Genomic DNA, 442136 nt, shown 5'->3' with positions numbered 1-442136 from the left:
GGGGCGGGCTGCTGCTCACCCTGCTGATGGCCACCTTTGCGATCCTGCTCTGTTTCCCCCTGGGGGTGCTGCTGGCCCTGGGGCGGCTCAGCACCTTGCCCCTACCGCGCTGGGGCTCGCTGCTCTACATCGAGTTCATCCGCGGCGCGCCCCTGATCACCCTGCTGTTTCTGGGCCAGAACATCCTCGGCTTCCTGCTGCCCGGCGGTCTGGCCCCGGATCGGGTCTGGCGGGCAGCCTGGGTGCTCACCTTCTTTGCGGCCGCCTATGTGGCCGAAGCGGTGCGCTCCGGCTTGGCCGCCGTACCGGCGGGCCAGCTGGAGGCGGCCCGCTCCCTGGGGCTGTCAATGCCGTTTGCCCTGATCCACGTGGTGCTGCCCCAGGCCATGAGGGTGGCCCTGCCCGCCACCGTGGGCCAGTTCATAACCCTGCTTCAGGACACCACCTTGCTCTCCCTGATCGGCCTGCTGGACTTGTTGGGTACCGCCCGTACGGTGATGGCCAATCCGGCCTTCCTGGGCCGCAATGCGGAGGTCTATCTCGTGCTGGCGGTGCTGTTCTGGTGCTGCTGCGCCGCCCTGGGCCTGGGCAGCCGGGCCCTTGAAACCCGTCTCAATCCAAACCTCGCCCCTTCCCGATGACCACCCCTGCAGCCGTGATGATCGAGGCCCGCCGGGTCGAGAAGTGGTATCCCAATGGCTTCCATGCCCTGCGGGGGGTGGACCTCACCGTGCACCAGGGCGAGGTGGTGGTGATCATGGGACCCTCGGGTTCAGGCAAGAGCACCTTCCTGCGCACTTTCAATGCCCTGGAGGATTTCCAGCAGGGCTCGATCGAGGTGGATGGCATCCCCCTCAGTGATGACCTGCGCCAAATCGACGCCGTGCGCCGCGAGGTGGGGATGGTGTTCCAGCAGTTCAACCTCTTCCCCCACCTCAGCGTGCTCGAAAACCTCACCCTGGCGCCGGTGCTGGTGCGCAAGCTTCCCAAGCAGGCGGTGCAGCGCCGCGCCCTCGAGCTGCTCGATCGGGTGGGCATCGCCGAGCAGGCCCACAAATATCCAGGCCAGCTCTCCGGCGGCCAGCAGCAGCGGGTGGCGATCGCCCGCTCGCTCTGCATGGAGCCGCGGGTCATGCTCTTCGATGAGCCCACCAGCGCCCTCGACCCCGAGATGGTGCAGGAGGTGCTGGAGGTGATGCAGGGCCTGGCCCAGGACGGCATGACCATGGTGGTGGTGACCCACGAGGTGCGCTTTGCCCGTCAGGTGGCCCACCGGGTGGTGCTGATGGATGGGGGGGTGGTGGTGGAGATCGCTCCGCCGGAGCAGTTTTTCAACAACCCCCAGCACGAGCGCAGCAAGCAGTTCCTCAGGCAGATCGGCTAGTTCCGCTCGAAGGTCAGACGGATCAGAGGCCGAACCAGCGGCAGATCAGCCAGGGCACCGTTACGGTCATGGCGATGGTGAGCGGGAAGCCGTAGCGGGCGATGTCGAGGAAGCGGTAGCGGCCCGGGCCGAACACCATCAAGTTGGTCTGGTAGCCAACCGGGCTCAGAAAGCTCTGGCTGGCGCCGAATAGCACGGCGTATATGAATGCCATGGGTGGCTGGTCAAGCCCCTGGGCCAGCTGACCGGCGATCGGAATCACCATGGCCACGGTGGCGGCGTTACTCATCACCTCGGTGAGCAGGGTGGTGAACAGGAACACCACCAGCAGCGCCGCATACACCGGCCAGTCGTGCAGCCCTGCCAGTAATCCCTGGGCCAGGGCGGCGGCCAGACCTGTTTTTTCGAGGGCCTCGCTGAAGCTCCCCAGGGAACCGAGCAACAGGATCACGTCGAGCCGGATGGCCCGCTGCAGGTCTCCGGGGCGCAGGCATCCTGTGGCGACCATCGCCACAGTGCCTAGCAACACCGCCGCCACCAGGGGAATGATCTCGAGGCTCGGCAGTAGGAGCACCAGTGCGGCGATCAACAGGGCAACCCACTTGCGGCTCACCGTGGGTAGATCCTTTTCCAGTTGCTCCAGCACCACCAGATCGTTGTTGGCCTGCAGGCCGCGGATGGCATCCTTCGGGCCCTGCAGCAGCAGCACATCCCCCTCGCGCAGCGCTGCCCGTCCCAGGCGCTCCCGCAGAACTGCGTTGCCGCGTCGCAGGGCCAGCACCGTGACGTTGTAGCGCTGGCGGAAGCGCAGATCCCGCAGGCAATCCCCGGCCAGGGTGGAGCCGGAGGGCAGCAGAACCTCCACCAGGCGTTGGTTGTTTTGCTGATCGGGAAGGATCTGCTCCTCCGGCATCGGAGCGAGAATCACGGTGTGTTCCTGCTGGAGGCGCAGCAGGTCTTCACGGCTGCAGCGCAGCAGCAGTCGATCTCCCAGCATCAGAGTGCGGTCAGCCAGGGGCGGCAGAAAGCGTTCGCTGGCACGATGCAGCTCCAGCACGTCGACATCGAAGCGCCGCTGGAGGCGGCTGCCATGCAACGACTGGCCGATCAGTTCAGAGCCCGCCGGAATCTTCACCTCGGTGAGATAGCCGCTGCTGGAGAGATCGGCGAGCAGATCGTCATCATTGCGGCCCCGATCCGGCAGGAAGCGATCAGCCAGCAGCACCATCACCAAGCTCCCCACCAGCCATACCCCTATTCCGATCGGGGTGAAGTCAAACAACCCGAAGGCGCCATAGCCCAGCTTGCTGCTCACCTCACTGGCCAGCAGGTTCACCGAACTACCCAGCAGGGTCATCGTGCCGCCCAGCACAGTGGCAAACGAGAGCGGCAGCAGCACCTTGGACGGAGAGACGCCGCGGCGCTGGCACCAGCCCTCCACCACCGGCAACAGGCTCGCCACGATCGGGGTATTGGGGACAAACGCCGACACTGGAGCGACCGCCGCCACCATCACCGCGATCATGCGCTTCGGGCTGCGCACCGCGTCGGAGCCGATCAGGGCGCGCAGACGATCCAGACCGCCGCTGCGAAATAGGCCGGCGGAGAGCGCAAAAAGGCCCATCAGGGTAATGAGGGCAGGGCTGCCGAAGCCCTCCACCGCCTCGCTGGGCTTGAGCACGCCGCCCACCATGAGCAGGGCTGCCGCCAGTAGTCCAGTGATCTCCGGAGCCAGCCAGCCGGTCACGAACAGCACGATTGACGCGGCTAGCACCAGCAGGGTTGTCAGGGCGCCGGGTTGGAGCAGGGCGGCAAGAAAGTCAGTCATTGAAAATCAGGCTGACCTCGAGGATATGCCTGTTAACCTATCGGGAATAGCGCCTGGCCTTGCTGGCATTCGGCCCCTGCTTGCGCGCTGACGCCCAGGGAGCTTTTCCTACGCTGGCTGGATCAACTTGTTGGGGTCCCCATGGCGCATCGGCATAATTTTTCTGGTTTGCAGCTGGCTGTTGGCTTGCCAGCAGGCCGCCGTCTCGCTTGATCTCCAGTCGATCGGCCAGATGGATGCCCTGCGCAAGGCCCTTGGCGTGGCACCTAATGTTGACCCAATTGCTACCTGCAAGGAGTTGGGGGTAGACATGTCCGCCCAACAGGAGTCATCCAAGCCTGGTGGGTTGGACACAAACTGAACCAAAGAGATGGGATGGGCTTGCATAGGTTGGGTCAGCGCATGGAAAAATTTATTTTGAGGTAGAAAAGATTCAGCGCCTATGTAACGGCTGGCCAGCAGCGATTTGTCCTCTATCAGTGTTTTGGCTCTTAGCCCATGGATACCTTATTACAGCAGATTCCTTCCCTGCTGCTTGCAGCGGTTGAAGCCAACCCGTGGATCGGTTATGGCGCCATCGCCCTCGTGATGCTGCTGGAAAACCTCGTGCCCCCGATTCCTTCAGAGGTGGTGATGCCTCTGGCCGGGTTCCTGATTCAGCAAGGCAAGCTCCAGCTCGTGCCAACGCTGTTGGCCGGTCTGATTGGCACCGTTTTGGGGGCCTGGTTCTGGTACGGGATCGGTCGGTTGATCAATGAGCAGCGTCTGGAGCACTGGCTCCAGCGCCATGGACGCTGGATGGGGCTTCGGCCTGAGGATCTGGCCCGCAGCCGCAGTTGGTTTAATCGCCATGGGGTAGCGGTGGTGTTCTGGGGCCGGATCATTCCGGGTGTACGCACGCTTGTCTCGCTGCCGGCTGGCATTGAGCTGATGCCCCAGCCACTGTTTCTGGCCTGGACAACCGCCGGCAGTTTGCTGTGGATCCTGCTGCTCACGCTGGCGGGCAAGGCATTGGGCAATGGATACGCCATGGTCGCGGCGCGGCTTCAGCCCTTCACGGAGTTGTTGATGCAATTGGCGGGGATTGGCTTGCTGGTAGGCCTTTGCTGGTTTGGCTTCCGGCACTGGAGCAGACACCATAGGTCCTGAGCCGAAAAATATGCTCAGGCCATGGTTTCTCGAATCTTCCGATTCGGCCCACTGATATTTGATCAGATAGCTGATCAGCTGCCGGGCAGGGCAGCCAGGGCCTCGCTGGCGCCCATCACCACCAGCAGTTCGCCCGCCTCGAGCACATGGGAGGCAGGGGGATTAACGGTGAGGTGGTTGTCGGGGCCGGCGGCCAGCACGCTGACGTTGTAGTTCTTGCGCAGGTTGATGTCGCGTAAGGATTGACCGATGAAGGCCGCCGGCACCCTGATCTCCTCAATACTGTTGCGGTCATCGAGCCTCAGCCGCTCCAGCAAATTGGGTCGCACAAGTTCCATCCCCAACCGCTGACCCTCCATCTTTGAGGGGAACACCACCCGATCGGCCCCCACTCGCTGCAGCATCTTCATGTGCAGATCACTGGTGGCGCGGGCAATCACCTGCTTGACCTGGGTCCCGGCGCCGTCCTTGACGATCAGGGTGGCCGTGACACTGACTTCGATCGGTTCGCTCATGGCCACCACCACGGTGTTCATGTCGAGCACGCCGGCGGCACGCAGGGCTTCCTCGTCTGTGCAGTCCACCACCCTGGCCTCAATGGCCGGGTGGATCTGGCGCAGTTCATCGATGGCCCGCTGGCTGGCATCGATGGCCAGCACCTCCGCCCCGGCCTTGGCCAGTTCGCTGCACACGGCCGAGCCAAAGCGCCCCACGCCGATCACTGCGAATCCGCCCCTAGATGCCTCTTCGGAGGTGTTCCACTGCCACCAACTGGTCATCGGATCACGCCTCAGATGTAGAGCTCTTCGCGGGGATAACCCACACGCGGTTGGGGCCGGCTGCCATAGATGGCTGAAAGCAGCAGCAGGATCCCCAGTCTGCCGACAAACATGCCCACCATCAGCACCAGCTGGCCCCAGCGGTTCAGCTGGGCTGTCACCCCCAGATCCAGGCCCACGGTGCCGAAGGCCGACATGCAAGTGAACAGCTTTTCCAGGAAGTTGAAGCTGGTGCGGGTCGGTTCTCCTGAGGTGGTCGGGCCCAGCCCCAGCAGCAGGGCCATCAGGATCACGAAGATCGCCGATGCCACGGTTACCCCCACGGCGCGCAGCACCACGGTGTCGGGAATCTGGCGCCGGTGGATCACCACTTTTTCCCTCCCCTGCAGGGTGGAGCGGGTGGCCCCCATCAGGGTGGCGAAGGTGGTGGTCTTGATGCCGCCGCCGGTGCCGCCCGGGCTGGCGCCGATAAACATCAGCACGATCAAGAGCAGCAGGCCGGCATCTGAGAAGGTTTGGATCGAAAGCGGCACGGTGTTGAAGCCGGCGGTGCGGGCCGTGATCGACTGGAACAGGGTCACCTGGATCGACTGCCACCACTGGAGTTTCTCCATCACCCCACCGGTGGCGAAGTGCTCGGTGAACAGCAGTCCAATGGCGCCGAAGCCGATCAGCAACACGGTGCTGCGCAGCACCAGCCGGGTGTGGAGGCTGAGCCTGCGCAGCTTCTGCAGCCGATTTCGGTTGCTCCACAGGTCGTTGATTACGCGCCAGCCAATCCCGCCCACCACGATCAGCGCGGCAATAACGCCGTTCACCACAGGATTGTCGCGGTAGCCCACCAGGTTGTCGCTCCAGAGGCCGAAGCCGGCGTTGTTGTAAGCGCTGATGCAGTGGAACAGGGCCGCCCAGAACCTTTGCAGAGGATTGCTGATGTCGGCGAAACCAAAGACATACAGCACCACCGTGCCGAGGCCCATCACACAAAAACCCGTAATCAGGATGCTGTTGAAGGTGGGGCCAATGCCGCCAACGCCGAATTCGTCCAGGGCGCGGCCCTTGTCCAGCCGGTGGCGCAGGCCCGAGTGGCCCTGCACGAAACCCTGCAAAAAGGTGGTGATCGCCATCAGCCCCAGGCCGCCCATGATGATCAGGGCGGCCAGGGTCACCTGGCCGAAGGCGGTGAGGTCGCGGCTCACGTCAATGATCGATAAGCCGGTCACCGTGATGGCGGAGGTTACGGTGAACAGGGCCTGCCACAGCCCCACGTCATCGCTGGAGCAGAGCGGGCTGGCCAGCACCACGGTGCCGATCACGATCACCAGGGCGCCGGTGACGACCGTGAACTGGGGCACGGTGAGTTGCTGCCGCCATCTCAGCAGGTTGTTCCAGGGGGAGAGGGCCGGCTGGGTGGGCGCGGGAGCACTCGGAATTGGAACCTTCTCTGGGATGTGCAGCCGCATGGAATTGGTTAGCCACGTTTAGCCTAATCACCCTGGAATCCAGGATTTTCTCTTGAGCCAGCCTTGAGCCAGCCGTTTGTTGAAGGCCTCCCCAACATGATTGGCGCCGTAGTGGAGGCCAATTCATGGCTGGGCGCTGGTGGTCAGGGGCGTGCAGCTGCGGCGCGGGAACCAGTGATGCCAGTTTCCTCCAGGGGGTTGGCCTCTGCCCTGCTGCTGGGCTTGCTGACGGCCCTGTTGGCATCGTGCGCCAAGGACAAGGCCAGCGACGCCGGTGCTGTTGTCAGTGCTCGCATGGCCCAGATCCGCTCCCGCGGCCGACTCATCTGCGGCATCAATGGCCAGCTGCCCGGCTTCAGTGCCCTGCAGGCCAATGGGGTCTACACCGGCCTCGATGTTGACATCTGCAAAGCCGTGGCGGCCTCCGTGCTGGGGGATGGGGCAAAACTGGAGTTGCGCCCGCTTAGTAGCAACGAGCGCTTTGCGGCCCTCGCCAGCGGCGAGGTGGATCTGTTGTCGCGCAACACCACCCTGGCGCTCACCCGGGACGCTCCCGGAGGTAACGCGCTCAGCTTTGCCCCGATCGTCTATTACGACGCCGGTGGGGTGATGGTTCCAGCCAGTGGAGGGGTGCGATCACTGCCAGATCTGGCGGGTCGGCCGATCTGCGTTGTGGGGGGATCCACCAACGAGTCGGTCATGAGCGACCGCATGCGGCAACTGGGGCTCGCCTTTCAACCGCTGCGCTTTCAGGATGCGGATCAAGCCTTCTACGCCTATCAGAGAGGCCGCTGCAGCGCGATTACGAGCGACCGAACTGGCCTGGCGGCCCGCCGCAGCCTGTTTGCCGATCCCAGGGCCCATGGGCTGCTGCCGGAGCTGCTGAGCAAGGAACCGTTGGCTCCTGTCACTGCCCAGGTTGACCCTGCCTGGAGTGACGCCGTGCGCTGGATTGTCTTTGCCCTGATTAGGGCCGAGGAGCTGGGTCTCAGCCAGGCCAATGTGGCCACTCTTATGCGGGAGGGCCGCTCCCGGCCGGGAGCGGCTGAGCTGCGCCGCCTGCTGGGTGTGGAGGGGGAACTGGGTCGCCAGCTGGGCCTGCCGGCCGATTTCGCCGCCCGGGCCGTGGCGGCCGTGGGCAATTACGGCGAACTGCTGGAGCGCAACGTGGGCCCCCGTTCAAGCCTGGGGCTTGAGCGGGGGCTGAATCGGCTCTCGGTTCAGGGGGGATTGGTCCAGTCGCCGCCCTTTCGCTGAGAGGTTGGTTCGTCAAGCCAAATCAGTTCTGATTAGGGCCTGCAGCTCAGGGGTTGGAGCTCAGGGGCCCAGCACCGCCTCCTGCAGCTCAACGTCTACCGCCAGGCCCGGATCCTCCGCATGGCTGGCCACCACCAGCCTGTGAACGCCAGCTTCGAGCACGAAGGCATCCCGCGCCGGATCGAAACAGGCAAGCTGGCGCATTGGAATGGCAAGTGTCAGCCGCCGCTGCCCTTGGGCAGGGAGTGTGAGTCGTCTAAAGGCTGCCAAGGTGCGCCGTGGCCGCTCCAGTAACTCACCCGGCGGCTCCAGATACACCTGCACCACTTCGGCTGCTTCCATCTGGCCGCTGTTGCCAACGCACAAGGTCAGCTCCACCGAGCCCTCTGCTGCCAGCGAGTCAGGCTTGATAGTGGCTGCGATCTCTGTCAGGTAGAAGCTGCTGTAGGAGAGCCCGAACCCGAACGGATAGGCCGCCGCCTCCCCTCCCTCTCCTAGGAGTTTGCGGAAAAACTGCCTGAAAGGCCGCGTTTTTCCCTCCAGAGAGCTGATTGTGCTCCGTTCGGGCTGAAATGATGCGTTTCAGCGGTTCAGAACGCCCGATTTCAGGCGTTTTGCCCCGTTGGGGCTTCCTGGAGGCCGCCTCATTGGCACACCTCTGGGCAACCACCTGTTCATGCCGCCGCCATCGCCGGTTTGAGCAGGTTGCCCAGCCGGATCAGGTTGTAGGCGATCACGTGCAGGCCAAACACCGCACTCACCTTGTCGGTGCCGCGCAGTTTGAATTGGCGCAGACCGCCCCACTGTTTGATCCAACCAAACACCTTCTCGATACCGCGGCGGGCATTGATCGACTTGGCGTAGCCCTCGTGGCGCGTGGTGCGGCCATCAATGGCGGAGCCACCAGAGCGGGCGGTGTTCTGAGCGACGTGCGGCGTCACGGCGATGCGACGCATCTCGGCGACAAAGCCCTTGGTGTCGTAGTTCTTGTCGGCACCGATGGTTTTTTGGTGGGCACCGGGGATGTCAGCCGCCATCGCTTTGGCGGCATCCCGCTCCCCGGTACCCACTGCTTGGGTAACGCGGCAATCGACGATCAGGGCATGGCGGTTGTCCATGAGCACGTGGCCCCGGTAGCTGGGTTGGGCCGGGTGGGAATTGGACTTGCGGGCCAGCAAGGCGTCTGGATCGACGCTGGAGCGGTGGGTCTTGTTGCTGAGCTTGATGCCGCGGAAGTCACCCTTGGCCCGCTTCTTACCGGGCTTTGGAGCGCCAAAGCCCTCGCCAGGGCCTGACGACGGTGGCGGTGGGTCCTGCTGACCATCGGTCCGCTCCAGTGAGGCATGGGACGCCCAGGCCTGCAGCAGGGTGCCATCCACTGAGAAGTGTTCGTCGCTGAGCAGCGGCTTGACTTCCGGGGCAGCCATCAGTTTCTCCAGGAAGCGGCCCATGACGTCGTCATTGAGCAGCCGTTCGCGGTTCTTGGTGAACGTGGTGGGGTGCCAGATCGGATCATCCGGGCTCAGCCCTACAAACCAGCGGTAGAGCAGGTTGTAGTGGAGCTGCTCCAGCAACAGCCGCTCGGAGCGGATCCCATAGAAAGCCTGCAGCAACGAGGCCAGCAGCAGCTGTTCTGGCGGCACCGAGGGCCGACCTTCTGCGGCGTAGAGCTCACAGAAGGTGGGATTGAGACGATCGGGCCTGATCGGCCAGTTTCCGAATACGCCGCAGCGGATGGCTGGCCGGGATCCGCTCCTCGATCGACACGTAGGAGAACAGGGAGCCGCTGCGCTCCCGGTGACCTCGCATCTGGACTGGGCAGCTGGTCCATTTTCGCGCAGGCGTGGTTTTTCAGCAAACTCCTAGAGTGCAGCGTTTCCCTGGCCTCCTACGTGCGCGGCGACAATTAGGTGGGCGCCCGCTTACGTAGTTGACACCGGGCACCGTGGGTAACACTCTCTAGGTACCCCAGCCCCATGGGCAACACCGGCTTGGTGCGCTAATGAGTATTGATCTGGAACTTCTCATCGACGCATAGCTCCATCGTCTTGGCGGGGCAGATTAAGAGAAGCCTAGGATGTCACGAACCTTCTCCACAAAGAACGAATCGGTTGAGAGCCCTGTAGCCGACAGGCATCCGTGAAGCGGTGGGATTTTTGCCTGTGAGGTTGCACCGAGAAGCTGCAGCCGGCTTGCAGTGGTCCGTGGATCTGGAGATTCCAGTCGTTGCAGCTAACGTCTTATCATCCCTCTTGGTGCTGCCATCGTCAGGCCTGGCCTGCAAGGCCCGGTTGATCACCTCGGCCACCTTGTGGACCTCGTCAGTGCGGGGCCGGCCTGGCCGGAGTTCATCGGACAGGCTATCCAGTCCCAGCTCTCGGATGCGCCACTTGCCGTCGGCTATTCCCGTTAGGGCCATGGGCTTGGCAATTGATGTACTGGTTTTGCCAGCACCGGAGGCCCGTAAGATCTGGGGATACGAAGGCTCAGTCGGGAAGCGAGCGTGAACCGGCGATTCCCTAACGATGCTGAACTTACGCATCACTGAGTAGCAGCTGCGGCATTTGGAGTTCGCTGTAAAACCCTCTGAGCGTACGATCGCCCGAAGCACAAGGACGAGACAAGAAATTCCAACCCCGCGAGGCTTACAGCCTGCACAAATATCAACAGAGTCGCGGGGAGCACATGATTTCACAATAGTTAGGGCTTGCTGAGGAACCAATATCCATTGCGCTGCAGTTGATTCCAGGGGTGGTCTCACGTTAAAATGAGCCAAATGTAGCCATTCCTGGCTTAGAATAATCTGCTGACACGCCAATGTACGTTTTTCAGCACGCAGGTCAGCTATCGATCGAGGAGTTTTACACGCCCTTCGGCGGCAAACTAGATCCTAATAATCGCTGGCTTCTGCTTCGTAACCTGATTCCATGGATGCCGCTGGAAAGCCAGTATGCACCCCAATTCAGTGCCAAGACAGAAGCACCGGCCAAGCCGTTTCAGATGGCGTTCGGTGCGCTGTACATCCAGCAACGCCTGGGAGTGACAGACCGCGAAACAGTTCAGCTGATCACGGAATCACCGTATCTACAATTTTTCATTGGCTTGAGTGCATACCAGGCAATGCCCCCGTTTGATCCATCGATGATGGTGCATTTTCGTAAGCGCATTGGCCCTGATCTGATCAAGATCTGCAATGACATGACCAAGGCCAATGGCATTGCGATGATTAAAGAGATGCTGGTTTCGGCGGAGGAGGATGATAGCGAACAAGAAGAGGAGCAACAGCTTGCTGCCATCGACGAAGCGCTAGGGGTGAAGCCTGCAACGTTGGATCCTGAAAGTAACTGGGGTACTCTGATTCTTGATGCAACCTGCGTGCCTGATGACATTCCCTACCCAGTAGATCTGAGGTTGCTCAACGAAGCGAGAGAGGCCACTGAGAAGATCATCGACGAACTGTTCAAGCAGTTGCAGGGAAAGATCAATCGTAAACCCCGCTGCAACCGGGATAAAGCTCGGAATCGGTTTCTGGCGATCATCAAGAAGAAAAAGCCCAAATGCGCCGAGATCCGTGAAGTCAAGCGCTTTCAGCTCAACGAGATCCGGAGAAACCTCAGAGCAATTGATCAGATGATCCATTGCGGTGCCATGCTTTTGGAGCTTGGAACCCAGCTCTACCGCAAGCTGCTGATCACCAGTGAACTGTACCGGCAGCAGCAGGAGATGTATGACGCTGATAGCCGGCGCATCGACGATCGGATTGTCAATTTGTCAAAACCACACGTGCGGCCGATCGTGAGGGGCAAGGCGGGAAGGCGAACAGAGTTCGGTGCGAAGATCTCAATATCAGATGATAATGGCTTTGTCGATGTGGATCGAATCAGCTGGGACAACTACAATGAAGCCAACGACCTGATCGCACGTACCAAGCAATACAAGGAAGAGCGAGGGTACTATCCAGCACGAATCTGTGCCGATTCAATCTATATGACATTAGGCAACAAGAAGTTCTGCGCAGAAAATAACATCAGACTCAGTGGCCGTCCACGCAAGAAGCAGGTAGAGGCCGAGGTGCAGACAGCAGAGCAACAAGAGCTTTTTAAATCAGACTTGAGAAAGCGTTCCGTGATCGAGGGAAGAATCGGAACGAGCAAACGGAAATATGGACTGGATCGGATCATGACCAAGCTGATTGAAACATCAAGAACGGTGATCACGATGGCGTTCTTTGTGATGAATGCCGAGAAGGTTCTCAGGCTACTGCGCCTCTTATTATCTATTCTTGTCTCTGTGTACATCCTGATGCTCTATTTGCTCGCCTCCTGGCGCCGTCCAGCGCTTCTGTGGGCTGCTTAGTCAGCTTCTAGGAGTAAAATTGAGGTCACCAGCGCTTGGCGCTGCAGGCTGAGTCGCGGCCCTTGGCGCGGACGAAAAACCCGCGAATGAAATTCAGCAAGCCCTAGTTAGTATTGTGCGGCTATGTCGGCAAACTCTTTAGACGTCAATGGATCACGGAGGGAACAAATACACTCCAGCTTCCAGCTGTTATCTCCGGAACGGTACTCTAGGATTACATCGCAATTACTCTCATTTTTTAGAAGTGCATTTTTAGTGGGTAGCTCCCCTCCTAGAAGAATACCGGTTTGGACATATCACCATGAATAAGGGAGAACTTTTTGGGACCAGACCGATTCGTAAACACTATCGCCAATCTTAAGAAAGCCACCAGGGCCCTTCTTCCCAATATCACCAATATGATAACAGAAAGCTTGGGCATTAAGATATCCCGTAAGATATTTATTATCCCAATCCTTTGAGATTACTTGCTCAAGTTCCGTTGGGCCTCCAAGGATTGTTTTGTGATGGCAAACCGTATGCTTTAATGTATTTGTCCGAAAAATTGAGGGCATTAAAGAAAAGCTCTCATGCATTACACCGCGTCCCACCCAGCCGACGTTTTCGTTGTCAATTCTTATTGCGTGCAGAACGCTTCCGTCGAGGGTTACCAAGTCGTCCCCAACAAGACAAAAAGGTTCGTAGACGATAGGGGCTCGGAGATAAAGCTGGTGCAGCCCAGGCGCCAAATGAAAAAGCGCGAGCGCAGGTGTTACAAAGTCATAAGGCAAGTAAAAGTAATGATCACCTTCAAGATAAAGACAATATTCAGTTTCTGCTCGAGCACATAGTGCATTAAAAACGTCGTGGAAACAAGTTCGATTAATTGAACTGCTATTGATGTATACTAGGCCTCTGTTGTCGCATACTTCTTTTATCTCGTCGCTATGCATTGGAGACCTGTCATCCATTACGTAGTGGATGATCTCACCTGGAAATTGTATGCATCTGTAAAACGATTCAATCGTGCTATTAAAATAATTCAGCCTTTCGGGAGCGTTGACGTAGACAGTAGTCAGAACTGTAATTGAAGACATGGCTTTCAGCTTGATAAACTAGAGCGGATGCAAGCGAGAGCCCATTTTAGCATGAATAAACTGCAAGTTACTGTTTTAGCAGCCATTAAATGCTGTATTGACAAAGTTCTAAATTGCAAGTTAGATAAACTGTTCTATTGAAGTATCCATTAAAGGTTGCCAGGTTGAAGGTGATTTTCATTGCATACCTTCTTTGACTTTACGCCATCTCGGGGACGGGAAGCTTGCGTTAACCGGTTCGGTGCTGGTATGGTAACAATGGCCTCATCGGAAGGCCTGCAAAGTATCTACATACGAATTGATCACCGAATATAGTATTCAAGGTCTCAAATTGTGCTAGGGAGACTCTGGAGAATCCAGGCCAGCTGCGCGAAAATCCCCATGTAATCGCAGTCGCGAACTGGGGTCATGGAAGGGCTGATTCAAAGTGTGTCACAAGCTCCCTGGCCGGGGCTGCGAGTATGGGTTGAGGTCGGCGGAATCGCGCCCTGCCCATACCCGAGACCGCTTTTCCCGCAACCGATCTCGACTTGATCAGCTACCTGAGGTCGAACCCCGATGCGCGGATGCGGCGCCGGGTTCGGTTACCAGCCTGGTATGTGCTGTTGGCCACGGTGCTGGGAATCCTGAGTGGCTGCCAGAGCTTGCGAGATCTGGAGCGATTCGCCATCCGCCACCACGCCGTGCTCACCAAGGCGCTGGGCCTGGAGCTGCGGCGGCCGTCATCGGATTATTCGTTCCGCTATTTCTTCCAGCAGGTGTATGTGTCAGCCCTATGCGCCGCGATCCGTGACTGGTCGATCGCCCAGATCCCTGGTGGTGCAGCGGATCTCGATCAGCTGGTGTTTGACGGCAAAACCTTGAGGGGATCGATCGAGCTCACGGCTGGCGGGGGCTCCGCATTCATTGCCCAGGTCACGCTGTATTTGGCCGCTCTGGGTGTGGCGATCAGCCAGGCCTGCTACGCCACCGGTGAAAACCACTAGCGTTTCGTGCTCCAGAAGCTGCTTGGTGAGCTGGATCTCGAGGGTGTGCTGATCCAGGCAGATGCGCTGCACACCCAGCGACCGTTTTCAACTCCTCCAGGAGCAGGGGGCCAACTTCCTTCTGACGGTGAAAGCCAATCAGAAAACACCGCATCGTCAGATCCGCAGGCAGTTTCAGGGAAAGCGTCAGATCCCTTTTGTGGCATCGGATCAGGAGATCAGCCATGGCCGCGACATTACCTGGACGCTGCGGGCAAAGTAGGCACCGCAGCACATCCGCGAGAGCTGGGTTGGCACCAGCTGGATTCTGGAGATGACCGCTACCGGCACCAGAGACGGGAAGCCGCTTCAGGCGCAGCACCTGTGTTTGTTCACCAGCCGCACCTGATCGGTGCGAAACCAACCCTGCGCACCACCCCAGAGGCTCTGCTTCAACTAGTGCGGGAACCGATGGAGCATTGAGTGCTGGCTCTGGATCCGTGACACCCAGTTCCACGAGGACGCCCACCGCTACCGCGGCAATGGCGCTGGTGCATTGGCCAGCCTGCGAACTGCACCACTCAACCTGCTATGATTAGAAGGTGGATGCAGGCGGTGATGCGCGTCATCACCGCGCTGCTGGCGATGACGATGCGTCAGCCAGGGCCCAAGACGTGTAGATACTTTGAGCCAGCCCTGGGGGTCATGGGCGGTAATCAGCTCGGTTTCGGTGATTACGAGTAGTCGACGGCCAAAAAACGCACCAAGCGGGAGCGCTTTCTCTCTGAGATGGGTGGGGCAACTCAGCGATTGAGTTGTTCTGTGTTAATCGAGGGAGGAGCTGGTGCGCTTCAGCTGATGTTTGCTGCCGGCTGGGCAGACGGATCAGCATCGGTGAGCTCCAGGGCCTCTTCTGGATCCGGGATCTTGGCCATGGTGGCTTCAGAGAAAAAGCGCCGGCGTTCCAGCTGCCATTCCTCCTGCTGCTCCAGCAGCTGGCTGCCCACCAACCGCACGATCGCAGCGTCGTTGGGGAAGATCCCGACCACGTTGGTGCGGCGCTTGATCTCCTTGTTGAGCCGCCAGCGGGTTGGTGCTCCAGATCTTGCGCCAGTGCTCCTGCGGGAAGTGCAGGAACGCCAGTACGTCGTCGCGGGCGGCGTCCATCACCGGGACAGCTTTCGGGAACTGCTTGCGCAGCATCTCGGTGACCCGCTGCCAGTGGGAGCGCACTTGCTCAGGTGCCTGGATGACGAATACTGCTTTCATGGCCGCTGCCACCATGTCCTGGCCCGCTTTGGGCACATGGCTGAGCAGGTTGCGCAGGAAGTGCACCCGGCACCTCTGCCAGCTACTGCCCTGGAACATCCGCCTGATCGCTGCCGTCAGGCCCAGGTGGGCGTCTGAGATCACCAGCCTGGTTCCAGTCAGGCCACGCTCCTTGATGCTGCCGAGGAACTGCCGCCAGAAGCCCTCGGCCTCACTGTCACCCACGGCGATCCCCAGCACCTCGCGGTAGCCGAGGTCATTGATGCCGATCGCTACCACCACGGCACGTGAAACCACCTGCATGTTCTGCCCCAGACGGCCGTGGAGGTAGGTGGCATCGAGGAAGACGTACGGGTAGCGGGCATGGTCCAACGGCCGTCCCAGAAAGGCTTTCACCTGCTCACCTGTGCCTTGGCAGATGCGGCTCACCTCCGATTTGGAGATGCCGCTGGCGCCGCCCAGGGCCTCCATCACCACGGCGTAGAGGGCCTTGTCGACCCGGCGGCGAGGCTCGAGCCAGTCGGGAAAGAAGCTGCCCTGCCTCAGTTTGGGGATGGCCAGGCTGATGTCGCCTACCTGGGTGGTGAGCAGCCGGTGGCGATAGCCGTTGCGGTGGGTAGACCGCTGATCATGACAGCGCTCATGGAGTTGAGCACCGGTAAGGGCCGAAACCTCGGCTTCCAGCAGATCCTGGAAGCCCCGGCGCACGATTTCAGGGATCAGGGCGCCAGCGGTGGTGCCCTCCATGAGCTGAGCCAGCTTGGAGGCGCCACTATGGGTAAGGGTCATGGTCTGTGTTCGGTTTGGTGGTAGTGCTCCAAACAGGGTCACAGACCGGCCCACCCATTGCCACAGCTGATGTCTGAGGGAGGCGAACCGTCAGCCCCGGCGTAGCCGGGGCTGACCCCCCTGAGTTACACCACTCCATGGGACGCTATTCCTAGAGTCCGCATGCAATTAATGTATCCCTAAGTTTCTCCGGACACACAACTGTATCTAGACGGTTCCCACTCGCCCATTGGGCGTTATCAGGCCAATCTTCTACCGGACCTTCTCCCAGGAGAAAAGAATAATTAAGCTTTGCGCCTGTTGCTGTAGCCCAGTAATAGGTTTCTGGATGCTGAGGGTTATAGATTTCAATTAATCTGGCTCCAGGCAGGCAAAATGATATGTTTGCTAAGTTTGCTCCATGCATGCCGCATACGACTTCTGCGTTCTCATAAAGCCTAACTCCATCGATAAAATTAAATTTTTCTGGAAATATTATTTCAAATCCGAATTCACTAAGAATCGGATATAATTGTGCTTCATTTACAATCCTTCTCCACTTTGCGTTAGCACGACTTGTGTAAATACGGCGACTTGGTTTGGATACTGGTTTTCCATAAGTTCTTCTCAAATAGTCAGATATCCATTCCGGAGGATTTCCCGCTTCGGGGACTGATGGCACTACCAAATGTGTTGACTGTAAATGCATATCTGGAAAGGTCTGTATAAGTTGATTTTCGTCACAGCCTACAGCTAACAGACTTTCAATTGCAAAGTTATTGCTAGTTGAATTTATGATAATTTTTTCAAAATCCCTTGGCTTCCAGCCAGCTTTACATGCAAGTTCGAGTCTAGGCAACATCTGATGGAGCCAGTGGCCATAATTTGATCCAGGTGCACCTGCTAAAACTAGAACGGGCCCTGCTATCTTTACCAGTCTTGGCAGTTTAGAAGCGAAGAAGATGTCATACATATAAGGTTTATAGGCCATAGATAGATCGCCTAGGATCGTATCATCACCTGTAATAACAAAGGGTTCTATTCCCACAACCCTCCCCTTAGGAATCTCGGCTACAAACTGCTTTTTTAATGTAATTTGATGTCTTTTTTCAAGATTCTTGGGCTTTTTTTGAGTAATGCATAGGGCTTTTGTTAATTTGTATGTAATTGACGGGAAAATTTCTAGATACTTGGCGTTAATATCGCTGCGATTGTTTGCAAGCCACTCATTAAAGGTTTCCGAGAAATGCCTAGGTGGACCAAATTTAAGCGACGATCCAGGGATTCTTGGAAATAATAAAAATGCAAATGGGCGAACACAAAAGCGTATAAGCCGCCTTAGAAGCAGACCTCTTTGTATTCTCATGCCAAGATGAGGATTTTAGACTATCAAGTCTGATTGAAATATATGATTGATAGTACTGTTAGGCAATCAATTGTCCTGTCAGTATTTTCAACACATATAATCATACCCCTACTCTCGGCCTAGGGCCAAGCTCAGGTAAATGAATTTGCGCAAGCTTGTCTGTTTCAACTGCGCAGCTGAGTTGGCGCCCTCACGCCTAATTACTATTGCGTAGCAACATTTTCTTTTCCATGAATCTTGCGTGGTGTATTCAATGTCGTCCTTGCCTATACAACATTCGTTGTTCGTACTTGAGCTTTCTAGAGGACAGACTTTAGGAGCTTTGCCAATCGGGTCGAAAAATGATGTGATCCATATTTTCCCTCTGCCATCTTTCTTGCCCTCCTTCCCATATCCTGTATCTCGCCTGGATGGTCCTGTACCCAGTTGAGGCATTGCACCCAGCCGTCAACATCCCCTGGTTCCAGCCAAAAGCCAATGCCTTCTGCTTCGATATCAATGTCAATGTGACGGTTGCGTGTCATCAGAACCGCCCTCCCTAGGCCAAGAACATCCATGAGACTCGTTAGCCCTGCGAGGTTGCGCTGGGCAAATAATGGAATTGCAATTGCCCCATGGTTTCGCATGTGCTGGCAAAGTTCTGGATACTTTAGCCAACCCCGATTCTCCCCAGGAACAGGCTGTTCGTTACGGGCCTCTATTATCTTGAGATTTGAGCTAGTATGGAAAATCGGATTATCAAGCTGGCCTTGCAGGCCAATCACCGTTCCATGGCAACGGGATTGGGCTATTGCTTTTGCAAAGGTCAAGAAATCACGGCCAGTGCGCCCTGTTGCGATTACACCAAAACCAGGCGGTTGCCAAGGCCCGTAGAATTCGAGATCAGTACCCCATTCCAATAGCGCTAACTTAGTATGATTGGCGCCTATTCCCCTCAAGTCTTTCGTAAGCGCCTTGCTTAGGCAAGGTAACTTGTCAGCTCCACGGATGAACAGGCTTCTCTGCCAGTTTCGCAGAAAATCAAGCTTTCCTTTGAGAAAGCTATGGTGCATTAATGTAACGATCGGTACTTTATATAGCCCCAAGGCGCGTAAATATTGAAGCAAATGGGTCTGGGAGCCGCATGGTGCATAAACTAAATCGGCTTGGGATGAAAGCTGCAGTGCCAGCATCTGCTGTTGCAGATCACCAAGCTCTAGTGGTATGCGGAATCTACCTAGCAGTGTTTGAAATTTTGACCATCTTCCGATGGCTGGATAGGGTAGGAAGATGGGCTCGAATCCGTATTCATGTATTCGGTTCACACCGAACAAGACTTGATCCGGGGTCTCCTTTAGATCGACCTCTTGAACAACCCTATCCATCGGGTAATTGTTTAGTATCAGGACGCGTATGTTGGTCATTTGCGGATACAGGGGCTGATTATTTTTACTGAAACGCATATGGCTCAGCTCTCATGTGTAGCTTATCTCTCTTGGTTAAACTATTTTGCCACGATAGTGATTTATCAAAGAAGGTAGCAGCAGCAGCACCGCCACCGCCAACAGATGGGCTCGAACTGCGGCCCCAACTGCCGCAAGAGTGAAGTGGTCTGCCAGTAGCTGCAACTCAACCCGCAGATCCAGCAGGGCCAAAAGGCCCAGCAACAAGGGCACCCCATACCAAAAGCCTCCGGGACGTTGATGCAAACCGAAGGATTTGGGCACTTGCTCAGCGACGGCTCAAAACCGGCAGGAGGGTAGGTGCTACAGCGATACTCGACCAGGCACCCACCATGATGCCAAAGCTGAGGGCTACTGAAAACCAGAAGAGGGTGCTACCCCCGAAGAAGATCAAAGCAAGCAGGGGCAGCAGGGTGGTAAGCGAGGTGTAGATCGATCGGGTCAGGGTGCTGATCACGGCCTCATCGGCCTGGTCTGCCAGGGGTAGATCCTTGAGCTGGGAGCGCTTTTCACGGATTCGATCAAAGATCACCACCGTGTCATTCACCGAGTAGCCAGCGATGGTGAGCAGGGCCACGGCGAAAAGGCTATTGACCTCAACCCCCGCCAGCAGACCCAGCCAGGCAAACAGACCGCAGGTTATAAGCACGTCATGGGCTAGGCACAGCAGAGCCAGCAGGGCGTAGATGCGGTCGTAGCGAAAGCTGATGTATAGGGAAATGCCCATAAAACTCACCAGCAGTGATATCAAACTCGCCCTCAGCAGCTGGGGGCCCAGGGAGGGGCCAATGGTGTCCACCGACAGTCCGCCTGGCACCGTGTCTCCTAGCTGGCGCTCCAGGTTGGTCAGCACAACCTGGGCCTGATCCGGGCTCAGGCTGGGTAGCCGCAGCACCACCGATCGGCCTCCATCGAGCAACTGCACCGCCCCTCCAGCTAGGGAAGGGGCCAGCTGGCCGGGCTCGGCTGGAAGTTTCAGGCTTGCCAAGGATCCCTCCAGGGCTGCCACGCTGAGGGCAGGGCAGCTGGATTCGCAACGGCGCTCAATCTGGATCTGGGTGCCGCCGGTGAAATCCAGGCCTGGCCGCAGCGGAGCGCCAATGCCGGGCCTGCTCCAGCTGATCGCCATGCCAAGCAGGCTGAGCAGCAGGGCCACTAGCGAAAGCAGCCAGAGCAGGCGACGCTGACGGTTGACGCGAAAAGCAAGCATCTCAGGCCACTCCCTCGGAACGCTGCGACAGGGGCAGAAAATAATCAATCCGGCGTAGGGCCGGATAGCTCAACACCACGCGCAACAGGGTGCGGGTGCAGGTGAGGGCGCTGAACAGGCTGAGCAGCACACCGATGCCCAGGGTCACCGCAAAACCCTTAACAAAACCGGTGCCTAGGGCAAATAGGGCCACACAGCTGATCAAGGTGGTTACCTGGCCATCAAGGATCGATGAAAAAGCCAGGGAGAAGCCCGTTTCGATCGAGCGGATCAGGGTGTTGCCGGAGCGCAGCTCCTCCTTGATCCGCTCAAATATCAGCACGTTGGCATCAACCGCCATACCAAGCGAGAGGATGAAGCCTGCTATTCCTGGCAGGGTTAGGGTCACCGGAATTAGGGCGTAGGCGGCCAGGTTGAACAGGCCGTAGAGGGAGAGGGCAAAGACGGCCACAACACCTGCCAGGCGATAGACAACCACCATGAAAACGGCCACCAGCAGCAGGCCGCTGAGGGCAGCCAGCAGGCTGGTGCGGATATTTTCAGCACCAAGGGAGGGCCCCACGGTGCGCACCTCGAGGATCTTCACCGGCAGGGGCAGGGAGCCTCCGCGCAGCTGAACCTCCAGATCGCGGGCCTCCTCAGCGCTGAAGTTGCCGGTGATGCTGGCCGAACCACCACTGATGCCAGCGGCTTTGAACTCGGGGCCCACGCTGGCCTCACTGATGGAGCGGCCATCCAGCACGATGCCCAGCAGCCGTCCGCTGCCGGCGATCGACTGGGTGAGCTGGGCAAAGCGGTCGCCCCCCTGCTTGTTGAAGCTGAGGGTTACCTCCCAGGAACTGCCGCTTTGCTGCTGCTGGCGACCGGCTGTGACCAGATCCTTGCCGGTGAGCTGGGCGGGCTCATAGAGGCTGATGATGTCGGTATTGATGCGGCTGAGGTCGGCCTCCAGCTGGTCGCGATCGGCCTGCTTGGCTTCTGCTGCAGGAGCTTTGAGGCTCGCCAGCAGGGCTGTTGCCTGGCGCTTGAGGCCCAGCAGTTCCTGCATGCGCTGCTCGGTGCCGGGCTTCTGGGCGCGGAACTCGAGCAGGGCGGTGCTGCCCAACACGGTGGCAGCCCGGGTTGGATCCTGCTCTCCGGGCAGCTGTAGCACCAGCTGGTTGTCGCCCACGGTCTGGAGGGTTGACTCGGCCACACCCAGACCATTGATGCGGCGATCGAGCACCTCCTTGACGGCATCAAGCTGCTCCTTCTGCACCACCTTGACACTGCCGGCTGGCAGCACCTGCAGGGTCAACTGGCTGCCACCGCGCAAGTCCAGGCCCAGGCGTTGGCCCAGGGGGGTCTCGGGCGTATTCCAGCTGAACAGCAGGGATCCAGCGGCAATCGTCAGCGCCAGGATCAGGGCAAACCACCCTTGTTGGCGGGCCATCTCAGAGCCGACCAGCGATCAGTTGCTGGGCAGCCTCAACAATCTGATGGGGCTGGATGATCGTGAGGTTTTCCAGGGTGCCGTTGTAGGGGGTGGGTATGTCCTGGGAGGACAAGCGGATCGGTCGGCCATCGAGATCATCGAAACATTGCTCGGTGATCAGGGCAAGCAGTTCGGCGCCGATGCCACCGGTTTTCATGCACTCCTCCACCACGATCACCCGGTGGGTCTTGCGGATAGAGCGAGAGATCGTCTCCATATCAAAGGGTTTAAGGCTGACCAGATCGATCAGCTCAACTGACACACCTTCCTGCTCCAGCTGCTTGACGGCCTTGAGACAGTGGTGGCGCATGCGGGAGTAGGTGAGAATCGTCAGATCGCTGCCCTGCTGAACAACTTCAGCCTGGTCAAGGGCACAGATATAGTCCCCTTCGGGAATGGTTTCAGAGAGGTTGTAAAGCAGAACGTGCTCAAAGAAGAGCACCGGGTTGTTATCGCGGATCGCCGCCTTCATCAGGCCCTTGGCATTGGTGGGGGTGCTAACTGCCACGATTTTGATGCCTGGCACCGCGTGGAAGTAGGCCTCGAGCCGCTGGCTGTGCTCAGCCCCAAGCTGGCGACCCACCCCGCCGGGGCCGCGCACCACGGTGGGAATGGTGAAGTTGCCGCCGCTGGTGTAGCGCAGCATGCCCATGTTGTTGGAGATCTGGTTGAAGGCCAGCAGCAGGAAACCCATATTCATTCCCTCCACAATCGGGCGCAGGCCCGTCATGGCGGCGCCCACGGCCATGCCGGCGAAGGAATTTTCGGCAATCGGCGTATCCAGCACCCGCAGTTCGCCGTACTTCTCGTAGAGGTCCTTGGTCACCTTGTAGGAGCCGCCGTACTGGCCGACGTCCTCACCCATCACGCAGACGTGGGGGTCGCGGGCCATCTCCTCGTCGATGGCTTCGCGGAGGGCATTGAACAGCAGGGTTTCTGCCACGGGGGGCCATGCGCCTTATGGCTGCCAACCTATCCCAGCCAGGAACGTCCAAAACTGAACTAACGCTCCAGTCGCTGGGGGCCAAGCAGCAGGGACGCCAGATCGCGCAGAAGGTTCCGCAGTCCCTCGCGGCGCCCCGACCCACGCACGCGTCTCGAAGTCAGGTGGGCGCCAAACAGGGCCTTGATGCGGGAGCCATAGGCGACAGCAGGGTCACTGACGTGGCCCCTCATCGTGAAAAACCGGGCCCGAGACTCAAAAAAGCCTGAGGCTCTGGCCAAACCGCTTGAGAAGGTGGCATCGCCATTATTTGCCAGCTCGCCCAGCGCCTGGGCGAGGGCTGACCATTTGGCTGCGTGACTCGTTAAAAATTGCAGGTGGGGTTGGACCTCTGGCCTGGTGAGGCCCGCAGATCTGGGCACCCCACAGGTGTTGCCAGAATGTTGCCTCCACAGCACAAGCGGAGCATCCAACACCTCGGTAGTACCTGCAACCGTACCTAGAAAATAGGTGAGGTCGTCATGGCCGCGCCCCACGAAGACACCTTCTGGCAGCAGGTCGAGAAAACGGCTAGCCAGTTCGACCAGGTGACGATGGGCCACGATCGAATGACCCGGAACAATGCATAGGGGATTCAGCTCCAGGGGGGCAAAGGTGCCCGGGCGCTGCAGGTAGGCCGGGAAAATTTCAGGATCCACCTCCTCTCCGCGCAGCAGGCTGCAGGTGTGGAGGACCAGATCCAGCTGACGGGGGGATCTGGCAAGTGCAGCCGCCACCCGCGCGAGCTTCTCAGGCACCCAGATGTCATCCTGGTCGCAGAAAGCGATATAGCAACCGCGGCAGGAGCGGGCCGCTGCGAGAAAGTTGCGGGTGTAGCCAAGACGCTCGGGGTTCACGGTGAAGTGAACTGGAAATGGCGCTGTGCGCGCAAATTCGGCCGCGATCGCCGCGGTGCCATCCGTGGATCGGTCATCGGCAATGACCAGTTCCAGTGGCAGTGCACTCTGGCGAGCCAGGGAGTCCAGTTGGGACTCCAGGTGACGCTCGCCGTTGAAACTGGCAAGGGCTACTGAAATGGCGCTGGGCTCGGGTTTCAGGTTTCTCAGCCGCCGGCGGCGAAGGTGGAAAGGAGGAGCACTGAAAGCAACATGCCGGGCAACAGCAGCGTTACCAGCAGGCCCAGATCGTGGGGGGTCATGGCGAGAGATTAGGGACTTTTCTCAACTTCGCCAGCGCTTGATGCCGATCCCGGCACCAGGCTGCGCAGGAAAACCAGGGCCAGGCCCAGGGCGATAAAGGCGAAGCTGAAGGTGGCCAGAAAGGACATGCCCACAATCAGGGTTTTGAGGGCAGTGGCGATGCTCTGGGCAATCGCCGAGCTGTAGCGGGGGGGGTGGAGGGCGTAGTAGCCCACCAGCCTCTGGCTGAGTCCCAGGGCCAGCCAGGCCAGCAACCCGGCGGTCAGCGAACCCGACAGGAAGCTCAGCGGCCCCTTGCGGGGTCGCTCGGCAGGGGGGGCGGCGCTGGGGGCAGGATCGATCACCGCTCCAGGCTGACACCCCGGCTGCTGAAGCTGCAGCACCAGGCCCTAAAACCGCCCTGCCCGAGTTCGTCAGCCAGGGCGGCATGGGCCGCCTGGGCCTGCTCCAGGCTGGGGAAGAGGGCAAACAGGCTGGGCCCCGAGCCGCTCATCGCCACGGCTAGAGGCTGTGCCTGGCGCAACAGGGCCAGGCCCTGGCGCACGCTCTCCACTTCGGCTTCGACCACTGCCTGCAGATCGTTGCGCAGGGGCGGCAATGGCGTGCCCTGAACCAGGCCCCGCAGGAGGGATTGGGACAGCGGCCCCTGGCGCAGGGCTTGGCGGCGCTGCTCAAATTCACCTTCGCTTTGGAGGTAAAAGTCGCCCCGCAGCGCCTGGCAGCGGCCATAGGCCCAGGGCGTGCTGACACTCACCTGGGGATGTTTGACCAGCAGCAGCGCCAGCTTCAGGGGGGCCTGGAGCTCCAGCGGCTCCAGCCGCTCGCCCCGGCCAAAACAGAACTGGGTGCCGCCATCGAGGCAGAACGGCATGTCCGAACCCAGCTCGGCCGCCATGGCTTGGAGGGCCTCTGCCCGAAAGCCCAGGCCCCAGAGGGCATTGAGACCCACCAGGGCGGCCGCCCCGTTGCTGGAGCCCCCTGCCAGGCCGGCGCCGATGGGGATGCGCTTCTCCAGCACCAGCTCCGCCCCCAGCTCCACCAGGCCCGAGCGGGCCCGCAGCAGCTCCGCCGCCTGCACGATCAGGTTGGTGCCATCGGTGGGCAGCTCTGGTTGGTCGCAGCGGAGGCTGATCTGGCCGTCGGCGCTGGGGCGCAACCAGAGGCGATCGGCCAGATCGATCGACTGCATGACCATTGCCAGCTCGTGGAAGCCGTCGGGCCGGAGGCCCAACACCTCCAGGTGCAGATTGATCTTGGCGGGCGCCCGCACACAGAGATCAGCCATGGGAATCGGCCTGGGCGGGCGCTTTGCACGCTTGATTCAAGCTGCCCGCCAGCACCACCCAGGCCCCCGGCGCGATCTCCTGGGGCCGCTGGAGCATGCCGATGCCCGCCGCGGCCGCCAGGGCAGCCAGCTGAGGTTCGGGCAGCAGGCCCGCCAGGGTGTTGCGCAGCATCTTGCGCCGGGCGCCAAAACAGCGCTTGAGCAGCATCTCCACCGTGCGGGCCACCCCTGACTCCAACTGCTGATCGGCCCCCAGGGGCTCGATCAGGATCACCTCGGAGTGCACCTTTGGTGGCGGCTGAAAACAGCGGGGGGGGTACGGCGCAGACCAGCTGGCAGCGGGCCATCAGTTGCATCCGCACGCTCAGGGCCGAATAGGCACTGGAGCCCGGCAGGCAGCGGATGCGCTCGCCCACCTCCCTTTGCACCAGCAACACCAGGCGCTCGTAGGGCCGGGCAACGGGACGGTCGAGCCGGCCCACCAGGCGCTCCAGCAGCGGCCCGGTGATGTTGTAGGGAATGTTGGCGACCACCTTGTTGGCCGCCGGCAGCTCCACGGCGAGCACATCACCCGATGTGAGGCTGAAACGGGGCTGGTCTGCAAAGCGCAGCTGCAGACCAGCCACCAGGTCGCGGTCGAGCTCCACCGCCAGCACCGCCGCCGCCGGGGAGGCCAGCAGCCGCTCGGTCAGGGATCCCCGGCCGGGCCCCACCTCCAGCACCCGATCGCCGCTGCCCAGCTCTGCCGCCGCCACGATGCGGCCTAGCACCCCCTGGTCAATCAACCAGTGCTGGCCGAAGCGCTTACGGACGCGATGGGCAGCAAAACTCATGGATCTGGCCGCTGTCTCTGGGCCCTGCAGTTCAGCATCCCAAGCGAAGCTCAAAGCATGCAACTGGGCTCGTGGGTGACCCTCCCATCAGTGATCGAGCCGCAGCCAACGCACTGGCCCCCTGGCCGGGGCCAGGGGCACCAGGGCGAAAACCAGCTCCACTGCGCTGGCGGCCCAGTCGGGATGGGCTGCCAGCCAGCAGGCCCAGGCCCGCTCCAGCCTCAGGCGCTTACCCCGATGCAGGGCCGCCACACCCCAGCCATCGGGTCCGCAGCGGCGGCGGCCCTTCACCTCCACCAGCAGCAGCCGGCCGGCCTTTTCCAGCACCAGATCCAGCTCGCCCCAGCGGCAGGTCCACTGGCGCGCCAGCAGGCGCCAGCCCCGCTGCTGCAGCAAGCGCAGAACCCGCTGCTCAGCCCAGTCCCCCTGGCGGCGCGCAGCGGTGCGGGGCATGGGCAGGCTCCGGGCGAATTGGTGTTGATGTCCTTCAGCTTTCCCACCGGGGCCTGGCGGCAACGGGGATGGGTCAGCCGATTGCAGCTAGAAAATCGGCAACGGTCTGAATCAAGATGCCGCTAGCTGATTAGCTAAACAGCTTCCTAACGGCTATCTACCGATCGAGCAGGAAATACACCTGGTGGTCAGTTGTCAGCCAGTCACTCGGCGAGGGCGGCAGCAGGGAGGTCTGTCCCGGAGCCCAGGAGTTGGAGGGTTTAAACTTACGTTTCACGCTTTCAAGTGTAGATCCAACTATTGTAGATTCAAAGCTGTGACGATGATCCGGGCGGAAATATGGGTGTCTTTGGAGGGGGGCTTGGCGATCTATATGCAACAGCCTCAAGGCGGCACTATTGTGTAAGGTGTACATGCGCTGGAGAATTGAAAACGGTTGCACTGTGAACACGGCACGATGCCCACTTCAATGGTTCGATAACTGCTAAACCATCGGGTACCTGTCGGCAATGTTTGTTCCTCAGGGTGCCGTGGCGATGACCAATCTGCGATGATTAGGTTTTAAATCGATCCGCTAGTGTGCCGTCCCGGAAATAACAGATAGAATTCGGAGTGTCACCCGAGGTGCCCCTTGGCGCTTGGACGTCCGATGCCTCCGCTGGTTCTCAGCGAAGAAGAGGTTCAGCATTTGCAGGCCCTTGCCCATTCCCGATCCCTGCCGCATTCGATCGTTCAACGCGCCCAGATCGTGCTGGCCTGCGGCGCCGGTGAAAGCAACACCGCTATCGCCAAGCGAATGGGCCTGACGGGGATGACCGTCGGCAAGTGGCGCAAGCGCTACCGGGATCTCGGTCTGGAAGGGCTGCACGACGAGCTCCGCCCCGGCCGGCCGCGCACCTACGAGGACGACAAGGTTGCCGAGGTTATCAACCGAGCCCTGCAGACCAAACCCGCCGATGGCAGCACCCAGTGGTCAGCGCGTTCTCTCGCAGCCGCTACAGGAATTTCAAAAACCACCGTTCACCGCTGGCTGCAAATCTTCTCGGTCCAGCCGCACCGGCAGAAATCTCACCGCTGCGCGGAAGCCTTCGGCTACTTGTGCCACGAGTCAAACGTTCACCATGAACACTGACGCAACTACACCAGGGATGGGAGTGTGGCCTCCCGGAGCCGGCCTGCAGGGGCAGGCTCCAAACCACCCCATGCTGCTGCGTTCAAAAGGCGCGGTGGGTGAGCGATGGGGAAAAGGCGGACGTGATCCGTCAGGTGAGTGATGGAAAGATGAGCGCAAGCGAATCGCCGCTGACGCAACCGCTGCGCGGAAGCCCAAGGGCTACGAAAAGGCTTTCAGTCGCTGTCAAAACGGGTGGAGGTAGCCGACACCCGGAACAGTGTGGACGTCACCTGCTTACGGTCCACATGGCAGCCGGTGTACCGCTTCGCGCAAGCCTTCGGCTACAGGCGACATGAGTCCATCACAGGCCTCGGTGTGGAACGTGGGAACCTGCCATGGGGTGTAAAGGGAAAGTCTCAAGTGGCCACAACCACGAGGGCGACTACCAAGACCCATGGCAGGGGCGGAGCAGCTCGTAGTAGTGATGAAGGGGCTGTAATGGCCCTGGAGCGAAGGGGCTGCGTCATTCGGTTCGAACACTCTCCACAACTGCCCCCGGCAGGAGGACGGAGGTGAGTTCGGACAAGTCGCTACCGATCACCAAAGCGATGGTCTGGAAGGCCTATCAGCTTGTGAAGCGGAACGGGAAGGCGGCTGGTGTGGATGGCCAGAGTCTCGATGACTTTGCCCAAGACCTGGAGAATAATCTCTATAAGCTCTGGAACCGGATGGCATCTGGGAGTTACTTCCCGCCAGCGGTTCGGCGTGTGGAGATTCCCAAGTCTGGAGGCGGTTCAAGGCCTCTGGGCATTCCCACGGTGGCTGATCGCGTTGCTCAGATGGTGGTCAAGCAGGTGCTGGAGCCCCAGTTGGAGCCGATCTTTGATCAGGACTCCTATGGCTACAGACCGGGAAAGTCGGCCCACCAGGCCGTGGAGAGCTGCCGTAAGCGCTGTTGGAAGTATGACTGGGTAGTGGATCTCGATATCAAGGGGTTTTTCGACTCGATCGATCATGACCTCCTGATGCGGGCCCTCCGGTTTCATACCTCCGAGCGCTGGGTGCTGCTGTATCTGCGGCGATGGTTGGAGGCACCGGTGGAATTGCCGGATGGGTCTCTCCAGGAACGGACCAGTGGCACGCCCCAGGGTGGTGTCATCAGTCCATTGCTTGCCAATCTGTATCTGCATTATGCGTTTGACTCCTGGATGCGTGGAGTTTTCCGCACATCCCGTTTGAGCGCTATGCAGACGATGTGATCTGCCACTGCCACAGCCTCTCCGAGTGCGAACGGCTCATGGCGGCCTTGCAGGAGCGATTCGCATCCTGCGGGCTCACGCTGCATCCGCAGAAGACCCAGGTGGTCTATTGCAAGGACAGCAGCCGTCGTGGTCAGTTTCCTCGGATTCAGTTCACGTTTCTGGGCTATTGCTTCCGGCCGCGTATGGCCAAGAACCGGCATGGGGAGATCTTTACGAGCTTCCTGCCGGCGGTGAGTCCGCAGGCGCTTAAGCGCATGCGGGACAGGATCCGGCAGATTGATCTGCGTCGACAGACCTATCTGCCGTTGGAGGAGCTTGCCAGACGACTGAATCCGATCCTGCGGGGCTGGATCCAGTACTACGGCAGGTTCTATCCAACGGAGCTGAGGGCCAAGTTGTTCAGCTACCTAAATCAGGAGCTGAGCGCCTGGCTGCGGCAGAAGCACCAACGACTGCGGCGTAAGCATCGCCGCAGCCGTGAGCTCCTGACGCGGATTGGCCAACAGCGCCCTGGCCTGTTTGCCCATTGGCACGGTGAGCGGGCAGTGGCTGGATGACAGGAGCCGTATGACGCGAGAGTGTCACGTACGGATCTGTGGGGGCCTCGGGGGGAAGTTCCCCGGGGCTACCCGGCGGTTCCCATGCCCGCGGTGAGGGGCGCTGGGATTCAGATGCAGACATCCTCGTGGTAGTGCCATTCCAGGGAAGGCATCTGGCTCAGATCCGCGCAATTCGAAAGTCTTGCCATGCGGGCTTCCCCCTCGACCTGCTGGTGCGGCGGCCCCATGAGATCGCCGAGCGCTACTTGGGCGGGGATCCGATCATCCGTGCAGCCCTCGATCACGGAACGGTTCTGCATGGCTGAAGCCTGGAGTGCAGTGCCTGAGTGGCTGTGATGTTATTTCTGCTGCATTCATCAGCCTGAGCTACCTATCAAACCGAGTTCACTGCAGCTCGTCGACATGGCCGAGGAGATTGAGTGGTTCCGGTCCCTGGCTGCCGCACAGAAGTAGCCGCTCCGATCTTCCTCAGGTTGGCTTCCAGCCGATCACCATGGATCGGCTAAGCGCTTGCAGGAATTGGTTGACTGCTTCTCTTTGGTGTTGTGTGTCCTTGCTGAGCGTCTATTGCCGGCCAGGATGAAGGCCTAACCCAGGGCTTCCGGAAACGCTTCTCCATCCCACCGCCCTGAGGAGGCAACAACGATCGCCGATCGGATCAACCAGAAGTGCCACCACGACTGGATTGACTGCGATGTGATCGGCATCGCCCTGCTGGGGGTCTTCAGAGCCGCTGGGCACTGCTACGCCTGGGGGCATTGAGACAGCAGGCGCAAGATGTCTACACTGAGCTGTACACACACCAGGGCTGGTCCCATGGATGTGCTGCCCAGCCGCGTGTTTATGAACGGCAACAGCCAGGCTGTGCGCATCCCCGCCGAGTTTCGCCTCAGCAGCGATCGGGTGCAGATCAGCCGCACCCCAGAAGGCGATCTGCTCATTCACCCCTGTCCAAGCCAGCGGGGCCAGGCCCTGCTGCAGGCCCTCAGCAGCTTCGATGCTGACTTTGTGGAGGCACTGGAGCAAGAGCAGCAAAACAAGCTGCCGGTGCAGGAACGGGAAGCCCTGTGATCTATCTGAGCAAGAACCGTCCGCCTCAGGTAGCCCAGCGCATCGATGCCCTCGGCGATGACGACTCCATTGCCATGTCGTTCATCACCTGGGCCGAGCTGCTGCGCGGCGCAGAGGGCAGCCAGCGGCGGGAGGCCACCCTGCAGCATCTCGAAGCCCTGAGCCGGCTGGCGCCGGTGCTCTATCCACAGGGACCGGGGATTTGCGAGCACTACGCCGTTCAGGCCACCGCACTGAAGCGCCGTGCCACACCGATCGACGCCAACGACCTCTGGATCGCTTGTCATGCTCTCGCCATCGGCGCCACTGTGGTGAGCCACAACGTCAGTGAGTTCAGCCGGGTGGAGGGGCTGCAGCTGGTGGACTGGGCCGTCTGAATCGACCTGAGGTCGGGGCTGCCCCGGCTTGACGGCGCAGTCGTTCGCCAGCTCCTGCGGGTGCTTAGGTCTCAAGCCCGGGCGCAGGTGCTCTGAGCATCAGCCCGGTCTGGTTTCTGCCTCTATTCACCTCCATGCCGCCAGCCGGCTCCACTTCTCCTCCAGCAGTGATGGGCTTCTCCCCAGATTGATGCCGGCGTGATCAGCTGGAATGGCAAGAATCCTGCGATTCCACCACCCGTAAAGCTGAACGATGGTGGCCCACTGATGAGTGACATCGTGATCGAGGATCGTTGTTAGAAACTGTGATCCTTTTTTGTGATACCTCTGCCCTGCTAAAGCTCTTCATCGACGAGCAGGGCAGCGAGAGCATGATCAAGGCAAGCTCTTCATCAGAAGGAATCGCGGTCTGCAGGATCACCTGGGCTGCGTCGATGGCTGCATTCGACCAGGCTCGATCCATGTTTGAGCAGGCTTGGCCTGGCTTTGCGATCGCGGATGTCACCCAGCCGCTGGTTGAAAAAGCTGGTGTATTTGCCGAGGCTTTTGGCCTTCGCGGCTACGACAGCGTTCAGCTGGCAGCTGCCCATCGGTTGCATGAGCATCTAGCCCTTCCGCTGACCTTTGCCTGTTTCGACCGACGCCTCAACCAGGCCGCCAAGCTGCTGCAGTTAGAGGTGCTTCCGTGACACAAGCAGCCACGATCACCAGTGAGATGGACCATCTCGATCAGCTCGGTGCCAAGGACTTTGATGCCTTCCTGGTCCGCAAATACCTGATGTCCACCTAGTGTTCAGTCCCGCAAATAACTGATAGAACATGAAGTGTCTCCCGGGGGGTCTTTCCATGGCCGTCGGCCGTCCGATGCCGCCGCTGGTCCTCACAGGGGACGAAGTTCAGCAGTTGCAGGCCCTTGCCCATTCCCGATCCCTGCCGCATTCGATCGTGCAGCGCGCCCAGATCGTGTTGGCCTGTGGCGCTGGTGAAACCAACACCGCTATCGCCAGACGGATGGGCCTGACCGGAATGACCGTTGGCAAATGGCGCAAGCGATATCGGGAGCTGGGCTTGGAAGGTCTGCACGACGAGCTCCGCCCCGGCCGGCCGCGCACCTACGAGGACGACAAGGTGGCCGAGGTGATCAACCGGGCCCTGCAGACCAAGCCCGCCGATGGCAGCACCCAGTGGTCAGCGCGTTCTCTGGCAGCCGCCACAGGAATTTCAAAAACCACCGTTCACCGCTGGCTGCAGACCTTCTCGGTCCAGCCGCATCGGCAGAAGCATTTCAAATTGCCGACCGATCCGTTCTTTGTTGAGAAGGTCCGCGACATCGTTGGCCTGTACCTGAATCCACCCGAGAACGCTGTCGTGCTCTGCGTTGATGAGAAGACGCAGATCCAGGCCCTAGACCGCACTCAGCCGCTGTTGCCCATGGGCCTGGGCTACGTGGAAGGTGTGACGCATGACTACATCCGCCACGGCACCACCACCCTGTTCGCCGCACTGGATGTGGCCACCGGTGCGGTAATCGCCGAATGCAAGCCCAGGCACCGGCACCAGGAGTTCCTCAGCTTCTTGCGAAGGATCGACAAGGAGGTGCCCAAGGAGCTCGATCTGCACCTGATCGTCGACAACTACTGCACTCACAAGCACACCAAAGTGAAGGCCTGGCTGGCGCAGCGGCCTCGTTTCCACGTCCACTACACCCCCACCTACGCCTCCTGGCTCAACCAGGTGGAGCGATGGTTTGGGATCATCACCCAGAAGGCGATTCGGCGCGGCAGCTTCTCGAGCGTCAAAGAGCTGATCAACAAGATCGAGCAGTTCGTGGCGGCCTACGACAAGACCAAGGTGCCGTTCAAGTGGACCGCCACCGCCGACTCAATCCTGGAGAAGCTCCAGCGACTTTGCTCGCAAATCTCCGGGACGGCACACTTGGTGGTGGGGTTCCCGTGATCAGGAAGGACGCGTCAGCTGTCTCTGGAAGCGGGCGATTTCCAGCTCCAGCACCCCCTCATTGATTGCCAGCGCATGGGCAATCGCCCGCAGTTGCAGGTCTTCCTCTGGCTCGATTTCGCCGTCGGCGCAGGCCACCCGGAAGGCGGATTCCAGGATCAGCTCGCGGCCGTTGTCATCGAGCAGGGGCAGCTCTTGGCGCAGCCGCTCCAGCAGGGCATCGAAGGGGGCTTCGGCTCCCAGGGCCTGGGTGGCTTCGGCCAGGGCCTGCAGTTCTTGGGGATCTGGCCGCTCGCCCATGATCTCGGCGTAGGCTTCGGCCATGCTGGCGATTTCCGGCGCCTCGATCTCGCCGTCGGCGAGGGTAATTGCCATCATGCAGTTGAGCATCAGATCGCGCACTTTGGTGGCGTAGCGGTCGCCATGGGATGCGGCCCAGCGCAGATCGGTGAGATCCCGCTGCTTGCGGTTGTGCTGGGAGGCGCGGGGGTCGCGCTTGCAGCCGCTGCGGCCGCCAGAGAGGCTGTCATAGATGTGGAACGTGAAGCGATCCACCAGCTGCTGGCAGAAGCTCACCCCGCGCACCGAGTTGCCGTAGGCATCGAGGCGCGGCGAGAAGGTGGCAAAACCCATCAGGTTGGGGACCACCACCATCACTGCACCTGCAACCCCCGATTTGGCCGGCAGGCCCACCTCCAGGGTGAAAGTGCCGGCATTGTCGTAGAGCCCCGAGGCCTGCATTACCGAAAGGGTTTTCTTGACCACATCTGTGCTGAGCACCTGCTGGCCGGTTATCGGGCAGACGCCGCCATTGGCCAGGGTGGCCGCCGCTATCGAGAGCATCGTGGCGTTCATCTCGATGCTGCAGCACGAGAGGTAAACGTCCATCATTTTGTGTAGATCAACGCCGCGGGGTAGGCCCCGGCCGCCCCGCAGCAGGTAGGCAATCGCAAAATTGTTGTCTGCGGTTTCCCGCTCCGAGAGCATCGTCTCTTCGCTGAAGCGCACTGGGGCGATCCCGCCGCTGAGATTTGCCCACAGATCCATGATCGTCTGGGTGATCTGCCGGGCGTCCAGCTCCGGGGTTCCCGAGGCCACCAGGCCCGCCATCATGATCGCGCCAGCATTCACGCAGGGGTTGAATGGCCGTTGATCGGGTAGCAGCTCTAGGGAGTTGAAGGGGCGGCCGGAGGGCTCCACCCCGACGAACTGGTTGATGAACTCCACGCCTTCCCTGGCGAGGCCAAAGGCATAGGTGAGCGGCTTTGAAACCGACTGAATAGAGTGGTAAACATCCACATCACCCAGGCCCATCCGCTGGCCATCGACACTGCAGATTGCCACCCCCCATTTCTCTGGATCGGCATCCCGGAGGATCGGGATGTAATCGGCATTGCTGCCGCTGCGGTCGGGGGCCACATGCTTAAACACCGTCTCAATGTCGGTGCAGAACTCCTGCCAGTCGGGGATCACGAGCTGGCGCTTAAAGGCGCGGCTCAGCATCAAAAGCTCTTCTCCCACCAGGGCTGCGAAACAATCGAAATCGATTGCTCTTTCTCCAAGCGCCTTCAGCTTGGCCATGGTGGAGGCCAGGCGAAAGTCGTCTAGGCAGATGCCGCTGCTTGCAATGCGAGCCTGAATGGCTTTGGCAGTGGTGGTGCCGTTGACTTCTACGAGGGCGAAAAGTTCTCGGAGGCGATCCATCAAGGGACTTGATTAATTCCAACCTTAAGCGCGTCAAATCGTATCAAGGCATACTAAACGTCGTCACCGCAGCCAGGGCTCGGCGCGCAGCACGGCCCCCAGGGGCAAGGGCCCATACAGGTGGGGGAAGGGCTCCCCGCTGCCGGCCTGCTCAAGACGCACCTCCAAACCGGCAGCCGCCAGGCGCTGGGGATCAATTGTCAGCAGCAGCACCTCCCCGGCGGGCAGGTCGCCATAAAAGAGGGCCGCGGTAGCCTCCACCTGGTGGGCGTTGCTCAGATGGATGAAGCCCACCACCTCCAGGGAGCGACCCCGGGTGGAGTGGCGATACATGCCATCGGCCCGGGCCGCCTGCCACTCCGGCCCCAGCGCCAGGTGATAGAGCCAGCCGGGAGAGCGCCAGGCAGCCCGTGCCGCCCAGGGCTCCTCGAGTGCAGCCGCCAGCTCTGGCCCGGCCACAAACCTACCCAGCCAGGCCTGGAGCGCCTCGATTTGGGGCTCTGCATCGAAGCCCGCCGGATCCACCAGGCGGAACTGGCGCACGAAGGGCAGCAGGGCCCAGTCGGCGAGCGACGGCCGAGGGCCCAGCAGCCAGCCCCCCAGCTCCAACCGTCGGCTCCAGCTGCGCAAGATGGTTAGGCCGGCCTGGCGATGGGCCCCAGCGGCCTCGCCCCGGTAGCGATCGGGGTATTTGAAGCGATCGAGGTGGTGCTTGAAGGGGCCGTCGTTTGCGGTGATCAGCGCCTCCATCGCCGCCACCTGGGCCGGCCCCCAGCCCCCCAGCCAGCCGTGGGGGGCGCTGCGCCCCAAAGCCCAGTGCATGATCCCCAGGCTCTCGTCGAGCACCCGCCCATCGGGCAGAACCAGCACCGGCACCGTGCCCTTGGCCGAGGCCTCCAGCAGCTCGGGGGGCTTGGCCTGCAGGTGCACCTCCCGCAGCTCCAGATTCACCCCCGGCCGCAAGCCAGCCGCCGCCAGCGCCAGTCGCGCCCGGATCGCGTAGGGGCAGCGCCGGAAGCTGTAGAGGATCGGCCGGAGGTCAGCCACTGGCCCGGGCATGCTCGATCTGGCGCTGGCGTTCGGCGAAGCGGGCCCGATCGGAATCGCTGAAACGCTCGAGGCAGTGGCGGCAGCTCACCCCGACGCGAAAGCTGGGTAGCTGGCGATCAGCCGGCGCCAGCGGCAGGCCGCAGGCGAAGCAAAGGCTGTGCTCCCCGGGCTCGAGCTGGTGGTTCACCGCCACCCGCTGGTCAAATACGAAACACTCACCCCACCAGCTGCTGCCCTGGGCCGGAACCTCCTCGAGATAGCGGAGGATGCCGCCCTCCAGGTGGTGCACCCCCTCGAAGCCCTGCTGCTGCAGATAGGCGGTGGCCTTCTCGCAGCGGATGCCCCCGGTGCAGAACATGGCAATTGCCTTGGGCTGGCGCTCGGCCACCAGCGGCCTGAGCTCCTGCTCCACCCACTGGGGAAACTCGCGAAAAGTTGCGGTGCCTGGATCAATCGCACCTTCAAAGCTGCCGATCGCCACCTCGTAGGCGTTGCGGGTATCAATCACCAGGGTGTCGGGGCGGGCGATCAGGGCATCCCACTGCCCAGGGGGCACGTGGGTGCCCACCTTCGAGGCCAGATAGGGACTCACCTGGGGCTCACCCATGGTCACGATCTCACGCTTGAGCCGCACTTTGAGCCGGTGGAAGGCCTTAATGCCGGAGCGGCTCAACTTGGCTTCCAACCGCTCCAGGCCTGCAACCTGCCGCAGCCGATCCAGCAGCACCTGCACGCCAGCATCTGCTCCGGCGATCGTGCCATTGACCCCCTCAGCCGCCAGCAGGATCGTGCCGCTTAGCCCCTGAGCTTCCGCCAGCTGCAGCAGTTCGCCCCGCAAGGCCGGCAGGTTTTCAAGCGCGGCGAAGCGATAGAAAGCCGCCACCAGCAGGCTCATCCCCCCACCCGCACCCCGGCGGCGGCCAGCAGTTGCCGGTCTGCCTCCACCGCCGGATTGGAGGTGGTCAGCAGGGTGTCGCCATAGAAGATCGAATCTGCCCCCGCCAGCAGGCAGAGGATCTGGGCCTCCCGACCCAGCTGTTCCCGGCCGGCGCTGAGCCGCACCCGGGCGGAGGGCATCAGGATCCGGGCCGTGGCCACCATCCGCACCAGCTCCAGGGGATCCACCGGCGGCAGCTCCTCCAGGGGGGTGCCCTCCACTGCTACGAGGGCATTGATCGGCACGCTCTCGGGATGGGGATCCAGGTTGGCCAGCACCTCGAGCAGGCCGGCCCGATCGGTCTGGGTTTCGCCCATGCCGATGATGCCTCCGCAGCAGATCGATATCCCAGCGGTTCGCACCCGCTGCAGCGTCTCAAGCCGCTCCTGGTAGGTGCGGGTGGTGATGATCCGCCCGTAGTGCTCGGGGCTGGTGTCGAGGTTATGGTTGTAGGCGCTAAGCCCTGCCTCCGCCAGTCGTGCCGCCTGGGAATCGCTGAGCATGCCGGCGGTGACGCAGGCTTCCAGGCCCAGCCCGCGCACGCCCCGCACCATCGCCAACATCGCCTCAAAGGGCGCCCCATCACGGATCTCGCGCCAGGCCCAGCCCATGCAGAAACGATCGGCCCCGGCCTGCTTGGCGGTGCGGGCCCGAGCCAGCACCGGCTCCACCTCCAGTTCCGGTCGGCCGCTCAGGTCGCTGCTGTTGTGCAGCGACTGGGGGCAATAGGCGCAGTCTTCTTCGCAGCCGCCTGTCTTGACGCTCAGCAGCGAGGCCAGCTGCACGTGGTAGCCGGGGTTGGCCTCCCGGTGCACCTGCTGGGCCTGCCAGAGCAGATCCACCAGGGGCAGCTCAAGCAGGGCCATGATTTCGGAACGGCACCAGTCGTGACGTGTGATCAAGGAAGGTTCAGCAGATTCAGCAGGGATCGACTCCGCCGAAGCGGCGCTGGCGGCCCTGGAAGTCGAGCAGGGCGCCCAGCAGGGCCGGCTCGTCGAAATCCGGCCAGAGCACATCGGTGATGTGGATTTCGGCGTAGGCCAGCTGCCAGAGCAGGAAGTTGCTGATGCGCAGCTCGCCGCTGGTGCGAATCAGCAGGTCGGGATCCCGTTCGCCGGCGGTATGGAGCTCAGCGGTGAAGGCCTGCTCGTCGATGGCGGCCGGATCGAGGTCGCCATCGGCGCAGCGCTGGGCCAGTCGTCTGGCAGCTCGTACCAACTCGGCCCTGCCGCCGTAATTGGTGCAGACGTTGAAGTGGATGCCGGAGTTGGCGGCGGTGCGCTCGGTGGCGTCGGCGATCAGGCGCTGCAAGCCCGGGGGTAGGGGCTCGAGATCGCCAAGAAAACGAATGCGCACCTGCTCCTGCTCCAGGGCGTGCAGCTCCCTGGCCAGGACCCGCTCAAACAGGGTCATCAGGAAGCTCACCTCCTCTCCCGGGCGGCTCCAGTTTTCGGTGGAGAAGGCGTAGGCGGTGAGGGCACCGATGCCCAGGTCGCTGCAGAGCCGCAGGGTGCGTTTAAGTGCCTCGACGCCCTCGCGGTGGCCCATCACCCTGGGCAGGTTGCGCTGCTTGGCCCAACGCCCGTTGCCGTCCATGATCACGGCCACGTGGCGCGGCAGCCTGGCCCCATCCAGGTCAGACAGCCCGGCCTGGGCGGCAGTCACAGTGTCGGTCGCCAAGGCGCGACTCATCCGCGGAATTCCGGCGTGTCCTTGGTCACGGTACGACCCGCAGGCAAGGCCAGGGCCTTGCTGAGCAGATCGTGGAGGCGACTGCTGGTGATTGGCCTCTCCAGCCGGCCCTGGCTCGCCAGGGAAAGGGTGCCCGTTTCCTCGGACACCACGATGGCCAGACACTGGTTAAAGCGCTCGGTAAGCCCCAGGGCCGCCAGGTGGCGAGTGCCGTAACGATTGATCCCCTGGCGTGAGAGGGGCAGGATCACTCCGGCGGCCACAATCCGGTTGGCCTTCACCAGCACGGCCCCATCGTGGAGCGGCGTGTCGGCGGCAAACAGGTTGAGCAGCAGGTCCACGGTCAACTTGGCATCGAGATCAATGCCGGGGTTGAGAAAATCCTCGGGCCGCAGATCACAGCCCAGGTCCACCACGATCAGGCCGCCGCGACGGGCCTGGGACAGGCGCCCTGCCGCCTCGCTGAGTATGGCCACCGAACCTGAGCCCAGCTGGTCGCTGCTGCGGTTGTCAAACAACACCCCGAGCCTGCCGGTGCCGAGCAGCTCCATCAAGCGCCGCAGCTCTCCCTGCCAGAGAATCGCCAGGGCAAGGCTGCAGGCCAGCACCAACGCCTCCACCAATTTACTGGTGAGGGGCAGATTGGCGTATCTCTGCACGACCCAGGCCAGGGCCACCAGCAGCAGATAGCCGCGCAGCAGCCAGAGGGTGCGGGCCTCGGTGATCCGGCCCAGCACCAGGACCCCCAGGCTGGTTGCAAACAGCAGATCCAGGGGCAGGCGCGGATCGATGAGGCGAAGCAACCCCCCAAGTTGCGGCCCGACCACAGCCCCTCCTGACAATCAGCTCAGCCTAGGTAGCGGAGTCGGGATGGCAGAACGTCGTAGCGCAGTAGGTCTTCCGGCTGCTCGCGACGCTGAACCAGTTCGGCAGATCCCTCCGCAACCAGCACGGTCGCCGGCCGGGGGATGCGGTTGTAGTTGGAGCCCATCGAGGCATTGTAGGCACCGGTGGCGAATACCACCAACACATCCCCAGCGGTGGCAGGGGGCAGGGCCAGGTCCTTGAGCAGCACGTCGCCGGATTCGCAGTGCTTGCCGGCCACGGTGACGGTTTCGTTGGGCTCGGCCATGGGGCGATCGGCCAACAGGGCTGTGTACTGAGACTGATAGGTGATCGGCCTGGGGTTGTCACTCATGCCGCCATCTACGGAGAGGTAGGTACGCAGGCCTGGGATGGGTTTGCGGCTGCCCACCTCGTAGAGGGTGACCCCCGCCGTTGCCACCAGGGAGCGGCCGGGTTCGCAGAGCAGCCGCGGCAGAACGAGCCCCCTCTCCCGGCAGGCCTCCACCACCGCTTCTGCCACCGTGCGCACCCAGGCATCGATTGAAGGGGGATCGTCGCTGGCCACGTAGCGGATCCCGAGGCCCCCGCCCACGTTGAGATCCTCCACGGGATGGCCGAGGGATCGGGCCAGGGCCAGGGCGTCGGCCAGCACCGCGGCCACATCGCGGTGGGGCTGCAGTTCGAAGATCTGGGAGCCGATGTGGGCGTGCAGCCCGGTGAGACGGGCCCAGGGGCAGGTCGTCAGATGCCGCATCACCGCCTCGAGCTGGTCGGGATCGAAGCCAAACTTGCTGTCGAGGTGTCCCGTGCGGATGTACTCATGGGTGTGACATTCGATGCCGGGCGTAAAGCGCAGCATCAGTCGCGCCGGCCCAGGGAAGTCCGGTGCCAGCTCAGCCAGCAGCTCCAGGTCCCGCCAGTTGTCCGCCACCACGGTGACCCCGTGGGCCACGGCCAGGGCCAGCTCCTCGCGACTCTTGTTGTTGCCGTGCAGCACGATCCGCTCGCCTGCCATGCCCCCCTGGAAAGCGGTCAGCAGTTCTCCAGCCGAGACCGCGTCGAGCCCCAATCCCTCGGCGGCCACCAGGGCCGTGATCGCCAGGGAGCTGTTGGCTTTGGAGGCGTACAGGGCCAGAGCTTCGCCCGGATAGTGCCTGGCCAGGGCTTCGCGATAGGCCCGGCAGGTGGCCCGCAGGGTGGTCTCGTCGAGCACGTAGAGGGGAGTGCCGTATCGGCGGGCCAGGTCGCTGAGGGTGCAGTTCCCCAGGCTCAGGCGCCCCTGCTCGTCCAGTCGGGTGCTCAGGGGGGTGAGGTTGCGGTTGGGGCTGGATAGGTCTTGGTCAACCTCAAACGGCAGCGGCTGCGCGAGGGGCTCACGGGAGGTCACCATGGCTGGGGCCGCGCGGGTCTAGGGAGCATGAATGTACGGAAGCCCCTGGCGCCGCTGCGCCAGTCCCTGCTGATACCCGACGATTGGCGCCCCTGTCTCGACCTCGACAGGGCCAGCCTGGGGGGGCTCTGGAGCGCCAGCCAATGGCAGATTGAGTTGGCCGATCAGGGCCGGCCGGGGGTGGGACTCTGGCGGGGGGAGCACCTTCTGGCCATGGCCTGCGGCTGGCTGGTGCTCGATGAACTGCACATCACCCTGGTGGCGGTTGCTCCGGAGCAGAGACGCCGGGGCCTGGGCGGCAGGGTGCTGGAGGCCCTGCTGGAGATCGCCCGGGCCAGCGGAGCTCTGCACGCAACCCTGGAAGTTGCCCCTGGCAACGGCGCCGCGGTGGCCCTCTATCGCCGTTGCGGCTTTCTGGATGCGGGGCTGCGTCGCGGTTACTACCGCAATGGGGACGATGCCCTGATCCAATGGCTTCGGCTAACGGCAAGCAAAGATGAAGAGCCAGGGTGTGGATAACCGGCTTTTCTTATTGCTGAAAACCGCTACATCAGAAGCTCAAGTTGTTTGCAAAAGCCCGCAGTCTGCCTGTAGCAGCAACGGATCTGGCTTTCAGCGAACCTAAACCACACCCCACCCGATAACCCTGGTAGCTTGGAACAACTTGTACCAGGCCCCGGCCCATGTTCGAGCGGTTTACCGAGAAAGCCATCAAGGTGATCATGCTGGCCCAGGAAGAGGCCCGCCGCCTTGGCCACAACTTTGTGGGCACTGAACAGATTCTGCTGGGTCTGATCGGCGAGGGTACCGGCGTGGCGGCCAAGGTGCTCAAGTCGATGGGCGTCAACCTCAAGGATGCCCGCGTTGAAGTTGAGAAGATCATCGGCCGGGGCTCCGGCTTCGTGGCCGTCGAGATTCCCTTCACCCCCCGGGCCAAGCGGGTGCTCGAGCTCTCCCTCGAGGAGGCCCGCCAGCTGGGCCACAATTACATCGGCACCGAGCACCTGCTGCTGGGTCTGATCCGAGAGGGCGAAGGGGTCGCTGCCCGGGTCCTCGAGAACCTCGGCGTCGACTTGGCCAAGGTGCGCACCCAGGTGATCCGTATGCTCGGCGAAACCGCTGAGGTGAGCGCAGGCGGCGGGGGCGGCAAGGGTTCCACCAAAACCCCCACCCTCGACGAATTCGGCACCAACCTCACCCAGCAGGCCGCCGACGGCAAGCTCGACCCAGTGGTGGGCCGCCAAAACGAAATTGAGCGGGTGATCCAGATCCTGGGTCGCCGCACCAAGAACAATCCCGTGCTGATTGGCGAGCCCGGCGTCGGCAAGACCGCCATCGCCGAGGGCCTGGCCCAGCGCATCAACTCCGGCGATGTCCCGGACATCCTCGAAGAGAAGCGCGTTCTCACCCTGGACATTGGACTCCTGGTGGCCGGCACCAAGTACCGCGGTGAATTCGAGGAGCGGCTCAAAAAAATCATGGAGGAGATCCGCAGCGCCGGCAACGTGATCCTGGTGATCGACGAGGTCCACACCCTGATCGGGGCGGGGGCCGCCGAGGGTGCCATCGATGCCGCCAACATCCTCAAACCAGCCTTGGCGCGAGGTGAGCTGCAGTGCATCGGCGCCACCACCTTGGATGAATACCGCAAACACATCGAGCGCGATGCCGCCCTGGAGCGCCGCTTCCAGCCGGTGATGGTGGGCGAACCCTCCGTCGATGAAACTATCGAAATTCTGCGCGGCCTTAAGGAGCGCTACGAGACCCATCACCGGCTCAAGATCGCCGATGAGGCCCTGATTGCTGCGGCCACCCTGGGGGATCGCTACATCTCCGACCGCTTCCTGCCGGATAAGGCGATTGACCTGGTCGACGAGGCCGGTAGCCGGGTGAGGTTGATGAATTCGAAGCTGCCCCCGGCCGCTAAGGAGGTGGATAAGCAGTTGCGCTCTGTCCAGAAGGACAAGGAAGATGCCGTGCGCGAGCAGGACTTCACCAAGGCCGGTGAACTGCGCGACAAGGAGGTGGAGCTGCGCGATCAGATCCGCTCGATCTTGCAGGCCCGCAAGGATGAAGAGCCAGCTGGCAGCAGCGAAGTTGTTGACGTCGCCCTGACCGATGCCCCCGTTGATCTCGTGCGCACGCCGATGGTCACCGAAGAGGACATCGCCCACATCGTGGCTTCCTGGACCGGCGTGCCGGTGCAGAAGCTCACTGAGAGCGAATCGGCCAAGTTGCTCAACATGGAGGACACCCTCCACCAGCGTCTGATCGGCCAGGACGAGGCGGTCAAGGCAGTCTCTCGGGCGATCCGCCGGGCCAGGGTCGGCCTTAAGAACCCCAACCGCCCCATCGCCAGTTTCATCTTCTCCGGTCCCACCGGCGTCGGTAAAACCGAGCTGACCAAATCCCTGGCGGCTTACTTCTTCGGCAGCGAGGACTCAATGATCCGCCTCGACATGTCCGAATTCATGGAGCGCCACACGGTCAGCAAGCTGATCGGCTCTCCTCCCGGATATGTGGGCTTCAATGAAGGTGGCCAGCTCACCGAAGCGGTGCGGCGTCGCCCCTACACCGTGGTGCTCTTCGATGAGATCGAGAAGGCCCATCCCGATGTGTTCAACCTGCTACTGCAGCTGCTCGAAGACGGTCGCCTGACCGATTCCAAGGGTCGCACGGTCGACTTCAAGAACACTCTGATCATCATGACCTCGAACATCGGTTCGAAGGTGATCGAAAAGGGCGGCGGTGGCCTTGGCTTTGAATTCGGCGGTGGGGATGCGGATGAAACCAACTACAACCGGATCCGCTCCCTTGTAAATGAGGAGCTCAAGCAGTATTTCCGCCCCGAATTCCTCAACCGTCTCGACGAGATCATCGTCTTCCGTCAACTCACCCGTGACGAGGTCAAGATCATCGCCGAGATCATGCTCAAGGAGGTCTTCGGTCGCATGTTGGAGAAAGGTATCGCCCTATCTGTCACCGAGGCCTTCAAGGAGCGCCTGGTGGAAGAGGGCTACAACCCCTCCTACGGGGCCCGCCCGCTGCGCCGCGCCGTGATGCGCCTGCTCGAAGACTCCCTGGCCGAGGAATTCCTCAGCGGCCGGATCGGCGATGGCGATTCAGCCCTGGTGGACGTCAACGACGACAAGCAGGTGGTGATTTGCAAGCAGACAGCCCTGTCGGCCGAGCTCGAGCTTGCTGGTGCTGGCGTCTGAAATTGATCGGGCCGGGATGATCAACCCCGTCAATCACCACTCGATTGCGCCGGCCCAGGTGCTGCGGGGCCCGGGAGCTTGGGACCAGGCGCAAGGGCCCATCGCTGCCCTGGCCCAGAGTCCCCTGCTGCTTGGCCGCAGTGCCGCCACCGCTGGTCTGCGCCAGAGCCGCAGGGCCGATCTGGAGGCCGCCGGTTTGGAAGTTTCCACAGCCGAGCTCCGCCACGACTGCTGCGAAGCCGACCTCACTCGCCTCGCCGCTGAACTGGAGCAACGCCGCTGTGATGCGGTGATCGCCATGGGCGGCGGCAAGGTGCTGGACGCCGGCAAACTGCTCGCCCACCGTCACGGCCTGAGCTGCATCACCGTGCCCACCAGTGCGGCCACCTGTGCCGGCTGGACGGCCCTGGCCAACGTCTACACCCCCGAGGGCGCCTTTCTGGGCGATGTCGCCCTGGCCCGCTGCCCCGACCTGCTGATCTTTGACCACAGCCTGGTGCGCCTGGCTCCACCCCGCACCTTGGCCAGCGGCATCGCCGACGCCATGGCCAAGTGGTACGAGGCCTCGGTGAGCAGCGGTTCCAGCGGCGATGGCCTGGTGCAGCAGACGGTGCAGATGGCCCGGGTGCTGCGCGATCAGCTGATGTTGGAAGCTGAAGCAGCCCTGCTCGATCCCCACGGTGCCGCCTGGGAGCGGGTGGTCGAGGCCTGTGGTTTGACTGCCGGGCTAATCGGTGGCATTGGTGGGGCCCGCTGCCGCACCGTGGCGGCCCATGCCGTGCACAACGGCCTCACCCAGCTTCCGGCAAGCCATGGCCATCTGCATGGCGAGAAGGTGGGTTTCGGGGTTCTGGTGCAACTGCGTCTCGAAGAGGTGCTGGGCGGAAACCAGCTCGCAGCCCAGGCCCGCCGCCAGCTGCTGCCCCTGTTCCGCCGGCTGGGGCTGCCCGTCAACCTGGAGCAGCTGGGCCTGGCGGGGGAGAGCCTGCAGGAGCTCGAGCAGGCCTGCGCTTTTGCCTGTCGCGCCGATTCCGACCTGCACCACCTGCCCTTTGCCGTGGGCCCCTCGGATCTGCTGGCCGCCCTGGTGAGCACCTGCAGCAGTGAGCGCCAGCCAGCTTGAACAGCCTGGCTGCCCCCGAGCAGGAGCTGGTGCGCGAAGCGGCGCGCAGCCTGCTCGATCCCCAGGGCCGGGCCCTGGCAGCCCAGGTGGAGTGGTGGCACCTGCCAGGCCTGGGCCCCAGCGATGGGGGCTCCTGGCCCGTGGCCGTGCTGGGCGAAGGGCCACCGGTGCTGTTGCTGCATGGCTTCGACAGTTCCTTTCTGGAATTCCGGCGGCTGGCCCCGCTGCTGGCTGCCAGCGGAGCCCAGCTGTTCATCCCCGACCTGTTTGGCTTCGGTTTCTGTCCCCGACCCGCCGCAGCTGACTACGGCCCCAGCGGGGTGCTGCGCCACCTGGAGTTACTGGTGCGGGCAATTGGCCAGCGCAACCCAGCTCCCTTGGGCCTGATCGGGGCATCCATGGGCGGTGCGGTGGCGGTGGAGCTGGCCCGGCGCCTGCCCCAGCAGGTGGAGCGGCTGCTGTTACTTGCGCCCGCCGGCCTCACGGGTCGGCCCATGCCGCTGCCGCCCTTGCTCGATGGTCTGGGGGTACGCTTTCTGGCCCTGCCCGGGGTGCGCCGGGGCCTTTGTCGCGCTGCCTTTGCCGACCCCGACAGCGCCGTGGGCCCGGCGGAATTGGAAATCGCCTCCCTGCACCTGCAGAGCCCCGGCTGGGCCGAGGCCCTGCGACGCTTCGCCCGCTCGGGCGGCTTTGCCGGCTGCGGAGCACCCCTGCCCCTGCAGCCGATCAGCGTGCTCTGGGGGGCGGACGATCGCATCCTGAGGCCACCGCTCAAACGGGCCGCCCTGGCCCTGTTAGGAGAGCGAGTGAGTGTGCTGGAGAACTGCGGCCACCTGCCCCACCTTGACCAAGCCGCCAGCGTGGTGACCAGCTGGCTAACCCCACCCCCCCGGCTATGAGCAGTCCAGGCGACACCCCCAATACCAATCCCTCCCGGCCGGTGATGCAGCTGCTGGCCAGGGGCTTGCAGCTTTGGGTTCGCCAGCAGTGTCAGTCGATAGACAGTCTCGAGATCCGCTTGGAGGGCTCGCCCCTGCAGCTGCTGCGGGGCCGGCTGGCTGGGGTGCGGCTGCTGGCCAGGCGTGTGGTGTATCAGCAATTCCACCTGGAGCTGGTGGAGTTGGCCAGTGGTCCGATTCAGGTGCATGTCGGCAACCTGCTCAGGGGCCAGCCCCTTCAGCTGGAGCAGGCTTTTCAGATCCAGGGCCAGGTGAGTTTCACCCCTGCTGGCCTGACCCGCTCCCTGGGCGACCCCCGCTGGCGCTCCCTGGCCGACAGCCTGGGCGAAACCCTGCTGGGAATCGTGCCCCTGGGGGGGGTGCGCATCCACCACGACAAGCTGGTGCTGACAGCCCTGGCCCAGGGCAGCCCCGATCCGATCGAACAGGAAACCACCGTTGCCTCCGTTGGCGGCAGTGTGGAGATTCGCTGTGTGGCGGGCAGCCCCAGCTACCTGCTGCCGATGGATCCCGGCATCACCATCGGCGCTGCCCGCCTGGAGGCGGGCATGCTGCAACTGCTGGGCGCGGCCCGGGTCAGCGCTTAGCGCTGCACCAGGGGCAGCACCAAGGTGACCAGGGAGTAGACCACCGCCGGCACGAACAGGTAGCTGTCGATCCGATCCAGGACGCCGCCGTGGCCGGGGATTGCATCGCCGGAGTCCTTCAGGCCCGCATCCCGTTTCATCATCGATTCGGTGAGGTCTCCCACCAGGGCGAAGAGGGCCACCACCGCTCCCAGCACCGCGCCGAGCAGCCAGCCCCAACTCCAGCCGATCCAGCTGCCGCCCAGGGCGCCGACCGCCATGGCGCAGCAAACCCCGCCCAGGGCCCCCTCGATGGTTTTGCCCGGTGATATGGGGGAGAGGGGACGGCGGCCCAGGCGGCGCCCGATCACGTAGGAGCCGATATCGGTGGCGACGATTAGGAAGCAGGCCAGCAGGGTGAGGGCCAGGCCGGTCCCCTCCAGCTCCCGCAGGCGGATCCAGTAGCTGGGCAGGAAGCCCAGGTAGAAGAGCCCGAAGATTGAGGCGGCGATGTCGGCGATTGTGCCGGTTACCGGCTGCAACAACAGCCAGCCGCAGATCACGGCGCCGGAGGCCGGCAGCACCGCCGCCGCCACATCGCCGGCAAACCAATCACCACCCAGCAGGGCGCTGCCGCTGGCCAGCTGGGTGGTGATCAGCAGCAGCTGTACGGCGACCAGGGTGGTTTTGATGGCCGGTCGGATTCCCTTGAACTGGGCCATCCGGAAGAACTCCAGCAGCCCCAGGTGCACGATCAGGCCCAGGGCCACCGTGAACCACCATCCCCCCAGCATCACCACCACGAAACCGAAGGCTCCGGCGGCCCAGCCGCTGAGCAGTCGGGGCAGGGAGGTGGCCGTGCGAGGAGTGGGAATCAAGCGGGATTCAGGAACGGCAATCAGCAGGGCGCGTCAGGGGATGGGCGCTCAGCTGCGATCAGAAAGAGGGGCTCTGCCGCAGCCAGCTTGGCCTGGCTGCCGCGCCGTTGCATGCGGTGCACGGTGGCCTGCACCACCTGCACGTCCGTAGCTGCCAGCTGGCTGAGGGTATCGGTGGCATCCACCAGACCCTCGAGGCTGGCGGTGCTGATCACCAGACGCCCCTTGGGAACCAGGGCCTTCCATACCGCCAGCAGTACCCCGCCGAGGGGGCGCCCCACCTCCAGCAGCACCCGGTCTGGGTGGGCCGGGAGCTGGGCCAGGTCGTCGGGGGCGGCACCGGCGTGGATGTGCAGGTTGGTGATCCCAAAGCGGCGCCGGTTCTGCTCCAGCAGCTCGATCGCTTCAGGGTCGCGCTCGAGGGTGTGCACTACTCCCTTGGGCATCAGGCGGGCAATCTCCAGGGCCAGGGCACCGGTGCCCCCGCCCACATCCCAAACCAGGGAGTCGGGCCGTGGGCGCAGATGGGCCAGCAGCATCACCCGCAGCTCCATCGGGGTGGGGCTGAAGCCGGGGGCGTCCACAAAGGAGCTATCCGGCAGGCCGGGAGTGACGAAATCCCACTGGTAGGAATCGGCAGGTGCACGCAGGTCCATCACCGGGCCCCTATGCGGCCACAACCTTCACCGTATCAGCGATCTGGCCGGGCCAAAGCAGGGCCTGCCGCTGGAGCCAGGCGGCGCGGGCGGGATCGATCCGCTCGCCCGGCACCAGCAGCGGAATGCCAGGGGGATAGGGGCAGAGGGGCTCGGCGGCGATGCGACCGACCGCCGCCGCCAGGGTCACGACCTCGCAGGAGGCTCGCCAGGCCAGGCCCAGCGGCAGCTCTGGCTCCCCAACCAGGGGTAGGGGCGGCGCGCTGAAGGGTGGCAGGGGATCGCCACCCAGGGCATGCCGCAGCCGCTCCAGCTGGCGGGGTAGGCGCCACACCAGCCCCGCTGGCGGCGCCAGCCCCAGGCAGAAGGTGAGCGCCCCCGGCTCGGGTAACTCGGCGATCACCTGCCTTTCCAGCAGCCAGGCATCGGCGGCGAGGCCGTTGATGCCCAGGGCCGCGGTGTTGAGCACCAGCCGCAGGGGATCGTCGTTGGCGACCAGGGTCAGCCCGGCCGCCCGGCAGTGGCGCTGCAGCCGCTCCCCCACCCGGCAGGCCTGCCGCCAGCGGCCAAGCCCCGCCGGGCTAGTGAGCTCGGTGAGGGCCGCCTCGGCGGAGGCCAGCAGTAGGGCGCTGGGGCTGGAGGTCTGCAGCCATAGCAGGGCCCTTGCCAGGGCCTGGCGGTCTACCCGCTGCCCCTGCAGCAACAGGGCCGCACTCTGGGCCAGACCGCCCGCGGCCTTCTGGCTGGAGAGCACCACCAGATCGGCCCCGGCAGAGAGGGCCTCAGCGCGGCCATGGGCCTGGTCAACCAGCACCGGTAGGCCGCGCTGCTGGGCCAGGGCCACCAGGGCGGGCAGATCGGCCCGCTGGCCCTGATAGCTGGGCGAAACCAGCACCAGGGCAGCCACCGGGCCAGCGACTGCGGCGGCGTCCAGCACCTGGGCCAGGTGGGTCGGGCTGGGGGGCAGCCAGAGGCCGGTTGCCGGATCGAAGGGCAGGTCGAATAGCAGGGGCCGCAGCTGACCCAGCACGCAGGCATGCAGCAGGGAGCGGTGCAGGTTGCGGGGCAGCAGCACCCGGCTGCCCGGGGGGGCCAGGGCCAGCAACCCAGCCTGCAGCAGGCCGGTGGCCCCATTGACCCCAAACCACACCCCATCGGCCCCGAGCTGGCGGGCGCAGCGCTGCTGGGCCGCGGCCACGGCGCCGCCATCCACCAGGGGACCGCCGAACTGGGGTAATTCCGGCTGGTCCCAGCTGCCTGGCCGCTGGCGCAGCAGGGCAGCCAGGGCCGGTGAGAGACCCCTGCCGCGGCCGTGGGCCGGTAGGTGCAGCGGCAGACCCATGGGTGGGCGGATCGCGTTTCTAGAGTCTGACGAGCGAACGGCTGCCGTGCCTGTGAAGAGCGCCGAATCCAGCCCTGAAACCAGCCCTAGGAAAGGCTCAGGAAAGAGCCCGGACCCTGCCTACGATCCGGCCAGGGACCTGCGCTGGTTGCTGCTGCGTCCCTGGCTGCTGGTGAGCCGGCTGCTTGTTGTGGCCTGGCAACTCTCCAGCCTGGGCCTGGTGCTGGTGGTGCAGGGCAACAGCAGGGATGCCGAGGTGCAGAAGCAGTTGGGTCGCAGGATTCTCCATACCCTCACTGCCCTGGGTCCCTGCTTCATCAAGGTGGGCCAGGCCCTCTCCACCCGGCCAGACCTGGTACGACGCGATTGGCTGGACCAGCTCACCCAGCTCCAGGACAACCTGCCCCCCTTCCCCCACGCCATTGCCCTGGCGACGATTGAGAGGGAGCTGGGGGCTCCGGCCGACCAATTGTTTGAGCAGTTTCCCGATTTCCCCGTGGCCGCCGCCAGCCTTGGCCAGGTATACAAGGCCCAGCTCAGCGATGGGCACTGGGTTGCGGTGAAGGTGCAGCGCCCCAACCTGCCCTTGATTCTGCGGCGGGATCTGGTGATCATCCGGCTGCTGGCGGTGCTGACGGCCCCGCTGCTGCCCCTAAACCTCGGTTTCGGACTCGGGGACATCATCGATGAATTCGGCTCCACCCTTTTTGAGGAGATCGACTACAGGCTTGAGGCCAACAACGCCGAAAGGTTCGCCGACCTCTTTGCCAACCAGAGCGAGGTGACCGTGCCCCGCGTTGAGCGGCTCCTCTCCTCAGAACATGTGCTCACCACCCAGTGGATTAACGGCACCAAGCTGCAGGAACGCCAGGCCCTTGAGGCCCGCAATCTCGACCCGGCGGCCCTGATCCGCACCGGCGTGATCGCCGGCCTGCAGCAACTGCTCGAATTTGGCTACTTCCATGCCGATCCCCACCCGGGCAACCTCTTTGCTCTGACGGGAAAAACCGGAGCCCTCGGCCATGTGGCCTACGTGGATTTCGGGATGATGGATTCGATCAGTGACAGCGACCGCCTCACCCTCACCAGTGCGGTGGTTCACCTGATCAACCGCGACTTCCGTGCCCTGGCCCACGATTTCATCTGCCTGGGTTTCCTCAATCCCAAGGCTGATCTGGAGCCGATCATCCCTGCCCTGGAGGATGTTCTGGGCGGGGCCCTCGGTGAAAATGTGGGCAGCTTCAATTTCAAGGCGATCACCGACCGCTTCTCGGAGCTGATGTACGACTACCCCTTCCGGGTGCCGGCCCGCTTCGCTTTGATCATCCGGGCCGTGGTGAGCCAGGAGGGCCTGGCCCTGCGCCTCGACCCGGGCTTCAAGATCATCAACGTGGCCTATCCCTATGTGGCCAGGCGGCTGCTGGCGGGCGACACCAGTGAGATGCGCGAGAAGCTGCTCGAAGTGCTGTTTGACCCCCAGGGGCGGCTGCGCATTGAACGGCTGGAAAACCTGCTGGCAGTGGTTGAGGCTGACCAGAGCGGCGGCACGGCCCTGCTGCCCGTGGCGGGAGCGGGCCTCAAGCTGCTGCTTGGGCAGGAGGGCAGCAGCCTGCGCCAACGGCTGCTGCTCACCCTGGTGCGCGATGATCGGCTCAATACCGAAGACCTGCGCAGCCTGCTGAGATTGCTGCAGCGCACCTTCGGTCCCCAGCGCCTGGCCCAACGACTGATCCAGCGACTGGTGGGTCGAGCCATCCAGCCGGCCAGCCCGATGGCGGCCTGAGCTGCTCAGGTTCCGGGCGGAATCGTGAACCAGGCCATGGCGATCGCCAGGCTGCTGAAGATCACCACCACTACGGGCCAGCTGTTATCGAGTTGCTCTAGCCGGTCCCTCACCAGTGCTTTCTTCTCGGGATCCTCCATCACCTCCATGTCGGCGTAGCGGCGGCCGATCCAGATCACCAGCACGAAGGCCACCAGGGTGACCACATAGGCCACTACATACACCTGGTCCAGGAAGGTGAGAAAGGGCAGAACGGGCAGATCACTGCGGTAGGTCTGCTGCAGGAACACCAGGGTGAGCAGCACGGTCACCGGAATGCTGGCGCGGGCATCTTGCTCATCGGGGCGCACCTTGAACACCAGCAGCACCATCGCCATCAGCACCACCAGCGGCAGCAGCAGGCGCCACACCGAGGCCCAGGCTGAGGTGCCGAAGGAGATCTCAAACAGCACCAGGCTGTAATCGCTTTCGCTGCCACCCTGGCCGAAATTGGTGGCGTACTGGTGACGGTATTCGGCGATTGACCAGCCCTGGTTGAGCCAGCCAAGGATGCGGGCGTTGAAGCCCATGCCGCTGTTGCGGATGTCGGGTTCGAGCCGAAACTGCTCGTAGCTGAGGCTGCCATCGAGATCATTCGCCTCAATCAGCAGCGGCAGGCTGACGCTCATGAAGGGGTAGTGGCGAAAGCTGGCCTGATCGAGCAGATAGCGGCCCCGATAGGTGAATAGTTGGTAGTAGCCCCCATCGTCTAGCCGTTCGTACCCATCTCCGACCGGATCGAGTTCCGGCGGGGCATCGGTGATCAGGGTGTTGAGCAGGGTGATGCGCTCGTCGATCGTGATGCCGGCCTCCTCGAGATAGGCCTGCAGGGCCCCATCCCAGACCATCCAGATGTAGCCGCTGGCGGCATAGCTCGGCACGCTCAGGTCGAGCTCGGAAGTGGTGTTGGCGTACACCCCGAGTTGGGCGTGCAAGGGCGCCGCCTCCAGCGCGTCCTGATCCACCCTGGCTTCGCCGGCATTGAGCAGCTCACCGCGCAGGGTGGTCCAGCCGCTGGGGGGCAGCTGGCGAGGGTCGATAGTTAGGGATCGCGCTGAGGTGGAAAGCCGCAGGGCATCACGGGTCTGCACCGGGGTGATGTCGATGCGGGTGATCGCCACAAAGGCCAGAATCACCGCCAGTAGAAGCGCCAGAGTGGCGAGCAGATTCCAGCGCCGCTGCTTCCGCACCGGTTTCAGGAGGCAGATGGCGTCGACCCTACGCGCAAGACGCAGACTTGCCCTGCTGCTGCTACCCCTGCTCGTACCCCTGCTGGTGCGCTCGGCCCCGGCAGCGCGAGTGCCTCCCAGTGGCCCCAGGGAGCTGGTGATCGGCCAGTCGGCCCCCTTCAGTGGCCCCTCTGCCCAGACGGCCAAGGATTACCAGCAAGGCCTGCTCGCCTGGTTTGCCGAGGTGAACCGGCGCGGCGGCATCCATGGCCGGCGGTTGCGCCTGGTGAGCCTGGATGACGGCTACGACCCCCAGCTCACCCTGGGCAATACGCGCCGGCTGGTTGAGCAGCAGCAGGCCATCGCCCTGATCGGCATTTTCGGCACGGCGAACTCCAAGGCGATCCTTCCCCTGGTGGAGAAGGTGGGGATTCCCTTTGTGGCTCCGCGAACCGGGGCGAGGGCCTTGCTGAAACCCTTTCGCCCCATGGTGTTCAACATGCGGGCCAGCTACCAGGCGGAGATCGATCAGGTGATCGACCACCTGGTGCGGGATGGCCGCCACCAGGTGGCGGTGGTGCATATCCAGGATGCCTATGGGGAAGATGGGCTGCGTTCCAGCCAGGCCGCCCTTGCGCGCCACAACCTGCGGCCCGTGGCCATTGCCGGCGTAAAGCGCAACTCCACTAACACCGCCGCCGCCGCCCGGCAGGTTGTCGCTGCCAATGCCAATGCCGTGCTGGTGATCGCCACCTTCACCAGCTCCGCCTCCCTGAGCCGCGACCTTTCCCGACTCGGCAGCAGGGCCCAGCTGATGAACCTCTCGCCGGTCGGCATCGAGGGTCTGCAGGATGCCCTCCCCGGTGGCCAGGCCAATGGCATCGGCATCTCCCAGGTGGTTCCCTTCCCCTGGAACCGGAGGGTGCCGGTGGTGGCCCAATACCAGCGGTTGATGCAGCGGCAGCAGAAGGAGGCCAGCTATGGCTACTCGAGCCTGGAGGGGTTCCTGGCGGCCCGCTGGCTCACCGCCGCCCTGGAGAAGGCGGGCCCCAACCCCAGCCGCGCAAGGGTGGCGGCGGCCTTCAGGAACCTTCCGAACCTCGACCTGGGCGGCTTCAGGCTGCGGCTCAAGCCTGGCGACAACCAGGCCAGCGATCTGGTGGAGCTCACCTTCCTGGGGTCCCAGCGCTGGGGACCCTGAGCGGGCAGCGCCGCTAGGGTCTCCCCAGCTGTTTTCCTGCCGCCGTGTTCGCTGCGTTGATGCCCGCGCCGATCAACCTCAGCGAGGCCGCCCTGGATCTGGCTCAGGGCGACTACGGCGACCTGGATGCGGCCGAATACCTGCTGGAATACGCCGTGGTGATGCAGCCCCCCTACCTAGTGGCAGGAGTGGGCTTGGCAATTGGTGTTCTCTGCGGCCTCACCTTCGCCAAATTGGTGGAAAACAAGCTTGAAGGCTGGAAACAGGATCGGCTGGCCCTGCTGCCCCTGGGCAGCTACGCCATCACCCTCCCCTACTTCGGGGTGGTAATTGGCATCACCCTGTTCATTGGTGGCAGCCTGCAGGTGTTCGGCTTCTCCGCCGGCGTGGCCTTGCTGGTGTCGTTTGTGCTCTCGATCGCTACCGCTGGAGCCCTTTGGGTGCAGCTGGAGCGGCTGATGGGCCAGGTGGAGGATGGCACCTTCAGTGCCGTGGACTTCGACAACTTCGACCAGTTTTTCTAAACTTCCTTTTGGCTGGGCTCGATGACCAAGGGTGACCCAATGGGCTCCCTGGAGCCCCAGCAAGCAGCCGGGGGGGGCAGCGGATCTGCAGCGCGATCGGCTCACCCGCGGTGGGGGCCGGCTGACGGTTATCACCGCCACCACGGGCGTTTGGATCGTGGATTTGTTGCTGGTGGGCCACCTCAAGAACCGAAAACTGATCAGCCCGGATCTGGATAATCTGGTGCACACAGTTGATTTAGCAGGCACAATTGCCTTCGTCGCCATTACCCTGGGGCTGGCGATCAGCCTGTTTCGCGGCCACAAGCGCGAATTGTTTCGCTGGGCCCTGGTTTACCTGCTGTTTTCCATGGTTCAGGTGATAACCAACGTGTTATCGATGGTGGCGAGTGCAGACCAACACCAGGGAGGTGGCCTGGGCGGGCTTTGGGATGTGGCGGCCGTGTATATGGAAAGTGTGCTGGTGTTTATGTTTGTGTATATCTTCCTCGATGTGAGCACCTCCGGCGGGGCCTTCGTTTGGCCGAGCCGGGAGGGGCAGGCTCCACCCGGCCTCACATCATCGATTACCTGTTTATCTCATTGAATGTCAACTCCACCTATGGCCCTACGTCCGAAGCTGTGATGTCACGGACGGCCAAGTTGGTGATGTCATTGCAGGTGTTGCTGGCAATTCTGATGCTCACCTTGCTGATCGCACGCTCCGTGAGCGCCACCAGTTGATCGGTTGATCGGTTAACCAGTTGACGGGCTACCCAGCTCAGGCGACTAGGTAGCTCTCCAGCATTGGTGAATTGGCGCGTACCCCATCAAGGGCCTTGCGCTCCAGATTGCGGGTTTTGTCGCGGCTCATGCCCAGCACCTTGGCGATCGTGCTCAGGCTCATCGGTTCGCTGTTGCCGCCCTCGGGATTGTCGGCGCAGGGGATGCCGTAGCGCATCTTCAGCACCCGGCCCTGCAGTTCCGGCAGCTGCTCCAGCAGGGCCCGCAGATCGCCCTTGAGGCACTCCCCATCCACCCGCTCCTCGGGCAGTTCGCCATCGCCCGCCAGCAGGTCGATCAGTTCGGTGTCATCGCCGTCGCCCACCTTGGTCTCCAGGCTCACTGGTTGGCGTGCCCGGCAGAGCAGGTCTTTGACCTCCTCCTCCGGCAGCTCCACCGCTTCGGCCAGCTCGGTCACCGTCGGGGTGCGACCCAGCAGCTGGCTCAGCTCCCGCTGGCCCTTCTTGAGCTTGTTGAGGGTTTCGGTGATGTGGATCGGCAGCCGGATCGTGCGGCTCTTCTCGGCAATTGCCCGGGTGATGCCCTGGCGAATCCACCAGTAGGCATAGGTTGAAAACTTGTAGCCCCGGGTGGGGTCGAACTTCTCGACGCCCCGCACCAGGCCGATCGTGCCCTCCTGGATCAGATCCAGCAGCTCCATGTTGCGGCGGGTGTACTTCTTGGCCACGCTCACCACCAACCGCAGGTTGGCCGCCACCATCCGCTCCTTGGCCCGGCGGCCCGCCTGCAGCCGCTTCTTGAGCAAGGGAGCACTCAGACCGGCGGCCTGGGCCAGCTCGGCCTGGCTGGGCTTGGCGCCAAGGCGGCTTTCCAGCTCCAGCTCCAGCTCCTCGAGGGCGACCAACTCCTGCACCTGACGGCCCAGGGTGATCTCCTGCTCGTGACTCAGCAGCGGCACCCGGCCAATGTCACGCAGGTAGCTGCGCACCAGATCGCCTTCTAATGCGGGCATGGCTTGATCAGGGTTGCGAAACTCTTTCGTTTCGCAACCCTACCATCCTTCGCTGGGAGCCAGCATGGGAGTAACGCATGGGTGAATTGGCCGCTGAACGGTTGCAGAAACTGATGGCCGCCGCCGGCCTCTGTTCGCGGCGCCAGGCCGAAACCCTGCTGCGCCAGGGTCTGGTCCAGGTCAATGGCGCCCTGGCCCAGCTCGGCGATCGGGCCGATCTCGCCTCCGACCGAATCAGCGTGCGGGGCCAGGCCCTGGCGGCCAGGCCGGAGCCCATGGTGCTACTGGTCAACAAGCCCGTTGGGGTGCTCTGCAGCTGCCGGGACCCAAGGGGCCGGCCCACGGTGTTGGAGCTGCTGCCAGCCGAGCTGCGCCAGGGCCGGGGGCTCCATCCCGTTGGTCGCCTCGATGCCGACAGCCGCGGCGCGCTGCTGCTCAGCAACCAGGGCGATTTGACCCTGCGCCTCAGCCATCCCCGCTACGGCCATCGCAAGACCTACCGGGTCTGGGTTGAGGGACGGCCGTCGGCCCAGGCCCTGGCGCGCTGGGCTGCCGGCGTCCCCCTGGACGGCCAGCCCAGCCAGCCCGTCGGGCTGCGTCTGATCCAGCAAACCAGCCAGCAAACCAGCCGGGCAACCGAGCTTGAACTGGTCATGGGGGAGGGGCGTAACCGCCAGATTCGTCGCACCGCAGCGCTTCTGGGCCATCCGGTGCTGGACCTGCAGCGCTGGGCGATCGGTTCCCTGCGGCTGGCTGACCTGCCGGAAGGTGGCTGGCGCCGCCTCGACCACAAGGAATTGCAGGCATTAAAATTGCTTTCCTGAACCTCCTCCCCTGACCCAACCTACCCAGTTGCCACCTACGCGCCTGCGGGGTCGCCTTGGCCGCTGGCTGGGGCGAAAATCCCGTTCCCAGCCAGCGGCTGCGCCCGAACCCGAGCTCGACCCCCTGCTGGCGGCCGGGCGTCAGCTGCGGCAGCGGCGGGAGGAGCGGGGTCTGAGCCTGCGGCAGCTGGCCCTCGATACCCGGGTCAGCGCGGCCGTGCTGGAGGCCCTGGAGCGGGGTTGGCCCGATCGCTTGCCGGAGGCCACCTACCTGCGCACGATGCTGCCGCTGATTGAACGGCACCTGGACCTGCCCCCCGGCTGCCTGGATCCCATGTTGGCCAGGGGCAACCAGCAGCAGGCCCGCCAGCAGCGGCAAGGGGATTCACTGCGCTTCACCCCAGGCTCCATAGATGTGTTCACCACCTGGCAGGGCACGGTTCTCTACGGGGTGCTCACCCTGGCCCTGGTCTACGGCTTGAATCTCCAGCAGCAGAAGATTGCGGCCCAGGGGTTGCTGGCCCTGCGACCCATCCCCCCCCTGCCGCCGCAGGAGCAGGTCAAAGCGCCCAGTCCTGAGCAGGCCCTGCTCAAACTCTATCCAGACCTGCGGCCCCTGGAGCTGGCGGCCCGGGGCCAGGCGGCCAGTCAGCTGCGGCGCTGGTAGCGCGCGGCCATCTCGCCGTAGCCCTGCAGCTTGCCCTCCAGGTCGGCGATCGGTTGCTCCAGCCGCCAGGTCCAGTTGCCCGAGCTGGTGCCGGGGGTGTTGAAGCGGGCCCGATCGTCCAGTTCCAGCAGATCCTGGAGCGGCACCACGGCCAGGTTGGCCGGGCTTGCCAGGGCCAACTCGAGCAGCTGCCAGGCCGGTGCCGTGATCGGCGCCCCCACCGCCTCGGCCAGCCTCTGGCGGGAGTCTCCATCGAGGCTCTGCCACCAGCCCACCGTGGTGGCGTTGTCGTGGGTGCCCGTGTACACAACCCAGTGGGGGCCGTGGATGTTGGCCGGCAGGTAGGGGTTGGTCGAATCCCCATTGAAGGCAAACTGGAGGATCTTCATGCCCGGCAGTCCGAAACCGTCGCGCAGGGCCTCCACCGCTGGGGTGATCACGCCGAGATCTTCGGCGATCAGGGGCAGGCGCATACCCTGGCGCAACCAGAGCAGGGTCAGCAGGGGCCAGCCAGGGAACCAGGCCCAATGGCCATGCTCGGCGGTGGTTGCATCGCCGGGCACACTCCAGAAGGCCTGCAGGGCGCGGAAGTGGTCTAGGCGCAACAGATCAAACAGCTCAAACTGACGCTGCAGCCTCGCCATCCACCAGCGGAAGCCGGTTAACAGGTGCAGGGGCCAGCGATAGACCGGCGTGCCCCAGAGCTGGCCCGTCGCTGAGAAGTAATCCGGTGGCACCCCACTCTGGGCCGTGAGACGTCCATCGCCCTGCAACGAAAACAGGGCCGGGTGGGCCCACACGTCGGCGCTGTCGTGGGCCACGTAGAAGGGCAGGTCACCCAGCACCTGCACACCAGAGCGCTCGGCCTGCTTGCGCAGCTGCAGCCACTGGCGCTGGAGCTGCCATTGGAGCAGTTCTTCCGCCAGGAGCCCGCTGGCCTGCTGCGCCGCGATCCGGCGCAGGGCCTGGCCCTGACGCTGGGCCAGGGGCTCGGGCCACAGCCACCAGGGCTGGCCCCCCTGGAGGCGCCGAATCACCATGAAAAGGGCGTGATCGGCCAACCAGCCCCGCTGGCGGCGGCGCCAGCGGGCGAAGGCTTGCTTTTGCTCGGTCGGCTGCGCCGGCCAGCGGCGGGCCAGGGCTTCCCCCATGGCCTGGCTGCGGGCCGGCATGGCGTCGAGATCCAGGCGGCCTGCCCCAGCGGCCGCCCCAGGCAGCATCTTCAGGTCGGCCCACTGCAAAAAGCCCTGCTGTACCAGTTGCTCACCGTCGAGCAGCCAGGGGTTGAGGGCCGAGCCACTGGGGGAGCTGTAGGGAGAGCCGGTGCCGTCGGTGGGGGCCAGGGGCAACAACTGCCAAACCCCGATGCCGTGGCGGCCGAGCAGGGCCAGCCAGTCCTGACAGGCCTGGCCGAAGCTGCCGCAGCCCCCGGGGCCCGGTAGGGCCGTGGGATGGAGCAGTACGCCGGCACGACGCAGGTCGGGGGCCTTCATGTTTTTGGCAGCCGGTAGCGGCTGATGATCTTCTGGGCAAAGGCCGGGATGTGGGCCTCCAGCTTTTCAGGGTGGTTGCGCCGCAACCAGAGGGCGTTGCGGGTGAAGTGGGAATCGATCGAGAAGCGGCCGTATTCCAGGCCCTTCGGTCCGAAGCGCTCCACCACAAGGCCGATCAGCTGGGCCAACCAGAGCGGCAGCTTCACGGCCTTGTCGTAGGCCTCGATGCCCTGCTGCACCGCCGCCTGGCGGTTGCCACTGCTGGTTACCGGAGCCACATCCAGCTCCGCCTCCACCAGATCCAGCAGTTGCTGGCCTTTGGGGTTGCGCACCGTGAGCCATTGGCGCCCCAAGGTCGCACCCATGTAGCCCACCACCAGGTCGGCGCCGGCGTTGGTGTAGTCGAAGCAGCTCAGGCAGCTGGGCGCGAAGACGTCCTTGAGCTTCGGGGTGTCGAGCCCGAAAAACGGCACGGTTTCCTCGCTGCCGTCGCTGTGGCGGAAGTGGATGCGGAAATCCTGCATGAACTCGTAGTGCACCACCGTCTGCGGTGAGCTCACCGTGCTCTCCAGGAAGGTCTGCAGCCCCTGGCGGGACACATTGTCAACGCAGGGTAGGCCCAGCACGTAGAGCTGCTCGAGCGGCAGGGTGGGCTGCACGGCCCGCAGGGCCTGGATCTGGCAGCCCACGCCGATGGCCAGGAGCCGGTGGATGCCGCTGCCGGGCAGCTGCTCGAGCACCTTCAAATTGGGGGAGAGGGTGGGCTTGTTCACCCGGGCGGCGAGCACCTCGGCCGGGGTGCGGGCCAGCTGGGGCACGGGGGTGAAGCGGTCGTCAGGGCTCTGGCCCACACACAACACCGCATCCACCAGGCCCGTTTCCAGGGCAAGCATGCCGATGCGACTGGCGATGCCCGTCCACTGGGCTCCCTCTATGGGCCGCTGCAGCCGAGCCGTGAGCATGCGCTGCTGCACGCCGAAATAGAGCTCGTCGTCGTTTTCCAGGTCGCGGCTGCGGCCGTGGGCTGCCGTTTCCATCGCCTCAAAGCGCTGGGTCAGAAAAGCGCAGCTCTGCTTTACGTAGGCCACCCAGCGGCTGTCGCAGAGGCCGCACTGGCTACACAGATCTTTGGCAGGATAGGTACTTCCCTTGGCCAGGGGCCTTGCCCGCTCATGGGGAGTACTGACAGCCATTACCGGACAGCCCTGGGGCATCAGCAGGGGCCCAACCTATCGGGTGTGGGCCGCAGGGGGGTGGGCCAAAGTGGGCGTCGCTCCGCCTGACCATGGCTCAGAGTTCAGACCAGCCGAAGCGCCGCCGGGGACCGGTGCTGCTGCGACTGGCCATGGCCGGTGCTGGCCTGGCTGTGGGGCTGGGCCTGTTTGCCTGGATCTGGCCCGAACCTGACCGCTCCAGCCAGCTGGTCCAGCAGCTCACCCCAGCCGACCTGGCCAAAGCCCCAAGCCGCAGTGTCACCGTGCTGGTGATCGGCCTGGATAGCGAACGCCCCGCCGATCCCCTCAACCGGGCGGCCCCGCCTGGCCCCGCCAATGCCGATGCCCTGCTGCTGCTGCGGATCAATCCCCAGGGGCCGCTGCAGGTGCTCACCCTGCCGGCAAATCTGTCGGTGCAGATCCCTGGCCAGAGCCGTCCCCAGGGCATTGGCAGCCTCTACCGACTGGGCGGTCCCGCCCTGATCGCCGACGCGGTGAGCAGCCTGGTGAGGCTGGAGCCAGGTGAGCCAGATCGCTATCTGGTGCTGGGTCGAGCCACCCTGCGCAGCCTGGTGGATGGCCTCGGCAGCATCGCCGCCAACCCCAGCCGCTCCCTTCGCTACAGCGACAAAAGCCAGGGCTTCACGATCGATCTGCAGGGTGGGCTGCAACGGCTGCGGGGTAGCCAGGTGGAGCAGCTGGTGCGCTATCGCGATCCCAGCCGCCCGGAGCAGAGCCGCCAGGAAAACCACCAGTTGGTGCTGCGCGCTCTGGTGCGGGAAATGGCCCTGCCCGAGCACCTGGGCCGGCTCACCAGCCTGAGCCAATTTCTGAGCAGGGAGGGCATGGCCACCAACCTCACCCAGGCGGAAACCCTGAGCCTGCTGGCTGCAGGTCTCAGCCGACCTGAAACAGTGCAATTCACAGCCGTGCCCCTTGCCCAGCCAGCACAGGCCCCGCCAGAAGCGGGTCCGCCAGCACCTGCCCGGCCAGGTGTGTCGCCCCTGCGGCAAATCGACCCCGGCGCGGCGGTGCCCCTCTGGCCAGCGGTGACCCCCACTCCCTAGACGCCTGGTGCCTCAGTCGGCTCCGATCTGGCGCCAACGCAGCTCCAGGGCCAGGGCCAGCCCCTCGGCCCCAGTGAGGTTCCCCAGCCAGGGCAGGCCATCCCCGCGGCGAGCGGGGGCTTCCCAGGGGCCATCGGCCTGCACCAACCCCAGTAGGGGCACCCGCCACTGGAGCAGTAGGGCCGTCATCGCCGCCGGCAGCCCACTGTTGAGCTGCTCCCCGGCCAGCAGCAGCAATGCCGGCTGGCGCCAGGCGCCGAGAGCCTCGGCCCAGTGGCCCGCTCCCCCCTCCAGGGGCAGGCCCGGATCGATCGGCAGTGGCACCAGGCCGGGGCCCCGGCCCGCCCGGCCCGCCAGGGCCGCCAGGGCCGCTTGGGGGCTTTCCGGCCGGAGGGGCTCCCACCAGGGCAGCCCGAGGGCCGCTGCCAGGGCCGGTGCGGCCCTGTGTTGCAGTGCCGTCACCGCCATCGCCGCGCCGCCAGCAACCACCACCAGGGGCTGGTCCAACCGAGGCAAGGAAAGCGTCATGGTTGTTTGCACTCAGTAGCCAGTCTCGCTTCTACGATCAGGTGCCAGCCGACGCTTGCGCGCTCGCCGTGACCAGTTTCCTGACCGCTGATCGCGTCGCTCCCCAAGGCAGCCCGATCGAGTCGACCCATGACACCCGGCGGCTGCGGCTGTTCAGTGGCAACTCCAACCAGGCCCTGGCCCGGGAAATCGCCGCCTACCTGGGGGTTCCCGACGGCCCCCGGGTGATCAAACGCTTCGCCGATGGCGAGTTCTACATCCAGATCCAGGAATCGATCCGCGGCTGCGACGTGTTTCTGATCCAGCCCACCTGCGCTCCGGTGAACGACCACCTGATCGAGCTATTGATCATGGTGGATGCCTGTAAACGGGCTTCGGCCCGCCAGGTCACGGCTGTGATCCCCTACTACGGCTACGCCCGCGCCGATCGCAAAACGGCCGGGCGAGAGTCGATCACCGCCAAGCTGGTGGCCAACCTTCTCGCCAAATCCGGCGTCGACCGGGTGCTGGCCATGGACCTGCACTCGGCCCAGATCCAGGGCTACTTCGACATCCCGTGCGACCACATCTACGGCTCGCCAGTGCTGGTGGATTACCTGCGCAGCAAAAATCTCGCCGACCTGGTGGTGGTGTCTCCGGATGTGGGCGGGGTGGCGCGGGCCCGGGCCTTCGCCAAGCAGATGAACGATGCCCCCCTGGCGATCATCGACAAGCGCCGCTCCGGCCACAACGTGGCCCAGAGCCTCACCGTGATCGGTGAGGTGGCCGGCAAGACGGCAATTCTGATCGACGACATGATCGACACCGGTGGCACAATCTGCGCCGGAGCCCGGCTGCTGCGCCAGCGCGGCGCCATCAGGGTGCTGGCCTGCGCCACCCATGCGGTGTTTTCGCCACCGGCCATCGAGCGGCTGTCCGAGCCTGGCCTGTTTGAGGAGGTGATCGTCACCAACAGCATTCCCCCCAGCGAAGACTGCAAATTTCCCCAGCTGCAGGTGCTCTCTGTGGCCAACATGCTGGGTGAGGCCATCTGGCGTATCCACGATGAGAGCTCGGTGAGTTCGATGTTCCGCTGAATTCGCCAGCGTAGAAACCCGTTGAAACCCGCCCCCCTGCGTCGCTTCGCCCGGCTGAAGGCCTTCCTGCCAGCCGCGGTGAGCCTGGTGCTCACCCTGCCCTGGGCCCTGGCCCCGCTACCTCTGCTGGCCCAGAGCCAGCCGGCCCCATCCCGCCGCATCGGCGTGTGGCTCACCAATAGCCCCAGCCCCCTCTACTACGACCCTGCCCGGATAGACCGGGCGGTGAGGGAGCTGGCCGATGCGGGCTTTAACACCCTCTACCCGAATGTGTGGAGCCGGGGAGCCACCTTCCACAGCTCCCGCCATGCGCCGATGGAGCCTGCCCTGGCCAAGGCCAACCCCAATCTCGATCCCATCTGCCGCTTCACCCAGGCCGCCCACCGGCGCGGGCTCCAGGTGATTCCCTGGTTTGAATATGGCCTGATGGAGCCGGCCGATGCCGCGGTGGTGGCCCAAAATCCCGATTGGGTGCTGCAACGCCGCGACGGCAGCAGCGAGATGGCGATGCACGGCAAGCCGATGGTGTGGCTTAACCCCGCCCACCCGGGGGTGCGGCAACGTTTTCTCGGCCTGATCGGCGAGATCGTGCAGCGTTGCAACGTTGACGGCATCCAACTCGACGACCATTTCGCCTGGCCGGTGGAGCTGGGCTATGACCCGTTCAGCCGTGCCCGCTACCTCGCCGAAACGGGCCTCGAACCGCCCGATGACCACACCGAACGGGCCTGGATGCGCTGGCGGCGCCAGCAGCTCACCGGACTGCTGCGGGAACTGCGCAGCCAGCTGAAGCGTTCGGGCACCTTGATCAGCCTCTCGCCCGGGCCCTTTCGCTTTGCCTACAACCACTGGCTGCAGGACTGGGAGCTCTGGGCCCTGGGGGAGCTGATCGACGACCTGGTGGTGCAGAACTACGCCTACTCGTTGATGGGGTTCGAGAAGGACCTCAACCAACCGGCCCTGGTGAAGGCGCGCAGCTGGGGCATGCCGGTGGAGATCGGCATCCTGGCGGGCTTCGGCGGCCGCACCTCGGCCATGGCCACCCTGGCCCAGAAAGCCCAGCTGGCCACCAGCCGCGGCCACGGGGTGATCTATTTCTACTGGGAGGGCTTGTGGGGCCTGCATGCCGGCGAGGAAGGGGGGGCCTACCGCCAGGCCGCCTTCCGCCAGCTGCACCAGAGCCTCAGCGGTCCGCTGCGGCCGCCACCACCTTTGCCACTGCCCCGGCGCTGAGGGCCTAACTCGCGCCCAGGCACTGGCCCACCACCTCAGCGGTGTTTGTTGAGAGCGATGCGGCAGCCAGCTGCTCGAGGGCCCCGCGCATGGCCGCGGCGCGGGCCGGGCCGTAGCTCTGCCAGCGGCTGAATATCTTGGCCAGGCGCGAGGCCGTGATCGGGTTGCGCTGGTCGAGCTCGGCGATGCGCTCCGCCATGAAGCTGTAACCCGAGCCATCGGCGGCGTGGAACACCGGCGCATTGGCGGCCAGGCCGCCCAGCACGGCCCGCACCGAATTGGGTGCGGCCGGATCGAAGCGGGGGTGCTCCAGCAGCCGTGCCACCCGCTCCAGACCATCGGCAAAGGGGGCTGAGGCCTCCAGGCCAAACCAGGCATCGAGGATCACGGGCCTGTGCTGCCAGCGCTGGTAGAAGGCATCCAGCGCCTGCTGGCGCTCGGGGATCGGCTGACATTGCAGGGCCCGCAGCCCGGCCCTGGCCAGGGTCATCGACGGGCCCCCCACCGCCGCCACTGCTGCTCGAGCAGCAGCACCACCACTCTCTCCCCCAGCCGCCACCAGCCAACTCCACACTGTGCCGGTGAGCAGGCGGTCGCCGTTGCCCTCGGGCCAGGCCAGGCCCCACTGGGGCATGCAGCGCTCCAGGGCCGCCGCCAGGGGCTCGGCCAGGGCAGTGCCAAATCGCCCCTGCAGCGCCAGCAGGGCGGCAAACAGGGCCGGCGGATCCGGTTCCTGGCCGGCTGCGCTGCAGGCAGCCTCCAGTTCGGCCATGCCGGGCAAGGCCAGCAGCACACTGCGGCTGGCTTCCGAGAGGGAAGGGTCGGCCAGGATCCGGCCGAAGGCGTCAATAAGTTCCTCCTCCAGCAGCCCATCACCCCCACCGCCGGCCCGGGCCAGTACCGCCTGGCGCAACAGCACCTGGCCCGCATCCCAGCGGGCGAAGGGGTCCCTGTCGGCGGCCAGCAGGTGCACCAGCTCGGCGGTGGGCCGGCCCATCTCCAGCAGCACCGGGGCGGAGAACTGGCGCAGCAGGGACAGGGCAGGCGGGTGGTGCTGGCGGGGCAAGCCCACCAGGCGCAGGCTCTGCTCGGCCTGGTCGATCACCAGCAGGCGGGTGCCCGCCCCTTTCGGCGTGGCGGCGGCCGGATCCCCCTCCAACTGCACCGCCAGGGGCTCCCCGGCCTGGTCCAGCAGGCCCAGGGCCAGGGGGATCACCAGGGGCTGCTTGTCGCTCTGGCCGGGGGTGGCTGGGGTGTGCTGTTGTACCAGTAGCTCCAGCACGCCGGTGTCGCCATCCCAGTGGCGCTGGATGTGCAGCCGGGGCGTGCCGGCCTGGTGATACCAGCGGCGGAACTGGGAAAAATCAAAGCGCGGGGCCAGCGGATCGGCAGCCCAACCCTGGGCTGCCCCATCTTCCATGGCCTGCACAAAGTCTTCGCAGGTGGCGGCCGTGCCGTCGTGGCGGCTTACATAGAGCGCCATCCCCCGCATGAAGGTCTCCTCCCCCAGCAGGGTGTGGAGCATGCGGATCAGCTCCGATCCCTTCTCGTAGATCGTAGTTGTGTAGAAGTTGTCGATCGCCTGGTAGGCATCGGGTTGCACCGGATGGGCGGTGGGGCCGGCATCCTCGCGGAACTGGGTGTTGCGTAGCAGGGCTACGTTTTCAATCCGATTGAGGGCGGCACCGTGCAGATCCTCCGTGAAGCACTGGTCCCGGAACACCGTTAACCCTTCCTTGAGCGACAGCTGGAACCAGTCGCGGCAGGTGATGCGGTTACCAGTCCAGTTGTGAAAATACTCGTGGCCGATCACACTTTCGATGCGCTCCAGCTCGCCATCGGTGGCGGTTTCCGCATCGGCTAGTACGAGCTTGGAGTTAAAAATATTGAGACTCTTGTTCTCCATTGCGCCCATGTTGAAATGGCGCACCGCCACGATGTTGAATTCATCGAGGTCGTATTCGAGGCCATAGCGCTGCCCATCCCAGGCCATGGCGCGCTTCAGGGAAGCCATGGCATGGGCGGTGTAGGGCCCATCGCCGGGCTCCACGTGAATGCGCAGGGCCACCGGGCGGCCACTGGCGGTGGTGAAGGTGTCGGTGACCTCTTCCAGCTGCCCGGCCACCAGGGCGAACAGATAGGAGGGCTTGGGGAAGGGGTCGTCCCAGCTGGCGAAATGGCGCGCCGCTCCGCTGACGGGATCGGCCGGCAGCTCGCCGGTTTCGACGCAGTTGCCATTGGAGAGCAGCACGGGGCAGCTGGCGCGATCGGCTTCGATCCGCACCCGGAAGCGGCTGAGCAGGTCGGGGCGATCAGGGTGGAAGGTGATGCGGCGGAATCCCTCCGCCTCGCACTGGGTGGTGAACAGCCCGCCACTGACGTAGAGGCCTTCGAGAGTGGTGTTGCTATGGGGGTGGAGGCGCACCCGGCTCTCCAGCAGGAAGGATCCGGTGGGGGGCTCGGCAATCAGCAGCTCGCCAGCCCCAAGCTGGTAGGCCCCTGGCTCCAGTTTGCGCCCGTCGATCGCCAGCTCCAGCAGCTCCAGATCCACACCCTGCAGCAGCAGCGGGCCGGGCTCGGCGGCCGGATTGGGCCGAAAGGCCAGTTGCGCCGCCACCTCGCTGTGGTCGGCGTGCAGTTGCACCACCAGATCGGTGCGCTCCAGCAGAAACGGCGCCGGACGGTAGTCGGCGAGGCGCACCAGGGGCATTCGGATTACTTGTTAGGGGTGGGTTTGGCCGTAGGCGCCGCAGTCGGTTTGGCCGCGGGGGGCTGTTTGAGGGCGTCCTGCACCTTCGCCATCACGTCGGCGGGCACCTCCTTGGGGCATATCTCGGCGGCTCCCAGCACTGCCGAGTTGATCGAGCCCTTGCGCAGGTCCTCCAGGCCCAGGGGCTTGGCCCCCACCTGGGCGATCACCCCTTCGTGCTGACCCAGGATCACCTGGGCGATGGTTTCACCGGCGATGCCCACCGCCCTGTCGAAGGGCACCCCCGCGCCGCGGGCGATGCACACGTTGACCGCGGCGATCCGGGTGTAGAGGTTCATCTCCGCCTCGGTGGCTGGGGCCGCCCAGGCCCCAGACGGGGCCAGCACCAGGGGGAGTACCAGCAGGGGCAGCGCCAGCAGGGCTTGGAGCTGCCATGGGTAGGGGCTTGACGGGGAGATGGGTGGCATCGTCAGGGCCGGAGTGGGGGGCGTCAGATGGGGCCATGCTGCTGCATCAGGGCTCAGCTCCAGGCGGCAGGGGAGGGCCGGCCGCCTCGACGCGCACCTCGTGGTGGAGCTCAGCCAGCTCGAGAACGCCCTCCTTCCAGGAGTAGATCGAGCGGGAGCGGTAGCGGTCCTGGCCCACCAGGCGGAAGTGCTCGAGGATGTCCCATCCGTCGTAGTGGGACTCAAACGTCAGCTCATGTTCATCCACCTGGCGAATCTGGCTCCTGTTGGCGGCGCCGCAAAAAAAACCGCGACTGCGTTGCAGTTGGTGCCCGCACAGGTAGGCGTCCATGGTGCCGCTGCGGGAATACTGGGGCTTCTTCTCGAAGAAGTCGAACTCCTGCTCTGGCCACCAGGTAAAGCGGTAAGCCGCATCGCCCTCCACGGGCTCCTGATAGGCCTCCACCCGCACCATCATGTCGACGCGCAGGGCCTCTTCATCGAGGAAGTAGTACACCCGGCGCGAGCGCCAGAGGCCCAGATTGCGGGCAAACCAGCGGCGCAGATTGCTGTCGAGCTGGATGCGGGGCCGAACTGGTGGGCTGGGAACTGGTGGGCTGCTCATGAAATCCCGGCCCTAGGGCTCACGGCATTGATTGTCTCAGTCATAGCGGGGATGGACCGGACTGGCCCCATCCCCATAGGGTGAGCAGCGTGACCCCAGACCAGCCCAGCACCGAACGGCCCGCGCCAGCGACGGAACGCCAGGCGCTGAAGTTGCTGTTGGTGGCCTCCAACCACCACCTGGCCAGCCCGGACCTGCGCAGCCTGCTGCAGTTTCTCAAGGGCGAGGAGTGTGGCTTCAAGGTGAGCCTGGAGGTGGCCGATCCGGCCCGCCAGCCCGAACTGCTCGAACTGCATCGGCTGGTGGCCACCCCCGCCCTGGTGAAGCTCGATCCGTTCCCCAAGCAGGTGTTGGCCGGCCATGGGATCACCCAGAAGCTGCGCAGCTGGCTGCCGCGCTGGCAGCAGATGGAGGTGGTCACCAGCCTGGGCATGAGCCTGCGGCCCGCCGAGATCGACGGCAGTCGCACCCGGCGGGAGCTACAGCTGGAAGACCAGGTGCTGGTGCTGCGACAGGAAAACGAAACCCTGATCGATCGGCTCGGGGTGCAGGAGCGGCTGCTGCGGATGGTGGCCCATGAGCTGCGCACCCCACTCACCGCCGCCAAGCTCGCCCTCCAGAGCCACACCCTCGGCCAGATCGACGAGCCCCGCTTCCGCGACGTGCTCACCCGCCGGCTCGACGACATCCAGGAGCTCTCCAAAGATCTGCTCGAGGTGGGCACCACCCGCTGGGAGGCCCTGTTCAACCCCCAGCGCCTGGCCCTGGGCGAGGTAGTGGCCGAGGCCATTTTGGAGCTGGAGAAATTGTGGATCGGCCGCGACCTGGAGCTGCTCACCGACATCCCTGCCGACCTACCGGATGTGTTTGCCGACCAACGCCGCATGCGCCAGGTGCTGCTCAACCTGTTGGAAAACGCCCTCAAATTCACTCCCGATCAGGGTCGGGTGCAGCTGGCCCTGCTGCACCGCACCGACCAGTGGGTGCAGGTGAGCATCTGCGACAGCGGTCCGGGCATTCCCAAGGGCGAGCAGGAGCGGATTTTCCTGGATCGGGTGCGTTTGCCCCAGACTTCCGGCACCACCTCCGGCTACGGCGTGGGCCTGTCGGTGTGCCGGCGCATTGCCGAGGTTCATGGCGGCCGGATCTGGGTGGCCTCCGAGCCCGGTGAAGGGGCCTGTTTCCATGTCACCGTTCCGGTCTGGAGCGGCCAGGGCCAGCCCGCCTTGACGAAGGGTCACCCTGACCCGTAGCTTCCAAACCAGCAGCGCTTCCGGGCGTTGTGGCCTGGCCCCCATCGTCTAGAGGCCTAGGACACCTCCCTTTCACGGAGGCGACAGGGGTTCGAATCCCCTTGGGGGTATTACTTTTTCTGGCAGCTTTCTGGCAGTCTTTTGGCTGTTCTGGCCAGGTCTGGCTCAGGCCTGGGCGGTGCGCCGTTCGGCTTCGCGCTGCACGCCGCGCAGGTTGTTGGCCAGGTCTTCGCGCAGTCGCTGTTCGATCAGGCCGATCGGCATGCCTGGCCGGCCCTGCACGGTGAGCTCATAGAGCAGCCGGGTGCTCTCCCCAGCCCGGCTGATCTGCCAACAGCCCTCGAAGCGGCGGAAATCGCCGCGGCACATACAGAAACTCAGCACGCCGGCCTCCCGGTCTTCAACCAGTTCCAGCTCCACCCTGGCGCTGAAGCGCAACCCGCAGAACTGCTGGGTTCCCACCTGCTCCAGGCCCACCACGTTGCCGCGACGCCAGAGCTGGCGGGAGGAGGCCAGGTTGGGGATGTATCGGTTGAGGTTGCCGTAATCGGTAAGTACCGACCAGAGGCATTGGGGATCGGGGCTCAGGCTCAGCTGCACCGCCAGCCGCCGGGCCCCCTGGGGGAGCCGCTCCATCTCCTGCTGAATCGTGTCGAGGCTGCAGAGCTGCTGGCTAGCTGGATCAGCCTGGCTCGCTAAATCGGGCCCATTCACTGCCCCTTGGGACAGAAAACCGGCGGCCGACGACGGTACAAGGATCTGCGCCAAGGAGGCACGGTCACAGTGTGCTGGCAAACCTAGCGGTGTTCGCCACAAAATCGCAGCGGATGGGTTCCCTATGATCAGGCCGCTTTTCAGCGGGAAGGGTCTGCATGAGAGTTTCCACAGGGCGCGCCACCCAGTCCGACAGCCGCATGTTCACCGTTGTGGTGGAGGCCTTCGGCGCGGGCAAGCAGCGCCAGGCCGAACGGCGCTTCACCGTGCCGCTCGCCCAGCTGCAAGGCCTGATGCAGACGATTGCCCGCCAGGGGGGGCGGATCAGTGCCGTGCTCAGCGGTGATGTCAGCCCCCCAGAGGCCTCCCCCCCAGCACCAGCTGCTCCCCCGACAACCCCTCCCACCAAACCTGCTGCCGTGTCCCACGCCGACGTTCCCGTAAACCTCTACAAGCCGAAGGCCCCCTTCCTCGGCACCGTCGTCGAGAACTACAGCTTGGTGGGCGAAGGTGCCATCGGCCGGGTCAACCACATCACCTTCGACCTCAAGGGCGGCGATCCCCAGCTCCACTACGTCGAAGGCCAGAGCATCGGCATCATTCCCGATGGCACCGACGCCAACGGCAAACCCAACAAGCTGCGCCTCTATTCGATCGCCAGCACCCGCCACGGCGACAACCTGGCCGGAGAAACCGTTTCCCTCTGCGTGCGCCAGCTGCAATACGAGAAGGACGGAGAAACCATCAACGGCGTCTGCTCCACCTTCCTTTGTGACATCGAACCCGGCGCCAAGGTGAAGATCACCGGCCCGGTGGGCAAGGAGATGCTCCTGCCCGAAGACGAGGAGGCCAACGTGATCATGCTGGCCACCGGCACGGGCATCGCGCCGATGCGCACCTACCTGCGCCGCATGTTCGAGCCGGCCGAGCGCGAGAAGAACGGCTGGACCTTCCGTGGCAAGGCCTGGCTGTTCATGGGCTCCCCCACCACTGCGAACCTGCTCTACGACGCCGACTTCGAGCACTACCAGGCCCAGTTCCCCGACAACTTCCGCTACACCAAGGCGATCAGCCGGGAGCAGCAGAACGCCAAGGGGGGCCGCATGTACATCCAGGACCGGGTCAGCGAGAACGCCGAAGAGATCTTCGCCTGGATCGAAAACCCCAAAACCCACGTCTACATGTGCGGGCTGCGGGGCATGGAGCCGGGTATCGACGAGGCCATGGGCGTGGCCGCGGCAGCCAAGGGCCTCGACTGGTCTGAGCTGCGGCCCCAGCTCAAAAAGGCCGATCGCTGGCACGTGGAAACCTACTGAGCCCAGGGCCGCTTTTTGGCCAATCCCACACAGAAACCATCACAAAGTGGGCCAAGCGTCGGGAGAGGGCCCTGGGCCGGTTAAACCATGGATACCGGAAAGGCATCCATGGGCGCTGTGCTCACCAATCCACTGCGGGTAGGTCTTCGCCAGGAGCGGGTCATTCCCCCCCAATGCCTGGTGATCTTCGGGGCCAGCGGTGACCTCACCCACCGCAAATTGATCCCGGCCCTGTTTGAGCTCTTCCGCCAGCGGCGCCTACCCAGTGAATTCGCCGTGCTGGGCTGCGCCCGCCGCCCCTGGAGCGACGAGGAGTTCCGCAGCCGCATGGCCGAGGCTCTGGCAAATGAGGTGGCCGAGCACCCGCTGGCCTGGGAGCAATTTGCGGCTGGGCTCTTCTACGAACCGGTCGACCTGCAGGATCCCCCCTCGGTGGTGCGACTGGGTGAACGCCTTGCCGTGATTGACCGGCAGCGGGCCACCCGCAACAACCGCACCTTCTACCTCTCGGTTTCACCCACCTTCTATGGCAGTGGCTGCCGGGCCCTGGCCGCCGCCGGCCTGCTGAGTGACCCGAGCCGCAGCCGGGTGGTGATCGAGAAACCCTTCGGCCGCGACTACGGCAGCGCCCAGGAGCTCAACCGGGTGGTTCTGGCCTGTGCCCAGGAAAACCAGATCTTCCGGATCGACCACTACCTGGGCAAGGAGACGGTCCAGAACATCCTCGTGCTGCGCTTCGCCAACACGATTTTCGAGCCGATCTGGAACCGCAACTACATCTCCAGTGTGCAGATCACCGCCGCCGAAACCGTGGGGGTTGAGGAACGGGCCGGCTACTACGAGAGCTCCGGGGCCCTGCGGGACATGATGCAGAACCACCTCACCCAGATGCTGGCCCTCACCACCATGGAGGCGCCGGGCCGCTTCGACCCCGAGTCGATGCGCAACGAGAAGGCCAAGGTGCTGCAGGCGGCCCGACTGGCCAATGAGGACGAACCCTGGAAGTGCTGCGTGCGGGGCCAGTACGGGCCGGGGGGCTCAAGCAGCCAGCCGATCACGGGCTATCGCCAGGAGCCCGGGGTGAACCCCGAGAGCACCACGGAGACCTACGTGGCGATGAAGCTCTTCATCAACAACTGGCGCTGGCAGGGGGTGCCCTTCTATCTGCGCACCGGCAAACGGCTGCCCAAGCGGCTTTCCGAAGTGGTGCTTACCTTCCGGGAGGCGCCGGTGCACCTGTTTGACGCGGCCGGTGGCGCCCCCACTCCCAACCAGCTGATCCTGCGCATCCAGCCCGATGAGGGGGCGGAATTCAAATTCGAGGTCAAGGCCCCTGGCTCGGGCATGCGCAGCCGGCCGGTGGACATGGCCTTCTCCTACGACGACAGCTTCGGCGAACCCAGCGACGAGGGCTATGTGCGCCTGCTGGCTGACGCCATGCTGGGTGACCCCACCCTCTACACCCGCAGTGATGAAGTAGAGGCCGCCTGGCGGCTCTACACCCCCCTGCTGGAGCTGATCGAAGACGCCCCCGCCCAGTTGCCGGTCTACCCCTACGAGGCCCGCACCTGGGGCCCCGGTGCCGCCGACAGCCTGATGGCCGAGGACGGCCTGATCTGGCGACGCCCCTGATTTTTCATCCCTGATCCGCCATGTCGACCCAGCTCACTCTCCAGGCCCCGCTCGTCCTACCCCCCGCCGAGGTGCCCGGCTACCTGGAGCGCCTCTGGAGTGAGGAGTTGGGCAGCTCCCACGGCGCCGCCACCTTCACCCTGGTGGTGTGGGAGGGCTCCTGGCTGGAGCAGCAACTGGTGCGCTGCGGCCGTCTGGATGGGCCGATCACCGGCCTGCTCAACGAGACGGTGCTGGAGGCTGCCCGGGCCGCCGCGATCAACTGCGGGCTCCCTTTGAGCACTGCGCCCATGGATCCCCAACTGGCCTGGGCGATCGGCAACCTGGGTGGTGATCATCACGCCGACGACCTGCGGGGCCAGTTTGTCGAGGGGGCGATCAGCGCCCACATGCCCCGGCGACTGATCACCCTGGCCCCCACCCTCGATGGCGCCAAACCCCTGGAAACCCTGGTGGCGGCCTACTGCCCCCTACCGGAGGAGGGGGCCGGCGGCGATGCCTGTGGCGATGTGGTGGTGCTGCGGGGCGGCACCGGTGCCCTGCGCGAGAACCTCGACCTGGTGCAACCCTTGATCAGTCCCGAGCTGCCCTGCTGGGTGTGGTGGAACAGCAGCCTCGATGAGGCGCCTGAGGTGATGGCGGCCCTGGCCAGCGGAAACCGCCGCCTGGTGGTGGATTCGTCACTAGGGGATCCGCGCCGCTGCCTCGACCTGCTGGTGGCCCGGGTTGGTGCGGGCCAGCCGATCAACGACCTCAACTGGATGCGGCTGCGCAGCTGGCGGGAATCCCTGGCCATGGTGTTCGACCCCCCTTCCCGGCGGGATGCTCTCAACCACGTGGTGCAGCTCGACCTGGACGTCGAGGGCGACAACCCGGTGAAGGGGTTGCTGCTGGCGGCCTGGCTGGCCGACCGCTTGGGCTGGCACCTGACCGCGACCTATGCCGTCGATGGCGATGGCTCCGGCCAGGGGATCGGCGCCGAATTTGAGCGCACCGACGGCCAGACCGTGCGCTTTCGTCAGATGCCCGTGCCGGTGGGGGTTCCCAAGACCCACCCGGGCGCCATGGTGGGCCTGCGCCTGATCTGCCAGAGCAGCCAGGGGTCGCCGCTGTGCGTGATTCTCTGTTCGGAATCGGGCGGCTGCATGCGGCTCGAATCGGGCGGTATGGCCAGCATGGAGCTGGCAGAGGAGGTGGTTCCCCTGCCCAATGAAAGTGAGGAGATGGAGATGGCCCGCCTGCTCTCCGGCGGCCACGATTCCACCAACCCCCTGCTGGCGGTAGCTGCCCCGATCGCCGCCAGACTTCTCCCCTGAGCTCGCGCTCTCCCCGCCCGCAATGGCCTGCCTGATCGCCGCGCCCAGCAGTGGCAGCGGCAAGACCTTGCTGTCGCTGTGCCTGGCAGCCTGGGCCCGGCGGCAGGGCCTCCAGCTGCAGCCCTTCAAGGTGGGGCCCGACTACCTCGACCCCCAGCTGCTCAGCCAGGTGAGCGGCCACACCTGCCGCAACCTCGATCCCCTGCTTTGCGGGCCGGAGTGGGTGGAGCGATGTTTCCACTGGCATGGCAGCCGGGCCGACCTGGCCCTGGTGGAGGGGGTGATGGGCCTGTTCGATGGCCGCGGCCCCAGCAGCGAGGGCAGCTCGGCGGCCGTGGCTGCCCAGTTGGGCCTGCCGGTGGTGCTGGTGGTGGAGGCCTCCCGCCAGGCGGGATCTGTGGCGGCCCTGGTGCGGGGCTTCCGCGACCACGGCCCGCCGCCGGTGCAGCTGGCCGGCGTGGTGATCAACCGGGTGGGCAGCGAACGCCACCACGCCCTGCTGGCCGAAGCCCTGGCGAGCATCGCCGTGCCGCTGCTGGGGGTGCTCCCCCACCACCCAAGCCTGGCGCTCCCTTCCCGCCACCTGGGGCTGCTGCCGCCCGGCGAGCTGCACGACCTTGAGCAGCGCCAGGAGCAGTGGAGCCAGCTGGCCGCCGAACATCTGGATCTGGAGCAGCTCGTGCCGCTGCTGGCCCCCCCGCCCGTCCAGGCCGGGGAGATCGATCCGATCCACTGGTGCCTGCGGGACCAGCAACCGCCCCTTGAAGCCAGCGGGGGCTCAGGGTCTTTGCCGGTGGCGATCGCCAGCGATGCGGCCTTCCACTTCCGCTACCCCGAAGCCGGCGAACTGCTGCAGGCCGTCGGCCTGGAGCCGCTGGCCTGGAGCCCCCTGGCCGACGAGCCCCTCCCCGCCGGCTGCCGGGCGGTCCTGCTGCCGGGGGGCTACCCGGAGCTCCATGCCACCCGGTTGGCGGCCAGTCGGCGCAGCCTGGCAGACCTGGCCCGTGCGGCGGCCGGGGGGGTGCCGCTGGTGGCTGAATGCGGCGGATTGTTATTGCTCGGTGAGCAGCTGGCCGATGGCGAGGGCCGGCTGCACCGGATGGCCGGCGTGTTGCCCTTCCAGGCGCGCAAGGGGGGGCTGAGCCTGGGCTATCGCCAGGCCACGGCAAGGGCGGCAGGGTTGCTGGTGCGGCCTGGGGAAACCTTCAGCGGCCATGAATTTCATCGCTGGCAGCTTGAATCTGTAGCCAGTGGCAACGGGCTGTGGCAGCTTGATGGCTGGGGGACCGCAACCCGGAGCGAAGGATGGACAGCGCCGAACGTGCACGCCAGCTGGCTGCATCTCCACTGGGCTGGATGCCCGGTGATTCCCTCACGGCTGGCAGCCGCAGCCGGGCGCGCCGTGCCGCTGCCGATGAGCGCCGTTTCATCCGCCCCCATGAGCCCAAGCCCCTGATCCAGCAGGAGCGCTGGCGGCTGATTGTGCGCGGCCAGGTGCAGGGGGTGGGCTACCGGGCTGCCTGCTCTGCCCGCTGCCAGGAACTAGGCCTCAGTGGCTGGGTGCGCAACCTGCCTGACGGCTCAGTGGAACTGGAGGCAGAGGGCGACCCCCAGGACCTCACCGAGCTGCGCATCTGGTGCGAAAAGGGCCCAGCGCAAGCGGTGGTCAACAGCGTGGCCAGCACCCAGGTGGCCGCCACCGGTGCCGACTGGTTTGAGGTGCGGACCTGAACCCCATGCTGGCTACACCGGCGCTGGAACTCTTGCTGCTGCGCCATGGGGCCACGGGATGGGCCCTGAACGGGCGCCACACCGGCCGCACCGACCTGCCCCTGCTGCCGGAGGGAGAGGCGGAAGCGCGGGCGCTCGCCCCGGTATTGGCGCGGCAGCCCTTTGCGGCCGTACTGGTGAGTCCGCTGCAGCGGGCCCGGCGCACCGCCGAGCTGGCGGGCCTGGGGGAAGGGGCTCGCCCCTGTCCAGACCTGCAGGAGTGGGATTACGGCCGCTACGAGGGCATCACCACCGCCGAGATCCGCCGCCAGGTGCCCCACTGGACTGTGTGGAGCCACGGCTGCCCAGGCGGTGAGGACAGCGCCCAGGTGGAGGAGCGCTGCCTGCGGGTGATCGCCCTGGCTGAATCCCTGGCGGGAGCTGGGGCGGTGGCTCTGGTGGCCCACGGCCACATCCTGCGCAGCCTGGCGGGCACCTGGCTGGGGTTGGGACCCGCCGGTGGCGCCCTGTTCAATCTGAATACGGCCACGCTCAGCGTGCTCGGCCATGAGCGCGAGCGGCGCACGCTGGTGCGCTGGAATGTGCCCGTCGCGCCTGCGGTGAAATGACTGATCTGGCCAGCCTGCTGGGGGAGCTCGCGGCCTTTGGTCTGGCGATCGGTTTCTCGCCGCTGCACATCGGCCTGCTGCTGTTGCTCCTGCTCGGCCCCAAGCCCCTGCAGCGGGGCGGCTGGTTTGTGGCCGCCTGGCTGGTGACGGCCGCCCTGGCGGTGGCCCTGCTGCTCACGGTGGGTCACGGCCTAGTGCTCAGCATGGAAAAGGGCACCAGCCACCGCACCGGCCTGGATTTGCTGGCCGCCGGCGCCCTGCTGGGGCTAGGGCTCAAGGAGCTGCTCAGCAAGGAGGAGGAGGGGGCCGGACCGCCGGGCTGGACCCGCCGGCTGGATCAGTTCAGCGCCATGCCTCTGCCCCTGCTGCTGGCCATCAGCGCCGCCCTCCAGGTGGCCAGCCCAGACGACCTGTTTCTGTTTGCCAAGGCGGCCACCAGCCTGCTGGCCGCCCGCCTGGGCCGGGGAACGGAAGTGCTGGCCACCGCTGTGTTCAGCCTGGTGAGCGCCAGCCTGCTGCTGACGCCCCTGCTGGCCCTGCTGTTGGTTGGCCCCGAGCGCATCCTGCCCCTGCTCGAGCGGGGCAAGCAGGGGCTGTTCGCCAAGGGCGACCTGTTGGTGGGCCTGGTGAGTGTGGCCCTGGCGCTCTACCTGGGCTGGCAGGGGATCGAGGGCCTGCAGCTGGCCTGAGCAATCAGCGATCTGCCCAATCAGCAATCTGCCCCCAACCAGTCGCGCCAGAGCTGCTGGTCGGCGCGGGAGCTGGGATCGGCGCCCGGTGCGCTGGCCTCAAGGGTGACCGCCTGGCTGGCCCGACTCACCGCCACATACACCAGCTGGCGGCGCAGCACCGGGTCGCTGGGCCAGAACACATCGTCGGCGACGAACACCTCGGCGAAGGTGCTGCCCTGGCTGCGGTGCACGGTCAGAACGGCGGCCGGACCGAGGGAGGCAAAGGCGTCGCGCACCAGGAAAAAACGGCGCCACAGGCTCCTACCTTCCTGCTTGCCGGCGTCCTTGGCCTGTTGGCGCAGGCGGGCCAACACAGCCTCAAGGGCGATCCGGGCCGCCGTGCCCAACGGCGGCAGCAGCCTCAGGCTCAGCTGGCTCTCGCCCGCTTCCACCCGGGCGGTGAGGGTGTCGATCACCGGCGCATCAGCCACGCCGAAGTCGGCCAGGTCGCAGCGCTCCGGGATGACATCGCGCACCACCAGCTCCCGGTTCGAGCCCAGCAGCATGTCGGGCTCCTCGGCGGCATCTTCTCCCTCCCGGCAGGCGGGGGCCATCACCGCCGTGCGGGTGATCAGCACCTCGCCGGGCAGCACCGGCAGCTGGTCGGCCATCTCGCCGTGCAGGGCGCGGCGGGCGATCGGCACCAGCTGCTCGAGGCAGCGGTTGGTGTAGCAGAGGATCCGCGCCAGGTCGGGGTTGTCGGTTTCGGCGCTGCGGCGCAAGGCGGCCTGGGCGGCTTCCAGCCAGGCGCCCCGCTCCAGCAGGGCCACCTGGCCGGTCTCGGTGCGGATCGGCGCCAGCGCCGCTGGCCTGTGGCAGGGCAGGTCCCCCTGGCGCAGCCCGGAGGCCAGGCGCAGCACCGGCCCCTGGTGGCGCACCACCTGTTGCAGTTCGGCCCGGCAGGCCCGGCCCAGGCTGAACACCGGACTCTCGGGCTCGCCCACCGGCGGCAGCTGGGCCGGATCGCCCACGAACACCAGCCGGGTGCGGAAGGGGTGGGCGCAGCGCAGGGCAATCTCCAGCAGGCTGCTGTCAACCATCGAGGCCTCATCCACCAGCACCAGGCCTAGGTGCTCGAGGGCCAGGGCGGTCTGCTCGGTTTCCTCGCAGCGCTCCTGGTCCCCCTGGCGGCGCAGCTTGAGGCGCAGCAGCCGGTGGATGGTGGAGGGATACCAGGTGGGGGAAAGGCCCGCCAGGGCCAGCTGGGAGCGCAGCACACCCACGGCCTTGTGGGTTGGGGCTACCACGGTCCAGCAGAGGCCGGTGGCCTCCACCTGGGCCAGAAACCGGGTGGATAGAAAAGTTTTGCCGGTGCCGGCATAGCCGCCCAGCACAAACGGCGCCCCATCCCCTGGCGCGGCGAGCCAGGCGGCGAAGGCGGTGGCGGCGGCCTGCTGGTCGGCGGTGAGGGTGGGGGCTTCAGCCAATCGGGGCGAGCCAGCCCAGGGCCTGGGCCAGGTGCAGGGGGGATCCCGCCAGCACCAGCCCGGGCAGGGCCACCAGGGGGCCGATCAGGGAGCCGATCAGCACCTCCAGTCGGGTGTGGCCGAGATTCTCCTTGAGGGGCTTCCCGTGCTGGCGGGGATTGGCACTATCTAGCTGGATTTCACCTCTCTGGATTTCACCCATTTCAACTTGACCCATTGCATTCACCCGGGCTGCGGTGAGGCCGGCGGCACGGCGCACGCCGGAGGCGTCATAGAGCACCACGAAACAGAGCACGGCCGCCAGGCCGAAGAGGGGCCCCCCAAAACCCTCCACCCAGCCCAGGGCTGCGGTGGTGCCGGTGAGCAGGGCCGAGTGACTTGAGGGCATGCCGCCGGTTTCCACCAGCACCCGCGGATTCCAGCGGCGATGCACCACCAGCTCGATCACCAGTTTGGAGAGCTGGGCCACCCCGCAAGAGGCCAGGCCCCACCACAGCACGCCGTTGTCAAATATGGCCAGCAGAGGCTCACTCATCGGTCGCGACTGGTGATGAAGTCGGCCAGGGCGAGTAGGGGCGCGGCCTTGAGCGCCTGCGGCTCCCCGGTGGCAAAGGGTGCCAGGGCCGCCTTGGCCTCGGCCACCAGGGCATCGGCCCGCTGGCGGGATTCCTCCAGGCCCAGCAGCTTGGGATAGGTGGTCTTGTCGGCGGTGAGGTCCTTGCCGGCGGTCTTGCCGAGCACCTCACTGCTAGCGGTGACATCGAGGATGTCGTCGATGATCTGGAAGGCCAGGCCAATGCCGCGGGCGTAGGTGCGGAGGGCCGCCAGCAGCGCCTCTGGGGCGCCGGCGATCAGGGCGCCGCTGAGCACGCAGGCCCGCAGCAGGGCGCCGGTTTTGTGCAGGTGGATGTATTCGAGGGTGGCGAGGTCAACGGATTTGCCCTCGCATTCCAGATCCACCACCTGTCCGCCCACCAGGCCGGGGGCACCGGAGGCCAGGGAGAGTTCGCCCACCACGGCAAGCAGCTGCTGGGGGGGCACGCCGGGGCTGCGCAGAGACACCATCTCGAAGGCGCGGGTGAGCAGGGCATCGCCGGCCAAGATCGCCTTGGCTTCGCCGTAAACCTTGTGGTTGGTGGGCCGGCCGCGGCGCAGGTCGTCGTTGTCCATGGCGGGAAGGTCGTCATGGATCAACGACATCGTGTGCACCATCTCCAGGGCCACCGCCGTCGGCATCGCCAGCTCGCTGTCGCCGCCGGCCAGCTCACAGGCAGCCAGGCAGAGGATCGGCCGCAGCCTCTTGCCGCCAGCCAGCAGTGAATAGCGCATCGCCTCCCGCAGGGTCTCGGGTCGCTCCGGCCCCAGGGAGGCAGCGAGCGCCCCTTCCACCCTCAGGCGGGCGGCCTCCAGGTAGGCGGCGAAATCAAACGTGGTTGTTACCGCCGCGGTCATGGGGGCTGGGCCTCTGGCCATTCCTGGCGGGGATTCTCTCAGGCGGGGTGGCAGAGGGTGCTCAAGAGCGCAGAACGTTGCGGCCGAGAGTTCTGGCTTCGCTGGGCACAGTGTCTTTGATTCTGTACAGCTGTACAAAATCAAAGACAGCAGCAGAACACCACCCCCTCGACCCTGACCTCCCCCCGGATCCTGACCAGCCCAGGGACCGTCCAATCTCTTTTAAGGCACCAGATCGCCCAGGCCGTGGTCCAGCCCGGCCCGGCGGCACCAGGCCACCACGGTGTTCACCAGCAGCATGGTGACGGTCATTGGGCCAACGCCGCCGGGCACGGGGCTGATGGCACTGGCGATCGGCTCCACCTCCTCAAAGCGCACATCGCCGCAGAGGCCGCTCTCGGTGCGGTGAATGCCCACATCCACCACCACCGCACCACGTTTGACGTGCTCGGCGCCGATCATGCGCGGTCGGCCGGCGGCCACCACCAGCACGTCGGCCTGGCGGGTGAGGGCGGCCAGATCGGCGGTGCGGGAATGGGCCACCGTGACGGTGGCGTCGGCGGCCTGCAGCATCAGCGCCATGGGCTGGCCCACCAGGATGCTGCGGCCCACCACCACGGCCCGTTGGCCGGCCAGCGCCACGCTGTGGCGGGCCAGCAGGGCCATCACCCCGGCGGGGGTGCAGCTGCGGGGCCCGGGTTCCCCCTTGAGCAGGTGGCCCAGGTTGAGGGTGTGGAGACCATCGGCATCCTTGGCCGGATCGATTGCCATCAGCAGGGGACCCTCCGCCAGCCCGGCCGGCAGGGGCAGCTGCAGCAGGATGCCATCACAGCAGGGATCGGCATTGAGGCGGCGCACGGCGGCGAGCACCTCCTCGGCGCCGGTGCCGGCGGCCAGATGGGCGCCGAGGCTGGTGATGCCGACCCTGGCGCAGGCCTTTTCCTTGTTGGCTACGTAGACGCCGCTGGCGGGGTCATCACCCACCCGTAAAACGGCCAGCCCGGGGGGGCGACCCAGCTGGGTGCCATGCATGGCAATCACCGCCTGCAGCCGGGCTTCGATTTCGCCGGCCAGGCGGCGGCCATCCAGAAGGGTGGCCATAGGAAAAAGAATTCAACCTGCTCCCCAGCTTGCAATCCCGGCTGCGAATGGGCCGGCTAGCGTCTGGGAATGGTGTTGAGGCGGCTGCGATCCCTCTGGCGTCAGCTGCTGCGACTGGAGCGCCCGCGCCAGTCGCCGGCAATCTGGCGCGCTCGAGACACGGTCTCGGTGCTTTTGGTGTGCGCCCTGGTGGCCCTGGTGGCGAGCTGGCCTTGGCTGGTGGAGCCCAGCCTGCGGCCCGGAATGGCGGCCCCGTTCACGCTGCGGGCCCCGCAGGCGGCCCGGGTGCTCGACAGTGATGCCCTGGACCAGCGCCGTCAGGCGCTGGTCCAGGGCATCACTGTCCAGGTGGTGGATGGGCAGACCAACCGACTGCTGAGCCAGAAGTTGGAGCAGGGTCTCAAGGCGGTGGAGCAGCAGGCCAACGCCGACCAACCACGCCTCGAACCGGTGCAGATCACCGCCCAGGAGCGCAGCTGGCTGAAGGGTCTGGGCAGCGCCGAGCTCACGGCCTGGGCCCGGGAGGTGCGCCAGGCCCAGTTGCGCATGCTCAGCCAGGGGCTGGCTCCCGGATTGGCTGAAGGGCACCTGCTGCAGGCCGCCAGCCTCCAACTGGAGTCGTTGGCGCCGATCCCGAGGGGGCTGGGCGCCAGGCTGCTGGCCGCTTCGCTGCAGGGCCACTCCAACCTGCGCAGTGACCAGGGCTTGAGCCAGCGGCGCATCGAGGCCCTGATCACCCAGCAGAGCATCCCCACGATCGTGGTGCAGCAAGGCGATCTGGTTACCCGCCAGGGGGAGCCCATCAGTCCCCAGGCTCTGGATGTGCTCGATTATTTCGGTCTGGTCAACCGACGGCCCCGCCCCCTGACCTGGCTGGGCCACTTCCTTGAGGCCCTGGCCGTGGCGGGGGTGATGGTGCTCGTGTTGCGGCGCTGGCGGGCCTGTCTGGAGCCACGGCAGGCCCTGCTGGCCCTGGGGGCCATGTTGGTGATGCAGGGCTTCACCCTCTGGTTGGGCCCCCTGGCCAGCCCCATGGTGCTGCTGGTGCCGCCGGTGTTGCTGCTGGCCCAGGGCCTGGGCACGGCCTGCGGCCTGGCCTGGCTGGCGGCGGCCAGCTTGCTATGGCCCCTACCCATCACGGGCCTGGTTGCCCTGCGGCTGCTGGTGGCCGTTGGCGTGGGCAGCGCAGCGGCGGTGACGGCCGGCCGGCAGCGCAACCGGGCCGAACTGCTGCAGCTGGCCGTGCTGCTGCCGGGGGCGGGCCTGGGAGTTCAGTATCTGCTGCTGCAGAGCCGCAGCCCGGCGGTGCAGGTAGACCTGCTCAGCGAGGCCCTGCTGCTGGGCGGGCTGTTGATGGCGGGACTGCTGCTGGCCCCACTGGTGGAGACCTTCTTCGGGCTTGTGACCCGGGCGCGGCTGATGGAGCTGGCCGACCTGCAGCGGCCGCTGCTGCGGCGGCTATCGGTTGAGGCGCCAGGCACCTTCGAACACACTCTGATGATCGCCGGCCTGGCTGAGGAGGGGGCTCGGGCGATCCAGGCCGATATCGACCTGGTGCGTACCGGGGCCCTTTATCACGACGTGGGCAAGCTGCATGGCCCCCAGTGGTTCATCGAAAACCAAGGGGAAGGCAGCAACCCCCACGACGCCCTTGATGACCCCGCCGCCAGCGCCCGAATCCTCCAGGCCCATGTGGATGAGGGGCTGAAGCTGGCCCGCCGCTATCGGCTGCCCCGGCCCCTCGCCGACTTTATCCCCGAGCACCAGGGCACTTTGAAGATGGGCTACTTCCTCCACCAGGCTCGCCAGAGGGATCCCAGTACCCCCGAACAGCGGTTTCGCTATCTGGGCCCCACGCCCCGCAGTCGGGAAACGGCAATCCTGATGCTGGCCGATGGCTGTGAAGCTGCCCTGCGCTCTCTGCCTCCTGGCACCAACGAAGCGGAGGCACGCCAGATGGTGCGTCGCATCGTGCAGGCGCGCCAGGCTGAAAACCAGCTGGTGCAGAGCGGGATCAGCCGGGCCGAACTAGAACTGCTGATCCGTGCCTTCGTGCGGGTGTGGAAGCGGATGCGCCACCGTCGCATCCCCTACCCGATCCCGGCCCGCAAGGCCTACAGCGCCTGATCCCGCCATGACCCTGCTCAGCTTCCGCGAGCTCCAGCGCCAGCTGAAGCCCGAATGGGGCCGCACCACCCAGGCCCAGGGGCCGGATGTGGATGTGCTGATGGTGCCGTCGCTGTCGATGGACCAGCGCCAGATCGACCTGGTGACTGGAGCCCACCACTACGAGGAGCGGCAGTTGTTCGCCCTGATGCGACTTCGGGATCCGGGGGTGCGCATGGTGTACACCACCAGCAAGCCCCTGGGGGAGCTGGTAGTGGATGCGGTGCTGGAGTTGCTGCCGGGCCTGCCCACCTCCCATGCGCGGCGGCGGCTGCACCTGCTCGATACCGACGATGCCTCCAGTCGGCCCCTCACCGCCAAGCTGCTGGAGCGGCCTGCCCTGCTGGCCCGCATAGCTGAGCTGCTGCGGCCAGGGCGCAGCTTCATCAACTGTTTTGTGGTGAGCGATCTGGAGCGGCAGTTGTCGGAGCGGCTGCAGGTGCCCCTGCTGGGCACCGACCCGGCCCTGGGCTACTGGGGCAGCAAGGCCGGCAGCCGGGAGCTGTTTGCCCGCTGCGGCGTACCCCATCCCCCCGGCTCGGCCCTCACCCACAACCTCGACGACCTGACGGAGGCCACCGCCGACCTCTGGGAGGCCCATCCCCAGCTGGGCAAGTGCGTCGTGAAGCTCAACGAAGGCTTCGGCGGCGAGGGCAACGCTTCCCTGGCCCTGGCCCCGCTCCAGCTGGCCGAGCTCGGTGCCGCCGGGCGGCGCCAGCGGCTGCGCCAGGCCCTTGAGCAGCTGCCGATGCCCTCCCCCAGCTGGCGTGAACAGCTGGGCCAGCAGGGGGCCCTGGTGGAAGCCTGGCTGGAGGGGGGCGAGGAGCTCAGCTCCCCCAGCGTGCAGGGCACGATTCATCCTGGCCACCCTGGCCATCCCGGCCTGGTGGAGATGCTCTCAAGCCATGAGCAGGTGCTCGGTGGCGCCAGTGGCCAGACCTACCAAGGCTGCACTTTCCCGGCGGCCGCTCCCTACCGGCAGGCCTTGATGCGCCACGGCCAGGCAGTGGGCGAGGCGCTGGCGGCGGAGGGGGCGCTGGAGCGCTACGCGGTGGATTTCATCGCCCGGCGCTTCGGCGACCGCTGGGACCTGCAGGCGATTGAGGTGAACCTGCGCCAGGGGGGCACCACCCACCCCTATCTCGCCCTCAGCGCGATCAGTGGCGGCAGCCTGGATCCGGCCAGCGGGCTCTACCACTCCCCCAGCGGCCAGCCATTGCATTACCGGGCCACCGATAACCTCACGGCTTCGGAGCTCCGCGGCCTGCTGCCGGTCGATCTGGTCGACATCGTCACCGAGGCTGGGTTGCACTTCGATCCAGCTAAGTTGCGCGGCAGCGTCTTTCACCTGCTGGGCTGTCTTTCCGAATACGGCAAGCTCGGCATGACCTGCATCGGCCGCAGTGCCGCAGAGGCTGCGGCGGTATACGCCGCCACCGAAGCCGAACTGCTTCGGGCCGCCCAGGTTCTCGGTAGGTAGGCTCCATCCATGGACCAGAGAGCTGGAACGGGCAAGTTACTGGCCCCCTTGCTGCCCCCCCTACTGGCACTTCTGCTGATCTCCTGCAATGGCGCCAAGCGGCAGCAGCAGCAGGCTGCTGAGCTCCGCCAAAGGCAACTAACTGCAATGTTGAGCCGCTGCCGCAGCCAGCAGGCGACTGTGCGGCAGCAGGTTGAGAACCTTGCCAGCACTAACGTCCGGCTCAGCCGGCTCAGCCTGCAGACCTACACCTCGCTGCCGCGGCCCCCGGCTCCGGATCCAGAGCTGCTGGCGCGCTTCACCCGGGAAGATCAGGAGCTGGAGCTGGAGCGCCATGGCCAGGCCCTGGAGCGCTGGCGCCAGGCGGATCGGGCTGGGAAACGCCGCTGGCAGGAGCAGCAGCAGGCCCGCCGGGGGGCGCTTATCGCCGGGCGAGAGCAGGCCCTAGCCGAGCTCAGCCGGCTGGGTGTGGCTCCCACCGCTGAGGCCCGCGCCGCCTGGAGCAGCTGTGACCAGGCCCAACTTGAGGCTCTGAAGTCGGCACAAGCCGGTTTGGTTTTGCAGCGGGGACGTTAAAGTCCCTGCAAGCGAATTAGCCCTTGGGATGGCCCAGAGCCAGGATGGCGACCCCAAGCCCCGTTCCCGCCGCCCCCAGCGGCGCCAACTCTTCTGCCCTGCCCATCCGGAGCAGCGAATTGAGGGCAACGGCAAGAAGTATTTCCTGCACCTGCTCAACGCTGAGCAGCTCCAGGCCCGGGGCATGCCCGATAAGAAGGCCCGGCTGGTAATCCAGGCATATCCGGTGCTGGTGCTGAGCAACGAGTGGCTCGAGGAGCTCTTCTGCCCGGCCTGCGGCACCAGCTGCTGGTGCCATGTCACCCGCCATGATCGGGTGGAGCACACGGTGCGCTGGGCGCCGCGGGACCTCTGGGAGCAGGTGGCCCATGTGGATCCGATCGTAGCCAACCCGTCGGTGAGCGAATACAGCCGCAGGGAGGCAAGCCGGCTTAACCAGAAGCGCAGGGACGGCAAGCGATTTTTTGATGCCGGCTAGGCCTAGTCCTAGGCCTAGAGGCGCACCAGCTGCTGCTGAAGTTGCTGGCGAAACAGGTCCACCGTGTTCTGCAGGCCCGTGGCCAGGGGAATGCGGGCCTGCCAGCCAAGGGCGCTGAGGCGACTGACATCCAGCTGCTTTTTCGGGGTGCCATCGCTCTGGCTGGAGTCCCAGACGATCTCGCCGCGGAAGCCGGTTGCCTCGGCCACCGCCTTGGCCAGCTGGCCGATCGAGAGATCCAGGCCGGTGCCCACATTGAGATAGGGGATTGCCTCGGGCCCAGGGCTCCAGTGCTCGAGGGCAAACAGGCAGGCTTCACCGAGGTCGTCCACATGCAGGAATTCCCGCAGCGGCGTGCCTGTGCCCCAGCAGCTCACCTGGGTGCCCAGTCCCTGCTCGGGGCGCTCGGAGGCTTCGTGGAAGCGGCGGATCAGTGCCGGCAGCACGTGACTGTTGGTGGGGTGGTAGTTGTCGCCCGGCCCATAGAGATTGGTGGGCATCAGGCTGATGGCGTCGAATCCGTATTGCCGGCGCAGCGCTTCGCACAACTTGAGGCCGGCGATCTTGGCGATCGCATACCACTCATTGGTGGGCTCGAGCGCCCCGGTGAGCAGGGCTTCCTCCCGAATCGGCTGCTCGGCAAATTTGGGGTAGATGCAGCTGCTGCCCAAAAACAGCAGTCGCCGCACGCCCGAGCGCCAAGCGCTCTCGATCACGTTGGTCTGGATCTTGAGGTTGTCCAGCAGGAAATCGGCCGGGTAGGTGGCGTTGGCGTGGATACCGCCCACCTTGGCGGCCGCCAGCACCACCACCGAGGGGTGCTCGGCGTCAAACCAGCTGGAAACGGCCGCCCCATCGAGCAGGTCGAGCTCGCTGCGGGGGGGGGTGAGGATCTGGCCATAGCCGGCGGCGCTGAGGGCCCGCACGATCGCCGAGCCCGCCATGCCCCGGCTGCCGGCCACGAAGATCCGATCCTGGGGCTGGATCAGGGGCGCATTGCCCATGGTGGGCCCGCTGCTCATGGCTGGATCGCTTCGCGGGCCTGCTCGATGGCCATGGGGTTGGTGGGCGGGTTTTCCATCGACCCCACCACCGCAAAGCCCTTGAGCCGCAGGATCGCTTCTTTTTTGGCCTCTTCCTTGTCGGCTGCAACCATTTCGGCCACCAGCTCCTCAAGGGTGGTGGTGGGAACCCAGCCCAACTTCTCGCGGGCCATGGTGGGATCCCCCAGCAGGGTTTCCACCTCAGCGGGGCGGAAGTAGCGGGGGTCGATGCGCACCACCACTTCGCTGCTGCCAGAGCGGCGGCCGATCTCATGGATACCCTCACCTTGCCATTCGATGCCCCCCCAGCCGAGCTGCTCGGCGGTGAGCTCGATGAAGCGGCGCACCGTTTCCTGCCGGCCGGTGGCGATCACGAAGTCTTGCGGGGGCCCTTCCTGCTGGAGCATGCGCCACTGCATCTCCACATAGTCGCGGGCGTGGCCCCAGTCCCGCAGGGAGTCGAGGTTGCCCATGTAAAGGCAATCGTCGAGCCCCGCATCAATGCGGGCCAGGCCGCGGGTGATCTTGCGGGTCACAAAAGTTTCACCCCGGCGCGGGGATTCGTGGTTGAAGAGGATGCCGTTGCAGGCATACATGCCGTAGGCCTCCCGGTAGTTGACGGTGATCCAGTAGCCGTAGAGCTTGGCCACGCCGTAGGGGGAACGGGGATAGAAGGGGGTAGTTTCTTTCTGGGGGATCTCCTGCACCAGGCCGTAGAGCTCGGAGGTGGAGGCCTGGTAGATGCGGGTTTTGGAGCTGAGGCCGAGGATCCTTACGGCCTCGAGGATGCGCAACGGGCCGAGGGCGTCGCAGTCTGCCGTGTATTCGGGGCTCTCGAAGGAAACGGCTACATGGCTCTGGGCGCCGAGGTTGTAGATCTCATCGGGCTGCACCTGCTGGATGATCCGGATCAGGTTGGAGCTGTCCGTGAGGTCGCCGTAGTGCAGTTGCAGCTTGGGGGCCTGGCCCTCGCTGCCGGTCTCGTGGGGATCCTGATAGAGGTGATCGATCCGCTGGGTGTTGAAGCTGCTGGCCCGGCGCTTGATGCCATGCACGCTGTAGCCCTTCTCCAGCAACAACTCGGCCAGGTAGGAGCCGTCCTGGCCGGCGACGCCGGTGATCAGGGCGGATTTGGAGGCGGAATTGCTTACGGTCATCTATGCGCCAGGATTTGGGGGCGTGCCCATGATGGCCGGGAATTATCTCTCAGGCAATCTTAGCTTTCAGGCTATTTTCAGTCCTGCCGGCGCGGTATGGCTGAGCTGGGTAAGCAGCATCAAATGGGCTGCCGTCGGGCCGGTGCCAGGGTGAACTTGGAGCATGTAGTCAAGGGCGTTCTGCCTGCTCAGACCATGCTCCCGCATCAGCCAGGCCAGGCAGACCAGGGGCGAGCGTTCGATCGCCGCCACACAGTGGACAAACACCGGCCCATGGCTGCGCAGCTCAGCCAAAGCCGCCAGGGCCTGCTCCAGTTGGCCAATGCTGAGGGCGGCCTGGCTGCGGTGGTCTGGCAGCACCAGGCGACGACAGTGGAAGCGCTCCTCTAGGTCGGGCGGAGCTGCTTTTTCCTCGGTGGAGCAGAGGCTGAGCACCGCCGTGATGCCCTCGGCTTCCAACCTGTTCAGATGCCTAGAGGCCACCGGCGCGGGGCCGAGGGCTAGGTCTTGAACCAGCACCCAACTGATTGGGAAGGCTGAGATGGTGATCATTTGGAAATGATAAAGCTTCCGATCACAGTTCAGCACATTGATCAGAGATGTCAATTGGTGAGCTGGGCAGCATTATTCGTAGTGCTACTGGGTGCTTCGTACTGGGGCTCTTAAATGTAAATAAATTTAGGGGGCACAGTGTTATCTCAGTACCCAGCTGTTTGAAAGCATGGATAGCTGTTAGCTGTGGAGGGTAAACCCTTTTTCAAGGGGATAATAGGGATGTTCTCCACGGTTGCTAATTGGTGCGAGAGCAAATCAGCGATTATTGACAACTTCTATGAAGCCCAGGATACCTAAAATAGGACTTAGAGGGGTGACGACCGCAGTTAGCGCGTCGCTGGTCACAGCAAGCCCGCTGCGATTCACCACTACGGTATCGCCATCGCGTAGGGGCGGATTCTTGCTGTTAGATGCACCCTGGCTCAGGTCGAGGGCAAATTTCTTACGGGTGGCCGTGCCGTTGCGGTTGATCCGCACTAATTCCACATCGCCCCGATTGGCCCGCCATGCGATTGGCCCGCCTGCCGCCAACACCGCCTGCACCAAGGGGGTGTTGGCCGGCACCTGAACGCGGCCGGCGCCTTTCACCTCGCCAACCACGTTCACTGTGATGTCTTGAGGAGCCAGGGTTGTGGAGGAGAGTTCGATCATTTCGGGCACGGGCTCGGTCGCCGCTTCGATCCGAATAGTGTCGCCATCAAATAGGAGGGGATTCTGCTGTTGGTCACCCTCGAGGATCAGGGCCAACAGATTGAGCCGGGTGCGCTTGTAAGCTCCTGCCTCCCCAGGCAGGCGCCGTTGCAACATTACGCTGCGCAGGTCGGCGTCGGACGTGATGCCGCCTGCCTTGGCGATGGCATCCACCAAGGTTGGCAGGCCCTCATTGCTAACGGCAACGTCCCCTCGAGATTCATTACTAGCTTGCGAAAGTGTGTAGAGGCCCGGATGGGATACCTGGCCCACCAGTGCCACGCGCAGTGGTCTGGGGGTGACCACCGAAAGCTGCAATTCTGGACGCAGTAACTGGCGTTTATAAAGGGTTTCCAGCCACTGGCTGGCCTGGGAAAGGGTCAGACCCGTAAGTCGCACGTTGCCGAGCAGGGGCAAACTGGCGGTGCCATCGCTGAGCAGGTTGAACGGCCCTGATAGTTCCGTTGCCGCCAAGAAGCGCAGCGAGAGGGAATCCCCCGGCCCTAGGATGTATGCATCTTCCTGATCGCCAGACAGCATCTGGGCTCGTACCCCTGCCAGAGGGGAGAGACTCAGCACAAGCGAAGCCGCTACGGCGAAGTGGCGGAGACGGCCTCGCTTCATCACTGGGCAAGTACAAGTCACGTAATTGTAGCGGGCGCGCAAGGGGCAATTTTTTTGAATTTCGCTATGGTTGTGGCAACTTAGGCGATGCGAGTCGCTTGACTAGGATGGCCCCGTTAAATTCCACCCCCCAAGTTGATAGGCTTTCCCCGAGCCCGGCCCAGCTAGCCAGGCTGCCAGTGAGTCAAGTCTCTGGCTCGGATGAAACCCCGACCGAATCGGAGGGATTAAATCTGGGTGAGCTCTGGCAAGCCGTGCGCCGCAGGCGACGTCTGGCCCTGTTGGTTGGGACGGTAGTGGCCGCCAGCGCCTTTGGCTCAACCCTCTGGGAGAGGACCTTCTCGCCCATCTACCAGGGTAGCTTTCAGTTGTTGATCAGTGACCCCATCAGCACTGGGGATGGTGCTGGCGCCGAAGGTGGCACGGTTGAAACTTTGGCTCGCAACCGCACCAGCATTGACTTCCCCTCCCTGGTGGAAACCCTGCGGAGCCCGATGGTTCTCGACCCCCTGCGCCGTCAGCTCGGGCCAGCCGGGGGGCTGCTCGGTGCAGCCCAGGTGAGCCAGGTAGCGGAAGGAGTCTTGTCAGTATCGCTCTCTGGCAGTAAGCCGAGCGAGATCCAAGCAGCCCTCGACAGCCTCAGCGCGGCCTATCTGAATTTCGCCATTGATCAGCGCCAGCGTCAGCTTAATGAGGGCCTCAAGTTCCTCGATGAGCAGGAACCAAAGCTCCAGTTCACCGTCAACCAGCTCCAGGGTCAACTGGCCGCCTTCCGGCGGCGCTACAACCTGCTCGACCCGGAGATCGAGGCCGGCGCACTTAAAACCGAATCATCTGGTTTTGACGGTGTGGAGCGGGAGCTGGATGCTGAACGCAGCCGCCTTGAGAAGTTGCGCCAAGGAGTGGTGGCGGGCACCCTCACCTCCTCCGGCTTCAGTACCGCTTCAGATTCAGGGGTCACCGTCACCCAGGCAAACGGCGACCTTCTGGCCCAGTTGCAGGGCGTCGAGGAGCAACTCAGCCTGGCCCGCTCCACCTATCGAAGCGATACGCCCCGCATGCAGAGCCTTACGGCCCTGCGCGCCCGCCTGGCAGGCCAGTTGCGCAGCAACCAGCTCGAAGCTATTGATACGGCCCTCAAGCTCAATGCCGCCCGGGCCAGCACCCTTGCAGGCCAACGCCGCCAGGTTGATCGCAGGTTCCTGAAGCAACCGGCCCTGATCAAGGATTACGAACAGATCCAGCAGCGGCTCACGGTTGCCCAGCAGAACCTTACCAACTTCCTCACCACCCGCTCCACCTTCCAGCTGGAGCGGGCCCAGAAGTCGGTGCCCTGGACTTTGCTCTCGCCGCCCGCTGTGGATGGCAATCCGGTTGCCCCCAAGTTGCGCCAAGGCCTAACGAAGGCTATATTATTCGGCTTAATTGCAGGGATGGGAGCGGCGATCCTGCGCGATCGCTTCGACCACGTCTTTCGCCGTTCTGGCGAGGTGCGTGATCAGCTCAAGTTGCCCCTGCTGGGCCATATTCCCCACCTGCCCTTCTTCCAAGGTGTGGCGGAGACTGGGCGCTTTCAGGTGGAAGAACTCGATAGGGATTCGGCGAGCCTTGGCTCGATGGCTGGCCCCTATCTGACCGGCTCAACTCCAGGAGCGCAGGTTTACCAGCGCTTCGCCTATAAGGAGGCCTTTCGAAACCTCTACACCTCCCTTCGCTTCCTCAGCACAGACCAAAAGCTACTCACTGTGGGTCTCACCAGTTCGACTCCTGGCGAAGGCAAGAGCCTGGTGAACGTATTGCTGGCTAAAACAGTCTCTGAAATGGGCCAACGGGTGCTGTTGATTGATGCCGATATGCGCAAGCCCCAAGTCCATCTCCGTCTTGGTCTCAACAATCTGCTGGGTCTCTCCAGTCTGCTGACTGAAGATGACCATTGGGGTAAGGCCTTGGTGCCTGTTCCGGGCTATGAAAACTGGTGGGTTATTCCTGCCGGTCGCCGACCGCCCGATCCCACCCGCCTGCTCAGCGCTGATCGCATGAAGGAACTAATTCGAGATATTAGCCAGTCGGGCCAATTTGATCTGATCCTGTTCGACACCCCCCCGGTCCTAGGCATGGCCGATACTGCCCTGCTGACCCAGCACCTCGACGGTCTGATCCTGCTGGTGTCCCTTGACGGGGTTGATCGGAACCTGCCTAAGGAGGCCCTCGCTAGGATCAGTGCAACGGGGGCGCCCTTGCTTGGACTAATAACTAATGCTATTAAAGAGGAGGAAACGTCTCCAAATGAAACCCTATATCAAAGATATGGCTATGCTGAAGCTGATGGAGAACCAGATCATGCCCAAATTCCGGCCTCTTCAGCTGGTTGGATGCCGTCCCAGCTCCTCACGCTGCGCAAGCGGGGCAAGGCTCTGCTGCACTGGATCGATGGCTAGTTCCCTGCCAGCCGCTTTGCTGCTGCTGTTAACCGGCGCCCACCCCGCCGCAGCCTTCACCTGGACCCTCGGCCCGCCGCCGCCCCTTCCCCCCCTGCCCAGGGCTGACCTGACCACCGCAAAGCCCCAGCCCCAGGCGCTCCCGGTCAAGGCCGCATACCCCGGCTGGGAAGTGGTTGCCCAGGCTCAGAAGCCCCGCTGGGAAATAGTTCCTGCCCCAGGTTCCACCCCTGCCGCCAGCATCACCCTGGCCTCGGCCAACCCTCGCTGGGAGCGGGTGCCTGCCCACGAGCGCATTCTCCACTCCCAGGTTCTGGCCATTGTTGCCACACCTGATCCGATGGAGCTAGTTCAGCTTGATCGGCCAGCCCTGCGTTGGGAATCGGTCCCTGCTCCCCAGCCCACCTATGCCGCCTACGGCTCGATCGAAAGTTCAGCCGTCCGGCCCGTGCTCGGCCGCCGGGTCTGGTTCCGCTTCTAAGGGTGCCTCTCCAGCAGCCTGATTAGCCTCAGCCGATTGTAGCGCTGTATCCAAATACAGGGCAGGTTGAAGCAGTAGGCAAACAGCAGGTTGAGCAGCACTTCCGCCGGCGCCAGCCAGCTGGATGTGACGATCCAGAAGGGCCAAAGCAGCAAGTGGACCAGTTCTGCCCTTCTGGTTTCCAGCACCAGCCGCTCGAGATCGGCACGATTGCGGCCCACCAAGGCCTCCTTGGCTACCCCTTTTGGTAAGGCATTACCTGCATCGGGGAGCCAGCCCTTCCAGCGACGAATTGCCAGGCGCCGCTCGAAGGCCTGGCGGCTTTCCCGCCAAGGTCGCCGCCAGATCCAGTGCCCCGCTGCTAGCCAGCTGGCTGGAATCCGGTTGGCCAGGGCTCCCACCAGCAGGCTCCAGCAGAGCCAGCCTAGGGCGCATTGCAGAACGGCCAGGGAAGCGCTGGCGCTCATGGCCGCAGCAGCTCCTCGGTGAGGGGCTTCAGGGCCCGCGCCGAGCGCAGCAGTTGGGGATGGGCCCACACCGGCAGCATCTGGCGTCTGCCGACCGGCAATACGGCCCGCCAGCCCGGCAGCACCGCCAGATCGATAGCTGAGTAAAAGCTGCAGCACTCGATCCCAGCCAGGTTGCTGAGGTTGCCGTTGAGCTGCTCCAGCAGTTGGCTGCCATACCTGAGATCGGCTATGCCAGCCAGCAGGCGAGCCGGCCAGGGGTGGGCGGTGAGGGTGCCCTGCTGGGGACTGCCCACGCTGGTCAGGCGGCGGGTGCGCCGGTGGCCCCCAAGCAGTTGCACCCAGGTGCGGGCGATCACCCCGCCGATCGAGAAGCCCAGCAGGTCTAGGGGCTGCTCGCACCCGAAGGCCGCCTCGATGTGGCTGCCCAGCAGTTCCGCCGCTTCCCGCACGGGGGTGAGCCCGAGCCGCAAGGGCAGATCTGGCAGCAGCAGGGGCTGGCGCCGGTTGGCCAGGGAACGTTTGAGGCCGTTAAACACCAGCGGGCTATCCAGCAGCCCATGCACAAGCACCAGGGGAGGGCTGGGCTGGCCGCCCGGGTCATCGAGATGTGAAGACCTGGTGCCGTTCTCGCCGCAATCAGCCATGGCTCCTAGGATTTTCTTAAGATTCAGTTTGCATGAGGTGTTGGTGCGGCTGTCCTCCCTGTTGGCTCTAGCAGCTCTGGTTGGCTTTGTGATCGTTGAGGTGGTGCTGCGCCCGGCCTGATCGGCAGCGACCAACACCACTGCAGCGGGTCAGGGCTCCTAGGGTCTAATACCTACCGGCCCCTTTCCGCCGGCTTCCATCTGTCCCCGGCAGCCCATGCTGAACACCCTTGCTTTTGTGCTCGCCGGGAGCCAGGAGCTGCCCGGGGAAGACGTGGATTGGCAGCAGTTGGTCGGTGCCCAGCAGAGGGGCCCGGGGCTGGGACGCTCGCTGCGGATCTTCCGCCTCCCGGATGGCTGGTCGGGCACCCTCGACCAACTTGTGGGCAGCAGCAGCGCCACCATCACCGGCGAAGACCCCCTACCCGACCCCTTGCCAGGTTCTCCCCCCCGCCGTGCACTGATTTGCGACGCCCTCGTTCCCCAATTGGAGGTGCCATCTCTGTGGATCGGCGTCTACGCCCTCAGCGGCCTGGCCTGGCCGGAGGGGGAGCGGCCGGCCGGCGGCCCGCCGCTGCAGCTGCAGGCGGTGCAGTTGGTGGATCGCTTCGCGCTGACGGAGGCGGAGAACGAAACCTGCTGGTTCTATCCCACCGACAACGGCTCCTATCTCTGCTGGGAAAACCAGCTCAGCCTCACCAAGTTGCCCGGCTGGCTCCCCGAGCAGGGGATCCATGGGACGCCGATCGCCTATGACCGGGGCGAGGTGCATGTGCTCTGGTCGCTGATGGCCGACGATGTCGCCCTCACCTGTGTGGGGCTCACCTACCAGCGGCGGCGAATCGAGTGGCCCCTGACCCGGTGCACTCCAGAACCCAGCGCCACCTGGACCTGGTTTGAGGTCGACACCATGGCCGACCCCAGTTATCGGGAACACGCCAAGATCAGCGTGTTCCCCCAGTGACGCTCCTGCAGTAACTCAGCGCACGAACAGCATCTCCTGGTAGGTGGGCAAGGGCCAGAGGTTGTCGTCCACCAGGGCCTCCAGGCCATCAACCACGCCCCGCAGTTCCGCCATCAAAGGCACCAGGGTGTCGGCGCTATAGCGCATATGGGCTTCGGTGCCATGGGGTGGATTCTCAATTGCACCCTGCAACTGGCCGCTGATGTCCATCAGGGACTGGCACAGTTCGGCAACCTGCTTGGAGCTTTCCGGGCATACCTGGATGCCGAGGGAGCTCTGCAGTTGCAGGGATTCGGCCAGTTCGCCCAGATAGCGGATTGCCGCCGGATACACCTGGGTGCGGGCGATCTGGACGGCCAGCTTGGCCTCCACATCGATCGCCAGGATGTACTGCTCGGCGTAGACCTCAAAACGGCTCTGCAGCTCGACGGCCGAGAGCACGCCCGTGCGCTCGAACAACTCGCGGATAGCCGGCCGCTCCAGCACCGGCAGGGCATCGGCGGTGGTGCGGAGGTTTTCCAGGCCCCGCTCCGCCACTGCCATGTGGTGCCATTCTTCCGAGTAGCCGTTGCCGCCGAACACCACCGCGCCGTGGTTGGTGATCGTGGTCTTGAGCACAGCCAGGGCCCCCTCCTCCAGGCCGAAACCGCTGGAGAGCTTGGTTTCCAGTTCGCCGGCAATCCAGTTGAGCGAGTCGGCCAGGATCGTGTTGAGTGTCACCAGCGGCCCCGCCACCGACTGGTTCGAGCCGACGGCGCGGAATTCGAAGCGGTTGCCGGTGAAGGCGAAGGGCGAGGTGCGGTTGCGATCGCCGGCGTCCTTGTCGAATTCCGGCAGGGTGTCCACGCCGAAGTTCATCACGCCGCCGATCGCAGAGCCGGAGAGCCGGCCCTCGCGGATCTGGTTGAACACATCTTCGAGCTGGCTGCCCAGATAAACCGAGATGATCGCCGGTGGCGCTTCGTTGGCGCCCAGGCGGTGGTCGTTGCTGGCGGTGGCGATCACTGCCCGCAGCAGAGGGCCATACAGGTGCACGCCCCGGATCACGGCTCCGCAGAAGAGCAGGAACTGGAGGTTTTCGTGGGGCGTCTTGCCCGGATCGAGCAGGTTCCCCTGGGTGGCGTTGCCGATCGACCAGTTGACGTGTTTGCCCGAGCCATTGATGCCGGCAAAGGGTTTCTCGTGCAGCAGGCAGGCCAGGCCATGCTTCTTGGCGGTGGCTCGCAGGATGGTCATCGTCAGCTGCTGGTGGTCTGTGGCCACGTTCGCGGCTTCGAAGAAGGGCGCGATCTCGAACTGGGAGGGTGCCACCTCGTTGTGGCGCGTCTTGGCCGGGATCCCAAGCTTGTACATCTGCCGCTCCACCTCCTGCATGAACACCTGCACCCGCTCCGGGATAGCACCGAAGTAGTGGTCGTCAAACTGCTGACCCTTGGCCGACGGCCGACCGAACAGGGTGCGGCCGGCTAGCAGCAGATCAGGCCGCAGGGGCACGTAGGCGCTGTCGATCAGGAAGTACTCCTGCTCAGCGCCGCAGCTGGAGTTGACCGGGGCGATGTTGGTTTCACCCAACAGGCTGAGCAGCTTGTGGGCCTGCTTGTTCACCGCGGCGATCGAGCGCAGCAGGGGCGTTTTCTTGTCGAGGGCTTCGCCGGTCCAGGACACAAACACCGTCGGGATGCAGAGGGTGAGGCCATTGGGTGTCTCCATCAGATAGGCCGGACTGGTGATGTCCCAGGCGGTGTAGCCGCGGGCCTCGAAGGTGGAGCGGATGCCGCCGTTCGGGAAGGAGGAGCCGTCTGGCTCGCCCTGCACCAGCACCTTGCCGGTGAATTCGGTGAAGGCCGTGCCGTCGCCCTGGGGGGAGATGAAGCCGTCGTGCTTCTCGGCGGTGGAGTTGGTGAGTGGGTAGAAGACGTGGGAGTAATAAAGGGCGCCGCGGGCGGTGGCCCATTCCTTCATCGCCTGGGCTACCACGTTGGCCACCGAAACGTCGAGCTTGCTGCCCTCCTTGATGGTGCGCTGCACCGACTTGAAAATCTCCTTCGGCAGCGCCGCCTTCATCTTGTCCAGCGTGAAGACGTCACTGGCCCACAGCTCATCGAGTGACTGGATCGGTGCGGTGGCAATGGGTTGGCGGCTGAGAATCTTCTCGATGGCATCGAGGCGGGGCTGGGAGGGCATGGGTTCGCCGGGGGACATCAATCAATACCTACCCAAAGCCTTCGAGCTGCCCTGAAATTGCCGCCGTTGTTACCACTCGAGCGATTCGACCTCAAAATTGTCTGGCTTTCCCCACAGCCTCCCTGCCAATTCCAGCTATTCCATTCAGAATTTCATTTTGGAAATGGTGCGGATGGCCTCTGCCGAAAGCAAGGCGCTGGTTGAATCGATGCAGCGTCATCTCTTTTTCAGTCAGGCCAAATCCGCCTCCTTGGCCACCCGCCACGACCACTACCGCTGCCTGGCCCTGGCGGTGCGCGACCGCCTGCTGCGCAACTGGGTGGATACGGCTGACACCTACACCCGCGAGCACGTGCGCACCGCCACCTACCTGTCGGCGGAATACCTGCTCGGCCCCCACCTCGAAAACAACCTGGTCAACCTGGGCCTGGTGGAGGCGGCCCGGCAGGCCTGCACCAGCTTGGGCCTGAACCTCCAGGAGCTGATCGCTGAGGAGCCCGAGCCCGGCCTGGGCAATGGGGGCCTCGGCCGGCTGGCCGCCTGCTTCCAGGAGTCGATGGCAACCCTGGAACTGCCGGCCATCGGTTACGGCATCCGCTACGAATTCGGCATCTTCCGCCAGCAGATCACACCCCATGGCCAGGTGGAGAGCACGGACCCCTGGCTGGCCCAGGGCAACCCCTGGGAGTTGATCCGGCCCGAGTGGAGCTACCCGGTGCAGATCGGTGAGCACACCGTGATCGGCGTGGCCTACGACACACCGATCCTTGGCTACGGCGTCAACACCGCCAACACCCTGCGGCTGTGGTCGGCGGTGGCACCGGAGGCCTTCGACTTCGCCTCCTTCAACGCAGGTGACTACACCAGGGCCGTGCTGCGCAAGATGCAGTCGGAAACCCTCTCCAAGGTGCTCTACCCCAACGACGAACTCGACCAGGGCAAGCGGCTGCGCCTCTCCCAGCAGATCTTCTTCGTCAGCTGCTCCCTCCAGGACATGTTCCGCATCCTGCGGGGCCAGGGCCTGGAAGTGACCGAATTCCACCACAAGTTTGCGGTGCAGCTCAATGACACCCATCCCGCCATCGCCGTCGCCGAGTTGATGCGGCTGCTGCTGGACGTCCACGGCGTCGACTGGGACACCGCCTGGTCGATCACCACCGCCAGCATCAGCTACACAAACCACACCCTGCTGCCCGAGGCCCTCGAAACCTGGGGGGTGGAGCTGTTCGAGCAGCTGCTGCCGCGCCAGCTGGAGATCATCTACGAGATCAACTCCCGCTTCCTGCGCATGGCTCGGATTCGCTACCCCGGAGATTTCCAAATTCTGCAGCGCATCTCCCTGATCGAAGAGGGCCCCCAACGGCGGGTGCGCATGGCCAACCTGGCAGTGGTTGGCAGCCACCACGTCAATGGCGTTGCCGAGTTGCACAGCACCCTGCTCAAGCAGCACCTGTTCGCCGACCTGGCTCGGATCTGGCCGGAGCGCTTTACCAATGTCACCAACGGCGTCACCCCCCGGCGCTGGCTGGCGGTGGCCAATCCTCCCCTGGCAACCCTGCTGGACGAGGTGATCGGGGAGCGCTGGCGCACCCATTTGGAGGAGTTGGAGGGGCTGGCGCCCTATGCCGATGACCCGGCCTTCCTCGAGCGCTGGCAGGCGGTGCGGGATCTCGGCAAGCAGCGCCTGGCCCAGTACATGCGCAAGGAGTTGGGGGTGCTGGTGGACCACAACTCCCTCTTCGATGTGCAGGTGAAGCGCATCCATGAATACAAGCGCCAGCACCTGGCGGCCCTGCAGATCGTCGAGCGCTACCTGCGCATCCGTGAGGGGGAGAACCTGCCGCCCCGCACCTTCGTGTTCGGCGGCAAGGCGGCGCCGGGCTACGCCATAGCCAAGCTGATCATCAGGCTGTTGGTGGGTATTGCCGATGTGGTGAACATGGATCCGGCCATGGATGGGCGCCTCAAGGTGGTGTTCCTGCCCAATTTCAGCGTCAGCCTGGGCCAGCTGGTGTATCCGGCGGTTGACCTCTCCGAGCAGATCTCCACCGCTGGCAAGGAGGCCTCCGGTACCGGCAATATGAAGATGGCGCTCAACGGGGCCGTGACGATCGGCACCCTCGATGGGGCCAACATCGAGATCCGCGATTGCGTTGGGGCGGAAAACTTCTTCCTCTTCGGCCACACCGCCGAGCAGATCGAGCAGCTGGGCCACAGCGGTTACCACCCCATGCCCTGGATCGAGCAGGATCCGGTTGTGCGGCAGGCCCTGGAGCTGATTGGCTCGGGCTATTTCAGTGAGGGCGATGGGGAGCTGTTTCACCCGCTGCTGGCCAGCCTCACCAGCCATGACCCCTTCCGGGTGATGGCCGATGTGGCCGATTACCGTCGCGCCCAAAATGAGGTGGATGGGGCCTGGATTAACCGCAGCCGCTGGGCCCGGATGTCCCTGCACAACACGATGAAGTGCGGCTTCTTCAGCAGCGACCGCTCGATTGCCGACTATGCCGAGCGGATCTGGAAGGTGGCGCCGGTGCGGGTGCAGGCCAGTGCCGATGCGCCGGTGCCCTAGCCGGCAGCCGCTGCCACCGGTTGGCTCTGAGGGGTCTCCTTGAGGGATGGGAAGTTGGCCCCCATCCAGGCAGAGAGGGCAGGGCCAACCTGGGCGCGAAAGGCGGCGGCCCCAGCCGCATCCAGCACCGGGTAGGAGCGGGCGCCCTCCGGGCGCAGGGGTTTCCAGTTGCTGCTCTCCTTTTGCTTGAGGGCCAGCAGCGGGGCGTCGAAGTCGAAGCTGAGCAGTCGGCCCTGACTGGCGATGGCCTCGATCCAGGCCTCCCGGGCGGCCAGCAGTCCCTTGGCCTTGAGGGTGTCCGGCAGGCCGAGCACCGGTTGGAGCTGCTCGAGGGCCGCCAGCTCCGCCTCCAGCAGGATCACCCAGGCGGCCTCTTCATCGGCTGCGAGCCCCACTTCGGCGGCGCTGGCGAGCATGGCATCGCGGTAGAAGCTGAGCCAGCGGTAATGGGACTTCTCCTTGATCGTCTTCTTCACGGAACCCTTGCCATGGGCGGCCCGTTTGGGCAGGGCGGCCTCGGCCCGGCGCAGCAACACCCGGTCCTCCGGCTCGAGGTTGATGGCCCCCCAGCGCTGGCGGTACTCCCAGAGCTCCTCGTACTGGCGCACCTCCTCGGCGGTCCAGCCCAGTTCGCGGAGTTCCTCACCCCTGCTTGCTTCGTCCTTCGCCACCAGCTCGCCTGTTGCACTGGCTCGCAGCGTAGAGGTCAGCGCACAACCAGCACCGGACAGGGGCTCTGGCTGAGCACCCGCTGGGTTTCGCTGCCCAGAAGCACCCCCTCCAGGCCGCGGCGCCCGTGGGAGGCCATCACGATCAGGTCGGCGCCAAGGCGCCCGGCGGCCTCCAGAATTGCGCCATGGGGCAGGGCATGCACCACCGTTTCGCGGCCCCAGGGCACGGCGGCGGCCTCCGCCATCGCGCCAGCTTCCGTCAGGATTTGCTCGGCCCGGGCTCGTGCCGCCTTCACCAGGGTGTCGACCGTGTGCGGATCCACCAGCTCGCCCACGCCCACCAGGGAGATCGGGAAGTTGGTCTGCACGTGAAACAGGGTGAGCCGCGCCCCGATCGCCCCGGCGAGCTCCACTGCTTGGGCTACGGCCTGGCTGGAGAGCTCCGAGCCATCTGTGGGCACCAGCAGGTGGTGAAAGGTCATCAGCTGCGCAGGGGATCGCTGATCACCAGCGTGGAGCACTAGAGCCGGCCCAGCAACCGACTCACCCGCGTGCTGGCGGTAATCGGCAGGTCGCCAAACAGGCCCCCCAGCAGCGGCAGGGCGAAGACTGTCAGCCGGTTATCGCTGAGCCAGCTTGAGATCACGCGGCTTCGGCTTCAGGCACTGCCCTTCCAGCCCGCCAGGTGGGAGGCAGCCTTGGATTTGGCCAGGGCCATGGCCCGCGGCAGGGCAGGCTCGAGCTGCTCGGAGCTGAAGGGGGGTAAGGGCCGGCTGCGCAGCCAGGCTCCCCAGCGAAATTCATGGAAGGGGATCAGCGGCGCTGGCTCGATCACCCCCTCTTTTTTCAGTTTCCACACCAGGCTTCGGTAGGGGTCGTCCTGGAGACCGGTCAGCTGGGCGGGCAGGGCTGAGGGCGACAGGGGCCCCAGGCCGCGGCCGTCGTAGAGATACAACCAGCCCCGTTCCTTCAGGATCTCCAGCACCTGCAGCGGGTCGTCGCTGTCGAGCTCGAGCACAACGTAGCCAAAGGCGGTGGCGCCAGGGGCGATTTCGATCAGGGCCCGCAGCCGGTGGTGGCGATCCACCATCCACATCTGGCCGGCCCGGTTGCGCACCAGGGGAACCGGCTTGCTGCCCAGGTAGGAGCGGCGTTCGCCGGCATCCTCTGCGCTGAAGTCCCGCAGCCGGCTGCGCACTTCGGCCAGCCCCACGCAGAGCTGGGTGGGACGGAGCTGGGCAATGGGAATTTCCAGCAGTTCGCTGGCCGGGCCCGGGGCAGGCAGCTCCTGGTAGGGGGGGAGGCGCAGGGCCATTGCGGCTTGGGCAGCCTGAAGACCCCCTATCCTGCCGGCTGACTTGCGGGAATAGGGTCGCAGCAAGTGTGATCTGCCATGGCTTCCCCCTCCGGTCTTGACCTCAGCCAAGGCCCCCACGGACCGATTGGGGTTCTGGTGTGCGGCCACGGCAGCCGCAACCGCCTGGCGGTGGCTGAATTCGCCCAGCTGGCCCGGGGCCTGCAGGCCCAATTGCCCGCGGTGCCGGTGGAATACGGCTACCTGGAATTCGCCCGGCCAATCTTGCGTGATGGCCTCGACGCCCTGCGGGCAAAGGGGGTGGGCCAGGTGCTGGCGGTGCCGGCCATGTTGTTTGCCGCCGGCCATGCCAAAAACGACATCCCCTCGGTGCTGAACACCTACGCAGCCGAAACTGGCCTGCGCATCGACTACGGCCGGGAGCTGGGCATCGACCTCAACATGATTCAGGCAGCCGGTGCCCGGATCCGCGAAGCCCTGGCCCAGGCCCCGACCGATGTGCCTCTGCACGAGACCCTGCTGGTGGTGGTGGGCCGGGGCTCCTCCGATCCGGATGCCAATTCCAATGTGTCCAAGGTGACCCGGATGCTCGTGGAGGGCTTTGGTTTCGGCTGGGGCGAAACCGTCTATTCCGGCGTCACCTTCCCTTTGGTGGAGCCCGGTTTGCGCCATGTGGTCAGGCTTGGCTACCGCCGTGTAATCGTCTTTCCCTACTTTCTGTTTTCAGGGGTGTTGGTCAGTCGGATCCGGCAGCACACCGAGCGGGTGGCGGCAGACCACCCGGAGGTGGAGTTCCTGCAGGCTTCCTACCTGGCTGACCACCCCCTGGTGCTGGGCACCTTCGTCGAGAGGGTTGCCGAGGTGGTGCGGGGTGACACCCAGATGAACTGCTCCCTGTGCAAGTACCGGGCCCAGGTGCTCGGCTTTGAAACGGAAGTGGGGGCTCCCCAGCACAGCCACCACCACCACGTTGAGGGCCTCACCGATGGCTGCGATCTCTGTGAGCGGGAGTGCACTGGCGCCTGCCAGCCCGATGGCGTTCCCCTGCCCGCAGCTGGCCATCACCACGAGCACAGCCATCACCACCAGAACAGCCATCACCACGCCCCCTATCCCCACGCAGACCACCCACTGGGTCCAGGCACCCTGCGCAAAGGCGGCGGGACTGGCGGGTGAGGGAATCGGGATCGATCAGGCCGTGCAAGCGTCTCGGCGCGGGACGAGTCTTGCCGGACCAGGGCGCATAAGCTCTGCTGACCAATGGCGGCTTTCCCCATTTCGCCCCCCTTTTCCCCAGTTTTGCTGGGGTTTTTCCACAAAAAAGCGCTCAAGGCTCCCCGTGGAGTCTTGCTGCTGGGGAAATCAGCCAAAGGTTCAGCTTGCCCTTGACAGCCCGGGGCCCCGCTACCCCACCCCACTCCTGCGGGCCGTCAGCTCCCGCAGGAGACCGTCAGCACAGGCGATCTCAATCCGGATTGGGATGGGTTTGGCGATGGCGGTGCGATTTGACCGACCCCCCTTCCCTGTGGCGTACTTAAGCCACCGCAGCGGGGCCCTCCCCAGCCGATGAGCACTGAACGCCTCCACCTTCAACGCTGCATGGAGAGCTGTATTGAGAGCTGCATGGAGCCCGGCATCGAGCAGGAGGCCGCCAGCGTCAGCTTGGAGGCGGAGGTGCCGGAGGTTTTGTTCGAGGGCATGAAGGAATTTCTGCTCCAGCATCCCCAGTGGGACCAATACCGGCTGATTTCTTCAGCCCTGGCCAGCTTTCTATTTCAGAACGGCTGCAGCGATCAAAACGTCGCCCAGCATTACCTAAACGGGTTTTCCCTCAACAGCTGAGCCCAAAGCCCCCAGCTGGGGAGCCAAAAAAAAAGGCAGAGGGGCCAACCTCCGCCTGATTCTCCCTTGCCCGACCCTGTTAAAGGTCGCCAAGTCATTGTGCGCAGCCCGGCCGGTATCGATTGTGGCGATTGACACAGGATTGCCGAGCGGCCTGGGCGCCCGGGCCCCTAACCCCCGTGGCGCAGCCGTTCTGCGGCCGCTTCACAGGCCCGCCAGGTGATCGCCATCTCCGTGAGTGTGGGGCTCTGCCAGCCGGCCCGCGGCCAGCAGGCTCCATCCACCACCAGCACGTTCGCCGCCCCCCAGCACTGGTTGAGCGAATTCACCACCCCCCCGTCGGCCGTGGCGGCCATGCGGGCCCCTCCCAGCTCATGGATGTAGTAGCCGGGGGGTGGGGCCCCCGGGCTAACCGCCAGGCTGGTGCGGAGCCAGGGCTCCAGCAGCGGCAGCACGAACAGCTCTTCGATCGCCCGGATCTGGCCGCCGGCGGCGGCCACAACGTCCTCCATGCGGCCGTGCATGTGGGCCAGCAGCCGCTGCTCGTTGGCGCCCCAGCGGCAGTTGATATGGACCGTGGGCAACCCCCAGGCATCGAGCTGGTTGGTGTTCAGGGTCACCTGGTTGGCCGGATCGGGCAGCACATCGCCGTGGCCGATCAGGAAGCCCACCGCCTCGCCGCGGCGCCGCTGCAGCAGCTTGGGCGGGTCGAAACGCTGCAGGGCGCACCAGAGGCCGTAGCCGCCCTGGAAGTCGCTCTGGCTGCCCGGCTCCAGGTTGACGGTGTTGGGAATGAAGCAGCTGCCGGCTCCTGAGAGCTCCACCTCTTCCTGCGGCGGGCCCACTCCGGCAATGGAGAAGAAGCGGCTGCTGGAGATGTGATCCATCAGGTGGCGCCCCAGGCTTGCCGATGGATCGACCAGCCCGCCGCTCTGGTGGGCCTCACTGGAGTGCAGCAGGATCCGTACGGTTTCGATCGTGGATGCACACAGCACCACCAGGGGGGCGCTGAGCCGCTCCTGGGCGCCCGTGGCTCCATTCACCAGCACCACCCCCTCGGCCCTGTCGCCTCGGATCAGCAGGTGGCTCACCACCGCGTTGCTGCGCACCTGGGTGCGGCCGGTGGCCAGGGCCCTGGCCAGGGTGCTTCCCTGGCTGGCGGAGCGGGGCCAGCCCGCCTGCCGATGCAGCCTGAAGCCGCGGGAGTGAATCAGGGGCAGCCCGAGCTCGGCTGCGATGCGGCTCTGCAGGTGCCGTTCGCCCGGGGTGAAGGGCAGGGGGGGCAGGAAGTGGCCATCGGGCAACTGGCTCAGCCCATCGCAGCCACCGTGCACCCCCAGTAGCTGCTCGAGCCGCCCGTAGTAGGGGGCCAGCTCCCTGCTGCCGATTGGCCAGCCTGGCCCCTGGCCAGTGCGGGCGTCGGCCTGGAATTCGTAGTCGGAGAGCCGCAGGGTGATGCCACCCCAGGTGAGACTTTTGCCGCCCACTTGCCGCCCTCGGGTCCACAGAAAGGGGGCATCAGCGGGGGTGGTGTAGGGGTTGCGCCGCTCATCGACGAACAGGTTTGGATTGTGTTTCCAATACCCCGGGTGGTGGCGTTGGAGCCGTTGCTTGCCGCTGGAGATATGGGCCAGGCGCCGGGCGCTATTGAGCGGCTCGCTGCCGAGGGCCTCGCGCCAGCCCAGCTCCGGCCCCGCCTCTAGCACCAGCACATTCAGGCCGGCTTCGGCCAGCACCATGGCCGCCACGCCGCCGGTGGCACCGGAGCCCACCACGATGGCGTCAGGTTGCAGCGCGGGGTCGGCCATGGCCTGGGGAGCGCAAGGGGAAGATCAAAGCGGCGCTAGGAGCCGGATAGGCGGCCGGGGCCCAGATAAAAGGAAACCCCGGCAGGGGGCTGCCGGGGTTTCGGGAAAGTGGTGGCGGGGGCGAGATTTGAACTCGCGACCTTCGGGTTATGAGCCCGACGAGCTACCAGACTGCTCTACCCCGCGTCGCCAATGAAACTGTATCAGTCGAAGCGCAGCTCGCCGATCACCTTCAGCCGCAAGTGGGGGGCTGGCTGGAGAAAACGGTTGCCTAGCTCCTCGAGGGTCATGGGGGTGAGCCAGTCGAGCTGCTCAAGCAGGTGTAGCGCCACCGCATGTTTGGCCCGGCTGGAGCCGTCTTCCACCTTGATGGCCACTCCCATGCCCGCGCCGACGCGGCTGAGGCACTGGATGCCCTCGGCGCCACCCTTGCTAATCACCTGGCCGTGGCCGCGGCGCATCAGTTCGGTGTCGAAGCGCCCCTCACCCGCCACCAGCTCGGGGTGGGCCAGCATGGCCCGGCTGAGGCGCTCCAGATCGGCCTGGCTGCCGGCGCCCAGGTGGGCGTAGAGCAGGGCCATCTGGGCGAGCTGCAGCTGCAGGGTGGGGGCCCCGCAGTCGTCGCGGGCGGTGAGCAGTTCGGCGGCGGGCAGGGCCAGCAGATCCCCTACCCGCTTCAGCACCTCCTGCTGCAGCGGGTGGGCGATCTGCAGGTAGCTCTCGCGGCTCCAGCCCAGCTGGCGGCAGGTGGCCAGGAAGGCGGCGTGCTTGCCGGAGCAGTTGTGCTCCAGGGGGCTGCTGCCGGCGGCAGGCACGGGGCACTGCAGTTGCTCGGCTTCGAGCTCGGCCCCCCAGAGCAACTTGAAGGCCTCGCGGGCGTGGATGGCCCTGCCGGCATGGCTGGCACAGGCGATCGCCAGGCCCCGCTCGCCGCAGTTGCAGTGGTCGGCTGCGCCACTGCTGACAAACACGCTGGCCTGGAACGGTTTGAGGGCTGAGCGCACAAAGCTCAGTTGCTGGGGATCGCCGGCTCGCATCAGCACCCGCCCCCGGCCATCACACACCACTGCGTGCACCCGATGCCGCGACTCCGGGATACCGTCGCGCAGCAGCCGCACTTCCAGCGGAGGAACACCTCCACGGGCAGAGCTAGCTCCGCGGGCAGGGCTATCTCCGCGGGCAGAGCCACCAAAACTGGAGGACAGGGTCACAGGTGCCCGGAAGCCGCTTTCAGAGAGCCTGACAGAGGCTCGCCCCGAGCAGGGCCAGGATCACCGCCAGCATCGCTGCCTGCTGCAGCCGTCTCAGCACCGGCTGTACCTGGTGCTGGGCGACCAGTAGGTCCTGTTGGCGCCAGGCCAGGGGCTTTTCCCACACCTGGCCGTCGTACCAGCCCGACTCCTCGTATTCCACCCGTTCGGAGAGCAGGCGCCGGTGCACATAGGTCCAACCGAGCCACTGGCGTACCAGCAGCAGGATTGGCAGAGCCACCGCCGCCACCAGGCCGGCCAGCACCAGCTGGGCCGGGTGATGGCGCATCACCCAGCTGCCACTGGCCACCAGCACGGTGAGGGGGGCCAGCAGCAGCCAGCTGGTGGCCAGGGGGCGGACCAGCTCGTTGAAGTTGTGGGCGGGCCAGACAAAGAACCACGACTCCAGCAGCTGCTCGTATTCCCGCAGGGGCCGTTGCTCAGGCGGCACCGGGCACTGCATGGGACTCAGGAAATCACAGCAGGTGTGGAGCTTACGAAGCGCACCTGTTGACCGTGGCCCCAGAAGGATTCCAGGTCGTAGTAGGTGCGTTCACTGGGGGTGAGCATGTGCACGATCAAATCGCCGTAATCGAGCAGCAGCCAGCGGCCCTCCTTCTGCCCCTCCCGGCGCAGGGGCAGCCTGCCAGTGGCCGCCTCGATCTGATCTTCCACCGAGCGGGCGATGGCGCGCACCTGCACGTCGGAAAGGCCACTGGCTATCACAAACCAGTCGGCCAAAGACGACACTTCATCCACCCGGATCAGGCGGATGTCTACCGCCTTGCGATCGTCGCAGGCCTCGGCGGCCAGCTGGGCCAGCTGCTCGCTGGTGAGCTCTTGTCTATTGGGAGCTTCAACCATAGACATTTTCACTGGTGACGGATTGGCGGGAACCATGTTGCTGGGCCATTTCGGCACGGGCCTTGCCGGCACTCTTGCGCAGGGCCTCGAGCCGGTCTTCATAGAAGGCCCGCTTCTTCTTCTTGCGGGTCTGCTCCACCAGCTCCTTGAGGGCGCCGCCTAGGCTCTTGTAGGCATTGGGCAGGGAGTAGCCAAAGCGGGTGGCCAGGTCGATCGCCCGCTCATCGGCGGAGACGGCGTCCTGCAGGCGCTTTTCAGAATTGTTCTTGAGATAGATGCGGTAGCCGGCGAAGCCGGAGAGGCCCATGGCCATCACCAGCAGCAGGCCGTCCTGCACCCACAACTCCCCAATGGCCCCACCCAGGCCGATGGCCAGGGCCGCCATCTCCCAGCCGTCGCGGGGCACGGCGTCGTTCTGGATGCGCCCCACCTCATGCCAGAAGAGCAGGTTGCGGTGGTCGAGCGCCAGGGCGTCCCACTTCTCCAGATCGATCTGGATCTCCACTTCGTCGCGGCCGATCTCTTCGATGGTGATCAGGGGCGGATCCACGGACGCCGCCGCTTCCACAAACACCCAGCTCTGCAATTCAGGGGGCAGCAGCCCTTTCAGCCGCTGGAGTTCGCTCATCGAAAATGGACCTTGTTAACGATCACGTTAACCATTCCAGGCCCCACTGGCAGCCCTGGCGGCCGGGTTGGGGCTGGAGGCGCCCAGGGGTGAGCGTGAGAGGCTGGGCCTGTTTGGCCAGACTCCCCCCCCATGCCCCGCCGCACGGACCTGCGTCGCATCCTGCTGCTGGGGTCGGGTCCGATCGTGATCGGCCAGGCCTGTGAATTCGACTATTCCGGCACCCAAGCCTGTAAAGCCCTGCGGGCCGAAGGTTTTGAGGTGGTGTTGGTGAACTCCAATCCCGCTTCGATCATGACCGATCCGGACATGGCCGATCGCACCTACATCGAGCCGCTCACCCCCGAGGTGGTGGCCCGGGTGATCGAGATCGAGCGCCCCGATGCCTTGCTGCCAACCATGGGCGGCCAGACCGCCCTCAACCTGGCAGTGACCCTGGCCGAGAACGGCACCCTGGCCAAATACGGGGTTGAGTTGATCGGCGCCAACCTGGCGGCGATCCAGAAGGCGGAAGATCGGTTGCTGTTCAAGCAGGCGATGGAGCGCATCGGCGTGGCGGTGTGCCCTTCCGGCATTGCCCACACCCCGGAGCAGGCCGAGCAGGTGGGCGCAGCCATCGGCAGTTATCCCCGTATCATTCGCCCCGCCTTCACCCTGGGCGGTAGCGGTGGCGGCATCGCCTACAACCCTGAGGAGTTTCGGACGATCTGCAAGAGCGGCCTGGAGGCCAGCCCCGTCACCCAGATCCTGATCGAGCAGTCGCTGCTGGGCTGGAAGGAATTTGAGCTGGAGGTGATGCGCGATAGCGCCGACAACGTGGTGATCGTCTGCAGCATCGAAAACCTCGATCCGATGGGGGTTCACACCGGCGACTCGATCACCGTGGCTCCAGCCCAGACCCTCACTGACCGGGAATACCAGCGCCTGCGGGACCAGTCGATCGCGATCATCCGCGAGATCGGCGTGGATACGGGCGGCAGCAATATCCAGTTCGCCATCAACCCCGCCAACGGCGATGTGGTGGTGATCGAAATGAATCCTCGGGTTTCGCGCAGCTCGGCGCTGGCCTCCAAGGCCACGGGTTTTCCGATCGCGAAGATCGCCGCCCGCCTGGCGGTGGGCTACACCCTCGACGAGATCGTCAATGACATCACCGGCGCCACGCCGGCCTGCTTCGAACCCACGATCGACTACGTGGTCACGAAGATTCCCCGTTTCGCCTTCGAGAAGTTTCGGGGCAGCACGCCGGTGCTCACCACCTCGATGAAGTCTGTGGGGGAGGCGATGGCCATTGGCCGCTGTTTTGAGGAGTCGTTCCAGAAGGCCCTGCGTTCCCTGGAAACGGGCCATGCCGGCTGGGGCTGCGACCGGCCCGCTGCCAGCTGGGAACCCCCGGCCCTGGCCCGGGCCCTGCGCACCCCCACCCCCGATCGGATCTTTGCCGTGCGCGAGGCGATGGTCGCCGGCCGCAGCGATGGGGAGATCCACCAGCTCAGTGCCATTGATCCCTGGTTCCTGGCCAAGCTGCGTCAAATTCTCGAGGCCGAACAGCGGCTGTTGCAGGGCCGCAGCCTCGCCGAGCTGGAGGCGCCGGCCCTGCTGGAGCTGAAGCAGCTGGGCTTCTCCGACCGCCAGCTGGCCTGGGCCACGGGCAGCGATGAGCTGGCTGTGCGGCGCCACCGCCAGGCCCTGGGCGTTAACGCTGTGTTCAAGACCGTCGACACCTGTGCGGCGGAGTTCGCCTCCAGCACCCCCTATCACTACTCCACCTATGAGCGCCCTCTGGAGCGCATCAACGCCGCTGGCGAGCTGGAGACCGTGGCCCCTGAAAATGAGGTCCAGCCGGAAACACGCCCCAAGGTGATGATCCTGGGCGGTGGCCCCAATCGCATCGGCCAGGGCATCGAATTCGACTACTGCTGCTGCCACGCCTCCTTCGCCCTGCAGGCCGAGGGCTTCGCCACGGTGATGGTGAACAGCAACCCGGAAACCGTTTCCACCGACTACGACAGCTCCGATCGCCTCTACTTCGAACCGCTCAGCCTCGAAGACGTGCTCAACGTGATCGAGGTGGAGAGGCCCGTGGGGGTGATCGTCCAGTTCGGCGGCCAGACCCCCCTCAAGCTGGCGATTCCGCTGCTGAACTGGCTGGCCTCCCCGGAGGGACTGGCCACGGGCAGCCGCATCTGGGGTACGTCGCCGCAATCGATCGATGCGGCCGAAGACCGGGAACAGTTCGAAGCGATCCTGCGGCGCCTGGAGATTCGCCAGCCCCGCAATGGCCTGGCCCGCAGTGAGGCCGAGGCCCGGGCCATCGCCGCGCGCGTGGGCTATCCAGTGGTGGTGCGCCCCAGCTATGTGCTGGGCGGCCGGGCCATGGAGGTGGTTTACGACGAGGCGGAGCTGAACCGCTACATGGTGGAGGCGGTCCAGGTGGAGCCAGCCCACCCGGTGTTGATCGACCAGTACTTGGAAAATGCCGTGGAGATCGATGTGGACGCCCTCTGCGATCGGGAGGGGGTAGTGGTGATCGGCGGTGTGATGGAGCACATCGAGCCGGCCGGGATCCACTCGGGCGACTCGGCCTGCTGGCTGCCGTCGGTGAGCCTCAGCGAGCCAGCCCTGGCCACGATTCGCGCCTGGAGCCGGGCCCTGGCCCTGTCTCTGGGGGTGCGCGGCCTGATCAACCTGCAGTTTGCCGTGCAGAGTGACCCCGAATTGGGCGAGCGGGTGTTCATCATTGAGGCCAACCCCCGCGCTTCCCGCACGGTGCCGTTTGTTGCCAAGGCAACCGGCGTGCCCCTGGCCAAGGTGGCAAGCCAGCTGATGGCGGGCCGCACCCTGGCGGAGCTGGGCCTCAGGGCCGAGCCCCGGCCGCCCTTGCAGACCGTCAAGGAGGCCGTGCTGCCGTTCAAGCGTTTTCCCGGTTCCGACACCCTCCTGGGGCCGGAGATGCGCAGCACCGGCGAGGTGATGGGTATCGCCACCAGTGCGGGCATGGCCTACGCCAAGGCCGAGCTGGCCGCCAATGAGGCCCTGCCCACCGGTGGCACCGCCTTCCTTTCAACCCATGACCGCGACAAGCCCGCTTTGCTGCCAGTGGCCGAGCGACTGGTGGAGCTGGGTTTTGCCCTGATCGCCACCGGCGGCACCGCCAGGTCGCTGCGGGCCGCAGGCCTGACGGTGGAATCGATTCTCAAGGTGCACGAAGGCCGCCCCAACATCGAAGACGCGATTCGCTCCGCCCGCATCCAGCTGATCATCAACACGCCGATTGGCCGCCAGGCCGCCTTTGACGACAAGTACCTGCGCCGCGCCGCCCTCGACTACTCCGTACCCACGGTCACGACTCTGGCCGGGGCCCGGGCGGCGGTGGAGGCGATCACCGCCCTGCAGCAGCAGACGATCGAGGTGAATGCCCTGCAGGACATCCATCCCCACCTGGCTCGTTAGGGTTGATAAATCCCTTCGACCATCCCCGTGACCGTCACCCCCGAGGCACCCCCTTCCCAGCACAGCGCCCCGATCGCCCCGGGCAGCGACTGCACGGCGGCCTTCCGGGCGGCCTACGAGAACCGCTACACCTGGGAGAGCGGTTTTGCTGGTTACGCCGGCCGCTGTAGCTGGCAGCAGGGCGAGCGGACCGTGACCGGCACTTTCCAGCTGGGCGCCGACCTCAAGGCCAGCCTGGAGGGCATCGACGACGCCGAGATCCATAAGGCCTTGGCCTCCCAGCTCTGGGAGGTGGCGATCCACCGGGTGCGCCGCAGCTTCGAGCAGACCCACGGCGCCAACAGCTTCAGCGCCGGCGACACCGATGCGGTGGGCACCGAGGTGATCGTGGGCGGCAAGGGCGAGGGCGACCGCTACCGCATCAAGGGCGACGTGGTGACGATGGTGCATCGCCATATCCACGGCACCGTGGTGACGATCTTCACCGAGAGCACCACCGACACCGGTAGCGGCTACCTGAGCCGCACCTACACCAGCCGCTACAGCGACCCAGCTACGGGTGAAGTCAAAGGGGGGATCAGCCGCTTCACCGACACCTTCGTGCCGCTCACCGAGACTGGCCCCTGGGTGTTGAGCGAGCGGGTGGTAGAGACCGAGGCCCACGGCGATACGCCGGCGGGCCGCCAGGTGTTTCGGTTCGAGGATCTGGTTCCCCTGGGCTAGGCCCGCGGGCGCTCGCCCGGCAAAATGCGTCGATGTTCTCCCTCTGGCTTGGTGCCGCTGACCAGGGCCTGGCCTACGCAGGCCTGGCCCTGGGTACCTATCTGACCCTGCGGGTCCTTAACTTTCCCGATCTCACCGTCGACGGCTCCTTCGCCCTCGGCGGCGGCACGGCGGCGGTTTTGATCAGCCAGGGCGCCCCGGTGCCGGTGGCCCTTGCCATGGCGATTCTGTTTGGCTGCCTGGCCGGTCTGGTGACCGGCCTGATCCACACCCGCCTTGGCGTGAACGACCTGTTCGCCGGCATCCTCACCACCACTGGCCTCTACTCGATCACCCTGCGGCTGATGGGGCGCTCCAACATCCCCCTGCCGGAGACCCCTGCCGGCATCCAAGCCCTGCCCGACCTGGGCCTAGGCCTAGATGGGCAGTGGGCCGTAGCCCTTGCTCTGACAATGCTGGGCCTGATCCTGCTGATCAGCCTGCTGCTGGCCACCGATTTCGGTCTGTCCCTGCGGGCCCTGGGCAACAACCCCACCATGGCCAGGGCCAACGGCATCAACCAGCGCCGCGGCCTCACGGTGGGGATTGCCGCCGCCAATGGCCTGGTGGCCCTGGCTGGCGCCCTGGTGGCCAACTACCAGGGTTTCGCCGATGTGACCATGGGCATCGGCTCGCTGATTCTGGGCCTGGGCATGGTGATCATCGGCGAATCGGTGTTGCGGCCCCGCTCGGTGACCCAGGCCCTGCTGGCGGTGGTGCTGGGGGCAATCCTGTTCCGCACCCTGATCGCCATCGCCCTGCAGCTGGGTCTCGAGCCGGTGGACCTCAAGCTGGCCACGGCCCTGCTGCTGCTGATCGCCCTGGCCCTTGGGCGGCTGAGCATCCCGGGGCTCTCCGACCAGGGGAGGCTGCAGGGATGAGCAGCGTCACCAAGGGCGCCAGCTCGAGTCTCACCGTTGCCAATCTCGGCTGGGGCCATCCCCTGCCCGGGGGGGTCTGGCGCCAGCTTTTCAGCGATTTTTCGCTCACCTGCCCGGCGGGTCAGTTTCTGGTGGTGATCGGCAGCAACGGCTCCGGCAAGAGCACCCTGCTCAACCTGGTGGCCGGCACCCTGGCCCTGGCTGATGGCCAGATCCACCTCGGCAATCGCCCCCTGCACAAGCTGCGCGACTACCAGCGGGCCCGCTGGATCGGCCGGGTGATGCAGAACCCGCTTGAGGGCACCTGCCCCGGTCTCACCGTGGCTGAGAACCTCCGCCTGGCTGAACGGCGCAGCAGGCCAGCCAGGCTTGCAGCAGGCTTTTTGCTTGGTGCCCTCGGTGGCGTCCATCCCAATGGCGGAGACCGCAGGCGCTACCGGCAGCTGCTGGCCGACTTAGGCCTGCCCCTGGCCGACCGCCTCGATGAGCCCGTGGGCCAGCTCTCCGGTGGCCAGCGCCAGACCCTCAGCCTGGTGATGGCCACCCTTAGTTCGCCGGACCTGCTGCTGCTCGATGAGCACACCGCCGCCCTCGATCCCCGGGCTGAGGCCACCGTGATGGCCCTCACCGAAAAGCTGATCCGCCGCTTCGGCACCACCGCCTTGATGGTGACCCACAGCCTCGACCAGGCCCTCGGCCACGGCGACCGGCTGGTGATGCTCCACGAGGGTCGCCTGATCGGGGACTGGAGCGCTGCGGAGCGTGAAGCTCTCGATCCGCCGGCATTGCGGGCGATGTACGGCACGGCCATAGTGGCGCCGCAGTCTTCCAGTGCCCCTGATGGGTCTCCAGCGTCGTGAATTTCTCAGCCTGGTAGGGGCAGGCGCTGTCAGTACGGTGGTGCTCTCGGCTTGCGGAAAACTTGGCGGCGACGCCAGGGTGAAGGGCCCCACCATCGGCATGCTGCAGATGCTGGATGCGCCGCCTCCGAACAACACCCGCAAGGGCTTTGAGGCGGCCCTGGCCGAGGCTGGCTACACCCCTGGTAAAACCGCCAACTTCATCCAGAAGGATGCGGCCGGTGAACTGCCCAACACCACCTTGGTGATGAAGCAGTTCGTGGGTGACAAGGTGGACATGATCCTGGCGGTGGGCACCCCGCCCCTGCAGGCCGCCATGAAGGTGGCTCCGGAAACCACGCCGGTGATCTTCTGCTACTGCTCCAATCCCTGGGGTGCCGGTGCCGGCACGCCACCCGGTGGCGTGGGTCAGCACAAGCCCAACGTGGTGGGCACCATTGGCACCAACCCGATGGGCAAGGAGCTCGACCTGGCCCGTCAGATCAATCCGGAGCTCAAGACCGTCGGGGTGATCTACAACCCCGGTGAGCCCAATTCCGAATACGAAGCCAAGGTGCTCAAGGAGGAGGCGGCCAAGCGCGATATCACCGTGGTGGGGCAATCGGTGGCCAACTCCGGCGAGGTGCTGCAGGCCGCCCAGGTGCTGGCTCAGAAGCAGGTGCAGGCCTTCGTGAAGATCGGCGATTACGCCACGATCCAGGGCTTTGGCTCGATCGCCAAGGTGGGCCTCGAGAAGAAGATCCCCGTGTATTCGGTGGATGCCGACGACATCAAGTTGCCCGGCTGCCTGGCCACGATCGGCTGGGCCTACTTCGATGACGGCTACGCGGCCGGCAAGTTGGCGGTGCGGGTGCTGAAGGGGGAATCCCCGGCCACCATGGCCTTTGAGCCCCTCACCAAAACCGAGCTGTTGGTCAACAAGGCCACGGCCCAGGCGATCGGTGTCACCCTGCCCGAGGCCCTGCTGAAGGAGGCGAAGGAGGTGGTGGGTTAGGTCTTGCGCTTGATAAGGCCTGGCCTGTTCAGGGCAGCGGGGTGATGGCCTGGAGCTTGTCGTTGAGCTGGCTGGCCATCGACTGGCGGCCCACGGCAAGCACCTTCAGGGTGTCCTCATGCATGCGCAGCTGGGCATCGGCCACCTGCATGCCCCGCACCAGCTCCTTGAGCTCATCGGGCAGGCTGTTGAGGTCGTAGCGCTTGCCCTCGAAGGTGAGCACTGGCGGCTGGCTGCCTGTGGTGTTGGGGCTGACGATGTCCACGGAAACGGAATTTGGTACCCCTCACGATAGGGGGGTGGGACCCGGCCGCTTGAAAAAAAACATCAGCAGCGGCCCCACTTGGGCTGCCTCCACCATCTCCCAGTTCTCCTTGCCGAGGGCATTGAGAAAGAACTGCAGCTGCTCGGCCGGGTGGCGAGGCTTGGTCGCAGCGGCGTCGTATTGCTGGGGGAATTCCCGCTGCAGAAATTCGGGGCTGAGCGCTCCCCCCAGCCGCTCGCTGTCTGTCTTGGGTGAGGGCGGCCCAGGCGGATTGCCGCTCTCCACATTGATGTGGATCACCCTGTACTCCCAGGTCATCAGGCTTGCAGGTGGATGAACTGGCGCTCGCAGAGGTCGCGGTAGCGGCCGCCGCTGGCCATCAGCTCATTGTGGCTGCCCTGCTCAACGATCCGCCCGCCATCGAGCACCAGGATCCGGTTGGCCCCCTGTACCGTCGCCAGCCGGTGGGCGATCACCAGCACGGTGCGGCCGGCCATGGCCTGCTCCAGGCCCCGCTGCACTGCCTCCTCGGCCTCCGCATCGAGGGCACTTGTGGCCTCATCGAGCAACAGCACCGCCGGGTTGCCGAGGACGGCGCGGGCGATGGCCAGCCTTTGCAGTTGGCCGCCGGAGAAATTGCTGCCCCGCTCCTCGATGCGGCTGGCGTAGCCCTGGGGCAGGGCTTCGATGAAGCTGGACGCATTGGCCAGCTGGGCGGCCTGGCGGATCGCCGCCTCCGTGGCGGGCCGGCCGAAGGCGATCGCCTCGGCCACCGTGCCCGAGAACACGCTGCTCTGCTGGGGTACAAGGGCCACAGCCCGGCGCAGCTCCCGGGCCCGCAGGTCGGCCAAGTTGTGGCCATCGAGCAGAACCCGGCCCGCCTGGGCGGTGTTGAAGCGCAACAGCAGCGAGAAGAGGGTGCTCTTGCCGGCGCCGGATGGCCCCACCAGGGCCACCACCTGGCCTGGTTCGACGCTCAGATTGAGGTTGTGGAGCACCGGTCGGGCGGCGTCATAGCCGAAGAGCACCTGCTCGAGCACCAAAGCGCCGTGCACCTTGCCCAGGGGCTGGGCTCCAGGACGGTCGGGGGCCTCCACCGGCTCGGCCTCAATTGCCCGCAACCGCTGCAGCGAGGCCTGGCCCTGCTGGAACTCGTTGAAGTTGGTGGTGAGGTGGGAGATCGGATCGATCAGCATCAGCAACGCCGCCACGTAGCTGCTGAAACCCTGGCTGTTGAGGCCGCCGGCCTGAATGCGGGCGGCGCCGATCAGCAGCACGGTGAGAATGCCGGCCGCTTCGAGGAAGCCCACCACCGGGTGCTGCAGGGCCAGCAGCTTGAGGGTGCGGTAGCGGGCCCGGCGGTGCAGGTCGATTTCGGTGTCGAACCGTTGCTGCAGCCAGGGTTCGGCCGCAAAGGCCCGCACCAAAGGCAGGCCGGTGATCGCCTCGCCCAGCAGGCCCGCCAACTCGCTCACCTGCTTCTGGCTGCGTTCTGCCGCCGCCATCACCCGGGCGCCGAAGCTGCTCACCAGCACCACAACCACCGGGGCGAGCAGCAGGGTGGCCAGGGCCAGGGGCGGATCGAGCCACACCATGTAGCCGAGCACCACCACCAGCTGCAGGGCGCTGGGGATGGTGTCCTGGATGGTTTTGTAGATCACCTCTCCCACCCGGTCCGCATCCTCGGTGAGCCGATAGGTGAGGTCGCCGGCCGAGAGTTTTTCCAGGGCGCCGAATTCGAGCCGTTGCAGCCGGGCAAACAGCCCCCGGCGCAGCTCCTGGCTCACCCGCAGGGCCGGGCCGGCCAACAGGGTGTCCTGGCCGAATTGGGCGGCCTTCTGCACCAGAAATAACCCCAGGGCCGCGGCGATGGTGCGCGCCACCAGCGGGAAGTTGCCGGCGCCGATGGCGGGGATCAGCTGGCCGGCCAGCCAGGCCAGCAGGGGCCAGCAGGCCACAAAGATGAGCATGCACAGTCCCCCGGCGGCGAGGCGCCGGGAGTGGGGCTTCAGCAGCGGCCAGAGCTTTCGAAACCCGGCCGTAGGCGGTGCAAGCATGGCTTCACGCTATTCCCCACTCTTGCAGCCCCTTTGCAGCCCCAGCTTTGAAACTCGACCAATTCCTCAAGTACCAGGGCCTGGTGGGTACTGGCGGGGAGGCCAAGCTGCGCATCCAGCGCGGTGATGTGCAGGTGAACGGCAGCATCGAAACCCGGCGGGGTCGCCAGCTGGCCCTGGGGGATGCGGTGACCATCAACGGCCGGGAGGTGCTGTTCATGGGAGAGCGGCCCGCGGACCATTAGGTTTTGCTGACAGTACGGAGCTGGCGCCGGTGCGTAAAGCTGTGATCGCGGGCAACTGGAAGATGCACATGACCTGCGCGGAGACGCGGGTGTTTGCAGCCGTTTTCAGGCCCCTAATCGCCGATTTGCCCAACGATCGGGAGGTGGTTATCGCGCCGCCCTTTACCTCCATCCCCACCCTCTGCCGCCACTTGGAGGGTGCTGGCGTGCAGATTGCCGGCCAGAACGTCCACTGGGAAGACCAGGGTGCCTACACCGGCATGATCTCGGCGCCGATGCTGCTGGAGCATGGCGTCAGTCACGCGATTGTGGGCCACAGCGAGCCCCGCAAGTACTACAGCGAGAGCGACGAGCAGATCAACCTGCGGGCCCGCAACGCCCAGCGCCATGGGTTGATCCCGATCCTCTGCGTGGGCGAGAGCCTGGATCAGCGGGAATCAAACGAAACAGAGCGGGTGATTCATCGCCAGATTGAGCAGGGCCTCGAGGAGGTGGATCCCGCCTCCCTGATCGTCGCCTACGAGCCGATTTGGGCGATCGGCACCGGTAAAACCTGCGCTGCCGAGGAGGCCAACCGCATCTGTGGGCTGATTCGCGGCTGGGTGGGCAATCCCGGCGTCACGGTGCAGTACGGAGGGTCGGTTAATCCAGCCACCATCGACGACCTGATGGCCCAGCCAGAGATCGACGGCGTGCTGGTGGGGGGGGCTGCGCTCGACCCGGTGAGCTTCGCCCGCATCGCCAACTACGGCCGCTGAAAGGCAGGGGTGATGGCTGATCCCCGAGCCCCGTGGGGCAACCGCACCGCCGTGATGGGGGTGCTGAACCTCACCCCCGATTCCTTCAGCGATGGCGGCCGCCTCACCAGCGTGGCCCAGGCCGTGGGCGCCGCTGGGCGGATGCTGGCCCAGGGGGCAGATCTGCTTGACCTTGGCGCCCAGAGCACCAGGCCTGGCGCTGAGGAGGTGGGGCCCAAGCGGGAGCTGGCGCGGCTGCTGCCGGCTCTTACGGCGATCCGTTCTGCCCATCCCGCGGTCCTGCTCTCGGTCGACACCTTCCATTCCGCCGTGGCCGAGGCGGCCCTGGCTGCCGGAGCCGACTGGATCAACGACGTCAGTGGCGGCCGCCGCGATCCGGCCATGCTGCCCTTGGCGGCGTCTGCCGGCTGCCCACTGGTGTTGATGCACAGCCGCGGCGATAGCCGCAGCATGAACTCCCTTGCCAGTTACGGCGATGTGGTGGCGGAGGTGCGGGCTGGCCTATTGGCCGCCACTGAAATGGCTCTGGCAGCGGGTGTGCGCCCGCTGCAGCTGATCTGGGATCCGGGGTTGGGCTTTGCCAAGGACACTGACCACAACCTGGATCTGCTCCGGGGCCTAAGCTCCGTGGCAGCTGAGGGTTTTCCCCTGCTGGTGGGGCCTTCTCGTAAGCGCTTTATCGGCGCGGTGTTGAGCGAGCCCAGGCCACGGGCGCGGCTATGGGGCACGGCGGCGGTGTGCAGCCAGGCGATTGCCCAGGGGGCCCGCATCCTGCGAGTGCACGACGTTGGGCCCATCGTGCAGGTTGCCCGCATGGCCGATGCGCTCAGGCCCCCTCAGCCCGGCGGGTAATCGATCTGGCCCTGTTCACTGACTTTGGCCAGCGAGAAGAAGCGGGCGGTGGAGGGGGGAGATCAAGCCGAGCTCAGCCAACCGATCGCCAGCCCCGCATGGCATGACGGCAGGGTGCTTTCTCGACACAAATGTGTTGCTTTATGCCCCTAAGCACCACGCCCGCTGAGGCACTCAAGCGCCAGCTCGCCCGCTATCTGCTCAACGAGGACGACTGGACAGTGTCTGTGCAAGTTTCTCAGGAGTTTGTTGTGCAGGTGAGGCGTGCCACCCGCTCAGACCGTCTCGACCTGGCCGCTGCCCAGCAATCCGGTTGCACCCTTGTGCTCTCCGAAGACATGAGCGATGGCGAAACCTATGGCACGGTCGCGGTGCGCAATCCGTTTGCTGTGATTTGTTCCTGATCGGGCGAGGTCTATCTCTCGGCTTTGGGTTCGACCAGAATGGCTCCATGACCAGCCTCGCCCTCGCTGACTGGACCACACCCCAGCCCTTTACCCTGCCCGATTTGGGGCCAGGGCTGGAGGATGGGCTTCAGCAGCGTTTGGAGGCAGCCTTGCAGCAGATTGCTGCCGATGCCACGGTTCAGGCCTTGGTGCTGTTTGGCTCCCGCGCCACGGGCACGGCCAGGCCCACGTCGGATGTGGATCTGCTCGTGGTGGAGCGTACTCCCCATCTTGAGGGTGAGGCCAAGGTGGCCAGCTGGTGGCGCCATTTTCGGCCTTTGCAGCATCTCCCTATCTCGGTTGATCTGGTGTTGAGTGGCTCGGCTGATGCCGCCCGCCTGGCCGGCTCCCGCTGGCACGTAATCAGCGAGGCTGCCCGCCATGGTGTGGTGCTGGTGGTGCAGCCATGACTCCTCAAGAGGACGCCCGGGTGCTGCTTGCCCTCGTGGATCGCCATCTGCAGGCCCTGAGGCTGAACCTGGATCCCGCCTATCCCGATGAGGAGTGGGGTTTCACCGCCCAGCAGAGCGTGGAGAAGTTGCTGAAGGCTCGCATAGTGCTCGACGATCAGCGCCCTCCCTTCACGCACATGCTCCAGGAGTTGGCCCTGTTGGCGGGATTGGAACTGGATCCCGCCCTGCTCAGCCTCCAGCCCTATGAGGTGGAAGCTCGTTATGAAGAGGGTCCGTTTCCACTCTGTGATGATCGCAGCCTCATCCTCGAGCAGATCATGTTTTTGCGGAGTGATGTGGTCAAAGAGGCGTGCGGCCCGCATCAGTCGTAAAACTCATCTCTATGCCATGTGCGGCAACCACCGCTTGCAGGCTGGTTGGCCAGTAGATTGAAGAAGGCGCGACGGGAAGCAGAGTGGGACGCGTTGGCGGTTTTAGCCGGCGCCAAGGTGGCAACAGGTCGGCCGTGAGATTCAATTGTGAAAACCCTTCCTTCTGCCACTTGCCGCAGCAGACTGGAGGCCGCCCATAACCCTCAAACGGCGGTAGTCGATTTAACTAATCTGGCGCTTATGCCTCCGTTACCCCCTCAATGCGGTCTTCGATCTCCTGGTAGATCTCCTGGAGTTGGGCGATGTTTTCGTCGCTGGTTTCCCAGTAGCCGCGGCCATTAACTTCCAGCAGGGTGCCCACGATGCGGCGGAAGCTGTGGGGATTGAGGTCCATCAGCCGCTTGCGCATCTCCGGGTCATTTATGAAGGTGTCATTGGCATCCTCATATACGAAATTGTCCACCGCGCCACTGGTTGCACTCCAACCCAGGGTGAAGTTGAGTCTTTTGGCCACCTCCCGCACGCCCTCATAGCCGCTTTTGAGCATGCCCTCATACCACTTGGGGTTGAGCAGCTTGGTGCGTGAATCGAGGCGGATAGTTTCGCTCAGGCTTCGCACCTGGGCGTTGGCTGTGGTGGTGTCGGCGATATAGCTGGCCGGGGCCTTGCCGTCGTCGCGCAGGCCCGCAATCAGCTTGGTGGGATCGGAATCGAAGTAGTGACTCACATCGGTGAGCGAGATTTCGGCGGAGTCCAGGTTTTGGAAGGTAACATCGGCCGTCTTCATGGCTGATTCAAACACTTCGCGGTTTTGATTCATCTCCCCCGGGTTGTCGGCATTGAAGGCAAAGGTTTTGCGGGAGAGATACATCTCCTGCAATTCATCCTCCTGTTCCCAGGTGCTGTTCTCCACCGCCAGGTTGACGTTGGAGCTGTAGCTGCCGCTGGCATTGGAGAAAACCCGTGTAGCCGCATCCCTCAGGGAAACGCCCTGGGCTGTCGCCTGCTCAAGGGCGTGGCGGCGCACGAAGTTCATATCCAGGGGCTCATCGGCCTCAGCTGCCATCTTCACGCCCTGGTCAATCAGGCCCATCTGGTTGATGAAGAGGTCGCGGAATACCCCACTGCAGTTCACCACCACATCGATGCGGGGCCTGCCCAGCTCCTCAAGGGTGATCAGCTCCAGCTTGTTTACCCGGCCTAGAGAGTCGGCCACGGGCCGCACGCCGATAAACCAGAGGATCTGGGCCAGAGATTCGCCGTAGGTCTTGATGTTGTCGGTGCCCCAGAGCACGCAGGCGATTGTTTCGGGCCAGGCCCCCTGTTCCGCCTTCTGGCGCTCGATCAGCCGATCCACCACCACCTTGGCGGCCGCAATCGCTGCTCTGGTGGGGATCGACTGGGGATCGAGGGCGTGGATGTTTTTGCCGCTGGGCAGCACGCCGGGGTTGCGGATCGGGTCACCACCGGGGCCAGGCAGCACGTATTCGCCATCTAGGGCCTTGAGCAGGCTCTCCATTTCCATGTCGGCGCAGATCTGCTCGAGGCAGAAGCGCAGGTAGCCAAACAATTTGTCGAGTTCGGCCTGATCCACCCCTGGGAAGCCAGCCGCGCGGCAGGAACTCAGCCAGGGGCTGGGCAGCTGGAAACCGAAGCGCTCCAGCAGGGCGAACAGCCAGGCGAAGTTCTGGCGCAGGGTTACCCGGCCATCGGCGCCGGTGACGGCCTTCACCATCGAAGCCACCGCCGCACGGCACACCTCGGTGATGACGCGGTTGAGCTCCACATCGGCGAGCACGCCGGCGTCATTGCCCTTGTAGATGTCGCCGATCGTGCGGCCCCGGCTCTCGGCCAGCAGGGCCGGCAGGGAACGCAGGCCGTCTTCGTCTCTCTCCAGGGCAGCGATGTTCACCAGGGTGGCGATCGCCTCCTCCGCGGTGGGGGGCTTGCCGATCGTGTGCAGGCCGCAGGGCAGCAGGCGGCTTTCGATCTCCATCAGCTGGCGGTACACCGCACCCACTACGGAATCCCTTGCGTCCAGGTTCAACTGGGCCGCATCCAGCTCGGGCAGGCTTACGTCTTTGTCGAGGTTGCACTGGCGCGCCGTTTCGACGATTGCGTTGACGATCTGCACACCGCGGGAACTTTCCCGCAGCTGCTGGTAGGACCCCACAAGTTCGCCCATCTCCTTGAGACCCCGATACAGGCCGGCGTTTTCTGCCGGTGGGGTGAGATAGCTGATCGTGGAGGCGTAGCCCCGCCGCTTGGCGATCGTCGCCTCGCTCGGGTTATTGGCCGCGTAGTAATAGAGGTTTGGCAGGGCACCGATCAGGGAATCGGGGTAGCAGGTTTCGCTCATGCCCATCTGCTTGCCGGGCATGAACTCCAGCGAGCCATGGGTGCCGAAGTGCAGCACCGCATCGGCCTGCCACACCTTCTCCAGATAGGTGTAGTAGGCGGCAAAACCGTGGTGGGGGCTGGCACTGCGGGAGTAGAGCAGCCGCATCGGGTCGCCCTCATAGCCAAAGGTGGGCTGCACGCCTACAAACACATTGCCGAAGTGGCGGCCGTAGATCAGCAGGTTGGTGCCGTCGGAATTGAGGTTGCCCGGGGGGTTGCCCCAGTTCTCCTCCAGCCGCTCGGAATAGGGGGTGAGCTGCTCGTATTCGGTCACGCTCATGCGGTGGGCGATCGAGAGCTCCGGGGCCCCTTGAAGCGCTTCTGGGTCGTTGATCACCGCCTCCATCAGGGCCTTGGCAGTGGGCGGCAGGTTCTGCACGTCGTAGCCCTTGAGCTTCATCTCCTCCAGCACCCGGTGGATCGAACCGAACACATCCAGGTAGGCGGCGGTGCCCACGTTGCCCTTGTCTGGCGGGAAGCTGAATACGGTGATGGCCAGCTTCTTTACGGCCCGGGGCTTTACCCGCAGCGAGGCCCAGCGGATCGAGCGTTCGGCGATGGCCTCCACCCGGTCTTGGAGGGTGTGGGCCTTGCCGGTGGCGTCGTCGCGGCCGCTGAGCACGATCGGCTCGATGGCGCCATCGAGCTCGGGGATGGCGATCTGCAGGGCCACCTGCACCGGATGCAGGCCCAGGTCGCTCTCCTCCCACTCCTGGGTGGTCTGGAACACCAGCGGCAGGGCCACCATGTAGGGGCGGTTGAGCTTCTGGAGCACCTCTATCGCCTTGGGGTGGTCCTGGCGGGCCGGGCCTCCCACCAGGGCAAAGCCGGTGAGCGACACCACCCCATCGACGAGGGGCACATCGGGGTTGAGCGGGTCGTAGAAGAAGGCATTCACCGGCTTGGTGAAATCGAGGCCGCCGCAGAACACCGGGATCACGCGGGCGCCGCGGTATTCCAGTTCCTGGATGATCGCCACGTAGTGGGCCTCATCGCCGGTAACGATGTGGCTGCGCTGCAGCACCAAGCCGATCAGCGGACCCTGGAGCGCCTTTTCGCTGAGATCGGTGCGACTGGAGGTCCAGTTGAGGTATTCCTTGAGGTCGGTGAACATCACCGGCGCCAGGGGGTGCCAGATGCCCAGGTCGGGGAACACCTCGGGCTCGGCCACCACCACGGCGGCCCGATCGCTGTCAGCCCGGGGGAAGACGTATTTGTCGGCCAGCATCAACAGGAAGTTGCGCAGGTTGTCTGGCGTGCCGCCCAGCCAATACTGGAAACTGAGCATGAAGGAGCGGGCGTCCTGGGCCTTCTCCACCGGCAGATATTTGAGAACGGTTGGCAGGGTATTGAGCAGCTTCAACATCGCGTCCTGGAAGCCGGCGCCACCGGCCTCCTTGCGCTTTTTCATGAAGCTGGCGATGGCGCTCTTGCTCTGGCCCAGCTGGGCCATCGAGAAGGTACCGAGCTTGTTGAGTCGCATCACCTCCGGCATGGAGGGGAACACCACGGCGGCCTTGAGCCGGTCGCGGTGGGGGGCAACGGCCTCGACCACTTTCTGGGCCAGGTCTTCGATGAAAATCAGCGAGGCGATGAACACGTCCGCTGCGGCCACATCGGCCTGGAAGTCGGCGTAGTTCTGGGGGTCGCGCAGTTCCTCGATCAGGTAACCGCTCAGCTCGATCGCCAGGGGACCGTTCTGGTCGTTGAGCGAGTTGGCCGCCTGGGTGAGGGCGTGCTGGTACTGGGGTTCGAGCACCACATACACGGCCTTCATCACGGCCCGGCCGTTCACCTCACCGGGGCTGATGCGGCGGTTGGTGGAGCGAACCTGCGTGAACATGGGCAACTGGACTGATCCCAGGGAATCTACGGAGCTCCCTGACCTGATGCGACCGCTGGCCAGGCCTGCGCGGCACACATAGGCTCGACCCCACTACCTGCGCTCGCCATGGCTCCTGCCCCTGCCCCCGCTGCCCCGATCCCCGTGGTGGTGGCCGGAGCCCTGGGCCGCATGGGCGCAGAGGTGATCAAGGCCCTCCATGCCGCGCCCGACTGCCAGCTCGTGGCAGCGATCGACACCACCTCCGGCAAGGAGGGCGCCGATGTGGGCCTGGAGCTCGGCCTGGGGGAGCTCCAGGTGGCGATTACCAGCGATTTTGAGGGGGCCCTCTGCCAGGCCAGCCAGGCCGCCCGCAGCGGCGGGGCTGCCGTGCTGGTGGATTTCACCCACCCCTCGGTGGTCTACGAGCACAGCCGCGGCGCCATCGCCTACGGGGTGCACCCGGTGATCGGCACTACCGGTCTCTCGAGCGAGCAGCTGGCCGATCTGGCTGCGTTTGCCGAGAAGGCGGGGGTGGGTGGGGCCGTGATCCCCAACTTCTCAGTCGGCATGGTGCTGCTGCAGCAGGCCGCTGCCGCCGCCGCCCGCTTCTACGACTACGCCGAACTCACCGAGCTGCACCACAACCGCAAGGCCGATGCCCCCAGTGGCACCTGCATCAAGACCGCCGAGCTGATCGAGGAGCTGGGCAAAGCCTTCAACCCCCAGCAGGTGGAGGAGCACGAAACCCTGGCGGGCTGCCGCGGTGGGCTGCGCGAGAGCGGTCTGCGGCTCCATTCGATTCGCCTGCCGGGCCTGGTGGCCCACCAAGAGGTGCTGTTTGGCGCGCCCGGGGAGACCTACACCTTGCGCCACGACACGATCGAACGCTCCGCTTACATGCCGGGGGTTCTGCTCACCGTGCGAAAGGTGCGCCAGCTGGGTGGGCTGGTGTATGGCCTGGAGCGGCTGTTGTGAAGAGGCCTGAGCCCACACTGGCCCCATGCTGATTCCCCTGCGCCCCGGCGAGCTCCCCCGCCTGATCCCGGCGGTCGCCACCGGCCCCCAGTTCAATGCCTGCACTGGCAATCCCCGCAAGGTGCTGCAGAGGGTGCTGATCTCCGTGATCGGCGCCGTGATCGCCCTGCTGATCAGCCAGACCCTGCTGTTCTCCAGCCAGTTTGGGCCCGTGTTCCTGATGGTGGGAGTGGTTTTTGCCCTCTACCTGCTCTGGGGCCCGATCCTGGAGGCCGGCCAGAAGAACGCGACCCTGCGCCGCTACCCGGCGGCCGCCCTGTTTGAAGGGGAGATAGCTGATCTCTATACCCGCGAGATTGTTGAGGATCGGCGCGAACAGGCCAATAACAGCGGTCGCCTGGAGCTGGTGGAAAACCGCCGCACCTGGCTCACCCTCGAGCTGGAGGACGAGCAGGGCTATCTCGGCAAGGTGCGCTTCCCCTTTGACAAGAAGAAACACCAGAAGATCCGCGCCGGCATGGTGGTGCGGGTGCTGGTGCTCAGTGAGCGCAAGGATTTCTCCCAGGTGGGGGCGATCACCGATGCCTGGCTACCCCAGTTGAAGCTGTGGGTGGGGGAATACCCCTTCCTGTTGCGCCCAGCCTTTGAGGAGCTCTGCCTCAAAAGATTCCGCTGAGGGTTTTCGCAGAGAGGTTTGCAGAGCCTGGGCGCCGATCCGCCCAGGCTCTGCAATAATGCGTTACAATTTCGACAGCAACCTCACATTAGAGCCCCGATGACCCAGGCCACTCCCGCAGTCACCGCTGCCACCATCAGGGGCGCCACCGTCACCACCGAAGACGGGGGCCGCCTCAATGCCTTCGCCACCGAGCCCCGGATGGAAGTGGTCTCCAGCGAAAGCGGCTGGGGCTTCCACGAGCGCGCTGAAAAGCTCAACGGCCGCATGGCCATGCTCGGTTTCATTGCCCTGCTGATCACCGAATTTGCCCTGGGCGGCGAATCCTTCACCCGCGGTCTGCTCGGCATCGGCTGAGCTCAGCTAAATCCCTGCCCAGTTTCAGCTTGAGCCGCAGTGAATGAGCTGCGGCTTTTTTGTGCTCCCACCCGGGCTGATCAGCCTGTCGCCATGGTCCATCCCAATCCGGTTTTCCGGGCCCAGGTGCTGGGGGCCGGTCCCACCGGTGCCCTGGCGGCCCTGGCGCTCGCCCGGGCCGGCTGGCAGGTGCGCATCTGTGATCCCCTGCCGGCCTCGGCCCTGCTGGAGCGCAACCGCGCCTATGCCTTCAGCCACTCCAGCCAGCGATTGCTCTCCCAAATGGGGCTGTGGAGCTCCCTGGAGCAGGTCATGGTTCCTTTTCGCCGCCTGGAGCTGGTTGACCTGGCTGTTGAGCGCCAGGTGGGCTTCACCCCGGCTGATCTTGGCCCGGGCCCGGCAAACGCCCCCCCCTCAGCCACCCTTTCATCCACCGCAGTGGGTTGGATAGCCCAGCATCAGCAGCTTCTGCCGCCCTTGCTGGCGGCCCTTGCGGCCGATCCCGCCGTGGTTCTCGAGCTGGGCTCTCCACCGGCCCAGTCGTCCCTGCCGCCGCCAGATCTGGTGGTTGCCGCCGACGGCCCCCACTCCCCCAGCCGGGCGGCCCTGGGAATCGGCGCCCTGCACTGGGCCTACTCCCAGAATTGCCTTACCTGTCTGGTGCAGCTGCGCGGCAGCGCCAACGACCAGGCCTGGGAGCTGTTGCGGCCCGAGGGGCCCTTTGCGGTGCTGCCCCTGGGAGACGGCATATTCCAGCTGGTCTGGAGTGCGCCGGCCCGCCGCTGCCGCCAGCTGGAGAGCCTTGGCGATGGGGCTTTCCTTGACGCCCTGGCTGGCGCCCTGCCGGATGGGCTCCAGCCCGATGCCCTGCTGGATGCCCCCCGGGCCTATCCGGCGGGCCTGCTGCTGGCCCACAGCCTGCATCGAGGCCGCACCGTGCTGGTGGGCGAGAGCGGCCATCGCTGCCATCCGGTAGGCGGACAGGGGCTCAACCTCTGCTGGCGTGACGTGGCCCAGCTCCAGCGTCTGGCGGGGCAGGTGGTGGCTGGCCGGTTGGCGGTGGAGCGGCTACCTGCGGCCTATGGCCGCCGCCGCTGGCCCGACCTGCTGCTCACCCTGCTGGCTACCGACCTGTTGGTAAGGCTCTTCTCCAACCGTTCGCCCCTGCTTCTGCCCATCCGCCACCTGGCCCTGGTGCTTTTGGCTCGCCTGCCACCTCTGAGGCAGCTGGCCCTGGCGGCGATGACCCACGGACCTTGCCAGCTGTTGCGCCAATGACCAGCATGAATTGCACGTGGCCCCCTAGCCCAAGGTGATCAGCACCCCTTCCCTGCCCCCCCCCTCCCAGGAGATGGTGCGCCTGTTGCGGCATCAGTTCGGGCTGAGTGAGAGTGCCCTGGAGCTCGGTCTGCGCCAGGCCCAGCAGGAGCTGGCACCCCTGCCGGTGGTGCTCTGGCGCTACGGGCTGATCAGCCTCGAGCAATTTGACACCCTGATCGGCTGGCAGGACCAGCTGTAGGTGACCAGCTCTAGATAATCAGCTGTAGATGATCAGCGATTCGACCGGCTGCTGCTGGGGCAATTTGCGGCGGCCCTCGAGGGCCGCCAGCTCGGCCACGAAGCCGAAGCCGCAGAGCTCGCCGCCGGCCGCCTGCACCAGTTCGGCGCAGGCGGCGGCGGTGCCGCCGGTGGCCAGCAGGTCGTCGATGATCAGCACCCTGGAGCCGTCGGCCAGGGCGTCGCTGTGGATCTCCAGGCGGTCGCTGCCGTATTCCAGGGCGTAATCGACACCGGTGACCTTGCCGGGCAACTTGCCTGCCTTGCGCACCGGCACGAAGCCCAGGCGGACGGCAGTGGCCAGGGCGGTGCCGACGATGAAGCCCCGCGACTCAATGCCGACGATCAGCTCTGGCTGCAGCCGCTCGCACACCGCGCCCAGCTGACGGATCACCTCCTGCCAGCCGGCGGGGTCGCGCATCAGTGGCGTCAGGTCGCGAAACAGGATGCCGGGCTTGGGGAAATCGGGCACATCCCGCACGAGTTCCCGCAGGTCTGGGGTCATGGACGTGACGGGGGGGGGCACTTGCTGGCATCATCGCAGCCATGTCCCTGGACCCAACCGCGCCGGAACCCAGCGCCCGGCTTCCCCGCCGCGGCCTGGAGCGCCTCGACCTGCTTCTGCTCAGCGTGGAGGCCCTCGACCTCAACGGCGGCGAGTCGATGGTGTGGATGAGCGAGCAGATGGGCTTCACCAAGCTCTTCCCCAACCGGGTGGAACTCTGGAAGCGGCGCTGCACCAATCCCCTGCGCCGCACCACCCGCCGCGATGGCCTCGACCCGGTGGAAACCGACGCCTTGATCCGCATTCTCTGTTCCCTGGCCGACCGCCTCTACCCCCTGCTGCGCGGCCTGCTCACCAGCGCCGAGCCTGCCGAGGTGCTCAGCCAGCGCTGGGACCTGTTCCGCGGCCGCCTGTTGGAGCTGATCCGCGAGCGCATGAACCCCCGCCGTGGCGGCGTGCAACTCTTGCTCGACCCCGATGCCGGCGCCCGCCAGGCCCGCCAGCTGGTGCAGGCCCTTGCCCTTGGCGCGGGCGCGGGCGGGTTTGAGCGCCTGCGGGCCAGCCTCCTGGACGCCCAGCCATGAATCTGCCCAGGCCATGAAACAGTCCCTTCAATACGACCAACTCAGCTGTCGCCTGCGGGTGGAGGGTCTGCCGGATGTGTCCATGGGCCAGGGTGCCGGGGCCCTCGGCATCATCACGGGCTGGAGCCTGCAGTGGGCCGGTCGCCCCGCGTTGGAGGGCCGCAAGGAGCACCTGCTAGCCCTGATGCAGGTGGTGTTGCCCTACGCCCGCTATTTGATCAGCGGCGTGCCCCGCCGCTTTGGGGCCGACCCCACGCCGGTCGAGATTGGCCCCAACCCTGGCAGGGGCCACCTGCTGCTGCTGCGCAGCAGCCAGGCCGATACGCCCCCGTTACAGCTAGAACTCGACGATGCCGAGCTAGCCGATCTGGTGCGGGTGCTCGATCAGTTGCGCCTTGATCCCCGCCTGCAGTTGCAGCTTGAGCTGCCCTCGCCCCTGCCCCTCAGGGCCCGGGAGCTGCTGGAACGCCGGCCCCTGGCCCAGCGCCTGGCCGCCCCGCTGGGGGGGGTGCTGGCCCTGGGGCTGGCAGCTGGATTGGGCCTGCTGCTTCCCGAACCCAAGCCTGTGGCCCCACCCACGGCCAACCCCAGCGCGGTCCAGCAGCCCCCTTCTTGACTTTGGCGCCGGCCTGGTCACACTGAAGTTGTTCCAGCCTGGTCCATGCCGAAGCTGAGTTGGTCAGAGCTACGGATTCGGGTTGCCCGGCTAGGCGCCAGCCTTGGGGTGGTGGTGCGCAGTGATCCGGAGGTCTGCGGGCTCAGTGGCGAAGACTTTCGCCTCTCCCTCCACCATGGCGGCCACGGGGATTGCACCGTGGCCGATCTTTCCCTGATCGATTGCCCCAATGAGCTGGTGCTGATTGAATTCGAGCGCTGGATGCGCGGTGCCGGCTACGTCCTAGAGATATGAAGTCAGGCCGTCGCCGCGAGAAGCAGCTTTATGTCAGCGGCAAGCCCGCTAAGACCAGGCGGCGGGTATTTAGGGGCCGCCAGCTCCAGGCCCGGTTGCGCCAAGTCGGCACTTCCTTCCTGCTGGGCGGCACTGGGGTAGGCCTCATCCTTGCCCTGTTGCAGGTGCCGGATCGGTTTGACACCTTTTTGGTGCTCAGCAAAGCCCTGGTCAATCTGATCGAAGGCGTCAAGCAGGCGCTCTGGGGCGTTCTGCAGTTGCTTTCCGTGCTTCTGCTGGTACTTGCGGCGGCGGCGGCGGTCGCTTTGGTGGTGTTGGCTCTGATTCGCCTGATTCAGGCCCTCTGGCCCCAGCCACCAGCTCGTCCCTGAGCGGACACCTAGCCATGTAGGCGCTGTATCCAGAAACCTGCCAGCTGGTAGGAGCTCCAGAGGAAGGCTGCCAGGAACAACCAGTTCAGCCAGGCAGGCCGCTGGGGCTTCTCGGGAATCATGATCCGTTTCGGGAGATCGCTAGCCAGGATCGCAGCAACGTGTCGCTTTGGCAGGAACTTGCGGGATAGGGCCGGTGCTTGTTTAAATTATGCCCCTTAAGACTTCGGAAGGGGCCTGGCGATGGGCAACCCAATCAGTCGGGAGCTTTTCCTAGAGCGGGCCAGATTTCGCTTTGGCAATCAATATGATTACGCTGAGATCATTTATAAAAGCTACAAGACACCGGTGCGAATTCGCTGCACCACCCATCCGGTAAAGCAGATTTCGATTACCCCTGAAAAGCATCTGCAAACCACCGGTGGCTGCAAATACTGTCTGCGTGAAATGCGCATTGCCAGCCTGGAGAGGGAGTTGAATCGGGCTAGCCCCGCCCGCAGGGAACTAGTTGCTCTGCTGGAACAGCCTCTGGACCAGTCTCTGGATCAGTCTCTGGACCAGACGCTGGATCAGCCGCTTATTCAGCAGCCGGAGCCCCAGCCCGCGCCGGTATTCCATAAAGAAAAATAACAATCACGCCCTTATGTGGCCTTTGCTGCAATTGGCCTGCTCCGCAAGCGGTAGGCCTAGCATGAGTAATGGATAGTTTCCCGTGACCAATGTGGTGGCAATTCCAGCGGATGGGCAGGCCGGCAAGAAGAAAAAGAGCTTGAAAAAGAAGTTAAAAGAGGCCAAAAAGAACCCGGCTGCCCATGCTAAAGCAGGTAAATCTAGGCCTGACAGCCCGAGCGATCGCTATTTCCCCTCGCCAATCTTTGATGATTTTTCTGTCAATTCGGAGGGCAAGAAAACCAGGCTCGATCGCAAGCTATATGAAAAAGAATTGGCCCGGCTCCAGGTGGAGTTGGTCAAGATGCAGTACTGGATCAAGCACACTGGCTATCGCATCATCCTGCTCTTTGAAGGACGGGACGCCGCTGGTAAGGGCGGAACGATCAAGCGGATAACCGAGCCCCTCAACCCCCGCGGTTGCAGGGTAGTAGCCTTGGGCACACCCTCGGATCAGCAGAAGACCCAGTGGTATTTCCAGCGCTATGTGGAGCACTTCCCCTCCGCTGGCGAGATTCTGCTCTTCGATCGCAGCTGGTATAACCGCGCCGGGGTGGAAAACGTGATGGGCTTCTGCACGCCCCAGCAGGTTGAGGAGTTCAGGCAATCCTGTCCAGAATTTGAGCGCATGCTGGTGCGCAGCGGCATCACGTTATTGAAATACTGGTTCTCGGTCAGTGATGAGGAGCAGGAAGCCCGCTTCCGCTCCCGCCTTGAAGACCCAGCCCGGCGCTGGAAGCTAAGCCCAATGGATCTGGAGTCCCGTGATCGCTGGGTTGAGTTTTCCAAAGCGAAGGACGAGATGTTCGCCCACTCCAACATTCCTGAAGCCCCCTGGTTCACGGTTGAGGCTGACGACAAGCGCCGTGCCCGTCTCAACTGCATCCAGCACCTGCTCAGCAAGGTTCCCTATGTGGACATGACTCCTGAGCCGATCGAACTGCCCCCCCGCCTGGGCGGTGGCGACTACCAGAGGCCCCCGCTGAATGAACAGTTTTTTGTGCCCAACTGCTACCCCTAGACATGGCCGCACTTGGCCCCCAAGGGTAAGTCCAGGCGGTAGGCGTAAAGAATCGCAAATCTGTCGCGACAGTCACAGCGCCATTGCCGGCTAACGGCTGCAGTGGTTATTTCCTGCCCTGGCCCCGTGATAAGCCCCATGGTCAGTTCTGACCTCGCACTGATCACCCTCGAGGACGGACGCGCCTCCTACAAGGGCACTTGGAGCTTGATTCTGAATCCAGGCAAGAAGTTGGCTGCGATCCACACCACCTTCCAGTCTGGTCAGGGACTGGGGTGTGTGATCGAGCAGCTCGACTTTCAGGCTAAGGAGACCGCAGTTGAGTTTCTGCGCCACCTACTGCTGCACAACTGGCAGCTGGGCGATGTTAAAAGTGAGGCCGAGCCCTTGTTGTTAGGTCTCGCCACCTAGTCACCCCGCCCCTAGGCCAATGAATTCGATGAGCGCCGCCGATGCGTTTGCTGCAGTAGCCCTGGCAGCTGTTTGTTGGGATGGTGTTTTATCGATGGCTGGCTCCAGATCCCTGCGCCATGCCCTCGATTACCGCATGCCATTTCGTGACTATGACGAAGCCCAGATGATGCAATTGTTGGACTCCCTGCTCAAGCAATTGCGGGAAAAAGGAGCCCAGCATCTAATGGTTGATGGCGCTGCAATGTTAAATGCCAGACAGCGGGGCGCCGCTTTTGCCGTGGCGGCAGAAATAATGCGCTCCGATGGCCCCCTGCAGGATGATGAACAAAATATCTTGATCAATCTCGCTGCTGTTCTGGAGCTCGATAGCGCCCTTAGCTCCGAAATCCTCAGGGTGATGGATATTCTCCACGCGGAGATTGAGTGTGAAGGCTAGTAGCTAGATTTATGCCCCCTTAGGCCTGCCAACTCCATGCATGAGCCGGCAGCGGCAGCCGCCCCATCCTCGCCCTCGCCGCGTTTGACCAGCAAACGGGGGCTGGATCTGCTCCGGGATCCCGCACTGAATCAGGGCACCGCTTTTGCGGCGCCCCAGCGCCTTGCCTTTGGGCTCGAGGGGCTATTGCCGCCCCAGGTTGAGAGCCTGGCCCTGCAGGTGCAGCGCAGTTGGGCCGCTTTCTGCCAGCTGGAGGCCCCCCTGGAGCGATACGCCTTTGTGGAGGGGTTGCGCCGCAGCAACCTGGTGCTCTTTCACCGCTTCCTCAGCGACCACCTCGAAGCGGTGCTGCCGATCGTCTACACCCCCACCGTGGGGGCAGTGATTCAGGACTTCAGTCGCAGTTACCGCACCCCCATCGAGGGTCTATTCATCAGTGCCGACCAACGGGGTCGCCTGCGCCAGGTGCTGCGCAATGGCATCAATGGCCCCATCGATCTGGTGCTCGTCACCGATTCAGAGGGGATCCTTGGCATCGGAGATCAGGGGGTGGGAGGAATCCACATCTGCCAGGGCAAGCTGGCCGTCTACACCCTCTGCGCAGGCCTCAACCCGGAGCGGGTGCTGGCGGTCGCCCTCGATGTGGGCACCAATCGGCCCAGCCTGCTGGCCGATCCCCTCTACCCCGGCCTGCACCAGCGCCGCCTGGCAGGGGCTGACTACCTGGGCTTCGTCGATGAGTTCGTTGAGGCCGTCCAGCTGGAGTGTCCAGGCGCTTGCCTGCACTGGGAAGACTTCGGCACCAGCCATGCCCGCCAGCTGCTGGAGCGCTACCGCGACAAGCTGCCGAGCTTCAACGACGACATCCAGGGCACCAGCGGCGTGGTCAGTGCGGCGGTGCTGGCGGCCTGCCAGGGGCTGGGCCAGACCCTGGCAGACCAGCGCATCGTGGTGTTCGGTGCGGGCACTGCTGGCTGCGGTATTGCCGAGGGCCTGCTGCGCCTGCTGCAGAAGGCCGGCCTGAGCCCCGGGCAGGCCGGCGAGCGGATCTGGGCGGTGGATCGGGATGGTCTGCTGGTGCAGGGGATGGCGGGTCTAAATCCCGGCGCCGCCGCCCTGGCCCGGGATCCCCAGGAGCTGGGCGATTTTGGCCGCAATCGCGAGGGCCAGATTGACCTGGCCGCCGTGGTGGCCCAGGTGCACCCCACCGTCTTGATCGGCACTTCAACCGTGGCGGGGGCCTTCAGCCGAGAGCTGGTGGAGGAGATGGCCCGCCACTGCGCCCACCCGGTAATCCTGCCCCTCTCCAACCCCACCAGCCTGGCGGAGGCAGTCCCTGCCGACCTGCTCGCCTGGACCGGTGGTCGGGCCCTGGTGGCGACTGGCAGTCCCTTTGCGCCTGTTGAGCTGCCGGGGGGGCGGCGGGTGATCGGTCAGTGCAACAACTGTTTCCTGTTTCCCGGGCTGGGCTTTGCCACGGTGGCCCTGGGCCTGCGGGCCATCAGCGACGGGATGATCGATGCGGGGCTGCAGGCCCTGGCGGAGTGGATCCCCGCCAGCCGCAATCCGATGGCCCCTCTGATGCCATCCCTGGGCGATGGCGCGGCGGTGGCCGCTGCGGTGGCCCAGGCCGTGGCCAGCGCAGGCGTCCGGGAGGGGCTGGCCCGCGAAGGGATCAGCCAAGAGCAGGTGCCCCTGCTGCTGCAGCAGGCCCGCTGGCTGCCGACTTATCCGCCCCTGGCGAGCAGCGCTGACCAGCTACATATTCCGTAGCATTTGGCCACGCTGAGGCCTGCGATGCCCTGGACTGCTGCCGACATTCCCGACCAGTCTGGTCGTCTGGCCCTGATCACTGGCGCCAGCAGTGGTCTGGGGCTGGAGACTGCCCGGGCCTTGGTGCGCCGCGGTGCCACGGTGGTGCTGGGCTGCCGCAGCCGTCAGCGCTCTGAACAGGCCCGCGCCTCCCTGCTGGCCGACGAGGCGAGCGGTGCGATCGATCTGCTCGATCTCGACTTGGCCGATCTGGTCTCGGTGCGGGCCGCGGCCCGCGCCCTGGCCGATCGCTATGGCCGCCTTGACCTTCTGATCAACAACGCCGGCGTGATGGGCCTGCCCCGCAGCCTTACTAGTGATGGTTTTGAGATGCAATTTGGGGTGAACCATCTGGGCCACTTCGCCCTGACCATGGCCCTGCTGCCGCTGTTGCGAGCTCGCCCCGCGAGCCGGGTCGTGACCGTGACCTCCGGGGCCCAGTATTTCGGGCGCATCGCCTTTGACGATCTGCAGGGGGAGCGCCGCTATGACCGCTGGGCCGCCTATGGCCAGAGCAAGCTGGCCAATGTGATGTTCGCCCTGGAGCTGCAGCAGCAGTTGCTGGCCGCCGGTGCTGATGTGCTTTCGCTGGCCGCCCATCCCGGCATCGCCCGCACCAACCTGCAGCCCGCTTCGGTGGCTGCCAGCGGCTCCTGGTTTGAACCCCTGGCCTATCGAGTCATGGGTCCACTGATGCAGAGCTCCGCCATGGGGGCCCTGCCCCAGCTCTTTGCTGCCACGGCGCCCGCTGCCCGGCCCGGGGGCCACTACGGCCCCGACCAGCTGGGGGGAATGCGCGGCCACCCCAAGGAGGTGCCTGTGGCCCCTGCCGCCACTGATGGCCAGCAGCGCCTGAAGCTGTGGCAGCTGAGCGAGCAGCTCACGGCACCTCCCACCAGCTGAGAATTGCTATGGCTGAAATTGGTAACTGGGCTGTAAGTGATAACCGGGCCGTAGAGGTTGCCCTTGCCATGTTGGAGCAGGACGGCTGCTGGCTGATGCAGCTGCGCGACGACATTCCCGGCATCGTTGCCCCCGGCTGTTGGGGCCTGTTCGGGGGCCATCTGGATCCGGGTGAAACAGCGGAGCAGGCCCTGCAGCGTGAGTTGTTGGAGGAGATCGGTTGGCAGGCGGACCTGCTCCACTACGCCATGGAGCACCGCAACCCCAGGCGCCGGGCCCATGTCTTCTGCGGCCAGCTAACAGTGCCTTTGGCGCAGCTGCAGCTGCTGGAGGGTCAGGACAAGGCCCTGGTGTCGCCGCAAGAATTGCTCAGCGGCTCGATCTGGAGCCCAAGGCTGCAGGGCCACCGTCCCCTGGCCGATGGATTGGCCGAGGTGATGCAGAGGTTTTTTGCGGCCCCAGCAGGACCCGCCTACTCCTGAGCCCCCAGCCCTGAGCCCCCAGGTTCGACTCGAGCGCCGGCCCCAGGGGGGAGCGGGGATGTCAGGGCTTTCAAATTATTGCGGCATATTGTCAAAAGTACTGTTTTGCTGGTACCAGATCAACCCAGCGACCGTGACCTTCCACTCAGGATCAATCATCGGTCTCCGCTCCAAGCCTGATGCGCTCTACCAGGTGGTCAACCTGGATGAGGTCTCCGGTTCAGCCTGGGTCAGGCGTTGGCCATTGAGCCGCCATCGGTTTCCCACCTTTTTGGTTCCCCACGCCGAGATCACGCCCGTCGACCAGGGCAACCTGCGATGATCACGCCGATTTTTCTGGTGCTCACCAGGCTGATCCGTTCGGCCTGGACTGCCGCCCTCACGCTGGCCTGCATCGCAACCTGCCTCGAATGCGCCGCCCAGCTGAGTGCCTTCAGCTAACTCCCTTCAGCTGAGCTTTGGCCGCCGGCGCAGCTCTTTGAGCCCGGCCCAACCCAGTCAGGGCCAGGCTGTGAAACTCACCGGTTCATATTTGGCTATCGAGATGCGCCAGGCCCTGCTCACAAGGCCCTGCAGACTGTCAAGCAATACCTGGGTTTCACCCCCGGAGAGCCAGCTTGCTTTCAGTAGCGGCAGCTGCTCACTCATCACCTCCATAGGTATTTCCACCAGCAGCAAACTGGCATCCGCCGCCGCCCTCTGCAGGGGGCCTTCATCGCTGCGCTGCCAGAGGCGCAGCAGCAGGTCCAGCGCCAGGCTGCGGCCGGCCTCGCCGGGGTCAGAAGCCTCTAAAGCAGCTGCAGCCTGGGATTTCCCGATGAGTGGCAGGGCGCGCTTACCTGAGATCTCAACGAGCGCAAGGGCAACCAGATAGGGAGCGTCGGCCATCGAACCAATCCTTCAGGGCCGCCCCAGCCTGCCTGATCGCGTCAAAGCAGCCGATCGGCAGAACATTCGGGGTGTGGCATGGCTACATTCACTGAGCCAATCCAGCCCCATCACTCGGGTGTGTGTTTCATGGCCACCATCGGAGACCAGCTCCAGACCTATCGCACCGCCCTCGCCGAGGCCCAGGCCAAGGGTGATCAGGCGATCGCGCGCAAGATCGAACAGCAAATCAAAGACCTAGAGGATTTCCAGCAACGCCACCCCGATGAGGCCGTTGCGCCCTCACCGCTGGAGGTGTTCTGCGACCTCAACCCCTCGGACATCAACTGCCTCGTCTACGACGACTGAGTAGCAATTGCTTCCCGGTCAGGATTCGCAACTCCTAGGGTTGGCTTGGCCCCCTTCGCCTCCCCAGCCAGGGTCAACCGCAGCCAGGTCAACCGCAGGAGAATGGATCTCACCCAATTTCTGACCAATGGCGGCCATGGGGCCCAGGAGGAAGGGTTGGAGTCGATTGAGATTCCTGGCCGCATTGCGGTGGCGGCAAAGGGTCGCTTCATGCTGCGGGCCCTTTGCCGCAGCTTCGGGGGCTACTCCCGGATCACCTGTGCGGTCACCGATCAACAGAGCTGTCTCGATTACCTGGCTGTGGAAGCTGGGGATCCTTACCAACTGCTGATCTGCACCGACTACCTCGAGAGCGGCAGCGGTTTTGACCTGGTGCGCCAGGCACGGGAGCTCCACCCCCGCATCCATGCCGTGGTGTTAGCCCTGGGGGATTCGATCCCTGCCGAATGCCTTGATGCCCCCTGGTTGGAGGCCGTTGTGGCAGAAGCTGACTTTGTCGATGACCAGCAACCACTGCAGGCCGCGGTGATGGCGGTGCTGGGCGGCCACTCCTACCGCAGCCCCTCCCTGCGCACGGGCATCCTGCCCTACCTGAGTTGCCCCCGGCTAACGCCGCGGGAATACGAGGTGCTCGACCTGCTCGCCAGTGGCCTCAGCGATCGCCAGATCGCCAAACGGCTTGTAGTCAGTGATGAAACGGCCCACACCTACACCAAGCGGCTGCTGCAGACCCTCAACGTGCACAACCGGCTGCAGGCCGTGCTCAAAGGAATGCGCTGCGGCATGGTTCAAATCTGATAGTTCAAATCTGACTGTTCCCCCTTGGGGGCATCCATTGCTGGCCCTTTCAGGCAGATTGATGCCCATCCCAGACCAAGATGGAGTCGCATGGCCTTGATTCAGCGTCAAACGCCCTATCCCCACTGGGAATTCAGCGATTCGGCCACGGGGGACCTGCTGCGGATCGTGCCCGACCGCGGCGGCCTGATCAGCGGCTGGCGCTGCGCCGGCCATGAGGTTGTTTACCTCGATCTGGAGCGCTTTCTCGACCCTGCTCAATCGGTGCGGGGTGGATTCCCGGTGCTGTTCCCGATCACCGGCGGTCTGCCGGGCAATCTGCTGCCCTTGCCCCAGGGTGAATTCAGTCTCGGCCAGCATGGCTTCGCCAGGCAGATGCCCTGGCAGCTGGAGCCCCTCGCCGATGGACTGGGGGTCCAGCTGCAGTTGTCAGATAACCCCGAAACGCTGAAGGCCTATCCGTTCAACTTTCTGCTCAGCATGGAGGTGCGGCTGGCGCCAGGGGCGCTGGAGATCAGCACGGTGGTGCAAAACCGGAGCAGCGAAGTGATGCCGTTCAGCTTCGGGCTGCACCCCTACTTCAACCTTTCCAGCCTGGAGACGGTGCGGTTTGAGGGCTTACCTCCCCAGTGTCTCAACCACCTCACCATGGAGGGGGCCTCCAGTGCCGAACAGATGGAACGGTTGGCCAGTGGCATCGACCTGCTGGTCAAACCCACAGGTTCGGTGCGGCTGGTGGATACTGGCGCCGGCACTAGCCTTGAGCTCCAGCTCAGCCACCCGCTGGATCTGGTGGTGCTCTGGACGGAGCCGCCCCGGCCGATGGTGTGCATGGAACCCTGGAGTGGGCCGCGTCAGGCCCTGATCAGCGGGGATCGCAAGCTCGAATTGAGCCCGGGCGCCAGCACCAGGCTCGGAACTCGCTATGCCTTTACGGCATCAACAGGTTCCTGAGTTCAACTGCCCCCAAACGGGGGCTTCACGCAATTGGGGGTGCTGGTCGAATCTGCATGGTGACCACGACGTCGTTGCCATGTTGGTGCCATGAGTCAGCTAACTTTTACCACTGACCTCACAATTGCTGAACTGGAGACAAGTTTTTCGATCTATTGCAAGGCGCTTCGTATCCTCGTCCTTGAGGAGAGGACAATCAACCAGATCCGCCGCAGCGTCTGCTGGCGGCGCCTTTCTTCTCTGCATGAGGCCCTGCCCTACCGGTACGGTGATCCTTCCCATCTCTACTTTTTGATTAAAAGAGAGTGTGGCAAGTGAGGGGGCTTGGGGCCGAGCATCCACCAATCCCTACGGTTTCAGCGGCTGGAGGAGGGTCTCATTTTGGCTGGCAATAGTTCGGCTCGGGTGCGCATGCTTGCTTGCTGGGGTCAGTTGGGTGGGTCCAATCAGTACCAATAATCACCAAATTGCTGCGGTCTGCTGCTACTATTTGGCTTGAGCGAACTACTTCACATGCTTACAGGCTCCGAATTGCTCGCCAAGGTCAAAGAGCTGGGTGATGTGTCCAAATCAGATCTGGTCCGTAGCTGTGGCTATGTGAGCACTAAGAAAGATGGTAGCGAGCGCCTCAATTTCACGGCGTTTTACGAGGCCCTGCTCGGTGCCAAGGGTGTAAGCCTTGGCACCGATAGTGTTGGCAGGGGTACGGGCAAGGGTGGTCGCAAGCTGAGCTACACCACAAAAATTCAGTTCAACGGCAACCTGCTGGTGGGCAAGGCCTACACCGCCATGCTCGACCTCAAGCCCGGGGATGAATTTGAGATCAAGCTGGGCCGCAAGCAGATCAAGCTCGTACCCATCGGTGGGGCTGACGAAGAGGAGTGATATAGTCCCAGCCAGGCTGGCTTCTGGCTGCCTCAGCTGATTTCTTTTACTACTTTTGAGGCCCCGGTTTCTCCGGGGTCCGGTCTTCCCGCCTCTTTGGCCTGTAGGGCTTCAGCCCTGTCCTGGCAAGTGGAGCAAAGCACCTTGCCCTTGCGCTGTCGGTATAGCTTGATCGAGCGCTCAATTTGCACTCCACAACTGCAACAGGGAAACAGGGGGCTCATCGGATCGGCAGCACGCTGGGTCACCCACCAGGGCAGGATCGCAAACATCAGCCCTAGCAAGGTAATGCCAGTGGGGCCCAACAGCGGGATGTCCATCCCCCCTGTCGCAAGCTGACCTCCCCCACCCCTGCCATGCCCCCCAGTCCCAGACCCAGCCTCCCTCCGATCGCGGGCCATGAGGCGGAGATCCTTGCCTTGGTGCAACTGCCAGGAGCGGTGTTTGCTCCCCACTCCAATCTCCAGCTGGAGCAGATCCATTCAGCTTTTGCCTGTGCGCTCCACATGCATCAGCCCTCGATTCCAGCCGGGTCCAACGGAGAGCTGATCTCCCATCTGCAATACATGTATGAGCACCCGGGCGAGGGTGACAACCACAACGCCGATGCCTTTGCCAACTGCTACAAAAGGCTTGCCGAGATCATTCCCCAGCTGATCGGCGAGGGTTGCAATCCCCGGATCATGCTCGATTATTCGGGCAATTTGCTTTGGGGTTTCGAGCAGATGGGCCGCCAGGACATCCTCAGTGCCCTTAAAACCCTCGCCTGCGACCCGAGCCTGCAGCCCCATGTGGAGTGGCTCGGCACCTTCTGGAGCCATGCGGTGGCCCCCTCCACGCCGATCCCCGATCTCAAGTTGCAGATCCTGGCCTGGCAGCACCATTTCGCAGCCCTGTTTGGCCCCGAGGCCCTGCAACGGGTGAAGGGTTTTTCGCCGCCGGAGATGCACCTGCCCAACCACCCCGACACTCTCTATGCCCTTGTCAAGGCCCTGGGGGAGTGTGGCTACCGCTGGTTGCTGGTGCAGGAGCACAGCGTTGAGAATCCCGATGGCTCCAGCCTCAGCCGGGAGCAAACCCTGATCCCCAACCGCCTGGTGGCCCGCAACTCCAGCGGCGACACGGTGAGCATCACCGCCCTGATCAAAACCCAGGGCTCCGACACCAAGCTGGTGGGTCAGATGCAGCCCTGCTACGAGGCCCTTGGCCTCGGCCGCCAGCCCCTGGGCGCCGGCACCATTCCGGCGTTGGTGTGTCAAATCGCCGACGGCGAAAATGGCGGCGTGATGATGAACGAGTTCCCTGCTGCTTTCATCCAGGCCCACCAGCGCATCGCCAGCAATACGGCTGAGGAAAGTAAAACCGTGGCGATCAATGGCAGCGAGTACCTGGAGTTGCTCGAGGGGGCAGGGGTAAACAGCACCGCCTTCCCGGTGATTCAGGCGGTGCAGCAGCACAAGCTCTGGCCCCTGCTCGATCCCCAGGGCAGCTCCGAACCGCCCGGGGCAGCAGCGGTTCAGGCCGCCATTGCCCAGCTCCAGGCCGCCGATCCCTCCTTCTCAATGGCCGGGGCTTCCTGGACCAACAACCTCAGCTGGGTGGAGGGATACGCCAACGTGCTCGAGCCGATCAACCAGCTGAGCGCCCGCTTCCACGGGCATTTCGACCCCCTGGTGGCGGCCGACCCTGCCCTGACCCAAACCCCGGCCTACCAGCAGTGCCTGCTGCACTTGCTGCTGCTGCAAACAAGCTGCTTTCGCTACTGGGGCCAGGGCACCTGGACCGACTACGCCAGAGAAATTCACCGGCGTGGCATGGAATTACTCAGCAATTAGGGCTGGGCAAGGGCCTGGTTAAGGGCCTGTTCCAGGCGCGCAAGCCGGCGACCATTCACCCCCAGATCGGAATCGCCGCTGCGGGACACCGACCTGGCCTGCAGCTGGCCCCGGGTCTGGTCTGCATAGAGCTCCAGGTCGTCGACAAAGCCAAACAGGGCGCTGCTGGCGGTGGCATGTAGGTAGCCATCGCCTTGCTCCACCAGCGTGGTTCGGGGCATGGCCTGCACCACGGTCACCAGCAGCGCCAGGGCGGAGTCAGGATCGGCCACGGCCCAGTCAGCCCGGGCGCAGTGGGCCGGCGACGGGCAGGGCGCCAGGGCTCCGTTGTGCACGCCCAGCTCGGGCGGCACCGGGCCTACCAGGTGGAACAGGGCCAGGCTGACGATCAGCAGTAAGGGTTGGAGAAGGGTTCCCATGGCGTTGGTCTAGCTGCTCAGGTAGGGTCCAGGAAGCTCCAGGGCTCCCAGTCTTACCTGCATTGCCCCGGGCCCCACGGCGGCTTGCACGGCAGCAGCCCAAATGGAGGATGCTGTAAAAAGGCGTGCGCGGATTCGCGTTGAAGTGCTCATAAACGAGATCTTGATTACCCATAAGCCTCCGCAACCCTGAGATCCCGCTCCGTGCAGGGCATGCAGCAACAGACCGCATTGGCAATGCGATCAGTCATCGCAACCATCGAGAAGCGCCGGTTGAACCGGAAGCAGAAGCCGCCCAGGTAGCGCCTGGCGTACTTGTCGAAATTGAAAGCGTGGAAGGTGCCGTTGAAGCCGGTCTTGAGGTTGCCCAGCACGGTGTTGATCCAACGGAACTGCGGCAAGTCGTTTGGGTGCTTCCCACCGGTGACGATGGCGTGATGGCTGCAGCCTGCCGTGGTCACGGCACGAAAGCAGGCCAGGCCATCGGAGAGCACCTGACTGCCGGGCGCCAGATGGCGCTTGGCCCACTCAGCGATGGCCTCTGAGCTGAAGCCACTCACGGCTGTGATCCTGGCGTGAATCAGCCGGCCCGCCTCATTCAAGGAGACGGCCGCGACGATGGGGATCTTGTTCTCTGAACCCCGACCTGCCTTGCCGCCCGGCAGTTCTCCGCCGAGGTAGGAATCATCGATCTGGACTTTTCCCCGCAGCAGGTAAGCCTCCTCCCGATCAGCCATCGCCCGCAGAATCTTGTGGTGCAGCAGCCAGGCGGTGTCGTAGTTCACGCCCAGGTGGCGGCTGAGCTCCAGCGAGGAGATCCCTGTTTTGGCCTGCCCGATCATGTAAAAGGCCAGAAACCAGGTGGTCAGAGGCAATTTCGTGGCCTGCATGATCGTGCCAGCCGTGAGCGTGGCCTGATGGCCGCAGCTGCGGCACTGATAGCGCTTGAGCCTGCGGCCATAGACCAGCCCATGCTCATGGCCATTGCAGCGGGGACAGCGGAACCCACCGGGCCAGCGCGCCTTCTCCAAAGCAGCCTCACATTGCACCTCGGTGCCGTAGAGCCGCTGGAAGTCAGGCAGTGAAAGGCCTTTCTGGAACTGGATGACGTTGCGCGCCATGACTGAACTGGTATGTGCGTACCAGTCTACGGCCCAGGCTCGCGGTGCGCGGAGCGAGCTGGGTAATCAAGAACGAGATTGATGATCAACTGACTCGTCTCGGCGAACAGCGATTCCGGCAATCCGTTCATGGTCGAGCCACCGACCAGTGCGTCATGGTTCGCCCTGACCGCGGTCACGAGCATCTCGAGCCAGCTTGACTCGGGAGGGCAATCATCGTCCGTGAACGCGACGATGGTCGCCACGGCATGCCTCGACGCCGCTGTTTCGGGCTCCCCCGGGGCCGCTGTTCTCCTGGCGGATGATGGTCAAGGCGAAAGCCGTCGACCAACGTCTTGGATCGAAGGTCAGGGTGAGTCACTCCCATCGTCGACGACAACGACCTCGAACGAACCGGGTTCAAAGAATTGGCAGGCCAGGGCGCCGAGGCAGCCATCGATCTAATCGGCCCGGTTCCGGGTCGGGATGATGACAGTTGCAGCGACCCGAAGCATGTATGAGCAGGGAGAGCACCGCCTCGCGGCCAGCCTCCAAGACCTCCCTAAACCAGGAGAGAACTTCACCATTTCGCAGCCAACCCAGCAGAATGCCTACAGCACGTAGGAACATCATGCAGGCTTTTTCGGTGCGCCAGCTCAAAAGCAACCCTTCCACAGTCCTCAAGGCTGCAGAAGCTGACGCCATGGCTTTGGTGACCAGCTACCAGCAACCCACCGCCTTAGTGGTGGCACTGGACCGACTGGGCCTACCCGATACGGCAGCGGTGCGCTCGGGGCTGGCGCTGTCTCTGTTTCGCTCTGGTTCGATCTCGGTTGGAGCAGCAGCACAAATCGCCGGGCTGCCCCTGCCTCGTTTCCTGGAAATCCTCTCCTCTTTAAAGATCCCTGTTGTGGACGCTGAGCAGGGTGAACTGGATGCCGATCTGGCTGCAGCACGTCGCTGGTTTGGCGAGCACCCCTGACGGCCAGCACTGATGAAGGTTGTGATTGCTGATGCGGGCCCGCTGATTGGACTGGCCCGCATCGATCAGCTTGGGTTACTAGCTGGGTTGTTTGGCCAGGTCTGGATCACTGAGGTAATCGCGGCAGAAATCGGCCTAGGGACTGCCGCTGCGGGAACCCCGGCCTTTCCAGGCGTGGAGTCACTTCAGGGAGCCTTTGAGCAAGGCTGGCTGCAGATCGCGCCAGCTCTGGCGCAGGGCGTTGATCCATATCGGCCGCTCAATCCCGGGGTGGATGGAGGCGAGGCCAGCGCCATTGGCTTGGCCCTGAACCAGCAGGCTGGCGGCCAGTCGGTTCTTTTGGTAGTAGACGACCGCTGCGGCCGCGCAGAAGCCCGAAAGCAGGGGCTGGCAATCATTGGCACCGCTGCGGTGCTTGTGCTTGCAAAGGAACGGGGCCTGGTGAGGGTTTGTTCGCCTCTGCTAGATGCACTGCGGGATCAGGGCTATTACCTCAGTGATGCATTGGTGGCAGCGGTTCTCAAGCAAGCCCAGGAGGTTTAGTGCTCGAATTCCTGGTATGGGGAAGCCATCGCCACCACCCGCACTGAGCAGGCCGCTGCAATCTCAGCCCAGCGCTCTGGTATTGGCCCCAACTGCTTGGGGATCTGATCGGCGGGTATGCCCTGCCGCAGCAACTTCTGCCCCCTGGCATGCAGCTCCTGGCAGCGGCCTGGCACCGAAATCAGAAAGCCCTTATCGCGCAGGTAGTGGGTGATCTCGCCGTTCACAAATGGTCTGGCGTAGGCGCTGAAGTTGGAGCTGCTGCGATTCACCTGCTTGCTGTCGTAGCGGCGTGAGGCCTTAATCAGTCCGATCGCCGCCAGTTGCTTTAGGTCTTCTCTACGGTAGCCGGTGGGACTGGCGAAGTTGGCGGAGAATTGCTGCAAAGGGCATGTGCTCGACAAACAGAGCAGCGGCAGCGGCATGGGGCGAGCGGCAGGTCCGCTTACGGCTGTGCAATAGGGCGTGACCTTATTGAACGCCTCTGCGGGACTGATTGACTCTGATGCCCGAGCAAAGGCCGATGCGGTGGTCTGTTCGGATGCCCAGGGGTAGCTGCGTGGATGAACGGCCTGGGTTTGGCCCATTGCCCCAGCCATGCTGCCGGGCTCGTTGCCGCGCTGATTACCCCGCAGGCTGAAGGAGTGACGGAAGCTGTAGATCACAGCCCTCTCTCCTCTGGCTGCTGCCCGTTGCTTCAGGCTGATCCAGCAGGGTTTCTTATAGAGGTAGGTGGTGGCAGTGCGGCTCACGCGTTGGGTTGATCCCAGCGGTGGCAGCTGTAGCAATCCTGCATTCCAGCGCTCCAGCAGGTTCCAACGCACCAGTTCACCACCCTGATGCATCAGGGGGAGGGCAAAGGCACGACGGGGCTTTGTCATGCCCACGCCCGCACGTCATACCCACACCCGCACGTTTGCGGTAGTCGCAGCACCAGATCAACTCACCAGTGGTGTGATGCTTGCGGACCGACATGTAGCGCAATTCCAACGGCCGCAGTCCCAGTTCAGCCATCAATCGCAGCGCATCGCGCCAACGCAGACCCGCCTCGTTTACGGGAAGGCTATAAATCAGATCGAGAATTTCCTGATCGCTCAATGGACTGCCCTTCATATGGCCCGGTGCAGGGTCCTGGGTGGGGCTGCCTATTTGGGCTTTCAGGTCTGTCGGAGGATGCCATTGCACTGGGAAATGCTCTTGATCACGGCAGAAGCGCAGGAACTGGGCGATGTACTGAACGCGGACCTCACGCTGCCGGATTCCCGGTGGCCAGTCCTTCACGCAGGCGTCGATCAGAGAGGCACTGTCAATCGGGGGGGGCTTGTCGGGCATGGTCATCAGCTGGATGACCATCTGCAGAACCTGGTCGTAGCGCTGCCAGGTGCGGGGATTGATCGCGGTGCCGTGATGCAGCTTGAACTCGCGGAAATGCTCTAGCGCCTCTTCCCAGGTGCTCAGGCTTCGGAGCGCTTTGCCAGAAGCGATCTGGGCGGCTGCGGACAGATCATGCTCGTCGAGTGTCAGCACATAGATGTTGCGGACCCTCGCCAAAATGGCCCCAACGTCCTGGCGGCTCCACTGGAATGGCAACAGCACCGAGGCGCGTGGGCGGTGCGGCTGACGCATCTCTAGCCGCACCTGGCCCCGTTCTTCTCGCAGGCTCCAGCCCTTGGCCATGCTGCTGCGCGCAAAACTAGCTTGGACTGATCGGTCAGGCTCGATCAGGCTCAGTCTGGGAGCCAGTTCTAAAGCGGGTTTTCAGTTGTGAATGGGCTACAAATAGTGTGGTTTAAGCGGGATCTGCGCCCTGCAGATCACCTCCCCCTGCTGGAGGCCAGCCGGCACGGAGCCCTGCTGCCCCTCTATGTGGTGGAGCCGGACTACTGGCAGCAGCCTGACAGTTCGGCTCGCCAATGGCTGTTCTGCCGCGAAAGTTTGCTGGAGCTGCGCTCTGCCCTGGCCCGCCTGGGCCAACCCCTGGTGGTGCGGGTCGGTGTGGTGGAGCAGGTGCTCGAGCGGGCCCGGCGCCAATTCGGCATCGGCGGCCTCTGGAGTCATCAGGAAACCGGCAATGGCTGGACCTACGCCCGCGACCTGCGGGTCGCGGCCTGGGCCCGGCAGCACGCCATCAGGTGGCACGAGATCCCCCAGTTCGGGGTCAGTCGTCGCCTGGCGCAGCGCCAGGGTTGGGCGCGCCGGTGGGAGGAGCGCATGGCCGAGCCGATCGCTCCGGCGCCACTGCGCTTGGAGCCTTTGGCTGGCCTGGATCCCGGTGCCATTCCCAGCGCTGAGGAGCTCGCCCTGGTGCCGGATCCCTGCCCGGGGCGCCAGCTTGGCGGCCGCCCCCAGGGGCTGGCGCTGCTGGAGAGTTTTCTAGATCGGCGCAGTCGCGCCTACCAGAGCGGCCTGTCGAGTCCGAACACGGCCTTTGCCAGCTGTTCGCGGCTCTCTCCCCACCTGAGCTGGGGCACCCTGTCGCTGCGGGAGGTGGTGCAGGGGAATCGCCAGCGGCGCCAGTTGCTCACGGCGGTCTCCTGGCGCCGGGCTCTGCAGCGCTTCGATGAGCGCCTGCACTGGCACTGCCACTTCATCCAGAAGCTGGAGAGCCAGCCGAGTTTGGAGTTTCAGGAGCTCCATCCCCTCACCGCGGGCCTGCGCGAGCGGGAGGGCCCGGGCAGCGACGAGCGCCTGGCGGCCTGGGCCGCAGGGCGGACGGGCCTGCCCTTTGTGGATGCCTGCATGCGGGCCCTGATCGCCACCGGTTGGCTCAACTTCCGCATGCGAGCCATGTTGGTGTCGGTGGCCAGCTACCAGCTCTGGCTGCCCTGGCGCGACAGCGGCTTGCACCTGGCCCGGCTATTCGTTGATTACGAACCGGGAATCCACTGGAGTCAGTGCCAGATGCAGTCGGGCACCACCGGCATCAATACGATCCGCATCTACAACCCGATCAAGCAGGGTGTCGATCACGACCCCGATGGCCTGTTCATTCGCCGCTGGCTGCCCGAGCTGGCGGCGGTGCCGGCGGTGTTTCTGCACCAACCCTGGATGATGGATGGGGCCACCCAGGAGCGGCTGGGCTGGGCGCTTGGCGCCGACTATCCCCAACCGATTGTCGACTGGGCCTCTGCGGCGGCCACGGCCCGCGAGCGGCTCTGGGCCCTGCGGCACCAGCAGGGATTTGCCGCCACGGCCGCTGCGATTCAGCAGCGCCATGGCTCGCGGCGCTCGGGCCTTCGGGCCAGCAGCCGTCCATCCGGATCCCGCTCCACCGGGGGCATGTATTCCGGGATAGATCAATTGGGCCTGGATCTGGGCTGAGCCCTTGGCTGCAACTGTCCGCTGCAACTTTCCGCGAGTGGGGGCCGTTGGAGGGCTCACTTTTTGCGGCAGTAGCCGCCCCCCACGTTCATCCAGCCCTCGGGGCAGGCCTCGCCCTTGGTGGGTTGAACCGTGTAGGTCATCAGGCCGAGGGTGCTGCACTTGCCGTTGAGCATGTCCACGTAGCCAAGGGGGCAGATGCTGCCGATCTTGGGCACCTGGCGCTGGGCCTGGGCTGGCGGCGAACTCCAGCCCAAGCCAGGGATCACAACGAGAAGGGAAAGCAGTACGCGACGGGCTGGCATGGGGAGCTGGCAAGCGGGTTGTCTGATGCTACGGAGGGCCACCTACCGACGGCCCCCCATATGTTTCTCAAATGATGTGATGACCATGCTGCAGATCTGCGTCAGACGCTTGAAGCAGGCCTGATCCGACGCTTTGGTGGGCGAAACGCACCAGCCAGGAGGCAGCGCGATGGCGAAGCTCAACCCGATCACGGTTTCTGCATTGAAGATGTTGAGGCTCGACACCGACCGGGTGCCCAGAAACCACAATGACCTGGCTTTTGCTGCCCGCCGCCGCACCAAATTCAAGGTTTGGACGCAGGAGCAAACAGACGCCTACCGGCACCTGTGGGATCTCATCGGCCAGCAGCAGGAGCAGCAGGCAGCGTGATTGCGCGCAATGAGGTTGAGGAGGCGCATTGGCACTGTCGTTGTTTCCGTACAGCTGTACAGAATCGATGACACCTGAAAGAGTTCAACGGCTGGGTGTTAAGGCGAAAGGGCGAGTTCACTTTCGGCCTGCACATTGATGGCAGGGGGATGGAAAGCTCCAGTGGGACATACATATCTGCAGAGCTTGCATTCTTGCTCCTGGCGAGCTGATCCATGCTTATACCTTGCCCAGGTCTATGTTTGTGTAACGCCAAATCAGGGCTGATGGAACTGCCCGCGAAGGCACCATCCACCCAAGCCACTCCTGCCTATCTGCAGTGAAGTTCTCGGGCTACATGGCCCAGGAGATGCGCCGCGGACTCATTCAGGCAGGCGGCAGCGCTGCTGGCAGAGCTGGTCGAGGCTGGGCCGTCCGGTGAGGCGCAGGCGCCAGTCGGCCCAGAGGGCGTAGGCCTGCTCCACCAGCGAACCCAGTAAAGGCCAGGCGGTGGGCGCATACAGCCAGCCCAGGCCGACCAGCCTGTAGGCCTCCCGGAATACGGCCACATCGCGCAGTACCTGCCCCTTGCCGGTGATGGCGTGGATGCGCCCCATCGCCTCGCGGTAGCTGATGCCAGCGTGGGCGCCGGGGTCGTAGTCCGGGGCGTCGATGTCGACGAAGGTGAGCCGGGGCGATGCGGCGTGGAGGCGCTGATCGCGCGCCCCCAGAAACCGCACCTCCCGCAGGCAGAGCGGGCAGCCGCCGTCATAGAGCAGCGTGAGGCCTGGCGCAGCCGTGGAAGATGCGGCAATAAGTGTTTCCGTCATCACCACTTATTGCGGCAGGCCCTGCCGTGGGCGAGAGCAAGCAGCAGCAGGGACTTGTGCAAGGGAACCCGTATCGGAACGGCGGTGGCTGGCCTGATGCTAGGCAGGGTGCCCAGAGGAGCAGGGCCGTGCTGCGTCAACACCTACAGATGCTCAGCCTCGCCACCCGCGGCGAAGGCTTCATCAACATCACCGCCGCTCTTGACGCCGAGATCGCCGCCAGCGGCTTGCAGCAGGGGCTGGCGGCCCTGGTCTGTCTCCACAGCAGCTGCTCGCTCACGGTGAATGAGAACGCCGACCCCCGGGTGCTGGAGGATCTGGCGGCCTATCTGCGGGCCCTGGTGCCCCAGGAGGGGGTGCGGCCGATCAGCGGCCGCGGCGAGCTGCGGCCCTACGCCCACGATGACGAGGGCCCCGACGACATGCCGGCCCACATCCGCACGGCCCTAACCACCACCAGCCTGCAACTTAGCTTCGACCGTGGTCGGCTCGTGCTCGGCACCTGGCAAGCTGTCTATCTCTGGGAGCACAGGGCATCACCCCAACAGCGCCGGATCGCCTGTCACCTGCTTGGGGAGTGAGTGCTCAGGAGGCTGCAAAGGCACAAGCTGCTCCATGGAAGCTGAGGTGGTGTTGTGTTTTTAGGTTCAACAAACAGCTGCCCAGCCATGGTCGAAACCTGTGCCATCTGCCATCTCCACCGGCAGGGTTGCGCCGCCGGCTCCTACGAAATCGGTCGGGGTGGCCTCTGGCTGCTGCGCCACCATCTCGATCCCGCTCCGCTGCCTGGCTGGTTGCTGCTTGACAGCGTGCGTCACCTTGGCGGGCCGGCTGATTTCACGGCCGCCGAGGCCTCGGCCTGGGGGCCAGCGGTGCAGTGGGCCAGCACCCTTGTGAGGGAGCTGACGGGCTGCGAGCGGGTGTATGCGATCGCCTTCGGCGAGGGGGCGCCCCATCTCCACCTGCACCTGATTCCCCGCTTTGGTGGGGATCCCCACACAGCCGCCTGGTCGGTGGCGGATCACTACCGGGCGGTGGAGCGGGGTGAGCGCCCCCCTGCCGATCCGGTTGCGGTGGCGGCGCTGGTGGCCCGGGGCCGGCAGCTGCTGGCTTCGAACCCCGAACCCCATTGCTGGCATTTCCCTCACTCCTGAGCAGGCCAATGCCCTTCCGGCCGAACTTCCACTCTTCGACTTCTCCTGTCGCATCGCCAGCAACTTCTGATCTGCTGGCGTCATGCCAAGCCGACCCCACGGCCTGGATCATTGGTCAAGGTTTTGTGTGAATTTCGGGGGTGCTGATTAGAATCGTAATGCTGCTATTGCACCCGTTATGGGCTTTCGCTAACTCGATAAAATTGCCATCATCGAGCATGTGCAGCAGGTTCTTGAATTGGCGGATCTGGCCCTGGGGGCGGGCCATTCGGCGGATAACGTTTTCTTGTCATCCCATCGGCTGCGCACCTCGCGGCCAATGCAGTTCTGCCGCAAGCGATTGGCGCGGGATCCAGCCCAGGTCACCCATCCCGGCCTGGCCTTCACCGACTTGATCGCTCTGCTGATGAGCTGGCGGCACACCCACACACCGATTGATGAGCTGGAGAGCCCGGCGGAGCAGGCTCGCACCACCGCCTATTCCGTCAGCCAGGCCCTCGCTTTCTAAACCAGCAACGGCAGCTTGGCCGGATCGATCTGCTGGAAGCGCAGCCGCTCCTGCTCCACCGCCACGGCGATTGTGTGGCCGCCGCTGAATTGGCCGCCCAGGATGCCCTTGGCGATCGGGGTTTCCAGTTCCCGCTGGATGGCGCGCTTGAGTGGCCGGGCCCCATAGACGGGGTCGTAGCCCACTCCTGCCAGCCAGTCGAGAGCATCGGCGTTGAGCTGGAGCGTCAGCTTTTTATCTTCCAGGCGCCGGGCCAGGCGTTTCACCTGCAGCTCCACGATCTGGCGGAGTTCCTCCTGCTTGAGGCTGTGGAAGATGATTGTTTCATCCAGCCGGTTGAGGAATTCGGGCCGGAAGTGGCCCCGCAGGGCCTCATTTACCCGGGCTTCCATCTCGCCGTGGCGAGCTGGATCCCCGGCTAGATCGAGAATGGAGCTGCTGCCGATGTTGCTGGTGAGGATCAGCACCGTGTTGGTGAAATCCACCGTGCGGCCCTGACCATCGGTGACGCGGCCGTCATCGAGGATCTGCAGCATCACGTTGAACACATCGGGGTGGGCCTTCTCCACCTCGTCAAACAGGATCACCGCGTAGGGCCGGCGCCGCACCGCTTCGGTGAGCTGGCCCCCTTCCTCGTAGCCCACGTAGCCCGGAGGCGCGCCGATTAGGCGGCTCACGGCGTGCTTCTCCATGTATTCGCTCATGTCGATGCGCACCATCGCCTCCTCGGCATCGAACAGCTGGGAAGCCAGGGCCTTGGAGAGCTCGGTTTTGCCCACGCCGGTGGGGCCGAGGAACAGGAAGGACGCAATGGGCCGATTTGGATCGCTCAGGCCCGCCCGGGAGCGCTGGATCGCATCGGCCACGGCCGTTACGGCCTGGGCCTGGCCGATCACGCGAGTGTGCAGCTCATCTTCCAGCTGAAGGAGTTTCTCCATCTCGCTCTGCACCAGCTTGGCCACCGGGATGCCGGTCCACTTGGCGATCACCTCAGCGATGTCATCTTCGGTGACCTCCTCGCGCAGCAGACTCTTCTCTCCGGGGGCACCGCCTGCATTGAGCTCCTCCTCCTTGGCGGCGAGCTTCTTGTGGAGGCCGGCCAGGGTGCCGTATTCGAGTTCGGCGGCCTTGTTGAGGTCGTAGTTGCGCTTGGCCTGCTCCACCTGCAGCTGCACCTGCTCGATCTCCTCCTTGATGGCGCCGAGTTCATCGATCGAACCCTTCTCTTTTTGCCACTGGGCATTGAGGGCGCTCTGCTGCTCGCTCAGGTCGGCGAGCTCTTTTTCGAGTCGCTCGAGCCGATCGCGGCTGGCGGCATCGGATTCGCGCCCCAAAGAGAGTTTTTCCATCTCCAGCTGGAGGATGCGGCGATCTAGTTCGTCGATTTCCTCAGGCTTGGAGGTGATCTCCATCTTCAGGCGGGCGGCCGATTCATCCATCAGGTCGATGGCCTTATCCGGCAGGAAGCGATCGGCGATATAGCGGCTGCTGAGCACGGCGGCGGCCACCAGGGCGTTGTCGGCGATGCGCACGCCGTGGTGCACCTCATAGCGCTCCTTGAGACCCCGCAGGATCGAGATGGTGTCTTCCACCGTGGGCTGATCCACGAACACCTGCTGGAAGCGTCGCTCCAGGGCAGGATCCTTTTCGATGTGCTGGCGGTGCTCATCGAGGGTGGTGGCGCCGATGCAGCGCAGTTCGCCTCTGGCCAGCATTGGTTTGAGCAGGTTGCTGGCATCCATGGCTCCGCCGGTGGCACCGGCCCCCACCACGGTGTGGATCTCGTCGATGAACAGCACTATCTGCCCTTCGGAGGCGGTGACCTCCTTGAGCACGGCCTTGAGCCGCTCCTCAAACTCGCCGCGATACTTGGCGCCGGCGATCAGGGCGCCCATGTCCAGCGACACGAGCTGGCGGTTCTGCAGGGCCTGGGGCACGTCGCCATTGACGATCCGCTGGGCCAGCCCCTCCACGATCGCGGTTTTGCCCACGCCGGGCTCGCCGATCAGCACCGGATTGTTCTTGGTGCGGCGGCTGAGAATCTGGATCGTGCGGCGGATCTCCTCGTCGCGGCCGATTACCGGGTCGAGCTTGCCTTCGCGGGCCGCCTGGGTCAGGTCGCGCCCGTATTTCTCCAGGGATTCGTAGGTTCCTTCGGGGTTCTGGTCACTCACCTTCTGGCTGCCTCGGATGGCCTGTACTGCTTCCTTGAGTTTGTCGGCATTGGTGCCGGCCTGCGAAAGCAGCTGCTTGCCGCAGCGCTCATCGATGGCCAGGGCCAGCAGCAGGTGCTCGATGGCGATGTAGCTGTCGCCGTAGGCCCCCTTGAGGCTGTCTGCCTGATCGAGCACGGTATTGAGCCCCTTACCCAGGTAGACGGTGTCTGGTGCTGCGCCCAAACTTGGCTGGCCGTCGATCCAGGCCTCCACCTTCTGGCTCAGGGTGCCCACATCGACGGCGGCCTTCTCCAGGATGCGGCCTGCCAAGCCCTGTTGGGCCAGCAGGGCGGCAAGCAGGTGCTCGCTTTCCATCTGCTGCTGGCGCTTCTGCTGGGCCAGCTGCTGGGCGGCGACCACGGCGCCCCAGGCCTTTTCGGTGAACAGTTCGGCGGTGGGATGCATGGGAACCTCTGGAATGGAGCCGTGCTTCAAAGCTATGGGCAGAGCCAGAAGCTGGCACCCCGGGAGGCCGAATCAGCTGGGCGTGAGAACCGGCCTATGGAGCGGTCTATGGAAGCGGGAGCTGTATCACCCCGGCATCGGGATTGCAGAGGCGGAGCGGACAGCCATCGGCCCCATACACCGCATCGGCGGGGGAGAGGCAGCCCATGGCGTTCTTGGCCTTCACCTGATCGGGCTGGATCCTTCTGGGTTGGAGCAAGCGCTGGCCTGGCGGAACCACCAGGGGACAGGAGTCACCGATGGGGGATTGGGCCAGGGCTGGGGCGGCGCTGGCGAGCAGGGCGGCCAGACCAATCAGGGCAGCCTGCATGCTTTACAGAGGGTTGGGACTCAGGCCACTCTGGCCTAGCACCGGGATTGCTGGCGTTGGCAGACGTAATGGATCCGTTAATTGAGCGGCTTGCTGCCGAATCCTGCGAGTTTGACTCCACCGCCCGAGACCCTGAACGCAATTGCTGGATGGTTGTCCATCGCCATGTGCATGGGGTGCTCCCCAGCGAGTACGACATCCGCGAGGTTCCTGAAGATCTCTATCTGGCCGTTCTGGCTGCCAGGCGCGGCCGGGAGTGATTTAGGCGCTCCAGGCCAGGCACCAGCCCCATTAAAAAGCCCCGGCTGTTGCCGGGGCTTCGCTGATGCGGTGAAGCTGATCAGGCCCAGCCCTTGGCGGACATCTCTTCGACGTAGGCGGCCACATCGGCGATGTCACCTTCACTGAGCTTGCCACCGAAGGCAGGCATGGCGTTTTTGCCGTTGGTCACCTGATAGGCAATGGCGGATTCATGGTCGCTGGCGTAGTTGGCCAGGTAGGCCTCGAGGGCATCCTGCTTGAGGGTGCGCTCGGCATTCACCACGTTGCCGCCACCCATGTGACAAGCCGCGCAGTTGGCGGAGAAGATCTGGCCGCCGTGGGCCGCATCGGCGGCGAAGCTCGGGGAGGCACCCAGCACGAGCGCCAGGCAGAGGGCAATCAAAGAGAGGAGTCGGCGCATGGGAGGGCGCTTAAAGCATGGGCTACTTGTCAAAATTAAGTGGTGATGGGGCCTGTTGTGACCCCAGGCAATCAGGTTCGCAACATTTGCCACCCAGGGCCGGCTCAGGAGCCTGGCCGCCCCCGGTGGGGAAGCCGGGCCTGCTCAAATACCGCCGCCAGGCTGGCGGCATGGCTCACCAGGCCGAAGCGCTCCGGCGGACTCACCGGTTCGTGGACGAAATGGCGCTGGCGAATCGAGAAGCGATCCCAGGCGTTGACCTCGATGCGCAGCAGCTTGATCAGGGCCTCGATCAGAGCCCCCTGGAGATTGAGGCCCAGGGGCGGCCGCCAGCTGCGGCGCCAGCGGCACAGCTGGCTGACCGTGGCATCGACGCTGATGGCGGGCTGGCCCAGCACCAGGCGCCGCAACGCACCCTGACCCGGCTCCGGGTTGCTCTGGTGGGGCCTGGTGGCCAGATGACAGCACACCTGAGCGATGTCGGCGGCGTGGATGAAGTGGAAGCTGGCATCGGCCCGCAGCCATTTCGCCAGCCACAGCCAGCGACAGGCCTCGCTCAGCCCCGCCGTGAGATAGCTGGTGGGGAAGGGCCCCTTGCCATCCACCGCACCGCCGAACACCAGGGTGGGAAAGACCGCCACGATCCGCTCGGCCAGGGGGTGCTGCTCCAGCTGCTGCAGGCAAAGGGCCTTGGTTTGGATGTATTCGGTGCCCTCGCTGAGGGCCTCGGGCAGTAGCCCCAGCTGCCGGTTGAGTAGGGAAGCGGTTGAGAAATAGATCACCTGCTCAAGCCACTCCGGGCTGGTGAAGGCCAGCAGCTGCTTCACGGCCACCACATTCACCGCCATGGCCCGCTCCGGGTCGCCCCAGGCCGTGGCCGTGTGAATCACCCGGGTGGCGGTGGCGATCGCCCCGGCGTGGGGGGTGAGCTCCCGCAGGTCTGCCACCAGCAGGGTGATCCGGGGATCGTTGGCCGGAACGGCGGTGAGCTTGGCCGGATCGCGCAGCAGCAGCAGCAGCTCGGCGTCGGTGTCGCGGTAGAGCTGGGCGGCGATGTGCTGGCCGACGCAGCCCGATGCCCCGGTGATCAGGATCCGGGCTGGGGCGGCCTTCAAGCCAGGGCTCCGAGGCGCTCCATCACCGATTTACCTGCCTCAAAAAAGGCGCGGCCATTCTCTTCCGGGGTACCCGGCAGGATGCCGTGGCCGAGGTTGAGGATGTGCCTGCGGCCGCGGGCCTTGCGCACGGTGTCGTCGATGCGATCGCGGATGGCCTCTGGGGTGCCAAACAGCAAGCCGGGGTCCACGTTGCCCTGCACGCCCAGGTGCTCGGGGAGGCGGGCCAGGCCCTCAGCCATGTCCACGGTCCAGTCCAGCGAAATAATGTCTACGCCTGTGCGGGCCATGCGCTCAAGCACGCCGGCGCTGCCGGAGATGTAGAGGATAAAGGGGGTATCTGGATGGGTCTGCTTGACCAGATCCACCACCTTCTTCTGGTAGGGCGCCGCGAAGGTGTCGTAATCCATTGGGCTGAGCTGGCCGGCCCAGGAATCGAACATCTGCACCACCTGGGCGCCTGAATCGATCTGGAAGCGCAGGTAGGCGGCGATCGATTCGGCGAAGTGATCGAGCAGCTTGTGCAGCAGCACAGGCTCGCGGAAGGCCATGGCCTTGATCACCGCATAATTCTTGCTGCTCTTGCCCTCCACCACGTAGGCGGCCAGGGTCCATGGGGCGCCCACAAAACCCAGCACGGCGGCCTCGTTGCCCACCGCCTGGCGCAGGCGAGTAAGCACATCGCCGACAAAAGACATGGTCTCGGCCGGCTGCAACGGCCGCAGGGCCTCCACCTGGGCCAGGCTGCGGATGGGCTCCTGGATCAGGGGGCCCTGGCTCTCGACGATGTCGAAGTTGATCCCCATGCCCGGCAGCGGCGTCAGGATGTCGGAGAAGAGGATCACGCCGTCGGGTTGGAAGGCGTGGAAGGGCTGCATCGAGATCTCAAAGGAGAGATCGGGGTTCTCCGAGCGTTCGCGGAAGCCGGGGTGGCGGTCGCGCAGGTCGCGGTAGACCTTCATGTAACGGCCGGCCTGGCGCATCATCCACACCGGCGGCCGCTCGACCTGCTCACCTCGGGCGGCGCGCAGCAGCAGGGGGGCGGTTTCGGTCATGGCTGAAAGCGGCACGGAGCGCGAACCTACCCGAGCGAGATGACGCTGCGTTTTTCGTCGCGGCGGAATACCAACACGCTCAGGGGCGGCAGGCAGAGATCCAACGAGTGCTCGTAGCCGTGGATGCCCCACTCGTCGGTGAACTTGCCGCCCAGGTTGCCCAGGTTGCTGCCGCCATAGCGCTCGGCGTCGGTGTTGAACGCCTCTGTGTAGAAGCCTTCCAACGGCACGCCTACCCGGTAATGGGAATGGCTCTGGGGGGTGAAGTTGGCCACCACCACCAGCCAGGAGCCGGTGGCGCTTTCGCGGCGCATAAAGCTGATGATCGAGTGGCGGTTGTCGTTGCAATCGATCCACTGGAAGCCGAATTCGCTGAAGTCATCGCCCCAGAGGGCTCGCTCAGACTTGTAGAAGACGTTCAGGTCGTCCACCAGGCGCTGCAGGCCCTGATGGGCGTCGTATTCGAGCAGCTCCCACTGTAAATCACCCCAGACATTCCATTCGGCGCGCTGGCCAAATTCCATCCCCATGAAGATGGTCTTCTTGCCGGGGTGGGTCCACATGTAGGCCAGCAGGGCCCGCACGTTGGCGAATTTCTGCCAGTCGTCGCCCGGCATTTTGTGGAGCAGATTGCTCTTGCCGTGCACCACTTCGTCGTGGCTGAGCGCCAACATGAAGTTCTCGGTGAAGGCATACCAGATCGAGAATGTCACATTGTTCTGGTGGAACTGGCGGAACCAGGGATCCAGCTCGAAATAATCGAGCATGTCGTGCATCCAGCCCATGTTCCATTTGAGGTTGAAGCCCAGACCGCCGATGTTGGTGGGCTGGGTCACCATGGGCCAGGTGGTGGATTCCTCAGCGATCGAAAGGGCGCCCGGGAAGTGCTCAAACAGCACGTGGTTGGCCTGCTGGAGGAAACGCACCGCTTCGGTGTTTTCACGGCCACCGTGTTCGTTGGGCAGCCACTCACCATCGGGGCGCAGGTAGTCGCGATAGAGCATCGAGGCCACCGCATCGACGCGGATGCCATCGATGTGGAATTGCTCGAACCAATACACCAGGTTGGCCACCAGGAAGTTACGAACTTCATTGCGGCTGTAGTTGAAGATCAGGGTGCCCCATTCCTTATGCTCGCCGATCCGCGGGTCGGCGTGCTCGTAGAGGTGGGCCCCATCAAAGAAGGCCAGGCCGTGGGCGTCCTTGGGGAAGTGGCCCGGCACCCAGTCGAGGATCACGCCGATGCCTTCGCTGTGGCAACGGTCTACGAAGGCGCGGAATTCATCCGGGCTGCCGAAGCGGCTGGTGGGGGCATACCAGCCAGTCACCTGGTAGCCCCAGGAGCCATCGAAGGGATGCTCAGAGATCGGCATCAGCTCGATGTGGGTGAAGCCGCGGGCCTTGACGTAGGGGATCAACCGATCGGCGAGCTCCGGATAGGTGAGCAGGCGGGCGCCCGGCTTGAGATCGGCCGCGGGCACCGGCGGGCGGGGGGTGCCATCGGGTTCGATGTAGGGCTGGTCGGCGGCGGCGTGCATCCAGCTGCCCAGGTGCATCTCGTACACCGCCACGGGTTGATCGAGCGGATTGCGGCTGTCGCGCTCTTCCATCCAGCCGGCATCGCCCCAGCTGTAGCCGGCGAGGGTTTCCACGATCGAGCCGTTGTTGGGGCGCACCTCATGGCGGAAGCCGTAGGGGTCTGCCTTCTGATAGCAGTGGCCGTTCTGGGCGCGTACCTCGTATTTGTAGATCTCACCAGGCTTGAGCCCGGGGATGAACAGCTCCCAGCAGCCGCCCATCCGACTCTGCATCGGATGGTGCCGCCCATCCCAGCTGTTGAAGTTGCCGAGTACAGCCACGCTGCGGGCATTGGGTGCCCACAGGCAGAACTGCACGCCGCTGACGCCGTTCTGCTCCACCGCGTGGGCGCCCATTTTACGCCAGATGTGATGGTGATTCCCCTCGGCGAATAGCAGCCGATCAAGTTCACCCATCCACTCACCACGGAAAGACCAGGGATCGTGCTGGACATGTTCAATCCCGCCCCGCACCACCCGCACCTGGTAGCCCATGCCCGGATCGCTGCCCAGTTCGACCTCATGGATCCAGGGATGGTTGGGGGTCTGCATCGCCAGGGCCTGTCCGTCGACCAGCAGCTCGACGGTTTCGGCCTCAGGCATCCAGATCCTCACCACCCAGCCTGCGCTCTCCAGGGGCTGGGGGCCCAGCACGGCGAAGGGATAGTCGTGGCGGCATTCGGCCAACCGCTCGGCGTCCTGCACCATCCAATCAAGGCTGAGCACGGACATGAACAAGCAGCGAGCGATTCGGGAGCTTAAGCTGCCGGGGGCTCAGCGAACCGGCTGGGGGGTGATCGGGTCGCTGGGGAAGTCGACGCCAATAATCTGATTGTTGTTGTCGAGAATCACAAACAGGCTGTCGGTCAGTCGGTTGAATTCGGTAAAGACCAGAACCAGGTGTTGGTCACTGGAGCTGCCTTTCTCGACAGCCCGCTTGATGCGCACGAAGTCGCCGGTCTGGCGTTGCAGCTGCTGCCACCGGGATTGGAGGCTGGCGACGCTGATTTCCTTTTGCAACTCCAGACTCAAAAAGCCGCGGGCGGAGATGAAGTGGCCAGAGCTGAGGGCCGCCACAAACTTCCTGGCCACCAGGCTTGGGGCCTGATCGGTTAAGTCGATGTGATATCCGCTGATCTGACCGGCGCCATTCAGCACCAGGAACACATCCTGCTTGCCGGCGCTCGTGGTGAGGCTGGCCTCCACGGTGGTGGTGCGCAGGCCGCGCTGGATGCTGAGCAGGTTCCAGCTCAGCAGTTTGGGTTGGGTGCGAATGGTGGCAGCCACCATCGATGGGCTGCTGGCCGCCTTCAGTTCAGGGGAAAACTGGCTGTAGCGCAGGTTGGCATCCCTGCTCTGCACCGCCTTCAGGATCCGGTTCGCAGCCGCCCGGGCCTCCTCCACACTGAGGCCCGGCAGCTTGCTTTCAGCGGCCTGCTCCTGGGCCGCCAGCCCGGTGGCCGGAAGCTCTGGCCCAGCTCCCATGCAGATGGCGGTGGCCAGGGCTAGAAGAGCGAGGCTGGCTGGGTGGCGAGGGGAGCGCAGGTGGCGCATCAGCATCGGATACACAGTGGGAGAGGCTCAGTTTGCCCCAGGCTCTCCAATTGGCCCAAGGTCTCCATCAGCACCAGGATCTAGATCCAGCAGCGGCATCAGTTGCAGGCTCGACTGCTGGAGATCCAGCCTGAGGCTGATCACCCGGTGGCCGGGGCCGCTGGGCCCAGGGGGATCGTCGCCATGGCCAGGGTTGACGGCGATCTGGGGCCAGGCCGCCCCCGCCAGGGAGAGCCGCAGCCGCTGGCCGGCGGCCAGGGTTGCCAGCAGGGGCTGCAGTTGTAACTGCAACACCGAGCTTCGGCCGGGCTGCCGGTGGCAGCGGGCCATGCCGGTGCTGAGCTGGAGGACGCTGGCGTCGGTGCTGTCCAGCACCGAAAGGGCTGCGCAGAGGTCGAAGCTCGGCTGATCGGCCTCCACGGCAATGCTCAGCCGCGGCCGGCCCTCAAGCCGCAGCGGCCGGGGCAGGGGCGCGCTGGTGAAGCAGGCCACATCCCCACGTTGGTCGATGTCGCCCCGCTGGCAGGGTCCCGGGTCGAGCCCCAGGTGCCCCCCCCTGCCCGGAACTGGTCGCCAGGGATCGTGCACCAGGGTCACCTCGCCCCAGCTGGCCTGTGGTGAAACCAGCTGGCCCTCCTGGGAATCGATGGCAGCGAGTCCGCCGCTCGCCAAGCCCCAGACCGGCTGGATTGATGGTGCTGCCGGCGCTTGCCAGCGGTGGCTTCTGGCATCTTCCAGCAGGGCTGGGGCGCCCAGCTCAGGGGGGAGGGGCTGGCGCTGCAGATGGTGTTGGAAGAAGGCCAGTTGCAGGCGATCGATGCCCCCCTGCCAATTGGTATGGCTCCAGGCGCCGATCCGCAGGGTGGGCAGGCCGCCGGCGAGGCGGGATTGGGCCCAGAGGTCCAGGATCCCGCCCAGGTGGGGGTCCCACCAGCCTCCGATCAGCAGCATCGGTTGGCGCAGCAGGGTTGGGGGCGGCCGATGGCAGGGCCAGTTGCCGTTTGCAGGCTCCAGCAGCCAGCGCCTGGCCATGCCCTCGGGATCATGGCGCTCCAGCAGTTCCAGCCCCTCTTCCAGAAAGCTGCCCGTTTCCAGGCTGCGCCTGATCGCGCGCCAACCGCTGCCATCGCCCCGCCTCTGGCAGCGCTGGGCCGCCAGTTGCAGCCCCCAGCCCAGGCCCAGGGCCCACCAGTGGGCGCCCCCTGTCACGGCCCAGTCGCAGCACTCGTTCAGGCCGGTCATGGCCGGCGCCAGGCAATCGGGGATTGCCGTGGGGTCGTCGCTGAGCAGCTGGGTCAGGCCCTGGTAGGAAAAGCCGTAGCAGCCCACCTGGCCGTTGCTGCCCTCAAGCTGGCGGGCCCAGCGGATGCTGTCCGCCCCATCGGCGGCTTCCTGGGCAAATCCCCCGAACTCGCCGCCGGAGTCCCCCTTGCCCCGCACGTCCTGCACCACCACCTGGAAGCCGTGGGAGGCATACCAGCTGGGGTGGGCGTAGGTGATGGTGGAGGCGATTGCCCGCCAGTAGGGCTGGCGCATCAGCAGCACGGGCCAGGGGCCTGGTGCCTGCGGGCTCCAGATGCGACTGGCCAGGCTGGTGCCATCGCGACAGGTCATCCCTTGGTCTTGCCAGCGCACTTGGTCTTGCCAGCGCACCCCGTAGGGGCCAGGGGGCGGGGCCTTCACTCAGCGCACATCTGGGCAGTAGAGCCCGATCACATAAGTGGTGAGCACTTCGGCGTCCATGGGGCTGAGGTTTTCCTGTCGGGCAATTTGGGCGACGGCCTGCTGGGAGGTGGCTGAGAGCCCCTGGGCGTTGAGGTTGCGCAGCTGGGCGCAGAGGGCCTTGGCCCGGTCGGGGTTCTGCTTGACGGACTCCAGCAGTTGGGACTGGGCCTGGGCCCCAGGGGCAAACGGGCTGGCCGCCAAGACCAGCGCCGCCGCCACCCAGGCGAGCTGCCCGGCTCGGGGGCGGGATTTCACGATCAACAATCGGTTACTCCCATTTCAGTTTGCTGGGATGGGCGATTGCGAGGGGGCTGGATCAGTTTGTGGGGCGGCGCTGGGCCCGCTTGATCCAGCTACGCAGGGTCGGGAGGTCAAAGGTTGGGGCTGCCCTGCCGGTGAGGCTGCGCTGCAACCTGCCCATCTGCACCAGTAGCTGCTGGGGATCGGCCATTGCCAGGCCCTTGGGGCTGGCAATGCCGGCATAGAGCAGCAGGGCCGCTTCGGCGGGTTGCAGATCCACCTCCACCACCAGCCGGGCCTGGCCGCGCAGCTTGATCAGCCTGGCCTCACTGGCTCCGCCCCTGGCGCCGATGCGGCGCAGGTCTGCGTCTTCGAGCACTGCCATCTGGGCCCAACCCTCAATGCCACTTGCCTTTAACTGAACTTGCTCGCGCTCAAAGTGGGCCGGCAGCTGCCACATGGTCAGGGCTGGAGTTCCACTCTGCCAGTGGCCAGGCTGCGGCTGGCTTCCGCCAGCACGACTGGCTTGCTCAGCCCCGGCGCCACCGCTTCCACCCGTCGCAGCCGCACGTGCACCAGGCCTTCGGCGCTGTTGCGGCCACTGGTTCGCAGGTTCTCGGCCAGCTGCTGCACGCTGGGCCCTGCGGCGCCCTCGGGGAGATCGGCCGGGGCGGCCGCCACAAGCAGATCGCCGCCATTGTCATAGACAACCGGCACGGTCACAGCTCCCTCCAGGCTTACCCGCTGGGTGTAGCTCACCGAGAAGGCCAGGCAGGAGATTGCCAGCAGGGCTGTGAAGCTGGTGATGCCCACCAGGCGGAAGCGAACCCCCCAGCGGCCCAGGTAGCCGACCATGGTGGTGATGGCTAGCAGGCCGCTGGCGGCGCCCAGCCATTGGCCCGCTGTCAGCAGGATCGGTTCAGCGGCCATTGGGGCTGGTTCTTCGCGTCATGGCTTCTATATTGCGCCAGACACAGCAAGGGGCAGCCCAGGGCAATGGCGGTGTTGCCCCATAAGGATTCCGGCCCCCCCCAGTCGCCTCACCCCTTACCAAAGCTGGGCCGGATCGGGGCGGTCTTGGCCCTCAGCGGTGCCGGGCTGGCTTTGCTGTGCTGGGGGGGTGACCAGGCCCTGCGCCGGCTCTACCAGCATTGGCAGCCCCGGCTGGAGCAATCCCTGGGCAGGGTGCTGGGCCATCCCCTTGAGCTGGGCCCCTACCAGGGGCTGGCTTGGGCCGGGCTGCGGCTAGGACCCAGCCGGATTGGGGCAGGCCCCACCGATGCCTCCAGCGTGGCGGTGCGATCCGTGGCTGTGAGCCTCGATCCCCTAGCCAGCCTGCGCCTGCGCCTGCCTGTGTTGCACGTGACCCTGGCGGGGGTGCGGGCCGACCTGCGCCGCAATCGCCAGGGTCAGTACTGGGTGCCTGGGCGTCTGGCACCGGGTGTCTCCCCTCCCCGTCTGGATCTGCGCCTGCGCCTGGCCGATCCTGCCCTGGTGACGCTGGCGCAGGGGGGGCAGAGCTTTCGCCTCGCCGCCCGGCTTGGCCTGAGGCCCCATCGCCGCAGCCTGGAGATCGATGGTCGGCTGCGGCCCGCCCGCGGCGGCGGCCAGATGGCCCTGCGGCTGGAGGGCAATTGGCAGGAGAGGCGCTGGCAGGCCAACCTGCGCAGCCAGGCCTTTCCGCTGGCGGCCCTGCAGGGGCCCTTGCCTGTTCCAGGCCAGCTCTTCGGTCGCCTCGATGGTCGGGTTGGCCTGAGCTGGCGCGGTGCCCAGCGCTCCTGTCAGGGCCAGCTGCAGTTAGGTCAGATCCAGTGGCGCCCCGGCCCGGGGGGCACCCGGCTGGAGCTGGCTGCGGCGCCGCTGCGCTGCCAGGGGCAACGGTTGGATCTGGCTCGCAGCAACTGGCGCTGGGTTGGGCCGGGCGTCCTCAGGCTCCAGGGCACGGTCGAGGCAACTGGCCTGGTGGAGCCCGGTGGTCTGGCCCTGACTCAGCTGGAGCTGCGCCGTGGCGCCTCCTGGGTGCGATTGGGCGGCCACCTCAATCAACGACTGGACCTCCGCGGCCGCTGGCGCCTCAGCCCCCGCGATCTGCCGCTCCAGGCCGGCCGGCCCGCCTGGCTGCTCGACCAGCTGCTGGGCGGCAGCGTGGAGGCCAGGGGCCCCTGGCGCCAGCCCGAGCTCCAGGCCCGTTTCGGCCAGTCTGAAAACCCCCTTTTGGGTCCCTGGAGCGCCAGCCTCGACTGGCGCCAGGGTCGCCTCGCCCTGCAGCAATTCAGCAATGCCTATCTAAGGGCCCGAGGCGTTTTGCCCCTGGCCCTGCGCCAGGGGAAGGGGCTGGTGCCAGGCCCCCTGGATCTGCAGCTGGACCTGCGGCGCTACCCGCTTTCCCGCCTGGGTCTGCTGGTGGGCAGTCCGCTGCAGGGGGTGTTGGGGGCCTCAGGCCGGGTTCGCGGACCCCTTAGCGCCCTCACACCCGACCTGGATCTCCAGATCGACCAGCCCGGAGCAGGGCCGATCAGTTTGCGGGAAACCTGGCAGGGCCAATGGTTCGGCGATCGGGCCGGCGGCGGCAGGCTGGCCATGGAGGCCCTTGCCCCCGCCCCGAACGGCGAGTTGGTGGCCCGCTTCGATACCCGTTGGGTGCCCCGTCAGGTGCGCCTCGAGCGAGATGGCGGCTGGCTGGAGCTCGTCGGCCGGCCCCGGGGCTATCGCTGGCAGGCCAGCGGCCTGTCCCTGGAGGGCCTGCAGTTGGCCCTCGGTCCCAGGGGCCGCCGCCAACCCTTGCAGGGGCAGCTCAGCGGCCAGGGCCAGCTTGAGTTGCAGCCCCTGGCCTTCAGTGGCGATGTGAGCCTGGATCGACCGGTTTTTCTTGGCGTCTGGGGGAAGACGGCCCAGGCCACCTTCCACTACAGGAACCGCCGCTATCAGGCCCAGGCAGCCCTTTCGCCCCTGGCGGGAGGACAGCTGGAGCTCGATTGGTCGGGACTCTGGAACGGGCCGTTCAGGTCCAGGCTTGAAGGCCGCCAGTTATCGACAATTTTCTTACAGCAGCTGGGCCGTGCCTGGCCCCAGTGGCGGGGCGAGGGGCCGCCAAGGGTCGGCAGCGCCAGTGATATCGGCACCCTGCTGATCGATATCTTCGGCGGCACCCTGGACGACCACCTGCAGGCCCTGAACCTGGCCCGCCAACGGCTGGCGGTAGATCGGGCCGAGCGGGAGCGGCTGCGCACCCCCCTGGAAAAGCTGCAGCGCTTGGCCGGCAGTGTCGATGTGGATCTGGATCTTGAGGGCCCCACCCTGCTGGCGGCCCGCGCCGACCTCGATGCCCGCGCCCATCTCTGGTCAGTCGGCACGGATCGGGACCAGGCCCTCACCCAGCAGCCCCTGCAGGCCCGTTTCCAGGGCCCCCTGCGCCAGGGCACAGGCAGCTTCAGCCTGGCCAACCTGCCCCTGGAGCTGTTGGCCTTGCTGACGCCTATGCCCGCTGGCCTCGGCGGCTTGGCCTCCGCCCGGGGGAGCTACAGCCTCGGCGGCTCCAGGCCCGAGCTCAGCCTTAACCTGGCTCTGAAGGACGCCAGGCTGCAGCAAACTCCCCTCGATTTGGAGCGGGGCCTGATCGAGCTCCAGCAGGGACGGCTGCTGGTTAACCTCTCCCTGCGGGCGGCCGGGGCTGCCAGCAGTGTGGATCTGGCCGGCACCGTGCCCCTCGATCCGAGCCAGGAGGGCGTCGAGCTGAGGCTGGCCAGTCGGAATGATGGCCTGCGCTTCCTCACCGGGCTGGCCCAACCTGCCCTGGAGTGGAAAGAGGGCAGCGGCGACCTGCAGCTGCTGGTGCGCGGCAGTGTGGCCGAGCCCATTGCCAACGGTTTCCTGCGCCTGCGTGGCGGCCAGCTGCAGTTCATCGGCCAGCGGTTGCAGGAGGTTGAGGCGATCGTGCTGTTCGACTTCGAGCAGCTACTGCTGCAGGAGTTCAGCGCCAGGGTGGGGGAGAAGGGCTCGGTGCGGGGCAGCGGTTCGCTGGGCCTGCTGCGGCCCGGCAAGACGGCCGATGGTCAGGAAGCCAGCCTGGCCGTGGAGCTGGCCGCGGTTCCCTTCGCCATGCCGCGGATCCGGGCCGTGGCCGCAGGCCAGCTGCGCATCGGCGGCAGCCTCAACGCCATGGATATTGGCGGGGAGCTCTCGATTGCCCGGGGCAATATCAACGTGCAGCCCGGCCGCCTGGCCAGTGAGAAGGCGCCTGGGGTGAGCGTGGCCAGCGTGCCGGAGTTGATCGAATCCAGCTGGAACTTCCAGCAACCGCTGGTGCTGCTCGGGCCGGAGGTGGAGGGTGATGCCAGTGGGCTTCTGCGTGCCAGTGTCCCCAACGTCAGGTTTGTGGGCTTTGACAACCTGCGGCTCAGCCTGGGCCCAGACCTCACCGTGGGGGTGCCCAACCTGGCCAGTTTCAACAGCAGCGGCCTGTTGCGGATAGATGGGCGGCTCGACCCCAGCCTGCGACTCCAGGGCGTGGTGCGCCTGCTGCGGGGGCGCCTCAACCTTTTCACCTCCACCTTTGGCCTGGACCCGGATTCCCCCAACGTGGCCGTGTTCACCCCCTCCATGGGCCTGATCCCGTATCTCGACATCTCCTTGCGCACCAGGGTTCCCGACAGCCTGCCGGTGGCCAGTGGGATTGGGCCGGCCGACAACCTGTCGCTGCAGAACTATCAGGCCGAGGGAGCAACCAACAGCCTCGACCAGCTGAATCTGGTGCGGGTCTACCTCAGTGTCAGCGGCCCGGCGGATCGTCTCGCCGACAACCTGGTGCTGCGCAGTTCGCCCCCCCTTTCGCAGGACCGGCTCCTGGCCCTGATCGGTGGCAACACCCTGGTCGGGCTGGCCGGTGGAGGCGGCACCGCCGTGCTGGCCACCGCCCTGGGCCAGACCCTGCTTTCGCCCTTGCTGGGCAGTTTCAGCGATGTGTTTGGGCAGCGGCTGAGCTTCGCCCTCTATCCCACCTACGTGAACCAGGCGGTCAACAGCGGCGCCGAGCGGCGCTCCGGGCGGGTGCCGCCCCAGCTGGTGCTGGGGGCCGAGATCGGCCTGGACATAGACGAGCGCTTTAATGCCTCGGTGCTGGCTGCCCCGAACCGCTCCGACGTGCCACCCCAACTCAACCTCAACTACAGGGCCTCCGAGCTGCTCAACCTGCAGGGATCGGTGGACAGCCAGGGGGCCTGGCAGAGCCAGCTGCAGCTCTTCTTCCGCTTCTGATGAACCAGCTGATCGGCGTGGACCTGGGCGGCAGCGCCCTTAAGCTGGGGCGCTTCAGCCTGGCCGGAGAGTTGCTCGCCGGCCTTGAGGTGCCTACGCCCCAGCCGTCTTTGCCAGGGGCCGTGACCACGGCGATTGTGGAGGCGGTGCAGCAGCTTGACCCCGAGCACCTGGCCGATCGGGTGGGGGTAGGCCATCCCGGCCCCAGCGATGGGGCGGGCCGGGTGGCGCGGATCGCCATCAACCTGCCGGGCTGGCGGGAGGTGCCGCTGGCCGACTGGCTCGAACCCCTGCTGGCTCGCCGCGTCACCCTGGCCAACGATGCCAACTGCGCCCTGCTTGGCGAGCACTGGCTGGGGGCGGCCCGCGACAGGCGCGATGTGTTACTTCTCACCCTCGGCACCGGGGTGGGCGGGGCGGTGCTGATCGACGGCCGGCTGTTCACGGGTCGCCACGGTGCGGCGGCCGAGCCCGGGCTGATCGGCATCGATCCCGAGGGCCCGCCCTGCAACAGCGGCAACAGCGGCTCGATTGAGTCTTATTGCAGCCGCCGCGGTCTGGCCCGCCTCTCTGGGCTGGATCCGGCCGAACTCTGCCGGCGGGCCGATGGCGGCGACGCCGAGGCCCTGGAGGTGTGGCGGGCCTATGGCCGCCTGCTCGGCATCGGTGTCAGCTCCCTGCTCTATGTGTTCACCCCGGAGCTGGTGTTAATCGGCGGCGGGATCAGCGCTGCCAGCGCCCACTTCCTGCCGGCGCTGTGGGGCGAGGTGGAGCAGCGGGTGCAGCCGGTCAGCCGGGAGGGGTTGGCGATCCGGCCCTGCAGCCTGGGCAACGGAGCTGGGCGGCTCGGGGCGGCGCGCCTGGCCCTCGAGCGGCTGGCCTCCAGCTTGGGATGATGGGCAGATGATTGCCGATCCCTCTCCAGATTTGCTCGCCCGGGCGGCCCAGGTGCGCCGCAGGGCCATGGTTCTTGGCCAGTTGGGCGATGGCCTGAGGCGCCAGGCGGTGCGGGCCATGGCCGCTGGCCTGGAGCAAAACCGTGCCGCGATCCTGGCCGCCAACCAGGCCGACCTGGAGGCCGCGGCGGCCGAGGGGCTGGCTCCGGCTTTGGTGGCCCGGTTGAAGCTCGATGGCACCAAGCTCGATGGCGCCATCGCCGGCGTGCGCCAGGTGGCGGAGCTGGCCGACCCGCTGGGCAGACGCCAGCTGCATACCGAGCTCGATCAGGGCCTGGTGCTGGAGCGGGTGACGGTGCCCCTCGGGGTGCTGGGCGTGATCTTTGAGGCCCGGCCCGATGCGGTGATGCAGATCGCCTCCCTGGCGATCCGCTCCGGCAACGGGGCCCTGCTCAAGGGGGGCCGGGAGGCCAGGGGCAGCTGCGCCGCCATCCTCACGGCCCTGCGCCAAGGGCTGGCCGCCAGTGAGGTGGCCCCCGAGGACCTCCCTGATGCCCTGGAGCTGCTCACCAGCCGGGAGGAGAGCCTGGGGCTGCTGAAACTTGACGGCCTGGTTGATCTGATCATTCCCCGGGGCTCCAACGAACTGGTGCGCTTCATTCAGGACCACACCCGCATCCCGGTGCTCGGCCACGCCGACGGAATCTGCCACCTGTTTGTGGATCGGGCCGCAGACCTCCAGCAGGCCCTGCGGGTGGCCCTGGATTCCAAAACCCAGTACCCGGCTGCCTGTAATGCGATCGAAACCCTGCTGGTTGATGGGGCGATCGCCCCTGCGTTCCTGCCGCTTGCCATCGATGCGTTTGCCGAGGCTGGTGTCCAATTGCGCGGCGATGCCGCCTCCCAGGCCCTGGGGGTGGGCCAGGGGGCCAGCGAAGCCGACTGGAGCACGGAATATTCCGACCTGATCTTGAGTGTGAAGGTGGTGCCCGACCTCGAGGCGGCCCTGGAGCACATCGCCCGCTACGGCTCCCGCCACACCGATGCCATCTGCACCACCGATCCGGCGACGGCAGACCGCTTCCTGGCTGCGGTCAACAGTGCCGGGGTGTACCTCAACTGTTCCACCCGCTTCGCCGATGGATACCGCTACGGCTTCGGCGCCGAGGTTGGCATCTCCACCCAGACCCTCCCCCCCCGGGGGCCGGTGGGGCTGGAGGGGCTGGTCACCTACCGCTACCGGCTGCGGGGGGAGGGCCATATCGCCGCCGATTACGCCAGCGGAGTCCGCCAGTTCAGCCACAGGAGCTTGCCGCTGTGACCCATCCAGACTGGATCCATGTGCAGGGCCTGCGCCTCTGGGCCCATGTGGGGGTACTGGAGCTGGAGAGGGCCCAGGGCCAGTGGTTTGAGCTGGAGTTCTGGCTGGCGGGCGATCTGGCTGAAGCGGCCCGCAGCGATCGGCTGGCCGCCAGCTTTGACTACGCCCTCGCGATCACGGCCCTGCAGTGTCAGGCCCGCCAGGTGTGCTGCCTCACGATTGAGCACTACAGCGAGTTGGTGCTCGATTGCCTTGAAACGCTCTATGGCCTGATTCCACTGCGGCTGGATCTGGCCAAATGCCAGGCCCCGGTGCCTGGCTTCGGCGGTCGGGTGGCGGTTCGGCGCCAGCGGCGCTGGCGTGAAGCCGGGCTGCCTTGCTGAGCCTCAGGCCCGGCCCAGCTGGAGGCAGAAGCCATCGCGGTGATGGAAATCAGCTTCGGCGGCGGGATGGTGCAGGGCCCAGTAGCTGAGGCTCCCATCGCTGTGCTGGATCACGGCGGTGATGGCGGCTTCCAGGTCAGCTGTTGCTGGCAGCGCCAGGGCCGGTGGCAGGCCGCAGCGCAGGCTCAGGCTGAGTTGTTGGAGGTGGCGCTGCACCCTGAAGGGAAGCTGGGCGTAGGCAGGCTCCGGGGCCAGCCCCTGGCGGTAACTCTCCAGGCGGTAGACGTTCCAGTGGCCAGCCGGGGAAAGGTTGAATTCCCAGTAGGGCCCAGCTCCCCGGTGGGCCAGGAACACTTCCAGGCAGGTGGTCTGCCAGAGCAGATCGCGGCGTTCACCAGCCATTGCCGGCGGGGCGATCCGGATGGCGCTGAGATCGCCTTCCAGCTTGAAGACAACCTCCATCACCCCGGCGTGGAGGGCCAGATCCCCGCAGATGGTCAGGTTGGTGGAACTGGGCCCGAAGGGAACCAGGCTGAAGTTCTGGCAGTTCACCGCAAGCCCTCCACGATCGTGCGGATTGCCTGCTCCTGGGCTTCGATGCTCTCGGTGAGCTTGAACTGCACCAGGGCCCGCTCCAGGTTGTGGCCGGGGCGCTGGCTGCGGAAATAGATGTCTCCGGCCAGATGGTCGCTGAAGAAGCGCAGGCCCAGCTCGAAGCTGATCAGCCTGGCGGCAGCAAAGATATGGTCGATGTCGACCTCACTTAGGCAGGCTCGCGCCGCGCCCAGGTAGCCCTCCAGCACGGCCTGGCAGAGTTCGAGGTCGAAGTGGATGGGAGCGCCAGGGGGCGCCTCTTCCCCCGCCGGATTGCAGGCCGAGCGCAGGCAGTCACCGATGTCGTAATGCACCAGCCCTGGCTTGACCGTGTCCAGGTCCACCAGGCTCACCGCCACCCCGGTACGGGCGCAGAGCATCACGTTGTTCACCTTGGGGTCGCCATGGATGGGCCGCAGCAGGAGCCTGCCCTCGGCCTTGGCCGTCTCCAGCACCGTCGCCAGCCCCCGTCGCGCCGCAATGAAAGCAGTGCACCACCCGGTCCGCTCGCAGCGTTGGAGCTGGCTGGACTGCAGGATCTGGTCGTAGGCCGCCAGGTAGGTGGGAGTGATGTGGAACCCCGGCAGGGTGTCGGCCAGTCGATCGGTGGGCAGGTCGCTGATCAGGTTGTGGAACAGGCCCAGCCCCCTACCCACCTGCATCGCCTGGGCGGGGGTGGCAATGGCATCCAGCGTCACGGCGTCGTTGACGAAGCTGGTCAGCCGCCAAAACTCGCCGCCTGCCTTCAGCCAGGGCTGGCCGCTGTGGCGGTGCTGGATCACCCGCGGCACCTCCCAGCGCTGGCCGGCCAGGGGCCGTTGCTGGGCGTGGGTGCTAAGCGACTGCAGGTTGGCCATCACCAGCTCCGGCTCGGCAAACACCGCTGTGTTGAGCCTTTGCAGCACGAAGCTTTCGCCGCTGGCGGTGTCCACCCGGTAGGTGGCATTGACGTTGCCGTTGCCCAGCGGCGCAATCGCGGTGACAGGCCCGGGCAGGGCAAAGGCTTCGGCGATGGCCACCAGTTCCGGTGCGGCAGCAGCCATCAACCGGCCGCCAGCCCGGAGTGGCGGATAAGGGCCCCACTGCTGGGTCCGCGGCCTCGGAAGGCCTCGAACACCTCGGCTGGAGAGCGGCTGCCACCCAGGCTGAGCACGGTGTCGCGGAAGCGACGACCGGTGGCCACGATCTCCTCCTCCTGGTCGAGCCCCACCTCCTCGAAGGCGCTGAAGGCGTCGGCACTGAGTACCTCGGCCCACTTGTAGGAGTAGTAGCCGGCCGCATAGCCGCCGGCGAAGATGTGGCTGAAGGCGCAGAGAAAGGCGTCCTCGGGGATCGGCTCGAGCACCGTGGTGGTGGCGGCGATCCGGCGGCGCAGCTGCTCGGGGCTCTCGCCACAGGCGGGGGTCCACTGGCTATGCAGGCGCAGGTCGGTGAGGGCGAAGTGAACCTGGCGCAGGGTGGCGCTGCCGCCCATGAAGGTGCGGGCCGCCAGGAGCTTCCGGTATTCGCTTTCGGGCAGGGGCTCGCCGCTCTGCCAGTGGCGGGCCATGCCCATCAGGGTGGCCCGGTCGTAGCACCAGTTCTCCATGAACTGGCTGGGCAGCTCCACCGCATCCCACTCCACGTTGTTGATGCCAGCGGCCTGGGGGCGATCGACCGTGGTGAGCATGTGCTGCAGGCCGTGGCCGAATTCATGGAAGAGGGTTTCCACTTCCTCGAAGGTCATCAGGCTGGGGGTCTCCCCCACCGGCGGGCTCTGGTTGCAGATCAGGTAGGCCACCGGCAGCACCTGCTCCCCCGCTGGGGTGCGGGAGCGGCCCAGGCACTCATCCATCCAGGCCCCACCCCGCTTGCTACCCGGGCGGCTGTAGGGATCCAGGTAGAAGCCAGCCAGGGGCTCACCGCTGCTGGCATCATCCACCCTGAAGTAGCGCACATCGCTGTGCCAGAGCGGTGCTTCCCCCGCTTCGGTGGCCACGATGCGGATGTCGAACAGCCGCTGGCAGAGGCCAAACAGGCCGTCCAGCACCTGCTCAAGTGAAAACCAGGGCCGCAGGGCCTCGCTGTCTAGATCGAAGCTCTCTTGGCGCAGCACCTCGGCCCAGTAACTGACGTCCCAGGGCATGATCCCGCTGGCCTCGGCGGCCCCGTGCCGGGCGGCGCAGGCTGCAAGCGCTTCGAGTTCCCGCTGGGCAACGGGGTAGGCGGCGGCCCGCAGCTGCTCCAGCAGGGCTTCCACCTCGGCCACCGATCCGGCCATTTTTGAGGCCAGGCTCACCTCGGCCCAGTTGGGGTAGCCCAGCCGCCGGGCCTGGGCCAGTTTGAGTCCCAGGATCTGCTCGATCAGGGGGCGGTTGTCTAGCTCGCCGCTGGAGGCGCGGCTCACCTGGGCCCGATAGAGGTGCTCGCGCAGATCGCGGCGGCGGCTGTATTTGAGGAAGGGCACCACCCGCGGCATGTCCAGCCCAAGCCGCCAACCCTCTTCGCCCCTATCCCGGGCCGCCTGGGCCAGCAGCTCCCACAGGCTGGTGGGCAGGCCGTCGAGCTCCTCTTCCTGGGTGAGGGTGAGGCTCCAGCCGTTGGTGGCATCCAGCACGTGGTTGCCGAAGGCGGTGGCCAGCTCGGCCAGTCGCTCGCTGGCGGCATTGAAGTCGTCCTGTTCGGCCCCCTCCAGACCCACGCCGCGCAGGCGCATGTCCCGCAGTTCGGCCTCCAGGATGCGGCGCTGGCTGGGATCGAGGCTGGCCGATCTCCGCTGCAGGGCTTCCAGGGCCAGGTAGATGGGCCGAGACTGGCCGGCCCGGTTGCCGAACTGCACCACCGCCCCCTGCTGCCCTTGGTGGGCGGCGCGCAGCTCGGGCGTGTTGCAGACGCCGTTGAGGTGGCTGACCACCCCCCAGCTCCAGCGCAGCCTTTCGCCCAGCTGGTGCAGCGGATCCATCAGCTCTTCCCAGCCAATGTCTTCCCAGCCCATGGGGGCGGCCTCGCCCATGGCCAGGCGGCGCTCCAGGTTTGCCTCCAGGGCCGTGAGTTGGGCGTGCAGCTCCTCGAGCAGCAGGGGGATTGCCTGCTCCACCTGCTCCGCTGTGATCGCCCCAAACTGGGGCAGGCCCCGGCCGGTTAAAAGGGGCGGGGCAGCTGTTTGGACCATGGCGGCTGGGGTGACTTCTCCCATTTCAGCCGATCTGGGCTGCGGTCTGCAGGGAGATGGTCTGCAGGGTTGTAGCCAGCAGGGCGGTGGCCTGGAGCCGCTCCGCCAGGCCATTGGTGGTTGCTTCGTAGACGTCGATCGCCAGGCGCGGCCAGAAGCCGATGGCCAGGGTCGGCACCAGCAGGGTGAGGCCGATCAGAAGTTCCCTGGGCCGCATGTCGCCGATGGCTGCCAGGGCCGGAATCCTGGGCCCGAAGAACACCCGCCTGCAGAGACTGAGCAGATACACCGGTGTCAGCACCAGGCCGATGGCGGCCAGCACGATCGTGATCACGCGGAAGCCAATGGTGAAGCCGTCGTTGGCGGTGATGCCGAGAAATACGGTGATTTCACTGACAAACCCGCTCATGCCCGGCAGGGCCAAGGAGGCCAGGGAGCTGGCCAGAAAGAAGGCGAAGGTGATCGGCAGGGCCTTGGCCAGGCCGCCCATGTTTGGGATCGAGAGGGTTTCGGTGCGCTCGTAGAACACCCCGGTGACAAAGAACATGGCCGCGGCGATCAGGCCGTGGCTGATCATCTGCAACATGGCGCCACTGATGCCGAGGGCATCGATCGCCCCGATGCCAAGCAGCACGAAGCCCATGTGGCTCACCGAGCTGCAGGCGATTCGCCGTTTGACGTTGTCTTGGGCAAAGGCATTTAGGGCCCCGTAGACGATGTTGACGATCCCCAGCACCACCAAAGCTGGGGCCAGCTGCAGGTGGATCTCCGGCAACATCTGCACGTTGAAGCGCAGCAGGGCATAGCCGCCCATCTTCAGCAGCACCCCCGCAAGCAGCATCGACACAGGCGCATTGGCCTCACCGTGGGCATCGGGCAGCCAGGTGTGCAGGGGGAACATGGGCAGCTTGACGCCAAAGCCCACCAGGAAACCGAGATAGCAGAGCAGGCCGAAGCTGCCGCCGGGGGAGCGGGTTGAGAGCTCCGTGAGGTTGAAGCTGAAGCTGTCGCCGGAGAAGGCCAGGGCCAGGCCGCTGAGCAGGATAAGCAGGGAGGCGGTGGCGGTGTAGAGGATGAATTTGGTGGCGGCGTACTGGCGCTGCTTGCCCCCCCAGATGGCGATCAGCAGGTAGACCGGCACCAGTTCCAACTCCCAGGCCAGGAAGAAGAGCAGGAAGTCTTGGGAGAGAAAAACGAGCCCCTGGGCCGAGGCCTGCACGAGCATCAGGGCGAAGTAGAGGCGGGTTTTGCTCTTGATGTTCCAGCTGGCGGCCACCGAAAGCAGGGTCACCAGCCCGGAAAGCAGCACCAGCGGCGCCGAGAGCCCATCGGCCGCCAGGGACCACTCCAGGCCGAGGGCCGGCACCCAGCTCACCCGTTCCACCAGCTGAAGATCGCTGACCGACCCGTCGAAGTGCTGGCTGAAGCACACCAGCATCAGTGCCAGGTCGACCCCCAGGGTGGCGAGGGCCAGGCTGCGGGGCCATTTCGGATCGCTGCCATCGCCTGGCAGCAGGGGCATCAACAGGGCCACCGCTGCGGGGAGCAGCACTATCAGGCTGAGCCAGGGAAAGCTGGCTTCGCTGGAGGCGGCGAGCAGGGCAAAGTTGGCGTCCATCACGGCCCGGTTGCAGGTCTGGGGGTACGTTCGGCAGGGCCGGGATCAGGCACCGCAAGTCTCGGGAGCAATGTATCAGCCGCCCAGGGGGCGCTAGGTAGATCTACCTAGGGCTGCCGAGGAGCAGGGCCAGGCCTAGGGCCAGCCCCAGGCTCGTCCGGGCTGGCCGGGCTCCGGTCGGGCAGGTTCTCCCAGCTGCTGCCCCGGTGCTGGATGGCCAGGGCGTGGGCGTGGGATTCAACCCCGGCCTGGTGCCAGGCCCGCACCATTGCCTGGCCAACGGCCTCGGCCACCGGCCTGGGGCAGAGGGCCAGCAGGCTGGGGCCCGCCCCGCTGATCACGCAGCCCCAGGCCCCCGCCGCGATGGCGGCCTCCCGCACGGCCCGGCCGCCCAGGATCAAGCCCCAGCGGTAGGGCTCGTGCAGTCGGTCGTGCATGCCATCGGTGATCAGGTCGCCGTTGCCCGTGCGCAGGCCCTGCAGCAGCAGGGTCAGGGCCCCCAGGTTGATCACCGCATCGCCCACGGGTATGGACTTGGGCATGGCCCGTCGGGCCTCACTGGTGGTGAGCCGGATGGCGGGGATGGCCACAACCGCCTGCACCTCGCTCGACCACTCGCAGCGCACCACCCGCCAGCGGTGGGAAGCGGCCTTGGCGGTCATGCAGAGCCCCCCCACAAGGGAGGGCACCACGTTGTCGGGGTGGCCTTCGATATCGATGGCCAGCTCCAGCAGCTTCTCGCGGCTGAGGGGCTCCCCCACCAGCGCATTGGCGCCGATCAGGCCCGCCACGATCGCGGTGGCGCTGCTGCCCAGCCCTCTGGCCGGCGGCACCGCCAGCCGCACCCTGGCCTCAAGGGCCACCGGTTCCTCGCCGGCTTCCTTCCACACCCGTTGGGCCGAGCGGTACACGAGGTTGTCGGGTCCGCCGCGCAGGTGGGCCCCCTCGCTGCCCTCAATGATCAGATCAAAGCGCTCGCTGCCGCCCTCGATGCAGCGCATCTGGAAGACATTGTCCAGTTCCAGGGCCGCGCCCAGGCAGTCAAAACCAGGCCCCACGTTGGCGGTGGTGGCGGGTACATGAACCAGAACCCCTTGGCCTACCCGGGGGCGCGCCATGCGAACACTACGATTCGGCCCAGTGTCTCAGGCCACCAGCATGCGAGCCCGGCAGGCCGCGCTGAACTGGCCGATCTCCGGATCGATCACGGCGGTGATCGGCATCTGGGCCAGTACGGGAGCCAGCCGGCCCTTGGCCAGGAAGGCTGCCAGGAAGCCCGCAGAGCGGAGCTGATCGAGCAGTTTGGCGGCCGTTCCGCCAGCCAGCCAGATGCCACCGTGGCTCAGGCCAGCCAGGGCCAGATCGCCGCAGACGCTGCCGTAGCAGCTGATCCAGATCCCAAGGGCCTCAGCCGCCAGGCGATCGCCCCGGCTGGCGGCTGAGGCGACCGCCGCGGGCAGGTCGCTGGGCTGGGGCAGGTGGCAGAGGGGGTGATCCCCGCTGGGATGGTGGCAATGCAGCAGCCAGCGAGCCAGATCCCCCAGCCCCGTGCCGCTCACCACCCGCTCGATCGACACCCGCTCCAGCCCCAGTTCGCGGCCAAGCCATTGCTTGAGCTCCCATTCGGCCTGGCTGCGGGGGGCGAATTCCCCGTGGGCGGCCTCGCTGGCCATGGCCACCAGGCCGGCCGGGCTGGGCACCCCATAGGCCACCCCGAGGCCCGTGCCAGCCCCGAGCACCAGCAGGGGGGCCTGGTCCTGGGCAGTGCCGGCCCGGATCTGGGCCTGCTGGTGCGGGACCAGATGGGCCAGGCCATGGATCAGCACGGCGAAATCATTCACCAGCTCCACCCGGGGGATGGCAGTTTCGAGCTGCAGCCTGACCTCGTCGAGTTGCCAGCTGAGGTTGGTGAGCTGGGCCCGGCCCCCCGCCACCGGCCCCGCCACGGCCAGACAGGCGGCCGCCGGGGGCGGGGCTTCCCCGCCCAGAAAGGTGCGCACCATCGGCTCCAGACCGCTCCAGTCGGCCGAGATGTAGCGCTCGCTGCGCTGGAGCTCCAGTTCTCCGGCCGGGCCAAGACGGTAGAGGGCCAGCAGGGTCTTGGTGCCGCCGATATCGCCGGCCAGGATGGCGGTCATGGCTGCAGGCCGGCGGAGCGGGCCGCATTGGCCAGGCTGGCGACTTCGATCAGCTTGGCCACCGCCATGGTGCCCAGATCCCCCTCGCGGCGGCTGCGCAGGCTGAGGCTTCCCCCTTCGGCTTCCGTGGTGCCGATCACCGCCAGCACCGGGATCTTCATCTGCTCGCCGTTGCGAATCAATTTGGCCAGGCGCTCGCCGGATTGGTCCAGCGTGGCCCGCACGCCGGCTCGCTTCAGCTGGCCCAGCACCTCCTCGGCATAGCCCCGCACCTCATCGGTCACCGGCAGCAGGCGGATCTGCTCGGGCGCGAGCCAGAAGGGGAAATCGCCGGCGTAGTTCTCGGTCATGATCCCGAAGAACCTCTCCAGCGAGCCGAAGATGGCCCGGTGGATCATGATCGGTTGACGGCGCGATCCATCGGCCGCCACATACTCCAGCTGGAAGCGCTCGGGCAGGTTGAAGTCGAGCTGGATCGTGGAGCACTGCCACATCCGGCCGATGGCGTCTTCGATCTTGAGGTCGATCTTGGGGCCGTAGAAGGCGCCGCCTCCCTCGTCGACCTTGTAGGCCCAGCCCTTGCGCTCCAGCGCCCCGATCAGGCCGTTGGTGGCGAGTTCCCATACGGCGTCCTCGCCGATCGATTTGGCCGGCCGGGTCGAGAGGTTGATCTCGTAGCTGCGGAAATCGAAGGTGGAAAGAATCTGTTCGGTGAGATCGAGAATGGCCACGATTTCAGCTGTGATCTGCTCCGGCAGGCAGAACACGTGGGCGTCGTCCTGGGTGAAGCCGCGCACCCGCATCAGGCCATGCATCACGCCGGGGCGCTCGTAGCGATATACCGTCCCCAGCTCGGCCCAGCGGATCGGCAGCTCCCGGTAGCTGCGCAGGGCGGAGGCATAGGTGAGCACGTGGAACGGGCAGTTCATCGGCTTGAGCTGGTATTGGCGCTCATCCACCTGCATCGGGCCAAACATGCTCTCGGCGTAGAAGTCGAGGTGGCCGGAGGTCTTCCAGAGGCTGATGTCGGCCACGTGGGGGGTGTAGAGCAGCTCGTAGCCGGCATCGAAGTGGGCCTGGCGCCAGAAGTCTTCGATCAGCAGGCGCATGCGGGCGCCACGCGGATGCCAGAAGACCAGCCCGGCGCCGGCTTCATCCTCGATTGAAAACAGATTCAGATCGGTGCCCAGGCGCCGATGGTCGCGCCGTTTCGCCTCGGCTTTGCGGCGCTGGTGTTCGGCCAGCTGCTCGTGGGTTTCCCAGGCGGTGCCGTAGATGCGCTGCAGCTGGGCCTTGGTTTCATCGCCGCGCCAGTAGGCACCGGCCACGCTTTCGAGCTCGAAGGCCTTGGCGTTGAGCTCGCCGGTGTGGGCCACGTGGGGGCCGGCGCAGAGGTCCCACCACTGGTCCCCCAGGGTGTAGAGGCTGATCGGCTCTTTGATCCCCGCCAGGATCTCCAGCTTGTAGGGCTCGTTGATGGCCTGGATCCGCCGTTCGGCCTCAGCGCGGCTCACCTCTAGGCGCTCGAGCGGAAGCTTCTTGTTGATGATCTTGACCATCTCCTTCTTGATCGCCTTGAGATCGGCCTCGCTGAAGGGATCGGGGCTGTCGAAGTCGTAGTAGAAGCCGCTCTCGGTCCAGGGGCCGATGGTCACCTGGGCCTGGGGAAACAGCTTCTGCACCGCCATGGCCATCACGTGGCTCATCGAGTGGCGGATGCGCAGCAGCTGCTCGCTCTCGCTGGTTTTGGGCAGGGTGATCGCTGCTGGTTCGGGGCTGCTGGTGGTCACGGGCACGAATCGCGCAGCTCAACAGGGCGATCTGGAATCCTACGCAGCGCTCCTAGGCTGGCCAGATGGGATCTGATTCACCATTCCCCTTTCCCCCCTCGGCCTCAGATGGGGAGCTGCTCGATCAGTTGCTGGCTTCCCTGATGGGCGACTTCAGCAGCTGGTTTGAGCGGGGCCTGGTGCTGCTTGACCATTGCCCCGAGGCGGTGATGCCGGCGGAGCAGCAGAACTCCTTACGCGCCCGGATCGAGCTGGCCCGTAAGGAGCTCGGCGCCGCCACCAGCCTGCGCCAGGCGGCGCCGATCCCGATGGCCCTGGAGATGGAAACCCTCGCGCCCTGGCACCAGCTGGTGGTCAGCGTGTGGGATCTTTCCGCCTCCTTGCGTCTCAGTGGCGTATCCCTGCCGGAGCCGCCCGCTGACGAGGGGCCTGGGCGCCCCGGGGCCTAGCCATATGGGCAGTAGTCGACGGCTCCCGCCCCCGGAGCGCCGCAATCTGGCCCTGGCCTATGGCCTCTGGGCCCTCGGCCTGGTGGGGGTTTGCGGGGTACATCGCCTCTACAACCGCAAGCCCCTCAGTGGCACCCTCTGGCTGCTGACCTTCGGCCTCTGCTTTGTGGGGCAGCTGGTGGATCTGCTGTTGATGCCCGAGCTGGTCGACCAGGCCAATGCCAGCTGGTTGCCGCTCAAGCCCAGCCTCTCCGTGGAAAGGCAGTTGGTGCAACTGGCCCGCCGCAGTGGCGCGGCGGGTTTCAGCCTCAACGACGCCCTGTTGGAGCTGGAGCTACCCGCCGGGGTCGAGAGCCCCGAGGTGCGCCAGGAAATTGAGCGGTTGCTCCACGCCCAGCTGCTCGATGTCGGCAATGACGAACGGGGCAGGGTTGTGTACCGGGAACCATGAGCGGCCGGCCGGCTTCGGCGGGGGCGTTCAGCTGGGGGGCAGAAATCCCAGGGCCCGGCGCACCCGCTCGAGGGTTGCCTCTGCCACCGCAGTGGCCCGGGCCTGGCCATCGCGCAGCACGGTTTCAACCGCTCCGGGCTGCTGGCGCCAGTGGAGGTAGTGCTCCTGCACTGGCCGCAGGGCTTCGACGGCCGCGTCGGCCAGCAGGGGCTTGAAGCTGCCCCAGCCCATGGAGCCGCATTCCACGGCCGCCTGCTCCCGGCTCCTGCCGGCCAGCAGGGCGTAGAGGCCAAGCAGGTTGTCGGCTTCCGGCCGCTCCGGGTTGCCGAATTCCAGCCCCATGGTGGGGTCGGTTTTGGCGCGCTTGATCTTCTTGCTGATCAGTTCGGGCGGATCCAGCAGGTTGATCCGGGAGCCCTCATTCGGATCACTTTTGCTCATTTTGGCCGTGCCGTCGGTGAGGCTCATCACCCGGGCACCCTGCTGGAGGATCAGGGGTTTGGGCACCTGGAGCAGGGGGATCGGCTCCCCCGCCCCATCCCTTGGCGCGAAGCGGGCGTTGATGCGTTGCTGGGCAATGTCGCGGGCGAGTTCCAGGTGTTGTTTCTGGTCTTCACCCACCGGCACCAGGTCGGCGTCGTAGAGAAGAATGTCAGCGGCCATCAGCACCGGGTAATCGAGCAGACCCACCGACACCTGGTCGCCCTGCTTGATGGCCTTTTCCTTGAACTGGATCATGCGCTCGAGCCAGTTGAGCGGCGTGACGCAGTTCAGCAGCCAGGCCAGTTCGCTGTGGGCGCTGACATGGCTCTGGACAAAAACCGTGGCGCGCTGGGGGTCGATGCCACAGGCCAGGTAGAGGGCGGCGGTGCGCAGGGTGTCCTCGGCGAGCCTGGCCGGCTCATGGGGCACGGTGATGGCATGGAGATCCACCACGCAGAAGTAGGTGTCGTGGCTCTCCTGCAGGGCGACCCAGTTGCGGATAGCCCCCAGCCAGTTGCCGAGGTGCAAGGCCCCGGTGGGCTGGACCCCGGAGAGAACCCTTGGCCGTGGCATCGGCCTCAGCCCTCGCTGGTTTCGGAGCTGGGCTCCTGGGGCTCTGGGCTGCCAGGAATCTCCTCGGCCGGCAGGGCCCCATCTGTTTGCTCAGGACTGGGAGCCTCTGGTTCAGGGCTGGAAGCCTCTGGCTCAGGAATGGGGGGCGCGGGCTTACTGGGCCTGGCGAAGGGGTCGATGCGGGGCGCGCGCTCCTGGCGGCTTGGCCGGCCATCGCCGGCCCCGGAGCGCCTCTCCCCCTGGGACCTCTCCCCTTGGGGGCGGTCCCCCTGGGCCCGCTGCTGGGCGACCAGCCCTTCGAGCTGGCCCTCCTCGAGCAGTTGGGCAACGGTGCGAATCGCAAAGCCCAGGGCGGCCACGGTGGAGCGCAGGCCAAAACTTTCCTGGATGGCCTGGGCGGCCCGCATTTCGTTGTCGCTCAGACGGATCCGGAATCCGCCCGGCTCCCGGTTGCCCGCCGGTCTGTTGCCGCCGGAACGGCCACCCCGATCGGTGCGGGGTTGGCTAGGTGGGGTGTCATCGGCCATCGCCGCAGCCATTGCAATCAGGGGCAAGTGTGCCGCATCGGCTGGCCCAGGGGGGTAAGCCAGTGGAGTTTATGGCCCCCTGCCTGGCCTGGCCGGGCCAGCACAATCAGGGGCAGGGCGCGGCTGGCACCAGCTTCAAACTGATGCCGATAGGTGGCAAGCCACTGCAGATAGGCGGCCAGGGTCCAGCCGTGGTTGCCCCACTCCTGCTGGCTCCAGAAGTGCCGCAGGGCCTGCTGGCAGGCCGGTTGGCCGAATTCCTGCCAGCAGCGCAACTGGGCCGACCAGGCCGGCTGGCCGGCTGCGATCCAGCCCCGATAGCGCACCAGCTCGGGTGCCTCGCCACTGGCATCTGGCGGCAGAAGCGTCGCCAGTTGCTCCACGGGTACCCGCCGTAGCCGCAGCCAGCAGCGCTCCAACACGGCCACCGGCAAGCTGCCGCACCAGCTCGGTGCGGCCTCCAGTTCCGCGGCCCAGGCCCGGATCTGGCTGCGTTGCCGGCTTGTCAGACCGTCCAGCAGCTCAGCCATGGGTCCCCTTGAAGGTGATCGCAGCGCTGGCATATTCCCGCGGTTCGAGGTGGATAGTGCAGCGCACCCGGCCGAATCTGGCCTCCAGGTGTTCCTCCACCAGCTCGGTGATCCGATGGGCGGTGGGCAGGTCGTTGGCATCCACCACCATGTGCATGTCGATGAACACCTGTTGGCCCAGCACCCCCCGACTGGCGATGTCGTGGCAGTTGAGCACCCCCGGCACGTCCATGGCCACCTGGTGAATCGCCTCAGGGGCAATGGCGATCTGATCGACCAGCAGCGGCAGATTGGTGCGCAGCACGGTCCAACACACCCTCACCAGCAACAGGCACAGGGGGATGGCCAGGGCCACATCCAGCCAGGGCAGCTTCAGCCACACCGCAGCGGAGAGCCCAACCAGCACCACGGCGGTGGTCCAGACGTCGCTGCTGGTGTGGGCTGCATCGGCCTTGAGCAGTTGGCTGCCCAGCCGACTGCCCTCGGAGCGCTCGTAGCTGGCCAGCAGGATGTTGAAGCCCAGCACCATTAGCAGCAGCCACAACTCCTGGCCCTCGAGCCGCAGGGGTTGGAGCCCGGCAAGTAGTCGATCGACGGCCGTCTGCAGGATTTCAAAGGCCGTGAAAAGGATGAAGGCGGCGATCGCCAGGGCCCCGATGGCCTCGTATTTGTGGTGACCGTAGGGGTGGTCCCGGTCCGGTTCGGGATCGGACAACCCGTTGGTCAGCAGGCCCAGCAGGCTCGAAAACCCGTCGGTGGCGCTGTGCATGGCATCGGCAAGCACCGCCAGGGATCCGGTGAGCAAGCCCAGCACCAACTTCAGCAGGGTCATGCTGATGTTGACGGCCAGGGCCACCAACAGCACCCGCTTCACCTGGAGGCGGTTGTCGTTCAGCCCCGGCGCTGGCAAGGCACGCCCCCAACTGAACATCAAGCTAGAAGGTATTAGCGCCGGCGCAGCGCCATGAGTTGAGCTAAAGATGCTCTAGCCCAGCCTGAGCCGTTGAGCCTGCGTCAGTCCATCCCGGCCCCCCTGCGGCCCTGGCTTCCGGCCGCGGCAGCGGCCCTGGGGGGTTGGCTTGCTACAGATGCCCTGCTGCGGCTCAGCCACCTGCCCCTCTCCCCCGGTTTCAGCCTGGCGGTTCTGCTGGGGGGAGCCTGGTGGCTGCGCCGGCCCCGCCGGACTCCGGCAGCCCGGGACACCGATGTGGCCGGCTGGCTGGAGCGGTTGGAGCAGCTGCAGACCCAGTTCGGCCGGCTTGAGGAGGAGCCCGCCCCCCAGCGTGCCGAGCAATTGGCCGGGCTGCGTGCCGAGCTCGGGCGTGGCGGGCTGCTGCTGGCCCTGGTGGGCACCAGCCCCCCGCCAGCGGAGCTCCAGCCGGTGCTGGTGGAGGCGCTGCGGGGCTCTGAGCCCCTGCTACTGCACTGGGCTCACCCCCTGCCGGCCTGGAGTGCCGCCTGGCGCTGGCCAGAGCCATTTGAGGCCTGCGATGGCCTGCTGCACCACCTGCGCACGCCCCTTTCGGCCGCTGACCTGCGCTGGCTGGAGGCCCTGCCTGCCGGCCAGCCCGCCTGGTTGCTGGTCCAAACCAGCCAGGCGGGACCGGCCCTTGAGGCCCTGGCCCTGGAAGTGCGCTCCCAGCTGGGGCCAGGGCTTGCCCAGCAACTGCTGTTCTGGAACGGGGAGCCCGAGGCCCTGGCCGTCAGCCTGGCGCCCCTGGCCGCCCAGCTGGCCAGCGGGGCCCCAGGCCTGCGCCAGGCCCGCCAGCTGCGTCGGCTCGAGCAGCTGCACGCAAGCTGGCAGGGGGATCTTGAGCGCCTGCGACGTCAGCATTTCCTGCCCCTGCAGCGCCGCACCCAGTGGCTGGTGGCCGCCGGTGTGGTGGCTGCCCCCCTGCCCAGCCTCGACCTGCTGGTGCTCGCGGCGGCCAATGGGCTGATGCTCAAGGAGATGGCCCGGCTCTGGGATTGCCCCTGGAACCTGGAGCAGCTCCAGGCCGCCGCCGCGGAGCTCGCCAGGGCCTCCCTGGCGCTGGGGGTGGTGGAGTGGAGCAGCCAGGCCCTGGCCGCCCTGGTGAAATGGCATGGGGCCACCTGGCTGGTGGGCAGTGCGCTGCAGGCCCTCAGCGCCGCCTACCTCACCCGGGTGGTGGCCGCTGCCATGGCCGACATGCTGGCCCTCTCGGTGGGGGTGCCGGAACCGGATCTCGAGGCGATCAAGCGCCAGGCCCCCCTGCTGGTGGCCAGGGCCGCGGAGGCCGAGAAGCTGGATTGGTCTGCCTTCCTCGACCAGGGGCGCCAGTGGCTGGGCGCTCAGGCTGGGGATGGGGTGGCTGCTATCGGTGCTTAAGGCCCTTACCCAGAACCCCCATAAGACTCCCCCGAGTGGCTGTGCCGCGTTGCCCGCAGGGTTCCAAGGTCTGCTGGTCGCTCTGCTGGCCGGTCTGCTGGTTGGCTGTAGACAGCCCTCGCCCCCACGTGCCAGCCCCCTTGCTAACCCCAGCGACGCACGCCCCCTTGTTCTCACCACCTTCACCGTGCTGGCCGATATGGCCCGTAATGTGGCCGGGGAACGCTTGCAGGTGCGTTCGATCACCCGGCTGGGGGCTGAAATCCACGGCTACGAACCCAGCCCTAGTGACCTGGAGGCCGCCCAAGGGGCAGACCTCATCGTCAGGAACGGGCTGGGGCTGGAGCGCTGGGCCGATCGCTTCATCCAATCCGCTGACAATCGAGCCGAGGTCACCCTCAGTGAGGGAATGAGGCCCCTTTTGATTGAGGGCGATGCCTATGCCGGCAAGCCCAATCCCCACGCCTGGATGTCCCCCCAACGCGCCCAGCATTACGTGAACCGGCTGGTACAGGCCTTCTCAGCCCTCGATCCCGCCGGAGCTGCGACCTTTCGGGCCAATGGCGAGGCCTACAAGCGCCAGCTGGGTCAGCTGGATGCGGACCTCCGGACCGCCCTGGCAAGGGTTCCGCCCGCCCAGCGCCTCCTGGTCAGCTGTGAGGGTGCCTTCTCCTATCTGGCCCACGACTACGGGCTTGAGGAGGCCTATCTCTGGCCGGTGAATGCGGAGAGTCAGGTCACTCCCCGACGCATGGCCCGTCTGATCGAGACGGTGCGCCGGCGTCGGGTGCCCACTGTGTTCTGTGAGAGCACGGTGAATGCCAATGCCCAGCGAGAGGTTGCCCGAGCAGCTGGTGCCCGCTTCGGCGGTACCTTCTACGTGGACTCGCTCTCGGATGCTTCTGGCCCCGCTCCCACCTTGCTGAAGCTGCAGCGTCACAACGTCGATCTGATCGTCAAGGGTCTTGGACCCAGCGCAGCTGGCCGCTGATGCGCATCGAAGCCGACCACCTCTACGTCGACTACAACGGCATCGTGGCCCTATTCGATGCTTCGCTGCGGCTGCCCGCCGGTTGCATCTGCGGCCTCGTAGGTATGAACGGCGCAGGCAAGTCCACTTTATTCAAATGCCTTACTGGCTTTGTGCGCCCCTCTAGGGGCCGCGTCCTCATCAATGGCCAGAGCGTTGCCCAGGCCCAGCGGCACCAGGCGGTGGCCTACGTGCCCCAGAACGAGGGTATCGACTGCAGTTTTCCCATCTCGGTCTGGGAGGTGGTGATGATGGGTCGATACGGTGCGATGAACCTGCTGCGCCTGCCCCGTTCCGCGGATCGGCTGGCAGTGCGGGAAGCCCTGGAGAGGGTTGAGCTGCTCGATCTGCGCGACCGGCCAATCGGCTCCCTCTCCGGCGGGCAGCGCAAGCGGGCTTTTCTGGCCCGCGCTATCGCCCAGGGAGCCTCTGTGCTTTTGCTAGACGAACCCTTCAACGGCGTGGACGTCCGCACCGAGAAGCTGATGGCCGGGCTGCTTCTCCAGTTGCGCCAGGAGGGAAGCACGATCCTGATCTCAACTCACGACCTAGAGCACGTGCGCGATTTTTGTGATCTGGTCGTTTTGATCAACAAGACCGTGCTCGCCTTCGGCGAGACCGCCAAGGTATTCACCCCCGAAAATCTGGCCCTTACCTTTGGCGGTCTGCCAGCGGATCTGCTGGTGGGGGCGACCGCCAGGTGTGGGGAAACGGGCCCATGAACTGGTTGTTGGAGCCCCTCAGTCACGCCTTCATGGTGCGGGCCCTACTGGTCAGTGCCCTGGTTGGCGGCTGCTGCGGTCTGCTCTCCTGCTACATGACCCTTAAAGGCTGGGCCCTGATGGGCGATGCCGTCTCCCATGCGGTAATGCCTGGGGTGGTTCTTGCTTACTCCCTGGGGCTGCCGTTCTCCCTAGGGGCGTTTATCTTCGGGGTGGGATCGGTGGCATTGATCGGCTTCGTCAAGCAGAAGTCGCGAATAAAAGAGGACACGGTGATCGGGCTGGTTTTCACCGGTTTCTTTGCCCTTGGCCTTGTTCTGGTGTCCAAGGTGCGCAGCAATATCGATCTCACCCACATCCTTTTTGGCAATGTGCTGGGTATCTCCCTGGCCGACATTTGGCAGACCCTGCTGATTTCGGCTCTGGTGGTGGCCGTGCTGCTGGTGCTGCGGCGGGATCTGCTGCTGTTCTGTTTCGATCCCACCCATGCCCGCTCGATCGGCATCAATACCGGCCTGCTGCACTACACCCTGCTGTCGGTGCTTTCCCTGGCGGCCGTGGCTGGGTTGCAGACCGTGGGGGTGATCCTGGTGGTGGCGATGCTGGTCACCCCGGGAGCTACGGCCTACCTGCTCACCGATCGCTTCGATCGCATGACCCTGCTCGCCATCGGCAGCAGCATCCTCTCCAGCTTGCTTGGGGTTTACATCAGCTATTGGACCGATAGTTCCACCGCCGGCTGCGTCGTCCTGGTGCAGACAGGTCTGTTTCTGCTGGCCTTTTTGCTGGCCCCCCGTTACGGCATCCTGAGGGGTTCCGGCCCCCAGGCTCCCTAGGCGTGTCCGACCAGTTCTGGGCCTGGTGGCCCCTGTTGCCGCTCTATCCCTACGGTCGTCGCCGCACCCTGGTGCGCGAGCTGATTCCAGGCCAGGTCTGGAGCCTGGAGCAGCTGCAGGGGGTGTTCTATGTGGCCGTGCCGATCCGGATGACGGTGCTGCGGCTGCAAGCCGGGCTGTTGCTCTACGCCCCGGTGCCCCCCACCGGGGAGGTTCGGGCCGCCCTGGCCGAGCTGGAGCGTCAGCACGGCCAGGTGCGCACCATCGTGCTGCCCACCAGCTCAGGCCTGGAACACAAATTGCCGGTGCCGGCCATGGCCCGGGCCTTTCCGCAGGCCCAGGTGTGGGTGACGCCCCGGCAGTGGAGTTTTCCCCTGCCCCTGCCCCTGAGCTGGCTTGGCTTCCCGGCCGGCCGCACTCGGGTGCTGTTTGAGCAGGGCCTGCCCCACAGCGACGAACTCGCTTGGATACCCCTGGGCCCCCTGGATCTGGGCCTGGGCACCTTCATGGAGGTGGCCTGCCTGCACCGGACCAGTGGCTGCCTGCTGGTCACCGATGCCCTGGTGGCGATCGGCGCCGAGCCGCCGGAGCTGTTTGGCGCCGACCCCACCCCCCTGCTCTTCCACGCCCGGGAGCGGGGCGAGGAGCCGCTCACCGATACGCCGGACCAACGCCGTCGCGGCTGGCAGCGGCTGGTGCTGTTTGCCTCCTACCTGCGGCCCGCTCCGCTGGATGTTGCTGGCTGGCGAGAGCTGCTGGGCGGGCTGCTGGCCCCTGGGCTGCGCAGCCCAGGGGCCTACTTCGGCCTCTACCCCTTCCGCTGGCAGCCAGGCTGGCAGGCCGAATTCCACCGACTGGTGCCGGGCGAGCAGCCGACTCTGCAGGTTGCTCCGGTGCTGGAGCGGCTGGTGTTTCCCCGTTGCCAGTCCGCCCTGCTGGCCTGGATTCGCTGCCTGGCTCGGGAACCGCAGCTGCGCTGGCTGGTGCCGGCCCACTACGAAGCGCCGCTGGCCTGCAGAGCGGAGCAGCTGCTGGAGCTGGCGGCAGAGCTGGAAGGGCGGCCCTGGGCACCCGATGGCGGTAGCTGGGCATACCTGGCGGGCATCGATCGGGCCCTAGTGCGCTGGGGCGTGGTGCCGGCGAGGCCTGCCGTTGCGGCTCAGGAGCGGCCTACGGCCTAAGACCTGAGTTCGCCGGGATCGGCGTCCAGTTCCGTATCCAGATCGCCACAGCCCAGCAGGCTGGTATCCAGCTCCATCCGCTGTTCCATCTGGCGCAGGAAGTAACCGGTCATCATCGCCGAGGCGAGCAGGCCGGCCAGGTTGTCCCGGCTGGTTTGGATCTTCACCTCAAATTGTTCGCCGGGCAGCATGCCCAGCAACCCCTGCACGTTGTGGCGGATGATGTCCTGGATGTCACCACTGGCGGAACGGGCCACGCGCTGCAGCACGTCCGGCGATTGTTCCTGGAGGTACTGGATCAGCGAGTTACCGCTGATCGCCTCGTTGTCGGTGGTCAGGAACTCCGGGTTGAACATCGCCGGTGCGCGCTGCGGCCGGCCTGCACCCTACCCCACCTCTCCGGCTCCACCAGGGGGATGTCCGGGGTTGGAGAACCGTAACCAGCCGATTCGGTTGGGGGGCCAGTAGCGCAGCACGGCAGTGCCGATCACCGCCTCCTGGGGCAGGGCCCCCCAGAGGTGGGAATCCAGGCTGGCATTGCGGTTGTCCCCCAGCACCAACAGGTGGCCTGGGGGCACGTTGAGCGGTGGGAGTGTGTAGCCCATCGGTTCGGCCGACCAGTCGAGCGGCGCCGGTGCCCCGTTGCGCCAGAGCACCCCATCGCGCACTTCGACCCGATCCCCCGCCTCGGCCACCACCCGTTTGATCAGGGCAGCATTTGGGTCGTAGCCAGCATCGAGCAGGGCCGCTGGCGGGTGGAACACCACCACGGTGCCGACCGGCAGGGGCCGATGCAGGCGGGCGCGCAACTTCTCCACCAGCACCCGGTCCTGGAGCTGGAGGCTTGGCAGCATCGAGCCGGAGGGAATCCAGCGGGGTTCGAGCGCGACCCAGCGCAGCACCAGGGCCAGCGCCACCCACACCAGCAAGGGCCCCAGCTGGCGGCGCAGGCTTGCCAGGGGGCCGGCATTCGCGGCTCGGTCAGGGGGGGGAGCCAAGGGCGCAGGCGAGGATGGGCCTTCCATCCTGTATGGCACCGGCGTGGCGTTGGCCCCCCGCAACCTGGAGGCGGCGCTGGTGCTCCTGGCGGCGCTCATGCGCCATGGCTTGTCCCAGGTGGTGCTCTGCCCGGGCAGCCGCTCCGCAGCCCTGGCCCAGGCAGCCGGCCTACTGGAGGCCCATGGGCTCGGTCTATACACCTGCGTGGATGAGCGCTCCGCCGCCTTTTTTGCCCTGGGGCTGGGCCGGGCCTCGGGCCAGGCGGCAGCGGTGATCACCACCTCCGGAACTGCCGTCGCCAACCTGCTGCCGGCAGCGGTGGAGGCCGATTACGGCGCCATCCCCCTGCTGTTGATCACGGCGGATCGGCCCGACCAGCTCAAGGGCTGCGGCGCCAACCAAAGTGTCAACCAGGAGTGTTTCCTGGCGGCGAGTGTGCGCTGGCTGGGCCAGGGCGCTGGCGCTGGCCTGGCCGCCATGGCCGATGGGGCCATCGCCGAGCTGGCCCACGCCGCCCTGCTGGCCGCCCGGGGCTCCAGCCAGGCCCCGGGGCCGGTGCATCTCAACCTTCCCTTTGCCGAGCCGCTCCACGCCGACGGTCCTGCCCTGCTCCAGGCCAGGGCAGCCCTTGAAGCCGCACCGCCGCCCCCGCCAGCTGCCGTGGCGGCTTCACTCGCCTCGCCAGCTCCGGTCTTGCCTGGGCCGCTGCCCGACCTCGATCGCCCCGGCCTGGTGGTGGCGGGCCCCTGGCGCGGCTTCCCCCAGCACTGGCAGGCCCACGTGGAGGCCCTGGGTCGCTGGCAAAGGCGCACGGGTTGGCCCCTGCTGGCCGATGGCCTCAGCGGCCTGCGTGGCCAGGCCCAGCTGGAGCTGGTGGCGGGCTACGACCTGCTGCTGGATTGCCCCGACCATTGCCTCGATCCAGACCTGCGGCCAGCCCAGGTGCTGCGGCTGGGTCCCCTGCCGGCCAGCCGGCGCCTGCAGCGCTGGCTGGCAGAGCTGGGCGGCCCCCAGTGGTTGGTGAGTGAGGCCGATTCCCGCTGCCTCGATCCCCTCGGCAGCGGCTGCCAGCAGAGCGCGGCGGGGCTCGCCGGCTGGATGGCGCTCTGGCCAGACGCCTGCTGGCAGGCCAGGCCCGACCCGGCCTGCCTGGAGTTGGCTGCGGCCTGGCGGCGGCGGGAGGGGGACCTGCAGACCTTGCTCGCCGGCGCCCTGCCCGCGGCGGCGGCGGAGCCGGCCCTGGCGCGGCTGCTGGGCCATGCCCTGCCGGCGGGCGTGCCCCTGGTGATCGCCAACAGCAGCCCCGTGCGCGACTGGGAGAGCTTCGGGGATCCAGCCGCGCCCTGGCGGCCCGTGTACAGCTTCCGGGGGGCTTCCGGCATCGATGGCACCCTCTCGAGTGCCTGCGGTGTGGCCGAGGCCCTGGGTCAGGCGGTGTTGCTCAGCGGTGATCTGGCGCTGCTGCACGACAGCCACGGCTGGCTGTGGCAGCGCCAACTCCAGGGCCGACTCACCGTGATCCTGATCAACAATGGCGGCGGCGGCATCTTTGAGCAGCTGCCGATCCGCACCATGCCGGCGGCGGCCCTCGATTTCGAGCGGCTGTTCGCCATGCCCCAGCCCCTCGATCCGCTGGCCCTGGCGGCCGCCTATGGGGTGCCGGGACGCAGGGTGGGGGCGGCCGGGGATCTGGCCGGTGATCTAGCGGCTGAGCTGGCCCACCAACTGGCTTGGGCCCTGCAGCAGCCCATGGCCATGCTGGAGCTGCTCACCGACCGCCGCTCCGACGCCAGCCTGCGCCAGGCCCTGCGCAGAATGGCCACCACAGCCATGCTGCAGCCGTGACCCTCCGATCCGATCTGCCAGCAGCGCTGCACTGGCAACCTGCCGCCAGCTACGAGGACGTGCTGTTTGACCGGTGCGAGGAGGGCATCGCCCGGATCCGGATCAACCGGCCCCACAAGCGCAATGCCTTCCGGCCGCGCACCGTGCAGGAACTCTGCGACGCCTTCTCCCGGGTGCGGGACGACCCCAAGGTGGGGGTGGTGCTGTTCAGCGGGGTCGGGCCGGCCGCCGACGGGGGCTGGGCCTTCTGCGCCGGCGGCGACCAGAGCGTGCGCGGCGATGGTGGCTACGTGGATGAGGCGGGCCTGCCCCGGCTCAATGTGCTCGACCTGCAGCGCCTGATCCGCAGCCTGCCCAAGGTGGTGATCGCCCTGGTGGCGGGCTATGCCATCGGCGGCGGCCAGGTGCTGCACCTGCTCTGCGATCTGAGCCTGGCGGCGGAGAACGCCGTGTTTGGCCAGACGGGGCCGCGGGTGGGCAGTTTTGATGGGGGCTTTGGGGCCGGCTACCTGGCCCGGGTGGTGGGTCAGCGCAAGGCGCGCGAAATCTGGTTCCTCTGCCGCCAGTACGGCGCCGACCAGGCCCTGGCGATGGGCCTGGTGAATGGGGTGGTTCCCCTGGCCGAGCTGGAGGCCGAGGGGATCCGCTGGGCCCGGGAGGTGATGCAGCACAGCCCCACGGCGATCCGCTGCCTGAAGGCTGCCTTCAATGCTGAAACCGATGGGCTGGCCGGCCTGCAGGAGCTCGCTGGCCAGGCCACCCACCTCTTCTACCGAACGGCGGAGGCCCGGGAGGGGCGCGATGCCTTCCTGGGAAAACGCCCGGCTGATTTTTCCGATGCGCCTTGGTTGCCCTGAACTGCGCTGGCTTGTGCCCTGGGGGGCCTGGCCCCTCGCCGCCGGCCTGTTGTTGGGCGCCGCCGCCCCCGGGCTCAGCGAAACCCCGCCCCCCAGCGGCCCCTACCTGGTGCTCGATCGGCGCGAGCGCCTGCTGCTGGTGCTGGAAGGGGGCCAGGAACTGCGCCGCTTTCCGGTGGGGGTGGGCCGCCCCGGCTGGGAGACCCCGGTGGGCCGCTTTGAGGTGATCGAGTTGGCCCGCGATCCCACCTGGGAACATCCCGTCACCGGCCAGCGGATTCCGCCTGGTCCGGCCAATCCCCTCGGCAGCCGCTGGATCGGCTTCCACCGTGACTGCAAGGGCCGGGCCGGTTTCAATGGCCGCGAGCACCTGGTGGTGAAGGGCTGCGTGAGTGCCGGCTTCCACGGCACCCCCCACCGCTCCAGTGTGGGCCAGGCCGTCTCCCATGGCTGCGTGCGCCTGCTGGATGAGCACGTGCGCGAATTGTTTGAGCTGGTTGAGATGGGCACCCCGGTGAAGGTGCTGCCATAGGCCGCCCGTAGAGTTTCGGCCACTTCAGGTGGGACTGGGATGCGGGTCTTGTTTGCTGCGGCCGAATGCGCCCCGATGATCAAGGTCGGCGGGATGGGAGATGTGGTCGGATCCCTGCCGCCGGCCCTGGCGGCCCTGGGCCACGACGTGCGGATCATGCTTCCCGGCTACGGCAAGTTGTGGTCGCGGTTGCAGGTGTCGCCCGAGCCGATCTGGCGCGGCCACACCATGGGCAATGACTTCGCCGTGTTTGAGGCGCGTCATCCCACCAATGGCTTGCTCCTCTATCTGGTGGGCCATCCGGTATTTGACCCGGAGCGCATCTATGGCGGTGAGGATGAAGACTGGCGCTTCACCTTCTTTGCCAGCGCCACGGCCGAATTCTGCTGGCACCACTGGAAGCCCCAGGTGCTGCACTGCCACGACTGGCATACGGGCATGTTGCCGGTGTGGATGCACCAAGACCCGGAGATCAGCACCGTATTCACCATCCACAACCTCAAATATCAGGGGCCCTGGCGCTGGAAGCTCGACCGCATGACCTGGTGTCCCTGGTATATGCAGGGGGACCACACCATGGCGGCGGCCCTGCTCTATGCCGACCGGGTCAATGCGGTGTCCCCCACCTATGCGATGGAGATCCGCACGCCCCAGTACGGCGAACACCTCGACGGCCTGCTCAACTTCATCAGTGGCAAGCTGCGCGGCATTCTCAATGGCATTGACACCGAAGACTGGAATCCGGCCAGCGATGCCAGCCTGCCGGCCCAATTCTCGGCCACGGATCTGGCGCCCCGCGCCCTTAACAAGCAGGCCCTGCAGGAACGCTTCGGCCTGGCAATGAGTCCCCGCTCCTATCTGCTGGGCATGGTGAGCCGGCTGGTGGACCAGAAGGGGGTGGATCTGCTGCTCCAGGTGGCCGATCGGGTGTTGGCCTACACCGACAGCCAGATCCTCGTGCTCGGCACCGGCGATCGGATGCTGGAATCCGGTCTGTGGCAGATGGCCTCCCAGCATCCCGGCCGGTTTGCCGTTTTTCTCACCTACGACGACGCCCTCTCCCGCCTGGTCTACGGCGGTTGTGATGCCTTCTTGATGCCCAGCCGCTTCGAACCCTGCGGCATCAGCCAGATGCTGGCGATGCGCTATGGCTCGATTCCGGTGGTGCGGATGGTGGGGGGCTTGGTCGATACGGTGCCGCCCAACGATCCCCTGGCCGGCACCGGCATGGGCTATGGCTTTGATCGCTACGAGCCGATCGACTTCTACACCGCGATTGTGCGCTCCTGGGAGGCCTACCGCCACCAGAAGAGCTGGCAGGAGCTGCAGCGGCGCGCCATGGCGGTGGACTTCAGCTGGGCCCGTTCCGCCCTGGAATACGACGCCATGTACCGCGATGTCTGCGGTGTCAAGGAGCCGACGCCCGAGGCGGCCGATGTGGAGAAGTTCTCCCAGGGTCAGGATGCCGATCCGAGCCGCAGGGGCCTGGCTTCCCTGCTCAAGCGCCGTTGACCTTGCCCTTTGACGCCCCCCCGGCCGGGCCCGATCCGGCCCATCCCTATCCGGCCCCCTATGAGGAGCCCTGGGGTCGACTGGCCTTTGATCTGCGGGCGGCCCTGGCCAGTACGGGCCTCAGGGTGCGGGAGCTGGCCCGCCGCAACCGCCAGGGCGAGCTCTCGGTGCCGGGCTTCTGGCCGCCCTCCCTGGCCTGGCTGTTCTGGCCGTTACTGCTGGCCCTCTTGTTGGCCCTGGTGCTGGCCCTGGTGACTGCCGTTGGACCTGCCCTGGTGCGCCGATCCGACTCGGCTGGAGAACCAGCTCAGGAGCTAGTTCAGTCTCAGCCTCTCCAACAACAGCCTGCCCAACAGCCTCCTGATAAGCAGCCCGTTCCACCAGCCCCAAGCCCGCCAGAGCAGGCCCCGCCCCTGGCGATCGATCCCCTGCTGGCCCTGCTGGCTGAGGACGATCCCCGGGGCTGCATCGCCTCGGCCCGCCCCTACCCGGGGCAGGGTCGGCTGGACTTGGAGTTGGCGCCAACTTTTCTGGCCCTGGCTGGGCCGCTGCGCCAGCAGCAGGCCGACCAGTGGCTCGAGCGCAGCCGCGAGCTGGGCTACGAGCGGCTGCGCCTGCTCGACGGTTCCGGGGCCCTGCTGGCCCAGGCCGCCCGGGTGGGCAGTGGGATGGTCCTGCTGGGCCCCGCCTCGCCGTGATGGCCTTGCACCTGGGCCAGCTGCAGCAGCTGTGGGGGCCGCCCGTCACCGGACCCCTTACCCCTGCCCAGGCCAGCACCAAGCTCGAGCCGCAGGCGATCTGCACCGACAGCCGCCAGCTGGCTGCCGGCCAGTTGTTTGTCCCCCTGGTGGGCGAGCGCTTTGACGGCCATGCCTTCCTCCCCGCCGCCCTCGAGGCCGGGGCCATCGCCCTGCTGGCCCAGGCGGAGCAGCTCCCGCCCGCTGCCCTTGGCGTCCTGGCGGGCTCCGTGCCCCTCTGGCTGGTGCCAGACACCCTGCTGGCCTACCAGCAGCTGGCCTGCCTCTGGCGGCGCCAGCTCCCGGCTGGGGTGGTGGCGGTGACCGGCTCGGCCGGTAAAACCACTACCCGGGAACTGATCCGGGCCGCCCTGGCCCCCCTTGGGGAAGTGGGGGCCTCCAGCGGCAATGAGAACAACGACGTCGGCGTGCCCCTCACCCTGCTGAAGGCGACCCCTGACCAGGCGGCCGTGGTGGTGGAGATGGGCATGCGGGGCCTGGGTGAAATCGAGCGCTTGAGCCGCTGCGCCCAGCCCGACGTGGCGGTGATCACCAACATCGGCACGGCCCACATCGGCCGGCTGGGCAGCCGCGAGGCGATTGCCACGGCCAAGTGCGAGATCACCGCCGGCCTGCGCCCAGATGGGGTGGTGGTGATCCCGGCTGGCGATCCCCTTCTGGATGGAGCCCTGGCCCGGGTGTGGGCTGGCCGGGTGGTGCGGATTGCCCTGGCGGGCGAAGGCCATGAGCACCAGGCCGACTTGGTGGGCCAGCTGGATTGCTCCGGCGAGATCCTGAAGCTGGCCGGCGAGGAGCTAACTGGGGTTGAGGTGGCCATGCCCCTGGAGGGGGTTCACCACGCCCGCAACCTGCTGCTGGCCTTGGCCGTGGCCCGGGAGCTGGGGCTTGAACCGGCCCGCTGGCAGCCCCTGGAGGTGGCCCTGCCGGGGGGGCGCAGCCGGCGGCTGGAGATTGGGGGGGTGCGGCTGCTGGATGAGACCTACAACGCCTCCCCCGAGGCGGTGCTGGCCTCCCTGGATCTGCTGGCCCGCCAGCCGGGTCGCCGCTTTGCGGTGCTGGGCACCATGCTGGAGCTCGGCGACCAAAGCCTGGCCCTGCACCGAGAGGTGGCGGCGCGGGCCCTCAGCCTGGGCCTCGATGGGCTGGTGGTTGTCGATGGCGGCCTGGAGGGGGAGGCGATGCTGGCGGCGGCCCAGGGCCTGGCCCGGCTGGAGCGGGTGGACACGCCAGCAGCGGCGGCCCTGCCCCTGGGCCGGTGGCTGGAGCCCGGGGATGTGCTGCTGCTCAAGGCCAGTCGCGGCGTGGCCCTGGAGCAACTGATTCCCCTGCTCCAGCTGGCATGATGCAGCCGGAGCAGCATTTCACGATGTTGTGCCTTCGGGCAGGGGCCCTGGGTGGTGGTTCACCCGGGGCTTTTCCTTTGCCTATTCACCCAACCCAGATTCTCAACCCAGATACCAGCGCAGCATGGCCGCCAGCTGGCCCACCATGCCCTTGCCGGTGAGCAGTTCGCCGGCGATGGCCGCGGCGAAGCCGAGCATGGCCACCCGGCCGTTGAGCAGCTCCACACCGGCCAGGGCCTGGGTGTTCCAGGGCCTGGGGCTGGTCATGCTGGCGCCGAAGCGCTCCACCGGTTCGTAGTTGAATTTCGGGGTCATGGGCGGGCAGCTCTCCAGTTGTCTTTGACCAATTGTCTTGCCCTGCCGAGGGCAAGGGCATTGTCGGGCACATCCCTGGTGATGGTGGAGCCGGCCCCCACGGTGACGTTTTCGCCCAGGCGCAGGGGGGCCACCAGTACGGAATTGGCCCCGGTTTTGCTGCCGGCCCCCACCACGGTGCGGTGCTTGCGCTCACCGTCGTAGTTGGCGGTGATCGTGCCTGCCCCCACATTCACGCCGGCGCCCAGGTCGGCATCGCCGATGTAGCTGAGGTGGTTCACCTTGACGCCGGCGGCCAGGGTGCTGTTCTTGACCTCGACGAAATTGCCGATGTGGCAGCGTTCGGCGATCTCGCTGCCCGGCCGCAGCTGGGCAAAGGGCCCCACCGAGCAGTGGGGGCCGACGTGGGTCCCCCGCAGCACCGAATGCAGCACCTCGCAGCCCTCGCCGAGCTGGCTGTTTTCAATCAGGCAGCCCGGGCCGATGCGGCAGCCGTCGCCGATGCTGCTGGCTCCGCGGAAGTGGCACTGGGGTTCCACCACCACATCGCGGCCAAAGCGGGTGGCCTCGCTGAGGCTGCAGCTGGCCGGATCGGTGAAGGTCACCCCCTCGGCCATCCAGTGGCAGCGCAGCCGCTGCTGCAGCACCGCTTCGCACTGGCTGAGCTGGAGCCGGTCGTTGATGCCGGTGATCTCGTCGGCATCGGCCACCTCGAGGTGCATGGCCGGGCGGAGCAGGGCCACCGTGTCGGTGAGGTAGAGCTCACCCTGGTTGTTGTCGCTGCTGAGCTGGGGCAGGGCGGCCGCCAGTTGCTGCCAGTTGAAGCAGTAGATGCCCGCATTGGTGAGGTTGTTGCGGCGCTGCTCGTCGCTGCAGTCGCGGTGCTCCACGATGGCGCTGACGGCGCCGGAGGGGTCGGCAAAGACCCGGCCGTAGCCACTGGGATCGGCCAGCCGGGCGCTCAACAGGGTGACGGCGGCGCCACTGCTGTGGTGCTGCTCCAGCAGGGCGACAAGGGTTTCGGGCCGCAGCAGGGGCACATCGCCATTCAGCACCAGCAGATCACCGCTGAAATCGGCCAGGGGCTCCAGCAGCTGCTGAACCGCGTGGCCCGTGCCGTTCTGGGGCTGCTGCAGCACGAATTCCAGGCCAGCGTGGGCCGCCAGCGACTGCTCCACCCGTTCGGCCTGGTGGCCGACGATCAGCAGGCGCCGGTCGGGCTGAAGCTGGTCGCAGCTGGCCAGCACCCGCTCCACGAGGCTGGCACCGGCCAGGGGTTGCAGCACCTTGGGCAGGGCGCTCCTCATGCGGGTGCCCTTTCCAGCAGCCAACACGGCAACGGCAAGCATGGGCTGGGGCAGGCGGCTGGGCGGGAATCTAGGTGGGCTTGCCCAGGCGGGCCAGGTCGGCCCAGAAGCCGGGGTAGGAAACGGCAGCGGCCTCGGCTCGGGCCAGGACCGTCTCGCCCTGGGCCACCAGGGAGGCCACCGCCAGGCTCATGGCGACCCGATGGTCCGTTTCACTGTCGACGCTGGCGCCCCGGAGGGCCGTGCTGCCGCTGATTCCCAGGCCGTCCTCGAACTCCACGATCCGCGCCCCCATGGCCCTTAGCTGGCGGGCCATCACCGCCAGCCGGTCGGTTTCCTTCACCCGCAACTCCCCGGCATCGCTGATGCGGCTGGTGCCCTCGGCGCAGCAGGCGGCCACCGCCAGCACGGGAATTTCATCGACCAGGCGGGGGATCAGCTCGCCGCCGATCTCAAATGCCCGCAGGCGGCCATGGCTCACCTGCAGATCGCCCACCGGCTCACCGGCCACCTCCCGGCCATTGAGCACCGTGATCCGGGCGCCCATCTGCTCGAGCACATCGAGGATGCCGGTGCGGCTGGGGTTGAGCCCCACATTTTCCACCGTGAGCTCGGCGCCGGGGGTGATGGCGCCCGCCACCAGCCAGAAGGCGGCGGAGCTGATGTCACCGGGCACGACCACGCTCTGACCGCGCAGGCTCCGGCCCGGGATCAACCTCACCATGGTGCTGCCCGCTCCGCCCACCGTCAGCTGGGCGCCGAAGGCGCCCAGCATCCGCTCAGTGTGGTCCCGGCTCTGGGCCGGCTCGATCACGGTGGTGGGCCCCTCGGCGCTGAGGGCGGCCAGCAGGATGGCGCTCTTTACCTGGGCCGAGGCCACGGGGGTGCGAATCGTCGTGCCCCGCAGCCCCTGGCCCTGGATGGCCAGAGGTGCCAGGTTGCCGTTACTGCGGCCGTGGATCATGGCCCCCATCTGGGCCAGGGGTGTCACCACCCGCCCCATCGGCCGGCCCCGCAGTGAGGCGTCCCCCGTGAGCACGAAATGGCGGCCGGCCCGCCCGGCCAGTAGGCCCAGCAGCAGCCGCATGGTGGTGCCGGAGTTGCCGCAGTCGAGCAGGTCGGCGGGCTCCCGGAGGCCATCGAGCCCCACCCCCTGCACCAGCACCTCTTCACCGGCGCGGATCGCCGACACCCCCACCCCCATGGCCCGCAGGCAGGCGGCAGTACTGAGCGGATCCTCCGCCGGCAGCAGCCCTTCTATGCGTGTGGTGCCCTCGGCGATGGCGCCGAACAGCAGGGCCCGGTGCGAGATCGACTTGTCGCCCGGCACCTTCACCGTGCCCCGCAGGCAGGTGCCGCCCGGCAGGCTCAGGGGGCTGGAGGGAGGGGCAGTGGCGGCGATGGACTCAGCCACGGGCAGGGAGAGCGCTTATGGGGCGATCCTATGGACCATCCCGAGTTCCAACTGGCCATGTTGCCGTTCAGCGCTGATCCCCATTCGGCTGCCAGGGCTCCTGGCAGTGCAGATCAAGCGACTGGATGACCGCTGCTGTAATCGCCTTGAGTTCTCCTGCCGCGAGACGACCGAGCGGCCCCTGGAGCTGATCGGCGTGCACAGCGGTGGGCAGCCAGGTCATCACGAAGCTGGTCTGACGCAATCCATTGCTGGGGGAGGGCTCCAACATGTAGGCCAGTGGGTTGCTGCCAAGTCGCTGTTCCGTGCTCAAGGGAAGAACCACCCAGCGGCGGCTGTGGCGCGTCGCGACATCGGGAGCGATCACAAGCACAGGCCTAGCTTTGCTGTCGCCCAAGCTGCGGTTACGAGGCCATAGGTAGAGCCGACCGCGTTCAGCCATCGAGTCCGTGTGCCAGCACCTCAAACGCCATCGTGACGGCGTCTTCGCCTGCGGCATTCAGATCGCCACCCTCCACTTTCGCCAGATCGGCGTAAGCGATGTGGAGGGCATCGACGCGTCGCTGGGTCAACCACTGCGTCAGAGCCTCGCTCACAAGGGCTGAACGATTGGGCCCCTGGGCATCGAGCTGGGTGAGGAGACGCTCATCTAGCGAGATGCTGATGGAACGGTTCGGCATCGTTTTGCCAGGAATCTTGTTACTCAAGCTAGCAGCGGGCCCGGTTCTGCGACTTTCTGCCACCCATGCAATGATTAGTCGCGTCTTTTTTGCACAATGCAGGCGCCTAGTCGGATGCGTCGTTACCTGCAGGAGCAGCTGCTGGTCGACCTGAGCCGAAAGGCCGTGGTGCTGACCGGCGCCAGGCAGGTGGGCAAGACCACGCTGGCGCGGCAGCTGATGGAGGGGCGAAATTCACCCCAATACCTCAACTGGGATGTGGCGGCAGACCGGTCTGTACTGCTGCGTCAGAGCTGGAACCCGCGGGCCGATCTGCTGGTGTTTGACGAGATCCACAAGATGGCTGATTGGAAGGCCTGGCTCAAGGGTGTGATCGATGCCCGGCCCGTGGGCCAGGCTTTGCTTGTCACCGGCAGCGCGCGGATGGACACCTTCCGCCAGTCGGGCGAGTCGCTGGCCGGGCGCTACCTGCATCTGCACCTAGACCCGGTATCGGTGCGGGAGTTGTGTGCCCACAGCGGCATGGCTGCCGATCAGGCCCTGCTGCATCTGATCGAGCGAGGTGGCTTTCCAGAGCCCTGCCTGGCAGAGCGGCCCGACGACGCCCAACGCTGGCGGCGCCAGTACGCCACCGACCTGATCCGCGAGGACGTTCTGGAGTTTTCCCGCCTCCATGAGATCAACACGATGCGCGTGTTCGTCGAGTTGCTGCGGCAACGGGTGGGATCGCCCCTCTCCCTGGCGTCGCTGGCTCGGGATCTGGCGGTGTCACCCACCACGCTGCGCCGCTATCTCGAGGTCCTGGTGGCTCTTTATGTGGTGATCGTGGTGCAGCCCTGGCACCGCAACATCGCTCGCTCGCTGCTGCAGGCCCCGAAGGTGTACTTCACCGACACTGGCCTGGTGAAGGGAGATGGGGGCGTGCGCTTCGAGAATGCCGTGGCGGTGATGTTGCGCAAACAGGTGCATCACCTGGTGGACACCCGTGGCTGTGATGCCGGTCTCCACTACATCCGCACCAAGGACGGCGCCGAGGTGGACTTCAGCCTGAGCCTGGAGGGTTCTCTCACCCACCTGGTGGAGTGCAAGCTGGCGGACAGCTCACCCCACCGCGCCCTGTCGCGCTTTGCGCTCCAGTTTCCCGAGGCCGAGGCGGTGCAACTCGTGCGCGATGCCCGCCAGCAGGAGCAGCGTGGTGCGGTGGCGGTGGTGCCGGCCGGGGAGTGGTTAGCGCGTCTGCCGGTGTGAGTGGCTGAGCAGGGTGGCCAAGGAGCGGCATCAGCAGAGCAGGCTTGTTTTCCCAGGCCAGCTAGATACTTTTGGCAGGTCACGTTTCCTGGCACCCCAAGGCCAGGGAGAAACCAGTTATGGCTGTCAGCCGCCCCGGTTCCCCGGCCCCCTTGCTGGCGGCCTGCCGCCCGCGGCAATGGACCAAAAACCTGCTGGTGTTCGCCGCGCCCCTGTTTGCCTTCCGCTTCGAGGCTGAAGTGTGGCTACCAGCTGCCGGCGCCTTGGTGGTCTTCTGCCTGATTTCCAGCGCCATCTACCTGCTCAATGACTGCCTGGATGTGGAGGCCGACCGGGCCCATCCCACCAAGCGCAATCGGCCGATAGCTGCCGGTCTGGTGAGCGTGCCTGTAGCCCTCGCAATGGCTGCCGTGCTGGCTTTGCTGAGCCTGAGAATTGCCGCCTGGAACTCACCGGCTCTCGCTGTGGTGGTGTTGCTCTATGGCCTGATTCAGGTGGGCTACTGCCTGCTGCTCAAGCAAAAAGCATTGCTAGATCTGTTCTGCATCGCCTCAGGCTTTCTGCTGCGGGCTTTGGCTGGAGCTGTTGCTGCCTCACTGCCACCGTCCCCGTGGTTTCTGCTCACAGTGGGGCTGCTTGCACTTTTTCTGGCAATTGAGAAGCGCAAGGCTGAATTGCGGGTAGCCCACGATCGCGGCGTAATCACCAGGAAGGTGCTGGAGCGCTATTCCCTGGCCCTGCTGCTCAGGCTTGAGAGCCTGGTGGCTACCAGTGCCTTCATCAGCTATGCCCTCTGGGCAGCCGGCCCCTCCCTCGGCGGTGCTCCCACCAGCTGGATGCTGTTGACAGTTCCTTTTGCCTTGGCGGGAATCTTCCGTTACCAGCTCCTAAGCGATCCAGAGGAGGTGGCGCGCAGGAGGGAATGTGTCGATGAGCGCAGTAGTGAAAAGCCTGAGGACATCCTGCTGGGGGATCTGGGTATTCAGCTCACTTTGGTGGGTTGGCTGATCACCACTGCGCTGATCGGTGTCTTCAGTGCAGCCAGTTGATGCCCAAACCTGAACTGGAGCGGATTGCTGTATTCGATGTAGACGGCACTTTGCTGCGCGGAGATTGCCTGTGGCTGGCTGCCCGACGCTCCCGGGGCCTTGCTGGGCAGCTCGGGGCTGCTGTGGCCTGTCTGCCCTGGCTGATCGGCTGGCAGCTGCGGCTGGTGTCCACCGGCCGCTTAAAGCAGCAGGTGGTTGGCGCCTTTGGCCTCTGTCAGGCGGTCAATCTGGCCCAGAGCCAGGGCCGAGCCGATTGGCAACTGCTTGAACTCCGCGCCCAGCTGCGTCCGAACGCGCTGGAGCGTTTGCGCTGGCATCAGCAGCGCGGCGATCGGGTGCTGCTGTGCTCTGCGTCTCCCCGCATGCTGCTCCAGCCCTTGGCCGATTGGCTGGGGGTGGAGCTCCTCTGCACCGAACTGGAGCAGGTTCAGGGTAAGTGGCGGCCAAGGCTGGTCAGCCCGAACTGCAAGGGCCCCGAGAAGGTGCGACGGCTAGCGGCCCATCTCGGGCCACTGGATGGGCTGACGATCGAGGCCTACGGCGACAGCAAGGGCGACCGGGAGCTTCTCCAGGCGGCCGCACTCCCCCACTACCGCAGCTTTCTGCCCGAGCCCGAGCCCTACCCCCCCTTTTCGCTAGGTCCGCTGCTGCCGGTGGTGGCACTTGCGCTGCTGGCTTACGGCCTGCTGGGAATCTGGAGCCAGGGCGACCAGCTGCTGCCGCTGCTGCGCAGCCTCTGGCCCCAGATCGCGCTTGGTTTGCTGCTGGTGCTGCTGGGCTACGGGATCCGCTTCGGCCGTTGGCGGCTGCTCCTGCAAGCCTTAAACCAAAACCCGCCTGTGCGGGCAGATGCGCGGATTTGGATGGGCTCCTTTGCCTTCACTGCCACTCCGGGTAAATCGGGTGAGGCAGTGCGCTCCTTGCTGCTCAAGCAGGAGTGGGGGGTGCCCATGGCACCCACCTTGATGGCTTTGGTGGTGGAGCGGCTCACCGATGGCACCGCGGTGCTGCTGCTGCTGCTGATCAACCTGCCGCTGCTACTGCGCTGGCAGGTGCCCTTGGCCGTACCGATCGGTATAGGCCTGGCCATGTTGCTGGCTGGCTGGCTGGTATTGGGCACCCCCTGGGCCAAATGCCAGCTCAAGGGCATCGCCCACAGGCTGCTGCCCCGCAAGCTTGCCAGTGCCGGCGGGGAGGGGCTTGCGGCCATGCGTCGGTTATTGCAGCCAGCGCTGATACTGCAGGCCACTGTTGTCGGTGCCCTGGCCTGGAGCTTGGAGGGCGTCAGCCTTTGGCTGCTGCTGCGGGGCATGGGAATCGAAGCCGTAGGCATCGGCGGCGCCACGATTGCCCACACTGCAGCCGGATTGCTTGGTGCTCTCACCCTGCTGCCCGGGGGTTTGGGCAGCACGGAGGCAGGCACCGTGGGCATGCTGGCCCTGCAGGGTGTGGCATTGGCTGCGGCCACCCCGGCCACGCTGCTGATACGGCTGATGACGCTTTGGTTTGCGACCTTCCTAGGCGTGATCTGCCTGTTGCAGCTTCCCCGGCGCAGGCGGTGAGCAAGGCAGGCATTACGGATAGTGGTTGTGTCTAAAGAGATTCAACGTAAACCAATTTGAATTAAATCTAAAACTATGACCAAATTCGCCCAGATTCCAATCCACAGCGCCTTTGTTTTGGGCAGCACAAGCGAAGTGGCCAAGGCCATCTGCCATGAGCTGGCTCGGCGCGGCTGCATGAGGTTCCACCTGGTGGCCCGCAACGAAGAAGCAAACCAGCAGCTGGCCTCCCAGCTCCAAGCACGCTATGGGGCAGCCGTAAGCACCGAGCAGACCGATCTGCTAGAAGATGCCTGTCTCGGCAGCGCTCGGTTGCCCCAGGTCGGCGAATTTGATCTGTATCTGATTACGGCTGGATCATTGGGTGATGCCGAGCAGGCCCGCAGTGATTCTGCAGAAGCACTGCGGATCCTGGCTGCGAACGTCACCGGCTTGATCCCTTGGCTTACGGCCATCGCCACTATGGAGCGGTTGGCGCGGCCAAGCCGCCTCTGGGTTTTCAGCTCGGTGGCGGCTGATCGGGGCCGACCTTCCAATTACCACTACGGTGCCGCCAAAGCAGCACTTACGGCCCTGTGTGAGGGCCTGATGCTGCGCTGCCACGCCAAGCCCTTTGCGGTGCGGATTATCAAGGCTGGTTTCATGGCCACGCCGATGACGGTGGGTAAGGCCCCAGCTGCGCTCTGTGCCAGCCCAGAAGCGGTGGCGCGAGATTTGCTGCGCCGGCCCAACAAGCGGGGCATCGAATACTTGCCCTGGTGGTGGTCGCCGTTGATGCGGCTGATCCGCCTGCTTCCTGCTTCAATTGCCTCCAAGCTTTGAGCCCTGTGACTATTCCCCTGCCTGCCGGCCTCACGGCCGAAACCAGAACGCTGAGCGGCTGGGGCCGCACCAACCCGGTGTCTGCCCAAGTGGTGCAGCCCAGCTCGGTAGAGCAGCTACAGCAGCTGGTACGTGGCGCTCCTCCCCGCTCCTTGATTGCCCGGGGCCTGGGGCGCTCTTATGGCGATGCGGCCCAGCTGAAAGACGGCACGGTGATCGAGCTGCCGGCTTTTGATCGGATTGAGCTGGATCTTGGCAGCGGCACCGTCACAGCTGGGGCTGGGGCGAGCCTGGATCAGATCCTGAGGGTGATAGTGCCGGCAGGCTTTTTCCTGCCTGTGACACCCGGCACGCGCAACGTAACGGTGGGCGGGGCGATTGCCGCCGATGTGCATGGCAAGAACCATCACGTGGACGGCAGCTTTGGTAACCACGTGCAGCGGCTATTGCTGGTGGATGGCAGTGGCACCTTTAGAGAGCTCAGTCCAGAGGGGAGCGAAGCCTCCTTCTTCTGGGCCACCGTCGGCGGCATGGGACTGACGGGTGTGATTGTCGAGGCGACGTTTTCACTGATCCCGATCACCAGCTCGTTGATCAGCGTCGACACCACCCGCTTCCGGGATCTGGAGTCGCTGATGGAGGCCATGGAGGAAGCCGACGCGAAATACCGCTACAGCGTCGCCTGGGTCGACAGCCTCGATCCCAATGGCAGGGGTGTACTTACGTGCGGTGATCATGCCCCCGCAGAATCATTGCCAATGGCCCAGCAGGCCGACCCCCTCCATTACGACCCGAAGGCTCTGGCCTCAGCACCGCCATTTCTGCCGGGCGGACTGCTGAACAAACTGACGGTGCGGGCTTTTAACGAAGCCTGGTATCGCAAGGCGCCTAAGCACAGAGTAGGAGAGCTGCAGGCAATTGCACCGTTCTTCCATCCTCTTGATGGGGTGCAGGACTGGAACCGGATCTACGGGCCGGCTGGCTTCTTGCAGTACCAATTCGCAGTTCCCAATGAGGCGGCCCACCTGGTGCCGCGAGCACTAGAGGTGCTGCGGCAAGTGGGAGCACCGAGCTTCCTCACAGTGCTGAAGCGCTTTGGGCCCAGCAATCCAGCACCGCTGTCGTTCCCGATCCCAGGCTGGACCCTGGCAGCCGATGTGCCAGCCGCTGTGCCGGGACTGCTGGATGTGCTGGATCAGCTGGATGAGGAAGTTGTAGCGGCGGGTGGCAGGTTATACCTGGCGAAGGATTCGAGGCAGTCGGCAAGGATTTTTAAGATCAGTTACTCGAGCGCTTTCCAACCTGGAAAAGACCGATCAGAAATCGACACCATGTCCCCTTTTAACTCAGACATATTCATCAGAATATCGATTTCTGAGTAGTATGTAACTTAATCTTGTACCCGTCGCGATTTGTTCGATCTTGCTGATCAGCTCCTACCGCTTTCTTCGAGAAGGTTTTGTTTGTGTAAAGCATCTGCGCATGCGCTGCAGACGCTACACGGGACATGCACCAAAGTTTGCATTAATCTGATCGAACTCTCTCGTGCTGGAAGCAGAGCAAGGGCGCTCGCATAGCACACTAGCTGGGCCCTAATCAAACCTAGAAGTTCTAAAGACGTTGCTCGAAAATCTCGGAAGGGGAAAGCATCTATAACATCTTGGAAATAAGCAATTCAGCAGGGAAACTTAAGTGAATAAGTTGATACCCTAAAGGGAGCTCCCAAGTTTTTTGTTGAAAACCTTAACGAGCTTATTTTCCCAGAACGGTTTTCCGAATCAGCGTTTGCCGAATTCATAAATGCCAAAAGGTCGTCATTATTCCTAATTATTGGATATATCACAATTTGATGGCCAGCCTTGGGGATAAATCGAAATTTTTCAACAACATTATGCCGGGAGTCAAGGTAATCAATCATAAGTGGAAAAGGTCTGTATATGGTTGAGAGCAAGGAGCGTGTAGGAGAGCTCTCAAAATTGATGGTCATTACAACGTGCCCAACGCGATCTGAAGGTATACTTATAATATTGCTATGCCAGTTAGATCTATCAGATGGACTCCAAGTAAGTTCTTGGCCATTGACTTGGCAAATTTGGTTGGTGCCAGCTAGCCCATTGCCCACCAGGCGATTTCTGCGCTTAAAGACCAAGCTATTCTCTGTTCCCCTATGGCTAAAGGAGTAATTAGTCCTAATTGAAGCCAAGGCGGCAGAATCAAGTCCAACTTGTAATCTGCCATCGATATCCCAGGCATCAAGTATGACGTATTCAGGCGAGTTATTAGAATTGAAAAAATCACTATTAATTTTCTGTAAAGCTTTTGTGTAAACACTGTAGCTGTGTGGGACTGGTCTTGGTTTGTATAAAAGTTGATTTGCAAGTAGATTGGTTACCTTCCAGGGAATTATGTCAGCAGTGCTTCCAGGCGGTATCTTGTAGTCTTCAATTTGAGCTCGAATAGATTTGAATTTATCTCTCCTCATTCCCGCTATGGATTCTCTACCCTTGTCTGAAATCAACAGCAAGTTATCTGATAGTCCCAAGACTAGATTGTCAATTAGCTTTGGGGGGCTGTATCCGCCTTCGACAACTGCAATTATATATGATATGCTCGAAGCAGGCAAGATTGAAAGCAGCAATAGTGATTTGCTGTTATTACGAAGCAATAAGCAAAAACTATCCCACCTAAAGCCTGCAAGTATTATAATATAGGAAAATAAATACATCCCAGCAATGAGAATATGGTGCGCATCATCACGTACAAATGCAGCCTTGAAGACAACCCACGAGACAAGGGTAATTAAAGATATTGCAAAAGTAATATCAGGCTGTAAAAGACAATAAAATCTAATCCTCCGAAATCTTGGTCTTGAAAACAAAAGACGATATAAAACTAAATTAATAAGAATCGCGACCCAATACATTGAAACTAAAATTCGCGATGCTCTAGAGGCTTCAAGTGACATTGCATCAGTATATCCACTCACAATATCCAAATTTAAACCTGTATAATAATTGAGCATGGTATGCGGAGACCAGCTAACAATGATTCCCCACGTAATATATAAAGTAACTAGCGGTAGCGTCAGGGAGCCCATGTATAAAAAGATCGATCTTTTGGTTGGGTGCCTTAAAAGATCAAGCAACATGAAACCATATATCGCAGTTAAAGCTGGTATTGCTGCGCCAATATAGCTAAGTTTTGCAAAGGTAGTTAGCATTATCCCGGTGGCAACAAAGGCACTCTGAATGCTTTTTTGCAAAAAGGGATGATCCTTGTGGTTGGCTAACCAGGTTGAATGTGCTGCAATGATAGCAATCAAGAACATTAGATAGAACTTTGCGTCTCCTGGCGCTCCGGCATCCCAGACACTTACCAAGCAAACCGAAAGAGCTATTGCAATAGCAGCTGACATTCCTACATTTAAGTAGGCTAAGGTGACAATGCCAAACCAAAGAAAACTAAAAAGGACTCTTGATATTAAGAGTATGAATAGGTGGTCAGAAGCTTGGTTGTTAACGGCTTGGTGAAATGGACCGTATGTAAAAACTATATCACTTCCAAAGACCCTCCCATTGTCAGTTGCATCCACTAGTGCTTGCTGCCAGGCTGGATCCAGTGCTGACTCTGGATAGCGTAGGGGCGCGGCTCCGGCGGCTACAAGAGCCGTAAAACTGGCGAGGAAAAGAATCCAGACAAGCTTCTTTTTGTTGGCAGCTAGTCGCAGTGGTAGGAACATTCTACTGTACAGGAAATGTCAATAAGTAAAAGGTCTGGCGAGGTGGTTCTACCCACTTATGGGCACCATAAATATATCGCTCGCATTGACGGCTCCGCAATCCTGGGTACGCAAGGACCTTAAGCTCCTCTAGCCCTACGATACGGTGTTTTCAAGGTTTGTAGCAAGCCCTTGATGTTTGCGAGGAAAACCGCGGCTGCCTTTCCCGAGATCTGCAGACCCATTCTATCTGATTTAACTGAGCTCTTGTTGTATTTCGCGATGAACTACTCGAATTTAGCGACTCGCTACTTGAAGCACAAGAAGCGTACCGTTCATGGGACGTTGCAGCTCGCGGCGAGCATCGGCTCTGCTTAACGCCTGACCGCAGTTGGAATTCCGGTTGTATCTCAGGTACCGCCCTTCACGGATTATTTTGGGACGACGCTGCGCGCCGTTGGTTGGATTGAACTGAGGGGCATATGCTTATTCCAACTCTTCCCATGGCATCAAGGAGAAGAAGATCACCCAGCGGTTATCAGTGTCCAATGTGCCGCCAAAAGGCACATGAAAATCATTGATTGAGTGCTGGCTATTATGGAATTTCCAGTATATCTGCGGCGCTCAACATTTGCAGCAATCGTTGATTGCCATGAACAAAGCCAGTTTATCGGGTTTTCATCGCTGAAACGCTGCAGCCGATCTTGCTTTTTCAGGAGTCCCTTATTGGCGAACTCAACCCCTACACCCCATTGGGCAGAACCCTGCTCAATGCCGCCTACAATACAGGAAGGAACGAATTGGGGCGGATTGTATTTTCCAACCTGCTACCGACGCAATTACGGATTAAATTGCTTGCACAGGGATCCGCTTTTAGCATAGATTTTAAAGTGCACATCTTCTCCTACAATAAACAACTGACAGGGTTGCAGAAATGAGCGAAAATTCCAGTGGCCAACTCGAATCTCCGCCAGGCAGGTAATGACGTATGTCTGCGTTAATTATCCTTGTATTAGCCCAGAAAACGCGGCAAATAGAGATTTAAAACTGAATATTGGGTTAGGTGATTCGAATCACTATAAAGATAATCACGATTCCAATAGTTGCAATATGTGACTCCACACAGCAACGAGAATGAGTCTAGGATTGAGATGTTGTGATTTTGATTTTTTAGCGCCGCCTGAGCATTCAGGATATTGACGTATTTTTCGTTCCACCATCGCTTTTCGCCTTTTAGCATCTTCTTGGTTTTAGAAACAGGACATCTCGGATAATTAAACCACTCGTCAAGGCAATAGTTTGCAGTTTTATTATTTCGGAAGTAGATTTCAGGAAATTCAGGCTTTGGTGTCTCAAGTAAAATAGTGACCTTTTTTCTGAAATATTCTTGGCAAATCTAGCAAGACTGCTAATCCAATCACTAAGAAATTCCTCCTGGGAAATCTTTATGCCATTTCTAAGGTAGTAAGACTGATCCGAGGAACCGTTGTCATTTCCTGGGACCAAAGGTTTTAAAAAATAGTAAGGGTATCTTAGTTAAATAATAACCCAGTCAAATTTATTGGCATTCTCGTTGATTAATTTTTCAGCAAAGTCCATCGTCTGCGCACGCTTGGCCATAATCCCGATTGTTTCTCCATATCTTTTGTCCACCTTGTAACTTGTAGATGGAAGGTTGTTCCATTCTCGCTAATCAAAATCGATCTTGTTTTTAACTTTAGCGAAAGTTGATACGCCATAGGATAAAGCATCGCGCTATGACTATCTCCTACAAACCATAAAGTAGGGTTCTTGGAATTCCACTTGCTACAGTAGGTGACAATGTTACTAGTTATCGCTTGATAAATCTTTGCATCTATGCCGCACTCTTTGAGAGTATTAGGTTTGATATTAAGCGAGGTGGCAATTAACTGGTGTGATTTATCTCCTAGGTAGACAGCGGATGCAAGTCCAAAGCGCAATAATGCTGCTCCAATAGTCACTGCGCTTAGGGTAATTGAAAAAATTCCTGCTATAATTATATTTTTTACCGAGAATTTATTCTGTCTGATTGGACATTCGGTAAACCTGTAAGAGCACATTGTAAGAAGTATCATCAGTCCGACCTGAATCGGCACTGACCACCAGTGTATGCCAATAGTCCAGCGACTTATTGAAAGGACTGTCCAGTTCCAGAGATAAAGCGAATAAGAAATCAAACCGATATAAACCACCTTCTCAAACGTAAAAAACTTGTAGGCGACAGTTCCCCTTTTCAGGCAGGCGATCATAACTGCTGAGAGCACCACAATCCCAATGGTGGCGGGAACCGCAGCTGCAACTGGCAAATACATCACCCCAACCATCGCTGCCACAACCAGGAGAGGGGGAACTTGCTCAAGTGCTTGCTCAAACTTTGCCCGCTTCTGAAACCCGATAAAAAGCAGGCATCCTGCTGCCATTTCCCAAAAGCGGGTTGGCATCAGGAAGTAAGCGGCATGTTGATTGACCTGATAGAGGCAAATGAATCCGATGAGTGAAGCAATCGTCAGTGCCCCAACCCAAAAGAACAGGTTTCTTGCGCCTTTTGCTGCCTGCTGCCCGAACCCAGAGAACCAGATCAGGAATGGGAACAAGAGGTAGAACTGCTCCTCTACGCCCAGTGACCAGGTATGGACGAAAGGATTTAGTTCGGTTGATTGGGCGAAGTAGTCAGTTGAATGCTTGAGGAGGTATAGGTTTGACAAACCAAAAAGTGAGGCAATTCCCGTCTTCAGCGCCACCCCTGGTTCTGGATTGAAAAGGCAAATAAGAACACTGGTGATCAGGACAAAAACCACCAACGCAGGCACCAGGCGCTTGATCCTTCGCGCATAAAACCCCGTCAGAAAATCAAGGAAGTTCTTGGACTCCCTTCCTGCAAGCGATGAAGTGATCACATACCCAGAGATTACAAAGAAAATATCAACGCCCAAATATCCGCTTGGCAACAAGTCCTTGTTGAAGTGGTTGATGATCACGGCAACCACCGCAAACTCTTAGACCATCAATTTCGGGTCGGTATTTGCTGATTGGGGTCGTTGGCATGTCAGGCGCGTCACGACTTGTTTCAGAAGTTTAACTCTATGCGGGTTTCTATCACTGCCTTTCTTTCCTGACCTCCCATCTCTAAGCAGTCGGTTATTCGGATCGGATGGGTTGGGTGCTGGGGTACTCTCTTTTCGTAGTCGTTCAAGGGGCGGGATGGCTCATAACGAACTTCGCCGCTGCTGAACTCTTGACGGCAGCTTGAATCCCGTTTGCATCTCAGGCAGAGACCGCCTGTGATGAGCACGCCTCCTGCCGGAATTCCAGAAGCGGATTGGTTGTCGTGGCCACCCGTGGCCAGGCAGTGCATCCTGGTCCAGCAGCAGGAGAACGATGAGCCCCGCAGCCAACTCACCGCCCTGGCCAGCGAACTGGCCAGCCTGCGTTAGCAAATCGGCCGCAGCTCCCGCAACTCATCCAAGCCCCCCTCCAGCGATGGACCCGGATTTAAGCCGCCGGAGCGACGCAAGGGCAGTGGCCGCAAGCGGGGTGGCCAGCAGGGCCATCCCGGATCCGGCCCGGAGCCAGGGCTCATTAGAAGTCAGGCAGAATTCAGTACCTGAGCTGGTTTTTGCCAGCCCAGCAGTGCCAGTAAACCAGGAATGTCATGAGCCAGGGCGGCCTGCCCCTCGGTGATCGACCAGAAGCCATCGAGTCGCAGGGCGTTCATGGCCAGGCTGCGGAGCGTGGCCATGATCTGCACGCCGTTTGTCTCGCGTTAGCGGTGCGCGTCTTCCCGCAGCTGGGTGTCGCGGGGCTGCATGGCGACAATTAGATAGGCGGGACTGCGCAAGCCCTACATAGGGCTTGCTGAGGAACCGATATCCATTGCGCCGCAGTTGATTCCAGGGATGGTCTCACGTTAAAATGAGCCTAATGGAGCCATTCCTGGCTTAGAACAATCTGCTGACACGCCAATGTACGTTTTTCAGCACGCAGGTCAGCTATCGATCGAGGAGTTTTACACGCCCTTCGGCGGCAAACTAGATCCTAATAATCGCTGGCTTCTGCTTCGTAACCTGATTCCATGGATGCCGCTGGAAAGCCAGTATGCACCCCAATTCAGTGCCAAGACAGGAGCACCGGCCAAGCCGTTTCAGATGGCGTTCGGTGCGCTGTACATCCAGCAACGCCTGGGAGTGACAGACCGCGAAACAGTTCAGCTGATCACGGAATCACCGTATCTACAATTTTTCATTGGCTTGAGTGCATACCAGGCAATGCCCCCGTTTGATCCATCGATGATGGTGCATTTTCGTAAGCGCATTGGCCCTGATCTGATCAAGATCTGCAATGACATGACCAAGGCCAATGGCATTGCGATGATTAAAGAGATGCTGGTTTCGGCGGAGGAGGATGATAGCGAACAAGAAGAGGAGCAACAGCTTGCTGCCATCGACGAAGCGCTAGGGGTGAAGCCTGCAACGTTGGATCCTGAAAGTAACTGGGGTACTCTGATTCTTGATGCAACCTGCGTGCCTGATGACATTCCCTACCCAGTAGATCTGAGGTTGCTCAACGAAGCGAGAGAGGCCACTGAGAAGATCATCGACGAACTGTTCAAGCAGTTGCAGGGAAAGATCAATCGTAAACCCCGCTGCAACCGGGATAAAGCTCGGAATCGGTTTCTGGCGATCATCAAGAAGAAAAAGCCCAAATGCGCCGAGATCCGTGAAGTCAAGCGCTTTCAGCTCAACGAGATCCGGAGAAACCTCAGAGCAATTGATCAGATGATCCATTGCGGTGCCATGCTTTTGGAGCTTGGAACCCAGCTCTACCGCAAGCTGCTGATCACCAGTGAACTGTACCGGCAGCAGCAGGAGATGTATGACGCTGATAGCCGGCGCATCGACGATCGGATTGTCAATTTGTCAAAACCACACGTGCGGCCGATCGTGAGGGGCAAGGCGGGAAGGCGAACAGAGTTCGGTGCGAAGATCTCAATATCAGATGATAATGGCTTTGTCGATGTGGATCGAATCAGCTGGGACAACTACAATGAAGCCAACGACCTGATCGCACGTACCAAGCAATACAAGGAAGAGCGAGGGTACTATCCAGCACGAATCTGTGCCGATTCAATCTATATGACATTAGGCAACAAGAAGTTCTGCGCAGAAAATAACATCAGACTCAGTGGCCGTCCACGCAAGAAGCAGGTAGAGGCCGAGGTGCAGACAGCAGAGCAACAAGAGCTTTTTAAATCAGACTTGAGAAAGCGTTCCGTGATCGAGGGAAGAATCGGAACGAGCAAACGGAAATATGGACTGGATCGGATCATGACCAAGCTGATTGAAACATCAAGAACGGTGATCACGATGGCGTTCTTTGTGATGAATGCCGAGAAGGTTCTCAGGCTACTGCGCCTCTTATTATCTATTCTTGTCTCTGTGTACATCCTGATGCTCTATTTGCTCGCCTCCTGGCGCCGTCCAGCGCTTCTGTGGGCTGCTTAGTCAGCTTCTAGGAGTAAAATTGAGGTCACCAGCGCTTGGCGCTGCAGGCTGAGTCGCGGCCCTTGGCGCGGACGAAAAACCCGCGAATGAAATTCAGCAAGCCCTACATAGGCGGGTCTCAGGACGCGACAACAGGGCTCCGATCACGGTCTGGAGCTCCGCCGATGCCCGCCCCTCTGTCGTTACGCATCAAGGAGCAGTACATGGCCAAACGGGCCAGTGGCCTGAGCCAGCAGATTGCTGCTGATGCACTCGGGATCTCGGTGCGCAGCGCCCAACGCATTGATCGCGGTGAGCTGCAAGCCCAGGCTCAACAGCAGCAGCGGGGTCGCCACTGGCGAAAACGCGCCGATCCGCTGGCGGAGGTTTGGGACAGCGTGCTGGTGCCCATGCTGGAGAAGGCGCCGCAGCTTGAACCCCAGACGCTGCTGCTGCACCTGGAGCAGGTCTTTCCGGCTCAGGAGTGGTACCGGCGCAAACGCACCCTGCAGCGCCGCGTTGAGCAGTGGCGGGCACTGCATGGGCCGGCTCATGACGTGATGTTCCTGCAGACGCACCAACCAGGCGTGCTGGGGATCTCCGATTTCACGGTGCTCAAGGGCCAGCCCATCACGATCGCTGGTGTGGCGTTTGAGCATCGGCTGTTCCACTTCCGCCTGCCGTATTCGGGCTGGTGCCATGTGGAGGTGACTCATGGCGGAGAAAGCTTTGTGGCGCTTGCAGAAGCACTGCAGAACGCTCTGGTGCTCTGCGGCTAGCAGCCAGTGGCCTACGTCGATGAGACCGCCGCCCCCACCGGCAAGCGGGGCTGGCAGTGGGTGATGGTGACCCCAGTGGTGACGGTGTTTCTACAGGGGCTGAGCCGCTCAGCCGCCGCTGCGATCGAACTACTGGGGAACGCCTTTGGCGGCATTGTGGTGAGCGATCGCTTCTCGGCCTACAACCACCTGCCGGTGATGCAAAGGCAGCTGTATTAGATGCATCTTATCCGTGATCGGATCTCCATCGCCGTACGCCAGGGCGCCAGCGGCGAAATCGGCCTGGAGCTGTTGGCCTTGCAGCAGCAGCAGTTTATGCAGTGGCATCAGTTGAAGGACTGCGCGATCGACTGGCCAACGTTGCCGCTGAACTGCCGGCAGATCCGGAAGCACTTTGATGTTACATTGGTATATTGTGGTTTGCGCGAAAAGGCGCGGTCACCATGGGCGCAGCCCGTACGCACCCAGGGCTGATTCAAAGTCTCAGCAAGAGTCGGTCTGAGGGCGTCGCCGCACCATCGCGAGCAGCGCCGTGCTGTCGTGCATCACCGCCTGCATGCCAGCGCGAATTGACTGAAAACCGCCCAGCCGTAGCAGGTTCAGTGCAGCCGTTCGCAGCGTGGCCATCACCCCGGCGCCATTGCCGCGGTAGCGGTGGGCGTCCTCATGGACCTTGGTGTCCCGAATCCAGTGCCAACACTCATTGCTCCAGCGGTCGCGTACCAGTCGCAGCAGTGCTTCTGGGGTGGTGCGCAGGCTTGTGAGAAACAGGTGGGTCGCCCGAAATGACTTGCCTTCACGGACGCCATCGGCGGTCATCTCTACGATCCAGCTGGTGCCAATCCATGCCTCACGGATGCGCTCTGGTGCTTGTTTGGCGCGTAGGGTCCAGGCGATGTTACGGCCGTAGCCGATCTCGTGATCCATTGCCACAAAGGGGATGTGGCGCTTTCCCTGGAACTGACATTGGATCTGGCGATGCAGCGTCTTCTGATTGGCTTTCACCCTCAGAAGGAAGTCGGCCCCCTGCTCCTGGAGCTGCCGAAAAACGGGCGCTGGGTATGGAGCGCGTCCGCCTGGATGAGCACGCCCTCGAGATCCAGCTCGCCGAGCAGCTGCCGCAGCACCGCCCGCTCGTGGTTTTCGCCGGTGGCGCAGCAGGCCTGGCTGATGGCCACGCCCAGTGCCGCGGAGTAGAGCGTCACCTGGGCAATGAACGCCGAGCCGCCACCAGCTGTGGGCTCAATCGAGCCTCTCAAGGTCTTGTCATCACAGACCAGCTGGTCAAGATCGCTTGCCCCACCTAGGATCTGAGCAATTGTCCAGTCCCGGATTGCGGTGCACAGGGCAGCCACGTCAACTTGCCGGAAGAAGTAGCGGACAGCTGAATCCGAGGGCGGTCGCCGCAGCCCCAAGCCCAGCGACTCGGTGAGAGCATCGTGGTGCCGTATGGCAAAGCGCTCCAGATCGCGCAGGCTCTGGTAGCTCAGGATGCCCAGCACTGCCACCAAAAGGAGGTGCCAGGCAGGAATGCGCACTCCACGAAGCATCCGGGCATCCGGTATCGCCTTGAGGTAGCTGATTAGGTCGAGATCGGTTGCAGCAGAATCGCTTTTGAGCACAGGGAGGAGGCGATTCCGACGACCTCAACTCATGCTGACAGCACTGGCAAGTATGGTTGTGACCGCCTTTGAATTAGCCCTGGGGGGGGCGCTGGCGATAGATTGCCGTAAATGCAATATAAGCTTGCACTGAGAATAATTCCCCCTACTTGGCTTGGCGTCTTGTCAATCCCGGTTTGGTGGTAAAATCTAAAAAATGTGACCCAACCAGAAGAGATCCTTCCGCTGTAAAATGATCATCATCCCTGTAAATCCTTATGCCATTCAGATATGTCGTGCAATCTTGCAAACGTTGAGGGCAGAGGAAGTCAAAAGCTTTGTAAATATGAATATTTTTATTAGTTGCCTCAAGCGCACTCAGCGCTTTATTGATATTTTCCATTCTGGACGCAAGAACGCTTCGTTCCTCCCTGAAAAGCCCGAGGCATTCTTTGGGAATAATGGGTCTAAACCATTCTTTTACACAGAGTTCATCTTTAGGTTTTCTTTCACTGGGAATACCCCTGAAGACTGGGATCGGCGCAATCAGGATAACATTTATTCCTTTCTTATATGCATCCTTGGCAATCTTTTCAACCTCAGTCAGCCATAAAGAAAATGCGTGATGATTGTCAATCGGAATCCAGTTTTTGTCGGCGTGTCTTAGAATTAGACCATCATGTTCTAAATTAAATTTATCAGGCAAAAAATAGAATTCTATGCGATTAGAAACGACAAGAATGTCCCCTCTCTGAAGCAAGTCAAACTGCTCCTTAAGAACTTCTGGGTATGTGAATTGCCCTGCTCCCACCTGTCTCTTGATCGCCCATTACTGTCTGTGTATCTCGCTGGCGGGAATGGTTGTCCAGCTTGCGAAAAACCCGAAATGCCAATCCCAGTTTGCTTGTGTAACATCCCAATAAGTGGAAACAAGTGAGCGGCGTGAATATCCCCAATGAGTAGAAGTTTTTGGACTGAGGAACCTGTTGATTTGAGTGAGCAGTTGGCAGTAGTTTCTCGCTTGTATTCTGAACAGTTCCCATAAGAGAGATTTGTCCCTGGTGCTGCTTGAGAAACCGCAACAAGATCCACTATTTGGGTTGTATTCCCTAGGAATAGAGTGCCGCCAAGTTGGCCCCCCAGTGCAGCTATTACCCCGCCTGTGCCAACAGAGGTTCCCAATCCCCAGCTTACTGCTCTCCTTCGAATTGGCGACCCTTTGGAACCTCTGAATCGAGTTTCTACCCACCGATGTGACCCAGTCGCCAGCAGAAGCATCAATCCGACTTGGAACGGAATTGACCACCAATGGATGCCAATCGTCCAACGACTTATGGAAAGAACACTCCAGTGCCAAAGATAGAGGGAATATGAGATCAAACCTACATAGGCGACAATATTAAGAGTGAAAAAGTCAAACGCTGCACTTCCTTTTTTCAGGCAGGCAATTAGAACTGCTGAAAGAATTGCAATGGATATTGTAGCAGGAACTGCAGCATTATTTGGCAGGAACATTACTCCGACCATTGCCGCAACCACCATAAGAGGAGGAACCTGTTCCAGCACCTGCTCAATCTGTGCTCGACGCTGAAAGCCTATGAAAATCAGACACCCTGTTGCCATTTCCCAAAACCGAGTTGGCATTAGGAAGTAGGCGGCAGGTTGATTGAATTGATACAGGTAAATGAAACTGATCAGCGAAGCAATCGTCAGTGCTCCGACCCAGAAGAAGAGATTTCTTGCTCCTTTGACCTTCTGCTGCCCAAACCCTGAGAACCAGACGATAAATGGGAACAAGAGGTAGAACTGCTCTTCTACGCCAAGTGACCAGGTGTGCGTGAAAGGATTGAATTCTGTTGATTCGGCGAAGTAGTCTGTTGATTGTTTGAGTAAATAGAGGTTTGATAACCCAAAGATTGATGTGCCCCCAGTTTTCAGTGCCTTTTCTGGATCATTAATGAAAAGGCAAATAAGGACACTGGTGATCAAGACGAACACAACCAGCGCAGGAACCAGTCGCTTGATGCGGCGCTCATAAAACCCCGTCAGAAAATCCAGAAAGTTTTTGGACTGCCTAGCCGCCAGCGATGAAGTGATTACGTATCCAGAGATCACAAAGAAAATATCAACACCCAAATAACCGCTGGGCAGTAGGTCCTTGTTGAAGTGGTTGATGATTAAGGCAACCACCGCAAATGCCCGCAGTCCATCAATCTCGGGGCGGTATTTGCTTTTTCCTGCGTGGGTTTGATTAATGGAGTCTAGACCTACTTCCTCAGCTGCCATCCGCTATTGGTAATTGAAAGACAAGGCTGCACCCCTATCTAGGCAACACCTATTAATTACATGAAAAGCCTTGCGTCGCCATTAAGCTTAATAATTTTTTAGCATTCACAGGTTGGGACGATTCGGAGCGACCATTGGCGCTGCTGAACTCTTGACGTCAACTTGATTCCCGGATGCATCTCAGGCAGAGACTTCATGCGATGGGCCCCCACCAACTGGGATTTCAGATGCGGACTGGTCCGCCACAGCGGTCTGCGTTCGGGCTGGATTTCTTGAGCTTGCCCAGCATGGCCAGGAGCAGCAACGCCTGTTGCTGGCTCAGCTCGATGTGGAGGGATTCGAGGCCCTGCAGCAGCAGTGGATGGCGGTCCAGCCTGGCGTGCCTGAAAACGCCTGCGGTGCAGCGCGTTTCATTGCCCAGGTGAGCCTTTACTCCAACACGCTGGGCGTGGCAATTGCTCAGAGCACCTATGCCACCGATGCCGGCGGTGAGATCGCGGCCCTGCGGCAGCTCCTGGATCGCGTGGAACTGGAAGGTTTGCTGGTGCAGGCGGACGCGCTGCATGCGAACCGCCGTTTTTTCGCTACCTGGAGCAGCGTGGAGCCGACTTCCTGATTGCGGTGAAACACTGTCGCAGCAAAGGTTTTCGAGTCATCAGCGATCGCCTGACCTACGGGCGTCAGGTACCGTTCCAGGTCAGCAAACGTGAACGTAAGCGCGGCCGTGACCATACCTGGACGATGCGGGGGATGCCGGCTCCGGCGTGGGTGGCCGAGAACTGGCCGGGGAGCGCCACGATCCTGGCAGTGCGATGCAAGGGCATCCGCGAGGGCAAGCCTATCGACGAGACCCGTTACTACGTCACGAGTTTGCGCACTGCGGCTACGTCGCGGCTGCGGCATGTCCGCGACCGCTGGTCGATCGAAAACTCCTGGCACTGGCCCCGCGACACCCAGCTCGGAGAGGACGCCCACCGCTACCGCGAGAGCAACGGCTTGCGGATCCTGGCCACGCACAGCAGCCTGGCCATGGTAAGTTTCACGAGTCCAAATATTGGTTATCCTTAAAGAACATGATTATCCAAATGGATAAAATTAAACGTTCGATCAGGCTTTCCTCTCAAAGCAATGGAAAGTATCGACGCGTAAGAGATTTGCATAGGCCTCCCTATTTTTTAAAAGCTAACCAAACTGTGCGGGAGATTTGCGCCCCCGATACACCAGGATCTTCAAGTGTTTTTGTTGAAATAGTTGGTGACGACATTTACAATAGCAAACTTTGGCTAAAGCGCCTTCCTTGTGAGCCGACTATTCTGGATGTTGGAAGTAACTATGGTTTGTTTTCGTGCTGGATTAAGATTCGTTTTCCGAGGGCCTCAGTTACCGCAATAGAACCTCAACCAGACATGCTTCGATTCCTCGAATCCAATGCAAAGGCCTTTGACTTTAAGGTTATTCCGAAGGCAGTTGCGGAGGATAATAAGCCAGTATTGATGAATACATCAGGCGATCCGACCACTTCATTTGTTATTGATTTTCCTGATAGTACCGAACCGCAATTAAGTCCTAACACGACCGTAGTCGAGTCAATTTCCTGGCAAGAAGTGTTTCATGGTAATACGGGTATGATTGATTTATTGAAATGTGATTGCGAAGGCGGGGAAAGATTGCTCTTGAACAATTTATCTCTGCTGAAGAAAAGTCGCATTATAGTCATGGAGTATCACTTCACTCATGTAGATCAAGCTTGGGTTCTGGACCGATTCAATAATGCAGGATTTACAATATTGAGCAATTCAGTTGGGCCTTATTCGGGGCATTTGATAGCGGCCCAGGAGTGATTTTCTACATATGCTGCTCGAAACCATATAGAATGCATCTATTCAGCCAAGTCTAGTTATTCTGATCGGTTTAGGGTTCGCCTCTCTCGCTTTAGCGGCGTCCCATGGAGTGGTGTAACTCAGGCGAACCGTCAGCCCCGGCGTAGCCGGGGCTGACGGTTCGCCTCCCTCAGACATCAGCTGTGGCAATGGGTGTGCCGGTCTGTGACCCTGTTTGGAGCACTACCACCAAACCGAACACAGACCATGACCCATACCCATAGTGGCGCCTCCGAGCTGGCTCAGCTCATGGAGGGCACCACCGCTGGCGCCCTAATCCCTAGTCTCCCGTCCCGGAGATTTGTGATCAAAGTCGCTGGAGCTTTTCAAGGATTGAGTCAGCTGTCGCCGTCCAGTTGAACGGCTCCTTGGTCTTGTTATAGGCGGCCACGAACTGCTCGATTTTGGCGATCAGTTCCTTGACACTGGAGAAGCTGCCCCGCCGGATCGCCCGCTGGCACCAGCGTTCCACCTGATTGAGCCAGGAGGCGTAGGTGGGCGTGTAGTGCACGTGAACGCTGGGCCGCTGCGCCAGCCAGGCGCGGACCTTGGCGTGCTTGTGGGTGCAGTAGTTGTCCACGATCAGGCGCATATCCAGATCCTCGGGGACGGACTTCTCGATCTGCCTGAGGAACCCCAGGAACTCCTGGTGCCGATGGCGGGGCTTGCACTGGGTGATCACCTCGCCGGTGGCGACGTCCAGGGCGGCGAACAGCGTGGTAGTGCCGTGGCGGATGTAGTCATGCGTGATGCTCTCCACGTAGCCCAGGCCCATGGGCAGCAGCGGCTGGGTGCGGTCCAGGGCCTGGATCTGCGTCTTCTCGTCGACGGAGAGCACCATCGCCTTGTCGGGTGGGTTCAGGTAAAGCCCGACGATGTCGCGGACCTTCTCCACAAAGAACGGGCCCGTGGAGAGCTTGTAGCCGTCAGGCTGTGATGATCCGGGGAACCCCAGAAGTTCAGGTCTGATCCTCCGTAGGCCGACACGACTTCCTGTCGTTGTCTTCCGGAAGATCTGTCGACCTGGATTGATGGGGCCGATCAGCAAAGAAGCCAGTGACCTAATACGAGCCTGGTCGAGAGGCCCCAACCGCTGCGCGAAAGCCAAGGGCTATACAGTCCTGTCCGGCTTCCCAGCTGATCGCTCCTTCCCCACCACCATCAAGAAGCGATGGCATCATTAACCATGGCACAGGTCTGCAAGGGCCGAGAACCTGACGTCGTGATCGGTATCGACACCCACAAAGACATTCACGTGGCCGTCGCACTTCCCCCCAATGGCGGCAGGCTCGGAGAGCACCGTATCCCCTCTACTCGCAAGGGATACGACGATCTGATCGTCTGGACCGAGGAGTTTGGCTCCAACTCCGTCTACGCGATTGAAGGTACAAGCTCCTAAGGGGCCGGTCTGACCCGCGAGCTTCTGGATGCGGGTTTCCCCGTCGTCGAAGTGAACCGAACGGATCGATCTATTAGGAGTTTGCGGAAAAACTGCCTGAAAGGCCGCGTTTTTCCCTCCAGAGAGCTGATTGTGCTCCGTTCGGGCTGAAATGATGCGTTTCAGCGGTTCAGAACGCCCGATTTCAGGCGTTTTGCCCCGTTGGGGCTTCCTGGAGGCCGCCTCATTGGCACACCTCTGGGCAACCACCTGTTCATGCCGCCGCCATCGCCGGTTTGAGCAGGTTGCCCAGCCGGATCAGGTTGTAGGCGATTACGTGCAGGCCAAACACCGCACTCACCTTGTCGGTGCCGCGCAGTTTGAATTGGCGCAGACCGTCCCACTGTTTGATCCAACCAAACACCTTCTCGATACCGCGGCGGGCATTGATCGACTTGGCGTAGCCCTCGTGGCGCGTGGTGCGGCCATCAATGGCGGAGCCACCAGAGCGGGCGGTGTTCTGAGCGACGTGCGGCGTCACGGCGATGCGACGCATCTCGGCGACAAAGCCCTTGGTGTCGTAGTTCTTGTCGGCACCGATGGTTTTTTGGTGGGCACCGGGGATGTCAGCCGCCATCGCTTTGGCGGCATCCCGCTCCCCGGTACCCACTGCTTGGGTAACGCGGCAATCGACGATCAGGGCATGGCGGTTGTCCATGAGCACGTGGCCCCGGTAGCTGGGTTGGGCCGGGTGGGAATTGGACTTGCGGGCCAGCAAGGCGTCTGGATCGACGCTGGAGCGGTGGGTCTTGTTGCTGAGCTTGATGCCGCGGAAGTCACCCTTGGCCCGCTTCTTACCGGGCTTTGGAGCGCCAAAGCCCTCGCCAGGGCCTGACGACGGGGCGGTGGGTCCTGCTGACCATCGGTCCGCTCCAGTGAGGCATGGGACGCCCAGGCCTGCAGCAGGGTGCCATCCACTGAGAAGTGTTCGTCGCTGAGCAGCGGCTTGACCTCCGGGGCAGCCATCAGTTTCTCCAGGAAGCGCCCCATGACCTGCTCGTTCAGCAACCGCTCCCGATTTTTGGTGAATGTGGTGGGGTGCCAGATCGGATCATCCGGGCTCAGGCCCACAAACCAGCGGTACAGCAGGTTGTAGTGCAGCTGCTCCAGCAACAGCCGCTCCGAGCGAATCCCGTAGAACGCCTGCAGCAACGAGGCCAGCAGCAGCTGTTCTGGCGGCACCGAGGGCCGGCCTTCTGCGGCGTAGAGCGCGCAAAAGGTGGGATTGAGCCGATCGAGGGCCTGATCCGCCAGTTTCCGGATCCGCCGCAGCGGATGACTGGCCGGGATCCGCTCCTCAATCGACACGTAGGAGAACAGGGAGCCGCTGCGCTCCCGGTGACCTCGCATCTGGGCTGGGCGGTTAATCCATTTTCGCGCAGGCTTGGTTTTTCAGCAAACTCTTAGGCGACGGCTCGGCAAGGACGTAGACGCCAGTCTTCCGCGAAGCGGTTGCCATCGACGCGGAGGCGGCCGCAAGGTCATACCTGGCGGGTACAGCCACTGCTACACCCAAAACCGGCGCCGACCAAGTGGAGATGATCCGGATGTTCTAGCCGTTGGCTTCTGCGCAGCAGTAGCTGGCCAAAGATTCGGCCACGGAGGGCAAGACCTGTGCGATCAACCAGATCAAGGCACTCCTGGTGACGGCACCGGCGGCCCTGCGGGAGCGACTCGGAAACCTCACCCTGCGGCCTTTGATCGATGCCTGTGCCGCTCCGCGCCCTGATGTTCTTGATGGGCCCATGGCTGCGGCCAAGCTTGCACTCAGGACCCTGGCCCGCCGGATTCAATCCCTGGAGCAGGAGATTGGGGTGCTGCGCGGCGACCTCGATTCCCTCACCAAGGCTGTCTGCCCGGGGCTGCGCCAGACCTACGGCGTGGGCGTCGACAGCGCTGCTACGCTGCTCACCGCCGCCGCTGATAATCTGGAGCTATTTCGCAGCGATGCAGGGTTTGCGGCTCTCTGTGGAGTCAGTCCGCTACCAGCCAGCTCGGGAAGACGAATCGGCACCTCCTGAACCGGGGAGGCAACCGCCAAGCCAATGCGCCTCTGCATCGCATTGCCGTAGTGAGGCTCCGCTGGGATGAGCAGACCCAGGCCTACGCAGCACGGCGCACTGAGGAAGGCCTTTCAAAACCCGAAATCCTGCGCTGCCTCAAACGGTTCATTGCCCGGGAGGTTTACTGGATTCTGCTGGGCAGTCCACCGGTACGCACCAGAGGGACCTGAGAAACCCGGCGCTCAGAAGCCCAGGCTCCCGCCAAGCAGCCCGCCCGCTCCCCAGTTTCGGGCTGGCTGCTTGGCCGATCTTGATTACCCATAAGCCTCCGCAACCCTGAGATCCCGCTCCGTGCAGGGCATGCAGCAACAGACCGCATTGGCAATGCGATCAGTCATCGCAACCATCGAGAAGCGCCGGTTGAACCGGAAGCAGAAGCCGCCCAGGTAGCGCCTGGCGTACTTGTCGAAATTGAAAGCGTGGAAGGTGCCGTTGAAGCCGGTCTTGAGGTTGCCCAGCACGGTGTTGATCCAACGGAACTGCGGCAAGTCGTTTGGGTGCTTCCCACCGGTGACGATGGCGTGATGGCTGCAGCCTGCCGTGGTCACGGCACGAAAGCAGGCCAGGCCATCGGAGAGCACCTGACTGCCGGGCGCCAGATGGCGCTTGGCCCACTCAGCGATGGCCTCTGAGCTGAAGCCACTCACGGCTGTGATCCTGGCGTGAATCAGCCGGCCCGCCTCATTCAAGGAGACGGCCGCGACGATGGGGATCTTGTTCTCTGAACCCCGACCTGCCTTGCCGCCCGGCAGTTCTCCGCCGAGGTAGGAATCATCGATCTGGACTTTTCCCCGCAGCAGGTAAGCCTCCTCCCGATCAGCCATCGCCCGCAGAATCTTGTGGTGCAGCAGCCAGGCGGTGTCGTAGTTCACGCCCAGGTGGCGGCTGAGCTCCAGCGAGGAGATCCCTGTTTTGGCCTGCCCGATCATGTAAAAGGCCAGAAACCAGGTGGTCAGAGGCAATTTCGTGGCCTGCATGATCGTGCCAGCCGTGAGCGTGGCCTGATGGCCGCAGCTGCGGCACTGATAGCGCTTGAGCCTGCGGCCATAGACCAGCCCATGCTCATGGCCATTGCAGCGGGGACAGCGGAACCCACCGGGCCAGCGCGCCTTCTCCAAAGCAGCCTCACATTGCACCTCGGTGCCGTAGAGCCGCTGGAAGTCAGGCAGTGAAAGGCCTTTCTGGAACTGGATGACGTTGCGCGCCATGACTGAACTGGTATGTGCGTACCAGTCTACGGCCCAGGCTCGCGGTGCGCGGAGCGAGCTGGGTAATCAAGTGGCGGATTAAGAGCCGGTCGCTGCATCCTCTCGGCGTCGGCAAATCGGAAGGCCAGGGGGGGGTTGACATCTATACTAACATCTTCGATACAGCGGTGATGCTTCTGCCGGTGGGGCTGCAGGGAGAAGCCTGCAGCTAAGTATCGAGCGCTCCAGTGGGTGCTCCCATCGGGCGGTCTGGTCTGCAGAGCCCGGTTGATCACCTCGGCCATCTGGTCGTCGTCGTAGGTGCGGGGCCGACCTGGCCTGAGCTCGTCGTGCAGTCCCTCCAGACAGAGCACCCGGAGCGCCTGCGCCACTTACCGACGGTCATCCCCGTCAGCCCCATCCGCTTGGCGATGGCGGTGTTGGTTTCACCGGCACCGCAGGCCAACACGATCTGGGCCCGCCGCACGATCGAATGCGGCAGGGATCGGGAATGGGCAAGGGCATTAAGTTGCTGAACCTCGTCATCGCTGAGAACCAGCGGGGGCATCGGACGACCAAGCGCCACGAGGCACCTCAGTGACACGCCTGACTCTAGCTGTTATTTCCGGGACAGCACACTAGCTCAGGGATCAGCTCCCCTGCACTGCTGCCATCCAGTAGCGGCAGCAGGGAAGACGCGTCAGAATGTTGTTTGGGCATAGTTCGTCTGGTTGAGGTGGTTCTCAAACCAGGGAAACGGGCCTGCCCACCCCTTGCAACGTCAGCCGTGGAGCCGATCGCCTGAGGTGCGTGGCCCACCGCGGCTACGCCGGGGTGGGGATGCCGGGGGAAATACACCACTGTTTGGGACGCGGGCCAGATGCCTTGCTCGCCTCGCCAGCGTTTTTCAGCTCGCCGCCGAGCAGGGCGCCGACCTGCTCCTAACGGTCAAACAGAACCAGCGCCGGCTGTATCGGCAGATCGCCTCCAAGTTCCGCAGCCACCGGCACTTCCCTGTTGAGATCAGCGATGTCGAGGCCAGCCACGGCCCCCGTGCGCGCTGGACGCTGCGTGCACGCAATGCCACGGACGCCATTCGTGAGCGCTGGTCAGGCGCCAGCTGGATCATCGAGCTGGTGAGCACCGGCTGGCGTGACGGCAAGCCGTTTCATCACGTCCACTTGCATTGATCACCAGGCGCACCTCTCGGTGCGACACCACCCTGCGCACCTGCCCGAAAGCGCTGCTGCGGCTTGTGCGCCAGCGCTGGGCAATAGAAAACCAGTGGCACTGGCCCCGCGACACGCAGCTCGATGAGGACGCTCCCCGCTACGCCCAACGCAACGGTGTTCAGGTGCTGGTCTGATGGCTGTGCCACACGACATCAGCCGGATGCTCGGCTGGGTCGGCATCAGCCTTGCGGAGACGGGATTAATGAACTTTCAGTCAGCCCTGGCCGCCTACGTAGTTGACACCGGGCAAGCTTGACTACCAGCGCGGTGAGCTTACGCCTTTGGTCGGCATAGTGCGCACCTGAAAGCAGCTCCAGAAGGTGACATCTTCCTGAAACCGGGGGGATATTCCTGGAGAGCTATGAAATCGAGCCCACCAGCAACGGCGCAGAGCGTGCCCTGCGATAATCGGTTATTCAACGAAAGATTGGGTACGACGTAAAATCAGTCAGCGGTGCCATCTGCCGCAGCCGTCTGCTTACGGTCACCACCTCGATCAAGCAACAGGGGCTTGCTGCGTATATGCTCGGTTACTGATGAGCAAGGAGGGATAGGCTGATGGCCGCTGTGGAACCCCCTAAGCATTTCCTTTTTTCACAATCTTTCTATTCAGAGGAGTAATAATCATGAAAATTGCCTCAATTTGCAATACAATCCTTGATCCAACCCTGGGCTCTGGTAAAACACGCTTGGCGTGGAGTAACGGCCTCAGGGCATTGGGGCATTCCGTAAATGTCTATGAACCGACTCAGTTTTACAAAAGCTGGATTTTTGATAAAGGTAGAACACTTAAGTTTAGAATTGATGCCCTAAGATTGTACGGCCAACTCTTGGATGACAATTATGATATACTTGAGTTTTACGGTGCCGAGTTTGGAGCTTTGATCTCTAGATTGGCGAGAATTCCGAAACAGTCTAGACCATTGATTGTGCACCATACAGACGGACTAGAGTTGCTATGGGAGCGCTGCCAGAAAGATTTTTCTTTATACGATAATACTGGGTTGTTGCAGCTAATTGGACGTTCTTCAATAAGGCCAGTAATTGAATACTTTGATCGGTTGGCTTTTTCACAGGCTGATGCAGTAATCTATCAGCATGCTACCGAGGGCGATTATCTTATTGAGCACGGCTACCAACGCCTTGAAACTTGCTCTTTGGTTGAGCCTGGTGTAGATGAGATCTACCTGTCAACAAAAATTATTCCCAACAAAAAACCTCGACTAGTTTCATTGGGAACATGGACAGCAAGAAAAGATTCTGAAACAATAGTGGAGGTAGCCTCAAGGCTTCTTTCGGCAAACCCTAATTTAGAGTTCCATATTTTGGGCGCTCACACTCAGCGAGACTTTATTATCAATGTATTTCCAGATTTTGTCCGCAATCGCATCACCGTATACCCTCGGATTACAGTAGAAAAAATCTCCGAGGTTCTCGCGCATTCAAGTATTTTCCTATTGCCAAGTCTATTCGAAGGTTTTGGTATGGCGACAACAGAAGCGATGGCTTGCGGATGCTGTGTTGTTGTGACACCCACAGGCTTTGGAACTGCAATTAAAAGCGGCACAGATGGCTTTGTTTGTAATTTTAAGGATACCGACGCAATGGTTAGTCGATGCCAATCCCTGCTTTCTGATCCCAGCTTATGCTATTCGATTGCCAAGGCTGCCAAAGATCGTGTTTCCAGTCTAAGCTGGCCGTGCCAAATTCTTAAATTAGAGAAAATATATCAAGGGTGGGTCGAAGCGAAGGGCGCATCCAGGAACGGTGAAATTCACACTCCAGCGGCATAGAAATACCTGCTCGACGTCAATAAAGCCGATTGGTGTATGCTTAAAACTTGCTTTTCAGCTAAAATATTAGCTTCCCACCTCGAGCTGCTCGCCGAGTCTGGCGGCACCTGCCGGCGCCTCTGGGAGTGCCACCAAGCCAACTAGCACCCGTAGACAGCGGGCTGATCTCAGCACTTGTCTTGAGCAGGCCAGAAAAGATCCCAAGTGCCAGCTTAGGTGGGTAGAGAATCCCGCCACCTGCTGGGAGCGCCATGGAGCCCCCTACACCCAGACCTTTGGCGACATCTCTGGCCAGATCCAGAGCTGGATGGTGGTGATCTTCGCCAACCTGGCTGCCGGCCTGCCCCTGGTGGCGACCAGCAAAGCAATCTTTGCCCTGGTGGGGTGGGTTGTGGAGAATTATGGTACTGTGATTTCCCTTTCTGCTGTTTGCCTTCACCACCACCCTGCTCAACCACATCGCTCTGGAGCCAAACGCAGACCCTAAAGGGGCTCACTAGGGAACCGACACCGAGAATTGCGAGCAAAGGCACTGCAGTTTCTAAATGGTTGATCGCAACGTCCGGGTTCAGTTGAAGGGGCGTTGTCGAAGCAGGCCTTTACAACCTTCTTTGCCGTAGCGATTAGCTCTTTGGTATGTGGATTTTGAATACCTGATCGCTGGAAATATCCGGGCTAAAGTCGTAGTCGGGCCCCTCAGCCAGATTGTTTGGCGGATACCTAGGGCCGCCAGCCCAATTTGTCTTGGCTTATTTAGCCGGGCATTTCAGAGATACTTGCTTTTATCAGAAAAATTTACCGCGGCGAGCTGAAGCATATGGAGGGCAAGAATGCAATGAGCTAAGTTGTGATAGTGTTGGGAAGATCTCCTGAGCTGTTCATGCCAAATGCCTACTGATTTAGCCGCACATTCAGGACCATGAGATCAACCGAAATCCCAATATTTCTTAGCATTGTCATCGTCGCGCAAAATTATGCCGATCGAATAAAAGACGTCATCCGTCTTACCGGGACAGTTGTGTCCCAATTTGTATCTGATTACGAAATTGTCATCGTAGATAATGGGTCGACTGATTCAACATCCAATATTCTGCGAAAACTGACTGCAGAAGGCGGGGAGGCAAATTTGCAGGTTTATACCCTAGCCGGGCGTGTAGATGATTTAACGGCGCGATGGGTAGGTGTTGAAAATAGTATTGGAGACATTGTTATCTGTTTCGACCCGCGCCATGGAGATTTAGAGCAACTTGAGCCCTTGACTAGGGAGGCTGCCGATGGCAATGATATAGTATTTACAATGCGGACTTTCCCTAAAGGACGCAGAAGCTTGCCGAGGACAGTGCTGTATCGCGCTTTTGGTTCAGTTACAAAACTCTCAACCGGCCTAGATCTTGATTCGTATTCAACAAGCCTGATCGCAGTTAATAGGCGAGTCGTCAACTATCTGCTGCAGTTCTCTGATCCACAAATCAAGTTCAGAAATCTTCCTTCTACGACAGGCTTTAAGCGCACTTCATTCTTAATTCGTACCCACCGGAGCAACGCAAGCACGATTAAGTTGCGTGAAAGCCTATCTAGGGGTATACGGTTAGTCACTTCTTCGAGCGGGAGTCCAATGCGGCTTGCGACCAACCTGTCCTCAGTAGGCGCATTGGCAAGTTTAATCTATTCAATTTACGTTGTATTCATCTGGGCATTTAAGGAGGATATTGCCCCTGGCTGGGTCAGCCTCTCCATGCAACAATCTGGCATGTTTTTCCTGATCTCACTTGTATTGCTTGTATTATCAGAATACGTGCTTGAGATTTCCCGGAAGGCAAACTCAGGACCTTCTTATTACATTGCAGATGAATTCACATCTGCCAGGCTGACCAGAAAAGATCGCTTAAACGTAGAAGTTGAAGGCTCGATTTTGTCTAAAGCACAGAAATCTCTTTTCAAATCCTAGATTGCCCTAACGCAGATGGCCGCTGAAAGTGCTTGCGTCATAGGTGGAGGCTTTTATGGGGTCGTCATCGCGTTGTATCTCAAGCTTGTCAGGAGGGTTGAGATTGTCGAAATTTATGAAAGGGAGTTAATTTTACTTTCAAGGGCTTCATTTGTCAACCAAGCACGAGTTCATGGCGGTTACCACTATCCACGCAGCTTTACGACAGCCTTTCGAAGCCGGCAAAACCTTACACGATTTTGTTCAGATTGGACCGACTGCATTTATACTGATTTTCAGAAATATTATGCTCTATCCAGGCGTAATTCTAAGATCACTCCCCTTCAGTTTAGACGATTTTGTGATCAGATTGGCGCCCCGATGCAAGAAGCTGAACCTGAGATCAGCCAACTTTTCAACCCATCATTGATTGAGGCAGTTTACAAAGTTCAGGAATATGCATTTGATGCACAAAAGCTTCGAAGTTGGGCCGATTGCGAGTTGGTAAAAGCAGGAGTCATTTGTCATATTGGACACTTGGTTGTTGATCCTTCATCGGATCTAGGGAACACTGTTAGGGTTTCCACCCGTGAACGTACAGGAGCTTTAGAGAGTAGGTCTTATTCGATTGCTTTTAACTGCACCTATAGCGGTCTCTCTCAAGTTGAGGTTGACCAAGGATCTGGTCGTCTTCGCCTCAAGCATGAAATTGCAGAACTTGCTTTGATTGACCCTCCACCTGAGCTAGAGCATATCGGGGTGACAGTGATGGATGGCCCTTTTTTTTCCACCATGCCCTTTCCTGCAAAGGATTGCCACAGCCTTTCTCATGTGCGCTACACTCCCCATTCATTCTGGGTCGATCAGCACGGTCTTTCACCTTACGAAGTCCTTGGTCAGTCAGAGCTCAAGACACGCGTTGATCGTATGATCCGCGATGCGTCCCGCTATCTACCTGCACTTGCCAAATCAAGATATCGCGAGTCGCTATTTGAGGTGAAGACTGTTCTTGAAAAGAATGAGTCAGATGATGGAAGGCCCATCCTTTTTCGCGAATCCACCTTGACTTCAGGACTATATTCTGTGCTTGGTGGCAAGTTAGATAACATCTACGATATACTGGAGTCGATCGACGAGCTTCCGAGGTTGCGGTGATGAGCATGAATGCCCTAGGTCGCCGTGGTCTTATTGGCCATACTGGGTTTGTGGGTACAACGCTGAAGAAGCAGCATCGCTTTGATTCCTTCTTCCGATCCTCGGACATTGATAGCATTGCCAATCAAGATTTTGACTTGCTGGTGTGTGCTGGTGCATCAGCAAAGAAATGGTTGGCGAACCAGCAGCCCGAGGAGGATCGTGCCAAAATTGGGAAGCTGATCAGCGCTCTCTCGTCTGTGCGATGTCGCAGATTTGTCCTGATAAGTACGGTAGATGTATTTCTTGATCCGTTGGGTGTTGACGAATTTTCATCTGTGGAAACAGTCGGCCTTCATCCCTATGGCCTCAATCGTCGCGAATTAGAGGAGTTTGCTGAGCAGCAGTTCCCGTCAACTTTTATTGTTCGCCTGCCCGGCCTAGTAGGGCCTGGGCTAAGAAAGAATATTATTTATGACATCTATCATCAAAATGAAATATCGAAGGTAGATAGCCGGGGTGTCTTCCAATTTTATCCTATGGTCAACTTATGGGCTGATCTACAACGCGTAATGGCTTTAGATTTGAAACTGGTTCATCTAACTGCTGAGCCCATCAGCGTAAGCGAGGTCAGTGAGGATGGTTTTGGAATAGCCTTTGAAAATCATGCCGTGGAGTATCCACTTTCGTACGACTTCCAGACCGCATACGCTGCACAAATGGGTGGTTGCGGACGATATACCTACAGTAAACGAGAGACCCTGCAGGCAGTACGGTCTTACGCCCAAACTGAGCTAAGAGATGCCCCTGTAACTGGAGAAAATGAGTGAGAATCTCCATCTCCAACGTCGCCTGGGAAACGACTCACGATGAGCAAGTCTGCGCAATCCTTCAGCGTCATGGCATTGATGCCATCGATATTGCCCCTGGGAAATACTTCTCCGATTTCGCAGCGGTGAGACCAGAGCAGGTCGAGAGGGTAAGCAGTTGGTGGTCAGAGCGAGGTATCGAGATTATTGGCATGCAGTCGCTGCTCTACGGCACGCAAGGCTTGAATCTCTTTTCCGAGCCTGTGATTCAACAACGAATGTTGGAGCACCTTCAAGATGTTTGCAGGATTGGCGATGCCTTGAACGCCCGTCGACTGGTCTTTGGCTCGCCGCGTAATCGAGATCGTTCTGGCCTGTCAGATCAACAAGCCTTTGATAAGGCTACATCTTTTTTCAGGCGCTTGGGAGACATTGCACATCGTTATGAAGTCACTATCTGCCTTGAGCCGAATCCAGAGTGCTATGGATCAAACTTCATGACCTCCAGCGTGGACACTGCGGCGGTTGTCGAAGCAGTTGCCCATCCGTCTATTAAGATGCAATTCGACACAGGTGCTCTGTCCATTAATCGTGAGATTCCATCTACGATCTGCAGCAAATTTTGGAGTCTTATCGGTCATGTTCATGCAAGCGAACCCCAGCTGGTTCCCGTAGGTACAGGTGCAACAGACCACACAGCATCTGCTACTGCTCTACATGAGTTCCTATCTGATGCCCCTGTTACCATTGAGATGCTTACCACCAGCACCGATGATCCCATTGCTGCAGTAGAAGCTTCGGTTGAGTTCGTCGTTGCTTGTTACGGAACTAGTGCAGTAGACGATTAAATTTATGAAATGGCTTGTTCTCTTCTTTGGAATCGCATCCAATGCCTCTGCGAGCTTGTTGATCAAACTCGCTATGCAGCCTCCTTTCAGACTTCCATCCCTTAATGCTCCTTGGACAGCACTTGAAAATTGGCCCTTGCTCTTGGGCATCTTTTTGTATGGTGCAGCATTTGTTCTCTATGCGATTGCCCTAAAGTTCTTCCCACTGAACGTTGCCCACCCAACCTTGACATCCGGTGCCATCGCTTCTGTAGCTGTTCTGTCTGTGGTGGTGCTTGATGAAGCTCTGCGTCCAGCCATGGTTGCGGGCCTTGGCTTTATTGTTTTTGGCGTTATTCTGCTGACAGCAGGTGCACGCTGAAATGGTATCTAATCAATTTACCCAAGTCGAGCAGATACGAGCTAATTTTCCTCCTGATTGGGAAGTTCCTGAGTTTCGAATTGAATATTGGGATGGGAAAACGAGTGATTATTGCGTTGTTGTTCCAGTCATTAACGAAGGCGAACGAATTCGTCAATTCGTTCGGCGGCTCAAGGAGAGTAGTATTTATTCCATTGCGGATGTCATCATTGTGGATGGTGGAAGCACTGATGACTCATTAGAACAAGCCTATTTGCGCGCCCATTCCATTCGAGGTTTGCTAACGAAGATTGGTCCGGGGAAACTAAGCTCCCAGCTTCGTGTTGCCTATGCATTTTCGTTGCTGGGTGACTACGATGGGATAGTAACGATAGATGGAAACAACAAAGACGATCCACAGACGATACGTGAATTTATAAGTCTGGCACGGAAGGGGTATGATTTTATTCAGGCTTCTCGGTTTATCAAAGGTGGCCGACATCGAAATACTCCCTTTCTCAGGTACTTAGCAATCCGCTTGATACATGCTCCCCTGCTTTCAATCTGCTCCGGCTTTCATTGGACAGATACCACCCAAGGCTTCCGAGCCTATAGCCGAAAAGGCTTACTAGATCCAAGAGTTAAACCATTTAGGAGAATCTTTAAAGATTATGAGTTACTTGCCTACCTATCGTATCGAATCCCCAAGCTTGGCTTAAAATGTATCGAGACCCCTGCCAGCAGGCTATATCCAAAGGGAAAAGCTCCTACAAAGATCTCCTCGTTTAGAGGTAGCATAGGTTTAATCAGGACGCTGCTTCATGCTTGCTTTGGTAAATTTAATCCATAGTCTTTTTGCTCCGAATGCAATATTTCTCTCTGCACTCTATTTCTGGATAATTACTGATTAAAAATTCATCAACCATTGGAAATCTCACCTTCATGTCCTTGCCATGGACAAAATACTGCCAATTCTCAGTAGAATAGACAATTGCATTAGCTTTCATATCTGCAATCTCGCGTAAAATCTTTTCCTCAAATGATTTTGTCGCGTATACCGGATAAGATACCTGTATACAAGTTGGCAAGTCAGCTCCTGCGTTTATAATGCCACTGTTTGTCATGTCAAGCAAGCACTTAGAATGACTATCCCGTATTGATTTTGCTGCCCAAGCATTGCCTGGATCTGCCACTCGAGAATAGGAAACCCCTTTGTATAGATATTCTAAGGGAGTTACTATTCTTCCTTTCATAACACCTTTGGCCGCTAATGCTTGAGTCCATGTTGATTCCGCCAAAGAAAGCAAGATAATCCACAGTGAAATACTTGTCAAAAATACCCTGATTCTGTATTTCTTGCCGAGTTGTTGCAGCCACATAAATGATGATGAAAAGGATATCGCAAGTACCGGGAGAGGCATGGCTCCCCATTTGTAAGCATAATACCAGCTAAAATAGGCAACAATTGAAAATACTGATAGAGTTACTGCGATTGAAGGTTTGTCTGACGATTCTTTTCTTGTTGAATACGAATAGGCAGTAAGTATTAACGGAGCCCACATGGCCATCACTACGTGACCCATGTCTGCTCTGTTTGTCCCAATTCTTAGCATCATCAATGCACATGCGGCAATGCCCAGCCAGTACGGGGAAAGATAGCCTCTATTCTCAGATTTGTTTGAACTGATAGTGGCTGCTATCGTGGTGGCCACAAATACGATGCCCAGCAGTGAATCTCTTATTACAATTTGTCCAAACACATATCGCCATTGACTAGATATCTGGGCGAGAAAAAATAAATTATAGAAATACTCCATTGTTCCGCTTAGCTGCGCGATTGCAATAATTAAGGAGGCGCCAATCACGACTAGACTACTAGTTTTCAAATAGATTGCCTTCTTTTCGAAGTATGAGGCGCTCAAGAGTGTAGTAAGAACGGTGACAACGCCAGCGATCCCTCGTTCGAATGACCACACAACCCCAAGAGACGATATTATTACGAGGAGGACTGCAATTTTTCTACTTCTTATTGAAAGCTTCTGAGTCATAAACTCGTACAAAATCCAGCAGGTCGCAATTAGAAATAGGTCCCTAATGCCGACAAGATAAGGTGCTGCAATTGCGGCAATACTTAAGAATATAATAGTGGGCCAATTAATTTTCCCCCTCAAGATTCTTGTTAGTAATAACAGTAGTATTCCAGCTGCAAGCGCTGGAGCCACGGACTCAGTAAGGTAAATTGTTGGATAGAAGTAGTTTTCTCCGCCGGCCAGCCACCTTGCCGCAATGGCCGGAATAAAATCCCATCCTCCGTGGATAGTTAGCGGGCTGCTTGCCGGTTCGTTCCAAAGAGTGGTTGCGGCTGCGAAATACTCCCCTACATGGAATGAATCGCTAACGGGAAGCTCCACCCCAAGAAATTTTGGGATTAATGTATAAATAAGAAGCGCAAAGGGTAAATTTTTTGCTATTTCAAGTTTTCCAGTGATACCCATTTTTAACTTATGGCTTCAACCACCTTACACTATACAGGCTGTTTTTGCTCGCCTTGCTTGTCTTTCTCTGATTGCACTCTTTGATCATGCTAAGAGCTCGTCGGCCCCTGGGCGTAGACGCAGTCTTATCCGCAGCAGTAGCACCATCGAAAAATGGTTGCGTCGTATGCATGGCATTCCAACCTCTGCTGGAAAGTTGCGCTTACCGGCTGGTACAGCACCCCCCCCCCAGTTTCAGGATGCAGTGGAGCTCCTACTGCTAGCCAGAGGCCTGACGGCTAGGAGTTTGCTGAAAAAACAGCCCTTGGCGCTTGCGTTTTTCCGCAAACTCCCAGTGGAGCTCAAGTTGGCGAACAGCTAACCTTGCCGCGCTTTGTGCTTCAGTTTCCCGAGGCCGAGGTGGTGCAGCTCGTCCGGGATGGCCGCCAGCAGGAGCAGCGCGGAGCGGTGTTTGTGGAGCCGGCAGGGGAGTGGTTGGCGCGTCTGCCGTTGTGAGCCGCTGCTCAGGGTGTCCTCGGATACTGACGGTTTGTAAAGGATCTTCGCCGTTCACCCCAGCAGCAGTCCCGCCTCACTGGTGGCGCCAGCTTCGGCGCTGCGCAGGTCAAAGAGAAGGTCTTCCAGTCTGAGCTCTTCGAGAGCTTGGAGCTGGGCCCGGTCCAAGCTCCGCTCCAGGGCTCCGGTCACCTTGTCGGTAGCGGTGGTTTCGGTCTGGCCCCTGGCGCCAACCGCTTCCCCCAGTCCTATAAGCACCGCCGCCAGCGACAGCTCGCCGGGGCTGCAAGCCAGCCGGTAGCCCCCACGCCGCCCCCGTCGGGCCACCAGCACCCCCGCCCGCCGCAGCCGCAGCAGGATTTGCTCCAGCATGGGTTCCGGCAATTGCTGGGCGATCGCCAGCTCATGGGTGGAGAGCCAGCGCTCCGGTTCGGCAGCCATCTCCAGCAGGGCCTTGAGGGCATGGTTTGCCTGCTTACTGAGCATCAGGTCTGCCCCGCCAGCCGCTCCAGCACGTATTCGAGGGTGTAGCCGAATAGGGCCGGATCGGGATCCCTGGTGCCGATGTCGGCCAGCCCCAGCTCAACCCAGCGGCTGTCGATGCGGGCCTCCAGCTCCTCTGAACGCCCCAGGGGCTCGCCCCAGGGGTGGCGCTTCTCGGGCCCGATCTTGGTGGTGGCATCGACCGCCAGGCGGCCGCCCAGACCCAGCCTTTCGCTGGCGAAATCGAGCATGTCAAATGGAGTGTTTTCGAGCACAAACAAATCCCGCTGGGGATCCACCTGGGCGCTGATCGCCCAGATCACCTGGCGCGGATCACGGATGTTGATTGCCTTGTCGACCACCACCACAAACTTGGTGTAGGTGAACTGGGGAAGGGCACTCCAGAAGGCCAACGCCGCTCGCCTGGCCTGGCCCGGATAGGCCTTATCGATGGCGATCACGGCCAGCTTGTAGCTGAGCCCCTCCATCGGCAGGAAGAAATCCACGATCTCCGGGATCTGCTGGCGCAGGATTGGCGTGTAGATCCGGTTCAGGGCGATGGCCAGCATGGCGTCTTCCTTGGGGGGCCGGCCGCTGAAGGTGGTGAAGTAGATCGGATTGCGCCGCTGGGTGACGCACTGGATCCGCACCAGGGGCGAATCCTCCACGCTTCCGTAGAAGCCCATGTGGTCGCCGAAGGGGCCATCGGCCAGTTCTTCTCCCGGGGTGATCGTGCCTTCGAGCACCACCTCGCTGTGGCTGGGCACCTCCAGGTTCACCGTTTTGCACCTGGCCAGGCGCACGCCTTCACCGGCATAGAGCCCGGCAAACAGCCATTCGCTTAGCTGCACGGGGATCGGCGTGGCCGCAGCCATCACCAGCAACGGATGCACGCCGATGGCGATGGCGATCTCCAATTTTTTGCCCATGGCTGCGGCCTTGCGCAGGTGGCGGGCACCGCCGCGCACGCTCAGCCAGTGCACCGTCATGGTGTTGATGCTCTGCTGCTGCAGCCGGTACACCCCCACGTTTGGCGTGCCGGTTTCGGGGTCTTTGGTGATCACCAGCCCCAGGGTGATGATCCGGCCGCCATCTCCGGGCCAGGGGCGCAGCAGTGGCAGGGCATCGAGGTTCACCGCCTCCCCCTTAAATACCTCCTGGCGGCAGGGGGGCGTGAGATCGAGATCGGGCCGGGCCCTCAGCACATCCAGCAGCACCGAGCCAAAGCGCACCGCCTCCCGGGCCCCCTTGGGGGGACGGGGTTGCTGCAGTAGGGCAAGCCGCTCGCCCAGGGCTTCGAGCTCTTCGGGCCGCTCCATGTCCAGGCTCCAGAGCACCCGCTCCTGGGTGCCGAGCAGGTTCACCGCCACCGGCATCGATGAGCCGGTCACGTTTTCAAACAACAATCCCGGCCCGCCGGCGGCTAGCACCCGATCGGCGATCGCCGCCAGCTCCAGATCCGGATCCACCGGGGCGCTGATCCGCCGCAGGGCGCCGCGGGAATCCAGGAGCTCAATAAAGCCGCGTAGATCTCGGCGACTGCGCTGGGGGGGCGCCGTGGCTGCCATCAGGTTTGACCGGTGCTTCCTACTGTGGCGCACCCTCCCCTGGCGGTGCCGGTGCAGATCTCCTACTTCGCGACTTCAGAAACGGTTCCCGAGGTGGTGCCCCCTGCCGAGGGCGGCCCCGATGCGGCCGTCGTGATCGACGTGCTGCGCGCCACCACCACCATTGCCTTTTCCCTCGAGAGGGGGGCGGAGGCCGTTGAGGCTTTTGCCGATCTCGCCAAACTCGAAGCAGCGGCCAGTGCCTGGCCGGAGCAATCCCGTTTGCGGGCAGGGGAGCGGGGGGGGAAACGCATTGATGGCTATGACCTGGGCAATTCTCCGGTTGCGATCACGCCGGAGCTGGTTTCAGGCAAGCGAATTTTCATGAGCACCACCAACGGCACCCGCTCCTTGGCAGCGGTGAAAGCCGTGCCCCTGCTTCTCACCGCTTGCCTTCCGAATCGCACCGCCGTGGCAAGAAGCCTTTGGCAGAAGGAATGTGAAAAAGTCTGGATCGTGGGCAGTGGCTGGGAAGGGGATTATTCCCTCGAAGACAGCCTTGCTGCCGGGTCCGTGGCCGCTGCCCTGCTTGCAATCGGTGCGGCCAGCCAGAGGCCGGCCCGCATCGCCAACGATGAAATGTATGTGGCCCTGGCGGTTTGGCACCAGTGGGGCCAGGACACCGAAGGGTGTCTGCGCGCCGCCAGCCACGGCCAGCGCCTGATGGGCATTGGCAACCACGACGCCGACTTCGCCTGTTGCGCCTCGGTCGACAGCCTCCAGATCGTGCCCGTCCAGGCCGAACCCGGCGTGCTGAAGGCCAGCTGAGGCCCTGCTTGGTGGTCTGGCCGAATCGGCCATTTCCCTTACAGTTCGGCCGTTCGTTCTGGGCAATCGGTGGGCAGTTTTCTGGCGGCAGCTGTGCAGCTCACCAGCACCCCTGATCCGGATGCCAATTTTGTGGCGGCCGAAGAACAGATCGAGCTGGCCGCCCGCCGCGGTGCCGAACTGGTGGGGCTACCTGAAAACTTTGCCTTCATGGGCGAGGACAGCCGGCGCCTGGAGCTGGCCCCGGCCCTGGCGGAGCGCTGCAGCCGCTTTCTGGTGACGATGGCCCGCCGCTACCAGGTGACCCTGCTGGGCGGGGGCTTCCCGGTGCCGGCCGGAGCGGGCAAAACCTTCAACCGCGCCGAGCTGGTGGGCACCGAGGGCCAGCTGCTGGCCCGCTACGACAAGATCCACCTCTTCGATGTGGATCTGCCTGATGGCAACACCTACCGCGAATCCCTGACGGTGCAGCCCGGCAGCCAGTTGCCGCCGGTGGTGGAGGTGCCGGGCCTGGGTCGCATCGGCCTCTCGATCTGCTACGACGTGCGCTTCCCGGAGCTCTACCGCCATCTCGCCGGCGCCGGGGCGGAGGTGCTGATGGTGCCCGCCGCCTTCACTGCCTTCACCGGCAAGGACCATTGGCAGGTGCTGCTGCAGGCCAGGGCCATCGAAAACACGGCCTATGTGGTCGCTCCCGCCCAGACGGGCCTCCACTACGGCCGGCGCCAGTGCCACGGCCACTCCCTGGTGATCGACCCCTGGGGCACCGTGCTGGCTGACGCCGGGGTGGCGGTGGGATCGGCGGTGGCGCCGATCGATGCGGGCCACGGCGGCCGGGTGCGGGCCCAGATGCCCAGCCTCCAACATCGCCGCCCGGCCCTGTTCTGAACTTTTTGATGCGCTACTTCTTGATGCGCGGGTCCAGTCGAGTCAAGTCAAAACCAGCGTTCTGGGCAGCGGCCCTGACTGCCCTCGCTGTGGTTCTGGCCGATCTGCCCGCCTGGGCCTCCTCCCTGGCCGCCTGGCGGGTGACCCGGGAGGGCCAGCTGGAGCTGCGCACCGCCCTAGACGTGCGCCCCCAGGCCTTCTTTGAGGCCGGCACGGGGCTGCGGGGGCCGAGGGTCTGGGTGGATCTGCCCGGGGCCCCCTCCCGCTCCCGCACCCTCCGGGGCAGTGGTGCCCTGCGCGAGGTGCGCATCGGCCGCTCTGATGGCCTCACCACCCGCCTGGTGCTCGAATTCGCCCCGGGCACCCAGCTGGAACCCGCCGGCCTGCGCCTGGTGGGCACCGCCCGCGACCGCTGGCGCATGGAGCTCCCCGGCCTGGCCAACCAGACCGGGCCGGCCCTCGGCGAGGGCGATCTGGATGCCGTCTCCAGTGCCCCTTTGGCCCAGATTTCTTTTCCCACCTCCGGGGCGCCCCTTTCGGCCGACGGCCTGCCCGTGGTGCCCAGGGGCCGCTTCAAGGTGGTGATCGATCCCGGCCATGGCGGCCCCGATCCCGGCGCGATCGGCATTGGCGGGCTGCGGGAAACCGATGTGGTGCTGGATATCTGTCTGCAGATGGCCAGGCTGCTGCAGGCCCGGGGCGTGCAGGTGCTGATGACGCGCACCTCGGAGGTGGATGTGGACCTGCCGCCCCGGGTGAGCCTTGCCAACAGCAGCGGCGCCGACCTGTTTGTGAGCGTGCATGCCAATGCGCTGAGCATGGCCCGCCCCGATGTGAACGGCATCGAAACCTTCTATTTCGAGGGGGCAGGAGCGTCAGCCCGGCGCCTGGCGGCGGCCCTGCAGCAACAGATGCTGGCCATCTCGCCGGGCAGCCCGGATCGGGGCGTTCGCACCGGGCGCTTTTTCGTGATTCGCCGCACCGTGATGCCTTCTGCCCTGGTGGAGATGGGCTTCCTCACCGGCGCGATCGATTCCCGCCGCCTCGCCGATGCCAGCTTTCGCCGGCGCATGGCCCTGGCCCTCTCCGCCGGCGTTCTCAATGCCCTGCGGGAGAGCCGATGAGCGCCTTGGTGGGTCTTTTTGACAGCGGCCTGGGCGGGCTCACGGTGCTGCGCCGGCTGCAGGAGCGCTATCCCCACTCCTCCTGCCTATACCTGGGTGATACAGCCCGGGTGCCCTATGGCCAGCGCAGCGTGGCCGAGATCCGCGCCATCGCCGCAGAGGTGGTGGCCTGGCTGCGGCAGCAGCAGGTGGGCGTGCTGGTGATGGCCTGCAACACCTCCAATGCCCTGGCCCTAGATGTGGCCGTGGCGGGGGCCGGCGTGCCGGTGGTGGGCCTGATCGACAGCGTGGCGGCCGAGCTGGACAGCGACTGCGTCGGCGTGCTGGCCACCCCGGCCACGGCCAGCAGCGGCGCTTACCGCCGGGCGATCCATGCCTGCCACCCCCATGCCCAGGTGCTGGAGGTGGGTTGCCCGGCCTTCGTGCCCCTGATCGAAGCTGGGGATCTGCAGGATCCGGCCCTCGAAAGGGAGGCCCTTGCCTACCTGGCGCCTCTGCTGGCGGCGGGGGTCGACACCGTGGTGATGGGCTGCACCCACTACCCGATGTTGAGGTCCTTGCTGGCCGGGCTGTTGCCGCCCCACGTGCGCCTGGTCGATCCGGCGGCGTCTGCCGTGCGGCGCCTGGGGCCCCTGCTGGCCAGCATGGGCGGCATGCCCGAGGGGGAGCTCGGCGGAGTGGAGGTGCTGCCCCCTGCCCTGCGCACCCGGGTCTGCGTCAGCGGCCAGGCTGGAGCCTTTGCTGAAGCGGCCAGCCGCTGGCTGGGCTACCGGCCCGCTGTGGAGCGGGTGGATCTGCGATCGGTGGCTTGAGCCTCCTAGGATCGATTGACGGCGGAGGTGTTGTGGCAACGGTTGCAGAGCTGCTCCAGCCCGTTGAGGCTGACCTGGATGCCCTGCTGGCCGATCTGCGCAGCCTGATCGGGGCCGGTCACCCCATCCTCCAGGCCGCCGCCGAACACCTTTTTTCTGCCGGTGGCAAGCGCCTCCGCCCCGGCATCGTGCTGCTGCTCTCCCGGGCTGTGGCCAGCGATGGGGAGCTGGGCCCGCGCCACCGGCGCCTGGCCGAGATCACCGAAATGATCCACACGGCCTCCCTTGTGCACGACGACGTGGTGGATGGGGCCGCCACCCGCCGTGGGGTGGACACCGTGCACAGCCGCTTTAACCACCGGGTGGCGGTGCTGGCGGGGGATTTCCTCTTTGCCCAGGCCAGCTGGCACCTGGCCAACCTCGATGACCTCGAGGTGGTGAAGCTGCTCAGCCGGGTGATCATGGATCTGGCCGACGGGGAAGTTAAGCAGGGCCTGTTCCGCTACGACACCGGCCAGAGCTTCGAGACCTACCTCGAGAAGAGCTACTGCAAAACCGCCTCCCTGATCGCCAACAGTGCCCGGGCCGCCGGGGTGCTCTCAGCCCTGCCCGCCCCCCAGCTCAATGAGCTCTACCGCTTTGGCCGCCAGCTGGGTCTGGCCTTCCAGGTGGTGGACGACATCCTCGACTTCACCGGTGACGACGAGCAACTGGGCAAGCCAGCGGCCAGCGACCTGGCCTCCGGCTACCTCACCGCCCCAGCCCTCTATGCCCTCGAGGAGCGGCCGGCCCTAGCTGGCCTGATTGAGCGTGAATTCAGCCAGGCCGGCGACCTCGAACAGGCCCTCGAGTTGGTGCGCAGCTGTGAGGCGATCCCCCGCTCCCGGGCCCTGGCCGAGGGCTTCGCCCGGGAAGCGGGCCTTGCCCTGGGCTGGCTGCCCGTTTCGGAAGCTAGCCGCGCCCTCAAGGCCCTGCCTGATTTTGTGCTGAGCAGGCTGTTCTAATCAGGTTTTCTAGATCAAGATTTTCTAGATCACCTGAATTTCACCTGCTCCAGGCTCTGCAGGAGGGTGCACCCGGCCGGCAGTTGGGGCTTGAGCCCCACCGCTAGCTGCTGTTCAGCCGGCAGCAGCACGTGTACCAAGCAGCCGGCGGCCTTGGCCGAGCGCGCACCCGCCAGGGAATCCTCAAAGGCCCAGCAGGCGGCAGGATCGACCTCTAGGCGCCGGGCTGCCAGCAGGTAGGGATCTGGGGCTGGTTTTCCGGCGCCCAGATCAGGATCATCGCCAAGAACCCTGGTTTCCAGCAGGGCGATCCAGCCATGGGGACCGCTCTTGTGGGCGACGGCAGCGGCGCTGCTGCTGCTCACCAAGGCCGCTGGGATGGCCTGGGCGATGCAACGCTCAACCAGCATCTGGGCCCCAGGCATCGCTGGCACCTGGCGCATCAGCAGTTCGGCAATCGGTTGGCGCACCGCCAGCAGGGCCTCGCACGAAGGCGGCACCAGATCCGCCTGGGCGATCCAGCTGCGCACCTGCTCGGCGCAATCGAGGCGACGACGACCGCGCAGCGCCAACAGCTGCTCGGCAGCCAGAGTTAGACCAAAGCCAGCGGTGGCCTGCAGCCAGGCCTGGCTGTGCAGCGGTTCGGTGTCGAGCAGCAGGCCGTCGAGATCGAACAGGCAGGCGGCTGGTAAACCCATCCCACCATGTTGCTGTACCGCCCGCCAACGCGCGCTTTTAATACGTCCAATGCCCTTTTGCCTTCTGGATCGATGCCTGACGCCACGACCGGGTCAACGATCGAATCGGTGCTGCAGGAGCAGCGCCTGTTCGCTCCGCCGCCGCAGCTGGCTGCCAGCGCTCGCATCGGCTCCCTCGAGGCTTATCAGACCCTCTGCTCCCAGGCTGAAGCCGATCCCGACGGTTTCTGGGGGGATTTGGCCCGCAGCGAGCTGCACTGGTTTGAGCCCTTCCACACCGTGCTCGACTGGAGCAACCCGCCCTTCGCCAGGTGGTTTGAGGGCGGCACCACCAACCTTGCTTACAACTGCCTCGACCGGCACCTGGCGGGGCCCCGGGCCGAGAAGACGGCCCTGATCTGGGAGGGGGAACCTGGCGACAGCAGCAGCTTCACCTACCGCCAGCTCCACGCCGAGGTGGCCAAGGCGGCCAACGCCCTCAAGGCCCTGGGGGTTGGCAAGGGCGACCTGGTGGCCCTCTACATGCCGATGATTCCCGAGGCGGCGATCGCCATGCTGGCCTGCGCCCGCATCGGCGCCCCCCACTCGGTGGTGTTCGGCGGCTTCTCGGCCGATGCCCTGCGCGACCGGCTGATCGATGGGCAGGCCAAGCTCGTGATCACCGCCGACGGCAGTTTCCGCAAGGACAAGCCCGTGCCCTTGAAACCAGCCGTCGATGAGGCCTTGGCCGCCAGTGGGGGTGCACCTAGCGTGGAGCAGGTACTGGTGGTGCGGCGGCTGGCCGGCGCCGGCGGTGAGTGCGCCATGGCCGCCGGCCGCGACCAGTGGTGGCATGAGCTGGTGGACGGCCAGGGCACCGATTGCCCGCCCGAGCCCATGGCCAGCGAAGACCGCCTGTTTGTGCTCTACACCTCCGGCTCCACCGGCAAGCCCAAGGGGGTGGTGCACACCACCGCCGGCTACAACCTCTGGGCTCAGCTCACCTTCCAGTGGATCTTCGACATCCGCGAAGACGACATCCACTGGTGCACCGCCGATGTGGGCTGGATCACCGGCCACAGCTACATCGTCTACGGGCCTTTGTCGGCCGGCGCCACCACGGTGATGTACGAGGGGGCACCGCGGCCGAGCAAGCCGGGCGCCTTCTGGGAGGTGATCCAGAAGCACCGCTGCACGATCTTCTACACGGCCCCCACGGCGATCCGGGCCTTCATGAAGGGCGGCCGCGAGGTGCCCGACCAATACAACATGGGCTCACTGCGGATCCTCGGCACCGTGGGCGAGCCGATCAACCCCGAGGCCTGGATGTGGTATCTCGACGTGATCGGCGGCGACCGCTGCCCGGTGGTGGACACCTGGTGGCAGACCGAAACCGGCGGCGTGATGATCAGCCCCCTGCCGGGCGCCACCCCCACCAAGCCGGGCTCGGCCACTCTGCCCCTGCCGGGCATCGCCGCCGATGTCGTCGATCATGCAGGCAACTCCCAGCCGGCAGATGCGGGCGGCTACCTGGCCATCCGCCGCCCCTGGCCCGGCATGATGCGCACGGTGCACGGCGATCCGGAGCGCTTCCGCAAGAGCTATTGGGAGGAGATCCGCCCGGCCGATGGCTCCTGGCTCTACTTCGCCGGAGACGGTGCCCGCCGCGATGGCGATGGCTACTTCTGGGTGATGGGCCGGGTCGATGACGTGATCAACGTCTCCGGCCACCGGCTCGGCACGATGGAGATCGAGAGCGCCCTGGTGAGCCATCCGGCCGTGGCCGAGGCCGCCGTGGTGGGACGGCCAGATGAGCTCAAGGGGGAAGCCATCGTGGCCTTTGTCAGCCTGGAGGGAGGCCGCAGCGGCGATGAAGCCCTGATGGCAGAGCTGCGGGCCCATGTGGGCAAGGAGATCGGCCCGATCGCCAGGCCGGATCTGATCAGGTTTACCGATGCCCTGCCGAAAACCCGCAGCGGCAAGATCATGCGCCGAATCCTGCGGGCCCTGGCCGCGGGCCAGGAGGTGAGCGGCGACACCTCCACCCTGGAGGATCGCTCGGTGCTCGATGCCCTGCGGGTCTAGCCCGCCCAGGTGTCAATGGTGCGGGCGATCCGCTCCAGGGCCTGCTGGCGGGCCGGATCATCGGCCCATTTGCCCAGGAGGTTCTGGCGCAGCCCGGCACTGGCGGGGGCCAGGTGGTCGCCGGGCAGCTCCTGGAGCTCGCTGGCGTCATCAGGGCGGGCCTGCAATACCCCGAGCAGCCGCTTGCTCTGGTCGATCTGGTCGCGGTTGAAGCGCACCAGCAGGTTGCGGGGCTGGCGGTAGGTGAGGGCCACCTGAGTGAGGGTTTGCTCCGGCGAGGGGCTGAACTCACTGCGGAAGTTGAACTGCTGGCCCAGCTCCGCTAGCAGGGGGATGGAGCGCTCGGCCGAGAAATTGTTGAAGCTCAGGGCCACCAGGGCGCTGGATCCCCGCCCCCCATCCGGCGCCAGCAGATGGAGCTTGCAGCCCAGGCTGTGACCGAGCCGCAGCACAGCCCCCTCAGCGCCGCGCAGCTGGCGGAAGCGGCGCCAGGCCAGGTTGGCCTGGTCTTGATGGTCAAACCCTGGCACGTAGCTCCAGGCCCGCACCCGCCAACCCATGGAAGCTAGGGCTTCGAGCAGGCGCCGGTAGCTGAGCTGGGGCGAGGCGGCCAGGTAGCTGCCGCCGATGAATTCAAGGGTGCCCCGCTCGAGCGCCGTCGGTTCCAGTTCCCAGATGTCACCCCGTTGGCGCCAGCGCGTCATGGTCAGAGGGCGAGCCGTTGCAGGGCCGCCCTGGCTTCGTTGCGGTGGGCGGCTCCGTCGAGGAGGTTGTTGAAGATGTGGCGAATTACGCCCTGGCCGTCGATCACGTAGGTGACCCGGCCAGGCAGCAGGCCCAGCACGGCGGGTACGCCGAAGGCCTGGCGCAGCTGGTTGCCCTGATCCACCAGCAGGGGATAGGGGAGGTTGTGGCGGCTGGCGAAGCGCTGGTGGCTGGCGGCACCGTCACCACTGACTCCCCACACCTCGGCGCCAAGGGCCTGCAGGTCGGCGTAGCTGTCGCGGAAGGCACAGGCCTCGGCCGTGCAGCCTGGAGTTTCGTCCTTGGGATAGAAGAACAACACCAGGGATTTGCCCGCCAGTTGGTCGCTGCGGCATTGCTTGCCGTGCTGGTCCAGCAGGGCGATCAGGGGGGCCTGGTCTCCAACAGCCACAGCCACGGCCCGTATCCAACTTCACTGAGACCAGCCTAGGCCGGCAGGCCTGGCCAACGCCGGCCTGGGCTGGGAGGATTGGGGCTTAGCCGCCCAACCAAGCGTGACCTCTCCGCAGGAGGTGCAGCCCAGCCTCTGGGAGCAGGACGATCTGCCCCAGGCGCCCCCTCCTCCCTCGCCAGTTCCCGCCTCGACAGCCAGTCAGTCGCCAACCAGTCAGTCACCAACTAGTCAGTCGCCAAAGACCCTGCTGATTCTCGACACCGAGACAACGGGTCTGGAACCAGCCTCTGCCCAGTGCATCGAGGTGGGGGCCGTGCTGTTCCAGGTGCCCCAGCGGGCGGTGTTGGCCCAGGTTTCCTTCCTGCTGCCGGCCCAGGCCAATCCGGCTGAGGCCATCAACGGCATACCGGCGGCCGTCACCCGCCTGGTCCAGCCCTGGCGGGCCGGCCTGCAGCATTTCGAGGCCCTGGTGGCGGCTGCCGATGCGGTGCTGGCCCACAACGCGGGCTTTGACGCCCAGTGGTTTGGCCGGGATCCCTTGCCTGCCATCAACAAGCCCTGGATCTGCTCGATGGAGGACATCCGCTGGCCAGCGGAGCGGCAGCTGCGGGGTACCCCATCGGTGCGGGATCTGGCACTGGCCTACGGGGTGCCGGTGTGGGCGGCCCACCGGGCCCTTACCGACTGCATCTATTTGGTTCAGGTGTTCGAGCGCTGCGGCGACCTGGAGGCCCTGCTGGCGGCAGCCCTGCAGCCGCGCCTGCTGTATCGGGCCAATCTTCCCTATGCCGAACGCCACAGGGCCAAGGAGGCGGGTTTCCGCTGGAACAACCCGGTGGCCGGTGCCTGGAGCCGGCGGCTCAGCCAGCAGGAGGTCTCCGCCCTACCCTTTGCGGTGCAGCCCGTCGAGGCCGAAGCGCTGGCGGCTTAAGACGCTCTTGAGGGGAGCTCAGCTGAGGCTGCGGCCCAGCAGCAGATCCCGCGCTCCGTTCACCAACTGCATGGTGTCGTGCTCGCCGCCGCGGTCAGGATGGTGCTCACTGGCACAGCGCTTCCACGCCTGGTTTACCTCCAGCTCGCTCAACCGGCCGCAGAGTGCTAAGTGGAGGCGCTGGCGGGCAACAATCGCATCTAGATCGGGATGCTTCCCCAAGGGACCCCAGTCGGCCTTGCTGAGGGCCGGACTGCGCTTGCCGCCGGCCTTGCGTTTTCTGCCCTTTGCGGCCCCGCCACTGCCAAACCCCTTCGTGGCAGCAGCGTCGGTGCGGCGCTGCTGCTGGGACTCGCTTTTGGCGGGGATGGTGGTGGCTATGAGCTGGCCAGCTGGCCGCTCAAGGGTCGATGGGGTCATGGGAAATCGCGCCTTTCACCAGCTTGGGAGAGAATCAGCTAGCTGGCCAGCCTTAAAAAGGTATGACCGCAAATAAAGTGGGCAAAGGAGTAGGCTAAATATTGCTGTCGCCGGTTAACTACAGAGAAAAAGGACCAACTGAATCCAGCGAAACCATGGCCAAAGCGCAAAATGTCTAATGACTTCGGCATTGATTGGTTCGCTCGCCCTACAAAGCAAAACAGCACTGCGCTTAAACTATTCTACATATTAGCTCGGATCTGCCTTGGTCAGGCATGGTTTGAGCTATATCTTAATTCAACCAGATCGCAATCCAACCAAATCCTATTCGTATTGTGGGTATTTCCGGTTACGTTCCCTTTTACAACAATGCTCCAACTGTGCTGGCTGCCGTCGATTCTTTGCGCCAACAGCAACCACCGCTAGATGAGGTCTTCGCAATCGATGATGGTTCAACCGACCGCAGCACAGACGTGCTGGAGGCTGCCGGAGTACGGGTCTTGCAGCAAACACAGAACTTAGGTCGCGGGGCAGCACGCAAACTGGCTATGGAAGTGGCCCGACATCAATTCGTAGTCTGCTGCGATGCTACAAATACTCTTCCAGCTGATTTTGCTGCCCGTGCCATGCCTTGGTTCGAAGATCCCAAGGTGGCAGCCGTCGTTGGTTTGATCACTGATCCAAATCCTCGGGGGGTGGTATCGAGGTGGCGGGCAAGAAATCTCTTCAAGGCCGGAATCCCCCGCAGTGCATCCAAAGGTGCATCATTCATTACCTTTGGCACAATGGTGCGTTCAAGTGCGGTTGTGGCTGTGGGGGGGTATGACCCCAGTTTGCGCCATTCGGAGGATGCTGAACTGGGTAACCGGCTGGCAGCGGCTGATTTCGAGATAATCGGCGACCCATCATTGCATGTGAATTGTAATATTCTTAACTCTCTCCCGGAGGTTTTGGAACGTTACTGGAGATGGTATGCAGGAAAAGACGAATTATTTGGAGTCAAAGCATACTGCAAACTGGTTTGGTTTTCAGTACGAACAATGGCTTGGGGAGACTTGAGGGCTGGAGAGCCGTTAACATGCTTAATTAGCTTACTGCTACCACATTATCAGTTTTGGAGATTTTTAAATCGAAAATGGCACTCGAGAGCCAGGGCTCGCTTGTTGGTATCAGAGCTTCAAGCCAAGATTGACGCAGATCGATAAAAGCCAGCTCATTTGGCTCGCAGCTGCTGTCAAATATGGGACCAGCCAGTCTGATCTTAAAACTAAAATTACGGTTCTCTTTATTTCTAATAATGGCAGAATTACCAATCGCCAAATATTAAAAAGATATTTTGCTCGCAACGCTGGATGCTCTAATGAAGTGGTCCTGCTAAAATGTCCAATATTATTGAGGTTAATAGGTATCAAACGGGCTAGTTCACTCCCCTTGCGAGCCATCCCAAGAGAGCGCCAGTACTTAATCGATGATCATAGCTTGGGACTCCTGAAAAAGCCAAATCGACTGCAGCGCAGCTTGTTTTAGCGATCTAAATTTGATAAACTGGGCTCGTTCAGGGCAATTGACGATTGCTACAACTGCTGAGCACTGCAGATGTACCAGAAACGCCATAACGGGCAGCTCTCAATCGAGGATTTCCATCTGCCTTTTGGCGGCACGTTGGACACGGACAATCGCTGGGTAATCTTCTCCTCCCTGATGCCATGGGAAGAGTTGGAGGAATCATATGCACCTCAGTTCAATCCCACCACTGGCGCCCCAGCAAAGCCTGTACGGCTGGCATTTGGTGCGCTGTTCATCAAGCAGCGGCTTGGTCTGACCGACGAGGAGACCGTTGAGCAGATCCGAGAAAACGCTTACATGCAGTATTTCCTTGGCTATGCCGGCTATTCCAGCAAGGCACCATTCGACCCATCAATGATGGTTCATTTCCGCAAGCGTTTCTCCGAAGAGGAACTCACCCGGATCAATGAACTCATTGCCGAGCGGGGCAAGGCCATGCTGATGGAGGTTGTGGCGTCACAACAAGATGACGACGACACTAACGATCCAAGTGCCTATGCTGACAACCAGCTCTCACTTGACGACTTTGTGAAGCCGGCCGATTGGCCAGAAGGCAAGAATTGGGGAACACTCAGCATTGACGCCTCGTGCACACCAGCCGACATTACCTATCCAACTGATTTGAAGTTGCTCAACGAAGCGAGGGAGTCGACCGAACGGATCATCGACGATCTCTGCGAACAGAATTCAGACCTACGGAAACACAGTCCCCGATATGACCGTGGCAAGGCGCGTGCCAATTTCCTCAGGGTTGCTAAGCAGAAAAAGCCGCGTCGCCGCAAAATCAAAGCCACGATACGACGCCAGCTGGACTATCTGCAGCGGAATCTTGATGCTATTGATGCCCTGATCCACTCCGGGGCAATGCTTTCGGGCTTGAAGACCCATTGGTGGCAGAAGCTCCTCGTGATCAGCGAGCTGCACCGCCAGCAAAGCATCCTGCTGTACTCGAAAACGCGCAGCATGCCCGATCGTATCGTGAACTTGGTTCAGCGACACGTTCGGCCCATGGTTCGTGGTAAAACGAGAGCTGCTGTTGAGTTTGGCGCCAAAATTAGTGTTTCTGTGCGAAATGGCTTTGCCTTCCTGCACAGGATCAGCTGGGATCCATACAACGAATCCGAAGACTTAATTCCACAGGCCATGAAATACAAGCAAGAGCATGGCTGCTACCCCGAGCGAATCTGCGCTGATCGAATCTACATCAATACCAAGAACCGAAACTTCTGCACTCGGAACGATATACGGCTCTCTGGTAAGCGATTGGGGAGGCCGCCGAAGAATCCAGAGATCAGTGCTGCTCACAAGCAGCAGCTAAGCGCTGACCAGCGGAGGCGAAATGAAGTGGAGGGATGCTTTGGATCAGGGAAGAGGAAGTATTCACTGGACTTGATTATGGCTCGGCTGAGCAAAGGTGCAGAGAACTCCAGGGCCGCCTAAAAGTGTGTCCATGGCGTGCTGGCGGAGTCTGACAGCATTGGCTTTGGTCGGCGGGAATGGCTCACCTCCATGCCCCAAATCCCAGGCGCAGCAGCTGATCAGCTTGATTCCAACGACCTAATCAGCTTTCTCAAGGCCATCCCCGACGGACGCTTTCGCCGTGGTGTGCGCTACCCACAGTGGTTCCTGTTGTTGGTGGCGGTGCTCGGGATTCTGAGTGGCAGCAGGAGCTCCCGTGATCTGGAGGCGTTTGCCAAGCGGCATCGGCAGGAGTTCAACCAGGCGCTGGGCCTGGATTTCAAACGCTGGCCGTCGGACGCCACATTCCTGTACCTTTTCAACAAAGCCCACCTGCAGACCTTTGGCGATGTCTTTCAGGCCTGGATGATCAGCCAGATCCCAGGCGGGACAGAGGGTTTGGAGCAGTTGGTGTGCGATGGAAAGACGCTCAGAGGCACAGCGGTGGACACGGAAGACGGCGGTCACCGGTTTGTGGCCCAGGTCACGGTCTATGCCCGGGCCCTCGGTGTCGCCCTGGCCCAGAAGGCCTACGACACCCACGAATCCTGCGAGAGGGCTGCGCTCAAAGAGCTTCTGAGCACCCTTGAGCTGGAGGGCACCTTGATCCAGGCGGATGCTCTGCACACCACGCAAGCGTTTTTCGCTGGTGCCTCGCCAAGGGGGCCGACGTGCTCTTGACGGTGAAAGGCAACCAGAAAACCCTGCTGCGCCAGATCCAGTGCCAGTTTCAAGGTAAGCGTCAGATCCCTTTCACTGCAACGGCTCAGAGCAAAAAACATGGCCGTGACACTTTATGGGAGATGCGGGCCAAGGAAGCCCCGGAACACATCAAAGAGAACTGGCCTGGCGTCAGCTGGATCATCGAGATGATCAGCACCACCGTGACCCGCAGAGGCCATCAGCGGCCACAGGCCCACTACTTCCTCACGAGCCTGCGGACCAAGCCAGAAGCGCTGCTACGACTGATCCGCCAGCGGTGGTCGATCGAGAACGAGTGGCATTGGCCACGGGACACGCAGCTGCAGGAAGACGCTCACCGTTACGCCAACCGCAACGGAGCGCCGCTGTTTGCGTTCCTGCGCACAGTGGTCATGAACCTGCTGCGCAACGGCGGCTACCGCTCAGTTCACGCTGGCCAGCAGGAACTGAGCCACAACATCAGGGGAATGCTCGCACTGGGAGGCGCGGCAGCGAGCACGGGATGAAATTACTTTTAGGCGGCCCTGCAGAGAACTCCATCTCCATGGCCTTTGTGGTGATGTGCGCAGAGAAGATCCGGAGGCTCCTCCGCCTCTTTTTTATCACTATTTTTGCCTGGTTATGTACCTGGAAATGGCCAGGTAGTCTCTGGATGGGGCTCAGGAACATTTGGCAGCTTGAAACAAACCAATCACTGGCCACTGGATAACCGTGCGTTTGGGCTGCCTACGCCCTGCTATTTGGCTGCGATCGGATCCAGGTTGCGGTTCTTTTTTCAGGAGTCCCTAGCTTGATTTGAATATATAATATGCTGCGTGACCATGGCAAAGGGTCGCAAGTAGATCAGTATCAGTAGAATTAAGTTATCCCGGCAATGGTTCCTTGACATATCCTCAAGAACCTCCGTGAACAACAATTGCTCTCTTCATAAAGAGCCCATTAAGCATGATTTTGCATAACTAAATATATTCAGGCTGCCCTGGGTGGTGCCATTAAATACAACAGCTTTACAGGCTGTAAGATATTAAGGGCTAAGCTTTGCGTCGTGGATGCATGGGTCCGGTAAATCTCAATTTTTTGCAGTTCCTTTAAAAAGAAGCATTAATGTTTTGAGGAATCCAATAGGAATAGTGAGCGGAAGCAGGAGGAAGGCCTGGAGTGGACGTCGCCAATGCTTTGGTTGGCGAGCAGCCAATTCAAGCCGCAATACTCTATACCAATACTTAAGCGTAAAATCACTCAAACTAATAATATGACGAACGGAAATTTCTGCGAAGTCTGGATTTTTCATTGTAAAACTTGTAATTTGAAGACTTATCATTCTCCTCCATACTTGAGACAGGGCGAGCTTTCGAGCGGGATGGTAGACCACTGCTTCATCTAGGTATATACTTCTAAGACAGGCTTTTCGAATACGATTACCCATTTCAATATCTTCGTGAGACAGAAAAAGTTTTTCATTAAACCCTCCCATGCTTAGGAATAGATTTCGGCGAATCCCTAAATTTGCGGTACAATATGCTCCACCTGCTGAAATTACTGGTGCATACCATAAAATGCTGTCAGGAAAATCTGTAGGCTCAACCCTCCCTTCTATAACGTCATATTTTCCAGATTGAATTGCATCGTGTATGGTTTCTAGCCATATTTTGCCTACAACTTCATCATCATCAAGGTAAATTATCCAATCGCCATTTGCAGCATTTGCAGCATTATTTCTATTTGCTGCCACGCCACGATTGGGACCCTGTACCCAAGTTGCGAAACCTGAGCCACTAACTACTTCGTAGGAGCTTCTTGCAGGGCAATCATCGCTTACAATAACTTGATACTGGCAAGGATCAAACTTTTCTAATTGACTAGGCAATGAATCGAGACACTTCTTTAGTAAATCTGGACGACGAAAAGTTACAATGCAAATACTAAATGTGCATTGGGAGCATGCAACAGGTGGTGGTACCATGAGAATCTTAATATTTGGCTCAAGCTATAGGACTGGGTCTATGCAGAAAAAATACAGTAATAACAAGTGAATAAAAAGAGGGAGATAGATTTATAGGCGCTGTGTTAGAGTTAATGATTCTTAAGGTCATCTCGCAAATCTCAGCGTTTTACATGGCAGGCCGTTAAACTCAGCTCGTCGCTTGCCAAGGATGCCATACAGTCATTCCAGTTACAAGCAATTTATTCAATCAGCCTAGCAGTTTTGGTTTGGGCTGCCCAGCAGGCCGGTACGGTTTGAGCGTGCTGATGGATCGAATAGCCCAGACAACTTTAGTCGACAAATGCTTGCAGGTGCTGAACTAGCCCTGGCAGAGGATTCGCGGAGATATTGGATAGCCAAGGTTGTCAAAAGCCATCTCAGCTGAAACTCCCTATTCTTAACGTTCCTTTCAGCACACTGCACTAAGGACCCCATATAAAAGTAATTTCCAAATGACGAGTAGAAGACCGGTTTCTTTACCAAAAATCTCCTCAGCCAGGCCTTGTCGGCAATGGCTGATTTCGGAGACCCCGCCATAGATTCTTGCCATTTGACTGATGAGCAGCTCGCTATAGTTTAATTATAGAAACTTGCAAAAAGGATATGAATCGCGATGGAGTGGAGATTTGCTATCTTGTCGACGATGTGAATGTCAGGTGTTCACCGAACAATTTGATGGATTACGAACTTGTTCCTATTACGCCTTGTGAAACAGGTACAGGAATATGGAATCGGACGCCCAGCGTTTGAAATCCAGTCCCAGCACTGGGTGAGCGCCACCAGACCCCGGGAGTTTCTGCTGCCACCCAGTATCCCGAGCACCTCCATCTACAACAGGAACCACTGAGGTAGCGCGTCCCACGGTGGTTGCGGCTATCGGAGATGAGCTTGAGAAAATGCTGTTAGGAGTTTGCGGAAAAACTGCCTGAAAGGCCGCGTTTTTCCCTCCAGAGAGCTGATTGTGCTCCGTTCGGGCTGAAATGATGCGTTTCAGCGGTTCAGAACGCCCGATTTCAGGCGTTTTGCCCCGTTGGGGCTTCCTGGAGGCCGCCTCATTGGCACACCTCTGGGCAACCACCTGTTCATGCCGCCGCCATCGCCGGTTTGAGCAGGTTGCCCAGCCGGATCAGGTTGTAGGCGATCACGTGCAGGCCAAACACCGCACTCACCTTGTCGGTGCCGCGCAGTTTGAATTGGCGCAGACCGCCCCACTGTTTGATCCAACCAAACACCTTCTCGATACCGCGGCGGGCATTGATCGACTTGGCGTAGCCCTCGTGGCGCGTGGTGCGGCCATCAATGGCGGAGCCACCAGAGCGGGCGGTGTTCTGAGCGACGTGCGGCGTCACGGCGATGCGACGCATCTCGGCGACAAAGCCCTTGGTGTCGTAGTTCTTGTCGGCACCGATGGTTTTTTGGTGGGCACCGGGGATGTCAGCCGCCATCGCTTTGGCGGCTGACATCCCCGGTACCCACTGCTTGGGTAACGCGGCAATCGACGATCAGGGCATGGCGGTTGTCCATGAGCACGTGGCCTCGGTAGCTGGGTTGAGCCGGGTGGGAATTGGACTTGCGGGCCAGCAAGGCGTCTGGATCGACGCTGGAGCGGTGGGTCTTGTTGCTGAGCTTGATGCCGCGGAAGTCACCCTTGGCCCGCTTCTTACCGGGCTTTGGAGCGCCAAAGCCCTCGCCAGGGCCTGACGACGGTGGCGGTGGGTCCTGCTGACCATCGGTCCGCTCCAGTGAGGCATGGGACGCCCAGGCCTGCAGCAGGGTGCCATCCACTGAGAAGTGTTCGTCGCTGAGTAGCGGCTTGACCTCCGGAGCACCCATCAGCTTCTCCAGGAAGCGCCCCATGACCTGCTCGTTCAGCAACCGCTCCCGATTTTTGGTGAATGTGGTGGGGTGCCAGATCGGATCATCCGGGCTCAGGCCCACAAACCAGCGGTACAGCAGGTTGTAGTGGAGCTGCTCCAGCAACAGCCGCTCCGAGCGAATCCCGTAGAACGCCTGCAGCAACGAGGCCAGCAGCAGCTGTTCTGGCGGCACCGAGGGCCGGCCTTCTGCGGCGTAGAGCGCGCAAAAGGTGGGATTGAGCCGATCGAGGGCCTGATCCGCCAGTTTCCGGATCCGCCGCAGCGGATGACTGGCCGGGATCCGCTCCTCAATCGACACGTAGGAGAACAGGGAGCCGCTGCGCTCCCGGTGACCTCGCATCTGGGCTGGGCGGTTAATCCATTTTCGCGCAGGCTTGGTTTTTCAGCAAACTCTTAGGCTCCGCCAGCACGCCATAGACACACATTTAGGCTGGTCTGCTCATCGATGAGCGATGAGGCTAGCGTTTGCCCGACGGGGCGTCCCGACCCTTGAATGGGCACCAATCGACTTATTAAATCTGTATCAAATGAGATTCTTAATGTTATTCTTAGGTGAATGATCTTGGATCATATTTGCATAAACTTGAGCATAAAACTCTGGCTTGACAAGCTCATCCTCGAGGGATTTATGAGCTCCTGATGCTAGAGAGATGTATTCTGCTTCATTCATTGCCGCTGCTTGAAGCAGTAATTGCTTGAGGCCGTTTACATCTGCTGGTTCGCAATCCAGGCAATATCGGCCCGCCGCTTCAGGAAGGCCACCGTCTCGCGTGATCAGACATGGCAGACCTAGGCGTCTGGCTTCAATGGCTACCAAGCCAAAGTCCTCGCTGGTATTAGGAGGAATAACCACAAAACGGCTTCGGCGAATCCACTCCGCCTTCTCCTGCTCGCTCATAAACCCTGGCATTACAACCCCTTTTAACCCCAATTCTGTGACTCGAGCTGAAATCTTCGATCGTAAGGGGCCATCCCCAAGCAAACGTAGGGGCCATCGATCCGGATCTAGCCCAGAATTCGCATAGGCTTCCACGAGAGTATCAAGGCCTTTGTTCTCGACCCACCTTGCTAAGAATAAAAATCCTTTACGTTCACCAAAAGGCAGAGGATCTAGATCGGAGAGTTTGCATATTGGAAAAATAACTTGGCTGTTTTTCCAAGGTGTCTCAGACAGTTCCCAGGTTTTTCGTACGAAATTAGAAATATAAAAGCGTTGGTGGGCCAGATGCAGGCATAATTTCCATACACGCTGGTGCAAGCGTCCTCCGCCCTTGGTGTGATTGATTATATTTATTAACAGTGGCTTGCCCGCCAGTCTTGCCATCGTTGCGACATCAGGGCATGGATTCTGCAGGTGAACTAAATCGGCAGATTGAATCTCTCTCCATAATTCTAGGCTTGAACGGCTGCAGAAACTCACTTGCAGGCCGGAAAGCTCAATCTTATTCAGTAAATGATCTTGCGGCAAAAAGTCCCGAGTTTTTTTGAAAATAATTTTAACCCTTATATTGGGATCTGCGGCTACTCCATCAGCTACCGCTAAAACAAAAGACTCAAGTCCTCCATACCCCCCCATGCAAGGGCTTACAATCAGAACTAAAATAGAGCTATCTGGCATGAGTCTATGAGGTCTATTCGTTAAAGGTCGGTGTAAAATTCGCATTTATTTTTGGTTGGCAGGGTGATGCGGGATGATTTGACTTGTCCCCCTGCGTTAATATTTAGTTGATGGTGTTCATTTGCCCTGAACTTCAAGTACCAGTTTGGCACAGGCGAGCCTGCCGTGCTGTCAGCATGAGTTGAGGTCGGCGAAATGGCCTCTTCCCTGTGCCTTAAGAGTTTGCTGAAAAATCCAGTCCTGCACGAAAATATGCCAGCTGCCCAGCCCAGAGGCGAGGTTACCTAGGAGTTTGCGGAAAAACCGCCTGACCAGCCGCGTTTTTTCCTCCGGAGAGCTGATTGCGCTCCGTTCGGGATGGTTTTCATTGTTTCAGCCGTTCAGAACGCCTGATTTCAGGCGTTCTGCCCCGGCGGAGCTGCCTGATCGCTGCCGTCTGGCCACACCTCTGGGCAACCGCCTGTTCATGCCGCCGCCATTGCCGGCCTGAGCAGGTTGCCCAGCCGGATCAGGTTGTAGGCGATTACGTGCAGGCCAAACACCGCACTCACCTTGTCGGTGCCGCGCAGTTTGAATTGGCGCAGACCGCCCCACTGTTTGATCCAACCAAACACCTTCTCGATACCGCGGCGGGCATTGATCGACTTGGCGTAGCCCTCGTGGCGCGTGGTGCGGCCATCAATGGCGGAGCCACCAGAGCGGGCGGTGTTCTGAGCGACGTGCGGCGTCACGGCGATGCGACGCATCTCGGCGACAAAGCCCTTGGTGTCGTAGTTCTTGTCGGCACCGATGGTTTTTTGGTGGGCACCGGGGATGTCAGCCGCCATCGCTTTGGCGGCATCCCGCTCCCCGGTACCCACTGCTTGGGTAACGCGGCAATCGACGATCAGGGCATGGCGGTTGTCCATGAGCACGTGGCCTCGGTAGCTGGGTTGAGCCGGGTGGGAATTGGACTTGCGGGCCAGCAAGGCGTCTGGATCGACGCTGGAGCGGTGGGTCTTGTTGCTGAGCTTGATGCCGCGGAAGTCACCCTTGGCCCGCTTCTTACCGGGCTTTGGAGCGCCAAAGCCCTCGCCAGGGCCTGACGGCGGGGGCGGTGGGTCCTCTTCTCCATCGATCCGCTCCAGTGAGGCATGGGACGCCCAGGCCTGCAGCAGGGTGCCATCCACTGAGAAGTGCTCGTCGCTGAGCAGCGGCTTGACCTCCGGGGCAGCCATCAGTTTCTCCAGGAAGCGGCCCATGACGTCGTCATTGAGCAGCCGTTCGCGGTTCTTGGTGAATGTGGTGGGGTGCCAGATCGGATCATCCGGGCTCAGCCCTACAAACCAGCGGTAGAGCAGGTTGTAGTGGAGCTGCTCCAGCAACAGCCGCTCGGAGCGGATCCCATAGAAAGCCTGCAGCAACGAGGCCAGCAGCAGCTGTTCTGGCGGCACCGAGGGCCGACCTTCTGCGGCGTAGAGCTCACAGAAGGTGGGATTGAGCCGATCGAGGGCCTGATCGGCCAGTTTCCGAATACGCCGCAGCGGATGGCTGGCCGGGATCCGCTCCTCGATCGACACGTAGGAGAACAGGGAGCCGCTGCGCTCCCGGTGACCTCGCATCTGGACTGGGCGGTTAATCCATTTTCGCGCAGGCTTGGTTTTTCAGCAAACTCCTAGGTGCCGCTGCAATCGCCTGTAGCCATGCCAGAGGTCGTAGCGGGCCTGCGGGGCACGGGGCTCAAATGGGGGCAGCTGGTTCTCACGGATCGGGATGGTGAAGGGCAGCCGCCCTGAGGGCGACACAGACCCCAGCAGCACCTCCGCCAGGGCATGGCCCCCCTGCTCGCCTGGGTACCAGAGCAACAGCAGGCCCGGTACCAACCGATCCCAGTCGCTGCAGCGGATGGCACCGCCGCCCATCAGCACCACCACCGTGCGCGGGTTGGCTGCAGCCACGCTCCGGATCAATGCCACCTGGGCCGGCGGCAGGCCCAGATCGGTGCGATCTCCGGCGGCGAAGTCGCCTCCCTGGCGAGCTGAGGCATGGCTTGTGAGCCAGGCGATCAGCTTGGCGACCCGCCGCCATTGGGGCCTGGTGGCCGGCCAGAGGCGACTGCGCAGCAGCCAGTTTGGTGGGGGGATCTGCTCCAGGATCGGGGCGATATCGCCGGGGTGGATGTGTTCCCCCTCCAGGCGCCAGTCAAGCCCCACCACCACCACGGCCCCATCGCAGGTAGCCGCCAGCCCAGCCGCCGCTTCTGGGTTGGAACCATCGCTGTAGTTGATGGGCAGATCAGGCCTCGCCTGCCGCAGCCCCTGCAGCGGCGTGACTGCCACTCCTGCCTGCGGACGGGTGTCCGAGGAGCCGCGGTCGCCCAGGTTCAGCCGATCCGCCAGCTCCCCGATCACCGCCAGGGAGCCCAGATTCAGCAGCGGCAATGCTGGCTGGCCTTCGATAAGCGGCTCGTTGCGCAGCAGCACGATTGCCTGGCGCGCCGCCTCGCGGGCCAGGGCCAGATGCTCCGGGCAGCGGCGCACCGATGGCTGGACCTCGCCGGAAGGGATGCGTAGCTGCAGCCGTAGCTGGCGCAGCACGGCGTCATCGATCCGCTCCATCGCCAATCGGCCCTCAGCCAGGGCATCCGGCAGAGAGCCGAGAAAGATCATCCCGAAAGGCATCTCCAGATCCAGGCCAGCCTGCAGGGCGGCAATTCCGTTGCGTACCCCGAAGATGAAGTCGCTCACCACCAGGCCCTGGAAGCCCCAGCGGCCCTTGAGAATCCGGGAGAGCAGCTCCCCGTTCTCGCCGCACCACTGCCCGTTTACCCGGTTGTAGGCGCTCATCACCGTGCCGGCGCCAGCCTCGATGCAGGCCCGAAACTGGGGCAGGTATAGCTCCTGCAGCACCCGCGGGCTGGCCTGCACATCCACCAGGAAGCGGGAGCTGTCGATCGAATAGCAGGCGAAATGCTTGACGCAGGCGATTGCATGGCGCTCGATGCCCCGGGTCATCGCCGCCCCCAGGGCGCCTACGTGCAGGGGGTCCTCGCCATAGGTCTCCTGAGCCCTACCCCAGCCCGGATGGCGCAACAGGTTTACGCACACCGCCGCCAGCCAGTTGGCCCCGAAGCTGCGAGCCTCCCGTGCGATCGCAGCGCCGACGCGCTCCTCCAGCTCAGGATTCCAGCTGGCGCCTCGGGCCATGGGCACCGGAAAGGTGGTGGCGCCGCCCTCCAGCACCACGCCGCGCGGCCCATCCACGAAGTGGAGGCCGCCCAGGCCCAGCCGCGGCAGCTGACCCGCCGGCCAGGGATGGCGGTGGGAGGCATCCCGCAGGGCGATGTCGACCATGCCCGACCAGAACGGCGTGTCGCCATCCAGCAGGTTGAGCTTCTCGCTGGTGCTCAGCTTGGCCAGCAGCTCCTGGGCGCGGGCCCCTGGATCAGCGGCTGGAAGGGGTGGGCTCATCACGATCTGGGCACCCCATTGACATGGGCTGGGCATGGGGTGGGGCCATTCATTCTTAGGCCCTCTAGTGAATCCTGGTTGATAGCTGTATTGGTATTCCTATGGGATTGGGATTCTCTTGGGATTGGTATTGCTGTGGGATTACTACTCCTAGTGGATTACTATTCTTAGGGGCGTCCAGTTGGGCCCTGTTGAGCTCTTGCCTTGCATCTGCTGGTGCGGGACTGTGCTAGCAGGTGCTGTGGGTATGCGCTTACCTTGATCACCTGATGCCTATGTCTTTCCGCTGATGCAGTCGTTCATTGAGGGTCTGCCGGATCTGATCGGCTCTGCGGTGGAGGCCAATCCGTTGATGGGCTACGCGGTGATTGCCCTGGTGATGTTGCTGGAAAACGTCTTTCCGCCCATCCCCTCCGAGGTGGTGATGCCCTATGGCGGCTATCTGGTTTACCAGGGCCGCCTGGAACTGATCCCCACCGTGCTGGCTGGCCTGCTGGGTACGGTGCTGGGGGCCTGGTTCTGGTACGGGATCGGCCGCTTGATCAATGAGGAGAGGCCCAGTGGCTGGGGCGCCATGGCAAGTGGCTTGGTATCAAACCCGACGACCTGGCCCGCAGCCGTCGCTGGTTTAACCGCCATGGGTCTGCGGTGTTTTTCTGGGGGCGCTTGATCCCCGGTGTACGCACCCTGGTGTCCGTGCCAGCCGGGATCGAGATGATGCCCCAGGTGTCTTTCCTGGCCTGGACCACCGCCGGCAGCCTGATCTGGACCCTGCTTCTCACCCTGGCCGGCCAGGGGATGGGCCAGGGCTATGCGCAAGTGGAGAGATGGTTGGAACCCTGAGCCCAGGGAATCAAAGTTTTACTAGTGGTTGCTGTGGCAGTGTTTGTGGTCGTCAAGGTGCTGCGTCAGCGCCTTCGGGCCCGTTAAACATCCTGCGGTGTCTTAACGGGGGCGTTCCCGCTCAGGTTGATCCTGCAGGGTAAAACTGTCTCGGCCTACAAAGTCGGTCAGCACCGAAAGACTCAGGGCGACTCCACCGATCAGCACCACAAGCAACATGGTGATCAAACGATGCAAGAGGGTTGCCGGATTGCCCAGGTACATGTTTTGGGGATGGCCGCAGTCGCTGCAGATGAGGATCGCTCTAGAATCGTCTGACTTCGTGAGGAGGCGGCAGCCGCATTGGGGGCAACCCATGAAGACTCACGCAGTTTGAGAAAAACCCTGGGCTTCAAAATTTCCGTTCTGCCCACGGCCAACATTCTGTAGAGGTGTCCATTTGCTCCCATGGGTCGCTTCAGATGCCGAAGTGGCGGCAGATCAGCCAGGCAACGACGTCGCCAGCCCGACCGTGACTGGCGTGTGGAGACCCTTAGCCGGCTGTGAAGATGGCGGCAAATATGAAGGGCTTACTGAGGAACCGATATCCATTGCGCCGCAGTTGATTCCAGGGATGGTCTCACGTTAAAATGAGCCAAATGGAGCCATTCCTGGCTTAGAATAATCTGCTGACACGCCAATGTACGTTTTTCAGCACGCAGGTCAGCTATCGATCGAGGAGTTTTACACGCCCTTCGGCGGCAAACTAGATCCTAATAATCGCTGGGTTCTGCTTCGTAACCTGATTCCATGGATGCCGCTGGAAAGCCAGTATGCACCCCAATTCAGTGCCAAGACAGGAGCACCGGCCAAGCCGTTTCAGATAGCGTTCGGTGCGCTGTACATCCAGCAACGCCTGGGAGTGACAGACCGCGAAACAGTTCAGCTGATCACGGAATCACCGTATCTACAATTTTTCATTGGCTTGAGTGCATACCAGGCAATGCCCCCGTTTGATCCATCGATGATGGTGCATTTTCGTAAGCGCATTGGCCCTGATCTGATCAAGATCTGCAATGACATGACCAAGGCCAATGGCATTGCGATGATTAAAGAGATGCTGGTTTCGGCGGAGGAGGATGATAGCGAACAAGAAGAGGAGCAACAGCTTGCTGCCATCGACGAAGCGCTAGGGGTGAAGCCTGCAACGTTGGATCCTGAAAGTAACTGGGGTACTCTGATTCTTGATGCAACCTGCGTGCCTGATGACATTCCCTACCCAGTAGATCTGAGGTTGCTCAACGAAGCGAGAGAGGCCACTGAGAAGATCATCGACGAACTGTTCAAGCAGTTGCAGGGAAAGATCAATCGTAAACCCCGCTGCAACCGGGATAAAGCTCGGAATCGGTTTCTGGCGATCATCAAGAAGAAAAAGCCCAAATGCGCCGAGATCCGTGAGGTCAAGCGCTTTAAGCTCAACGAGATTCGGAGAAACCTCAGAGCAATTGATCAGATGATCCACTGCGGTGCCATGCTTTTGGAGCTTGGAACCCAGCTCTACCGCAAGCTGCTGATCACCAGTGAACTGTACCGGAAGCAGCAGGAGATGTATGACGCTGATAGCCGGCGCATCGACGATCGGATTGTCAATTTGTCAAAACCACACGTGCGGCCGATCGTGAGGGGCAAGGCGGGAAGGCGAACAGAGTTCGGTGCGAAGATCTCAATATCAGATGATAATGGCTTTGTCGATGTGGATCGAATCAGCTGGGACAACTACAATGAAGCCAACGACCTGATCGCACGTGCCAAGCAATACAAGGAAGAGCGAGGGTACTATCCAGCACGAATCTGTGCCGATTCAATCTATATGACATTAGGCAACAAGAAGTTCTGCGCAGAAAATAACATCAGACTCAGTGGCCGTCCACGCAAGAAGCAGGTAGAGGCCGAGGTGCAGACAGCAGAGCAACAAGAGCTTTTTAAATCAGACTTGAGAAAGCGTTCCGTGATCGAGGGAAGAATCGGAACGAGCAAACGGAAATATGGACTGGATCGGATCATGACCAAGCTGATTGAAACATCAAGAACGGTGATCACGATGGCGTTCTTTGTGATGAATGCCGAGAAGGTTCTCAGGCTACTGCGCCTCTTATTCTCTATTCTTGTCTCTGTGTACATCCTGATGCTCTATTTGCTCGCCTCCTGGCGCCGTCCAGCGCTTCTGTGGGCTGCTTAGTCAGCTTCTAGGAGAAAATTGAGGTCACCAGCGCTTGGCGCTGCAGGCTGAGATCGCGGCCCTTGGCGCGGACGAAAAACCCGCGAATGAAATTCAGCAAGCCCTACATAGGGACTCCTGAAAAACCCAGATCGACTGCAGCGCAGCTTGTTTCAGCGATTAAAACCCGATAAACTGGCCTTGATCAGGGCAATCGACGATTGCTACAACTGCTGAGCACCGCAGATGTACCGGAAACTCCATAACGGCCAGCTCTCAATCGAGGATTTTCATGTGCCTTTTGGTGGCACGTTGGATGCGGACAACCGCTGGGTGATCTTCTCCTCCTTAATGCCATGGGAGGAGTTGGAAGAAACATATGCCCCTCAGTTCAATCCCACCACTGGCGCCCCAGCAAAGCCTGTACGCCTGGCGTTTGGTGCATTGTTCATCAAGCAGAGGCTTGGCCTGAGCGACGAGGAGACGGTTGAGCAGATCCGAGAAAACGCTTACATGCAGTTTTTCCTTGGATTTGGTGGCTATTCCAGTAAGACACCATTTGACCCATCAATGATGGTTCATTTTCGTAAGCGCTTCTCAGAGCAAGAGCTCAATCGGATTAATGAACTCATTGCCGAACGGGGAAAAGCCATGGTGATGGAGGCTGTGGCCTCATTCCCAGATAACGACGAATCTGATGATCCAGATGCTGGTACAGATAAACAGATTTCACTTGACGACCTCGTGAAGCCTGCAGATTGGCCACAGGACAAGAACTGGGGAACGCTCAGCATCGATGCTTCTTGCACGCCAGCCGACATCACCTATCCGACTGACTTGAAGTTGCTCAACGAGGCGAGGGAGTCAACCGAGCGGATCATTGATGATCTGTGCAGCCAGCGCTCAACACTTCGCAAACACAAGCCCAGATATGATCGTGGTAGAGCACGTGCTGCTTTCCTCAAAGTCGCCAAACAGAAGAAGCCACGCCGTCGGAAGATAAATGCCGCAATACGCCGCCAGCTCGACTATCTGCAGCGAAGTCTTGATGCCATTGACGCCCTGATCGCTTCTGGGGCAAGACTTTCTGGCTTGAAGCCCCATTGGTGGCGCAAGCTTCTCGTGATCAGCGAGCTGCAGCGACAACAGACGATCCTGCTGGTCGCCAAGACGCGCAGCATCCCCGACCGCATCGTCAACCTGGTTCAGCGACAGGTTCGCCCCATTGTTCGCGGCAAGGCAAGAGCGGCTGTTGAGTTTGGAGCCAAGATCAGTGTCTCAGTGCGGAATGGATTTGCCTTCCTGCACAGGATCAGTTGGGATCCGTACAATGAGTCTGAAGACCTGATCCCACAGGCTAAGAAATATAAACAAGAGCACGGCTGCTACCCCGAGCGTATCTGCGCCGATCGCATCTACATCAACACCAAGAATCGAAACTTCTGCACAAGGAATAACATACGTCTCTCCGGCAAGCTATTGGGAAGGCCGCCAAAGGATCCCGCGGTCACCGCTGCGCACAAGCAGCAGCTCAGCGCTGATCAGCGAAGGCGCAACGAGGTTGAGGGAGTCTTTGGGTCAGGGAAGCGGAAGTATTCACTTCGGCTGATCATGGCTCGTCTGCCCAAGGGTGCAGAGACCTCGATCTCTATGGCGTTCCTGGTGATGTGCGCTGAGAAGATCCTGAGGCTCCTCCGCCTCTTTTTTGTCGCTATCTCTGCCTGGTTTTGTGCATGGGAGTGTCCTGGCTGGCTCTGGGAGGCACTCAGGAACATCTGCTGCCTTGAGACAGCCGAATCGCGAGCCGGTGCATATCCAAGTTTTCGAGCTGCCTACCTCCCTTGCCTTGGGCCGGAGTCGAGCTGACGGGCGATTTGTTTTTCAGGGGTCCCTACATAAGTGGCCAGTCCAGGAAAATAGGAGGGGAGAGCGGCGATGCCGGCGGCCGTGCTCACTGCCACCAGTCCGGCTGGGGATAGGCCTTGATCGTCTGTCGGTAGTTAATGGCCACGATCACCATCAGGGCGATGATCAGCCCCCACCTGCTGGGTCATCTTTATGGGCAGATCGCTGGCCTCGATCGAACCGTCTATGGCAAGGCTCAACACTTAGTTAGGGCTTGCTGAGGAACCGATATCCATTGCGCCGCAGTTGATTCCAGGGATGGTCTCACGTTAAAATGAGCCTAATGGAGCCATTCCTGGCTTAGAACAATCTGCTGACACGCCAATGTACGTTTTTCAGCACGCAGGTCAGCTATCGATCGAGGAGTTTTACACGCCCTTCGGCGGCAAACTAGATCCTAATAATCGCTGGCTTCTGCTTCGTAACCTGATTCCATGGATGCCGCTGGAAAGCCAGTATGCACCCCAATTCAGTGCCAAGACAGGAGCACCGGCCAAGCCGTTTCAGATGGCGTTCGGTGCGCTGTACATCCAGCAACGCCTGGGAGTGACAGACCGCGAAACAGTTCAGCTGATCACGGAATCACCGTATCTACAATTTTTCATTGGCTTGAGTGCATACCAGGCAATGCCCCCGTTTGATCCATCGATGATGGTGCATTTTCGTAAGCGCATTGGCCCTGATCTGATCAAGATCTGCAATGACATGACCAAGGCCAATGGCATTGCGATGATTAAAGAGATGCTGGTTTCGGCGGAGGAGGATGATAGCGAACAAGAAGAGGAGCAACAGCTTGCTGCCATCGACGAAGCGCTAGGGGTGAAGCCTGCAACGTTGGATCCTGAAAGTAACTGGGGTACTCTGATTCTTGATGCAACCTGCGTGCCTGATGACATTCCCTACCCAGTAGATCTGAGGTTGCTCAACGAAGCGAGAGAGGCCACTGAGAAGATCATCGACGAACTGTTCAAGCAGTTGCAGGGAAAGATCAATCGTAAACCCCGCTGCAACCGGGATAAAGCTCGGAATCGGTTTCTGGCGATCATCAAGAAGAAAAAGCCCAAATGCGCCGAGATCCGTGAAGTCAAGCGCTTTCAGCTCAACGAGATCCGGAGAAACCTCAGAGCAATTGATCAGATGATCCATTGCGGTGCCATGCTTTTGGAGCTTGGAACCCAGCTCTACCGCAAGCTGCTGATCACCAGTGAACTGTACCGGCAGCAGCAGGAGATGTATGACGCTGATAGCCGGCGCATCGACGATCGGATTGTCAATTTGTCAAAACCACACGTGCGGCCGATCGTGAGGGGCAAGGCGGGAAGGCGAACAGAGTTCGGTGCGAAGATCTCAATATCAGATGATAATGGCTTTGTCGATGTGGATCGAATCAGCTGGGACAACTACAATGAAGCCAACGACCTGATCGCACGTACCAAGCAATACAAGGAAGAGCGAGGGTACTATCCAGCACGAATCTGTGCCGATTCAATCTATATGACATTAGGCAACAAGAAGTTCTGCGCAGAAAATAACATCAGACTCAGTGGCCGTCCACGCAAGAAGCAGGTAGAGGCCGAGGTGCAGACAGCAGAGCAACAAGAGCTTTTTAAATCAGACTTGAGAAAGCGTTCCGTGATCGAGGGAAGAATCGGAACGAGCAAACGGAAATATGGACTGGATCGGATCATGACCAAGCTGATTGAAACATCAAGAACGGTGATCACGATGGCGTTCTTTGTGATGAATGCCGAGAAGGTTCTCAGGCTACTGCGCCTCTTATTATCTATTCTTGTCTCTGTGTACATCCTGATGCTCTATTTGCTCGCCTCCTGGCGCCGTCCAGCGCTTCTGTGGGCTGCTTAGTCAGCTTCTAGGAGTAAAATTGAGGTCACCAGCGCTTGGCGCTGCAGGCTGAGTCGCGGCCCTTGGCGCGGACGAAAAACCCGCGAATGAAATTCAGCAAGCCCTAGTTAACGCCGTTGAAATCCTCCTACCTCTCGTGGGAGGGTCATTGCGGATGGCCGCATTCGGTTCAGATCAGCAGCGTTTCTGGGGGGGGCAACCCTGGTGAACATGGCTACTCGCTTATCCATCAGCACTGCTTCTGGGTCCAATTGCCCATCCCTTTGCTTGCCAATACCCAAGCCAATTTGGCCGTGCCTAGGGTTATCCCATATAACCTGAATCAAAGACACTACCAGGCCTCAATTGTTGTGATTTGCATTGCTTGGTTGACACGATGACCGTATTTCTGCTCAGGGCGGCCTGGCTGATTCCCGCGTATCCGCTGCTGGCCGCCGTGGCGTCCCTGGCCTGGTCGCCGGGATTGATCTCCCGCACCGGCCCGCGGCCCTGCGGCTATCTCAATCTGCTGATGGTGGCTGTGGCCTTCTGCCACAGCCTGGTGGCGCTCACGGCCCTGCACACCAACGCCCGCGCCGGAGCCGAGGCCCTCTACCGGCCGCTCAGCTTCGGCTGGACCTGGCTCGACACCGCCGGGCTGCGGGTGGGTTTTGACGGTCTGGTGACTGAGCCGGCCCTGATCGCCATGGCGGTGATTACGGGCTTGCACCTGCTGGTGCAGATCTATGCCATCGGCTACCTGGAAATGGACTGGGGCTGGCCCCGCTTCTTCGGCTCGCTCAGCTTCTTCGAGGCGGGCCTCTGCGCCCTGGTGCTCACCGATTCGGTGTTCTTCAGCTACGTGATCCTCGAGTTGCTCACCCTGGGCACCTACCTGATCGTGGGCACCTGGTACAACCAGCCCCTGGTGGTGAAGGGGGCCCGCGATGCTTTTCTCACCAAGCGGATTGGCGACTTGATCCTGCTGGCAGGGGTGATTGCCCTGTTGCCGATGACTGGCACCTGGAATTTCCATGGTCTGCAGGGCTGGGCCGCCGATCTCACCAACAACGGCACCCCCTTACCGCCCGGCTTCCAGCTGATCCTGCTGGCCCTGATCGCAGGCCCCATGGGTAAGTGCGCCCAGATTCCCCTGCACCTCTGGCTCGATGAGGCGATGGAGAGCCCCCTGCCTTCCACCGTGCTGCGCAATTCCGTGGTTGTGGTGGGTGGCGCCTGGGTGCTGCTGCGACTGGAGCCCCTGTTGGAGCTCAGTCCCTTCGTGCAGGCGGTGCTTGTGGTGGTGGGCGGCTCCACCGCCGTGGTGGCCTCGCTGATCGCCCTGGCCCAGGTGGACGTCAAGCGGGCCCTCTCCTTTCTGGTGAGCAGCTGGCTGGGGCTGCTGTTCGTGGCAGTGGGGCTGGGCGGCACCGCAGTAGCAGATCACCTGCTGCTGGTCTATCCGCTGCCGATGGCCCTGCTGCTGATGGCAATCGGCACGATCGTGATCAGCAATGTCACCCAGGACCTCACCCAGTTGGGGGGGCTGTGGAGCAAACGGCCCCTGATCGGCATCGCCTTCCTTGCCGGCGCCGCTGGCCTGATGGGCTTGCCGCCGTTCGCCAGCTTCGCCGCCCTGCGCGAATTGCTCGCCCTCACGGCGGCGAGCGGCCATCCCGTGCTGCTGGGGGGCGTGGTGCTTGTCACCAACGCCCTGATCACCGCCGGCTTGATCCGGGTGTTTGGCCAGATCTGGGGAGGTCGACCAACGCCGTTCACCACCCGTTCTCCGGAGGTGCTCTGGTTGATGGTGCTGCCCACCATGGTGCTGGCGGGGATGGTGCTGCATCTCCCCATGCTCCTGGTGGCCAATGGGGTCTATTCCCTCACCCCCCTCGCAGGTTGGGGGCCTCTGGCCTGGCCCCTGATCGCCTCCACCCTGGTGGGCGGAAGCCTCTCGGCTGCCTTTTACCTGCGCCCCCACGGCCTGGCCCAGCTGCCGGCCTCCCTCGGCGGCCTGCAGGACTGGCTCGCCCACGACATGCATACCGAGCGCTTCTACCACCGCACCGTGGTGGCCCTGGTGCTGGCCCTGGCCCGCTTCGGTGCGTGGAGTGACAGTCGCCTGGTGGATGGCTTCAGCGGCGGCACCGGTGCGGTGGCCCTGGAAGGAGCCAGGCGCCTCAGCTTCACGACCTCCGGTCGCTCCCAGGCCTATGCCCTCACCTTGGTGCTCGGGGTGTTGCTTATGGCGGCCTGGCTGATTGCCGCTGATCTGCCGCCCATCTCCACCGCTCTGCCCTGAGGCCGCCGCCATGACCCTGCTGCTGTTGCTCCTGCTTCCTCTGCTGGTGGGCCTGCTGCTGCCCCTGCTGCCGCCTGGCCGCTCCGGGCTGGTGCGCGGCCTGGCCGCCGGCGCCGCCCTGGCCCAGTTGGTGGTGGGCCTGCTGGCCTGGCGCCAGCCGCCCGCTGCCTTGACGATCGAATGGCTGCCCCGGCTGGGTTTGGGCCTGGATCTGGGCCTCGATGGGCTGTCGCTGCCACTGGTGCTGCTCACGGGCCTGATCACCGCCATGGCGGTGCTGGCCTCCCCCGCAGACCAGGGCCGCCCTCGCCTTTACTACTCCCTGATACTGGCCACCAACCTGGGGGTGATGGGGGCTTTCTTGGCCCGCAACGCCCTGCTGTTCGTGTTGGCCTTCGAGCTGGTGCTGATCCCCACCACCCTGCTGGTGGCGATCTGGGGCGGCGAGCGCCGTGCCGGTGCCGCCGTGCGTTTTCTGCTCTACGGGGCGGTGTCGGGCTTGAGCCTGCTGGGTGGCGTGTTGGCCTTCGGCTGGTTCGGCCAGGGTGCCGCCGGCGCCGACACCGCCGTGAGCTTTAGCTTCGAGGCCCTGGCCGCCACGCACCTGCCGGCCTCAGCCCAGCGCTGGGTGCTGGCCCTGCTGGTGCTCGGTTTCGGCATCAAGCTGCCGGTGGTGCCACTGCATGGCTGGCAGCCGATCAGCTACGCCGAAGCACCGCCGCCGGTGGTGATGCTGCTGGGGGGTGTGGTGTCGAAGCTGGGGGCCTACGGCCTGCTGCGCTTTGGGGTGGGCCTGCTGCCCGACGCCTGGAGTGCCTTTTCACCCTGGATCGCTGCCGCCGGTGCCGTGAGCGCGGTGTACGGCGCCCTCAATGCCGTTGCCGCCACCGACATCCGCCGCCTGATGGCCTACAGCTCCCTGGGCCACATGGGCCTGCTGGTGCTGGCCCTGGCGGCTGCTACGCCGATGAGCCTGCAGGGCGCCATGGCCCAGGTGCTGGCCCATGGCCTGATCGTGGCCCTGCTATTCGACTGCGTGGGGCTGATCCAGCGCAAGACCGGCACCACCGTGATCGCCGAGCTCTCGGGCCTGATGAACCCGATCCGCGGCCTGCCCTTCACCATGGGCCTGATGCTGCTTGCCCTGATGGCCGCCGCCGGCATCCCCGGCCTGGCGGGCTTCCCGGCCGAACTGCTGGTGTTCGAGGGCAGCTGGACCGTGTTCCCCCGGGCCACCCTGATCTGCCTGGTGGCCTCGGGCTTCACCGCCGTCTACGCGGTGCGGCTGTTCAACCGGGTGGGCTTCGGCCGGCTCGACAACAGCCGCGCCGACTGGCAGAGCACCCGACTGGCCGAACGGCTGCCGGCCGCTGTGCTCACCACCCTGGTGGTGCTCGCCGGCATCTGGCCTGCCGGGCTCACCGCCTGGAGCGAGGCCAGCACGGCCGCCATCGCCCTGCGTCACAGCGATGCGGTGGTTCAGCAGCTGGCCCTGGCTCCCCGTTCTCCTTCGTCGACCCTGCCCGCATGACCACCTCCACAGCTGCAGCTGGCACCAAGACGCCCCTGATCCCCCCCTCCACCCACCGCTTCGCTGAGGTGATCCACCGCCTTGAGGCGGGGGGCTCGATGCTGCCCGATACCCCGGAGAACCTCCAGCAGATCATCGGCATCTACAAGGCCTACGCCGTGCCGATGGACTTCTATTGGCGCGACCTGCTCTACATCGCCGAGCAGGTGTTTCTCAACCCCCTGCCGGCCTTCAAGTACTTCATCTCCCAGGAGTATCTAGACCTCCCCAACAGCTACGCCGGCGATCAATCGAAGCTGCGTATCTGGCGTGGTGGCGAAAAGGCCCATCCGGAGCTACTGGAATTCATGGCCAAGGGTGAAACCCGGGCCATGCCCAAGCTGCTGCATCACCTCTGGCATGACCGGGTGAATATGGAGTTCGCCGAAGCCTGCATGCAGGCCATGCTCTGGCACCAGGGCATGGGTGGTCGCTTCAACGACTACCTCGCGAGCGATGCCTACAAGGCCAACGCCGACCGCGCCATCAAGGCCTACTTCCGCGGCAATCCGCTGATGCTTGGGCTTTACAAGCTGTTCCCGGACATGGTCCTGGAGCAGGTGAAGCAGCTGAGTTATTACGCCAATCTGGGCCTGTTTTGGGAGGTGATGGCACCGGTGTTCTTCGAGATGAGCGACATCTACGACGAGGGTGGTTTCAAGGGGGTGCCCGACGCCATGGACTTCCTCGTGAACGGTATCTTCGCCGTGGCGGGCCGACCCATCTACCACCACGTTTTCATTCGGGGAGAATGCCTCGAGATCATTCCCAAGAGCGAGGGATTCACCTGGCTCTATGAGGCGGCGTTGCCCTATGTGGAGGCTGTATTTTATCGAACTTCACCCTTCCGGGGCACCAAGAGCTACAACGCCCAGGCCTACCAGGTGCCGGCGGATCAGGCCGACTTCCACTACGGCATCCTCTATGCAGACGTCTTCCCAGTGGGATCCGCCGGCATTCCGCCCACCCTGCTGATGCAGGACATGCTCCATTTTCTGCCCCCCTACCTGCAGGAGCTCTACAAGCAGCATCGCCGCGGAGAGGAAGATCAACTGATTCAGCTGGGCATCACCTTCCAGCGCTCGATGTACAACGTGACCTCGGCGGTGATCCAGGTATTGCGCTGTGCCTTGCTCTATCCCCTCGACGACACCGATCCGGAGCATCTCGCGGCCAACCGCCGCTTCTTCGAGGCCCAGATGGATCGCTTCCTGCGTCCGGAGGCCCGCCTGAGCGACATCCAGACCCAGGACTACCGCTAGGAGAGATCCCATGGCCACGATTCTTGAAACGGCAGCCGGCGCAGGAGTGTTCACGACCCTGCTGGCCGCGGTCGATGCGGCCGGCTTGCGGGGTGCCCTGGAGGGCGCCGGCCCCTTCACGGTGTTTGCCCCCGTGGATGACGCCTTTGCCGCCCTGCCCCCCGGCACGGTGCAGACCCTGGTGGACAACCCCCCCCAGCTGGCGCGGATCCTCAAGTACCACGTGCTGGCTGGTGCCTACACCCGGGAGGCCCTGGTGGCCCAGGCCGAGTGGCCGAGCCTGGAGGGGGCTCCGATCCCGATCCGCCGCAGCGAGCCGTTCGAGGTAAAAAACGCCACAGTGGTGACCGCAGACATCGCCTGCGACAACGGCATTGTGCACGTGATCGACCGCGTGATCCTGCCGGGCTGATCCACCTTTGCCCCCACCTGCTTGGGTCCCTCCCTGCTCACCACCCTGTTGCTGTTGTTGGTGGGGGCCCTGCTGGCCCGGTTGACGGCCACGAAGCTGGCCCGCTGGGCGGTGCCGGCGATTGTGCTGGAACTGGGGGTTGGTTTTGTCCTGGGCAATACGGTTCTGCCTTTTGAGCAGATCCGCTCCCTCTCCGGCCTGCTGGAGCTGGGGGTGCTCACCCTGTTTTTCCAGGTGGGACTGGAGGTGCGCGGCGGCTTGTTGGGGTCCCGTCCGGCGGCCGTGCTGCGCACGGTGTTGCTGTCGGCGCTGACGCCGCTGCTGGCCTGGTGGCCGCTGCAGCAGGCCTTTGGCCTCTCCACGGCCACCACCCTGTTGTGTGTGGCCGTGCTCAGCGCCACCGGCACTGGGGTAACCCTGCGGGCCCTTGGCCAGCTCGGCGCCTTGAAAACCCCCTCCGGTCGCCTGCTGGTGGGGGTGTCGGTGCTCGACGATCTGCCCGCCATCGCCCTGCTCACCTGCTCCCTGCTGTTGGCGGGCACTCACCTGGGCGGTGGCGCGGCTTCGGCCGGGTCGGGTTGGTTGGTGCTGCTCGGCCCGGCCCTCGCCCTGCTGAGTGTGCCGCTGTCGAGCTGGTGGCTGAAGCGCCGCGGGCCCTGGCAGCCGGGGCCTTTGGGGGTGTTGCTGCTGTTGATCGGCTGTAGCTGGATCGGGGAGGTCACCGGGGTGACCAGCCTGCTGGGGGCGCTCTGGGGTGGTGTGCTGTTCAATCGCCTGGCGCCCATGGGGGAAGGCAGCACCGAGGCCCGTGAGTTGCGGGGCCAGCTGGCCCTGCTGTCGGAGGTGTTTTTGCCCCTCTATTTCCTCGGGGTGGGGATGCGCATCCAGGCGGCCACCCTGTTGCAGCCGTCGGCCTGGTGGCTGGCCCTGGTGCTGCTGCTGCTGGCGATCGGCTGCAAGCTGATCTGCGGGCTTGGCATCAGCGCCCGGGATCAGGAGGCCGGCGTGGATCGCTGGGTGGTGGTGTTCGGCCTGATCCCCCGGGGCCTGCCGGGGCTGGTGTTTGCCTCCACGGCCCTGGCCAGTGGGGTGATCACCGCCGCCCAGTTCTCGGCCCTGGTGCTGATGGTGAGTGGCACCACCGTGCTCGGTCTGCTGTTGCTGGGCCGGCGGCTGGCGACCTTCCAGAACGGCTAGTTCAAAGTCTCAGCTCTGCAACAGGGTGTCCAGTGCCAGCTTCACCGCCGCGTAGCAACGCTCCAGCTGGCTGGCGCTGATGCCCAGGGGCGGCAAGAGATACACCACGTTGCCCAGCGGGCGCAGGTACACGCCCTGCTCCAGGCAGTGGCGCTGGATCTGTTTGCCCACGGGGTTGAGGTAGCTGGCCTGGCCGGCGTCCACATCAAAGGCCGCCATGGTGCCGACGCAGCGCGGCCGCCGCACCAAGGGGTGCCGGGCCAGCTCCTCCAGGAATGGCGTGTGGCGCAGCTCGAACTGCTGGAAGCGTTCGGGATTGGCTTGGAGCAGGTCCAGGCTGGCCAGCGCGGCGGCACAGCCCAGGGGATTGGCGGTGAAGCTGTGGCCGTGGAAGAAGGTGGCCTCGGGCCGCTCGCTGATGAAGCCCTGGTAGAGGCGCTCGCTGGCCATCGTCACCCCCATTGGCAGGAAGCCTCCGGTGAGGCCTTTGGAGAGGGCCAGCAGGTCGGGCTGAATGCCGGCCCGCCGGCAGGCAAACAGGTCGCCGGTGCGGCCGAAGCCCGTCATTACCTCATCGGCGATCAGCAGGGCGCCGGCGGCCCGCACCCGCTCGGCCACGGCCCGCAGGAAGGGCGGCCGTACCACCCGCATGCCGCTGGCCCCCTGGATCAGGGGCTCGAAGATCACGGCCGCGGTGGGCGTCTCCAGGGCTTGCTCGAGCTGGCCCAGGGCGTGCTGTTCCCGTTGTTCCACCGTCTCGTCGCTCCAGTGGCTGTGGGGCCAGGCCACCCGCGCCACGGCAAACAGCAGGGGCTCGTAGGGGTCGGTGAACAGGGAGCGCTCTCCCAGGGCCATCGCCCCGAAGGTGTCGCCGTGGTACGCCCCCTCGAAGGCGATCACCTGGCGCCGGTTGCTGCCCTGGTTGCGCCACCACTGCCAGGCGATCTTGAGCGCCACTTCCACGGCGGTGGAGCCGTTGTCCGAGAAGAACAGCCGCTCGAGGCCCGTGAGCGCGCTGAGACGGGTGGCCAGCTGTTCGGCGGGGGCGTGGCTGAAGTTGGCAAAAATCACCTGCTCCAGCTCCTGGGCCTGGCGGGCAATCGCCGCCGCAATGGCTGGCTCGGCGTGGCCGTGGAGGGTCACCCACCAGCTGCTGATCGCATCGATCAGGCGGCGGCCATCAGCGAGCTCCAGCTCACTGCCCCGGGCCGAGCGCACCTGCAGCGGCACGGGGCTGGTGGCCACCTGGGTGGTGGGGTGCCAGAGGTGGGGGTGCCAGGGCATGGGCTCAGGCTTCGAGATGGTTAATAAAACGTGTTGACAGTCGCCGGATTGAGGCATTGGCGCGCCGTTCCAGGCCCCGCGCCGTATCCCGGGTGATACCCATCTGCCTGGCTGTGGCGCTCAGACTCAAAGGTTCCCCTGCGGCGATGCCGTAGCGCAAGCGCAGCAGCTCGGCTTCCTGTTCGGGGAGTTCATCGAGCAGCTGGTTGATGTCTTCTTGCATCAGGGAGGCATCCACCTGCTCCTGGGGCTTGCTGACCTCACAGGCCAGGCTGTCGAGCAGGCTCAACTCGGCTTGGGAGTTCTGTCGCCCATCCAGGCTCAGGGGCTCCTGGGCCCTGAACAGCACTTCGCGGATGTCGAGGGATTTGAGCCCGGTGGCCGCTGCCAGCTCCTCCAGGCTTGGGTCGCGCCCCAGCTCCTGGCTGAGGGACTGCTGGGTTTTGCGCAGCCTATGCAGCTGATCCACCATCGTGCCGGGCAGGCGGATGGTGCGCCCCTTGGCCACCAGGGCACTGCCGATGCCGTCGCGGATCCACCAGGTGGCATAGGTGGAAAACCGATAGCCGCGGCTGGGGTCAAACCGTTCCACGGCCCTGATCAGGCCGATGGTGCCCTCCTGGATCAGATCCTCTAGGTCACCAGGGGTGTGCTGGTAGCGGCGGGCCATGCTCACCACCAGGCGGATGTTGGCCAGCACCATGCGACTGCGGGCCTGCTCGGCCTGCCGCAGACACCTCTGCAATTGAGATACTTCCATGCCGGCTGCCGCGGCCCAGGCTTCCAGGCTGGGGGCAATGCTGCCGGCCCGCAACTTCATCTCCTGGGCTAAGTCGGTGGCCCGGCAGCCGCCCTGAACTAGGCGAGCCAGGCTGATTTCCTCCTCAGCGCTGAGCAGCGGGATGCGGCCGATGGCGCGCATGTGCTGGCTGAGTGCGTCGCAGCCGCCCTTGGGGCGCTTCTGTGGCGCAGGCATTGGAATGTCGTCTGTAGTTGGGTCGGTATACGGTACTGACTGTTTTTTGCGGTTGGGTCTTTTCAGCCCTGGTTATCAACTAGTAGCTGCAATCCCCGCGATCAGGAAGTCTGATCGATGCCTGGAATTGCCGTGCCCATTCCAGGCTGTCGTTGGGAATTTATCAGGCTGATTGCTGATTATATCTGGCCCGTTTCACCAGCCAATAGGCGGCAGCCAGACCACCATCACCCCAAATCCTGCCATGAGCTGGGGTTTGTTTTCCATGCCTGGCGGCAGCACGATCACTTTTCTGGCTACGGCCGTCATGGCCGTGAGCAGCACCAGTTCGATCTGAACAACCTGATCACGGAGATAGGCGGTCACGTTTTGGAGTACTTCCAGGGCGATGAAAATCAGTAGAAGTCGATCGAGCAGTTTGATTAATCCCCCATTAAACAAATCGGTTTGGAATTTCGAGATTTTGATGCTTGATTCAAAGACCAGCTCGAAAACGACAAAGCCGATCACCACTGCTAGTAGTAGGGCTAGAAGTTTGGCCAGTTGCCGTTCATATCCATGGATGGTGGAGAGGAAGCGTTTGTCGTTGAACAGATCCATGGGAGGGCACCAAAGACAAAAAAGAGGGCCGGCTTGGCCGAGCCCTTTGGGGTTTGGATAGGTGCTTCAGCCCAGGGCCGTGACTGACTGCTGAAGAGCGTCTCGACGACTGATGTTTGTGCGCTCAGCGGGTAGCTTCTTGTATAGGCCGAGTTTCTCCAAGCGGCGCTGAGTGGTGCCCGTCGCACCCACCACAAACACCTCACGGCCTTTCTCGATCGCTTCTTCCACGGCATTCTCCACGGCCAGGGCTGCGGTCACCCCAAGGTGAGACACCTCGGTGAGGTCGAACACCACGGCCTTCACATCGCCGATGGCATTGTGTTCCCGGCCAATGGCCTTTGCCACGCCGAAGATCATGGCACCGTTGAGCTGGAAGAGCAGCACCTTTCCCTTGCCCTGATCCAGCAGGGCCTTTTCGTCCTCGGGGAGCATCAGATCACCATCGCCAGTGCTGATCGACTTGACGCTCTTGCTCTGAAGGGCGCTCATCTTGTCGATGGTGAGGATGTTGGCGATGAATACGCCAATGCCGACGGCGGCGATCAGATCGACCAGCACGGTGAGGGCGATCACCAGATACATGATCAGGGCGCCGCTCAGGGAGATGCGGTGGGCCCGCTTGAGGAAGCCCCAGTCGACGATATCGACCCCCACCTTGAGAGCGATGCCAGCCAGCACCGCCTGGGGGATCTGGGCTGCCACACCGGTGAAGGCCAGGATGACCACCATCAGAATCACTGCTCGGCTAATACCCGAAAGGGCACTGCGGCCGCCGGCCTGAATGTTGACCACCGTGCCCATGGTGGCGCCGGCACCGGCGATGCCACCGAACAGACCGGAAGCGATGTTGCCTAAGCCCTGGCCGATCAGCTCCTTGTTGGAGTCGTGTTCTGTGCGGGTGATGCTGTCGGCCACCACGGCTGTCAGCAAGGCATCAATGCAGCCGAGCATGCCCAGCACGGCAGCATCAATCAGCATTTTGCTCGCCTGCTCCAGCTCGAAATAGGGCATGCGCAGCTGGGGGAAGCCCGAGGCGATTTCGCCGATGCGGCGAATGTCCTCCGTACCACCGCCATTGTTCAGCAGGGTGAGCGAGAGCACCGTGCCGGCGATCAGGGCAATCAGCTGGGGTGGGGCGATCTTCTTGATCGCCGCGGGGGTGAACCAGAGGATGGCCAGGGTGATCACCGCAAAGATCACTTCCGGCTGGCGGGCGTTCTGAATCAGCTGGGGCAGGGCGCTGAGGGTGCCCATCACGCCGCCCTTGGGGATGGCCTGGCCGAGGAAAGGACCCAGCTGCAGAATGATCAGAATGAGCCCGATGCCGCTCATGAAGCCCGAGATCACCGTGTAGGGCATCTGGGTGACGTAGCGGCCCAGCTTTAGTAGGCCGAAGACGATCTGGAGAACGCCGGCCAGCATCACCACGGTGAAGGCCATAGCCAGGCCGTTTTCCGGGTCGGAGGCGGTCAAGCTGGCGATGACCGCGGTCATCACCACCGTCATCGGCCCTGTGGGCTCGGAGATCAGGGAAGGCGTGCCGCCGAACAGGGCAGCAAACAGGCCCACTAGTACAGCCCCCCACAGGCCGGCTGCGGCTCCGGCACCCGAGGCCACACCGAACGCTAGGGCCATTGGCAGGGCGATCACCGCAGCGGTGACACCGCCGAAGAGGTCCCCTTTGATGTTGTTGGTGCTGATGTGATTCAGCAGGGCCGGGCGCCGGGGAGGCGCCGGAGCGGTTGTCATCGCTACAGGGGTGAGTTGGCGCCGAACCTTAGGCAGTGTTCCCAAAAACTGGGTCGCCGTGGGCCAACCCAGTTGCGATCCGTTCTGCCCATGATCGCTGCGCCCCAGCGCAGCCCCCCATGACCCTGCTCCTGCTTGTCGGCCTTGGCTGGTTGAGCCTGCGCACAGTGCTGCTGCTAAGTCAGGTGTCACGCCATAGCAGTGAGGCTCGGCTCGGCAGGGCCTTTCAGCAAGAACTCCGGGATCGTGGCCTGATTGATTTCCCCCCGCGCCCCTAGTGCGCTCCCAGGTCGCATCAGATTCATCGCCCCAACAACAGGGTCACTGTCCCTATAAACCTGCCATCCCAAGGATTCACGATGCTTCCTGTGCCCCCCCTTTTCCTGGAGTTCAGTTCCCACCAACTTGAAGTGGCGGAAACCCTGATTCAGGTGGGCCGTTTTGTGGTGATCTTCTTCGCAGCCCGGGCCATCGCCGAAGTGATGGTGCGCCTGCAGTTGCCCATCATCCTGGGAGAACTGGTGGCCGGGGTGCTGATTGGGGTGTCAGGTCTGCACCTGATCGTGCCGCCCGAAACCCAGGCCCAGCTCAGTGCTGGAGTTTCCGGCCTGCTGGCCTCCCTGGCCCAGATCAGCCCCGAGGCGGCGCGGGAGGTTTACAGCGAAACCTTCCCCAGCCTGCAGGCCGTGTCCCAGCTCGGCCTGTTCGCCCTGCTGTTCCTCACCGGTCTGGAGAGCGAGCTCGATGAACTGGTGGCTGTGGGGGTGCAGGCCAGCACGGTTGCGGTGGCTGGCGTCGTGCTGCCCTTTGCCCTGGGCACCGCCGGCCTCTATTTCCTGTTTCATGTGCCACTGATTCCAGCAGTGTTTGCCGGTGCGGCGATGACGGCCACCTCCATCGGCATCACCGCCGGCGTGTTTGGCGAGCTCAAGTGGCTCAAGCGCAAGGAGGGCCAGATAGTGATCGGTGCTGCCGTGCTCGACGACATCATCGGCATCGTGATCCTGGCGGTGGTGGTGGCAATCGTGGGAGGCGGCTCGTTCAGCCTCGGCCCGGTGCTGAAGCTGTGTCTGGCGGCGGTGGCGTTTGTGGCGGTGGCCTTAGTGCTGAGCCGCAAGGCCGCGCCAGCCTTCGACTGGGTGGTGGACCGGCTCAAGGCGCCCGGCGATGTGGCCGTGGCCAGCTTTCTAGTGCTCACCGTGTGCTGTTTTGCGGCCCAGGCCATTGGCTTGGAGGCTGCCCTGGGGGCCTTTGCCGCGGGGCTGATCCTCAGTGCCTCCAAGCACACCCACGACATCGACGCGGCGGTGAAGCCACTGGTGGCCCTGTTTGCCACCGTGTTTTTTGTGCTGATCGGCACCGGCCTGGATCTCTCGGTGCTCAATCCCTTCGATCCGGCGAACCGGGAGGGTCTGATCGTGGCCGCTTTCCTGCTGGTGGTGGCCATGGCCGGCAAGGTGGCCGCCGGCTGGAGCTACCTCAGCAAGGAACCCACCAACCGCCTGGTGGTGGGCCTGGGGATGATGCCGCGCGGTGAGGTGGGTCTTATTTTCCTGGGCCTCGGCAGCCAGGCCGGCATCCTCACCCCGGCTCTAGAAGCCGCCATTCTGTTGATGGTTATCGGCACCACCTTCCTGGCACCGATCCTGTTGCGGCTGGTGATTCCCAGCGAGCCTGGCGAGGGCGAAGGTCTGCCCGCTGAGCAGCCAGCCTGACTCCGTGCCCCTCGCTTCCGCCTACGCGGGTCGCGAGATCTGCCTCACCACGCGGCATGGCAAGGAGAGGGCCCTGGCCCGCCCGTTTTCCCTTGCCGCAGCAAGGCGTTGATGGGTCTCGAGCAGACCGGCTTGCGGCTCGGCCTGGCCAGCGAGGCCAGCTTTGGCCCCCACCCAGCGGTGCCGCTGCTGGCGCTGGGTCAGGAGTTACTCCTGTTTGTAGACCTGGATCGGGGCCTGCATGTGCTGGAGCAGCGCCTCGATTTGCGCACCAACTATGCCCAGAAGCTGTTGGAGCCGGATGAGGATCCCTCGACCTGGTTGAAGCAGGTGGGCTTCCCCTCCCATGCCGTGATCGCCCTGCCTGCCGATGCATCCCCTGGCCGCTCGGATTCGCATAAGGATCTCAATAGCACTGCTGCTCTGGCGGAGGCCCTGGCGGCCTGTCGCCGCGCCGACTCTCGCGGTCAGGTTTGGCTGGAAGCCGGCATGCGTGCCGACCGCAATCCAACCCGTATGCGCTCGATTCGGCGCGTGGGAGTGGCCTTAGCGCGACGTCTTGCCACGCCCTGTCCCAGCTGCATGGCTCCAGGATGGGGCTTGCTGGACATCAGGCCTGGTCTCCCCTGTGGCTCGTGCGGCACGGCCACAGAGCTGACCGCTGCAGAGATCTGGGGCTGCGTTGCCTGCGGCCATCAGGTGGAGCGACCCCGCCGTGATGGACGCTCCGGGGCAGATCCGAGTGACTGCCTGTGGTGCAACCCCTGATGATGGAGTGGGTCAGCCCCGGGCCCTGCGCCCGGGGGCCCATTGGTGAATCAGTTGCTCGAGTCGCACCAGCTGGTAGCGGTTTTGCTCGTTGGGTTGCTGGGAGTAGGCGCTGCGCAGGTGATTGAGCTCCGCATCGAGGGAGAGGAGTACGGGATTGTTTTCTTCCACTGGGCGGCCTGTGATGCAGATGTGCTCATCTTAAGGCTTTCTTAAGCCGCTGACAGCGCCGCGCTGGGTTTTGTGCTCGCCTGCTCACAGGGGCGAGGGCAGGGGGCCATCCCGATCCGAGCGAAAGCAGGGCTCCATCTCCGGCACATTGCGCTCGATCAGGTCCAGCAGCAACTCAAATACCTGGCGGGTGTGGGGCGCTTTTGAGCCCATGGCCTCGCGACTGAGCAGCACCAGTTCCAGTTTGTTTTCGCCGCTGCCGGACTGCACGTCGGCAAACAGCTGCATCCGCTGGGCCTCTCCGCCACCGCGAATCATGGCGCTGAAGTGGACTGGCGTGCGGTGTTCAATATTGGCGCTGAGCCCCCGGAGAACAGGCTCAAGGGCCTCGAGCATGGCCGTTGCTGTCATTGCAACGCTTGCTTCAAGCACCACGAGAAAACGCGCCAAAGTAACTCCCTTTGAATAAACGCTACTTGTCGAGGTGGTTCACGGCTTGCCGTTCGCTGCCATCCTGAAGTCAATGCAGGCTTCATTGGTGTCGATGTCCCGCCTGGGCCTTGGATCCATCGCCGTGATCGGTGCCGGGGTTTCGGGCTGCGCCCTGGCTGCCCAATTGCGCCTACTGGGCCACCAGGGCCCGATCAGCCTCTGGGAAACCGGGAGGGGCCCTGGTGGTCGGGCCAGCACCCGTCGCTCCCGTCAGGATCCAGCCCTGCGCATCGACCACGGCGCCCCCCTGTTCAACATCACCGCTGAAACGGATCCCCACTTGCTCCAGCCGCTGCTCTCGGGGGGCTGGATTGAGCCCTGGCCCGGGGTGATCGCCCAGCTTCAGGGCGAATCCAGCCTCAGGCTGGGTCAATCCGACGCCATGGGTCTGGGCACCCTCTACCGGGGGCTGGGTGGCATGGACCATCTCTGCCAGGGATTGTTGAGCCTTGCCGGCAAGGCCTTCGAGGCCCATTACGGCACCCTGGTGCGCTTTCTAGCGTGGCATGACGGCCTTTGGCAGCTTTACGGACCAGACCGACAGCTGCTGTGCCAGGCCCAGTGGCTGGTGCTCAGCAGCACCCTGCTGGCCCATCCCCGCAGTCGCATGATTTTTGGCTGGCACGACGTGCCCCTCAAGGAGGCCGCTGCTGCTCTTGCCGATCTCCAGCTCGACCATGCCCTCACCCTGATTGCGGGCATCCGCACCGAGGCCCGCAGCAACCTGCTGGTGGTGCTGGATCCCGCCGCAGGCCAGCCCTGGCGAGAGTTGCCCTTCAGCTTGCTGCATTTCGATGCGGCGGCCCAGCAGCGTTGGGGTCTCCAGCAGATCACCATCCAGCCCCTGGCGGATGGCCGTTGTGCCGTCGTGGCCCATTCCAGCCATGCCTTTGCCGCCGACCACCTCGACGTCTACGGCACCCATTCCGCCGTGGCAAAAATGCTCCAGCTGCCGCCCGATGAGGGCCGGCAGGAAACCGTGATCGCCGCCCTCACGGCGGCATTGGAGGCCGTGATGGCCCCCTGGCTGAGCCGACCCGACCTGGGCAGCTCTGAGCGTCAGTTGATGCGTTGGGGTGCGGCCTTTCCCCTGGCTCCGGGGCTTCCTGCAGAGTTGATTTTCTGTGCCCAAAGCCGGCTGGGATTCTGCGGTGACTTCATTGCCGGGGTTGGTTTTGGACGCATCGAAGGTGCCCTGCGCAGTGGCGAGAACCTGGCCCGCCAGCTCTGCAGTCAGTAGGGGGTTCGTTTACGTCGTTCGTTGCGTTTGATTCCGCGATGCAACAGTTCACCCGCTGCGCAGGGGCTGGGATTGCGGCGGCGGCGCCAGAGGTCTAATTGTTGGTTCAGAAATGTCCCCTGCATCCTCGAATGTGATGCGGTTTGCACCTCTGCGGCACAGGCCGATTCCGATCAGCCGCAACCAACAGTTGGATGTGGTGAATCGGGCCGCCCGTTACTTTTCCCATCACTTCTCTGAGGAGATCAGCTCGGAGGCGCTGGCCCATTCGATCGGGGTCAGTGCCGAATGGCTCGATCTCTGTTTTGACCACTGCCGCGGCAAGACCCCCTTTCAGGCGTTGCAGCATTTTCGGCTGAGCCGCCTGTTTGAAGGCATCGCCCAGCAGCCCAATTCCACCCTCCAGCAGCAGGTGCACAGTTGCGGTTTGGCGTCGGTGATGGCGGCCAACCGGTTGTTTGAGGAGCTGTTTGGCATTGGCCTGGCTCCGTTTCGCCGGATCTGTCGCCGGGCAGCTGCAGATCAACTCCTGCACAGGGGCCAGCCCTAGATCCCTCCGGATCCATTTGCCTCCAGCCTTGCACTCGGCTGGCTGGCGCCATACGTTGAGGTGAGAGCGTCATCGGGTTTGCACCAGGCATGCAGGGCCCATTTGGCGATTGGCTTCCCGAAGTGGTGGTGTTCCACCCCACCCGATTCGACCAGGCCCAGTGGATCGTGCACCACGTGCGCGAACGCAAGACCGTGCTGGTGCATGCCGGGGCGATGGAGCGCGGCGAGGCCCAGCGCCTGATTGACTTTGTCGCCGGTGGGGTGAGCGCCATGGACGGCCAGTCCGAATGCATCGATGCGCTCACATTCGTATTCCTTCCCCAGATCGTCTCCCTGAGCCGAGATCCCGTCGAGCCTCCGCCCTAGGGTTAATCACCATCAGGAGTGGGTTTGGTTCGCCACCTACGTCGCTTTCTCTACGCCCTTGGGCCCGTATTGATCATTGCCAGTCACCTTGGCTGCCTACTGCTGTTCTGGACAGGCCTCAGCCTCGCCGCTGCCTGCTGGGCCCTGCTTCTCTATCTGGTGCGCATGCTGGCCACCACGGCCGTCTATCACCGCCTGATAACCCATGCCAGCTACCGGGTGGCCCGACCCGTTGCCTGGGTTGGTGCGGTGGTGGCGGCATCGGCGGGGCAGATGGGCCCCAGCTGGTGGAAGGCCCATCACCAGCTTCACCACCGTCACGTGGACACCGTTGCCGATCCCCACACGCCCCTGATGCCTTCAGTGGGCTGGAGGGGATTTTGGCATTCCCAGGTTGGCTGGTTGTTTCGCCCAAGCTTCTTCCCCGACTCCCTGCCCGCCGATGTGGAGGCCGATCCGGTGATGAAGCTGATCGATCGGCTCCATTTCGTGCCCGTGCTCCTGCTGGCCGGCCTTTCGTGGCAGTTGGGCGGCATGGCTTGGCTGGCCGCATTTTTTCTCAGCACCACCCTGCTGTTCCATGGGGTGGCCAGTGTCAATTCCCTGGCCCATCTGTTTGGGGATCAGCCTTTTGCCACCGGTGATGCCAGCCGCAACAATCGCTTTGTGGCGCTGATCACTTTGGGGGAGGGCTGGCACAACCTGCACCACGCCTTTGAGGCTTCTGTGCGCCAGGGATTCACCCTGCGTTCGGGATCCCTGGTGTTGCTGCCGGATCCCACCTATCGGTTTATTCGACTGCTCGAGGGCTGGGGCCTGGCCTGGAATCTGCGGGTTCCTAGCGAGGGGGCCCTGCGGGCTCGGGCCCGGCCTGGGGCTGGCTAAACAGGAGTTGGTTCAGCTGGCGCCGGCCACCAGGCTCAGTTGCAGCCAGCAGCCCCCGGGGGCCAGCTTCTCCACCACCACGCTCTGCAGCAGGTCCTGGGCTACGAGCTGGGCGAAGGTTTCGGCGGCATCGCGGGTGTTGAAGCGAACAGCCTGCACCTGCAGGGGCACGCTCTGCTCCCTTGCAACGGCAGCGCGAACGCGATAGCGACCTGGAGGAATGGGTTCAACCATTGCCCCATTCTGAATCCATTCGGGCGCAAAAATGCCGGGCTTCAGGGTTTCAGAGAAATTGCCATGGGCCGACTCAGCGGGTGGGGATCTGGCGGCCCTTCCAGGAGATCGAGCCCCGTTCGAGGTTGAAAATTGCCAAGAGGAACACCCCCAGGAAGAACACCACCGGCACTGGAAATACCAGATTGATCCAGCTAAAGCTGCCGACGCGCCGGGTGATCACTAGCAGTTGCAGGGCATAGGCGCCATAGAGGAGCAGGTTTGGCGCCAGGGCCTGGCTGCCCACCATGGGCCAATGCAGCAGGGCGGCTGGCAGGCACCAGGCGGCCCAGATCAGCCCGGAGATCCAGAGCAGCACCGCCAGCATCCAGGGCCAGCGCACTTCGCCTGCGGCGGTTGCAAAGTTTTTGTCAAAGCCCACCACCATGTCCCGCAGGCCCCCGGGATACATGCGATAGGCCAGGTTGGTTGTGCCGAGAAAGGCGCTCACCGGCAGGCCCGCCGCTTCGTAGCGGTGGGCCAGAAACCAATCCTCCACCACTTCGCCGGCAACGGAGGCATGGCCGCCGATCTGGTCGTAATCCCTGCGGCTGGTCGCCATGGCAGGGCCAAAGGCAACCCCTCCCCGCGGCCCCAGGGGAACTGCCATAAGCCCCACCAGGTTGAACAACACTGAAAGCTGCTCGTAGGCCTTTTCGGTGCGGTGAAACGGCTGCACGGAAACCAGGCCGCCATGCCGCTGCTGGTTCGCCACCAGCTTGGCCAGAAAGGTTGGTGCGGGTTCCGTGTCGGCGTCCATAAACACCAGCAACTCCCCCTGGCTTTGTTCCACCCCCTGCTGTAGAGCCCAGTTTTTGCCGCACCAGCCAGGCGGCAGGGGCGTCGAAGTCATCACCTTGACGCCAGCGGCGCGGGCGATCGCCGCCGTGTCATCACCAGAACCGTCGTCGATCACGATCACCTCGAGCGGCTGCAGGCTCTGGAGTTGGAGGGCCTTGAGCAGCCGAGGCAGGGTGAGGGCTTCATTGCGGGCGGGGATCAGCACCGAAACCTGCGGCCGGCCAACCGGTGTGAGCTCAGCTAAGGCCGGCATGGGCAGGCACAGCCACCAGCCCAGCAGCCAGCGCACCAGAAGGGAAAGGGCCTGGGGATCAGGAGTGTTCAAGGCCGCAGCAGCTCGGCAGTCAGCACGTCGAGGGCGGCTGGTTCGCGCATCAGCTGCTGGTGGGTGAGTACAGGTAACGCCTGCCGCGAGCCCACCGGCAGCACGGCGCGCCAGCCCGGCACCACCATCAGGTCGCTGGGGCAGTAGAAGCTGGAGCACTCCACAGCTTGAAGAGTGGCCGGGTTGCCGTTGAGTTCGTGCAGCAGGGGGCTGGCCAGTTTCAAATCAGCGATACCAGCCACCAGCCAGCGGGGCCAGGGTTGGGCGGTAGGGGTGCCCTGTTGGGGGCTGCCCACGCTGATGAACCTACGGGTGCGGCAGTGGCCCCCTTGCAGCTGAATCCAGGTGCGGCCGATCACCCCACCCATCGAGAAGCCAAGCAGATCGATGGGGGTATGGGGGCCGAAGGCCGCCTCGATGTGGCTGCCCAGGATCCGAGCCAGCTCCTGCACCGGGGTGCGACCGAGCCAGATGGGCAGATGGGGGACCAGCAGGGGGAAGCGCCGATCTCCCAGCCTCTCCTGGAGGCGATGGAACAGTCGCGGGGTATCCCAAAGACCGTGCACCAGCACCAGCGGAGGGTGGCTTGCCATGGCTTCAGGTTAGGAAGCCGCGGGACCATAAAAACCGCCCCGCTGGGGGACGGTTTGGGGTCACTGGGGTGACCGGGATTGGCTGGAGCCGGTTGGCTCGGTTGGCTCAGTAGCGACCGCCGCCACCACCACCGCCGCCGCCGTAGCCACCGCCGTAGCCGCCGCCACCGCCGCCGCCAAAATCACGGCGACCGCCGCCGCCACCACCGCCGCCACGGGGCTCGGCTTTATTGACGCGGATGGCGCGACCCATCCACTCCACATCTTGGAGATCCTCGATGGCCTTGGTTTCCTCAGCGGGGTTGGCCATCTCCACGAAAGCAAAACCGCGTTTGCGGCCTGTGTCGCGGTCGAGGGGGAGGCTGCACTTGCTCACCTGCCCGTACTGACTGAACAGGTGCTGGACATCTTCCGCTTCTGCATCGAAGGAAAGATTGCCGACGTAAATGGTCATGAACTCAGAAACTATGAATGGATCCTTCGACGGCCCAAGAGAAAGTGGTCAGCTCGCTAGAGAGAAATCTTTGAATCACTCATCACCCTACAGGGCTGCCTGCCGGTTCTAGGGGGGCGGCGGATCTCGTCGCGACCGCATGATCCTGGCTAGGCATAGGGTGAAAACTCTCCCCCACCTCCCATGTCGAAATCCCAGCTCAATGCCTTCATGGTCAAGGTGGATGCCGATTCCGCCCTCAAGGCCCGGGTTGTGGCCGCTGACGCCGATGCGGTGGTGGCCATTGCCCTGGAGCATGGCCATGTCTTTTCCCCGGCCTCCTGGTCTCGGGCACAGCGGGGCTGACTTCAGTTGGTCCCTGACTTCAGTTGGTCATCGCATCGACGCTTTTGAGGGCTGAGCCCAGCAGCAGGCAAAAGTTTTCCCGCTGCTGCTGGCTGCCCAACACCACGAGCATCTGGCCTGGCCCCAGTTTTGTATCGCCGGCTGGGTTGGCGATCAGCGTGGGGGCTTCGGGGCTGTACTGGGAACCCCGGTATTGGCGCACTTCCACTTCCGGCTTCGCCTTGGGCGGCAGGATGGCCAGCACAAGGGCACCTGAGCGGGCGCCGATCTGGAGCTCGGCCAGGGAGGCCCCATCGAGGGAGCCCAGGTCATCCGGGTCACTGCTGAGCAGGAACTCCTCCACTTCACAGTCGGAGCCAGCCAGCAGATCCATGAAGGTCACCGAGAGGGGGCGCAGCGCCGTTGCCGCCATGGCCCGGCCGCCACTGACGTAGGGACTCACCACCTGGTCGGCGCCGGCGAGCAGCAGTTTGCGCTCGGCCTCCTCGCTATCGGAGCGGGCAATCAGACGACAGTTGGGCGCCATGCCCCTGGCGCTGAGCACCACGTAGAGGTTGGAGGCGTTGTTGGGTAGGGCGGCCACCAGGGCCCGGCAGCGGTGAATGCCCGCCTCGAGAAGGGTTTCATCGAGGGTGGCGTCGGCGGAGATCACCGCCAGGCCGCGCTCCTCAGCCGCGTCCCGGCGCTCACTGTCCATCTCAACCACCAGCAACGGCACGTTTTCCCGGGTGAGTTGTTCGGCGATTTCGCGGCCGATACGGCCGTAGCCGCAGAGGATGACATGGTCATTCATGCTGAGAAGCCAGCGGTGGAATTGGCGCTCGCGCAGGCGCCGAAAGTAACCAGATTCGGACAGTCCCAGGATGCCTTGGATACTGATCTGGACTACCACCAGGCCGCCCAGGATCAGCAGGGTGGTGACCACGCGGCCGGCGGCGCTGAGAACCTGGGTGTGGCCATCGCTGAACCCCAGGGTGCTGAGGGTGATCAGCACCATCCAATAACAATCCCCCCAGTCCCAGCCTTCGCTGAGCCGGTAGCCCAGGGCTCCAGCATTGACCAGCAGGACCAGGGCCAGCGGAGCTCGCCAAGGTTTGCGGTTGCGCCTGTTGGGGGGTCTGCGGGGGGCCAAGGGCCAGGGCTGCTGGGTGGGTTGGAACGGGGCTGGTTGGGCTGGAACAGCAATTCAGGTTAATGACCGTGGCCTGATCCCGAACATTTGTAGGCGTTGTCCACCAACTGCCCGTTGGCTCAGTTAGCCCTGAAAGGTTCTTTCCTCAGGGGTCGCCTGGATGGGCGCATCTCAGGTTATTGATGACCTCCATCCCGAATTGCTCAAGGAGAGCGGTCAGCGGGAGGTGTTCTGCGGCCTCACCTCGATTGTGTGGCTGCACCGGCGCATGCCGGATGCCTTTTTCCTGGTGGTGGGCTCCCGCACCTGCGCCCATCTGGTTCAGAGCGCCGCCGGCGTGATGATCTTTGCCGAACCCCGTTTCGGTACTGCGATTCTGGGCGAGCGGGATCTGGCCGGCCTGGCCGATGCCAATGATGAGCTCGACCGGCTGGTGAAGGATCTGCTGGAGCGGCGCCCCGAAATCCGCACCCTGTTCCTGGTGGGTAGTTGCCCCAGCGAGGTGATCAAGCTGGATCTGGCCAAGGCCGCCGAGCGGCTCAACACCCAGCTGGCCGGCCGGGTGATGGTGCTGAACTACAGCGGCAGCGGCATCGAAACCACCTTCACCCAGGGAGAAGACCAGGCCCTGCTGGCGATGGTTCCCCTGATGCCAGCCAGCCAGGTTGATCAGCTGCTGATCGTCGGCACCCTGGCCGATGCGGTGGAAGACCGGCTGGTGCAGCTGTTTGGTCGTCTGGGTATTCCGGTGGTAACGAGCCTGCCGCCGCGGCGCTCCACCGAGCTGCCCCCAATTGGGTCCGGCACCCGGGTGCTGCTGGCCCAGCCATTCCTCTCGGCCACGGCGCGGGCCCTGGTGAGCCGCGGCGGCCAGCTGCTTACTGCCCCCTATCCCTTTGGGGTGGAGGGCAGTCGGGCCTGGATGGCCGCTGCCGCCGCTGCCTTCGGGGTGGCGCCGGCCCTGGTGGCCGAGGTGCTCGATCCCTTGGTGGAGCGAGGCCAGCGGGCCATCGCTCCCCACCGGGAGCTATTGGCCGGCAAACGGCTCTTTCTGCTGCCAGATTCCCAGCTGGAGCTTTCGCTGGGGCGCTTCCTGCACCGCGAGTGCGGCATGGAGCTGGTGGAGGTGGGCACGCCCTACCTCGACCGCCAACTGCTCGATGCCGAGCTGGCCCTGTTGCCACCCGGCACCCGCATCAGCGAGGGGCAGGACGTGGAACGTCAACTAGAGCGGGTCCGGGCCGAGCGGCCTGATCTGGTTGTGTGCGGCCTCGGCCTGGCCAATCCCCTCGAGGCCGAGGGCATCGCTACGAAGTGGTCGATTGAGCTGGTATTCAGCCCCATCCACGGTTGCGACCAGGCCGGCGATCTGGCCGAATTGTTTGCCCGCTCCCTGCGCCGCCGCGCCCTTCTCTCTTTTGCCTGATTGGGTCATTTGCCCTAACCGGCCTTCCCCCCTGCCAATTTTCTAAGCCTCGATGGAACTCACCCTCTGGACCTACGAAGGCCCCCCCCACGTGGGCGCCATGCGGATTGCCACGTCGATGGAGGGGGTGCACTACGTGCTGCACGCGCCCCAGGGGGACACCTACGCCGACCTGCTTTTCACCATGATCGAGCGGCGCGACCGGCGGCCGCCGGTGACCTACACCACCTTCCAGGCCCGCGACCTGGGTGGCGACACCGCCGAACTGGTGAAGCGTTCGATCGCCGAAGCCGTGGCCCGCTTCCAGCCCGAGGCCCTGCTGGTGGGCGAGAGCTGCACCGCCGAGCTGATCCAGGACCAGCCTGGGTCCCTGGCGGCGAGCATGGACCTCGGCGGCATCCCGGTGGTGAGCCTCGATCTGCCGGCCTATTCCAAAAAGGAGAACTGGGGCGCCGCTGAAACCCTCTATCAGTTGGTGCGCGGGCTGCTCAAGGCCCAGCTGCCCTCGCCGGGCTTCGAGAAGCCATCGCCGCAGCGCTGGCGCCAGGAGGGTCGCCGGCCGCGGGTCAATCTGCTGGGCCCGAGCCTGCTGGGTTTCCGCTGCCGCGACGACGTGCGGGAGATCACCCGGCTGCTCGGTGAATACGGCATCGATGTCACGGTGGTTGCGCCCCTGGGGGCCAGGCCAGCAGACCTGATGCGAATTCCCACGGCGGACGCCAACGTGTGTCTCTACCCCGAGGTGGCGGCGCCCCTGTGCAGTTGGCTGGAGCGCAGCTTCGGCATGGCCACCGTGCGCACGGTGCCCCTTGGCATTGGGGCCACGGTGGCATTTCTGCGGGAGTTACATGCCCTGCTCGGGCTGGAGCTGGCTGCCGAGCTGGAAGCCGGCGCCGATGGGGTGTGCCAGGCCGAACGGCGCTCCCGCCTGCCCTGGTATTCCCGCTCGGTGGATTCCACCTACCTTACGGCCAAGCGGGTATTCATCTTCGCTGACGCCACCCACGCCATCGCCGCAGCCCGCATCGCCAGCCAGGAGTTGGGTTTCAAGGTGGTGGGTCTGGGAACCTACAGCCGGGAGCTTGCCCGGGAGGTGCGGGCGGCGGCGGCTGGGCTGGGCCTGGAGGCCCTGATCACAGACGATTACCTCGCCGTGGAGGCGGCGATGGCGGCAGCGGCACCGGAGTTGGTGCTGGGTACCCAGATGGAGCGCCACAGCGCCAAGCGCCTGGGCATCCCCTGCGCCGTGATCAGCTCACCGCTGCATGTGCAGGATGTGCCTGCCCGCTATTCGCCCCAGATGGGTTGGGAGGGGGCCAACGTGATCTTTGATGCCTGGGTGCACCCATTGATGATGGGCCTGGAGGAGCACCTGATCGGCATGTTCCGCCACGACTTTGAATTCGTCGATGGCCACCTCAGCCACCTGGAGGGGGCCAGTGCCCCGGTCGCTGAGCCAGCCACTGTCTCAGCCACTGCCGCTGCTCCAGCCGCTTGCTCGTCCCCATCGGGCCTGGTTTGGAGCCCTGATGGGGAGGCGGAATTGGCCAAGATTCCCTTCTTCGTACGGGGCAAGGTGCGCAAGAACACCGAGGCCTATGCCCGCGACCGGGGCCTGGCCCTGATCGACAGCGAGGCCCTATACGAGGCCAAGGCCCACTTCAGTTCCTGATTCCCTTTTTGCTGCTGTCGCTTGGCATGGGTATGTTTCGCTTTGCATGCGCATCCCCCATACCCCAGGCAGGCAGCGGTTTGCCCGCAGCAGGATGGATATTCGACTGGGTCTGATCAAGCACCTATTGGTATGACATCAACTCTTCAACGTCCCGACCTATCCCGGCCCGATGGCGAGGGCAGCCTGCAGGTCCACCAGGACCCCTCGATGGCGATCGAGGAAGGCGCCTTGGTGCTTGCTGTTTACGGCAAGGGGGGGATCGGCAAATCCACCACCTCCTCCAACCTGTCGGCCGCCTTCTCCAAGCTGGGCAAGCGAGTGCTGCAGATCGGTTGCGATCCCAAGCATGACAGCACCTTCACCCTCACCAAGAGGATGGTGCCCACGGTCATCGACATCCTCGAAACCGTTGATTTCCACACCGAGGAATTGCGGCCGGAAGACTTCGTGTTTGAGGGTTACAACGGGGTGATGTGTGTGGAATCCGGCGGGCCTCCGGCCGGTACTGGTTGCGGTGGATATGTAACTGGCCAAACGGTGAAACTGCTCAAGGAGCACCACCTGCTCGAAGAAACCGATGTGGTGATCTTTGATGTGTTGGGAGATGTGGTGTGTGGGGGCTTTGCCGCACCGCTGCAGCACGCTCACTACTGCCTGATTGTTACGGCTAATGATTTCGACTCCATCTTCGCGATGAACCGGATCATGCAGGCCATCAATGCCAAGGCCAAGAACTACAAGGTGCGCCTCGGCGGTGTGATCGCCAACCGCTCTGAGGAGACCGACGAAATCGACAAGTTCAACGCCCGCACAGGCCTGCGCACCATGGCCCATTTCAAGACCGTGGACGCGATTCGTAAATCCCGCCTCAAAAAGTGCACCATCTTCGAGATGGAAAGCACACCGGAAGTGGACGCGGTGCAGCAGGAATACCTGAATCTGGCCCGCCGAATGCTCGATGACGTCGAGCCCTTGGAGGCCGAATCCCTCAAGGATCGGGAGATCTTCGACCTGCTCGGCTTCGACTGACCCCTAGGACGGGGCAGACATCTCAGCCGCCCTAGGTCTGCCCCTTTCCCAGCCCTTGATCAGCCGGTACACCACCGGCACCACAAACAGGCTCAGCAGCGTTGCCACCAGGAGCCCGGAAAACACCACCGTGCCGATGCTGACCCGACTGCCCGAGCCGAAGCCGCTGGCCAACAGCAGGGGCAAGAATCCCGCCAGAGAGGAGAAGGCCGTGAGCAGAATCGGCCGCAGACGGGCCTTGGCTGCCCCCTGGATTGCCGTGTCCAGATCCAGGCCCTCAGCCATTCGCTGGTTGGCGAATTCCACAATCAAGATGCCATTTTTCGCCGCCAGGCTGACCAGCACCAGCAGCCCCATCTGGCCGTAGACGTCGAGCGGTAGGCCGCGCAGCAGCAGGCCGCCAATCGCTCCCAGCATGGCCAGGGGCACGGTGACCAGAATGATGAAGGGGTCGGCGAAGTTGCCGTAGAGGGCCGCCAGCACCAGCACCATCACCAGGATGGCCAGGGCAAACACCCTTAGGTTGTTGCCCCCCGCCCGGGCTTCCTCCCGGGCCAGGCCTGCCCACTCCAGGGACGTGCTGCTTCCCAGTTGCCCCTTGACCTGCTCCAGGCTGGCCATGGCCTGGCCGCTGCTCACCCCTGGGCGCGGAATCGCCCTGACGCTGATGGAGCGCACCAGGCGGGTGTGGTTGATCGAGGTGGGGCCGCTGGCCTGCTCGAGCCGCACCAACTGGGCCAGGGGGATCAGCTCGCCCTCGCGGTTTTTTACCCGCAGGGCCAGCACGTCATTGGCGCTGCGGCGGTCCCGGCCGTCGAGCTGCACGATCACCTTGCGCACCTGATCGCTCTCAAAGCTGTCGTTGACGTAGTCGCTGCCGAAGCTGGCGCCCAGGGTGTCCACCACGGCGGCCAGATCCACGCCGAGGGAGGCCATCTGCAGCCGATCCGGCACCAGCTGCACCAGGGGGGATCCGGCGCTGAAGCGGGTCGAGACCCGCTCAAAGCGATCCGTGGCCCGGGCGGCGCGGATGAACTCCTGGGCCTGCTGCTCGAAGTCGGAGAGGCTCAGCTGGCCGTTGCTGCTGTCGAGCAGTTCGAGCTCCAGACCCCCTTCGGCGCTGAAGCCCCGCACGGAGGGGGCCTCGCTGAGCTGCACCACGGCGCTGGTGATGCGGCTGCGCAGTTTGGTGTCGAGCCGCCGGGCCACGGCCTGGGTGGAGGCTTCAGCGCCAGACCTCTCGGCGATCGGGGCCAGGCGCAGATAGAAGATCCCCTTGTTTGGACTGCTGTCGCCAAAGGAGCGCCCCGCATAGAAATTGGCCCGCGTGATCAGCGGCTCGCTGGCCACCACCTGCCGCACCTGATCGAGCACCTTCTGGGTCTGTTGCAGCCCCAGGCCATCGGCCAGGATCACAACGCCCCGCAGCTGGCCGTTGTCTTCTTGGGGGATGAAGGCCTTGGGAATGGTCTGCAGGGCCCCGCCGGTGAGCAGCAGCCCCGCCAGCAGCAGGGCTACCACCAGGGGCCTCCGGCCCATCGCCCACTCCAGTCCTCGGCCGTAGGGGGCCTCCAGGCGTTCGAGCCAGCGCCGCGGTGGATCGATCCAGCGCAGCAGCCAGCCCGGCTCGCGCTGCTGGGGACGCAGCAGCATGCTGCCGGCTACCGGGGTGAAGCTAAGGGCGTTGAGGGTGGAGAAGGCGATGGCGCCGCTGATCGTGATCGCGATCGGGGCGTAGAGGCGACCCATGCTGCCGCCCAGCCCCAGCACCGGGATAAACACCACCACCAGTACCAGGGAGGTGGCCACCACGGCGCCGCCGAGTTCGGCCATGGCTTCCCGGGCGGCCTGCAGCGGGGGCTTACCGGCCTCCAGCCTGCTTCCGATGTCCTCGCTGACGACGATGGCGTCATCCACGACCAGCCCCGTAGCCAGCACCAGGCCAAACAGGGTGAGGGTGTTGAGCGACTGGCCAGCCAGTTTCAACACGCTCAGCGACCCGATCAATGCCACCGGCACTGCGGCTGATGTGATCAGGGCCAGCCGGCTGTTGCCCAGGCCCAGCAGCAGCACCACAAACACCAGCAGCACCGCATCGCGCAGGCTGGCGATGGTGCCGTCAATGCTGCCGCGCACGAAATCGGCCTCATCGACGATCAGCTGCTGCTCGATGCCCGGCGGAAACTGGGGGGAGAGCTCCTCGAGGGCCCCATTCACCGCCTTGCTCACGGCGATGGCGTTGCTGCCGTCCCGCTGGTAGAGCACCACCGCCACGGTGGGTTTGCCCTGGAGGTTGGTGGCGATCGTGTCGTAGGTCTCACTGCCCAGGCTCACCCGGCCCACGTCCCTCAGCAAGGTGACGCCGCCATTGGGGCTACGGGCCACCACCAGCTGCTCGAATTCAGCCAGGCTGCGAAGCCGCCCCTCCATGCGCAGGGGCAGGGTGATCTGCTGGCCGGCCGGGCTGGGCGCTTCACCTGCCTGGCCCAGGGCGGCGAGAACATTCTGCTGCTGCAGGGCGGCCCTCACCTCCGCGATCGTGAGTCCCCTCTCCTCTAGCCGCATCGGATCGAGCCAGAGGCGAAAAGCCAGGCTGCTGCCGCCGGAGAGAACCACGTTGCCCACCCCAGGCACCCGTTGCAGTCGCTCCTTCACCACCTGGTCCAGCCAGCCACTGAGAAAGGTGTCGTTGTAGAGGCGGGGATCGGCGCTGAAGCTGAGCACCATCAGCAGGTCGTCGGAGCTGCGCCGCACCTGCACCCCAAACCGGGCGACCTGGGCTGGCAGTTGGCGGGCTATCACCGCAACTTCGTTCTGGGTGTTGATCTGGTTGAGTTCGGGGTCGCCCCCCTCAAATCCCAGGGAGATCGAGCTGCCGTTGGCGGAGCTGGTGGAGCGGATGCTGTCGAGCCGCTCCAGACCGTTGAGTTGCTGCTCCAGCAGGGCGGTGACCCCCTGCTCCACCACCTCCGGGCCAGCTCCGGGGTAGGTGGCTCGCACGGTCACCCTCCCCGGGGCGATCGGGGGGAGATTTTCCACCTGGAGCAGGGGCAGGCTGACCAATCCCGCCAGCAGCACCAGCAGGCTCACCACCAGGGTGAGCACGGGCCGGCGCAAAAAGGGATCGGAAATCGATTGCATCGGCGCCCGGGAGATCAGGCTGGGCAGGTTTGGCGGCTGCTCAGGCCAGGTCGCGCTTCAACACCACGCAGAGGTAATCGGGGGCTTTGTAGCGACTGGGCAGGCAGATGTGCAGTTGCTCAAGTCGGCTCCAGCAGACGGTGCGCTGGATTGCAGCCACGGTTTTACCTTCCTTAAGAAGCAACCGTAGGGCTTTGCAATAGAGCGAGTAATTCGCCTCGAGTTCGCCGATGGTGAGTCCCTGGCTGCTGCTCATCGCTCGCGGGGGCGTCAAGGAGTTGCGAAGACGCCCTTCCACCCTAGGACCTTGGGGTCAGGGGATCGCAACAGGCACCAGCTGCAGGTGGCGGCAGAGCTGGGGCAGGCTGAGCCCCTGCACCAGCAGGTTGATCAACACCACGATGAAGACAGTGCTCTGGCCGTTTTGGGCCAGGGCGGTGAGGGTTTCGGCGGCTACGCCCTGCAGCTGGCTGAGCTGGTCAACGGCCCGGTAGGAGAGGGCTAGGGGCACGGCCCCCCGCAGGCCACACCAGGAGATCAACAGGCTCTCCCTGGCGTTGAAGGGGGAGAGGGGCTGAAAGATCAAGACGCTGAGCGGTCGAGCCACCAGCATCAGTGCGGCGGCGGTGATCAGGCCCACCGGCAGGGCTGGCAGCAGGCTGAGGGGATTCACCAGCAGGCCAAACATCAAAAAGATGCAGATCTCCGCCATGGTGTTGAAAGGCAGCAGCACATGCTGAATCGATTCATGGTTGATCTCGGCGTTGCGATAGGACATATTCGCCATGATCAGACCAGTGATGTACACCGCAATGAAGCCTGATCCACCCAGAAAGTGGCTGCAGCCGTAGTCAATGAATGTAATCGACATCGCCACAATCAGCAGCTGGGATCGATCCCGGGCCAGCTGGTTGATCACAAACCGGGCGACATAGCCAAACAGGGCGCCCACGATCAGGCCCCCACCCACCTGTTGCACAAAGTTGCGCAGGCCATTCAGCAGCACAGCGGTCTCGCTGCCCCCCTGCAGGCCTGGTTCCCCGCTGGAGCCACTGAACAGGCCGATCACCAGGCTGAACAGCAGCAGGGCCGCCGGGTCGTTGACAGCCGATTCAAATTCCAGGAGGTGTTGCAGCCGCTCGGGCACCTGGCGCCGCACCGCGCTCAGCACGCTGATGGTGGCGCCGGCGTCGGTGGAGCCGAGACAGGCCGCAATCAGCAGCGCTGCCCCCAGGGGCATGGCGTTGTTGAAGCCCGGGGCAATGCTGTTGCCGGCAGAGGAGGACAGCAGCCAGATCAGGCCGCCGAGCAGCAGGGTGGCCACGCCGACGCCCCCCACGGCCAAGGCGAGGCCATAGTCCAAAAAGCCCCTGATCGCTTTGAGGTCTGTCTTCAGCCCGGCGTAGAAGAGCAGCAGGGCGAGGGAGAGCACATGCAGGCTTTCAGCCTGCTGGTGGGTCACGTCGAGGACATGGATGTTGATGGCCAACCCCAGCACCAACACCCCGAGGATGGCTGGGATGCCCACCTGGATCGAAAAACGACTGATCGCCAGGGTGCCCAGAAACAGGATGCCGATGAACAGCACCTGGCCCTCGAGGGGAACGGTGGCGAGGCTGGGAGCCTGGGCCAGCAGGAGCGGGGTCATCCTTCTGTGGCAGCCAGGGTGGCTGCCTGGGCATCACTTAGCCGGCCAGCTCGGTGCAGCACCGAGGTGATCTGCTCGATGTTGAGCACGGAGTGGCAGCGGTACCCCGCCGCAGCCAGCCGCTCCCGGGCTTGGCGGTCGTGGTCACCGCCGTGGTCGATGAACACCACCACATCTTCCACCACCAGCCCCGAGCTCTCGAGCTTGGCGATGCCCTCCAGCACGCTGCCGCCGGTGATCAGGATGTCGTCGACGACCACCACCCGATCGCCGGCGTCGAAGTCCCCCTCGATCAGCCGGCGTGCGCCGTGGGCCTTCACTTCCTTGCGGGGGTAGATCAGCGGCTTGTGCAGCTGCAGGGACAAACCGGTAGCGGTGGGGAGGGAGCCATAGGGGATGCCGGCGATGCGATCAAAGTGCAGGCCCTCAAGTTGGGTGGCATAGGCGTGCAGCACCCGATGGAAGAGGTTGGGGTCGGAGATGATCTGGCGTAGGTCTACGTAGTAGTTGAAAACGGCGCCCGAGGCTTGCACATACTCACCGAACAGCAAGCAGCCGATATCGAACAGGTCGACGATCAGGCCCTCCAAGGGGGCGACCGCTGGTTGGGTCCCAGGCAGCCATAGGGCGCAGGTGTCGGCGTCGCCCCGCTCGCTGTTTTCCAGCCACCGTTCCCGCTTGGCCATGATCTGCAGCTTGAGCGCCTCGGCTCGGCTGGCCATGTCGTCTTCCACCAGCAGGTTTTGGGGCAGCGGCAGCAGCAGCCCATCGGCGGCGGCCCCGAGGCCTGCCTGCAGCATGGCGTCGAGCTTTTCCTCTTCTCCCCAAAGGCTGCGCAGGATCAAGAAGCGCTCCGGCGCTTCGGAGCGCACCCGCGCCAGGATCGCCGGATCGCTGGTGCCCACCTCCAGCAGCAGCTGGTCGGGGGTAGCCCACAGCTGGGTTTCCCGCACAATTTGCAGATAGAGCGGTGCCTCCTCATTGGGGTAGTGCTGGATCTGGCGCGCCGCCTGGTTGGAGCTGTGGCAGGTCATCACCACGGCCTTGTCTGGGTAGAGCAGAAAGGGGGCGGCGATGTCCTGGCCGGCCAGGGGGGAGAGGGTCACCGCATCGGCGCCTAGGTCCTTGAAGAGGTAGTGGGCCAGGGCCGAGGAGGAGTTGAGGTCGCCGTGTTTGGTGTCGATGATTAGGGGGAGATCGCGGGGCACTAGGTCGCGCACCTCCAGCAGCAGCTCCAGCCCCACCGGCCCCAGGGCCTGATAAAAGCCCAGGCTGGGTTTGTAGGCGCACACATGGGGCGCGGTGGCTTCGATCACCGCCTTGATCCAGTGGCGGGCCTGGCTCAGGAAGGAGCGGCCCGCCAGGCCGCGCCGGGCTGCCCAGCTCTGCAGCATCTCCGGGTTGGGATCCAGCCCGGTCACCAGCAGCGACTGGCGGTCGGCGATGGCGTCGGTGAGTTGAACGAAGAAGCCCATCACCCGAAGGCTGCCTGGGCCTGTTGCTAAGCCAGCCTTTGGCCTGTGTGCCGCCGGCTGACACAGCTCTTTGTAATTGGCCTGGGCTGGAGGCGATTCGCTGGCTGCGGCGGGTGAGTCAGCACCTGGAGCGGGCCTGCTATCACCTCGGCGCGATCGGGGCGTCAAGCTGAAGCCGCCAGGGCAGAGTTTCCCCGGCATGGAAGGGCACCAGCTCGACGGCGGTGCCGGCCGCGTCGTTGAGATGCAGTTGGCGGGGCACCTCCAGCGGCTCGCGCACTAGGCTGGTCTGGCCGGGGTTCAGCGGTAGCCCATAGAAACGGGGTCCAAACTCCGAGGCGAAGGCCTCCAGCTTTTCCAGGGCGTTCTCCTGCTCAAACACCTCCGCGTAGCTCTCCAGCGCAAATGGGGCATTGAAAATGCCTGCGCAGCCGCAGGCCGCTTCCTTGGCAGTGCGGGCGTGGGGTGCGGAATCGGTGCCCAGGAAGAACTTCGGATTGCCGGAGGTGGCGGCGCCCCGCAGGGCGATGCGGTGCAGTTCCCGCTTGGCCACCGGCAGGCAGTAGAGGTCGGGCCGCAGGCCGCCGGCAAACATGGCGTTGCGGTTGATGTGCAGGTGGTGGGGCGTGATCGTGGCCGCCAGGTTGGCCGGGCCCGTGCGCACAAAATCGACCGCATCGATGGTGGTGATGTGCTCCAGCACCACCTTCAGGCCCGGATGGCGCCCCAACAGGGGCCCTAGGTGGCGCTCGATGAATACTGCCTCCCGATCAAAAATGTCGATATCGGGGCTGGTTACCTCGCCGTGGATCAGCAGGGGCATGCCGATGCGCTCGAGGGTTTCGAACACCGGGGTGAGGCCCTCGATGGCAGTCACCCCGGCAGCGGAGTTGGTGGTGGCGTTGGCGGGGTAGAGCTTGCAGGCCACCCAGGCCCCCTCGCCAAAGCCCAGGGCGATCTCGGCTGGGTCGATCGCATCGGTGAGATAGGCCGTCAGCAGGGGTTGGAAATCGCAGCCATCGGGCAGGGCCGCGGCGATGCGCTGGCGGTAGGCCGCCGCCGCCGCCACGGTTGTGACCGGCGGGCTGAGGTTGGGCATCACGATCGCCCGGGCGAACTGACGCGCTGTGGCCCTGGCCACAGCCTGCAGCATCGCCCCGTCGCGCAGGTGCACATGCCAGTCATCGGGTTGGCGCAGGCTGAGCCGCTGGCTGGACATCGCGAACGGAAACGGGGAGATGATCTGTCGCAAGGTGACAGGCTGGCAGGGAGTGGGTCCCTGCCTGATAGATCAAGTAATTGGCACCCAGCCCGAGCTGAACCGGAAGCCTTTTTTATGGTCCACCACCAGATTCTGATTGTTGGCGGCGGGGCTGCCGGGATAACCGTTGCCGCCCAGCTCAAGCGGGCCAGGCCATCTCTGGATGTGGCGATCCTTGAGCCTTGCAGCGATCACTACTACCAACCCGGCTGGACCCTGGTGGGGGCTGGGGTGTTCAGCTTCGAGGAGACCCGTCGCGCCGAGGGCGACCTGATTCCCGCAGGCGTTCACTGGATTCGGGACGCGGTGGCCGGCTTTGATCCGCTGCACAACCGGCTCAGCACCGCTGGAGGCGCCACGCTCAGCTACGGGGTGTTGGTGGTGGCAACCGGACTCAAGCTCTGCTGGGACAAGGTCAAGGGTCTGCCGGAGGCCCTGGGCCGCGGTGGAGTCTGCAGCAACTACAGCAAGGATCACGCCGCCTACACCTGGGAAACGATCCGGGCCTTCAAGGGCGGGCAAGCCGGGGTAGGGCAAGCAGTGTTCACCTGTCCGTCGATGCCGATCAAGTGCCCGGGCGCGCCCCAGAAGATTGCCTATCTGGCGGCTGATCTGTTCGCGAAAAAACGTCTGCAGGCCCGGGTGATCTATGCCACTGCCACCCCAGGCATCTTCGGGGTGCCCATCTATGCAGCGCCGCTGCGGGAGCTGGTGGCGCGCAAGGGCATCGATGCCCGCTACAACCACGTGCTCACCGAGGTGCGCGCGGCCAGCCAGGAGGCGGTGTTCCGCGTGAGTGAGGGGGAGAGCAGTCGCGAGGAGGTCGTCCCTTACGCAATGCTGCATGTCACCCCGCCGATGGCGGCTCCCGATGTGGTTGCGGCCAGCCCGCTGGCGGCGCCGAGCGGGTTTGTGGAGGTGGACAAGTTCAGCCTGCAGCACCTGCGTCACCCGAATGTGTTCTCCCTGGGCGATGTCAGTGGCCTGCCCAACTCCAAAACCGCAGCGGCGGTGCGCGGCCAGGCGCCGGTGCTGGTGGCCAATCTGCTGGCACTGCTCGACGGCCAATCCCTGGCGGCGGCCTATGACGGCTATAGCTGCTGCCCGCTGATCACTGGCTACGGCACGGCGATCATGGCCGAGTTCAACTACGACCAGCAGCCGGTGCCTTCCTTCCCGCTTGATCCCACCAAGGAGCGCTGGAGCATGTGGTGGGTCAAGCGCAGGCTGCTGCCCTCCCTCTACTGGAACCGCATGCTCACCGGCGCCCAGCACGAGCGGCGCTTCATGCCCGGCTTCAAAAGTAACTCCCGGGTGCGTCCCTAGCGCTCGCCGCCAGGCAGGCCCTGGCCATCTGGCCCTCCTCGTCGGCGGCGACCTGCACCAGCTTGAGCGGGCCGAGCCAGCCGAGCGCCTGCCGCAGTTCCTCCACCAGGGCCCCATCGTGCTCGCCGATGCCGCCGCTGAGGGCGATCGCATCCACGCCGCCGAGGCTGGCTGCCATGGCCCCAATTCCCTGCAGCAACTGGTGGCGAAATACGCCGATGGCCAGCTGGGCACCGGCGTGGCCGGCTGCCGCCGCTTCCCGCAGGACTCGCATATCGCCGCTCAGCCCGGAGAGCCCCAGCAGCCCACTTTGGTGGGTCAGGGCTTGCTCGAGCTCCTGGGCCGTGAGCCCAGCCCGCAGTTGGTGCAGCAGCACACCGGGATCGAGGGAGCCGCAGCGGGTGGCCATCACCAGGCCATCGAGGGGGGTGAAGCCCATGGTGGTGGCAATGCTGATCCCGTCGCGGATAGCACACAGGGAGCAGCCCGCGCCCAGATGGCAGCTGATCAAAAGGGGCACCCGCACCACCTCGGCCACATGCTGGTGGTTGAGGCCGTGGAAGCCGAACCGGCGCAGGCCGGAGGCGCGCCAGGCCTCGGGAATCGCGTAGGTGCGGGCCTGGGCGGGCAGGGTGCTGTGGAAGCCCGTGTCAAAGCAGGCCCATTGGGGCGGAGTTTCCAGGACGGTCTGCAGCCAGCTGATCAGTTGCAGGGCGGGCCCGTTGTGGAGCGGGGCGAGGGGAATCAGTTGGCTGAGGTCCCGGATGACTGCCGGGGTCAGCCGGGTGGCCGTGCGGTAGGCGTCGCCGCCATGCACGAGCCGATGCACCACCAGCTCGATGCGGCCCTGCCAGGGCGCCAGCTTCTCCTTGAGCCAGTGGGCGAGCTGCCCGGGCAGCTCGCCCTTGCCCAAAGGGCATTGGTGCTGCTGGAGGGGCCGTTGCTGCTGATCGAGCAGGCTGAGCTTGAGGCTGGAGCTGCCGGCGTTGACAGCCAGAACCACCCCTGGCGCCGGGGTCACAGGCCCCTCAGCCATACACCCGCCTGCCTTCCCGCAGCAGCTCGGATGGACGGACGCCATAGACGCTGTGGAAGTCGCGGCTGAAGGCAGGGAGGCTCGCAAAGCCAAACTTGGCCGCGATCCCAGCCACGCTGTCGCCGGGGCCGGGCTTGAGCAGCTGTTGCCTGGCCAGGTCGAGGCGTTGGCGCCGAATCCATTGCATGGGGCCGCAGCCGAAGCGCTGGCTGAAGGCCAGCTGTAGGTTGCGCCGGGAGTAGCCGCTGCGCTGCTCCAGCTGGGTGAGGTTGATGGGTGAGCGGAGGTTGGCCTGGATCCACTCCAGCAACTCCTCAAAGATCCTTTGTCTTGTGGAGCAATCGCCGCGCTGGTGGCCGCTCAGAGACTGCTGCGCCAGTTGGGGGCAGAGAGCCAGGGCCAGAATCCGGTAGATGAGGTCGTCGAGCTGAAGGAGCCCCAGCTCGCCCTGCTGTTCCAATCCCGGTGCATCCAGCAGGGCAAAGGCTCGGTGCAGGGTGCCCAGCAGTTCGCCCTGCCGCTCCCCCAGCAGCGAGAGCACCTGGGGGCGCTGCAGATCGGCGGCGAAGCGACGCTCCGAGATCCCCACCCCGCCGATGGTGGCGGCGGTGGTTTGCAGGCGTTTGAGATCTACATGCAGCACCAGCCCGTTGTAGTGATCGGTGTTGTAGCTGTAAGCGAAACCGGGAGTGAAAAACAGCTGCGCCTCGCCATGGATGCGGTGGCTGTGGCCGTCCACCGTGTAGGCGGCGCCTCCGGCGTAGCAGATGTTGATGGCACCTATGCCGGGATTTTCGCCGATGTAGCCATGGATCGGGCTGGTGTAGCCGGAGGTGAGGGTGAGCTCGCCGGCCTTGGCGGTGCTGGCCCGGTGCAGGAAGGGATTGGCCCTGGCATCCCGGGGGGCAAATTCCAGCACGGGGAAGTGCTGGGCCAGCTTGGTCGCCAATGCCTGGGGGTCGATATCCACAACCGCCTGTTGGTCGTGAAACACCAGCGGTAGGCGCGCCAAGCTGTTCAAGCTGGATCAAACCGTATGACTAATCCTAAACCAAGGGCCTAGCCATCCTCTTTCGTCGAATTCAGCAGGGCATCTTTGCTCTCCTTGAGCTCTTTCCAGATCCGCCTGATTTGGCCATAGGCCTGTTCCTGGCTCACCTTGCCGTTGCTCTGCAGGCCCACAACCAGCCCCACCCGCTCGGCGAAGGATTCGAGGTTCTGGTGGAACATCAGCCGCTGGGGGCTCCAGTCGTCGCCGTGATAAGCAGAATGGGCTTCCATCGGTGAAGCTAGGGCGTTCAGCGCCGAATCCGGCTCCGGCGCAGGGGCACCGGATTTACCCGATCTGGCAGGGCTCACCGGCATCAGCACGTACCCGCTCATATTAGGGAGGAGGCAATTAAGAATCGGTGAAGACCCCAGCTGGTGTGGCCTGGGGCACGAACCGGCTTTGCTGCGGGTTCGAGGATCAATTGGTGCTGTGACCCCTTGCCATGGACCAGTCCTCCGCTGGTTGGTTTCCCCAGGTGGTGCTGTGCCTGCTGATCCAGGCCAGCATTGTGGGTGGCGGCCAGCTGCTCAACCGCTGGCTGGCTCCCCCACCCCCCTTGCCGTGCTGCGCCCCACCCCTGGTGCTCTGAATTCCCACCTCCTCGAGGAGCGCCCTGCCAACCTGCCGGCCCATCTGTTTGTGCACGGGGGTAGGCACAGCAGCTGCTTCAGCGCCGTGTTGTTTGAGCGTGAAGGGCCGCGGCTGGTGCCGCTGAAATCATGCCAAGAGCTTGCCCAGCTCCACCGGCGTGGCGATCCGATCTGGTTGCGGGTGATGGGTCTGGCGGATCGGCGGCAGGTGGAAGCCATGCTGGAGGTGCTCCAGGTGCCTCCGATGTTGCTGCCCCCCTTGCTGGAGGTGCCGCAGCGCTCCCGGGTAGATGGGCTGGATGGGGCCCTGCTTGTGGTGCTGCATCGGCTCAGCTTTGCCCGGGATCCCCTGCATTTGCTCAGCTCCCAGGTGGGCTTGCTGCTGCTGCCCAATCTCCTGATCACTTTTGAAGAGGCTCCGAGCGGGGAGTCGTTTCCGGCGCTCACCGCCTGGCTCGAATCCCGGGTGGGAGCGGTGGAACACCGGGATCTAGATGACATCCTCCACTTTCTGGTGGATGAACTGCTCGATGAGCTGTTTCCGATGTTGGAGCAGATCGCCAATCGCCTTGACGACCTGGAGGAGGCGGCCCTGCGGGACCCCAAGCCCAAGCTGCTGACCCGGGCCTTTGAGCACCGCAGCAACCTGCGCACGATTCGCAACAAGGTGTGGCCCCTGCGCCACTAGATCAGGGTGCTGCTGCGCCAGCGGCAACAGCTGCTGGGGGATGAGGCCCTGGTGGGCTTCCAGGAGATGGCAGAGCTGGTGGAGCTGTTGTTTGAAAATTGCGAGCTATTGCGGCATCAGTGCGATGCGATCACCCAGGCCTATGCCGCCAGCGTGGGCAACCGTATGAACCAGGTGATGAAAACGCTCACCATCTTGACAAGTATTTTTGCGCCCCTCACCTTCATCGGTGGTATTTACGGCATGAATTTTGCTGCCATGCCCGAACTCAGCTGGCGTTATGGTTATCTTTATGCCCTGGTTTTAATGGCGTTGGTGGCCTTGATTCAGGCCTATTGGCTCTGGCGCCGTGGTTGGTTTCAAGACTGGACTGCCCCCCGCTGAGGCCCCAACCTGCAAAGCACAACCTGGCCTTAACCCCTTTTGAGCGCCCGGTCGCCCAGAGTTCTGGGGTGATGGCCAAGGTCATGCGCCCCATCCTTACTTTTTTCGCCCCGCTGCTGCTTTCCCAGCTGTTTTCTCAGCTGCCCTCGCGGGCGCAGGCGGTGCCGGAGCCGTTGCGCATCGGCGGCTCGAGCACGGTGTTCCCCGTGGTTCAAACCGCGATTAAGGCCTACCAGAAGGGTGGCGCCAACCGCCAGGTGCGTTTTGAGCTCAAGGAGACGGGCACCTCGGCGGGCTTCCGCCAGTTCTGCAGCGGCCAGCTGGTTTTCGCCAACGCCTCCCGCCCGATCAGTGCCAAGGAGCTCAAGGCTTGCGCCGCCAAGGGAGTGACGTTTCTGGAGCTACCGATCGGCTTCGACGCGATCACCGTGGTGGTGAATCCAAAGAACAGCTGGGCTTCCCGGATCTCCACCAAGGAGTTGGGGCGGCTCTGGAACCGGCAGGCAACCGGCAAGGTGACCCGCTGGAACCAGGTGAACCTGGATTGGCCCGATCGACCAATCAGCCTCTGCGGCCCGGGCAAGGATTCCGGCACCTTTGATTACTTCAATAAGGCCATTAATGGCGACGAAGCTAATTCACGAACTGATTATTTCGCCAGTGAAAATGATAATGATTTAGTGGCCTGCGTAGCTAAAAATCCTGACGCCCTCGGATATTTTGGCTTTGCCTATTACCAGGCCAACGCCAAGCGACTCAAGCCCCTAGCCGTGCTGGGCAAGAAGGGGTTGGCAACCCCCTCGGCCCAGTCGGTGCAGAACGAAACCTATGTGCCCCTGTCCCGTCCTCTATTTATCTACATCAACGACAAGGCCCTGCGACAGCGACCTGAGCTGCGCAAATTTGTGACCTACACAATTGCCAATGGGCTCAAGCTGGTCAAGCAAGCTGGCTACATCCCCATGCCCTCCAGCACCTATCGCCTGGTGGAAAGTAAGCTCTATCGCCACGTGCTGGGCACGGCCTTCGGCGGCGACCTACCCGTGGGACTGACTACGGGACAAGCGCTGCAACGTAGTCTCGAGAGTATCAAGAAACCGGAATTCCGTTGATCTCTCAATGGCGCAGCTTCGCGATGTAAGCAATGGCGCCTATGCCCTCGACCTCCTGCAGAAGCAGGTAGGCAAGCTGGTGCAGCTGCAGGCGCCGGTTGCGGCGGGGGAGGGAACCGAGCCCCTGCATCAGATGCGGGTGGCGATGCGCCGGCTCAGCACCACCCTGGTTCAGTTTGAGCCCGCCCTGCAGGTTCCTGCCGCGCTCAACAACCAACGCCTGGCCAAATGGGTGCGCAGGCTGGGGATGGCCAGGGATCTAGATGTGTTGCGGGAGCGGCTGGAAGATGGCTTGCTGCCCCAGCTTCCGGAGGCTGAGGTGCAAACCCTGCGCCCCGTGCTCAAGCAGTTGCGACGCGAGCGCCGCCTGGCCTACGACCATGTGGTGGAGGTGCTCAAGAGCCCCAGTTATCTAGAGGGTTTGGCCCAGCTGCAGCGCTGGTTCAAGCAGCCCGAATTCACGGCCCTGGGCCAGCAGCCGATTGCAGCCTGGATCGCCGATTGGCAGCTGCCATGCCTGGCGGGGCTCTTTCTCCATCCCGGCTGGCAGGTGGGGTCTTTGGCTCAAGATCCAGACTGCTTGCACGAACTGCGCCGCCAGCTCAAGCAGGTGCGCTACCGGCTCGAGAACCTGGCTCCCCTCCAGGGCCCCAGCAGCGCCCCATGGATCGGCTGCTTCAAGCGCGGCCAGGAGCTGTTGGGCGAATGCAACGACCTGCTGGTGCTCCAGCGCGCCATCAACGACCAGCTCCAGAGCGAATTGGCGCTGAAACTGCCCCAGTTGGCCTGGCTGCTGGAGGTGAGCCAGAGCCACTGCTGGGAGCGCTGGAGCGAATTAACACAGGAGCTGCTGCCCGCTCAGCAGCGCCGGCGGCTGCGGCGTGATCTGCTTTGGGGCGGGGCCGCCAGCAGCAAATTGGACAGGCTGAGGCTGGGTTTGGGCCGACTTGCCGGCCCTTGGGGCTGAGCGGCACGATTTCCCGCACTATTGCCGCACGATTGCCGCACAGCTGGGTCATCCCTGCTGGATTCCCAACCGCGGCATGGCACCAGCCCCAGGCTGAACTTGCTTGTTAGAGCCTTGCATGCCCCCCTCCTGGAACCGCGGCCGTCTGCAGGCCTTGATCCGTCAGGGGTTGGGGGATCTGCCACTGATTCTGGCCTCTAACCGGCAGCCCTGGATCCACAGCAGTCGCAATGGTTCGGTGGTGGCGGAGCGGCCCGCCGACAATGAAGTTGGCCGGTCGGCGACAAGCTCGTTGGCCGGTGGGGTGAGTGCTGGAGACCCTGGTGCCGATGCGCAGGGACCAGGTGATGCCGGCACCACTGACAAGCCACCAACGCAATCTGTTCATGACGAAACGACGAGGCGGCAGCAGCCAGGAGGCTGCTGCCGCGGCGGCGGGCATCTCAGTGCGCAGTGCTCGCCGGATTGAATGCAATCAGCTGCAGCCGCGGGCGAACCAGCCCCGTGGCCGCACCCGCCCCGATCCGCTGGTAGGGGTATGGGAGGAGGAGCTGGTGCCGTTGCTGCAGCGCTCACCCGCGCTGACGCCGATCACGCTCCTGGAGCATCTGCAGCAGCAGAAACCTGATGTGGACTGGATTCCGCTACAGCGCACCCTGCAGCGCCGGGTGCGGGAGTGGAAGGCACTGCACGGCCCGGCGCCGGAGGTGATCTTCCCTTTGAGCTATGAGCCTGGCGAAATTGCCTTCTGTGACTTCACCCAGCTCAAGGGGGTGGAGGTGACGATCGCCGGCCAGGTGTTCCCCCATCTGCTGTTCCACTACCGCCTGGCCTGGAGCGGCTGGAGCTATGCGCAGGTGGTCCAGGGCGGCGAGAGTTTTGCAGCCCTCTCCGAGGGTCTGCAGAACGCTCTGGCTGCCTGCGGCGGGGTGCCAGGTGAACTGCGCACCGACCGGTTATCAGCAGCGTGCCGTAACCGCAACGGCAGTTTCAGCTCCGACATCACCCGCCGTTATCACGCCCTCTGCAGCCACTACAGCCTGGCCTACAGCCGCAACAACCTGGGGGTGGCGCATGAGAACGGCCGTGTGGAGAGTCCCCATGGCCATCTCAAGCGGCGGATCGAGCAGGCGTTGCTGCTGCGCGGCAGCAGTGATTTCGAGTCGCTGGCTGAATACCAGGCTTTTCTGGCCGCGGTGATTGACCAGTACAACAGGCCGCGCCTGATCCGGCTGGAGCAGGAGCAGGCGGCGCTGCGGCCACTACCGCGGTTTCGTTTTGCCGACTACGACATTGAACAGCTCACGGTGCGGCGCACCAGCACGATCGAGGTACGCAGAGTCGTGTATTCGGTGCCGCCGCGGCTGATCGACCAGCGGCTGACGGTGCGGATCTTCCACGACCGGCTGCAGCTGCTTCTGGGCCGGCAGATCGCCTGCGAACTGGAGCGGCGCCACGGCGGTGTCGAGCGTCATGGGCGGGCGTGGAGCATCGATCTGGAGCACCTGATCGATGCGCTCAGGCGAAAACCCCGGGCATTGCTGCACTGCAGTTACCAGCGGGAGCTGTTCCCCGATGAGCGCTGGTGGCAGCTGTGGCAGCAGCTGCGCAATGGCGGTGACCGTGACGCCGCCGCCCGATTGATGGTCGAGGCGCTGTATGTGGGCTGCCGCCTGGCGGGCTACGAGCCAGTGCTGGGTTGGCTCGAGAAGGCCCATCAACGGCAAGGGCTGTCGCTGGCGGCGCTGCAGCAACGCTTCCGGCTGCCGCCCCATCGCCCCCACCCACCGCAACGCATTCCCCAACACAGCCTGCAGAGCTATGACGACCTCCTTGCCCTCCATCCCGCGGCCCCAGGCGGCGGAAGCCGCCCTGCCGATCCTGCTGCGACAGCTGCGGTTGGCATGGATCCGCTGCCACTGGCAGAGCATCGCCTCGCAGGCTGAGGGCGAGGGCTGGAGCCCCAGTCAGTTTCTCTATGCCCTGTGCGAGCAGGAAATGGAGCAACGCCAGCAGGCCCGCCAGCACCGGCTGCTGCGCGCGGCCCAGCTGCCCTGGAGCAAAGCGCTGGCGGACTACGACCATGGCGGCCGGATCGAGGCGCACCGATGGCAGGAACTGGAGGCCTTGAGCCGCCAGAGCGAGTGGCTGCAGCGGGGCGAGAACGTGCTGCTGTTCGGCCCCAGCGGTGTGGGCAAGACGCACCTGGCGGTCGGCATCGCCTTGGCGCAGATCGGCCTGGATCAGGCCTGCCGCTTCTATCCCGCCACGAGCCTGGTGCAGGAGCTGCAGAAGGCCCGCGCCGAATACAACCTGCCGGCAGCGCTGGAGCGGCTGGATCGCTACCCGCTGCTGCTGATCGATGACATTGGCTATGTGCGGCGGGATGAACAGGAGAGCAGCGTGCTGTTTGAGCTGATCTGCCACCGCTACGAGCGCCGATCGCTGCTGATCACCGCCAATCAGCCGTTCACCGCCTGGGATGAGATCTTCCCCAGCAGCTCAATGACCGTGGCGGCGGTGGACCGGCTGGTGCACCACTGCCACATCGTCGAGATCAGCGGCGACAGCCACCGCCGCGCCCAAGCAAGCCGGCGCAGCGGCAGCAAATAGCCACAGCAGCCGTAGAGAAGCGGAGAACAGCCCGGGAGATTGTCGTCCGGCGACAACCTGGTGCCGATGGTGCCAGACCCCGGCGGGGAGCTCCGCGCTGCCGGCGGACTGTGCGGTCCGCCGGCTCGTGCGCTCCAGGGCAAGGCTCAGCAGAGGTCTCGGCGCCTAACCGGCCAACGTGGTTGTCGCCTGGTGCCGATCAGAGGAAGTCAGTGCTGGCAATGGCTCGGACTGATGTGTGGCTCAGTTTTCGTGTCGCCTCCAGCGTCATCGCCCCCCAGTTGTCGCCGGCGACAACTGGGGGGCGATCAGTTCCCCTCACCGGCCAACTTGATTGACGCCAATCGGCCAAGGGGGTTGACGCGGGACACGGAGCGGCCCGCCAGCGGCATGGTTACAGCCCTGGAGCCTTTGGCGGAGGCAAGTGGGGGCACCTGGATCGCCCATGGCAGTGGCACGGCCGATCGCCGCTGCGTCGATGCCGGCGACGGGGTGGCGGTACCTCCCGACCAGCCCCGTTATCGGCTGCGGCGTATCTGGTCGAGCGATGCCGAGTGCGATGGGTACTACAACAATCTGGCCAACCGCGGCCTCTGGCCCCTCTGCCATGTGGCCTTCGTGCCGCCCTTGTGGGATCCGGAGCACTGGCACACCTATCGGCTGGTGAATCAGCGCTTCGCTGAGGCCGTGCTGCAGGAGGCCGGTGATGGTCCTGCCCTGGTATTCCTGCAGGACTTCCACCTGGCCCTGGTAGCGCCAATTCTGCGCCGGGCCAACCCGCTGCTGACCCTGGTGCAGTTTTGGCATGTGCCCTGGCCGAATCCGGAGCTACTGCGCACTTTCCCCTACGCCGATGAGCTGGTGGAAGGCCTTTTGGGCAACGATCTGCTGGGCTTTCAGATTCCAGCCCACGCCGCCAATTTCCAACAGGCAGCCACCCAGGTGGGCTGCAACGGCCATCCCACCCGGGTGGCCACCTATACGATCAGCATCGACTACGACCACTGGAACCGGTTGGCCGCCTGCCCGGCGGTGGAAGCGGCGATGGAGCGCTGGCGGCAGCGGCTTGGGGCGATCCAGCCGGATCTGCTGGGGGTGGGCATGGATCGGCTCGACTACACCAAGGGCCTGCCCCAGCGCCTGCGGGCGGTGGACCAGTTGCTGCTGCAGCGGGCGGATCTGCGCGGTCGCTTTCGCTTTATGCAGCAGCTGGCCAATTCCCGCGGCCATATCGGCGAATACGGCGCCTTGCATGCCGAATTGGAGGCCCTTGCCGAGGAGATCAATCGCCGCTGGGGGGATGGTCATTGGCAACCGGTGCTCTCTGCAGCGAGCAGTGTGAGCTCACTGATCTGATCGCCCTGCAGCGTCTGGGCCGCTTCTGCCTGGTGAGCTCCCTGCACGACGGCATGAACCTGGTGGCCAAGGAGTTCGTGGCTGCCCGCATTGATGGCGATGGGGTGCTGATCCTGAGCCGCTTTGCTGGGAGCGCGCTGGAGCTGGGGGGAGCCCTCCAGGTGAATCCCTTCAGCGAAGAGGAGCTGGCGACGGCCATGGCCATAGCCCTGGCCATGCCGCAGCCGGAACGCCAGCGGCGCATGGCCCTGATGCGCAGCCAGGTGGCGGAGCACAACGTCTACCGCTGGGGCGGCAAGATCCTCTCCGACAGCATCGCTCTGGTGCCCCTGGCGGCCCATGGCTGAGCTCAATGGTGGCGGCCACTGGCATCTAGATGCCGTTTTCTATCAGGTGTATGTGCGCGGTTTCAAGGACAGCAGCCGGGATGGCAACGGTGACCTGCGCGGCCTGATCGAGAAACTGGATTATATCGAAAGCCTGGGGGTGAGCTGTTTGTGGTTGATGCCAATTTTCCCCTCGCCCCTGCGCGATGACGGCTATGACGTTTCAGATTTTTTGGAGATTGATCCTTCGATTGGCAGCTTGGCCGATTTTCAGCAGCTCACCGAAGCGGCCCACCAGCGTGATCTGCGGGTGATCACGGATCTGGTTATCAGCCATACCTCCGATCAGCACCACTGGTTTCAAAAGGCTAGGCAGGGGCCCGATTCCCCCTTTTTCTCCTACTACGTTTGGAGTGAAAGCGATGATCGCTACCCGGAAGCCCGGGTGATCTTCAGCGATACGGAACACTCAAATTGGGCCACGAGTCGCTGTGGTTTCTGTTGGAGCCTGCCTGAGCCGTGCCAGAACACCGGCCCGTACCCCTGCCACGCCAATCCCTGAGCGAGGCCATTGGCAGGGCCGCTGCCGTGCTGCTCTATCTGGATTACGACGGCACCCTGGTGCCGATCCGCAGCGATCCGAGCCAATGCCACCTGCCGGATTCCCTGGCAGGGGTGCTGCAGCGACTGGCGGAGCGGCAGGCTGCCCCGGTTTTTGATCTGGCGGTGATCAGCGGCCGCAGCCTCGGTGATCTCCGGCGCCAATTGGGGGCGGTGGCCCCCCACCTCAGCCTGGCCGGCAACCATGGCCTGGAGATCGCCAGTGGCGGCCAGATCTGGCGCCATCCCGAGGCCGAAGCCCGCCGGCCCGAGCTCGATGCCGTGGCCGAGCTACTGGGCGAGCAACTCTCCCGGTGGCCCCTGGCCTGGCTGGAGCACAAGGGCCTCAGCCTCAGCCTGCACAGCCGTGCCCTCGCTCCAGATCAGCGCCAGGCGCTGGCCGAGCAGCTGCTGCCTGTGTTGGACCAGATTCAGGCCGATGGCCTGTTCAGGTTGCGGCGCGGCCGCATGGTGCTGGAGATCCGTCCGGCCATCGATCACACCAAGGCCCATGCGGTGCAGTTACTGGAGCGTTCGGCGGTGGCCCGCGGCCTGTGGGAGCCGCTGCGCTTCTACTGCGGGGATGACAGCACCGATGAGGACGTGTTCACCAACTGGCCCGGCGTGATCGGAGTGCGGGTGGGGCCCGGCTGGCAGGGGAGCAGCGCGCCCTACCGCCTCAGTGGCCCTGCCGGTGTGGCCCAATGGCTGAGGCTCCTGGAGCGAAGCTAGGGCTCACCACATCGGGCAGCCCATGCCCCAGCCCTGAGCGCCGGCTGGTATGAGCCGTTGGCATCGCTCCAGCTCAGCCGTGGTGCTGGCTTTGTCTATGCATTGCAGCCTTTGTTCCAGTTGTTTCTGCTGCTGGCGGGTGTATCCCTGCAATTGAATACGACGTTTCTGCAGTTGCTGCTCTGAGCTGATTGGTGCTTTCTTGTTGGCTGGCGTCTGCTGGGCTAGGGCGGGAGCTGATCCGCTTACGGCGGCGGCCAAAAGCATCGGGAGCGCAAGGGGAGAGAGGTGATTGCTCCTGGACGGCATGTTGATCTGAGTGAAACAACTACTAGTTGTATATCGATGCCGCCGAGTCTCCCCCCTGATCCAGCAATCTCAAGCGCCTATCTGCATCTAGTCTGCATCTAGCCTGCATCTATTCTGCAGAATTGTCTAAACCGTAGGGCGTTGCTGACGGGTTGCCCGCTTCGCGCCACTCCTGGCCTGAAATCTTCAACGGCGGCCGATGGGGTGCATTGCCGAAATGGGCCCGGGCGAGTGCCAGCAGCTGTTCTTCAGTGCAGGCGGTGTCATCGATGGCCACGGTTTCCAGGCGCCCCAAGAGCGCCGGCTGGTGAATGCGCAGGTGCTCCTCCAAAAGATGGCGCAGGTCGCTCTGGCCCCGACCGTGGCCGACCAGCAGCACCCGATCCGCCTCAGCCACCGCCTGGCCCAATTGGCTGAGGTAGGCGTGGTCCAGGGGAGCTCTTTGGCCAGCGATGTCCCGGTCGTGGCGATGGCTGAGCCGTTGCCCGCAACCCCACAGTCCATGGGGGATCAACTCGGCCCTGTGGACCTCCACCACCTCCAGCCACCACAGGCGAGCGCCCCCTTGGTCGAGGTGGATCAGCAGCCGCCTGGCCTGGTCGCCCCGGACGGCCTGGGTGGTGATGGCGTCTGGATGGTCGGGCGTGATGCCCGCCTGCTGTAACCAGTGGCGCAACCGCAGGATCCCCTCCCCATCGAGGTGGGTGCGCTGCGGGCCAGAGGCAGCACGCAGGAACAGCACCTCACCGCGCTGGCGCCAAGCTACTCCAGCAATGCCTCCACCGCATCGGTGCGCAGGTTGTGCTGGATCGGGTGATCAAACAGCGCCTGCAATGTTCGTTGATGCTGATGCTTCATCACCACAGGGGAAACAGGGAGCCCAGTTCAACTGTAAGGATGGCAATTAGGGCTGGCTGCAGCAGATCTGCTGGCAGATGCAGTACATCAAGCCCCCTTTGGCCAGGTGCTCTGCGATACATCCACCCTGTAGCCCGCGTGCTGGCCCGGCCAATCCCTGCTGCTTAGGTTGCGTCTGGCTTCGTTCTGAAGCCATTCCTATCGGTGTGAGGACCCGATGACCCTTTCCAAAAAGCTGCTGCTGGCTTTAGCTGGCACCGGCCTGGTGGCCCCTATGGCCGCTTCCGCAAATGAATTGGCTTCGTTGGGCGGCAATGCTGCCATCAACGAGTATATGCAACAGCAAGATGTTGATCGTTTCCGTGCCTGGGAATCCAAAAACCAGGTCACCAGCGTCACCCAGTTTTATGATGTGCAGCCCACCGACTGGGCTTACCAGGCGCTGAGCAACCTGGTGGAGAAGTACGGCTGCGTGGCCGGCTATCCCAATGGCACCTATAAAGGCGGCAACGCCATGACCCGCTTCGAAGCGGCGGCCCTGCTGAATGCCTGCCTGGATCGCGTTACCGAGGTGACCGACGAGCTGCAGCGCCTGATGGATGAGTTCAAGACTGAGCTGGCCACCCTGCGCGGCCGCGTTGATGGCCTCGAGAAGAAGGTGGGCAAGCTGGAAGCCCAGCAGTTCTCCACCACCACCAAGCTCAAGGGTGAGGTGAGCATGATCATCGCTGGATCACCTGATTACGACGGTAATGGTTCGAACAAAACCACCTTCAATTACGATGCGCGTCTGAGCTTCGATACCAGCTTTACCGGCAAAGACCTGCTGCGTACCCGCCTGCGCAGTGGCAACTTTAACGACGATCCCTTCGGCAGCAGCGGCAATGTGTTCAAACTGGATAAAGCGGAAGGTACAGATGGCGGTGTGATCATCGATCGCCTCTTCTATTCCTTCCCAGTGGGTAATGAGGTGAAGCTTACGGTGGGCGCCCTGACCCGCAACACCGAAATGCTGTCGTTCATCCCCACGGCGTACAAATCCGGAATTCTCGACTTCTTTAACCTGGCCGGTGCCACCGGCACCTATAACAAGGCCACCGGTGCCGGCGCAGGCTTCACTTGGAAGCAAAAGGTGAAAAAGGGTAATCCCTTCCTCACCTTTGATGTGAACTGGGTTGCACAAGACGCCGCTGACGCTTTCTACGCTGATTCTCAGGTTGGAGCATTCAGCTCTGACAGCGCCCAGAACATCCTGGCCCAGCTGGGTGTGAAGGGTCAGAACTGGGGTGCTGCTGTGGCTTACCGATACGGATCGGAGAACGCCCGCCTGAGAGATCCCAACAGCTCTTCCAGCAGCTTCTTCCGCACCCTTCAAGCTGGTCAAGACAGCAACAGCGTGTCGCTGGCTGGCTACTGGCAACCCATGGATGCCAAGTGGATTCCCTCCCTCTCCGGTGGTTTCAGCTACACTATTTATAGTGAGGGGGACGTCGCCGCCAAAAGCCCCTCCGCCGACATCTGGTCGTGGATGGTGGGCCTGCAATGGAAGGATGTGTTCGCCAAGGGTAATAGTGCTGGCTTCGCTGTTGGCTCACCCCTTTACGTGACATCCAGTTCGACTGGTGCTCAGGAGAACGCCCCTGGTTATATGTATGAATTGTTTTACAAGTTCCGTGTTTCCGATAACATCTCGGTTACTCCTTCTGTATTTTGGATCTCTAAGAACTACAACGATGGAAATAATGGTGAAGGCACCTATGGCGGCGTAATCCAAACCACCTTCAAGTTCTGATCTCTGCCTAGCAGGCGATTCACTCCTCGCCACGCCTCATCTGCTTTCTCACACACACACCATCAAGCCCCCAGTAATGGGGGCTTTTTATTGGCATTTTTTGGTCCTCCCTTAACCAGCCGATAACGACGCCTGGGTGGGCTGCTTGCTATTCATGAGTTGACCTCAAAAGTCTTTTTCCATGACCTTCGCCAAGAAGGCCCTGATTGTCGGTACCGTTGCTGCGATTGGTGCAGGCACAACTTCTGCCGTCATTCCTGTCCTTGCCCAGGCCACCATCAGTGGTGCCGGCGCAACCTTCCCTGCAGCTTTTTACCAGCGCGCTTTCGCTGGTGTGGCCAACAAGGTCCGCGTCAACTACCAGTCCGTTGGTTCCGGCTCTGGCATACGTCAGTATGTGGCCGGCACCGTTGACTTCGGCGCAACCGACGCGCCGATCAAGGCTTCGGAAGCTGCCAAAGTCAAGCGTGGTGTGATCCAGTTTCCCGCTGTGGGTGGCACCATCGCAATTGCCTACAACAAGGCCGACTGCAAGAATCTCAAGCTGACCCAGCAGCAAGCCGTCGATATCTTCCTCGGCAAGATCAAAACCTGGGATCAGCTCAAGTGCGGCAAGGGGAAGATCACCGTTGCCCACCGCTCCGACGGTTCGGGCACCACCTTTGCCTTCACCAACAGCCTCTCGGCCTTTTCCTCCGAGTGGAAGAGCAAGGTGGGTGAGGGCAAGAGTGTTAAGTGGCCCGTGGGCGTGGGGGGCAAGGGTAACGAGGGCGTCGCCGGCGTGGTTCAGAACACCTCCGGCGCCATCGGCTATCTCAATCAGAGCTACGTCAGGGGTGCGATCAAAGCTGCTGCCCTGCAAAACAAGGCCGGCAAATTCGTGTTGCCTACCGAGGCGAGCGGTGCCGCTGCCCTCAACAACATCAAACTCGATTCAATGCTGGCCGGCGAAGAGCCCAATCCCGCTGGTGCCAACAGCTACCCGATTTCGACTCTCACCTGGATCCTGGCCTACCGCACCGGTAATGGTGCCAAGGCCCCCGCAATCCGCCAGGCAATGTTGTTTTTGCTGAGCCCCAAGGCCCAGGGTCAGGCCTCCAGCCTCGGCTTTGTACCCCTCAAAGGCAACATTCTCGCTGCTTCCAAGAAGGCCGTTAGCCAGATTGGCCAGTGATCGGAAATCACTGAGAACTCCTGATTCAGTTCATCTAAGGGGCCTTGAGGCCCCTTTTTTCTTGCAATCTGCAGGCGCCCCAGTCGAAGGGCCCGGTTTGATTGGCAACCTCAACGCAGCAAGATCACCCAGGAACGTATTGGCCGCTTGAGGGATTTTCTAGCCAGCCCCGATGTCAGATTTCCAGAGGGGGGCAATAGGGCCAAGCCAAAATACATCGCGGCAATGGCCAGGGAGCGGCGCCTCTCACTGGCCCGGCAGACCCTCCCGGCGCGGCTCTCCAGCTTGCGGCAACAGGGCCGCGATGTCTGGCAGTTCCTCGAGCAGGCCTGGATCGCCCATCACCGCGGTGAGTGATCAGGCTTGCATTCGTGCGGCGAGGTGTCTCGCCCCCTGAACGCTTACGAAATGCCATTAGGCCAGCACAAACCCCAGCCCCTGCAAAGCCAGCAGGCCACCGCAACCGATACCGCATCAATTGTCCTGCTGGGCAATGATCACCAGAGAGCTATCGCAGGAAAGACCAGCGGCAGGGGCAGCGGCAGCAGTACGGACACCAACGAGGGCATTAAGGTCATCGTCTTGACACGCCGTTGAAGCATGCAGAGTGCCGCCCTGGGTGGTTCTGAACCTGGGTGCGCTTTGAGGCCGGCAGCCCGCCAAGCCTGGTTTGCTGTCTGCCTGGCACTGGGCCTGGCCTTGGCGCTGCTCTGGGGTGGCCTTGCCTGGGCAGGCCGTCCTACCACCGTGCGGCTGCTGATGCCCGCTCCCTTTGCCGACGCCACCGCCGAGCTGGTGGAGAGCTTCAACCGGGAGCACCGGGGCCTGCGCATCGCCGTAACCCGGGGACCCTTCGAGACGGAATCCGTTTCCGACCTGGCGATCAGCAGCCTGTTGCTGGGTGACAGCCCCTACGACTTGCTGCTGATGGATGTGACCTGGACGGCGAAATACGCTGCCGCCGGCTGGTTGCTGCCCCTCAACGACTGTTTGGGCCCCGATCCCCTGGCCCCCCTGGCCGCCGGAGCGCGGGCGGGCAACGTCATCGACGGCAACCTCTGGCGCGTGCCGATGCTGGCCGACATGGGCCTTTTGTACTGGCGCACCGATCTGATGGCCGCCCCTCCCCGCACGCCCACCGAGCTGGTTGAGATCTCCGAGCGACTGCAGCGGCAAGGCAAGGTGCGCTGGGGGTATGTGTGGCAAGGGCGCCAATACGAGGGCCTGAGCTGCGTGTTCCTCGAAATGCTGCGCGGTTTCGGTGGCAGATGGGACAACAACGGCGATGGCCTCAACACGCCGGCGGCCACCGCAGCGGCTGCGTGGCTGCGGCAGCTGATCGTCAAAGGGATCAGCCCCGCAGCCGTTGCCAACTTCGCCGAACCCGAGGCCCTGCAGAGCTTCGAAGCTGGAGAGGCGGCGTTCATGCGCAACTGGCCCTACGCCTGGCAGGAGCTGCAGGGGCCATCCAGCCGGGTGGCCGGCAAGGTGGGGGTGACCATGATGGTGGCCGAGGTCGGTGAGCCCCCCGCTGCCACCCAGGGCAGTTGGGGGCTTTCGGTTTTGGCCGGCAGCCGCCACCCTACAGAGGCCGTTCAGGTGCTCCAGGCCCTGACCGGGGAAGCGAGCCAGCGCCGGTTGGTGCAGCGCTGGGGCTACTCCCCCACCCTCACCGCCCTCTTCGACGACCCGGCCCTGGTGGCGGAGAGACCCCTGTTGCCGATCCTGCAGAACGCCCTGGAATCGGTTGCCCTGCGCCCGCTCAACCCCGGCTATGCCCAGCTCAGCGACATCCTGCAGCGCCAGCTCAGCAGCGTGATCACCGGAGAGCTGGAGCCTGCCCTTGCCATGGAGCGCGCCGAACGGGGCAGCCAATTGCTGCTGGAGGCCAGTGGCCGGGGGCAAGAGCAATGAGCCTGCTGCTGATGGCCCCGGCCCTGCTGTTGCTGCTGGCGGTGTTCCTCTGGCCAATGCTGGACTACGCCTGGCTCAGCCTGCAGGCCCAGACGGTGTTCACCGGGCTCAAACCGGTGCCGGTTGGTCTGGCCAACTGGGAGCGGCTGCTCGGAGATGGGCGCTTCTGGCAGGACGCTGCCCAGACCCTGCGCTTCGCGGTGGTGTCTGTGGGCCTTGAGCTGCTCCTGGGTCTTGCGATCGCCCTGCTGCTGCATCAGAGCTGGCGGGGCCGAAGCCTGGTGCGCAGCCTCAGCCTGCTGCCCTGGGCCCTGCCTACCACGGTGATGGCCCTCGGCTGGCGCTGGATCCTCAACGACCCCAACGGCCCGATCAATGGGGTTCTGCAGTCCCTGGGACTGCCCAGCCTGCCCTTTCTGGCCTCCACCCAGCTGGCCTGGCTGGCGGTGGTGCTTGCCGACACCTGGAAAACCACCCCCTTCGTGGCCCTGCTGCTGCTGGCCGGTATGCAGATGATTCCTGCCGATCTCTATGAGGCCTTCGCCCTTGAGGGGGGCCGGCCCTGGCAGGGGCTGCTCCGCATCACCCTGCCCCTGCTGCGGCCCTACGTGTTTATTGCACTGATCTTCCGGCTGGCCCAGGCCCTCGGCGTGTTCGACCTGGTGGCCGTGCTGACGGGCGGTGGGCCGGCCAGCAGCACCGAGACTCTGGCGCTCTACGCCTATCTCAATGCCATGCGCTTCCTCGATTTTGGCTACAGCGCCACGGTGATGCTGGGCATGTTCGTGCTGCTGCTGGCCTCTGCTTTGCTGCTGGTGCTGGCCCAGCAGCGCTGGCGGGGGGCGAGACCATGAGCAGCAGCCCCCTGCGCCAGCGCCCTGCCTTGCTGCGCATCTCCATGGTGGCCCTGTTGCTGCTCTGGAGCTTGGCACCGATGCTTTGGCAGCTTTACACCTCGCTACGTACCCCGGAATCCCTGCTGGCCGGGCTTGCCGGCCTCGGGGGCGGCTGGACCCTTGCCAACTACAGCGCGGTGCTGCAGGCCGATCCTCCCTTTGGGGTCTACCTGCTGAACAGCACCGTTGTGGGCGCCCTCAGCACCCTGCTCACCCTGGCTCTGGCCATCCCCTGCGCCTACGCCCTCAGCCGCCGTAGCGACCTGCTCAAGCTGGTGATTGGAGGCGGCCTGCTGGCGGCGGCGGTATTCCCTTACGTGCTGCTTTTCCTAGCGTTGTTGCAGGTGGCGCGGCAGCTGGGTCTGGCCAACAACCTGCTGGCCCTGTGCCTGCCCTATGCGGGTCTTTCCCTGCCCCTGGCGGTGCTGCTGCTGCAGGCAGCCTTTGCCGATTTGCCCGTGGACCTGGAGGAGAATGCCCTGCTGGAGGGCTTCAGCCTCGGCCAGAGGCTGCGCTGGATTCTGTTGCCGCTGATTGGCCCTGCGGTTGCGAGTACGGGGCTGCTGGTGTTCCTGTTCAGCTGGAACGAGTTCCCGATTGCCCTCACCTGGCTTAGCCGCAACGAGCTGCTCACGCTGGCCCCTGCGATGGCGCGGATTGCCGGGTCCTCTGTGTTTACTGTGCCCCATGGCGCCTTTGCCGCCGCCACCGTGCTGGGCGGTGTGCCGCTGCTCGCCCTGCTGCTGATCTTTCAACGCCAGATTTTAGCTGGCCTTACCCAGGGAGCGATCAAAGGATGATCAACACCATCGCATCAGGGGCTGGGCCAACCGGTGATTTGAGGCTGGAGGGTCTGAACCGACGCATCGCTGGTCGGCAGATCCTCGCTGGCATCGACCTGGCCGTGGCGCCTGGTGAGTGTCTAGCGCTGCTGGGTCCAAGCGGCTGTGGCAAGAGCACCATCCTGCGCCTGATCGCCGGACTCGACCGCCCTGACGGCGGCCGCATCCTGCTGGCGGGTCGGGACATCACAGCCCTGGCCGCCGGACGGCGGCAGGTGGCGATGGTGTTTCAGAGCTATGCCCTCTACCCCCATCTGAGCGTCGAACGCAACCTCTCGCTGGGCATGGAGCTGCGCGGCGTGCCCCGGCAACAACAGCAGCAGGAGGCAGATCGGGTCCTCAGCCTGTTGCAGCTCGAGAGTTTCCGGAGCCGCAGGCCCTCCGAACTCTCCGGTGGCCAGCGTCAGCGGGTAGCCCTGGCCCGGGCCCTGCTACGCCGCCCCCAGGTGTTTCTGCTGGATGAACCGATGAGCAACCTCGATGCCCAGCTGCGGGAGGAGCTGCGGCCCCAGCTGCGGGCCATCCTTTGCGGTGGGGAGGCGCCGGTTGTTTATGTGACCCACGACCAGCAAGAGGCGATGGGCATCGCCGACCGTATCGCCGTGCTTCAGGACGGACGGCTGCAACAGTGCGGCACGCCCCAGGAGCTCTATACCAGTCCGGCCAACGTGGTGGTGGCCCGCTTCATCGGCCGCCCCCAGATCAATCTGCTGGAGCGGGGCGATGGCTGCCTGCTCGGAATCAGGCCTGAGCACCTCCAGGCGGTCGAGGAGGGGGGCGTGGCGGTGCGAGTGCTAAGCCGCGAATGGCATGGGGCCAGCCAGCAGCTGACCGTGGCCAGCCCCCATGGGGATCTGCGCTGGACCACCGGCGGTGCCCAGCCGATCAACGATCAGCTGCGGCTCGGCTGGCAGCCACAGCACGAACATCGCTTTGACCTGGCCACAGGGCTGCGCTGCCGATCCTGCACTGTTTAGCTAGTGTAGGTTGCCTAATTTATGAAGAAAGTTCGACAATAGGACGAAAGCTTGATAGGATCAGAATGTGTAACGCAAGCTGAATGATTAGAAGAAAGATTGCATCCTAGCGCTACTGCGCGTGCCCCTGATCTTTGGTCTTTGTATCAGCGTGTTGGAGGCTTAAGGGAGCAACCTAGGCGTCCATGTCAGCTAATTGCCAAGCTTGCTTGAGTTATTCTTCTTCACCAAACCATGGTAGCGACGGCTAGCCCCAGAGGTCTCTATATTCTGCTTATTAGTGTGCATGGGTTAATCCGAGGCCATAATCTTGAGCTCGGGCGAGACGCCGATACTGGAGGGCAGACAAAGTATATTGTGGAGCTTGCCAAGTCTTTATCCAGGCAGGTGGGAGTTGAGGGTGTTGATTTGGTGACCCGGCTGATCGATGATGAGGCTGTCAGTGTCGACTATAAAGCTCCGGTTGAGCAGCTATCCGCGAATTCTCGGATAGTTCGCATCAAGGCCGGTCCAGATGAATACATCCTGAAGGAGCAGCTCTGGCCCCATATGGATAGCTTTGCCGACAATCTGTATATCTGGCTTAGTAAGCAGCCACGCCTGCCGGATGTCATCCATACCCACTATGCCGATGCCGGTTACGTTGGCGTACGTCTTGCAAATCTCACTGGTCTGCCATTGGTGCATACGGGACACTCCCTAGGTCGCGACAAGTACAGTCGCCTCCTTGCGCTAGGAATGGGAATAGAGCAGATTGAAGAGCGATATCACATACAGGCTCGAATTAGCGCCGAAGAAGATATACTGAGTTGTGCTGAGCTGGTTATAACGAGCACTCGCAATGAAATTGAAAGCCAATATGAACTATATGATTATTACACGCCAGAGAAGATGGCGGTGATTCCGCCTGGAACCAATCTCGAGCAGTTCCATCCAGTCATCGAGGGCCAGACAGCTATATCACAAGCTTTTCAGAGCAACCTCAGTAAGTTTTTGCGTGATCCGGCCAAGCCGATGATTCTGGCTCTTTCACGGCCCGACGAGCGCAAGAACATCGTTTCGCTGCTCGAGGCTTTTGGCCAGAACAAGAGCTTGCAGAAGCTGGCTAATCTTGTAATTATTGCCGGCAATCGTGATGATATTCGTGAGCTCAATGATGGGGCTCAATCGGTGCTGACCGAATTGCTTTGGGTGATTGATGTTTATGACTTGTACGGACTAGTAGCGCTTCCCAAGCATCACTCTGCTGAGGATGTTCCTGATATTTATCGGTACGCAGCGGCGTCCAAGGGTGTTTTCGTTAATCCAGCCCTAACAGAACCATTCGGGCTCACATTGCTGGAGGCTGCTGCCAGCGGCCTACCCCTTGTAGCCACGGAAAATGGCGGCCCGGTGGATATCATCGGCAACTGTAAAAACGGGCTGCTGGTGGATCCACTCAGCCGTGAAGCCATCGCTGATGCCTTGCTTTCAATTCTTCAGAACCCTTCCCTTTGGCAAAAGTTTTCTAGCAATGGGCTGCGCAACATTGCCCGCTTTTACTCCTGGGAAGCCCATGCCCAGTCTTACCTTGACTTGCTAAAAACGCTTGTATCTAAGCGGCAGACAGTCGCCCCAATCGCCTCAACCCATCAATTCAGAACGTACCGGAAGCGAGCGCTTTTCACCGCGATCGACAATACACTTCTTGGTGATAATGAAGGACTGGAAGAGTTCAAAAAGGTAGTGCGAACCAACCGTCGCCAATTTCTCTTTGGGATCGCCACCGGTCGGCGATTGGATTCAGTGCTGACCATTCTAAAACGTCATTGCATTGCTGCTCCCGATGTGCTCATTACCAGCCTAGGCACGGAAATTTATTACACAGCAGAACTCATTCCAGACGTCGCCTGGAGTCTGCATATTGATCACTCCTGGACCCCCTTAGTCTTGCGTCGCGTGCTGGAATCGTTACCCGGGCTATCGCCACAGCGGAAAAGCGAACAAAGTCGCTTTAAGGTGTCCTATTTTTACGACGTACAGCTTGCTCCACCAATTGAGGAGATTCTTTGTGTACTTAGGCAACAAGATCTCTCTGTTAATGCTACATTATCATTTGGACAATACCTCGATCTTGTCCCAGCTCGAGCATCAAAGGGCCAGGCACTACGCTATGTCACTAGTCGTTACAATATCCCACTTGATCACACCCTCGTCACGGGAGGCTCAGGAGGAGATGCAGATATGCTACGTGGCAACACTCTCGGCGTAGTGGTTGCCAACCGTCATCAGGAAGAGCTTTCAGATCTAACTGCTAATGAACAAGTGTTCTTCGCCAGTCGCGCCCATGCCTGGGGAATCCTTGAAGCAATCAGCCACTACAATTTCTTCTAGTTGCAATGATTTCTAAATTAGAATGACGCGTCTCCTGATCTGCACAGACCTCGATCGGACACTGTTGCCCAACGGCGATCAGGAGGAGTCCCCCCTCGCCAGGGAACGTTTTGCTGCAGTGGCCTCCCAGCTAGACGTCACGTTGGCCTATGTCTCGGGTCGAGATCTGGCCCTTGTCACGCAAGCCATCGACCGCTTCTCCATACCCCTCCCAGACTGGGTGATCGGTGATGTGGGCAGCGGGATCTATCGCTTGCAGGATCAGGACTGGATCCAGTCCAGCGCATGGCAAGAGGAAATAGCCTTGGACTGGCCTGGCCTTGTCGGTAGTCAGATTTCCGAGGCCCTCTGCTCCATCCATGGGCTTGTACTTCAGGAACCAGCACGCCAAAGCCGGTACAAGTTGAGTTATTACCTACCGTTGGATTTTGATCTAGCCGCGCATCGTCCGGAAATCGAAGCCAGACTCCAAATTTTGGGGGCTCGATCAAGTCTGATCCATAGCATTGATGAGCAGGCACAGCTGGGCCTTCTCGATGTCTTGCCGTTGCGGGCAACAAAGCTACATGCAGTTGAATTCGTGATGCAGCAAGTGGGTATAACGGCCATGCACACGGTTTTCGCAGGGGATAGCGGCAATGATCTTCCAATTCTCATCAGTTCAGTCCCCTCTGTTGTGGTTGCCAATGCAAATCAAGATCTGATTCGCGTAGCTGAAACCAGCTCCAGGGAACAAGGCCTGGCGGATTTTCTATATGTTGCCAAGGGAAATCTTTTGGGAATGAATGGCAATTATAGCGCCGGTATTTTAGAAGGGCTAGTGCACTATCATCCCGAAACGAAGGATTGGATTGTCTGAATCTTGTGCAGACTTTCCTCGAAAACGCAACGGATCTTTTGCTTCTTCCCCTTGCCCTAAGGTGCGGAAGAATGTTGGTTCATAGACCATATCTGAGCAGGCATCACGGAGTTGGGCTTGCAAGGTATGGTGAAGAAGCGGTGCACTGGCCATTTCTTCTCCCAATACAGCCTATCCAGAATTATTTGAACTGATGTACGAACAGATTTGCCATTCGCTATTAAATACGATTCTGGATGACCTCCGGCCGGAAATCAGGCGTCAGAATCTGCGTCACTTCTACACCAGGCTTGGGGCTAATTTTTATGCCATCCATTCACTATTTAACAAACTTTACGGTGAGCGAAAAGATTTTCAAGCTCAAATTACCCGTCTAGTCGAGACAATGGCTGAAGGATATATCTGCCGCTCGGAGGAATCTGAGCGTTTGGACATGCATCGCGAGCAGGATCACAATTGGTTTCTATCGCAAAAATGGGTAGGGATGGCGCTCTACACCAACGGGTTCGCTGAAGACCTCGCTGATCTTGCGAATAAGATTAGCTATTTTCAGGAATTGGGAATTAATATGGTACATATTATGCCGATTTTGAGTTGCCCGGAGGGCAAGAGTGACGGCGGCTACGCAATCAGTAATTTCCGTGAGATTGATAGTCGGGTAGGTAATTTGATTGATTTCCAAAAACTTTCGGAACAGTTCAGAAAAAATGATATTCTATTAGTTCTTGACATCGTTCTAAACCATACCTCAGACGAGCATGAGTGGGCACTCAAGGCTAAGGCAGGGGATCCGAAATATCAACGCTATTACCTGACCTTCGAAGATCGATCAGTTCCTGATGTATTCGAGCAGGGTATGCCAGAGGTTTTTCCTGAAACCGATCCCGGCAACTTTACCTGGAATGCTGAAATGGGACGCTGGGTGATGACCGTGTTCCATGACTACCAGTGGGATCTGGATTATCGCAACCCCGAAGTCTTCATTGAGATCTTGTCAATAGTGCTCTTCTGGGCCAATCAAGGCGTGGATGTTATGCGGCTCGATGCGGTTGCGTTCCTCTGGAAAAAGATGGGCTCAACTTGCCAAAACGAGAGGGAAGCGCATCTTATCTTACAGTTACTAAAAGACTGTTGCCAGGTAACAGCCCCCGGAGTTCTATTTATTGCTGAAGCCATAGTCGCGCCAAGTGAACTCGCCAAATACTTTGGAGAAGATGCAATCATTGCAAAAGAATGTGAAATTGCTTATAATTCTACCCTCATGGCATTGCTGTGGGATGGAGTTGCAACCAGAAACACAAAATTACTGGCTGAGGGTATCAAGAGCCTTCCATCCAAGCTGGAGCGAGCCACCTGGCTCACCTACGTGCGATGCCATGATGATATTGGCTTTGGCTTTGATGATCGTGACATCGTGGCTGCTGGTTATGTCCCTAATTTACATCGGAGTTTTCTTATTGACTACTTTAGTGGTAAGTATGACCAAGGGCCGAGGGGGCTGGTATTCATGCGTAATGATTACACCGGAGATGCACGAATTTGCGGCTCACTGGCTTCCTTGGCTGGACTCGAATCGGCACTGGAGAATTCAGATCAATACAGCATAACCAAAGCCATTGAAAGAATTTTGCTTCTCCACGGCGTTATCATGTCATTTGGGGGGATTCCCCTGCTCTACAACGGAGATGCTCTAGGTGTTCTTAACGACTATAGTTACGCTAATGACCTAAGCAAGGCTAATGACAATCGCTGGGTGCACCGCTCCAAGATTGACTGGGAGAAAGCAGCGCTTCGACACCATCGCGGAACGGTAGAATTCACAATCTTTACGGCAATCAAGAGGATGATTTCGATCCGAAAAGAAATATCAGCTTTTGCCGATTTTAACAACCGAGAGCTCTTGAATTCAGGCAATGAACATTTGCTCTGCTATCTTCGCTTTGATCCACGAGGAAGCTCTGGGAAAATCTTTGTCGTGGCTAACTTTGATGATCATCCTCAAAGACTTGATCTTGAAAAGCTAGCTCAGTATGGCATCAATCCGCGTGCCAACTATGTTGATCTCTACAGCGGTGTGAAGCCTTCCCGCTATGAAAGTTCAATCGCCATGCAAGGCGGGCAATTTTATTGGCTGAGCGAGAACTGATGCATTCATTAACGCCTAAACTGTGCTTCTTAAACTTTGTTCCTGGAACGTCAAGCTTCGCTTGATCAATAAAAATGAAAATCTGGCCTGGAAAGTTTTCCTTAAACGGCTGACCTGGCTTCTACCAGTTATCGCTCGTTGTCGTCAAAGTGTTCTGCCTAAGGGATGTCTCAGCGGGCTTGATCCTGCCGAACCCTTCCACCACCAAGCTGCGCCCACACCCCCGAGGCGGGGCGCCAGCTCTCGCTGAATGCATCAACCTGTGCAGTCATTTCTGAGCAGCCCAAGCGCCTCAGGCTTGCCTAGCGAGGAAGTACTGAACCGCTTCGGCACTGGGTTGGGGATTAATGGCGCCAGCCCCCTGGCACACCAGGGCGCCGCAGGCACTGGCAAAGCGCAGCAAAGCCTCCGGCTGGATGGCCGATGCGCCCTGAACTTGGTCCAACAACAACCCGTGCAACAGTCCCGCCGTGAAGGCATCGCCAGCACCGGTGGTGTCGACTACCGGGACCCGGAAGGCCTGCAATTCGCCGCTACGGCCGGCGAAGCACCAGCGCAGCGGCGCCCCACCGTCTGTGACCACCACATTCGGATGCTGCGGAAGAGCAGCGCACACCACCGCTGGGTCGTCACTGCCAAACAGCCAGCGAGCCTCCTCGGCAGCGCATTTGATCAGGGAGGCCTGCTGCAGCAGCGGGGCGATGGCGTCGATCTGGGCCCGGGTGGGTCCGCTGGCGGGATCAGCAGCCGGATCCCAGAAGGTGGGGCGCCAATTGACATCAAGGGCCAGGGGCATCCCGGCCGCCGCGGCCTGACGGCAGACGAGCTTCAGGGCTGCTGCCGCGGCGGGCGACGCGAGCGGGATGGTGCCCACCAGCAACCAGCGCGCCGTTGCCAGCAGAGGCCCGAGTGCGGCAGACAACGCGCTGGGATCGAGCGCCTGATCCGCAAAGCCATCGCCCCGGTCCCCCGCAAAGCCCCCGAACTGGCGATCGCCGTCAGCATCGCGGCGCACCAGCACGATACGGCTGGGACGGGTCCCATCCCACTGGAGGGCCCTGGTGTCGACCCCTCGCTCTGCAAACAACTTGGCAAACTCCTGGCCGATACCATCGCGGCCCAGTCGGCCCACAAAAGCGCAGGGGGTGCCCAGACGCGCCAGGGCACAGGCCACGTTGGCGGGGGCTCCACCGAGGTGGTCATCCCAGGGCAACTCGGTGGCCGGATCACCACCAAGGGGACCGAGGCGATCCACCAGGGCTTCCCCAAGACACAGGACCTGGGGTGGCAAGGTGGAAGAGGGCAAGGGCCTGCTCGCTAGACTCATATCAGGATGAAGCCGTTTCAGCAGCGTCGCAATGAACCGGGCGTTGGCGGCGTGAAACTCATCCCAAGCTGCCCAGGCAGCACCCAACCGTCCTGCTGGGACTCCAACGGCAGGGGCTCACCGCTCAGCCAGTTGCACAGGTGCACCGCGAAGCGCAGGCCCTTGTGGCTGAAGGCGTGTTCGAGCGTGTTCAGCTCCTCGCTCTCCCGTGTCAATCAGGTTGATTGGCTCCACCCGGGTGCAGCTTGTCAGCCGATAACAGTGGCTGATACCCGCTCAAGCCAATGAAAAATTGCAGATAGGGCGATTCCGTGATCAGCTCCACCGTCTCTCGATCCGTCACTCCCAATCGCTGCTGGATGTACACCGCCCCAAACGCCATCTGGAAGGGCTTGGCAGGGGCCCCAGTCTTGGCGGCGAACTGGGGTGCATAGTGGCTTTCCAGTGGCATCCACGGAATCAACTTGTGAAGCAGAACCCAACAGTTGCTTGGATCGAGTTTCCGCCAAAGGGCGAGTAAAGCTCCTCAGTCGATAACTGACCTGTGTGCCGAAAGACGTACATTGGCGTGCCAGCGGGTTCTTCTAAGCCAGATAAGCCAGAAATGGCCAATTTCACACCATCTTATTAACATGCGAATTCTGCTAAGATTAGCTGCGGTGCAGCGGGTTTGAGTTTTTCGGCAGGCCCTACTTATCTGCACCTCCTTAGGCGACACTCTGCCGAGGCGGCGCCGGTAGGCGGGTGCTCATCAGCCAGGCTGCCGCCACCAGTAGGGCCGAACTCCACAGGCAGGCCTGCAGGCTGCCCACCATAAATAGGGCTCCCGAGAGCACTGTGCCCAGCAGACGACCGGCTGCATTGGCCATGTAATAGAAGCCCACATTGAGGCTCACATCCTCGGCTTCGGTGTAGGCCAGGATCATGTAACTGTGGATCGAGGAATTCATCGCAAACACCACCCCGAAGATCGCCAGCCCCACCACCACGGCCACACCGGGCTGGGCTACCTCACGCGCCAGGGCGATGTCGATCAGGGCAGGGATGGCCGTGAGTAGGGCACTCCAGAACTCCACCTCACTCACGCCCGGCGGCCCGCTCTGGCCCCAGGCGCGCCTGAGAGCAGGAGCGGAGCCCTGCACGATCCCGTAGCCAATCACCCACAGGCCCATGAAGCCGCCCACCTCCCAGAAGCGCCAGCCCAGCGCGCTCTGCAAAAACACCGGCAGGGCCACCACAAACCACACGTCGCGGGCACCAAACAGAAAAAAGCGAGCCAGCGAGAGCACGTTGATGCCGCGGGATTTGGAGAACAGGGCGCTGAAGCCTGGTTTCTGCTTCATGCGGCCGATCTCCGCTGGCAGCCCCAGGGTGAACAGGAAGGCCCCAACTAGCCCGGCGGCCATGGCCCCCACCGCTGCGTTGAAGCCGATGGTGGTGAGCAGCAGGCCGCCCAGAAAAAAGCCCACACCCTTGAGGGCGTTTTTGGAGCCGGTGAGGATCGCCACCCACTTGAACAGTTGGCGCTCTCCTTGGCTGTGGTCGTCTGGGGTTTCCGGCACCACCGTTTTAATGGCGCTCTTGGCGCTCATCTTGTTGAGATCCTTGGCGATGCCGCTGATTGCCTGGGCCACCATCACGTAGGCCACGCTCCACCACTTGGGCCAATCGTCGGCCACTGGAATCAACATCAGCAGCGCCGCCACCTGCATCAAGGTGCCGCTCCACATAGTGAGCCGCAGGCCAAAGCGGGCCCCGAGCCAGCCGCCGTAGAGGTTGGTGATGATGCCGAAAAACTCGTAGAAGAGAAATAGGAAGGCAATCTCCAGTGTGCTGTAGCCGAGCTCATGGAAGTGGAACACCACGAGCATCCGCAGGGCGCCATCGGTGAGGGTGAAGGCCCAGTAATTGGCCGTCACGATTCCGTATTGCTGCAGGGCGCTGAGGGGCCCCCGCCTGGCCAGAGCTCCCATTACTTGCCCTCCAGGCTGGCCAGGTGGCAGGCCAGGTCGGCCATCCGACAGCTGTAGCCCCACTCGTTGTCATACCAGGCATACACCTTGAGCTGGGTGCCGCCTGTCACCAGGGTGGAGAGGGCATCAATGATGGCGCTGCGGCTGTCGTTTACATAGTCCACCGAAACCAGCGGCCGGGTTTCATAGCCCAGGATGGCCTTCAAGGGGCCCTTGGCTGCCGCTGCGAAGGCGGCATTGACCTCCTCAGCGCTCACGGCGCGCTCCAGTTCGAATACCGCATCGGTGAGCGAGGCATTGAGCAGGGGCACCCGCACCGCATGGCCGTTGAGCTTGCCCACCAGCTCCGGAAAGATCAGTCCGATCGCCCTGGCCGAGCCGGTGGTGGTGGGGATCAGGCTCTGCATGCAGGAGCGGGCCCGGCGCAGGTCGCTCTTGAAGCTGTCGATCACCACCTGGGTGTTGGTCACATCGTGCAGGGTGGTGATAGAGCCGTGGCGAATGCCGAAGTTCTCGTGCACCACCTGCACCACCGGCGCCAGACAGTTGGTGGTGCAGGAGGCGGCGGTGATCACCCGGTGCCGCGCCGGATCAACCAGGCCGTGGTTGATGCCATAGACGATGTTCAGCACCTCCTCACCGGCCACCATGCCCTTGACAGGGCAGGCCACGATCACCCGCTCCACCCCCAGATTGGTGATGTAGGGCTCGAGCGCTTCAGGGGTTTTGATCTTGCCGCTGCATTCGAGCACCAGATCCACGCCCAGCTCCTGCCAGGCCACGGCAGCCGGCTCACTGGCCTGGCTGTAGCTGATCGCCTGGGACTCCACCTGCAAGCCGCCGCCGCTTGCAGCCACGGCCTTATTCCAGCGGCCGTGCACCGAGTCGAATTCCAGCAGGTGGGCGGCGGTGGCGGCATCACCAGCCCGCTCGTTGATGTGCACCAGCTCGATATCAGAGCGGCCCCAGAGGGCCCGAAAAACCAATCGACCAATGCGGCCGAAGCCGTTGATGCCCACTCTCATGCCCAGGATTGCCACTGGGCCCACTGTCCCATCAAGAACAGTTGATGGGATTTATGGCTGGGTTAAGGAGATGGGACTGGCTCTCAGCTCAACCGCCTGCGATCGAGCGGGGGGCATCTGGTTTGGTTATCCAGCGATGTTTCCAGCAGATAGGCGGCCAATTTGCTGAGCGAGCGGCCTTCTGCTCCGCTTCTTTGGTTCAGTAGCTCATAGGATCGATTCTTAAGCCTGGCAGCTTGGCGGCTCTCAATCCACCGGAACGGTGATCGAGCTGCTCTGGGTTTCGGGGGTCTTGGGTATGTCCACTTCGAGCAGTCCATCATGGAAATGGGCCTTCAGGCCTTGGCCATCCACGATGTTTGGCAGGGTGAAGCTGCGGATGAAATTGCCGTGGAGCGCTCGACGCGATGGAAACGGAGCCCTTTCTCTTCATGCTCCTGGCGCCGTTCCCCCTGCAGGGTGAGCACGCCGTTTTCTATGGTCACCTTCACGTTTTCTTTGCAGACTCCGGTAATTTCTGCCTTGATCACGTAGGCCCCATCGTTCTCACTGATGTCGACCCGCGGACTCCATTCGCCGTTGGCCATAAATTCGGTAGGACGGGCGAAGTCGGATGGGCGGAAAAAAGGAGCACCGAGGGACCGGCTGTAACGCTCAAACATGTCCTCGATATCCCGCAGGGGCTACCACTTGATAAGTGCCATGGCTCGACTGAATTCGGCTGTACATCATGAAACTAAGTGCGGCCGCGCCCATTCCCAACCGATTGCGCCATCCCTACAGCGGAACTGCTGAACTTCAAGCCCGATATCTTGCGATTGCCCTGGTGGGGAGCCAACAGCCCCAGTGAGGCCAGCAACTCTTAGCCGTTGTGCTGCTGCAGGGCCACTTCAAGGTTGTGGGCTCCCTTGTGCTCTAGGTGATCCTGGATGGCTTCTCGGAGAACCGACCCAAGGGTTTTGCCTTCAATAATGCTTAGGAGCTTCAGGGCGCGGTGATCATCTGGGGTCAGTTCAACGGTGATGCGGGGCATGTCCAAAGGGCCTCCTAAATCGTCTGTTTGCATCGTACAGGTGGCAAGGTGGCGGTAAACCGCACTTTCTTCGTTAAACTACATCCCCTGCATTTCTTGGCTGAAATAGTGTTTTTTAGCAGCCCTGGCGACTCGCTTTGGTGACCCAATGCATCCGCACTAATTTTCTTTTTTGTCTATTTTAGTTTGCTGGGTGCGGCCAGAGTCAGGGTCAGGAGAATGGGTCAGTAGTTGCTGATAGACCTGCTGCAGATTGATGCATACTCAGCACGCAAATGCATATTTTCATTATTTTTAGCTCTTTTGGTTGAGCATGGGCAGGTCTGATCCGCTTGCTTAATGGGAGACATTCTCGGCGACTATCTCAAGTCAATTGGACGCATTCCTTTGTTAACAGATGAGGAGGTTTTGCAGCACTGTCGCTTGGTTCGTGCCTGGCTGGACCAGGCCGAGCCCACAAGGGCTACTGCGAGAAAGGGGCGCCGCGCTTTAGAGCGCATGGTCAATGCCAATCTGCGTTTAGTGGTCAGTATTGTCTCAAAATATCGCCGTCGTATTCGTGGTAATTGTATAGACATGATGGATTTAATCCAGGCAGGTAATCTTGGTCTGATCACCGCAGTGGAGCGATTTGATCCGGCACGGGGCTACCGCTTTTCCACCTACGGCTACTGGTGGATTCGCAAGGCTGTCAGTCGCTCGCCGCAGCCTTGAGTTGGAGATCAACTCCCGTCTGCCGCGGCCTGACACCCGCCACCCTTGGCCAGCTAGCGCACCCCAACTGGGACCAGGCGCCCCAGCCCAGGCACCCCTCTTGATCGGGCCTGCGTAGCTGGCCCGGCTTGTCGAAACACTTAACTTTGATCTGTCTGCCAGGCTCGCCCCCGTGCCCCTAGCCCCCTCCCCGCTTCCACCGCCTATGGCGGCAGGCCAGGCCCGTCAGTTGCTCAAGGCTCTGGCTGATCCGATTCGTATTCAGGTGGTTGAGGCCCTGGGCGCAGGTGAGCGCTGTGTTTGCGAGCTCACGGCCGAGCTTGGGCTTGCCCAGTCGAAGTTGTCCTTCCATCTCAAGGTGATGAAGGAGGCCGGCCTGATCGAGGCCCGCGAGGAGGGGCGCTGGACCTACTACCAGCTCCAGCCTGAGCTGCTGGGCCAGCTGGGTGCATGGCTGGCTTCCTTGGCATGTCAAGCAAGCCGGAAACCGGCATTGACCTGTGCCAATTCGTAACCTTCCGGTGATTTATTTGGTCTATGGCATGTGCCCTCTCCCTGGGGAAAGCCTGCGGGCCCGTTGCCCTGCCCCTATTGGTGCTGTCGTTGGCCGTTTTCACCATTGGCTTTGATCGATGCGCTTTCTGGTGGCGATGGTGGCGCCGTGGCCGGCGCCCCTGGCGGGAGTTCGGTGCAGCGATGGCCCAGGCCCCTTCCCCTGAGGTGCGCCGCGCTGTGCTCGAAACCTGGGAAAGACAGATGGCCTGGGGTGAACCCCTGCTGCAGGGGGCCGTTGTGCTGGCCCCCCTGTTGGGCCTGATTGGAACCACGGCAGGGCTGATGGCCGTGTTGAGGCAACTGGGCCCCCAGTTGCTGTTGCCAGCCAACTCACCCCTGGCTGGCTACGGCGATGTGTTGCTGCCCACCCTGCTGGGATTGCAGCTCACCTTTGTGGCGTTGGCCCTGTTGCTGCTCAACCAGGGCCTGCGCCAGTGGCAGTTGGGCCTTGGTGCAGGCATCCAGCCATGAAGTCGCCAGTGCTGAAGGCCAACTGGCTGACGCTGCTTCCGGTGCCCCTGGCGGCTTGCACCATCACGGTGCTGTTTGCCGTTGCGGCCCTGCCGGCCCTGCTGCTTGCGCCCGACCCCGCGCCTGCCACCGAATCCGTTGGGGCCCCCGGTGAAACCCTGGCTTTGGCCCTCACAGGCCAGGGCACCTGGATCCTCAACGGCATGCCCCTGACCCCAGTCATGGTGCCCCGGGTCCTGAGGGCCCGGCCGCGCAGCGTTGTCGCCCTGCGCTTCCAGCCCTCTGGAGCCCTGAGCGCTGCCCAGGTGGCAGGTTCGCTGGCCTGGTTGAAGCAGCACTCAACCCTGCCGGTTCGGTTTGAGGCGCTGCCTTTGGCTCGATGAACAGGCTCCTGCTGCTCCAGGCCCTGGCCCATGGGTTGCTGGCTACTGCCCTCTGTGGCCTTGCCCTTGGCCTGGTGCTGCTGCCCCAGCAACGGCGGCTGCAACGCTCCCTGGCTGAGGGGGTGATCAGTCTCAATGTCGCCGCCGACGGCCAGTTGAGGTTGCTGAACCAACCCATCGCCGCCGCCGAGCTCCCCACCCTGCTGGCCGAGCAGGTCCGGCGGCGCAGGCCGGTCCGCCTGCGGCTCGTGCCTGATCCCGACACCTCCTGGGCCGAGGTGCGTCGTCTCCTCAGCCAGCTCGACTCCTTGCCGCTTTTCCTTGAAACCCAGCTTCCTGCCCCTGCCGCCGCGGCTGGCTGACCCCCGGGTCCGTCGCTGGTCTCCCGCCCTGCTGGCTGCCTTGGCCCTGCAGCTGCCGATCCTGCTGGCCCTGCAGGCTGGCTGGCCGGAGGCCCGCCGGCCTCGCAGCCCAGCGCGGCTCGATGACACCCCGATCCTGTTGAGCTGGAGTCGCCCTGCCCCGTCAGCTACACCGGCGGCCTCCCTGAACACCATTCCCTTGCAGGGCCTCCTGGCCCTGCCGCCGCCGCCCGCCTCCCTTGTCCCGCCGCCGACCAGCAGGCAGGCGGTTCCTGCGACCCAGCCCACTTCCCAGTCCTCCTCCCCGCCTTCCCCCCTGCCCCGCCAGCCCGGTGAAGCCTTCCTGCTGGCCAGGCAGGTGGCAGCGGGGGGGCAGCCCGTTGAAGCTTCCGCCGGGCTGGTTGCGGTGCAGCGGCGCCAGTGGTGGTTGCTTCCGGGTCAGGAGCCGGCCCTGCTTTCGATCTGGGCTGCTGCCAAGGAGCAGCCACTGCCGGCCAGCCTGGGTTCCCAGCCCCAGGGGATTGAGATTCGCAGTGTGGCTAGCGCTGCCGCCGAGCCCCTGGCCCTCGGAGACTTGAACGGCCGCTCGATTCGGGATGGCAACGAGCTCTGGCTGCTGTGGCGCCAGCGCTCGATCCTCTGGATCCTGCGGGGGGCCCTAACCGACCCTTAAACACAGGACTACCGGGCCTTTGCCTAGTGGGTCGGGGCGTTCCATAAGTTTATGGAAATGCTGGGCTTCGTTTGCGATGGTGTTCACGCCTTCCCTCCAGCCGGGTCGCAGCGACAGTGTCCGCGAGTTGCTCGAGGCCAGCTACGAGAAACGCAGCCTGGTGCACCTCGCCGCGGGCAGCCAGGTGCCCCTGCTCAAGCGCAGTATCTGGCTGGTGGTGCGCGGGATGGTCAAGCTAAATGCGATCACCATCCATGGCGACGAGCTTCTGCTTGGCCTGGCCGGCCCCAACGAACCCTTTGGCGATCCCCTCACCAACGTGGATGTCTATTCGGCAACAACACTGGTTAGTACGGACCTGCTCTGCGTGAGCTGTGAGGAAATCCAGCGTTCTCCCCACCTGGCCATGGGGCTGCTCCAGGGCATGGCCGCTCGCTACCGCCAGTCCGAGGCCCTGCTTGCCCTCCTGGGCCTGCGGCGCATTGAGGAGCGGGTGCGCGGTTTCCTCGAGTTGCTCACCAACGACTACGGCCAACCCTGCGAGGAGGGGCTGCGGCTCGACATCAAGCTCACCCACCAGGAGCTTGCCAGTGCGCTCAGCACCACCCGGGTCACCGTGACCCGCATCCTTGGCACACTGCGCGAGGAGGGCTGGCTCCACATCGATAGCCAGAGGCGTCTGGTGGTGCGTCACCTTCCCAAGCGTCGATAACCCCGGCTTTTGCGCCGGGCCGGTGAGAATGGGTCGATGCAGCCTTCTTTGCTCGTCGTCGAAGACGACGAAACGATTCGCGAGACAATTTGTGAGGCCCTTGAACTGGAGGGTTTCGTTGTGCGGCCCTGCGCCAACGGTCGCGATGCCCTCCAGCTCCTGCAGCGTCCCGCCGATGTCAAGGGGTTCGATCTGGTGGTGCTCGATCTGATGCTGCCGGGGCTGGGGGGCCTGGATATCTGCCGCCAGCTGCGCCAGCACAGCAACCAGACCCCCATCCTGGTGGTGAGCGCCCGCGACACGGAAACCGATCGGGTGCTGGGCCTGGAGGTGGGTGCCGACGACTACCTGGTCAAGCCCTTCGGCATGAGGGAGCTGGTGGCCCGTTGTCGGGCCCTGCTGCGCCGCTCCACCAGCCATATCGCCCGGGATCGGGTGCTGGAGCACGCCAACCTCCGCCTCTTCCAGGAGGAGTGCCGGGTCACCCGGGATGGCCTGGAGGTGAATCTCTCCCCGAAGGAATACCGCCTGCTGGAGCTGTTCATGCTCAACCCCAGGCGGGTCTGGAGCCGCGACCAGCTGCTGGAGCAACTCTGGGGAATTGATTACTTCGGCGACAGCAAAACCGTCGATGTCCACATTCGCTGGTTGCGTGAAAAGCTTGAAGCCAGCCCCTCGGCTCCGGTGCACCTGGTGACGGTGCGGGGCTTTGGCTATCGCTTTGGCTAGTTTTGATTTGGCTGGTTTTCTGCTGGCCTTTGGGGTCGGGGCGGGCCTGGGCTGTTTGTCTTGTCTGCTGGTCGTTCTCTGGCGCCAACGCGGTGGGCTGAGCCAGCGATTGCCCCGGGCCCGGCAGCTGCTGAGCTGGCTGGATTCCTCAGCTACCGGCTGGATCCTGCTGGATCAGGCTGGCAACATCGGCCACATCAACCCCAGGGCGGAGGGACTGCTCCAACTCGATGCGGGCCGGCTGCTGGTGGGGCAGCCCTTCGCCGAAATCTGTGACGACCCCGCCCTGGCTGGCAGCATCAGGATCGCCCGCCGCCAGGACAGGCCCCAGCGACTGGAATGGCACACCGGCAGCCACGACCTCGACGTGATGGTTGTTCCCGGCCGGGCTGGCTGGCTCGGAGTGCAGCTGCAGAGCCGTCGTTCCCTCGATGCCCAGCTGCAACAGCAGGAGCGTTGGGTGAGCGATGTGGCCCATGAGCTCAAAACACCGCTTACGGCTCTGTTGCTCGTTGGCGACAGCCTGGCCGGCCAGGTCACCAGCCAGAACGTGCGCCTGGTGGAGCGCTTACAGCGGGAATTGCTGCGGCTCCAGGAGCTGGTTGGCGATCTGCTCGAACTTTCGCGTCTGGAGAACAGCCTGCCGGGTACGGCCCAGCGCACTGGCCTGGTGGACCTGCCCTCCCTGGTCCAGCAGGTGTGGGCCAACCTGCGGCCCCTGGCCGACCCGCGCGGAATCCGGCTCGAGTTGCATGCCCCTGCCCAGCTGCAACTGCGCGGCGACAGTTCCAGGCTGCATCGTGCCCTGCTCAATCTGCTGGACAATGCCCTTCGCTATAGCCCCGATGGCGGGGTGGTGCGGGTGAGCATCGACAGTCGCGCCGAATGGTGCCAATTGGGTGTAACAGACCAGGGCCCGGGCCTCAGCGAAGATGATCTGGCCCATTTGTTTGAACGCTTCTACCGGGGCGATCCCTCAAGGGCACGCAGTCAACGTATCGGCAGTGGCCTGGGCCTTTCGATTGTGCAGCAGATTGCTGCTACCCACGGTGGCCGCATTCAGGCCTGTAATCAGCCCCAAGGCGGTGCCCTGTTGGAACTTATCCTGCCTGGGGTGATTGGTCCAGGCCATTGCTAATTGCAACGGCCTCTCGCCCAACTGGCCCCGCAGAGGTCGATTCTGCGTTGACGGGTGGCTAGTTTGATTGTTATCGATTCTAGGATCATGCATTTTTGGGCTCCCGAGATAGATCCATCTCATCCGATGGACTGCACCCAGGCTGAGCGCTATGCACTTAAGCGCCTTGGTGACTGCACATTCGTGGCGATTGCCGGCGAAGATCAGCGCTTGGTGGACGTGGGCAGCACCACAGAGGCCTATCTGTTTCATACCCATGAAGCGGCCCTGCGGGCAGCCAATGAGCTCAATCGGGGCGGTCGCGGGCCCATTGATGTCGTCAAGATTGAGTGGGAGCCGGCCTGATCAATTCCTGCTTGGCTCCATTCCCGCTGAACTCCCGCTGAACGCTCGGTGTGACGGACACCTTCAAGCCCAGGTGGTGTCAAACAGCCATTCCTAGGCTGACCAGTGGACCCGGTCTCCCGGTCTGTCCCATTCCCGCACCGATCGGATGACCAGCATCTATGCCGACAACAGCCTCACCATTGGCAAAACCCCTTTGGTGCAGCTCAACCGGGTGACCCAGGGATGCGGGGCCCGGGTGCTGGCCAAAATCGAGGGCCGCAACCCTGCCTTTTCGGTGAAGTGCCGCATTGGGGCGGCCATGATCTGGCGGGCGGAGCAGGAGGGCCTGCTGGGGCCGGGCAAGGAGCTGGTGGAGCCCACCAGCGGCAACACGGGCATTGCCCTGGCCTTTGTGGCGGCGGCCAAGGGCATTCCGCTCACCCTCACCATGCCTGAAACCATGAGCCTGGAGCGGCGCAAGTTGCTCACGGCCTACGGCGCCAAGCTGGTGCTCACCGAAGGGCGCATGGGCATGGGCGGTGCTATCGGCGCCGCCAAGGAGATGGCTGCCGCAGATCCCGACCGCTACGTGCTGCTGCAGCAGTTCTCCAATCCAGCCAACCCCCAGATCCACCACGACACCACCGGCCCGGAAATCTGGAACGACACCGACGGCCAGGTGGATGTGCTGGTGGCGGGCGTGGGCACCGGTGGCACCATCACCGGCGTCAGCCGCTACATCAAGGGAACCCTCGGCAAGTCGCTGCTGGCGGTGGCGGTGGAGCCCAGCAACAGTCCGGTGATCTCCCAGGCCAAGGCCGGCCTGGAGCTCAAGCCCGGACCCCACAAGATCCAGGGCATCGGCGCCGGGTTCGTGCCGGCCAACCTCGATCTCGATCTGGTGGATCGGGTCGAAACCGTCACCGACGGGGAAGCCGTGGCCATGGCCCGCCGTCTGATGAAGGAGGAGGGCATCCTGGCTGGCATCTCCTGCGGCGCCGCCACTACTGCTGCCCTGCGGCTGGCCCGGGAGGATGGTTTTGCTGGCCAGACAATCGTGGTGGTGTTGCCCGATTCCGGTGAGCGTTACCTGAGTTCGGTGTTGTTTGAGGGGGTGTTCAACGAGCAGGGGCTGGCCCCCAGCTGAACTCCGCCTTATAAAGACGGTGGCCTCTGCCGCCCGCTGACTTGGTTGAAGTCAATGCCCCGCTGAGCCCAGAAGCGGCCCTCACAGAGCCTCTCCCGGCGCCCCTCACACCGGAGATGACGCCAGAGGTTCTGGAGTTGCCAGCCGAGCAGATTCTTGAAGCCATCCCCCAGGCAAGCCCGGCTCCGCTGGCTCCCGCTCCCACTTCCCCTAGCCCCCCAGCTGCAGAGCCTGGTCTGCCCCTGCAGTTTCTCAACCAGCTGCTGCAGAAGCTCGGCGCCGCCCGGCTCCAGTCGCTTGCGGATCTGTTGCCAGCGGCGCGCATCCTGCTGCTGGCGGGGCTGGCCGGTATGGCTCTGCGCCTAACAGGCGCCACCCTTGGGGCGATCAACGAGATTCCCTTGCTCGGGGGGCTGCTGGAGCTGGTGGGCCTGGTGACTTTGCTCAATTTTCTGGCCCGCAATGCCTTCAAGCAGCAGAAGCGCGCCGAGCTGCTGGAGCGCATCCGCAAACTCCGCAACGATCTGCTGGCCTGAACCAACCTGGCAGGCTCAGTGGATCTGATCAGCCTCCCAGTCGCTGGGGCCAATCACAAACAACACGTCTCCCTGTTGGAAGGCCAGCTCGCCCGGCGGGTTGCCGATCGTCTCCTCCTGCCGCGTCACCGCCAGCACCGTGATTCCGTGTTGCCTGCGCAGGCCACTGGTGGCAATGGTGGTGCCGAGCAGGGGAGAGGCGGCCCCTAGCCGCAGGCTGTGGGTCGCCAGGTTGGGCACCGTCACCCGCAGGTCGTGTACTGCGGTGGCCTCCCGTGCCAGGCCACGGGTCATGCGCCGCCACTCGCCCCGCACATCGCCGATCAGGTTCTTGATGTCTTCCCGGGGTACCAGCATCCGCGCCAGCACCCTGGAGAACACCTCGATCGACACCTCCAACTCATCGGCGATCACCTCGTCGGCCCCCAGGGCCATTAGGGCCTCCACCTCGCGTAGGTAGCGGCTGCGCACCAGGATGTACGCGTCGGGGGCCACCCGCCGGCAGAGCTCCACTACCCGTCGGGCTCCGGCTGGATCGTCGATCACCACCACAATGGCTCGGGCCGCTTTGGCCTGCACCAGCTCCAGGATCGGTGGCTGGCTGGCGTCGCCGTAGTGGATCGGTTCCCCCTGGGCCCGGGCTTCCTTGACGATGCCCGCATTCACTTCCACCACCGCATAGGACACATCGCTGCGGCGGGCGGCGTGGGCCAGGTTGCGGCCCGTGACCCCGAATCCCACGATCAGGATGTGGCCGTTGTAGGTGTGGCTCGATCTGGCCGACTCCTGCAGCCGACGCGACTCCTGCAGCCGTTGCAGGGGAGTCTGGCCAAGCCATCTCGCCAGGGCTGGGCCGCTGGCCACCAGAAAGGGCGTGGCGATCATGCTGAGCACGGCCACATCCAGCACGGTTTGGAAGATGGCCTGGTTGAGCAGCCCCGCCGTCACCCCGGCCTTGGTGGCCACCAGGGAAAATTCACCCACCTGGCCCAGGGCCACCCCGGCCAGCACGGAATTGCGCAGGGGCAGCCCCACCTGTAGGGAGGCAACCGCCCCCACCAGCGGTTTTATCAGCACCACGCCGGCGGTGAGCAGGCCGATCTGCCAGGTGTGACTGAGCAGAAACCCCACGTTCAGCAACATGCCGATTGACACGAAGAACAGGCTCATCAGCACGTCCCGGAACGGCAGCATCACGGCCACGGCCTGATGGGAATAATCCGATTCCGAGAGGATGAAGCCTGCCAGGAAGGCCCCCAGGGCGAGCGATAGGCCCAGCGACTGGGTGAGCACGGCGATGCCCACACAGAGCGTGAACACTCCCAGCAGGAAGGCCTCCGAGCTGCGGGTGCGGGTGATGCGCTCCAGCACAAAGGGCACCAGCCAGCGGTAGGCGCAGAAGCCGAACGCCCCCACCAGGGCCACCTTGGCCAGCAGCAGGCCGATGGCTCCCAGGCCTGAGCTGCCACCAGTGCCCGCCAGCAGCGGTGCCATCAGCATCACCGGCACCACGCCGATGTCCTGATAGATCAGGATCGACAGCACCGAGCGGCCGTGGGGCGTCTCCAGCTCGGCCCGCTCCTGCAGCATTCTCAGCACGATCGCTGTGCTCGAGAGGGCCGCCACAAAACCCAGATAGATCATCTGCTGGGGGCTAAGGCCCGTGGGTAGCAGCAGGGCGGCCACCACGGCGGCGGTGCCGAAGAACTGCACGCTGCCACCGATCGAAAAGTACCGCTTCAGCCGGGCCAGGTCGGCGATGGAGATCTCCAGGCCGATCACAAACAGCAGCAGCACCACGCCGATCTCGGCCAGCAGCTCAATCTCGTGCAGGTTGCGCACCAGGCCGAGCAGTTCCGGCCCGGCCAGCACGCCGCCCACCAGTAGGCCGATCGCCGAAGGCAGCCGCAGCCGGTGGCACACCAGGGTTGCCAGCACCGACAGGCCGAAGATCACCACCAGATCGATCAGCAGGCTCAGCATGGGGGTGGGCGCTGGGGCAGGGCCTGTTCATGATGAAACAGCCCGCGTCACCTCTGCTTCCGTGCTGCTCTCGGCCAGCCAGCCGATCTGGTGCCTTCCCGCCGCCGCGGTGCCGGCGGCGCTGCAGACCACCCCCGAGGGCCTGGGCCAAGGGGAGGCCCAGCGGCGCTTCGAGCGGTTCGGCCCCAACCGCCTGCCGAGCCTGCGCCGCCGTTCCCTGCTACTGCGCTTTGTTGACCAGCTGGTGCACTTCATGGCCCTGCTGCTCTGGGTGGCCGGCGCCCTGGCATTTGCGGCGGGCACCCCCCAGCTCGGCTGGGCCATCTGGGCGGTGGTGTTGATCAACGGCCTGTTTTCCTTCTGGCAGGACTACTAGGCCGAGCGCACCCTCGAGGCCCTCAAGCGCTCCCTGCCTCGCCAGGTGCGGCTCTGGCGCGATGGCCTGCCCGTCCAACTCTCCGCTGAGCTTCTTGTTCCGGGCGATCGGATCCTGTTGGAGGAGGGGGATCAGGTGCCTGCCGATGCCCGCCTGATCACGGCCGTTGAGCTCAGCCTCGATCTGGCGGTGCTCACCGGTGAATCCCTGTCGGTGGCGCGCCATGCCGATCCGATTGCTGCCGGGGAGCCTGGCAAGGCGGCCGTCATTCCTACCCGTGAGCGCGCCAATCTGGTTCTGGCGGGCACCACCGTGGCCAGCGGGCGCGCCGAGGCCATCGTCTATGCCACCGGCGCCGAAACCGAGTTTGGCCACGTCGCCCACCTCACCTCTGCCACCCCCCGCGGCGTCAGCACCCTGGAGCAGCAGGTGGGGCACATCGTGCGCACCATCACCGCCATCGCCCTGGCGATGGGGGCCTTCACCTTCAGCCTCAGCCTGCTGTTTGTGGGGATGGGCCCCATGGAAAGCCTGGTTTTTGCGGTTGGGATCATCGTGGCCAACGTGCCCGAGGGCCTGCTGCCCACCGTCACCCTGGCCCTGGCCATCAACGTGCAGCGCATGGCCAGCCAGAAGGCCCTCGTGCGCAGGCTTTCGGCGGTGGAAACCCTGGGCTCGGTGAGTGTGATCTGCAGCGACAAGACCGGCACCCTCACCTGCAACCGGATGGCGGTGGAGGCCCTGTGGTTGCCCCAGGCCGGGCCTGCCAATGAGACTGGGCTGCTGGGTGAAGCATGCCTGTGCTCCAACGCTCGCCTGGATCGCAGCGGTGCTGCCGTGCGGGCCCTTGGCGATCCCACCGAGACGGCCATGTTGCTGGCCGCTTGGGCCCGCGACCCCAGCATTGAGGCTTTGCAGCGGAGCCAGCCCCGCCGCCGGGAGCTGCCCTTTGATTCCCATCGGCGCCGCATGAGCGTGATCGTGGAGAGCGATGGCGCCCTGCGGCTGATCACCAAGGGGGCCCCCCTCGAGTTGCTGGCCCACTGCTCTCCCGAGGGGCGCGCCGAGGCCATTGCCGCCAACGACGACCTGGCCGCCCGGGGCTACCGGGTGATAGCCGTGGCCCAGCGCTGCCTGGATGACAGCTTGCTGGCTGCTCCGGCGGATCTGCTGGAGAGGGAGCTCACCCTGGTGGGTCTGATTGGGCTCTATGACCCGCCCCGGCCCGAGGTGCCTGAGGCCATCCGCCAGTGCCACCAGGCCGGCATCAAGGTGACGATGGTGACCGGTGACTATGGCCTCACGGCCCAGGCCATCGCCCGCCAGATCGGCCTGCTTGATCCCGCCGCTCCTGACCAGGCCGATCCAGTGCGGGTGATCCAGGGTGACCATCTCGATCGGATCAGCGATGTGCAGCTGCGCCAGCTGCTCAAATACCGCACCCGCTTGGTGTTTGCCCGCATGGCTCCCGAGCAGAAGCTGCGGCTGGTGCAGGCCTATCGCGCCCTCGGCGAGGTGGTGGCCGTCACCGGCGATGGGGTCAACGATGCGCCGGCACTGCGGGCCGCCGATGTGGGCGTGGCCATGGGTCTGGAGGGCACCGATGTGGCTCGGGAGGCCGCCGATGTGGTGTTGCTCGACGACAATTTCGCCACGATCGTCACGGCGGTGCGCTAAGGCCGCGGTGTGGTGGCCAATATCCGCAAGTTTCTGCCCTACGTGCTGGCCAGCAACGTGGCTGAAATGGCGCCCTTTCTGGCCATGGTGACCTTCCAGATCCCGGCGGCCCTGACCGTGCTGCAGATCCTGGCGGTGGATCTGGGCACCGATCTGCTGCCAGCCCTGGGCCTGGGGGCCGAGCCCCCCGAGTCGGGCTTGATGCACCAGCCGCCCCGCCGCCGCACGGCTGCGCTGTTGGATCGTCCCCTGATGCTGCGTGCCTATCTGGTGCTTGGGCTAGCGGAAGCGGTGGTGGCCATGGGGGGCTATCTGCTCACCTGGAGGATGCACGGGCTGGGCTGGGACGAGTTGCGCCTGGCCGCTCCCCTGCTGCTGCACGGCCAGGCCGGCCCGGTGCTCACTTCCATCCAGCAGCAGGCCTCCAGTGTGGCTTTTTCCTGCATCGTGGCCGGCCAGATCGGCGCCGCACTGGCCTGCCGCAGTGAGAGGCGCTCCGCCCTGGCTGATCTGGGGCGGCGGCCATGGCTGGGCAACCCCCTTCTCATGCTAGGGGTTGGGGTGGAGGTTGGTTTCACGGCCTTGCTGCTGGGCTGGCCACCCCTTTCCGGCCAATTTGCCATGACCCCTTTCGATGCCAGGCTTGGCCCCTTGGTGTTACTGGCGCCCCTGGTGGTGATGCTGGCCGACGACCTGCGCAAACGCCGGCTGGCTGCTTAGTTCGGCATGGTCTGGAGCACTCCGCCAAATGTTTGCGCCCAATATTTCGAGCACAAAAAAGCCCGCGGTTGGCCGCGGGCTGCTGGTTGAGTGGCTTGGCTGAATCCCTACTTGGCCGCAGCGGCGAAGTCTGGATAGGCCTCCATGCCGTGTTCGCCGATGTCGAGACCCACTGTTTCTTCTTCAGCGTCAACCCGGATACCGCCAAAGAAGGCGCCGATGATTGACCAGAGAAGCAACGATGCAACGATCGTGACCACTGCATAGGCCAGGCAGCCGACAAACTGAATGCCTAGCTGGGAGAAGCCATGGCCGGTGAATAGGCCCTTGTCGGTGTTGAAAAGGCCCACCGCCAGGGTTCCCCAGATACCACAGGTTCCGTGGACGGAAAAGGCTCCGACTGGATCGTCGATTTTGAGGTTATCAATGATTGCCACCGAGAAGACGACCACGATGCCTCCGATGAAACCCATCACCCAGGCCGAAGTCATCGAAACCCCGTCGCAGCCTGCGGTGACGCTTACCAGACCGGCAAGAATGCCGTTGATGGTCATGGTGATGTCAGGTTTGCCCGGGCGCTTGTCTGGACCGAAACCCGGCAGCTGGGAGGCCAGGGTGGCGGCGATGCCACCACCTGCGGCTCCGAGGGTGGTAGTGACGGCAATAAAGGGAACTTCTGCTCCCATCGAAAGCCAGGAGCCGGGGTTGAAGCCATACCAGCCGATCCAGAGGATCAGGCAGCCCAAGGTGGCGATGGCCATGTTGTGGCCAGGAATCGCCTGGGGCTTGCCATCGATGAATTTGCCGATCCGGGGGCCAAGGATGATGGCGCCAATCAACCCAGCCCAGGCACCCATCGAGTGCACCACGGTGGAGCCGGCAAAATCGATAAATCCTAAGTTGTTTAGCCAGCCACCACCGAGCCCCGCGTCATCGGGGAAGTTCCACTGCCAGCTACCCATGATTGGGTAGATGATGCCAACCAGGAAAATGGAAAAAATTACAAATGTGGTCAGTTTGATCCGTTCCGCCACCAAACCTGAAACGATCGTGGCGGCCGTGCCAGCGAAGGCAGCCTGAAAGAGGAAATCAATGCTTGGCACCAAACTGCCATCGGTCACCATCTCAGGGGTGACGGTTGGGTCAAAGAAAGTGCCCCCGAACTTCAACCAGCCAGGAATTACCCAATCTGCGTTGTACATCAGCTTGTAGCCGATGAACCAGTAGGCGCTAACTGCTACGGCAAAGACCAGCAGGTTCTTGAAGAGAATGTTTACTGCATTCTTCTGGCGGCATAGCCCGGCTTCCACCATGGCGAAACCGGCGTTCATGAAGATCACCAGAATCGCGCTGATCAGCAGGAAGAGATTGTTGGCAAGGAATGCCGGAGTGAGCTCCGGAAGCTCGGCTGCGTGGGCTGAGAGATTGAATACACCCAGGCCAAAAAGGGCCAGGGGTACGCAGGCCAGCCAAACAAGGGAACGACTGCTGCTGAATCCGCGAATGCTGCGGAACAACATCATGGGACCTTCGGAGAGGCTGGCCTCGTGGAGGCGTCTGCGCCTCGGAGGGGTGGATGCAATGGTCATGGGCAGTTCAGAAGGACGGCTGCGCAGATGGGGGATGGTCGAAATCCCAACGTCGAGAACAATGAGCTCTCACAGGGAGATGGGATGTTCGTTTTGTTACCAAATTGCGCCCAGGCAGGGGTTCGGAGCCTCGCAGCATTGATTCGCTCTTGCCTGCAAAGTTTTTGAACAAAATCCCTAAAATGTTCGCAATGAACATTGTTTCCGAGCTACATGTGTAAAAGGCGAAATCCTGGTTCTTCGTAGCCCTTGCCCCTTGGGGCTGGGTTCGCCGATGCGGGTCTTTCACTGGGCCCGGATCCCTTGGCGGGCTTTGAATCGATTGCTACAGAAGGAGCGCCTGCTTTTCGCTAAGAACAAAACGATTGCCACTGCTAACGCGTGAAACAGATTCAAGCCATTATCCGTCCTGAAAAGCTCGAACCGGTCAAGGAGGCCCTTGTTGCTCTTGGCATCAATGGTCTGACCGTTTCATCTGTCCAGGGTTTCGGCAAGCAGATGGGCTACACCGAGGTCTACCGAGGCGTGAAAATCGAGGCGCGCCTGCTCCCCAAGATGATGATCACAACGGTTGTCACCGACTCTGCGGTGGCCGGTGTGCTCGAGGCGATTCAGGCCGCTGCCCGCACCGGCGAAGTCGGCGACGGCAAGATCACCGTCACCCCTGTGGAAAATTCCATCCGGATCCGCACCGGCGAAACTGGCGACGCCACCCTGGATTGAGCCCCCCAGCCCCTGCCCTGGCCAAACCAGGCGCTGCCTTGAGTTGGGTTGAGCTCCAGCTTCTCTCGTGCGACCAGCCGGATCCAGACCTGGGCCCTACCAACGCCCAAGCCAGCCTGCGTCTTTTTGGCCAGCCGGAGCAGGCCGTGCGGGTCACCCTCTTCCGTGACCACCATGCCTGGTGCCCCTACTGCCAGAAGGTGTGGCTCTGGCTCGAGGAAAAGCGGATCCCTTACCGGATCCGCAAAGTCACCATGTTCTGCTACGGCGACAAGGAGGCCTGGTTCAAGGGGCTGGTGCCTTCAGGCATGCTGCCCGCCCTCCAGCTCGATGGGCGCCTGATCACCGAGAGTGATCGCATCCTCGAGGCTCTGGAGCGGGCCTTCGGCAGCCTGGGGCCGGCCATGGGCGACCCCGAACTGCTCCAGTTGCGCCAGCTGGAGCGGCTGCTTTTCCGGGCCTGGTGCCAGTGGCTCTGCGCGCCGGGGCTCGGGCCTCGGCAGGAGGCTTCAGCCCAGGCCGCCTTCGCCCAAATGGCCGCTGCCTTTCAGCAGGCTCTTGAGCTGCAGCCCGGCCCCTTCCTGCTGGGGGAGCTCAGCAGCGCCGATCTGGTGTTCGTGCCCTACGTGGAGCGCATGGCGGCAAGCCTGGCTTATTACAAAGGCTTCCTGCTGCGCCGCCAGTACCCCGCCATAGACCGTTGGTTTGCTGCGCTGGAGCAGCGCCCCATCTACCTCGGCACCCAGAGCGACTTTCACACCCACGCCCACGACCTACCGCCCCAGATGGGCGGCTGCTACGCCAGTGGCTCGGAGGTCCAGCGGCAGCTGGCCGCCCGGATTGATCGGGGCCCCTGGCCGATCGAGGCGCCCGATCCGGAAACCAGCCAGGCCGAACCAGCCCACTCCGCGGCTGTGGCCCTGGGCCGGGTGTTGAAGCACCGTGCTCCGATCCTGGCCAGGAACCCAGCGGGGGCGGCGGGTTTCGATCTGCCCCTACGAACGGCCCTCACTGCCCTGATCCGGGGTGGGGCGCTGCCGCCGCCGCCCGGCAGTGCCGCCTCCCTGCGCTACCTGCGGGATCGAATCAGCGTGCCCCGCGACATGCCCCTCCATGCGGCCCGCCGCTTGCGCCAGGCCCTGGAGGCCACTGCGGCCCTGGATCCCCAGGATGGCGCTCTCCAGGGGCCGGCCATTCCCGTGGCCCACCGGCGCGACCAGGATCCCCAGCCATTTCTGCAGACCCCACCTAGGGTTTTGCCACTCGCCTGATCGTCGGTGCCGCTCCCTCCCCTCCGCCGGATTGCCCCCGGCTGGGCCCTGTCGGCTTGCCTGGGCGCCACCTACTTGAGTGCCACCTGCCTGGCCCCCGCAGCTCTGGCCTCCGCAGCTGTTGCTATGGAACTGCGGGGCTCCACCTACTTCACCAGGCCCCCCTGGAATGTGGACCTGGTGAGTTACTACACCACCGTTTGGCAAAGCCGCGCCGAGTACTACTTCACCATCAGCCTCGATCCCGAGGCCGGGGCCTCCCTCGGTGGCCTGACCATTCAGCAGACCCGCGGCGTGGACACTCGGTTTCAGTTCTTTGTCGAGCGCACCTCGGCGTTCCTCGGGCGGCCCCGCCGCCAGGGTGCCCGGGTGCCGGTCGAGGCCAGCTTTGAAAGTGATGCGCGCCGCTTCACACTCCGATTCCCCGAGCCGATTTCACCTGGGCAAACCGTCACCGTGGTGTTGAAGCCCTGGAACAATCCGGCCAGCTCAGACACCTACATGTTCCAGGTGACCGCCTTCCCAGCTGGCCCTAATCCCTCGCCAGCACCGGTGGGATTTGGCACCTTGCGCATCTACGACCCCGATTGGCCCTGAGCCATCGTCTGCCCTATGGCAAGTTGGCGCTGGTCCCTGGTGCTTCTCGTGTGGGTCGGGTTCGCCGGTCCTCCAACCCTGCGGGCCTAGGCCGAGCCGCCAGTGCCCATGCCCAAGAAGCTGCCGCTAGAGGTTGCGGTGGCGGATGTGCAGCCTGAGGGGGCGCTCGCTTCTGCCTCCCTTGCCCCGGCCTCCCCAGCCCAGTCTCTGGGGGAGGCTGCCAGGCCGCCGGCCCTGACCTATCCCCTCAAGCGCTTCGCCGCCGGCATGGACCCCTGGGGCTGGCGCTATTCCCAGCGCCGGGGCGCCTGGCGCATGCACACCGGGGTGGATCTGGCCGCCGACGAGGGCACGCCTGTGCTCGCTGCCAGCGCCGGCCGGGTGCTGCTGGTGGAGTCGATCAGTGGTTATGGCACCACCGTGCTGCTCGACCATGGTGCCGGTTGGCAAACCCTCTACGCCCACCTGCTCAGCACCAGCGTGGCGACGGGTCAGCGGCTCAGTCAGGGGGAGGTGCTGGGGGCGGTGGGCATGACGGGCTCGGCCAGTGGCCCCCACCTGCACTTTGAGCTGCGCCGCCGGGGCCCCAGTCTTCTGGCCCTCGATCCCACCCCCCACCTGCCGCCCCTGCTGCCCCCACCTGCCCTGACACAGCCTGCCTTGACGCCACTGGTTGCCACAATGATCCCCTAGTTGCGGCCAAATGCCCATGCAAGCCCAGTGGAATGGTCGGGTGATTGCCAGCAGTGATGACATCGTCACCGTGGATGGCAACGCCTACTTCCCCCTCGATTCGCTGGATTCCAGTTGTATTCGTCCTTCCAGTCACACCTCGGTGTGCGGTTGGAAGGGCACGGCCCATTACTACGACCTGGTGGTGGACGGTCAGGTGAATGCCAACGCCGTTTGGTTCTATCCGGAGCCCAAGCAGGCCGCCGCCTCCATTTTGGGCCGGGTTGCCTTCTGGAAGGGGGTGCAGGTCGGCTGATCAGTCCTCTGGCGGCTCAGCCTGGCTCAGGTGAGCTCAGCATCCTGGAAAACGCAGGGTCCGCCAGTCACCGCTGGCGGTGCTCACCTCAACGCCGATATCCACCGGCTCCTGGCTACTGCCGTAGTGCTCCTGCCACCACCCCATGCCCTCAGACCAGGCGGCATCGAGGGACTCGTAGAGATCATCAAGCACCGGGTGGGGGGCCCCCTGGCGATCCACCAGCCTGTAGTGGCGCACGTGGGTCGTGGATTGGGGACGGAAACTGGCCATGTCTAGCTTCTCTGCTCAATTGGACTAATAGGGAGATAATCGCGCCTGTGCCAGCTGAAAACTGTCACCTTGACAACATCTTCCCGTATCGCCTGCAGCTTTGGCGCCAGCGGCCCCTACGGGCTCAGATCAGGTAGCGCCTGATGCACGGCCGACACCAGAACACCAGGGCGGCAGTAGTGGCGCTCCAGAGCAGGCCAGAGAGCAGGGCCGTCACCAGCCTGCCCTCGCTCAACAGGGCCAGGCGCACGATGCCGTAAGGCAGGGCCACCGCCAGGGCCATGGCCAGGGCCACGATCGCCAGGATTTGCCCCCAGGCGCGCCATTTCAGCAGGCCGATCGAGGCCACCAGCCCCACCACCGCGGTGGGCAGCACCGCACTCGCCCCAACCACGAGATTCGGCGTGCGCCAGCTGTCGAGCAGAATCACCGCCAGGCCAACCGGTATGGCCAGGGCGTTGGCCACCAGTCCCAGCCGGGCCAGGGTGACGTAGCCGCGGGGGGGCTGCTGCAACATCGCAAACTTTGGGCAGGCGATGGACCCATCGTCGGTCATGGTGAGCGGGCAGGATGGAGCTGTTTGAAAACGCACCACCTGGCGTTTCCCCCACTCCGCCGCGGCCCCCTCACCACCCTGCAGGTGAACCTCGGCTACCGCTGCAATCAGGCCTGCAGCCACTGCCATGTGGATGCGGGGCCCACCCGCACCGAAGCGATGGATGGGGACACCCTGTCCCTGATCCCGAAGGTGCTGGCCGCCCGGGGCCTCGGCTGCCTGGACCTCACCGGTGGGGCGCCGGAGCTCCATCCCCAGTTCCGGGAGCTGGTGGTGGCGGCCCGGCGGCTGGGGGTCGAGGTGATCGATCGCTGCAACCTCACCATCCTTTCGGAGCCGGGTCAGGAGGATCTGGCCCGCTTCCTGGCAGAGCAGGGCGTCACGGTGGTGGCCTCCCTGCCCTGTTACTTGGCGGCCAACGTTGATCTTCAGCGGGGATCAGGCGTGTTTGCCCGCAGCATCGCGGCCCTGCGCCAGCTCAATGCCCTTGGCTACGGCAAGCCAGGCGGGGGGCCTGGCCTCCACCTCGTCTACAACCCCCAGGGCCCCGCCTTGCCTCCCCCCCAGGCCCAGCTGGAAGCCGATTACCGCCGGGTGCTGGCCAGCGAGCACGGGGTGGTGTTCACCAGCCTCTACGCCCTGGCCAACATGCCGATCCAGCGCTTTGCCAGCTGGCTCCAGGCGCGGGGCCAGCTGGAGCCCTACCAGGAGCTGTTGCAGACCCGCCACCGCAGCGAAAATCTCGAGCAGGTGATGTGCCGCTCCCTGATCAGCGTTGACTGGCAAGGCTGGCTGTTCGACTGTGACTTCAACCAGCAGCTGGGCCTGGTGACGGCCCCGCCCAGCCGGCCCCGGCCCCACCTGCGGGACCTCCTGGTCCACGATCCCGCCGGGGATCCGATTGCGGTGGCCGACCACTGTTTCGGCTGCACGGCCGGTGGGGGCTCCAGCTGTGCTGGTGCCCTCAGTCAGCCACCTAGTCTCTGAGATTGTTCTGGCTGATCCCGGCCACGGCTTCGGGCAGGTTCGCTTGAGCAGACCCCCTGTCATCTCTGTGCTCCTGACTTGGTTGGGGGTGTTGGCGGCGCTGCCGGCCCTGGCCCTGCAGGGGCCGGCAGCGCCGGTGGCGGTCTGCGTGGTGTCTCCCCGGGTGGAAGCGGTGCACGAGGGCGATGCCCTTGGCCTGGTGCCCACGCCCCGGCCCCAGCTGGTGGTGATTGATCCGCTGCTGGAACTTCGCATCGAACGCCAGGGCCGCCTGGTGTGGCAGCAGCGGGCGGCTGCGGGCAAAACCTTCCAGGCCCCCTTGAGCTGGCCCCTCGATCCGATCAGCCCAGGTGAGGTTGTGCTGTTGCGCCTGCGGCCCCGGCAGGCCCCCGAGGGTGCCTTTGCCCATGTGCAGCTGGTGGGTGCATCGGCCCAGCGGATGGCCAGCACCGAAGCCCTGATGCGCTCCCTCGGCCAGCGCCCGTCGGCCTGGCTTGCGGCCATCGAGACAGCCCTGGATGGGGGCGACGTGTCGTTGGCCTGGGCGCTGCTGTTCTCTCCCCGGCTGCCCGAAGCCCGTGAGCTCATGGCCCTGCGGGCCGAGGTGGTGCGCCGTGGCTGCGGCGATTGATACGGGCGTACTATTGCTGAGCTTTCGCGCTGGCGGGGTTCGGGTGCCATGGATTGCGATATCTCTAGCGATCCCTCTAGCGATCTAGCTGGTGACCTGGTTTGGCTGGGCCCCCTCTCCCAGGATCAGCCTCCCCTGCTCCTGCCCCTGGCGCTGGAGTCGGTTTCCGCGGGATTCCCCAGCCCCGCCGACGATTACGTCGAGGCCGTGATCGATCTCAATGGGGTTCTGATGCCGCGCCCCAGTTCCAGCTTCCTGATGCGCGTGGATGGTGACGCCATGCGTGGCGATGGCATCCACCACGGTGATCTGTTGGTGGTTGACCGCAGCGTGGCTCCGCGCTCAGGTTCCACAGTGGTGGCAGTGCACCAGGGTGGCTTTGTGCTGCGTCGGCTGGAAGGGCGCCCGGGCCAGTGGCGGCTGGTGGCCAGTGATGGCACCAGCCCCGCGATCGCCCTCCAGGGGGAGGATCCCGATCTGCTGATCTGGGGTGTGGTGATCCATGCGGTACATCACCTCACCAGAAGCCCTGGGAGCGCAGCCAGAGCCCCAGCAGCGCGATCGGCACAAACACGGCGCCCAGGATCTGCAGCTTGATGGTGCGGGGAGAGGGCGTTTTTTGGGGAGCCATGGAAGGGAGCAGCTAGTTGGGTCGGGGCCCCTTTTAGCTGAAGACCGGCCAGGGCGGGCTGTTGGGCGGGCGACTCAGTCGGCGACTCAGTGGGCGACAGTTCAGAATTTGGGGGGCTTTGATTCGTGGGGCGATGCAGCAGCAGCCACCTCTTTGGTCCAACCGGTATCAGGCTGGCCTGGCCCTGGCGGAGCGGTTGGGATCCAGCCATCACTGCGGCAGCGACACCAGGGTGCTGGCCCTGCCGCGGGGCGGGGTGCCAGTGGCGGTGGCCCTGGCTGGGCGGCTGCACTTGCCAGTGGCGACCTGGTCTGTGCGCAAGGTGGCGGACCCCCAATGGCCGGAGGTGGCGATCGGAGCGATCGCTGGCCAGGGGGTGGCGGTTTGGCGCAATGGGGGGGAGGCGCGGCGCCGCGAGGAGATGGCCCGCTCCCATGGGTGGCTCCAGGCTGAGGAGCTGGAGTTGGCAAGGCGTCAGCGCCTGTTTGGTGATCCGGTGGCCCAGGAGCTGCAGGCACGGGATCTGATCGTTGTTGACGATGGCATCGCCACCGGCATGACGGTGAAGGCAGCCCTGCTGGCGTTGCAGCAGGTTCAACCCCGCAGCCTCACCTTGGCCGTGCCGGTGGTGGACCGCGCGGTGGCCGGGGAGTTGGCCGACCTGGTCGACCAGCTCGAAGCGGTGGCGATCGTCGACCAGCTCGCTGCGGTGGGGATGTGGTTTGAAACGTTTAACCAGCTCAGTGATCAGGAGGTGCTCGAGCTTCTTGAGTCGGCCCGGAATCAACTCAGGCGTTCTGCTTCCACCAGCGCCAGCCCTCCAGATTGATCAGTAGGCCGAACCCGGTGAGGGCCAGCATCAGCACGATCTGATCAGGTCGGGCATCGGGTACGACGATGTCGGCGATCAGATGGGGCAGATTTGTGATGGAGTAAACGACGCTGAACCAGAAGTGGATGCGGCGCCAGGGCCGCCAGTGCCTAGCAGGCGCGGCCGCAGTATCCGCATAGGCAATCAGCACGATCGCGATTAGGGGCAGGAGAAAGTAGCCGAGCATGGCCCCAAACAAAAGGGGCAGGGCGCTGGCGGGTACGTGGCTTTCGATCTCAGGTGACTGGCCATGGAATAGCGGCATCAGCCCCAGATCCACATGGAAAAGCATGGCCAGCAACCAGGTGATCCAGAGGGTGATCAGCCGTGGGGCATGGCGGGTGCCGCTGAGCATGGCGCTATGGGATGGTTTGGGGGCTTGTTTCGGGCTGTTTGCCGCCGAAATCCTGTCATCTATCTAACAGTCGATGAAGTTCCTTAATTGCAGTAAAAACGAATCGTTTTCAATGAAACTCCGAAGCGCTTGGCAATCTCACCGATGGGTAGAGCGGGCTAATCCATCACTCCATTCGTGTCCCAACCATCCATAGTGGGGGAACGGGTCCACTGCTCCTGCAGTGGTCACAAGAGGAAAGTGCGGTGAGGGTTTTCCCAAATCCGCCGCTGTCCCGCAACTGTGAAGGGTTTGCCCCCTGAGCCAGAACACTCACCGTCATCTGCTCACCATCGTCCTCGGCGCGGACCGAGACAACCCATGAAACGCTTCACCGCCCCCCTTATCGCCACCGCAGCAGGTGCAGTCATGCTGCTGGGCACCAGTCCCGTCCTTGCCCATGGCGGCGCCGCTGGTGGGGCCATCGGTGGCTTAACCCACCCCTTGCTCGGCCTCGATCACCTGTTCATGTTGATGGCCGTGGGCACCGCCGCCGCCCTGATCTCTGCCCGCCTGCTGGTCTGGGCGCTAGCTGGGGCAGTGCTGGGCGCGGCCATCGGTCTGGCTGGCTTGAATCTTTCTTCTGCTGAAGTTGTGGCGGCACTTTCCATCTCTGCGGTGGCTGGAATGAGCCTGCTGGCAGGCAAGGCCGTCAGGACGGCCGACGCCATTGGGCCGCTCAGCATCAGGGGCGCAGGGGTTGGAGCAGTAGTTGGCTCAGGGGTTGCCATTCACGCCATGCTCCACGGCCTGGAGGCCCCGCAAGACGGCAATACCTTGATCTGGTGGAGTGGCGCCCTGCTCAGCTCTGCCCTGGTATGCGCTGGCACCTGCCTGCTCCTGAAGAAACTGCCCCCAGCCCTTACCAAGGCAGCAGCAATCACCTTGATTGCGATCGGAGGCCTACTTGCCATCGGCCAAGTTGGCCTTTTGGCCGGTTGAAGGATCCCAGGTAGATGCGGCCGCCCGGGGTGAGGCGCAGAAGGTGACGCGCCTGGGCAAATGGGTGAGCGTGGTGCTCTCGGCCGAGGACTACCAGCGGCTGCAGCACCTCGAGGTAGCCAATGCGCCATCGCTGAACGAACTGCAGCCGCCTGATCTCCCCAGTTAGCGACCGCCCCGGCCACGACCGCCGCTATGCGATCGATTCCAGCCGGATCAGCACGGAGCTGGGCTGGGATTTACACCCATTTGTGTGCGGGGCACTGGGTTACTTAGCAGCGTCTTGCGCAAAGTTCAGGTCAGAGTTCAGGTCACCCGAGACGAGCACAGTCACTCGCGCGAGTCCAGTGTGCGAGTCCAGTAATGGTTCCTGGCACCGCGCGGCCATAGCTGGCGCAAGTTACTGGTAGATGGTTATCCCTAGGTCTGCGGCTGATTGAATCAGCCGGCGATCAAAGCTGGCCAAGGTTCCACTTAGCCGGAGTGCCAAGTCCAGGTAGGTGGCGTCATAACTGGAGAGGTTATGGGAACGGGCCAGAGGGATCACCCTGGATTGGAGTTCCCTAGTGGCCTCTGCTTCCGTGCAGATCGGCAAGCCGCTGAGCCTGGCCAGGAACAGATCGCTGGCACTCGGGGCGATGACACCGCGCCGCTCGGCTACCACCAGCGCATTGGCCACTTCAAGGTGCCAGAGGCCCGGCACCCACCAGGCTTGCTCGCCACAAGCGGCCAGGAGTCTGCTGGCCCTTTCTGCATCACTGGCTTGCTCACGTTCAAATATCCAGGCCAGGGCCATGGAGGCATCAATCACGAGGGTCAATGTCGCCCCTCCGCCACGAAGCTCGCCACGTCGGCATCTCGGACGCCGCGAATCAGCGGGAGATTCTGCATCGCCTTGATGGCTAGGGCCACGCCATGGCTGGAGTGATGTTGGTGGGGCACCAAGTCGGCCACGGGCTTGCCTCGAACAGTGATCGTGAAGTGCTCGCCATGCTCCACAGCCCGCAGCAGCCGCGAGAGCTGGGATTTGGCTTCAAAGGCGCCGATGGAACGCTCCATGGTCTTTTGAATTGGTTATTTAACTAGTTTACTCAGCCGGGGAAGCGCTGCAGCACTGTCCACAAAAACGGGAGAAGTCGGTGGGGCTCACCAAGTGCTCGAACAATCTGCGGGCCCAGGATCTTCGCTGTAGACGCTCATGGGGTCATCACTTCCACGGGGCAAAGCAGGCCGGGAGCCCGCGCCGCACGGGCGTCGGCGGTGAGCAGGGTGGCTCCCAGCTGTTCGGCTAGGGCGACGTAGAGCGCGTCGTAGGCGGTGAGATTGGTACGCATTTCCCATGCCCGCGGCCATAGGTGGCGGCTGACATGTCGACGCATGCCGAGCTGCTGGCTGGTGGTCAGAGCTCGCAGGGCGTGCTGCTCAGGTATTCGACCAGCTATCACCAGGCGGCGCAGCACCGTGAGCAGCTCGGCATCAATCTGGTCTGGTGCCTGGAGATTGACATCCGCAAGCCGGGCTCGCGCAGGGCCATCGATCAACAGTGCCTCCATCAGAACCGAAGCATCCACCACCACCATCAGTGTTCAGCGCGGCTTTGGCGCAAGACCTCGAGCAGCTCGGCGGGGTCGATCTCAAAGGAGGGCAACGCTTGGAGCAGCTCGGCGTTGTCAGCACGGCGGGCTGATTCGCTGAGCTCCTGCAACGCGAAGGTGCTCAACGGCAATCCCGCGCGGCTGGCAAGCCGTTCCAGGCGTTCGGCTATGTCGTCTGGGACATAGCGGATATAGAGGGTGAGCCGCAGATGGGGACGCGCCGGGGCAAATGGGTGAACGTGGAGCTCTCGGCCGAGGGGGTGCTGGCTCAATCGCCACAGCGATCAAATACGGCCTGGATCACCGCCGGTGCAATGCGGAAATCGCTAGCATGGAGTGCTTCAAATACCTGCCGGGCTGAGGGGATCAGGCCGCGTTGGCGGGCCAAGCCGATCACGGCGGCGGTGCCGGCTACGCTGAGGCCCAGCTCCTGAGCCACGGCCCGTCCGAAGCGCTCATCGATCAGCAACAGGGCCGGGCCGTTGCGGCTCAGCGCCAGACGGATGCTGGACGCCTCCCCTTCATCGAGATCGGGCAGCTCCGGGTATGTGGAGGCAATGGCGACGGTCTGCAGCCAACCAGCCGCCAGGGCCTGCCGGATCGGGGTCTCCGTGTCGGGGTATCGGCCCGTGAGCACCTCGGCTAGCACCACCTCGGTGACCATTACTACGGTGAACAGTTGCTGCAGCCAGCTCAGCCCGCCTACGCGGGCAAGGGCGATCAGTTGGCTGGCGTCGGCGATGACGATTGCAGCCATTGCTCCAGGGTGTCGAGATCGGCGTTGGATTCAGCAGCGCTCAGGCGAATCGCCGGGATGCCGAGGCGGCCGAGGTGGGCGATGAAGCTGGCTACATCCCTCTCAGCCACACGGGCTGCACGCGCCAGCGAGAGCTCGCCATCGCGAAATAGGGCTGTGGCCAGTGCCGCTCGTACCCCCGGTGCCTGCAGCACGCCCCCCCTGCTCCAGGCCAATCAGCACCGCATCGGGATGGTCGCGATTGAGCACCACCACCGGGCTGCTGCGGGCCTGACGAAGGGCATCGGCCGGATTGTGCTTGAGCCCACTCACGCTCACAGCATGCAAGGCCCATTCCTCCAGGGATGATCGATTGCAACAGCATGCCCTCCCCCCCCCGGCCACGGCGGTGCCAGCTTGCCGATCGCTGCCTCAACCGCGATACAGCTCATCCAGTTCAGGGCTGTTGAGCAGGCTCAGCAGTCGCAGGAGTTTGCGGCGGTTGCCTGCGGAGGTGTCGAGCTGGAAGGCAAGTCGGCCTCGATCAAGTCGAGCTCGGAGTGCATCCAATTGAGCAACGCGTTGTCTCTCATCAGCTGCTCGATTTCGTTCTCGAGCTGCTTCGTTCTCTTCTTTGAGCGCTCGATCTGCATCTCGACGACGGGATCGCGCCGCCAGTTGAGTATCCGCAAAAACGAGCGGAAGGGAGACAGCAATGAGCCAGACGCCCCATTGCTGCTGGATCGGGAGCTGGCGGAGCGGGAGGGGGCTGTGGTGGGCGTGGCCCTGGGCGTGCTGATCGGCCGCTTCAGCGCCCGACGCCCCGATGATTGATTCCAGCAACCCTCCCCCCATGGCCGCAGCTGGTTCAGCCTTCGCCCAACTTCACCAGCACCTGCACCACACCCGCCTGCTGGGTTCGATCAGCAGCGCCCTCTACTACGACCAGAACACGGTGATGCCAGCGGCCGGGGCCGACTGGCGGGGAGAACAGTTGGCCCTGCTGGCTGGCGAGCTGCACGAGCGCCAGAGCAGCGCGGAATTTGCTGATCTCCTTGCCGCTGCTGAGGCCGAGCTAGGGGCCGATGGCCCGCCCGAGCGACGCCGCAACCTTGAGCTGCTGCGCCTGGAGCTGGAGCGCCAGCGCAGTCTTGACCCCCAGCTAGTCCAGGCCCTTGCCAAGGCCCAGTCCCGCGGCAATGCCATCTGGCAAGACGCGCGCGCCCGTAACGATTTTTCGGCCTTTGCCCCGGCCCTGCAGGAGCTGATTGCCCTGCGCCGCCGGCAGGCCAGCCAGCAGGTGTCCGCCGAACCAACGGCCCGCAGCCCCTGGGAAATCCTGGCCCAACCCTTTGAGCCAGACATCAGCAAAACCAGGCTGGAGCAGCTGTTTGCGCCCCTGAAAGCAGAGCTGCCGGTGCTGCTGGAGCAGGTGGCTGCCATGGGCAACCCCCAGCCCGCCGCCGATCTGCCCGAGGCTTTGCAGGAGCAGCTCTGCGCCGAACTCCTCGACAGCTGGGGCTACGACCCGCAGCGCTGCCAGCGCGCCCGCTCCGCTCACCCCTTCTCCTGCACCCTGGGTCCCCAGGACTTCCGCATCACCACCCGGGTGGTGCCAGGCCAGCCGCTCTCGGCCTTCCTGGCCACTGCGCACGAGTGGGGCCATTCGCTCTATGAGCAGGGCCTGCCTCGCGGCGATGACCACTTTTTCCCCTGGCCGCTTGGGGAGGCCACCTCGATGGGGGTGCATGAATCCCAGTCGCTCTTTTGGGAGTGCCGCGTCGCCCGCAGCCAGGCCTTCGCCGAGCGCTGGCACCGCCGTTTCCAGGCCGGTCTAGGTGCCGATCCCTGGGGAGGGGCCCGGGTCTTCTGGCGCAGCCTCAACCCGCTTGCTCCCGGCCTGATCCGGGTGGAGGCCGACGAGCTCAGCTACTGCCTCCACATCGTGCTGCGCTTTGAGCTGGAGGTGGCCCTACTCGAGCAGGACATGCCCGTGGAAGACCTCCCCCAGCAGTGGAACCAGCGGATGCAGGAGCTGCTGGGAATCCAGCCGCAGACTGACTCCGAGGGGTGTCTGCAAGATATTCATTGGGCAGAAGGTTTGTTTGGTTATTTCCCCAGTTACGCCCTCGGCCACCTGATCAGTGCCCAGCTGGCCGAGGCGATGGAGACCGATCTGGGCGGGGCCGGCGCCATTGCGGGAGCCATCGCCGCGGGCCAGGAGGAGCGGCTGCGCAGCTGGCTGGCCATGGGGGTCTGGCCCCTGGGCCGTGCGGTGAACGGGGAGGAGCTAGTTCGGCAGGTGAGCGGGCGCCCCCTCTCGGCCGAGCCATTCCTTCAATACCTCAAGTTCAAATTGGAGCTGCTCCAGGCCCCTGCATAGGATGCGCGCCGCAGATCTCCCTCCTCCATGGCGAACATCGACCACGCTCCAAGCCGCACGATGCTCAACCTGCTGCACGTGCTGCCGGCCTTTGCCGATCAGGCCGAGCTGCGGCTCAACGCGATCGTGGAGCTCAACTCGATGACGATCAATAAATACGAGTTGATCACCGAGACCGGCCACCTCAAGCTCGACCGGGTTGGTTATTCCTCCCTGGCCTATCCCTTCGCCTACGGCTGCATCCCCCGCACCTGGGATGAGGATGGCGATCCCCTCGATATCGAGATTGTCAATGTCACCGAGCCCCTGGTGCCCGGTTCCCTGGTGGAGGCCCGCATCATCGGCATCATGACCTTCGATGACGGTGGCGAGGTGGACGACAAGGTGATTGCCGTGCTCGCCGACGACAAGCGCATGGACCACATCACCAGCTACACCCAGCTCGGCGAGCAGTGGCTCAAGGAAACCACCTACTACTGGGAGCACTACAAAGATCTCAAGAAGCCCGGCACCTGCAAGGTCAATGGTTTCCTGGAGCCTGTCGAGGCGGTGCGGATCATTCAGGAGTGTGAGCAGCGCTATCTCGAAACCATTGATGCCAAATTGGTCAATTGACCTCGGGCCCCACGCCATGAACCGGGCTGGAATGCTGATCTCTCTGGTGGCACTTCCGCTGGCCCCACTCCCCCTGGCGACCGCCCCGCTCTGGGCAGCGCCGGGGCCAGCCAGCCAGCCAACTAGCCAGCCAGCACCCCAGCCAGCACCCCAACCCAGCAGCCGGGAAATTGTGCTGCAGCTGGGCCGGCGCACCATCAGCCTGCGGGATAACGGCAAGCTGATCAGCAGCTGGCCTGTTGCCATCGGCAGCCCCGGCACCCCCACTCCCCTGGGTCGCTTTGTCGTGCAGAACAAGGTGATTAACCCCAAGTACCAGAGCACCAAAAGCGGCAAGATCAATTCCACCGTGGGGCCCAATAGCCCCCTCGGGGATCGCTGGCTGGGCTTTCAGCAGAGCGGACCCAACCAATACGGGATCCATGGCACGCCGGCGGCCTGGTCGTGGACCGTGAGCTCCAGGTCTCCTGTCACCAACGGCTGCGTGCGGATGCTGCACGAGCACGTGCGCAAGCTGTTTGATCTGGTGGAGGTTGGCACCCCGGTGATCGTCCAGCGCTAATGCAGGCGGCAACGGTTTGCCTGGTTGGAAAACATTCTGGAGATCGGTTCTTATCGCCCCCCCCCCCGGCTCTTCTGGCGGTATCTTTTAGGCCCCAATGAGGTCTTGGACCTCGATTCGTCCATCCATGACTCCGGCTTCCCAACCCCACCAGCCCGCCGAACCCCAGGTCAGCACAACGCTGAAATGGGCCAGCGATGGGGAGTTGTCGAGTCTCGATCTGGAGCGCATCCTCGAGCGGCTCTGCGCCGTTGATCCCGCGGCCCATGAGCTTACCCGTCAGCTTCAGCTGAATTCCTGACCAGGCTGGAGCTCCGGGCCAGGGCCCTTGCCATGCCATCGCGGCTCGCCAGACCCCGCAGTGCAGCCACAGGCAGCCCGGGATTGGGTAATCCATGGGGCAGGGCAGCCGTTCTGGCGTCCTGCACATCGAAAACTGGTACCTGGCGCAGGCCATTGGGGGTGAGCTGGTCTTCCAGTTCGGCCAGCTGGGCGTCCAGCGGCAACCACACCAGATCTCCGCGCCGGCAGTCGATCAGCTTGAGCATCGTTGGCACCTTGGGGGTTGTTTCGGTACCGGTCTGGGTGGGCCTGGGCTCGGCGTTGAGGGCCCGCTGCAGATCAGCCAGGGTTACCAGCCCCACCACCCAGGATCCCTCTGCCACCACCAGGCAGTGGCCATGGGCGTCGACCAGCTGGCGCAGGGCTTGACTGGCCGCCAGTTCTGCCGGCAGCACCAGGGGTGCCTCTGGCTCGAAGGCCTCAGCCACCGGCAACGCTGCCAGTTGGCGGCGACGTTGCTCCTCAATCGGGTCGGGGCCGAGCAGGCCCGGATCGGCCAGCCCCTGCCAGCGTTCCACCAGGGCGGCACTGAGCCCGGCGGCGGCCATCAGCGGCAACACGATGCGGATATCGCGGGTGAGTTCAAACAGCAGCAGCAGGGCCGTAAGCGGCGCCCGGGCACTGCCGGCCAGCACCGCGGCCATGCCCACCATGGCGTAGGCGGGAGGTTCGGCTACGGGCAGGTGCAGGCCGCTTTCGCCGAGCAGCTGGCCGTAGCAGTTGCCCAGCACGGCGCCGAGCACCAGGGCAGGGGCAAATCCGCCCCCCACAAATCCGGTGGCATTGCTGATGCCCGTTGCCAGTAGCTTCACTCCCAGCAGCACCAGCAAGGTGAGCAGCGGTACGCCGCCGTTGCTGCCCAGCAGGGCCTCAACGGTGTCGTAGCCCACCCCCAGTACCTGGGGAAAGCCAAGGGCGATTAGGCCCACGCATGCCCCGCCCACGGCGGTGGGCACCCCGGGTGGCAGCTTGGCCAGCCAGGTTTGCAGCCTTTCGCTGCGGCCTGCGGCCAACAGGCTCACCAGGGCCCAGGACATCAGGCTGGCGACCAGGCCGAGCCCCAGGTAGAGGGGCAGCTCCAGGGGGGAACGCACCTCGTAGGCAGGCAGCCTCAGGATCGGCGTGTCGCCCAGCAGCAATTGGGTGACAAGCGATGAGGCCACGGCTGCCACCAGCACAGCCCTCAGGCTGGGCCGCCCCTGGATGGCGCTGAAGCTGCCCTCAAAGGCAAAGAAAACACCGGCAATGGGGGCCTTGAAGCCAGCTGCCAGCCCTGCGGCCACCCCCGCTGCCACCAGAGCCTTCTGACTCTGGGGCGACAAACCGCCGCGCAGGGCCACCCAGAGCCCCAGGTTGCCGCCACTTTCCACGCTCGGTCCCTCCGGGCCGAGGGAGGCGCCACTGCCCAGGCTCACGGAGGCGCCCAGCAGGCGCAGCAGGGGGAGTCGGGGCTGGGCTGGCAGGGCGCCATCGGCCATGGCCATCAGGCTCGGCAATCCAGGCCCCAGCTCGCCGCCGTAGCGGCGCAGCAGACCCACGGCCAGGCCCCCCAGGGTCGGCACCACCACCACTGGCCACAGGCGGATCCAGTCGGGCAGTAAGGAGACGGGCAGCACTGCCGGCTGGGGAGCGGCGGGGGGTGGCGGCAGAAAACCCAGGCCGCCCAGGCCAACCTGCAGCAGGGCCTTTAGGGGCGTGCCCGTATCCGGCGGTAGGGGGGGGAGCTCAAGCGGCGGCTGGGGCGGTTGGGCCCGACCAAAGGAGAGCAACCCATCTACGAATGGTCCGAACAGGCCGTTGTTGATGAAGCCCAGCAATTCATGGAAGCCCACCACGGCCAGGCCCGTCAGAATGCCGACCAAGGCGGCCCAGGCCAGCAGGTTCCACTGGTAAGGGCGAGCTGAGGGCTCGCCGGCTTCAGGCTTCAGGCCGGACCGTTGCAAAGATCTCCTCCAGGATCTCTCCGGCCCCCTGGGCCTTCAAGGTGTGCGCCAGGGCCATGCCGATCGCCTCGGGATCCGTCTGGGCCCCCCGGGCCTGATCGCGGATCAGCCGCTCGCCATCGAGGCTGGCCACCATGCCCGTCAGCACCAGCTCATCGCCCTCAATGCGGCTGTTGACGCCGATGGGCACCTGGCAGCCACCCTCCAGTTCCCGCAGAAAGGCCCGCTCCGCCAGGCAGCGTCGGGCGGTGGGGAGGTGCTCCAGCGCCCGAATCTGAGCGAGCACCGCTTGGTCGCCCTCCCGGCACTCGATGCCGAGGGCCCCCTGGCCCACGGCGTGCAGGCAGATGGAGGGATCGAGCAGTTCGTGGATGCGATCCGCCAGGCCCAGGCGGCCCAGGCCCGCGGCAGCAAGGATCAGAGAGTCATAGTTGCCGGCATCCAGCTTCTCCAGGCGGGTGATCACGTTGCCGCGCACGTCCTTGAACAGCAGCTGGGGGTAGTGATGGCGCAACTGGGCCAGGCGGCGCAGGGAGCTGGTGCCCACCACCGAACCCTCAGGCAGGCTGGCAAGGTTGCGGTCCCGGTGCTTCGCATGCACCACCAGGGCGTCGGCCGGATCTTCCCGCTCGGTGATGCAGCCCAGCATCAACCCCTCAGGCAGGTTCGTGGGTAGGTCCTTGAGGCTGTGGACGGCGATGTCGGCCTGGTCGACCAGCATCTGTGCCTCGAGCTCCTTGGTGAAAAGACCTTTGTCGCCGATTTTGGCCAGGGCCACATCGAGGATCTTGTCGCCCTTGGTGGCCATGGCCTCGATCGTGATCTCCAGGCCGGCGTGGGCCTTGGCCAGTTCATCGCGCACCCAGTGGGTTTGCACCATGGCCAGCTGGCTGCGGCGGGAGGCGATGCGCAGGGGTTTGGCCATCGGTGCCAGATCACAGCAGGTCACACTAGGGGCCGAAGAAATCAAGGGGCAAGGGCCCCCAGGTGTCCTCGGCGGCGGGATCGCCAGGGTTGTGGCCGGTGATCAGCAATCCCTCGCCCAGGCCTGTTTCCGGACGCACCAGAAAGCGGCCCGTGTGCTGGTTGGCCTTGAGAAACACCGCGCCGGCAATCTTCTCGGGCGCCTCGACGGCGGGGTCTGGGGCCAGGGGGGGCCAGCCCAGCGCTCGCTCCAGCTGGCGCAGGCACTGGAGGGCCGCCAGGGCCGAATCGGCCATCACCCCAGCTGTGAACCATTCACAGGCCTCCATGCCTTTAAGCAGCTCGACCATCAAGGCCTTGCTGTCGGCGACCGCCAGGGTTGGGGCGCTGCGCAATCCGCGCAGGTCATCCAGCCGCACTATTTGATGTACTCCTTCAGCACGCCGTTGCGGTTGGGGTGGCGCAGCTTGCGCAGGGCCTTGGCCTCGATCTGGCGGATGCGCTCGCGGGTCACATCGAAGATCTGGCCAATCTCTTCGAGGGTCTTCATGCGGCCGTCATCGAGGCCGTAGCGCAGGCGCAGCACGTCGCGCTCCCGCGGGCTGAGGGTGGCCAGCACCCCTTCGAGGTCTTCCCGCAACAGGTTTTTGGCTACGTCCTGCTCGGGATTTTCGATGTCTGCCTCAATGAAGTCACCCAGGCGGGAGTCTTCTTCCTTGCCGATCGGAGTTTCCAGGGAGATCGGCAGCTGGGCGCTCTTGGCGATGAAGCGCAGCTTCTCGATGGTCATTTCCATCGATTTGGCGATCTCCTCCTCGGTGGGCTTGCGGCCAAATTCCTGGGAGAGGGTCTTGGTGGTTTTCTTGATCCGTGAGATCGTTTCGTAGAGGTGCACCGGCAGGCGGATGGTGCGGCTCTGGTCGGCGATGGCCCGGGTGATGGCCTGGCGGATCCACCAGGTGGCGTAGGTGGAAAACTTGTAGCCCTTCTCGTGGTCGAACTTCTCGGCGGCGCGGATCAGGCCGAGGGAGCCCTCCTGGATCAGGTCCTGGAAGCTCAGGCCCCGGTTCATATATTTCTTGGCGATCGACACCACCAGGCGCAGGTTGGACTGCACCATCTTTTCCTTGGCCCGGCGGCCGAGCATGAGGCGGCGGCGGAACTTGATCACCGGCATGTCCACCAGCGCGGCCCACTCCTTGGTGTCCGGGTGGTAGCTGTGATCGGCTTCAAACTGGGCCGCCAGCTCCTCCAGTTGCAGTAGGTCGGCGATCTTGCGGGCCAGTTCAATCTCTTCGTCGGCCCGCAGCAGACGGATCCGACCGATCTCCTGGAGGTAAACCCGGATCGAGTCTTCGGTGTAGACACCCTTGGGGCCCACCTTGATGCTGGCCAGCACCTTGGCGGCCTTGGCATCGGCCTTTTCCTTCTCCCCGTCGTCATCGATGGGGCTGCTGATCAGGAGTTCAGCTGCGGCGGCGGCGGCGGGCTGGACTGTCTTGGCCGATTTTTTCTTGGCGGGTTCTGATTTAACGGTATCTGTTTTGACAGTACCTGATTTAAGAGTGCCTGCTTTGACGGTGCCGCCCTTAGCAGTGCCGGCCTTAGCAGTGGCGATCTTGGCAGTGCCGACCTTGGGGGCGCTGGCTTTGGCTGTGGTGGCTTTGGTTTTGGCCGCAGCCTTCTTGGCCTTCGGTTCCCCAGCCACTTCCGACGCTGTGGCTGGGGAGACCATCAGAATTTCCGGGCTTGCTTTGGGCTGGGTAGCAGCGGGGCTCATGGGAAACGGGAACTGGAGTAGAGAGCGGCACAAAGCCGAAAGGGGGACCGGTGCGTCTCAGCATCAGCTGATAACCAGCCCGAAACAGGAACCTGATTCAGGCGGGAGGCACAAGTGGGAACGACCGGTAACTTCAGGGCTGGGAACGACCCGGCAAATTGCAAAGGGTCGGCGGCCGAAGCCTGGGCAGTGCTGTCAGGGGTGGTCGCAGACCGGGAGCCCGAATGGTGGGAGGCTGGCTCCCGAGGGTCTCTCTTCAGGTCTTCCCGCTGGAAGGAACTCTGCTCAGTTCCGACGGCAGCCCTTGGACTGCCCAACCCCCACATCCTAAGAATGGGCCGTGACCTTTGCAAGCACATCGGGGCCCTGGCTCCAGATCTGGCTGGAGGCCGGCCGGGAAGGCCAGATTTTTACCTATGCCAATGCGGAGCAGGAGCCAGCTGGGATCGGCGATCTGGTGCGGGTTCGGCTGCAGGGCCGTCCCCATACCGGCCTGGTGGTGGGAGCTATGCAAAAGCTGCCGGCCAGTCTCAGCGGTAAGACCATGCAGCCGATCCTGGCGGTGTGGCAACGGGCCGCCGTAGATGGCCAGTGGCAAAACCTGATCGCGGCCGTGGCGGCTGCCTGCCACACCAGCATCTTCAAAACTCTTAAAAGTGCCCTCCCCCCAGGCTGGTTGGGCCAGCGCCGTCAGGGCCCCAGCGGCGGGCCCAGGCCGATCTGGTTGGTGCAACGCTCCGCCGCGCCGCGGCCAGAGCAGCGCCTCACCCCCCGCCAACTCGATTTATTGGCCCATCTGGAGCTCCAGCCCGGGCCCGTGCCCCTGCGGGAGCTCTGCGCTGGCGGTGGCTTCAGCCGTGCCGTGCTGAAGGGATTGGAAGAGCGGGGTCTGGTTCATCGATCCCAGGGCCAGCCCCACCTCCTCCCCTCGCCGCCCCCGGGTGGGGTCGGCCCTGGGGCGGTCCTCACCCAGGCCCAGGCCGCTGCGGTGCGGGCAGTCCTGGGCGCGCCGCCCGGTCGGGAATTCCTGCTCTGGGGCGTCACCGGTGCCGGCAAAACCGAGGTCTATCTCCAGGCCGCGGCCTACGCGCTCGCGGCGGGTCAGGGTTGCCTACTGCTCACGCCAGAGATCGGCCTGATTCCCCAGCTCCTCGATCGGGCCCGCGAGCGCTTCGGCAGCCGGGTTGTTGAGTTTCATAGCGGCTTGTCCGATGCGACCAGGGTGGCCACCTGGCGGCGCTGCCTTGGCCCTGAACCGGTGCTGGTCGTGGGCACTCGCTCGGCCATTTTTCTGCCCTTGGCGCAGCTGGGCCTGATCGTGCTGGATGAGGAGCACGACAGCTCCTACAAGCAGGACAGCCCCATGCCCTGCTACCACGCCAGGGATGTGGCCCGCCTGCGGGCCAGGGAAAGTGGGGCACGGCTGGTGCTTGGCAGTGCCACCCCCTCTCTGGAGAGCTGGTTGGGCTGCCAGGGATCCAATCCTGCCATCGAGCTGCTGCGTTTGCCGGAGCGGATCGGCTCGCGGCCCCTGCCAGCGGTGCGGGTGATTGACATGCGCCATGAGCTGGCAGATGGCCACCGCCGCCTGATCAGTAGGGCCCTGATGGGTCGACTCGAGCAGCTGCAGGAGAAGGGCGAACAGGCGGTGGTGCTGGTGCCCCGCCGGGGCTACCGGGCCTTCCTGAGCTGCCGCAGTTGCGGCGAGGCGGTGCTCTGCCCCCACTGCGATGTGGCCCTCACCGTGCACCGCTCCAAGGCCGGCCAGGAGTGGCTGCGCTGCCATTGGTGTGACCACCGCGCCGAGCTCGGCGATCGCTGCGGCCACTGCGGCTCCACCGCCTTCAAGCCCTTTGGTGCCGGCACCCAAAGGGTGATGGAACAGTTGGCCGCCGAGCTGGAGGGGCTGCGGCTGCTGCGCTTCGACCGTGACACAACCCGCGGCAGGGATGGCCATCGCCGCCTGCTGGATCGTTTTGCCCAGGGGGAAGCGGATGTGCTGGTGGGCACCCAGATGCTGGCCAAGGGCATGGACCTGCCCCGGGTCACCCTGGCGGCGGTGCTGGCGGCCGACGGTTTGCTGCACCGACCCGATCTGCGCTCCTCGGAGCAGTGCTTGCAGCTCTTGTTGCAGCTGGCGGGCCGGGCCGGCCGGGGCGAACGGCCCGGTGAGGTGCTGGTACAGACCTACAGCCCCGACCATCCGGTGATCCGCCATCTGGTGGATGGGCGCTACGAGCAGTTTCTGGCCGAGGAGATTCAGCTGCGCCGCCAGGCTGGGCTGGTGCCCTTCAGCCGGGCCTGCCTGCTGCGGCTGAGCGGGCCCACGGCCAGCGCCACGGCCACCGCAGCGGCCGCCCTGGCAGAAAGGATCGGTGCCGGCCTGGAGGAGGCCGGCTGGCTGTTGATCGGCCCTGCCCCGGCCCCGGTGGCACGGGTGGCGGGCAAGAGTCGCTGGCAGCTGCTGTTGCATGGCCCCGCCGGCCAGGCCCTGCCCCTGCCCAGTGAGGCCCTCCTGCGTCAGGGCTTGCCCGCCGGGGTGGGACTGGCGATTGACCCCGACCCCATCAGCCTCTAGGCGGGTAGCTCGGGCAGGCCGAAACCCAGGGCCCGGCGCAGGCGCACCAGGGCCAGCACCAGGGCGAGGCCCGCCGCGATCAGCAGTCCGCCCAGGCCGAGCCCACTCCAGCGCCAGCAGGAAAGGTGCAGGCTGTTGAGCGCTCCGAACTGTAGGGGCCAGAGCAGGGCCACCCGGCCGGGCACGGCGGTGGCAGGCTCCGGGCTGGCCTGCCGCACCGCCAGCGCCCCCACCGGTTCGAATTGAAGGCTGGCCCGGAAGCCCGGTATGGGGCTGATATTGCGCAGATCAACCGCCAGCTTAAGGGTCTGCTGCACCCCCACCAGCCAGTTGCGCTCTTTCAACCCAACCATTGGGGTGGGCAGGCTGATGCCGCCCAGCTCGGCCGCTTGCTCCAGGTTGGCCGCCAGCAGGGCCAGGGCCTGGGGGGCCGCGAGCACCGGGCTCTCCAGCCGCAGATCCCCGCCGGCATGGGCTTGGGTGCGGGAGGCCGGAGTGGGGCGAAAGCCCTGGCTGCGCAGGCTCTGGCTGAACTGGCGCTGCCAGGGGTTCGGCTGGGTGCGGCCGCTCAGCAAGGCGTGGGAGATCTGCAGCCGCCCTGGCCCCTTGAACTCCAGCTCGGTGCGCACCTCCATGCAGCCACTCAGCAATACGGTGAGCAGCAACAGCAGCATCGCCAGCAGGGCAAAGCCCAGGGGAGCCCGGGTCGGCCCCACCGGCGGCGGCGGGGGAGACAGCGGCTTGCTGGAGCGCCGCTGCCGCGCCAGCTGTTGCATCTGGCCTCCCATCGCCTCGGCCGAGCCCAGATCCGGCAGGGTTATCGACCAGTCGCGGGGCCGCTCCAGGGCCGGCGCCTCCAGCACGCTAAGCAAATCCTGGGCCTGGGCCCGCACGCTGGCATCCCGGCAGCGTTTGATCTGGCGGCAACACACCATGGCGCGGCTGTTGTCGCCCCGGCCCATCCAGGCGGTGGCCAGCACCAGCTGGATCTCCGCCCCCAGCAGGGTGGCCGGGGAATGGTCCGGCACCAAGGGCTCAAGCAGCTGTATTACCCGGCCGTAGTCCCCCCGCTCCAGGGCGGCCCGGGCCAGAGCCAGCTGGGCGTCAGCCATGGCTGGAGCGTTGGCTGCCCACCACCATGGTGCCGATGCCCGCGTCGCTGAAAACCTCGAGCAGCAGGGCGTGGGCCACCCGCCCATCAACGATGTGGGCCGCCGCCACTCCCTGGGCCAGGGCCCGGATGCAGCACTCGGTTTTGGGGGTCATGCCGCCCTCTACCACCCCTGCTCGGATCAGCTCACGGGCCTGGGACAGGCTGAGTTGGCGGATTAGGGAGCTCGGGTCGGAGCGATCCCGCAGGATCCCGGCCGTGTCGGTGAGCAAGATCAACTTTTCGGCCTGGAGGGCCGCCGCCAGTTCGCCGGCCACCGTATCCGCGTTGATGTTGTGGGCCTGGCCCTCGCCATCGGCCGCCACACTTGAGATCACCGGGATGTAGCCGGCATCGAGCAGGGGGAAGAGCACGGAGGGGTCGACAGCTGCCACCTCCCCCACCAAGCCGTTAATCCCTTCGGCGTAGGTGCGGGCCCGCACTAGGGAACCATCGCTGCCGCACAGCCCCACGGCCTTGCCGCCGACCCGGTTGAGGCCATTGACGATGTGCTTGTTGACCCGGCCCGCCAGCACCATCTCCACCACGTCCATGGTTTCCGGGGTGGTGACCCGCAACCCATTGCGAAAGATCGGCTCGATGTTGAGCCGGGTGAGCCACTCGTTGATCTCCGGGCCGCCGCCATGGACCACCACCGGCTGGACGCCCACCGAGGCCAGCAGCACCAGATCGCGGTAGACGGCGTCGCGCAGCTCTTCGCGCACCATGGCGGCGCCGCCGTACTTGACCACCACCCGGCGGCCGGCAAAGCGTTGGATGTAGGGGAGGGCCTCACTGAGGACCGACACCCTCAGGGTGTCCTGGTTGCTGATCAAGGGTTCGGAGCTCTAGGTGGGTTGTTCGCTCGCCCCGGCTTGGGGCACCAGGGCCAGGCTGAATTCGCCCAGGCGGCCAGCCTGGATCTCGGCGTTCAGCCCTGGCCCGAAGAAGCGGCTGAGGCGCTCACGCCGGGCCTGCCAGCGCTCCAGGGGGACTCCGGCGCAGCGGAAGCAGAGGCGCAGGCCGTAGTGGCCGCCACAGTCGAGCTCTTCCACACTGAGCAGCTGGGGGGGGGCCTCCTCATCCCAGAGCTTGAGCGCCTCCAGGGAGCTCTCGAGGTGGGCTTTCTGGCCGTAGCGCCAGCGATCCACGTCGGCCAGCAGCTTGCGCAGGGGCTCGCTGGCGGCCTGCTCGCGCAGCTGCTTGAACCGGCTTGCCGGAGTGAGCCGCTCGGGAGGAGGCAGCTCTGAGGATTTCAGGGCCAGGCCACCCAACAGGATCGGGATCCCGTAGAAGATCGTGGGCAGGCTGAGGTTGGGGATGTCGGTGGCGTAGGCGATTGTGCCGATCACCGTGAGCACGGCACCAGCAATGGTCACCAGGCTGCCTGGGGAGAGAATGGCTTGCATCCAGCCATCTTCCCGTATCCCCCATGGCCCATGAGCCCGGCACGGCCCAATTGATCGAAGCCCTCAGGGCTGACCGGCTTTGGTTGCTGCGCCAGATCGATGCTGGCCGCTGGCCGCAATGGCGGCTTGATCTGGCGGCCCTGGAGCGGGAGCTGGGCCAGCTGCTGGATCAGCTCAGGGAAAGGGAAGGGAGCGGTGACAGGCCCCTTTGATCAGAACAGGCAGCTTTGACTCAGAAGGGAATGTCGTCTTCTTCGGGAAGGTCTGATACCAGCGGAGAGGTGTTCCAGGTGGGCGCCTGGCTGGCTGGCTGGGGCACTGGCGCTGCAGGGGTTGGGGGGCGAGCTGGGGCCCGGCTCGCCGTAGGGGCGGGGCCAGGGCCTGGGCCGGAGGAGGAAGCGGGGGCGGGGAAGGAAGAGGAGGGAGCTGCAGCGGTGCCAGCTCCGATGGCATGGAGCCTGGCCAGGGTGAATTCAGCCCGTTTTTCCTTTACCCCGTCCGGGCGGGTGACGGTGTTCATGCGCAGGCGGCCTTCCAGCATCAGGCGCTGGCCCACCTGCACCCTGTTCTGGAGCTCCTGGGCCAGGTTGCCCCAGCCCACTACCTTCAGTTGGGCCGGGGGGGCGTCGGGCCGCAGGCCGTCCATCTGCACGGCCATCTCCGCCACCGGCGTCTGGTTGTCCTGGGTGTAGCGCACCTGGGGCGCTTCGAGCACCTCGACTTCAAGCAGACAGTGATTCACTCCCCGGCAACCATGGGTGGGGCCCCATCCTGATGCACCGACCCGAAATGCACCAGGACTGTCCGCGGCTGTGGCTGATTTCCGGCACGGGGGAGGGGCCTGAGCTGGCCGCGCAGCTGCTTGAGCGGGGCTGGCAGCTGACGGTGAGTGTGGTCAGTCCGTCCGCTGCCCAGGCCTACCGCTCCCATCCGGGGCTGGCCATCCAGGTCGGTGCCCTGGGGGGTGAAGCCGGTGTGGAGGCCGAGCTGGCCACAGCCGCCACCGCTGGCCTGCCCTATCTGGTGGTGGTGGATGCCAGCCATCCCTTCGCCCGTCAGGTGAGCCGTCAGCTCGCTGCGGTCTGCAGCCACCGCGGGCAACGGCTGCTGCGGCTGCTGCGCCCCAGCCCGGAGGGCCCGGCCACCCTGCTTTCCGGGCTTGAGGATCTCCGTGCGATCCCCCTCGCGGGCGAGTCCCTGTTGCTGGCCATCGGAGCCCGCCAGTTGGCCCAGGCTGTGGCCTGTAGCTCCGGGGCCCGTCACCACGCCAGGCTGCTGCCGAGTGCCCACTCCCTGCAACAGGCGATGGCGGCTGGTCTGGCCCCCGAGCGGGTGGCCTGCCTGCGGCCAGGGTCGGGTGAGGGGGTGGAGTGGGCCCTGGTGCGCCGCTGGCGGATCGGCACCGTGCTGGCGCGCCAGTCGGGTGGATCGACGGAACGCCTGTGGCGGCACGTCTGCAGCCGCGAGGGGCTTCGGCTGCTCTTGCTGGCCCGCCCTCCCGAGCCAGAGGGGTCGGAGCTCCTCAGCCAGGGCCCCTTGTTGGAGACACTGGACGTCCTGTACGGCCTGCCATGACCCCATCGCCCCCGACCCCGTCCATCGCCCTGGTGCTCACCACCGAAGCCAACCCTGATCGGGCCCGCACCCTGGCAGCGACCCTGCTGGAGCGCCGGTTGGTGGCCTGCGCCAGCCTGCTGCCGGTGCAGTCGCACTACCGCTGGCAGGGAGGGATCACGGCGGATGAGGAGGTGCAGCTGTTGCTGAAAACCAGCCCCGAGCAGCTGGAGCCCCTGCGCCTGGCACTGCAGGAGCTGCATAGCTACGAGACCCCCGAGTGGATCCATTGGACGGCGCGCACCGCCGGGGGCTACGGCCAGTGGCTCAGCGAAAGCCTCAGCCCAGATGCTGGGCCACCAGCTCCCTGAGGGAGCCCTGGGGACGGGGACCGAGCTGGGTCACCACCTGGCCGGCACAGAGGGAGCCCAGGCGGCCGCAGGCGGCGATCTCCTGGCCCTGGGTATAGGCGTGCAGGAAGCCGGCGGCGTAGAGGTCGCCGGCACCAGTGGTGTCCACAAGGGGGCCAAGGCGGTAGGGCTCCACCTGGTGGGTGCCGGATCCATTCAGGATCAGGGAACCCTGCTCGCTGCGGGTGAGGGCTGCCACCTTGCAGCGGCCCCGCACCTGGTCGGCGGCCTCTGCAAAGCTGTTGGCCTTGTAGAGGGCCGTGATCTCCATTTCGTTGGCAAACAGGATGTCGACGTGGCCATCCACCAGCTCCTGGAAGCTGTCGCGGTGGCGCTCGACGCAGAAGGCATCGGAGAGGCTCAGGGCCACCTCGCCGCCATGGGCGCGGGCCACTTCGGCCGCGGCGATGAAGGCCGCCTTGGCCTCGTCGCTGTCCCAGAGATAGCCCTCGAGGTAGAGCACCTTCGCCTGGGCCACCATCTCTAGATCCAGATCGGCCGGATCCAGGCCCACCGATGCCCCCAGGTAGGTGCACATGGTGCGCTGGGCATCGGGCGTCACCAGGATCAGGCAGCGGGCGGTGGAGGGGCCCTCCGTGGCGGCCGGGGTCTCGAAACGGGCCCCCACCGAGCGGATGTCGTGGGCAAAGATGCCGCCGAGCTGGTCGTCGCGCACCCGGCCAATGAAGCCGGCCCTGCCGCCCAGCTGGGCCACCCCCGCCAGGGTATTTGCGGCTGAACCGCCGGAGGTCTCCAGGCCAGGCCCCACGCTGGCGTAGAGGCGCTCCGCCTGATGTTCATCGACCAAGGCCATCGTGCCCTTGGTCAGGTCATGGTCCTCGAGGAAACGGTCATCGGCCTGAACCAGCACATCCACGATGGCGTTGCCGATGCCGACAACGTCGAAGCACTTTTCCATTTCAGTTACTCAGCAGGGCGCGTTTGGGGCCGTGGATCGGATCTTCTACCACTATGGTCTGGTCCCGGCTGGCCCCCAGGGAGACGATGGCGATGGGCACCTCCATCAGGTCGGCCAGGAAGCGCAGATAACTCATCGCCGTAGGGGGCAGCTCATCGAGGCTGCGGCAGTCGGCTGTGGAGGTTTGCCAGCCGGGTAAGGTTTCGAAAATTGGCTTGCAGCGGGCGAAATCCTCGGAGCTGCTGGGGAAGTAATCAATCCGCTCGCCGTCGAGGGCATAGGCGACACACACCTGGATCTCATCGAGTTCATCCAGCACGTCGAGCTTGGTGATCGCCAGGCAGTCGAGACCATTCACCTCAACTGCATAGCGCCCGATCACACCGTCAAACCAGCCGCAGCGGCGCCGTCGCCCCGTGGTGGTGCCGAACTCGCAGCCGCGGTCACAGAGGTGGTCGTTGAGGCTGCCGTCGAGCTCGGTGGGGAAGGGGCCTTCGCCCACCCTGGTGGTGTAGGCCTTGGCCACGCCGATCACCCGGTCGATCAGGGTGGGGCCGACGCCGGCGCCGATACAGGCCCCCCCGCTCACCGGATTGGAGGAGGTGACATAGGGATAGGTGCCGTGGTCCAGGTCCAGCAGGGTTCCCTGGGCTCCCTCAAACAGGATGTTCTGGCGGGCGCGGGCTGCCTGGTGGATGGTGCGGGTGCAGTCGACCACGTGGGGGGCCAGACGCTCGCCATAGCCGACGTACTCGGCCACCATGGCCTCGAAGTCAAGGGGCTTGAGCCCGTAGAGCTTCTGCAGGATTTCGTTCTTCTCCGCCAGCGGGCCAGCCAGCCGCTGGCGCAGGCGGGCCCCATCGAGGATGTCGAGAATGCGGATGCCGTTGCGTTCTGATTTATCGGCGTAGGTGGGGCCGATGCCCCGGCCGGTGGTGCCGATGCGGCGGTCGCCACGGCGCTCTTCCATCGCCAGATCCAGCAGGCGGTGGTAGGGCATGGTGACGTGGGCCGTTGAGGCCAGTTTCAGCCCCGACACATCGATGCCATGGACGGCGAGCATGTCGAGCTCGCCGAGTATCACCTTGGGGTCCACCACCGTGCCCGAGCCGATCAGGCAGATGGTGTCGGGGTAGAGGATGCCCGAGGGGATCAGGTGCAGCTTGAGCACGATGCCGTCTACGACGATCGTGTGACCGGCGTTGACACCGCCCTGATAACGCACCACCACATCGGCGGAGCGGCTCAGCAGATCGGTGATCTTGCCCTTGCCCTCGTCGCCCCACTGCGCTCCGATGACGACGACGTTGGCCAAGGACACGGCGGCCGCTGGCCGCTGTTGAGCACAAGGGTAGAGCTTCTCAGATCAAGGGACCGTTCGTCAAAGATGCCGGTCCCTGGAGGGGAGCTCAGGCTCCTCGAGCAACAGAGATTTCCGCCTTGTTCAACTCCTTGGTGAGCCGCTCCTTGAGGGCATCGGGCAAGGGGCGATTCGGGTAGTTGGTGTAGTGGCCGGCCAGGGAGTTGATGGCTGTCTGCATGGTGGTGAATGAGGCCAGCCCATTGACATCGCCGCGGGGCCGGTAGCGGGCCACGTAGCCGTTGCTCAGGCTACGGGCCTGGTTTTCGGCCTCGCCCCTGGCGGGATCGTCTGCCGCCAGCGCGATGGTGGCTAGCAGACTGTCGGCGACTGCGACGGTGTCCTCCACGTAATTGCCTGTGATGCCGGTGCTGGCAGTGCTGCAGGCCGTGAGCCCCAGGCTCAGGCAGAGCACCAGGAGAATGGCCAGGCGGGAAATCAGCAGCCTCAACCGCTGGCGGAAGGGGGAGAACACACCGGCCATGGGATTGATTCGGGTGATCTGATCCTAGAAGCCCCCCAGGCGCCGAACCCTCAGGGCGCCAGGCCCTGCCGGCCGCGCTCCAGGCTGGGCAGGAGGGTTGCCAGCAGGGCAGCGGCCGCCAGTTCCTGCTGGTGGCCGCTGCAGCGCTCTACCAGCTCCACCAGGCCCGCCGCCGCGGCTCGGCCAACCACAACCCGCCAGGGGATACCGATCAGATCCGCGTCCTTGAACTTCACCCCGGCCCGTTCGTCGCGGTCGTCCAGCAACACCTCTACGCCGCTGGCCTGAAGTTGGCTGTAAAGCAGTTCCCCCAGTTCCCTCTGGCTGGCTTCGGCCCCATTGGCCACCACCACGATCACTTCATAGGGAGCGATCGATGGGGGCCAGCAGATGCCCTTGCCGTCGTGGAGCTGTTCCACGGCTGCCTGGGCCAGTCGGGAGACGCCGATGCCGTAGCAGCCCATCCACATGGCCTCCTCGGCTCCAGAGCCGTTGGTGAAGCGGGCGCCTAGGGCTTCGGAGTACTTGCGGCCCAGTTGGAAGATGTGACCAACCTCGATGCCCCGGCTGGCCTCCAGGCGCTGGCTGGGGTCGTGCTGGCAGCGGTCGCCCGGCTGGGCGGCGCGGAGGTCCAGGCCCTCCGGGGAGGGACACAGGGATCCCCAGGCGGCACCTACCAAGTGGGTATCGATCTGGTTGGCCCCGCAGACAAAGGCCTCCAACCCAGTGGCGCTGCTGTCGGCGAGCCGCAGGAATGTCCTTGCCCAGGTGCGGGCCCCATCCAGCAGGCCATCCTCGAGCTGGGGCCCCAGGTAGCCAAAGGGAATCGGGCCGAGTCCCTCCTTGCTGGAGGCCTCGGCGCTGAGCGGGGCGATCTCCAGCAGGGCGCCATGGCCGGCTGAGCAGCGTGCCGACACCGTATTGGCCAATTTCACATCGTTGAGTTGCTGATCTCCCCGCAGGCTCACCAGCAGGGGCTGCTGGTGGCCGTCTTCGAAGCGGGCCAGTAGCAGCAGCACCTTCAGGATCTGGCTCGAATCGAAGCCATGGGCCTTGCACAGGCCGTCGATGCTGCTTTGGCCAGGGGTGGCCAGGGCCTCGCCCAGGCCGGCGGCCCTGATCCCTTGCGGCAGGGCTACGGCCTCTGCCGCAAGGGAGATGGCCCGTTCCTGATTGGCGGCATAGCGCCCATCGCCGCTGGCCAGGATCAGGTCTTCGCCCGCCTCGGCGGTGACCATGAATTCCTGGCTGGCGGAGCCACCGATCGCCCCGCTGTCAGCTTCCACGGCCACGGTCCGCAGGCCGCAGCGAGCAAAGATGCGGCGGTAGGCCCGGTCCATCTCCGTATAGCTCTGCCGCAGGCACTCCTCATCGGCGTGGAAGGAGTAGGCATCTTTCATGATGAATTCCCGCCCCCGCATGAGCCCGAAGCGAGGACGGATTTCATCGCGGAACTTGGTTTGAATCTGATAGAGATGCACTGGTAACTGTCGGTAGGACCGCAACAAGTCCCCAGCCAGCTCCGTCACGACCTCCTCATGGGTGGGTCCCAGCCCCAGGGATCGCCCCTGGCGGTCTTGGAGATGAAACATGATCCCCTCCCCTGCGGTGTAGCCCGCCCAGCGGCCACTGCGCTGCCAGAGCTCCGCAGGATGCAGCTGGGGCAGCAGGGTTTCCAGCGCCCCGGTCGCGTCCATCTCCTCACGCACAACCTTTGAAATCTTCTGCAGCACGCGCCACATCAGGGGCAAGTAGGCGTAGAGCCCGGGGCCCATGCGTCGGATGTAACCGGCCCGCAGCAACAACTTGTGCGAGGGGATCTCGGCTTCCGCCGGGTCATCGCGCAACGTCACCAGCATCAGGCGGGAGACGCGCATGGCCAGGTGGTTCGGGGGGGAGGGCGGAACCTATCACCAGCCCTTGCCCGGCCACACAATTGCCTGGGTGGCCACTGGGGGAGAGGGTTCCGGAAACCCCTGCTAGGTTCCCAAAAGTCTCGGTCTGCGCCATAGAGGTCCCATGCCTTTCCACCCCAGAGCTGAAGCTGGAGCTGAGAGCGGAGCTGGCACCAATGGGGCAGCCGCTTTTACGGGTTCTGATCCAGGCGAGCCGACCGATCGGGAAGCGGCCCCCTTCTCTGCCCCAGAGGTGAGCGAGGGCCTGATTGGCATCGATGAGGTGCAGAAGGCCCTGAACCGCTCCCGGGCATCGGTATACCGCTATACCAATACCGATCCCCGTAACCTCAATCCACCCTTCAATCCGCGCAAGCTCAATCCTGAGTACAGGACCGATCAGAAAGATCCCCTGATGTTTCACCCCAACGAGGTGGCCCGCTTCGCCCGCGACGTGTTGCGGATCAAGGAGGTGACCGTTGAGGTGCTGAACTCCCCCTCCACTGCCACCCAGCAGTTGCTGGGCGCCATCCTTGAGGAGCTGCGGACCATTAGCTCACGGCTTGATCATCTCGACCATCTCGATGGACGCACTGCCGTTGACCTCAGTGCCCGCCGCGACCGGCTCGACCATGGCGCCCGCCCGGCTGCCTGAGCCGTCAGGGGGCAAGGAGAGTTTTGAAGGCGAATTTTGCCAGTTGCTCGCAGAAGGTGTCAGAATAGAAGTTAGTTGTTAACGATTAGGGACTGGGCTATGGAGCCCGCTCCTACCCCATGGATGTTGTCCCCCGAGAATCCCAGGCCAGCGATCAAGAATTTACCGATCGCCAATTGATTGATTCAGAATCCAAAGCCGATCAGCCTGAGGATCCTTACAGTCCAGGCCAGCAGGCCCTTCTCCCCCTTCTGCTGGGCACCTTGATTGCCCTAGTCACCGCGGTAGTTCCCCTTGCCACCGTTGTGGGTGGACGGTCCGCGACCCTGCTGGTGCCAATGGATTCAGCCTTGACCCAGGTTCCTGATCCCTGAGCGCTGGACTTTGGCAACTCCACTGATTTGGCTACTTCACTGATTTGGCAACTCCACTGAATCGTCGCCTTCAGGGGGTGCGTTGCAGCAGAAAGCCCTCGTAGCCCAGGGCCTGAAAAATCTTGGCCGGATCACTGAAGCCGGCGGCATTGACAAGGGAGTTGAGTCGAGCTTCACCAATGGGGTAGAGCCCCTGGGTAAGGGGTTCGAGCACCTCAGGATCGGCTTCGAGTCCGCTGGCGCGCTGGAAGCCGAGCCAGGCCTCTCCCACCTGACGCTGCAGGGCGGATCGCTCAGGCGCCATCAGGTCCACCAGCACCAGTTGGCCGCCGGGCTCCAGGCTGCGGGCCAGGGCGGCAAGGAAGGCCAGTTTCGTCCCGTCATCGGGCAGCGACTGCAGCACCAGCACTGAGAGCGCTCCGGCAAAGCAGCCATCCGCCTGGAGATCCTCCACGCTGCTCTGGCGCCAGCTGATGCCCTCAGCGCCCAGCCGCTGGCGGGCCGCGGCAAGCATCTCAGCGGAGGGGTCAATGGCCGTCAGCCGCCAGTCGGGTCGCTGGGCCCGGGCCTCAACCAGCTCGGCCCCGGTGCCGCATCCCGCGACCAGCACCGCAGCCCCCTGGCGGCCAGCCAGGGGGGAGGCTGCCAGCAGTGCCACCGCCAGTCGGGCCAGGCTGGCGTAGCCAGGAATCAGCTGCTGCACGATCAGGTCGTAGCCGATGGGAGCTGACACGGCTTGAAGTCGGGGGATCTGATGCTAGGCAGGGGGGCGGGCGTGGCTTAAGTTGGGCGGCGCCCACTCCCCCAGCCCGACCGTGCCCACCATCCGTTTTGAACAGGAAGGCCAGCAGGTCGGTTGCATCGAGGGAGCAAACCTGCGCAAGGCTGCCCTTGATGCGGGCATCAACCCCTACAAGGGGCTGAACAATGTCAACAACTGCGGCGGCCTGGGCCAATGCGGAACCTGTGTGATGGAAGTGGTTGAGGGCATGCAAAACCTCTCCCCCCGCAGCGATGTGGAGGAGGTCTACCTGGCCGATCGCCCCGCCAATTTCCGCCTCAGCTGCCGCACCAGTGTCAACGGTGACGTCACCGTTCGCACCCGGCCCAGCAACGCCGTGGGCCAGGGTTCCAACAGCCTGGTCGGGGCACTTAAGTCTCTGATTGGCCGCAAGTAATCCGCTTTCGAGCTCCCTGAAGTCCTCGGGCCGGCAAGGATGAAGTTCTACGGCTACTCGGGCTGCAGCACCTGCCGCAAGGCCCTTCAGTGGCTCGCCGCCCGGGATTTCCATGCCCAGATGCTCGACATCACCCAGACTCCGCCGAGCCTGGCTGAGCTGGAGCTGGCGTTGGCCCAACTGGGCCGCAAGCGCCTTTTCAACACCAGTGGTCAGAGCTATCGCGCCCTGGGCTCCGCCACCGTGCAGGCGCTGGATGATCGGAGCGCTCTGGCGGCACTGGCCGCCGATGGCAAGCTGATTAAGCGACCGTTCCTGATCACCAGCGGCGGAGCAATCCTGACGGGCTTCAAGGAGCAGGAGTGGCAGGAGGCTCTGGGCGGTTGAGCGGCTTTGATTGGCTAGGTGCTGCTTGTTGGCCAGGAGCAGTTTGTTGACCAGGAGCAGTGATCAGCTGATCGAGCTCCTGAATCAGGGCTTCTATGCCGGCCCTGTTGATCTGGCTGAGGTAGGTGCCCTTGGCGCCATCGATCAGGGCACAGAGGAGCTCCTGGGAGCGCTCGAGGGCCGAACCACTCTCCAGGGCAGCGGCCAGTTCATCCCAGAAGCGATCGATGAAACGTTGGAGCAGATCCAGCTGCACATCGTCGCGGCGACCAAGTCGGTTGCCCGTGCTGCGCGCGAGCTCGAGCAGGCTTTCGACCATGCCCCCAGCCAGCTGGCGGCTGATGCCGCTTTCCACCTGCAGCAGCGGCTGCAGTTGCCGCAGCGGCGGCGGCACCACGGTGCGATCCAGGCTTTGCCGCAGGCTGTAGCCCAGCAGGCCCTGCAGCTCGGGGGCGAGTCGGGGCGCGACTCGGCTGAGCAACAGGGGCGCCCAGATGCGCACCAGCTCCACCAGGGCACGCTCGTCGCGGCTGGCCACGCTTTGGTGGCTGCGCAGGGCCCGCAGTCTTTGGGGCCACCGGCGCGAGCGGATCAGGCCCTGGGTGCCATCGAGAATCTGCAACGACAGCACCTCAAACAGTTCCACCGCCAGCAGGGCCACCACCCCCCGGCTAACCACGGCCCGCAGCGGCTCAAAATTGACCAGGCCTGAGGTCTGCAGTCGCTCCAGCACGGGCATCAGCCGCAGCCAACGCCAGAAGGGCAGCAGCAGGGGCAGGTCGCTCCAGCGCCGCAGCAGGGCGTCGCCCCAGCTCAGCCCGGGCAATCGGCGCCGCATTCGGATCAGGCGCAGCAGGATGTCCAGGCCAAAGACGCTCTGGAACAGCAGCAGGTCGATCCGCCAGAAATGGTCAGTGGGGCGTCCGTTTTCGTCGATCGATCGCCAGTAGTTGGTGGCCACCAGGGGCAGGATCTGGTCGTTCCAGAAGCGCCGCTCGCTGTTCCAACCGCGGGCCTGGATCCAGTCCGGGCTGAGCAGCAGGCCGGAGGCCTGGCGGGCGGAATCCAGATCAGCCCGCTGGCGCAGGCGATTTTTGATCTTTTCGAGGGTGCCGGTGGCTCCAGAAGCCTGGAAAGGATTGCTGTCGACCATCTGGACGGTGAGCTGAACCTGGCGGTTCAGCAGCGCCACCTGGGCGGCCTGGGGCCGCTGGCCGGCGGGCAGGGCCAGCAGGGCCGCATCCAGGCGCCGGAATTGCTCGATGTAGGCCTGGGTTTCGCGGTGGGGTTCTATGCCCTTGATCGGATCGACCAGGGGCGTCAGATCCGGGATCACAGTGAGGGGCACCACAAGCGGCACCGAGGGGATCGGATAGAGGTTGCGCTGCAGCCAGAAGGTGCGCAGCGGCAGGTAAGTGATGTCAAAGGCAACCCAGATCAGGTTGAGGCTGGCCCACACCGCCACGAAGCGGTCCCAGCCCTGCCCCCAGCCGCCGGGTGAGGCCGTGGAGTTGGATTGCCAACGGGGCAGCGACATGGGCCTTGGCGAAGGGGAGGTTGTGCCTAATCTGCCGTGTCTGGCCAGCTGGGCCTGCACCCTGGCAGATCGCAAGTCTTGATTCACGACAACCCCAAATCGAACACCCAGCCTGGGGCTCTCGCCAGCTCCCCTGAGAGCCCGTGGGCCTTCTGGCGCAGTGTGGCCATCACCCTGGCGGTGGCCCTGGGCATCCGCCAATTTCTGGTGGAGGCCCGCTACATCCCCTCCGGTTCGATGTTGCCTGGGCTGCAGATCCAGGACCGGCTGCTGGTGGAAAAGCTCACCTATCGCCAGCGGGCTCCCCGCCGTGGCGAGATTGTGGTGTTCCACTCACCCCACCACTTCGATCCGGTGCTTTCGGCAGGGGCCAATCCCAATCCCCTCAGCTGCCTGGTGGTCAACCTGCCCTTGGTCGGCAGCCTGCCTGGGGTGGCTAACCCGGCCTGTGATGCCTACATCAAGCGGGTGGTAGCCCTGCCTGGCGAGCGGGTGACTGTTGACCCCAGGGGCCATGTCTTCATCAATGGGGTGCGTCTGGTCGAGCCCTATGTGCAGAACGACTGCCCCGTGGATAGCCAGGGCATGGGGCCATGCCGCACCCTCAATGCGGTGGTTCCCCCTGGCCATGTACTGACCCTGGGGGACAACCGCGCCAACAGCTGGGATGGCCGTTTCTGGCCCGGTGGGGCCTTTTTGCCCCAGAAAGAAATCATCGGTCGGGCCTTCTGGCGCTTCTACCCCTTCAACCAGACCGGCTCCCTGGGCGTCAAATAGTCCACTTGGCAGCCGGGATCAGGCCGCTGGCCCTGATCCCACCCACCAGCTGCTTGCCCCTCAGGGGGTGGTTTGCAGCCCGCGACGGGCATCCCTGTCGATCCCAGCTCCAGCCATGGTTGGGGTCGAACAGCAGCCAGCGACGGGACCCGGCTCTGAGCTGCTCTGGCTCCCGTCCCAGCAGCTCGGAGCCGCCCCAGCTGAGGGCTTGCCAGAGCCGCTGCACCGGCCAGCTGCGCCGGCGAACCAGTTCATCCCAGAGCAGGGGCAGGACCAGGCCATGGCGGCCCCCATGGCCGGCCAGGCCGGCCCGGCGCTGGTCGAGGGGGAGCAGGATCTCCTCCGCATCGAGGGGCAGGTGATGGACGGCCACTGCGGTGAGCACGCCATCGGCCAGGGCCGTGATCAGGGCTTCGCGGTCCCTGGGGGCGCCCAGGGAGGGGCACAGCCGCCAGCCCTCGGCGCTGGGATCGAGGTTGCCGCTGTCGGCCAGCAGGTGCCACCAGCCCACGGTGGCCATGGGGCGCCGTGGCGCCTGGCGCAGCAGCCCGACCCCCGCGGCGGTGGCCAGGTTCATCAGGGCCAGGCGGGCTTCGGGCCGCAGCTCCGCCAGGCTGAGCAGGCTCTGCAGGGGCAGGATCTCGCTGAGCACGGGATCGGGGTGCCAGCCGGCCCGCAATGTCTCCACGCCTTCGCGCACGAAGCCGCCGCCGCTGAGGCCGGCATCGCGGGGTGCCAGCAGCACCGGACTCCGGCCCATCTCCCCCAGCAGCAGGCCCCGCTCCATCAGGGCTAGGGGCGGCACCTGGTCAGTGCCCGCCAGGCCGATGGCTCCGGCGGCAAGTTGGTCGCCATGGGGAGCAAGCTCCTGATTGGCTCCCCCGATGCTGAAGCTGCCCCATAGCTCCAGCTGCATCGGTGCCGGCCAGCTGAGCCCCAGCTTTTCCGGTTGGTCCCGCCAGGGGCTGGCCCAGGGGAGGAGAGCCACGGTGCCGTATCCCCCGGCAGCGGCGGCCTCGGCCAGGCTGGTGAGATCTTCTGCTCGGCCGCCGCTGGCCTGCTCCAGCACGCTGTGGGGATCCACCAGCAGCGGCGCCAGCAACCAACCCTTAGCGAGTCTGGGGGCAAGGCCAAGGGCCTGGGCCTGCTGGGTCGCCCCCTCGCCCCAGGCGAGCAGGCTGCCATCAGGGGCAAGCAGGGCGTCGCAGCTGGTGGCCGATTGCTGCGGACCGGCCAGCAGTTCAACCTGGTGCAGCCATAGGGGGGGGGTCAAGGCTTCACAGGGCCCCTGCGGCGGTGCGATCCAATACGCCGCCGAGATGCTGGGTGAGGTTCAGGGCGGCCACCACGGGTCGCCCTGCGGCTCCTTCGGGGTAGTCGATCACGCTGACGCCTCCATTGCCCTGCTTGATCGCCCAGATGTCGGCCGGTCCCAGGCCCAGCAGGTCGCAGAGGATGGTCTTATTGACGGCGTCATGGGCGACCACCAGCGCCGTCTCGCTGCTGTCGAGGCTGGCGGCAATGTGCTGCCAGGTGCCCAGCGAGCGCTCCGAGACCTCCTGCAGGGTTTCCCCTTCTGGCATCTGCACGGTGTGGGGGGCCCGCTTCCAGTTGGCCAGCAACTCGGGCCAGCCTGCGGCGATGTCCTGCTCCAACCTGCCCTCCCAGAGGCCGTGGCCGATCTCCACCAGGCCGGCGCTGCTGGTGAGGGGTACCCCGGGGTGGGAGGCCAGGATCGCTTCGGCCGTTTGGCGGGGCCTGGCCATGCAACTGGTGTAGGCCCTGTTGATCGTCACCGGAGCCAGAAAGCGACCGGCCGCCTCCGCTTGGCTGCGGCCGGTCGCATTGAGGGGAATATCAATCTGGCCCTGGAAGCGGCCTTCGCGGTTCCAGTCAGTTTCGCCGTGGCGCACCAGCAACAGCCGTGCCCCATCGCCCTTGATGGGCAGGGGGTCGCCCAGGTGGGCCAGCCCATTGACCAGCTCCACCTGCACCCCGCTCCTGCCCATGTTGCTCCTGCCCACGTTCAGTACGGAGATGGAGCAGTTGTCGACCCGCAGCCGGCGAAAACCGGAGATGGGCAAGTCCAGCAGGGCCAGCAGCAGGCAGCGCAGGATGGCGTTATGGGCCACCACCAGCACGGTGTGGGGTGGATCCTGGTCGTTGCTGATGGCTGCGGCGTGCCGCTCAAGCAGCTGGCGGCGGAATTGATCTGTCTGTCGCATCAGTTCCGGCAGGGGCCGGTAGGTGCTGCCATCAGCCCGCTGCAATTCGAGCTTTTCCGGGGCCTGGCGCCACTGGAGCTCCTGGTCGGCAAACCGCTCCCGCAGCTCCTGGCGCAGCAGACCGCTCCAGGGGGCCAGGTCGATTTCCAGTAGCCCCTCATCAAATTCCGCCTGCAGGCCCTGGCCCTGTTCGGCCAGCAGCAACCTGGTGGTGTCGGCGGCCCGTCTCAGCGGGGAGCTGTAGACGGCTTCGAAAACCAGATCCCCCAGGGCCGCCCCGCAGGCCCGGGCCTGACTCTGGCCGATTCCGGTCAGGTTGGAGAGGTCGTCCCGCCCCTGGATTCGGTGCTCCAGGTTGAAACTGCTGAGGCCATGGCGCACCAACACAATCCGAAGGGACATTGGCTGGACGCTTCTCAAACCCATCGTATGGGAAGGGGGCAGTACAGAATTGAGGTCCGAGTAAGCCCTGGAGGGCCTGCGGTTGAACGCCAATCCCACCCCTCGACCCAGCCGGAGCCAGGGGTGGACCACCGGATTGGCCCTGATCAGCCTGGTTCTCAGTGGCCTCCTCTGGCTGAGCGGATTGGTGGACAGCTTGCAGCGGCCTTCGGTTGGCAATGACCTGGAGTTGCGCCAGCAGGAGTTGGCAGCCCTGGCCGCGCCCGGCCTGCCCCCCAGCCTGGGGCGGGCCCTGGCGGGCGAGCATCCCCTGGAGGACCTGCGGCTGGGGTTGGAGAAGCAGCTGGCGGATAGGTCCCTGCCACCGGCGCCAGCCCAGCAGTTGCAACTGGCTTTGCTGCAGCTCCAGGCCGGCGAGCCGGGCCAGGCGAGCGAGCGTCTGCAGAACTTGGACCAGCAGGTGCCGCCCGAGCAGCGCCGCCTGCTGCAGCTGTTGCGGGCCCCCGCCGCCCAAGGGGCCCCGGGAGCCGGCCAGGTCGACCAGCTGCTGGAGGGGTGGCGGGACTCTCCCCTGACCAGGCAGCTGGTTTGCCAGGCCCTGGGGGGAGCAGGCAGCAGCTGTGTGGATGTCCCAGCCCAACAGGCCGCGATCTGGCGCCTGCTCGGCACAACCCTCGCCCCCGTGTTGCTGATGCTGGTGGGCACGGCCCTGCTCCTGCGTGAGCTGGCAAGGCTCTGGCTGGGCAAGGGCAAGGGGGCTGGCAGTGGTGTTGGAAGCCCTCCCCTGCAGGTCCCACCGCTCAGCCTGGCCCAGGCCACCCTGCTGATTGCGGGAGGTTTCGTGGTGCTGGGGGAGTTGGTGGTACCCCTCCTGCTGGTTCCGCTGCTGCAGGGGCTGTTGAGCCCCCTGGCGGCGGAACCAGCCCTGCAGCAGGGGCTGTTGGTAATTGCCCTCTATCTCGGCCTGATGGCGGCTCCCCTGCTGTTGTTGTGGTCCCAGTTGAGGCCCCACGGCCAACCGCCTGCCGGTGGCTGGCTCCAGTGGCACTGGCGCCCCCTGGGCTCGGCCCTGCGGCGGGCGCTGGTCCAGCTGTTGATGGTGCTTCCCCTCGTGGCTTTGGTGAGCTGGCTGCTGGAGAGGTTGGTGGGCGATCCAGGCGGCAGCAATCCCCTGCTGGAGCTAGTGCTCAACAGCGCCAATCCCCTTGCCCTGCTCTGCTTTGCCCTCACGGCCATGGTGCTGGCCCCCCTGTTTGAAGAAACCCTGTTTCGCGGAGTGCTGCTGCCGGTGCTGGCCGAACGCTGGGGTGGTTTCGCGGCGGTGCTGATCAGCGCCCTTGTGTTTGGGATTGCCCACCTGAGCCTGGGGGAGTTGCCACCGCTGTTCGTGCTGGGCCTGGGCCTGGGCTGGCTGCGACTCCAGAGTGGCCGGCTGGCGGCCAGCGTGTTGATGCATGGCCTCTGGAATGGGCTCACCTTTGCCAACCTGCTCCTGCTGGCTGGCTGAGCAGCGTCTGGCCCTTGCCTACAGCTGCTCTGGGTGGTTCAATCCCGGGGAGTTTGGCCCGATCTCTTGGTTGCCTCCCTATTGCCCCGGCAGGCTTCCAGCAGAGCTGGTCTCCAGGGGGGAGCCCTCGAGCTGCTCAAGGGTTCGCTCCCAGGTCGCAAGCTCGACCGGCGGGCCCCCTGGATGGCCAATCTCCATCGGGCCACCGATGGCACCCTCCTGGGGCTGGGCATCTGCATGCTGGCCATGAGTGGTCTCACCCTTCACTGGCAGAACCGTTGGGGTGAGAGCTATCAGCAGCTGGAAGCCTCCCAGATGTTGGCCCACAGAATGCAGGAATCTGCGGCCCTTTTGGAGCAGCACCACCTGGGCGCCCTGAAAAAACCAGGTTTGCTGGTGCCCACCAGCAGCGAAAAGCTCATCTACCTTGCCGCTCCCCACACCCCCAGGCCTGCCAGTGCCACTGAGCTGTTGGGCAGTCTTCAGATCGGCATGGGTACCTTGAGCCAGATTCGTCCGGGCTACTGATGACGGCCAGTCGCCGCCCCGGACCCAGCCGTGGTCGCAGCAATTCCCGCCAAAAGGTAGTTGCGATCCAGCCCGTGCCTGCCATCCGGCTGCTGGCTGTCTACGGATTGCTCTGCGCCGGGCTGGTCGCTCTGGCCGGCCGCCTCGCCTGGTTGCAGGTGGTGGATGGGGCCAACCTCCAGGCCCGGGCCCACGCCATCCAGACCCAAACCACCCAGCCGATCGGTAAGCGACGCACGATCGTCGATCGCAATGGCCGTCTGGTGGCCCTGGACGAGCAGCGTTTCAGCCTCTGGGCCCATCCCCGCTACTTCAACTTCCCCGGCGATGACCCCCAGCAGGTTCGCAGCGCCGATGACGTGGCAACCAAGCTCGCAGCCGAGCTCGCCCTGCCCAAATCGGGGTTGCTCGAGGCCATGGCCGGTCGCCAAACCGGGGTGAAGCTCCTCTCCGAGCTCGATCCGGAAACCGCAGGCAGGATTCGCCAGCTCGGCATCAGCGGCCTAGACCTGGAGCCCTATCCCCATCGCATCTACCCCCAGGGCCAACTCTTTGCCAACGTTGTTGGCTTCCTCAACCTGGAGCGGGTGCCCCAGGCAGGGCTGGAGCAGAGCCGCGACGGGGAGCTCAAGCGCAACGAAACCACCCTGCAGATGCGCCGTGGTGCCGATGGCACGCCCCTGCCAGCCGGCCTGACGGCAGGCTCCCTCTACGGCGACGACCTGCGCCTCCAGCTCACCCTCGATGCCCGCCTGCAGCAGGTAGCCCAGCAGGCCCTGGTCAAGCAGGTGAAGCATTGGAATGCCAAGCGCGGCGCCGCCATGGTGATGGATGTGCGCAACGGCGAAATGCTGGCGCTGGTCTCAACCCCCACCTACGACCCCAACCAATACTGGAAGTACAACCCGGGGCTGTTTCGCGAGTGGTCGGTTCAGGATCTCTACGAGCCCGGTTCCACCTTCAAGCCAATCAACCTGGCCCTGGCCCTGCAGGAAAAGGCCATCGAGGCAAGCGGCCGCGTCTCCGACAGCGGCAGCTTGCAGATCGGTGGCTGGCCAATTTTCAACCATGACAAGCGGGCCAACGGACTGATTGATTTCCCCACCGTGCTCGAGGTGTCCAGCAACGTGGGCATGGTGTTGGCCATGGGCAAGATGAAGCCGGCTCGCTTCTGGCATTGGCTCAACAACCTGGGCATCGACCAGACCCCAGACACCGACCTACCTGGGGCCGTGGCCGGTGAGCTCAAAAGCCGCGGTGACTTCACCAGCTCGGCGATCGAACCGGCAGTGGCCGCCTTCGGCCAGGGTTTCTCCCTGACCCCGCTCAAGCTGCTCCAGCTGCACGCCATGCTGGCCAACGGTGGCCGGCTGGTGAGTCCCCACATCACCCGCGGCCTGCGCTCTGGCGATGGCCTGGCAACTGGTCCCAGCAGGGAAGGCCTGCCCATGCTGGATCCGGCGGTAACTCGCATCGTCATGAATTGGATGGAGTCGGTGGTGGACAAAAGCAGCGGCCTGGGCATGAAGATTCCCGGCTACCGCATCGGCGGCAAGACCGGCACTGCCCAGAAGGCTGACCGAGGCGTCTACATACCGGGGGCGCTGATCACCAGTTTCGTGGGCCATCTGCCCATCGATGACCCCCGCTATGTGGTGCTGGTGGTGGTGGATGAACCCAAGGGGGGAAATACCTTCGGCTCCACCGTGGCTGCGCCCGTGGCCCGCCAGATCATCGATGCCCTGCTGGTGCTCGAGCGCATCCCCCCATCCCGACCCCGGGAGGTTCAGAAAACGGCGCCCAAGGCCTGATTCCTGTTGCCGTTCCCTCAAGGATCGCCAGCTCCTGTGGGTGGGTACAGCCGGCCTGGCTAGCGTGGCTCAAGTCTGGCTAGAAGGCCGGATCTCTCCACCCAGCTCCCGTCCATGGCCAACCTGCTCGATCAACTCGCCGCCATGACCGTGGTGGTGGCTGACACCGGCGACATTGACGCGATCAAGCAATTCACCCCCCGCGACGCCACCACCAACCCCTCCCTGATCCTGGCCGCAACCCAGATACCCACCTACCAAAACCTGATCGATCGCTCCCTGCAGGAGTCGCGGCAGGCGATGGGTCCCGGGGCCTCGGCTGAGGAGGTGGTCTGCGAAGCCCTCGATGAGATCTGCGTCACCTTCGGCAAGGAGATTCTCAAGATCGTGCCGGGCCGGGTTTCAACCGAAGTGGATGCAAGGCTTAGCTTCGATACCCAGGCCACGATCACCAAGGCCCGCAAGCTCATTGGTCTCTATAACCAGGCGGGTATCAGCAACGACCGGGTGCTGATCAAGGTGGCCTCCACCTGGGAGGGGATTTGCGCCGCCGCCCAGCTGGAGCGGGAGGGCATCCACTGCAACCTGACCCTGCTGTTCGGCTTCGCCCAGGCGGTTGCCTGTGCTGAGGCCAAGGTCACCCTGATCTCCCCGTTTGTGGGGCGCATCCTGGACTGGTACAAAAAGAGCAGCGGCCGGGCCAGCTACCCCGGGCCCGAGGATCCAGGCGTGGTCTCGGTGACCCAGATCTTCAACTACTTCAAGACCTACGGCTACAAGACCGAGGTGATGGGGGCCAGCTTCCGCAACGTCGAGGAAATCATCGAGCTGGCGGGCTGTGACCTGCTCACCATCTCTCCGGCCCTGCTGGACCAGTTGCGCCACACCGAGGCTGAACTGGAGCGGAAACTGAATGCCTTTGATCCGGCCCCCACGGAGGCCCAGATCCATCTCGATGAGGCCAATTTCCGCCAGATGCTGGCAGCAGATCCGATGGCCACCGAAAAGCTCGATGAGGGGATCCGGGGCTTCTGCATGGCGATTGAAAGCCTCGAAACCCAGCTGGCCCAGCGGCTGGGCCAGCTGGAGGGCCAGCTGGTGGGAGATCCCGCTCTGGTGGGTGCCAGTGCTGCCCAGAACCAGCAATGACTAGCCTCAGCCAAAGTGGCGCCACCACGACTCCGAGAAGACGCCCCGTGAATGCCCTCGACACCATGCGTGCCCTCGCCAGTAAGGGTGAGGTGCTCCAGGTGAACCCAGGCGAGTTGATCTTTGCCTCGGGCGAATCCGGCGATTGCATGTTCGGCCTGCTCGAGGGCTGTGTCGAACTCAGCTGGAACGGCGACCAGGGGCATGAGCAGATCGATGCCGGCGATGTATTCGGCGCTGGTGCCCTGGTCACCAGTGAGCATCGCCGCTACGGCAACGCCAGGGCGCTCACCCCCTGCAAGTTGCTGGTGATGAACCGGGAGAAGTTTCTGTTTGCGGTGCAGGAGTCGCCGATGTTTGCCATCGAGTTGCTCGGCTCCATTGATCAGCGCCTGCGTCAACTCAAGGATTGCACCAGGATCTGAGCCGCAGCAGCGGGCTTTGCCCCCCTAGCCCTGAAACAGCAACCGCCGGATCACCCGCTGGGCAATATCCCCGTAGCCCATTTCTCCTGAGAGGATCTGGGCGATGCGCTGCGGCGCAGTGGGCCGTTTGACCCCGAGCTGATAACCCACGCGGGGCACGCGATAAAAAAGCTGGGCAATTCGCTTGCCCCAGGCCATCGACTCCCCCCATTCGGCTCGCATGTAGCTGGAATAGCCGGCCAGGGCAGTGCCATCTCCGGCCAGCCAGGCGTCGATCGCCTCTGCGGCCCGGCAGCCACTGATCAGGGCCGGCCGAATCCCTTCGGCCAGGAAGGGATCACAGAGGGAAGCGGCATCGCCAACCGCCACCAGGCCGGTGTTCTCGCCCCGGCCATGGAGGGGGTAATGGCCATCCCAGATGCGCAATTTGCCTGCCCGGCGCTCGCCCCCATCGGCTGCCAAGCCCAGGCTTGGCAGCAGCTTGGAGAGCACCTGATTTGCATCGGCGGGATCACGGCCGATGAAGGTGCCCACACCGATACTGAAGCCCCCGTGGCGCGGGAAGGCCCAGCAGAAGCCATGGTGCACCAGGCCGAATTCAAAATGTGCGGTGCCTGGCTCGGCCACCTCAGCGTCAACTTCCACCGCCATCGTCTCGGCAAAGTGTGGCCTTGCAGGCCCCAGGCCATGGCGGGCTGCCAGCTGGGAACCAGAGCCGTCGGCGATCACCACCGCCTGGGACTGGAACTCCAGGGCCTGCCCCCCTGGCCCCAGGGCCCGCAGCTGCCAGCGATCGCCCTGGCGCTGCAGGCTCTGCACGGCCACGCCCGGCTCAAAGCTGGCCCCAGCGGAGCGGGCCTGCTCCACCAGAAAGGCATCCAACACGGATCGGCGCACGATCCAGAAAGGCGCATCGCCAGGTAGCTCGGCGGTGACGGAGTCTTCCAGGCACCAGGTGAAGCGCACCTGGTTGATCACCGCATCCACAACCGGGCTCAGGTCGAAGGGGAACAGGGACTGCATGGAGGCCGCCATGCCCCCACCGCAGGGTTTCGGGCGCGGGAAGCAGCTGGCCTGGTCGAGGAGCCGCACGGCATGGCCAAGCCGTGCCAGGTGGTAGGCGCTGGCTGCTCCGGCCGCTCCAGCGCCCACGACGACGACCTCAGCGACGACCTCAGCAGTGCCGGCCGCAGGGATGGTCACACCTTGAGGATGTCAGCTTCCTTTTCGCCCAGGTGTTTCTCGAGTTCGGCGATGTACTTATCGGTGAGCTTCTGCACCTTTTCCTGTTCGTCGCGGCTCTGATCCTCCGAGAGGTCACCTTCCTTTTCCTGTTTCTTGATCCTGTCGATGGCCTCGCGACGCACGTTGCGCAGGCCCACCTTGCCCTCCTCGGCATACTTGGCCGCCAATTTGCAGAGGTCCTTGCGGCGGGCTTCGGTCAGGGGGGGGATATTGATCCGAATCACCTTGCCGTCGTTGTTGCAGGTGAGGCCCAGATCACTCATGGAGATGGCCTTCTCGATCAACCCCATCGAGCCCGCATCAAAAGGCTGGATCTGGATCGTCTGGGAATCGGGGGTGGAGAGGGTCGCCAGCGATTTCAGGGGCGTCTCGGCCCCGTAATACTCAACCGAGATCTTGTCGAGCAGGGAAGGGTTGGCCCGGCCCGTGCGGATGGTGTTGAAGGTGCGCTGGGTCGCTTCCAGCGACTTGCGCATGCTGGCGTCCAAATCCATGGCGGGTTCAGGGGTGAATGCGGGTGCCAATTGGTTGGCCGGCCACTGCCCGGCCGATGTTGCCTGATCCGAAGAGGTCAAAGACCACGATCGGAATGGCGTTGTCTTTGCACAGGGCAATGGCCGTGCTGTCCATTACCTCCAGCTCTGAGCTGAGTACCTCCAGGAAGGAGAGGCTCTCGAAGCGCACCGCGTCGGCGTGCTTGTTGGGATCCTTGTCGTAGACACCGTCCACCTTGGTGGCCTTGAACACCACATCGGCACCGATTTCAGCCGCCCGCAGGGCGGCGGTGGTGTCTGTGGTGAAAAAGGGATTGCCTGTGCCGGCGGCGAAGATCACCACCCGGCCCTTTTCCATATGGCGAATTGCCCGGCGGCGGATGTAGGGCTCGGCCACCGCCTGCATCGAGATGGCGCTCTGCACCCGGGTGGGCACACCGGATCGCTCCAGGCCGTCCTGAAGGGTGATGGCATTCATCACCGTCGCGAGCATGCCGACATAGTCGGCAGTGGCGCGATCCATCCCAGCTGCCGATCCCTTCAGGCCGCGAAAGATGTTGCCGCCGCCGACCACAATCGCCAGCTGGATGCCTTCGGCAACGCAGGCAGCTACGTCTTTGGCAATGGATTGAACGATTTCCGGATCGATCCCATAGCCCTGCTCACCCATCAGCGCTTCGCCACTGAGCTTGAGGAGCACGCGCTTGTAACCCATCGACCCCACGGAAAAGGGATTCCGAGTATGGGTTGTCGTTTGAGACCCTTGGCCTGGAGAAGGATCTGAGCACGCCCATCTCCTCGAGCCGTGATTCCAGCGTCGCCCCGCGCATTGCATTGCCGTTGTCGGCGTGGAGGATTAGTGGCTGCTGCTGGCACTGGCGGCGGCCAAAGCCGTTGGGGCGGTGGTAGCGCTCCTTGAGGCAGGCCCGCTGCACCAGATCCGCGGCGATCTGAGCCGACTCCACCTCGGCCACATCCCAGGCCACCACTTTGCGGCTCCAGACGTCGATCACCAGGTAGAGGTAGAGCCACACACCCCGCACCGTGGTCGGCAGGAAGCTGATGTCCCAGCTCCAAACCTGGTTCGGGCCATCCGCCCTGAGGCGCGGCACCGAGCGCGGTTCTTGAGGCAGCCTGGCCCTCCCCCGGCGGTGGCACTGACCCGCCTGGTGCAGCACCCGATAGAAGCTGCTCTCTGAACCAATAAAGAGCTTTTGATCGGACAGTGCCGGCACGATCTGCCCTGGCGGCAGCGCGGCGTACTCCGGCTGGTTGCACGTCAGCAGGATTCGCTGGCGCTCTTCCTCGCTCAGGCGGTGACCCACCAGCCGAGCACTGCCTTTACGGCGATCCACGCCGTCCCCATCACCCAGGAAGGCCTTCCGCCAGCGTTTGAGGGTGCGCAGGCAGATGCCGATCACACCACAGGCCCTCACCAGGCCGGCGCCCGCAGCATTGGCCTCCCCGATCAGCTCGATCACCTTCCGCCGGTGCACGGCGCTGGTCAGCCTTCCTCTTCCTCCGAACAGAAGGCATCCCACTTTTTTTGCAGCACCAGCAAAGCCGCCATCTCCGCCATGGCCTTCTCCTTGCGCTGCAGCTCCTTTCTGAGGGCTTTGATCTCCCGCTGGTCCTGGGCGCGGAGCTTCTCGAGCTCCTTCTGTTCGGCCATCGTCAGCACCGGCTTGGCGTTGGCATCCTGGGCCGCCTGCCGCCAACGGCTCACTTTGCAGCACCGATTTTGCAGCACCGTAGCAACGGCCTTGCGCAGCGCCATGGCAACCGCTTCGATAACCCCATGATTAAAGAGGGTTATGGGCCAGCCTGATTCCAGCCAGCCCAGGCCCTCCAGCGTGATGGCCCGGCTGACCCTCTCGGCCTTGGAGCGGGCCAGCCAGGATCCGGCCATCTGGCGGCAGCCGGAGGTGCATCACGCAGTGTTGATCAGCGGTTTGACCGTGATGGTCAACGCCATGGCCCACCTGCAGGCAGACCTGGAGTCAACCTCCGGCTGAGCAGGCCTAAAATTCAATCCCCTGCTGGGCCTTGACCCCCTGTTCCCGGAAGGGATGGCGCACCATCTTCATCTCTGTCACCAGGTCTGCCCGCTCCAATAGGGATGCAGGTGCCCCCCGGCCGGTCAGGGCGACGTGGGTGAGTTCCGGCCGCAGGTCCAGGCCTTCCAGCACCTGATCGATGCCCAGGTAGCCCAGCTTGAGGGCCACGTTCACCTCATCGAGCACCACGAGTTTGCGGTTGGCGTCGGCGAGATAGGTGAGTGAGCGTTCCCAGGCCCGCTGCACCAGCATCCGGTCGCGATCGCGGTCCTGGGTCTCCCAGGTGAAGCCCTCCCCCAGGGCATGCCAGTGCAGGGATTCACCGAACAGCTCCAGGGCTTTGGCTTCACCTGGCTGCCAGCCCCCCTTGATGAACTGCACCACGGCCACCTGTTCGCCATGGCCGAGGGTTCGCAGCGCCAGGCCCAGGGCCGCGGTGGTTTTGCCCTTGCCATCGCCGGTGAACACCAGCACCAGGCCCTTTTCAAGATTGCGCTCGCCCACCCGCTGTTGTTGCACCTCCTTGCGGCGCGCCATGCGCCGCTGGTAACCGGCGGCATCGGCCTCCGGGGCCAGGTCGCCGCCCGGGCCCAGCTCCGCCGCCACAGCATCTAGTTGGCTCTCGGGTTGGTTATCGGGTTGGTTCAAGGGTCGCTGGCGGCTGGCGTTCCACTCTGGCTCCGGCGCGCCAGGGCCGCATCCACCGCCTGCTGTTGGTCGCGGCGGGTGATCCAGTGGTGATAAGTGCGGGTGTGGATCGCCACCGAGTGGCCCATCATCCGGGCCGCCACCGTGTCCGGCAGGCCGATGTGGATCGTGCGCACGGCCCAGGCGTGGCGGAGGTCGTAGGGGGTGATCGGCAGCTCGTAGCGGCGGAACTGCTCCGCCACCCTCCTGCCCACCTGTTGCAGCGTGGTGCGGCGCAGGTCGGTAGCCACCGGGGGCAGGGGGGGCTGGAGCGAGCCCAGTTGCTCCAGGCCGAAGTGCTCCACCCACTCCGGCTGGAAAGGCCATACCTGGTGTTCCCCGGTTTTACTGGTGGGCAGCACCCGGATCACCCGGTCACCGCCAGAGGCCAGGGCCGAGAGGTCGGAGAAGAAGATCTCGTGGTTGCGCAGGCCGTAGGTAGCCATCAGGCCGTAGGCCAGGCGCCAGCAGGGATTGGGGATCTGGTCGACCAGGGCCAGGATCTGCTGATCGCCAGGCAGGCGGCGGAACTGGGCTGCGTGCAGTCCGTAGCCGGCCGCCCTGATGGTCCAGTCCTCCGGCAGCTCCAGTCCCTTATGGCGAGCCAGGGCAGCCAGGGCGGTGCCGCACTGCTGACGACTGCGGCTGGTGGGGGCGTAGCTCTCGAGCACCCTCTCCAGCAGCGGCAGTTCCAGGGGCAAACCCTGTTCGGTGGCGATCGCCAGCAGCCGCCGCAGATAGGGCCGGTAGGCACTGCTCCAGGTGGTGCGGCAGCCGGCGGGGTTGCGACGGCGGCGGGGATCGCCAAAAAAAGCGGCCTCAAAGCCCTCCAGACCCAGGGGATCCCCGCTGGGTTGGATTTGTTTTGCTGGGGCCAGGGCCCCCCACTGGGACCAGTCAAAACGCCCCTGTCTCTGCTGGCGCAGCACCTCCTTGAGGCGTTCCTTGGCCCGCTCTAATCCCATGCCATCGGCATGGAGGCCGAGGCTGATTCGCTGCATCCGGTGACGCCCCGACCCCCTGCGACAGGGCAGGGGCCCGCGCAGCCCTAGGCGCTGGCCGCGTAGCTCCAGGCGCAGGGACACTCCGGCACGGGCCAGTTGGTCGTTCTCCTGGGCTAACTGGTCCAGAAGGGCCGACCGGTCCAGAAGGGCCAAATCTGGTGCTGCAGCACCGCTTGCCATCGATCCTGTCCGGGCTTCGACCTTATCGATCCAGCGCGGATGCGGCCAGGGGAGTTGCAGCAGGGCTACGCTCAACTTCTCTGAGCCGGGCGGAAAGAAGGCATGGCCAAGGTTGGCGTGCTGCTGCTGAACCTCGGTGGGCCGGAGCGGATCCAGGATGTGGGCCCATTTTTATACAATCTCTTTTCCGATCCGGAGATCATCCGGCTGCCCAACCCCGCCCTGCAGAAGCCCCTGGCCTGGTTGATCAGCAGCCTGCGGGCCGGTAAATCCCAGGAGGCCTACCGCTCCATTGGCGGCGGTTCGCCGCTGCGGCGCATCACCGAGCAGCAGGCCCGGGAACTCCAGAGCGAGCTGCGCTCCCGGGGTATTGAGGCCACCAGTTATGTGGCCATGCGCTACTGGCATCCCTTCACCGAGTCGGCGGTGGGCGACATCAAGGCTGACGGGGTGGAGGAGGTTGTGGTGCTGCCCCTCTATCCCCACTTTTCGATCAGCACTAGTGGCTCCAGCTTCCGCGAGTTGCAGCGCTTGCGCCAGGCCGACAGAGGCTTCTCACGGCTGCCGATCCGTTGTATTCGCAGTTACTACGACGATCCCGGCTACATCGGCGCCATGGCCGGCCTGATTGCCCGGGAAATTCAGGCCTGTCCGGAGCCGGCCCAGGCCCATGTGTTCTTCAGTGCCCACGGGGTGCCCAAGAGCTACGTGGAAGAGGCCGGCGATCCCTATCAACGGGAAATTGAGGCCTGTGCCCGGCTGATCATCGAGCGGCTGGAGCGAGACCTAGGCCATGCCAATCCCTTCACCCTGGCCTACCAGAGCCGGGTGGGTCCGGTGGAATGGCTCAAGCCCTACACCGATGAGGCCCTGCAGGCACTAGGTGCGGAGGGGGTGAAGGATCTGGTGGTGGTGCCGATCAGCTTTGTGAGCGAACACATCGAAACCCTCGAGGAAATCGATATCGAATACCGGGAAATCGCTACCGAAGCGGGCATCATCAATTTCCGTCGCGTGGCGGCCCTTGACACCACGCCTGCCTTCATCAAGGGCCTGGCCGACCTGGTGCAGCATGCTCTGGAGGGCCCGGAGGTGAACCTCGATCAGGCCGCCGAGTTGCCCACCAAGGTGAAGCTCTATCCCCAGGACAAGTGGGCCTGGGGCTGGAACAACAGCTCTGAGGTGTGGAACGGGCGCTTGGCGATGGTCGGTTTTTCCGCTTTTCTGTTGGAACTGATCAGTGGGCGGGGACCGCTCCATGCCCTCGGGCTTCTCTGACCAGCGCCGGCGGCGCAGGGCCCTCCCTGGCTTGGTTCCCGGCTTGATGGCTGTTCCCAGCTTGATGGCTGTTCCCAGCTTGATCGCTTTTACCTGCGTGATGCTGGCGCCGCAGCTGAGCCAGGCCCATAGCCGTTGGGGGATGGGCGTCTTCCCCGTCACCAGTTTCCTGGCTTACACCAGCCATTTCGGCACCCGTACCGGTCCCTGGGGTCGGCTCGAACCCCACTACGGCCTCGACATCGCCGCCCCGTTGGGTTCACCGATCCGCAATTGGTGGGCTGGCGTCGTGCAGTCCGTCATCAATGACGGAGCCTGTGGCGTCGGCCTGGTGATCCGATCCGGGAACTACGAGCACATCTACTGCCACCTGGCCGGGCGGGTGGCAGGGGGCACCTACCGCAGCGGGCCGGTGGCCCTGGCCCCCGGCCAGGTGCTTGGTACCGGTCAGCTGATCGGACATGTGGGCATGAGTGGTCGCACCACGGGCCCCCATCTGCACTGGGGCATGCGCCATAGCGGCCGCTGGCTTGACCCGGCCCTGATCCTGCGGGCGATGGCCGCTGCACGGAACTCGCAAAAAGTTCGCTCTTCTGCCCCAAAAGCCCCACCAGCAACTAGGGTTGCGATTGCTCGTTAACCCGCCAAGCTGATTGGCCTGTTGCAGCCGTGACGCTGACGCCCCTCCCCCCTGCGGTCCAGTCCGCCCCAGCCAGGTCAAAAGGAGCCAGCACTGGCCAGCAGGCCAGCCCATCCCAATTGGTCAATGGCGGCTACGCCCTGATGGATGCCTTACACATCCATGGGGTGGAGCACATCTTCGGCTATCCAGGCGGCGCCATCCTGCCCATCTATGACGAGCTGCACAAGGCAGAAGCCCGCGGCTGGTTGAAGCACATCCTGGTGCGCCATGAGCAGGGCGGCACCCATGCGGCCGATGCCTATGCCCGCGCAACAGGCAAGGTGGGCGTGTGCTTCGGCACCTCTGGCCCGGGCGCCACCAACCTGGTGACCGGCATCGCCACCGCCCAGATGGACTCGGTGCCGATGGTGGTGATCACCGGACAGGTGCCCCGTGCCTCGATCGGCACCGACGCCTTCCAGGAAACTGACATCTTCGGCATCACCCTGCCGATTGTGAAGCACTCCTGGGTGGTGCGCGATCCCCGCGATATCGGCCGGATTGTGGCCGAGGCCTTTTTGATTGCAGCCAGTGGCAGGCCCGGCCCGGTGCTGATCGATGTGCCCAAGGATGTGGGGATTGAGGAGTTCCACTACACCCCTGTGGCGCCCGGGACGGCAATTCCGGCTGGCTTCAGGTTGCCCCCCGAACCCGATCCCGAGGCAGTCGCCGCTTCCCTGGCCCTGATTCGCCAGGCTCGCCGGCCCCTGCTCTACGTGGGTGGTGGGGCAATCAGCAGCGGCGCCCACGCCGCCGTGAAGCAGTTGGCGGAGCGTTTCCGCTTGCCCGTAACCACCACCTTGATGGGCAAGGGCGCCTTTGATGAGAAGCATCCCCAGTCGGTGGGCATGCTCGGCATGCACGGCACCGCCTATGCCAATTTCGCAGTCACCGAGTGCGACCTGCTGATTGCCACCGGTGCCCGCTTCGACGACCGGGTCACCGGACGGCTGGACGGTTTCGCCCCCCGGGCTCAGGTGATCCACATCGACATCGACGCGGCTGAGATGGGCAAGACGCGCCTGCCGGACGTGGCGCTCGTGGCCGATGTACAGGCCGCCCTCACTGCCCTTCTGTCCGCCTCAGCCCAGGACAGCTCGGAGGGCCGCACCGAGGCCTGGTTGCAGCGCATCGACAGCTGGAAGCAGAACTATCCCCTGGTGGTGCCCGCCCCCGAGGGCGAGATCGCCCCCCAGGAGGTGATGGTGGCCCTGCAAGAGCTAGCACCCGATGCCTTCTACACCACCGATGTGGGCCAACACCAGATGTGGGCCGCCCAGTTCCTACACAATGGCCCAAGGCGCTGGATCAGCTCGGCTGGCTTGGGCACCATGGGCTTCGGCATGCCTGCAGCCATGGGCGTGCAGACCGCCTTTCCGGATGAGCAGGTGATCTGTGTCGCCGGCGACGCCAGCATCCTGATGAATATCCAGGAGTTGGGCACCCTCAGCCAATACAACCTGCCGGTGAAGGTGGTGGTGATCAACAACGGCTGGCAGGGCATGGTGCGCCAGTGGCAGGAGAGCTTTTACGGAGAGCGCTATTCCGCCTCCGAGATGACCGGTGGCATGCCCGACTTTGCTGCCCTGGCGGAGTCCTTCGGGGTGCGGGGAGTGTGCATCAAGGAGCGTTCCAGCCTGCGCCAGCAGCTGCAGGAGGCCTTTGACCATCCCGGACCTGCCTTCATCGATGTGAAGGTGCGCCGCAATGAAAACTGCTACCCGATGGTGCCACCGGGGGCCAGCAATGCCCAGATGGTGGGTCTGCCCAGCCATCCGGAGCTGGCGATCGACACCAGTCGCCACTGCCATGCCTGCGGTAGCACCACCGAAAGTGCCCACCTGTTCTGCCCCAGCTGCGGTGCCAAGTTGTGATGGCTCTTGCCGCCCTGCTGGTGGCTCTACTGATCTGGCCCGCCGGCGTAGGTGCGGCAGAAATACTGCAGGTTCGGGGCGGCAGTCTGCTCCAGCTCGGAGATCAAAATCGCAGTTATACGGTTCAGCTCGCCTGTATTTCTGTGTCGGCTGACCACGAGATCGAGGCGATTGCCTGGCTGCGCCAGGCCGCACCTCGGCGCACCAAGGTAAATCTGCGGCCTATGGGCCAGGAGCAGGGCGTGCTGCTGGCTCGGGTTCAGCCCCTGGCCGCGGCCACAGACCTAGGCAGCGGCTTGCTCGCGGCCGGCTTGGCCGAGCCGCGAGCAGGCGCTGTTGATGCCTGCCCATGAGCCTGAACCGCACGGCCAAGGGCATCGTGCTTGTGCCCTCCCTCCTGCTGGGAGGGGCCTTTCTGGCGGCGGGGGTATGGAGTGATGGGCCAGCAGCCAGCAACAGGATGCTGGCCCTGACCCTCGGGGGCGTGCTGATGGGAGCCGGTCTGCTGGCCCAGCTGTTGCCGGAGGGTGACCCCGAGCCAGGCGAACGCGACTGAGGGTGCGAGCGCCTACTTCTTCGGTTGCTGCTTGTTGGCCTGGGCAGTGAACTGGGCGATCACCTCATCGACAAATTTTTTGTCAGCAGCTGTGATCTTGGCGTAGCAGCCCTGCTTTACCCGGCCGACGATCTGCACGATCGTGCCGTTGACGATCTGGGAGGCTTCGAGTTTGCCGGTTCCGGCAATCTCGCTGCCATGCACGGAGCTCACCACGTAGGTGATGGCCTTTGCGTTGGAAATGACCCCGTTCTGCACTGGCAGCTTCTGTTCCACCGCCAGTTCGCAGACGTTGACCGCTGCCGCCAGGGCCAGGTCGTTCATCGTTTCAATTGACACTGGCTTGGCTGCAGCCGCTGCCGACTGGGCCAGGGCAGGTGAGCCAAGCAGGGCTGTTGCTCCAAGCAGGCCTGTTGCACCAAGGGTGGAAGCAGTGATCCAGGCCAGGGATAAGCGGGTCACAAAAAGCGCTGCGAAGCAAAATTGTTCATCCCACTCTCGCACCTGTTTCGGCTGGCTGGCAGGGGGGGCAGGCGCCAGAGTTGGGTTTGGCTGCCCTGGTCGCATGTTTTCTGCTGAAACCCTGGTGCTGCCCTTCAACCAGGTGGGCATCGAGGCCATCGCCGCGGTGGGCGGCAAGAACGCCTCCCTTGGGGAGATGATCCGGGAGCTGGCAGAGCAGGGCGTGCGGGTGCCTGGGGGCTTTGCTACTACGGCAGGCGCCTACCGCCACCTGTTGCGCACCAATGGCCTCGATGGTCCGCTGCGGGCCCTGCTGGCGGGGCTTGATACAGAAGATCTCGGCGCTTTGCAGGCCGCTGGCAAGGCAGCCCGGGCCCTGCTGTTGAACGCCCGCCTGCCGGCAGATCTGAGCGCTGCAATCCTTGCTGCCTATCGAGAGCTGGCAACACCAGATGGCGTTTTGCCAGCGGTAGCGGTGCGCTCCAGCGCCACCGCTGAAGACCTGCCCGATGCCAGCTTCGCCGGCCAGCAGGAGACCTTTTTGAACATTGAGGGGGAGGCGGCCCTGCTTGAGGCCTGCCGCCGCTGTTACGCCTCGCTGTTCACCGACCGGGCCATCTCCTACCGCCAGCTCAATGGCTTCGATCATCTGGAGGTGGCCCTCTCGGTCGGGGTGCAGCGGATGGTGCGCTCCGACCTGGCCTGCGCTGGGGTGATGTTCAGCATCGACACCGAAACCGGCTTCCGCGATGCGGTGCTGCTAACCGCCGCCTACGGCCTGGGTGAAAACGTCGTGCAGGGTGCGGTGAACCCTGATGAGCTGCTGATCTTCAAACCCACGCTTGAGCAGGGCTTCGCGCCGATCCTCAGCAAACGGCTGGGCAGCAAGGCGATCCGGATGGTGTGCGGCGAGGCGGGCGTCGGCCTGATCAACGAGGCGGTGCCCCAGGCCGAGCGCGACCGCTTTGCCCTCAGCGATGACGAGGCCCTCAACCTGGCCCGCTGGGCCTGCTGCATCGAGCGCCACTACAGCGCCAAACGGGGCTCGCCTACGCCGATGGATATCGAGTGGGCAAAAGATGGCCTCAGCGGCGAGCTGTTCATCCTCCAGGCCCGCCCGGAAACGGTGCAGTCGCGCCAGCAGCAGGCGGTGCTGCGCAGCTGGCACCTGGAGCCCCACCAGGCCGAACCCCTGGCGAGCGGCCGCGCCATCGGAGCCTCGGTGAGCAGCGGTCTGGCGCGGGTAATCCGCCATCCCGGCGAGATCGAGCGCTTTGAGAGCGGCGATCTGCTGATCACCGAGCGCACCGATCCCGACTGGGAGCCGATCCTCAAGCGGGCCAGTGGCGTCGTCACCGACCAAGGCGGCCGCACCTGCCACGCGGCGATCATTGCCCGGGAGATGGGCATCACTGCCATCGTCGGCACCGGTGATGGCACCCAGCGCATCCAGGACGGCGATGCGATCACGATCAGCTGTTGTGAAGGTGATGTGGGCCGGGTGTACAGCGGCACCCTGCCGTTCTCGGTGACGGAGCAGCCCATCGGCGACCTGCCCGCTACCCGCACCCAGATCCTGATGAACGTGGGCAACCCGGAGGAGGCCTTCAAACTGGCCGCCATCCCCTGCGACGGGGTGGGCCTGGCGCGGTTGGAGTTCATCATTGCCAACCACATCAAAGTGCATCCGATGGCCCTGCTGGCCCCGGCGCGGGTGGCCGACCCCACCCAGCGGGCGGCCATCGCCCAGCTGACGGCCATCGCCCAGCTGACGGCCGGCCATGCCAGCCCCGCGGAGTATTACGTCGATCTGCTGGCCCAGGGGATGGCTCGCATTGCCGCGGCCTTCTACCCCCGGCCGGTGATCCTGCGCTTCTCCGATTTCAAGAGCAATGAATATGCCCGCCTGCTCGGCGGCGGGGCCTTTGAGCCCGATGAGGAGAACCCAATGCTCGGCTGGCGGGGGGCTTCGCGCTACTACGCCCCGGCCTTCCGCGCTGCCTTCGCCCTGGAATGCCAGGCCCTCAAACGGGTGCGCGAGGGCATGGGTCTCACCAATGTGATCCCGATGGTGCCCTTCTGCCGCACCCCCGAGGAGGGGGATCGGGTATTGGCAGAAATGGCCCGCTCCGGCCTGGTGCGGGGTGAGAACGGTCTGGAGGTGTATGTGATGTGCGAGCTGCCCAGCAATGTGATTGCGGCAGAGGCGTTTGCCGCGCGCTTCGATGGCTTCTCGATCGGCTCCAACGACCTCACCCAACTCACCCTGGGCCTGGATCGCGATTCAGCCTTGGTGGCTGAGTTGTTTGACGAGCGCCATCCGGCCGTGAAGGCGATGATTCGGCTGGCGATCCAAAGCGCCAAGCGCTGCGGCCGCAAGATCGGTATCTGCGGCCAGGCCCCCAGCGACTACCCCGACTTCGCCCGCTTCCTGGTGGAGGAGGGCATTGATTCGATCAGCCTCAACCCCGACGCGGTGATTGCCACCCGGCTGGAGGTGGCCAGGATCGAGGCAAGCCTGGGGCGCTTCCCAGGGCCCTAGCGGCTCTAGTTCAGCTGATCCGGCCCAGCACCGGTCCCCGGCTGGGGCGGATCTGGGCCGGTAACTGCTGGCTGCGGATTGGCTGCAGGGTTGTCATGTTGAAGCTGGTATAGACCGTACGTCCCGCGCCATCTCCGCTGGGCCAGAAGGCATCAATCAGGGTGAGGGTTTGCACCGGCGGCGTGTTGTCCTGGAGGCGCCGGCGTGGGCCGCTGCCCAGGGCTCCGAGGTGGAGCAGATCCAGTTGCCCCACCCGTCCGGGGAAGTAGGCGTGGTGGTGGCCACTGATGTAGGCGTGGGCTCCGGTGCGCTCCAGCAGCTGCCGCAGGGCGTCGCTCTGTTGCAGCACGTTGCCTGGGGTGTCCCTGCCCTGTCCCACCGCATAGAGGGGCAGATGGCCCAGCACCAGCCGCAGCCGGGCGGATTGCGCTGCTGGGCTGCTCAGCTGGCGCTCGGCCCAGGCCACCTGGTCGGCGGGCACGGTGGCGGAGGAGGCATCCCACACCAGTAGGAACAGGTCGTGCTGGCGCACGCTGTAGGCGAACGGGAAACGGCTGGCATCGACAAATTCCAGCCCCAGCGAATCCCGCTGGCCGCGCCAGTAGCGGCCGGCCTCCTGCCTGTCGAGTTCAAACACGTAGCGCCCGCCGGAGCGGGCCGCCGAGGCGTCGTGGTTGCCCATGGTGATCGCCACCGGCAATCCCGCCCGCCGCAAAGGTGAAAGCAGCTGGCGGTCGAAGGAGGCCCACATGGCACTGAGATGCACCTGGCTGAGCCCCTGCTTCTGGCCAGCGACCATGTCGCCGCCGCAGAGCACCAGATCGGGCTTCCAGGCGGGAATGAGCTGGACGGCCCGCAGCACCTCGCTGAGGTAGCTGGTGGAGCCGTAGCTGCTGTTGAGATCACTGATGGCCACCAGGCGCAGGTCACCCCGAGGGGCTTGCAGCCGACTGGCATCGCCGGTGGCCGCCCGGGCGGGGATCTGGCCGGCCGCCACGGCCCCCATGGCCCCCATGGACAGACCGGCCAGTCCCAGGAAGCTACGGCGGTTGAACTGGGGGCCAGGCCACTGGTCCATGCAGGTTTCAGTGCGCAGCGATGCTGCCCATGCTTAGCGCACCTGGGCCCTTCAGCCAGAGAGCCTCAAGAGCAGGCTGGCTCAGGAGCAGGGTGCCGTGGGCCGTGGCGCGCACCACGCAAAGAACAGCCAAACCGATGCAGAGGGGGCAGTGGGTGATCCCCATGGAGGCGCCAGCGAACCAGTTCCCACCCTGGCAGGCCGGTGGGATTTCCGGCCACGGCCCGACGAGACTGCTGCAATAAGGCCATCAAAGGCGCCCAATCCCCTGGGCGGACCTCCAGGAGTTGCCTGTGCTGCGACTGAGCCAACTGAAACTGCCCCTCGAGCACACGGAGGCCGATCTGAGGGCTGCGGTATGTCGGCGGCTGCGTCTCGAATCGCATCAGCTGGGGGCCCTGCGGCTGGTCAAGCGCAGCGTCGATGCCCGCAAGCCCAAGGCGATCGCCTTGGTGTACAGCCTCGACCTGGAGCTGGCCCTTGATCGCCGCGCTGAAGCAGGCCTGTTGAAGCGCTTCGCCGCTGATCCCAATCTGTGGCCCAGCCCCGACACCACATATCACCCCGTGGCCGTGGCCTGCGCCAACGACCTGCGTCCAGTGGTGGTGGGGGCGGGCCCCTGCGGTTACTTCGCCGCCCTGTTGCTGGCCCAGATGGGCTTCCGCCCCCTGCTGCTGGAGCGGGGCAAGGCGATCAGGGAACGCACCGCAGACACCTTCGGCTTCTGGAAGGGCACCTGCCGCTTCGATCCCGAGTCCAATGCCCAGTTTGGCGAAGGGGGGGCCGGCACCTTCTCCGACGGCAAGCTCTACAGCCAGGTGAGTGAGGCCAAGCCCTATGTGCGCAAGGTGCTGGAGGAGTTGGTGGCGGCCGGGGCTAACCCCGAGATTCTCACCCTGCACCATCCCCACATCGGCACCTACAAGCTGGCCACGGTGGTGCGGGGCCTGCGGCGTCGCATCGAGGCCCTTGGCGGTGAGGTGCGCTTCCAGTGCCGGGTGGATGGCCTGGAGCTGGATCCCCAGGAGCGGGCGGTGCGGGGCCTGGTGCTGGCGGGCGGCGAGCGGATTGGGGCCGACCGGGTGGTGTTGGCCCTGGGCCACAGCGCCCGCGACAGTTTCGCCATGGTCAAAGCTGCCGGTGTGGCGATGGTCCCTAAACCCTTTGCGGTGGGACTGCGCATCGAGCATCCCCAGAGCCTGATCGACCGGGCGCGCTGGGGTGAGGCCGCCGGCCACCCCCGCCTGGGCCCGGCTGAATACAAGTTGGTGCACCACTGCAGCGCCCCTGCCCTGCTTGGCCGCAGCGTTTACAGCTTCTGCATGTGTCCTGGTGGGCTGGTGGTGGGCGCCACCTCCGAGGAGGGCCGTGTGGTGACCAATGGCATGAGTCAGCATTCCCGCAACGAGCGCAACGCCAATAGCGGCCTGGTGGTGAGCATCGACCTCGCCGACCTCAACCCCTATGGCGAAGGGCCAGGTGATCCGCTTGCCGGCGTCGCCTTTCAGCGCCACTGGGAAGGGCTGGCCTACGCCGCCGGGGGCTCCTCCTACATGGCCCCAGCCCAATTGGTTGGTGATTTCCTGGCCCGCCGACCCAGCCGCTGTGCCCAGGGGGTCCAGCCCTCCTATCAGCCCGGCGTGCGCTACGGCGACCTGGACAACTGCCTGCCTCATTTTGTGCTGGAGGCGATTCGGGAGGCCCTGCCCATTTTTGCGCGGCGGATCCCCGGATATGCGATGGAGGGGGCCCTGCTGACGGGCGTCGAAACGCGCACATCCTCGCCTGTGCGGTTGCCTCGAGACCAAGCAACCATGGAGTGCATCAACACTCCAGGGTTATTCCCAGCTGGTGAGGGTGCCGGCTATGCCGGTGGAATCCTCTCAGCTGCCATTGACGGCATCAAAGTGGCCGAGCAGGTGGCCCTGTCGATCACTCATCCTCATCTTCAGCGCCCAGGGGCACAAGGCGAATCTGCTTGCGACCCAATTTGATTTCAAATTCATCCCCGGGTTTGAGGTCGAGCATGGCTGTATAGGCCTTGCCCACCATCAGGTTGCCATTGAACTGAATCTTGGTGTTGAAGCTGAGCTTGCGGCCACCTTTGCCGGTTTTGGAGGTGCCGCCGAAATCAACGCCTTTAGCATTGAGGAGTGCTTCATAAAAAGCTGTGAAGTTCAGCCGCTCAGATCCATCCCTCTTGTGGGAGATGTAGCCGCAAGCCCGCACGAGATCAGACTTGCTGACGTCTCCAAGTTCTTTGACCTTCGCGAGGAGGTCTGCGCCGGTGAGCATGGATAACGTTTATGTAACTTCTGCATTATTGCCCAGCATTCGCCAATGGTGCAAGCATCTGCTGGGTGGGTCCGCTCTAAAAGCAGTTCTGGCACTCAAGTCTGGGAGTCAAGTCTGGGAAACAATGCCGCTCCACTGAACCGCTTTGATCTGGTCGCGTCGCCAAGAGTGAAAAAGCAGTGATTCACTAGCTGTACACAGAGGGCAGACCCCAATTCGATCCGGAGCAATGCCGAGATATTCAAGCTGGCACTGCGCTGCAGCCCTGATGTCCAGCCGGTCCCGCTCGGGATCCGGGTCATCCAGCAGGGCCCCACATCGGCGTAAGGCCTCGAGGGCGGCCGGCAGTTGCTTAGAGCCAGCAACGTTGGCCTTCAGGCCCCAGGCCACCTGTTCGCTCACGCCGCGCTCCACCTGATAACAGACCCCACTGATCGCCGGGCCCAGGGCTACGACAAGCTGGTCTGCCTGGCTGCCGCTGGCCACGAGTTGGCCAATGGCCGAGCTCAGGATGTTGCTGGCCACACCCCGCCAGCCGGCATGGCAGGCCGCCACCCGGCCGGAGCCGGGATCTGCGATCAGCACCGGGGTGCAATCGGCCCCGCATACCCACAGGCTCTGGCCTCCGCCATCGCTCACCAGTCCATCGGCTTTTGGCCAGGGCTGGCAGGCCGCCTGGCTCGCCGCGAGGACCCGATTGCCGTGGACCTGCTGGGGTCGGTGCACGCTCACCCCGGCACTCACGTAGCCCGCCAGGACTTCGGGCCCTCGCCCCTGCCACTGGCGGGTGAAAAACCCGTGCTCGAAGCCCTGAAGGAGGTCGCACTGGAGGTAATAGCCGCCATAGGTACCCACCCAGGTCCAGCCCTCCAGGCTGTTGAAGTCCCGGTCGGGCTTGTCAAAGGGTGGATCAACCGCTTCGGCCATGGGCTGGCAGCTCAGGCGTCGGGTAGGTCGCGCAGCAGCCAGAAGCCCTCGAAGCGCTGATCAGCTTCGTTGGCCTGCACGGCCATGAATTGCAGGCCCCCAGCCTGGGTGCGCGCTGCGGCAAAGGCTCTGGCGGCAGCCCCTGCCTCAGCCTGGTCCAGGTTGGTCAGGAGCCAGCGGTCTTCCATGCCGGCTTCCAGCACCAGTTGCAGCCCGCTGATCTCCAGCCGCACCGGCTCCAGGCCCGCCAGCCAGCCCGCCAGGGCGAGGGCTCTGCTGGGGCTGAAGAGGCGAATGCCGGGCACGGGCACCTCGGCCTCCAGGCCGCTCGGCAGGGGCACCAGGCCAGCGAACCCCAGATCCCATTCCCCGGCCCCGGCCAGCGCCTCCAGGGGCAAGCTGGCCCAGGCCCAGCTCTCGCCGCGGGCGGCCTCGGGCAGGGGCACGGCGATCGGGCGGAGCGGCTGGGGCGGGGGGGCCAGGGGGCCCGCCATGTAGCCAGGCTCCTGGGGATACACGCTGCGCTCCCGCTCCTGCAGCCAGCTGACCAAGGCGTAGGTGCGGCGGCTGCTCACCAGCTCCATCCCCAGACCCTCGGCAGCCCGCTGCACCATGGTGCGCATCGAGGCACGCCAGCAACGCAGGCGCCGCGGCGGGGCGAAGCCCTGGTCCTCGGCGGCGCAGAGGGCCTGCTCCAGCGCTTCCTTCAGCCAGATTGAGTTGACGCTGGTTGCGGGGCAGGTCTGCACCCAACGAAACTGGTGCGAGGTTCCGTCATCGCCTGCCCCAACCTCTGGGGTGGAGCAGATCAGTAGTTCCCAGCGTTTCTTGCCATCGGCTTCCAGAATCGGACGTGAGTAATAGTCGAGTTCCCAGTCAGGGGCCTGCGTCATCCGGCGTCCTGCTCCCTTTGACGCAGGCTTGCCCGGGCCCGGTTGGCCCGGTCTGCGGCCTCGGCCATCACCGTGTCGCGCGCAATCAGCAATTCGCCCGGTTGGCCCTCCAGCAGCGCGGTGTTGAGGGCGATGCGCCCCCGGCCCGGATCCAGCTCGGTGATCAGAGCCTGGAGCCGCTCGCCCTGTCCAAATACCTCCCGCACATCCCTCAGCTGGCCTCCGGTGATCGCCGACTGGTGCAGCAGCCCGCTCACCCCTCCCAGATCCACGAACAGCCCGTAGGGCTTGATCGATACCACCTGGCCTTCCACCAGCTGGCCCACCTCCAAATTTTGGAAGAGGGCAGCGGTGGCCGCCCTCTTCTCCGACAGCACCAGCTTGCGGGTTTCCGGGTTGACTTCCAGGAAGGCGGCGCCAAGGGTTTTGCCCACCAGGGCCTCGTGGTTCTCGCCCTCCTGCAGTTGGGAACGGGGGATGAAGCCGCGCAGGCCCTCTAATTCGCAGGTGACGCCGCCACGGTTGAAGCCGTTCACCTTCACCTGGACAACCTTGCCCTCCTTCTCCAGCTGGCGCACCTTCTCCCAGCTGTGGCGCAGGGCCAGGGCGCGGGCGCTGATCGTCACCATGCCGTCGGCGTTTTGCTCGCGAGTGACGAGCACTTCGAGCTCCAGGCCCTTCGGGAAACGCTCCTTCAGGTTGGTGATCACCCCCAGCCCGCATTCACTTTTGGGCATGAAGCCCGGGGCCTTGCCGCCGATATCCACATAGACCCCATCGCTCTCCATGCCGATCACCGTGCCCCGCACCACTTCGCCGGTGGTGCCGTGGGGCTCGTGGTCATCCAGGGCAGCCAGGAAGGCTTCTTCGTCGAAATCGAAGTCGTCCACACTGCGGGCCGCCTGTTTCGTCGTTGGGGCAGATCGCTTGGCCTGGCCCCGTTGGCTGGGGTCAGGACCCAGCAGGTCGGCCATGCTGAGGCCCTCCATCGAGCCCATTTCAAACAACTCCCCATCGTCTGAAGGGGGGAAGCTGGGGGCCGCCGGCTGCGGGGCTTGGAGGATCTTGGGCTCCGGCGCTGGCGGCGCTGGCGGCGCTGGCTCATCCTTGCGGATCATCACCACCTGGGGGGGCTTGCGCAGCGGCGCCACCGGCAGGGGCCTGGGGGCAACGGGGGGCCGGGGCCTGGAGGAGGACGATCCCGGGCCGGCGGATGAAGATGGGGGCTGTCGGCTGCCGGTATCGGCCATCTCCACGGTGAGCTCACAGCTCCACACTGTAGGGACCAGTTCTGAAGCCATGGACCATCAGCGCCATCTGCAGTGTCTGGCCTGGCCCCAGGTGGAGCAGCTGGCGGCCCAGCCCGGGAGCACGGTGGTTTGGCCGTGGGGGGCGGTTGAGCAGCATGGGCCCCACCTTCCCCTCTGCACCGATGGGCTGTTTGCCGAGCGGGTGCTGGATGCGGCGCTGGCAAGCCTCGATCCAGCCCTGCCGATTCTGAGGCTGCCCCTGCAGAGCATTGGGTGTTCTCCGGAGCACCGCGGCTTCCCCGGCACCCTCAGCCTTTCCCCGGCCCTGCTGATCGAGCTGACCGTGGCCGTGGGTCAGCAACTGGCCGCGGCGGGATTCCAGCGCCTGGTGCTGTTCAATGCCCATGGCGGCCAGATTGCCCTGCTGCAGACGGCTGCGCGCCAGCTGGGCCTGCTCTCCCCAGAGCTGGCCGTATTCCCCTGTTTCCTCTGGAATGGCCCGGAGGGCATTGCCGAGCTGATCCCCGAGCCAGAGCGATCGGAGGGCCTCCATGCCGGCCTGGCGGAAACGAGTCTGATGCTGCACCTAGCCCCCCAGCTGGTGGGCCAGGAGCGTCCCTGCGATGGCACGGGGCTGACCATCCCCACGGGCTGGAGCCTGGAGGCTGGGGCTCCCCTGGCCTGGTTCAGCCACAACCTCAGCTCCAGCGGCGTTATCGGCGACGCCCGGGGTGCCTCTGCCGCCCTCGGCGAAAGGTTGTTTGACCTGCTGGTGGCGGGTTGGCGGCAGCGGCTTGATGCCCTGCTAAACAGCGCCTGGCCAGCTCCCCACTGAGGGTGGTTACAGTTCGCTCAACAGTTCCAACAGAACCGAAGCCATGGCATCCATCGCTGCTGTATCCACCGCCGCTCCTGCAGTGTCCGCAGCCTCTGCCACCGACCAGCTCCCCGACTTCAGCAGCGAGCTTTACAAGGATGCTTACAGCCGCATCAATGCGATCGTGATCGAAGGTGAGCAAGAAGCCCATGACAACTACATATCTATCGGCACCCTGATCCCCGATCAGGCAGAAGAGCTGGGCCGCCTCGCCCGCATGGAGATCAAGCACATGAAGGGTTTCACTGCCTGTGCCAACAACCTTGGCGTGACTGCAGACATGCCCTTTGCCAAGGAGTTCTTCGCGCCCCTGCATGGCAACTTTCAGACGGCGCTGGCCGAAGGCAAGGTGGTCACCTGCCTGCTGATCCAGGCCATTTTGATCGAGGCATTCGCGATTTCCGCTTACCACATTTATATTCCGGTTGCTGATCCCTTCGCCCGCAAGATCACTGAGGGAGTGGTCAAAGACGAATACACCCACCTCAATTACGGCCAGCAGTGGCTCAAGGCCAACTTGGAGACCTGCCGCGAGGAGCTGGAGCAGGCCAACCGGGCCAACCTGCCCCTGGTGCGCAAAATGCTGGAGCAGGTTGCCAACGACGCTTCCGTGCTGCAGATGGATCAGGAAGACCTGATGGCCGATTTCCTCAGCTCCTACCAGGAGGCCCTGCTGGACGTCGGCCTCAGCAGCAGGGAGATCGCCCGGATGGCCGCGGCCGCCCTGGTGGGTTGAGCCCGGTCCCCTGGAGGGATGTAGCGTCGGCGACATCCCTAGGGATTCGGCAATGTTCGGCCTGATCGGTCACTCCACAAACTTTGAGGAGGCCCGCGCCAAAGCACGCAGCCTCGGCTTTGAGGATTTTGCCGAGGGCAACCTGGATATGTGGTGCAGCGCCCCACCCCAATTGGTGGAGAGGTTGGAGGTAACCAACCCCAGTGGCAAGAAGATCGAAGGCGCCTACATCGACTCCTGCTTTGTGCCTGAGATGTTGAGCCGTTTCAAAACGGCCAGGCGCAAGGTATTGAGCGCCATGGAGCTGTCCCAGAAAAGTGGCCTCGACATCACAGCCCTGGGTGGCTTCACCTCGATCATTTTTGAAAACTTCAACCTGCTCAAAGAGCAGCAGATCCGCTCCACAACTCTGGAGTGGCAGCGCTTCACCACTGGCAATACCCATACGGCCTGGGTGATTTGCCGTCAGGTTGAAACCAATGCTCCCCGGCTGGGTATTGACCTGCGTCAGGCCAGTGTTGCAGTGGTTGGCGCCACCGGGGATATCGGCAGTGCGGTTTGTCGCTGGCTGAGCCAACGCACCGGCATCAAGGAACTGCTGCTGGTGGCCCGCCAACAGCAACCCCTGCTTGACCTGCAGCAGGAGCTTGGCGGTGGCCAGATTCTCAGCCTCGAGGAAGCCTTGCCCCAGGCTGATGCGGTTGTTTGGGTCGCCAGCCTGCCCCAGACCCTCAGCATCGATGTCGACAAACTCAAATCGCCTTGCCTGATGATCGACGGCGGCTACCCGAAAAACCTCGACAGCAAGGCCAACGGCGCCGGCATCCACGTGCTCAAGGGTGGAATCGTGGAATTCTTCACAGACATCACCTGGCAGATGATGGAAATGGCGGAGATGGCAAATCCCAGCAGGCAGATGTTTGCCTGCTTCGCCGAGGCAATCCTGCTGGAGTTTGAAGGCATCCATACCAACTTCAGCTGGGGCCGCAACAACATCAGCCTTGACAAGATGGACCTGATCGGCGCGGCCTCCCTGCGCCATGGGTTTGAGGCCCTCAGCCTCAGCTTGCAGCCGGACGCCTCACTGGCCATGGCCCCTGCCTAGCCCCTTTGCCCAATTCCAAAGCACCCCCCGCCATGGCCCGTCGCGCCCTGCTGGAGTTCGAAAAACCGCTGGTTGAGCTGGAGGAGCAGATCGAGCAGATCCGCCAGTTGGCGCGTGACTCGGAAGTGGATGTGAGCCAGCAGCTGCTGCAGCTTGAAACCTTGGCAACCCGCCGCCGCAAGGACATCTTCGAGGCCCTAACTCCTGCCCAGAAGATCCAGGTTGCCCGCCACCCCCAACGCCCCAGCACCCTGGACTACATCCAGGTGATCACCGATGAGTGGCTGGAGCTGCATGGGGATCGGCGCGGCAGTGACGACAAGGCCCTGGTCGGGGGCGTGGGCCGGATCGGGGACCAGGCTGTCGTTTTGCTGGGCCATCAGAAGGGGCGTGACACCAAGGAAAACGTGGCCCGCAATTTCGGCATGGCCTCTCCGGGTGGCTACCGCAAGGCGATGCGGCTGATGGAACATGCCGACCGCTTCCGCCTGCCGATCCTTAGCTTCATCGACACCCCTGGCGCCTACGCCGGTGTGCTGGCAGAGGAACAGGGCCAGGGCGAGGCGATTGCCTTCAATCTGCGCGAGATGTTCCGCCTGCGGGTGCCGATTGTGGCCACCGTGATCGGGGAGGGTGGCTCCGGCGGCGCCCTCGGGATCGGTGTGGCCGACAGGCTGCTGATGTTTGAGCACAGCGTCTACACCGTGGCGAGTCCGGAAGCCTGTGCCTCGATTCTCTGGCGGGATGCGGGCAAGGCCTCCGCCGCTGCAGAAGCGCTGAAAATCACCGGTCCAGACCTGCTCAAGCTCGGCGTTGTCGATCTGGTGTTGCCGGAGCCCTGCGGCGGCAATCACTGGGCACCCTTGCAGGCCGCGGAAACCTTGAAGACGGCCCTGCTCGAGCAGCTGGCCGAGCTCCAGGGCCTGAGTGAAAAGCAGCTGCTCGAGCAGCGCTATGGGAAGTTTCGGCGCATGGGCCGTTTCCTCGAGAGCGAGGCCCCAGAGCCAGCCCGGGGTCCTTAGGGTTGCGCCAAGAGCGCCCTTTCTTTGCAACCGCTCTCCCCTCGCAACCTTGCCTCTTGTCTGATTCATCGGCAGTGGCCCTGATTTCCGGGGCTTCCCGGGGCATCGGTGCCGCGGCAGCCCGTATTTTTGCCGCAGCTGGGTACGACCTGCTCCTGCTGGCCCGGCCCTCTGCCGAGCTCGATGGCCTGGCCGCTGAGCTCGAGCCCCTGGGCCGTCGGGTTGAAATCCAGGCCCTTGACCTAACCGATCCGGCTGCCATCGCGCCCGGTGTAGCTGCACTTTGCGCCCGGGGTCTAGCCCCCACCGTGGTAATCAACAATGCGGGCATGGCTTACACCGGCCCGCTGGCTGCCATGCCGCTTGAGCAGTGGCAGCGGCTGATGCAACTAAACCTGACTGCCGTATTCCAGCTTTGCCAGGTGCTGTTGCCGGGTCTGCGCCAGGCGGGGGGAGGCCACATCATCAACGTCAGCAGCCATGCGGCCCACCACGCTTTCCCAGACTGGGGTGCCTACTGCATCAGCAAGGCTGCCCTAGCAGCGTTCAGCCGCTGTCTGGCCGCTGAAGAACGGGCCCACGGAATACGGGTCAGCACCCTGACCCTGGGTTCGGTGAATACCCCCCTTTGGGAGAGCGAAACAGTTCACAGTACCTTCGATCGCCGTGCCATGCTTGATGCCGAGCGGGCAGCTGAAGCCCTGCTGTATTTGGCCCAACAGCCCGCCACCCAGGTGGTGGAAGACCTCACCCTCATGCCGGCTGCCGGCGCGTTTTGAGCACCTCCATGACCTCCACCTTGCCCTCCAGCCTTCCCTCCCGCTCGAGTGCCCCGGCCGCTGGCCCCTTGCCCGTCAGCGTCCGAATTCGGGAGCGGCTTGAAGCCGATGCCGTTGCCTACTTCGCCAACGACAACATCGCTGACCATCTCAAGGATGGGGAGCTTGAGCAATTGGAAATCGAAGTTGCGGGCAAGGTGCGTGAGCTGCTGCGCAGCCTGGTGATAGATATCGATAGGGACCACAACACCGAGGAAACGGCTGAACGCGTCGCCAGGATGTACCTCCATGAGGTCTTCAAGGGCAGATATCACGAACAGCCCAAGATCGCTAGTTTCCCAAACGTTAAAAAGCTTGATGAAATCTACACGGTTGGGCCCATCTCCGTGCGCTCAGCCTGCTCCCATCACCTGGTTCCCATCCTTGGCAACTGCTGGATCGGAATCAAGCCCGGGGAGAGGGTTATCGGCCTATCCAAATTTTCACGGGTGGCTGACTGGGTCTTTTCCCGGCCCCACATTCAAGAGGAGGCCGTGATGATTCTGGCAGATGAAATCGAAAGGCTCTGTGAGCCTCAAGGTCTGGCCATTCTGGTAAAGGCTCAGCACTTTTGTATGAAGTGGCGCGGTGTCAAGGAACCGCAAACCAGCATGGTCAATTCCGTGGTTCGCGGTGATTTCCGGGCCGATCCCAGCCTCAAGGCTGAATTTTTTGAACTCGTCAAACAGCAGGAATCTTTGCTCTACTAACGAGCAATCCCCTCTCCCCTGGCTAAGCAAATTTCTTCGGCCGGGCGCCTGCCCTTAGGGAGCCGGGAGCACCGGCCCCACAGGTCGGGAAGCCTGGCGTTGGGCCGGGGCACCGGCCGGAGAGACAGCCACCACCAGCATCACTTCGGCTGAAACATCCTGGGGCTGGAGGACATAGCTGGGTCCGGACGCCTCCACGATCAGCAGCCATTGGCTGCTGCCCGGGCTGCGCCGGTACCAGTGGAAGGCCTGGGGAGGCAGGGCCGCCAGCGCGTCCGCCAAGGCCGTGGCCTGCAGCACCTGACCCGCGATGGCCTTACCCTGGAGCGCCAGCTGCTCCAATCCGTTGATCTGCTGCTGAACGGCGCTTTCCAGCTGCAGATCGCTGGAGATCTGCTGACGTAGGGCCTGGATCTGGGCCTGGGGATCGGCACTGACCCCAGGCACGCAGGAGAGCTGGCCATCCACCAGCTGGCAGCCCACCAGGTCCTGGGCCGCCACCCCTTCCGGTATCCAGGCCGGCATCCAGACCGGCATCCAGGCCAGCACCAGGGCCAGGCAGCCGCCCAGGCCCAGCTGGCGTTGGCTTTGTTGTCCAGGGCAGGGACCCATCAGCAGAGGGAAATGTCCAGCTGATTTTGGCGTCAAAAGGCCTTCTCAGCCAGCTGCGCCGAGGGCGCCAACCAGCTCCGCTACAAGCTCGAGGTCCTTGTCGCCAGGCCTGCGCTCCACGCCACTGGAGGCATCGAGGCCAGTGGGGCTCAGCCGGGCCAGCACCGGCGCGACCCGGTCGGCGCGAATGCCCCCCGCCAGCCACCAGGGCAGGGGCGGCTGAAACTGATCCAGCCAGTCAATCGGGATGGGATGGCCCGTCCCACCGAGCTGGTCAGGTAGCCAGGCATCGAGTAGCAGGGCATCGACCACCTCCGCGTAGGCGGCTGCCTGCTGCAGATCCTCCGGGCCGCGGATGCGCAGGGCTTTCCAGAGCTCGCAGCCCAGTTTTTCGCCCAGCTCCCGGCAGCGCTGCGGGCTCTCCGAACCGTGCAGCTGGAGAATCCCATGCCCCCTGTCCGTCCCCAGCTGCTCCAGCGTGGCCCCATCGGGATCGGCCACCACCAACACCCGCTGGCAGCCGGGGGCTGCGGCCTGCACGGCGGCAAACAGGGCCTGCCGTTCGGCCGGATCTACGTATCGAGGCGACCCTGCCACGCCGATCACGCCGATGGCATCGGCGCCCAGAAGGGCGACTGCTGCGGCCTGGGCCGGCTGCCGCAGTCCGCAGATCTTGAGCCGGGGGCGGGGCATGGGTGGGCATCTGGCATGCCACCTTTTTAGGATCAGCTATCTGATGGCGGGCCTGGCCCGGTTGTCGTGCCGGTGGAGGGGCCGTGGGAGAGGGCTGGCAGCTGTTCAAGATCCGCGGGATTCCTCTGCGCATCCATCCGAGTTGGTTTGTGATCCTGGTGCTTGCCACCGCGGCCTTCCAGCAGCAATACAGCCTGAGCCTCAAGGATCCCGTCAGTGCTGGCGTCCTCTGGGCCCTGGGTCTGCTGACGGCCCTCCTGCTGTTCGTCTCAGTTCTCCTGCACGAACTGGGCCATTCCCTGGTGGCCCTGACCCAGGGCGTTCAGGTCAGCAGCATCACCCTGTTTCTGCTGGGGGGGGTGGCCAGCGTGGAGCGGGAATGCAGCACGGCCCGAGGGGCCCTGCTGGTCGCTGCAGCGGGGCCGGCCGTCAGCCTTCTGCTGGGCATGGGTCTACTGGCCGCTACCCACGCTGCAGACCATCTCTCGCCGCTGCTGGGGGCGATGGTTGCCCAGCTCGGCAGCCTCAACCTGGTGCTGGCCCTGTTCAATCTGCTGCCCGGTCTGCCCCTCGACGGCGGCCTGATCGTCAAGGCCCTGGTGTGGCAGATCAGTGGCAGCCAAAGGCGGGGCGTGGAGGTAGCCAACCAATCCGGCCGCATCCTGTCCCTTTTTGCCATCGGCCTGGGCACGGTGCTGCTGCTGCGAGGGGCGGGGCTCAGTGGGGCCTGGTTGATGCTGCTGGGCTGGTTTGGCCTGGGTGCATCCCGCAACCAGCGCCAGATGCTGGTGCTGCAGCGCACCCTCAATGAGCTCAAGGTGCGGGATGCGGCAGGTCGTCGTTTTCGGGTGCTTGAGGCCTCCGGCCCCCTGCGGGAGCTGAGCAGGATCCGCCTGGCCCAGGCCAGTGACGCCGGCCAGGGCGACTGGCTGCTGGTCTGCGATCGCGGCCGCTGGCAGGGGGTCATTGACGACACCCCGCTGCAGCAGCTCCCTGTACAGCGCTGGGATAGCGATCGCATCGGTGACCACATCCAGCCCCTGGACAGCCTTCCTTCGATTCGGGACTCAGCCCCGCTCTGGCAGGCGGTGCAACAACTCGAAGCCAGCGACCGCGACCGCCTGCTGGTGTTCAGCCCCGCCGGCCTGCCCTGCGGCACGATCGAGCGGCCTGAACTCGGGGAGGCCGTGCTCGTCAAGATGGGATTAAAGCTGCCTGCCCCCCTGCTCGAGGCAGCTCGGCGCCAAGGCACCTACCCGCTAGGCCTGGCCCTGCCCCAGGTGGTGCGATCGATGCTGGCCTCCGGTGAAGCCTCCGGCGAAGCCCCTGCCCTGCCAATAGGTAGCCCCTCCGTGTAAGGCCCCAGGCGGGCTCCGATGGCGGCGAGCTCAGCGCCGCTGAGGGCCCCTTCAGTCCATCCTGAGCCGGCTGTTGGCAGCCAGGTCAGGGCCGATCGGATCAGCAGACTTTGCAGGGCGGAGCCCCCTAGGGGCAGCCTGGCCAGCCGGGGAGGCGGGGCGTTGAATACCTGCTGCCAGAGCCCATCTGCTGGCTCGACCAGGATCGAGCCGTGCTGGAGCAGGCAGCCCCTGCGCCAGAGCTGGGCGCTGCCGATGCGCTTGGCCCCATCGGCGTCGACCAGGTCTGCGGCGGTGCCTGAGGCAAAACAGTTGCTGGGCTGCATCGCGCTGGCTTGGCTGCCCGGTTTCAGGGGGTGGCCCAGCTGGGCAAAGGCCTCCAGCAGCCAGCGGCACGCCAGCCCATAGGCCCGCTTGCGCCCCAGTGGCGCCCCGGGCCAGACCAGGCCATAGGTGATCTCGCCGGCATGGAGGACTGCCCTGCCGCCGCTGGGCCGGCGCACCAGATCGATTACCCCGGCGCTGGCCAGTTCGCTCCAGTGGGCTTCCACCTTGCCCTGGTGAAATCCCAGCGACAGGGTTGGACGCTGCCAGCTGTAGAGGCGAAAGCTGGGCGCAGCTTGCTCCAGCAACCAGGCATCGGTGGCCATCTGCCAGGCCCCGCTCCGGCAGGTGCTGGGCAGCAGCCTCAGGGGCGGCATGGGGGATGCTGAAGGAGCCGCCATCACCCCAGATTGCCAGGATGTTGTGGAGCCTGTTGCCCTATCTCCCCCTGGGGTTGCTGGCTGGGCTGCTGTCTGGTCTGCTGGGTATTGGCGGGGGGCTGGTGTTCGCCCCCATGCTCTTGCTGGCGGGGCTGGAACCGCACCAGGCCCTTGCCACCAGCACCCTGGCGATCGTGCCCACCACCCTCGGGTCCACCTGGACGCACCTGGCCAACCGCAGCCTTCCCTGGCGCTCCGCCCTGGCGATTGCCATTGGGGCCGGCCTCGGTGCGGGCCTGTTCAGCCGGGTGAGCCTGGGGGTGCAGGGCTGGCAACTGTTGGCCCTGCAGGCGCTGATGTACGCCGTGCTGACAGCCACCATTCAGCCCCATGGGCCCCCCGAGGTTGGGGGCGAATCCCCCCCCAACCTGCCGGGCCTTTCCGCCGTGGGATGGATGGCGGGATTGGCTACGGGCATGCTCGGCATCGGCGGCGGCCTGGTGATGGTGCCCCTGATGGTGAGGTTCCTGCGGGTGCCCATCCACCTGGCCATTCGCTTCAGCGGCCTGGCTGTGCTGGTTTCCGCCACGGTGGCTTCAACCACCTTCTTCAGGGACGGCCGGGCCCTGCTGCCCATTGGCCTTGCCCTGGGGGCTACGGCCGCCCTGGCCGCCCGCTGGTCCGCCGCCCGCTTGGATCGGGTCAGTGGGGTCTACCTGGTCTGGATGTTGCGGGCCCTCACGATGGTCCTAGGGCTCCAGAGCGGAGGCCACGCCCTGCAGCTGTTGCTTGGGCCGACTGGCTGATCCTGGGCCCAGCCCCCGGGGAGTTGGCCAGAGCTCAGACCGGCGGTAAGTAATTCCAGAACTGGGCATCGAGCTCGAATCCCAGCACCGCAGCCATCTGGGTGAGCCCCTGGCGGATGCCCAGGTTGTGGGATCGGGCCCAGGCATCGAGGCCGAACAGGCGATGGGTCATCCACAGTTCAAGGGCCTCGGGGGCAAAGCGGATCCCCTCGGTGCGACTGAACTGGTGGGGCAGCAGCATGGCCCCATGTCGGGTGAGCTGGCCACTGCCGCGTTCCAGCACCAGGGGCAACCAGGGATATTCCGCATCGGCCCGCAGGGACCAGAGCCGCAGTTCGGCGATCTCAGAGAGTTCGCGGGGATCGTCTGCGGCCTGGGGCCAATCGAAGTTGAGTTCGAGGGATCCGGCCCGTTGCACCAGGGCTGCCGGATCGAGGCTTGCCCAGGGTTGAAGCGGGGCGAGATCGAGGGTGCGGATCTGTTGCTCGGAGATCTCCACGGGCATTAGCAGGTCGGAGCCATCAAGAGCTGTGACAGCAGGGCGGGCGCCGCTGGACCGTAGCCACCGATGGGCAAAGAATGGGATATCCCGTTGATTCCAGCCATCATGGTTTCCACCCTCAGCCTGGCCGAAGTGCTGATTGCCCTGGTGGTGGCAGCCCATGCGGGGGTGCTGGCCGTGCGTCTCTGCTTCTCGCTCTACAAGGCCTGAGTTCCCTTAGGAGCCATTGCCAAGGGGAGCCATTGCCGCTAGAAGAATTGTGTCCCTAAAGGATTGCTTTTCTCGGCATGCGGCAAGTGTCCAGGCCTGCGCCCCCATCTAGGCCTGCGCCAGCATCCAGGCGTGAACAGCAACCCGCTGTGAAGGTTGTTTCAGGGGGCGAAACTGCCGCCTTACATGGCCTCTCACTGGAGCGCCAGGAACTCCTCTGCAGCCTGATTGCCGTGGCCGTGAAGCTGGGCCTGGTGGTTGTGGCCGGCATCAGCCTGGCGCGCCTTACCTCGGCTTACCAGGAGCGGATGGAGCGCCAGGGCGAGCTCGCTGCCGTGCTCGAACTCGAGCAGACCAAGCTGCTGAAGGCAAGGGAACGCTTTGACCAGATGTTCATGTTGGAGGGGGAGCAGCGCCTGATCCGGGAACAGAGCCAGTGGATCGCCCCGAACCGGCTCCGTGTGGTGTGGAACAACCCTGAGCAGGCCCGCCCCAGCCCCTAGGTTGGATCCCGTTTTGTCTCCGGGTTTGATGGCTGAAGCAGTTGGCGCCGGAACGGTTCTGATCACCGGCACCACCTCTGGAGTCGGACTCCATGCCACTAAGGCCCTTGCCGATCGGGGCTGGCAGGTGGTGACCGCCAACCGGGATCCGGTCAGGGCGGCAGCTGCCGCCGACAGTCTGGCTATCCCCTCGGCCCAGCTCAGCCATCTGAGATTTGATCTGGCCGATCTAGACAGTGTGCGGGCTGGGGCGGAAACCCTGGTGGCTTCCCTGGGACGCCCCCTCGATGCGCTGGTGATCAATGCGGCCGTCTACAAGCCCAGGCTGGAGCAGCCTGAGCGCTCCCCCCAGGGCTACGAGATCTCGATGGCCACCAACCATCTGGGCCAATTCCTGCTGATCCACCTCCTCCTGCCTGATCTGGAGCGCTCCAGCCACCCCTCCCGCCGGGTGGTGATCCTGGGCACGGTGACGGCCAATTCAAAGGAGCTAGGCGGCAAGATCCCGATCCCGGCTTCCGCCGATCTGGGCGACCTCGCCGGCTTTAAAGCCGGCTTCCAGGCCCCGATCGCCATGGCCAACGGCAAGCCCTTCAAGCCAGGCAAGGCCTACAAGGACAGCAAGCTCTGCAACATGATCACCACCCAGGAGCTGCATCGCCGTCTGCATGGCAGCACCGGCATCGTGTTCAGTTCGCTGTATCCGGGCTGTGTGGCCGACTCCCCCCTTTTCCGCCATGCCCCACAGGCCTTCCAGAGGATTTTCCCCTGGTTCCAGAAAAAAATCACCGGCGGCTACGTGAGCCAGGCCCAGGCCGGCGAAAGGGTGGCCCAGGTGGTAGCCGATCCAGCCTTCAGTTCTTCCGGGGTGCACTGGAGCTGGGGTAACCGTCAGAAGCAGGGGGGGAAGCAGTTCAGCCAGGAACTCTCCGATAAAGCCAGCAATCCGGATACGGCCCAGGCCATGTGGGAGGAATCCATGAAGCTCGTCGGGCTGGCTTGACGCTGCTGCCCCCGGGGGCGTGCTGGGGCTCAGAAACGGCGCCGGAAGGCATCGTCACTGCGGGAATCGCCCCCTTCGGCCCTAGCCAGCTTCCAGACATTGCGGCTGAGGCGGCGAGCCCTGATTCCAGCCCGTTCCACGCTCTCACTGGTAGGGCGTACGCCTAGCAACTGGCTGACCTCGGCCGTGGTCAGGGGGGCACCGGTCTGGAGTGCCAGCTGGGTGAGTTCGAGGCGCTGACGCAGGGCTGCCAGATCGGCCCGGCCCCCATCATCAGAGTCTGCCCAGATCCAGGGCAGGTCGTTGCCGGATCCCGCCATTTTCTGCATCAAACCCAGGCCGATAAAGGCCAGGGCCTGCTCCGGTTTCACCCCCTGGGCCGCGGCTTCGGCCATCCACTCTGGGAGCGGGGCCGGGCTGGTTGTGGCAGCGGCGGTGCTGGCGGCTTGCTGTCGGCTGGTCATGAACGTCCCATCAACGTTGGCCGGACCCTACCGGCTCCGCAACAATGGGCAAGGGTGTAACCGGGCTCAGGGTTAAGATCCCGGCGCGGCTGCCCAGCTGAAAGGGCAAGCTGCCCGCAGGACCCTTGCCCGCTCGCCAGCCATCTCGAGAAGAACTGGCCCTGCGCCGGAGACGGGAAGGAGCGTCGGCATCTGTAACGGGCACGGGCAGGGTTTCGGTACCTGCGGGCCCCCGTTCTGGATCCTTGGTCACCGGCACCCAGTTGGATAGCGGCAGCTCCGGCGCCAGCTGCGTGATCACCACCGACAGCGAAGGCTCCCGCCTGGCCCGCCAGTCGAGCCAGGTGCAGTCGATCGAGCTGCGCACCTACGTCTTTCTGGATTCACTCCAGCCCCAGCTGGCCGCCTACATGGGCACCGTGAGCCAGGGCTTCCTGCCGATCCCCGGCGACGCCTGTCTCTGGCTCGAAGTGTCGCCCGGCATGGCGGTGCACCGGGTCACCGACATCGCCCTCAAGGCGAGCACCGTGCGCCTCGGCCAGATGATCGTGGAGCGGGCCTTCGGCTCGCTGGCCCTCTATCACCGTGACCAGAGCAATGTGCTCCACTCGGGCGATGTGGTGCTCGAGGCGATCGGCAGCCGGGTGGAGCAGCGCAGCCGTTGCGAGGTGAGCTGGACAGAGATCATCCGTGCCATCACCCCCGACCATGCGGTGTTGATCAACCGTCAGAACCGCCGCGGCTCGATGATCCAGGCCGGCATGAGCATGTTCATCCTGGAAACCGAGCCCGCCGGCTACGTGCTGATCGCCGCCAATGAGGCCGAAAAGGGCTCCAACATCACGGTGGTCGATGTCAAGGCCGTGGGCGCCTTTGGTCGCCTCACCCTGGCGGGCCGCGAAGGCGATGTGGAAGAGGCCGCCGCCGCGGCGATGCGGGCCATCAACCACATCAACAACAGTGCCAGCTGAGGGAGTGCCAGCTGAGGGGTGCCAGCTGAGCTAATCCAGCTCAGCCTCGAATCCCCAGGAGCCGCCGCAGCGCCGGGGCGAGCAACCTCGCTGCCTTACCGCGGCTGCCGAATTTGCTTCTCAAGTGGGGGCCCATCTGGGCATAGGAGCTGCCAGCCTCGCGCACGAAGAGCAGACTGTCGTAGCCACTGCCATGGCCCTGGGGTTGGCGCAGGATTGAACCCCTGCAGATGCCCTCTGCTTCGGCGCGGCTGGCTCCGGAGGGATCGGCCAGCACCATCGCACTGCGGAAACTGGCCCCCCGGTAGAGGGAGTCGCCCAGTTCGTGCAACAGGCGATGAATGCGTTCGTGGTCGGTGGGGGCGTAACGGGCCGAAAAAATTCCGGGTGCGCCGCCCAGGGCATCCACCTCGATGCCGGAGTCGTCCGCCAGGGCCCACTGGCCGGTGAGTCTGGCCACTGCCTGGGCCTTGATCCTCGCGTTGTCGAGGTAGGTGGAGCCCGTTTCCTCAATTTCCAGCCCCGCTGGCTGGGGCAACACTTCCAGCTCAACAAGCTCGAGCATGGCACCGATTTCGGCCACCTTGTGGGGGTTGCCGCTGGCGATCACCAAAGCTGGCATCCACGGTCCCCAGGAGAGGCGCCATTCTGGCCCAGAGGCCCCGTGCATGAACCCAGGGGCGCTCCAGGAGTGGGGAACCGGCCGGGTTGAACATTCCACCCCCCGGAGAACTCCAGGGGTGCCGGTTCCGCCTGCAACATTAGGTAAATAAGCCTAAAAGCCCTGGGCAATGACAGCTTTTTGTTCGGCCCCTGACAGGGGGCGGCCCACTTGGACCACCGGGTTTGGTGGGGATTAGCGTTGCAACTGATCGCCATTTCAGGTGATCAAGCCGGAGTTTTGCCAATGGACTCGAGCTTGATCCTGCAGAACCTGCTCTCCCCTCCGGTTCTGTTCTTTTTTCTAGGTGTGATTGCGGTGCTGGTGGGTTCCGACCTGGAAATCCCCGCGCCCCTACCCAAGCTCTTCTCCCTCTACCTGTTGCTGGCGATCGGCTTCAAAGGGGGGCTCGAATTGCAACACAGCGGTCTGGGCGGCCAGGTACTGCCCACCATTGCGGCCGCCGTGGCGATGTCTCTGCTGGTGCCGGTCTACAGCTTTCTGCTGTTGAAGCTGCGCTTCGATGGCTTCAATGCCGCCGCCATTGCGGCCACCTACGGCTCCATCAGTGCGGTGACCTTCATCACCGCCGAGGGTTTTCTGGAAACCCAGAAGCTGCCCTTTGACGGCTTCATGGTGGCGGCCCTGGCCCTGATGGAATCTCCCGCCATCATTGTGGGACTGTTGCTGGTCAAGCTGGCTTCCCCCCAGCGGCGCCCCGATGCCAAGGAAATGCGCTGGCAAGAGTTGCTTCGGGAGGCATCCCTCAACAGCTCAGTGCTGTTGTTGGTGGGCAGCCTGGTGATCGGCCTGCTTGTTGCGGCCTACAGCCCCGCCAGCGTGGCCAAAATGCTGCCCTTCAGCGAGCAGCTGTTCTACGGAGCCCTTAGCTTTTTCCTGCTGGACATGGGCATCGTGGCGGCCCAGCGCATCCGCGATCTGCGCGAAGCGGGAGCTTTTCTGGTGGGCTTTTCCATAGTGATGCCCCTGTTCAACTCCTTGGTGGGGGTTCTGATCTCCAAGGGACTGGGGCTGGAGCCTGGCAATGCCCTGTTGTTTGTGGTGCTGTGTGCGAGTGCCTCCTACATCGCCGTGCCGGCCGCAATGCGAATGACCGTGCCTGAGGCCAACCCCAGCCTCTACATCTCCATGGCGCTTGGGGTCACGTTCCCCTTCAACATCATTGTGGGAATTCCGCTCTACATGACCCTGGTCAACACCTTCCTTCCCTACCCAGGCTGAGCCATGAAACGTGTGGATCTGATCCTGAGCGAAAGGGAGCTCGACGCGGTGATCAAGGCAATTGATGCGGCCGGAGCGCCGGGCTATTCGGTGCTGAAACACGTCACTGGCAAGGGGCCCCATGGCCTGGTTTCCGACTCCATGGACTTCAGCGGCCTGGGGGCCAACGCCCATGTGATCGTGTTTTGTCCAGAGGAAGTTCTGCCTAAATTGCGCCAGGGGATCCAGCCTTTGCTCGATTACTACGGCGGTGTGGCCTTCGTGGCCGAGGCAGAAGCGCTCTGAGCGGACTCGGCAGAACCCCTGCCGTCACTGGAGTGGCAAGCATTGCCTAACGTTTTGTGTTGCACTGATCAGCTTGGCTTATCTGACGCTGGGCTAAGAGTGATGGCAGGAGATGGGTAAATGGCTTGACGGGGGGTTTGCCTGCCGACCATGGTTGCGAGCGAACATTCCACCCCCCTCCTCCAGGAGCAGGTAATGGCAACTGAAACCATGGGCATCGCCCTCGGCATGATTGAAACCCGGGGTCTGGTCCCCGCGATCGAGGCGGCTGACGCCATGACCAAGGCCGCCGAAGTGCGCCTGATCGGTCGTGAATTCGTTGGCGGCGGCTACGTCACCGTCATGGTGCGCGGCGAAACCGGCGCAGTTAACGCAGCTGTTCGCGCCGGGGCTGATGCCTGCGAGCGCGTCGGCGACGGCCTCGTGGCAGCCCACATCATCGCCAGGCCCCACCGCGAAGTGGAGCCTGCCCTGGGCAACGGCAACTACGCCGGTCAGAAGGACTGAGCCAGAAAGCGTCTGAAGCGCTGATCAACCTCAATCCCCTACCCGCCCCCACCGGAGAAACTCCATGAGCAAGAAGTACGACGCCGGGGTCAAGGAGTACCGCGACACGTATTGGACTCCTGACTACGTCCCCCTAGATACCGACCTGCTGGCCTGCTTCAAGTGCACCGGACAGGAAGGTGTTCCCAAGGAAGAAGTGGCTGCCGCTGTGGCAGCTGAATCCTCTACCGGCACTTGGTCCACCGTCTGGTCCGAGCTCCTCACCGATCTCGACTTTTACAAAGGCCGCTGCTATCGCATCGAAGACGTTCCTGGCGACAAGGAAGCCTTCTACGCCTTCATTGCCTATCCCCTCGATCTGTTTGAGGAAGGCTCAATCACCAACGTGTTGACCTCCCTGGTTGGCAACGTGTTTGGCTTCAAGGCGCTGCGCAATCTGCGTCTCGAGGACATCCGCTTCCCGATGGCGTTCATCAAGACCTGCATGGGTCCTCCGAACGGCATCGTGGTTGAGCGCGACCGCATGAACAAGTACGGTCGCCCCCTGCTGGGTTGCACCATCAAGCCGAAACTCGGCCTGAGCGGTAAAAACTACGGCCGGGTGGTGTATGAGTGCCTCCGCGGTGGTCTCGATTTCACCAAGGATGACGAGAACATCAACTCCCAACCGTTCCAGCGTTGGCAGAATCGTTTCGAGTTCGTTGCTGAAGCTACCAACCTGGCGCAGCAAGAAACCGGCGAAAAGAAGGGTCACTACCTCAACTGCACCGCCGCAACTCCTGAGGAGATGTATGAGCGTGCCGAGTTCGCTAAGGAACTGGGCCAGCCCATCATCATGCACGACTACATCACTGGGGGCTTTACCGCTAACACCGGTCTAGCCAAGTGGTGCCGTAAGAACGGCATGCTGCTGCACATTCACCGTGCCATGCACGCTGTGATTGACCGCCATCCCAAGCACGGTATTCACTTCCGAGTGTTGGCCAAGTGCCTGCGTCTCTCTGGTGGTGACCAGCTGCACACCGGCACGGTGGTTGGCAAGCTGGAGGGCGACCGCCAGTCGACCCTCGGCTATATCGACCAACTGCGTGAATCCTTCGTCCCCGAAGACCGCAGCCGCGGCAACTTCTTCGACCAAGACTGGGGTTCCATGGGCGGCGTCTTCGCCGTTGCCTCCGGTGGCATCCACGTGTGGCACATGCCCGCTCTGGTGGCCATCTTCGGCGACGACTCGGTGCTGCAGTTCGGTGGTGGTACCCACGGCCACCCCTGGGGTTCCGCCGCTGGTGCGGCCGCCAACCGGGTGGCTCTTGAAGCCTGCGTCAAGGCCCGCAACGCCGGTCGTGAGATCGAGATTGAAGGTCGCGACATCCTTCTGGAGGCAGCGAAGCACAGCCCCGAGCTGGCCATCGCCCTGGAGACCTGGAAGGAAATCAAGTTTGAGTTCGACACCGTCGACAAACTCGACGTCAACTGATCAATCCATTTTCATCCACCTAAGGGATCCCCATGCCTTTCAAGAGCACCGTGGGTGACTACCAAACAGTCGCCACCCTGGAGACATTCGGCTTCTTGCCGCCTTTCACCCAGGACGAGATCTACGACCAAATCGCCTACATCATTGCCCAGGGTTGGAGCCCGCTCGTTGAGCACGTCCATCCCAGTAATTCCATGGCCACCTATTGGTCATTCTGGAAACTGCCCTTCTTTGGCGAGAAGGATCTGGGCGTGATTGTGAGCGAGCTTGAGGCTTGCCATCGTGCCTATCCCGACCACCACGTGCGTTTGGTCGGTTACGACGCATATACCCAAAGCCAGGGTGCCTGCTTCGTGGTTTTTGAAGGCCGCTGATTTTTAGCGGCTCGAGGGGGGGTATCTATCGGCTCCATGCCGGCCCCCCCACCTTTCAATTTTTGATCATCCATTCGACGGGCGGACATGGCCAGCACATCCAGCCGGGAAGCAGCTCTGGAGCGCCGCAGGGCCCTCACCAACGGCGGCAAAAAGGCCGCCAACCGGTTCACCTCCGGCAACAGTCGCGTGCGCTCGCTTGAGGACGCGCGTCCCACTCGCACCTCAGCTGCGGCGACCAAGCCCGCAGCCTCTGCGGCGGCGGCGGCGAGTGCCCCGGTGCCCACACCGAGCCGCAGCCTGGCCGTCCCATCTCCGTCTGCCCGGCGCAGCCAGGCCCGGCCAATCGCCAATCCCAGCCGTGATTTGGTGCTCTCCCGCCGGGAGGCCCTCTCTAAGCGCGGTAAGCGTGCTGACACCTCCCGCGATCGCACCCGCACTGACGTGGCCAAGACCGACCTGGCCAAGATCACTGCTAAGGCCACTGCCAAGCCCCCAGTCGCTGCCAATCCCCAGCAAGTTGCTTCAGCTGCTTTGGCCAAGCGTCCGGCCGCCCAGTCCCCCTCCCTCACCAGCCTGAGCAGCCGGGCAGGCCAGGGCAACGATCGGCGGCTCACCCCGAAGCGATCGGCCCAGCGTGATCCCAGTCGAGCCCTGGCCCTAGCCCGCCGCGAAGCCCTATCCAAGCGAGGTAAATCCGCCAATGCCCCTACCAGCACATCGGCGGCGACCCTCTCCCGTCAAGGCAACCCAGATATGAGCGCCCGCGAGCTCTCCCAGAAGCTGCGGGAGCTGCGGGCCAAGGTGGGCAGTGCCGGCACCAGTCGTAACGGCGGCACTCGACCTTCCGGCCCCAACCGCCACGGTTCAAAGCAGGCCGTGGCCGCTGATGCCCATTGGAAAGTGGGCGTCAGCGAAACCAGCAGTGGCCAGGTTGTGACCGGTACCCAGGCGAACCGCTCCCCCAAGACCACCGGTAACGAGGCGGCGACCTGCCGCCCCATTACCGGCACCGAATATCTCGGGGCTGAGGTGTTTCAAGCCTTCTGTCAGAGCGGCCCCGTTGCCACCCAGCCAGCCAAGGTGCGGGTCAGCGCCACCACCCATGGCAATCGCGTCACCGGCAACGAGGTGGGCCGCTCTGAAAAGGTCACTGGCGATGAGCCCGGCACCTGCCAAAATATTACCGGTATGGAATACGTATCTGCCAACCAATCGGCTACCTACTGCGGCGGCAGCAATCCCAGCCCCCGCAAGGTCGGCCGCAGTCAAACCGTCGGAGGCCAACCCGTTTCCGGCGTGATGGTGGGCCGCTCCAGCAATGTGACCGGTGATGAGCCGGGTTCGGGCAGGCAGCTCACCGGCACCCAGTACGTAGGCGGTGACCAGAGCCAGGTGGGGGGGCGGGCACCCACCAAGGTGGCCAGCCTCCATACCCTGCGGGGCACGGGTATCACCGGCACCCATGTGGGCCGCAGTGAGCACGTTACCGGCGATGAACCCGGCAGCTGCCGCCTGGTGACGGGGGACGAATATGTGGGCAGCCAGCAGTTTTCTGATTTCTGCGGCACCAAGCCGGCCCCGGAGGCCGCCAAGGTGGGCTTCAGTGTCACCAACAAAGCCCAAGTCGTGAGCGGTACCCGCACAGGTCGCTCCACCAACGTCACCGGCGACGAGCCCGGTACCTGCAAGGTGGTCACAGGCACCCCCTATGCAGGGCTGGAGCAGGCCGGTGATTTCTGCTCCAGCAAGGCCGTCGGCGAGATCCGCCAGCGCACCCCGGTGCGGGGCGCCAACCGCATGAGCGGTATTCAGCCCGGCATTGGCGGAGCCTTGACGGGAGCCGGGCGAGGCGCCTGTGAGGACGTGACCGGCACGCCCTACATCGGTAACGACCAACTGCTGGCAGCCTGTGGAGCCGCCGCCGACCAGGATTCAGACTTTCCCCAGCCCCTTGGCGGCAGCCAGCCCTGGCAGCAATTCAGCATCCAGTCGCCATCGAGGGCAGCCCACCTGGCTCGAGAACGTACCGGCGGAGTCACGGGCACCAGTTACGAGCAAGGGAGCAGGATTACCGGCCCTTTTGATCTGGCCGGTGGCATGGTCACCGGCACTGAGCAGTTCCGCTTCGATCGCCGTGGCAGCCAGCAGGCCCGCGGCCCGCTGGTGCAGCCAGCAGCACTCGTGCAAGCAGCACCACTCTCTCAAGCACCACTCGCTCAAGCAGCACCAGTTGGGGAGCAGGGCGAGCGGCCCACCTCCAGGGTCACCGGCGAAGGGATCTCAGCCGGCCTGAAGATCACCGGCGATGACTGGGACCGGGGTGATCGGGTCACGGGCACCGAAGGTGTTTCGGCCCGTCGCCGCAACCCCACCAGGCCCGGTTCGATGCAGGCCATGCCCAGCTACCAGGCCAAGCGCAACGAGGAGAAGCCCGAGCCCGTGAGCCGGGTGACCGGCTCCAGTGGCAACACCACTGCTGGCTCCCTGATCACGGTTTCCGGTGGGGCCCGCGGCTGAATCCCTGATGCCCCGTCGTCCCACCGCCACTCCCTATCGCCCGATGGCCCCCACGGCCCCCCGTCGCCGGCCCCTCGGTGGCGGCGCCAGCGGAGTAGGGCTCCATCCCCTCACCGACCGTCAGGCGAATGGGACCCTGCAGGCTTACGACGAGCGGGTGAAGGGTGCCTTTGATCGCATCGTGCCCCTGCTCAAGCGCCTTTCGGCTCTCCAGCACGAGGCTGATTTCATCGAGCAGGCCCAGCGTCTAGCTCTTTTGGAGCTTGGCTTTGCCTTGCCTTTGCCAATTCTGGAGAAGGCCTGGGTCAGCCAACTTGACATGGCCAGCCTGTTTGCCTGGTGTGTGTTCGAAACCTACGAGCAGACCAGTGAGGCCTTTTTTCAGCAGGATCCCTTGGCCGGCAAGCCCGGCAGCCCGGCAGCAGAGGCTTTCAACGCTTTCCTGCTCTCCTGTGGCTTCCATCTGCTCGATATCACCCCCTGCTCCGATGGCCGGCTGGCCCATGCGGTGGCCTACGCCCTGAGGCTTCCCTTTAGCTCGGTGAGGCGCCGCTCCCATGCAGGAGCCCTGTTCGATGTGGAGAACACAGTGAACCGGTGGGTGAAGACCGAGCACCGCCGCTACCGCGAAGGTCTGCCCAATCCAGCCCACGACGACACGCGCTACCTCAAGGTGGTTCTATACCACTTCAGCTCCAAGGACCCCAGCCACGAGGGCTGCGCGGCCCATGGCAGCGACGATGCCCTGGCGGCCTCCTGTGGTCTCGCCCGGCTGAAGGATTTTCAGCAAGCGGTGGAGAACAGCTTCTGCTGCGGAGCCTCAGTGGATCTGCTGCTGATCGGCATCGACACCGACACAGACGCCATTCGCGTGCATGTGCCAGGCCTCGACGGCAGCACCAATCTGGAGCGCTGGCTCGATGCCCAGGCTGTCTATGAAGCCACCTGCACGCTTAACAGCGATGGCGGCCGGGCCCGCATTGAGGCGATGGTGGAAGAGGCCGCGGCCAGCTCCCCCGACCCTGGCATGGTGAAGCTGGTTGCCAGGTTGCTGGAGAATAACCTCTCCCAGATTGACTATGTGCGTCAGCTCCACGGCGGCAGCTACGTAGATGCGGGTCATGCCGAGCGGTTTATTGGTGTGGGGATTGGTTTCAAGGAGATCCATTTGCGCAATCTCACCTATTTCGCCTACATGGATACGGTGGAAGAAGGGGCTCCTGATTTAGATGTGGGCATCAAGATCTTCAAGGGTCTCAACGTTTCCCGCGGCCTGCCAGTGCCGGTTGTGGTGCGTTTTGATTACAACGGCCAGGTTCCCGGGGCCCGCGACCGCGCCATCCGCCGCTGCCAGCGGGTGCAGGCCGCCATTGAAAGCCGCTACGCCGACCTATTCAGCCAGGGGTTGCTGCACGCACTCCTAACAGTTCGCGAGCAGGACCGCCATACCCCTGCAGAGGCGGTAGGTTCCACCATCACGTTCGCGAGCGCAGGAGGACACTGAAATGTTGATCTGCAAGGTGGTCAAACCCCTGGTCTCAACCAACCGCATCCCCGATTTCGAGCACAAGCACCTACAGGTTGTGCTCGATGGCAGCAGTCAGAAGGTCGCCGTCGATGCGGTCGGCTGCATTCCAGGCGACTGGGTGATCTGCGTTGGCAGTTCCGCTGCCCGGGAAGCTGCCGGCAGCAAGTCCTACCCCAGCGACCTCACCATTGTTGGCATCATTGACCACTGGGATCCGGATGCCGGCAAGGCCCCAGCTCCTGCGGGAGGGGTTTCTTGATGGAAATCATGCAGGTCACCGGTTCACTGGTTTGTAGCCAAAGGGTGACTGGTCTTAATCATTCCAATCTGCGCATCCTGCGCAACAACAAGGGCAAGCTCAGCGTCGCCGTTGATCCGGTGGGGGCCTCCCCCGGCAACTGGGTTTTTACCGCCAGCGGCTCAGCGGCCCGCTTTGCCTGCGGTAATCCCGAGGTGCAGACCGATCTGACGATCGGCGGAATCATCGATTTCTGGGAGCCCGACGGCTAGGTCGCCCGGATAGTTCGCTGTCCGTCCGACCTGCCTACCCACCAGCCCCCTACCCCTGAGCCATGGCCACCCCCTCCCCCCAAAGCGATCCCGCTGCCGCAGCCACCCCCGCCCCCGCGGCGGCGGCAGAGGCAGCGGCAGCGTCACCTGGGGCGGCCAGTTCAGCTGCGGCGGCGGGGGCCCCCAGGGCCCTAGCTGCCGCAAAACCGGCGGCTAGCAAGCCCCGCACCGCCGCCGCCGGTTCCCGTTCCCGTACCGGTGGCGGCGCCGGTACCAATCGTCCATCCACCCCTTCGAGCAACAAAGCCATGGCTCCTTCCATTCAGGGCATTGCCCTCGGCATGATTGAAACCCGTGGCCTGGTGCCTGCCATTGAGGCCGCCGACGCCATGACCAAGGCTGCGGAAGTCACCCTGATCGCCCGTGAATTTGTGGGCGGCGGCTATGTCACCGTGATGGTCCGGGGTGAAACCGGTGCTGTCAACGCAGCAGTCAGGGCCGGCGCCGATGCCTGCGAGCGCGTTGGCGATGGCCTGGTCGCCGCCCACATCATTGCCCGCCCCCACAGTGAAGTGGAGCCCGCCCTGATCGCCACTGAAACCACCCGCCGTCTTTGATTCCCATGGGCGCCGTTCATCCGCGCGTCCTGGGTTATCTCGGTCGCGCCCTTAGCCTTGAACTCTCGGCTGTGCAGCAGTACATGACCCAGGGCTCCCTTATGGAGCTTTGGGGCGATCCAGAGGCTGCCGAGCGCTTTCGCCGCGAAACCGTGGAGGAAATGCAGCATGCGGAGCGGATCATCCAGCGCATGCTTGCCTTGGGGGTGGTGCCGGCCGCTTCCCAGCTGAGTCCCGTCAGTCAAGCCCCCGACCTGGTTGGCTTGCTGAGGCTCAACCTCAACCTGGAAGCCGCCCTGATCAATCACTACGCAGAGGCCTTGCGCTTCTGCATGCTGGTGGGCGACACCTACAACCAGGGATTCTTTGAGGCCCTCTGGTCAGACGAACAACACCACGGTGACGATCTGCGCGCCTGGCTGGCCAGCCTCGGGGCCAGTGCCAGCGCCGCTTCGATGGAGAGGGCCACCTTTTAATGCAACCAGCTAAAGCAACCGGCTAAAGCAACCGGCTTAGACCAGGCCCACAGGCCGAGAACTACCTGGGGGGCGCCGCCGCTGCTCCGCTCCATCCTCAACTCTGCTGCACGAAGCCCTATTCCCCTTGTCCGCCCCACCCCTGCCCCTGTCGATCCAGCTGGTCTGGATGGTCCCCCTATACGGGTTCAGCGGCATGGTGCTGTCGCTGCCGTGGGCGGCCGGCTGGTTCAAGCGCAACGGCCCCCGTCCGGCCGCCTACCTCAACCTGCTGGTGACCCTGCTGGCTGTGATCCACGGCAGCCTTATCCTCCAGCAGGTTTGGGCAATCGGCCCCCAGCACCTGGAAATTGGTTGGTTCCAGGCTGCCGACCTCGACCTGCGCATCGGCTTCGATCTCTCGCTCACCAACCTGGCGGCGCTTGAGCTGGTCACCGGCATGAGCCTGCTGGGCCAGGTGTATGCCCTCGGTTATCTCGATAAGGAATGGGCCCTGGCCCGCTTCTATGCCCTGGTGGGCTTTTTTGAGGGGGCGCTTGCCGGCGTGGTGCTGAGCAGCAGCCTGTTCATGAGTTACTTCCTGCTGGAGATGCTCACCCTGTCCACCTATCTGTTGGTGGGCTTCTGGTATGCCCAGCCCCTGGTGGTGACCGCCGCCCGCGATGCCTTCCTCACCAAAAGGGTGGGCGATGTGCTGCTGCTGATGGGCATGGTTGCCCTTTCAGCCTGGGCGGGCTCGATGGAGTTCGGTGATCTCTACGTCTGGGCGGCTGAGGCCGACGCCAGCGGCGCCCTCACCCCCCTGGCCGGCACCTTGCTGGGGCTGGGGCTGATCGCCGGGCCCATGGGTAAGTGCGCCCAGTTCCCCATGCACCTCTGGCTCGATGAGGCTATGGAGGGGCCGAATCCGGCCTCGATCCTGCGCAATTCGGTGGTCGTCACCGCCGGCGCCCTGGTGCTGATCAAGGTGATGCCGCTGCTGCGCTTCTCCCCCCTGCCCACCACCGTGCTGCTGGTGGTGGGCACGATCAGTGCGGTCGCTGGCGCCCTGGTGGCGATCGCCCAGGTGGATATCAAACGGGCCTTCTCCTACTCCACCACCTCCTACCTGGGGCTGGTGTTCATCGCCATCGCCCTGCAGCAGCCGGCGATTGCCCTGCTGTTGCTGTTTGCTCACGGACTGGCCAAGGCCCTGATCTTCATGAGCGTGGGCAGCATCATCGCCACCACCAACTGCCAGGACCTGACCGAACTCGGTGGCCTCGGCTCCCGAATGCCCGCCACCACCACCGCCTACCTGGTGGGTAGCGCCGGCCTGGTGGGCCTGCTGCCCCTGGGCTGCTTCTGGTGCTTCGGGCTCCTGGTGGAGGCATTTGCCAGCCAGTACCCCTTCTTTGCCGCCGTTCTGCTGCTCACCAACGGTCTGACAGCCTTCAACTTCATCCGGGTATTTCGCCATGTGTTCATGGGCCCGGCCCTGCCCAAAACCAAGCGCGCCCCCGAGGTGAACTGGTTGATGGCCCTGCCGATGGTGAGCCTGACGGTGCTGGTGGTGTTGATGCCCCTGCTGATGGCGCGCATCGATTCGGTGCCAGGCATAGCGTCCTTCTCCTGGCCCGTGGCCCTGGCCGTCGCCGCCAGCGGCCTCATTGGGGCGGTGGGCGGCTCCCTGGTGCCCCTGAACAAGTTCTGGTCCCGCTCGATGACCCGGTCGCTGCGGCTGCTGCAGGACCTGCTCGCCTCCGACTTCTACACCGACCGGATTTACCGCGCCACGATCGTGGCGGCGGTGGCGGGTCTGGCCCGGCTCTCGAACTGGATCGACCAGACCCTGGTGAATGGCCTGGTCAACGGGATCGGCCGGCTGTCGCTGGCCAGCGCCGAGGGGCTCAAGCTGGGGGTGAGCGGCCAGCTGCAGAGCTATGTGCTTACGGTGCTTGCGGCGATCCTGTTGCTGCTGGCCTCCCTGCAGTGGTTGCCGCTGCAGGGGCTGCGCGGATGAGGAGAACAAGATGCTGAGCCTGCTGCTGCTGATTCCCTTTGCCGGAGCCCTGTTGCTGGCCCTCTGGCCCGGGCGGCCGGCGGAGGGGCGCATGCGCACGGTGACCCTGGTGGTGTTGGGCCTGCAGCTGGCCTGGAGCCTGGTGGTGCTGGCCCGCTTCGACCCCGCCAACAGCGCCATGCAGTTGCAGGAATCCCTGCCCTGGGTGGACAGCCTGGGCCTCGAATACAAGCTCGGGGTGGATGGCCTCTCGCTGCCCTTGGTGCTGATCAACGCTGCTCTGACACTGGTTTCGGCCATCTGCACCCGCGATATCGACAAGCGGCCGCGCGTCTACTTTCTGCTGCTGCTGGTCATTAGTGGCGCCGTGAATGGGGCCTTTCTGGCCGAAAACCTGCTGCTCTTTTTCCTTTTCTACGAGCTCGAACTGATTCCCCTCTGGGGCCTGATTGCCATCTGGGGCGGAGTGAACCGGGCCTATGCGGCCACCAAGTTTTTGATCTTCACTGCCGTTTCCGGCATGTTGATCCTGGGAGCTTTTCTGGGGCTGGCCCTGTTGACGGGCACCGCGGACTTCAGCCTCACGCCGATCACCGGCGAACGGCTGGCCATGGGCAGCCAGCTGCTGCTACTTGGCGCCCTGCTGATCGGCTTCGGCATCAAGGTGCCCCTGTTCCCCTTCCACAACTGGCTCCCCGATGCCCACACCCAGGCCTCCACGCCGGTTTCGGTGCTGCTGGCCGGGGTGCTGCTGAAGCTGGGCACTTATGGGTTACTGCGTTTCTGCATGGGCCTCTTCCCCGAGGCCTGGGGCCTTTTGGCCCCTGGCCTGGCGATCTGGGCGGCGGTTTCGGTGCTGTTTGGTTCGCTGGCGGCGATCGCCCAGAAGGACATGAAACGCATGGTGGCCTACAGCTCCGTCGGCCACATGGGCTACATCCTGCTGGCTGCAGCAGCGGCCACACCGGTGGCGATCCTGGGGGCAGTTTTCCAGATGGTGGCCCACGGCCTGATCTCAGCCCTGCTGTTTCTGCTAGTGGGAATCGTGTACCGCAAAACCGGCACCCGCGACCTCACCGTGTTGCACGGCTTGCTCAACCCCGAACGGGGCCTGCCATTTACCGGCACGTTGATGATCGTGGGGGTGATGGCCAGCGCCGGCATGCCTGGCATGGCTGGCTTTATATCTGAGTTCATGGTTTTCCGCGGCAGTATCGGCGCGTTCCCCCTTGCCACCCTTCTTTCGATGGTGGGTTCGGGGCTGACGGCTGTTTACTTTTTGCTGCTGGTAAACCGGGCCTTCTTCGGCCGGCTGGCGGTTACTCCACCCACCGATCCAGTGGCCCATGGCCGGCTTGATGTGAATCTGGCTGCGGTGGCCCCGCGGGAAACCATCCCGGCGATGGCCCTGGCTGTGGCGGTGTTTGCGATCGGCCTGCTGCCCTACGGCCTGGGCCGCCTGAGCGAGGCCGCCAGCACGGCCATGGTCCAGCTGCCAGCCCTGGCGGCCGCCGTGTATTCCGGAGGCCTGGGCTGATGCCGATCATTTCTGCTGAACTGGTGCGCAGCGGCGGCATGCCCAGCGCCGCCGAGCTGGAGGCCTCCCTGCTGGCCGGCCAAACCCTGCTGAGCAACACGGCCGAGCACCTGATCGAGGTGGTGGATGTGCTGGATAGTTACGGGCAGGTGCTCGATGCCTACAGCAAAAACCTGATCTTCCAGGCCGAGCAGCAATTTCTGCTGCCCTTCCCACTCTTTAAATATCTCGATGGTGATAAGAGTGTGGCCAAGATCTGGCGCCATCTCAATCACGACCGGATCAATTTCGAGTATGCCGAATACTGCATGAAAGCCATGCTCTGGCATGGCACTGGCGGCCTCGATGCCTATCTGGATTCGGATCCTTTTGCCGCCAATTGCCGCGCCATCATTGGCCGCAAGACCCGCCGCGATCCCCTGCTGGCTCTGCTCCACCCTGTGTTTCGGGGCTTCCTGATCGAGCTGATCCGTACAGCGGCCACCACCTCTGCCCTGGGTCAGTTCTGGCGGGTGATGAGCGATCTTTTCCTGGATCTGGCCGCAGCCGAGGCGGCTGGGCGGATCAGCTCGATCGAAGCGGTGGTGGAATTTATCAAGGACGGTCTGGTGGCCGCCGCCGGCAAGCCGATCACCTATGCGGTGGAGATCGAGGGTGAACGGATGTGGGTGTTGCCGCCGGAGGCCGGCCTCACCTTCCTTGCGGATGTGGCCGTGCCCTATGTAGAGGCCGTATTCCTGAGGGGATTGCCTTTTCTGGGCACGGTGAGTTTCAACGCCCAGGCCCAGCAGATCTCGCCGGACCAAGGCCAGTTTGCCTACGGCGCTCTCTACGCCGATCCCCTGCCGAGCATGGGGGCCGGCGTGCCTCCCAGCCTGCTCATGCAGGACATGTTCCGCCATTTGCCGGAGCGGTTGCACCAGTTGTATCGCCAGCGCGGCCGGGGCGAGGGGGACGTGCGCGTCAAGATCTGCATGAGCTTCCAGAAGTCGATGTTCTGCGTCACCAATGCCGCCATCCGCGGCACCTTCCCCAGCCCGCTTAGCACCCAGGATCCAGCTGAGCAGGCAGCCAACCGCGCCTATGCCGCAGCCTGGGCCAGCCGCCTGGCGGTGGCCCGCACCGATTGCCTGGATTGATTTATGGACCAAGCCTGGACTCCCCGCCCCAAACCCGACCAGCCTGAGCGGCTGGAGAGGCGACTGGAATTTGACGATTACGCCACAACCCGCGACTTTCTCGAGCGGCTCAATGCCCTGTGCGAGCAGCAGCAACGTTTCCCCGATATCAGCTTCGGCCGCACCTACGTCAACCTCACCCTGCGGGCTGAGGCTGACAACACCCCCATTGGGGAGCCTGAGTGGGCCTTTAGTGCAGCGATTGACGGGCTGATCTGCTGATTTTCTGCAACCATGTTCTCCCTTTATTGGCATGGGTTACCCCTCTGACGACACCCTGATCGACCTGCAATCGGCCTATGACGGGGCGGGTATCCAGGCGATGCTGGACCAGCTGGACCGGGAGCTGATCGGCCTGCGGCCAGTGAAGGCCCGGATCCGGGAGATCGCTGCCCTGTTGGTGGTGGATAGGGCGCGTCAGCAGGTGGGCCTGGAGACCACCCCGCCGAGCCTGCACATGTCGTTCACGGGGCGGCCGGGCACCGGCAAGACCACGGTGGCCGAGCGTATGAGCAATATTCTGCATGGCCTGGGCTACGTGCGCAAGGGCCATGTGGTTACCGCTACCCGCGACGACCTGGTGGGTCAGTACATCGGCCACACGGCCCCTAAAACGCGGGAGATGCTCAAAAAAGCGATGGGCGGCGTGTTGTTCATTGATGAGGCTTACTATCTATACCGCCCGGAAAATGAGCGCGACTATGGCGCCGAGGCGATTGAAATCCTGCTCCAGGTGATGGAGGGCAACCGGGATGATCTGGTGGTTATCTTTGCTGGCTATAAGGAGCGGATGGATATTTTCTATCAAAGCAACCCAGGCCTCTCCTCCAGGGTGGCAAACCACATTGATTTTCCCGACTACTCTGCTGCGGAGCTGCTGGCGATCGCCCAATTGATTCTCGCTGCTGAAAACTACCGCTTCAGCGAAGAAGCCAGCCTGGCCTTTGCCGAATATATCCAGCGCCGCATGCAGCTGCCCTTTTTTGCCAACGCCCGCTCGATTCGCAATGCGATCGACCGGGCCCGCATGCGCCAGGCCAACCGGCTATTCAGCCGCATGGGCAGCCCACTCACCAAGCTGGATCTGATGACACTCGAAGCGGTGGACATCACGATCAGCCGGGTGTTTGCCGGCGAACTGGAGGGAGGCGACCCGGCCAGGCCGCTTTCGTAAGTTAGAACCCCCCTCCCCTGTCCCCCATGCGCTTTTCGATCCCCTCCCGCCAGCTGCTTCCCCTGGCCCTTGCTTTGGGGCTGGGCCTGGCCCAGCAGCCAGCTACCGCCGCGCCCACCTGCACCTTCCTGTCGCCGGTGGGTGGAGACGGCGTCTCGCCGATCGTTTCAAAGTCGGTGGGGCGAGGCAAGTTGATCGGTAAGACCAACTGGAATACCGACTTCTTTGTGACCAAGCCCTACACCAGTTATAAGTTCTTTTTTACCGCCAATTCCTCCGATGCCAAGGCCCAGTACCCGATTGAGGGGTATATGAAATTCAGTGATGGATCGAATCTGCAGCTGTTCAATACCCTGATGAACCCGCCGCTGGGCACTGGCAAGATGTTTGGCCCCTTCCCAGCGGTTCCCGGCAAGCAGACCTCCCAGATGAACTTCAAGGTGGGAGCCAGCAACGACCCCGCCGCCCTGGGCTTCAGCTATCGGATCTCAGTCCAGGGCTGCCGTTGAGCCTGGCTGGAACTAGCGGCGCTTGCGGGAATCGATCTGCAGCAGGTCTCGCACCTGCTGCACCTGGCGTGAAAGGGCGGGATCGCTGTTGAGCTTGAGGTCGATCTGCTCGACGGCGTACATCACCGTGGAGTGGTCCTTGCCGCCGAAGGCCTCGCCGATGCGCGGCAGGCTCAGGTTTGTGCTCTGGCGCATCAGGTACATGCCCACCTGACGGGCCCTGCTGACGGCCCGTTTGCGACTGGCGCTGAGCATTTCTTCGATGCCGACGCCAAACACCTCCGCCACCTTTTCGATTACCTGGATCGGTTTGACCTCCACATCGCCACCGGCTGGATCGAGCATCGGTGCCACCGATTCCACCGTCATCGGCAGGCCGGTGATGGAGGCGAAGGCCACCGCCCGGGTCAGGGCCCCTTCCAGCTCGCGGATATTGGAGGTGAAGCGGCCGGCGATGAACTGGATCAGGTCGCGGGGCAGCACCATCTGCTCTTGTTCGGCCTTCTTGTGCAGGATGGCCATGCGGGTTTCCAGGTCTGGTGCCTGGATGTCGGCGATCAGTCCCATCGAGAAGCGGGAGATCAGCCGCTCCTGCATCTTCGGGATCTGGTTTGGGGGCCGATCGGAGGCGATCACGATCTGGCGGCCCGCCTCATGGAGGGCATTGAAGGTGTGGAAAAACTCTTCTTGTGTGTACTCCTTGCCCTCGATGAACTGGATGTCATCCACCAGGATCAGATCGGCGGCTCGGTAGCGGTCGCGAAAGGCCTGCATGCTGTCTTTGCGGATCGCCTGAATCAGGTCATTGGTGAAGGATTCGCTGCTCACGTAGAACACCCGCGCCTCCGGGTTTATCTCCAGCCGGTAGTGGCCGATCGCCTGCATCAGGTGGGTTTTGCCCAGCCCCACCCCGCCGCAGAGAAAGAGGGGGTTGAATTCCCGCCCGGGCGCCTCAGCCACCGCCAGGGAGGCCGCATGGGCCATGCGGCTGTTGGGCCCCACCACAAAGCGGTTGAACACGTAGCGGGGGTTCAGCCCCGGAGCCACCTTGCGGGGCGTCTCACCGGTGGCTTTGGTTGGCGCTGGCTGGCCGGCAATGGGCTTGGCGGCACCATTGCCCGTGCCAGGGCCGGCTGGGGCGATCAGGACATCCTCGTCGCTGGCCGCGCTTACCAGCACCTGCACCCGCCTACCGGCGATCTCGCTGGCGACAGCCTCGATCGTGCCGAGATAGTTCTTGCTCAGCCAGCCGCAGGCGAAGTTGTTCGGGGCTTCCAGCCGCAGCTGATCTGCACTGAAGCCCCTGCACCGGGCGGGGCGGATCCAGGTTTCGAAGGTGGGTTTGCTGAGGTTGGCCTGGAGGGCCTGCTGAACCTGGTGCCACAGCTCTTCTCCCTGCTGCACCGCCTGCTCCAC

General features: G+C 63.7%; 458 protein-coding genes, 2 tRNA genes, 14 pseudogenes and 1 riboswitch (1 of these 475 running past the window's edge). Of the genes and pseudogenes, 272 read left to right on the top strand and 202 right to left on the bottom strand.

What is annotated here, in order from left to right; genetic code table 11:
• Together H8F27_RS02290 and H8F27_RS02285 are read left to right on the top strand one after the other, a co-directional pair.
• Nucleotides 1–641, top strand: the 3' portion of a protein-coding gene (locus H8F27_RS02290) for an amino acid ABC transporter permease (RefSeq protein ID WP_197150961.1). It extends 604 nt beyond the left edge of the window; 641 of the gene's 1245 nt are visible here — the last part of the coding sequence; its start codon lies off the left edge, out of view; the stop codon is at nt 639–641.
• Nucleotides 638–1384, top strand: a complete 747-nt coding sequence (locus H8F27_RS02285) for an amino acid ABC transporter ATP-binding protein (protein ID WP_304623218.1) — start codon at nt 638–640, stop codon at nt 1382–1384. The genes H8F27_RS02290 and H8F27_RS02285 overlap by 4 nt, the downstream gene beginning before the upstream one ends.
• A 22-nt stretch (nt 1385–1406) precedes the next feature.
• Here H8F27_RS02285 and H8F27_RS02280 read toward each other — a convergent pair whose 3' ends face one another.
• Complete coding sequence (locus H8F27_RS02280) at nt 1407–3212, bottom strand: SLC13 family permease (RefSeq protein WP_197150960.1); 1806 nt, start codon at nt 3210–3212, stop codon at nt 1407–1409.
• 498 nt (nt 3213–3710) lie between these two features.
• Between H8F27_RS02280 and H8F27_RS02275 the strand changes: the two genes are divergently transcribed.
• Nucleotides 3711–4361: a DedA family protein gene (locus H8F27_RS02275; RefSeq protein ID WP_197150959.1), complete on the top strand. Its 651-nt coding sequence runs from the start codon at nt 3711–3713 to the stop codon at nt 4359–4361.
• 74 nt (nt 4362–4435) lie between these two features.
• Here H8F27_RS02275 and H8F27_RS02270 read toward each other — a convergent pair whose 3' ends face one another.
• Both H8F27_RS02270 and H8F27_RS02265 read right to left on the bottom strand, forming a co-directional pair.
• Nucleotides 4436–5140: a TrkA family potassium uptake protein gene (locus tag H8F27_RS02270; RefSeq protein WP_197150958.1), complete on the bottom strand. Its 705-nt coding sequence runs from the start codon at nt 5138–5140 to the stop codon at nt 4436–4438.
• Between the two features lie 11 nt (nt 5141–5151).
• A complete protein-coding gene (locus H8F27_RS02265) occupies nt 5152–6603 on the bottom strand; it encodes a TrkH family potassium uptake protein (RefSeq protein ID WP_197150957.1) in 1452 nt (483 codons plus the stop codon).
• A 177-nt stretch (nt 6604–6780) separates the two neighbouring features.
• Between H8F27_RS02265 and H8F27_RS02260 the strand changes: the two genes are divergently transcribed.
• Nucleotides 6781–7860, top strand: coding sequence for an amino acid ABC transporter substrate-binding protein (locus H8F27_RS02260; protein WP_197150956.1), 1080 nt, complete (start codon nt 6781–6783; stop codon nt 7858–7860).
• A gap of 60 nt (nt 7861–7920) precedes the next feature.
• Here H8F27_RS02260 and H8F27_RS17415 read toward each other — a convergent pair whose 3' ends face one another.
• On the bottom strand, nt 7921–8238 hold the full coding sequence (locus H8F27_RS17415; protein WP_231596464.1) for a fibronectin type III-like domain-contianing protein: 318 nt from the start codon (nt 8236–8238) through the stop codon (nt 7921–7923).
• 296 nt (nt 8239–8534) lie between these two features.
• A pseudogene (locus tag H8F27_RS02250) lies at nt 8535–9669 on the bottom strand (IS5 family transposase).
• 1008 nt (nt 9670–10677) lie between these two features.
• Between H8F27_RS02250 and H8F27_RS02245 the strand changes: the two are divergent.
• Nucleotides 10678–12216 carry an IS5 family transposase gene (locus tag H8F27_RS02245; protein WP_197150955.1) on the top strand — a complete coding sequence of 513 codons (1539 nt, stop codon included), beginning with the start codon at nt 10678–10680 and terminating at the stop codon, nt 12214–12216.
• A 296-nt stretch (nt 12217–12512) separates the two neighbouring features.
• Here H8F27_RS02245 and H8F27_RS02240 read toward each other — a convergent pair whose 3' ends face one another.
• Nucleotides 12513–13148 (bottom strand): hypothetical protein, encoded by a 636-nt coding sequence (locus tag H8F27_RS02240; protein WP_197150954.1) that lies wholly within the window; start codon nt 13146–13148, stop codon nt 12513–12515.
• 674 nt (nt 13149–13822) lie between these two features.
• Between H8F27_RS02240 and H8F27_RS02235 the strand changes: the two genes are divergently transcribed.
• From H8F27_RS02235 to H8F27_RS17925, 3 genes are all read left to right on the top strand, one after another.
• Nucleotides 13823–14278, top strand: coding sequence for a transposase family protein (locus H8F27_RS02235; RefSeq protein ID WP_255517725.1), 456 nt, complete (start codon nt 13823–13825; stop codon nt 14276–14278).
• A 61-nt stretch (nt 14279–14339) separates the two neighbouring features.
• Complete coding sequence (locus tag H8F27_RS02230; RefSeq protein ID WP_197150951.1) at nt 14340–14540, top strand: hypothetical protein; 201 nt, start codon at nt 14340–14342, stop codon at nt 14538–14540.
• Between the two features lie 335 nt (nt 14541–14875).
• Nucleotides 14876–15001: a hypothetical protein gene (locus H8F27_RS17925; protein ID WP_255517724.1), complete on the top strand. Its 126-nt coding sequence runs from the start codon at nt 14876–14878 to the stop codon at nt 14999–15001.
• Between the two features lie 107 nt (nt 15002–15108).
• On the opposite strand, the pseudogene H8F27_RS02225 reads toward H8F27_RS17925, so the two are convergent.
• The 11 genes and pseudogenes from H8F27_RS02225 to H8F27_RS02175 form a co-directional block, all read right to left on the bottom strand.
• A pseudogene (locus tag H8F27_RS02225) lies at nt 15109–16315 on the bottom strand (IS256 family transposase).
• A gap of 151 nt (nt 16316–16466) precedes the next feature.
• The gene (locus tag H8F27_RS02220) at nt 16467–17660 is read right to left on the bottom strand and encodes a DUF563 domain-containing protein (protein ID WP_197150950.1); all 1194 of its coding nucleotides are present in this window, start codon (nt 17658–17660) and stop codon (nt 16467–16469) included.
• A gap of 299 nt (nt 17661–17959) precedes the next feature.
• On the bottom strand, nt 17960–19063 hold the full coding sequence (locus H8F27_RS02215; protein WP_231596463.1) for a glycosyltransferase: 1104 nt from the start codon (nt 19061–19063) through the stop codon (nt 17960–17962).
• A 307-nt stretch (nt 19064–19370) separates the two neighbouring features.
• Entirely contained in the window at nt 19371–20312 is a 942-nt protein-coding gene (gene secF / locus H8F27_RS02210) for a protein translocase subunit SecF (protein WP_197150948.1), read from the bottom strand.
• 1 nt (nt 20313) lies between these two features.
• On the bottom strand, nt 20314–21744 hold the full coding sequence (gene secD, locus H8F27_RS02205) for a protein translocase subunit SecD (RefSeq protein WP_197150947.1): 1431 nt from the start codon (nt 21742–21744) through the stop codon (nt 20314–20316).
• Nucleotide 21745: 1 nt separating this feature from the next.
• A complete protein-coding gene (locus tag H8F27_RS02200; protein ID WP_197150946.1) occupies nt 21746–22729 on the bottom strand; it encodes a pyruvate dehydrogenase complex E1 component subunit beta in 984 nt (327 codons plus the stop codon).
• 59 nt (nt 22730–22788) lie between these two features.
• The gene (locus H8F27_RS02195; RefSeq protein ID WP_255517755.1) at nt 22789–23805 is read right to left on the bottom strand and encodes a glycosyltransferase; all 1017 of its coding nucleotides are present in this window, start codon (nt 23803–23805) and stop codon (nt 22789–22791) included.
• A 131-nt stretch (nt 23806–23936) separates the two neighbouring features.
• Nucleotides 23937–24272 carry a DUF3082 domain-containing protein gene (locus H8F27_RS02190; RefSeq protein WP_197150945.1) on the bottom strand — a complete coding sequence of 112 codons (336 nt, stop codon included), beginning with the start codon at nt 24270–24272 and terminating at the stop codon, nt 23937–23939.
• Nucleotides 24269–25213, bottom strand: a complete 945-nt coding sequence (gene ispE, locus H8F27_RS02185) for a 4-(cytidine 5'-diphospho)-2-C-methyl-D-erythritol kinase (RefSeq protein WP_197150944.1) — start codon at nt 25211–25213, stop codon at nt 24269–24271. Before ispE ends, H8F27_RS02190 begins: the two co-directional genes overlap by 4 nt.
• Nucleotides 25206–26046: pseudogene (rsmA, locus tag H8F27_RS02180) on the bottom strand (16S rRNA (adenine(1518)-N(6)/adenine(1519)-N(6))-dimethyltransferase RsmA). The gene ispE and the pseudogene rsmA overlap by 8 nt, the downstream one beginning before the upstream one ends.
• Before the next feature lie 87 nt (nt 26047–26133).
• On the bottom strand, nt 26134–26499 hold the full coding sequence (locus tag H8F27_RS02175; RefSeq protein WP_197150943.1) for a YraN family protein: 366 nt from the start codon (nt 26497–26499) through the stop codon (nt 26134–26136).
• Nucleotides 26500–27148: 649 nt separating this feature from the next.
• Between H8F27_RS02175 and H8F27_RS02170 the strand changes: the two genes are divergently transcribed.
• The 8 genes from H8F27_RS02170 to H8F27_RS02140 all read left to right on the top strand — a co-directional run bounded on the left by H8F27_RS02170 (nt 27149) and on the right by H8F27_RS02140 (nt 32839).
• Complete coding sequence (locus H8F27_RS02170) at nt 27149–27631, top strand: helix-turn-helix domain-containing protein (protein ID WP_231596462.1); 483 nt, start codon at nt 27149–27151, stop codon at nt 27629–27631.
• 554 nt (nt 27632–28185) lie between these two features.
• Nucleotides 28186–28872 carry a group II intron reverse transcriptase/maturase gene (gene ltrA, locus H8F27_RS17405; protein ID WP_255517699.1) on the top strand — a complete coding sequence of 229 codons (687 nt, stop codon included), beginning with the start codon at nt 28186–28188 and terminating at the stop codon, nt 28870–28872.
• Entirely contained in the window at nt 28869–29432 is a 564-nt protein-coding gene (locus H8F27_RS17920) for a group II intron maturase-specific domain-containing protein (RefSeq protein ID WP_255517700.1), read from the top strand. The genes ltrA and H8F27_RS17920 overlap by 4 nt, the downstream gene beginning before the upstream one ends.
• A gap of 38 nt (nt 29433–29470) precedes the next feature.
• On the top strand, nt 29471–29740 hold the full coding sequence (locus H8F27_RS18160; protein ID WP_370594457.1) for a nucleotidyltransferase domain-containing protein: 270 nt from the start codon (nt 29471–29473) through the stop codon (nt 29738–29740).
• A gap of 511 nt (nt 29741–30251) precedes the next feature.
• Nucleotides 30252–30506 carry an antitoxin gene (locus H8F27_RS02155; protein ID WP_197150940.1) on the top strand — a complete coding sequence of 85 codons (255 nt, stop codon included), beginning with the start codon at nt 30252–30254 and terminating at the stop codon, nt 30504–30506.
• Nucleotides 30503–30883: a type II toxin-antitoxin system VapC family toxin gene (locus tag H8F27_RS02150; protein WP_197150933.1), complete on the top strand. Its 381-nt coding sequence runs from the start codon at nt 30503–30505 to the stop codon at nt 30881–30883. The genes H8F27_RS02155 and H8F27_RS02150 overlap by 4 nt, the downstream gene beginning before the upstream one ends.
• A 293-nt stretch (nt 30884–31176) precedes the next feature.
• Nucleotides 31177–31572: a type II toxin-antitoxin system VapC family toxin gene (locus tag H8F27_RS02145; RefSeq protein ID WP_231596461.1), complete on the top strand. Its 396-nt coding sequence runs from the start codon at nt 31177–31179 to the stop codon at nt 31570–31572.
• 157 nt (nt 31573–31729) lie between these two features.
• Nucleotides 31730–32839, top strand: a complete 1110-nt coding sequence (locus H8F27_RS02140) for an IS630 family transposase (RefSeq protein ID WP_197150931.1) — start codon at nt 31730–31732, stop codon at nt 32837–32839.
• On the opposite strand, the gene glsA is transcribed toward H8F27_RS02140, so the two are convergent.
• The 7 genes from glsA to lysA all read right to left on the bottom strand — a co-directional run bounded on the left by glsA (nt 32840) and on the right by lysA (nt 40458).
• Complete coding sequence (gene glsA, locus H8F27_RS02135) at nt 32840–34543, bottom strand: glutaminase A (RefSeq protein WP_197150930.1); 1704 nt, start codon at nt 34541–34543, stop codon at nt 32840–32842.
• Between the two features lie 63 nt (nt 34544–34606).
• Entirely contained in the window at nt 34607–35590 is a 984-nt protein-coding gene (locus H8F27_RS02130; RefSeq protein WP_231596460.1) for a DUF952 domain-containing protein, read from the bottom strand.
• On the bottom strand, nt 35583–36488 hold the full coding sequence (locus tag H8F27_RS02125) for a rhodanese-related sulfurtransferase (RefSeq protein WP_197150927.1): 906 nt from the start codon (nt 36486–36488) through the stop codon (nt 35583–35585). The genes H8F27_RS02130 and H8F27_RS02125 overlap by 8 nt, the downstream gene beginning before the upstream one ends.
• Entirely contained in the window at nt 36485–37432 is a 948-nt protein-coding gene (gene bioB, locus H8F27_RS02120; RefSeq protein WP_255517723.1) for a biotin synthase BioB, read from the bottom strand. Before bioB ends, H8F27_RS02125 begins: the two co-directional genes overlap by 4 nt.
• A gap of 16 nt (nt 37433–37448) precedes the next feature.
• Nucleotides 37449–38222 (bottom strand): isoprenyl transferase, encoded by a 774-nt coding sequence (locus H8F27_RS02115; protein ID WP_197150925.1) that lies wholly within the window; start codon nt 38220–38222, stop codon nt 37449–37451.
• On the bottom strand, nt 38219–39025 hold the full coding sequence (locus H8F27_RS02110; RefSeq protein WP_231596459.1) for a diadenylate cyclase: 807 nt from the start codon (nt 39023–39025) through the stop codon (nt 38219–38221). The genes H8F27_RS02115 and H8F27_RS02110 overlap by 4 nt, the downstream gene beginning before the upstream one ends.
• 44 nt (nt 39026–39069) lie before the next feature.
• Nucleotides 39070–40458, bottom strand: a complete 1389-nt coding sequence (gene lysA, locus H8F27_RS02105; protein WP_197150919.1) for a diaminopimelate decarboxylase — start codon at nt 40456–40458, stop codon at nt 39070–39072.
• Nucleotides 40459–40485: 27 nt separating this feature from the next.
• On the opposite strand from lysA, the gene H8F27_RS02100 reads away from it, so the two are divergent.
• From H8F27_RS02100 to H8F27_RS02080, 6 genes and pseudogenes are all read left to right on the top strand, one after another.
• The gene (locus tag H8F27_RS02100; RefSeq protein WP_197150917.1) at nt 40486–40977 is read left to right on the top strand and encodes a GNAT family N-acetyltransferase; all 492 of its coding nucleotides are present in this window, start codon (nt 40486–40488) and stop codon (nt 40975–40977) included.
• Nucleotides 40978–41141: 164 nt separating this feature from the next.
• Nucleotides 41142–42449: pseudogene (locus H8F27_RS18155) on the top strand (ATP-dependent Clp protease ATP-binding subunit); the annotation flags it as partial.
• Between the two features lie 252 nt (nt 42450–42701).
• Nucleotides 42702–43676, top strand: a complete 975-nt coding sequence (locus H8F27_RS18150; protein ID WP_370594485.1) for an AAA family ATPase — start codon at nt 42702–42704, stop codon at nt 43674–43676.
• Nucleotides 43677–43692: 16 nt separating this feature from the next.
• The gene (locus H8F27_RS02090; RefSeq protein ID WP_197150914.1) at nt 43693–44799 is read left to right on the top strand and encodes an iron-containing alcohol dehydrogenase family protein; all 1107 of its coding nucleotides are present in this window, start codon (nt 43693–43695) and stop codon (nt 44797–44799) included.
• Nucleotides 44796–45698: an alpha/beta fold hydrolase gene (locus H8F27_RS02085; protein WP_197150912.1), complete on the top strand. Its 903-nt coding sequence runs from the start codon at nt 44796–44798 to the stop codon at nt 45696–45698. Before H8F27_RS02090 ends, H8F27_RS02085 begins: the two co-directional genes overlap by 4 nt.
• Nucleotides 45695–46345: a DUF2993 domain-containing protein gene (locus tag H8F27_RS02080; protein WP_231596458.1), complete on the top strand. Its 651-nt coding sequence runs from the start codon at nt 45695–45697 to the stop codon at nt 46343–46345. Before H8F27_RS02085 ends, H8F27_RS02080 begins: the two co-directional genes overlap by 4 nt.
• Here H8F27_RS02080 and H8F27_RS02075 read toward each other — a convergent pair.
• The 3 genes from H8F27_RS02075 to H8F27_RS02065 are packed head-to-tail and all read right to left on the bottom strand — an operon-like array spanning nt 46342 to nt 49200.
• Complete coding sequence (locus tag H8F27_RS02075; RefSeq protein ID WP_197150911.1) at nt 46342–47202, bottom strand: phosphatidate cytidylyltransferase; 861 nt, start codon at nt 47200–47202, stop codon at nt 46342–46344. The two genes, H8F27_RS02080 and H8F27_RS02075, sit on opposite strands and share 4 nt — an antisense overlap.
• A gap of 20 nt (nt 47203–47222) precedes the next feature.
• A complete protein-coding gene (gene cbiT, locus H8F27_RS02070; protein WP_197150909.1) occupies nt 47223–47858 on the bottom strand; it encodes a precorrin-6Y C5,15-methyltransferase subunit CbiT in 636 nt (211 codons plus the stop codon).
• Nucleotides 47859–47868: 10 nt separating this feature from the next.
• On the bottom strand, nt 47869–49200 hold the full coding sequence (locus H8F27_RS02065; RefSeq protein ID WP_197150908.1) for a lysine decarboxylase: 1332 nt from the start codon (nt 49198–49200) through the stop codon (nt 47869–47871).
• Between the two features lie 139 nt (nt 49201–49339).
• Between H8F27_RS02065 and H8F27_RS02060 the strand changes: the two genes are divergently transcribed.
• Nucleotides 49340–50983: an ABC1 kinase family protein gene (locus H8F27_RS02060; RefSeq protein ID WP_370594484.1), complete on the top strand. Its 1644-nt coding sequence runs from the start codon at nt 49340–49342 to the stop codon at nt 50981–50983.
• A 5-nt stretch (nt 50984–50988) separates the two neighbouring features.
• Here the strand turns inward: H8F27_RS02060 and H8F27_RS02055 are convergent, their stop codons facing one another.
• Entirely contained in the window at nt 50989–52212 is a 1224-nt protein-coding gene (locus H8F27_RS02055; protein WP_231596456.1) for a hypothetical protein, read from the bottom strand.
• Between the two features lie 16 nt (nt 52213–52228).
• Between H8F27_RS02055 and H8F27_RS02050 the strand changes: the two genes are divergently transcribed.
• The 3 genes from H8F27_RS02050 (at nt 52229) to H8F27_RS02040 (ending at nt 54502) form a co-directional block, all read left to right on the top strand.
• Nucleotides 52229–53392: an ABC transporter substrate-binding protein gene (locus H8F27_RS02050; protein ID WP_231596455.1), complete on the top strand. Its 1164-nt coding sequence runs from the start codon at nt 52229–52231 to the stop codon at nt 53390–53392.
• Between the two features lie 59 nt (nt 53393–53451).
• Nucleotides 53452–53916: a hypothetical protein gene (locus tag H8F27_RS02045; RefSeq protein ID WP_197150905.1), complete on the top strand. Its 465-nt coding sequence runs from the start codon at nt 53452–53454 to the stop codon at nt 53914–53916.
• A gap of 157 nt (nt 53917–54073) precedes the next feature.
• The gene (locus H8F27_RS02040) at nt 54074–54502 is read left to right on the top strand and encodes a hypothetical protein (protein ID WP_197150904.1); all 429 of its coding nucleotides are present in this window, start codon (nt 54074–54076) and stop codon (nt 54500–54502) included.
• Nucleotides 54503–54676: 174 nt separating this feature from the next.
• Here the strand turns inward: H8F27_RS02040 and H8F27_RS02035 are convergent, their stop codons facing one another.
• A complete protein-coding gene (locus H8F27_RS02035) occupies nt 54677–55651 on the bottom strand; it encodes an RpoD/SigA family RNA polymerase sigma factor (protein ID WP_197150903.1) in 975 nt (324 codons plus the stop codon).
• A gap of 86 nt (nt 55652–55737) precedes the next feature.
• On the opposite strand from H8F27_RS02035, the gene H8F27_RS02030 reads away from it, so the two are divergent.
• Complete coding sequence (locus H8F27_RS02030; RefSeq protein WP_197153300.1) at nt 55738–56475, top strand: pseudouridine synthase; 738 nt, start codon at nt 55738–55740, stop codon at nt 56473–56475.
• Between the two features lie 28 nt (nt 56476–56503).
• Nucleotides 56504–57142: a helix-turn-helix transcriptional regulator gene (locus H8F27_RS02025; RefSeq protein WP_231596454.1), complete on the top strand. Its 639-nt coding sequence runs from the start codon at nt 56504–56506 to the stop codon at nt 57140–57142.
• Here the strand turns inward: H8F27_RS02025 and malQ are convergent.
• Both malQ and H8F27_RS02015 read right to left on the bottom strand, forming a co-directional pair.
• Nucleotides 57124–58635 carry a 4-alpha-glucanotransferase gene (gene malQ, locus H8F27_RS02020; RefSeq protein ID WP_197150902.1) on the bottom strand — a complete coding sequence of 504 codons (1512 nt, stop codon included), beginning with the start codon at nt 58633–58635 and terminating at the stop codon, nt 57124–57126. The two genes, H8F27_RS02025 and malQ, sit on opposite strands and share 19 nt — an antisense overlap.
• Nucleotides 58632–59828 (bottom strand): Coenzyme F420 hydrogenase/dehydrogenase, beta subunit C-terminal domain, encoded by a 1197-nt coding sequence (locus H8F27_RS02015; protein WP_197150898.1) that lies wholly within the window; start codon nt 59826–59828, stop codon nt 58632–58634. The genes malQ and H8F27_RS02015 overlap by 4 nt, the downstream gene beginning before the upstream one ends.
• Before the next feature lie 92 nt (nt 59829–59920).
• On the opposite strand from H8F27_RS02015, the gene H8F27_RS02010 reads away from it, so the two are divergent.
• Nucleotides 59921–60916, top strand: coding sequence for an LCP family protein (locus tag H8F27_RS02010; protein ID WP_197150891.1), 996 nt, complete (start codon nt 59921–59923; stop codon nt 60914–60916).
• Between the two features lie 12 nt (nt 60917–60928).
• Here the strand turns inward: H8F27_RS02010 and H8F27_RS02005 are convergent, their stop codons facing one another.
• Nucleotides 60929–61444 carry a hypothetical protein gene (locus H8F27_RS02005; protein ID WP_197150889.1) on the bottom strand — a complete coding sequence of 172 codons (516 nt, stop codon included), beginning with the start codon at nt 61442–61444 and terminating at the stop codon, nt 60929–60931.
• A 68-nt stretch (nt 61445–61512) separates the two neighbouring features.
• Between H8F27_RS02005 and H8F27_RS02000 the strand changes: the two genes are divergently transcribed.
• Together H8F27_RS02000 and H8F27_RS01995 are read left to right on the top strand one after the other, a co-directional pair.
• Complete coding sequence (locus H8F27_RS02000) at nt 61513–62520, top strand: ribose-phosphate pyrophosphokinase (protein WP_197150887.1); 1008 nt, start codon at nt 61513–61515, stop codon at nt 62518–62520.
• A 21-nt stretch (nt 62521–62541) separates the two neighbouring features.
• Nucleotides 62542–63753 carry a glycoside hydrolase family 10 protein gene (locus H8F27_RS01995; protein ID WP_197150886.1) on the top strand — a complete coding sequence of 404 codons (1212 nt, stop codon included), beginning with the start codon at nt 62542–62544 and terminating at the stop codon, nt 63751–63753.
• Between the two features lie 4 nt (nt 63754–63757).
• Here H8F27_RS01995 and pepN read toward each other — a convergent pair whose 3' ends face one another.
• The 3 genes from pepN to H8F27_RS01980 are packed head-to-tail and all read right to left on the bottom strand — an operon-like array spanning nt 63758 to nt 67534.
• Nucleotides 63758–66463, bottom strand: a complete 2706-nt coding sequence (pepN, locus tag H8F27_RS01990) for an aminopeptidase N (protein WP_197150877.1) — start codon at nt 66461–66463, stop codon at nt 63758–63760.
• A gap of 5 nt (nt 66464–66468) precedes the next feature.
• The gene (locus tag H8F27_RS01985; protein WP_197150876.1) at nt 66469–66930 is read right to left on the bottom strand and encodes a cAMP phosphodiesterase; all 462 of its coding nucleotides are present in this window, start codon (nt 66928–66930) and stop codon (nt 66469–66471) included.
• A gap of 46 nt (nt 66931–66976) precedes the next feature.
• Nucleotides 66977–67534, bottom strand: coding sequence for a hypothetical protein (locus H8F27_RS01980; protein ID WP_197150874.1), 558 nt, complete (start codon nt 67532–67534; stop codon nt 66977–66979).
• Nucleotides 67535–67623: 89 nt separating this feature from the next.
• Between H8F27_RS01980 and H8F27_RS01975 the strand changes: the two genes are divergently transcribed.
• Nucleotides 67624–68787 carry a histidine kinase gene (locus tag H8F27_RS01975; protein WP_197150868.1) on the top strand — a complete coding sequence of 388 codons (1164 nt, stop codon included), beginning with the start codon at nt 67624–67626 and terminating at the stop codon, nt 68785–68787.
• A gap of 37 nt (nt 68788–68824) precedes the next feature.
• A tRNA-Glu gene (locus tag H8F27_RS01970) sits at nt 68825–68897 on the top strand.
• 55 nt (nt 68898–68952) lie between these two features.
• Here H8F27_RS01970 and H8F27_RS01965 read toward each other — a convergent pair.
• Nucleotides 68953–69423, bottom strand: coding sequence for an SRPBCC family protein (locus H8F27_RS01965; RefSeq protein ID WP_197153298.1), 471 nt, complete (start codon nt 69421–69423; stop codon nt 68953–68955).
• 236 nt (nt 69424–69659) lie between these two features.
• Between H8F27_RS01965 and H8F27_RS01960 the strand changes: the two genes are divergently transcribed.
• From H8F27_RS01960 to H8F27_RS01930, 7 genes are all read left to right on the top strand, one after another.
• Nucleotides 69660–70817 carry an FAD-binding oxidoreductase gene (locus H8F27_RS01960; RefSeq protein WP_197150866.1) on the top strand — a complete coding sequence of 386 codons (1158 nt, stop codon included), beginning with the start codon at nt 69660–69662 and terminating at the stop codon, nt 70815–70817.
• A 108-nt stretch (nt 70818–70925) separates the two neighbouring features.
• Nucleotides 70926–72449 (top strand): glucose-6-phosphate dehydrogenase, encoded by a 1524-nt coding sequence (gene zwf / locus H8F27_RS01955; protein ID WP_197153297.1) that lies wholly within the window; start codon nt 70926–70928, stop codon nt 72447–72449.
• 20 nt (nt 72450–72469) lie between these two features.
• On the top strand, nt 72470–73765 hold the full coding sequence (locus H8F27_RS01950) for a glucose-6-phosphate dehydrogenase assembly protein OpcA (protein WP_197150865.1): 1296 nt from the start codon (nt 72470–72472) through the stop codon (nt 73763–73765).
• A gap of 22 nt (nt 73766–73787) precedes the next feature.
• The gene (locus H8F27_RS01945) at nt 73788–75221 is read left to right on the top strand and encodes a cobyrinate a,c-diamide synthase (protein ID WP_197150864.1); all 1434 of its coding nucleotides are present in this window, start codon (nt 73788–73790) and stop codon (nt 75219–75221) included.
• Complete coding sequence (locus tag H8F27_RS01940) at nt 75122–75496, top strand: acylphosphatase (protein ID WP_197150863.1); 375 nt, start codon at nt 75122–75124, stop codon at nt 75494–75496. Before H8F27_RS01945 ends, H8F27_RS01940 begins: the two co-directional genes overlap by 100 nt.
• 5 nt (nt 75497–75501) lie before the next feature.
• Entirely contained in the window at nt 75502–76104 is a 603-nt protein-coding gene (locus tag H8F27_RS01935) for a histidine phosphatase family protein (RefSeq protein WP_197150860.1), read from the top strand.
• Complete coding sequence (locus H8F27_RS01930) at nt 76101–76793, top strand: GAP family protein (RefSeq protein WP_197150858.1); 693 nt, start codon at nt 76101–76103, stop codon at nt 76791–76793. The genes H8F27_RS01935 and H8F27_RS01930 overlap by 4 nt, the downstream gene beginning before the upstream one ends.
• A gap of 20 nt (nt 76794–76813) precedes the next feature.
• On the opposite strand, the gene H8F27_RS01925 is transcribed toward H8F27_RS01930, so the two are convergent.
• The 4 genes from H8F27_RS01925 to folD form a co-directional block, all read right to left on the bottom strand.
• Nucleotides 76814–78262, bottom strand: a complete 1449-nt coding sequence (locus tag H8F27_RS01925) for an AAA family ATPase (protein WP_197150855.1) — start codon at nt 78260–78262, stop codon at nt 76814–76816.
• Complete coding sequence (locus H8F27_RS01920; protein ID WP_197150849.1) at nt 78255–78797, bottom strand: divergent PAP2 family protein; 543 nt, start codon at nt 78795–78797, stop codon at nt 78255–78257. Before H8F27_RS01920 ends, H8F27_RS01925 begins: the two co-directional genes overlap by 8 nt.
• Complete coding sequence (crtE, locus tag H8F27_RS01915) at nt 78794–79714, bottom strand: geranylgeranyl diphosphate synthase CrtE (protein WP_197150848.1); 921 nt, start codon at nt 79712–79714, stop codon at nt 78794–78796. The genes H8F27_RS01920 and crtE overlap by 4 nt, the downstream gene beginning before the upstream one ends.
• Before the next feature lie 222 nt (nt 79715–79936).
• Nucleotides 79937–80815: a bifunctional methylenetetrahydrofolate dehydrogenase/methenyltetrahydrofolate cyclohydrolase FolD gene (gene folD / locus H8F27_RS01910; protein WP_197150847.1), complete on the bottom strand. Its 879-nt coding sequence runs from the start codon at nt 80813–80815 to the stop codon at nt 79937–79939.
• Between the two features lie 69 nt (nt 80816–80884).
• Here folD and H8F27_RS01905 point away from each other — a divergent pair, with 69 nt between their 5' ends.
• From H8F27_RS01905 to H8F27_RS01890, 4 genes are read left to right on the top strand one after another with little or no spacing between them, the layout of a single operon-like run.
• The gene (locus H8F27_RS01905) at nt 80885–82942 is read left to right on the top strand and encodes an HDIG domain-containing metalloprotein (protein ID WP_197150846.1); all 2058 of its coding nucleotides are present in this window, start codon (nt 80885–80887) and stop codon (nt 82940–82942) included.
• 7 nt (nt 82943–82949) lie between these two features.
• Nucleotides 82950–84461, top strand: a complete 1512-nt coding sequence (locus H8F27_RS01900; protein ID WP_197150845.1) for a peptide ligase PGM1-related protein — start codon at nt 82950–82952, stop codon at nt 84459–84461.
• 9 nt (nt 84462–84470) lie between these two features.
• Entirely contained in the window at nt 84471–85037 is a 567-nt protein-coding gene (locus H8F27_RS01895) for a hypothetical protein (protein WP_197150844.1), read from the top strand.
• Nucleotides 85038–85065: 28 nt separating this feature from the next.
• Nucleotides 85066–85515 carry a hypothetical protein gene (locus tag H8F27_RS01890; protein WP_197150840.1) on the top strand — a complete coding sequence of 150 codons (450 nt, stop codon included), beginning with the start codon at nt 85066–85068 and terminating at the stop codon, nt 85513–85515.
• A gap of 14 nt (nt 85516–85529) precedes the next feature.
• Here H8F27_RS01890 and H8F27_RS01885 read toward each other — a convergent pair whose 3' ends face one another.
• From H8F27_RS01885 to H8F27_RS01870, 4 genes are all read right to left on the bottom strand, one after another.
• Nucleotides 85530–86537 carry a GDP-L-fucose synthase gene (locus H8F27_RS01885; RefSeq protein ID WP_231596453.1) on the bottom strand — a complete coding sequence of 336 codons (1008 nt, stop codon included), beginning with the start codon at nt 86535–86537 and terminating at the stop codon, nt 85530–85532.
• Nucleotides 86534–87715, bottom strand: a complete 1182-nt coding sequence (gene gmd / locus H8F27_RS01880; protein ID WP_197150838.1) for a GDP-mannose 4,6-dehydratase — start codon at nt 87713–87715, stop codon at nt 86534–86536. Before gmd ends, H8F27_RS01885 begins: the two co-directional genes overlap by 4 nt.
• Nucleotides 87716–87781: 66 nt before the next feature.
• The gene (locus H8F27_RS01875) at nt 87782–88267 is read right to left on the bottom strand and encodes a dual specificity protein phosphatase (protein ID WP_197150836.1); all 486 of its coding nucleotides are present in this window, start codon (nt 88265–88267) and stop codon (nt 87782–87784) included.
• Nucleotides 88268–88525: 258 nt separating this feature from the next.
• On the bottom strand, nt 88526–89500 hold the full coding sequence (locus H8F27_RS01870; RefSeq protein WP_231596452.1) for an SLBB domain-containing protein: 975 nt from the start codon (nt 89498–89500) through the stop codon (nt 88526–88528).
• A gap of 263 nt (nt 89501–89763) precedes the next feature.
• Here H8F27_RS01870 and H8F27_RS01865 point away from each other — a divergent pair, with 263 nt between their 5' ends.
• Together H8F27_RS01865 and H8F27_RS01860 are read left to right on the top strand one after the other, a co-directional pair.
• Entirely contained in the window at nt 89764–92022 is a 2259-nt protein-coding gene (locus tag H8F27_RS01865; protein ID WP_197150828.1) for a polysaccharide biosynthesis tyrosine autokinase, read from the top strand.
• On the top strand, nt 92015–92503 hold the full coding sequence (locus H8F27_RS01860; RefSeq protein ID WP_197150821.1) for a hypothetical protein: 489 nt from the start codon (nt 92015–92017) through the stop codon (nt 92501–92503). The genes H8F27_RS01865 and H8F27_RS01860 overlap by 8 nt, the downstream gene beginning before the upstream one ends.
• Here the strand turns inward: H8F27_RS01860 and H8F27_RS01855 are convergent.
• Nucleotides 92500–92970 (bottom strand): hypothetical protein, encoded by a 471-nt coding sequence (locus tag H8F27_RS01855; RefSeq protein WP_197150820.1) that lies wholly within the window; start codon nt 92968–92970, stop codon nt 92500–92502. The two genes, H8F27_RS01860 and H8F27_RS01855, sit on opposite strands and share 4 nt — an antisense overlap.
• A complete protein-coding gene (locus H8F27_RS01850) occupies nt 92967–93617 on the bottom strand; it encodes a triacylglycerol lipase (RefSeq protein ID WP_231596451.1) in 651 nt (216 codons plus the stop codon). Before H8F27_RS01850 ends, H8F27_RS01855 begins: the two co-directional genes overlap by 4 nt.
• On the opposite strand from H8F27_RS01850, the gene H8F27_RS17915 reads away from it, so the two are divergent.
• Both H8F27_RS17915 and H8F27_RS01845 read left to right on the top strand, forming a co-directional pair.
• Nucleotides 93616–93738, top strand: coding sequence for a hypothetical protein (locus tag H8F27_RS17915; protein ID WP_255517722.1), 123 nt, complete (start codon nt 93616–93618; stop codon nt 93736–93738). The two genes, H8F27_RS01850 and H8F27_RS17915, sit on opposite strands and share 2 nt — an antisense overlap.
• 96 nt (nt 93739–93834) lie before the next feature.
• Complete coding sequence (locus H8F27_RS01845; RefSeq protein WP_197150818.1) at nt 93835–94581, top strand: hypothetical protein; 747 nt, start codon at nt 93835–93837, stop codon at nt 94579–94581.
• Nucleotides 94582–94596: 15 nt separating this feature from the next.
• On the opposite strand, the gene H8F27_RS01840 is transcribed toward H8F27_RS01845, so the two are convergent.
• Nucleotides 94597–96765 (bottom strand): glutamine synthetase III, encoded by a 2169-nt coding sequence (locus H8F27_RS01840; RefSeq protein ID WP_197150816.1) that lies wholly within the window; start codon nt 96763–96765, stop codon nt 94597–94599.
• A 172-nt stretch (nt 96766–96937) separates the two neighbouring features.
• On the opposite strand from H8F27_RS01840, the gene H8F27_RS01835 reads away from it, so the two are divergent.
• On the top strand, nt 96938–99337 hold the full coding sequence (locus tag H8F27_RS01835; protein WP_231596450.1) for a glycogen/starch/alpha-glucan phosphorylase: 2400 nt from the start codon (nt 96938–96940) through the stop codon (nt 99335–99337).
• Here the strand turns inward: H8F27_RS01835 and H8F27_RS01830 are convergent.
• Genes H8F27_RS01830 through H8F27_RS01820 form a run of 4 tightly spaced genes read right to left on the bottom strand, consistent with a single transcriptional unit; the run spans nt 99334 to nt 101323 of the window.
• The gene (locus tag H8F27_RS01830) at nt 99334–100008 is read right to left on the bottom strand and encodes a hypothetical protein (protein ID WP_197150813.1); all 675 of its coding nucleotides are present in this window, start codon (nt 100006–100008) and stop codon (nt 99334–99336) included. The two genes, H8F27_RS01835 and H8F27_RS01830, sit on opposite strands and share 4 nt — an antisense overlap.
• Nucleotides 100009–100043: 35 nt before the next feature.
• Nucleotides 100044–100490 carry a universal stress protein gene (locus tag H8F27_RS01825; protein ID WP_197150812.1) on the bottom strand — a complete coding sequence of 149 codons (447 nt, stop codon included), beginning with the start codon at nt 100488–100490 and terminating at the stop codon, nt 100044–100046.
• Nucleotides 100491–100528: 38 nt separating this feature from the next.
• Nucleotides 100529–100654, bottom strand: a complete 126-nt coding sequence (locus tag H8F27_RS17910) for a hypothetical protein (protein WP_255517721.1) — start codon at nt 100652–100654, stop codon at nt 100529–100531.
• 12 nt (nt 100655–100666) lie between these two features.
• Nucleotides 100667–101323 (bottom strand): ParB-like protein, encoded by a 657-nt coding sequence (locus tag H8F27_RS01820; RefSeq protein ID WP_197150811.1) that lies wholly within the window; start codon nt 101321–101323, stop codon nt 100667–100669.
• A gap of 78 nt (nt 101324–101401) precedes the next feature.
• Between H8F27_RS01820 and H8F27_RS01815 the strand changes: the two genes are divergently transcribed.
• Together H8F27_RS01815 and H8F27_RS01810 are read left to right on the top strand one after the other, a co-directional pair.
• Nucleotides 101402–102499, top strand: coding sequence for a sirohydrochlorin chelatase (locus tag H8F27_RS01815; RefSeq protein WP_197150810.1), 1098 nt, complete (start codon nt 101402–101404; stop codon nt 102497–102499).
• A 390-nt stretch (nt 102500–102889) separates the two neighbouring features.
• The gene (locus tag H8F27_RS01810; protein ID WP_197150809.1) at nt 102890–103165 is read left to right on the top strand and encodes a DUF2811 domain-containing protein; all 276 of its coding nucleotides are present in this window, start codon (nt 102890–102892) and stop codon (nt 103163–103165) included.
• Nucleotides 103166–103335: 170 nt separating this feature from the next.
• Here H8F27_RS01810 and H8F27_RS01805 read toward each other — a convergent pair whose 3' ends face one another.
• From H8F27_RS01805 to H8F27_RS01780, 6 genes are all read right to left on the bottom strand, one after another.
• Nucleotides 103336–104973, bottom strand: coding sequence for a GMC oxidoreductase (locus H8F27_RS01805; RefSeq protein WP_197150808.1), 1638 nt, complete (start codon nt 104971–104973; stop codon nt 103336–103338).
• Nucleotides 104974–105082: 109 nt separating this feature from the next.
• Nucleotides 105083–105159 (bottom strand) — tRNA-Met (locus H8F27_RS01800).
• A gap of 17 nt (nt 105160–105176) precedes the next feature.
• Nucleotides 105177–106184 carry an asparaginase gene (locus H8F27_RS01795; RefSeq protein WP_370594456.1) on the bottom strand — a complete coding sequence of 336 codons (1008 nt, stop codon included), beginning with the start codon at nt 106182–106184 and terminating at the stop codon, nt 105177–105179.
• 19 nt (nt 106185–106203) lie between these two features.
• Nucleotides 106204–106686 carry a CGLD27 family protein gene (locus tag H8F27_RS01790; RefSeq protein ID WP_197150807.1) on the bottom strand — a complete coding sequence of 161 codons (483 nt, stop codon included), beginning with the start codon at nt 106684–106686 and terminating at the stop codon, nt 106204–106206.
• Nucleotides 106687–106691: 5 nt separating this feature from the next.
• Nucleotides 106692–107087, bottom strand: a complete 396-nt coding sequence (rsfS, locus tag H8F27_RS01785; RefSeq protein ID WP_231596448.1) for a ribosome silencing factor — start codon at nt 107085–107087, stop codon at nt 106692–106694.
• Nucleotides 107080–107715: a DUF3318 domain-containing protein gene (locus H8F27_RS01780; RefSeq protein ID WP_197150800.1), complete on the bottom strand. Its 636-nt coding sequence runs from the start codon at nt 107713–107715 to the stop codon at nt 107080–107082. Before H8F27_RS01780 ends, rsfS begins: the two co-directional genes overlap by 8 nt.
• 132 nt (nt 107716–107847) lie before the next feature.
• Here H8F27_RS01780 and carB point away from each other — a divergent pair, with 132 nt between their 5' ends.
• Genes carB through H8F27_RS01755 form a run of 5 tightly spaced genes read left to right on the top strand, consistent with a single transcriptional unit; the run spans nt 107848 to nt 114665 of the window.
• Nucleotides 107848–111168 carry a carbamoyl-phosphate synthase large subunit gene (gene carB, locus H8F27_RS01775; protein ID WP_197150797.1) on the top strand — a complete coding sequence of 1107 codons (3321 nt, stop codon included), beginning with the start codon at nt 107848–107850 and terminating at the stop codon, nt 111166–111168.
• Between the two features lie 27 nt (nt 111169–111195).
• Nucleotides 111196–111891 (top strand): DUF3386 domain-containing protein, encoded by a 696-nt coding sequence (locus H8F27_RS01770; RefSeq protein WP_197150791.1) that lies wholly within the window; start codon nt 111196–111198, stop codon nt 111889–111891.
• A gap of 32 nt (nt 111892–111923) precedes the next feature.
• Entirely contained in the window at nt 111924–112811 is an 888-nt protein-coding gene (locus tag H8F27_RS01765; RefSeq protein ID WP_197150789.1) for an ABC transporter permease, read from the top strand.
• Nucleotides 112808–113671 (top strand): ABC transporter ATP-binding protein, encoded by an 864-nt coding sequence (locus H8F27_RS01760; RefSeq protein WP_197150788.1) that lies wholly within the window; start codon nt 112808–112810, stop codon nt 113669–113671. The genes H8F27_RS01765 and H8F27_RS01760 overlap by 4 nt, the downstream gene beginning before the upstream one ends.
• Nucleotides 113652–114665 carry an ABC transporter substrate-binding protein gene (locus tag H8F27_RS01755; RefSeq protein WP_197150783.1) on the top strand — a complete coding sequence of 338 codons (1014 nt, stop codon included), beginning with the start codon at nt 113652–113654 and terminating at the stop codon, nt 114663–114665. The genes H8F27_RS01760 and H8F27_RS01755 overlap by 20 nt, the downstream gene beginning before the upstream one ends.
• A 28-nt stretch (nt 114666–114693) precedes the next feature.
• Here the strand turns inward: H8F27_RS01755 and H8F27_RS01750 are convergent, their stop codons facing one another.
• From H8F27_RS01750 to H8F27_RS01740, 3 genes are read right to left on the bottom strand one after another with little or no spacing between them, the layout of a single operon-like run.
• Nucleotides 114694–114924 carry a DUF6447 family protein gene (locus tag H8F27_RS01750; RefSeq protein ID WP_197153293.1) on the bottom strand — a complete coding sequence of 77 codons (231 nt, stop codon included), beginning with the start codon at nt 114922–114924 and terminating at the stop codon, nt 114694–114696.
• 27 nt (nt 114925–114951) lie between these two features.
• A complete protein-coding gene (locus H8F27_RS01745) occupies nt 114952–115248 on the bottom strand; it encodes a hypothetical protein (RefSeq protein WP_197150782.1) in 297 nt (98 codons plus the stop codon).
• Complete coding sequence (locus H8F27_RS01740; RefSeq protein ID WP_197150780.1) at nt 115248–116987, bottom strand: ABC transporter ATP-binding protein; 1740 nt, start codon at nt 116985–116987, stop codon at nt 115248–115250. The genes H8F27_RS01745 and H8F27_RS01740 overlap by 1 nt, the downstream gene beginning before the upstream one ends.
• A 47-nt stretch (nt 116988–117034) precedes the next feature.
• Between H8F27_RS01740 and H8F27_RS01735 the strand changes: the two genes are divergently transcribed.
• The 6 genes from H8F27_RS01735 to H8F27_RS01710 all read left to right on the top strand — a co-directional run bounded on the left by H8F27_RS01735 (nt 117035) and on the right by H8F27_RS01710 (nt 120072).
• Complete coding sequence (locus H8F27_RS01735; protein WP_197150775.1) at nt 117035–117232, top strand: RNA-binding S4 domain-containing protein; 198 nt, start codon at nt 117035–117037, stop codon at nt 117230–117232.
• A gap of 29 nt (nt 117233–117261) precedes the next feature.
• Nucleotides 117262–117990 carry a triose-phosphate isomerase gene (gene tpiA, locus H8F27_RS01730; protein WP_197150772.1) on the top strand — a complete coding sequence of 243 codons (729 nt, stop codon included), beginning with the start codon at nt 117262–117264 and terminating at the stop codon, nt 117988–117990.
• A 12-nt stretch (nt 117991–118002) separates the two neighbouring features.
• Nucleotides 118003–118842, top strand: a complete 840-nt coding sequence (folP, locus tag H8F27_RS01725) for a dihydropteroate synthase (protein ID WP_197150769.1) — start codon at nt 118003–118005, stop codon at nt 118840–118842.
• Nucleotides 118843–118985: 143 nt separating this feature from the next.
• Nucleotides 118986–119246, top strand: coding sequence for a hypothetical protein (locus H8F27_RS01720; protein WP_197150766.1), 261 nt, complete (start codon nt 118986–118988; stop codon nt 119244–119246).
• Between the two features lie 47 nt (nt 119247–119293).
• A complete protein-coding gene (locus H8F27_RS01715) occupies nt 119294–119698 on the top strand; it encodes a nucleotidyltransferase family protein (protein WP_197150764.1) in 405 nt (134 codons plus the stop codon).
• A complete protein-coding gene (locus H8F27_RS01710) occupies nt 119695–120072 on the top strand; it encodes a HEPN domain-containing protein (protein ID WP_197150761.1) in 378 nt (125 codons plus the stop codon). Before H8F27_RS01715 ends, H8F27_RS01710 begins: the two co-directional genes overlap by 4 nt.
• Before the next feature lie 238 nt (nt 120073–120310).
• Here the strand turns inward: H8F27_RS01710 and H8F27_RS01705 are convergent, their stop codons facing one another.
• Nucleotides 120311–124315: a magnesium chelatase subunit H gene (locus H8F27_RS01705; RefSeq protein ID WP_197153292.1), complete on the bottom strand. Its 4005-nt coding sequence runs from the start codon at nt 124313–124315 to the stop codon at nt 120311–120313.
• A 108-nt stretch (nt 124316–124423) separates the two neighbouring features.
• On the opposite strand from H8F27_RS01705, the gene dapB reads away from it, so the two are divergent.
• The 5 genes from dapB (at nt 124424) to H8F27_RS01680 (ending at nt 127824) form a co-directional block, all read left to right on the top strand.
• Nucleotides 124424–125272 (top strand): 4-hydroxy-tetrahydrodipicolinate reductase, encoded by an 849-nt coding sequence (dapB, locus tag H8F27_RS01700; RefSeq protein WP_197150759.1) that lies wholly within the window; start codon nt 124424–124426, stop codon nt 125270–125272.
• A 25-nt stretch (nt 125273–125297) separates the two neighbouring features.
• Nucleotides 125298–125948 (top strand): hypothetical protein, encoded by a 651-nt coding sequence (locus H8F27_RS01695; RefSeq protein WP_197150757.1) that lies wholly within the window; start codon nt 125298–125300, stop codon nt 125946–125948.
• 99 nt (nt 125949–126047) lie between these two features.
• A complete protein-coding gene (locus tag H8F27_RS01690; protein WP_197150755.1) occupies nt 126048–126305 on the top strand; it encodes a high light inducible protein in 258 nt (85 codons plus the stop codon).
• Between the two features lie 93 nt (nt 126306–126398).
• Entirely contained in the window at nt 126399–127583 is a 1185-nt protein-coding gene (locus H8F27_RS01685; RefSeq protein ID WP_197150753.1) for an FAD-dependent monooxygenase, read from the top strand.
• Nucleotides 127584–127617: 34 nt separating this feature from the next.
• Nucleotides 127618–127824, top strand: coding sequence for a DUF2949 domain-containing protein (locus tag H8F27_RS01680; RefSeq protein ID WP_370594455.1), 207 nt, complete (start codon nt 127618–127620; stop codon nt 127822–127824).
• Between the two features lie 18 nt (nt 127825–127842).
• On the opposite strand, the gene H8F27_RS01675 is transcribed toward H8F27_RS01680, so the two are convergent.
• Complete coding sequence (locus H8F27_RS01675; protein ID WP_197150750.1) at nt 127843–128367, bottom strand: adenine phosphoribosyltransferase; 525 nt, start codon at nt 128365–128367, stop codon at nt 127843–127845.
• A gap of 41 nt (nt 128368–128408) precedes the next feature.
• Here H8F27_RS01675 and H8F27_RS01670 point away from each other — a divergent pair, with 41 nt between their 5' ends.
• The 13 genes from H8F27_RS01670 (at nt 128409) to H8F27_RS17905 (ending at nt 136410) form a co-directional block, all read left to right on the top strand.
• Entirely contained in the window at nt 128409–128951 is a 543-nt protein-coding gene (locus H8F27_RS01670) for a DUF3038 domain-containing protein (RefSeq protein WP_197150747.1), read from the top strand.
• A 13-nt stretch (nt 128952–128964) separates the two neighbouring features.
• Nucleotides 128965–129567, top strand: coding sequence for a DUF4335 domain-containing protein (locus tag H8F27_RS01665; RefSeq protein ID WP_197150744.1), 603 nt, complete (start codon nt 128965–128967; stop codon nt 129565–129567).
• Nucleotides 129568–129612: 45 nt separating this feature from the next.
• Nucleotides 129613–129861, top strand: coding sequence for a hypothetical protein (locus tag H8F27_RS01660; RefSeq protein WP_197150741.1), 249 nt, complete (start codon nt 129613–129615; stop codon nt 129859–129861).
• Nucleotides 129858–130232: a hypothetical protein gene (locus H8F27_RS01655; protein WP_197150729.1), complete on the top strand. Its 375-nt coding sequence runs from the start codon at nt 129858–129860 to the stop codon at nt 130230–130232. Before H8F27_RS01660 ends, H8F27_RS01655 begins: the two co-directional genes overlap by 4 nt.
• Nucleotides 130233–130475: 243 nt before the next feature.
• Complete coding sequence (locus tag H8F27_RS01650; RefSeq protein WP_197150726.1) at nt 130476–130862, top strand: hypothetical protein; 387 nt, start codon at nt 130476–130478, stop codon at nt 130860–130862.
• Between the two features lie 241 nt (nt 130863–131103).
• Entirely contained in the window at nt 131104–131922 is an 819-nt protein-coding gene (gene ppk2, locus H8F27_RS01645; RefSeq protein ID WP_231596617.1) for a polyphosphate kinase 2, read from the top strand.
• 138 nt (nt 131923–132060) lie between these two features.
• On the top strand, nt 132061–132333 hold the full coding sequence (locus H8F27_RS01640) for a hypothetical protein (protein WP_197150724.1): 273 nt from the start codon (nt 132061–132063) through the stop codon (nt 132331–132333).
• A gap of 28 nt (nt 132334–132361) precedes the next feature.
• The gene (locus tag H8F27_RS01635) at nt 132362–132772 is read left to right on the top strand and encodes a tellurite resistance TerB family protein (RefSeq protein WP_197150721.1); all 411 of its coding nucleotides are present in this window, start codon (nt 132362–132364) and stop codon (nt 132770–132772) included.
• Between the two features lie 36 nt (nt 132773–132808).
• Nucleotides 132809–134545 carry an NAD-dependent malic enzyme gene (locus tag H8F27_RS01630; protein WP_197150718.1) on the top strand — a complete coding sequence of 579 codons (1737 nt, stop codon included), beginning with the start codon at nt 132809–132811 and terminating at the stop codon, nt 134543–134545.
• A 24-nt stretch (nt 134546–134569) separates the two neighbouring features.
• The gene (locus tag H8F27_RS01625; protein ID WP_197150715.1) at nt 134570–135487 is read left to right on the top strand and encodes an oxidoreductase; all 918 of its coding nucleotides are present in this window, start codon (nt 134570–134572) and stop codon (nt 135485–135487) included.
• Nucleotides 135488–135495: 8 nt separating this feature from the next.
• Nucleotides 135496–135969, top strand: coding sequence for an NUDIX hydrolase (locus H8F27_RS01620; protein ID WP_197150705.1), 474 nt, complete (start codon nt 135496–135498; stop codon nt 135967–135969).
• A gap of 133 nt (nt 135970–136102) precedes the next feature.
• A complete protein-coding gene (locus H8F27_RS01615; RefSeq protein WP_197150695.1) occupies nt 136103–136291 on the top strand; it encodes a hypothetical protein in 189 nt (62 codons plus the stop codon).
• Entirely contained in the window at nt 136288–136410 is a 123-nt protein-coding gene (locus H8F27_RS17905) for a hypothetical protein (protein ID WP_255015659.1), read from the top strand. The genes H8F27_RS01615 and H8F27_RS17905 overlap by 4 nt, the downstream gene beginning before the upstream one ends.
• A gap of 57 nt (nt 136411–136467) precedes the next feature.
• On the opposite strand, the gene H8F27_RS01610 is transcribed toward H8F27_RS17905, so the two are convergent.
• On the bottom strand, nt 136468–136857 hold the full coding sequence (locus H8F27_RS01610) for a hypothetical protein (protein WP_197150693.1): 390 nt from the start codon (nt 136855–136857) through the stop codon (nt 136468–136470).
• Nucleotides 136858–136935: 78 nt separating this feature from the next.
• On the opposite strand from H8F27_RS01610, the gene H8F27_RS01605 reads away from it, so the two are divergent.
• The 5 genes from H8F27_RS01605 to H8F27_RS01585 all read left to right on the top strand — a co-directional run bounded on the left by H8F27_RS01605 (nt 136936) and on the right by H8F27_RS01585 (nt 139842).
• Nucleotides 136936–137205: a CP12 domain-containing protein gene (locus tag H8F27_RS01605; protein WP_231596446.1), complete on the top strand. Its 270-nt coding sequence runs from the start codon at nt 136936–136938 to the stop codon at nt 137203–137205.
• 102 nt (nt 137206–137307) lie between these two features.
• Nucleotides 137308–138003 (top strand): response regulator transcription factor, encoded by a 696-nt coding sequence (locus tag H8F27_RS01600; RefSeq protein ID WP_197150691.1) that lies wholly within the window; start codon nt 137308–137310, stop codon nt 138001–138003.
• Nucleotides 138004–138093: 90 nt separating this feature from the next.
• Nucleotides 138094–138957, top strand: a complete 864-nt coding sequence (locus H8F27_RS01595) for a galactose mutarotase (RefSeq protein ID WP_197150689.1) — start codon at nt 138094–138096, stop codon at nt 138955–138957.
• Nucleotides 138958–139047: 90 nt separating this feature from the next.
• Nucleotides 139048–139275 (top strand): DUF3136 domain-containing protein, encoded by a 228-nt coding sequence (locus tag H8F27_RS01590; protein WP_197150687.1) that lies wholly within the window; start codon nt 139048–139050, stop codon nt 139273–139275.
• Nucleotides 139276–139470: 195 nt separating this feature from the next.
• On the top strand, nt 139471–139842 hold the full coding sequence (locus H8F27_RS01585) for an AbrB family transcriptional regulator (RefSeq protein WP_197153288.1): 372 nt from the start codon (nt 139471–139473) through the stop codon (nt 139840–139842).
• A 32-nt stretch (nt 139843–139874) separates the two neighbouring features.
• On the opposite strand, the gene H8F27_RS01580 is transcribed toward H8F27_RS01585, so the two are convergent.
• Nucleotides 139875–140162: a hypothetical protein gene (locus tag H8F27_RS01580; protein ID WP_231596445.1), complete on the bottom strand. Its 288-nt coding sequence runs from the start codon at nt 140160–140162 to the stop codon at nt 139875–139877.
• Nucleotides 140163–140198: 36 nt separating this feature from the next.
• Here H8F27_RS01580 and H8F27_RS01575 point away from each other — a divergent pair, with 36 nt between their 5' ends.
• Nucleotides 140199–141677 (top strand): glycosyl hydrolase family 57, encoded by a 1479-nt coding sequence (locus tag H8F27_RS01575; protein WP_197150685.1) that lies wholly within the window; start codon nt 140199–140201, stop codon nt 141675–141677.
• Here the strand turns inward: H8F27_RS01575 and H8F27_RS01570 are convergent.
• From H8F27_RS01570 to H8F27_RS01560, 3 genes and pseudogenes are all read right to left on the bottom strand, one after another.
• Nucleotides 141674–142096 carry a DUF1499 domain-containing protein gene (locus H8F27_RS01570; RefSeq protein WP_197150683.1) on the bottom strand — a complete coding sequence of 141 codons (423 nt, stop codon included), beginning with the start codon at nt 142094–142096 and terminating at the stop codon, nt 141674–141676. The two genes, H8F27_RS01575 and H8F27_RS01570, sit on opposite strands and share 4 nt — an antisense overlap.
• A 167-nt stretch (nt 142097–142263) precedes the next feature.
• Nucleotides 142264–143217 carry an IS1595 family transposase gene (locus H8F27_RS01565; RefSeq protein WP_197147974.1) on the bottom strand — a complete coding sequence of 318 codons (954 nt, stop codon included), beginning with the start codon at nt 143215–143217 and terminating at the stop codon, nt 142264–142266.
• A 26-nt stretch (nt 143218–143243) separates the two neighbouring features.
• Nucleotides 143244–143465, bottom strand: a pseudogene (locus H8F27_RS01560) (glycosyltransferase family A protein); the annotation flags it as partial.
• A 362-nt stretch (nt 143466–143827) separates the two neighbouring features.
• Here H8F27_RS01560 and H8F27_RS01555 point away from each other — a divergent pair.
• Together H8F27_RS01555 and H8F27_RS01550 are read left to right on the top strand one after the other, a co-directional pair.
• Nucleotides 143828–144178 (top strand): UPF0175 family protein, encoded by a 351-nt coding sequence (locus H8F27_RS01555; protein WP_197150679.1) that lies wholly within the window; start codon nt 143828–143830, stop codon nt 144176–144178.
• A gap of 12 nt (nt 144179–144190) precedes the next feature.
• A complete protein-coding gene (locus H8F27_RS01550; protein WP_197150677.1) occupies nt 144191–144721 on the top strand; it encodes a DUF3368 domain-containing protein in 531 nt (176 codons plus the stop codon).
• Here the strand turns inward: H8F27_RS01550 and H8F27_RS01545 are convergent.
• Together H8F27_RS01545 and H8F27_RS01540 are read right to left on the bottom strand one after the other, a co-directional pair.
• Nucleotides 144718–145602, bottom strand: a complete 885-nt coding sequence (locus H8F27_RS01545; RefSeq protein WP_197150675.1) for a hypothetical protein — start codon at nt 145600–145602, stop codon at nt 144718–144720. The genes H8F27_RS01550 and H8F27_RS01545 overlap by 4 nt on opposite strands.
• Nucleotides 145550–146398, bottom strand: a complete 849-nt coding sequence (locus tag H8F27_RS01540; protein WP_197150674.1) for a hypothetical protein — start codon at nt 146396–146398, stop codon at nt 145550–145552. The genes H8F27_RS01545 and H8F27_RS01540 overlap by 53 nt, the downstream gene beginning before the upstream one ends.
• 87 nt (nt 146399–146485) lie before the next feature.
• Between H8F27_RS01540 and H8F27_RS01535 the strand changes: the two genes are divergently transcribed.
• Nucleotides 146486–148042 (top strand): cryptochrome/deoxyribodipyrimidine photo-lyase family protein, encoded by a 1557-nt coding sequence (locus H8F27_RS01535; RefSeq protein ID WP_197150673.1) that lies wholly within the window; start codon nt 146486–146488, stop codon nt 148040–148042.
• A gap of 56 nt (nt 148043–148098) precedes the next feature.
• Here H8F27_RS01535 and H8F27_RS01530 read toward each other — a convergent pair whose 3' ends face one another.
• Nucleotides 148099–148347, bottom strand: coding sequence for a hypothetical protein (locus H8F27_RS01530; protein WP_197150672.1), 249 nt, complete (start codon nt 148345–148347; stop codon nt 148099–148101).
• Nucleotides 148348–148516: 169 nt separating this feature from the next.
• On the opposite strand from H8F27_RS01530, the gene H8F27_RS01525 reads away from it, so the two are divergent.
• On the top strand, nt 148517–148717 hold the full coding sequence (locus H8F27_RS01525) for a hypothetical protein (protein WP_197150671.1): 201 nt from the start codon (nt 148517–148519) through the stop codon (nt 148715–148717).
• A gap of 362 nt (nt 148718–149079) precedes the next feature.
• Here H8F27_RS01525 and H8F27_RS01520 read toward each other — a convergent pair whose 3' ends face one another.
• Entirely contained in the window at nt 149080–149526 is a 447-nt protein-coding gene (locus tag H8F27_RS01520; RefSeq protein ID WP_197150669.1) for a thiol-disulfide oxidoreductase DCC family protein, read from the bottom strand.
• A gap of 128 nt (nt 149527–149654) precedes the next feature.
• Here H8F27_RS01520 and H8F27_RS01515 point away from each other — a divergent pair, with 128 nt between their 5' ends.
• The 3 genes from H8F27_RS01515 to H8F27_RS01505 all read left to right on the top strand — a co-directional run bounded on the left by H8F27_RS01515 (nt 149655) and on the right by H8F27_RS01505 (nt 151188).
• Complete coding sequence (locus H8F27_RS01515) at nt 149655–150107, top strand: secondary thiamine-phosphate synthase enzyme YjbQ (RefSeq protein WP_231596444.1); 453 nt, start codon at nt 149655–149657, stop codon at nt 150105–150107.
• 87 nt (nt 150108–150194) lie between these two features.
• Nucleotides 150195–150680, top strand: coding sequence for an HIT family protein (locus tag H8F27_RS01510; protein ID WP_197150668.1), 486 nt, complete (start codon nt 150195–150197; stop codon nt 150678–150680).
• A gap of 220 nt (nt 150681–150900) precedes the next feature.
• Complete coding sequence (locus H8F27_RS01505; RefSeq protein ID WP_197150665.1) at nt 150901–151188, top strand: hypothetical protein; 288 nt, start codon at nt 150901–150903, stop codon at nt 151186–151188.
• Here the strand turns inward: H8F27_RS01505 and clpB are convergent.
• From clpB to H8F27_RS01445, 11 genes are all read right to left on the bottom strand, one after another.
• Entirely contained in the window at nt 151185–153809 is a 2625-nt protein-coding gene (gene clpB / locus H8F27_RS01500) for an ATP-dependent chaperone ClpB (RefSeq protein WP_197150663.1), read from the bottom strand. The two genes, H8F27_RS01505 and clpB, sit on opposite strands and share 4 nt — an antisense overlap.
• A gap of 106 nt (nt 153810–153915) precedes the next feature.
• On the bottom strand, nt 153916–154179 hold the full coding sequence (locus H8F27_RS01495) for a hypothetical protein (protein WP_197150655.1): 264 nt from the start codon (nt 154177–154179) through the stop codon (nt 153916–153918).
• A 340-nt stretch (nt 154180–154519) separates the two neighbouring features.
• Nucleotides 154520–154861 carry a c-type cytochrome gene (locus H8F27_RS01485; protein ID WP_197150651.1) on the bottom strand — a complete coding sequence of 114 codons (342 nt, stop codon included), beginning with the start codon at nt 154859–154861 and terminating at the stop codon, nt 154520–154522.
• A 104-nt stretch (nt 154862–154965) separates the two neighbouring features.
• A complete protein-coding gene (locus tag H8F27_RS01480) occupies nt 154966–155976 on the bottom strand; it encodes an NAD(P)-dependent oxidoreductase (RefSeq protein WP_197150649.1) in 1011 nt (336 codons plus the stop codon).
• Nucleotides 155973–157031 (bottom strand): uroporphyrinogen decarboxylase, encoded by a 1059-nt coding sequence (gene hemE, locus H8F27_RS01475; RefSeq protein ID WP_197150647.1) that lies wholly within the window; start codon nt 157029–157031, stop codon nt 155973–155975. Before hemE ends, H8F27_RS01480 begins: the two co-directional genes overlap by 4 nt.
• Nucleotides 157032–157057: 26 nt before the next feature.
• Nucleotides 157058–159340: a 1,4-alpha-glucan branching protein GlgB gene (glgB, locus tag H8F27_RS01470; protein ID WP_197150646.1), complete on the bottom strand. Its 2283-nt coding sequence runs from the start codon at nt 159338–159340 to the stop codon at nt 157058–157060.
• Nucleotides 159341–159382: 42 nt separating this feature from the next.
• Nucleotides 159383–160168, bottom strand: coding sequence for a DUF3887 domain-containing protein (locus tag H8F27_RS01465; protein WP_197150644.1), 786 nt, complete (start codon nt 160166–160168; stop codon nt 159383–159385).
• Between the two features lie 21 nt (nt 160169–160189).
• Nucleotides 160190–161845 (bottom strand): CocE/NonD family hydrolase, encoded by a 1656-nt coding sequence (locus tag H8F27_RS01460; RefSeq protein WP_370594454.1) that lies wholly within the window; start codon nt 161843–161845, stop codon nt 160190–160192.
• Nucleotides 161846–162142 (bottom strand): hypothetical protein, encoded by a 297-nt coding sequence (locus tag H8F27_RS01455; RefSeq protein WP_231596443.1) that lies wholly within the window; start codon nt 162140–162142, stop codon nt 161846–161848. It abuts the gene before it with no gap.
• Between the two features lie 61 nt (nt 162143–162203).
• Complete coding sequence (locus H8F27_RS01450; protein WP_197150642.1) at nt 162204–162587, bottom strand: DUF4332 domain-containing protein; 384 nt, start codon at nt 162585–162587, stop codon at nt 162204–162206.
• 2 nt (nt 162588–162589) lie between these two features.
• Nucleotides 162590–163057, bottom strand: a complete 468-nt coding sequence (locus H8F27_RS01445; protein ID WP_197150639.1) for a Ycf51 family protein — start codon at nt 163055–163057, stop codon at nt 162590–162592.
• A gap of 66 nt (nt 163058–163123) precedes the next feature.
• On the opposite strand from H8F27_RS01445, the gene H8F27_RS01440 reads away from it, so the two are divergent.
• The 4 genes from H8F27_RS01440 to H8F27_RS01425 are packed head-to-tail and all read left to right on the top strand — an operon-like array spanning nt 163124 to nt 169980.
• The gene (locus H8F27_RS01440) at nt 163124–167380 is read left to right on the top strand and encodes a translocation/assembly module TamB domain-containing protein (RefSeq protein WP_197150637.1); all 4257 of its coding nucleotides are present in this window, start codon (nt 163124–163126) and stop codon (nt 167378–167380) included.
• Nucleotides 167380–168276, top strand: coding sequence for an ROK family protein (locus H8F27_RS01435; protein ID WP_197150625.1), 897 nt, complete (start codon nt 167380–167382; stop codon nt 168274–168276). The genes H8F27_RS01440 and H8F27_RS01435 overlap by 1 nt, the downstream gene beginning before the upstream one ends.
• Before the next feature lie 7 nt (nt 168277–168283).
• Nucleotides 168284–169597 carry a glutamate-5-semialdehyde dehydrogenase gene (locus tag H8F27_RS01430; protein ID WP_197150623.1) on the top strand — a complete coding sequence of 438 codons (1314 nt, stop codon included), beginning with the start codon at nt 168284–168286 and terminating at the stop codon, nt 169595–169597.
• Nucleotides 169594–169980 carry a dihydroneopterin aldolase gene (locus tag H8F27_RS01425; RefSeq protein ID WP_197150622.1) on the top strand — a complete coding sequence of 129 codons (387 nt, stop codon included), beginning with the start codon at nt 169594–169596 and terminating at the stop codon, nt 169978–169980. Before H8F27_RS01430 ends, H8F27_RS01425 begins: the two co-directional genes overlap by 4 nt.
• A 3-nt stretch (nt 169981–169983) precedes the next feature.
• On the opposite strand, the gene H8F27_RS01420 is transcribed toward H8F27_RS01425, so the two are convergent.
• The 7 genes from H8F27_RS01420 to thrS form a co-directional block, all read right to left on the bottom strand.
• Nucleotides 169984–170532, bottom strand: a complete 549-nt coding sequence (locus H8F27_RS01420) for a DOMON-like domain-containing protein (RefSeq protein ID WP_197150620.1) — start codon at nt 170530–170532, stop codon at nt 169984–169986.
• The gene (locus tag H8F27_RS01415; RefSeq protein WP_197150618.1) at nt 170529–171617 is read right to left on the bottom strand and encodes a phosphotransferase enzyme family protein; all 1089 of its coding nucleotides are present in this window, start codon (nt 171615–171617) and stop codon (nt 170529–170531) included. The genes H8F27_RS01420 and H8F27_RS01415 overlap by 4 nt, the downstream gene beginning before the upstream one ends.
• On the bottom strand, nt 171617–173749 hold the full coding sequence (locus tag H8F27_RS01410; RefSeq protein WP_231596442.1) for a M3 family metallopeptidase: 2133 nt from the start codon (nt 173747–173749) through the stop codon (nt 171617–171619). Before H8F27_RS01410 ends, H8F27_RS01415 begins: the two co-directional genes overlap by 1 nt.
• 1 nt (nt 173750) lies before the next feature.
• Entirely contained in the window at nt 173751–175343 is a 1593-nt protein-coding gene (locus H8F27_RS01405) for an NAD(P)H-quinone oxidoreductase subunit 4 (RefSeq protein ID WP_197150616.1), read from the bottom strand.
• Between the two features lie 107 nt (nt 175344–175450).
• Nucleotides 175451–176461 (bottom strand): homoserine kinase, encoded by a 1011-nt coding sequence (gene thrB, locus H8F27_RS01400; protein WP_197150614.1) that lies wholly within the window; start codon nt 176459–176461, stop codon nt 175451–175453.
• Between the two features lie 27 nt (nt 176462–176488).
• On the bottom strand, nt 176489–177481 hold the full coding sequence (locus H8F27_RS01395) for a glucokinase (RefSeq protein ID WP_197150611.1): 993 nt from the start codon (nt 177479–177481) through the stop codon (nt 176489–176491).
• Entirely contained in the window at nt 177478–179187 is a 1710-nt protein-coding gene (gene thrS / locus H8F27_RS01390; protein ID WP_231596616.1) for a threonine--tRNA ligase, read from the bottom strand. The genes H8F27_RS01395 and thrS overlap by 4 nt, the downstream gene beginning before the upstream one ends.
• 149 nt (nt 179188–179336) lie before the next feature.
• Between thrS and H8F27_RS01385 the strand changes: the two genes are divergently transcribed.
• Complete coding sequence (locus tag H8F27_RS01385; protein WP_197150607.1) at nt 179337–179720, top strand: DUF2605 domain-containing protein; 384 nt, start codon at nt 179337–179339, stop codon at nt 179718–179720.
• Nucleotides 179721–179724: 4 nt separating this feature from the next.
• A complete protein-coding gene (locus H8F27_RS01380; protein ID WP_197150605.1) occupies nt 179725–180171 on the top strand; it encodes a TM2 domain-containing protein in 447 nt (148 codons plus the stop codon).
• Nucleotides 180172–180198: 27 nt separating this feature from the next.
• Here the strand turns inward: H8F27_RS01380 and trpS are convergent, their stop codons facing one another.
• From trpS to H8F27_RS01360, 4 genes are read right to left on the bottom strand one after another with little or no spacing between them, the layout of a single operon-like run.
• The gene (trpS, locus tag H8F27_RS01375; RefSeq protein WP_197150603.1) at nt 180199–181227 is read right to left on the bottom strand and encodes a tryptophan--tRNA ligase; all 1029 of its coding nucleotides are present in this window, start codon (nt 181225–181227) and stop codon (nt 180199–180201) included.
• Between the two features lie 5 nt (nt 181228–181232).
• Nucleotides 181233–181781, bottom strand: a complete 549-nt coding sequence (locus H8F27_RS17395) for a hypothetical protein (RefSeq protein WP_370594453.1) — start codon at nt 181779–181781, stop codon at nt 181233–181235.
• Nucleotides 181772–182284, bottom strand: a complete 513-nt coding sequence (locus H8F27_RS01365) for a hypothetical protein (RefSeq protein WP_197150601.1) — start codon at nt 182282–182284, stop codon at nt 181772–181774. The genes H8F27_RS17395 and H8F27_RS01365 overlap by 10 nt, the downstream gene beginning before the upstream one ends.
• Nucleotides 182277–183194, bottom strand: a complete 918-nt coding sequence (locus H8F27_RS01360) for a cation diffusion facilitator family transporter (protein WP_231596441.1) — start codon at nt 183192–183194, stop codon at nt 182277–182279. The genes H8F27_RS01365 and H8F27_RS01360 overlap by 8 nt, the downstream gene beginning before the upstream one ends.
• Before the next feature lie 93 nt (nt 183195–183287).
• On the opposite strand from H8F27_RS01360, the gene H8F27_RS18110 reads away from it, so the two are divergent.
• The 5 genes from H8F27_RS18110 to H8F27_RS01335 are packed head-to-tail and all read left to right on the top strand — an operon-like array spanning nt 183288 to nt 188403.
• Nucleotides 183288–184634, top strand: a complete 1347-nt coding sequence (locus H8F27_RS18110; RefSeq protein ID WP_304623217.1) for a YcjF family protein — start codon at nt 183288–183290, stop codon at nt 184632–184634.
• A 49-nt stretch (nt 184635–184683) separates the two neighbouring features.
• Nucleotides 184684–185625 (top strand): metal ABC transporter substrate-binding protein, encoded by a 942-nt coding sequence (locus H8F27_RS01350; RefSeq protein WP_370594452.1) that lies wholly within the window; start codon nt 184684–184686, stop codon nt 185623–185625.
• Nucleotides 185625–186386, top strand: a complete 762-nt coding sequence (locus H8F27_RS01345) for a metal ABC transporter ATP-binding protein (protein WP_197150595.1) — start codon at nt 185625–185627, stop codon at nt 186384–186386. Before H8F27_RS01350 ends, H8F27_RS01345 begins: the two co-directional genes overlap by 1 nt.
• Complete coding sequence (locus H8F27_RS01340; RefSeq protein WP_197150592.1) at nt 186383–187222, top strand: metal ABC transporter permease; 840 nt, start codon at nt 186383–186385, stop codon at nt 187220–187222. Before H8F27_RS01345 ends, H8F27_RS01340 begins: the two co-directional genes overlap by 4 nt.
• A 2-nt stretch (nt 187223–187224) precedes the next feature.
• A complete protein-coding gene (locus H8F27_RS01335; RefSeq protein ID WP_197150590.1) occupies nt 187225–188403 on the top strand; it encodes a DUF4336 domain-containing protein in 1179 nt (392 codons plus the stop codon).
• On the opposite strand, the gene H8F27_RS01330 is transcribed toward H8F27_RS01335, so the two are convergent.
• Together H8F27_RS01330 and lepB (H8F27_RS01325) are read right to left on the bottom strand one after the other, a co-directional pair.
• Entirely contained in the window at nt 188400–188759 is a 360-nt protein-coding gene (locus H8F27_RS01330; RefSeq protein WP_197150587.1) for a DUF760 domain-containing protein, read from the bottom strand. The genes H8F27_RS01335 and H8F27_RS01330 overlap by 4 nt on opposite strands.
• 30 nt (nt 188760–188789) lie before the next feature.
• Nucleotides 188790–189401 carry a signal peptidase I gene (gene lepB, locus H8F27_RS01325; protein WP_370594451.1) on the bottom strand — a complete coding sequence of 204 codons (612 nt, stop codon included), beginning with the start codon at nt 189399–189401 and terminating at the stop codon, nt 188790–188792.
• Nucleotides 189402–189444: 43 nt separating this feature from the next.
• Between lepB (H8F27_RS01325) and menD the strand changes: the two genes are divergently transcribed.
• Genes menD through murF form a run of 6 tightly spaced genes read left to right on the top strand, consistent with a single transcriptional unit; the run spans nt 189445 to nt 196249 of the window.
• A complete protein-coding gene (gene menD / locus H8F27_RS01320; RefSeq protein ID WP_197150581.1) occupies nt 189445–191247 on the top strand; it encodes a 2-succinyl-5-enolpyruvyl-6-hydroxy-3-cyclohexene-1-carboxylic-acid synthase in 1803 nt (600 codons plus the stop codon).
• Nucleotides 191244–192104: a 1,4-dihydroxy-2-naphthoyl-CoA synthase gene (gene menB, locus H8F27_RS01315; protein ID WP_231596440.1), complete on the top strand. Its 861-nt coding sequence runs from the start codon at nt 191244–191246 to the stop codon at nt 192102–192104. The genes menD and menB overlap by 4 nt, the downstream gene beginning before the upstream one ends.
• On the top strand, nt 192085–192636 hold the full coding sequence (locus tag H8F27_RS01310) for a L,D-transpeptidase (protein ID WP_197150579.1): 552 nt from the start codon (nt 192085–192087) through the stop codon (nt 192634–192636). The genes menB and H8F27_RS01310 overlap by 20 nt, the downstream gene beginning before the upstream one ends.
• Nucleotides 192637–192675: 39 nt before the next feature.
• Entirely contained in the window at nt 192676–194148 is a 1473-nt protein-coding gene (gene glgA, locus H8F27_RS01305) for a glycogen synthase GlgA (RefSeq protein ID WP_197150577.1), read from the top strand.
• Nucleotides 194145–194846 carry a hypothetical protein gene (locus tag H8F27_RS01300; RefSeq protein WP_231596439.1) on the top strand — a complete coding sequence of 234 codons (702 nt, stop codon included), beginning with the start codon at nt 194145–194147 and terminating at the stop codon, nt 194844–194846. Before glgA ends, H8F27_RS01300 begins: the two co-directional genes overlap by 4 nt.
• Nucleotides 194846–196249, top strand: a complete 1404-nt coding sequence (murF, locus tag H8F27_RS01295; protein WP_197150571.1) for a UDP-N-acetylmuramoyl-tripeptide--D-alanyl-D-alanine ligase — start codon at nt 194846–194848, stop codon at nt 196247–196249. The genes H8F27_RS01300 and murF overlap by 1 nt, the downstream gene beginning before the upstream one ends.
• 102 nt (nt 196250–196351) lie before the next feature.
• Here murF and H8F27_RS01290 read toward each other — a convergent pair whose 3' ends face one another.
• The 5 genes from H8F27_RS01290 to H8F27_RS01270 form a co-directional block, all read right to left on the bottom strand.
• Entirely contained in the window at nt 196352–196564 is a 213-nt protein-coding gene (locus tag H8F27_RS01290; protein ID WP_197150569.1) for a chlorophyll a/b-binding protein, read from the bottom strand.
• Nucleotides 196561–197913 carry a bifunctional UDP-N-acetylglucosamine diphosphorylase/glucosamine-1-phosphate N-acetyltransferase GlmU gene (glmU, locus tag H8F27_RS01285; RefSeq protein WP_197150567.1) on the bottom strand — a complete coding sequence of 451 codons (1353 nt, stop codon included), beginning with the start codon at nt 197911–197913 and terminating at the stop codon, nt 196561–196563. The genes H8F27_RS01290 and glmU overlap by 4 nt, the downstream gene beginning before the upstream one ends.
• A 28-nt stretch (nt 197914–197941) precedes the next feature.
• Nucleotides 197942–199273, bottom strand: coding sequence for a 3-phosphoshikimate 1-carboxyvinyltransferase (aroA, locus tag H8F27_RS01280; RefSeq protein ID WP_197153280.1), 1332 nt, complete (start codon nt 199271–199273; stop codon nt 197942–197944).
• Nucleotides 199274–199352: 79 nt separating this feature from the next.
• A complete protein-coding gene (locus H8F27_RS01275; RefSeq protein WP_197150565.1) occupies nt 199353–199727 on the bottom strand; it encodes a type II toxin-antitoxin system PemK/MazF family toxin in 375 nt (124 codons plus the stop codon).
• Nucleotides 199720–199965 (bottom strand): ribbon-helix-helix domain-containing protein, encoded by a 246-nt coding sequence (locus H8F27_RS01270; RefSeq protein WP_197150554.1) that lies wholly within the window; start codon nt 199963–199965, stop codon nt 199720–199722. The genes H8F27_RS01275 and H8F27_RS01270 overlap by 8 nt, the downstream gene beginning before the upstream one ends.
• Nucleotides 199966–200079: 114 nt before the next feature.
• Between H8F27_RS01270 and H8F27_RS01265 the strand changes: the two genes are divergently transcribed.
• The 5 genes from H8F27_RS01265 to H8F27_RS01245 all read left to right on the top strand — a co-directional run bounded on the left by H8F27_RS01265 (nt 200080) and on the right by H8F27_RS01245 (nt 206028).
• On the top strand, nt 200080–201213 hold the full coding sequence (locus tag H8F27_RS01265) for an ATP-binding protein (protein WP_197150552.1): 1134 nt from the start codon (nt 200080–200082) through the stop codon (nt 201211–201213).
• A gap of 119 nt (nt 201214–201332) precedes the next feature.
• Nucleotides 201333–202262: a decaprenyl-phosphate phosphoribosyltransferase gene (locus H8F27_RS01260; RefSeq protein WP_197150550.1), complete on the top strand. Its 930-nt coding sequence runs from the start codon at nt 201333–201335 to the stop codon at nt 202260–202262.
• Nucleotides 202262–203824, top strand: a complete 1563-nt coding sequence (locus tag H8F27_RS01255; protein WP_197150547.1) for a flippase-like domain-containing protein — start codon at nt 202262–202264, stop codon at nt 203822–203824. Before H8F27_RS01260 ends, H8F27_RS01255 begins: the two co-directional genes overlap by 1 nt.
• A 117-nt stretch (nt 203825–203941) precedes the next feature.
• Entirely contained in the window at nt 203942–204646 is a 705-nt protein-coding gene (locus H8F27_RS01250; protein ID WP_231596438.1) for an SDR family NAD(P)-dependent oxidoreductase, read from the top strand.
• 5 nt (nt 204647–204651) lie between these two features.
• Nucleotides 204652–206028, top strand: a complete 1377-nt coding sequence (locus tag H8F27_RS01245) for an FAD-binding oxidoreductase (protein ID WP_197150532.1) — start codon at nt 204652–204654, stop codon at nt 206026–206028.
• Nucleotides 206029–206321: 293 nt separating this feature from the next.
• On the opposite strand, the gene H8F27_RS01240 is transcribed toward H8F27_RS01245, so the two are convergent.
• The 3 genes from H8F27_RS01240 to H8F27_RS01235 all read right to left on the bottom strand — a co-directional run bounded on the left by H8F27_RS01240 (nt 206322) and on the right by H8F27_RS01235 (nt 211372).
• Complete coding sequence (locus tag H8F27_RS01240; RefSeq protein WP_197150531.1) at nt 206322–208385, bottom strand: hypothetical protein; 2064 nt, start codon at nt 208383–208385, stop codon at nt 206322–206324.
• 991 nt (nt 208386–209376) lie between these two features.
• Nucleotides 209377–209604 carry an SGNH hydrolase domain-containing protein gene (locus tag H8F27_RS18145; RefSeq protein ID WP_370594450.1) on the bottom strand — a complete coding sequence of 76 codons (228 nt, stop codon included), beginning with the start codon at nt 209602–209604 and terminating at the stop codon, nt 209377–209379.
• A 337-nt stretch (nt 209605–209941) separates the two neighbouring features.
• Nucleotides 209942–211372, bottom strand: coding sequence for an acyltransferase (locus H8F27_RS01235; RefSeq protein WP_231596437.1), 1431 nt, complete (start codon nt 211370–211372; stop codon nt 209942–209944).
• A 297-nt stretch (nt 211373–211669) separates the two neighbouring features.
• On the opposite strand from H8F27_RS01235, the gene H8F27_RS01230 reads away from it, so the two are divergent.
• Both H8F27_RS01230 and H8F27_RS18105 read left to right on the top strand, forming a co-directional pair.
• Nucleotides 211670–211819: a hypothetical protein gene (locus H8F27_RS01230; RefSeq protein WP_197150521.1), complete on the top strand. Its 150-nt coding sequence runs from the start codon at nt 211670–211672 to the stop codon at nt 211817–211819.
• A gap of 12 nt (nt 211820–211831) precedes the next feature.
• Nucleotides 211832–211939, top strand: a pseudogene (locus tag H8F27_RS18105) (DUF6444 domain-containing protein); the annotation flags it as partial.
• Nucleotides 211940–211971: 32 nt separating this feature from the next.
• Here the strand turns inward: H8F27_RS18105 and H8F27_RS01225 are convergent.
• Entirely contained in the window at nt 211972–212124 is a 153-nt protein-coding gene (locus H8F27_RS01225; RefSeq protein ID WP_197150519.1) for a hypothetical protein, read from the bottom strand.
• A 223-nt stretch (nt 212125–212347) separates the two neighbouring features.
• On the opposite strand from H8F27_RS01225, the gene H8F27_RS01220 reads away from it, so the two are divergent.
• The 4 genes from H8F27_RS01220 (at nt 212348) to H8F27_RS01205 (ending at nt 215118) form a co-directional block, all read left to right on the top strand.
• The gene (locus H8F27_RS01220; RefSeq protein ID WP_197149060.1) at nt 212348–213886 is read left to right on the top strand and encodes an IS5 family transposase; all 1539 of its coding nucleotides are present in this window, start codon (nt 212348–212350) and stop codon (nt 213884–213886) included.
• Nucleotides 213887–214050: 164 nt separating this feature from the next.
• Nucleotides 214051–214644 carry a hypothetical protein gene (locus tag H8F27_RS01215; RefSeq protein ID WP_197150516.1) on the top strand — a complete coding sequence of 198 codons (594 nt, stop codon included), beginning with the start codon at nt 214051–214053 and terminating at the stop codon, nt 214642–214644.
• A gap of 6 nt (nt 214645–214650) precedes the next feature.
• Entirely contained in the window at nt 214651–214863 is a 213-nt protein-coding gene (locus H8F27_RS01210; protein ID WP_197150514.1) for a transposase, read from the top strand.
• The gene (locus tag H8F27_RS01205) at nt 214864–215118 is read left to right on the top strand and encodes a hypothetical protein (RefSeq protein ID WP_197150508.1); all 255 of its coding nucleotides are present in this window, start codon (nt 214864–214866) and stop codon (nt 215116–215118) included.
• Nucleotides 215119–215127: 9 nt separating this feature from the next.
• Here H8F27_RS01205 and H8F27_RS01200 read toward each other — a convergent pair whose 3' ends face one another.
• From H8F27_RS01200 to H8F27_RS01185, 4 genes are all read right to left on the bottom strand, one after another.
• The gene (locus H8F27_RS01200) at nt 215128–215649 is read right to left on the bottom strand and encodes a transposase (RefSeq protein ID WP_231596436.1); all 522 of its coding nucleotides are present in this window, start codon (nt 215647–215649) and stop codon (nt 215128–215130) included.
• Between the two features lie 2 nt (nt 215650–215651).
• Complete coding sequence (locus H8F27_RS01195) at nt 215652–216266, bottom strand: transposase family protein (protein WP_197150506.1); 615 nt, start codon at nt 216264–216266, stop codon at nt 215652–215654.
• Between the two features lie 145 nt (nt 216267–216411).
• Nucleotides 216412–216951, bottom strand: coding sequence for an SGNH hydrolase domain-containing protein (locus tag H8F27_RS01190; protein WP_197150505.1), 540 nt, complete (start codon nt 216949–216951; stop codon nt 216412–216414).
• An 11-nt stretch (nt 216952–216962) separates the two neighbouring features.
• Nucleotides 216963–218531, bottom strand: a complete 1569-nt coding sequence (locus H8F27_RS01185) for an acyltransferase (RefSeq protein WP_197150502.1) — start codon at nt 218529–218531, stop codon at nt 216963–216965.
• 310 nt (nt 218532–218841) lie between these two features.
• Here H8F27_RS01185 and H8F27_RS01180 point away from each other — a divergent pair, with 310 nt between their 5' ends.
• From H8F27_RS01180 to H8F27_RS01170, 3 genes are read left to right on the top strand one after another with little or no spacing between them, the layout of a single operon-like run.
• Entirely contained in the window at nt 218842–219147 is a 306-nt protein-coding gene (locus tag H8F27_RS01180) for a hypothetical protein (RefSeq protein WP_197150500.1), read from the top strand.
• A gap of 5 nt (nt 219148–219152) precedes the next feature.
• Nucleotides 219153–219599: an ISAs1 family transposase gene (locus H8F27_RS01175; RefSeq protein ID WP_231596435.1), complete on the top strand. Its 447-nt coding sequence runs from the start codon at nt 219153–219155 to the stop codon at nt 219597–219599.
• 17 nt (nt 219600–219616) lie between these two features.
• Nucleotides 219617–220372: an FkbM family methyltransferase gene (locus H8F27_RS01170; RefSeq protein WP_197150497.1), complete on the top strand. Its 756-nt coding sequence runs from the start codon at nt 219617–219619 to the stop codon at nt 220370–220372.
• Nucleotides 220373–220718: 346 nt separating this feature from the next.
• Here H8F27_RS01170 and H8F27_RS01165 read toward each other — a convergent pair.
• Nucleotides 220719–221333: pseudogene (locus H8F27_RS01165) on the bottom strand (IS630 family transposase); the annotation flags it as partial.
• A 249-nt stretch (nt 221334–221582) separates the two neighbouring features.
• Here H8F27_RS01165 and H8F27_RS01160 point away from each other — a divergent pair.
• Entirely contained in the window at nt 221583–221810 is a 228-nt protein-coding gene (locus H8F27_RS01160; RefSeq protein WP_231596434.1) for an IS110 family transposase, read from the top strand.
• Nucleotides 221811–222063: 253 nt separating this feature from the next.
• Here H8F27_RS01160 and H8F27_RS01155 read toward each other — a convergent pair.
• Nucleotides 222064–223199: pseudogene (locus H8F27_RS01155) on the bottom strand (IS5 family transposase).
• 293 nt (nt 223200–223492) lie between these two features.
• Between H8F27_RS01155 and H8F27_RS01150 the strand changes: the two are divergent.
• Entirely contained in the window at nt 223493–223870 is a 378-nt protein-coding gene (locus H8F27_RS01150) for a transposase (protein ID WP_197150489.1), read from the top strand.
• A 296-nt stretch (nt 223871–224166) separates the two neighbouring features.
• Here H8F27_RS01150 and H8F27_RS01145 read toward each other — a convergent pair whose 3' ends face one another.
• Genes H8F27_RS01145 through H8F27_RS18135 form a run of 3 tightly spaced genes read right to left on the bottom strand, consistent with a single transcriptional unit; the run spans nt 224167 to nt 225667 of the window.
• A complete protein-coding gene (locus tag H8F27_RS01145) occupies nt 224167–225120 on the bottom strand; it encodes an IS1595 family transposase (protein ID WP_197147974.1) in 954 nt (317 codons plus the stop codon).
• Between the two features lie 26 nt (nt 225121–225146).
• Nucleotides 225147–225491 (bottom strand): hypothetical protein, encoded by a 345-nt coding sequence (locus tag H8F27_RS18140; RefSeq protein WP_370594528.1) that lies wholly within the window; start codon nt 225489–225491, stop codon nt 225147–225149.
• Nucleotides 225392–225667 (bottom strand): helix-turn-helix domain-containing protein, encoded by a 276-nt coding sequence (locus H8F27_RS18135; protein ID WP_370594449.1) that lies wholly within the window; start codon nt 225665–225667, stop codon nt 225392–225394. Before H8F27_RS18135 ends, H8F27_RS18140 begins: the two co-directional genes overlap by 100 nt.
• A gap of 238 nt (nt 225668–225905) precedes the next feature.
• Between H8F27_RS18135 and H8F27_RS01135 the strand changes: the two genes are divergently transcribed.
• From H8F27_RS01135 to H8F27_RS01095, 10 genes and pseudogenes are all read left to right on the top strand, one after another.
• Entirely contained in the window at nt 225906–226289 is a 384-nt protein-coding gene (locus tag H8F27_RS01135; RefSeq protein ID WP_197150485.1) for a hypothetical protein, read from the top strand.
• A complete protein-coding gene (locus H8F27_RS01130; RefSeq protein WP_197150482.1) occupies nt 226286–226465 on the top strand; it encodes a hypothetical protein in 180 nt (59 codons plus the stop codon). The genes H8F27_RS01135 and H8F27_RS01130 overlap by 4 nt, the downstream gene beginning before the upstream one ends.
• Nucleotides 226466–226957: 492 nt before the next feature.
• Nucleotides 226958–228124 (top strand): glycosyltransferase family 4 protein, encoded by a 1167-nt coding sequence (locus tag H8F27_RS01125; RefSeq protein WP_197150480.1) that lies wholly within the window; start codon nt 226958–226960, stop codon nt 228122–228124.
• 307 nt (nt 228125–228431) lie between these two features.
• Nucleotides 228432–228624, top strand: a pseudogene (locus tag H8F27_RS17380) (hypothetical protein).
• Between the two features lie 419 nt (nt 228625–229043).
• On the top strand, nt 229044–230072 hold the full coding sequence (locus H8F27_RS01120) for a glycosyltransferase (RefSeq protein ID WP_197150477.1): 1029 nt from the start codon (nt 229044–229046) through the stop codon (nt 230070–230072).
• Between the two features lie 15 nt (nt 230073–230087).
• Nucleotides 230088–231206: an FAD-dependent oxidoreductase gene (locus H8F27_RS01115; protein ID WP_197150474.1), complete on the top strand. Its 1119-nt coding sequence runs from the start codon at nt 230088–230090 to the stop codon at nt 231204–231206.
• Between the two features lie 5 nt (nt 231207–231211).
• Nucleotides 231212–232015, top strand: coding sequence for a pyridine nucleotide transhydrogenase (locus tag H8F27_RS01110; protein ID WP_231596433.1), 804 nt, complete (start codon nt 231212–231214; stop codon nt 232013–232015).
• Nucleotides 232012–232842: a sugar phosphate isomerase/epimerase gene (locus H8F27_RS01105; RefSeq protein ID WP_197150462.1), complete on the top strand. Its 831-nt coding sequence runs from the start codon at nt 232012–232014 to the stop codon at nt 232840–232842. The genes H8F27_RS01110 and H8F27_RS01105 overlap by 4 nt, the downstream gene beginning before the upstream one ends.
• A gap of 4 nt (nt 232843–232846) precedes the next feature.
• Nucleotides 232847–233203, top strand: coding sequence for a hypothetical protein (locus H8F27_RS01100; RefSeq protein WP_197150460.1), 357 nt, complete (start codon nt 232847–232849; stop codon nt 233201–233203).
• Entirely contained in the window at nt 233193–234032 is an 840-nt protein-coding gene (locus H8F27_RS01095; RefSeq protein ID WP_197150459.1) for a glycosyltransferase family 2 protein, read from the top strand. The genes H8F27_RS01100 and H8F27_RS01095 overlap by 11 nt, the downstream gene beginning before the upstream one ends.
• Here the strand turns inward: H8F27_RS01095 and H8F27_RS01090 are convergent.
• From H8F27_RS01090 to H8F27_RS01080, 3 genes are all read right to left on the bottom strand, one after another.
• A complete protein-coding gene (locus tag H8F27_RS01090; protein WP_197150457.1) occupies nt 234022–235677 on the bottom strand; it encodes a hypothetical protein in 1656 nt (551 codons plus the stop codon). The genes H8F27_RS01095 and H8F27_RS01090 overlap by 11 nt on opposite strands.
• A gap of 549 nt (nt 235678–236226) precedes the next feature.
• Nucleotides 236227–236658 carry an Rrf2 family transcriptional regulator gene (locus H8F27_RS01085; protein ID WP_197150455.1) on the bottom strand — a complete coding sequence of 144 codons (432 nt, stop codon included), beginning with the start codon at nt 236656–236658 and terminating at the stop codon, nt 236227–236229.
• Nucleotides 236658–238223 carry a UbiD family decarboxylase gene (locus H8F27_RS01080; RefSeq protein ID WP_197150452.1) on the bottom strand — a complete coding sequence of 522 codons (1566 nt, stop codon included), beginning with the start codon at nt 238221–238223 and terminating at the stop codon, nt 236658–236660. The genes H8F27_RS01085 and H8F27_RS01080 overlap by 1 nt, the downstream gene beginning before the upstream one ends.
• Nucleotides 238224–238274: 51 nt before the next feature.
• On the opposite strand from H8F27_RS01080, the gene H8F27_RS01075 reads away from it, so the two are divergent.
• The 5 genes from H8F27_RS01075 (at nt 238275) to sds (ending at nt 242858) form a co-directional block, all read left to right on the top strand.
• A complete protein-coding gene (locus H8F27_RS01075; protein WP_197153277.1) occupies nt 238275–239030 on the top strand; it encodes a 2-phosphosulfolactate phosphatase family protein in 756 nt (251 codons plus the stop codon).
• A 69-nt stretch (nt 239031–239099) separates the two neighbouring features.
• Nucleotides 239100–239918, top strand: a complete 819-nt coding sequence (locus tag H8F27_RS01070) for a carbon-nitrogen hydrolase family protein (protein ID WP_197150451.1) — start codon at nt 239100–239102, stop codon at nt 239916–239918.
• 8 nt (nt 239919–239926) lie between these two features.
• Nucleotides 239927–241042: an N-acetylmuramoyl-L-alanine amidase gene (locus H8F27_RS01065; protein WP_231596432.1), complete on the top strand. Its 1116-nt coding sequence runs from the start codon at nt 239927–239929 to the stop codon at nt 241040–241042.
• The gene (gene murI / locus H8F27_RS01060) at nt 241039–241854 is read left to right on the top strand and encodes a glutamate racemase (RefSeq protein WP_197150448.1); all 816 of its coding nucleotides are present in this window, start codon (nt 241039–241041) and stop codon (nt 241852–241854) included. Before H8F27_RS01065 ends, murI begins: the two co-directional genes overlap by 4 nt.
• A gap of 32 nt (nt 241855–241886) precedes the next feature.
• Nucleotides 241887–242858, top strand: a complete 972-nt coding sequence (gene sds, locus H8F27_RS01055; RefSeq protein ID WP_197150445.1) for a solanesyl diphosphate synthase — start codon at nt 241887–241889, stop codon at nt 242856–242858.
• A 29-nt stretch (nt 242859–242887) separates the two neighbouring features.
• Here the strand turns inward: sds and H8F27_RS01050 are convergent, their stop codons facing one another.
• A complete protein-coding gene (locus tag H8F27_RS01050; RefSeq protein ID WP_197150442.1) occupies nt 242888–243556 on the bottom strand; it encodes an HAD family phosphatase in 669 nt (222 codons plus the stop codon).
• 72 nt (nt 243557–243628) lie between these two features.
• On the opposite strand from H8F27_RS01050, the gene acs reads away from it, so the two are divergent.
• Nucleotides 243629–245620: an acetate--CoA ligase gene (gene acs, locus H8F27_RS01045; protein ID WP_197150440.1), complete on the top strand. Its 1992-nt coding sequence runs from the start codon at nt 243629–243631 to the stop codon at nt 245618–245620.
• Here the strand turns inward: acs and H8F27_RS01040 are convergent.
• Nucleotides 245617–246324: a DUF1350 family protein gene (locus tag H8F27_RS01040; protein ID WP_197150438.1), complete on the bottom strand. Its 708-nt coding sequence runs from the start codon at nt 246322–246324 to the stop codon at nt 245617–245619. The genes acs and H8F27_RS01040 overlap by 4 nt on opposite strands.
• Nucleotides 246325–246326: 2 nt before the next feature.
• Nucleotides 246327–246782, bottom strand: coding sequence for a peroxiredoxin (locus H8F27_RS01035; protein WP_197150436.1), 456 nt, complete (start codon nt 246780–246782; stop codon nt 246327–246329).
• A gap of 97 nt (nt 246783–246879) precedes the next feature.
• Here H8F27_RS01035 and H8F27_RS01030 point away from each other — a divergent pair, with 97 nt between their 5' ends.
• Nucleotides 246880–247710: a 3'-5' exonuclease gene (locus tag H8F27_RS01030; protein WP_231596431.1), complete on the top strand. Its 831-nt coding sequence runs from the start codon at nt 246880–246882 to the stop codon at nt 247708–247710.
• An 18-nt stretch (nt 247711–247728) separates the two neighbouring features.
• Here the strand turns inward: H8F27_RS01030 and H8F27_RS01025 are convergent, their stop codons facing one another.
• Nucleotides 247729–248130, bottom strand: a complete 402-nt coding sequence (locus tag H8F27_RS01025; RefSeq protein WP_197150433.1) for a molecular chaperone DnaJ — start codon at nt 248128–248130, stop codon at nt 247729–247731.
• A 335-nt stretch (nt 248131–248465) separates the two neighbouring features.
• Here H8F27_RS01025 and H8F27_RS01020 point away from each other — a divergent pair, with 335 nt between their 5' ends.
• The 4 genes from H8F27_RS01020 (at nt 248466) to H8F27_RS17895 (ending at nt 252362) form a co-directional block, all read left to right on the top strand.
• The gene (locus tag H8F27_RS01020; protein WP_197150430.1) at nt 248466–249335 is read left to right on the top strand and encodes a glycosyltransferase family 2 protein; all 870 of its coding nucleotides are present in this window, start codon (nt 248466–248468) and stop codon (nt 249333–249335) included.
• Nucleotides 249336–249726: 391 nt separating this feature from the next.
• Nucleotides 249727–251136 carry an IS5 family transposase gene (locus H8F27_RS01015; RefSeq protein ID WP_197150429.1) on the top strand — a complete coding sequence of 470 codons (1410 nt, stop codon included), beginning with the start codon at nt 249727–249729 and terminating at the stop codon, nt 251134–251136.
• 69 nt (nt 251137–251205) lie between these two features.
• Nucleotides 251206–251835 carry an ISAs1 family transposase gene (locus H8F27_RS17900; protein ID WP_197148039.1) on the top strand — a complete coding sequence of 210 codons (630 nt, stop codon included), beginning with the start codon at nt 251206–251208 and terminating at the stop codon, nt 251833–251835.
• On the top strand, nt 251826–252362 hold the full coding sequence (locus H8F27_RS17895; protein WP_197150427.1) for an ISAs1 family transposase: 537 nt from the start codon (nt 251826–251828) through the stop codon (nt 252360–252362). The genes H8F27_RS17900 and H8F27_RS17895 overlap by 10 nt, the downstream gene beginning before the upstream one ends.
• 563 nt (nt 252363–252925) lie before the next feature.
• On the opposite strand, the gene H8F27_RS01000 is transcribed toward H8F27_RS17895, so the two are convergent.
• The 5 genes and pseudogenes from H8F27_RS01000 to H8F27_RS00980 all read right to left on the bottom strand — a co-directional run bounded on the left by H8F27_RS01000 (nt 252926) and on the right by H8F27_RS00980 (nt 260784).
• The gene (locus H8F27_RS01000; protein ID WP_197150425.1) at nt 252926–253819 is read right to left on the bottom strand and encodes a glycosyltransferase family 2 protein; all 894 of its coding nucleotides are present in this window, start codon (nt 253817–253819) and stop codon (nt 252926–252928) included.
• Nucleotides 253820–254922: 1103 nt separating this feature from the next.
• A pseudogene (locus tag H8F27_RS00995) lies at nt 254923–256057 on the bottom strand (IS5 family transposase).
• Nucleotides 256058–256240: 183 nt separating this feature from the next.
• Nucleotides 256241–257335 carry a glycosyltransferase family 4 protein gene (locus tag H8F27_RS00990; RefSeq protein ID WP_197150424.1) on the bottom strand — a complete coding sequence of 365 codons (1095 nt, stop codon included), beginning with the start codon at nt 257333–257335 and terminating at the stop codon, nt 256241–256243.
• A 464-nt stretch (nt 257336–257799) separates the two neighbouring features.
• Nucleotides 257800–258936, bottom strand: a complete 1137-nt coding sequence (locus H8F27_RS00985; protein WP_197150422.1) for an IS5 family transposase — start codon at nt 258934–258936, stop codon at nt 257800–257802.
• Between the two features lie 42 nt (nt 258937–258978).
• Nucleotides 258979–260784: a glycoside hydrolase family 3 N-terminal domain-containing protein gene (locus H8F27_RS00980; RefSeq protein WP_197150420.1), complete on the bottom strand. Its 1806-nt coding sequence runs from the start codon at nt 260782–260784 to the stop codon at nt 258979–258981.
• Nucleotides 260785–261073: 289 nt separating this feature from the next.
• Between H8F27_RS00980 and H8F27_RS00975 the strand changes: the two are divergent.
• Nucleotides 261074–261714 (top strand): annotated as a pseudogene (locus H8F27_RS00975) (DedA family protein).
• Nucleotides 261715–261729: 15 nt separating this feature from the next.
• Here the strand turns inward: H8F27_RS00975 and H8F27_RS00970 are convergent.
• Entirely contained in the window at nt 261730–261891 is a 162-nt protein-coding gene (locus H8F27_RS00970) for a hypothetical protein (protein WP_197150405.1), read from the bottom strand.
• Nucleotides 261892–262306: 415 nt separating this feature from the next.
• Between H8F27_RS00970 and H8F27_RS00965 the strand changes: the two genes are divergently transcribed.
• From H8F27_RS00965 to H8F27_RS00930, 8 genes are all read left to right on the top strand, one after another.
• Nucleotides 262307–263845, top strand: coding sequence for an IS5 family transposase (locus H8F27_RS00965; protein ID WP_197148255.1), 1539 nt, complete (start codon nt 262307–262309; stop codon nt 263843–263845).
• A gap of 225 nt (nt 263846–264070) precedes the next feature.
• Complete coding sequence (locus tag H8F27_RS00960) at nt 264071–265690, top strand: IS5 family transposase (protein ID WP_197149264.1); 1620 nt, start codon at nt 264071–264073, stop codon at nt 265688–265690.
• Between the two features lie 363 nt (nt 265691–266053).
• Nucleotides 266054–267592 (top strand): IS5 family transposase, encoded by a 1539-nt coding sequence (locus H8F27_RS00955; protein ID WP_197149060.1) that lies wholly within the window; start codon nt 266054–266056, stop codon nt 267590–267592.
• A gap of 376 nt (nt 267593–267968) precedes the next feature.
• Entirely contained in the window at nt 267969–269876 is a 1908-nt protein-coding gene (locus H8F27_RS00950) for an NAD(P)H-quinone oxidoreductase subunit F (protein ID WP_197150402.1), read from the top strand.
• Between the two features lie 10 nt (nt 269877–269886).
• On the top strand, nt 269887–271407 hold the full coding sequence (locus tag H8F27_RS00945; protein WP_197150400.1) for an NADH-quinone oxidoreductase subunit M: 1521 nt from the start codon (nt 269887–269889) through the stop codon (nt 271405–271407).
• Nucleotides 271404–272708, top strand: a complete 1305-nt coding sequence (locus H8F27_RS00940; protein ID WP_197150397.1) for a CO2 hydration protein — start codon at nt 271404–271406, stop codon at nt 272706–272708. The genes H8F27_RS00945 and H8F27_RS00940 overlap by 4 nt, the downstream gene beginning before the upstream one ends.
• Before the next feature lie 10 nt (nt 272709–272718).
• A complete protein-coding gene (locus H8F27_RS00935) occupies nt 272719–273120 on the top strand; it encodes a fasciclin domain-containing protein (protein ID WP_197150395.1) in 402 nt (133 codons plus the stop codon).
• Nucleotides 273121–273141: 21 nt separating this feature from the next.
• Nucleotides 273142–274317 carry a cation:proton antiporter gene (locus H8F27_RS00930; RefSeq protein WP_197150393.1) on the top strand — a complete coding sequence of 392 codons (1176 nt, stop codon included), beginning with the start codon at nt 273142–273144 and terminating at the stop codon, nt 274315–274317.
• 9 nt (nt 274318–274326) lie between these two features.
• Here the strand turns inward: H8F27_RS00930 and bioA are convergent, their stop codons facing one another.
• The 4 genes from bioA to H8F27_RS00910 form a co-directional block, all read right to left on the bottom strand.
• A complete protein-coding gene (gene bioA / locus H8F27_RS00925) occupies nt 274327–275601 on the bottom strand; it encodes an adenosylmethionine--8-amino-7-oxononanoate transaminase (RefSeq protein WP_197150392.1) in 1275 nt (424 codons plus the stop codon).
• A 4-nt stretch (nt 275602–275605) separates the two neighbouring features.
• Nucleotides 275606–276577, bottom strand: coding sequence for a sigma-70 family RNA polymerase sigma factor (locus tag H8F27_RS00920; RefSeq protein WP_197150390.1), 972 nt, complete (start codon nt 276575–276577; stop codon nt 275606–275608).
• A gap of 195 nt (nt 276578–276772) precedes the next feature.
• Nucleotides 276773–277177, bottom strand: a complete 405-nt coding sequence (locus H8F27_RS00915) for a phosphate-starvation-inducible PsiE family protein (protein ID WP_231596430.1) — start codon at nt 277175–277177, stop codon at nt 276773–276775.
• A 66-nt stretch (nt 277178–277243) separates the two neighbouring features.
• Entirely contained in the window at nt 277244–278929 is a 1686-nt protein-coding gene (locus tag H8F27_RS00910) for a SulP family inorganic anion transporter (RefSeq protein ID WP_197150388.1), read from the bottom strand.
• Nucleotides 278930–279048: 119 nt separating this feature from the next.
• On the opposite strand from H8F27_RS00910, the gene H8F27_RS00905 reads away from it, so the two are divergent.
• The 3 genes from H8F27_RS00905 (at nt 279049) to H8F27_RS00895 (ending at nt 281412) form a co-directional block, all read left to right on the top strand.
• Complete coding sequence (locus tag H8F27_RS00905; protein ID WP_197150385.1) at nt 279049–279207, top strand: hypothetical protein; 159 nt, start codon at nt 279049–279051, stop codon at nt 279205–279207.
• A gap of 81 nt (nt 279208–279288) precedes the next feature.
• Nucleotides 279289–280644 (top strand): cation:proton antiporter, encoded by a 1356-nt coding sequence (locus H8F27_RS00900; protein WP_197150383.1) that lies wholly within the window; start codon nt 279289–279291, stop codon nt 280642–280644.
• Between the two features lie 111 nt (nt 280645–280755).
• Nucleotides 280756–281412: a DUF6671 family protein gene (locus H8F27_RS00895; protein ID WP_231596429.1), complete on the top strand. Its 657-nt coding sequence runs from the start codon at nt 280756–280758 to the stop codon at nt 281410–281412.
• 12 nt (nt 281413–281424) lie between these two features.
• On the opposite strand, the gene H8F27_RS00890 is transcribed toward H8F27_RS00895, so the two are convergent.
• Both H8F27_RS00890 and H8F27_RS00885 read right to left on the bottom strand, forming a co-directional pair.
• Nucleotides 281425–281583, bottom strand: coding sequence for a hypothetical protein (locus H8F27_RS00890; protein ID WP_197150381.1), 159 nt, complete (start codon nt 281581–281583; stop codon nt 281425–281427).
• Nucleotides 281584–281667: 84 nt separating this feature from the next.
• On the bottom strand, nt 281668–281994 hold the full coding sequence (locus tag H8F27_RS00885) for a hypothetical protein (RefSeq protein WP_197150379.1): 327 nt from the start codon (nt 281992–281994) through the stop codon (nt 281668–281670).
• Between the two features lie 133 nt (nt 281995–282127).
• Between H8F27_RS00885 and H8F27_RS00880 the strand changes: the two genes are divergently transcribed.
• The 4 genes from H8F27_RS00880 (at nt 282128) to H8F27_RS00865 (ending at nt 285118) form a co-directional block, all read left to right on the top strand.
• Nucleotides 282128–283315 (top strand): NAD(P)-binding protein, encoded by a 1188-nt coding sequence (locus H8F27_RS00880; protein WP_197150377.1) that lies wholly within the window; start codon nt 282128–282130, stop codon nt 283313–283315.
• Nucleotides 283316–283451: 136 nt separating this feature from the next.
• Entirely contained in the window at nt 283452–283865 is a 414-nt protein-coding gene (locus tag H8F27_RS00875) for a helix-turn-helix transcriptional regulator (RefSeq protein ID WP_197150375.1), read from the top strand.
• A gap of 89 nt (nt 283866–283954) precedes the next feature.
• A complete protein-coding gene (gene sepF, locus H8F27_RS00870; RefSeq protein WP_197150367.1) occupies nt 283955–284233 on the top strand; it encodes a cell division protein SepF in 279 nt (92 codons plus the stop codon).
• Nucleotides 284234–284251: 18 nt separating this feature from the next.
• Nucleotides 284252–285118, top strand: coding sequence for an acyl-CoA desaturase (locus tag H8F27_RS00865; RefSeq protein ID WP_197150365.1), 867 nt, complete (start codon nt 284252–284254; stop codon nt 285116–285118).
• A gap of 12 nt (nt 285119–285130) precedes the next feature.
• On the opposite strand, the gene H8F27_RS00860 is transcribed toward H8F27_RS00865, so the two are convergent.
• From H8F27_RS00860 to H8F27_RS00845, 4 genes are all read right to left on the bottom strand, one after another.
• Nucleotides 285131–285352: a hypothetical protein gene (locus tag H8F27_RS00860; RefSeq protein ID WP_197150362.1), complete on the bottom strand. Its 222-nt coding sequence runs from the start codon at nt 285350–285352 to the stop codon at nt 285131–285133.
• A 73-nt stretch (nt 285353–285425) separates the two neighbouring features.
• Nucleotides 285426–286517 (bottom strand): glycosyltransferase family 2 protein, encoded by a 1092-nt coding sequence (locus H8F27_RS00855; protein ID WP_231596428.1) that lies wholly within the window; start codon nt 286515–286517, stop codon nt 285426–285428.
• Nucleotides 286514–287110, bottom strand: coding sequence for a triacylglycerol lipase (locus H8F27_RS00850; protein WP_197150359.1), 597 nt, complete (start codon nt 287108–287110; stop codon nt 286514–286516). The genes H8F27_RS00855 and H8F27_RS00850 overlap by 4 nt, the downstream gene beginning before the upstream one ends.
• 106 nt (nt 287111–287216) lie before the next feature.
• Nucleotides 287217–287564, bottom strand: coding sequence for an RNA-binding protein (locus H8F27_RS00845; protein WP_197150357.1), 348 nt, complete (start codon nt 287562–287564; stop codon nt 287217–287219).
• A gap of 183 nt (nt 287565–287747) precedes the next feature.
• Here H8F27_RS00845 and H8F27_RS00840 point away from each other — a divergent pair, with 183 nt between their 5' ends.
• Entirely contained in the window at nt 287748–287909 is a 162-nt protein-coding gene (locus tag H8F27_RS00840; RefSeq protein WP_197150355.1) for a Nif11-like leader peptide family RiPP precursor, read from the top strand.
• A gap of 19 nt (nt 287910–287928) precedes the next feature.
• Here the strand turns inward: H8F27_RS00840 and H8F27_RS00835 are convergent, their stop codons facing one another.
• The gene (locus H8F27_RS00835; protein WP_197150347.1) at nt 287929–289041 is read right to left on the bottom strand and encodes a TrkA family potassium uptake protein; all 1113 of its coding nucleotides are present in this window, start codon (nt 289039–289041) and stop codon (nt 287929–287931) included.
• Between the two features lie 160 nt (nt 289042–289201).
• Here H8F27_RS00835 and H8F27_RS00830 point away from each other — a divergent pair, with 160 nt between their 5' ends.
• From H8F27_RS00830 to bchL, 3 genes are all read left to right on the top strand, one after another.
• Entirely contained in the window at nt 289202–290467 is a 1266-nt protein-coding gene (locus H8F27_RS00830) for a ferredoxin:protochlorophyllide reductase (ATP-dependent) subunit N (RefSeq protein WP_197150345.1), read from the top strand.
• Nucleotides 290468–290519: 52 nt separating this feature from the next.
• Nucleotides 290520–292139 carry a ferredoxin:protochlorophyllide reductase (ATP-dependent) subunit B gene (locus tag H8F27_RS00825; RefSeq protein WP_197150342.1) on the top strand — a complete coding sequence of 540 codons (1620 nt, stop codon included), beginning with the start codon at nt 290520–290522 and terminating at the stop codon, nt 292137–292139.
• Nucleotides 292140–292271: 132 nt separating this feature from the next.
• Entirely contained in the window at nt 292272–293171 is a 900-nt protein-coding gene (gene bchL / locus H8F27_RS00820; protein WP_197150339.1) for a ferredoxin:protochlorophyllide reductase (ATP-dependent) iron-sulfur ATP-binding protein, read from the top strand.
• A gap of 3 nt (nt 293172–293174) precedes the next feature.
• On the opposite strand, the gene H8F27_RS00815 is transcribed toward bchL, so the two are convergent.
• The 5 genes from H8F27_RS00815 to pyrC form a co-directional block, all read right to left on the bottom strand.
• Nucleotides 293175–296312, bottom strand: a complete 3138-nt coding sequence (locus H8F27_RS00815) for an efflux RND transporter permease subunit (protein ID WP_197150337.1) — start codon at nt 296310–296312, stop codon at nt 293175–293177.
• Nucleotides 296313–296352: 40 nt separating this feature from the next.
• Complete coding sequence (locus H8F27_RS00810; protein ID WP_190388545.1) at nt 296353–296568, bottom strand: DUF3136 domain-containing protein; 216 nt, start codon at nt 296566–296568, stop codon at nt 296353–296355.
• A gap of 57 nt (nt 296569–296625) precedes the next feature.
• Complete coding sequence (locus H8F27_RS00805) at nt 296626–297960, bottom strand: cation:proton antiporter (RefSeq protein WP_197150335.1); 1335 nt, start codon at nt 297958–297960, stop codon at nt 296626–296628.
• The gene (locus H8F27_RS00800) at nt 297957–299435 is read right to left on the bottom strand and encodes a bifunctional orotidine-5'-phosphate decarboxylase/orotate phosphoribosyltransferase (protein WP_197150327.1); all 1479 of its coding nucleotides are present in this window, start codon (nt 299433–299435) and stop codon (nt 297957–297959) included. The genes H8F27_RS00805 and H8F27_RS00800 overlap by 4 nt, the downstream gene beginning before the upstream one ends.
• Nucleotides 299436–299577: 142 nt before the next feature.
• Nucleotides 299578–300654, bottom strand: a complete 1077-nt coding sequence (gene pyrC, locus H8F27_RS00795) for a dihydroorotase (protein ID WP_197150325.1) — start codon at nt 300652–300654, stop codon at nt 299578–299580.
• 117 nt (nt 300655–300771) lie between these two features.
• Between pyrC and H8F27_RS00790 the strand changes: the two genes are divergently transcribed.
• Complete coding sequence (locus H8F27_RS00790) at nt 300772–302022, top strand: FAD/NAD(P)-binding oxidoreductase (RefSeq protein ID WP_197150323.1); 1251 nt, start codon at nt 300772–300774, stop codon at nt 302020–302022.
• Here H8F27_RS00790 and H8F27_RS00785 read toward each other — a convergent pair.
• The 3 genes from H8F27_RS00785 to H8F27_RS00775 are packed head-to-tail and all read right to left on the bottom strand — an operon-like array spanning nt 301994 to nt 304339.
• Nucleotides 301994–303043, bottom strand: a complete 1050-nt coding sequence (locus tag H8F27_RS00785; protein WP_231596427.1) for an acetate kinase — start codon at nt 303041–303043, stop codon at nt 301994–301996. The genes H8F27_RS00790 and H8F27_RS00785 overlap by 29 nt on opposite strands.
• 7 nt (nt 303044–303050) lie before the next feature.
• A complete protein-coding gene (locus H8F27_RS00780; protein WP_197150319.1) occupies nt 303051–304079 on the bottom strand; it encodes an AraC family transcriptional regulator in 1029 nt (342 codons plus the stop codon).
• Between the two features lie 38 nt (nt 304080–304117).
• Nucleotides 304118–304339, bottom strand: a complete 222-nt coding sequence (locus tag H8F27_RS00775; RefSeq protein ID WP_197153273.1) for a hypothetical protein — start codon at nt 304337–304339, stop codon at nt 304118–304120.
• 212 nt (nt 304340–304551) lie between these two features.
• On the opposite strand from H8F27_RS00775, the gene H8F27_RS00770 reads away from it, so the two are divergent.
• From H8F27_RS00770 to H8F27_RS17890, 11 genes and pseudogenes are all read left to right on the top strand, one after another.
• Nucleotides 304552–304698 (top strand): hypothetical protein, encoded by a 147-nt coding sequence (locus H8F27_RS00770; RefSeq protein WP_197150307.1) that lies wholly within the window; start codon nt 304552–304554, stop codon nt 304696–304698.
• Nucleotides 304671–305771 (top strand): annotated as a pseudogene (gene corA, locus H8F27_RS00765) (magnesium/cobalt transporter CorA). The gene H8F27_RS00770 and the pseudogene corA overlap by 28 nt, the downstream one beginning before the upstream one ends.
• A 71-nt stretch (nt 305772–305842) precedes the next feature.
• On the top strand, nt 305843–306883 hold the full coding sequence (locus H8F27_RS00760) for a PstS family phosphate ABC transporter substrate-binding protein (protein ID WP_231596426.1): 1041 nt from the start codon (nt 305843–305845) through the stop codon (nt 306881–306883).
• A 7-nt stretch (nt 306884–306890) separates the two neighbouring features.
• Nucleotides 306891–307850 carry a CHAD domain-containing protein gene (locus H8F27_RS00755; RefSeq protein WP_197150305.1) on the top strand — a complete coding sequence of 320 codons (960 nt, stop codon included), beginning with the start codon at nt 306891–306893 and terminating at the stop codon, nt 307848–307850.
• Between the two features lie 308 nt (nt 307851–308158).
• Entirely contained in the window at nt 308159–309796 is a 1638-nt protein-coding gene (gene istA, locus H8F27_RS17370; RefSeq protein ID WP_231596353.1) for an IS21 family transposase, read from the top strand.
• Nucleotides 309750–310463, top strand: a complete 714-nt coding sequence (gene istB / locus H8F27_RS00750) for an IS21-like element helper ATPase IstB (RefSeq protein ID WP_231596186.1) — start codon at nt 309750–309752, stop codon at nt 310461–310463. Before istA ends, istB begins: the two co-directional genes overlap by 47 nt.
• 357 nt (nt 310464–310820) lie before the next feature.
• A complete protein-coding gene (locus H8F27_RS00745) occupies nt 310821–311819 on the top strand; it encodes a trehalose-6-phosphate synthase (protein WP_197150302.1) in 999 nt (332 codons plus the stop codon).
• Complete coding sequence (locus H8F27_RS00740; protein WP_197150287.1) at nt 311771–312166, top strand: trehalose-6-phosphate synthase; 396 nt, start codon at nt 311771–311773, stop codon at nt 312164–312166. The genes H8F27_RS00745 and H8F27_RS00740 overlap by 49 nt, the downstream gene beginning before the upstream one ends.
• Entirely contained in the window at nt 312159–312707 is a 549-nt protein-coding gene (locus tag H8F27_RS00735; RefSeq protein ID WP_197150278.1) for an alpha-amylase family glycosyl hydrolase, read from the top strand. Before H8F27_RS00740 ends, H8F27_RS00735 begins: the two co-directional genes overlap by 8 nt.
• Entirely contained in the window at nt 312665–313477 is an 813-nt protein-coding gene (gene otsB, locus H8F27_RS00730; protein WP_197150275.1) for a trehalose-phosphatase, read from the top strand. Before H8F27_RS00735 ends, otsB begins: the two co-directional genes overlap by 43 nt.
• A gap of 57 nt (nt 313478–313534) precedes the next feature.
• Nucleotides 313535–313663, top strand: coding sequence for a hypothetical protein (locus H8F27_RS17890; protein WP_255517720.1), 129 nt, complete (start codon nt 313535–313537; stop codon nt 313661–313663).
• A 232-nt stretch (nt 313664–313895) separates the two neighbouring features.
• Here the strand turns inward: H8F27_RS17890 and H8F27_RS00725 are convergent, their stop codons facing one another.
• Nucleotides 313896–314528 carry a hypothetical protein gene (locus H8F27_RS00725; RefSeq protein ID WP_197150261.1) on the bottom strand — a complete coding sequence of 211 codons (633 nt, stop codon included), beginning with the start codon at nt 314526–314528 and terminating at the stop codon, nt 313896–313898.
• A 333-nt stretch (nt 314529–314861) separates the two neighbouring features.
• Here H8F27_RS00725 and H8F27_RS00720 point away from each other — a divergent pair, with 333 nt between their 5' ends.
• The 10 genes from H8F27_RS00720 (at nt 314862) to H8F27_RS00680 (ending at nt 327617) form a co-directional block, all read left to right on the top strand.
• The gene (locus tag H8F27_RS00720; protein WP_197150252.1) at nt 314862–316436 is read left to right on the top strand and encodes an iron uptake porin; all 1575 of its coding nucleotides are present in this window, start codon (nt 314862–314864) and stop codon (nt 316434–316436) included.
• 181 nt (nt 316437–316617) lie between these two features.
• Nucleotides 316618–317610 carry a phosphate ABC transporter substrate-binding protein PstS gene (gene pstS / locus H8F27_RS00715; protein ID WP_197150250.1) on the top strand — a complete coding sequence of 331 codons (993 nt, stop codon included), beginning with the start codon at nt 316618–316620 and terminating at the stop codon, nt 317608–317610.
• 225 nt (nt 317611–317835) lie between these two features.
• The gene (locus H8F27_RS17885) at nt 317836–317967 is read left to right on the top strand and encodes a hypothetical protein (protein ID WP_255517719.1); all 132 of its coding nucleotides are present in this window, start codon (nt 317836–317838) and stop codon (nt 317965–317967) included.
• 342 nt (nt 317968–318309) lie between these two features.
• A complete protein-coding gene (locus H8F27_RS00710; protein WP_231596425.1) occupies nt 318310–319524 on the top strand; it encodes an ABC transporter substrate-binding protein in 1215 nt (404 codons plus the stop codon).
• Nucleotides 319521–320378, top strand: coding sequence for a carbohydrate ABC transporter permease (locus tag H8F27_RS00705; protein ID WP_197150247.1), 858 nt, complete (start codon nt 319521–319523; stop codon nt 320376–320378). The genes H8F27_RS00710 and H8F27_RS00705 overlap by 4 nt, the downstream gene beginning before the upstream one ends.
• The gene (locus H8F27_RS00700; RefSeq protein WP_231596424.1) at nt 320375–321220 is read left to right on the top strand and encodes a carbohydrate ABC transporter permease; all 846 of its coding nucleotides are present in this window, start codon (nt 320375–320377) and stop codon (nt 321218–321220) included. Before H8F27_RS00705 ends, H8F27_RS00700 begins: the two co-directional genes overlap by 4 nt.
• Complete coding sequence (locus tag H8F27_RS00695; RefSeq protein WP_197150244.1) at nt 321217–322239, top strand: ABC transporter ATP-binding protein; 1023 nt, start codon at nt 321217–321219, stop codon at nt 322237–322239. Before H8F27_RS00700 ends, H8F27_RS00695 begins: the two co-directional genes overlap by 4 nt.
• Nucleotides 322240–322473: 234 nt before the next feature.
• Nucleotides 322474–324612: an HAD-IIB family hydrolase gene (locus H8F27_RS00690; RefSeq protein WP_197150241.1), complete on the top strand. Its 2139-nt coding sequence runs from the start codon at nt 322474–322476 to the stop codon at nt 324610–324612.
• Nucleotides 324613–324634: 22 nt separating this feature from the next.
• A complete protein-coding gene (locus H8F27_RS00685; protein ID WP_197150239.1) occupies nt 324635–325471 on the top strand; it encodes an HAD-IIB family hydrolase in 837 nt (278 codons plus the stop codon).
• Nucleotides 325472–325664: 193 nt separating this feature from the next.
• Nucleotides 325665–327617, top strand: coding sequence for an amylosucrase (locus tag H8F27_RS00680; protein ID WP_197150237.1), 1953 nt, complete (start codon nt 325665–325667; stop codon nt 327615–327617).
• Between the two features lie 292 nt (nt 327618–327909).
• Here the strand turns inward: H8F27_RS00680 and H8F27_RS00675 are convergent, their stop codons facing one another.
• From H8F27_RS00675 to H8F27_RS00645, 8 genes are all read right to left on the bottom strand, one after another.
• Entirely contained in the window at nt 327910–328923 is a 1014-nt protein-coding gene (locus tag H8F27_RS00675) for a carbohydrate kinase (protein WP_370594448.1), read from the bottom strand.
• Between the two features lie 38 nt (nt 328924–328961).
• Nucleotides 328962–329159 (bottom strand): hypothetical protein, encoded by a 198-nt coding sequence (locus H8F27_RS00670; protein ID WP_197150233.1) that lies wholly within the window; start codon nt 329157–329159, stop codon nt 328962–328964.
• Complete coding sequence (locus tag H8F27_RS17365) at nt 329156–329395, bottom strand: transposase (RefSeq protein ID WP_370594447.1); 240 nt, start codon at nt 329393–329395, stop codon at nt 329156–329158. The genes H8F27_RS00670 and H8F27_RS17365 overlap by 4 nt, the downstream gene beginning before the upstream one ends.
• A gap of 256 nt (nt 329396–329651) precedes the next feature.
• Nucleotides 329652–330917 (bottom strand): organoarsenical effux MFS transporter ArsJ, encoded by a 1266-nt coding sequence (gene arsJ, locus H8F27_RS00660; protein WP_197150230.1) that lies wholly within the window; start codon nt 330915–330917, stop codon nt 329652–329654.
• Nucleotides 330917–331942: an ArsJ-associated glyceraldehyde-3-phosphate dehydrogenase gene (locus H8F27_RS00655; protein ID WP_197150218.1), complete on the bottom strand. Its 1026-nt coding sequence runs from the start codon at nt 331940–331942 to the stop codon at nt 330917–330919. Before H8F27_RS00655 ends, arsJ begins: the two co-directional genes overlap by 1 nt.
• Before the next feature lie 246 nt (nt 331943–332188).
• Nucleotides 332189–332296 (bottom strand): hypothetical protein, encoded by a 108-nt coding sequence (locus H8F27_RS17880; protein ID WP_255517718.1) that lies wholly within the window; start codon nt 332294–332296, stop codon nt 332189–332191.
• Nucleotides 332278–332604 carry an Hsp20/alpha crystallin family protein gene (locus tag H8F27_RS17875; protein WP_255517717.1) on the bottom strand — a complete coding sequence of 109 codons (327 nt, stop codon included), beginning with the start codon at nt 332602–332604 and terminating at the stop codon, nt 332278–332280. Before H8F27_RS17875 ends, H8F27_RS17880 begins: the two co-directional genes overlap by 19 nt.
• 200 nt (nt 332605–332804) lie before the next feature.
• Nucleotides 332805–332975 (bottom strand): hypothetical protein, encoded by a 171-nt coding sequence (locus H8F27_RS00645; protein ID WP_197150210.1) that lies wholly within the window; start codon nt 332973–332975, stop codon nt 332805–332807.
• 339 nt (nt 332976–333314) lie between these two features.
• Between H8F27_RS00645 and H8F27_RS00640 the strand changes: the two genes are divergently transcribed.
• The 12 genes from H8F27_RS00640 (at nt 333315) to H8F27_RS00585 (ending at nt 340722) form a co-directional block, all read left to right on the top strand.
• A complete protein-coding gene (locus H8F27_RS00640; protein WP_197153270.1) occupies nt 333315–333689 on the top strand; it encodes a sigma-70 family RNA polymerase sigma factor in 375 nt (124 codons plus the stop codon).
• 172 nt (nt 333690–333861) lie between these two features.
• The gene (locus tag H8F27_RS00635) at nt 333862–334203 is read left to right on the top strand and encodes an ArsR/SmtB family transcription factor (RefSeq protein ID WP_370594446.1); all 342 of its coding nucleotides are present in this window, start codon (nt 333862–333864) and stop codon (nt 334201–334203) included.
• A 23-nt stretch (nt 334204–334226) separates the two neighbouring features.
• The gene (locus H8F27_RS00630) at nt 334227–334715 is read left to right on the top strand and encodes a MotA/TolQ/ExbB proton channel family protein (protein ID WP_197150207.1); all 489 of its coding nucleotides are present in this window, start codon (nt 334227–334229) and stop codon (nt 334713–334715) included.
• On the top strand, nt 334712–335098 hold the full coding sequence (locus H8F27_RS00625; RefSeq protein ID WP_197150197.1) for a hypothetical protein: 387 nt from the start codon (nt 334712–334714) through the stop codon (nt 335096–335098). Before H8F27_RS00630 ends, H8F27_RS00625 begins: the two co-directional genes overlap by 4 nt.
• Nucleotides 335095–335460, top strand: a complete 366-nt coding sequence (locus H8F27_RS00620) for a hypothetical protein (protein WP_197150195.1) — start codon at nt 335095–335097, stop codon at nt 335458–335460. The genes H8F27_RS00625 and H8F27_RS00620 overlap by 4 nt, the downstream gene beginning before the upstream one ends.
• Nucleotides 335420–336133, top strand: a complete 714-nt coding sequence (locus tag H8F27_RS00615) for a hypothetical protein (protein ID WP_197150194.1) — start codon at nt 335420–335422, stop codon at nt 336131–336133. The genes H8F27_RS00620 and H8F27_RS00615 overlap by 41 nt, the downstream gene beginning before the upstream one ends.
• Nucleotides 336134–336209: 76 nt before the next feature.
• Complete coding sequence (locus tag H8F27_RS00610; protein WP_197150192.1) at nt 336210–336845, top strand: Crp/Fnr family transcriptional regulator; 636 nt, start codon at nt 336210–336212, stop codon at nt 336843–336845.
• A 36-nt stretch (nt 336846–336881) separates the two neighbouring features.
• Nucleotides 336882–337574 carry a response regulator transcription factor gene (locus H8F27_RS00605; RefSeq protein ID WP_197150181.1) on the top strand — a complete coding sequence of 231 codons (693 nt, stop codon included), beginning with the start codon at nt 336882–336884 and terminating at the stop codon, nt 337572–337574.
• 7 nt (nt 337575–337581) lie between these two features.
• Entirely contained in the window at nt 337582–338712 is a 1131-nt protein-coding gene (locus H8F27_RS00600; protein ID WP_231596423.1) for a cell wall metabolism sensor histidine kinase WalK, read from the top strand.
• 126 nt (nt 338713–338838) lie between these two features.
• Entirely contained in the window at nt 338839–339057 is a 219-nt protein-coding gene (locus tag H8F27_RS00595; RefSeq protein ID WP_197150178.1) for a hypothetical protein, read from the top strand.
• A gap of 148 nt (nt 339058–339205) precedes the next feature.
• A complete protein-coding gene (cysK, locus tag H8F27_RS00590) occupies nt 339206–340186 on the top strand; it encodes a cysteine synthase A (RefSeq protein ID WP_197150176.1) in 981 nt (326 codons plus the stop codon).
• Between the two features lie 116 nt (nt 340187–340302).
• The gene (locus H8F27_RS00585; protein ID WP_197150174.1) at nt 340303–340722 is read left to right on the top strand and encodes a CAAD domain-containing protein; all 420 of its coding nucleotides are present in this window, start codon (nt 340303–340305) and stop codon (nt 340720–340722) included.
• A 15-nt stretch (nt 340723–340737) separates the two neighbouring features.
• On the opposite strand, the gene H8F27_RS00580 is transcribed toward H8F27_RS00585, so the two are convergent.
• Nucleotides 340738–342705, bottom strand: a complete 1968-nt coding sequence (locus tag H8F27_RS00580; RefSeq protein WP_197150171.1) for a cation:proton antiporter — start codon at nt 342703–342705, stop codon at nt 340738–340740.
• Nucleotides 342706–342766: 61 nt separating this feature from the next.
• On the opposite strand from H8F27_RS00580, the gene H8F27_RS17360 reads away from it, so the two are divergent.
• Genes H8F27_RS17360 through H8F27_RS17350 form a run of 3 tightly spaced genes read left to right on the top strand, consistent with a single transcriptional unit; the run spans nt 342767 to nt 345478 of the window.
• Nucleotides 342767–343081, top strand: a complete 315-nt coding sequence (locus tag H8F27_RS17360) for a cation-transporting P-type ATPase (protein WP_231596422.1) — start codon at nt 342767–342769, stop codon at nt 343079–343081.
• Nucleotides 343082–343126: 45 nt separating this feature from the next.
• Nucleotides 343127–344758 carry a cation-transporting P-type ATPase gene (locus H8F27_RS17355; protein WP_231596421.1) on the top strand — a complete coding sequence of 544 codons (1632 nt, stop codon included), beginning with the start codon at nt 343127–343129 and terminating at the stop codon, nt 344756–344758.
• A 9-nt stretch (nt 344759–344767) separates the two neighbouring features.
• A complete protein-coding gene (locus H8F27_RS17350; protein ID WP_231596420.1) occupies nt 344768–345478 on the top strand; it encodes a cation-translocating P-type ATPase in 711 nt (236 codons plus the stop codon).
• Nucleotides 345479–345585: 107 nt separating this feature from the next.
• Here H8F27_RS17350 and H8F27_RS00570 read toward each other — a convergent pair whose 3' ends face one another.
• The gene (locus H8F27_RS00570) at nt 345586–347067 is read right to left on the bottom strand and encodes an ammonium transporter (protein WP_197150161.1); all 1482 of its coding nucleotides are present in this window, start codon (nt 347065–347067) and stop codon (nt 345586–345588) included.
• Nucleotides 347068–347448: 381 nt separating this feature from the next.
• On the opposite strand from H8F27_RS00570, the gene H8F27_RS00565 reads away from it, so the two are divergent.
• From H8F27_RS00565 to H8F27_RS00545, 5 genes are all read left to right on the top strand, one after another.
• On the top strand, nt 347449–347790 hold the full coding sequence (locus tag H8F27_RS00565) for a P-II family nitrogen regulator (protein WP_197150159.1): 342 nt from the start codon (nt 347449–347451) through the stop codon (nt 347788–347790).
• Entirely contained in the window at nt 347787–349061 is a 1275-nt protein-coding gene (locus tag H8F27_RS00560; protein ID WP_231596419.1) for a glutathione S-transferase, read from the top strand. Before H8F27_RS00565 ends, H8F27_RS00560 begins: the two co-directional genes overlap by 4 nt.
• A 6-nt stretch (nt 349062–349067) precedes the next feature.
• On the top strand, nt 349068–349658 hold the full coding sequence (locus H8F27_RS00555; protein ID WP_231596418.1) for a DUF2808 domain-containing protein: 591 nt from the start codon (nt 349068–349070) through the stop codon (nt 349656–349658).
• A 108-nt stretch (nt 349659–349766) separates the two neighbouring features.
• Nucleotides 349767–350351: a M23 family metallopeptidase gene (locus tag H8F27_RS00550; protein WP_197150157.1), complete on the top strand. Its 585-nt coding sequence runs from the start codon at nt 349767–349769 to the stop codon at nt 350349–350351.
• Nucleotides 350352–350367: 16 nt separating this feature from the next.
• Nucleotides 350368–350646 (top strand): DUF427 domain-containing protein, encoded by a 279-nt coding sequence (locus tag H8F27_RS00545; RefSeq protein ID WP_197153265.1) that lies wholly within the window; start codon nt 350368–350370, stop codon nt 350644–350646.
• 36 nt (nt 350647–350682) lie between these two features.
• Here the strand turns inward: H8F27_RS00545 and H8F27_RS00540 are convergent, their stop codons facing one another.
• Together H8F27_RS00540 and H8F27_RS00535 are read right to left on the bottom strand one after the other, a co-directional pair.
• The gene (locus tag H8F27_RS00540; RefSeq protein WP_197150155.1) at nt 350683–350919 is read right to left on the bottom strand and encodes a hypothetical protein; all 237 of its coding nucleotides are present in this window, start codon (nt 350917–350919) and stop codon (nt 350683–350685) included.
• A 124-nt stretch (nt 350920–351043) separates the two neighbouring features.
• Nucleotides 351044–351436 carry a Hepatitis C virus core protein gene (locus tag H8F27_RS00535; RefSeq protein WP_370594445.1) on the bottom strand — a complete coding sequence of 131 codons (393 nt, stop codon included), beginning with the start codon at nt 351434–351436 and terminating at the stop codon, nt 351044–351046.
• Between the two features lie 63 nt (nt 351437–351499).
• On the opposite strand from H8F27_RS00535, the gene arsS reads away from it, so the two are divergent.
• From arsS to H8F27_RS00515, 4 genes are all read left to right on the top strand, one after another.
• Nucleotides 351500–352462, top strand: a complete 963-nt coding sequence (gene arsS / locus H8F27_RS00530) for an arsenosugar biosynthesis radical SAM (seleno)protein ArsS (RefSeq protein WP_197150144.1) — start codon at nt 351500–351502, stop codon at nt 352460–352462.
• Nucleotides 352463–352529: 67 nt separating this feature from the next.
• Nucleotides 352530–353093: a hypothetical protein gene (locus H8F27_RS00525; RefSeq protein ID WP_231596417.1), complete on the top strand. Its 564-nt coding sequence runs from the start codon at nt 352530–352532 to the stop codon at nt 353091–353093.
• 48 nt (nt 353094–353141) lie between these two features.
• Complete coding sequence (locus tag H8F27_RS00520; protein ID WP_197150128.1) at nt 353142–353690, top strand: LexA family transcriptional regulator; 549 nt, start codon at nt 353142–353144, stop codon at nt 353688–353690.
• A gap of 167 nt (nt 353691–353857) precedes the next feature.
• A complete protein-coding gene (locus tag H8F27_RS00515; RefSeq protein WP_197150126.1) occupies nt 353858–354553 on the top strand; it encodes a phosphoribosyltransferase in 696 nt (231 codons plus the stop codon).
• On the opposite strand, the gene H8F27_RS00510 is transcribed toward H8F27_RS00515, so the two are convergent.
• Nucleotides 354513–354950 (bottom strand): hypothetical protein, encoded by a 438-nt coding sequence (locus tag H8F27_RS00510; RefSeq protein ID WP_197150124.1) that lies wholly within the window; start codon nt 354948–354950, stop codon nt 354513–354515. The two genes, H8F27_RS00515 and H8F27_RS00510, sit on opposite strands and share 41 nt — an antisense overlap.
• Nucleotides 354951–355137: 187 nt before the next feature.
• Nucleotides 355138–355285, top strand: a riboswitch (cobalamin riboswitch).
• 25 nt (nt 355286–355310) lie between these two features.
• Here H8F27_RS00510 and H8F27_RS00505 point away from each other — a divergent pair.
• From H8F27_RS00505 to H8F27_RS18130, 3 genes and pseudogenes are all read left to right on the top strand, one after another.
• On the top strand, nt 355311–355931 hold the full coding sequence (locus H8F27_RS00505; protein ID WP_197150122.1) for a HupE/UreJ family protein: 621 nt from the start codon (nt 355311–355313) through the stop codon (nt 355929–355931).
• Nucleotides 355912–356100 (top strand): hypothetical protein, encoded by a 189-nt coding sequence (locus H8F27_RS00500; protein WP_231596416.1) that lies wholly within the window; start codon nt 355912–355914, stop codon nt 356098–356100. The genes H8F27_RS00505 and H8F27_RS00500 overlap by 20 nt, the downstream gene beginning before the upstream one ends.
• Nucleotides 356078–356341, top strand: a pseudogene (locus H8F27_RS18130) (hypothetical protein); the annotation flags it as partial. The gene H8F27_RS00500 and the pseudogene H8F27_RS18130, both read left to right, overlap by 23 nt.
• Here H8F27_RS18130 and H8F27_RS00495 read toward each other — a convergent pair.
• The 6 genes from H8F27_RS00495 to H8F27_RS00470 all read right to left on the bottom strand — a co-directional run bounded on the left by H8F27_RS00495 (nt 356332) and on the right by H8F27_RS00470 (nt 358498).
• Nucleotides 356332–356742 carry a type II toxin-antitoxin system VapC family toxin gene (locus H8F27_RS00495; protein WP_231596707.1) on the bottom strand — a complete coding sequence of 137 codons (411 nt, stop codon included), beginning with the start codon at nt 356740–356742 and terminating at the stop codon, nt 356332–356334. The pseudogene H8F27_RS18130 and the gene H8F27_RS00495 sit on opposite strands and share 10 nt — an antisense overlap.
• 5 nt (nt 356743–356747) lie before the next feature.
• Nucleotides 356748–356990, bottom strand: a complete 243-nt coding sequence (locus H8F27_RS00490) for a type II toxin-antitoxin system Phd/YefM family antitoxin (RefSeq protein WP_197150115.1) — start codon at nt 356988–356990, stop codon at nt 356748–356750.
• Nucleotides 356991–357127: 137 nt separating this feature from the next.
• Nucleotides 357128–357511, bottom strand: a complete 384-nt coding sequence (locus H8F27_RS00485) for a type II toxin-antitoxin system VapC family toxin (protein WP_197150114.1) — start codon at nt 357509–357511, stop codon at nt 357128–357130.
• Complete coding sequence (locus tag H8F27_RS00480) at nt 357511–357798, bottom strand: hypothetical protein (RefSeq protein ID WP_231596415.1); 288 nt, start codon at nt 357796–357798, stop codon at nt 357511–357513. Before H8F27_RS00480 ends, H8F27_RS00485 begins: the two co-directional genes overlap by 1 nt.
• A complete protein-coding gene (locus tag H8F27_RS00475) occupies nt 357795–358283 on the bottom strand; it encodes a DUF3368 domain-containing protein (protein WP_197150112.1) in 489 nt (162 codons plus the stop codon). Before H8F27_RS00475 ends, H8F27_RS00480 begins: the two co-directional genes overlap by 4 nt.
• On the bottom strand, nt 358247–358498 hold the full coding sequence (locus H8F27_RS00470) for a UPF0175 family protein (protein WP_197150110.1): 252 nt from the start codon (nt 358496–358498) through the stop codon (nt 358247–358249). Before H8F27_RS00470 ends, H8F27_RS00475 begins: the two co-directional genes overlap by 37 nt.
• A gap of 181 nt (nt 358499–358679) precedes the next feature.
• Here H8F27_RS00470 and H8F27_RS00465 point away from each other — a divergent pair, with 181 nt between their 5' ends.
• The 5 genes from H8F27_RS00465 (at nt 358680) to H8F27_RS00445 (ending at nt 362123) form a co-directional block, all read left to right on the top strand.
• On the top strand, nt 358680–359096 hold the full coding sequence (locus tag H8F27_RS00465) for a hypothetical protein (protein ID WP_197150108.1): 417 nt from the start codon (nt 358680–358682) through the stop codon (nt 359094–359096).
• Between the two features lie 19 nt (nt 359097–359115).
• On the top strand, nt 359116–360645 hold the full coding sequence (locus H8F27_RS00460; protein WP_197150105.1) for a carboxypeptidase M32: 1530 nt from the start codon (nt 359116–359118) through the stop codon (nt 360643–360645).
• A gap of 27 nt (nt 360646–360672) precedes the next feature.
• Nucleotides 360673–361260, top strand: coding sequence for an inorganic diphosphatase (locus H8F27_RS00455; protein ID WP_197150103.1), 588 nt, complete (start codon nt 360673–360675; stop codon nt 361258–361260).
• 31 nt (nt 361261–361291) lie between these two features.
• Nucleotides 361292–361822: a L,D-transpeptidase gene (locus H8F27_RS00450; protein ID WP_231596414.1), complete on the top strand. Its 531-nt coding sequence runs from the start codon at nt 361292–361294 to the stop codon at nt 361820–361822.
• Nucleotides 361823–361949: 127 nt separating this feature from the next.
• Complete coding sequence (locus H8F27_RS00445; protein WP_197150089.1) at nt 361950–362123, top strand: hypothetical protein; 174 nt, start codon at nt 361950–361952, stop codon at nt 362121–362123.
• On the opposite strand, the gene H8F27_RS00440 is transcribed toward H8F27_RS00445, so the two are convergent.
• From H8F27_RS00440 to rpoD, 4 genes are read right to left on the bottom strand one after another with little or no spacing between them, the layout of a single operon-like run.
• Nucleotides 362095–364107 (bottom strand): chloride channel protein, encoded by a 2013-nt coding sequence (locus H8F27_RS00440; protein ID WP_231596413.1) that lies wholly within the window; start codon nt 364105–364107, stop codon nt 362095–362097. The genes H8F27_RS00445 and H8F27_RS00440 overlap by 29 nt on opposite strands.
• On the bottom strand, nt 364082–365032 hold the full coding sequence (gene hemC, locus H8F27_RS00435; RefSeq protein ID WP_197150086.1) for a hydroxymethylbilane synthase: 951 nt from the start codon (nt 365030–365032) through the stop codon (nt 364082–364084). The genes H8F27_RS00440 and hemC overlap by 26 nt, the downstream gene beginning before the upstream one ends.
• A 25-nt stretch (nt 365033–365057) precedes the next feature.
• Nucleotides 365058–365450, bottom strand: coding sequence for a DUF1824 family protein (locus H8F27_RS00430; RefSeq protein ID WP_197150079.1), 393 nt, complete (start codon nt 365448–365450; stop codon nt 365058–365060).
• On the bottom strand, nt 365450–366811 hold the full coding sequence (gene rpoD / locus H8F27_RS00425; RefSeq protein ID WP_197150076.1) for an RNA polymerase sigma factor RpoD: 1362 nt from the start codon (nt 366809–366811) through the stop codon (nt 365450–365452). Before rpoD ends, H8F27_RS00430 begins: the two co-directional genes overlap by 1 nt.
• 340 nt (nt 366812–367151) lie before the next feature.
• On the opposite strand from rpoD, the gene priA reads away from it, so the two are divergent.
• On the top strand, nt 367152–369389 hold the full coding sequence (priA, locus tag H8F27_RS00420) for a primosomal protein N' (protein ID WP_197150072.1): 2238 nt from the start codon (nt 367152–367154) through the stop codon (nt 369387–369389).
• Here priA and H8F27_RS00415 read toward each other — a convergent pair.
• From H8F27_RS00415 to H8F27_RS00405, 3 genes are read right to left on the bottom strand one after another with little or no spacing between them, the layout of a single operon-like run.
• Nucleotides 369386–370501 (bottom strand): DUF3153 domain-containing protein, encoded by a 1116-nt coding sequence (locus H8F27_RS00415; protein WP_197150070.1) that lies wholly within the window; start codon nt 370499–370501, stop codon nt 369386–369388. The genes priA and H8F27_RS00415 overlap by 4 nt on opposite strands.
• Complete coding sequence (gene argB, locus H8F27_RS00410) at nt 370494–371372, bottom strand: acetylglutamate kinase (protein WP_197153262.1); 879 nt, start codon at nt 371370–371372, stop codon at nt 370494–370496. The genes H8F27_RS00415 and argB overlap by 8 nt, the downstream gene beginning before the upstream one ends.
• A gap of 15 nt (nt 371373–371387) precedes the next feature.
• A complete protein-coding gene (locus tag H8F27_RS00405) occupies nt 371388–371948 on the bottom strand; it encodes a DUF2854 domain-containing protein (protein WP_197150067.1) in 561 nt (186 codons plus the stop codon).
• A 23-nt stretch (nt 371949–371971) separates the two neighbouring features.
• Between H8F27_RS00405 and H8F27_RS00400 the strand changes: the two genes are divergently transcribed.
• A complete protein-coding gene (locus tag H8F27_RS00400) occupies nt 371972–372160 on the top strand; it encodes a hypothetical protein (RefSeq protein ID WP_197150064.1) in 189 nt (62 codons plus the stop codon).
• Nucleotides 372161–372180: 20 nt separating this feature from the next.
• Here the strand turns inward: H8F27_RS00400 and H8F27_RS00395 are convergent, their stop codons facing one another.
• Nucleotides 372181–372690: a single-stranded DNA-binding protein gene (locus tag H8F27_RS00395; protein ID WP_197150062.1), complete on the bottom strand. Its 510-nt coding sequence runs from the start codon at nt 372688–372690 to the stop codon at nt 372181–372183.
• 32 nt (nt 372691–372722) lie between these two features.
• Between H8F27_RS00395 and H8F27_RS00390 the strand changes: the two genes are divergently transcribed.
• Both H8F27_RS00390 and cutA read left to right on the top strand, forming a co-directional pair.
• On the top strand, nt 372723–373523 hold the full coding sequence (locus H8F27_RS00390) for a precorrin-6A/cobalt-precorrin-6A reductase (RefSeq protein WP_197150060.1): 801 nt from the start codon (nt 372723–372725) through the stop codon (nt 373521–373523).
• The gene (gene cutA / locus H8F27_RS00385; protein ID WP_197150058.1) at nt 373520–373873 is read left to right on the top strand and encodes a divalent-cation tolerance protein CutA; all 354 of its coding nucleotides are present in this window, start codon (nt 373520–373522) and stop codon (nt 373871–373873) included. The genes H8F27_RS00390 and cutA overlap by 4 nt, the downstream gene beginning before the upstream one ends.
• On the opposite strand, the gene H8F27_RS00380 is transcribed toward cutA, so the two are convergent.
• From H8F27_RS00380 to H8F27_RS00365, 4 genes are all read right to left on the bottom strand, one after another.
• Entirely contained in the window at nt 373842–374831 is a 990-nt protein-coding gene (locus H8F27_RS00380; RefSeq protein ID WP_197150057.1) for an adenosine kinase, read from the bottom strand. The two genes, cutA and H8F27_RS00380, sit on opposite strands and share 32 nt — an antisense overlap.
• Nucleotide 374832: 1 nt before the next feature.
• Nucleotides 374833–376152 (bottom strand): adenylosuccinate synthase, encoded by a 1320-nt coding sequence (locus tag H8F27_RS00375; protein WP_197150055.1) that lies wholly within the window; start codon nt 376150–376152, stop codon nt 374833–374835.
• Between the two features lie 88 nt (nt 376153–376240).
• Entirely contained in the window at nt 376241–376675 is a 435-nt protein-coding gene (psb27, locus tag H8F27_RS00370; protein ID WP_197150053.1) for a photosystem II protein Psb27, read from the bottom strand.
• A 50-nt stretch (nt 376676–376725) separates the two neighbouring features.
• The gene (locus H8F27_RS00365; protein WP_197150049.1) at nt 376726–378552 is read right to left on the bottom strand and encodes a proline--tRNA ligase; all 1827 of its coding nucleotides are present in this window, start codon (nt 378550–378552) and stop codon (nt 376726–376728) included.
• A gap of 142 nt (nt 378553–378694) precedes the next feature.
• Between H8F27_RS00365 and H8F27_RS00360 the strand changes: the two genes are divergently transcribed.
• Together H8F27_RS00360 and H8F27_RS00355 are read left to right on the top strand one after the other, a co-directional pair.
• Nucleotides 378695–379225 carry a hypothetical protein gene (locus tag H8F27_RS00360; RefSeq protein WP_231596411.1) on the top strand — a complete coding sequence of 177 codons (531 nt, stop codon included), beginning with the start codon at nt 378695–378697 and terminating at the stop codon, nt 379223–379225.
• Nucleotides 379226–379344: 119 nt separating this feature from the next.
• Nucleotides 379345–379599, top strand: coding sequence for a hypothetical protein (locus H8F27_RS00355; protein WP_197150048.1), 255 nt, complete (start codon nt 379345–379347; stop codon nt 379597–379599).
• Between the two features lie 70 nt (nt 379600–379669).
• Here the strand turns inward: H8F27_RS00355 and H8F27_RS00350 are convergent, their stop codons facing one another.
• Entirely contained in the window at nt 379670–380332 is a 663-nt protein-coding gene (locus H8F27_RS00350) for a class I SAM-dependent methyltransferase (protein ID WP_197150047.1), read from the bottom strand.
• Between the two features lie 82 nt (nt 380333–380414).
• Here H8F27_RS00350 and H8F27_RS00345 point away from each other — a divergent pair, with 82 nt between their 5' ends.
• Together H8F27_RS00345 and H8F27_RS00340 are read left to right on the top strand one after the other, a co-directional pair.
• Nucleotides 380415–380777 (top strand): 2Fe-2S iron-sulfur cluster-binding protein, encoded by a 363-nt coding sequence (locus H8F27_RS00345; protein WP_197150045.1) that lies wholly within the window; start codon nt 380415–380417, stop codon nt 380775–380777.
• 39 nt (nt 380778–380816) lie between these two features.
• Entirely contained in the window at nt 380817–381164 is a 348-nt protein-coding gene (locus tag H8F27_RS00340; RefSeq protein WP_197150044.1) for a Spx/MgsR family RNA polymerase-binding regulatory protein, read from the top strand.
• Here the strand turns inward: H8F27_RS00340 and H8F27_RS00335 are convergent.
• Nucleotides 381127–382701 (bottom strand): hypothetical protein, encoded by a 1575-nt coding sequence (locus H8F27_RS00335; RefSeq protein WP_197150041.1) that lies wholly within the window; start codon nt 382699–382701, stop codon nt 381127–381129. The two genes, H8F27_RS00340 and H8F27_RS00335, sit on opposite strands and share 38 nt — an antisense overlap.
• A 162-nt stretch (nt 382702–382863) precedes the next feature.
• Between H8F27_RS00335 and lepB (H8F27_RS00330) the strand changes: the two genes are divergently transcribed.
• On the top strand, nt 382864–383478 hold the full coding sequence (gene lepB, locus H8F27_RS00330) for a signal peptidase I (RefSeq protein ID WP_197150039.1): 615 nt from the start codon (nt 382864–382866) through the stop codon (nt 383476–383478).
• On the opposite strand, the gene H8F27_RS00325 is transcribed toward lepB (H8F27_RS00330), so the two are convergent.
• Both H8F27_RS00325 and H8F27_RS00320 read right to left on the bottom strand, forming a co-directional pair.
• Complete coding sequence (locus tag H8F27_RS00325; RefSeq protein ID WP_197150037.1) at nt 383471–384751, bottom strand: dihydroorotase; 1281 nt, start codon at nt 384749–384751, stop codon at nt 383471–383473. The genes lepB (H8F27_RS00330) and H8F27_RS00325 overlap by 8 nt on opposite strands.
• 4 nt (nt 384752–384755) lie before the next feature.
• Nucleotides 384756–386105, bottom strand: a complete 1350-nt coding sequence (locus tag H8F27_RS00320) for a histidine phosphatase family protein (RefSeq protein ID WP_197150035.1) — start codon at nt 386103–386105, stop codon at nt 384756–384758.
• 82 nt (nt 386106–386187) lie between these two features.
• Between H8F27_RS00320 and H8F27_RS00315 the strand changes: the two genes are divergently transcribed.
• From H8F27_RS00315 to H8F27_RS00295, 5 genes and pseudogenes are all read left to right on the top strand, one after another.
• A complete protein-coding gene (locus tag H8F27_RS00315; RefSeq protein ID WP_231596410.1) occupies nt 386188–387612 on the top strand; it encodes a CPBP family intramembrane glutamic endopeptidase in 1425 nt (474 codons plus the stop codon).
• A gap of 66 nt (nt 387613–387678) precedes the next feature.
• Nucleotides 387679–388140 (top strand): hypothetical protein, encoded by a 462-nt coding sequence (locus tag H8F27_RS00310; RefSeq protein WP_231596409.1) that lies wholly within the window; start codon nt 387679–387681, stop codon nt 388138–388140.
• Nucleotides 388140–389951: a penicillin-binding protein 2 gene (locus H8F27_RS00305; protein WP_197150029.1), complete on the top strand. Its 1812-nt coding sequence runs from the start codon at nt 388140–388142 to the stop codon at nt 389949–389951. The genes H8F27_RS00310 and H8F27_RS00305 overlap by 1 nt, the downstream gene beginning before the upstream one ends.
• Before the next feature lie 114 nt (nt 389952–390065).
• A pseudogene (locus H8F27_RS00300) lies at nt 390066–391043 on the top strand (transaldolase); the annotation flags it as partial.
• Between the two features lie 104 nt (nt 391044–391147).
• Entirely contained in the window at nt 391148–391525 is a 378-nt protein-coding gene (locus H8F27_RS00295; RefSeq protein ID WP_197150024.1) for a Crp/Fnr family transcriptional regulator, read from the top strand.
• Nucleotides 391526–391549: 24 nt separating this feature from the next.
• On the opposite strand, the gene H8F27_RS00290 is transcribed toward H8F27_RS00295, so the two are convergent.
• The 5 genes from H8F27_RS00290 to H8F27_RS17345 are packed head-to-tail and all read right to left on the bottom strand — an operon-like array spanning nt 391550 to nt 395041.
• Nucleotides 391550–392728: an NAD(P)/FAD-dependent oxidoreductase gene (locus H8F27_RS00290; protein ID WP_197150022.1), complete on the bottom strand. Its 1179-nt coding sequence runs from the start codon at nt 392726–392728 to the stop codon at nt 391550–391552.
• Nucleotides 392725–393264 (bottom strand): ribosome recycling factor, encoded by a 540-nt coding sequence (gene frr / locus H8F27_RS00285; protein ID WP_197150020.1) that lies wholly within the window; start codon nt 393262–393264, stop codon nt 392725–392727. Before frr ends, H8F27_RS00290 begins: the two co-directional genes overlap by 4 nt.
• A gap of 7 nt (nt 393265–393271) precedes the next feature.
• The gene (gene pyrH / locus H8F27_RS00280; protein WP_197150017.1) at nt 393272–393979 is read right to left on the bottom strand and encodes a UMP kinase; all 708 of its coding nucleotides are present in this window, start codon (nt 393977–393979) and stop codon (nt 393272–393274) included.
• A complete protein-coding gene (locus H8F27_RS00275; protein ID WP_231596408.1) occupies nt 393927–394745 on the bottom strand; it encodes a DDE-type integrase/transposase/recombinase in 819 nt (272 codons plus the stop codon). The genes pyrH and H8F27_RS00275 overlap by 53 nt, the downstream gene beginning before the upstream one ends.
• A 23-nt stretch (nt 394746–394768) precedes the next feature.
• On the bottom strand, nt 394769–395041 hold the full coding sequence (locus tag H8F27_RS17345) for a hypothetical protein (RefSeq protein WP_231596407.1): 273 nt from the start codon (nt 395039–395041) through the stop codon (nt 394769–394771).
• A gap of 79 nt (nt 395042–395120) precedes the next feature.
• Here H8F27_RS17345 and H8F27_RS00270 point away from each other — a divergent pair, with 79 nt between their 5' ends.
• Nucleotides 395121–395279 (top strand): hypothetical protein, encoded by a 159-nt coding sequence (locus H8F27_RS00270; RefSeq protein ID WP_370594444.1) that lies wholly within the window; start codon nt 395121–395123, stop codon nt 395277–395279.
• A 6-nt stretch (nt 395280–395285) separates the two neighbouring features.
• Here H8F27_RS00270 and cobO read toward each other — a convergent pair whose 3' ends face one another.
• Both cobO and H8F27_RS00260 read right to left on the bottom strand, forming a co-directional pair.
• Nucleotides 395286–395969, bottom strand: a complete 684-nt coding sequence (gene cobO, locus H8F27_RS00265) for a cob(I)yrinic acid a,c-diamide adenosyltransferase (RefSeq protein ID WP_197150013.1) — start codon at nt 395967–395969, stop codon at nt 395286–395288.
• Nucleotides 395966–397009: a site-specific integrase gene (locus H8F27_RS00260; protein ID WP_231596706.1), complete on the bottom strand. Its 1044-nt coding sequence runs from the start codon at nt 397007–397009 to the stop codon at nt 395966–395968. Before H8F27_RS00260 ends, cobO begins: the two co-directional genes overlap by 4 nt.
• A 285-nt stretch (nt 397010–397294) precedes the next feature.
• On the opposite strand from H8F27_RS00260, the gene hemH reads away from it, so the two are divergent.
• The 5 genes from hemH to H8F27_RS00235 all read left to right on the top strand — a co-directional run bounded on the left by hemH (nt 397295) and on the right by H8F27_RS00235 (nt 401582).
• A complete protein-coding gene (hemH, locus tag H8F27_RS00255; protein WP_197150012.1) occupies nt 397295–398470 on the top strand; it encodes a ferrochelatase in 1176 nt (391 codons plus the stop codon).
• Between the two features lie 64 nt (nt 398471–398534).
• Nucleotides 398535–399110 (top strand): M23 family metallopeptidase, encoded by a 576-nt coding sequence (locus H8F27_RS00250; RefSeq protein WP_197150010.1) that lies wholly within the window; start codon nt 398535–398537, stop codon nt 399108–399110.
• 143 nt (nt 399111–399253) lie between these two features.
• Nucleotides 399254–401026: a biosynthetic-type acetolactate synthase large subunit gene (ilvB, locus tag H8F27_RS00245; RefSeq protein ID WP_231596705.1), complete on the top strand. Its 1773-nt coding sequence runs from the start codon at nt 399254–399256 to the stop codon at nt 401024–401026.
• A complete protein-coding gene (locus tag H8F27_RS00240; RefSeq protein WP_197150008.1) occupies nt 401026–401379 on the top strand; it encodes a hypothetical protein in 354 nt (117 codons plus the stop codon). The genes ilvB and H8F27_RS00240 overlap by 1 nt, the downstream gene beginning before the upstream one ends.
• Entirely contained in the window at nt 401376–401582 is a 207-nt protein-coding gene (locus H8F27_RS00235; protein WP_197150006.1) for a GIVxVP protein, read from the top strand. The genes H8F27_RS00240 and H8F27_RS00235 overlap by 4 nt, the downstream gene beginning before the upstream one ends.
• A gap of 12 nt (nt 401583–401594) precedes the next feature.
• On the opposite strand, the gene H8F27_RS00230 is transcribed toward H8F27_RS00235, so the two are convergent.
• Entirely contained in the window at nt 401595–402044 is a 450-nt protein-coding gene (locus H8F27_RS00230) for a hypothetical protein (RefSeq protein WP_197150003.1), read from the bottom strand.
• A 103-nt stretch (nt 402045–402147) separates the two neighbouring features.
• Here H8F27_RS00230 and ppsA point away from each other — a divergent pair, with 103 nt between their 5' ends.
• Nucleotides 402148–404586, top strand: coding sequence for a phosphoenolpyruvate synthase (gene ppsA, locus H8F27_RS00225; RefSeq protein ID WP_197150000.1), 2439 nt, complete (start codon nt 402148–402150; stop codon nt 404584–404586).
• Between the two features lie 10 nt (nt 404587–404596).
• On the opposite strand, the gene H8F27_RS00220 is transcribed toward ppsA, so the two are convergent.
• Together H8F27_RS00220 and H8F27_RS00215 are read right to left on the bottom strand one after the other, a co-directional pair.
• Nucleotides 404597–405664, bottom strand: coding sequence for a metallophosphoesterase (locus H8F27_RS00220; RefSeq protein ID WP_197149998.1), 1068 nt, complete (start codon nt 405662–405664; stop codon nt 404597–404599).
• A gap of 7 nt (nt 405665–405671) precedes the next feature.
• The gene (locus tag H8F27_RS00215) at nt 405672–405830 is read right to left on the bottom strand and encodes a hypothetical protein (RefSeq protein ID WP_197149996.1); all 159 of its coding nucleotides are present in this window, start codon (nt 405828–405830) and stop codon (nt 405672–405674) included.
• A gap of 127 nt (nt 405831–405957) precedes the next feature.
• On the opposite strand from H8F27_RS00215, the gene H8F27_RS00210 reads away from it, so the two are divergent.
• Nucleotides 405958–407658 (top strand): NAD(P)/FAD-dependent oxidoreductase, encoded by a 1701-nt coding sequence (locus H8F27_RS00210; RefSeq protein ID WP_197153257.1) that lies wholly within the window; start codon nt 405958–405960, stop codon nt 407656–407658.
• Here H8F27_RS00210 and H8F27_RS00205 read toward each other — a convergent pair.
• The 4 genes from H8F27_RS00205 to H8F27_RS00190 all read right to left on the bottom strand — a co-directional run bounded on the left by H8F27_RS00205 (nt 407597) and on the right by H8F27_RS00190 (nt 411029).
• Nucleotides 407597–407959 (bottom strand): AbrB family transcriptional regulator, encoded by a 363-nt coding sequence (locus H8F27_RS00205; protein WP_197149991.1) that lies wholly within the window; start codon nt 407957–407959, stop codon nt 407597–407599. The two genes, H8F27_RS00210 and H8F27_RS00205, sit on opposite strands and share 62 nt — an antisense overlap.
• A 108-nt stretch (nt 407960–408067) precedes the next feature.
• Nucleotides 408068–408886 (bottom strand): peptidoglycan editing factor PgeF, encoded by an 819-nt coding sequence (gene pgeF / locus H8F27_RS00200; protein ID WP_197149989.1) that lies wholly within the window; start codon nt 408884–408886, stop codon nt 408068–408070.
• An 11-nt stretch (nt 408887–408897) separates the two neighbouring features.
• On the bottom strand, nt 408898–409779 hold the full coding sequence (locus tag H8F27_RS00195) for a Tab2/Atab2 family RNA-binding protein (RefSeq protein ID WP_197149987.1): 882 nt from the start codon (nt 409777–409779) through the stop codon (nt 408898–408900).
• Nucleotides 409776–411029 (bottom strand): S1 RNA-binding domain-containing protein, encoded by a 1254-nt coding sequence (locus H8F27_RS00190; protein WP_197153256.1) that lies wholly within the window; start codon nt 411027–411029, stop codon nt 409776–409778. The genes H8F27_RS00195 and H8F27_RS00190 overlap by 4 nt, the downstream gene beginning before the upstream one ends.
• 49 nt (nt 411030–411078) lie before the next feature.
• On the opposite strand from H8F27_RS00190, the gene H8F27_RS00185 reads away from it, so the two are divergent.
• From H8F27_RS00185 to folE, 6 genes are all read left to right on the top strand, one after another.
• Nucleotides 411079–411864 (top strand): creatininase family protein, encoded by a 786-nt coding sequence (locus tag H8F27_RS00185; protein ID WP_197149983.1) that lies wholly within the window; start codon nt 411079–411081, stop codon nt 411862–411864.
• Between the two features lie 43 nt (nt 411865–411907).
• Entirely contained in the window at nt 411908–412642 is a 735-nt protein-coding gene (locus tag H8F27_RS00180) for an aldehyde oxygenase (deformylating) (protein WP_197149980.1), read from the top strand.
• Nucleotides 412643–412694: 52 nt separating this feature from the next.
• Nucleotides 412695–413747, top strand: a complete 1053-nt coding sequence (locus H8F27_RS00175; protein WP_197149977.1) for a long-chain acyl-[acyl-carrier-protein] reductase — start codon at nt 412695–412697, stop codon at nt 413745–413747.
• 32 nt (nt 413748–413779) lie between these two features.
• Complete coding sequence (locus H8F27_RS00170; RefSeq protein WP_197149974.1) at nt 413780–414769, top strand: acetyl-CoA carboxylase carboxyltransferase subunit alpha; 990 nt, start codon at nt 413780–413782, stop codon at nt 414767–414769.
• Between the two features lie 80 nt (nt 414770–414849).
• Nucleotides 414850–415548: an SDR family oxidoreductase gene (locus tag H8F27_RS00165; protein WP_197153255.1), complete on the top strand. Its 699-nt coding sequence runs from the start codon at nt 414850–414852 to the stop codon at nt 415546–415548.
• Between the two features lie 8 nt (nt 415549–415556).
• The gene (folE, locus tag H8F27_RS00160; protein ID WP_197149971.1) at nt 415557–416297 is read left to right on the top strand and encodes a GTP cyclohydrolase I; all 741 of its coding nucleotides are present in this window, start codon (nt 415557–415559) and stop codon (nt 416295–416297) included.
• Between the two features lie 54 nt (nt 416298–416351).
• Here the strand turns inward: folE and H8F27_RS00155 are convergent, their stop codons facing one another.
• The gene (locus tag H8F27_RS00155; protein ID WP_231596406.1) at nt 416352–416909 is read right to left on the bottom strand and encodes a hypothetical protein; all 558 of its coding nucleotides are present in this window, start codon (nt 416907–416909) and stop codon (nt 416352–416354) included.
• A gap of 45 nt (nt 416910–416954) precedes the next feature.
• Nucleotides 416955–417602, bottom strand: a complete 648-nt coding sequence (locus H8F27_RS00150) for a phosphoribosylanthranilate isomerase (protein ID WP_197149968.1) — start codon at nt 417600–417602, stop codon at nt 416955–416957.
• A gap of 83 nt (nt 417603–417685) precedes the next feature.
• Here H8F27_RS00150 and H8F27_RS00145 point away from each other — a divergent pair, with 83 nt between their 5' ends.
• Nucleotides 417686–418960, top strand: coding sequence for a site-2 protease family protein (locus H8F27_RS00145; RefSeq protein ID WP_197149966.1), 1275 nt, complete (start codon nt 417686–417688; stop codon nt 418958–418960).
• On the opposite strand, the gene H8F27_RS00140 is transcribed toward H8F27_RS00145, so the two are convergent.
• The gene (locus H8F27_RS00140) at nt 418855–419685 is read right to left on the bottom strand and encodes a lipoate--protein ligase family protein (RefSeq protein WP_197149964.1); all 831 of its coding nucleotides are present in this window, start codon (nt 419683–419685) and stop codon (nt 418855–418857) included. The two genes, H8F27_RS00145 and H8F27_RS00140, sit on opposite strands and share 106 nt — an antisense overlap.
• Nucleotides 419686–419717: 32 nt before the next feature.
• On the opposite strand from H8F27_RS00140, the gene H8F27_RS00135 reads away from it, so the two are divergent.
• On the top strand, nt 419718–420470 hold the full coding sequence (locus H8F27_RS00135; RefSeq protein WP_370594443.1) for a sulfite exporter TauE/SafE family protein: 753 nt from the start codon (nt 419718–419720) through the stop codon (nt 420468–420470).
• 34 nt (nt 420471–420504) lie between these two features.
• On the opposite strand, the gene H8F27_RS00130 is transcribed toward H8F27_RS00135, so the two are convergent.
• Nucleotides 420505–420975, bottom strand: coding sequence for a CRR6 family NdhI maturation factor (locus H8F27_RS00130; protein ID WP_197149963.1), 471 nt, complete (start codon nt 420973–420975; stop codon nt 420505–420507).
• A 102-nt stretch (nt 420976–421077) separates the two neighbouring features.
• Between H8F27_RS00130 and psaM the strand changes: the two genes are divergently transcribed.
• The 3 genes from psaM (at nt 421078) to H8F27_RS00115 (ending at nt 422688) form a co-directional block, all read left to right on the top strand.
• Nucleotides 421078–421182, top strand: a complete 105-nt coding sequence (gene psaM, locus H8F27_RS00125; protein WP_197149960.1) for a photosystem I reaction center subunit XII — start codon at nt 421078–421080, stop codon at nt 421180–421182.
• A gap of 149 nt (nt 421183–421331) precedes the next feature.
• Complete coding sequence (locus H8F27_RS00120) at nt 421332–421685, top strand: hypothetical protein (RefSeq protein WP_197149959.1); 354 nt, start codon at nt 421332–421334, stop codon at nt 421683–421685.
• Nucleotides 421686–421713: 28 nt separating this feature from the next.
• Nucleotides 421714–422688 (top strand): protochlorophyllide reductase, encoded by a 975-nt coding sequence (locus tag H8F27_RS00115; protein ID WP_197149956.1) that lies wholly within the window; start codon nt 421714–421716, stop codon nt 422686–422688.
• Nucleotides 422689–422717: 29 nt separating this feature from the next.
• Here H8F27_RS00115 and H8F27_RS00110 read toward each other — a convergent pair whose 3' ends face one another.
• Entirely contained in the window at nt 422718–423152 is a 435-nt protein-coding gene (locus tag H8F27_RS00110; RefSeq protein ID WP_370594442.1) for a hypothetical protein, read from the bottom strand.
• Nucleotides 423153–423397: 245 nt separating this feature from the next.
• On the opposite strand from H8F27_RS00110, the gene H8F27_RS00105 reads away from it, so the two are divergent.
• The gene (locus H8F27_RS00105) at nt 423398–424123 is read left to right on the top strand and encodes a BMC domain-containing protein (protein ID WP_197149954.1); all 726 of its coding nucleotides are present in this window, start codon (nt 423398–423400) and stop codon (nt 424121–424123) included.
• 40 nt (nt 424124–424163) lie between these two features.
• Here H8F27_RS00105 and H8F27_RS00100 read toward each other — a convergent pair whose 3' ends face one another.
• A complete protein-coding gene (locus H8F27_RS00100; protein ID WP_197149952.1) occupies nt 424164–424745 on the bottom strand; it encodes a non-canonical purine NTP pyrophosphatase in 582 nt (193 codons plus the stop codon).
• Nucleotides 424746–425030: 285 nt separating this feature from the next.
• On the opposite strand from H8F27_RS00100, the gene H8F27_RS00095 reads away from it, so the two are divergent.
• The 17 genes from H8F27_RS00095 (at nt 425031) to H8F27_RS00010 (ending at nt 440720) form a co-directional block, all read left to right on the top strand.
• Nucleotides 425031–426026, top strand: a complete 996-nt coding sequence (locus tag H8F27_RS00095; RefSeq protein ID WP_197149950.1) for a sodium-dependent bicarbonate transport family permease — start codon at nt 425031–425033, stop codon at nt 426024–426026.
• Nucleotides 426027–426029: 3 nt separating this feature from the next.
• Nucleotides 426030–426311: a transcriptional regulator gene (locus tag H8F27_RS00090; protein WP_197149948.1), complete on the top strand. Its 282-nt coding sequence runs from the start codon at nt 426030–426032 to the stop codon at nt 426309–426311.
• A gap of 195 nt (nt 426312–426506) precedes the next feature.
• Complete coding sequence (locus H8F27_RS00085) at nt 426507–426818, top strand: BMC domain-containing protein (protein ID WP_094559871.1); 312 nt, start codon at nt 426507–426509, stop codon at nt 426816–426818.
• A 64-nt stretch (nt 426819–426882) separates the two neighbouring features.
• Nucleotides 426883–428295 (top strand): form I ribulose bisphosphate carboxylase large subunit, encoded by a 1413-nt coding sequence (locus tag H8F27_RS00080; RefSeq protein ID WP_197149947.1) that lies wholly within the window; start codon nt 426883–426885, stop codon nt 428293–428295.
• 32 nt (nt 428296–428327) lie between these two features.
• The gene (locus tag H8F27_RS00075) at nt 428328–428669 is read left to right on the top strand and encodes a ribulose bisphosphate carboxylase small subunit (RefSeq protein WP_197149945.1); all 342 of its coding nucleotides are present in this window, start codon (nt 428328–428330) and stop codon (nt 428667–428669) included.
• Nucleotides 428670–428756: 87 nt separating this feature from the next.
• Nucleotides 428757–431189, top strand: a complete 2433-nt coding sequence (locus tag H8F27_RS00070) for a CsoS2 family carboxysome shell protein (RefSeq protein WP_197149943.1) — start codon at nt 428757–428759, stop codon at nt 431187–431189.
• Nucleotides 431190–431196: 7 nt separating this feature from the next.
• Entirely contained in the window at nt 431197–432693 is a 1497-nt protein-coding gene (locus H8F27_RS00065; RefSeq protein WP_197149940.1) for a carboxysome shell carbonic anhydrase, read from the top strand.
• Between the two features lies 1 nt (nt 432694).
• Nucleotides 432695–432976, top strand: a complete 282-nt coding sequence (locus H8F27_RS00060; RefSeq protein WP_197149937.1) for a carboxysome peptide A — start codon at nt 432695–432697, stop codon at nt 432974–432976.
• Nucleotides 432976–433227, top strand: a complete 252-nt coding sequence (locus tag H8F27_RS00055) for a carboxysome peptide B (RefSeq protein ID WP_197149934.1) — start codon at nt 432976–432978, stop codon at nt 433225–433227. Before H8F27_RS00060 ends, H8F27_RS00055 begins: the two co-directional genes overlap by 1 nt.
• Nucleotides 433228–433289: 62 nt before the next feature.
• Entirely contained in the window at nt 433290–433844 is a 555-nt protein-coding gene (locus H8F27_RS18100; protein ID WP_304623216.1) for a BMC domain-containing protein, read from the top strand.
• Between the two features lie 5 nt (nt 433845–433849).
• Nucleotides 433850–434320, top strand: a complete 471-nt coding sequence (locus H8F27_RS00040) for a ferritin-like domain-containing protein (RefSeq protein WP_197149930.1) — start codon at nt 433850–433852, stop codon at nt 434318–434320.
• A 127-nt stretch (nt 434321–434447) separates the two neighbouring features.
• Nucleotides 434448–436322 (top strand): NAD(P)H-quinone oxidoreductase subunit F, encoded by a 1875-nt coding sequence (locus H8F27_RS00035; protein ID WP_255517713.1) that lies wholly within the window; start codon nt 434448–434450, stop codon nt 436320–436322.
• 10 nt (nt 436323–436332) lie between these two features.
• A complete protein-coding gene (locus H8F27_RS00030) occupies nt 436333–437859 on the top strand; it encodes an NADH-quinone oxidoreductase subunit M (RefSeq protein WP_197149924.1) in 1527 nt (508 codons plus the stop codon).
• Nucleotides 437859–438998: a CO2 hydration protein gene (locus H8F27_RS00025; RefSeq protein WP_197149921.1), complete on the top strand. Its 1140-nt coding sequence runs from the start codon at nt 437859–437861 to the stop codon at nt 438996–438998. The genes H8F27_RS00030 and H8F27_RS00025 overlap by 1 nt, the downstream gene beginning before the upstream one ends.
• Before the next feature lie 3 nt (nt 438999–439001).
• The gene (locus H8F27_RS00020) at nt 439002–439259 is read left to right on the top strand and encodes a 4a-hydroxytetrahydrobiopterin dehydratase (protein ID WP_197149920.1); all 258 of its coding nucleotides are present in this window, start codon (nt 439002–439004) and stop codon (nt 439257–439259) included.
• A 31-nt stretch (nt 439260–439290) separates the two neighbouring features.
• On the top strand, nt 439291–440211 hold the full coding sequence (gene cbbX, locus H8F27_RS00015; RefSeq protein WP_197149918.1) for a CbbX protein: 921 nt from the start codon (nt 439291–439293) through the stop codon (nt 440209–440211).
• 26 nt (nt 440212–440237) lie between these two features.
• A complete protein-coding gene (locus H8F27_RS00010; protein ID WP_197149917.1) occupies nt 440238–440720 on the top strand; it encodes a hypothetical protein in 483 nt (160 codons plus the stop codon).
• 12 nt (nt 440721–440732) lie between these two features.
• Here H8F27_RS00010 and dnaA read toward each other — a convergent pair whose 3' ends face one another.
• On the bottom strand, nt 440733–442136 hold the full coding sequence (gene dnaA, locus H8F27_RS00005) for a chromosomal replication initiator protein DnaA (RefSeq protein WP_231596405.1): 1404 nt from the start codon (nt 442134–442136) through the stop codon (nt 440733–440735).

This window comes from Synechococcus sp. CBW1108, from assembly GCF_015840335.1.
Lineage (GTDB): Bacteria > Cyanobacteriota > Cyanobacteriia > PCC-6307 > Cyanobiaceae > Cyanobium_A.
The sequence above is the reverse complement of the archived record's forward strand: the minus strand, read 5'-3'. Positions and strand labels throughout refer to the sequence as shown.

What these genes read in the sequence shown, in the direction of transcription:
- H8F27_RS00455 (WP_197150103.1), top strand. Translation starts at nt 360,673, where the DNA reads ATGGCGAACATCGACCACGCTCCAAGCCGCACGATGCTCAACCTGCTG.
- acs (WP_197150440.1), top strand. Translation starts at nt 243,629, where the DNA reads ATGCCTGACGCCACGACCGGGTCAACGATCGAATCGGTGCTGCAGGAG.
- H8F27_RS01900 (WP_197150845.1), top strand. Translation starts at nt 82,950, where the DNA reads ATGACCCTGCTCAGCTTCCGCGAGCTCCAGCGCCAGCTGAAGCCCGAA.
- H8F27_RS00490 (WP_197150115.1), bottom strand. Translation starts at nt 356,990, where the DNA reads ATGGAGCGTTCCATCGGCGCCTTTGAAGCCAAATCCCAGCTCTCGCGG.
- H8F27_RS01540 (WP_197150674.1), bottom strand. Translation starts at nt 146,398, where the DNA reads ATGGCCAAGGGCTGGAGCCTGCGAGAAGAACGGGGCCAGGTGCGGCTA.
- H8F27_RS00915 (WP_231596430.1), bottom strand. Translation starts at nt 277,177, where the DNA reads ATGGATCTGTTCAACGACAAACGCTTCCTCTCCACCATCCATGGATAT.
- H8F27_RS01875 (WP_197150836.1), bottom strand. Translation starts at nt 88,267, where the DNA reads ATGATCACCATCTCAGCCTTCCCAATCAGTTGGGTGCTGGTTCAAGAC.
- H8F27_RS01650 (WP_197150726.1), top strand. Translation starts at nt 130,476, where the DNA reads ATGGGCAACCCAATCAGTCGGGAGCTTTTCCTAGAGCGGGCCAGATTT.
- H8F27_RS00485 (WP_197150114.1), bottom strand. Translation starts at nt 357,511, where the DNA reads ATGGTGGTGGTGGATGCTTCGGTTCTGATGGAGGCACTGTTGATCGAT.
- H8F27_RS01040 (WP_197150438.1), bottom strand. Translation starts at nt 246,324, where the DNA reads ATGACGCGCTGGCGCCAACGGGGTGACATCTGGGAACTGGAACCGACG.
- H8F27_RS02245 (WP_197150955.1), top strand. Translation starts at nt 10,678, where the DNA reads ATGTACGTTTTTCAGCACGCAGGTCAGCTATCGATCGAGGAGTTTTAC.
- H8F27_RS00150 (WP_197149968.1), bottom strand. Translation starts at nt 417,602, where the DNA reads ATGCCCCGCCCCCGGCTCAAGATCTGCGGACTGCGGCAGCCGGCCCAG.
- thrS (WP_231596616.1), bottom strand. Translation starts at nt 179,187, where the DNA reads ATGAGCCACGTGATGGCCATGGCGGTGCAGAAGCTGTTTCCCCAGGCC.
- H8F27_RS01575 (WP_197150685.1), top strand. Translation starts at nt 140,199, where the DNA reads ATGCCCCCCAGTCCCAGACCCAGCCTCCCTCCGATCGCGGGCCATGAG.
- pyrH (WP_197150017.1), bottom strand. Translation starts at nt 393,979, where the DNA reads ATGGGTTACAAGCGCGTGCTCCTCAAGCTCAGTGGCGAAGCGCTGATG.
- H8F27_RS02175 (WP_197150943.1), bottom strand. Translation starts at nt 26,499, where the DNA reads ATGCCCCGCACCGCTGCGCGCCGCCAGGGGGACTGGGCTGAGCAGCGG.
- H8F27_RS01820 (WP_197150811.1), bottom strand. Translation starts at nt 101,323, where the DNA reads ATGGCCCTGCGCCTCCCCCCCTACCAGGAGCTGCCTGCCCCGGGCCCG.
- H8F27_RS02010 (WP_197150891.1), top strand. Translation starts at nt 59,921, where the DNA reads ATGGCTCAGAGTTCAGACCAGCCGAAGCGCCGCCGGGGACCGGTGCTG.
- H8F27_RS17875 (WP_255517717.1), bottom strand. Translation starts at nt 332,604, where the DNA reads ATGTTTGAGCGTTACAGCCGGTCCCTCGGTGCTCCTTTTTTCCGCCCA.
- H8F27_RS01520 (WP_197150669.1), bottom strand. Translation starts at nt 149,526, where the DNA reads ATGACGGAAACACTTATTGCCGCATCTTCCACGGCTGCGCCAGGCCTC.
- H8F27_RS01920 (WP_197150849.1), bottom strand. Translation starts at nt 78,797, where the DNA reads ATGAGTGAGCCTCTGCTGGCCATATTTGACAACGGCGTGCTGTGGTGG.
- H8F27_RS01705 (WP_197153292.1), bottom strand. Translation starts at nt 124,315, where the DNA reads ATGTTCACGCAGGTTCGCTCCACCAACCGCCGCATCAGCCCCGGTGAG.
- H8F27_RS00585 (WP_197150174.1), top strand. Translation starts at nt 340,303, where the DNA reads ATGACGCCAGAGGTTCTGGAGTTGCCAGCCGAGCAGATTCTTGAAGCC.
- H8F27_RS00360 (WP_231596411.1), top strand. Translation starts at nt 378,695, where the DNA reads ATGCCTTTCCACCCCAGAGCTGAAGCTGGAGCTGAGAGCGGAGCTGGC.
- H8F27_RS02215 (WP_231596463.1), bottom strand. Translation starts at nt 19,063, where the DNA reads ATGACCAACATACGCGTCCTGATACTAAACAATTACCCGATGGATAGG.
- H8F27_RS00540 (WP_197150155.1), bottom strand. Translation starts at nt 350,919, where the DNA reads ATGGCCAGTTTCCGTCCCCAATCCACGACCCACGTGCGCCACTACAGG.
- murF (WP_197150571.1), top strand. Translation starts at nt 194,846, where the DNA reads ATGGCCTTGCACCTGGGCCAGCTGCAGCAGCTGTGGGGGCCGCCCGTC.
- arsJ (WP_197150230.1), bottom strand. Translation starts at nt 330,917, where the DNA reads ATGGGAGCTCTGGCCAGGCGGGGGCCCCTCAGCGCCCTGCAGCAATAC.
- H8F27_RS01905 (WP_197150846.1), top strand. Translation starts at nt 80,885, where the DNA reads ATGGTGTTGAGGCGGCTGCGATCCCTCTGGCGTCAGCTGCTGCGACTG.
- H8F27_RS18135 (WP_370594449.1), bottom strand. Translation starts at nt 225,667, where the DNA reads ATGCCCCCGCTGGTTCTCAGCGATGACGAGGTTCAGCAACTTAATGCC.
- H8F27_RS01665 (WP_197150744.1), top strand. Translation starts at nt 128,965, where the DNA reads ATGAAACAGTCCCTTCAATACGACCAACTCAGCTGTCGCCTGCGGGTG.
- pgeF (WP_197149989.1), bottom strand. Translation starts at nt 408,886, where the DNA reads ATGGCCGAAGCGGTTGATCCACCCTTTGACAAGCCCGACCGGGACTTC.
- H8F27_RS00755 (WP_197150305.1), top strand. Translation starts at nt 306,891, where the DNA reads ATGGCGCAGCTTCGCGATGTAAGCAATGGCGCCTATGCCCTCGACCTC.
- H8F27_RS00940 (WP_197150397.1), top strand. Translation starts at nt 271,404, where the DNA reads ATGACCACCTCCACAGCTGCAGCTGGCACCAAGACGCCCCTGATCCCC.
- H8F27_RS00170 (WP_197149974.1), top strand. Translation starts at nt 413,780, where the DNA reads ATGGCCCGTCGCGCCCTGCTGGAGTTCGAAAAACCGCTGGTTGAGCTG.
- H8F27_RS00140 (WP_197149964.1), bottom strand. Translation starts at nt 419,685, where the DNA reads ATGGCGGCTCCTTCAGCATCCCCCATGCCGCCCCTGAGGCTGCTGCCC.
- glgA (WP_197150577.1), top strand. Translation starts at nt 192,676, where the DNA reads ATGCGGGTCTTGTTTGCTGCGGCCGAATGCGCCCCGATGATCAAGGTC.
- H8F27_RS01080 (WP_197150452.1), bottom strand. Translation starts at nt 238,223, where the DNA reads ATGGCAGCCACGGCGCCCCCCCAGCGCAGTCGCCGAGATCTACGCGGC.
- H8F27_RS02230 (WP_197150951.1), top strand. Translation starts at nt 14,340, where the DNA reads ATGCGCTGCACACCCAGCGACCGTTTTCAACTCCTCCAGGAGCAGGGG.
- H8F27_RS01940 (WP_197150863.1), top strand. Translation starts at nt 75,122, where the DNA reads ATGCCCGGTGATTCCCTCACGGCTGGCAGCCGCAGCCGGGCGCGCCGT.
- H8F27_RS01270 (WP_197150554.1), bottom strand. Translation starts at nt 199,965, where the DNA reads ATGCCGAACCGTTCCATCAGCATCTCGCTAGATGAGCGTCTCCTCACC.
- H8F27_RS00460 (WP_197150105.1), top strand. Translation starts at nt 359,116, where the DNA reads ATGGCCGCAGCTGGTTCAGCCTTCGCCCAACTTCACCAGCACCTGCAC.
- H8F27_RS01985 (WP_197150876.1), bottom strand. Translation starts at nt 66,930, where the DNA reads ATGCCACCCATCTCCCCGTCAAGCCCCTACCCATGGCAGCTCCAAGCC.
- H8F27_RS00550 (WP_197150157.1), top strand. Translation starts at nt 349,767, where the DNA reads ATGCCCAAGAAGCTGCCGCTAGAGGTTGCGGTGGCGGATGTGCAGCCT.
- H8F27_RS01945 (WP_197150864.1), top strand. Translation starts at nt 73,788, where the DNA reads ATGGCCTGCCTGATCGCCGCGCCCAGCAGTGGCAGCGGCAAGACCTTG.
- H8F27_RS00985 (WP_197150422.1), bottom strand. Translation starts at nt 258,936, where the DNA reads ATGCGAGGTCACCGGGAGCGCAGCGGCTCCCTGTTCTCCTACGTGTCG.
- H8F27_RS00535 (WP_370594445.1), bottom strand. Translation starts at nt 351,436, where the DNA reads ATGTTGCAGCAGCCCCCCCGCGGCTACGTCACCCTGGCCCGGCTGGGA.
- H8F27_RS00845 (WP_197150357.1), bottom strand. Translation starts at nt 287,564, where the DNA reads ATGACCATTTACGTCGGCAATCTTTCCTTCGATGCAGAAGCGGAAGAT.
- H8F27_RS00195 (WP_197149987.1), bottom strand. Translation starts at nt 409,779, where the DNA reads ATGACGCAGGCCCCTGACTGGGAACTCGACTATTACTCACGTCCGATT.
- H8F27_RS18150 (WP_370594485.1), top strand. Translation starts at nt 42,702, where the DNA reads ATGGAGGACACCCTCCACCAGCGTCTGATCGGCCAGGACGAGGCGGTC.
- H8F27_RS02100 (WP_197150917.1), top strand. Translation starts at nt 40,486, where the DNA reads ATGAATGTACGGAAGCCCCTGGCGCCGCTGCGCCAGTCCCTGCTGATA.
- H8F27_RS01345 (WP_197150595.1), top strand. Translation starts at nt 185,625, where the DNA reads ATGCGCATCGAAGCCGACCACCTCTACGTCGACTACAACGGCATCGTG.
- H8F27_RS00850 (WP_197150359.1), bottom strand. Translation starts at nt 287,110, where the DNA reads ATGGCAAGCCACCCTCCGCTGGTGCTGGTGCACGGTCTTTGGGATACC.
- H8F27_RS02220 (WP_197150950.1), bottom strand. Translation starts at nt 17,660, where the DNA reads ATGAGAATACAAAGAGGTCTGCTTCTAAGGCGGCTTATACGCTTTTGT.
- H8F27_RS01215 (WP_197150516.1), top strand. Translation starts at nt 214,051, where the DNA reads ATGCCCGCCCCTCTGTCGTTACGCATCAAGGAGCAGTACATGGCCAAA.
- folD (WP_197150847.1), bottom strand. Translation starts at nt 80,815, where the DNA reads ATGGCCACCCTTCTGGATGGCCGCCGCCTGGCCGGCGAAATCGAAGCC.
- H8F27_RS00775 (WP_197153273.1), bottom strand. Translation starts at nt 304,339, where the DNA reads ATGGAAGCCCATTCTGCTTATCACGGCGACGACTGGAGCCCCCAGCGG.
- thrB (WP_197150614.1), bottom strand. Translation starts at nt 176,461, where the DNA reads ATGGCGCGCCCCCGGGTAGGCCAAGGGGTTCTGGTTCATGTACCCGCC.
- H8F27_RS01580 (WP_231596445.1), bottom strand. Translation starts at nt 140,162, where the DNA reads ATGGACATCCCGCTGTTGGGCCCCACTGGCATTACCTTGCTAGGGCTG.
- H8F27_RS00080 (WP_197149947.1), top strand. Translation starts at nt 426,883, where the DNA reads ATGAGCAAGAAGTACGACGCCGGGGTCAAGGAGTACCGCGACACGTAT.
- cutA (WP_197150058.1), top strand. Translation starts at nt 373,520, where the DNA reads ATGACCCCATCGCCCCCGACCCCGTCCATCGCCCTGGTGCTCACCACC.
- H8F27_RS00510 (WP_197150124.1), bottom strand. Translation starts at nt 354,950, where the DNA reads ATGCTCAGCGGCACCCGCCATGCCCCACGGCTGATCACCCTCTGGATC.
- H8F27_RS01555 (WP_197150679.1), top strand. Translation starts at nt 143,828, where the DNA reads ATGCAGGCTTTTTCGGTGCGCCAGCTCAAAAGCAACCCTTCCACAGTC.
- H8F27_RS01890 (WP_197150840.1), top strand. Translation starts at nt 85,066, where the DNA reads ATGGCCCAGAGCCAGGATGGCGACCCCAAGCCCCGTTCCCGCCGCCCC.
- lysA (WP_197150919.1), bottom strand. Translation starts at nt 40,458, where the DNA reads ATGGTGACCTCCCGTGAGCCCCTCGCGCAGCCGCTGCCGTTTGAGGTT.
- H8F27_RS00645 (WP_197150210.1), bottom strand. Translation starts at nt 332,975, where the DNA reads ATGCCCCGCATCACCGTTGAACTGACCCCAGATGATCACCGCGCCCTG.
- H8F27_RS00690 (WP_197150241.1), top strand. Translation starts at nt 322,474, where the DNA reads ATGGTAGCGACGGCTAGCCCCAGAGGTCTCTATATTCTGCTTATTAGT.
- H8F27_RS00110 (WP_370594442.1), bottom strand. Translation starts at nt 423,152, where the DNA reads ATGACCAGCCGACAGCAAGCCGCCAGCACCGCCGCTGCCACAACCAGC.
- H8F27_RS01025 (WP_197150433.1), bottom strand. Translation starts at nt 248,130, where the DNA reads ATGACCCCATCGACCCTTGAGCGGCCAGCTGGCCAGCTCATAGCCACC.
- H8F27_RS00875 (WP_197150375.1), top strand. Translation starts at nt 283,452, where the DNA reads ATGCGGTTTGCACCTCTGCGGCACAGGCCGATTCCGATCAGCCGCAAC.
- H8F27_RS01330 (WP_197150587.1), bottom strand. Translation starts at nt 188,759, where the DNA reads ATGTTCAACCCGGAGTTCCTGACCACCGACAACGAGGCGATCAGCGGT.
- H8F27_RS01790 (WP_197150807.1), bottom strand. Translation starts at nt 106,686, where the DNA reads ATGCAGTGCCCGGTGCCGCCTGAGCAACGGCCCCTGCGGGAATACGAG.
- cbiT (WP_197150909.1), bottom strand. Translation starts at nt 47,858, where the DNA reads ATGGACCTGCGTGCACCTGCCGATTCCTACCAGTGGGATTTCGTCACT.
- H8F27_RS01265 (WP_197150552.1), top strand. Translation starts at nt 200,080, where the DNA reads ATGCGTCGTTACCTGCAGGAGCAGCTGCTGGTCGACCTGAGCCGAAAG.
- pepN (WP_197150877.1), bottom strand. Translation starts at nt 66,463, where the DNA reads ATGCCCCTGGTGCGCCTCGCCGACTACCGTCCGGCGCCGTTTCTGCTG.
- glgB (WP_197150646.1), bottom strand. Translation starts at nt 159,340, where the DNA reads ATGTCCGTGCTCAGCCTTGATTGGATGGTGCAGGACGCCGAGCGGTTG.
- cbbX (WP_197149918.1), top strand. Translation starts at nt 439,291, where the DNA reads ATGGGTTACCCCTCTGACGACACCCTGATCGACCTGCAATCGGCCTAT.
- H8F27_RS01635 (WP_197150721.1), top strand. Translation starts at nt 132,362, where the DNA reads ATGAGCGCCGCCGATGCGTTTGCTGCAGTAGCCCTGGCAGCTGTTTGT.
- H8F27_RS01395 (WP_197150611.1), bottom strand. Translation starts at nt 177,481, where the DNA reads ATGACCGCCATCCTGGCCGGCGATATCGGCGGCACCAAGACCCTGCTG.
- rpoD (WP_197150076.1), bottom strand. Translation starts at nt 366,811, where the DNA reads ATGAGCCCCGCTGCTACCCAGCCCAAAGCAAGCCCGGAAATTCTGATG.
- H8F27_RS01810 (WP_197150809.1), top strand. Translation starts at nt 102,890, where the DNA reads ATGAGCACTGAACGCCTCCACCTTCAACGCTGCATGGAGAGCTGTATT.
- H8F27_RS00355 (WP_197150048.1), top strand. Translation starts at nt 379,345, where the DNA reads ATGGATGTTGTCCCCCGAGAATCCCAGGCCAGCGATCAAGAATTTACC.
- ppsA (WP_197150000.1), top strand. Translation starts at nt 402,148, where the DNA reads ATGTTTTCTGCTGAAACCCTGGTGCTGCCCTTCAACCAGGTGGGCATC.
- H8F27_RS01310 (WP_197150579.1), top strand. Translation starts at nt 192,085, where the DNA reads ATGCGCCTTGGTTGCCCTGAACTGCGCTGGCTTGTGCCCTGGGGGGCC.
- H8F27_RS00685 (WP_197150239.1), top strand. Translation starts at nt 324,635, where the DNA reads ATGACGCGTCTCCTGATCTGCACAGACCTCGATCGGACACTGTTGCCC.
- H8F27_RS01160 (WP_231596434.1), top strand. Translation starts at nt 221,583, where the DNA reads ATGGCATCATTAACCATGGCACAGGTCTGCAAGGGCCGAGAACCTGAC.
- H8F27_RS00605 (WP_197150181.1), top strand. Translation starts at nt 336,882, where the DNA reads ATGCAGCCTTCTTTGCTCGTCGTCGAAGACGACGAAACGATTCGCGAG.
- H8F27_RS01365 (WP_197150601.1), bottom strand. Translation starts at nt 182,284, where the DNA reads ATGGCTGAGCTGCTGGACGGTCTGACAAGCCGGCAACGCAGCCAGATC.
- H8F27_RS01825 (WP_197150812.1), bottom strand. Translation starts at nt 100,490, where the DNA reads ATGACCTTTCACCACCTGCTGGTGCCCACAGATGGCTCGGAGCTCTCC.
- H8F27_RS02265 (WP_197150957.1), bottom strand. Translation starts at nt 6,603, where the DNA reads ATGCGGCTGCACATCCCAGAGAAGGTTCCAATTCCGAGTGCTCCCGCG.
- H8F27_RS01385 (WP_197150607.1), top strand. Translation starts at nt 179,337, where the DNA reads ATGGGATCTGATTCACCATTCCCCTTTCCCCCCTCGGCCTCAGATGGG.
- H8F27_RS00680 (WP_197150237.1), top strand. Translation starts at nt 325,665, where the DNA reads ATGTACGAACAGATTTGCCATTCGCTATTAAATACGATTCTGGATGAC.
- H8F27_RS02155 (WP_197150940.1), top strand. Translation starts at nt 30,252, where the DNA reads ATGGATGTGCTGCCCAGCCGCGTGTTTATGAACGGCAACAGCCAGGCT.
- H8F27_RS00180 (WP_197149980.1), top strand. Translation starts at nt 411,908, where the DNA reads ATGGCATCCATCGCTGCTGTATCCACCGCCGCTCCTGCAGTGTCCGCA.
- H8F27_RS01980 (WP_197150874.1), bottom strand. Translation starts at nt 67,534, where the DNA reads ATGAGCAGCCCACCAGTTCCCAGCCCACCAGTTCGGCCCCGCATCCAG.
- H8F27_RS00025 (WP_197149921.1), top strand. Translation starts at nt 437,859, where the DNA reads ATGCCGATCATTTCTGCTGAACTGGTGCGCAGCGGCGGCATGCCCAGC.
- H8F27_RS01765 (WP_197150789.1), top strand. Translation starts at nt 111,924, where the DNA reads ATGTTCTCCCTCTGGCTTGGTGCCGCTGACCAGGGCCTGGCCTACGCA.
- H8F27_RS01525 (WP_197150671.1), top strand. Translation starts at nt 148,517, where the DNA reads ATGGCGAAGCTCAACCCGATCACGGTTTCTGCATTGAAGATGTTGAGG.
- H8F27_RS17365 (WP_370594447.1), bottom strand. Translation starts at nt 329,395, where the DNA reads ATGCCACTGGAAAGCCACTATGCACCCCAGTTCGCCGCCAAGACTGGG.
- H8F27_RS00800 (WP_197150327.1), bottom strand. Translation starts at nt 299,435, where the DNA reads ATGGGCTTCTTCGTTCAACTCACCGACGCCATCGCCGACCGCCAGTCG.
- murI (WP_197150448.1), top strand. Translation starts at nt 241,039, where the DNA reads ATGAGCGCCTTGGTGGGTCTTTTTGACAGCGGCCTGGGCGGGCTCACG.
- H8F27_RS00095 (WP_197149950.1), top strand. Translation starts at nt 425,031, where the DNA reads ATGGACTCGAGCTTGATCCTGCAGAACCTGCTCTCCCCTCCGGTTCTG.
- H8F27_RS01855 (WP_197150820.1), bottom strand. Translation starts at nt 92,970, where the DNA reads ATGAGCGCCAGCGCTTCCCTGGCCGTTCTGCAATGCGCCCTAGGCTGG.
- H8F27_RS00175 (WP_197149977.1), top strand. Translation starts at nt 412,695, where the DNA reads ATGTTCGGCCTGATCGGTCACTCCACAAACTTTGAGGAGGCCCGCGCC.
- H8F27_RS00020 (WP_197149920.1), top strand. Translation starts at nt 439,002, where the DNA reads ATGGACCAAGCCTGGACTCCCCGCCCCAAACCCGACCAGCCTGAGCGG.
- H8F27_RS00235 (WP_197150006.1), top strand. Translation starts at nt 401,376, where the DNA reads ATGAGCCTGAACCGCACGGCCAAGGGCATCGTGCTTGTGCCCTCCCTC.
- H8F27_RS01610 (WP_197150693.1), bottom strand. Translation starts at nt 136,857, where the DNA reads ATGGCCGACGCTCCCTATCTGGTTGCCCTTGCGCTCGTTGAGATCTCA.
- H8F27_RS00075 (WP_197149945.1), top strand. Translation starts at nt 428,328, where the DNA reads ATGCCTTTCAAGAGCACCGTGGGTGACTACCAAACAGTCGCCACCCTG.
- H8F27_RS00905 (WP_197150385.1), top strand. Translation starts at nt 279,049, where the DNA reads ATGACCCTGCTCCTGCTTGTCGGCCTTGGCTGGTTGAGCCTGCGCACA.
- H8F27_RS01815 (WP_197150810.1), top strand. Translation starts at nt 101,402, where the DNA reads ATGGCTTCCCCCTCCGGTCTTGACCTCAGCCAAGGCCCCCACGGACCG.
- H8F27_RS02005 (WP_197150889.1), bottom strand. Translation starts at nt 61,444, where the DNA reads ATGACGCTTTCCTTGCCTCGGTTGGACCAGCCCCTGGTGGTGGTTGCT.
- clpB (WP_197150663.1), bottom strand. Translation starts at nt 153,809, where the DNA reads ATGCATCCCACCGCCGAACTGTTCACCGAAAAGGCCTGGGGCGCCGTG.
- crtE (WP_197150848.1), bottom strand. Translation starts at nt 79,714, where the DNA reads ATGACCGCGGCGGTAACAACCACGTTTGATTTCGCCGCCTACCTGGAG.
- H8F27_RS00910 (WP_197150388.1), bottom strand. Translation starts at nt 278,929, where the DNA reads ATGACAACCGCTCCGGCGCCTCCCCGGCGCCCGGCCCTGCTGAATCAC.
- H8F27_RS00790 (WP_197150323.1), top strand. Translation starts at nt 300,772, where the DNA reads ATGGTCCACCACCAGATTCTGATTGTTGGCGGCGGGGCTGCCGGGATA.
- H8F27_RS00830 (WP_197150345.1), top strand. Translation starts at nt 289,202, where the DNA reads ATGGGCGCATCTCAGGTTATTGATGACCTCCATCCCGAATTGCTCAAG.
- trpS (WP_197150603.1), bottom strand. Translation starts at nt 181,227, where the DNA reads ATGCCACGGCCAAGGGTTCTCTCCGGGGTCCAGCCCACCGGGGCCTTG.
- H8F27_RS01760 (WP_197150788.1), top strand. Translation starts at nt 112,808, where the DNA reads ATGAGCAGCGTCACCAAGGGCGCCAGCTCGAGTCTCACCGTTGCCAAT.
- cysK (WP_197150176.1), top strand. Translation starts at nt 339,206, where the DNA reads ATGACCAGCATCTATGCCGACAACAGCCTCACCATTGGCAAAACCCCT.
- H8F27_RS00415 (WP_197150070.1), bottom strand. Translation starts at nt 370,501, where the DNA reads ATGGCTGACGCCCAGCTGGCTCTGGCCCGGGCCGCCCTGGAGCGGGGG.
- H8F27_RS01950 (WP_197150865.1), top strand. Translation starts at nt 72,470, where the DNA reads ATGTCGACCCAGCTCACTCTCCAGGCCCCGCTCGTCCTACCCCCCGCC.
- H8F27_RS01630 (WP_197150718.1), top strand. Translation starts at nt 132,809, where the DNA reads ATGCATGAGCCGGCAGCGGCAGCCGCCCCATCCTCGCCCTCGCCGCGT.
- H8F27_RS01780 (WP_197150800.1), bottom strand. Translation starts at nt 107,715, where the DNA reads ATGAGCGAACTCCAGCGGCTGAAAGGGCTGCTGCCCCCTGAATTGCAG.
- H8F27_RS01545 (WP_197150675.1), bottom strand. Translation starts at nt 145,602, where the DNA reads ATGACAAAGCCCCGTCGTGCCTTTGCCCTCCCCCTGATGCATCAGGGT.
- frr (WP_197150020.1), bottom strand. Translation starts at nt 393,264, where the DNA reads ATGGATTTGGACGCCAGCATGCGCAAGTCGCTGGAAGCGACCCAGCGC.
- H8F27_RS00060 (WP_197149937.1), top strand. Translation starts at nt 432,695, where the DNA reads ATGTTGATCTGCAAGGTGGTCAAACCCCTGGTCTCAACCAACCGCATC.
- secF (WP_197150948.1), bottom strand. Translation starts at nt 20,312, where the DNA reads ATGCTTGCTTTTCGCGTCAACCGTCAGCGTCGCCTGCTCTGGCTGCTT.
- H8F27_RS17925 (WP_255517724.1), top strand. Translation starts at nt 14,876, where the DNA reads ATGCGCGTCATCACCGCGCTGCTGGCGATGACGATGCGTCAGCCAGGG.
- H8F27_RS02115 (WP_197150925.1), bottom strand. Translation starts at nt 38,222, where the DNA reads ATGAGTCGCGCCTTGGCGACCGACACTGTGACTGCCGCCCAGGCCGGG.
- H8F27_RS01605 (WP_231596446.1), top strand. Translation starts at nt 136,936, where the DNA reads ATGGCTACATTCACTGAGCCAATCCAGCCCCATCACTCGGGTGTGTGT.
- H8F27_RS00115 (WP_197149956.1), top strand. Translation starts at nt 421,714, where the DNA reads ATGGCTGAAGCAGTTGGCGCCGGAACGGTTCTGATCACCGGCACCACC.
- psaM (WP_197149960.1), top strand. Translation starts at nt 421,078, where the DNA reads ATGGTTTCCACCCTCAGCCTGGCCGAAGTGCTGATTGCCCTGGTGGTG.
- H8F27_RS01930 (WP_197150858.1), top strand. Translation starts at nt 76,101, where the DNA reads ATGACTGATCTGGCCAGCCTGCTGGGGGAGCTCGCGGCCTTTGGTCTG.
- H8F27_RS00220 (WP_197149998.1), bottom strand. Translation starts at nt 405,664, where the DNA reads ATGGACCAGTGGCCTGGCCCCCAGTTCAACCGCCGTAGCTTCCTGGGA.
- H8F27_RS17345 (WP_231596407.1), bottom strand. Translation starts at nt 395,041, where the DNA reads ATGGCGCTGCGCAAGGCCGTTGCTACGGTGCTGCAAAATCGGTGCTGC.
- H8F27_RS01715 (WP_197150764.1), top strand. Translation starts at nt 119,294, where the DNA reads ATGACCAGCCTCGCCCTCGCTGACTGGACCACACCCCAGCCCTTTACC.
- H8F27_RS00030 (WP_197149924.1), top strand. Translation starts at nt 436,333, where the DNA reads ATGCTGAGCCTGCTGCTGCTGATTCCCTTTGCCGGAGCCCTGTTGCTG.
- H8F27_RS18145 (WP_370594450.1), bottom strand. Translation starts at nt 209,604, where the DNA reads ATGCTAAAAGGCGAAAAGCGATGGTGGAACGAAAAATACGTCAATATC.
- H8F27_RS01225 (WP_197150519.1), bottom strand. Translation starts at nt 212,124, where the DNA reads ATGGCCACGCTCCGCAGCCTGGCCATGAACGCCCTGCGACTCGATGGC.
- H8F27_RS02280 (WP_197150960.1), bottom strand. Translation starts at nt 3,212, where the DNA reads ATGACTGACTTTCTTGCCGCCCTGCTCCAACCCGGCGCCCTGACAACC.
- H8F27_RS00340 (WP_197150044.1), top strand. Translation starts at nt 380,817, where the DNA reads ATGAAGTTCTACGGCTACTCGGGCTGCAGCACCTGCCGCAAGGCCCTT.
- H8F27_RS00945 (WP_197150400.1), top strand. Translation starts at nt 269,887, where the DNA reads ATGACCCTGCTGCTGTTGCTCCTGCTTCCTCTGCTGGTGGGCCTGCTG.
- H8F27_RS01415 (WP_197150618.1), bottom strand. Translation starts at nt 171,617, where the DNA reads ATGGCTGCTGCCGCACCGGAACTGGTGGCCATCGCCGAAGCCTTTGCC.
- H8F27_RS00620 (WP_197150195.1), top strand. Translation starts at nt 335,095, where the DNA reads ATGAACAGGCTCCTGCTGCTCCAGGCCCTGGCCCATGGGTTGCTGGCT.
- H8F27_RS02065 (WP_197150908.1), bottom strand. Translation starts at nt 49,200, where the DNA reads ATGGGTCTGCCGCTGCACCTACCGGCCCACGGCCGCGGCAGGGGTCTC.
- H8F27_RS00880 (WP_197150377.1), top strand. Translation starts at nt 282,128, where the DNA reads ATGTCCCGCCTGGGCCTTGGATCCATCGCCGTGATCGGTGCCGGGGTT.
- H8F27_RS01690 (WP_197150755.1), top strand. Translation starts at nt 126,048, where the DNA reads ATGACCCAGGCCACTCCCGCAGTCACCGCTGCCACCATCAGGGGCGCC.
- H8F27_RS01860 (WP_197150821.1), top strand. Translation starts at nt 92,015, where the DNA reads ATGGCTAGTTCCCTGCCAGCCGCTTTGCTGCTGCTGTTAACCGGCGCC.
- H8F27_RS00825 (WP_197150342.1), top strand. Translation starts at nt 290,520, where the DNA reads ATGGAACTCACCCTCTGGACCTACGAAGGCCCCCCCCACGTGGGCGCC.
- H8F27_RS00100 (WP_197149952.1), bottom strand. Translation starts at nt 424,745, where the DNA reads ATGCCAGCTTTGGTGATCGCCAGCGGCAACCCCCACAAGGTGGCCGAA.
- H8F27_RS00405 (WP_197150067.1), bottom strand. Translation starts at nt 371,948, where the DNA reads ATGCAAGCCATTCTCTCCCCAGGCAGCCTGGTGACCATTGCTGGTGCC.
- H8F27_RS01660 (WP_197150741.1), top strand. Translation starts at nt 129,613, where the DNA reads ATGCCGAAGCTGAGTTGGTCAGAGCTACGGATTCGGGTTGCCCGGCTA.
- bioA (WP_197150392.1), bottom strand. Translation starts at nt 275,601, where the DNA reads ATGCCCTGGCACCCCCACCTCTGGCACCCCACCACCCAGGTGGCCACC.
- H8F27_RS02050 (WP_231596455.1), top strand. Translation starts at nt 52,229, where the DNA reads ATGGCGTCGACCCTACGCGCAAGACGCAGACTTGCCCTGCTGCTGCTA.
- H8F27_RS01450 (WP_197150642.1), bottom strand. Translation starts at nt 162,587, where the DNA reads ATGTGGCAGCTGCCGGCCCACTTTGAGCGCGAGCAAGTTCAGTTAAAG.
- H8F27_RS01710 (WP_197150761.1), top strand. Translation starts at nt 119,695, where the DNA reads ATGACTCCTCAAGAGGACGCCCGGGTGCTGCTTGCCCTCGTGGATCGC.
- secD (WP_197150947.1), bottom strand. Translation starts at nt 21,744, where the DNA reads ATGGCCCGCCAACAAGGGTGGTTTGCCCTGATCCTGGCGCTGACGATT.
- H8F27_RS00070 (WP_197149943.1), top strand. Translation starts at nt 428,757, where the DNA reads ATGGCCAGCACATCCAGCCGGGAAGCAGCTCTGGAGCGCCGCAGGGCC.
- H8F27_RS01440 (WP_197150637.1), top strand. Translation starts at nt 163,124, where the DNA reads ATGGCGGTGTTGCCCCATAAGGATTCCGGCCCCCCCCAGTCGCCTCAC.
- malQ (WP_197150902.1), bottom strand. Translation starts at nt 58,635, where the DNA reads ATGAAGGCCCCCGACCTGCGTCGTGCCGGCGTACTGCTCCATCCCACG.
- H8F27_RS17905 (WP_255015659.1), top strand. Translation starts at nt 136,288, where the DNA reads ATGATCACGCCGATTTTTCTGGTGCTCACCAGGCTGATCCGTTCGGCC.
- dapB (WP_197150759.1), top strand. Translation starts at nt 124,424, where the DNA reads ATGGCTCCTGCCCCTGCCCCCGCTGCCCCGATCCCCGTGGTGGTGGCC.
- H8F27_RS00445 (WP_197150089.1), top strand. Translation starts at nt 361,950, where the DNA reads ATGACTCCGGCTTCCCAACCCCACCAGCCCGCCGAACCCCAGGTCAGC.
- H8F27_RS00610 (WP_197150192.1), top strand. Translation starts at nt 336,210, where the DNA reads ATGGTGTTCACGCCTTCCCTCCAGCCGGGTCGCAGCGACAGTGTCCGC.
- H8F27_RS01530 (WP_197150672.1), bottom strand. Translation starts at nt 148,347, where the DNA reads ATGCCAGCCCGTCGCGTACTGCTTTCCCTTCTCGTTGTGATCCCTGGC.
- H8F27_RS00515 (WP_197150126.1), top strand. Translation starts at nt 353,858, where the DNA reads ATGCAGCAGCAGCCACCTCTTTGGTCCAACCGGTATCAGGCTGGCCTG.
- H8F27_RS01870 (WP_231596452.1), bottom strand. Translation starts at nt 89,500, where the DNA reads ATGCTGTCTGGCGATCAGGAAGATGCATACATCCTAGGGCCGGGGGAT.
- H8F27_RS01120 (WP_197150477.1), top strand. Translation starts at nt 229,044, where the DNA reads ATGAGATCAACCGAAATCCCAATATTTCTTAGCATTGTCATCGTCGCG.
- H8F27_RS01755 (WP_197150783.1), top strand. Translation starts at nt 113,652, where the DNA reads ATGGGTCTCCAGCGTCGTGAATTTCTCAGCCTGGTAGGGGCAGGCGCT.
- H8F27_RS00190 (WP_197153256.1), bottom strand. Translation starts at nt 411,029, where the DNA reads ATGGCCGATACCGGCAGCCGACAGCCCCCATCTTCATCCGCCGGCCCG.
- H8F27_RS00390 (WP_197150060.1), top strand. Translation starts at nt 372,723, where the DNA reads ATGCACCGACCCGAAATGCACCAGGACTGTCCGCGGCTGTGGCTGATT.
- H8F27_RS00595 (WP_197150178.1), top strand. Translation starts at nt 338,839, where the DNA reads ATGGACTGCACCCAGGCTGAGCGCTATGCACTTAAGCGCCTTGGTGAC.
- H8F27_RS01145 (WP_197147974.1), bottom strand. Translation starts at nt 225,120, where the DNA reads ATGGCGCGCAACGTCATCCAGTTCCAGAAAGGCCTTTCACTGCCTGAC.
- H8F27_RS01110 (WP_231596433.1), top strand. Translation starts at nt 231,212, where the DNA reads ATGAATGCCCTAGGTCGCCGTGGTCTTATTGGCCATACTGGGTTTGTG.
- H8F27_RS00320 (WP_197150035.1), bottom strand. Translation starts at nt 386,105, where the DNA reads ATGTCCCTTCGGATTGTGTTGGTGCGCCATGGCCTCAGCAGTTTCAAC.
- H8F27_RS00630 (WP_197150207.1), top strand. Translation starts at nt 334,227, where the DNA reads ATGGCATGTGCCCTCTCCCTGGGGAAAGCCTGCGGGCCCGTTGCCCTG.
- glmU (WP_197150567.1), bottom strand. Translation starts at nt 197,913, where the DNA reads ATGCTTGCCGTTGCCGTGTTGGCTGCTGGAAAGGGCACCCGCATGAGG.
- H8F27_RS02035 (WP_197150903.1), bottom strand. Translation starts at nt 55,651, where the DNA reads ATGCCCGCATTAGAAGGCGATCTGGTGCGCAGCTACCTGCGTGACATT.
- H8F27_RS01835 (WP_231596450.1), top strand. Translation starts at nt 96,938, where the DNA reads ATGGCCTCTGCCGAAAGCAAGGCGCTGGTTGAATCGATGCAGCGTCAT.
- H8F27_RS00090 (WP_197149948.1), top strand. Translation starts at nt 426,030, where the DNA reads ATGAAACGTGTGGATCTGATCCTGAGCGAAAGGGAGCTCGACGCGGTG.
- H8F27_RS01085 (WP_197150455.1), bottom strand. Translation starts at nt 236,658, where the DNA reads ATGCTCAGTAAGCAGGCAAACCATGCCCTCAAGGCCCTGCTGGAGATG.
- H8F27_RS00860 (WP_197150362.1), bottom strand. Translation starts at nt 285,352, where the DNA reads ATGGTTGAACCCATTCCTCCAGGTCGCTATCGCGTTCGCGCTGCCGTT.
- H8F27_RS00380 (WP_197150057.1), bottom strand. Translation starts at nt 374,831, where the DNA reads ATGGAAAAGTGCTTCGACGTTGTCGGCATCGGCAACGCCATCGTGGAT.
- H8F27_RS01745 (WP_197150782.1), bottom strand. Translation starts at nt 115,248, where the DNA reads ATGACCTGGGAGTACAGGGTGATCCACATCAATGTGGAGAGCGGCAAT.
- H8F27_RS00260 (WP_231596706.1), bottom strand. Translation starts at nt 397,009, where the DNA reads ATGCAGCGAATCAGCCTCGGCCTCCATGCCGATGGCATGGGATTAGAG.
- H8F27_RS01600 (WP_197150691.1), top strand. Translation starts at nt 137,308, where the DNA reads ATGGATCTCACCCAATTTCTGACCAATGGCGGCCATGGGGCCCAGGAG.
- H8F27_RS17885 (WP_255517719.1), top strand. Translation starts at nt 317,836, where the DNA reads ATGGCCAGGGAGCGGCGCCTCTCACTGGCCCGGCAGACCCTCCCGGCG.
- H8F27_RS01495 (WP_197150655.1), bottom strand. Translation starts at nt 154,179, where the DNA reads ATGCAGGCTGCCCTGATTGGTCTGGCCGCCCTGCTCGCCAGCGCCGCC.
- H8F27_RS00700 (WP_231596424.1), top strand. Translation starts at nt 320,375, where the DNA reads ATGAGCAGCAGCCCCCTGCGCCAGCGCCCTGCCTTGCTGCGCATCTCC.
- H8F27_RS01340 (WP_197150592.1), top strand. Translation starts at nt 186,383, where the DNA reads ATGAACTGGTTGTTGGAGCCCCTCAGTCACGCCTTCATGGTGCGGGCC.
- hemE (WP_197150647.1), bottom strand. Translation starts at nt 157,031, where the DNA reads ATGACCGAAACCGCCCCCCTGCTGCTGCGCGCCGCCCGAGGTGAGCAG.
- ilvB (WP_231596705.1), top strand. Translation starts at nt 399,254, where the DNA reads ATGGATGCCTTACACATCCATGGGGTGGAGCACATCTTCGGCTATCCA.
- H8F27_RS00085 (WP_094559871.1), top strand. Translation starts at nt 426,507, where the DNA reads ATGGCAACTGAAACCATGGGCATCGCCCTCGGCATGATTGAAACCCGG.
- H8F27_RS02045 (WP_197150905.1), top strand. Translation starts at nt 53,452, where the DNA reads ATGCCCGCGCCGATCAACCTCAGCGAGGCCGCCCTGGATCTGGCTCAG.
- H8F27_RS01935 (WP_197150860.1), top strand. Translation starts at nt 75,502, where the DNA reads ATGCTGGCTACACCGGCGCTGGAACTCTTGCTGCTGCGCCATGGGGCC.
- pyrC (WP_197150325.1), bottom strand. Translation starts at nt 300,654, where the DNA reads ATGTCCAGCCAGCGGCTCAGCCTGCGCCAACCCGATGACTGGCATGTG.
- H8F27_RS01895 (WP_197150844.1), top strand. Translation starts at nt 84,471, where the DNA reads ATGGACCAGAGAGCTGGAACGGGCAAGTTACTGGCCCCCTTGCTGCCC.
- folE (WP_197149971.1), top strand. Translation starts at nt 415,557, where the DNA reads ATGACCTCCACCTTGCCCTCCAGCCTTCCCTCCCGCTCGAGTGCCCCG.
- H8F27_RS00240 (WP_197150008.1), top strand. Translation starts at nt 401,026, where the DNA reads ATGGCTCTTGCCGCCCTGCTGGTGGCTCTACTGATCTGGCCCGCCGGC.
- H8F27_RS01290 (WP_197150569.1), bottom strand. Translation starts at nt 196,564, where the DNA reads ATGACCCCGAAATTCAACTACGAACCGGTGGAGCGCTTCGGCGCCAGC.
- H8F27_RS00970 (WP_197150405.1), bottom strand. Translation starts at nt 261,891, where the DNA reads ATGTACCTGGGCAATCCGGCAACCCTCTTGCATCGTTTGATCACCATG.
- H8F27_RS00980 (WP_197150420.1), bottom strand. Translation starts at nt 260,784, where the DNA reads ATGAGCCCACCCCTTCCAGCCGCTGATCCAGGGGCCCGCGCCCAGGAG.
- H8F27_RS00770 (WP_197150307.1), top strand. Translation starts at nt 304,552, where the DNA reads ATGGACCAGTCCTCCGCTGGTTGGTTTCCCCAGGTGGTGCTGTGCCTG.
- H8F27_RS00705 (WP_197150247.1), top strand. Translation starts at nt 319,521, where the DNA reads ATGAGCCTGCTGCTGATGGCCCCGGCCCTGCTGTTGCTGCTGGCGGTG.
- H8F27_RS00950 (WP_197150402.1), top strand. Translation starts at nt 267,969, where the DNA reads ATGACCGTATTTCTGCTCAGGGCGGCCTGGCTGATTCCCGCGTATCCG.
- H8F27_RS01405 (WP_197150616.1), bottom strand. Translation starts at nt 175,343, where the DNA reads ATGGACGCCAACTTTGCCCTGCTCGCCGCCTCCAGCGAAGCCAGCTTT.
- H8F27_RS00720 (WP_197150252.1), top strand. Translation starts at nt 314,862, where the DNA reads ATGACCCTTTCCAAAAAGCTGCTGCTGGCTTTAGCTGGCACCGGCCTG.
- H8F27_RS00570 (WP_197150161.1), bottom strand. Translation starts at nt 347,067, where the DNA reads ATGACCATTGCATCCACCCCTCCGAGGCGCAGACGCCTCCACGAGGCC.
- H8F27_RS01240 (WP_197150531.1), bottom strand. Translation starts at nt 208,385, where the DNA reads ATGTTCCTACCACTGCGACTAGCTGCCAACAAAAAGAAGCTTGTCTGG.
- H8F27_RS00655 (WP_197150218.1), bottom strand. Translation starts at nt 331,942, where the DNA reads ATGAGAGTGGGCATCAACGGCTTCGGCCGCATTGGTCGATTGGTTTTT.
- gmd (WP_197150838.1), bottom strand. Translation starts at nt 87,715, where the DNA reads ATGACCGTAAGCAATTCCGCCTCCAAATCCGCCCTGATCACCGGCGTC.
- H8F27_RS01260 (WP_197150550.1), top strand. Translation starts at nt 201,333, where the DNA reads ATGGCTGTCAGCCGCCCCGGTTCCCCGGCCCCCTTGCTGGCGGCCTGC.
- H8F27_RS01205 (WP_197150508.1), top strand. Translation starts at nt 214,864, where the DNA reads ATGCATCTTATCCGTGATCGGATCTCCATCGCCGTACGCCAGGGCGCC.
- H8F27_RS01220 (WP_197149060.1), top strand. Translation starts at nt 212,348, where the DNA reads ATGTACGTTTTTCAGCACGCAGGTCAGCTATCGATCGAGGAGTTTTAC.
- H8F27_RS00580 (WP_197150171.1), bottom strand. Translation starts at nt 342,705, where the DNA reads ATGCTGAGCCTGCTGATCGATCTGGTGGTGATCTTCGGCCTGTCGGTG.
- H8F27_RS00695 (WP_197150244.1), top strand. Translation starts at nt 321,217, where the DNA reads ATGATCAACACCATCGCATCAGGGGCTGGGCCAACCGGTGATTTGAGG.
- H8F27_RS01885 (WP_231596453.1), bottom strand. Translation starts at nt 86,537, where the DNA reads ATGAGCAGCGGGCCCACCATGGGCAATGCGCCCCTGATCCAGCCCCAG.
- H8F27_RS00305 (WP_197150029.1), top strand. Translation starts at nt 388,140, where the DNA reads ATGACGGCCAGTCGCCGCCCCGGACCCAGCCGTGGTCGCAGCAATTCC.
- H8F27_RS01125 (WP_197150480.1), top strand. Translation starts at nt 226,958, where the DNA reads ATGAAAATTGCCTCAATTTGCAATACAATCCTTGATCCAACCCTGGGC.
- H8F27_RS01685 (WP_197150753.1), top strand. Translation starts at nt 126,399, where the DNA reads ATGGTCCATCCCAATCCGGTTTTCCGGGCCCAGGTGCTGGGGGCCGGT.
- H8F27_RS01850 (WP_231596451.1), bottom strand. Translation starts at nt 93,617, where the DNA reads ATGGCTGATTGCGGCGAGAACGGCACCAGGTCTTCACATCTCGATGAC.
- H8F27_RS01655 (WP_197150729.1), top strand. Translation starts at nt 129,858, where the DNA reads ATGAAGTCAGGCCGTCGCCGCGAGAAGCAGCTTTATGTCAGCGGCAAG.
- H8F27_RS00815 (WP_197150337.1), bottom strand. Translation starts at nt 296,312, where the DNA reads ATGCAATCGATTTCCGATCCCTTTTTGCGCCGGCCCGTGCTCACCCTG.
- H8F27_RS00935 (WP_197150395.1), top strand. Translation starts at nt 272,719, where the DNA reads ATGGCCACGATTCTTGAAACGGCAGCCGGCGCAGGAGTGTTCACGACC.
- H8F27_RS01230 (WP_197150521.1), top strand. Translation starts at nt 211,670, where the DNA reads ATGAGCACGCCTCCTGCCGGAATTCCAGAAGCGGATTGGTTGTCGTGG.
- glsA (WP_197150930.1), bottom strand. Translation starts at nt 34,543, where the DNA reads ATGGATCGCCTCCGAGAACTTTTCGCCCTCGTAGAAGTCAACGGCACC.
- folP (WP_197150769.1), top strand. Translation starts at nt 118,003, where the DNA reads ATGGCTGATCCCCGAGCCCCGTGGGGCAACCGCACCGCCGTGATGGGG.
- H8F27_RS02270 (WP_197150958.1), bottom strand. Translation starts at nt 5,140, where the DNA reads ATGACCAGTTGGTGGCAGTGGAACACCTCCGAAGAGGCATCTAGGGGC.
- H8F27_RS17915 (WP_255517722.1), top strand. Translation starts at nt 93,616, where the DNA reads ATGGCTCCTAGGATTTTCTTAAGATTCAGTTTGCATGAGGTGTTGGTG.
- H8F27_RS00965 (WP_197148255.1), top strand. Translation starts at nt 262,307, where the DNA reads ATGTACGTTTTTCAGCACGCAGGTCAGCTATCGATCGAGGAGTTTTAC.
- H8F27_RS01585 (WP_197153288.1), top strand. Translation starts at nt 139,471, where the DNA reads ATGCTTACAGGCTCCGAATTGCTCGCCAAGGTCAAAGAGCTGGGTGAT.
- H8F27_RS01255 (WP_197150547.1), top strand. Translation starts at nt 202,262, where the DNA reads ATGCCCAAACCTGAACTGGAGCGGATTGCTGTATTCGATGTAGACGGC.
- H8F27_RS01595 (WP_197150689.1), top strand. Translation starts at nt 138,094, where the DNA reads ATGGCCTTGATTCAGCGTCAAACGCCCTATCCCCACTGGGAATTCAGC.
- H8F27_RS00065 (WP_197149940.1), top strand. Translation starts at nt 431,197, where the DNA reads ATGCCCCGTCGTCCCACCGCCACTCCCTATCGCCCGATGGCCCCCACG.
- H8F27_RS00625 (WP_197150197.1), top strand. Translation starts at nt 334,712, where the DNA reads ATGAAGTCGCCAGTGCTGAAGGCCAACTGGCTGACGCTGCTTCCGGTG.
- H8F27_RS02285 (WP_304623218.1), top strand. Translation starts at nt 638, where the DNA reads ATGACCACCCCTGCAGCCGTGATGATCGAGGCCCGCCGGGTCGAGAAG.
- H8F27_RS01115 (WP_197150474.1), top strand. Translation starts at nt 230,088, where the DNA reads ATGGCCGCTGAAAGTGCTTGCGTCATAGGTGGAGGCTTTTATGGGGTC.
- H8F27_RS01275 (WP_197150565.1), bottom strand. Translation starts at nt 199,727, where the DNA reads ATGGCTGAACGCGGTCGGCTCTACCTATGGCCTCGTAACCGCAGCTTG.
- rsfS (WP_231596448.1), bottom strand. Translation starts at nt 107,087, where the DNA reads ATGGTTGAAGCTCCCAATAGACAAGAGCTCACCAGCGAGCAGCTGGCC.
- H8F27_RS01570 (WP_197150683.1), bottom strand. Translation starts at nt 142,096, where the DNA reads ATGGGAACCCTTCTCCAACCCTTACTGCTGATCGTCAGCCTGGCCCTG.
- H8F27_RS00400 (WP_197150064.1), top strand. Translation starts at nt 371,972, where the DNA reads ATGGCCCATGAGCCCGGCACGGCCCAATTGATCGAAGCCCTCAGGGCT.
- H8F27_RS01015 (WP_197150429.1), top strand. Translation starts at nt 249,727, where the DNA reads ATGTACCAGAAACGCCATAACGGGCAGCTCTCAATCGAGGATTTCCAT.
- H8F27_RS00215 (WP_197149996.1), bottom strand. Translation starts at nt 405,830, where the DNA reads ATGGGGATCACCCACTGCCCCCTCTGCATCGGTTTGGCTGTTCTTTGC.
- H8F27_RS01050 (WP_197150442.1), bottom strand. Translation starts at nt 243,556, where the DNA reads ATGGGTTTACCAGCCGCCTGCCTGTTCGATCTCGACGGCCTGCTGCTC.
- zwf (WP_197153297.1), top strand. Translation starts at nt 70,926, where the DNA reads ATGGGCGCTGTGCTCACCAATCCACTGCGGGTAGGTCTTCGCCAGGAG.
- H8F27_RS01435 (WP_197150625.1), top strand. Translation starts at nt 167,380, where the DNA reads ATGAACCAGCTGATCGGCGTGGACCTGGGCGGCAGCGCCCTTAAGCTG.
- H8F27_RS00805 (WP_197150335.1), bottom strand. Translation starts at nt 297,960, where the DNA reads ATGACCCCGCTCCTGCTGGCCCAGGCTCCCAGCCTCGCCACCGTTCCC.
- H8F27_RS01805 (WP_197150808.1), bottom strand. Translation starts at nt 104,973, where the DNA reads ATGGCCGACCCCGCGCTGCAACCTGACGCCATCGTGGTGGGCTCCGGT.
- H8F27_RS01740 (WP_197150780.1), bottom strand. Translation starts at nt 116,987, where the DNA reads ATGCTTGCACCGCCTACGGCCGGGTTTCGAAAGCTCTGGCCGCTGCTG.
- H8F27_RS00545 (WP_197153265.1), top strand. Translation starts at nt 350,368, where the DNA reads ATGCAAGCCCAGTGGAATGGTCGGGTGATTGCCAGCAGTGATGACATC.
- H8F27_RS01170 (WP_197150497.1), top strand. Translation starts at nt 219,617, where the DNA reads ATGGATAAAATTAAACGTTCGATCAGGCTTTCCTCTCAAAGCAATGGA.
- H8F27_RS00885 (WP_197150379.1), bottom strand. Translation starts at nt 281,994, where the DNA reads ATGACAGCAACGGCCATGCTCGAGGCCCTTGAGCCTGTTCTCCGGGGG.
- H8F27_RS00130 (WP_197149963.1), bottom strand. Translation starts at nt 420,975, where the DNA reads ATGCCCGTGGAGATCTCCGAGCAACAGATCCGCACCCTCGATCTCGCC.
- H8F27_RS01065 (WP_231596432.1), top strand. Translation starts at nt 239,927, where the DNA reads ATGCGCTACTTCTTGATGCGCGGGTCCAGTCGAGTCAAGTCAAAACCA.
- H8F27_RS02240 (WP_197150954.1), bottom strand. Translation starts at nt 13,148, where the DNA reads ATGCATAGCGACGAGATAAAAGAAGTATGCGACAACAGAGGCCTAGTA.
- H8F27_RS01845 (WP_197150818.1), top strand. Translation starts at nt 93,835, where the DNA reads ATGCTGAACACCCTTGCTTTTGTGCTCGCCGGGAGCCAGGAGCTGCCC.
- H8F27_RS00810 (WP_190388545.1), bottom strand. Translation starts at nt 296,568, where the DNA reads ATGAGCAGCAGCCAGGGACTCACCATCGGCGAACTCGAGGCGAATTAC.
- H8F27_RS00960 (WP_197149264.1), top strand. Translation starts at nt 264,071, where the DNA reads ATGTACCGGAAACTCCATAACGGCCAGCTCTCAATCGAGGATTTTCAT.
- H8F27_RS00010 (WP_197149917.1), top strand. Translation starts at nt 440,238, where the DNA reads ATGCGCTTTTCGATCCCCTCCCGCCAGCTGCTTCCCCTGGCCCTTGCT.
- H8F27_RS01965 (WP_197153298.1), bottom strand. Translation starts at nt 69,423, where the DNA reads ATGGAGCGGCTCCCCCAGGGGGCCCGGCGGCTGGCGGTGCAGCTGAGC.
- H8F27_RS02080 (WP_231596458.1), top strand. Translation starts at nt 45,695, where the DNA reads ATGAGCAGTCCAGGCGACACCCCCAATACCAATCCCTCCCGGCCGGTG.
- H8F27_RS01565 (WP_197147974.1), bottom strand. Translation starts at nt 143,217, where the DNA reads ATGGCGCGCAACGTCATCCAGTTCCAGAAAGGCCTTTCACTGCCTGAC.
- H8F27_RS01445 (WP_197150639.1), bottom strand. Translation starts at nt 163,057, where the DNA reads ATGGCCGCTGAACCGATCCTGCTGACAGCGGGCCAATGGCTGGGCGCC.
- H8F27_RS00185 (WP_197149983.1), top strand. Translation starts at nt 411,079, where the DNA reads ATGGACCATCAGCGCCATCTGCAGTGTCTGGCCTGGCCCCAGGTGGAG.
- H8F27_RS00760 (WP_231596426.1), top strand. Translation starts at nt 305,843, where the DNA reads ATGGCCAAGGTCATGCGCCCCATCCTTACTTTTTTCGCCCCGCTGCTG.
- H8F27_RS02090 (WP_197150914.1), top strand. Translation starts at nt 43,693, where the DNA reads ATGATCAACCCCGTCAATCACCACTCGATTGCGCCGGCCCAGGTGCTG.
- carB (WP_197150797.1), top strand. Translation starts at nt 107,848, where the DNA reads ATGCCCCGCCGCACGGACCTGCGTCGCATCCTGCTGCTGGGGTCGGGT.
- H8F27_RS00735 (WP_197150278.1), top strand. Translation starts at nt 312,159, where the DNA reads ATGGCTGAGCTCAATGGTGGCGGCCACTGGCATCTAGATGCCGTTTTC.
- H8F27_RS00155 (WP_231596406.1), bottom strand. Translation starts at nt 416,909, where the DNA reads ATGGGTCCCTGCCCTGGACAACAAAGCCAACGCCAGCTGGGCCTGGGC.
- H8F27_RS02170 (WP_231596462.1), top strand. Translation starts at nt 27,149, where the DNA reads ATGCCTCCGCTGGTTCTCAGCGAAGAAGAGGTTCAGCATTTGCAGGCC.
- H8F27_RS02125 (WP_197150927.1), bottom strand. Translation starts at nt 36,488, where the DNA reads ATGAGCCTGCTGGTGGCGGCTTTCTATCGCTTCGCCGCGCTTGAAAAC.
- H8F27_RS01485 (WP_197150651.1), bottom strand. Translation starts at nt 154,861, where the DNA reads ATGCGCCGACTCCTCTCTTTGATTGCCCTCTGCCTGGCGCTCGTGCTG.
- H8F27_RS00450 (WP_231596414.1), top strand. Translation starts at nt 361,292, where the DNA reads ATGCTGATCTCTCTGGTGGCACTTCCGCTGGCCCCACTCCCCCTGGCG.
- H8F27_RS01675 (WP_197150750.1), bottom strand. Translation starts at nt 128,367, where the DNA reads ATGACCCCAGACCTGCGGGAACTCGTGCGGGATGTGCCCGATTTCCCC.
- H8F27_RS00955 (WP_197149060.1), top strand. Translation starts at nt 266,054, where the DNA reads ATGTACGTTTTTCAGCACGCAGGTCAGCTATCGATCGAGGAGTTTTAC.
- H8F27_RS01720 (WP_197150766.1), top strand. Translation starts at nt 118,986, where the DNA reads ATGCCCCTAAGCACCACGCCCGCTGAGGCACTCAAGCGCCAGCTCGCC.
- bchL (WP_197150339.1), top strand. Translation starts at nt 292,272, where the DNA reads ATGACATCAACTCTTCAACGTCCCGACCTATCCCGGCCCGATGGCGAG.
- ispE (WP_197150944.1), bottom strand. Translation starts at nt 25,213, where the DNA reads ATGGCTGATCTCTGTGTGCGGGCGCCCGCCAAGATCAATCTGCACCTG.
- H8F27_RS00895 (WP_231596429.1), top strand. Translation starts at nt 280,756, where the DNA reads ATGGGTCTCGAGCAGACCGGCTTGCGGCTCGGCCTGGCCAGCGAGGCC.
- H8F27_RS02275 (WP_197150959.1), top strand. Translation starts at nt 3,711, where the DNA reads ATGGATACCTTATTACAGCAGATTCCTTCCCTGCTGCTTGCAGCGGTT.
- H8F27_RS01590 (WP_197150687.1), top strand. Translation starts at nt 139,048, where the DNA reads ATGAGTCAGCTAACTTTTACCACTGACCTCACAATTGCTGAACTGGAG.
- H8F27_RS01670 (WP_197150747.1), top strand. Translation starts at nt 128,409, where the DNA reads ATGTCCCTGGACCCAACCGCGCCGGAACCCAGCGCCCGGCTTCCCCGC.
- H8F27_RS01380 (WP_197150605.1), top strand. Translation starts at nt 179,725, where the DNA reads ATGGGCAGTAGTCGACGGCTCCCGCCCCCGGAGCGCCGCAATCTGGCC.
- H8F27_RS01625 (WP_197150715.1), top strand. Translation starts at nt 134,570, where the DNA reads ATGCCCTGGACTGCTGCCGACATTCCCGACCAGTCTGGTCGTCTGGCC.
- hemH (WP_197150012.1), top strand. Translation starts at nt 397,295, where the DNA reads ATGGCCAAGGTTGGCGTGCTGCTGCTGAACCTCGGTGGGCCGGAGCGG.
- sepF (WP_197150367.1), top strand. Translation starts at nt 283,955, where the DNA reads ATGCAGGGCCCATTTGGCGATTGGCTTCCCGAAGTGGTGGTGTTCCAC.
- H8F27_RS01000 (WP_197150425.1), bottom strand. Translation starts at nt 253,819, where the DNA reads ATGGTACCACCACCTGTTGCATGCTCCCAATGCACATTTAGTATTTGC.
- H8F27_RS00520 (WP_197150128.1), top strand. Translation starts at nt 353,142, where the DNA reads ATGGATTGCGATATCTCTAGCGATCCCTCTAGCGATCTAGCTGGTGAC.
- H8F27_RS02260 (WP_197150956.1), top strand. Translation starts at nt 6,781, where the DNA reads ATGCCAGTTTCCTCCAGGGGGTTGGCCTCTGCCCTGCTGCTGGGCTTG.
- psb27 (WP_197150053.1), bottom strand. Translation starts at nt 376,675, where the DNA reads ATGGCCGGTGTGTTCTCCCCCTTCCGCCAGCGGTTGAGGCTGCTGATT.
- H8F27_RS00055 (WP_197149934.1), top strand. Translation starts at nt 432,976, where the DNA reads ATGGAAATCATGCAGGTCACCGGTTCACTGGTTTGTAGCCAAAGGGTG.
- H8F27_RS17900 (WP_197148039.1), top strand. Translation starts at nt 251,206, where the DNA reads ATGCCCCAAATCCCAGGCGCAGCAGCTGATCAGCTTGATTCCAACGAC.
- H8F27_RS01430 (WP_197150623.1), top strand. Translation starts at nt 168,284, where the DNA reads ATGATTGCCGATCCCTCTCCAGATTTGCTCGCCCGGGCGGCCCAGGTG.
- H8F27_RS00205 (WP_197149991.1), bottom strand. Translation starts at nt 407,959, where the DNA reads ATGCTCACCGGCGCAGACCTCCTCGCGAAGGTCAAAGAACTTGGAGAC.
- H8F27_RS01410 (WP_231596442.1), bottom strand. Translation starts at nt 173,749, where the DNA reads ATGGGAGAAGTCACCCCAGCCGCCATGGTCCAAACAGCTGCCCCGCCC.
- H8F27_RS00505 (WP_197150122.1), top strand. Translation starts at nt 355,311, where the DNA reads ATGAAACGCTTCACCGCCCCCCTTATCGCCACCGCAGCAGGTGCAGTC.
- H8F27_RS01510 (WP_197150668.1), top strand. Translation starts at nt 150,195, where the DNA reads ATGGTCGAAACCTGTGCCATCTGCCATCTCCACCGGCAGGGTTGCGCC.
- H8F27_RS00840 (WP_197150355.1), top strand. Translation starts at nt 287,748, where the DNA reads ATGTCGAAATCCCAGCTCAATGCCTTCATGGTCAAGGTGGATGCCGAT.
- H8F27_RS01090 (WP_197150457.1), bottom strand. Translation starts at nt 235,677, where the DNA reads ATGGGTATCACTGGAAAACTTGAAATAGCAAAAAATTTACCCTTTGCG.
- H8F27_RS01640 (WP_197150724.1), top strand. Translation starts at nt 132,061, where the DNA reads ATGGTCAGTTCTGACCTCGCACTGATCACCCTCGAGGACGGACGCGCC.
- H8F27_RS00900 (WP_197150383.1), top strand. Translation starts at nt 279,289, where the DNA reads ATGCTTCCTGTGCCCCCCCTTTTCCTGGAGTTCAGTTCCCACCAACTT.
- H8F27_RS18100 (WP_304623216.1), top strand. Translation starts at nt 433,290, where the DNA reads ATGGCCACCCCCTCCCCCCAAAGCGATCCCGCTGCCGCAGCCACCCCC.
- H8F27_RS00640 (WP_197153270.1), top strand. Translation starts at nt 333,315, where the DNA reads ATGGGAGACATTCTCGGCGACTATCTCAAGTCAATTGGACGCATTCCT.
- H8F27_RS00475 (WP_197150112.1), bottom strand. Translation starts at nt 358,283, where the DNA reads ATGGCTGCAATCGTCATCGCCGACGCCAGCCAACTGATCGCCCTTGCC.
- H8F27_RS01465 (WP_197150644.1), bottom strand. Translation starts at nt 160,168, where the DNA reads ATGCTGATGCGCCACCTGCGCTCCCCTCGCCACCCAGCCAGCCTCGCT.
- H8F27_RS01840 (WP_197150816.1), bottom strand. Translation starts at nt 96,765, where the DNA reads ATGCCCTCCCAGCCCCGCCTCGATGCCATCGAGAAGATTCTCAGCCGC.
- H8F27_RS02015 (WP_197150898.1), bottom strand. Translation starts at nt 59,828, where the DNA reads ATGGCTGTCAGTACTCCCCATGAGCGGGCAAGGCCCCTGGCCAAGGGA.
- H8F27_RS00990 (WP_197150424.1), bottom strand. Translation starts at nt 257,335, where the DNA reads ATGCCAGATAGCTCTATTTTAGTTCTGATTGTAAGCCCTTGCATGGGG.
- H8F27_RS00040 (WP_197149930.1), top strand. Translation starts at nt 433,850, where the DNA reads ATGGGCGCCGTTCATCCGCGCGTCCTGGGTTATCTCGGTCGCGCCCTT.
- pstS (WP_197150250.1), top strand. Translation starts at nt 316,618, where the DNA reads ATGACCTTCGCCAAGAAGGCCCTGATTGTCGGTACCGTTGCTGCGATT.
- H8F27_RS00335 (WP_197150041.1), bottom strand. Translation starts at nt 382,701, where the DNA reads ATGTCGCTGCCCCGTTGGCAATCCAACTCCACGGCCTCACCCGGCGGC.
- H8F27_RS01550 (WP_197150677.1), top strand. Translation starts at nt 144,191, where the DNA reads ATGAAGGTTGTGATTGCTGATGCGGGCCCGCTGATTGGACTGGCCCGC.
- H8F27_RS00920 (WP_197150390.1), bottom strand. Translation starts at nt 276,577, where the DNA reads ATGCCTGCGCCACAGAAGCGCCCCAAGGGCGGCTGCGACGCACTCAGC.
- H8F27_RS01620 (WP_197150705.1), top strand. Translation starts at nt 135,496, where the DNA reads ATGGCTGAAATTGGTAACTGGGCTGTAAGTGATAACCGGGCCGTAGAG.
- H8F27_RS00270 (WP_370594444.1), top strand. Translation starts at nt 395,121, where the DNA reads ATGGCCCGGCTGACCCTCTCGGCCTTGGAGCGGGCCAGCCAGGATCCG.
- H8F27_RS02140 (WP_197150931.1), top strand. Translation starts at nt 31,730, where the DNA reads ATGGCCGTCGGCCGTCCGATGCCGCCGCTGGTCCTCACAGGGGACGAA.
- H8F27_RS01185 (WP_197150502.1), bottom strand. Translation starts at nt 218,531, where the DNA reads ATGGCAGCTGAGGAAGTAGGTCTAGACTCCATTAATCAAACCCACGCA.
- H8F27_RS00250 (WP_197150010.1), top strand. Translation starts at nt 398,535, where the DNA reads ATGGCTGTTCCCAGCTTGATCGCTTTTACCTGCGTGATGCTGGCGCCG.
- H8F27_RS01695 (WP_197150757.1), top strand. Translation starts at nt 125,298, where the DNA reads ATGCTGATTCCCCTGCGCCCCGGCGAGCTCCCCCGCCTGATCCCGGCG.
- hemC (WP_197150086.1), bottom strand. Translation starts at nt 365,032, where the DNA reads ATGGCCAAACCCCTGCGCATCGCCTCCCGCCGCAGCCAGCTGGCCATG.
- H8F27_RS01960 (WP_197150866.1), top strand. Translation starts at nt 69,660, where the DNA reads ATGAGAGTTTCCACAGGGCGCGCCACCCAGTCCGACAGCCGCATGTTC.
- H8F27_RS01100 (WP_197150460.1), top strand. Translation starts at nt 232,847, where the DNA reads ATGAAATGGCTTGTTCTCTTCTTTGGAATCGCATCCAATGCCTCTGCG.
- H8F27_RS00365 (WP_197150049.1), bottom strand. Translation starts at nt 378,552, where the DNA reads ATGCGCGTCTCCCGCCTGATGCTGGTGACGTTGCGCGATGACCCGGCG.